The organism is Rhodococcus sp. OAS809 (assembly GCF_040546695.1).
GTDB lineage: Bacteria > Actinomycetota > Actinomycetes > Mycobacteriales > Mycobacteriaceae > Rhodococcus_F > Rhodococcus_F qingshengii.
Map to the genome: position 1 here is coordinate 918,187 of NZ_JBEPOI010000002.1, position 461,373 is coordinate 1,379,559.

At 63.2% G+C, this 461,373-nt stretch carries 415 protein-coding genes, 7 tRNA genes and 6 pseudogenes (1 of these 428 only partly in view); 164 read left to right on the forward strand and 264 right to left on the reverse strand.

Annotation, left to right across the window (positions count from 1 at the left end; translation table 11 throughout):
• Together scpA and mutA are read right to left on the reverse strand one after the other, a co-directional pair.
• Positions 1-704: the 5' portion of a methylmalonyl-CoA mutase gene (scpA, locus tag ABIE52_RS07175; protein WP_003944912.1), read on the reverse strand. Its footprint begins 1,549 nt before the window's first position; the window shows 704 of its 2,253 coding nt (coding positions 1-704); its start codon is at positions 702-704; its stop codon lies beyond the left edge, outside the window.
• Positions 701-2,596 (reverse strand): methylmalonyl-CoA mutase small subunit, encoded by a 1,896-nt coding sequence (gene mutA / locus ABIE52_RS07180; RefSeq protein WP_030536386.1) that lies wholly within the window; start codon positions 2,594-2,596, stop codon positions 701-703. The genes scpA and mutA overlap by 4 nt, the downstream gene beginning before the upstream one ends.
• A gap of 423 nt (positions 2,597-3,019) precedes the next feature.
• On the opposite strand from mutA, the gene ABIE52_RS07185 reads away from it, so the two are divergent.
• From ABIE52_RS07185 to ABIE52_RS07195, 3 genes are read left to right on the forward strand one after another with little or no spacing between them, the layout of a single operon-like run.
• A complete protein-coding gene (locus ABIE52_RS07185) occupies positions 3,020-3,727 on the forward strand; it encodes a TVP38/TMEM64 family protein (RefSeq protein WP_007727829.1) in 708 nt (235 codons plus the stop codon).
• Between the two features lie 31 nt (positions 3,728-3,758).
• Positions 3,759-4,355 (forward strand): hypothetical protein, encoded by a 597-nt coding sequence (locus ABIE52_RS07190; RefSeq protein ID WP_042449124.1) that lies wholly within the window; start codon positions 3,759-3,761, stop codon positions 4,353-4,355.
• Between the two features lie 55 nt (positions 4,356-4,410).
• Positions 4,411-4,944 carry a hypothetical protein gene (locus tag ABIE52_RS07195; RefSeq protein WP_003944797.1) on the forward strand — a complete coding sequence of 178 codons (534 nt, stop codon included), beginning with the start codon at positions 4,411-4,413 and terminating at the stop codon, positions 4,942-4,944.
• Between the two features lie 43 nt (positions 4,945-4,987).
• On the opposite strand, the gene ABIE52_RS07200 is transcribed toward ABIE52_RS07195, so the two are convergent.
• From ABIE52_RS07200 to ABIE52_RS07210, 3 genes are read right to left on the reverse strand one after another with little or no spacing between them, the layout of a single operon-like run.
• Positions 4,988-6,271 carry an SPFH domain-containing protein gene (locus ABIE52_RS07200; RefSeq protein ID WP_192712419.1) on the reverse strand — a complete coding sequence of 428 codons (1,284 nt, stop codon included), beginning with the start codon at positions 6,269-6,271 and terminating at the stop codon, positions 4,988-4,990.
• Entirely contained in the window at positions 6,271-6,702 is a 432-nt protein-coding gene (locus ABIE52_RS07205; protein ID WP_003944877.1) for an NfeD family protein, read from the reverse strand. The genes ABIE52_RS07200 and ABIE52_RS07205 overlap by 1 nt, the downstream gene beginning before the upstream one ends.
• A 42-nt stretch (positions 6,703-6,744) precedes the next feature.
• A complete protein-coding gene (locus tag ABIE52_RS07210; RefSeq protein WP_042919794.1) occupies positions 6,745-7,572 on the reverse strand; it encodes a DUF3097 domain-containing protein in 828 nt (275 codons plus the stop codon).
• A gap of 67 nt (positions 7,573-7,639) precedes the next feature.
• Here ABIE52_RS07210 and ABIE52_RS07215 point away from each other — a divergent pair, with 67 nt between their 5' ends.
• Entirely contained in the window at positions 7,640-8,431 is a 792-nt protein-coding gene (locus tag ABIE52_RS07215; protein ID WP_042449131.1) for an Rv1486c family protein, read from the forward strand.
• Here the strand turns inward: ABIE52_RS07215 and ABIE52_RS07220 are convergent.
• Complete coding sequence (locus ABIE52_RS07220) at positions 8,421-10,214, reverse strand: enoyl-CoA hydratase-related protein (RefSeq protein ID WP_192712420.1); 1,794 nt, start codon at positions 10,212-10,214, stop codon at positions 8,421-8,423. The two genes, ABIE52_RS07215 and ABIE52_RS07220, sit on opposite strands and share 11 nt — an antisense overlap.
• Positions 10,215-10,368: 154 nt before the next feature.
• Entirely contained in the window at positions 10,369-10,860 is a 492-nt protein-coding gene (locus ABIE52_RS07225; protein WP_192712421.1) for a hypothetical protein, read from the reverse strand.
• A 77-nt stretch (positions 10,861-10,937) separates the two neighbouring features.
• Between ABIE52_RS07225 and ABIE52_RS07230 the strand changes: the two genes are divergently transcribed.
• Together ABIE52_RS07230 and ABIE52_RS07235 are read left to right on the forward strand one after the other, a co-directional pair.
• Entirely contained in the window at positions 10,938-11,279 is a 342-nt protein-coding gene (locus tag ABIE52_RS07230; RefSeq protein ID WP_003944783.1) for a metallopeptidase family protein, read from the forward strand.
• Positions 11,280-11,385: 106 nt separating this feature from the next.
• The gene (locus tag ABIE52_RS07235; protein WP_192712422.1) at positions 11,386-11,994 is read left to right on the forward strand and encodes a transcriptional regulator; all 609 of its coding nucleotides are present in this window, start codon (positions 11,386-11,388) and stop codon (positions 11,992-11,994) included.
• Between the two features lie 11 nt (positions 11,995-12,005).
• Here ABIE52_RS07235 and ABIE52_RS07240 read toward each other — a convergent pair whose 3' ends face one another.
• The 8 genes from ABIE52_RS07240 to ABIE52_RS07275 form a co-directional block, all read right to left on the reverse strand.
• Positions 12,006-13,058: a ferrochelatase gene (locus tag ABIE52_RS07240; RefSeq protein ID WP_047270404.1), complete on the reverse strand. Its 1,053-nt coding sequence runs from the start codon at positions 13,056-13,058 to the stop codon at positions 12,006-12,008.
• Positions 13,059-13,142: 84 nt separating this feature from the next.
• Positions 13,143-13,940, reverse strand: coding sequence for an NADH-dependent enoyl-ACP reductase InhA (inhA, locus tag ABIE52_RS07245; protein ID WP_003944803.1), 798 nt, complete (start codon positions 13,938-13,940; stop codon positions 13,143-13,145).
• Between the two features lie 54 nt (positions 13,941-13,994).
• Positions 13,995-14,744 (reverse strand): 3-oxoacyl-ACP reductase FabG1, encoded by a 750-nt coding sequence (gene fabG1 / locus ABIE52_RS07250; protein ID WP_007727875.1) that lies wholly within the window; start codon positions 14,742-14,744, stop codon positions 13,995-13,997.
• Between the two features lie 70 nt (positions 14,745-14,814).
• The gene (locus ABIE52_RS07255; protein ID WP_019748426.1) at positions 14,815-15,795 is read right to left on the reverse strand and encodes a VWA domain-containing protein; all 981 of its coding nucleotides are present in this window, start codon (positions 15,793-15,795) and stop codon (positions 14,815-14,817) included.
• A complete protein-coding gene (locus tag ABIE52_RS07260; RefSeq protein WP_003944991.1) occupies positions 15,792-16,784 on the reverse strand; it encodes a DUF58 domain-containing protein in 993 nt (330 codons plus the stop codon). The genes ABIE52_RS07255 and ABIE52_RS07260 overlap by 4 nt, the downstream gene beginning before the upstream one ends.
• A complete protein-coding gene (locus ABIE52_RS07265; RefSeq protein WP_192712424.1) occupies positions 16,781-17,977 on the reverse strand; it encodes an AAA family ATPase in 1,197 nt (398 codons plus the stop codon). The genes ABIE52_RS07260 and ABIE52_RS07265 overlap by 4 nt, the downstream gene beginning before the upstream one ends.
• A 150-nt stretch (positions 17,978-18,127) precedes the next feature.
• A complete protein-coding gene (locus tag ABIE52_RS07270; protein ID WP_003944866.1) occupies positions 18,128-19,675 on the reverse strand; it encodes an NlpC/P60 family protein in 1,548 nt (515 codons plus the stop codon).
• A 451-nt stretch (positions 19,676-20,126) separates the two neighbouring features.
• Positions 20,127-20,717, reverse strand: coding sequence for an Rv1476 family membrane protein (locus tag ABIE52_RS07275; RefSeq protein ID WP_070162284.1), 591 nt, complete (start codon positions 20,715-20,717; stop codon positions 20,127-20,129).
• Between the two features lie 456 nt (positions 20,718-21,173).
• On the opposite strand from ABIE52_RS07275, the gene acnA reads away from it, so the two are divergent.
• Positions 21,174-23,975, forward strand: coding sequence for an aconitate hydratase AcnA (gene acnA / locus ABIE52_RS07280; protein ID WP_007727883.1), 2,802 nt, complete (start codon positions 21,174-21,176; stop codon positions 23,973-23,975).
• A gap of 180 nt (positions 23,976-24,155) precedes the next feature.
• Positions 24,156-24,722, forward strand: a complete 567-nt coding sequence (locus ABIE52_RS07285) for a TetR/AcrR family transcriptional regulator (protein ID WP_003944970.1) — start codon at positions 24,156-24,158, stop codon at positions 24,720-24,722.
• Between the two features lie 60 nt (positions 24,723-24,782).
• Here ABIE52_RS07285 and ABIE52_RS07290 read toward each other — a convergent pair whose 3' ends face one another.
• Positions 24,783-26,414: an ABC-F family ATP-binding cassette domain-containing protein gene (locus tag ABIE52_RS07290; RefSeq protein WP_003944932.1), complete on the reverse strand. Its 1,632-nt coding sequence runs from the start codon at positions 26,412-26,414 to the stop codon at positions 24,783-24,785.
• Between the two features lie 129 nt (positions 26,415-26,543).
• Between ABIE52_RS07290 and ABIE52_RS07295 the strand changes: the two genes are divergently transcribed.
• The gene (locus tag ABIE52_RS07295) at positions 26,544-27,329 is read left to right on the forward strand and encodes an SDR family oxidoreductase (RefSeq protein ID WP_047270400.1); all 786 of its coding nucleotides are present in this window, start codon (positions 26,544-26,546) and stop codon (positions 27,327-27,329) included.
• 10 nt (positions 27,330-27,339) lie between these two features.
• Complete coding sequence (locus tag ABIE52_RS07300; protein WP_192712425.1) at positions 27,340-28,470, forward strand: lycopene cyclase family protein; 1,131 nt, start codon at positions 27,340-27,342, stop codon at positions 28,468-28,470.
• 14 nt (positions 28,471-28,484) lie between these two features.
• On the opposite strand, the gene ABIE52_RS07305 is transcribed toward ABIE52_RS07300, so the two are convergent.
• Positions 28,485-29,456, reverse strand: a complete 972-nt coding sequence (locus ABIE52_RS07305; RefSeq protein ID WP_192712426.1) for an alpha/beta hydrolase — start codon at positions 29,454-29,456, stop codon at positions 28,485-28,487.
• 148 nt (positions 29,457-29,604) lie between these two features.
• Here ABIE52_RS07305 and ku point away from each other — a divergent pair, with 148 nt between their 5' ends.
• Positions 29,605-30,444, forward strand: coding sequence for a non-homologous end joining protein Ku (ku, locus tag ABIE52_RS07310; protein ID WP_172932851.1), 840 nt, complete (start codon positions 29,605-29,607; stop codon positions 30,442-30,444).
• Position 30,445: 1 nt separating this feature from the next.
• Here ku and ABIE52_RS07315 read toward each other — a convergent pair whose 3' ends face one another.
• The 9 genes and pseudogenes from ABIE52_RS07315 to ABIE52_RS07355 all read right to left on the reverse strand — a co-directional run bounded on the left by ABIE52_RS07315 (position 30,446) and on the right by ABIE52_RS07355 (position 51,728).
• Positions 30,446-38,794: a non-ribosomal peptide synthetase gene (locus ABIE52_RS07315; RefSeq protein ID WP_354541475.1), complete on the reverse strand. Its 8,349-nt coding sequence runs from the start codon at positions 38,792-38,794 to the stop codon at positions 30,446-30,448.
• Between the two features lie 34 nt (positions 38,795-38,828).
• A pseudogene (locus ABIE52_RS07320) lies at positions 38,829-44,741 on the reverse strand (amino acid adenylation domain-containing protein); the annotation flags it as partial.
• Positions 44,742-45,080: 339 nt separating this feature from the next.
• Positions 45,081-45,503: a metal-sulfur cluster assembly factor gene (locus tag ABIE52_RS07325; RefSeq protein WP_003944963.1), complete on the reverse strand. Its 423-nt coding sequence runs from the start codon at positions 45,501-45,503 to the stop codon at positions 45,081-45,083.
• Entirely contained in the window at positions 45,500-46,003 is a 504-nt protein-coding gene (sufU, locus tag ABIE52_RS07330; protein WP_003944894.1) for a Fe-S cluster assembly sulfur transfer protein SufU, read from the reverse strand. Before sufU ends, ABIE52_RS07325 begins: the two co-directional genes overlap by 4 nt.
• Before the next feature lie 3 nt (positions 46,004-46,006).
• On the reverse strand, positions 46,007-47,272 hold the full coding sequence (locus ABIE52_RS07335) for a cysteine desulfurase (RefSeq protein ID WP_003944865.1): 1,266 nt from the start codon (positions 47,270-47,272) through the stop codon (positions 46,007-46,009).
• 5 nt (positions 47,273-47,277) lie between these two features.
• Entirely contained in the window at positions 47,278-48,084 is an 807-nt protein-coding gene (sufC, locus tag ABIE52_RS07340; protein ID WP_003944795.1) for a Fe-S cluster assembly ATPase SufC, read from the reverse strand.
• A gap of 61 nt (positions 48,085-48,145) precedes the next feature.
• The gene (gene sufD, locus ABIE52_RS07345; protein ID WP_192712428.1) at positions 48,146-49,366 is read right to left on the reverse strand and encodes a Fe-S cluster assembly protein SufD; all 1,221 of its coding nucleotides are present in this window, start codon (positions 49,364-49,366) and stop codon (positions 48,146-48,148) included.
• Positions 49,366-50,826 carry a Fe-S cluster assembly protein SufB gene (gene sufB, locus ABIE52_RS07350; protein ID WP_003944799.1) on the reverse strand — a complete coding sequence of 487 codons (1,461 nt, stop codon included), beginning with the start codon at positions 50,824-50,826 and terminating at the stop codon, positions 49,366-49,368. Before sufB ends, sufD begins: the two co-directional genes overlap by 1 nt.
• A gap of 155 nt (positions 50,827-50,981) precedes the next feature.
• Positions 50,982-51,728, reverse strand: coding sequence for a helix-turn-helix transcriptional regulator (locus ABIE52_RS07355; protein ID WP_354541476.1), 747 nt, complete (start codon positions 51,726-51,728; stop codon positions 50,982-50,984).
• A gap of 130 nt (positions 51,729-51,858) precedes the next feature.
• Between ABIE52_RS07355 and mptB the strand changes: the two genes are divergently transcribed.
• The 5 genes from mptB (at position 51,859) to ABIE52_RS07380 (ending at position 58,070) form a co-directional block, all read left to right on the forward strand.
• Positions 51,859-53,613 carry a polyprenol phosphomannose-dependent alpha 1,6 mannosyltransferase MptB gene (gene mptB, locus ABIE52_RS07360; protein ID WP_003944776.1) on the forward strand — a complete coding sequence of 585 codons (1,755 nt, stop codon included), beginning with the start codon at positions 51,859-51,861 and terminating at the stop codon, positions 53,611-53,613.
• Complete coding sequence (locus ABIE52_RS07365; RefSeq protein ID WP_007727917.1) at positions 53,610-54,551, forward strand: ABC transporter ATP-binding protein; 942 nt, start codon at positions 53,610-53,612, stop codon at positions 54,549-54,551. The genes mptB and ABIE52_RS07365 overlap by 4 nt, the downstream gene beginning before the upstream one ends.
• A 14-nt stretch (positions 54,552-54,565) precedes the next feature.
• Entirely contained in the window at positions 54,566-55,402 is an 837-nt protein-coding gene (locus ABIE52_RS07370; RefSeq protein ID WP_370852751.1) for an ABC transporter permease, read from the forward strand.
• A gap of 47 nt (positions 55,403-55,449) precedes the next feature.
• Positions 55,450-56,844 carry a hypothetical protein gene (locus tag ABIE52_RS07375; protein WP_256938459.1) on the forward strand — a complete coding sequence of 465 codons (1,395 nt, stop codon included), beginning with the start codon at positions 55,450-55,452 and terminating at the stop codon, positions 56,842-56,844.
• 251 nt (positions 56,845-57,095) lie between these two features.
• A complete protein-coding gene (locus ABIE52_RS07380) occupies positions 57,096-58,070 on the forward strand; it encodes a COX15/CtaA family protein (protein WP_192712431.1) in 975 nt (324 codons plus the stop codon).
• A gap of 63 nt (positions 58,071-58,133) precedes the next feature.
• Here the strand turns inward: ABIE52_RS07380 and ABIE52_RS07385 are convergent, their stop codons facing one another.
• Entirely contained in the window at positions 58,134-58,496 is a 363-nt protein-coding gene (locus ABIE52_RS07385) for a hypothetical protein (protein WP_003945032.1), read from the reverse strand.
• 83 nt (positions 58,497-58,579) lie between these two features.
• Between ABIE52_RS07385 and ABIE52_RS07390 the strand changes: the two genes are divergently transcribed.
• Entirely contained in the window at positions 58,580-59,545 is a 966-nt protein-coding gene (locus ABIE52_RS07390) for a quinone oxidoreductase family protein (protein ID WP_192712432.1), read from the forward strand.
• Positions 59,546-59,601: 56 nt separating this feature from the next.
• Here ABIE52_RS07390 and ABIE52_RS07395 read toward each other — a convergent pair whose 3' ends face one another.
• Positions 59,602-60,585 (reverse strand): heme o synthase, encoded by a 984-nt coding sequence (locus ABIE52_RS07395; RefSeq protein ID WP_003944994.1) that lies wholly within the window; start codon positions 60,583-60,585, stop codon positions 59,602-59,604.
• Positions 60,586-60,786: 201 nt separating this feature from the next.
• On the opposite strand from ABIE52_RS07395, the gene tkt reads away from it, so the two are divergent.
• The 11 genes from tkt (at position 60,787) to ABIE52_RS07450 (ending at position 70,981) form a co-directional block, all read left to right on the forward strand.
• Complete coding sequence (tkt, locus tag ABIE52_RS07400; RefSeq protein WP_003944976.1) at positions 60,787-62,889, forward strand: transketolase; 2,103 nt, start codon at positions 60,787-60,789, stop codon at positions 62,887-62,889.
• Between the two features lie 5 nt (positions 62,890-62,894).
• Positions 62,895-64,019 carry a transaldolase gene (gene tal, locus ABIE52_RS07405; protein WP_192712433.1) on the forward strand — a complete coding sequence of 375 codons (1,125 nt, stop codon included), beginning with the start codon at positions 62,895-62,897 and terminating at the stop codon, positions 64,017-64,019.
• A 4-nt stretch (positions 64,020-64,023) separates the two neighbouring features.
• A complete protein-coding gene (gene zwf / locus ABIE52_RS07410; protein ID WP_003944956.1) occupies positions 64,024-65,568 on the forward strand; it encodes a glucose-6-phosphate dehydrogenase in 1,545 nt (514 codons plus the stop codon).
• On the forward strand, positions 65,568-66,476 hold the full coding sequence (gene opcA / locus ABIE52_RS07415) for a glucose-6-phosphate dehydrogenase assembly protein OpcA (RefSeq protein WP_003944921.1): 909 nt from the start codon (positions 65,568-65,570) through the stop codon (positions 66,474-66,476). The genes zwf and opcA overlap by 1 nt, the downstream gene beginning before the upstream one ends.
• A complete protein-coding gene (pgl, locus tag ABIE52_RS07420; RefSeq protein ID WP_192712434.1) occupies positions 66,469-67,209 on the forward strand; it encodes a 6-phosphogluconolactonase in 741 nt (246 codons plus the stop codon). Before opcA ends, pgl begins: the two co-directional genes overlap by 8 nt.
• 310 nt (positions 67,210-67,519) lie before the next feature.
• Complete coding sequence (locus ABIE52_RS07425) at positions 67,520-68,440, forward strand: SDR family oxidoreductase (protein WP_192712435.1); 921 nt, start codon at positions 67,520-67,522, stop codon at positions 68,438-68,440.
• Positions 68,441-68,465: 25 nt separating this feature from the next.
• Positions 68,466-68,810, forward strand: coding sequence for an iron chaperone (locus ABIE52_RS07430; protein ID WP_054801926.1), 345 nt, complete (start codon positions 68,466-68,468; stop codon positions 68,808-68,810).
• Positions 68,811-68,842: 32 nt separating this feature from the next.
• The gene (locus ABIE52_RS07435; protein ID WP_003944997.1) at positions 68,843-69,565 is read left to right on the forward strand and encodes an AAA family ATPase; all 723 of its coding nucleotides are present in this window, start codon (positions 68,843-68,845) and stop codon (positions 69,563-69,565) included.
• 27 nt (positions 69,566-69,592) lie between these two features.
• Positions 69,593-69,913 (forward strand): TfoX/Sxy family protein, encoded by a 321-nt coding sequence (locus ABIE52_RS07440; protein ID WP_003944891.1) that lies wholly within the window; start codon positions 69,593-69,595, stop codon positions 69,911-69,913.
• A 134-nt stretch (positions 69,914-70,047) separates the two neighbouring features.
• Positions 70,048-70,296 (forward strand): hypothetical protein, encoded by a 249-nt coding sequence (locus tag ABIE52_RS07445; RefSeq protein WP_225320374.1) that lies wholly within the window; start codon positions 70,048-70,050, stop codon positions 70,294-70,296.
• A 172-nt stretch (positions 70,297-70,468) separates the two neighbouring features.
• Positions 70,469-70,981 (forward strand): hypothetical protein, encoded by a 513-nt coding sequence (locus tag ABIE52_RS07450; protein WP_100084698.1) that lies wholly within the window; start codon positions 70,469-70,471, stop codon positions 70,979-70,981.
• Here the strand turns inward: ABIE52_RS07450 and ABIE52_RS07455 are convergent.
• From ABIE52_RS07455 to secG, 3 genes and pseudogenes are all read right to left on the reverse strand, one after another.
• Positions 70,968-71,753, reverse strand: coding sequence for an oxidoreductase (locus ABIE52_RS07455; protein ID WP_192712436.1), 786 nt, complete (start codon positions 71,751-71,753; stop codon positions 70,968-70,970). The two genes, ABIE52_RS07450 and ABIE52_RS07455, sit on opposite strands and share 14 nt — an antisense overlap.
• 105 nt (positions 71,754-71,858) lie before the next feature.
• A pseudogene (gene ppc / locus ABIE52_RS07460) lies at positions 71,859-74,634 on the reverse strand (phosphoenolpyruvate carboxylase).
• A gap of 103 nt (positions 74,635-74,737) precedes the next feature.
• The gene (secG, locus tag ABIE52_RS07465; protein WP_003944946.1) at positions 74,738-74,971 is read right to left on the reverse strand and encodes a preprotein translocase subunit SecG; all 234 of its coding nucleotides are present in this window, start codon (positions 74,969-74,971) and stop codon (positions 74,738-74,740) included.
• Between the two features lie 209 nt (positions 74,972-75,180).
• Here secG and ABIE52_RS07470 point away from each other — a divergent pair, with 209 nt between their 5' ends.
• The gene (locus ABIE52_RS07470) at positions 75,181-75,996 is read left to right on the forward strand and encodes a tyrosine-protein phosphatase (RefSeq protein WP_192712438.1); all 816 of its coding nucleotides are present in this window, start codon (positions 75,181-75,183) and stop codon (positions 75,994-75,996) included.
• 89 nt (positions 75,997-76,085) lie between these two features.
• On the opposite strand, the gene tpiA is transcribed toward ABIE52_RS07470, so the two are convergent.
• The 16 genes from tpiA to fmt all read right to left on the reverse strand — a co-directional run bounded on the left by tpiA (position 76,086) and on the right by fmt (position 92,011).
• Positions 76,086-76,871, reverse strand: a complete 786-nt coding sequence (gene tpiA, locus ABIE52_RS07475; RefSeq protein ID WP_192712439.1) for a triose-phosphate isomerase — start codon at positions 76,869-76,871, stop codon at positions 76,086-76,088.
• Positions 76,872-76,877: 6 nt separating this feature from the next.
• A complete protein-coding gene (locus ABIE52_RS07480) occupies positions 76,878-78,089 on the reverse strand; it encodes a phosphoglycerate kinase (protein WP_003944901.1) in 1,212 nt (403 codons plus the stop codon).
• 17 nt (positions 78,090-78,106) lie between these two features.
• A complete protein-coding gene (gene gap / locus ABIE52_RS07485; protein ID WP_003944851.1) occupies positions 78,107-79,126 on the reverse strand; it encodes a type I glyceraldehyde-3-phosphate dehydrogenase in 1,020 nt (339 codons plus the stop codon).
• Between the two features lie 158 nt (positions 79,127-79,284).
• A complete protein-coding gene (gene whiA / locus ABIE52_RS07490; protein ID WP_021344225.1) occupies positions 79,285-80,262 on the reverse strand; it encodes a DNA-binding protein WhiA in 978 nt (325 codons plus the stop codon).
• A complete protein-coding gene (locus ABIE52_RS07495) occupies positions 80,259-81,323 on the reverse strand; it encodes a gluconeogenesis factor YvcK family protein (protein WP_192712440.1) in 1,065 nt (354 codons plus the stop codon). The genes whiA and ABIE52_RS07495 overlap by 4 nt, the downstream gene beginning before the upstream one ends.
• On the reverse strand, positions 81,320-82,219 hold the full coding sequence (rapZ, locus tag ABIE52_RS07500; RefSeq protein WP_003944872.1) for an RNase adapter RapZ: 900 nt from the start codon (positions 82,217-82,219) through the stop codon (positions 81,320-81,322). The genes ABIE52_RS07495 and rapZ overlap by 4 nt, the downstream gene beginning before the upstream one ends.
• Positions 82,216-84,408: an excinuclease ABC subunit UvrC gene (gene uvrC, locus ABIE52_RS07505; protein ID WP_073512388.1), complete on the reverse strand. Its 2,193-nt coding sequence runs from the start codon at positions 84,406-84,408 to the stop codon at positions 82,216-82,218. The genes rapZ and uvrC overlap by 4 nt, the downstream gene beginning before the upstream one ends.
• 74 nt (positions 84,409-84,482) lie before the next feature.
• Positions 84,483-84,956, reverse strand: coding sequence for a PH domain-containing protein (locus tag ABIE52_RS07510; RefSeq protein ID WP_003944987.1), 474 nt, complete (start codon positions 84,954-84,956; stop codon positions 84,483-84,485).
• Complete coding sequence (gene ribH / locus ABIE52_RS07515; RefSeq protein WP_003944999.1) at positions 84,953-85,450, reverse strand: 6,7-dimethyl-8-ribityllumazine synthase; 498 nt, start codon at positions 85,448-85,450, stop codon at positions 84,953-84,955. Before ribH ends, ABIE52_RS07510 begins: the two co-directional genes overlap by 4 nt.
• Positions 85,447-86,721 carry a bifunctional 3,4-dihydroxy-2-butanone-4-phosphate synthase/GTP cyclohydrolase II gene (locus ABIE52_RS07520; protein ID WP_192712441.1) on the reverse strand — a complete coding sequence of 425 codons (1,275 nt, stop codon included), beginning with the start codon at positions 86,719-86,721 and terminating at the stop codon, positions 85,447-85,449. Before ABIE52_RS07520 ends, ribH begins: the two co-directional genes overlap by 4 nt.
• A 110-nt stretch (positions 86,722-86,831) precedes the next feature.
• Positions 86,832-87,440: a riboflavin synthase gene (locus ABIE52_RS07525; RefSeq protein WP_003944892.1), complete on the reverse strand. Its 609-nt coding sequence runs from the start codon at positions 87,438-87,440 to the stop codon at positions 86,832-86,834.
• Between the two features lie 5 nt (positions 87,441-87,445).
• Positions 87,446-88,498 carry a bifunctional diaminohydroxyphosphoribosylaminopyrimidine deaminase/5-amino-6-(5-phosphoribosylamino)uracil reductase RibD gene (ribD, locus tag ABIE52_RS07530; protein WP_030536416.1) on the reverse strand — a complete coding sequence of 351 codons (1,053 nt, stop codon included), beginning with the start codon at positions 88,496-88,498 and terminating at the stop codon, positions 87,446-87,448.
• Positions 88,499-88,506: 8 nt separating this feature from the next.
• On the reverse strand, positions 88,507-89,190 hold the full coding sequence (gene rpe / locus ABIE52_RS07535; protein ID WP_019748384.1) for a ribulose-phosphate 3-epimerase: 684 nt from the start codon (positions 89,188-89,190) through the stop codon (positions 88,507-88,509).
• A gap of 64 nt (positions 89,191-89,254) precedes the next feature.
• On the reverse strand, positions 89,255-89,602 hold the full coding sequence (locus ABIE52_RS07540) for an MmcQ/YjbR family DNA-binding protein (RefSeq protein WP_003944924.1): 348 nt from the start codon (positions 89,600-89,602) through the stop codon (positions 89,255-89,257).
• Between the two features lie 40 nt (positions 89,603-89,642).
• Positions 89,643-91,091, reverse strand: a complete 1,449-nt coding sequence (locus tag ABIE52_RS07545) for an RsmB/NOP family class I SAM-dependent RNA methyltransferase (RefSeq protein WP_003944903.1) — start codon at positions 91,089-91,091, stop codon at positions 89,643-89,645.
• The gene (gene fmt, locus ABIE52_RS07550) at positions 91,088-92,011 is read right to left on the reverse strand and encodes a methionyl-tRNA formyltransferase (protein ID WP_007727991.1); all 924 of its coding nucleotides are present in this window, start codon (positions 92,009-92,011) and stop codon (positions 91,088-91,090) included. The genes ABIE52_RS07545 and fmt overlap by 4 nt, the downstream gene beginning before the upstream one ends.
• A gap of 288 nt (positions 92,012-92,299) precedes the next feature.
• On the opposite strand from fmt, the gene ABIE52_RS07555 reads away from it, so the two are divergent.
• Positions 92,300-92,506, forward strand: a complete 207-nt coding sequence (locus ABIE52_RS07555) for a hypothetical protein (protein ID WP_003944900.1) — start codon at positions 92,300-92,302, stop codon at positions 92,504-92,506.
• A 57-nt stretch (positions 92,507-92,563) separates the two neighbouring features.
• On the opposite strand, the gene ABIE52_RS07560 is transcribed toward ABIE52_RS07555, so the two are convergent.
• The 19 genes from ABIE52_RS07560 to ABIE52_RS07650 all read right to left on the reverse strand — a co-directional run bounded on the left by ABIE52_RS07560 (position 92,564) and on the right by ABIE52_RS07650 (position 113,441).
• Positions 92,564-93,583 carry an esterase/lipase family protein gene (locus ABIE52_RS07560; protein ID WP_118607255.1) on the reverse strand — a complete coding sequence of 340 codons (1,020 nt, stop codon included), beginning with the start codon at positions 93,581-93,583 and terminating at the stop codon, positions 92,564-92,566.
• Between the two features lie 94 nt (positions 93,584-93,677).
• Entirely contained in the window at positions 93,678-94,346 is a 669-nt protein-coding gene (locus ABIE52_RS07565; RefSeq protein ID WP_370852745.1) for a PadR family transcriptional regulator, read from the reverse strand.
• A gap of 172 nt (positions 94,347-94,518) precedes the next feature.
• Positions 94,519-96,537 carry a primosomal protein N' gene (locus ABIE52_RS07570; RefSeq protein WP_080726519.1) on the reverse strand — a complete coding sequence of 673 codons (2,019 nt, stop codon included), beginning with the start codon at positions 96,535-96,537 and terminating at the stop codon, positions 94,519-94,521.
• Between the two features lie 25 nt (positions 96,538-96,562).
• On the reverse strand, positions 96,563-97,777 hold the full coding sequence (metK, locus tag ABIE52_RS07575) for a methionine adenosyltransferase (RefSeq protein WP_003944827.1): 1,215 nt from the start codon (positions 97,775-97,777) through the stop codon (positions 96,563-96,565).
• A gap of 188 nt (positions 97,778-97,965) precedes the next feature.
• The gene (gene coaBC / locus ABIE52_RS07580) at positions 97,966-99,264 is read right to left on the reverse strand and encodes a bifunctional phosphopantothenoylcysteine decarboxylase/phosphopantothenate--cysteine ligase CoaBC (RefSeq protein WP_003944888.1); all 1,299 of its coding nucleotides are present in this window, start codon (positions 99,262-99,264) and stop codon (positions 97,966-97,968) included.
• On the reverse strand, positions 99,261-99,560 hold the full coding sequence (gene rpoZ, locus ABIE52_RS07585) for a DNA-directed RNA polymerase subunit omega (RefSeq protein WP_003944996.1): 300 nt from the start codon (positions 99,558-99,560) through the stop codon (positions 99,261-99,263). The genes coaBC and rpoZ overlap by 4 nt, the downstream gene beginning before the upstream one ends.
• A gap of 98 nt (positions 99,561-99,658) precedes the next feature.
• Positions 99,659-100,258 (reverse strand): guanylate kinase, encoded by a 600-nt coding sequence (gene gmk / locus ABIE52_RS07590; RefSeq protein ID WP_003944801.1) that lies wholly within the window; start codon positions 100,256-100,258, stop codon positions 99,659-99,661.
• Between the two features lie 36 nt (positions 100,259-100,294).
• Positions 100,295-100,615 (reverse strand): integration host factor, actinobacterial type, encoded by a 321-nt coding sequence (gene mihF / locus ABIE52_RS07595; RefSeq protein ID WP_003944825.1) that lies wholly within the window; start codon positions 100,613-100,615, stop codon positions 100,295-100,297.
• 369 nt (positions 100,616-100,984) lie between these two features.
• Positions 100,985-102,184 carry a glycosyltransferase 87 family protein gene (locus ABIE52_RS07600; RefSeq protein WP_230359849.1) on the reverse strand — a complete coding sequence of 400 codons (1,200 nt, stop codon included), beginning with the start codon at positions 102,182-102,184 and terminating at the stop codon, positions 100,985-100,987.
• 57 nt (positions 102,185-102,241) lie between these two features.
• Entirely contained in the window at positions 102,242-103,063 is an 822-nt protein-coding gene (gene pyrF / locus ABIE52_RS07605) for an orotidine-5'-phosphate decarboxylase (RefSeq protein WP_054828348.1), read from the reverse strand.
• Positions 103,060-106,416 carry a carbamoyl-phosphate synthase large subunit gene (gene carB / locus ABIE52_RS07610; protein WP_003945010.1) on the reverse strand — a complete coding sequence of 1,119 codons (3,357 nt, stop codon included), beginning with the start codon at positions 106,414-106,416 and terminating at the stop codon, positions 103,060-103,062. The genes pyrF and carB overlap by 4 nt, the downstream gene beginning before the upstream one ends.
• Positions 106,416-107,591 carry a glutamine-hydrolyzing carbamoyl-phosphate synthase small subunit gene (gene carA, locus ABIE52_RS07615; protein WP_192712443.1) on the reverse strand — a complete coding sequence of 392 codons (1,176 nt, stop codon included), beginning with the start codon at positions 107,589-107,591 and terminating at the stop codon, positions 106,416-106,418. Before carA ends, carB begins: the two co-directional genes overlap by 1 nt.
• Positions 107,588-108,154: a PH-like domain-containing protein gene (locus ABIE52_RS07620; protein WP_003944773.1), complete on the reverse strand. Its 567-nt coding sequence runs from the start codon at positions 108,152-108,154 to the stop codon at positions 107,588-107,590. The genes carA and ABIE52_RS07620 overlap by 4 nt, the downstream gene beginning before the upstream one ends.
• 6 nt (positions 108,155-108,160) lie before the next feature.
• Positions 108,161-109,468: a dihydroorotase gene (locus tag ABIE52_RS07625; protein ID WP_003944990.1), complete on the reverse strand. Its 1,308-nt coding sequence runs from the start codon at positions 109,466-109,468 to the stop codon at positions 108,161-108,163.
• A gap of 26 nt (positions 109,469-109,494) precedes the next feature.
• Positions 109,495-110,439 (reverse strand): aspartate carbamoyltransferase catalytic subunit, encoded by a 945-nt coding sequence (locus ABIE52_RS07630; RefSeq protein WP_003944883.1) that lies wholly within the window; start codon positions 110,437-110,439, stop codon positions 109,495-109,497.
• A complete protein-coding gene (gene pyrR, locus ABIE52_RS07635; protein WP_003944977.1) occupies positions 110,436-111,077 on the reverse strand; it encodes a bifunctional pyr operon transcriptional regulator/uracil phosphoribosyltransferase PyrR in 642 nt (213 codons plus the stop codon). Before pyrR ends, ABIE52_RS07630 begins: the two co-directional genes overlap by 4 nt.
• 173 nt (positions 111,078-111,250) lie before the next feature.
• On the reverse strand, positions 111,251-111,748 hold the full coding sequence (gene nusB, locus ABIE52_RS07640; RefSeq protein ID WP_007728014.1) for a transcription antitermination factor NusB: 498 nt from the start codon (positions 111,746-111,748) through the stop codon (positions 111,251-111,253).
• Positions 111,749-112,312: an elongation factor P gene (gene efp / locus ABIE52_RS07645; RefSeq protein WP_003944958.1), complete on the reverse strand. Its 564-nt coding sequence runs from the start codon at positions 112,310-112,312 to the stop codon at positions 111,749-111,751.
• Positions 112,313-112,346: 34 nt separating this feature from the next.
• Positions 112,347-113,441 (reverse strand): M24 family metallopeptidase, encoded by a 1,095-nt coding sequence (locus tag ABIE52_RS07650; RefSeq protein WP_003944812.1) that lies wholly within the window; start codon positions 113,439-113,441, stop codon positions 112,347-112,349.
• Between the two features lie 111 nt (positions 113,442-113,552).
• Here ABIE52_RS07650 and ABIE52_RS07655 point away from each other — a divergent pair, with 111 nt between their 5' ends.
• A complete protein-coding gene (locus ABIE52_RS07655) occupies positions 113,553-114,161 on the forward strand; it encodes a B-4DMT family transporter (RefSeq protein WP_019748369.1) in 609 nt (202 codons plus the stop codon).
• An 87-nt stretch (positions 114,162-114,248) separates the two neighbouring features.
• On the opposite strand, the gene aroQ is transcribed toward ABIE52_RS07655, so the two are convergent.
• The 11 genes from aroQ to ABIE52_RS07710 all read right to left on the reverse strand — a co-directional run bounded on the left by aroQ (position 114,249) and on the right by ABIE52_RS07710 (position 126,093).
• A complete protein-coding gene (gene aroQ, locus ABIE52_RS07660) occupies positions 114,249-114,677 on the reverse strand; it encodes a type II 3-dehydroquinate dehydratase (protein ID WP_003944916.1) in 429 nt (142 codons plus the stop codon).
• On the reverse strand, positions 114,674-115,783 hold the full coding sequence (gene aroB / locus ABIE52_RS07665; RefSeq protein WP_003944873.1) for a 3-dehydroquinate synthase: 1,110 nt from the start codon (positions 115,781-115,783) through the stop codon (positions 114,674-114,676). Before aroB ends, aroQ begins: the two co-directional genes overlap by 4 nt.
• Positions 115,784-115,808: 25 nt before the next feature.
• The gene (locus ABIE52_RS07670; protein ID WP_030536425.1) at positions 115,809-116,318 is read right to left on the reverse strand and encodes a shikimate kinase; all 510 of its coding nucleotides are present in this window, start codon (positions 116,316-116,318) and stop codon (positions 115,809-115,811) included.
• A gap of 13 nt (positions 116,319-116,331) precedes the next feature.
• Positions 116,332-117,519 (reverse strand): chorismate synthase, encoded by a 1,188-nt coding sequence (aroC, locus tag ABIE52_RS07675; protein WP_063316721.1) that lies wholly within the window; start codon positions 117,517-117,519, stop codon positions 116,332-116,334.
• A 111-nt stretch (positions 117,520-117,630) separates the two neighbouring features.
• Entirely contained in the window at positions 117,631-118,329 is a 699-nt protein-coding gene (locus ABIE52_RS07680) for a S1 family peptidase (RefSeq protein ID WP_003944959.1), read from the reverse strand.
• Positions 118,330-118,554: 225 nt separating this feature from the next.
• Positions 118,555-119,178, reverse strand: coding sequence for a prepilin peptidase (locus ABIE52_RS07685; protein WP_192712444.1), 624 nt, complete (start codon positions 119,176-119,178; stop codon positions 118,555-118,557).
• Positions 119,179-119,258: 80 nt separating this feature from the next.
• A complete protein-coding gene (locus tag ABIE52_RS07690) occupies positions 119,259-120,098 on the reverse strand; it encodes a shikimate dehydrogenase (protein WP_003944839.1) in 840 nt (279 codons plus the stop codon).
• Entirely contained in the window at positions 120,088-121,398 is a 1,311-nt protein-coding gene (gene mltG / locus ABIE52_RS07695) for an endolytic transglycosylase MltG (protein ID WP_042445689.1), read from the reverse strand. Before mltG ends, ABIE52_RS07690 begins: the two co-directional genes overlap by 11 nt.
• Positions 121,395-121,928 (reverse strand): Holliday junction resolvase RuvX, encoded by a 534-nt coding sequence (gene ruvX / locus ABIE52_RS07700; protein ID WP_003944838.1) that lies wholly within the window; start codon positions 121,926-121,928, stop codon positions 121,395-121,397. The genes mltG and ruvX overlap by 4 nt, the downstream gene beginning before the upstream one ends.
• A gap of 2 nt (positions 121,929-121,930) precedes the next feature.
• Entirely contained in the window at positions 121,931-124,603 is a 2,673-nt protein-coding gene (gene alaS, locus ABIE52_RS07705) for an alanine--tRNA ligase (RefSeq protein WP_064688265.1), read from the reverse strand.
• 77 nt (positions 124,604-124,680) lie between these two features.
• Positions 124,681-126,093 carry a replication-associated recombination protein A gene (locus tag ABIE52_RS07710; protein ID WP_003944982.1) on the reverse strand — a complete coding sequence of 471 codons (1,413 nt, stop codon included), beginning with the start codon at positions 126,091-126,093 and terminating at the stop codon, positions 124,681-124,683.
• Positions 126,094-126,216: 123 nt separating this feature from the next.
• Here ABIE52_RS07710 and ABIE52_RS07715 point away from each other — a divergent pair, with 123 nt between their 5' ends.
• Complete coding sequence (locus tag ABIE52_RS07715; protein WP_003944973.1) at positions 126,217-126,597, forward strand: nuclear transport factor 2 family protein; 381 nt, start codon at positions 126,217-126,219, stop codon at positions 126,595-126,597.
• 71 nt (positions 126,598-126,668) lie between these two features.
• On the opposite strand, the gene ABIE52_RS07720 is transcribed toward ABIE52_RS07715, so the two are convergent.
• The 3 genes from ABIE52_RS07720 to aspS form a co-directional block, all read right to left on the reverse strand.
• Positions 126,669-127,850 carry a protein kinase family protein gene (locus tag ABIE52_RS07720; protein WP_042448767.1) on the reverse strand — a complete coding sequence of 394 codons (1,182 nt, stop codon included), beginning with the start codon at positions 127,848-127,850 and terminating at the stop codon, positions 126,669-126,671.
• A 191-nt stretch (positions 127,851-128,041) separates the two neighbouring features.
• Positions 128,042-129,007, reverse strand: a complete 966-nt coding sequence (locus tag ABIE52_RS07725) for a DUF389 domain-containing protein (protein ID WP_007728045.1) — start codon at positions 129,005-129,007, stop codon at positions 128,042-128,044.
• A gap of 18 nt (positions 129,008-129,025) precedes the next feature.
• Positions 129,026-130,834, reverse strand: coding sequence for an aspartate--tRNA ligase (gene aspS / locus ABIE52_RS07730; RefSeq protein ID WP_192712445.1), 1,809 nt, complete (start codon positions 130,832-130,834; stop codon positions 129,026-129,028).
• 163 nt (positions 130,835-130,997) lie between these two features.
• Here aspS and ypfJ point away from each other — a divergent pair, with 163 nt between their 5' ends.
• The 3 genes from ypfJ (at position 130,998) to ABIE52_RS07745 (ending at position 133,344) form a co-directional block, all read left to right on the forward strand.
• Positions 130,998-131,921, forward strand: coding sequence for a KPN_02809 family neutral zinc metallopeptidase (gene ypfJ / locus ABIE52_RS07735; RefSeq protein ID WP_003945028.1), 924 nt, complete (start codon positions 130,998-131,000; stop codon positions 131,919-131,921).
• A gap of 74 nt (positions 131,922-131,995) precedes the next feature.
• On the forward strand, positions 131,996-132,625 hold the full coding sequence (locus ABIE52_RS07740) for an ArsR/SmtB family transcription factor (protein ID WP_007728048.1): 630 nt from the start codon (positions 131,996-131,998) through the stop codon (positions 132,623-132,625).
• Between the two features lie 2 nt (positions 132,626-132,627).
• Positions 132,628-133,344, forward strand: coding sequence for an SRPBCC family protein (locus ABIE52_RS07745; protein WP_192712446.1), 717 nt, complete (start codon positions 132,628-132,630; stop codon positions 133,342-133,344).
• Positions 133,345-133,348: 4 nt separating this feature from the next.
• Here ABIE52_RS07745 and ABIE52_RS07750 read toward each other — a convergent pair whose 3' ends face one another.
• Together ABIE52_RS07750 and ABIE52_RS07755 are read right to left on the reverse strand one after the other, a co-directional pair.
• Entirely contained in the window at positions 133,349-134,749 is a 1,401-nt protein-coding gene (locus ABIE52_RS07750) for a DUF2252 domain-containing protein (RefSeq protein ID WP_192712447.1), read from the reverse strand.
• 31 nt (positions 134,750-134,780) lie between these two features.
• Entirely contained in the window at positions 134,781-135,200 is a 420-nt protein-coding gene (locus ABIE52_RS07755; protein ID WP_007728052.1) for a DUF1622 domain-containing protein, read from the reverse strand.
• 222 nt (positions 135,201-135,422) lie between these two features.
• Here ABIE52_RS07755 and ABIE52_RS07760 point away from each other — a divergent pair, with 222 nt between their 5' ends.
• Positions 135,423-136,754 carry a hypothetical protein gene (locus ABIE52_RS07760; RefSeq protein ID WP_245361445.1) on the forward strand — a complete coding sequence of 444 codons (1,332 nt, stop codon included), beginning with the start codon at positions 135,423-135,425 and terminating at the stop codon, positions 136,752-136,754.
• Between the two features lie 45 nt (positions 136,755-136,799).
• On the opposite strand, the gene ABIE52_RS07765 is transcribed toward ABIE52_RS07760, so the two are convergent.
• Together ABIE52_RS07765 and ABIE52_RS07770 are read right to left on the reverse strand one after the other, a co-directional pair.
• The gene (locus tag ABIE52_RS07765) at positions 136,800-137,843 is read right to left on the reverse strand and encodes an ABC transporter substrate-binding protein (RefSeq protein WP_050656335.1); all 1,044 of its coding nucleotides are present in this window, start codon (positions 137,841-137,843) and stop codon (positions 136,800-136,802) included.
• A gap of 89 nt (positions 137,844-137,932) precedes the next feature.
• Complete coding sequence (locus ABIE52_RS07770) at positions 137,933-138,277, reverse strand: zinc ribbon domain-containing protein YjdM (protein ID WP_003944988.1); 345 nt, start codon at positions 138,275-138,277, stop codon at positions 137,933-137,935.
• 113 nt (positions 138,278-138,390) lie between these two features.
• Here ABIE52_RS07770 and ABIE52_RS07775 point away from each other — a divergent pair, with 113 nt between their 5' ends.
• The 4 genes from ABIE52_RS07775 (at position 138,391) to ABIE52_RS07790 (ending at position 142,221) form a co-directional block, all read left to right on the forward strand.
• Positions 138,391-139,023, forward strand: a complete 633-nt coding sequence (locus ABIE52_RS07775; RefSeq protein ID WP_003944787.1) for a TetR/AcrR family transcriptional regulator — start codon at positions 138,391-138,393, stop codon at positions 139,021-139,023.
• 41 nt (positions 139,024-139,064) lie between these two features.
• The gene (locus tag ABIE52_RS07780; RefSeq protein WP_003944867.1) at positions 139,065-140,636 is read left to right on the forward strand and encodes an MDR family MFS transporter; all 1,572 of its coding nucleotides are present in this window, start codon (positions 139,065-139,067) and stop codon (positions 140,634-140,636) included.
• Positions 140,637-140,650: 14 nt separating this feature from the next.
• Positions 140,651-141,250 carry a CHAP domain-containing protein gene (locus tag ABIE52_RS07785; protein ID WP_030536433.1) on the forward strand — a complete coding sequence of 200 codons (600 nt, stop codon included), beginning with the start codon at positions 140,651-140,653 and terminating at the stop codon, positions 141,248-141,250.
• Between the two features lie 209 nt (positions 141,251-141,459).
• Positions 141,460-142,221: an HD domain-containing protein gene (locus ABIE52_RS07790; RefSeq protein ID WP_192712448.1), complete on the forward strand. Its 762-nt coding sequence runs from the start codon at positions 141,460-141,462 to the stop codon at positions 142,219-142,221.
• On the opposite strand, the gene ABIE52_RS07795 is transcribed toward ABIE52_RS07790, so the two are convergent.
• The gene (locus tag ABIE52_RS07795; protein ID WP_058226763.1) at positions 142,189-142,560 is read right to left on the reverse strand and encodes a cupin domain-containing protein; all 372 of its coding nucleotides are present in this window, start codon (positions 142,558-142,560) and stop codon (positions 142,189-142,191) included. The genes ABIE52_RS07790 and ABIE52_RS07795 overlap by 33 nt on opposite strands.
• 91 nt (positions 142,561-142,651) lie before the next feature.
• Here ABIE52_RS07795 and ABIE52_RS07800 point away from each other — a divergent pair, with 91 nt between their 5' ends.
• Entirely contained in the window at positions 142,652-143,470 is an 819-nt protein-coding gene (locus tag ABIE52_RS07800; protein WP_192712449.1) for a helix-turn-helix domain-containing protein, read from the forward strand.
• 95 nt (positions 143,471-143,565) lie between these two features.
• Here the strand turns inward: ABIE52_RS07800 and ABIE52_RS07805 are convergent, their stop codons facing one another.
• Both ABIE52_RS07805 and ABIE52_RS07810 read right to left on the reverse strand, forming a co-directional pair.
• Entirely contained in the window at positions 143,566-143,979 is a 414-nt protein-coding gene (locus ABIE52_RS07805; protein WP_238704852.1) for a hypothetical protein, read from the reverse strand.
• Positions 143,980-144,018: 39 nt separating this feature from the next.
• Positions 144,019-145,074, reverse strand: a complete 1,056-nt coding sequence (locus ABIE52_RS07810) for a LacI family DNA-binding transcriptional regulator (RefSeq protein WP_234552094.1) — start codon at positions 145,072-145,074, stop codon at positions 144,019-144,021.
• A gap of 70 nt (positions 145,075-145,144) precedes the next feature.
• On the opposite strand from ABIE52_RS07810, the gene ABIE52_RS07815 reads away from it, so the two are divergent.
• Positions 145,145-146,374 carry an MFS transporter gene (locus ABIE52_RS07815; protein WP_003944893.1) on the forward strand — a complete coding sequence of 410 codons (1,230 nt, stop codon included), beginning with the start codon at positions 145,145-145,147 and terminating at the stop codon, positions 146,372-146,374.
• Here the strand turns inward: ABIE52_RS07815 and ABIE52_RS07820 are convergent.
• The 4 genes from ABIE52_RS07820 to ABIE52_RS07835 are packed head-to-tail and all read right to left on the reverse strand — an operon-like array spanning position 146,335 to position 152,079.
• On the reverse strand, positions 146,335-147,003 hold the full coding sequence (locus ABIE52_RS07820) for a class I SAM-dependent methyltransferase (protein ID WP_192712451.1): 669 nt from the start codon (positions 147,001-147,003) through the stop codon (positions 146,335-146,337). The two genes, ABIE52_RS07815 and ABIE52_RS07820, sit on opposite strands and share 40 nt — an antisense overlap.
• Positions 147,004-147,039: 36 nt before the next feature.
• Positions 147,040-149,583: a polynucleotide kinase-phosphatase gene (locus ABIE52_RS07825; RefSeq protein ID WP_192712452.1), complete on the reverse strand. Its 2,544-nt coding sequence runs from the start codon at positions 149,581-149,583 to the stop codon at positions 147,040-147,042.
• Complete coding sequence (locus ABIE52_RS07830) at positions 149,580-150,983, reverse strand: 3' terminal RNA ribose 2'-O-methyltransferase Hen1 (protein ID WP_371746449.1); 1,404 nt, start codon at positions 150,981-150,983, stop codon at positions 149,580-149,582. Before ABIE52_RS07830 ends, ABIE52_RS07825 begins: the two co-directional genes overlap by 4 nt.
• A gap of 58 nt (positions 150,984-151,041) precedes the next feature.
• The gene (locus ABIE52_RS07835) at positions 151,042-152,079 is read right to left on the reverse strand and encodes an Rv2578c family radical SAM protein (protein WP_003944842.1); all 1,038 of its coding nucleotides are present in this window, start codon (positions 152,077-152,079) and stop codon (positions 151,042-151,044) included.
• A gap of 98 nt (positions 152,080-152,177) precedes the next feature.
• Between ABIE52_RS07835 and ABIE52_RS07840 the strand changes: the two genes are divergently transcribed.
• Genes ABIE52_RS07840 through ABIE52_RS07855 form a run of 4 tightly spaced genes read left to right on the forward strand, consistent with a single transcriptional unit; the run spans position 152,178 to position 155,743 of the window.
• Positions 152,178-152,543 carry a RidA family protein gene (locus ABIE52_RS07840; RefSeq protein WP_019748335.1) on the forward strand — a complete coding sequence of 122 codons (366 nt, stop codon included), beginning with the start codon at positions 152,178-152,180 and terminating at the stop codon, positions 152,541-152,543.
• 53 nt (positions 152,544-152,596) lie between these two features.
• Positions 152,597-153,481: a DUF5995 family protein gene (locus ABIE52_RS07845; protein ID WP_081305406.1), complete on the forward strand. Its 885-nt coding sequence runs from the start codon at positions 152,597-152,599 to the stop codon at positions 153,479-153,481.
• A gap of 49 nt (positions 153,482-153,530) precedes the next feature.
• Positions 153,531-154,964: a putative nucleotidyltransferase substrate binding domain-containing protein gene (locus ABIE52_RS07850; RefSeq protein ID WP_249342662.1), complete on the forward strand. Its 1,434-nt coding sequence runs from the start codon at positions 153,531-153,533 to the stop codon at positions 154,962-154,964.
• Positions 154,961-155,743, forward strand: coding sequence for a Fic/DOC family protein (locus ABIE52_RS07855; protein ID WP_047888369.1), 783 nt, complete (start codon positions 154,961-154,963; stop codon positions 155,741-155,743). Before ABIE52_RS07850 ends, ABIE52_RS07855 begins: the two co-directional genes overlap by 4 nt.
• A 115-nt stretch (positions 155,744-155,858) precedes the next feature.
• Here ABIE52_RS07855 and ABIE52_RS07860 read toward each other — a convergent pair whose 3' ends face one another.
• The 4 genes from ABIE52_RS07860 to ABIE52_RS07875 are packed head-to-tail and all read right to left on the reverse strand — an operon-like array spanning position 155,859 to position 160,883.
• Complete coding sequence (locus ABIE52_RS07860) at positions 155,859-157,841, reverse strand: 5-oxoprolinase/urea amidolyase family protein (RefSeq protein WP_058226773.1); 1,983 nt, start codon at positions 157,839-157,841, stop codon at positions 155,859-155,861.
• Positions 157,838-158,491, reverse strand: coding sequence for an urea amidolyase associated protein UAAP2 (locus tag ABIE52_RS07865; RefSeq protein ID WP_083057262.1), 654 nt, complete (start codon positions 158,489-158,491; stop codon positions 157,838-157,840). Before ABIE52_RS07865 ends, ABIE52_RS07860 begins: the two co-directional genes overlap by 4 nt.
• Positions 158,488-159,321 (reverse strand): urea amidolyase associated protein UAAP1, encoded by an 834-nt coding sequence (locus tag ABIE52_RS07870; RefSeq protein ID WP_192712454.1) that lies wholly within the window; start codon positions 159,319-159,321, stop codon positions 158,488-158,490. The genes ABIE52_RS07865 and ABIE52_RS07870 overlap by 4 nt, the downstream gene beginning before the upstream one ends.
• A 2-nt stretch (positions 159,322-159,323) precedes the next feature.
• Positions 159,324-160,883, reverse strand: a complete 1,560-nt coding sequence (locus ABIE52_RS07875) for an amino acid permease (protein ID WP_042951823.1) — start codon at positions 160,881-160,883, stop codon at positions 159,324-159,326.
• Positions 160,884-161,080: 197 nt separating this feature from the next.
• Here ABIE52_RS07875 and ABIE52_RS07880 point away from each other — a divergent pair, with 197 nt between their 5' ends.
• Positions 161,081-161,812 (forward strand): TetR/AcrR family transcriptional regulator, encoded by a 732-nt coding sequence (locus ABIE52_RS07880; RefSeq protein WP_192712455.1) that lies wholly within the window; start codon positions 161,081-161,083, stop codon positions 161,810-161,812.
• A gap of 12 nt (positions 161,813-161,824) precedes the next feature.
• Here ABIE52_RS07880 and ABIE52_RS07885 read toward each other — a convergent pair whose 3' ends face one another.
• Positions 161,825-162,379, reverse strand: coding sequence for a LysM peptidoglycan-binding domain-containing protein (locus ABIE52_RS07885; RefSeq protein ID WP_192712456.1), 555 nt, complete (start codon positions 162,377-162,379; stop codon positions 161,825-161,827).
• Between the two features lie 440 nt (positions 162,380-162,819).
• Between ABIE52_RS07885 and ABIE52_RS07890 the strand changes: the two genes are divergently transcribed.
• Positions 162,820-163,467, forward strand: a complete 648-nt coding sequence (locus ABIE52_RS07890) for a hypothetical protein (protein ID WP_192712457.1) — start codon at positions 162,820-162,822, stop codon at positions 163,465-163,467.
• Positions 163,468-163,484: 17 nt separating this feature from the next.
• Here ABIE52_RS07890 and ABIE52_RS07895 read toward each other — a convergent pair whose 3' ends face one another.
• Genes ABIE52_RS07895 through ABIE52_RS07905 form a run of 3 tightly spaced genes read right to left on the reverse strand, consistent with a single transcriptional unit; the run spans position 163,485 to position 167,566 of the window.
• On the reverse strand, positions 163,485-165,167 hold the full coding sequence (locus ABIE52_RS07895) for an ATP-binding cassette domain-containing protein (RefSeq protein WP_003944811.1): 1,683 nt from the start codon (positions 165,165-165,167) through the stop codon (positions 163,485-163,487).
• 15 nt (positions 165,168-165,182) lie between these two features.
• A complete protein-coding gene (gene kstD, locus ABIE52_RS07900) occupies positions 165,183-166,946 on the reverse strand; it encodes a 3-oxosteroid 1-dehydrogenase (RefSeq protein WP_192712458.1) in 1,764 nt (587 codons plus the stop codon).
• On the reverse strand, positions 166,946-167,566 hold the full coding sequence (locus ABIE52_RS07905) for a TetR/AcrR family transcriptional regulator (RefSeq protein WP_039972893.1): 621 nt from the start codon (positions 167,564-167,566) through the stop codon (positions 166,946-166,948). The genes kstD and ABIE52_RS07905 overlap by 1 nt, the downstream gene beginning before the upstream one ends.
• A 466-nt stretch (positions 167,567-168,032) precedes the next feature.
• Here ABIE52_RS07905 and ABIE52_RS07910 point away from each other — a divergent pair, with 466 nt between their 5' ends.
• The 3 genes from ABIE52_RS07910 (at position 168,033) to ABIE52_RS07920 (ending at position 170,935) form a co-directional block, all read left to right on the forward strand.
• On the forward strand, positions 168,033-169,088 hold the full coding sequence (locus ABIE52_RS07910; RefSeq protein ID WP_192712459.1) for a BUD32 family EKC/KEOPS complex subunit: 1,056 nt from the start codon (positions 168,033-168,035) through the stop codon (positions 169,086-169,088).
• Between the two features lie 81 nt (positions 169,089-169,169).
• Entirely contained in the window at positions 169,170-170,144 is a 975-nt protein-coding gene (locus ABIE52_RS07915; protein WP_192712460.1) for an ABC transporter ATP-binding protein, read from the forward strand.
• Positions 170,144-170,935, forward strand: coding sequence for an ABC-2 transporter permease (locus tag ABIE52_RS07920; RefSeq protein WP_003943323.1), 792 nt, complete (start codon positions 170,144-170,146; stop codon positions 170,933-170,935). Before ABIE52_RS07915 ends, ABIE52_RS07920 begins: the two co-directional genes overlap by 1 nt.
• 199 nt (positions 170,936-171,134) lie before the next feature.
• Here the strand turns inward: ABIE52_RS07920 and otsB are convergent, their stop codons facing one another.
• A complete protein-coding gene (gene otsB / locus ABIE52_RS07925) occupies positions 171,135-171,923 on the reverse strand; it encodes a trehalose-phosphatase (RefSeq protein ID WP_230793241.1) in 789 nt (262 codons plus the stop codon).
• 174 nt (positions 171,924-172,097) lie between these two features.
• Here otsB and ABIE52_RS07930 point away from each other — a divergent pair, with 174 nt between their 5' ends.
• Positions 172,098-172,427, forward strand: coding sequence for a type VII secretion target (locus ABIE52_RS07930; protein WP_192712461.1), 330 nt, complete (start codon positions 172,098-172,100; stop codon positions 172,425-172,427).
• Positions 172,424-173,659 (forward strand): hypothetical protein, encoded by a 1,236-nt coding sequence (locus tag ABIE52_RS07935; protein WP_230691596.1) that lies wholly within the window; start codon positions 172,424-172,426, stop codon positions 173,657-173,659. Before ABIE52_RS07930 ends, ABIE52_RS07935 begins: the two co-directional genes overlap by 4 nt.
• A 12-nt stretch (positions 173,660-173,671) precedes the next feature.
• On the opposite strand, the gene ABIE52_RS07940 is transcribed toward ABIE52_RS07935, so the two are convergent.
• The 4 genes and pseudogenes from ABIE52_RS07940 to ABIE52_RS07955 all read right to left on the reverse strand — a co-directional run bounded on the left by ABIE52_RS07940 (position 173,672) and on the right by ABIE52_RS07955 (position 177,316).
• Entirely contained in the window at positions 173,672-174,661 is a 990-nt protein-coding gene (locus ABIE52_RS07940) for a malate dehydrogenase (protein WP_192712462.1), read from the reverse strand.
• Between the two features lie 66 nt (positions 174,662-174,727).
• Complete coding sequence (locus ABIE52_RS07945) at positions 174,728-175,357, reverse strand: hypothetical protein (RefSeq protein WP_007732974.1); 630 nt, start codon at positions 175,355-175,357, stop codon at positions 174,728-174,730.
• Positions 175,347-176,620 (reverse strand): annotated as a pseudogene (gene hisS / locus ABIE52_RS07950) (histidine--tRNA ligase). The gene ABIE52_RS07945 and the pseudogene hisS overlap by 11 nt, the downstream one beginning before the upstream one ends.
• Positions 176,621-176,635: 15 nt before the next feature.
• A complete protein-coding gene (locus ABIE52_RS07955) occupies positions 176,636-177,316 on the reverse strand; it encodes an MBL fold metallo-hydrolase (protein WP_065455700.1) in 681 nt (226 codons plus the stop codon).
• Positions 177,317-177,511: 195 nt separating this feature from the next.
• Between ABIE52_RS07955 and ABIE52_RS07960 the strand changes: the two genes are divergently transcribed.
• Both ABIE52_RS07960 and ABIE52_RS07965 read left to right on the forward strand, forming a co-directional pair.
• Complete coding sequence (locus ABIE52_RS07960) at positions 177,512-178,393, forward strand: peptidylprolyl isomerase (protein WP_042452089.1); 882 nt, start codon at positions 177,512-177,514, stop codon at positions 178,391-178,393.
• The gene (locus ABIE52_RS07965) at positions 178,393-179,205 is read left to right on the forward strand and encodes a peptidylprolyl isomerase (RefSeq protein ID WP_370333875.1); all 813 of its coding nucleotides are present in this window, start codon (positions 178,393-178,395) and stop codon (positions 179,203-179,205) included. The genes ABIE52_RS07960 and ABIE52_RS07965 overlap by 1 nt, the downstream gene beginning before the upstream one ends.
• 52 nt (positions 179,206-179,257) lie before the next feature.
• Here the strand turns inward: ABIE52_RS07965 and ABIE52_RS07970 are convergent.
• The 10 genes and pseudogenes from ABIE52_RS07970 to ABIE52_RS08015 all read right to left on the reverse strand — a co-directional run bounded on the left by ABIE52_RS07970 (position 179,258) and on the right by ABIE52_RS08015 (position 190,838).
• Positions 179,258-181,520: pseudogene (locus ABIE52_RS07970) on the reverse strand (RelA/SpoT family protein).
• 248 nt (positions 181,521-181,768) lie between these two features.
• Positions 181,769-182,347 carry an adenine phosphoribosyltransferase gene (locus ABIE52_RS07975; RefSeq protein ID WP_007732962.1) on the reverse strand — a complete coding sequence of 193 codons (579 nt, stop codon included), beginning with the start codon at positions 182,345-182,347 and terminating at the stop codon, positions 181,769-181,771.
• Complete coding sequence (locus tag ABIE52_RS07980; protein ID WP_003943316.1) at positions 182,344-184,074, reverse strand: ABC transporter substrate-binding protein; 1,731 nt, start codon at positions 184,072-184,074, stop codon at positions 182,344-182,346. The genes ABIE52_RS07975 and ABIE52_RS07980 overlap by 4 nt, the downstream gene beginning before the upstream one ends.
• A 2-nt stretch (positions 184,075-184,076) precedes the next feature.
• The gene (gene secF / locus ABIE52_RS07985; protein ID WP_007732958.1) at positions 184,077-185,300 is read right to left on the reverse strand and encodes a protein translocase subunit SecF; all 1,224 of its coding nucleotides are present in this window, start codon (positions 185,298-185,300) and stop codon (positions 184,077-184,079) included.
• On the reverse strand, positions 185,297-187,018 hold the full coding sequence (secD, locus tag ABIE52_RS07990) for a protein translocase subunit SecD (protein ID WP_003943310.1): 1,722 nt from the start codon (positions 187,016-187,018) through the stop codon (positions 185,297-185,299). The genes secF and secD overlap by 4 nt, the downstream gene beginning before the upstream one ends.
• A gap of 197 nt (positions 187,019-187,215) precedes the next feature.
• Positions 187,216-187,563 carry a preprotein translocase subunit YajC gene (gene yajC / locus ABIE52_RS07995; RefSeq protein ID WP_003943339.1) on the reverse strand — a complete coding sequence of 116 codons (348 nt, stop codon included), beginning with the start codon at positions 187,561-187,563 and terminating at the stop codon, positions 187,216-187,218.
• Positions 187,564-187,701: 138 nt separating this feature from the next.
• Complete coding sequence (gene ruvB / locus ABIE52_RS08000; RefSeq protein WP_192712463.1) at positions 187,702-188,799, reverse strand: Holliday junction branch migration DNA helicase RuvB; 1,098 nt, start codon at positions 188,797-188,799, stop codon at positions 187,702-187,704.
• On the reverse strand, positions 188,796-189,395 hold the full coding sequence (gene ruvA / locus ABIE52_RS08005; RefSeq protein WP_007732953.1) for a Holliday junction branch migration protein RuvA: 600 nt from the start codon (positions 189,393-189,395) through the stop codon (positions 188,796-188,798). Before ruvA ends, ruvB begins: the two co-directional genes overlap by 4 nt.
• A complete protein-coding gene (gene ruvC, locus ABIE52_RS08010) occupies positions 189,392-189,961 on the reverse strand; it encodes a crossover junction endodeoxyribonuclease RuvC (protein WP_003943325.1) in 570 nt (189 codons plus the stop codon). The genes ruvA and ruvC overlap by 4 nt, the downstream gene beginning before the upstream one ends.
• Positions 189,962-190,085: 124 nt before the next feature.
• Positions 190,086-190,838 (reverse strand): YebC/PmpR family DNA-binding transcriptional regulator, encoded by a 753-nt coding sequence (locus ABIE52_RS08015; RefSeq protein ID WP_007732951.1) that lies wholly within the window; start codon positions 190,836-190,838, stop codon positions 190,086-190,088.
• 145 nt (positions 190,839-190,983) lie between these two features.
• Here ABIE52_RS08015 and ABIE52_RS08020 point away from each other — a divergent pair, with 145 nt between their 5' ends.
• Positions 190,984-191,340 (forward strand): GntR family transcriptional regulator, encoded by a 357-nt coding sequence (locus tag ABIE52_RS08020; protein WP_003943322.1) that lies wholly within the window; start codon positions 190,984-190,986, stop codon positions 191,338-191,340.
• Positions 191,337-192,257, forward strand: a complete 921-nt coding sequence (locus tag ABIE52_RS08025) for a hypothetical protein (protein ID WP_058227940.1) — start codon at positions 191,337-191,339, stop codon at positions 192,255-192,257. Before ABIE52_RS08020 ends, ABIE52_RS08025 begins: the two co-directional genes overlap by 4 nt.
• 30 nt (positions 192,258-192,287) lie before the next feature.
• On the opposite strand, the gene ABIE52_RS08030 is transcribed toward ABIE52_RS08025, so the two are convergent.
• Together ABIE52_RS08030 and ABIE52_RS08035 are read right to left on the reverse strand one after the other, a co-directional pair.
• Positions 192,288-192,989, reverse strand: a complete 702-nt coding sequence (locus tag ABIE52_RS08030) for a GAP family protein (RefSeq protein WP_064444554.1) — start codon at positions 192,987-192,989, stop codon at positions 192,288-192,290.
• A gap of 1 nt (position 192,990) precedes the next feature.
• Positions 192,991-193,191, reverse strand: a complete 201-nt coding sequence (locus ABIE52_RS08035) for a hypothetical protein (RefSeq protein WP_003943331.1) — start codon at positions 193,189-193,191, stop codon at positions 192,991-192,993.
• Between the two features lie 111 nt (positions 193,192-193,302).
• On the opposite strand from ABIE52_RS08035, the gene ABIE52_RS08040 reads away from it, so the two are divergent.
• Positions 193,303-194,517 (forward strand): sensor histidine kinase, encoded by a 1,215-nt coding sequence (locus tag ABIE52_RS08040; protein WP_238592720.1) that lies wholly within the window; start codon positions 193,303-193,305, stop codon positions 194,515-194,517.
• Positions 194,472-195,149 carry a response regulator gene (locus ABIE52_RS08045; protein WP_125051019.1) on the forward strand — a complete coding sequence of 226 codons (678 nt, stop codon included), beginning with the start codon at positions 194,472-194,474 and terminating at the stop codon, positions 195,147-195,149. Before ABIE52_RS08040 ends, ABIE52_RS08045 begins: the two co-directional genes overlap by 46 nt.
• A gap of 25 nt (positions 195,150-195,174) precedes the next feature.
• On the opposite strand, the gene pdxT is transcribed toward ABIE52_RS08045, so the two are convergent.
• Together pdxT and tesB are read right to left on the reverse strand one after the other, a co-directional pair.
• Entirely contained in the window at positions 195,175-195,780 is a 606-nt protein-coding gene (pdxT, locus tag ABIE52_RS08050; RefSeq protein WP_007732937.1) for a pyridoxal 5'-phosphate synthase glutaminase subunit PdxT, read from the reverse strand.
• Positions 195,780-196,649: an acyl-CoA thioesterase II gene (tesB, locus tag ABIE52_RS08055; RefSeq protein WP_007732935.1), complete on the reverse strand. Its 870-nt coding sequence runs from the start codon at positions 196,647-196,649 to the stop codon at positions 195,780-195,782. Before tesB ends, pdxT begins: the two co-directional genes overlap by 1 nt.
• Before the next feature lie 79 nt (positions 196,650-196,728).
• On the opposite strand from tesB, the gene ABIE52_RS08060 reads away from it, so the two are divergent.
• A complete protein-coding gene (locus tag ABIE52_RS08060; RefSeq protein WP_125052600.1) occupies positions 196,729-197,352 on the forward strand; it encodes a nucleoside/nucleotide kinase family protein in 624 nt (207 codons plus the stop codon).
• Between the two features lie 35 nt (positions 197,353-197,387).
• Here ABIE52_RS08060 and ABIE52_RS08065 read toward each other — a convergent pair whose 3' ends face one another.
• From ABIE52_RS08065 to ABIE52_RS08075, 3 genes are all read right to left on the reverse strand, one after another.
• The gene (locus ABIE52_RS08065) at positions 197,388-198,209 is read right to left on the reverse strand and encodes an acyl-CoA thioesterase (protein WP_003943337.1); all 822 of its coding nucleotides are present in this window, start codon (positions 198,207-198,209) and stop codon (positions 197,388-197,390) included.
• 114 nt (positions 198,210-198,323) lie between these two features.
• Positions 198,324-199,832, reverse strand: a complete 1,509-nt coding sequence (locus tag ABIE52_RS08070) for an HNH endonuclease signature motif containing protein (RefSeq protein ID WP_030536862.1) — start codon at positions 199,830-199,832, stop codon at positions 198,324-198,326.
• 128 nt (positions 199,833-199,960) lie between these two features.
• Positions 199,961-200,383: an NUDIX domain-containing protein gene (locus ABIE52_RS08075; protein WP_030536863.1), complete on the reverse strand. Its 423-nt coding sequence runs from the start codon at positions 200,381-200,383 to the stop codon at positions 199,961-199,963.
• A gap of 162 nt (positions 200,384-200,545) precedes the next feature.
• Here ABIE52_RS08075 and ABIE52_RS08080 point away from each other — a divergent pair, with 162 nt between their 5' ends.
• On the forward strand, positions 200,546-201,022 hold the full coding sequence (locus ABIE52_RS08080; protein WP_030536864.1) for a RidA family protein: 477 nt from the start codon (positions 200,546-200,548) through the stop codon (positions 201,020-201,022).
• Between the two features lie 101 nt (positions 201,023-201,123).
• Here the strand turns inward: ABIE52_RS08080 and pdxS are convergent, their stop codons facing one another.
• The 9 genes from pdxS to ABIE52_RS08125 all read right to left on the reverse strand — a co-directional run bounded on the left by pdxS (position 201,124) and on the right by ABIE52_RS08125 (position 209,455).
• The gene (gene pdxS / locus ABIE52_RS08085) at positions 201,124-202,032 is read right to left on the reverse strand and encodes a pyridoxal 5'-phosphate synthase lyase subunit PdxS (protein ID WP_003943338.1); all 909 of its coding nucleotides are present in this window, start codon (positions 202,030-202,032) and stop codon (positions 201,124-201,126) included.
• Positions 202,033-202,200: 168 nt separating this feature from the next.
• Positions 202,201-203,223, reverse strand: a complete 1,023-nt coding sequence (locus ABIE52_RS08090; protein WP_192712464.1) for an NUDIX hydrolase — start codon at positions 203,221-203,223, stop codon at positions 202,201-202,203.
• Entirely contained in the window at positions 203,220-204,347 is a 1,128-nt protein-coding gene (locus ABIE52_RS08095) for a glycosyltransferase family 4 protein (protein WP_054188503.1), read from the reverse strand. The genes ABIE52_RS08090 and ABIE52_RS08095 overlap by 4 nt, the downstream gene beginning before the upstream one ends.
• On the reverse strand, positions 204,344-205,246 hold the full coding sequence (locus ABIE52_RS08100; RefSeq protein WP_192712465.1) for a phosphatidylinositol mannoside acyltransferase: 903 nt from the start codon (positions 205,244-205,246) through the stop codon (positions 204,344-204,346). The genes ABIE52_RS08095 and ABIE52_RS08100 overlap by 4 nt, the downstream gene beginning before the upstream one ends.
• Positions 205,243-205,920 carry a phosphatidylinositol phosphate synthase gene (gene pgsA / locus ABIE52_RS08105; RefSeq protein ID WP_007732918.1) on the reverse strand — a complete coding sequence of 226 codons (678 nt, stop codon included), beginning with the start codon at positions 205,918-205,920 and terminating at the stop codon, positions 205,243-205,245. The genes ABIE52_RS08100 and pgsA (ABIE52_RS08105) overlap by 4 nt, the downstream gene beginning before the upstream one ends.
• Positions 205,921-206,001: 81 nt before the next feature.
• Positions 206,002-206,556 carry an ATP adenylyltransferase gene (locus ABIE52_RS08110; protein WP_003943307.1) on the reverse strand — a complete coding sequence of 185 codons (555 nt, stop codon included), beginning with the start codon at positions 206,554-206,556 and terminating at the stop codon, positions 206,002-206,004.
• On the reverse strand, positions 206,553-208,610 hold the full coding sequence (gene thrS, locus ABIE52_RS08115) for a threonine--tRNA ligase (protein WP_007732914.1): 2,058 nt from the start codon (positions 208,608-208,610) through the stop codon (positions 206,553-206,555). Before thrS ends, ABIE52_RS08110 begins: the two co-directional genes overlap by 4 nt.
• A 133-nt stretch (positions 208,611-208,743) precedes the next feature.
• A complete protein-coding gene (locus ABIE52_RS08120) occupies positions 208,744-209,196 on the reverse strand; it encodes a TIGR02611 family protein (RefSeq protein WP_030536868.1) in 453 nt (150 codons plus the stop codon).
• Between the two features lie 187 nt (positions 209,197-209,383).
• A tRNA-Val gene (locus tag ABIE52_RS08125) sits at positions 209,384-209,455 on the reverse strand.
• 293 nt (positions 209,456-209,748) lie between these two features.
• On the opposite strand from ABIE52_RS08125, the gene ABIE52_RS08130 reads away from it, so the two are divergent.
• The 5 genes from ABIE52_RS08130 (at position 209,749) to ABIE52_RS08150 (ending at position 210,252) form a co-directional block, all read left to right on the forward strand.
• Positions 209,749-209,821 (forward strand) — tRNA-Gly (locus ABIE52_RS08130).
• A gap of 25 nt (positions 209,822-209,846) precedes the next feature.
• Positions 209,847-209,917: transfer RNA gene (locus ABIE52_RS08135), tRNA-Cys, on the forward strand.
• A gap of 1 nt (position 209,918) precedes the next feature.
• A tRNA-Val gene (locus ABIE52_RS08140) sits at positions 209,919-209,993 on the forward strand.
• Between the two features lie 92 nt (positions 209,994-210,085).
• A tRNA-Gly gene (locus tag ABIE52_RS08145) sits at positions 210,086-210,161 on the forward strand.
• 16 nt (positions 210,162-210,177) lie between these two features.
• Positions 210,178-210,252 (forward strand) — tRNA-Val (locus tag ABIE52_RS08150).
• Positions 210,253-210,398: 146 nt separating this feature from the next.
• Here the strand turns inward: ABIE52_RS08150 and ABIE52_RS08155 are convergent.
• Entirely contained in the window at positions 210,399-210,875 is a 477-nt protein-coding gene (locus tag ABIE52_RS08155; RefSeq protein ID WP_192712466.1) for an alpha-isopropylmalate synthase regulatory domain-containing protein, read from the reverse strand.
• A gap of 174 nt (positions 210,876-211,049) precedes the next feature.
• A complete protein-coding gene (locus ABIE52_RS08160; RefSeq protein ID WP_003942640.1) occupies positions 211,050-212,435 on the reverse strand; it encodes a GH1 family beta-glucosidase in 1,386 nt (461 codons plus the stop codon).
• A 116-nt stretch (positions 212,436-212,551) separates the two neighbouring features.
• Here ABIE52_RS08160 and ABIE52_RS08165 point away from each other — a divergent pair, with 116 nt between their 5' ends.
• Both ABIE52_RS08165 and ABIE52_RS08170 read left to right on the forward strand, forming a co-directional pair.
• Positions 212,552-213,748, forward strand: coding sequence for an MFS transporter (locus ABIE52_RS08165; RefSeq protein ID WP_063316494.1), 1,197 nt, complete (start codon positions 212,552-212,554; stop codon positions 213,746-213,748).
• A gap of 67 nt (positions 213,749-213,815) precedes the next feature.
• Positions 213,816-214,349: a GNAT family N-acetyltransferase gene (locus tag ABIE52_RS08170; RefSeq protein ID WP_007732909.1), complete on the forward strand. Its 534-nt coding sequence runs from the start codon at positions 213,816-213,818 to the stop codon at positions 214,347-214,349.
• Between the two features lie 12 nt (positions 214,350-214,361).
• Here ABIE52_RS08170 and zapE read toward each other — a convergent pair whose 3' ends face one another.
• Positions 214,362-215,378, reverse strand: coding sequence for a cell division protein ZapE (gene zapE, locus ABIE52_RS08175; RefSeq protein WP_003942629.1), 1,017 nt, complete (start codon positions 215,376-215,378; stop codon positions 214,362-214,364).
• Positions 215,379-215,421: 43 nt separating this feature from the next.
• On the opposite strand from zapE, the gene ABIE52_RS08180 reads away from it, so the two are divergent.
• The 4 genes from ABIE52_RS08180 to msrB are packed head-to-tail and all read left to right on the forward strand — an operon-like array spanning position 215,422 to position 219,529.
• Positions 215,422-216,171 (forward strand): pyrimidine reductase family protein, encoded by a 750-nt coding sequence (locus tag ABIE52_RS08180; RefSeq protein ID WP_192712467.1) that lies wholly within the window; start codon positions 215,422-215,424, stop codon positions 216,169-216,171.
• Between the two features lie 19 nt (positions 216,172-216,190).
• A complete protein-coding gene (locus ABIE52_RS08185) occupies positions 216,191-217,744 on the forward strand; it encodes an alpha/beta fold hydrolase (protein ID WP_192712468.1) in 1,554 nt (517 codons plus the stop codon).
• Between the two features lie 60 nt (positions 217,745-217,804).
• Complete coding sequence (locus ABIE52_RS08190; protein ID WP_065352427.1) at positions 217,805-219,088, forward strand: glycosyltransferase family 87 protein; 1,284 nt, start codon at positions 217,805-217,807, stop codon at positions 219,086-219,088.
• A 9-nt stretch (positions 219,089-219,097) separates the two neighbouring features.
• Complete coding sequence (msrB, locus tag ABIE52_RS08195; RefSeq protein WP_003942631.1) at positions 219,098-219,529, forward strand: peptide-methionine (R)-S-oxide reductase MsrB; 432 nt, start codon at positions 219,098-219,100, stop codon at positions 219,527-219,529.
• 54 nt (positions 219,530-219,583) lie between these two features.
• Here msrB and ABIE52_RS08200 read toward each other — a convergent pair whose 3' ends face one another.
• The 7 genes from ABIE52_RS08200 to hemE all read right to left on the reverse strand — a co-directional run bounded on the left by ABIE52_RS08200 (position 219,584) and on the right by hemE (position 226,850).
• Positions 219,584-220,504 carry a WXG100-like domain-containing protein gene (locus ABIE52_RS08200; RefSeq protein WP_003942627.1) on the reverse strand — a complete coding sequence of 307 codons (921 nt, stop codon included), beginning with the start codon at positions 220,502-220,504 and terminating at the stop codon, positions 219,584-219,586.
• A complete protein-coding gene (locus ABIE52_RS08205) occupies positions 220,504-220,815 on the reverse strand; it encodes a hypothetical protein (protein ID WP_065352426.1) in 312 nt (103 codons plus the stop codon). Before ABIE52_RS08205 ends, ABIE52_RS08200 begins: the two co-directional genes overlap by 1 nt.
• Positions 220,808-221,281: a YbaB/EbfC family nucleoid-associated protein gene (locus ABIE52_RS08210; protein ID WP_354541477.1), complete on the reverse strand. Its 474-nt coding sequence runs from the start codon at positions 221,279-221,281 to the stop codon at positions 220,808-220,810. The genes ABIE52_RS08205 and ABIE52_RS08210 overlap by 8 nt, the downstream gene beginning before the upstream one ends.
• An 82-nt stretch (positions 221,282-221,363) precedes the next feature.
• Complete coding sequence (locus ABIE52_RS08215) at positions 221,364-223,640, reverse strand: molybdopterin guanine dinucleotide-containing S/N-oxide reductase (RefSeq protein WP_192712592.1); 2,277 nt, start codon at positions 223,638-223,640, stop codon at positions 221,364-221,366.
• A 54-nt stretch (positions 223,641-223,694) separates the two neighbouring features.
• Complete coding sequence (hemQ, locus tag ABIE52_RS08220; RefSeq protein WP_003942644.1) at positions 223,695-224,390, reverse strand: hydrogen peroxide-dependent heme synthase; 696 nt, start codon at positions 224,388-224,390, stop codon at positions 223,695-223,697.
• 4 nt (positions 224,391-224,394) lie between these two features.
• Complete coding sequence (locus ABIE52_RS08225) at positions 224,395-225,756, reverse strand: protoporphyrinogen oxidase (protein ID WP_007732889.1); 1,362 nt, start codon at positions 225,754-225,756, stop codon at positions 224,395-224,397.
• Entirely contained in the window at positions 225,753-226,850 is a 1,098-nt protein-coding gene (gene hemE, locus ABIE52_RS08230; protein ID WP_030536874.1) for a uroporphyrinogen decarboxylase, read from the reverse strand. The genes ABIE52_RS08225 and hemE overlap by 4 nt, the downstream gene beginning before the upstream one ends.
• 168 nt (positions 226,851-227,018) lie before the next feature.
• On the opposite strand from hemE, the gene ABIE52_RS08235 reads away from it, so the two are divergent.
• From ABIE52_RS08235 to ABIE52_RS08255, 5 genes are all read left to right on the forward strand, one after another.
• Positions 227,019-227,609, forward strand: a complete 591-nt coding sequence (locus ABIE52_RS08235; protein ID WP_003942604.1) for a DUF3000 domain-containing protein — start codon at positions 227,019-227,021, stop codon at positions 227,607-227,609.
• 60 nt (positions 227,610-227,669) lie between these two features.
• Entirely contained in the window at positions 227,670-229,076 is a 1,407-nt protein-coding gene (locus ABIE52_RS08240; protein ID WP_003942594.1) for a WS/DGAT/MGAT family O-acyltransferase, read from the forward strand.
• 11 nt (positions 229,077-229,087) lie between these two features.
• A complete protein-coding gene (locus tag ABIE52_RS08245) occupies positions 229,088-230,377 on the forward strand; it encodes an HRDC domain-containing protein (protein ID WP_042449928.1) in 1,290 nt (429 codons plus the stop codon).
• 161 nt (positions 230,378-230,538) lie between these two features.
• Entirely contained in the window at positions 230,539-231,759 is a 1,221-nt protein-coding gene (locus tag ABIE52_RS08250) for a thiolase family protein (RefSeq protein ID WP_003942598.1), read from the forward strand.
• A complete protein-coding gene (locus ABIE52_RS08255) occupies positions 231,760-233,865 on the forward strand; it encodes a 3-hydroxyacyl-CoA dehydrogenase NAD-binding domain-containing protein (protein WP_007732875.1) in 2,106 nt (701 codons plus the stop codon).
• 65 nt (positions 233,866-233,930) lie between these two features.
• Here ABIE52_RS08255 and ABIE52_RS08260 read toward each other — a convergent pair whose 3' ends face one another.
• Both ABIE52_RS08260 and ABIE52_RS08265 read right to left on the reverse strand, forming a co-directional pair.
• Positions 233,931-235,502, reverse strand: coding sequence for a GMC oxidoreductase (locus ABIE52_RS08260; RefSeq protein ID WP_030536877.1), 1,572 nt, complete (start codon positions 235,500-235,502; stop codon positions 233,931-233,933).
• Between the two features lie 102 nt (positions 235,503-235,604).
• Positions 235,605-236,156: a TetR/AcrR family transcriptional regulator gene (locus ABIE52_RS08265; protein WP_030536878.1), complete on the reverse strand. Its 552-nt coding sequence runs from the start codon at positions 236,154-236,156 to the stop codon at positions 235,605-235,607.
• 125 nt (positions 236,157-236,281) lie between these two features.
• Here ABIE52_RS08265 and ABIE52_RS08270 point away from each other — a divergent pair, with 125 nt between their 5' ends.
• From ABIE52_RS08270 to ABIE52_RS08280, 3 genes are all read left to right on the forward strand, one after another.
• Complete coding sequence (locus tag ABIE52_RS08270) at positions 236,282-237,298, forward strand: iron-siderophore ABC transporter substrate-binding protein (RefSeq protein WP_030536879.1); 1,017 nt, start codon at positions 236,282-236,284, stop codon at positions 237,296-237,298.
• 40 nt (positions 237,299-237,338) lie between these two features.
• Positions 237,339-237,809: an SRPBCC family protein gene (locus tag ABIE52_RS08275; RefSeq protein ID WP_354541478.1), complete on the forward strand. Its 471-nt coding sequence runs from the start codon at positions 237,339-237,341 to the stop codon at positions 237,807-237,809.
• Between the two features lie 213 nt (positions 237,810-238,022).
• Positions 238,023-239,465 (forward strand): sugar porter family MFS transporter, encoded by a 1,443-nt coding sequence (locus ABIE52_RS08280; protein WP_003942633.1) that lies wholly within the window; start codon positions 238,023-238,025, stop codon positions 239,463-239,465.
• Positions 239,466-239,553: 88 nt separating this feature from the next.
• Here the strand turns inward: ABIE52_RS08280 and dxs are convergent, their stop codons facing one another.
• Entirely contained in the window at positions 239,554-241,500 is a 1,947-nt protein-coding gene (gene dxs / locus ABIE52_RS08285; protein WP_007732868.1) for a 1-deoxy-D-xylulose-5-phosphate synthase, read from the reverse strand.
• A gap of 252 nt (positions 241,501-241,752) precedes the next feature.
• On the opposite strand from dxs, the gene glsA reads away from it, so the two are divergent.
• Both glsA and ABIE52_RS08295 read left to right on the forward strand, forming a co-directional pair.
• Positions 241,753-243,579, forward strand: a complete 1,827-nt coding sequence (gene glsA / locus ABIE52_RS08290; protein ID WP_003942619.1) for a glutaminase A — start codon at positions 241,753-241,755, stop codon at positions 243,577-243,579.
• A 9-nt stretch (positions 243,580-243,588) separates the two neighbouring features.
• On the forward strand, positions 243,589-244,254 hold the full coding sequence (locus tag ABIE52_RS08295; RefSeq protein WP_007732865.1) for an SIMPL domain-containing protein: 666 nt from the start codon (positions 243,589-243,591) through the stop codon (positions 244,252-244,254).
• A 51-nt stretch (positions 244,255-244,305) separates the two neighbouring features.
• Here ABIE52_RS08295 and ABIE52_RS08300 read toward each other — a convergent pair whose 3' ends face one another.
• From ABIE52_RS08300 to ABIE52_RS08315, 4 genes are all read right to left on the reverse strand, one after another.
• Entirely contained in the window at positions 244,306-245,952 is a 1,647-nt protein-coding gene (locus tag ABIE52_RS08300; RefSeq protein ID WP_007732863.1) for an MDR family MFS transporter, read from the reverse strand.
• A 5-nt stretch (positions 245,953-245,957) separates the two neighbouring features.
• A complete protein-coding gene (locus tag ABIE52_RS08305; RefSeq protein ID WP_003942624.1) occupies positions 245,958-246,446 on the reverse strand; it encodes a MarR family winged helix-turn-helix transcriptional regulator in 489 nt (162 codons plus the stop codon).
• Positions 246,447-246,600: 154 nt separating this feature from the next.
• The gene (locus tag ABIE52_RS08310) at positions 246,601-247,869 is read right to left on the reverse strand and encodes a class I SAM-dependent RNA methyltransferase (protein WP_192712470.1); all 1,269 of its coding nucleotides are present in this window, start codon (positions 247,867-247,869) and stop codon (positions 246,601-246,603) included.
• A gap of 48 nt (positions 247,870-247,917) precedes the next feature.
• Entirely contained in the window at positions 247,918-249,912 is a 1,995-nt protein-coding gene (locus ABIE52_RS08315) for an APC family permease (RefSeq protein ID WP_007732857.1), read from the reverse strand.
• Positions 249,913-250,083: 171 nt separating this feature from the next.
• On the opposite strand from ABIE52_RS08315, the gene ABIE52_RS08320 reads away from it, so the two are divergent.
• From ABIE52_RS08320 to ABIE52_RS08330, 3 genes are all read left to right on the forward strand, one after another.
• On the forward strand, positions 250,084-250,749 hold the full coding sequence (locus ABIE52_RS08320) for a potassium channel family protein (RefSeq protein ID WP_003942587.1): 666 nt from the start codon (positions 250,084-250,086) through the stop codon (positions 250,747-250,749).
• A gap of 86 nt (positions 250,750-250,835) precedes the next feature.
• Positions 250,836-251,498, forward strand: a complete 663-nt coding sequence (locus tag ABIE52_RS08325) for a potassium channel family protein (RefSeq protein WP_003942632.1) — start codon at positions 250,836-250,838, stop codon at positions 251,496-251,498.
• Positions 251,499-251,531: 33 nt separating this feature from the next.
• The gene (locus ABIE52_RS08330; RefSeq protein ID WP_192712471.1) at positions 251,532-251,825 is read left to right on the forward strand and encodes a GNAT family N-acetyltransferase; all 294 of its coding nucleotides are present in this window, start codon (positions 251,532-251,534) and stop codon (positions 251,823-251,825) included.
• Here the strand turns inward: ABIE52_RS08330 and ABIE52_RS08335 are convergent.
• Positions 251,818-252,531 (reverse strand): DUF3159 domain-containing protein, encoded by a 714-nt coding sequence (locus ABIE52_RS08335; protein WP_003942611.1) that lies wholly within the window; start codon positions 252,529-252,531, stop codon positions 251,818-251,820. The two genes, ABIE52_RS08330 and ABIE52_RS08335, sit on opposite strands and share 8 nt — an antisense overlap.
• Before the next feature lie 52 nt (positions 252,532-252,583).
• Entirely contained in the window at positions 252,584-252,958 is a 375-nt protein-coding gene (locus ABIE52_RS08340) for an OB-fold nucleic acid binding domain-containing protein (RefSeq protein WP_003942613.1), read from the reverse strand.
• Between the two features lie 138 nt (positions 252,959-253,096).
• On the opposite strand from ABIE52_RS08340, the gene ABIE52_RS08345 reads away from it, so the two are divergent.
• Positions 253,097-253,822 (forward strand): alpha/beta fold hydrolase, encoded by a 726-nt coding sequence (locus tag ABIE52_RS08345; RefSeq protein WP_192712472.1) that lies wholly within the window; start codon positions 253,097-253,099, stop codon positions 253,820-253,822.
• 11 nt (positions 253,823-253,833) lie between these two features.
• Here ABIE52_RS08345 and ABIE52_RS08350 read toward each other — a convergent pair whose 3' ends face one another.
• Positions 253,834-254,673, reverse strand: coding sequence for a DUF3710 domain-containing protein (locus ABIE52_RS08350; protein WP_030536885.1), 840 nt, complete (start codon positions 254,671-254,673; stop codon positions 253,834-253,836).
• Between the two features lie 3 nt (positions 254,674-254,676).
• Entirely contained in the window at positions 254,677-255,171 is a 495-nt protein-coding gene (dut, locus tag ABIE52_RS08355) for a dUTP diphosphatase (RefSeq protein ID WP_003942635.1), read from the reverse strand.
• Between the two features lie 41 nt (positions 255,172-255,212).
• Between dut and ABIE52_RS08360 the strand changes: the two genes are divergently transcribed.
• Entirely contained in the window at positions 255,213-255,710 is a 498-nt protein-coding gene (locus ABIE52_RS08360) for a DUF3093 domain-containing protein (protein WP_003942596.1), read from the forward strand.
• Between the two features lie 80 nt (positions 255,711-255,790).
• On the opposite strand, the gene ABIE52_RS08365 is transcribed toward ABIE52_RS08360, so the two are convergent.
• On the reverse strand, positions 255,791-256,093 hold the full coding sequence (locus ABIE52_RS08365) for a DUF4193 domain-containing protein (protein ID WP_003942593.1): 303 nt from the start codon (positions 256,091-256,093) through the stop codon (positions 255,791-255,793).
• Positions 256,094-256,626: 533 nt separating this feature from the next.
• Here ABIE52_RS08365 and cei point away from each other — a divergent pair.
• Positions 256,627-257,310, forward strand: a complete 684-nt coding sequence (cei, locus tag ABIE52_RS08370; RefSeq protein WP_003942618.1) for an envelope integrity protein Cei — start codon at positions 256,627-256,629, stop codon at positions 257,308-257,310.
• A gap of 6 nt (positions 257,311-257,316) precedes the next feature.
• Here cei and ABIE52_RS08375 read toward each other — a convergent pair whose 3' ends face one another.
• Positions 257,317-258,195: an inositol monophosphatase family protein gene (locus tag ABIE52_RS08375; RefSeq protein WP_042449947.1), complete on the reverse strand. Its 879-nt coding sequence runs from the start codon at positions 258,193-258,195 to the stop codon at positions 257,317-257,319.
• A gap of 169 nt (positions 258,196-258,364) precedes the next feature.
• Here ABIE52_RS08375 and ppgK point away from each other — a divergent pair, with 169 nt between their 5' ends.
• The gene (gene ppgK / locus ABIE52_RS08380; RefSeq protein WP_042449945.1) at positions 258,365-259,132 is read left to right on the forward strand and encodes a polyphosphate--glucose phosphotransferase; all 768 of its coding nucleotides are present in this window, start codon (positions 258,365-258,367) and stop codon (positions 259,130-259,132) included.
• A gap of 112 nt (positions 259,133-259,244) precedes the next feature.
• Positions 259,245-260,669 carry an RNA polymerase sigma factor gene (locus tag ABIE52_RS08385; protein ID WP_370333980.1) on the forward strand — a complete coding sequence of 475 codons (1,425 nt, stop codon included), beginning with the start codon at positions 259,245-259,247 and terminating at the stop codon, positions 260,667-260,669.
• 69 nt (positions 260,670-260,738) lie between these two features.
• Here the strand turns inward: ABIE52_RS08385 and ABIE52_RS08390 are convergent, their stop codons facing one another.
• The 4 genes from ABIE52_RS08390 to ABIE52_RS08405 form a co-directional block, all read right to left on the reverse strand.
• Complete coding sequence (locus ABIE52_RS08390) at positions 260,739-261,548, reverse strand: tyrosine-protein phosphatase (protein WP_042449914.1); 810 nt, start codon at positions 261,546-261,548, stop codon at positions 260,739-260,741.
• 21 nt (positions 261,549-261,569) lie between these two features.
• A complete protein-coding gene (locus ABIE52_RS08395; protein WP_003942634.1) occupies positions 261,570-262,742 on the reverse strand; it encodes a cation:proton antiporter in 1,173 nt (390 codons plus the stop codon).
• A gap of 7 nt (positions 262,743-262,749) precedes the next feature.
• Positions 262,750-263,232 (reverse strand): cation:proton antiporter regulatory subunit, encoded by a 483-nt coding sequence (locus tag ABIE52_RS08400; RefSeq protein WP_021344116.1) that lies wholly within the window; start codon positions 263,230-263,232, stop codon positions 262,750-262,752.
• A gap of 86 nt (positions 263,233-263,318) precedes the next feature.
• Complete coding sequence (locus ABIE52_RS08405; RefSeq protein WP_070161439.1) at positions 263,319-263,696, reverse strand: DUF952 domain-containing protein; 378 nt, start codon at positions 263,694-263,696, stop codon at positions 263,319-263,321.
• A 234-nt stretch (positions 263,697-263,930) separates the two neighbouring features.
• Between ABIE52_RS08405 and ABIE52_RS08410 the strand changes: the two genes are divergently transcribed.
• On the forward strand, positions 263,931-264,122 hold the full coding sequence (locus ABIE52_RS08410; RefSeq protein WP_003942643.1) for a DUF7455 domain-containing protein: 192 nt from the start codon (positions 263,931-263,933) through the stop codon (positions 264,120-264,122).
• Between the two features lie 133 nt (positions 264,123-264,255).
• Here ABIE52_RS08410 and ABIE52_RS08415 read toward each other — a convergent pair whose 3' ends face one another.
• Complete coding sequence (locus tag ABIE52_RS08415) at positions 264,256-266,034, reverse strand: DEAD/DEAH box helicase (RefSeq protein ID WP_003942642.1); 1,779 nt, start codon at positions 266,032-266,034, stop codon at positions 264,256-264,258.
• Between the two features lie 256 nt (positions 266,035-266,290).
• Here ABIE52_RS08415 and ABIE52_RS08420 point away from each other — a divergent pair.
• Positions 266,291-267,554: pseudogene (locus ABIE52_RS08420) on the forward strand (YihY/virulence factor BrkB family protein).
• On the opposite strand, the gene ABIE52_RS08425 reads toward ABIE52_RS08420, so the two are convergent.
• On the reverse strand, positions 267,527-267,763 hold the full coding sequence (locus ABIE52_RS08425; protein WP_003942602.1) for a DUF3039 domain-containing protein: 237 nt from the start codon (positions 267,761-267,763) through the stop codon (positions 267,527-267,529). The pseudogene ABIE52_RS08420 and the gene ABIE52_RS08425 overlap by 28 nt on opposite strands.
• Positions 267,764-267,846: 83 nt before the next feature.
• Here ABIE52_RS08425 and ABIE52_RS08430 point away from each other — a divergent pair, with 83 nt between their 5' ends.
• The 3 genes from ABIE52_RS08430 (at position 267,847) to ABIE52_RS08440 (ending at position 270,863) form a co-directional block, all read left to right on the forward strand.
• Positions 267,847-268,206: a DUF3099 domain-containing protein gene (locus ABIE52_RS08430; RefSeq protein WP_003942638.1), complete on the forward strand. Its 360-nt coding sequence runs from the start codon at positions 267,847-267,849 to the stop codon at positions 268,204-268,206.
• 26 nt (positions 268,207-268,232) lie between these two features.
• Positions 268,233-269,732, forward strand: coding sequence for a DUF7782 domain-containing protein (locus tag ABIE52_RS08435; RefSeq protein ID WP_054188517.1), 1,500 nt, complete (start codon positions 268,233-268,235; stop codon positions 269,730-269,732).
• A 159-nt stretch (positions 269,733-269,891) separates the two neighbouring features.
• A complete protein-coding gene (locus ABIE52_RS08440) occupies positions 269,892-270,863 on the forward strand; it encodes a sigma-70 family RNA polymerase sigma factor (protein ID WP_003942639.1) in 972 nt (323 codons plus the stop codon).
• A gap of 124 nt (positions 270,864-270,987) precedes the next feature.
• On the opposite strand, the gene ABIE52_RS08445 is transcribed toward ABIE52_RS08440, so the two are convergent.
• Positions 270,988-273,699, reverse strand: coding sequence for a bifunctional acetate--CoA ligase family protein/GNAT family N-acetyltransferase (locus ABIE52_RS08445; RefSeq protein WP_192712473.1), 2,712 nt, complete (start codon positions 273,697-273,699; stop codon positions 270,988-270,990).
• Entirely contained in the window at positions 273,692-274,963 is a 1,272-nt protein-coding gene (locus tag ABIE52_RS08450) for an acetoin utilization protein AcuC (protein ID WP_003942159.1), read from the reverse strand. The genes ABIE52_RS08445 and ABIE52_RS08450 overlap by 8 nt, the downstream gene beginning before the upstream one ends.
• A 176-nt stretch (positions 274,964-275,139) precedes the next feature.
• On the opposite strand from ABIE52_RS08450, the gene ABIE52_RS08455 reads away from it, so the two are divergent.
• Positions 275,140-275,826 (forward strand): iron-dependent transcriptional repressor DtxR, encoded by a 687-nt coding sequence (locus tag ABIE52_RS08455; protein WP_003942150.1) that lies wholly within the window; start codon positions 275,140-275,142, stop codon positions 275,824-275,826.
• 8 nt (positions 275,827-275,834) lie between these two features.
• Positions 275,835-276,824 carry a UDP-glucose 4-epimerase GalE gene (gene galE, locus ABIE52_RS08460; protein ID WP_003942257.1) on the forward strand — a complete coding sequence of 330 codons (990 nt, stop codon included), beginning with the start codon at positions 275,835-275,837 and terminating at the stop codon, positions 276,822-276,824.
• Here the strand turns inward: galE and ABIE52_RS08465 are convergent.
• Both ABIE52_RS08465 and ABIE52_RS08470 read right to left on the reverse strand, forming a co-directional pair.
• Positions 276,821-277,954, reverse strand: coding sequence for a DUF4192 domain-containing protein (locus ABIE52_RS08465; protein WP_192712474.1), 1,134 nt, complete (start codon positions 277,952-277,954; stop codon positions 276,821-276,823). The genes galE and ABIE52_RS08465 overlap by 4 nt on opposite strands.
• Before the next feature lie 155 nt (positions 277,955-278,109).
• Complete coding sequence (locus ABIE52_RS08470; protein WP_192712475.1) at positions 278,110-278,865, reverse strand: sensor domain-containing protein; 756 nt, start codon at positions 278,863-278,865, stop codon at positions 278,110-278,112.
• A gap of 355 nt (positions 278,866-279,220) precedes the next feature.
• Here ABIE52_RS08470 and ABIE52_RS08475 point away from each other — a divergent pair, with 355 nt between their 5' ends.
• The 3 genes from ABIE52_RS08475 to ABIE52_RS08485 all read left to right on the forward strand — a co-directional run bounded on the left by ABIE52_RS08475 (position 279,221) and on the right by ABIE52_RS08485 (position 283,930).
• Positions 279,221-280,180, forward strand: coding sequence for a proteasome assembly chaperone family protein (locus ABIE52_RS08475; protein WP_003942198.1), 960 nt, complete (start codon positions 279,221-279,223; stop codon positions 280,178-280,180).
• A 181-nt stretch (positions 280,181-280,361) separates the two neighbouring features.
• Positions 280,362-281,399, forward strand: coding sequence for an alpha/beta fold hydrolase (locus ABIE52_RS08480; protein WP_007732813.1), 1,038 nt, complete (start codon positions 280,362-280,364; stop codon positions 281,397-281,399).
• Between the two features lie 26 nt (positions 281,400-281,425).
• Positions 281,426-283,930: a DEAD/DEAH box helicase gene (locus ABIE52_RS08485; protein WP_065455676.1), complete on the forward strand. Its 2,505-nt coding sequence runs from the start codon at positions 281,426-281,428 to the stop codon at positions 283,928-283,930.
• 53 nt (positions 283,931-283,983) lie between these two features.
• On the opposite strand, the gene ABIE52_RS08490 is transcribed toward ABIE52_RS08485, so the two are convergent.
• The gene (locus ABIE52_RS08490) at positions 283,984-284,391 is read right to left on the reverse strand and encodes a DUF5997 family protein (protein WP_007732807.1); all 408 of its coding nucleotides are present in this window, start codon (positions 284,389-284,391) and stop codon (positions 283,984-283,986) included.
• Between the two features lie 56 nt (positions 284,392-284,447).
• Between ABIE52_RS08490 and ABIE52_RS08495 the strand changes: the two genes are divergently transcribed.
• Both ABIE52_RS08495 and ABIE52_RS08500 read left to right on the forward strand, forming a co-directional pair.
• Complete coding sequence (locus ABIE52_RS08495) at positions 284,448-285,296, forward strand: LysR substrate-binding domain-containing protein (RefSeq protein WP_003942255.1); 849 nt, start codon at positions 284,448-284,450, stop codon at positions 285,294-285,296.
• Between the two features lie 122 nt (positions 285,297-285,418).
• Positions 285,419-286,819, forward strand: coding sequence for an FAD-binding oxidoreductase (locus ABIE52_RS08500; protein ID WP_064112814.1), 1,401 nt, complete (start codon positions 285,419-285,421; stop codon positions 286,817-286,819).
• A 28-nt stretch (positions 286,820-286,847) separates the two neighbouring features.
• On the opposite strand, the gene ABIE52_RS08505 is transcribed toward ABIE52_RS08500, so the two are convergent.
• On the reverse strand, positions 286,848-287,768 hold the full coding sequence (locus ABIE52_RS08505; protein ID WP_192712476.1) for a hydrogen peroxide-inducible genes activator: 921 nt from the start codon (positions 287,766-287,768) through the stop codon (positions 286,848-286,850).
• Between the two features lie 229 nt (positions 287,769-287,997).
• Here ABIE52_RS08505 and ABIE52_RS08510 point away from each other — a divergent pair, with 229 nt between their 5' ends.
• The 3 genes from ABIE52_RS08510 (at position 287,998) to ABIE52_RS08520 (ending at position 289,888) form a co-directional block, all read left to right on the forward strand.
• Positions 287,998-288,585: a peroxiredoxin gene (locus ABIE52_RS08510; RefSeq protein WP_003942119.1), complete on the forward strand. Its 588-nt coding sequence runs from the start codon at positions 287,998-288,000 to the stop codon at positions 288,583-288,585.
• A 2-nt stretch (positions 288,586-288,587) separates the two neighbouring features.
• Positions 288,588-289,127 carry an alkylhydroperoxidase, AhpD family gene (gene ahpD, locus ABIE52_RS08515; protein WP_003942122.1) on the forward strand — a complete coding sequence of 180 codons (540 nt, stop codon included), beginning with the start codon at positions 288,588-288,590 and terminating at the stop codon, positions 289,125-289,127.
• 80 nt (positions 289,128-289,207) lie between these two features.
• Positions 289,208-289,888 (forward strand): PhzF family phenazine biosynthesis protein, encoded by a 681-nt coding sequence (locus tag ABIE52_RS08520; RefSeq protein WP_003942237.1) that lies wholly within the window; start codon positions 289,208-289,210, stop codon positions 289,886-289,888.
• On the opposite strand, the gene ABIE52_RS08525 is transcribed toward ABIE52_RS08520, so the two are convergent.
• The gene (locus ABIE52_RS08525) at positions 289,874-290,572 is read right to left on the reverse strand and encodes a hypothetical protein (protein WP_030536898.1); all 699 of its coding nucleotides are present in this window, start codon (positions 290,570-290,572) and stop codon (positions 289,874-289,876) included. The two genes, ABIE52_RS08520 and ABIE52_RS08525, sit on opposite strands and share 15 nt — an antisense overlap.
• A gap of 17 nt (positions 290,573-290,589) precedes the next feature.
• Between ABIE52_RS08525 and ABIE52_RS08530 the strand changes: the two genes are divergently transcribed.
• Positions 290,590-290,856 carry a hypothetical protein gene (locus ABIE52_RS08530; protein WP_064075590.1) on the forward strand — a complete coding sequence of 89 codons (267 nt, stop codon included), beginning with the start codon at positions 290,590-290,592 and terminating at the stop codon, positions 290,854-290,856.
• Between the two features lie 2 nt (positions 290,857-290,858).
• Here ABIE52_RS08530 and ABIE52_RS08535 read toward each other — a convergent pair whose 3' ends face one another.
• Positions 290,859-292,082, reverse strand: a complete 1,224-nt coding sequence (locus tag ABIE52_RS08535) for an aminotransferase family protein (protein WP_047269349.1) — start codon at positions 292,080-292,082, stop codon at positions 290,859-290,861.
• Positions 292,083-292,214: 132 nt separating this feature from the next.
• On the opposite strand from ABIE52_RS08535, the gene ABIE52_RS08540 reads away from it, so the two are divergent.
• A complete protein-coding gene (locus ABIE52_RS08540) occupies positions 292,215-292,532 on the forward strand; it encodes a DUF2322 family protein (protein ID WP_054188522.1) in 318 nt (105 codons plus the stop codon).
• On the opposite strand, the gene ABIE52_RS08545 is transcribed toward ABIE52_RS08540, so the two are convergent.
• Complete coding sequence (locus tag ABIE52_RS08545) at positions 292,503-293,132, reverse strand: Pr6Pr family membrane protein (RefSeq protein ID WP_054188523.1); 630 nt, start codon at positions 293,130-293,132, stop codon at positions 292,503-292,505. The genes ABIE52_RS08540 and ABIE52_RS08545 overlap by 30 nt on opposite strands.
• Before the next feature lie 101 nt (positions 293,133-293,233).
• Between ABIE52_RS08545 and hrpA the strand changes: the two genes are divergently transcribed.
• The gene (gene hrpA, locus ABIE52_RS08550; RefSeq protein ID WP_192712477.1) at positions 293,234-297,139 is read left to right on the forward strand and encodes an ATP-dependent RNA helicase HrpA; all 3,906 of its coding nucleotides are present in this window, start codon (positions 293,234-293,236) and stop codon (positions 297,137-297,139) included.
• Positions 297,140-297,425: 286 nt separating this feature from the next.
• On the opposite strand, the gene nrdR is transcribed toward hrpA, so the two are convergent.
• Positions 297,426-297,923, reverse strand: coding sequence for a transcriptional regulator NrdR (gene nrdR, locus ABIE52_RS08555; protein WP_030535543.1), 498 nt, complete (start codon positions 297,921-297,923; stop codon positions 297,426-297,428).
• Between the two features lie 194 nt (positions 297,924-298,117).
• Positions 298,118-298,831 carry a LysM peptidoglycan-binding domain-containing protein gene (locus ABIE52_RS08560; RefSeq protein ID WP_030535544.1) on the reverse strand — a complete coding sequence of 238 codons (714 nt, stop codon included), beginning with the start codon at positions 298,829-298,831 and terminating at the stop codon, positions 298,118-298,120.
• Positions 298,832-299,113: 282 nt separating this feature from the next.
• Here ABIE52_RS08560 and lexA point away from each other — a divergent pair, with 282 nt between their 5' ends.
• Positions 299,114-299,842 carry a transcriptional repressor LexA gene (gene lexA, locus ABIE52_RS08565; protein WP_007735195.1) on the forward strand — a complete coding sequence of 243 codons (729 nt, stop codon included), beginning with the start codon at positions 299,114-299,116 and terminating at the stop codon, positions 299,840-299,842.
• A 92-nt stretch (positions 299,843-299,934) separates the two neighbouring features.
• On the opposite strand, the gene ABIE52_RS08570 is transcribed toward lexA, so the two are convergent.
• From ABIE52_RS08570 to ABIE52_RS08580, 3 genes are all read right to left on the reverse strand, one after another.
• On the reverse strand, positions 299,935-301,077 hold the full coding sequence (locus tag ABIE52_RS08570) for an acyl-CoA dehydrogenase family protein (protein ID WP_054188585.1): 1,143 nt from the start codon (positions 301,075-301,077) through the stop codon (positions 299,935-299,937).
• A gap of 189 nt (positions 301,078-301,266) precedes the next feature.
• Positions 301,267-302,547 (reverse strand): uracil-xanthine permease family protein, encoded by a 1,281-nt coding sequence (locus tag ABIE52_RS08575; RefSeq protein WP_020907537.1) that lies wholly within the window; start codon positions 302,545-302,547, stop codon positions 301,267-301,269.
• A gap of 75 nt (positions 302,548-302,622) precedes the next feature.
• Positions 302,623-304,296, reverse strand: coding sequence for a putative PEP-binding protein (locus tag ABIE52_RS08580; protein WP_192712478.1), 1,674 nt, complete (start codon positions 304,294-304,296; stop codon positions 302,623-302,625).
• 191 nt (positions 304,297-304,487) lie between these two features.
• Between ABIE52_RS08580 and ABIE52_RS08585 the strand changes: the two genes are divergently transcribed.
• The 4 genes from ABIE52_RS08585 (at position 304,488) to ABIE52_RS08600 (ending at position 308,690) form a co-directional block, all read left to right on the forward strand.
• Positions 304,488-305,255 carry a DeoR/GlpR family DNA-binding transcription regulator gene (locus ABIE52_RS08585; RefSeq protein WP_003942134.1) on the forward strand — a complete coding sequence of 256 codons (768 nt, stop codon included), beginning with the start codon at positions 304,488-304,490 and terminating at the stop codon, positions 305,253-305,255.
• Entirely contained in the window at positions 305,252-306,247 is a 996-nt protein-coding gene (gene pfkB, locus ABIE52_RS08590; RefSeq protein WP_030535546.1) for a 1-phosphofructokinase, read from the forward strand. The genes ABIE52_RS08585 and pfkB overlap by 4 nt, the downstream gene beginning before the upstream one ends.
• Before the next feature lie 18 nt (positions 306,248-306,265).
• Complete coding sequence (locus ABIE52_RS08595; protein WP_192712479.1) at positions 306,266-308,335, forward strand: PTS fructose transporter subunit IIABC; 2,070 nt, start codon at positions 306,266-306,268, stop codon at positions 308,333-308,335.
• A gap of 97 nt (positions 308,336-308,432) precedes the next feature.
• The gene (locus ABIE52_RS08600; protein WP_003942144.1) at positions 308,433-308,690 is read left to right on the forward strand and encodes an HPr family phosphocarrier protein; all 258 of its coding nucleotides are present in this window, start codon (positions 308,433-308,435) and stop codon (positions 308,688-308,690) included.
• A 39-nt stretch (positions 308,691-308,729) separates the two neighbouring features.
• Here ABIE52_RS08600 and ABIE52_RS08605 read toward each other — a convergent pair whose 3' ends face one another.
• The 7 genes from ABIE52_RS08605 to ABIE52_RS08635 all read right to left on the reverse strand — a co-directional run bounded on the left by ABIE52_RS08605 (position 308,730) and on the right by ABIE52_RS08635 (position 316,005).
• Complete coding sequence (locus ABIE52_RS08605) at positions 308,730-310,055, reverse strand: alpha/beta hydrolase (RefSeq protein ID WP_252194385.1); 1,326 nt, start codon at positions 310,053-310,055, stop codon at positions 308,730-308,732.
• A gap of 56 nt (positions 310,056-310,111) precedes the next feature.
• On the reverse strand, positions 310,112-311,101 hold the full coding sequence (locus ABIE52_RS08610; RefSeq protein ID WP_230359814.1) for a hypothetical protein: 990 nt from the start codon (positions 311,099-311,101) through the stop codon (positions 310,112-310,114).
• A 10-nt stretch (positions 311,102-311,111) separates the two neighbouring features.
• Positions 311,112-312,587 (reverse strand): GTPase HflX, encoded by a 1,476-nt coding sequence (gene hflX, locus ABIE52_RS08615; protein WP_065455669.1) that lies wholly within the window; start codon positions 312,585-312,587, stop codon positions 311,112-311,114.
• Between the two features lie 75 nt (positions 312,588-312,662).
• The gene (gene dapF / locus ABIE52_RS08620; protein ID WP_192712481.1) at positions 312,663-313,532 is read right to left on the reverse strand and encodes a diaminopimelate epimerase; all 870 of its coding nucleotides are present in this window, start codon (positions 313,530-313,532) and stop codon (positions 312,663-312,665) included.
• A gap of 32 nt (positions 313,533-313,564) precedes the next feature.
• Positions 313,565-314,236 (reverse strand): class F sortase, encoded by a 672-nt coding sequence (locus ABIE52_RS08625; protein ID WP_192712482.1) that lies wholly within the window; start codon positions 314,234-314,236, stop codon positions 313,565-313,567.
• An 84-nt stretch (positions 314,237-314,320) separates the two neighbouring features.
• Complete coding sequence (miaA, locus tag ABIE52_RS08630; RefSeq protein ID WP_192712483.1) at positions 314,321-315,256, reverse strand: tRNA (adenosine(37)-N6)-dimethylallyltransferase MiaA; 936 nt, start codon at positions 315,254-315,256, stop codon at positions 314,321-314,323.
• Positions 315,244-316,005, reverse strand: a complete 762-nt coding sequence (locus ABIE52_RS08635; RefSeq protein WP_192712484.1) for a class III extradiol dioxygenase subunit B-like domain-containing protein — start codon at positions 316,003-316,005, stop codon at positions 315,244-315,246. The genes miaA and ABIE52_RS08635 overlap by 13 nt, the downstream gene beginning before the upstream one ends.
• A gap of 139 nt (positions 316,006-316,144) precedes the next feature.
• On the opposite strand from ABIE52_RS08635, the gene ABIE52_RS08640 reads away from it, so the two are divergent.
• Positions 316,145-317,530: a DUF349 domain-containing protein gene (locus ABIE52_RS08640; RefSeq protein WP_003942193.1), complete on the forward strand. Its 1,386-nt coding sequence runs from the start codon at positions 316,145-316,147 to the stop codon at positions 317,528-317,530.
• Between the two features lie 94 nt (positions 317,531-317,624).
• Here ABIE52_RS08640 and ABIE52_RS08645 read toward each other — a convergent pair whose 3' ends face one another.
• Together ABIE52_RS08645 and miaB are read right to left on the reverse strand one after the other, a co-directional pair.
• Positions 317,625-318,215 (reverse strand): Rv2732c family membrane protein, encoded by a 591-nt coding sequence (locus tag ABIE52_RS08645; protein WP_063316728.1) that lies wholly within the window; start codon positions 318,213-318,215, stop codon positions 317,625-317,627.
• Positions 318,212-319,759 (reverse strand): tRNA (N6-isopentenyl adenosine(37)-C2)-methylthiotransferase MiaB, encoded by a 1,548-nt coding sequence (gene miaB / locus ABIE52_RS08650; RefSeq protein WP_063316727.1) that lies wholly within the window; start codon positions 319,757-319,759, stop codon positions 318,212-318,214. Before miaB ends, ABIE52_RS08645 begins: the two co-directional genes overlap by 4 nt.
• Before the next feature lie 231 nt (positions 319,760-319,990).
• Here miaB and gluA point away from each other — a divergent pair, with 231 nt between their 5' ends.
• From gluA to ABIE52_RS08670, 4 genes are all read left to right on the forward strand, one after another.
• Positions 319,991-320,719, forward strand: a complete 729-nt coding sequence (gluA, locus tag ABIE52_RS08655) for a glutamate ABC transporter ATP-binding protein GluA (RefSeq protein WP_007735175.1) — start codon at positions 319,991-319,993, stop codon at positions 320,717-320,719.
• A gap of 124 nt (positions 320,720-320,843) precedes the next feature.
• Positions 320,844-321,674, forward strand: coding sequence for a glutamate ABC transporter substrate-binding protein (locus tag ABIE52_RS08660; RefSeq protein ID WP_003942146.1), 831 nt, complete (start codon positions 320,844-320,846; stop codon positions 321,672-321,674).
• 98 nt (positions 321,675-321,772) lie between these two features.
• Positions 321,773-322,453 carry an amino acid ABC transporter permease gene (locus ABIE52_RS08665; RefSeq protein ID WP_003942105.1) on the forward strand — a complete coding sequence of 227 codons (681 nt, stop codon included), beginning with the start codon at positions 321,773-321,775 and terminating at the stop codon, positions 322,451-322,453.
• Positions 322,450-323,346 carry an amino acid ABC transporter permease gene (locus tag ABIE52_RS08670; protein ID WP_007735172.1) on the forward strand — a complete coding sequence of 299 codons (897 nt, stop codon included), beginning with the start codon at positions 322,450-322,452 and terminating at the stop codon, positions 323,344-323,346. The genes ABIE52_RS08665 and ABIE52_RS08670 overlap by 4 nt, the downstream gene beginning before the upstream one ends.
• A gap of 115 nt (positions 323,347-323,461) precedes the next feature.
• Here ABIE52_RS08670 and recX read toward each other — a convergent pair whose 3' ends face one another.
• The 8 genes from recX to ABIE52_RS08710 all read right to left on the reverse strand — a co-directional run bounded on the left by recX (position 323,462) and on the right by ABIE52_RS08710 (position 329,952).
• Entirely contained in the window at positions 323,462-324,040 is a 579-nt protein-coding gene (gene recX / locus ABIE52_RS08675; protein ID WP_054825713.1) for a recombination regulator RecX, read from the reverse strand.
• An 8-nt stretch (positions 324,041-324,048) separates the two neighbouring features.
• Positions 324,049-325,086 (reverse strand): recombinase RecA, encoded by a 1,038-nt coding sequence (gene recA, locus ABIE52_RS08680; protein WP_007735170.1) that lies wholly within the window; start codon positions 325,084-325,086, stop codon positions 324,049-324,051.
• Between the two features lie 273 nt (positions 325,087-325,359).
• Positions 325,360-325,554, reverse strand: a complete 195-nt coding sequence (locus ABIE52_RS08685) for a DUF3046 domain-containing protein (protein ID WP_192712485.1) — start codon at positions 325,552-325,554, stop codon at positions 325,360-325,362.
• Positions 325,555-325,606: 52 nt separating this feature from the next.
• Positions 325,607-326,770, reverse strand: a complete 1,164-nt coding sequence (locus ABIE52_RS08690; RefSeq protein WP_003942199.1) for a glycosyltransferase — start codon at positions 326,768-326,770, stop codon at positions 325,607-325,609.
• A gap of 12 nt (positions 326,771-326,782) precedes the next feature.
• Positions 326,783-328,318: a glycerol-3-phosphate dehydrogenase/oxidase gene (locus ABIE52_RS08695; RefSeq protein ID WP_064444528.1), complete on the reverse strand. Its 1,536-nt coding sequence runs from the start codon at positions 328,316-328,318 to the stop codon at positions 326,783-326,785.
• 2 nt (positions 328,319-328,320) lie between these two features.
• Positions 328,321-328,959, reverse strand: coding sequence for a TetR/AcrR family transcriptional regulator (locus tag ABIE52_RS08700; protein WP_192712486.1), 639 nt, complete (start codon positions 328,957-328,959; stop codon positions 328,321-328,323).
• Positions 328,960-329,032: 73 nt separating this feature from the next.
• A complete protein-coding gene (locus tag ABIE52_RS08705; protein WP_007735164.1) occupies positions 329,033-329,746 on the reverse strand; it encodes a PIG-L deacetylase family protein in 714 nt (237 codons plus the stop codon).
• Between the two features lie 17 nt (positions 329,747-329,763).
• Positions 329,764-329,952, reverse strand: a complete 189-nt coding sequence (locus tag ABIE52_RS08710) for a hypothetical protein (RefSeq protein WP_020907519.1) — start codon at positions 329,950-329,952, stop codon at positions 329,764-329,766.
• Between the two features lie 225 nt (positions 329,953-330,177).
• Here ABIE52_RS08710 and ABIE52_RS08715 point away from each other — a divergent pair, with 225 nt between their 5' ends.
• The 3 genes from ABIE52_RS08715 to ABIE52_RS08725 are packed head-to-tail and all read left to right on the forward strand — an operon-like array spanning position 330,178 to position 332,063.
• A complete protein-coding gene (locus tag ABIE52_RS08715) occupies positions 330,178-330,774 on the forward strand; it encodes a biotin transporter BioY (protein ID WP_007735162.1) in 597 nt (198 codons plus the stop codon).
• A 6-nt stretch (positions 330,775-330,780) separates the two neighbouring features.
• Positions 330,781-331,461, forward strand: coding sequence for an energy-coupling factor ABC transporter ATP-binding protein (locus ABIE52_RS08720; RefSeq protein ID WP_007735161.1), 681 nt, complete (start codon positions 330,781-330,783; stop codon positions 331,459-331,461).
• Positions 331,458-332,063, forward strand: a complete 606-nt coding sequence (locus ABIE52_RS08725; RefSeq protein WP_042922628.1) for an energy-coupling factor transporter transmembrane component T family protein — start codon at positions 331,458-331,460, stop codon at positions 332,061-332,063. Before ABIE52_RS08720 ends, ABIE52_RS08725 begins: the two co-directional genes overlap by 4 nt.
• 39 nt (positions 332,064-332,102) lie before the next feature.
• On the opposite strand, the gene pspM is transcribed toward ABIE52_RS08725, so the two are convergent.
• The 5 genes from pspM to pgsA (ABIE52_RS08750) all read right to left on the reverse strand — a co-directional run bounded on the left by pspM (position 332,103) and on the right by pgsA (ABIE52_RS08750) (position 335,555).
• On the reverse strand, positions 332,103-332,948 hold the full coding sequence (gene pspM / locus ABIE52_RS08730) for a phage shock envelope stress response protein PspM (RefSeq protein ID WP_020907518.1): 846 nt from the start codon (positions 332,946-332,948) through the stop codon (positions 332,103-332,105).
• A 31-nt stretch (positions 332,949-332,979) separates the two neighbouring features.
• Positions 332,980-333,792 (reverse strand): phage shock protein PspA, encoded by an 813-nt coding sequence (gene pspA, locus ABIE52_RS08735; RefSeq protein ID WP_003942098.1) that lies wholly within the window; start codon positions 333,790-333,792, stop codon positions 332,980-332,982.
• A 156-nt stretch (positions 333,793-333,948) separates the two neighbouring features.
• On the reverse strand, positions 333,949-334,329 hold the full coding sequence (locus ABIE52_RS08740; RefSeq protein ID WP_003942191.1) for a helix-turn-helix domain-containing protein: 381 nt from the start codon (positions 334,327-334,329) through the stop codon (positions 333,949-333,951).
• A 90-nt stretch (positions 334,330-334,419) separates the two neighbouring features.
• Positions 334,420-334,917 carry a CinA family protein gene (locus ABIE52_RS08745; protein ID WP_003942100.1) on the reverse strand — a complete coding sequence of 166 codons (498 nt, stop codon included), beginning with the start codon at positions 334,915-334,917 and terminating at the stop codon, positions 334,420-334,422.
• Positions 334,914-335,555: a CDP-diacylglycerol--glycerol-3-phosphate 3-phosphatidyltransferase gene (gene pgsA / locus ABIE52_RS08750; protein WP_003942125.1), complete on the reverse strand. Its 642-nt coding sequence runs from the start codon at positions 335,553-335,555 to the stop codon at positions 334,914-334,916. The genes ABIE52_RS08745 and pgsA (ABIE52_RS08750) overlap by 4 nt, the downstream gene beginning before the upstream one ends.
• A 120-nt stretch (positions 335,556-335,675) precedes the next feature.
• Between pgsA (ABIE52_RS08750) and ABIE52_RS08755 the strand changes: the two genes are divergently transcribed.
• Positions 335,676-336,200 carry an amino-acid N-acetyltransferase gene (locus ABIE52_RS08755; RefSeq protein WP_007735157.1) on the forward strand — a complete coding sequence of 175 codons (525 nt, stop codon included), beginning with the start codon at positions 335,676-335,678 and terminating at the stop codon, positions 336,198-336,200.
• Between the two features lie 58 nt (positions 336,201-336,258).
• Positions 336,259-336,543 carry a YciI family protein gene (locus ABIE52_RS08760; RefSeq protein ID WP_003942124.1) on the forward strand — a complete coding sequence of 95 codons (285 nt, stop codon included), beginning with the start codon at positions 336,259-336,261 and terminating at the stop codon, positions 336,541-336,543.
• Positions 336,544-336,559: 16 nt separating this feature from the next.
• Here the strand turns inward: ABIE52_RS08760 and ABIE52_RS08765 are convergent, their stop codons facing one another.
• The 6 genes and pseudogenes from ABIE52_RS08765 to thyX all read right to left on the reverse strand — a co-directional run bounded on the left by ABIE52_RS08765 (position 336,560) and on the right by thyX (position 344,877).
• Positions 336,560-337,540 (reverse strand): TerC family protein, encoded by a 981-nt coding sequence (locus ABIE52_RS08765; RefSeq protein WP_019748181.1) that lies wholly within the window; start codon positions 337,538-337,540, stop codon positions 336,560-336,562.
• A 45-nt stretch (positions 337,541-337,585) separates the two neighbouring features.
• Positions 337,586-340,358 (reverse strand): annotated as a pseudogene (locus tag ABIE52_RS08770) (DNA translocase FtsK).
• 124 nt (positions 340,359-340,482) lie between these two features.
• The gene (locus ABIE52_RS08775; RefSeq protein ID WP_003942175.1) at positions 340,483-341,106 is read right to left on the reverse strand and encodes a TIGR03085 family metal-binding protein; all 624 of its coding nucleotides are present in this window, start codon (positions 341,104-341,106) and stop codon (positions 340,483-340,485) included.
• Between the two features lie 59 nt (positions 341,107-341,165).
• The gene (locus tag ABIE52_RS08780) at positions 341,166-343,175 is read right to left on the reverse strand and encodes a ribonuclease J (protein ID WP_050655788.1); all 2,010 of its coding nucleotides are present in this window, start codon (positions 343,173-343,175) and stop codon (positions 341,166-341,168) included.
• Positions 343,176-344,081, reverse strand: coding sequence for a 4-hydroxy-tetrahydrodipicolinate synthase (gene dapA, locus ABIE52_RS08785; protein WP_003942142.1), 906 nt, complete (start codon positions 344,079-344,081; stop codon positions 343,176-343,178).
• 43 nt (positions 344,082-344,124) lie between these two features.
• A complete protein-coding gene (thyX, locus tag ABIE52_RS08790; RefSeq protein WP_003942250.1) occupies positions 344,125-344,877 on the reverse strand; it encodes an FAD-dependent thymidylate synthase in 753 nt (250 codons plus the stop codon).
• Between the two features lie 154 nt (positions 344,878-345,031).
• Here thyX and ABIE52_RS08795 point away from each other — a divergent pair, with 154 nt between their 5' ends.
• The 24 genes from ABIE52_RS08795 to ABIE52_RS08910 all read left to right on the forward strand — a co-directional run bounded on the left by ABIE52_RS08795 (position 345,032) and on the right by ABIE52_RS08910 (position 367,803).
• Entirely contained in the window at positions 345,032-345,511 is a 480-nt protein-coding gene (locus tag ABIE52_RS08795; RefSeq protein WP_003942206.1) for a toxin-antitoxin system HicB family antitoxin, read from the forward strand.
• An 87-nt stretch (positions 345,512-345,598) separates the two neighbouring features.
• A complete protein-coding gene (locus tag ABIE52_RS08800) occupies positions 345,599-346,033 on the forward strand; it encodes an SRPBCC family protein (RefSeq protein WP_003942203.1) in 435 nt (144 codons plus the stop codon).
• 180 nt (positions 346,034-346,213) lie between these two features.
• Positions 346,214-346,606, forward strand: a complete 393-nt coding sequence (locus ABIE52_RS08805; RefSeq protein ID WP_042450864.1) for an Rv3143 family two-component system response regulator — start codon at positions 346,214-346,216, stop codon at positions 346,604-346,606.
• Between the two features lie 211 nt (positions 346,607-346,817).
• Entirely contained in the window at positions 346,818-347,177 is a 360-nt protein-coding gene (locus ABIE52_RS08810; protein WP_003942165.1) for an NADH-quinone oxidoreductase subunit A, read from the forward strand.
• Between the two features lie 80 nt (positions 347,178-347,257).
• Positions 347,258-347,812, forward strand: coding sequence for a NuoB/complex I 20 kDa subunit family protein (locus ABIE52_RS08815; RefSeq protein ID WP_003942234.1), 555 nt, complete (start codon positions 347,258-347,260; stop codon positions 347,810-347,812).
• A complete protein-coding gene (locus ABIE52_RS08820) occupies positions 347,809-348,471 on the forward strand; it encodes an NADH-quinone oxidoreductase subunit C (RefSeq protein ID WP_007735151.1) in 663 nt (220 codons plus the stop codon). Before ABIE52_RS08815 ends, ABIE52_RS08820 begins: the two co-directional genes overlap by 4 nt.
• A complete protein-coding gene (gene nuoD, locus ABIE52_RS08825; protein ID WP_054188537.1) occupies positions 348,471-349,802 on the forward strand; it encodes an NADH dehydrogenase (quinone) subunit D in 1,332 nt (443 codons plus the stop codon). The genes ABIE52_RS08820 and nuoD overlap by 1 nt, the downstream gene beginning before the upstream one ends.
• On the forward strand, positions 349,799-350,623 hold the full coding sequence (nuoE, locus tag ABIE52_RS08830) for an NADH-quinone oxidoreductase subunit NuoE (protein WP_192712487.1): 825 nt from the start codon (positions 349,799-349,801) through the stop codon (positions 350,621-350,623). The genes nuoD and nuoE overlap by 4 nt, the downstream gene beginning before the upstream one ends.
• Position 350,624: 1 nt before the next feature.
• Complete coding sequence (gene nuoF / locus ABIE52_RS08835) at positions 350,625-351,944, forward strand: NADH-quinone oxidoreductase subunit NuoF (RefSeq protein WP_050655787.1); 1,320 nt, start codon at positions 350,625-350,627, stop codon at positions 351,942-351,944.
• Complete coding sequence (locus tag ABIE52_RS08840) at positions 351,941-354,370, forward strand: NADH-quinone oxidoreductase subunit G (protein WP_058226273.1); 2,430 nt, start codon at positions 351,941-351,943, stop codon at positions 354,368-354,370. The genes nuoF and ABIE52_RS08840 overlap by 4 nt, the downstream gene beginning before the upstream one ends.
• Positions 354,367-355,707: an NADH-quinone oxidoreductase subunit NuoH gene (gene nuoH / locus ABIE52_RS08845; protein ID WP_192712488.1), complete on the forward strand. Its 1,341-nt coding sequence runs from the start codon at positions 354,367-354,369 to the stop codon at positions 355,705-355,707. The genes ABIE52_RS08840 and nuoH overlap by 4 nt, the downstream gene beginning before the upstream one ends.
• A complete protein-coding gene (gene nuoI / locus ABIE52_RS08850; protein ID WP_192712489.1) occupies positions 355,700-356,257 on the forward strand; it encodes an NADH-quinone oxidoreductase subunit NuoI in 558 nt (185 codons plus the stop codon). The genes nuoH and nuoI overlap by 8 nt, the downstream gene beginning before the upstream one ends.
• The gene (locus ABIE52_RS08855) at positions 356,254-357,051 is read left to right on the forward strand and encodes an NADH-quinone oxidoreductase subunit J (protein ID WP_192712490.1); all 798 of its coding nucleotides are present in this window, start codon (positions 356,254-356,256) and stop codon (positions 357,049-357,051) included. Before nuoI ends, ABIE52_RS08855 begins: the two co-directional genes overlap by 4 nt.
• A complete protein-coding gene (nuoK, locus tag ABIE52_RS08860; protein ID WP_003942238.1) occupies positions 357,048-357,347 on the forward strand; it encodes an NADH-quinone oxidoreductase subunit NuoK in 300 nt (99 codons plus the stop codon). The genes ABIE52_RS08855 and nuoK overlap by 4 nt, the downstream gene beginning before the upstream one ends.
• Before the next feature lies 1 nt (position 357,348).
• Positions 357,349-359,241, forward strand: coding sequence for an NADH-quinone oxidoreductase subunit L (nuoL, locus tag ABIE52_RS08865; protein WP_192712491.1), 1,893 nt, complete (start codon positions 357,349-357,351; stop codon positions 359,239-359,241).
• Positions 359,235-360,839 (forward strand): NADH-quinone oxidoreductase subunit M, encoded by a 1,605-nt coding sequence (locus ABIE52_RS08870; RefSeq protein WP_192712492.1) that lies wholly within the window; start codon positions 359,235-359,237, stop codon positions 360,837-360,839. The genes nuoL and ABIE52_RS08870 overlap by 7 nt, the downstream gene beginning before the upstream one ends.
• A complete protein-coding gene (nuoN, locus tag ABIE52_RS08875; protein ID WP_064444519.1) occupies positions 360,836-362,431 on the forward strand; it encodes an NADH-quinone oxidoreductase subunit NuoN in 1,596 nt (531 codons plus the stop codon). The genes ABIE52_RS08870 and nuoN overlap by 4 nt, the downstream gene beginning before the upstream one ends.
• A 4-nt stretch (positions 362,432-362,435) precedes the next feature.
• Positions 362,436-363,119 carry a lysoplasmalogenase gene (locus ABIE52_RS08880; protein ID WP_047271434.1) on the forward strand — a complete coding sequence of 228 codons (684 nt, stop codon included), beginning with the start codon at positions 362,436-362,438 and terminating at the stop codon, positions 363,117-363,119.
• A gap of 30 nt (positions 363,120-363,149) precedes the next feature.
• Positions 363,150-363,734 carry an RNA polymerase sigma factor gene (locus ABIE52_RS08885; RefSeq protein ID WP_073512254.1) on the forward strand — a complete coding sequence of 195 codons (585 nt, stop codon included), beginning with the start codon at positions 363,150-363,152 and terminating at the stop codon, positions 363,732-363,734.
• Complete coding sequence (locus ABIE52_RS08890; protein WP_192712493.1) at positions 363,731-364,447, forward strand: hypothetical protein; 717 nt, start codon at positions 363,731-363,733, stop codon at positions 364,445-364,447. The genes ABIE52_RS08885 and ABIE52_RS08890 overlap by 4 nt, the downstream gene beginning before the upstream one ends.
• Positions 364,448-364,467: 20 nt before the next feature.
• Entirely contained in the window at positions 364,468-365,094 is a 627-nt protein-coding gene (locus ABIE52_RS08895) for a class I SAM-dependent methyltransferase (RefSeq protein ID WP_007735133.1), read from the forward strand.
• 104 nt (positions 365,095-365,198) lie between these two features.
• Positions 365,199-365,269: transfer RNA gene (locus tag ABIE52_RS08900), tRNA-Cys, on the forward strand.
• A gap of 120 nt (positions 365,270-365,389) precedes the next feature.
• Positions 365,390-366,181: an ABC transporter ATP-binding protein gene (locus ABIE52_RS08905; RefSeq protein WP_019748159.1), complete on the forward strand. Its 792-nt coding sequence runs from the start codon at positions 365,390-365,392 to the stop codon at positions 366,179-366,181.
• The gene (locus ABIE52_RS08910; protein WP_007735131.1) at positions 366,178-367,803 is read left to right on the forward strand and encodes a hypothetical protein; all 1,626 of its coding nucleotides are present in this window, start codon (positions 366,178-366,180) and stop codon (positions 367,801-367,803) included. The genes ABIE52_RS08905 and ABIE52_RS08910 overlap by 4 nt, the downstream gene beginning before the upstream one ends.
• An 87-nt stretch (positions 367,804-367,890) precedes the next feature.
• Here the strand turns inward: ABIE52_RS08910 and ABIE52_RS08915 are convergent, their stop codons facing one another.
• Entirely contained in the window at positions 367,891-368,301 is a 411-nt protein-coding gene (locus tag ABIE52_RS08915; protein WP_030535571.1) for a hypothetical protein, read from the reverse strand.
• A 522-nt stretch (positions 368,302-368,823) separates the two neighbouring features.
• Here ABIE52_RS08915 and ABIE52_RS08920 point away from each other — a divergent pair.
• A complete protein-coding gene (locus tag ABIE52_RS08920; protein ID WP_118607112.1) occupies positions 368,824-370,272 on the forward strand; it encodes an MFS transporter in 1,449 nt (482 codons plus the stop codon).
• Here ABIE52_RS08920 and ABIE52_RS08925 read toward each other — a convergent pair.
• The 9 genes from ABIE52_RS08925 to ABIE52_RS08965 all read right to left on the reverse strand — a co-directional run bounded on the left by ABIE52_RS08925 (position 370,221) and on the right by ABIE52_RS08965 (position 389,992).
• Positions 370,221-371,066, reverse strand: coding sequence for a siderophore-interacting protein (locus ABIE52_RS08925; protein ID WP_047271424.1), 846 nt, complete (start codon positions 371,064-371,066; stop codon positions 370,221-370,223). The two genes, ABIE52_RS08920 and ABIE52_RS08925, sit on opposite strands and share 52 nt — an antisense overlap.
• On the reverse strand, positions 371,063-372,364 hold the full coding sequence (entS, locus tag ABIE52_RS08930; RefSeq protein WP_007735127.1) for an enterobactin transporter EntS: 1,302 nt from the start codon (positions 372,362-372,364) through the stop codon (positions 371,063-371,065). Before entS ends, ABIE52_RS08925 begins: the two co-directional genes overlap by 4 nt.
• The gene (locus tag ABIE52_RS08935) at positions 372,361-373,374 is read right to left on the reverse strand and encodes a Fe2+-enterobactin ABC transporter substrate-binding protein (RefSeq protein ID WP_003942170.1); all 1,014 of its coding nucleotides are present in this window, start codon (positions 373,372-373,374) and stop codon (positions 372,361-372,363) included. Before ABIE52_RS08935 ends, entS begins: the two co-directional genes overlap by 4 nt.
• Positions 373,375-373,414: 40 nt before the next feature.
• Positions 373,415-385,876 carry a non-ribosomal peptide synthetase gene (locus ABIE52_RS08940; RefSeq protein WP_354541479.1) on the reverse strand — a complete coding sequence of 4,154 codons (12,462 nt, stop codon included), beginning with the start codon at positions 385,874-385,876 and terminating at the stop codon, positions 373,415-373,417.
• A 207-nt stretch (positions 385,877-386,083) separates the two neighbouring features.
• Positions 386,084-386,536 (reverse strand): flavodoxin family protein, encoded by a 453-nt coding sequence (locus ABIE52_RS08945; RefSeq protein WP_003942217.1) that lies wholly within the window; start codon positions 386,534-386,536, stop codon positions 386,084-386,086.
• A gap of 47 nt (positions 386,537-386,583) precedes the next feature.
• On the reverse strand, positions 386,584-387,231 hold the full coding sequence (locus tag ABIE52_RS08950; RefSeq protein ID WP_003942132.1) for an isochorismatase family protein: 648 nt from the start codon (positions 387,229-387,231) through the stop codon (positions 386,584-386,586).
• A 36-nt stretch (positions 387,232-387,267) separates the two neighbouring features.
• The gene (locus ABIE52_RS08955) at positions 387,268-388,932 is read right to left on the reverse strand and encodes a (2,3-dihydroxybenzoyl)adenylate synthase (RefSeq protein WP_042450693.1); all 1,665 of its coding nucleotides are present in this window, start codon (positions 388,930-388,932) and stop codon (positions 387,268-387,270) included.
• A gap of 41 nt (positions 388,933-388,973) precedes the next feature.
• The gene (locus ABIE52_RS08960; protein WP_003942103.1) at positions 388,974-389,774 is read right to left on the reverse strand and encodes a 2,3-dihydro-2,3-dihydroxybenzoate dehydrogenase; all 801 of its coding nucleotides are present in this window, start codon (positions 389,772-389,774) and stop codon (positions 388,974-388,976) included.
• On the reverse strand, positions 389,762-389,992 hold the full coding sequence (locus tag ABIE52_RS08965; protein ID WP_003942230.1) for a phosphopantetheine-binding protein: 231 nt from the start codon (positions 389,990-389,992) through the stop codon (positions 389,762-389,764). The genes ABIE52_RS08960 and ABIE52_RS08965 overlap by 13 nt, the downstream gene beginning before the upstream one ends.
• Before the next feature lie 199 nt (positions 389,993-390,191).
• Here ABIE52_RS08965 and ABIE52_RS08970 point away from each other — a divergent pair, with 199 nt between their 5' ends.
• Complete coding sequence (locus ABIE52_RS08970; protein WP_020969440.1) at positions 390,192-391,349, forward strand: isochorismate synthase; 1,158 nt, start codon at positions 390,192-390,194, stop codon at positions 391,347-391,349.
• 7 nt (positions 391,350-391,356) lie between these two features.
• Here ABIE52_RS08970 and ABIE52_RS08975 read toward each other — a convergent pair whose 3' ends face one another.
• Complete coding sequence (locus tag ABIE52_RS08975; protein WP_007735116.1) at positions 391,357-391,755, reverse strand: DUF1801 domain-containing protein; 399 nt, start codon at positions 391,753-391,755, stop codon at positions 391,357-391,359.
• A gap of 200 nt (positions 391,756-391,955) precedes the next feature.
• On the opposite strand from ABIE52_RS08975, the gene ABIE52_RS08980 reads away from it, so the two are divergent.
• Together ABIE52_RS08980 and ABIE52_RS08985 are read left to right on the forward strand one after the other, a co-directional pair.
• Complete coding sequence (locus ABIE52_RS08980; protein ID WP_058038678.1) at positions 391,956-392,903, forward strand: hypothetical protein; 948 nt, start codon at positions 391,956-391,958, stop codon at positions 392,901-392,903.
• A gap of 48 nt (positions 392,904-392,951) precedes the next feature.
• Positions 392,952-393,608: a thioredoxin-like domain-containing protein gene (locus tag ABIE52_RS08985; RefSeq protein ID WP_003942235.1), complete on the forward strand. Its 657-nt coding sequence runs from the start codon at positions 392,952-392,954 to the stop codon at positions 393,606-393,608.
• Between the two features lie 34 nt (positions 393,609-393,642).
• On the opposite strand, the gene ABIE52_RS08990 is transcribed toward ABIE52_RS08985, so the two are convergent.
• Positions 393,643-394,107, reverse strand: a complete 465-nt coding sequence (locus ABIE52_RS08990; protein ID WP_003942246.1) for a hypothetical protein — start codon at positions 394,105-394,107, stop codon at positions 393,643-393,645.
• Positions 394,104-394,859, reverse strand: coding sequence for a 4-hydroxy-tetrahydrodipicolinate reductase (gene dapB / locus ABIE52_RS08995; RefSeq protein WP_007735114.1), 756 nt, complete (start codon positions 394,857-394,859; stop codon positions 394,104-394,106). Before dapB ends, ABIE52_RS08990 begins: the two co-directional genes overlap by 4 nt.
• Positions 394,860-394,970: 111 nt before the next feature.
• Here dapB and ABIE52_RS09000 point away from each other — a divergent pair, with 111 nt between their 5' ends.
• Both ABIE52_RS09000 and ABIE52_RS09005 read left to right on the forward strand, forming a co-directional pair.
• On the forward strand, positions 394,971-397,010 hold the full coding sequence (locus tag ABIE52_RS09000; RefSeq protein ID WP_030535578.1) for an ATP-binding cassette domain-containing protein: 2,040 nt from the start codon (positions 394,971-394,973) through the stop codon (positions 397,008-397,010).
• A complete protein-coding gene (locus ABIE52_RS09005) occupies positions 397,007-397,741 on the forward strand; it encodes an energy-coupling factor transporter transmembrane component T family protein (RefSeq protein WP_042450697.1) in 735 nt (244 codons plus the stop codon). The genes ABIE52_RS09000 and ABIE52_RS09005 overlap by 4 nt, the downstream gene beginning before the upstream one ends.
• Here the strand turns inward: ABIE52_RS09005 and ABIE52_RS09010 are convergent.
• Positions 397,707-398,363, reverse strand: coding sequence for a TetR/AcrR family transcriptional regulator (locus tag ABIE52_RS09010; protein WP_007735111.1), 657 nt, complete (start codon positions 398,361-398,363; stop codon positions 397,707-397,709). The two genes, ABIE52_RS09005 and ABIE52_RS09010, sit on opposite strands and share 35 nt — an antisense overlap.
• Before the next feature lie 225 nt (positions 398,364-398,588).
• On the opposite strand from ABIE52_RS09010, the gene ABIE52_RS09015 reads away from it, so the two are divergent.
• Entirely contained in the window at positions 398,589-399,536 is a 948-nt protein-coding gene (locus ABIE52_RS09015; protein ID WP_030535581.1) for a metal-dependent hydrolase, read from the forward strand.
• A complete protein-coding gene (locus ABIE52_RS09020) occupies positions 399,536-400,696 on the forward strand; it encodes a DUF7802 domain-containing protein (RefSeq protein ID WP_042450699.1) in 1,161 nt (386 codons plus the stop codon). Before ABIE52_RS09015 ends, ABIE52_RS09020 begins: the two co-directional genes overlap by 1 nt.
• A 45-nt stretch (positions 400,697-400,741) precedes the next feature.
• Here the strand turns inward: ABIE52_RS09020 and lplAB are convergent, their stop codons facing one another.
• Complete coding sequence (gene lplAB, locus ABIE52_RS09025; RefSeq protein ID WP_003942269.1) at positions 400,742-401,791, reverse strand: lipoate-protein ligase LplAB; 1,050 nt, start codon at positions 401,789-401,791, stop codon at positions 400,742-400,744.
• A 276-nt stretch (positions 401,792-402,067) separates the two neighbouring features.
• Between lplAB and ABIE52_RS09030 the strand changes: the two genes are divergently transcribed.
• A complete protein-coding gene (locus tag ABIE52_RS09030; RefSeq protein WP_165638325.1) occupies positions 402,068-402,223 on the forward strand; it encodes a hypothetical protein in 156 nt (51 codons plus the stop codon).
• A 19-nt stretch (positions 402,224-402,242) separates the two neighbouring features.
• Here ABIE52_RS09030 and ABIE52_RS09035 read toward each other — a convergent pair whose 3' ends face one another.
• The 3 genes from ABIE52_RS09035 to ABIE52_RS09045 all read right to left on the reverse strand — a co-directional run bounded on the left by ABIE52_RS09035 (position 402,243) and on the right by ABIE52_RS09045 (position 404,870).
• Complete coding sequence (locus ABIE52_RS09035) at positions 402,243-403,058, reverse strand: MerR family transcriptional regulator (protein ID WP_047271490.1); 816 nt, start codon at positions 403,056-403,058, stop codon at positions 402,243-402,245.
• A 52-nt stretch (positions 403,059-403,110) separates the two neighbouring features.
• Positions 403,111-403,617, reverse strand: coding sequence for a VOC family protein (locus tag ABIE52_RS09040; RefSeq protein WP_047271412.1), 507 nt, complete (start codon positions 403,615-403,617; stop codon positions 403,111-403,113).
• 71 nt (positions 403,618-403,688) lie between these two features.
• Complete coding sequence (locus ABIE52_RS09045) at positions 403,689-404,870, reverse strand: GDSL-type esterase/lipase family protein (protein ID WP_030535585.1); 1,182 nt, start codon at positions 404,868-404,870, stop codon at positions 403,689-403,691.
• Between the two features lie 108 nt (positions 404,871-404,978).
• Here ABIE52_RS09045 and ABIE52_RS09050 point away from each other — a divergent pair, with 108 nt between their 5' ends.
• Entirely contained in the window at positions 404,979-405,554 is a 576-nt protein-coding gene (locus ABIE52_RS09050) for a TetR/AcrR family transcriptional regulator (protein ID WP_030535586.1), read from the forward strand.
• Between the two features lie 174 nt (positions 405,555-405,728).
• On the opposite strand, the gene ABIE52_RS09055 is transcribed toward ABIE52_RS09050, so the two are convergent.
• The 5 genes from ABIE52_RS09055 to ABIE52_RS09075 form a co-directional block, all read right to left on the reverse strand.
• A complete protein-coding gene (locus ABIE52_RS09055; protein WP_007735104.1) occupies positions 405,729-406,643 on the reverse strand; it encodes a tyrosine-protein phosphatase in 915 nt (304 codons plus the stop codon).
• A gap of 107 nt (positions 406,644-406,750) precedes the next feature.
• Positions 406,751-406,906 (reverse strand): hypothetical protein, encoded by a 156-nt coding sequence (locus tag ABIE52_RS09060; protein WP_155419219.1) that lies wholly within the window; start codon positions 406,904-406,906, stop codon positions 406,751-406,753.
• A gap of 50 nt (positions 406,907-406,956) precedes the next feature.
• Positions 406,957-408,546: an amidohydrolase gene (locus ABIE52_RS09065; protein WP_065455803.1), complete on the reverse strand. Its 1,590-nt coding sequence runs from the start codon at positions 408,544-408,546 to the stop codon at positions 406,957-406,959.
• Entirely contained in the window at positions 408,543-410,039 is a 1,497-nt protein-coding gene (locus ABIE52_RS09070) for a sodium:solute symporter family protein (RefSeq protein WP_003942149.1), read from the reverse strand. Before ABIE52_RS09070 ends, ABIE52_RS09065 begins: the two co-directional genes overlap by 4 nt.
• On the reverse strand, positions 410,036-410,293 hold the full coding sequence (locus ABIE52_RS09075; protein ID WP_003942271.1) for a DUF3311 domain-containing protein: 258 nt from the start codon (positions 410,291-410,293) through the stop codon (positions 410,036-410,038). The genes ABIE52_RS09070 and ABIE52_RS09075 overlap by 4 nt, the downstream gene beginning before the upstream one ends.
• Positions 410,294-410,489: 196 nt before the next feature.
• On the opposite strand from ABIE52_RS09075, the gene ABIE52_RS09080 reads away from it, so the two are divergent.
• Complete coding sequence (locus ABIE52_RS09080) at positions 410,490-411,692, forward strand: PucR family transcriptional regulator (protein WP_042922652.1); 1,203 nt, start codon at positions 410,490-410,492, stop codon at positions 411,690-411,692.
• A 16-nt stretch (positions 411,693-411,708) separates the two neighbouring features.
• Here the strand turns inward: ABIE52_RS09080 and ABIE52_RS09085 are convergent, their stop codons facing one another.
• On the reverse strand, positions 411,709-412,629 hold the full coding sequence (locus ABIE52_RS09085; RefSeq protein WP_042922586.1) for an alpha/beta hydrolase: 921 nt from the start codon (positions 412,627-412,629) through the stop codon (positions 411,709-411,711).
• Between the two features lie 176 nt (positions 412,630-412,805).
• On the opposite strand from ABIE52_RS09085, the gene ABIE52_RS09090 reads away from it, so the two are divergent.
• Positions 412,806-414,269 (forward strand): glycoside hydrolase family 5 protein, encoded by a 1,464-nt coding sequence (locus ABIE52_RS09090; protein ID WP_064444503.1) that lies wholly within the window; start codon positions 412,806-412,808, stop codon positions 414,267-414,269.
• 51 nt (positions 414,270-414,320) lie between these two features.
• Here ABIE52_RS09090 and ABIE52_RS09095 read toward each other — a convergent pair whose 3' ends face one another.
• The 3 genes from ABIE52_RS09095 to ABIE52_RS09105 form a co-directional block, all read right to left on the reverse strand.
• Positions 414,321-414,983 (reverse strand): GAP family protein, encoded by a 663-nt coding sequence (locus tag ABIE52_RS09095; RefSeq protein WP_042922581.1) that lies wholly within the window; start codon positions 414,981-414,983, stop codon positions 414,321-414,323.
• Positions 414,984-415,296: 313 nt separating this feature from the next.
• Positions 415,297-416,724 (reverse strand): hypothetical protein, encoded by a 1,428-nt coding sequence (locus ABIE52_RS09100; protein ID WP_047271399.1) that lies wholly within the window; start codon positions 416,722-416,724, stop codon positions 415,297-415,299.
• 103 nt (positions 416,725-416,827) lie between these two features.
• Entirely contained in the window at positions 416,828-418,492 is a 1,665-nt protein-coding gene (locus ABIE52_RS09105) for an alpha/beta hydrolase (RefSeq protein ID WP_047271397.1), read from the reverse strand.
• A 234-nt stretch (positions 418,493-418,726) separates the two neighbouring features.
• Between ABIE52_RS09105 and ABIE52_RS09110 the strand changes: the two genes are divergently transcribed.
• Complete coding sequence (locus tag ABIE52_RS09110) at positions 418,727-420,553, forward strand: ATP-binding protein (protein ID WP_354541480.1); 1,827 nt, start codon at positions 418,727-418,729, stop codon at positions 420,551-420,553.
• A 60-nt stretch (positions 420,554-420,613) separates the two neighbouring features.
• Entirely contained in the window at positions 420,614-421,051 is a 438-nt protein-coding gene (locus tag ABIE52_RS09115; protein ID WP_354541481.1) for a response regulator transcription factor, read from the forward strand.
• 82 nt (positions 421,052-421,133) lie between these two features.
• Here the strand turns inward: ABIE52_RS09115 and ABIE52_RS09120 are convergent, their stop codons facing one another.
• The 23 genes from ABIE52_RS09120 to ABIE52_RS09225 form a co-directional block, all read right to left on the reverse strand.
• Positions 421,134-422,951, reverse strand: coding sequence for an ABC transporter ATP-binding protein/permease (locus ABIE52_RS09120; RefSeq protein WP_054188559.1), 1,818 nt, complete (start codon positions 422,949-422,951; stop codon positions 421,134-421,136).
• Between the two features lie 31 nt (positions 422,952-422,982).
• A complete protein-coding gene (locus ABIE52_RS09125; protein ID WP_030535596.1) occupies positions 422,983-423,732 on the reverse strand; it encodes a DUF6390 family protein in 750 nt (249 codons plus the stop codon).
• Positions 423,732-424,802, reverse strand: a complete 1,071-nt coding sequence (gene hypE / locus ABIE52_RS09130; protein ID WP_007735089.1) for a hydrogenase expression/formation protein HypE — start codon at positions 424,800-424,802, stop codon at positions 423,732-423,734. The genes ABIE52_RS09125 and hypE overlap by 1 nt, the downstream gene beginning before the upstream one ends.
• Positions 424,792-425,904 (reverse strand): hydrogenase formation protein HypD, encoded by a 1,113-nt coding sequence (hypD, locus tag ABIE52_RS09135; RefSeq protein ID WP_007735088.1) that lies wholly within the window; start codon positions 425,902-425,904, stop codon positions 424,792-424,794. Before hypD ends, hypE begins: the two co-directional genes overlap by 11 nt.
• On the reverse strand, positions 425,901-426,200 hold the full coding sequence (locus tag ABIE52_RS09140; protein WP_003942168.1) for a HypC/HybG/HupF family hydrogenase formation chaperone: 300 nt from the start codon (positions 426,198-426,200) through the stop codon (positions 425,901-425,903). The genes hypD and ABIE52_RS09140 overlap by 4 nt, the downstream gene beginning before the upstream one ends.
• Positions 426,201-426,216: 16 nt before the next feature.
• Positions 426,217-428,505 carry a carbamoyltransferase HypF gene (hypF, locus tag ABIE52_RS09145; RefSeq protein ID WP_054188560.1) on the reverse strand — a complete coding sequence of 763 codons (2,289 nt, stop codon included), beginning with the start codon at positions 428,503-428,505 and terminating at the stop codon, positions 426,217-426,219.
• Positions 428,502-428,789 (reverse strand): HypC/HybG/HupF family hydrogenase formation chaperone, encoded by a 288-nt coding sequence (locus ABIE52_RS09150; protein ID WP_042450715.1) that lies wholly within the window; start codon positions 428,787-428,789, stop codon positions 428,502-428,504. The genes hypF and ABIE52_RS09150 overlap by 4 nt, the downstream gene beginning before the upstream one ends.
• Before the next feature lie 3 nt (positions 428,790-428,792).
• Positions 428,793-429,287, reverse strand: coding sequence for a hydrogenase maturation protease (locus tag ABIE52_RS09155; protein WP_030535599.1), 495 nt, complete (start codon positions 429,285-429,287; stop codon positions 428,793-428,795).
• 6 nt (positions 429,288-429,293) lie between these two features.
• A complete protein-coding gene (locus ABIE52_RS34020) occupies positions 429,294-429,413 on the reverse strand; it encodes a DUF6893 family small protein (protein WP_003942178.1) in 120 nt (39 codons plus the stop codon).
• 48 nt (positions 429,414-429,461) lie between these two features.
• Positions 429,462-430,823: a hypothetical protein gene (locus ABIE52_RS09160; RefSeq protein ID WP_030535600.1), complete on the reverse strand. Its 1,362-nt coding sequence runs from the start codon at positions 430,821-430,823 to the stop codon at positions 429,462-429,464.
• A complete protein-coding gene (locus ABIE52_RS09165; protein WP_054188561.1) occupies positions 430,820-431,458 on the reverse strand; it encodes a DUF6084 family protein in 639 nt (212 codons plus the stop codon). Before ABIE52_RS09165 ends, ABIE52_RS09160 begins: the two co-directional genes overlap by 4 nt.
• Positions 431,455-432,075: a DUF5947 family protein gene (locus tag ABIE52_RS09170; RefSeq protein WP_054188562.1), complete on the reverse strand. Its 621-nt coding sequence runs from the start codon at positions 432,073-432,075 to the stop codon at positions 431,455-431,457. Before ABIE52_RS09170 ends, ABIE52_RS09165 begins: the two co-directional genes overlap by 4 nt.
• 19 nt (positions 432,076-432,094) lie before the next feature.
• Positions 432,095-432,997 (reverse strand): NifU family protein, encoded by a 903-nt coding sequence (locus ABIE52_RS09175; protein ID WP_054188563.1) that lies wholly within the window; start codon positions 432,995-432,997, stop codon positions 432,095-432,097.
• A 3-nt stretch (positions 432,998-433,000) separates the two neighbouring features.
• Positions 433,001-434,794, reverse strand: coding sequence for a nickel-dependent hydrogenase large subunit (locus ABIE52_RS09180; protein ID WP_054188564.1), 1,794 nt, complete (start codon positions 434,792-434,794; stop codon positions 433,001-433,003).
• A gap of 54 nt (positions 434,795-434,848) precedes the next feature.
• Positions 434,849-435,964 carry an NADH-quinone oxidoreductase subunit B family protein gene (locus ABIE52_RS09185; protein WP_042922651.1) on the reverse strand — a complete coding sequence of 372 codons (1,116 nt, stop codon included), beginning with the start codon at positions 435,962-435,964 and terminating at the stop codon, positions 434,849-434,851.
• 181 nt (positions 435,965-436,145) lie between these two features.
• Positions 436,146-436,958, reverse strand: a complete 813-nt coding sequence (gene hypB, locus ABIE52_RS09190) for a hydrogenase nickel incorporation protein HypB (RefSeq protein ID WP_054188565.1) — start codon at positions 436,956-436,958, stop codon at positions 436,146-436,148.
• Positions 436,959-436,960: 2 nt separating this feature from the next.
• Positions 436,961-437,290 carry a hydrogenase maturation nickel metallochaperone HypA gene (gene hypA / locus ABIE52_RS09195; RefSeq protein ID WP_073512368.1) on the reverse strand — a complete coding sequence of 110 codons (330 nt, stop codon included), beginning with the start codon at positions 437,288-437,290 and terminating at the stop codon, positions 436,961-436,963.
• 160 nt (positions 437,291-437,450) lie between these two features.
• Positions 437,451-439,145, reverse strand: coding sequence for a cutinase family protein (locus ABIE52_RS09200; protein WP_007735070.1), 1,695 nt, complete (start codon positions 439,143-439,145; stop codon positions 437,451-437,453).
• 181 nt (positions 439,146-439,326) lie between these two features.
• On the reverse strand, positions 439,327-440,439 hold the full coding sequence (locus ABIE52_RS09205) for an alcohol dehydrogenase catalytic domain-containing protein (RefSeq protein ID WP_007735068.1): 1,113 nt from the start codon (positions 440,437-440,439) through the stop codon (positions 439,327-439,329).
• 28 nt (positions 440,440-440,467) lie between these two features.
• Entirely contained in the window at positions 440,468-441,826 is a 1,359-nt protein-coding gene (locus ABIE52_RS09210) for a M16 family metallopeptidase (protein WP_192712495.1), read from the reverse strand.
• A gap of 127 nt (positions 441,827-441,953) precedes the next feature.
• A complete protein-coding gene (locus tag ABIE52_RS09215) occupies positions 441,954-444,224 on the reverse strand; it encodes a polyribonucleotide nucleotidyltransferase (RefSeq protein WP_003942275.1) in 2,271 nt (756 codons plus the stop codon).
• A gap of 452 nt (positions 444,225-444,676) precedes the next feature.
• Positions 444,677-444,946 carry a 30S ribosomal protein S15 gene (gene rpsO / locus ABIE52_RS09220; RefSeq protein WP_007735061.1) on the reverse strand — a complete coding sequence of 90 codons (270 nt, stop codon included), beginning with the start codon at positions 444,944-444,946 and terminating at the stop codon, positions 444,677-444,679.
• A gap of 158 nt (positions 444,947-445,104) precedes the next feature.
• Positions 445,105-446,085 carry a bifunctional riboflavin kinase/FAD synthetase gene (locus tag ABIE52_RS09225; RefSeq protein ID WP_003942148.1) on the reverse strand — a complete coding sequence of 327 codons (981 nt, stop codon included), beginning with the start codon at positions 446,083-446,085 and terminating at the stop codon, positions 445,105-445,107.
• Positions 446,086-446,202: 117 nt separating this feature from the next.
• Here ABIE52_RS09225 and ABIE52_RS09230 point away from each other — a divergent pair, with 117 nt between their 5' ends.
• Positions 446,203-446,949, forward strand: a complete 747-nt coding sequence (locus ABIE52_RS09230; protein ID WP_030535607.1) for a metal-dependent transcriptional regulator — start codon at positions 446,203-446,205, stop codon at positions 446,947-446,949.
• 9 nt (positions 446,950-446,958) lie between these two features.
• On the opposite strand, the gene ABIE52_RS09235 is transcribed toward ABIE52_RS09230, so the two are convergent.
• The 12 genes from ABIE52_RS09235 to rimP all read right to left on the reverse strand — a co-directional run bounded on the left by ABIE52_RS09235 (position 446,959) and on the right by rimP (position 458,668).
• Positions 446,959-447,435 (reverse strand): GNAT family N-acetyltransferase, encoded by a 477-nt coding sequence (locus tag ABIE52_RS09235; RefSeq protein ID WP_030535608.1) that lies wholly within the window; start codon positions 447,433-447,435, stop codon positions 446,959-446,961.
• Entirely contained in the window at positions 447,432-448,352 is a 921-nt protein-coding gene (gene truB, locus ABIE52_RS09240; protein WP_020907442.1) for a tRNA pseudouridine(55) synthase TruB, read from the reverse strand. The genes ABIE52_RS09235 and truB overlap by 4 nt, the downstream gene beginning before the upstream one ends.
• 24 nt (positions 448,353-448,376) lie before the next feature.
• Positions 448,377-449,036, reverse strand: a complete 660-nt coding sequence (locus ABIE52_RS09245) for a 4'-phosphopantetheinyl transferase family protein (protein WP_003942126.1) — start codon at positions 449,034-449,036, stop codon at positions 448,377-448,379.
• A gap of 13 nt (positions 449,037-449,049) precedes the next feature.
• Positions 449,050-449,973: a metallophosphoesterase family protein gene (locus ABIE52_RS09250; protein WP_192712496.1), complete on the reverse strand. Its 924-nt coding sequence runs from the start codon at positions 449,971-449,973 to the stop codon at positions 449,050-449,052.
• On the reverse strand, positions 449,958-451,361 hold the full coding sequence (locus tag ABIE52_RS09255) for an MATE family efflux transporter (protein ID WP_452623753.1): 1,404 nt from the start codon (positions 451,359-451,361) through the stop codon (positions 449,958-449,960). The genes ABIE52_RS09250 and ABIE52_RS09255 overlap by 16 nt, the downstream gene beginning before the upstream one ends.
• Before the next feature lie 10 nt (positions 451,362-451,371).
• Positions 451,372-452,364 carry a DHH family phosphoesterase gene (locus ABIE52_RS09260; protein ID WP_192712498.1) on the reverse strand — a complete coding sequence of 331 codons (993 nt, stop codon included), beginning with the start codon at positions 452,362-452,364 and terminating at the stop codon, positions 451,372-451,374.
• A gap of 12 nt (positions 452,365-452,376) precedes the next feature.
• Positions 452,377-452,856, reverse strand: a complete 480-nt coding sequence (gene rbfA, locus ABIE52_RS09265) for a 30S ribosome-binding factor RbfA (protein ID WP_003942248.1) — start codon at positions 452,854-452,856, stop codon at positions 452,377-452,379.
• A gap of 310 nt (positions 452,857-453,166) precedes the next feature.
• Positions 453,167-453,457: a DUF503 domain-containing protein gene (locus ABIE52_RS09270; protein ID WP_003942205.1), complete on the reverse strand. Its 291-nt coding sequence runs from the start codon at positions 453,455-453,457 to the stop codon at positions 453,167-453,169.
• Between the two features lie 113 nt (positions 453,458-453,570).
• Complete coding sequence (gene infB, locus ABIE52_RS09275) at positions 453,571-456,516, reverse strand: translation initiation factor IF-2 (protein ID WP_030535614.1); 2,946 nt, start codon at positions 456,514-456,516, stop codon at positions 453,571-453,573.
• Between the two features lie 108 nt (positions 456,517-456,624).
• Positions 456,625-456,975: a YlxR family protein gene (locus ABIE52_RS09280; protein ID WP_019748063.1), complete on the reverse strand. Its 351-nt coding sequence runs from the start codon at positions 456,973-456,975 to the stop codon at positions 456,625-456,627.
• 44 nt (positions 456,976-457,019) lie between these two features.
• Positions 457,020-458,051, reverse strand: coding sequence for a transcription termination factor NusA (gene nusA, locus ABIE52_RS09285; RefSeq protein WP_003942738.1), 1,032 nt, complete (start codon positions 458,049-458,051; stop codon positions 457,020-457,022).
• On the reverse strand, positions 458,048-458,668 hold the full coding sequence (gene rimP, locus ABIE52_RS09290) for a ribosome maturation factor RimP (protein ID WP_003942795.1): 621 nt from the start codon (positions 458,666-458,668) through the stop codon (positions 458,048-458,050). Before rimP ends, nusA begins: the two co-directional genes overlap by 4 nt.
• Before the next feature lie 271 nt (positions 458,669-458,939).
• Between rimP and ABIE52_RS09295 the strand changes: the two genes are divergently transcribed.
• Positions 458,940-459,389 carry a hypothetical protein gene (locus tag ABIE52_RS09295; protein ID WP_042450877.1) on the forward strand — a complete coding sequence of 150 codons (450 nt, stop codon included), beginning with the start codon at positions 458,940-458,942 and terminating at the stop codon, positions 459,387-459,389.
• Complete coding sequence (locus ABIE52_RS09300; RefSeq protein WP_192712499.1) at positions 459,386-459,841, forward strand: ferritin-like domain-containing protein; 456 nt, start codon at positions 459,386-459,388, stop codon at positions 459,839-459,841. Before ABIE52_RS09295 ends, ABIE52_RS09300 begins: the two co-directional genes overlap by 4 nt.
• Positions 459,842-459,892: 51 nt before the next feature.
• Here ABIE52_RS09300 and ABIE52_RS09305 read toward each other — a convergent pair whose 3' ends face one another.
• Positions 459,893-461,317, reverse strand: coding sequence for an MFS transporter (locus ABIE52_RS09305; RefSeq protein ID WP_064073682.1), 1,425 nt, complete (start codon positions 461,315-461,317; stop codon positions 459,893-459,895).
• Between the last annotated feature and the right edge of the window lie 56 nt (positions 461,318-461,373).

The window sequence follows — 461,373 nt, forward strand, 5'->3', positions numbered from 1 at the left end:
TTCGGCGGATAGATGTAGGTGTTACGAACCATGAACTCTTTGAGGATGTCGTTCTGGATCGTTCCGGCCAGCTTGTCCGGAGTGACACCTTGCTCGCCTGCCGCAGCGACGTACAGCGCGAGAATCGGCAGCACGGCGCCGTTCATCGTCATCGAGACCGACACCTGCGAGAGGTCGATTCCGTCGAAGAGCTGACGCATGTCGAGGATGGAATCGATTGCGACACCGGCCATTCCGACGTCACCGGCAACGCGAGGATGATCGGAGTCGTAGCCGCGGTGTGTGGCGAGGTCGAAGGCGACCGAGAGACCCTTCTGACCGGCCGCGAGGTTACGACGGTAGAACGCATTCGACTCCGCGGCAGTGGAGAATCCGGCGTACTGGCGAATGGTCCACGGCTGGTTCACGTACATGGTCGGGTACGGACCACGCAGGAACGGCGCTGCGCCCGGGAAGCTGTCGAGCGGGTAACCCGACTCGGCGGCGGCCGTGCGGTCCGCACCGGTGTACACCGGCTTGACGTCGATGCCTTCGGGGGTGGACCAGACAACCTGCTCGGCGGCGTAGTTGTTGGCGTTGGCGCCCTCTTCGATGAGCGCCTGGGCCTGCTCGACCGACGGCGGTGTGGGTGCCGGAGACTGCGGGTCCTCGAGTGGGACCTCGGCGAAACTGCCGATCACGTGCTTGACCTCTCGTGTCGTCACTTGGAGCTTCCCGTCTCGATGAAGTCGAGCAGTTCGGTCAGAGCCGACACTGCGTCGATGCGGGCGGTGAGGAATCCGTCCGGGCGAGAATCGCCGGTCGCGTCGGCGACTGCCTTCTCCGGTCCTGCGAGCAGCACCTTGGTGATGCCGGCGGCGCGAAGTTCGGCGACGGCCGCTGCGGCGCTCTCGCCGTAGCGCTTGTCCGTGCCGCACAGCACGGCGACGGTGGCACCGGAAGCCTTGACTGCAGCGGAGATGGCCTCGGCGCCCACCTCGAGCGGGCCGGGGTTGACTGCGTCGATACCACCCGAAGCGAGCAGGTTGGACGCAAACGTGGTGCGCACGTTGTGTTCTGCAACCGAGCCCAGCGGCGCGAGAAGCGCAGTGGGACGGGCGCCGCCGGCGGCGAGGAACGCGTCCGAACGGTCACGAAGCGCTTCGAATGCAGCTGCGTAGCGGGCGACGGACTGGCCGGGCTCGACGGCTTCGGCGGACAGCGGCGTTTCGCCGAGGTTCGGGAACTCGTTGACACCGGTGACCGTGGTCTTGCGGTGTGCGATGTCGGAGTCGCGCTTGGCCTTGGTAGCGGCGATGCGACCGGAGACGATTCCCGCTTCGAGTGCCGCCAGATATCCGCCGGCTGCTTCGATTTCCTGGAAGAACTCCCACGCGGTGGCGGCGATCTGCTGTGTCAGGTCCTCGACGTACCAAGACCCGGCCGACGGATCGAGGACACGGCCCAGGTGCGACTCCTCGAGCAGGAGCAGCTGTGTGTTGCGCGCGATGCGCGAGGAGAAGGACTTGCTGACACCGAGGGTGCCGTCGGCCAGGGCGACGTCGAACGGAAGAACAGTCACTGCATCTGCTCCGCCGACGCCGGCGCCGAATGCAGCGAGGGTCGTGCGCAGCATGTTCACCCAGGGATCACGCTGAGCCATCATCGCGGCGGAGGTGACTGCGTGCTGCGGCGCTCCACCGAAATCGGAAGCTCCGCAGACCTGGGCGATGCGTGCCCATACGAGACGTGCGGCGCGGAACTTCGCGATGGTCTGGAACTGATCGTCGGTTGCCGCGTAGCGGAAAGCCAACTGCGACAACGCAGCACCGATGGTCAGGCCGCTCTGGGCGGTGAGTGCACGGAGGTACTCGAGGCCGGCGGCGATTGCGGCTCCGAGTTCTTCGGCGTCGCCGGCACCCGCGTTGTGAAAGGCCGTGCCGTCCACGGTGATCGCGTGCACGGTTTCCGCACGAGCGGCGGCGAGGGCGGCCAACTCGACTGCGCCTGCAAATTCGACGTCGGCTGCGCCGGAGAACGAACTGGTCAGCGGTGCTGCACCGAGGTGAACTCGGATACTGCTGCGATCGCTGACACCGTCGCCGGCTTCGCTGCGTGCATCGAGGAGTGAGAAGAGTGCTCGGGCTGCATCGTTTGTCGCTGCGCCTGCATCGAGCGTGAGCGGTGCGAGGTCGAGAAGCACGCCCTCGAGCGCAGCGGCGAGGTCGGTGACCGGAACGCCGTCGGCGCCCACCTTCAACCAGAGTGCGCTGACTCCGTTTTCGAGGGCGTCCAGGATGGCGCGATTGGTCTCGGCCGCCGAGGCGGTTCCGAATGCAGCGGAAACCAACCAACCGGCATTGACATCACGGTGAGCGTCGACGCCACGCACGTACGGAAACGTGCCCGGCAAGCTCTGCTCGGGACGCTCGTCGCGTGGGCTGTAGAGCGGTGCGACAGTGACACCGTCGTAGGTGACGGTTTCGAGCAGTTTCTGTGGCTCGGGGCCCAGTTCTGCCGCATCGACTCTGCGGGACTTGGCGAGCACACCGGCTACGGAGCGCTGCCACTCCGCGTACGCCTGCTCGACAGCCTCGGCTTCTGAAGCTAATGACACTGTGTCCGCTCCCTCTCATTTTTTGCGTGAGCGCTTTACCGATAATCGGATTTGTTCGTTAGTTCTGTGATGCTAACCCGCGGTTGAGCCCAGATATCGTGAGGATCACGTCATGTTCTTCACAGGGCTGTTCGTGGCCACTTTCCGACCGGCCGGGCGACGTGCGGATTCGGTCGTTCGTGCACGTGTAACCGGCCCTTACCTAGCGATTGTTCAGCATGTTTGCGGGTTACCCGCGAGTTCGTTTCACTGGCCGGGACTGCAGGTGAAGGCCACTCCGAAAGCCTAGTGGTTTTCGTCACAGCGCCGTTTCATTGTCGCCTGGAGCACGTCGCTTTCCCGCCCCCGTGGCGATGTTCGACTCACGATTGCGGGTCGGCAGTCGGCCCGGTTCACCGTTCGCAGGTAGCCTTGTGACCTGTGATGGGACGCCTGCTGGACCGAAGATTGATCGCAATAGTCCTGGTAGTGCTCGCTTTGTTCCTCGCAGCCCTCCTCGCCCCACATCCCACGGTGTCCCAGGTGCGAGAGTGGGCGGACTCGGTTGGCCCGGCGTTTCCCCTCGTGTTCTTCCTGGTTCATTCGATAGTCACCGTCGCGCCGTTCCCGCGCACCGTCTTCACGCTCAGCGCGGGGGTTCTCTTCGGCTCGGTGACCGGCATCGCTCTTACCGTGGCGGCAACGACTGTGAGCGCCGTTCTGGCCCTCTACCTGGTCCGCGCCATCGGCCGCGACGTCGTGTGGCAACGGATTTCGAGTCCGACGATCCGGCGGGTGGACGAGCGGATCGAAAAGCGGGGGTGGCTGGCCGTCGGCTCTCTGCGCTTGATCGCGTTTGTCCCCTTCTCGGTGGTGAACTACTGCTGCGGCATTTCGTCGATCCGGATCGTGCCCTACATCCTTGCCACCGTCGTCGGCATCTTGCCCGGCACTGTTGGGATTGTCGTTCTGGGCGATGCGCTCTCCGGCGAAGCCGATCCTCGTCTCCTGATTCTGTCCGGGATCTGCATTGCGATCGGCATCGCCGGTCTGGTGTTCGACGCTCGCCGTCAGCCTTCACCGGGCGAAACCATCGTTGATAACGGTCAACCCCAAGAGGTTGATTTGATTGAGTCAACCCAAAACGATTGACTATTGAAAGTCAACTATCTAGCATTGACTAATGTTTGTACTGACGGTGGATCAGCGAGGTAGCCGACGGGATGTCGACCGCGTCGGGGACATCATCGACGACATGGCCGATTGCAGGCTCCTGCGGCCGTTCGAGCGCACAGCGGGCGACGAGATTCAAGCGGTGACCGACGATCCGGCGCTACTCGTCCTCGTCGCACTCGAGCTGATTCGGCGCGAGCACTGGAGTGTCGGGATCGGGATCGGTCCCGTCGAGCAGCCTCTCCCACGGCAGACCCGGGCCGGACGCGGACCGGCATTCGAAGCTGCTCGGATCGCCGTCGAGCGAGCCAAGCGAGCTCCGGCCAGAATTGCCGTCGAACAGGCGCCGGCGGACAGCTCACGCGACGAACTCGCCGCAGATGTCGATGCCGCGTTCACCTTGCTCGGAACGATCGTCACGAGACAGACGAAGGACGGACGCGAAGCCATCGCCCTGATGGACAGCGGACTCACTCAGGTCAGCGCAGCGGCCCACCTCGGAATCACCAAACAGGCCATGTCCAAGCGACTCCTGACAGCCGGGTGGCACGCAGAACTCGCCGGGCGCAGACTCGCAGAACGACTTTTGGTCAGACTCCAGCCCTAGACTGCTCACGCTCGCACCGGTACAAACTCGTCGACACAGCAGGGGGCTCGAATACATGGTCGTTCTGGCGTTGATCGCGCTCGCCGTCGCCGCCGCGGCACCAGCAGTTGCAGCGGCACTGGGACCGCTCAGTCGTGGTCGACTGGAAGTCCCCGAATGGGCGTCGTCCGTGGTGGCTCTTCCGGCGCTGGGTGTTGCCGCACTGGCATCGACCCGAACGACCCCGGTCACCGGTTTCGCTCTCGGGGCGACGCTTGTCCTGTGCGTACTTGCCGCCGCCACGGCCGGTGCACCGTTGGTACTTGCCACCTTCAAGATCGCTCGTCGCCAACCGGACGGGAGCCCGGCACCGGACGCCGGACCTCTTCGCGGCGGACGTGTGATCGGCATCCTCGAACGGCTCGCGGTGGCGGCATCGATTCTCGCAACCTGGCCGGAGGGGATCGCGATCGTCTTGGCAGTCAAGGGGCTCGCGCGGTACCCGGAACTTCGCGAACCTCATGCGTCCGAGCAGTTCATCATGGGAACCTTCGTCAGTGTCCTCTGGGCGATCGCCGTATGCGGAACGGGACGGGCACTCATCACGTAGGTGATGAGTGCCCGTCCCGATCAACGTTCGCTACGAGAGGCGTCTACTGGCGCTGGCCACCCTCGGGCGGCTGCCCCTGGTACGGGTACTTCTGCTGGAAATCTTCACGCTCGGGCGGCAGCGGCAACTGACCCGGCCAAGGATTTTCGCCCTGCTGTGGCAACGCGGGATCTACGAATCCAGGCTGCTCGGGCGCACTCTCACGGCGGTGCCTGACCGCAGCTGCCGGGTCTTCGACCGGTGTGCGTGCAGCAACTTCAGCAGCGCGCACTGCTTCCGCGATAGCCGGATCGGATTTGGTCTCGAACCACTCCGCCACCTCGGCTGAATCGTCCTCAGGATTGGGAAGATTCTCTTCGGCGGCCGGCGGCTCGTACCGGAAAACGCCATCCTGCCCTTGCGCGCCAAGCGTTTTGGCAAATCCCTTCAGCGCGTCACCGAAGTCGCTGGGTACGAGCCACACCTTGTTCGCATCGCCTTGCGCCATCTGCGGCAACGTCTGAAGATACTGGTATGCAAGCAATTCCGGAGTCGGCTTACCGGACTTGATTGCAGCGAAAACCTTCTCGATGGCCTTGGCCTCGCCTTGGGCCTGCAAGTACTTGGCCGCGCGGTCACCTTGGGCCCGAAGAATCTGGGACTGACGCTCACCCTCGGCGTTGAGGATCGAGGCCTGCTTGTTGCCCTCGGCGGAAAGAATCTGGCTCTGCTTGGCGCCCTCGGCTGTCTTGATAGCGGATTCGCGGTGGCCTTCAGCCGTCAGAATCATCGCGCGCTTCTCGCGGTCCGCCTTCATCTGCTTTTCCATCGACTCCTGGATGGAGGGCGGAGGATCGATGCTCTTGAGTTCGACGCGGGCCACTCGCAGGCCCCAGCGGCCGGTCGCCTCGTCGAGGACACCACGAAGCTGACCATTGATGGAATCACGCGAGGTCAGCGTCTCTTCGAGGGTCATTCCGCCGACGACGTTTCGCAGCGTCGTGGTTGTCAACTGCTCGACGGCAGCGATGTAGTTGCTGATCTCGTACACCGCAGCTTGCGGATTGGTGACCTGGAAGTACACCACCGTGTCGATGGACAGTGTCAGGTTGTCCTGGGTGATCACCGGTTGCGGTGGGAAGGAGACCACCCGCTCACGAAGATCCACCTTGGCGCGCACACGATCGGCGAACGGGATCAAGAACGTGAGCTGCCCGGACACCGTCTTCGAATACCTACCGAGCCGCTCGATCACCGCGGCTTCTGCCTGCGGTACCAGTGCTACCGACTTCGCGACCACCAAGATCACGAATAGCACCAACACACCGAGCACTATGAGTGCTGCCATTAAGGTCCCCTCCAGACGACTGCTGTTGCGCCGTTGATTTCCATCACCGTCACCTTGGTGCCCGGCGGATACACCTCGGTAGTGTCGTACGGCCTGGCAGTCCACACCTCGCCGTCCAACTTGACCTGCCCGGAATGCTCGCCCACTTCTTCCAGAACCAGAGCGTGCTTACCTTCGAGTGCCTGTATTCCGGTCGGGGTCGGCGGCGGACTACCGAAGCGACGCAACATGATCGGTCGCACGCCCAGGACGAGGGCGGCGGAGAACACTCCGAACATGACGGCGTCGACCCACACCGGGAAGTCGGTGACAGCACTGACACCGGCAGTAGCGAGCGCCCCACCGGCGAGCATCAGCAGGAAGAAATCCCCCACCAGCGCTTCGGCCCCGGCGAGCACCAGTGCTCCGATCAGCCAAATAAGTGCAGCCACAACACCATCTAACCAGAATGTGTGACCCAGGCCGCCGCTACGTCAGTTCGGCTCGGTAACGAAATCGACAAGTTGTTCGACTGCACCGATCAAAGGAGCTTCCAGATCGCGGAAGCTCTCGACCGAGTTGTAGACCCGCCGCCAGCCCTCCTGAGGTGTCCCCCAGCCCAGTTCGCGGCAGATTCCCGTCTTCCAATCCTCGCCGCGTGGAATCTTCGGCCAGGAGGCGATTCCGACAGATTTGGGACGAACGGCCTCCCACACGTCGATGTACGGGTGCCCGGTCACCAACACGTCCGGGCCGAGGCCCTGAGTCAGTTGGGTTTCCTTGGAACCGGTGACCAGGTGGTCGACCAGGACCCCGACGCGGCGGCCGGGACCAGGCCCGAATTCGGCAAGCCGCTCCCCCAGATTGTCGAGTCCTTCGAGATGTTCGACGACAACACCTTCGACGCGAAGATCGTGACCCCACACCCGCTCGACGAGGGCAGCATCGTGTACTCCCTCCACCCAGATCCGGCTGGGCAGTGCCGTGCGGGCGCGTAAGCCTTCGACTCGCGTCGAACCCGAAGCCGACCGTGCGGGTTTGGTGGACACGGGCTTGGGGGCCGGGCGTACGAGGGTGACCGGTGCGCCGTCGATGAGGAAGGCCGCCTCGCGCATCGCGAACAACCGCGTTCGGGAACGACCGTCCTCGAGCCGCACGAAATCGCCGTCGTACGTGCGCTCGAAACCGACTACCGCACCGCAGAATCCCGTCGCCGCATCCTCGACGACAAGATCACGCTCGGCCGCCACTTCAGGCGTCACGCGCTTCTGTTTGCGGGTATGACCCGCAAAAATGTCACCGTATCCGTTGCCACCGCTCACGCCGGATCACGCTAGGTCACAACGCCGGGGCCGCGCATGTCGCCACGCCGAACTAAACTTCACGGTCATGAGTTCTCCCAGCGCAACCCTCACCGTGTGGGCAGCGTCATGGCTCGCCGGCGACGCTGCGCCGGACGACGTCATCGACGCCCTTGCCGCGTGGGCACCGATGCACCTGATCGGCGCCGCCGATGCGGAAACCGCGGTCCGCCACGATCTCGAATGGCCGGGAGTCACGGCTTCCGGTGTGCCCACCCTGCTCAGAATCGCACGCTCGGAGGCTGCCGAGGTCCGCCTGGTCCTTCCTACGGCTGGTGATGTACGTGGTCTGCCCACCGGGACCGAGTTCGCGCGCGCTGCGATCGCAACGGGTGAAGGGATACAGATCGGCGCCGTCGGCAAGCCGGGAGTCGGACTCGTGCCGTCGAAGGAAGGCCCGGACGTCTTGCGATGGACGGTCTTCTCCATTCCCACTGTGGCGGGCAGCGCCGAATCGATCGGACTCCGCGAAGCCGAATACGAACTGCGCCAAGCTGTTCGGGACGCAGCCGAGGTGCTCGGCGGGCTTCCGGCCGTAGCCACCGGAATACCTGGAAACGACGCTCGTACGCTGGTCGCCGAAGCCCTGCAGGCACAGGCCGGACACCGCTGGCCGTCGACACTGTCACCTCGCCATCTACAGGTGATCGACACAGCCGACAACGTGGCAGCCATTCTCACCGTGGCTGCGTCGGTATCGACCAACCAGGCCCCGAGCGTGTCCACTGCGCAGAGGCGTGACGACCTGCTGCGACGACTGTGGGACGTTGTTCGCACTGCCCGTGTCGCGTCGGCGAACAGCGTGTCGATCAGAGCTTGAGCACGAAGTTCCGGCGTTTCTCGGCAAACCCGTTGCGGTCACCGAACGTGTCGATCTTCATCTCTTCGAGCTCACGCTCCTCGTAGGGCTCCACCGGATCACGTTCCAGTCGAAGACGTTTGCGCTCCAGCATCGATTCCAGCCGATCTCCTTCGAGCAAGTCGGTGGCGACCTCGCGCAACCACGCCTCGAACAGATCCGGCCGCCTGGGGCCGATCGCGTCGACAAGTCCGATGTCCAAGGCTCGACGGATGCCTATCGCACTGCACTCGGCCAGCAGACTGCGGGCCTGCTGCTCGCCGACCCGAGCCGGAAGTGTGTACGTGTGCAGTTCCGAGCCGAACAGGCCCATCGTGGCGTAATGAGGATTGAGAACCACACCGTCCCTGGCCACGACTACGTCGGCTCCAAGCGGGAGCATGACCCCGCCGGCACCGGCGTTGCCTGTGAATGCCGCCACCACAACCTGTTCCGTACAGGTGACGATCGCTTTCGCGATCTCGTTGATGGCTTTGATGTTGGCCCACGCTTCTCCGGCTTGATCCGACGCGGCCTCGATGACGTTGAGGTGGATACCGTTGCTGAATCTGTCGTAGTCACCCGTCAGGACAAGGATCTTGGTGTCCTGCGCGATCGCCCAGCGGAGCCTGGAGGCCAGTCGCGCGCATTGCTTCGTACTCATCGCACCGTTGTAGAAGCGGAACGAGATATATCCGATTTCGCCGTCGCGGTGATAGTCGGTCTCGGGGTAACGACTCTCCCAGACCTGTGGAACGAACACGTCCGGACGTACGACCGCGGTCGACGGAAGTTTGACATTGCCGGCGCCGACGAGCCGCGCATGTCCGATCCAAACGGAGCCCGCACCGGTGGCAACACGTATTGCCTGGTGGAAGTACTCGACGATGGTGCCGGGCGCTGCATCGACGTGGGTATCGAGGTGAGCGTCGTAGACGTAGACCCGGTCGAGCCCCAACTGAACGGCGACGCCGGGAAACCCGTCGGCGGCGTTGACGGCGCGGACGATGCTCGACGCGTCTTCCTCCCAGCTGAAAACGCGATCGGCCTGTTTCATGCTGGGCCTCGATCGGGCCGATGCCACGGGCCGCGCAACTCGGTCCGATGGGATCGCCTGGAAGTCAGGAGTACGGAAATGTTCGACGACCTCCGTAATGCACTCCATCGCCGCGTCGGTGACTTCCTCGTTGTATACCGAGGATTTGGTTGCCCCGTTCCGGAGTTCGAACGTCCGCCAGGCCCACACCGGCCCGGCGTCGAGTTCCTCAGCGGCCTGCAATGCCGTGACACCCCAGATCGGTTCGCCATCCGTTATCGCCCAGTCCAGCGACGACGGCCCGCGATCTCCGGGCGGGCCGGGATGGATGATGATCGTTGTCCACCGCTGCCAAACAGATTCCGGGACATAGGCTTTCAAAAACGGGCAGATGACGAGGTCAAAATCTCCCGAAGAAGTCGCGGCCAGCACTGCGTCCGCGTCGGCGACGACGGCTGTACGGACTTGGTGTCCCGCCTCGCGAAGAACAAGACCGGCCCGCTGCGAGAGACCGTTGTCGGAGGTGACGAGAAGAAGCACGCTCAACGGTGGCGCGAAGGTCATACGTGGGCGTGAGCGCCGGAACAGCGCCGCCGTCGCCGCTCGCAGACGGCCCCTGCCCGATACACCTTCACGTAGCTTCGCCGTTGCTCCATCGCTGGAAATAGCCACAGAAGTCGTGAGCGCGGCCGATTTGGGCATCGGTCGTACTTCGGGGGTCGAAACCATGAATTCCTGCTCGCATGCTCGGGTATCTGCAGCGCAGACCAGACTCCCCCCAGAGCAGGACCGACGCACCGATAGATTGATTGAGGTATTTAGGGACTTTATACCTACCGTCGGTTTGTTTCAATAGCTATTTTCAAGCAAACCTTTTGATCGATCAACCCACAGTCTTGTGATTGATCGCGATATGGCGGTCGATGCGAATATGTTCATCCAGCGTCGGGTAGCGCAAACCGGCGTCCTGGCTGTACCCCTGACGGCGCAACCAATCCAGGACGTCGCCCCAGAACCAGATCCCCCCGGCAACCGAGTTGTACGGAATCGGGAAAGGCGTAGCCGCCTGCCGGACCCCTCGCACCCACTGCCCGACAGCTTGCCGCGTCACCCCCGCACGGTCGGCAATGTCCTGACGTGACACCAGATCGGGATGTGTCCGCTGGGGACGCACGCCTGCAGCCACCAACTGGTCCACCACTGTGATAGCCGTTGTCGCCGCTCGCATACCTTCCGAGGTGAGCGTCAGCAGCTGCAGCCCGCGTCGGTCCTCGACCCTTCCGCCCAAGCTCTCTTCGATCGCCTGCTCTTGCGAGACTGTCAGCATCTGAACGATGAATGTGAATTCGTAACGGTGATAGAGGTCTTCGGCCACGCAATGAACATAGCCGTAAGCTGCACTGTTTCCACATGGACACACCCGGATCCCGCCCCCGCACGCACAATGGGCAAATGATCGACGTGGACGACAGCCAGTTCGAGGACATGGTCAAGCGGGCGCTCGACAGCCTGCCACCGAAATTGGGTGCGGAGATGGCCAATGTCGCAGTGACCGTTCAACTCGAAGGTGGACGACCGGGGCTACTCGGGCTGTATCAGGGCATCCCACTGACCAAGAGAACCACCACGTACGCCGGCGTCCTTCCCGACCGCATCACGATCTACCGCAGGGCCATCTGTGCGATCTGCAGCACCGAAGACGAGGTGATCGAGCAAGTTCGCCGAACAGTGATCCACGAAATCGGCCACCACTTCGGGATCGGAGATCCCCGGTTGCGTGAACTCGGATGGTGACAACCGACTCATCTACAAGTCGGAAATCAGCTAGAGGTTGATAATCGGCGAATTGTCATGTCAGCTGTACCAAACCCGCAACAATTGAACACTTACAGGAGTTCGCATGGTCAATTTGATCCAGATCGCCCCGAAGAATGCCCCGACGTTCGCGATGAGCCGACAGAAGGCCGCAGAACTGCTGGGCATCTCGGTCGACAGCGTCGCGTTTCTCCTCAAGTCTCGCTATCTCCCGGATCTGGACGCCGGTCGGTTGATCAAGATGGCCAACCAGCCCTGGTTGTACTCGGACGGCGACTTTCCCGTCCTTCAGCAGGGCGCATCCGAACTTGCACCCAAGAAGATGCTGCCCGCACGTAAGTACATCGGCGAGAGCGTAATTCACTCCGACGCCGAATGCGTGGAGGCCAACCAGGGGCAGTGGGCGGGATTCAACGTCGACCATGTGCTCGGCGCCCGCTTCCTGCCTGTGACGCTGCGCAAGTTTCCGGTGTCGGTGCTGCAGATCCACGACGTCAACGACGACGACGAAGAACGCGTCTCGTTTGTCGCGACCCTCGCCGGGCGAGTCCGCGAACTGGGCGCGCCCGAACTCAACTACATAGACCCGTCACTGAGCCCCGAGGATCGACAGATCGTCGAGACGCTCCTCACCTCGCGCAGCACGTCCACCGTTCCCGGGCCCTGCGGAAAGCTCAAGCATCCGAACACCTGAGCGCCGGACCGTCAGCGGGGACGCTGAACGGCCGCGCAGCAATTGACCGCACACGAGAGACCGTTGGTGGTCGAGCCGAGCAGCGGCTCGACCCCCAGTCGCAGTGGCTGCTCGGCCTCGGCCAGTTCCCGAACGAGCGTGGGCACCAGCTGCGCAAAACGCTGATCGCGGCCGGGTGTTGCTGCCCGAACGAAATCCATCCCGAGTTCGGCTGCCTTGTCCTTGGCCTCGGTGTCCAGGTCCCACACCACTTCGAGGTGATCGGAGACGAAACCGACGGGGCACACGATCACGGCGCGAACATCCTTGGCGGACAACGTATCCAGGTGATCACAGATGTCGGGGTCCAGCCACGGAACCTGCGGCGGGCCTGATCGCGACTGCCACACCAGATCGAAATCCTCGGCGCCGACGGCCTCGGCAACCAACTTCGCGGCCTCGGCGACCTGTCGACTGTAGAGGTTTCCGCCCTCTGCCGGAGGCCCTGCATTGCGGTCTGCGGCACTCGGTACCGAATGCGCGGTGAACACCAGGCGCGCAGTATCGCGAGTCGCTTCGGGCAACTCTGCGCGGGCCGCGCGCACACCGTCGGCGAACGCGCCGACGACCAGCGGATGGTCGTAGTACTGGCGAAGTTTTGTCAGCGTCGGTGCGCCGTCACCGACCGCCTCACGGGCACGGGCGATGTCCTCGTGGTACTGCCGACATCCGGAGTAACCACCCCACGCCGACGTGGCGAACACGGCGGCGTTGCGGACACCGTCCTCGCGCATCTTGGCAACGGTGTCTTCGACCATCGGGTGCCAGTTGCGGTTGCCGAAGTACACGGGCAAATCCACGCCGGCTGCTGCCAGCTCACCTTCGACCCGTTCGATCAGGTCTCGGTTGAGCGCGTTGATGGGCGAAACTCCACCGAAATGCATGTAGTGCTCGACGACAGCGTCGAGCCGCTCCGGTGGCACTCCCCTACCGCGCGTGACGTTTTCGAGGAACGGCCGTACGTCTTCGGGTTTTTCGGGACCGCCGAACGACAAAACGAGAAGAGCATCGAACTGCATGTCCATACTTACGGTCATGAGTTCAATCTTGCGCGATGCCGTTCGGCGGGAGTCACCCGGGTACTCACCTGCGTAGTAGAAGGGGTGCTACTAGCCGACCATCGCGTGGAAGCCGCCGTCGACGTAGATGATCGACGCGGTCGTGCCGGGCAACCAATCCGAGAGAACGGTGCAGACCGTTTTGGCGACCGGCTCGCGATCGTCGACGTCCCAGCCGATGGGCGCAGCACCGTCCCATGCGGTGTTCAGCTTGTCCAACTCCGCGCCCGGACCGGTGCTGTCACCGGCAATGGCCTTGGCGGCCAAGGTCTTGATCGGGCCGGAGGACACCAGGTTCGAGCGGATGCCGCGGACGCCGACCTCTTTGGCCACGTACCGATTGACGGCCTCGAGGGTCGCCTTGGAGACACCCATCCAGTTGTAGAACGGCATCGCGCGCGCCGGATCGAAGTCCATACCGACGATGGACGCGTTGTCGTTGAGCACTGGCAGCAAGGCCTTGGCCAGTGCGCTGTACGAGTATGCGGACACCTCGAGTGCGACCGCCACGTCTTCCCACGGCGCGTCCATGAACGGGCTTCCCAGGCAGGAGCGGGGAGCGAAGCCGATCGAGTGGACGACGCCGTCGATACCCTCGGGAGCCAGCTCGCGCACACGCTCGGCGAGAGATGCGAGATCCTCCGAGCTCTGGACGTTGAGCGAGATTGCCGGCGGCACGGGCTGCGGCAGTCGCTGGGCGATGCGATCGATGAGGCGCAGACGATCGAATCCGGTGATCAGTACCTTCGCGCCCTGCTCCTGCGCGACCTTGGCCACGTGGAACGCGATCGACGAATCGGTGATGATGCCGGTGACAAGAATGGTCTTACCCTCGAGCAAGCCGCCCATGAGATGTCCTCCTGATTTCAGACGTACGAGAAAGGTGTGTGTGCGAAAAGCGGGTCAGTGCCCCATGCCGAGTCCACCGTCGACGGGGATGACCGCACCCGAGACGTAGGCCGAATCGTCGGAGGCGAGGAAACTGACAACTGCTGCAACATCTTCCGGCTTTCCGGTCCGCTGCAACGGGATGAACTCGGTGGCCTTGTCCTTGACGTCGTCGCCCAGTGCTGCCGTCATGTCGGTCTCGATGAACCCGGGAGCGACGACGTTGGCGGTGATCGAACGTGAGCCGAGTTCCCTTGTCAGGGAACGAGCGATACCGACGATGCCTGCTTTGGACGCGGCGTAGTTGACCTGGCCGGCTTGACCTGCCAGACCCACCACAGAGCCGAGGAAGATGAACCGTCCGAAACGCGCGCGCAGCATCGACCGGGTCGCACGCTTCGAGAGGCGGAACGTACCGGTGAGGTTCGCGTCGACGACGCTCGTGAACTGCTCTTCGCTCATTCGCATGATCAGTGTGTCGTCGGTGACGCCGGCATTGGCGACGATGACCTCGACCGGACCCTGGTGCGCTTCGACCTCTTTGAATGCACGGTCGATCGACTCGGTGTCGGTGACGTCGCACACGACGCCGAACAACCCTTCGGGGACACCGGAACCGCGGTGCGTGACGGCTACCTTGTGGCCGTCTGCGGCGAGCCGCTGAGCGACGGCCAAGCCGATTCCGCGGTTACCGCCGGTGACGAGCACCGAGCGCGGTGTGGTGACGGTCCGTTCGGAAACCACTGTCGTGGGAGGGGTAGACATGGCGATCAACCTATCAATTCTCTGCGGGCCGCGTACCAGCGGTATTTGGACAATTCGGAACTGCTCTCGATCAGGGCAGACGCTGCCTGCGTACCAGGGCAATCGTCAGACCAGCGGTCGCGAACACGACGCCGAGAACCAACCACGGTCGACTCGCATCGCCTCGTGTCGTCTCGAAACCGATCTGCTCTTCGAGCGTGTCGTACACCTGGCGCAGTTCTTCGAGGCTCGATGCCGTGAAGAAACTTCCGCCGGAAAGGTTGGCGATCTCCTTCAATGACGCGTCGTCGACCGGGACGGGGATTCGGTCTCCTTCGATCTCGACTCGCCCGTATGTCGTTCCGAAGGAAATGGTCGAGATCGGAACGCCCTTGTCCTTGGCCTGACGGGCAGCGGTGAATCCGCCCCGCGGATCGTCCGAGTTTTCGGGAACGGTCTGCTTACCGTCGGACAGCAACACGATGCGCGCCGGTGGCGCCTGATCGCTGCCGCCGAGAACAGCCGACAGCGTGTCGATCGACTGCAACGAGGTGAAGATCGCTTCGCCCGTCGCCGTTCGCTCACTGAGCTTGAGGTTGTCGATGGCGACCTTCGTCGCGTCACGATTCGTGGTGGGCGACACCAGAACCGAAGCCGTTCCGGCAAATGCGACCAACCCGAGGTTGATGCCGGGAGTCAGACCGTCGGCGAACGACTTCGCAGCTTCCTGCGCTGCTGCCAATCGCGTCGGCTCGACGTCGGTGGCCTGCATCGACAGCGACACGTCGATCACGAGGATCACCGTGGCGCGGTTTCGCGGGACCTTCTTGTCTGCCGTCGGACCGGCAAGGGCGACGGTGAAGAACACCAACGCGACGACCATCAGAATCGCTGGAATATGACGCCACCGCCCGGGTCGCGAAGGCGCGACCTTCTCCAGTAGCGCGAAGTTCGTGAACCGAAGTGTGTGCTTGGCCCGCTGCTTCTGCACGAGTACGTAACCGACCACCAACGCGGCGATGACAGCGAGGAACAGCAGCCACCACGGTGCGGTGAATTGAGAAAGACTCACGAACGAACGCCCCCAGTTCCGGCGCCGGCACCATAACTGTGTCGGCGTGCCGAGATGAATCTCACGACGTCGGCAATCCAGTCCCGATCGGTGTGCAGGGACATGAGCGGTGCGCCGCAACGACGTAGAGCTTGCCTGACCTCGACGCGGTGCTCGGCGGCGACTCTGGCGAAGTCGGCGCGCAATTGCGGCGTCGTGGTGAATTCTCTGGTCCGGCCGGACTCGGGATCGTGGAGCACCACGTCACCCACGTCGGGCAGTTCGAGGTCTCGCGGATCGACCACTTCCACACCGAGCACGTCGTGCCGTCCTGAAATGGCGCGCAGCGAGCGTTCCCAGTCGATCGGTCCGAGGAAGTCGCTGATGACCACCGCGAGTCCGCGTCGACGCTGTGGGCGTCTGAGCGCTTCGATCGCGCCGACCAGATCACCGCGTACCCCGTCCGGCGCGTGCGGAGTCGTCGCGATCTTGCGGAGCATCGCCTGTGCGTGAATTCGCCCACCGCGGGCCGGAATTCGAGTTGTCTGTGCGCCGGTCGAGATGATGGCGCCGACGCGGTTACCGCCCGAACTGGTCAGGTGAGTGATGGCCGCGGCTGCGGCGACGACCAGGTCGCGCTTCTCGCATCCGGCGGTCCCGAAGTCGAGACTTGCGGACAAGTCGATGACGAGCCACGTCTCGAGCTCACGATCTGCGACCGACTGACGCACGTGTGGGTGCGTCGTCCGTGCTGTGACGGACCAGTCCATCTGCCGCACGTCGTCGCCCGGCTGATACTCGCGGGCATCTCCCGGCTCCGAACCCGGACCGGGAATCAGGCCGAGATGATCGCCGTGCAGCACACCGTCGAGGCGACGGCGAACCGTCAGCTCGAGGGTGCGCAGCGCAGCGGTGAGTTTGGGGTCGCTGAGCTCGCCGGATCGGAACGACGGCGGAGAACCGGTGGATCCGGCGGGTGTCGCCTGGCCACCGTCGCGGCCTTCGGTCACTGCGGGCGACTCATCGTCTCAGCGGTCGCGATCGGCGCGCCGTTGCCCTGCGGATTAGCTGTGCCCTGTGGGTTAGCTGTGCCCGGTGCGTTGAACTGCGGTGCTTGTGGTGCGCCCTGCTGGGGCGGACCGGGAACGGTGGGGACCGACCGCGCGGCGATCTGCGGCAGTCCGACGGTCTGCAGCACCCGGGCGATGACGGCGTCGGGAGTCACCTCGTCGGCCATGGCGTCGTAGGAAAGAACGAGACGGTGACGCAACACGTCCGGGATCACCTCGATGACGTCCTGCGGCACTACGTAGTCGCGCCCGCGGACGAGAGCGAGGGCCCGCGACGCGGCGATGATGCCGAGCGTCGCGCGGGGTGAGGCGCCGTACGCGATCCAGCCTGCGACGTCCTCGAGTCCGACTTCACGCGGCGTACGCGTAGCGGCGATGACCCGGACAACGTAATCGACGAGCGCGTGGTGAACGAAGACGTTGCTGGCGACGCGTTGGAGCCTGACCAACTCCTCCGGACCGAGGATCTGGTGCGGCTCCGGCGCCGCGACGCCCATCCGGTAGACGATTTCGCGTTCTTCCTCCACTGTCGGGTAATCGACGAGGATCTTGAACAGGAAGCGGTCGCGCTGCGCTTCGGGGAGCGGATAGACGCCCTCGTTCTCGATGGGGTTCTGCGTCGCCATCACCAGGAACGGATCGGGCATGTGGTACCGCTTGCCACCGATCGAGACGTGGCGTTCTGCCATCACCTCGAGGAGCGCGGACTGCACCTTGGCCGGGGCACGGTTGATCTCGTCGGCCAACACGAAGTTGGCGACGACGGGGCCGAGTTCGGTGTCGAACTCCTCGCGGCCCTGACGGTAGATGCGCGTGCCGATCAGGTCGGTGGGCACCAAGTCCGGGGTGAACTGGACGCGGGAGAACGAACCGCCGACGACCTTCGCGAAAGTCTCGACGGCCAGCGTCTTGGCGACACCGGGTACGCCTTCGAGGAGGACGTGCCCCTTGGCGAGAAGTCCGACGAGAATGCGCTCGACAAGCCGGTCCTGCCCGACGATGACTCGCTTGACCTCGTAAATCGCTCGTTCCAAGGTCTGAACGTCGGCTGCCAGGGAAGGTGCTGCTCCGTCCGCACTTCCACTCGCCTTGCTTACGTCGACCGTTCCGACCGAATCTTCACGTGAGGTCACCAAGAATCCATCGCTTTCACCTAGAAAAGTACCGACAGTAACGTGTTCCCCGTCAACTATTCCAGGTAGTTGCGCTCGATGCCGTAACACCACGTCGGGAACTTGATACTTCCCTGACAATGCGGGTGTCAGCGGCATTTCCTCTGACGGTCAGGACACAAGACGGACGGCGTACGGCGTCATTCCGCCCCACCGAACCGGTGAGACCATGACACTCGAACCGGATTGTGGTGCCTCGAGCATCTGACCGTTACCGAGGTAGAGCGCCACGTGTTGGCTGGCGTTGGGGCCGTAGAAGATCATGTCGCCGCGCTTCATCTCCGAAGACGGAACCTGAGTGCCTGCGGTGTACTGATAGCCGGTGTAGTGCGGCAGCGAGATCCCGATGCCGGCAAAGGCATAAATCATCAAGCCGGAGCAGTCGAACCCGACCTTGTTGAAGTCGCCGTAACTGTCAGCGACGCCGCCGTCACGGATGCCTCGCGTCGGACCGTTCTCGTCGCCGCCGCCCCAGGCATACTGCACGCCTAGCTGAGACATTCCGCGGTCGATGACGGATTCGATTGCAGCGCTTCCGGTGACGGAAGGCTTCGGAGTGGTGGGTTTCGGCGTCGTCGGCTTCGGGGTGGTGGGCTTGGGCGTCGTGACCGTTTCCTCGTCGGTGCCGGTCTCTTCGTCCGTGCCTGTTTCCTCGTCGGTCCCTGTTTCTTCGTCAGTCCAGGTGTCGTCGTCGTCGGGGATGACGGTCGGAGTCGGGTCTTCGACCGCGGTGTGCGGACGCTGGGCTGCTGCCAGTGCGGCAGCTCGATCCTTGGCTGCCTGGTCGGCTGCGGCACGGGCGGCGGCCTGAGCGGCCGCTTCCTTGGCAGCGGCTTCGAGAGCCTTCTGATGCGCTTCCTCGGCACGGCGCTGTTCGTCCCAGGTCGCGTATGCCTGGCGTTGACCCTGCAAGCCGGCGACGGCGTTGCGGGCGGCGTCGAGCTGAGCCTGGGCAGAGTTGCGCTCGGCTTCGATCGCGGCCTTCTTGGCTACCTGCTGATCGAGAGCGTTGCGCGCGATCTGAATCGCCTGCTCCGCCAGATCCTTCAGTTGTGCCGCGACCTCGGCGGCGGCATCGGCCTGCTGCTTGGCCTGGCGGGTCGCGGAATCCTTGTTCGCCTGCTCGGTGCGTGCTCGCTGGAGACCGTCGAGCACTGCACTCTGCGTATTGGCGAGAAGCTTGAGGACCTGGGCGCGGTCGAGAACGTCGCCAGGACCCTTGGCGTCGAGGAACGACGAGATCGACGCAGTATTGGTGCCCTTGACGTAGCTCGAGCGTGCGTACTTGTCGAAGTCCGTCTGAGCGACCTCGATCTGCGCCGACGCGTCCTTCAGAGCTTGTTTCGTGACTCCGACGGCCTGCGCTGCGGAGTCTGCGGCGCCGCGAGCGTTCTGCAGATCCACGAGAGTCTTGTTGACGTCTTCACGCTTGATCGCAACTTCGTTGTCGAGTGCCGACAACTGTTCGTTTGCCGATGCGACTTGATTGATGAGCGCGCTGACGGTGCCGACGCTCGACGAGACCTGCGAATCTGCCGCGGCGATATCCGAGTCACTCGGATTCGGCGGCGGTGGCGGTACGGCCGAGGACATGGCCGGCGTCCCGACGATCAGGGATCCGACGACGCCGAATCCGATGACCAGTTGCGCCAGGCGCATCGATTTACGGGAAGGACCACGACGGGACTCGCCGCCACGTGTTACTTGCCTCACAAATAACTCTCCCTCGCGTGTAACGCCACGGCCCGCTGGGTCGCCGATCCGTGCGGGGAGGGAATGCGCAGACCAAGCACCGGTCGCCCACAGCCCGAGAGCTGCTCGTCGACCTGGACGTGCCGTACGAACGCCACCGTCGACACCTCGAGAACGAGGCAACCGACAAGTACGCGTCGAACAACATCAGCCTGTCTGCGACACTTCTTCCCCAAAAAGTGCCAGTTGTACCGTACGACACTCAAGCGCTCTTTGGAAACTTTAGCCACAAATAACACAAACGGTATTTGAGCTGGTCGAATGGCATGCAGGCACCAAAAAGGGCAGGTACTCACCGCAAACAGCGGTGAGTACCTGTTTTCGACGAGTTACTGAAAATCTCGCAAGAGGACCAAGGTCAGACGGAATCGGCCCGGTGGTCGGATGGTGCTGGTGTTTCCGAAGGCGAAGCGATATGTCTGGTTTGCGCGTTTTCTGGCTCTCGCCGCCACTTGACGGCAAAGGTAATTCCGGCAATAACCGCCACCACTGCGATGACAAGGACCGTGTAAAGCGTCCACGGCGGACCTGGCGCCACGATCTCGTGCGAGAAGCGGTCCGCGGTCACGCTTGCGCTTTCGCCGAAAGATCGGTCCTGTGCAGTTTCGAGCTGCACTCGACTGATCGAATCGCTGTAGCTACCCATCCAGTCAGGGCTCAGAACGAGAACCGTTCCGCCTTCTGTTTTGCCGACCGTCGTGGCCAGGTCTCGAAGATCGGACGGCCGGCCCGGATTTGCGTCGACTACTACGACGCTCAAGTCGACACCACGTTCACGAGCGTCGGTCACCACCGCGGTCAGCCCCGCAACATCATCCGCGGGGGCGGAGACGCCGTCCGTCGAAATGTCCGCGAGCACGTCGTCGAGATCGACGTCCGACGGAACAGCGACGTGCAACGGGGACTTCACGTGCACAGGCGCAAAAGCGTGATTTGTAGGAGCAGACATCTCTCATCCGGGTGCTGTTCGGATTCCGTCCACCGCTGAGATGCGGGGAGTTCTTCCGAGGTCGTTTTTCGGCGGCCGACCCGCGACGGGCCTGCATGCACCCTACTTCAGGTCGACTGCCACCAGGCGTCACACACAACCGCCGCGCGTGCCGCCCGAGCGGTAGCTGTGGGTGCGGTCACCCAGCCAAGCCTGCGTTGCGCAGGCCCGCAGTCTGCATGAAGATTGTTTCGGTCAACTTGCCCTGAATTCTCACAGGACAAGCGTACTGTTAGACTTGGACCAAGAGGTACCACCGGTCAGGACAGGTTCTACTGCAGCTCCGATGTTCGGACAGTTCTCACGCGAACTGTGCGATTGGCGTGAGCTACGGAGGATCTTCCCGGCCGAAGTACCTCGCTTCAGCTGCCGACACAGCCCCGTCGGTAGCGACCCTCATAGACGAGTGGAGCAGACGTGAGCACCAGTATCGATTCATTCGGAGCCAAGGGAACCCTCGAGGTCGGTGAGAACTCTTACGAGATCTTCCGCCTCTCGGCCGTCCCCGGCACCGAGAAATTGCCCTATTCCTTGAAGGTTCTCGCCGAGAACCTTCTCCGCACCGAAGACGGCGCCAACATCACCGCGGATCACATCCGCGCAATCGCAAGCTGGGATCCCTCAGCCGAGCCGAGCATCGAAATCCAGTTCACGCCTGCCCGCGTGATCATGCAGGACTTCACCGGCGTTCCTTGCATCGTCGACCTCGCCACCATGCGTGAGGCCGTCACCACCCTCGGCGGCGACCCGAACAAGGTCAACCCGCTCTCCCCCGCCGACATGGTCATCGACCACTCGGTCATCCTCGACGTCTTCGGCCAGGCCGACGCACTCGAGCGCAACGTCGACCTCGAATACGAGCGCAACGGCGAGCGTTACCAGTTCCTCCGTTGGGGCCAGGGCGCATTCGACGACTTCAAGGTCGTCCCCCCGGGAATGGGCATCGTTCACCAGGTCAACATCGAGTACCTGGCACCCACCGTCATGTCGCGTAACGGACAGGCATACCCCGACACCTGTGTCGGCACCGACTCGCACACCACGATGGTCAACGGCCTCGGCGTGCTCGGCTGGGGCGTCGGCGGCATCGAGGCCGAGGCAGCAATGCTCGGCCAGCCCGTCTCCATGCTGATCCCCCGCGTCGTCGGCTTCAAGCTCTCCGGTGAGATCAAGCCCGGCGTCACCGCAACCGACGTCGTGCTCACCGCCACCGAGATGCTCCGTAAGCACGGCGTCGTCGGCAAGTTCGTCGAGTTCTACGGCAACGGTGTTGCCGAGGTTCCGCTCGCGAACCGCGCGACGCTGGGCAACATGAGCCCCGAATTCGGTTCCACCGCAGCGATCTTCCCGATCGACGCCGAGACCATCGAATACCTGCGCCTCACCGGCCGCAGCGACGAGCAGCTCGCTCTCGTCGAGGCGTACGCCAAGGAACAGGGCCTGTGGCACAACCCCGACAAGGAACCCGTCTTCTCGGAGTACATCGAGCTGGATCTGGGAACCGTTGTTCCCTCGATCGCCGGCCCGAAGCGCCCGCAGGACCGAATCCTGTTGTCGGAGTCCAAGACTGCGTTCCGCAAGGACATCCACAACTACGTGGAAGAGAACCACCCGACCGAGCACACCCAGCTCGACGAGGCCGTCGAAGAGTCCTTCCCGGCTTCCGATCCCGCGGTTCTGTCGTTTGCCGACGACGGAGCGGTCGACGTTCTCTCTGCTGCCAACGGTGCAGAAGGCCGTCCGAGCAAGCCGGTCGTCGTCAAGTCCGACGCCGGTGAGTTCGTTCTCGACCACGGCGCCGTCGTCGTTGCAGGTATCACCTCCTGCACCAACACGTCCAACCCGTCGGTCATGCTCGGCGCTGCACTGCTCGCACGCAACGCCGTCGAAAAGGGCCTCGCCACCAAGCCGTGGGTCAAGACCAACATGGCTCCCGGTTCGCAGGTCGTCACCGACTACTACGAGAAGGCCGGCCTGTGGCCGTACCTCGAGAAGCTCGGTTACTACCTCGGTGGTTACGGCTGCACCACGTGCATCGGTAACACCGGACCGCTGCCCGAGGCAGTCTCGAAGGCGATCAACGACAACGACCTCTCGGTCACCGCGGTGCTCTCGGGTAACCGTAACTTCGAGGGACGTATCTCCCCCGACGTCAAGATGAACTACCTGGCTTCCCCGCCGCTCGTGATTGCCTACGGCCTCGCCGGAACCATGGACTTCGACTTCGAGACCGATTCGCTCGGTAACGACACCGACGGAAACCCCGTCTACCTCAAGGACATCTGGCCGTCCACGCAGGAAATCGAAGAGACCATCAAGTCCTCGATCGACCAGGACATGTTCCGCAAGTCGTACGCAACCATCTTTGCGGGCGACAGCCGCTGGCAGAACCTCGAAACCCCGAAGGGTGACACCTTCGAGTGGGACGAGAACTCCACCTACGTGCGGAAGCCACCTTACTTCGACGGCATGACGATGGATCCGGCTCCGGTCAAGGACATCAAGGGCGCTCGCGTCCTCGCACTGCTCGGCGACTCGGTCACCACCGACCACATCAGCCCGGCAGGTCCGATCAAGGTCGGTACCCCCGCTGCGCAGTACCTCGACTCCCATGGCGTCGAGCGTGCGGATTACAACTCGCTCGGCTCGCGTCGCGGTAACCACGAGGTCATGATTCGCGGAACGTTCGCGAACATCCGTCTGCGCAACCAGCTCCTCGACGACGTCTCGGGTGGTTACACCCGCGACTTCACGCAGGAAGGCGCACCGCAGGCATTCATCTACGACGCGTCGCAGAACTACCAGGCAGCCGGCATCCCGCTGGTCGTCCTGGGCGGCAAGGAGTACGGCTCCGGATCCTCGCGTGACTGGGCAGCCAAGGGCACGAGCCTGCTCGGCGTCAAGGCCGTCATCACCGAGTCGTTCGAGCGCATCCACCGCTCCAACCTGATCGGCATGGGCGTTGTCCCGCTGCAGTTCCCGGTCGGCGAGTCCGCAGGTTCGCTCAAGCTCGACGGCACCGAGACCTTCGACATCGAAGGTGTCGAGAAGCTCAACGAGGGCGTCACCCCGAAGACCATGAAGGTCACGGCGACGCGCGAGAACGGCGAGAAGGTCGTGTTCGACGCAGTCGTACGCATCGATACCCCCGGCGAAGCGGATTACTACCGCAACGGCGGCATCCTGCAGTACGTGCTTCGCAACATGATCCGCGGCTAGTAGGCACTACGTGCCTGTGAGCACTTTCGGCCCCTGACGGGTCACAAAGCGCTCACGACCACTTTCGCCGGAAGGCGAACCAGGTTTCATCGGTGGTCGTGAGCGCTTTGTGCACTGAGTCGACATTCAGCGCCTACGGCCGAAAGTGTTCACAGGCAACCCGACAAAGGAGGGATGCCCGTGCCCAAGGTCAGTGAAGACCATCTCGCGGCACGGCGCAGTCAGATCCTTGACGGCGCCCGCCGCTGCTTTGCGGAATACGGCTACGACGGCGCCACAGTTCGCCGTCTCGAAGAAGTCACCGGTTTGTCCCGCGGAGCGATCTTCCATCACTTCAAGGACAAGGACGGCCTGTTCCTCGCTCTCGCAAGCGAGGATGCGAGCCGGATGGCAGATGTCGTCGCCGAAGAGGGCCTCGTCCAGGTCATGCGGGACATGCTCGCGCAGCCCGACCAATTCGATTGGCTGGGAACGCGACTGGAGATAGCGCGTCGACTGCGCAACGACGCCGATTTCCGCGAGAAGTGGTCACAGCGCTCCGTAGAACTGACGGAAGCGACCAGTGCGCGTCTCGCCAGACAGAAATCGGCAGGCAGACTCCGTGACGACGTCCCCACCGAAATTCTGATCGGGTATCTGGATCTGGTGATGGACGGCCTGGTCGCGAGAATCGCCTCCGGCCACGGCGTCGACAACCTGTCAGCGGTTCTCGATCTGGTCGAGGAATCGGTGCGGCGGCGAGATTGAGGGGCTTCGCCCCTGTGCGCCTTTTTGGTAGTTCCCACTACCAAAAAGGCGCACAGGGGGTTAGGCGAGCTGGATCAGCTCGAGGTACTCCTGCGACCAGTGGTCCTCGTTGCCGTCGGGCAGGAGGATGACCCGCTCGGGGTTGAGTGCCTCGGCAGCACCCGGATCGTGGGTGACCAGGACGACGGCACCGGTGTAGCTGCGGAGCGCGTCGAGCACCTGCTCGCGTGAGATCGGGTCCAGGTTGTTGGTGGGCTCGTCGAGAAGCAGAACGTTGGCAGCGGACGACACCAGACCGGCCAGAGCCAGACGCGTCTTTTCACCACCCGAGAGCGTTCCGGCCGGCTGTTCGAGCTGCGGGCCGGTGAACATGAAGGCACCGAGCAGCGAACGCAGTTCCTGCTCCCCTGTGTCCGGCGCGGCGTGGCGGATGTTCTCCCACACGGACGCGTCGTCGTCGAGGGTGTCGTGCTCCTGAGCGAAGTAGCCGACCTTGAGTCCGTGACCGGCGATCAGCTCACCAGCGTCCGCTTTCTCCGCGCCCGCGAGGATGCGGAGCAGTGTGGTCTTACCTGCACCGTTGAGTCCGAGGATCACCACACGAGACCCACGATCGATCGCGAGATCGACACCGGTGAAGATCTCGAGCGAGCCGTACACCTTGGTGAGGTTCTTGCCCATCAGAGGAGTCTTGCCACAAGCGGCGGGTTCGGGGAAACGAATCCGCGCAACCTTGTCCGAGACACGTTCGGCATCGAGGTTCGCCATCAATTTGTCGGCTCGCTTGGCCATGTTCTGAGCCGCGACGGCCTTGGTTGCCTTTGCGCCCATCTTGGCGGCCTGAATCCGCAGCGCACCGGCCTTCTTCTCGGCATTGGCGCGCTCGCGGCGACGACGCTGCTCGTCCGTGGCACGAGCGTCGAGGTACTTCTTCCAGTTCATGTTGTAGACGTCGGCCTCACCGCGGACGGCATCGAGGAACCACACGCGGTTGACGACGTCGTTGAGCAGGTCGACGTCGTGGCTGATGACCACCAGTCCACCCTCGTGGTTCTGGAGGAAGCCACGCAGCCAGGTGATGGAGTCGGCGTCGAGGTGGTTGGTGGGCTCGTCGAGCAGCAGAGTCGTGTCCGAGCGGGCACCGCTGCCGTCGGAGGCGGCGAAGAGGATGCGCGCCAATTCGACGCGACGACGCTGACCGCCGGACAGCGTGCTGAGCGGCTGCCCGAGAATGCGGTCTTCGAGACCGAGGCTGCTGGTGATGCGTGCGGCTTCACTCTCGGCTTCGTATCCGCCGAGGGCCGAGAACCGATCCTCGAGCTGACCGTACTTCTTGACCGCGCGGTCCTGCGATTCCTGATCGAGCACCTCGCCCATCAGAATCTGCTGCTTCTCCATCTCGCGGAGCATCGTGTCGAGGCCACGTGCGGAGAGAACCCGGTCCTTGGCGAGGACGCTCAGGTCGCCCTCTTTGGGGTCCTGCGGGAGGTATCCGAGTTCACCGGTACGTACGACGCTTCCCGCATATGCCTCACCTTCGCCGGCGAGGATGCGCAGTGTGGTCGTCTTTCCGGCTCCGTTACGTCCGACGAGTCCGATCCGGTCGCCCGGCTGGATGCGCAACGAAGGCCCGGGAGCCGTGAGAAGGGTGCGGACACCGGCACGAACTTCGAGGTCAGTGGCGGTAATCAAGCAAACTCCTCAGGAAAAACGACGAATACGGGTAAACAATGCCTGACTACAGACACAAGAACTATCGATTTTACCGTGACCTGACGGTCGTTCCGACCAGCAGCGTGTGAGTCCGCTAACGTTCGGGACATGACTAGCGAAAACAGCACTCGTCCTCGCGACCTCGAAGGCCGTGCCGCCATCGTCACCGGCGCAAGTCGCGGAATCGGCAAAGCTGTCGCCGCCGAACTCCTCGCTCGCGGTGCCGACGTCTTGATCACAGCCCGCAAGCCGGAGCCTCTCGAGGCCGCCGCATCCGAGCTGTCCGCTCTGGGGCACGGCGGAAAGGTCGTCGCATTCGCGGGCAACGCAGCCGATGCCGAAGCCCGCTCCGGTGCCGTCGACCGCGCCGTGTCCGAATTCGGTTCACTCGACATTCTGGTCAACAACACCGGAATCAACCCCGTCTTCGGTTCGCTCATGGAAGCGGACCTCGACGCCGTGCGCAAGATCTTCGACGTGAATGTGGTTGCCGCCCTCGGTTACGTCCAGCAAGCACATCGGGCATGGATGGGCGAACACGGTGGAGCCGTCGTGAACCTGGCAAGTGTGGCCGGGATCCGGTCGACGGGCGTCATCGCGGCGTACGGCGCGTCGAAGGCTGCGCTCATCCGCCTGACGGAAGAACTGGCCTGGCAACTGGGACCGAAGATTCGTGTCAACGCCGTAGCTCCCGGGATCGTCAAGACGCAGTTCGCGGCAGCCCTGGTCGCTGCCGGCGAGGACAAGGCGTCGGCGGGCTACCCGATGAAGCGGCTCGGCACCCCCGAGGACGTTGCCGGTCTGGTCGGCTTCCTCGTCTCCGACGCGGCGGCGTGGATCACGGGCGAAACGGTCCGGGTCGACGGCGGTCTGCTCGCAACGGGATCGATGTAGTGCGCCGGTCGTGAGCACAGACAACTCCTCCGCCGACGTGGTGATCGTCGGTGGCGGCCCGGCCGGGCGGGCACTCGCCACCCGCTGTATCGCCCGGCAACTCACCGTCGTCGTTGTCGATCCGCATCCCCATCGGGTGTGGACGCCGACCTATTCGGCGTGGGCTGACGAGCTGCCGTCGTGGCTGCCGGTCGATGTGATCGCAAGCCGGATCGAACGCCCGAGCGTGTGGACCCGCAGACAGAAAACGCTTGATCGCACATATTGCGTATTGAATACATCTTTACTGCAATCATTTCTCTCAGGCACATCCGTACAGTTCAGAGCCTTGCGTGCTCAAACACTGTCACCTACCGCCGTCCTGTGCGTGGACGGATCGCAGCTGACAGGTTCCGTCGTCATCGACGCCCGGGGTACCGAACTGACGGTGACAATCGCCCAGCAGACCGCCTTCGGAGTGATCGTCGACCGCGCTCTGGCCGATCCGATTCTGGGTGGTGGCGAAGCCTGGTTCATGGACTGGCGAACAGACAACGGCGCCTCCGACGCCGACACTCCGTCGTTTCTCTATGCGGTCCCACTCGATGACGAGCGAGTTCTCCTCGAGGAGACCTGCCTCGTCGGCCGGCCGGCGTTGGGGCTCCGCGAACTCGAAGCGCGTCTGCGCACCCGGCTTCGCAATCGGGGCTGCGAAGTCCCCGACGACGCACCGGTCGAGCGAGTCCGTTTTGCAGTCGAAGGCCCGAAGGAATCGTTCCCCGACGGTGTCCTCCGTTTCGGCGGGCGAGGCGGTCTGATGCATCCGGGAACCGGATACAGCGTTGCCTCGTCACTCGCCGAGGCAGACGCTGTCGCCAAAGCAATCGCCGACGGTGGAGATCCCAACGCGGCGCTCTGGCCGCGGTCGGCCAAGGCGGTGTCTGCCCTTCGCCGCGTTGGCCTGAACACACTTCTCACCCTCGGCTCGGGAGAGGTCGCGACATTCTTCGACACGTTCTTCGATCTACCGGTCGAGGCTCAGCGGTCCTACCTGTCCGATCGGCGGGACGCGTCCGCGACGGCGAAGGTGATGGCAACCCTGTTCCGATCGTCACCGTGGCACGTCCGAAAGACGTTGATGCGCGCGCCGTTTCTGAGGTGAGCACTCCGGACCGACTACTGCGCTCCCATCGAGCCGGCGATCATCGGCCAGGAATTGTGTAGGTCGTCCTGCCAGTAGCCCCACGAGTGGGTTCCGGTCGGCTTGAAGTCGAACGTCGCGGGGATGCCCAGTGCGTTCAGTCGGTCCGCCAAGCCGTGCGTGCACCCGTTGACCGCGGATTCGATGATGCCGCCGACGACGATCTGATTAAGGAGGGCTCCGGGATTTCCGTTCACATCGGGTGCCTGAAGGTTGTCGTGCGGACCTGGCAGCCCGGATCCGGTGGAAACGTACAGTGCGGTCCCCCGCAACTTCTCCGCGTTCACGACCGGATCGTTCTCGCGCCACCCCGGACCGTCGAACGGTCCCCACATGTTTGTCGGATCAGCGCCACCCCGCGCGCCGACCACCAACCGCACATAGTCCTGACCCGGCTGGGTGGAAGTCTCCGCGCACCCGCTGTAGGCCCCGACACTCCGATAGAGCCCTGGTGCCGAGATCGCGAGATTGAGTACCGACGTCGCCGTCATCGAAATCGCCGCGATGGAGTTGACCCCGTTGGTACCGAACTGCGCATCGATGACGGGCGGCAGTTCGCGAGTGAGGAACGTCTGCCACTTGTTGCGCCCGAGTACGGGATCGTCTTTCTGCCAGTCGGTGTAGTAGCTGAACGCTCCTTCCAGCGGCGTCACGACGTTGACGTTCTTGTCGGCGAAGAAGTCCAGGACATCGGTCCGTCCTTCCCACGTTGCACTGTCCTCGCCACCACCGGCGCCGTTGAGCAGATACAACGTGGGCCGTGGGGCGCTCGTGTCGGCGGGGAGGATCATCTCGAGTGGAATGTCGCGGCCCATCGCATCGGAGTGGACGCTGATGGTTACGGTTCGTGCCGGATCTGCGTTCGCGGGCAAAGGCGCAAACAGCAGTGGAACCAGTGAAATCGCCAGCGCCGCGGTGACGCGTCGACGGTAGGTTCGGATTCTCATCGGAGCGTCCCCCAGGTGTGCGAGTCGGGTTCTCGAAGCGGATACCCGCTCGATACGCCCCGAACCGACCCATCCACACGCAACGGTTCGGGATCAACCGTGATCGTTTGCCTCGCGCAAACGGCCGGCGGCGACCATCATGGGAGGCATGCGCTCGATTTGGAAAGGCTCGATAGCCTTCGGTCTGGTCAACGTCCCGGTCAAGGTGTACTCGGCGACCGAGGACCACGACATCCGATTTCACCAGGTCCATGCAAAAGACGGTGGCCGCATCAAGTACAACCGTGTGTGTTCCGAGTGCGGAAACACGGTTCAGTTCGCGGACATCGACAAGGCGTACGACTCGGAAGACGGATCGCGCGTCATCTTGAGCGACGAGGACTTCAACAAACTCCCGGCTGCGGAGAAGCACGAGATTCCGGTGCTGGAATTCGTGCCGAACGATCAGATCGATCCGATCTTGTTCGAGAAGAGTTACTTCCTCGAACCCGATTCGGCGTCGCCGAAGGCGTACGTCCTGCTTTCGACTGTGCTCACCGAGAGTGATCGAACGGCACTGGTGCATTTCACGCTGCGACAGAAGACGCGCCTGGCCGCGATGCGCGCTCGCGACGGCGTCCTGGTGATCCAGACGTTGCTGTGGCCCGACGAAGTTCGCGCAGCAGAGTTCCCTTCGCTCGACGACGTGGAGAAGCCGAAGGCCAAGGAACTGAAGATGGCGCAGACGCTCGTCGAGAGCATGGCGGGCGATTTCGATCCGACCGAGTTCACCGACGACTACCAGCTCCAACTGCGGCAGTTGCTCGACGAGATGATCGAGAACGGCGGCAAGAAGGTCATCCCCGCCGCCGAGGTCGACCAAGAGGGCACCGATGCGGAGGTGGTCGACCTGGTTGCCGCACTGCAGCGCAGTGTGGACGAAGCGAAGTCGAACGCCTCCAAGGCCGGCTCGTCGAAGTCGACCACACCGAGGAAGAAACGAGCCTGAGTCAGCCGCGCACGTCTTGGACCTCGATCAGAGCGTCCAACTCTGCGTCGACGTCCGGGGCCGCGTGACGACCCGTTCCGACCGCAAGGTTGATCACGGGTCCGATCGCCTCCAGACCTGCCTCGGTGAACATTTCGGCGTGTGACGTGGGCACCGGACGGTCGATGATCACCCCGGAGACGAACGGTCGCCACGCCGACGCGGTTCGCAGCGGGTCGAAGGTGTCGGCGTGTGCCGAGAAGAACAGCAGATCGCCCACGAACTTGCCCGGGCGGTATCGGTGAGCCAGTTCGGCGCCTGCGGAGTATTCCTCGAACAGTCGCTCGATCCGATCGCTCGAGACCAAGGGGTGATCGCCGATGGCTTCGCGCAAGAGTGCTTCGGCGTCCTCGGGTGTCAGATCACGCTCGCCGGTGTCCGGGACCGAGATCCCCAACCCGCCGATCAGTTCGGCGAGAGAAGGCTGCGCGCCCGCCATCGTCGGGTCTTCGAGAACGAAGCTGTCGAGCAGAATCAGGTCGGCGACGCTCTCACCCGCGGCTTGCAACTGCACCGCCGCCGCGTGAGCGATCAATCCGCCGATCGACCACCCCAGCAGGTGATACGGACCGTGCGGCTGAACTCCGCGAATTTCCTCGACGTACCGCGCCGCGAAGTCCTCGATCAGCTCCGCCCGAAATTCGGAGTCCGTCAGGACCGGCGACTGCAGGCCGTAGAGCGGCCGGCTGGAGTCGACGTAGCGATCGAGCGCTCCGTAGCACCAGGCCAATCCGATGGCCGGATGGATGCAGAACAGTGGCTCGGCGCGGCCTTCCGGACGTAGTGGCAGGACTACCGCAAGTGCGGAGGTATCCGCGTCACTTGTCACAACTGTTGCCTCGAGTTCGAAGAGTCTGCGCGCCAATGCCTCCGGAGTCGGATCGGAGAATATCCACGCGACGGGGACGGTCATGCTGGTGCGTTCTTTGATGGCAGCGACCAAACGCGTTGCCATGAGTGAGTTGCCGCCGAGTTCGAAGAAACTCGAATCGGCGTACGTGTCTACGTCGGCCAGATCGAGTACCTCTGCGAAAGCAGCGCAGATCGCGATCTCGTCGCTGCCTTCCGGACTGCGTCCACTCGGCGACTCCCAGTTGGGAGCAGGCAGAGCGCTGCGATCGAGCTTGCCCGCCGGTGTGGTCGGGACTGCGCCGATCACGACAACAGCGGACGGGATCATGTGCGCAGGCAGCGATATACCTGCGTGACGGCGTAGCGCGGCGGCGTCGAAGTCCGCATGTGCCGGGACGACGTACGCGACGATCCGAGCGTCGACGCCCTCCCCGACGACGACGCTGACAGCCGAATGCACGGACGCTTCCGCTGCCAGCACCGCGTCGATTTCTCCGAGTTCGATTCGGAACCCTCGGATCTTGACCTGGTGGTCTGCGCGTCCGAGGTAGATCAGTGCCCCTGAGCGATCTTCGCGCACAAGATCCCCGGTGCGGTACATCCGAGCGCCTTCGGGTCCATGCGGGTCGGCGACGAAGCGCGCGGCTGTGAGTGCGGGGTTGCCGAGGTACCCGCGGGCGAGACCGTCGCCGCTGACGTAGAGCTCACCGACGACCTGGCCGGGAACCGAGTGCAGTCGGGAATCGAGAATCATCGCGTCCACGCCGCGGATCGGGCCGCCGATCGTCACGGGCTCCCCCGCGACCAGCGAATCACTGATGGTGACTGCGACGGTGGCCTCGGTCGGGCCGTACGCGTTGAACATTCGGCGCCCCGGTGCCCACCGAGATACGAGGTCGGCGGAACAGGCGTCGCCGCCGACGACGACGGCTTCGAGATGGTCGAGCCCGGCGGGATCGACAGTCGCCAAGGCGGCTGGAGTCACGAAAGCATGGGTGATCGTCTGCTCGTCGAGCAGTTCGTGCAATTCGACACCGCCGAGAACTGTCGGCGGCGCTATCACCATCGTTGCGCCGGCGCCGAAAGCCAGAAGGAGCTCGAGAACCGACGCGTCGAAGCTCGTCGAGGCGAAGCTCAGAGCGCGAGAGTGCGCGGTGACGCCGAAACGCTCCCGCTGTTCGTCGGCAAACGCTGCCAGTCCCGCGTGAGTGACCAACACGCCCTTGGGTTTTCCTGTCGAGCCCGAGGTGTAGATCAAGTAGGCCGGGTTGTCGAACTCGAGTGGCGCGTCCGGCAGTGTCTCGGAATGGACTGCCTCGATTTCGGTGGTGAATTCGATCGCATCCAACTCGATCCACGATGTGACGCCCGGAAGGTCGGCCGCATACTCGCCCCTGGTGATACCGAGTACCGCTCCACTGTCGGTGAGCATGTGCTCGATCCGCTCGGCGGGGTACGCCGGATCCACGGGAAGAAACACTCCGCCGGCTTTCGCTACGGCCCAGAGCGCGATCACATAGTCGGCCGACCTCGGAAGCGCCAGTGCCACCATCATTTCCGGCGCTATTCCGCGAGCGATCAACGCAAACGCCATAGCGTCGGAGCGTCGGTCGAGTTCGCCGTACGTGAGCGTGACGGATGTGGCGACGTCGACGATTGCCGGGGCGTGCGGATCGGCAGCGCCGCGAAGCAGCAACTCCGGCAGGGTCAAAGCATCGCCGGCCGGACGTCCGGGCAACGCACGCAGGCGACGTCCCGCAAGATCCACGTCACCGACGACGGCGGAGGGCTGGGCAGTCAGTGTCTCGACGATCGTTTCCAGCATCACTGCAAACGACTCCGCCGTATCGGTGTCGAAGAGATCCTTCGCGTAGGTGAGGGAGGCCTCGTAGCCGCCGCCTTCCTCCGCGGTCTGTTCGACAACGGTGAACTGCAGGTCGTACTTGGCGATGTCCGGTGTGATCTCGTGGGCACGAACGGCAAGTCCAGGCAGGTCCCACGTCGTCGGGTGGGCGCCGTGGAACGAGATCATCGTCTGGAACACCGGATGACGGTCGGTGGTCCGGGTCGGCGCCACCACGTCCACGACCTGCTCGAACGGAATATCCGCGTGGGCGAAGGCGTCGAGATCGACGGAGCGGACAGTACGCAGAACGTCGACGAACGTCGACCCGGGGTCGACCGTCGTGCGCAGTCCGACCGTGCCCACGAACATTCCCACGAGGTCGTCGAGAACTCGGTGTCCTCGCCCGGCGACCGGAGATCCGATCACGATGTCCGTGCTTCGACTCAGCCTGGACAGCAGGACGGCATAGGCAGCGTGCAACACCATGAACGGCGTCGCCGCATTGGCTCCGGCAACCGCCTCGACCGCGATCCGGGTGTGCGCCGGAAGCGAGACCGCGGTGTGGGCACCGCTCAACGACTGGGTGAGCGGACGCGCTCGATCGCTCGGAAGGTCGATCAATTCAGGTGCTCCCCGCAACGTCTCCCGCCAGTACGACGCCTGTGCCCCTAGCACGCTCTCGGATTCGTCCACCGAGCCCAGCGCTTCCCGCTGCCAGATGGCGAAGTCCGCGTAGTGCACTTCGAGCGGGGTGAACTCGGGAGCGTGTCCCGAACTTCTCGCGACGTAGGCGGTGAGCACGTCCTTCATCAACGGCGCGATCGACCATCCGTCCGCCGCGATGTGGTGGATCACGATGACAAGTGTGTGGTGCTGCGGCGTCGATTCGAGCAGGAGCGCGCGAACGGGAGCTTGGGTCGTGATGTCGAATCCACGCGACGCGAATTCTCTGGCGAGCACTGCCGGTTCACGGGTGTCCGCATTTCCGTACTCGAGCGAGGTGAATGCATCCTGGATCACCTGGTGTGGACCGGTGCCGGAGTCGGGGAACACCGTGCGCAGGATTTCGTGCCTTTCGATCACGTCGAGGACCGCAGCTTCGAGGGCCGGCACGTCGAGTGCACCGTCGAGGGAGATCGCAGCAGGGACGTTGTACGCGGGTGAGCCGGGATCCATCTGGTTGAGGAACCAGATGCGTGCTTGCGCGTAGGACAGCGGAATTCGCTCGGGGCGGTCTACGGCGGTGATCGGTGGAAGCGCCTTCGCCCCGGCGGATGTGTCGAGCGCGGTGGCAAGTTCCCGAATTTCGGGGTGCTCGAACAGCATTCGGACAGGCACCTGCCTGCCCAACGACTCGCCGAGTCGCTGGGCCAGTCTGGTGGCGAGCAGTGAGTTGCCACCGAGTTCGAAGAAACTGTCCGACGCACTGATCTGTTCGATACCCAGCAGTTCCGCCACGACGCCGGCAACCTGGAGTTCGGTCGCGGTCGTCAGCGGCTCGACACTTCGCTCGGACGAACGCAGTGTCGGCGCCGGCAATGCCGATCGGTCGAGCTTCCCGACGGGGGTCAGCGGTACGTGATCGATCGGGGTGATCGCCGACGGCACCATGAAGGCGGGCAGTGAGCGGCGCGCATGGCTCAGCAACTCGTCCATCTCGACCGCATCGGCACCGAGCACTACGTACGACGCCAACATCGTCTCACCGGAAGCTGCGTCGACGCCCACGGTGACCGCGAACTCGACGCCGGGGTAAGTGCTGAGGACGGAGTCGATCTCGCCCAGTTCGATGCGGAATCCGCGCACTTTCACCTGGTGATCGGAGCGCCCGACGTATTCGATCGTCCCGAGCGGCGTCCACCGAACCAGGTCACCGGTCCGGTACATGCGGGTGCCGGCCGGGCCGAACGGCGCTGCCACGAATCGCGTCGCCGTCAAGGCGGGTTGGTCGAGGTAGCCGCGGGCAAGTCCCAGGCCGGCGATGTAGAGCTCACCGGTGACCCCGACGGGTACCGGCTGAGCCGAGCCGTCGAGAATTACCGCGGACACGCCGCGGACGGGCCCGCCGATGGTCACGGTCTCCCCCACGCTCAAGGCATCACTGATACAGACCATGACGGTGGTTTCCGTCGGCCCGTAGCCGTTGAACAATCGGCGACCCGGTGCCCACTTGCGGACCAGTTCGGGTGGGCATGCCTCGCCACCGACAACGATCGACTGCAGGACGTCCAGCCCGGTGGGATCGACCGAGGCCAGCGCTGCCGGTGTGATGAACGCGTGGGTCACCTGGTGATCGGTGACCAATTCGGCTAGGTCCTGGCCGCCGTAGACGTCGGGAGAGGCGATCACCATCGTCGCGCCTTCACCGACTGCGAGCAGCAGTTCGAGGATGGATGCGTCGAAGCTCGGTGAGGAGAAGTGCAGCGTCCGCGACTGCGCCGAGATGCCGTAACGCGCCGTCTGCTCGGCCGCCAACGCGCTCAGGCCACGATGAGTGACGCTGACGCCCTTGGGCTTTCCCGTCGATCCGGAGGTGTAGATGATGTAGGCGAGGTTGTCGATTCGGATCGGCGCGGCCGGAACCGGCTGCCCGACACCGTCGCCGTGGATGTCGTCCATTGTCATCCACGGAACCGGGCGGGGCAGTGATTCGATCACCGCTTCCGTCGTCACTCCGCGAGTGGCTCCGGAGTCGGTGAGCATGTGCAGAATGCGATCGGCGGGGTATCGCGGATCGACCGGAACAAACGCGGCGCCGGTCAAGGAAACGCCCCACAAGGCGACGATCGAGTCGATCGAGCGCGGAATCGCGATCGCCACAATGTCTTCGGCACCGATCCCTTCCGTGGTCAGACGGCGGGCAAGCGCCGATGCACGGGCGAAGAGATCTCGGTAGAGCACGGTGGTGTCACCGGATCGAAGGGCCACCGAATCGCCTGAACGGGTGGCGGTCCGCGTCAATATTTCGGCCAAGGTGCGCGAACTGGTCCACGCCGGACCTCGTACCGGCATCAGCGACGCCCGCTCGAGGGTGCTGAGGAAATCTAGGTCGTCGATCGCGGCGTCCGGATCTGCGGCGACGGCGCGGGCCACCGACTGCACACGCGCGGCGATCGTTTCCGCGGTGGCAATGTCGAAGAGCGCCTCGGCGAACCTGAGCGACCCGGTGATCTCGGTCTTCTCGGAATCGTCTGCCAGCAGGGTGAACTCGAGGTCGAACTTCGCGACGGACGGTTCGAGTGCTTGCGCTTCGAGATGCGCGTCGTGGACCGTGACCTGCGGCGAGACCACATTCTGGTGGTACGACAGCATGACCTGAAACAGGGGGTGTCGCGTAGTGGACCGGTCGAGATCGAGGGCGTCGACCAGCACCTCGAAGGGCAGCTCGGGGTGCGCGAAGGCGGCAAGGTCGCGTTCACGGACGACCTCGAGCAGGGAGGTGAACGACGCTCGGTGATCAACCGGCGTCCGAAGCGGTACCGAATTGACGAACATCCCGATCAGGGAATCCAGCTCGGGTCGCCCGCGGCCTGCCACCGGGGTGCCGACCACCACGTCGTCGGTTGCACCGAGACGCGCGAGAACAACCGCCAGGATCGCGTGTACGACCATGAACTGCGTCGAGCCACTGCGCCTCGCCACGGCGGCGAGACGCTCCCCGGTCGCCGCGTCGATGACGATCGGCACCGATCCGACGGCGGTCGTGGAGACAGATCCGCGTGGGCGATCGACCGGTAGCAGTACCTCGTCCGGGGCACCAGCCATGGCAGTGGTCCAGAAGGTCAGTTCGCGGGCAACCAGAGACTCCTGGTCGCCGACCTGTCCGAGCGAGTCTTGCTGCCACACCGCGTAGTCGGCGTACTGCACGTCGAGCGGTGTGAAAACCGGGGCGTCTCCAACGACGCGTGCGGAGTACGCCGCGACGAAATCTGCCGCAAAGGGAGTCAGGGACCAGCCGTCGAAGGCGATGTGATGGATGACGACGACCAGTACGTGAGCGAAAGTGTCCTCGCGCACCAGCATGGCCCGAATCGGCAGATCCGAACCGAGATCGAACCCACGCGCCGCGAACTCCGTCGTCGCGGATTCGATACCTTCGGATCCGCGGTAGCGCTCGACGGAGAACTGCACGTCGGAAATTGCTCGGATGACCTGACTCGGGCCGTCGGCGCTGTCGACGTAGATCGTTCGAAGCACCTCATGGCGTGCAACGACGTCCGCAAGCGCCTCCTCGAGTGCATCGCCGTGGATGTCTCCGGTGATGCGGATCGCGAACGGAATGTTGTAGACCGCGGACTGCGGGTCGAAGCGATTGACGAACCACAGCCGCTGTTGCGCAGCGGAGAGCGGTAGGCGGTCCGGGCGAGCACCGGCGCTCAGGGCAGGTCGATCGTCTGATTCTTCGGCGCTCGCCGCCAGACGTGCAGCGAGCGCTTCGACGGTCGGCGCTTCGAAGATCGAGCGAACGTCCACCGTGAGTCCCGTCGCTGCGCTCAACCGCGCGGACACCTGCGTCGCGACGAGCGAGTTGCCCCCGAGATCGAAGAAGCTGTCTCCGGCCCGGACCTCGGGCACGTCGAGCAGTGAAGCGAACACGTCGGCAACGGTTCGTTCGAGTCCGGCCTCGGGTTCACGGCCCGTTCCGAGGATTTCGCGCGGTATCGGCGTCGGCAACGCTCTGCGATCGAGTTTGCCGACCGGAGTCAACGGAATGGCGTCGATCGGGGTGATCGACGACGGAATCATGTACCGCGGCAGCGTGTCGGCGAGTCCCACGAACAGCGACTCGATATCAGCGTCGCCGCTCAGCAACACGTACGACGCCAGAGTGGTACCCGCGGCGGATTCGACGGGAATCGTCGTGGCGAACTGGACGAGAGGGGAATCCATCAGAGCAGCGTCGATCTCGCCGAGTTCGATGCGGAACCCGCGGATCTTGAGCTGATGATCGCTGCGGCCCACGTAGCGAAGGGTCAGGTCCTTGGTCCAGCGGACCAGGTCACCGGTTCGGTACATCCGGGCACCGGGCGTCGAGTACGGATGCGCGACAAACCGATCCGACGTCAGCGCGGGACGAAGGTGGTAACCACGTGCAAGGCCCGGCCCACCGATGTACAGCTCGCCGACGCCGCCGATCGGGACCGGTTGCAGCCGAGAGTCGAGCACCACGGCGTCGATTCCGCGGATGGGACCGCCGATGGTGATCGGCTCCCCCGGTGAGAGTGGGTCACTGATGGCAACCATGACAGTGGTTTCGGTCGGACCGTATCCGTTGTGCAGTCTGCGCCCGTTGCCCCAGCTCGAGACCAATTCCGGCGTGCACACGTCGCCGCCGACGACTACGCATTCCAGTGACGTCACGCCCGCCGGATCGACGGTCGCCAGCGCAGCCGGAGTGATGAAGGCATGAGTGACCTCGCGGCTTCGGAGGAACTCGCTCAACGCCTCCCCTCCGTAGATGTCGGGAGGGGCGATCACCATCGTCGCGCCGGTCGAACCGGCGAGCAGTAGCTCGAGTACGGCGCCGTCGAAGCTCGGTGACGCAAAATGCAGAGTTCGCGACCCGGCGGTGATCCGGTACCGATCCTGTTGTTCGCGAGCAAGATTGGCCAAACCCCGCGTGAGTGACGACGGTGCCCTTCGGCACTCCGGTCGAGCCGGAGGTGTAGATGACGTACGCAGCCGACGCCGCAGTGATCGACGCTGTTCTGTCAGCGTCGTCGATGGCAGCGTCGGAGTAGGCGGCACATTCTGCAACCGTGTCCGCGTCGCCGAGGTCGATCCAGACTGCGACGTTCCCACCGGCTGCCGGACCAGCCGCAACCTCGGCGGACCGAATTCCGATCCGCACACCCGAATCCTCGAGCATGTGCGCAACTCGATCTGCGGGATAACGGGGATCGACCGGGACGAAATCGCCACCGGCTTTGGTGACCGACCAGACTGCGAGCACGGAGTCGACCGATCGGGCGACGGCCAGTGCGACCGGTGTCTCGGGGCCGACTCCCAGGTCCATGAGGTATCGAGCGATCCGATTCGATCGACGCTCCAGCTCCCCGTACGAGAGTGAGCGCTCGGAGTCTTCGAGGGCGATCGCGTCGGGATACGTCCTCGCGGTGTCCCCGAGGATCTGCGCCAGCGTCGATTCGCCCACCGAAGCCACACCGCGTCGCGGCAATATCGCGGCACTCTCCCGCGATCCGAGTACACGAAGATCACCAACCGGTGCAGTCGGTTCCGACACTGCCGATTCCACGAGTGTCACGAAGTTTCGCGCCAACGCTTCGACGGTCGCGCTGTCGAACAGGTCGGTGGAATAGGTGAACGTGGCATCGATTCCTGCTGCGGCCCCGGCCTCGTGACGTTCGGTGACGGTGAGCTCGAGGTCGAACTTGGTCAGCCCCGTCTCGACTGCCCGCGCCGTCATCGACACCCCTGCCAGTTCGGCTGTGTGGGTGGTGGCTATCCGCGAGGTGATGGCCGCTTGAAAGACCGGGTGGTGTGCGGGCGAGCGGTCCAGTTCGAGCGCGTCCACGACGACGTCGAAAGGCACGTCCGCATTGTCGAAGGCATCCACGTCGACGGCCCTGACCTGTGACAGGTATGCGGCGAACGTTGCGTCCCGATCGACGAAGGTCCGCAGGGCAAGAGTGTTGACGAACATGCCGACGAGCAGATCGAGAGATCGGTCCCCTCGTCCGGCCACCGGTGTTCCGATGACGATGTCGTCCGTGCCGCTGTACCTGGCCAGAAGCAGGGCGAAGCACGCGTGCAGGGCGATGAACGGCGTGGCGTCGTGATCGGCGGCAAGTACAACGAGCTTCTGATGCGTGGAAGCGCCGATTCTGATGTCGACTCCGGCTCCGCGCATGGTCGGGTCGAGTGCGCGCGGACGGTCCGTCGGCAGGTGGAGCTGCTCGGGCGCTCCCGCCAGCTGCTGCTTCCAGAACGCGATCTGTGAGTGGGCAAGTGAATCGGTGGATGACGCGTCGCCGAGGTGTTCTCGGTGCCAGAGCGTGTAGTCGGCGTACTGCACCGGAAGGGGTGCCCACTGCGGGCTGTTGCCGCCGACGCGGGCGGCGTAGGCGCCGGTGAGATCAGCAGCCAACGGGGCGAGTGACCAACCGTCGGCCACCATGTGGTGCAGAACCACTACGAGGACAGCTTCCTCGTCATCGCCTTCCTTCTCGGCGGCGACAGTGATCAGCAGGTAGCGCACCGGACGTTCGCGGACCAGATCGAAACCGGCCGAAGAGAATTCGAAGATCACTCTCTCGAGGCTTCCGCGTTCCACGTCGATCGACTCGAGCCCTGCGATCCCCTCGCCCAGGCCCAGAACCTTCTGCGTCGCGTTGTCCCCGGTCTGAGGAAACACGGTGCGTAGTGACTCGTGACGTGTCACGACGTCCACGATCGCGGCACTGAGTGCGTCGGGATCGACGGCGCCGCGCAACGACACCGCCAGTGGAATGTTGTACGCACCTGATTCCGGTGCCACGCGGTTCAGGAACCACAGTCGCTGCTGCGCGGGAGCGAGAGGCAGTACAGGCGGCCGGGCCACGACCTGAATACCATCGGCGTCCGGGGTCTGTGCCGCACGCTCGATCGTCGCCGCGATCCCAGACACCGTGGGATGGTCGAAGAGTGCACGCAGCGGCATTTTAACCCCGGTGGCTTCGGTCAAGCGCGCTACCGCCGTCGTCGCTACCAGCGAGTTTCCGCCCAGATGGAAGAAATTATCGTCGAGTCCGAGCGGTCCACTACTCAGGATGTCAGCCAGAACCGCCGCAACCTTGCCCTCGGTCGGGGTCGTCGGGGGTCGGAAGACCTTGGTGGAGGCCAGGATAGGCGAAGGCAGCGCACGCCGGTCCAGTTTTCCGTTGGTGGTCAACGGAATCGAATCGAGGACCATGAAGGCATCGGGAACCATGTAGGTCGGGAGGGCTTCGGCGGCGTGAGCTCGGAGGGCGTCGGCGTCCACGACGTCGGAAGCGGTCACATAGGTCACGAGAGCGCCGCCCGCCGGCGTCGGAGCCACAACCGTCACGGCATCGTCGATTCCCGGCGCGCTGAGGATGACGGAGTCGATTTCGCCGAGTTCGATCCGGAATCCGCGGATCTTGACCTGCGCGTCGCCGCGTCCGAGGTACTCGAGTTGTCCGGGCGCAATCCATCGTGCGCGGTCGCCGGACCGGTACAACCGTCGTCCGCCGGCATTGAACGGATCGGCGACGAACCGGCCCGCGGTGAGGTCTGGACGGCCCAGATAGCCACGGGCGAGTTGACCGCCCGCGACATAGATCTCCCCCGCGATCCCCACCGGGACCGGGGAGAGATGCTCGTCGAGCAGGTACACACGAAGTCCGTCGATCGCGTCACCGATCCGGCTGCCGGTAACCGCACTCGCGCTCGCCCGGTCGAGTTCGAGATGGGTGACGTGCACCGTCGTCTCGGTGATGCCGTACATGTTGACGAGTGCGGGCCCGGATTCCGTGTGATTGTCGTGATTGTCGTAGCCCGGGTGATTGTCGTACCAGCGCCCGAGGCGACGAAGATCCAAGGCTTCGCCACCGAAGATCACGTACCGGAGCCGGGTCTCCGAATCGGCCCGAAGGTCGGCTTCGATGTACTGGTAGAAGGCCGAGGGCGTCTGATTGAGCACGGTGACGCCTTCTGCGGCGACCAGCGCCCGGAAGGCGTCAGGGTCGCGTGATACCTCGTGATCGACCAGGACCAGCGTTCCGCCGTGGAGCAGCGCGCCCCACAGTTCCCACACCGAGAAGTCGAAGGCGAACGAGTGGAACATCGTCCACACGTCGTTGCCGTCGAATCCGAATTCGACGTGCGTGTTCTCGAACAATCGCACCACAGCGGCGTGGGTGACGGAGACACCTTTGGGTCGTCCCGTCGACCCCGAGGTGTAGATCACGTACGCCAGATTGTCGGCTCCGTGTCCGCGCGGGCGCTCATCGGTTTCCAGACCCTCACCGGAGTACTCGTCGGATTCGACCCCGACGACCACCACGTCAGAGTTCGGGAAGGCGGAGTTCGGGAAAGTGGAATCGGAGATGACGCACACCGGTTGCGCATCCTCGACCACATACGCCAAACGCTCGGCGGGGTGCGCACCATCGAGTGGGAGGTATCCGCCGCCGGCCTTCACTACCGCGACAGCGGCAACGATCATGTCCACGGATTTCGGCAGCATGATTCCGACCAACGACTCGGATCGCACGCCATGATCGACGAGCTTGCGCGCCAACTGATTCGATCGTCGATCGAGTTCGCGGTACGACACGCGCTCGCTACCTGCGACAACGGCGATCGCTTCCGGGGTCGCCCGAATGCGGTCGGAAAGGATCTCGGAGAGCGTTCGGACCGGGGTAATCGGCAGAACGGGCGGCACCAGCGCCTGGCGCGCGTCCGGGCGCAGTAGATCCACTGAGCCGAGCGCCGAGTGCGGAGCACCGACCATCGCGGTCAAGATTCGCAGATAACGGTCGGCGAGGTCCTCGGCTTGCTCCTTCGTGCCGAGCCAATCCAGAACACCGGAGATCGGCTGATCGAAATCGGCATGCTCACCAGTCGGAATCGCCAGGGAGACAAACAGTTCCGGCACGGTGGCCAGATCCGATCCGATAGGCGCACCGACCATGAGCCCCGGAAATCTCGGGTGAGCATCCAGCGGCTCCTCGAAGCAGACCATCGCCCGGAACAACGGGCCCGTCTCCACCCAGCGGCCGTCACCGAGTGCGGCGGTCACCGAAGACAGAAGAATGTCTGCGTGTTCGAGAGCTTCGATTGCGACGGTGTCCACCGCACCGACCAGGTCGGTGAGCGTCATGGTGTTCGACACCGTCGAGCGAAGCACTAACTGGTTGGCGAACATCGAGACGAAATCGTCCGGATTGGAGGCGCCGTACCCTCGGACCGAGACGCCGATCGACACCTCGTCGGCCGAACCGACGCGGCGCAGCAGTCCGGCCATCGCAGACTGGAACAGCACGAACAGACTCGTGTTCATCGTCGTCGCCATCGTCTCGAGGCTCCGGCAGAGGCCTGCCTCGATCTCGAGGGGCGTGGACGTTCGACCGGTTCCGGCGACGACCGGCAAACCCAGTTCCTCGGCGGGGTTCGACAAGGTCGCAGACCAGTACTCGACGTTGCGGGCGTGTTGGACTTCGGCGATCCATTTCCCCGCGGCGTCGGGGTCGATGTCCATCAATCGAGTTCCCGATTCTGCGGCGCAGAACAAGTCGAGGAATTCGAGGAAACGTCGGTGGTGACGCGAGATGTCCTCGTTGGTGTACAGGTCTGGGTTCGCGGCGAAGTCGATCTGGATCTCTTCGGCTGCGGAAGTCTGATAGACGTTGACGGAGAGGTCTTCGATCGGCCCGGTCGAGATCACGTTCAGTTCGCCGTGCGCGTCCCCGAGAGTGATTCCGGAATGGAACAGCATGAGGTTGATCAACGGCCCGTGGAAGCCTCGTCCGTCGGCGATGCTGTGATCACCGGCGTTGAGGTCGCGTCGTAGGTCCTCGTGGCGGTACTTCTGATGACGCAGTGCGCCGGTGAGTTCGATCTTCACCTCGTGCAGCAGGTCCCCGACCGCGAAATGCGGATCGACGCTCGCACGTATCGGGACGACGTTCGACATCATTCCGCCGGACCTGCGAGCAGCTTTTGTCGTCCGCCCCGAGACCGGCAGGCTGAGGACCACGTCGCGGGTCCCGGTGGCCCGGGCGAGGTAAGCCGCCAGTGCACCGATCACCACTGACGACGTCGTCACGTCGTGGGCGGCGGCCAGCCGTTCGAGGGAGCTCCGCAGTTCCGTAGGTACCGTGGCCGACCGTAGGCGTGACCATGCCTGCGACGGAGCAGTCGAGGACGCGAGCGAGGTTCCGCCCGGTTTGTCGGCCATCTTGGTGTTCCAGTAGTCGCGATCGCGTTCCCACCGGGTTGAGCCCAGATAGTCGGCCTCTGCCTTCACCAACGATTGGAGGGGGGCAGTTACCGCTGGGGGAACTGGCAGATCCCGCACCGCGGCGGTGTAGATCTCGGCTGTGCGGTTCATCATCGACATCGCGCCGAAACCGTCGAGCGCTACGTGATGAATACGGCTGTACCAGTAGTAATGGTCGTCGCGAAGCACCAGGACTGCCAGCCTGACCAGGCGATCGGTGAACGGATCGATGGCAGCAGTGTGCTCTCTGCGCATCCATTCCTGCGCTGCAGATTCCGGATCCGATTCGGCGCGAAGATCGACCACGTCGAGGGAGTCGTCCATGTCGAGATCGAGCCACTGACGCGCAACCCCGTCCACCTCGACCAGGCGCAGATATCCGGAGCCGATCTCACGGCCGGTCTGTTTGCTGGCAGCGGTCAGCAGCTCGATGTCGAGTGGGCCGTCCACGTCCACGTACTGAGCGATGCTGACGGGAATCTCGGGTCGAAGCTGTTGTGCGACAAGCAGGGAAAGTTGCGCGGCAGAAAGAGGGAAGGTGAGTTCGTCGTCCGGACGAGCTGCGGAAACGATTCCTCGGTCGGGACTGCCATCCACACGAATCTCCCTCTTACAACTTGATCATGATGCAAACAGGTTTATGCGTCCGCTGGACGCTTCGAACTGATCGGGGCACTTCGAAAATGAGACGAATACTTTGGAAAGCTCGGGTGGAAACTGGCAAATCGCCCGCCGGAGATCACATCGTGACAATCAGCTGCGATGTTACCGATCAGTCAGCTTCCAGCAAATATTCATCAAACAACCATTTGGGACTATTGTCCTGAATATCATGGCTAAAACGGCCCTATATAACAAACCGAAGCGCCGGTACCCGACGAACGGGCACCGACGCTCCGGTGAAATGTATTCAGTTGATCGTGCCGAGGTTGCTTGTCAGACCGTGAAGCCGAGTGCGCGCAGTTGCTCGCGTCCGTCTTCGGTGATCTTGTCCGGTCCCCACGGCGGCAACCACACCCAGTTGATCTTCATGTCGGTACACAGATCGCTACGCACAAGTGCGCCGCGCGCCTGGTCCTCGATCACGTCGGTCAACGGGCACGCCGCCGACGTCAAAGTCATGTCGATCGTGACGACACCGTCGTCTTCGAAGAGTCCGTAGACCAAGCCGAGATCGACGACGTTGATTCCCAGTTCGGGATCGACGACGTCGCGCATCGCTTCTTCGAGTTCGTCGAGTCGCTCAGGCGACGGGACAGTGCCACTGCCCTGTGCGCCACCGAATTCCGCAGTGGAATCGGGATTCGGATTCACCGGAGCGCCGACCTCGGCGTCCTGCACTGGTTGTGTCTCGGTCATGATCCCTGTCCTTCAGTCGTGTCGACCAATTCACTGCTGCTGTCCGCCGTCGTCACAGCACTGCCGTCGACAATCTGGACTACAGCATCCTTGAATGCCATCCATCCGAGCAAGGCGCACTTCACGCGTGCCGGATACTTCGAGACACCGACGAACGCGATACCGTCGCCGAGAACGTCCTCGTCCCCCTCGACGGTGCCCCGACTGCTCACCATCTCGTTGAACGCCGTCACCGTCTTCAGTGCGTCGGTGACCTGCATCCCGATGACGAGGTCGTTGAGCACCGACGTCGACGCCTGGCTGATCGAACAACCCTGACCGTCGTACGAGACGTCGGAGACCGTTCCGTCCTCGGATATCTGGACGCGCAACGTCACCTCGTCGCCACACGTCGGGTTGACGTGGTGCACCTCGGCGCCGAACGGCTCACGGAGTCCGCGGCCGTGCGGATGTTTGTAGTGATCGAGGATCACTTCCTGATACATCTGCTCCATGCGCATGATTCAGTTCAACTCCCCTGCGACACCGAAAAATTCCTGCGCACGCTTGATCGCGGCAACGAGAACATCGATTTCCGCGGTGGTGTTGTAGAGCGCAAACGACGCACGGGCCGTCGCAGCGACACCGAACTTACGATGCAGCGGCCACGCACAATGGTGTCCGACGCGAATCGCGACGCCCTCGTCGTCGAGGATCTGTCCGAGGTCGTGGGCGTGAATACCGTCCACGACAAAGGAAATCGCGCCGCCGCGGTTCTCGGACGTCTGTGGTCCGATGATGCGCAGACCTTCGATCGCCGACAACTTTTCGAGAGCAGCCTCCACCAACACGTGCTCGTGCGCGGCGACTGCGTCCATCCCGAAGGTGTTCAGGTAATCCACGGCAGCGCCCAACCCGACCACCTGTGAGGTCATCGGGACGCCGGCCTCGAAACGCTGAGGCGGCGGCGCGTAAGTGCTGACCTCCATGGTGACCGTCTCGATCATCGATCCGCCGGTGATGAACGGAGGCATCGCTGCCAGCAGTTCACGACGGCCGTAGAGAACTCCGACCCCCGAAGGGCCGAGCATCTTGTGACCGGAGAACGCCGCGTAGTCCACTCCCAGTTCGTGGAAGTCGACCGCCATGTGAGGCACCGACTGGCACGCGTCGAGCACGACGAGTGCACCGACGGCGCGTGCTCGTCGCACCAATTCCTCGACGGGCGCGATCGCGCCGGTCACGTTGGACTGGTGGGTGAACGAAACGACCTTCACCGCGTCCGTCAGCTCCAGCGAATCGAGATCGATCCGGCCGTCGTCGGTGACGCCGTACCACTTGAGCGTCGCACCGGTTCGGCGCGCAAGTTCCTGCCAGGGAACGAGGTTGGCGTGGTGTTCGAGTTCGGTGATGACGATTTCGTCGCCAGGACCGACATGGCGGTCGAAGCGATCGTCACCGAGAACGTAGGTCACCAGATTGAGAGCCTCGGTGGCGTTCTTGGTGAACACCAACTCGTCCGAATCCGCACCCACGAAGGAAGCGATGGTGGCGCGAGCATTCTCGTACGCGTCAGTCGCCTCTTCTGCGAGCTGATGAGCACCCCGGTGTACTGCCGCGTTACACGTGGTCAGGAAGTCCCGTTCGGCATCGAGAACCTGGACCGGACGCTGTGAGGTAGCGCCGGAATCCAAGTACACCAAAGGTTTTCCGTCGCGCACGGTTCGCGCCAGGATCGGGAAGTCGGCCCGAACCGCTGTGACGTCGAGCTCGCGCACCGAGGTGGTCATCGTGATTACGCTCCCTGGGTAGCTGCGGTGTCCGCGGTGAAACGAACGTAGCCGTTGGTCTCGAGCTCGTCGGCCAGCTCCGGTCCACCGGACTCGACGATGCGGCCACCGACGAACACGTGAACGAAGTCGGGGTTGATGTAGCGCAGAATGCGCGTGTAGTGCGTGATCAGCAGAACGCCGCCGTTCTCGCGCTCCTTGTAGCGGTTGACGCCTTCGGAGACGGTGCGCAGAGCGTCGACGTCGAGGCCGGAGTCGGTCTCGTCGAGGATCGCGATCTTCGGCTTGAGCATGCCCAACTGCAGGATCTCGTGCCGCTTCTTCTCGCCACCGGAGAAGCCTTCGTTGACCGAGCGCTCGATGAACGAGGGATCGATCTCGAGCTCGCTGAGGGCTTCCTTGACTTCCTTGACCCAGTGGCGCAGCTTGGGAGCCTCGCCTCGCACGGCCGTAGCGGCGGTGCGCAGGAAGTTGGACATGGAAACGCCGGGAACCTCGACGGGGTACTGCATGGCCAGGAAGAGCCCGGCACGTGCACGCTCGTCGACGCTCATTGCGAGGACGTCTTCACCGTTGAGGGTGATGGAGCCCGACGTGACCTGGTACTTGGGGTGACCGGCGATGGCGTACGACAGAGTCGACTTGCCGGAGCCGTTGGGGCCCATGATCGCGTGGGTCTCCCCCGAGCGGACCGTCAGGTCGACGCCCTTGAGGATTTGGATGGGCTCGGCGTTGGCATCGGAGTTGGCGACCTCGACGTGCAGGTCACGAACCTCGAGGACCGAGGTGGTGGTGTTGTCACTGGTAGACATGAAATTCCTTCAAGATGAGGCGGGCGAGCGTAGCGACGGGGTGGTGTCGCAGGCGGGGCGGTCAGGAGCCGACGGCTGCGAGTTCGGCTTCGACTGCGGCTTCGAGGCGATCGCGCACCTCGGGAACAGCGATCTTGTTGATGATTTCGTGGAAGAACCCACGTACGACCAGACGACGAGCCTGATCCTCCGGGATACCACGAGCACGCAGGTAGAACAGCTGCTCGTCGTCGAAACGTCCCGTTGCACTTGCGTGGCCGGCCCCGACGATCTCACCGGTTTCGATTTCGAGGTTCGGAACCGAGTCGGCGCGGGCGCCGTCGGTCAGCACCAGGTTGCGGTTGAGCTCGAACGTGTCGGTGCCCTCCGCTGCGGCGCGGATGAGAACGTCGCCGATCCACACGGTGTGCGCGTCGGGCTTACCGGATCCGGGATCTCCCTGAAGCGCACCCTTGTAGACCACGTTGGACTTGCAGTTGGGCTGCGAATGATCCACCAGCAGACGCTGTTCCAGATGCTGGCCGGCGTCGGCGAAGTACAGGCCGAGCAGTTCGGCGTCGCCGCCCGGTCCGTCGTACTTGACGGTGGCGGACAGGCGAACCAGGTCGCCGCCCAGGCTGATCGAGGTGTATCGAAGCACTGCGTCGCGGTTCAGGCGAGCGTGGTGTGACGTCACGTGAACTGCGTCGTCCGCCCAGTCCTGGATGGCCACCACGGTCAGCTGCGAACTGTCACCGAGAACGAATTCGATGTTCTCCGCGAAGGTTCCGCTGCCGCGCTGGTCGATCACGAACGTCGCCTTGGCGAACTGCGCCAGACGAATCTGGGTGTGTCCGTAGGCGACGTTGTCGACTCCGGGGCCGGTCATGGTGACCACAACGGGCTTCTCGACCTCGACCTCGGCACCAACCGAGATGACCGTTGCCGTCTCGAAGCTCGAATACGCCTGCGCTGCAATGCGATCAGCGGGAACGCCGGCTTTGCCCAGACGTGCGTCGTCACGCCCGACGGTCTCGACGGTGATGTCGCTTCCGCCGTCGACCTCGACGGTGACCTGTCCGTTGGCGACGGCGCTGCCGTCGTGCAATCCCCGGAGGCGACGCAGCGGGGTGAACCGCCAGATCTCGTCACGTCCGCCGGGAACCTCGAAAGCATTGACGTCGAACGAGGAGAACTGCTCACCCTTGTTCGTGATGGGTGAGCCGGTGGCTGCACCCTTTACAGGAGCGGTCGGGTTCTCCCCGGCAACAGCTCCGATGACTCCGGTCTCTGGCGTGGCCACTAACCCACAGCCCCTTCCATCTGAAGTTCGATAAGGCGGTTGAGCTCGAGCGCGTACTCCATCGGGAGTTCCTTCGCGATGGGCTCGACGAATCCACGCACGATGGTGGCCATCGCCTCGTCCTCGGTCAGTCCGCGGCTCATCAGGTAGAAGAGCTGATCGTCACTGACCTTCGAAACGGTGGCCTCGTGACCCATGGTGACGTCGTCCTCGCGGATGTCGACGTACGGGTAGGTGTCGCTTCGGCTGATCTGGTCGACGAGCAGAGCGTCACACTTGACGGTCGACTTGGAGCCGTGGGCACCCTTGTTGACCTGCACCAGACCGCGGTACGACGCACGTCCACCGCCGCGGGCGACAGACTTGCTGATGATGGTCGAGGACGTGTGCGGCGCGAGGTGGAGCATCTTGGCGCCGGTGTCCTGGTGCTGGCCCTCGCCGGAGAACGCAACGGAGAGAACCTCACCGCGGGCGTACTCGCCCATCAGCCACACGGCCGGGTACTTCATGGTGACCTTGGAGCCGATGTTGCCGTCGACCCACTCCATGGATCCGCCGGCCTCGACCTTGGTGCGCTTGGTCACCAGGTTGTAGACGTTGTTGGACCAGTTCTGGATGGTCGTGTAGCGGCAGTGGCCGCCCTTCTTCACGATGATCTCGACGACGGCCGAGTGCAGTGAATCGGACTTGTAGATCGGCGCGGTGCAACCCTCGACGTAGTGCACGGAGGCATCTTCGTCGACGATGATCAGGGTGCGCTCGAACTGACCCATGTTCTCGGTGTTGATGCGGAAGTACGCCTGCAGCGGGATGTCCACGTGGACTCCCGGCGGAACGTAGATGAACGAGCCGCCCGACCACACGGCGGTGTTCAGCGCGGAGAACTTGTTGTCGCCGGCCGGGATGACCGATCCGAAGTACTCCTTGAACAGCTCCGGGTGCTGCTTGAGACCGGTGTCCGTGTCGAGGAAGATGACGCCCTGCTCCTCGAGGTCCTCACGGATCGAGTGGTAGACGACCTCGGACTCGTACTGAGCTGCGACGCCGGCAACGAGGCGCTGCTTCTCCGCCTCGGGGATGCCGAGCTTGTCGTACGTGTTCTTGATGTCCTCGGGCAGGTCTTCCCACGACTCGGCCTGCTTCTCGCTGGACCGGACGAAGTACTTGATGTTGTCGAAGTGAATACCTTCGAGGTCGCTGCCCCAGTTCGGCATCGGCTTCTTGTCGAAGGTGCGCAGCGCCTTGAGGCGGATGTCGAGCATCCACTCGGGCTCGCTCTTCTTGGCGGAGATGTCCCGCACGACAGCCTCGGACAACCCGCGCTGCGCGCTGGCTCCGGCTTCGTCGGAATCGGACCAGCCGTAGCCGTAATGACCGAGGGACGCGATGGTCTCTTCCTGCGTGAGCGGCTCGGTGCCTGCTGCCGCAGTGGTAGTCGCCTGGTCTGATGTGACGGTCATGCGAGCTCCTTCCGGAGTCTTGTTTCTTGACGGCTGCTCGGGTTCAGCGAGGGCTGGTCGCTGTGGTCGAGCAGTTCTGACTTTGAAGAACTAGCTGAAAAATCTCTATTCGAACGCTGCACGGTGGCAACGCTCTGTAGAACACTCTGGTCCGGTCATCTACTCCCGGTGGACACGAGGGGCACGTGCGTCGTGCAGGCGCAGTCACCGTTGGCGATGGTCGCCAGACGCTGAACATGAGTCCCGAGCAATTGCCGGAATGCTTGCTGCTCTGCCTCGCACAGTTCCGGAAACTCTTCTGCCACATGGGAAACCGGGCAATGGTGTTGGCAGATCTGCACGCCGTTGCCGACCGGTCGGGTCGACGCTGCGAACCCCACCGCGTTGAAGGCTTCGGCGATTGCGTCCGCTGTCGCCTCGACGTTGTCGACATCTGTCGGATCAGCCGGTTCGACGTCGCCGACGATCGCCTGAACCCGACGCTTGGCGAACTCCTCGATTGCCGCGTCTCCGCCGATTTCACGGAGTTGCCGCATCGCGGCTCCCGCCAGATCGTCGTAGGTGTGGCCGAGGCGGCCTCGGCCGGTCGCGGTGATCTGGAACTGCTTGGCGGGACGACCTCGTCCACGCTGACGCAGCGACGCCGCCGAAGCGGTTCGGGCTTCGCCGGACTCGATCAAAGCGTCCAAGTGACGTCGGACACCTGCGGCACTCAAACCGAGGCGCGTGCCGATTTCGGAGGCGGTAATGGGGCCTTCTTCGAGTAGCAGCTTGACCACTGCGGCCCGGGTCTGGCCTTCGACGCTCACCGTCACCGGATTTGCGGCAGCACTAGGCGAGGTCGCTACAGTGGGCTGACCTGCAACTTCCTTGCTTCGAGGGTCTGACGCTTTTCTTTTCACAACACAAGTGTGACGGAATTCTTTTCGCAGGTCTACTAAGGGCAACCTGCATTACATTCGGGAATATCCGGACAACGTACGTTGTTTGTGCTTGTCTGTCCGGCTGGATGGAGCCGCTACGCTGCCTGGTGTGCCGCAGACCCCCGAGAAGACGACGACCGCGCGATCGGCGCGCGCGATCCTGCTGGAAAAACCCAAGGCACTCGCGCTTTCCACAATCGGCGTTCGACCTTTCGGATCCGCTCCCCGGCAGAGTATGGCCGCGGTGCTGCACGGCGACGAGGACGAGCGCCCGGGCCTGAACGCGAAGGAAACCGCACAACTGCGAGGGATTCGCCGATTCGGCGCAACCGGCGCGGTCTTGATGGCAGTCGGAGCGCTCGGCGCCGGCGCACAACCCGTCCTGCAGAATCCGACCGCAGGACTTCGAGTCCTCAGCCTTCCCGGACGTATGCCGACGGTCTCACTCACCATGACGATGACCGGAACCGTGCTCGTCGTTCTGGCCTGGCTGATGATGGGCCGATTTGCAGTCGGGGACATACGCAGCCGTTCCGGCGCACCGCGGCGCATGACCCGTTCCCAGTTGGACCGCACACTCCTGCTGTGGATCCTGCCGCTCTCGGTCGCACCGCCGATGTTCAGCCGCGACGTCTACTCGTATCTGGCTCAAAGCGAAATCGCGGCCCGTGGACTCGATCCGTACGCCATCGGCCCCAAGGCGGCACTGGGCGTCGACCACGTTCTCACCCGCACGGTTCCGACGATCTGGCGCGACACCCCGGCTCCGTACGGACCGTTCTTCCTGTGGCTGGGACGCGGGATCAGCTCACTGACCGGCGACAACATCGTGGCCGGAATCTTCTTGCACCGCTTGCTCGCATTGGCCGGCGTCGCGCTCATCGTGTGGGCGATACCGCGACTGGCCAAGCGATGCGGTGTCTCTGCCGTCAGTTCGCTCTGGCTCGGTGCCGCGAACCCGCTGTTGCTCTTCCACTTGGTGGCCGGCATCCACAACGAAGCACTCATGCTCGGGTTGATGCTCGCCGGAATCGAGATCGCTCTTCGCGCAGTCGAAGGGTCCGGGCCCATCCGTGGGCGAGCGCTGTTCTATCTCGTTGCGGGATCAGGTTTGATCGCCTTGTCGTCGACCGTCAAAATTCCGTCCTTGCTTGCACTGGGATTTGTCGGCATGGCTTTGGCCCGGCGTTGGGGTGGAACCTGGAAAGCCCTGGCGGGAGCCGCGATTCTCCTGGGCATCGTTGCCGCTGTCGTCACGTTTGTCATCAGCGTGGCCAGTGGGCTCGGTATGGGTTGGATCAACACCCTCGACACCGCCACGGCAGTCCGGAGTTGGATGTCCATCCCGACGCTCCTGGGCGTCGGCACGGGATTGGCAGGCGTACTGCTCGGACTCGGCGATCACACGACGGCGATCCTCACGATCACGCGGCCCATCGCAACTCTCGTCGCCATGCTCGTCACCGCACGGATGATGATCTCGGTCTACATGGGCCGCATCCATCCGGTCGGCGGACTCGGCATCGCGCTCGGCGCGATCGTTCTCCTGTTCCCCGTCGTTCAGCCGTGGTACCTGCTGTGGGCGATCCTTCCGTTGGCGGCGTGGGCCACCGCGCCGATTTTCCGCATCCCTGCCGTCGTCTTCACCTCGATCGTCAGCGTCATGTTGATGTCCAACGGCGCCGAATACCTTCCGTTCATGATCGTGCAGGCCGTCATCGCGACCATCCTCACCGCCGGAACGCTCATCGTCTTCACCCGCAATTCACTCCCCTGGCGTAGCGACAAGCCAGTAGCGGAGATCACGAAAGGCGGACCGGTAGACGAAGACAACTCGGCGGGGGCTTACGCTGATTCCCCGTGACCTCGAGAGCCTCCAGATCGTCGACGCCGGCGGTACAGATCCAGGGTGTCGTCAAGTCCTTCGACGGTGTTCGAGCCGTCGACGGTATCGATCTCACTGTCGAGACGGCCCAGGTCGTTGCCCTGCTCGGCCCCAACGGAGCCGGCAAGACAACCACCGTCGAGATGTGCGAAGGGTTTGTCACCCCCGATGCCGGCACGGTTCGAGTGCTCGGTCTCGACCCCATCGCCGACTCCGGTGAAGTCCGCTCGCGAATCGGCGTCATGCTGCAGGGCGGCGGCGCGTACCCCGGGTCCAAGGCCGGGGAAATGCTCGACCTCGTGGCCGCATACTCGGCCGACCCGCTCGATCCCGCCTGGCTCCTTTCCAAACTCGGCCTCACCGATGCGCGCAAGACCCCGTACCGCCGCCTCTCCGGAGGCCAGCAGCAACGACTGTCCCTGGCGTGCGCGCTGGTCGGGCGTCCCGAGTTGGTATTTCTGGACGAACCCACCGCCGGCCTCGACGCTCAGGCGCGCCTGCTCGTGTGGGAACTCATCGACGCTCTGCGACGCGACGGCGTGAGCGTCCTGCTCACCACACACCTCATGGACGAGGCCGAAGCGCTCGCCGACGAACTGGTCATCATCGACCACGGCAAGATCGTCGCGTCGGGAACGCCGGCGGAGGTCACCAGCAAGGGCGCCGAAGGACAACTCCGTCTGACGACGGTTCCCGGTTTGAGCCTCGATTCGCTGGCCGGTTCACTCGCCGGGTTCCGCATCGAGGAATCCAACCCCGGCACCTATGTCGTCGAAGGTGCAATCGATCCGGCAACCGTGGCGACTGTCGCAACGTGGTGTGCCGATCAGGACGTGCTGATCAACGACATTCGCGTCGATCAACGGAGTCTGGAAGACGTCTTCCTCGAATTGACGGGCCGGGAACTGAGGGGATGACGGAGATCAAGGTCATGAACGAAACAGCGTCGAACGGCCAGAGCAGTCCCATCAGCGTTGCCAGAGACCGACGGCTCGCCGAGAACCGCTTCGAGCCACGCACCTTCTCGCCGGATCCCCGCCCCAATTCGGCGGCCAAGATGCTGGCGGCGCAGACCAAACTGGAGCTGACTCTTCTGCTCCGCAACGGTGAGCAATTGCTGCTCACCATGTTCATCCCGATCACCCTGCTCATCGGACTGTGTCTACTCCCGATCGGCGATTTGGGCGATTCTCGGGTCGATACCGTGCTCCCTGGTGTCATGATGGTTGCCGTGATGTCGACGGCGTTCACCGGACAGGCCATCGCCGTCGGATTCGACCGCCGATACGGCGCGCTCAAGCGACTCGGTGCAACGCCGCTACCGCGGTGGGGAATCATCGCAGGCAAGAGCGCTGCCGTCATCATCGTCGTGGCTCTGCAGTCACTCTTGCTCGGCGCTATCGGTTTGGCGTTGGGATGGCGTCCGTCGTTCGTCGAACTTGTACTCGGTGCAGTGGTCATTGCCATCGGTACTGTCACATTTGCAGCGCTTGGCCTCCTGCTCGGCGGTACTTTGCGCGCAGAGATCGTTCTCGCTCTCGCCAACATCCTGTGGTTCATCATGGTGGGCATCGGAAGTGTGGTCTTCGCCAGCGGCGAACTTCCGACCGCCGTTCACACGCTGGTACGCATTGTTCCGTCCGGCGCTCTCGCACACGCACTCGAAGCTGCCCTCGACACCTCGATGGACTGGTTCTCGATTCTCGTACTTCTCATCTGGGCCGCAGTGGCCGGAGTCTGCGCAGCAAGGTGGTTCAAGTTCACGTGAGTACACGACGGACAGCTCAGATCGTCGGCTGTGTGGCCGCAACAGTCATGTTGTGTGCCGGACCCGCAACGGCGACCCCTTCGGTGTCCGGTCCACTCGCACCTGCAAATCCGTACCTCGGTCCCGTCGGTACTTCCACCATGCACGGTGACGCGGGCTCGTCCGACGTCACGCCGCTGCCCGGTCCAGGAACCGGCCCACACGAGGTGACAGCTTTCCCGATGATGGCCGCCTGCCCGACAGTCCTCCAGGGTTCCGACGGCATGATCGTCTCGCTCTGCACGACGATGATCGGCCAGATCCCGACCATCCATTTGATCGATCCGAAGGCCGACGCCACGCCGTTGGGTAGATCCGTAGCACAACTGCCGCTCGCGAAGGGCAGCCTGCTCGGCGGCGTCTACGCCTACCTCGACAACGAGAACCGTCTCGTAGCCGTCGACGGAAACCGTCAACTGGTCCGCATTTCCCATGCGCAGAATCCGGACGGCAGTTGGCGGCTGGAACTCGCGGATGTAGTCGATCTCAGTGGTGCGGTTGCCGCCGACGACAACGTCACCGGCCTCGCTCCGGACTGGGAAGGCAATGTCTGGTTCGCCACCGGGCACGGCACCGTCGGGTATGTCGGCGCGGATCGAATCGCGCACAGCATTGCGCTCCCCGAAGGTGAACAGGTGCAGAACAGCATCTCCACCTCCCCGACGGGCACTGCCGTCGCAACGACCCACGCGCTCTACCAACTGAAGCGAAATGGCGACGAGGTCGTCATCGACTGGCGTCAGCCGTACGACCGCGGGCCGGCCCGTAATCCGGGTCAGCTCAGCTGGGGAACCGGATCGACGCCGACATACTTCGGCCCGTCGACGGGCAGCGATTTCTTGACCATCGTCGACAACGCCCACCCGACAGTGAGCTTGCATGTCTATCGCGCTGACACGGGCGCCGAGGTGTGCACGCAGCCGGTGTTGTCCGCTGCCAGCCAGGACGGCTCACCGAGCGGCAGCGAGAACTCCCCCGTCGGCATCGGTCATTCCGTCTACGTCGCCGGCACTTACGGATACCCGTACCCCACGACTCCTGAAGGTGCCGGTCCAGCGGTCCCCGCCGCGGCACCCTTCAACGGCGGAATGACCCGCGTCGACATCGATCCGGTCGGCTGCCATGTCGTGTGGGACAACACGATTCGCAGCTCCGCGGTACCCCACCTCTCGACGGCTGACGGCTCGATTTACACCGTGACACGGGACGGTGCTCCGAACACCTCTCCGCTGGACGGTTACTCCTTCGCGGTGATCGACTCGAAGGACGGGGCGCAGATAGGTTCGACTCCCCTGCCGTCGACCATCCTCAACGACACCCTTCAGATGTCTGCACTCATCACCGAGTCGGGCGAGTACTTCCAGGGAACGATCTCGGGAATCGTGCGAGTTCGCGCGAACTGACGCGAGCTGGCCCCACGGCTGCGCAGTTCTGGTCTCGTCGAGTCGGGGCAGGCGCGGAGCGAGCTGGCCCCAACGACGCGGGGCAGGCGCGGAGCGAGCTGGCCCCAACGACGCGGGGCAGGCGCGGAGCGAGCTGGCCCCAACGACGCGGGGCAGGCGCGGAGCGAGCTGGCCCCAACGACGCGGGGCAGGCGCGGAGCGAGCTGGCCCCAACGACACTGTGTAGTTGATGGGGAACTACGATCGTTGGCGTGGTGAATCGTGTGTATGCCGGATTTTTACGCTTGGTGGATCGACTACCTCTCCCCTCGCTGAAAACGCAGAAGATCATCGCGTTCATCGTGATCCTGACGCAGGGCGGCATCGCTGTCACCGGCGCGGTGGTGCGCGTGACGGACTCGGGACTCGGTTGCCCGACGTGGCCGCAGTGCTTCCCCGGTAGCTTCGTCCCGGTCGGCCACGGACAGGTCGCGGTGATTCACCAAGCCGTCGAGTTCGGCAACCGCCTGCTGACCTTCCTGGTCGTCATCGTCGCTGCCGCAATCGTGCTCGCGGTGACTCGCGCTCGCCGCCGCAAAGAGGTGCTTGTCTACGCCTGGATGATGCCGCTCGGCACTGTCGTTCAGGCAGTGATCGGCGGTATCACCGTCCTCACAGGTCTCCTGTGGTGGACGGTCGCCATTCACTTGGTTGCGTCGATGCTGATGGTCTGGGTTGCCACGGTGATGTACGCGAAGATCGCGGAACCCGACGAGGCAACAACTCTGGTCGTGATGCCGAAGCCGCTGCGCTGGCTTACCGCGCTGTCCGGTGTCGCGCTCGCCGGCGTATTGGTCGCCGGAACTCTCGTGACGGGTGCAGGTCCCCACGCGGGCGACAAGGGCCTGGACCGCACGGTTCCGCGCCTGGAGGTCGAGATCGTGACGCTTGTTCATCTGCACTCACAGCTGCTGGTCGGATATCTCGCGCTGGTCGTGGGTCTGACATTCGGTCTATATGCGGTCGGGACATCTGCGGCCGTGAAGATCCGTCTGAAGGTCCTGCTCGGACTGATCCTCGCCCAAGCGCTCATCGGGGTCGTGCAGTACTTCACCGATGTGCCGGAAGTTCTGGTGATCATGCACGTCGCCGGTGCGGGACTGTGCACGGCTGCGACCGCAGCAGTTTGGGCTGCGGGTAAGACCCGCCAGTACACGCCGACCGATTCGCCGATACCGACTCTCTGACGCTTCAAGACACGTGTGGGGCGTAGGAACACCAAAAGGTGTTCCTACGCCCCACACGTCATTTCAGGATTCGTTGCGAGCTTTCGGGAACCGAGTCTGGTTGGCGACCCAACCGGCCATCTTCTTGAAATGGCCTTCCTGCGGGGTGACGATGCTCGTCAGTTCGCGCTCCCACTCGGCGACGGTGACGTTGTCGAAGGACGCGACGACCGCGTTCGCCGTGGCGAGGTCCTCGACGACCTGATCACCGAGGATGCCGTCGGCACCTACGAGGGTGATGCGAACGCCGGCCAGGCCGACCGGCTGGATGACGGCGCTGGCGGAGCCGCCGTGCTCGGCGACGAACTTGGTGATGGCGTTCACCGTGGACTTCGGCAGTTCCGGCGCGGACGGGGTGGCGTCCGACTTCTCGGTATCGGTGCTCATGACTCGACAATACTGGTCGGTAGCCCGGAAGCGACACCAGGCATGGACTGAGCGTCGGCCGCCTCGGGTGTAGAACAGAAACCATGCGAGCCATCTACGTGACCGAGACCGGCGGACCAGAGGTTCTGACTCTGACCGAACAACCCGAACCGACACCCGGCCCAGGCGATCTACTCGTCAAGACCGAAGCGATCGGCATCAATTTCATCGACACGTACTTCCGAATGGGCCAGTACAAGCGTCCGCTCCCCTACATTCCCGGCGACGAGGGCAGCGGTGTTGTCGAAGCTGTCGGCTCCGACGTCAACGAATTCTCCGTGGGCGACCGGGTCGCGTGGGCCGCTGCCACTGGCAGCTATGCCGAGAAGGTGGCTGTTCCCGCCGCAGTCGCCGTGAAAGTGCCTGACGGTGTCCCGGCATCGGCCGCAGCGTCGGCGCTCCTGCAGGGGATGACGGCGCACTACCTCGCGAAGTCGACGTATCCGATCCAGAGCGGCGACACCGTGCTCGTGCACGCAGGCGCGGGCGGCGTCGGGTTGATCCTGACGCAGATGGCCGTCAGCCTCGGGGCGAAGGTCATCACGACTGTGTCATCGGATGCAAAGGAAGAACTCTCGCGCGGCGCGGGTGCCTCGGAGGTTCTGCGGTACGACGAGGACATCGCAGCGCGAGTCCGGGAGTTGACCGGCGGCGAAGGAGTAGCGGCGGCATACGACGGCGTCGGTGCGACAACTTTTGATTCGAGCTTGGCTTCCGTGCGCATCCGCGGCACGGTCGCTTTGTTCGGTGCGGCCAGTGGACCGGTTCCGCCTGTCGACCCGCAGCGGCTCAATTCGTCGGGTTCGCTGTTCCTGACGCGTCCGACGCTCGCGCATCACATTCGCACTCGAGAGGAACTGACCTGGCGTGCCGGCGATGTCTTCGACGCCATTGCGGCCGGGAAACTCGAAATTCGCGTCGGCGCCGAGTATCCCCTCGCCGATGCGGCAACAGCGCATCGGGATCTGGAAGGTCGAGCAACGACCGGGTCGATCGTTCTGATTCCCTAGCGAAGTGCTGTGCGCCTTTATTAACCGCCCGCGGTTAATAAAGGCGCACAGCAGAATCAGCTCAGCATGTCGCTGATCGTCTGCAGTCCGAGAACCGAGTCGACAGCGAGGCCGACGAACACGATCGCAAGATAGTTGTTGGACTGCAGGAACAGGCGCAGCGGCTTGACCTGAGCACCACCGCGAACGCTGCGGTACAGCTGATGTGCCATGAGCAGGAACCACGCACCGGCAACGATGGTGATGGCGGCGTAGATGACTCCCGATGCGGGCACGAGGACAAGCGTCGTGACGACCATTGCCCAGCTGTAGAACAGAATCTGCTTGGTGACGTGCTCTTCGGTGGCGATCACCGGAAGCATGGGAACACCGGCAGCTTTGTAGTCCTCTTTGTATCGCATCGCCAGCGCCCAGGTGTGCGGCGGCGTCCAGAAGAAGATGATCAGGAACAGCACGACGGGCTGCCAGCTCAGCGACCCGGTGACAGCGGCCCAGCCCACGAGGACGGGCATACATCCGGCTGCGCCACCCCAGATGACGTTCTGCCAGGTACGACGCTTGAGAACCATCGTGTAGATGAGGACGTAGAACGCGATCGTGATCACGACGAGGATGCCGGCTAGGAGGTTGGCTCGCCACCACAGCCACAGGAACGACGCGAGTCCGAGAAGGAGCCCGAAGACGAGCGCGTTGCGCGTCGGCACCGCCTCGCGGGCCAGCGGACGCTTCGCCGTGCGCTTCATGACCTTGTCGATGTCGGCGTCGACAACGCAGTTGAGCGAGTTCGCACTCGCCGCGCCCATCCAGCCACCGAAGAGGGTGCTGAGGATCAGAACGATGTCGACCGTTCCGCGATCGGCCAGCAGCATTGCCGGAATGGTTGCCACCAACAGCAATTCGATCACTCGCGGCTTCGTGAGCGCGATATAAGCCAGAACCTTGCCCGTTGCGCGACCCCACACCGTATCGGTATTGGTCGCCCGCGGGGCGGCACCTGGGCTGCCGAAGCCATGTCCGCTCGGCTGTTGCCCTGTCCGCACGTTCTCTCCTTGCACCACGCGTTACCGCACTAACTCTTCACGACACACTGCTGACACTGTTCTCTACTACGAACGATGGTAGACCGCAGCCATTGAGGAACCGAATCGACCCGGACAGCCAGGACCATTAGGCTGGGTTACGCAGTGGAGGGACACCCCACCCTCGCAATCCACGTACACCATGTCAGGAGACATCTGCCAGTGTCGATCACAGACGAGATCCACGTCCTCACGCAACCCGTCCACCCCTCGGACTGGACCGACCTGGACACCAAGGCTGTCGATACCGCCCGCGTGCTCGCCGCCGACGCGGTTCAGAAGGTCGGCAACGGCCATCCCGGAACTGCAATGAGCTTGGCGCCGTTGGCATACACCCTCTTCCAGCGCGTCATGCGCCACGATCCTTCGGATGCAGAATGGGTCGGCCGTGACCGCTTCGTTCTCTCCTGTGGCCATTCATCCTTGACGCTGTACACCCAGCTCTACCTGTCGGGCTACGGTCTCGAGCTCGCTGACCTCGAAGCTCTCCGCACGTGGGGCGCACTGACCCCCGGCCACCCCGAGGTCGGCCACACCGTCGGCGTCGAGATGACCACCGGTCCGCTGGGCCAGGGCCTTGCGTCCGCAGTCGGTATGGCGATGGCTGCGCGTCGTGAGCGTGGGCTGTTCGATCCGGAGACCCCGGTCGGCTCCTCCCCCTTCGACCATCACATCTACGTGATCGCGTCCGACGGTGACATCGAAGAAGGCGTTACGTCCGAGGCCTCGTCTCTCGCCGGTGTCCAGGAACTGGGCAACCTCATCGTCTTCTACGACGACAACAAGATCTCCATCGAGCACGACACCACCATCGCTCTCGGCGAAGACGTCGGAAAGCGATACGAGGCGTACGGCTGGCACGTTCAGCACGTCGAAGGTGGCGAGAACGTCTCCGGCATCCTCGACGCGGTTGCCGCGGCCAAGGCCGTCGTCGATCGTCCGTCCATAATCTTGCTCCGCACCATCATCGGTTTTCCGGCTCCGAAGAAGATGAACACCGGCGACGTCCACGGCTCCGCTCTCGGTGCCGACGAAGTTGCAGCGGTCAAGGAAGCCCTCGGCTTCGATCCGGCCAAGTCCTTCGACGTCGACGCCGACGCTCTGGCTCACGCCCGTGAGGTCGTCTCCCGCGGCGCCGACGCACGCAAGGCATGGCAGGTCGAGTTCGACGCGTGGGCTGCACGTGAGACCGAGCGCAAGGAACTCTTCGACCGCCTGTTCGCCGGTGAGTTCCCCGCCGGCTGGGCCGACGCTCTCCCGACCTACGAGGCCGACGCCAAGGGCGTTGCGACTCGCAAGGCCTCCGGTTCGGCACTCAACGCGCTCGGACCGATCCTGCCCGAGCTGTGGGGCGGCTCCGCCGACCTCGCCGGCAGCAACAACACCACCATCAAGGGCGCAGATTCGTTCGGCCCGTTCTCCATCTCCACCAACGACTGGAATGCGCAGCCTTACGGCCGCACGCTCCACTTCGGCATCCGCGAGCACGCGATGGGCTCGATCCTCAACGGCATCGCGCTTCACGGACCCACCCGCCCGTACGGCGGAACCTTCATGGTCTTCTCCGACTACATGCGTCCGGCGGTTCGCCTGGCCGCACTGATGAAGACTGCCGTCACCTACGTCTGGACCCACGACTCCATCGGTCTCGGCGAAGACGGCCCGACCCACCAGCCGGTCGAGCACCTCGCTGCTCTTCGTGCGATCCCGAACCTCGCCGTCGTCCGCCCGGGTGACGCCAACGAGACCTCTTTCGCATGGCAGGCAGCACTCGAGAACAAGACGGGCCCGACGGCTCTGGCACTCACTCGCCAGGACATCCCGGTTCTCGAAGGCACCAAGGAGAAGGCTGCCGAGGGTGTCAAGCGCGGCGCTTACGTCCTCGTCGACGCAGCCAACGGTTCGCCCGAGGTCATCTTGCTGGCGACCGGTTCCGAACTGCATCTGGCCACCGAGGCTCGCGAAACCCTCGAAGCTCAGGGCGTCGCAACCCGCGTCGTTTCCGTGCCGTGCCTCGATTGGTTCCTCGAGCAGGATCAGGCGTACCGCGACGAGGTCATTCCGCCCGCCGTGCGCGCGCGTGTGTCCGTCGAAGCCGGCATCGCGATGCCGTGGTGGCGCATCCTCGGCGACGCCGGTCAGGCCGTCTCGCTCGAGCACTACGGCGCTTCCGCCGATTACAAGACCTTGTTCCGGGAGTTCGGCATCACTGCCGACGCGACTGTCGAAGCCGCGCAGCGCTCCCTCGCAGCTGTGAAGGGATGATCTCGATGACACAGAACGTGAATACCGAAAAGCTCTCCGCTGCAGGCGTTTCCATCTGGCTCGACGACCTCTCGCGGGATCGCATCCAGTCCGGCAACCTGCAGAACCTCATCGACACGAAGTCGATCGTGGGTGTCACGACCAACCCGTCGATCTTCCAGGCGGCACTGTCCAAGGGATCGGCGTACGACGCTCAGGTCCGTGAGCTCGCACAGCGCGGCGCCGATGTCGACGCCACCATCACCGCGGTGACCACCGACGACGTGCGTGCTGCGTGCGACATCCTGGCTCCGCAGTTCGAGGCGTCGAACGGCGTCGACGGCCGCGTGTCCATCGAAGTCGATCCTCGCCTGGCACACGACACCGACGCCACCGTCGCGCAGGCGATCGAGCTGCACAAGATCGTCGATCGCCCGAACGTCCTGATCAAGATTCCCGCGACGCTGGCAGGCATTCCCGCCATCGCCAAGGTGATCGGTGAGGGCATCAGCGTCAACGTCACCTTGATCTTCTCGGTCGAGCGCTACGCGGCAGTCATGGGCGCATACCTGGAAGGTTTGGACACCGCCAAGGCTGCCGGCCGCGACATCTCGTCCATCGAGTCGGTCGCCTCGTTCTTCGTCTCCCGCGTGGATTCCGAGATCGACAACCGCCTCACGGCAATCGGCACGCCGGAAGCCCTCGAGCTTCGTGGCAAGGCTGCACTCGCAAACGCACGTCTGGCGTACAACGCGTACCAGCAGATCTTCGAGGTGCAGCCGCGCTTCCAGGCTCTTCTGGCCGACGGCGCCAAGGCTCAGCGTCCGCTGTGGGCGTCGACCGGCGTGAAGAACCCGGATTACCCCGACACGCTCTACGTCACCGAGTTGGTTGCGCCGAACACGGTCAACACCATGCCGGAGAAGACGCTCGACGCTCTCGCCGACCACGGCGAGATCACCGGCGACACGATCTCGGGCACCGCTCAGGAGTCACAGGCGGTCTTCGATCAGCTCGCTGCAGTCGGCATCGATCTTGCGGACGTGTTCAAGGTCCTCGAGACAGAGGGCGTCGACAAGTTCGAGGTGTCCTGGAACGAGTTGCTCGACGCAACCGCCGAGCAGCTCCGCGCAGCAACCCAGAAGAGCTGAGCCTGTGAGCGATTCCGCGGCGGCATCAGATTGGGTGAATCCCCTTCGGGACAGCACCGACAAACGGCTTCCGCACATTGCGGGGCCCTGCGCCCTGGTGATTTTCGGTGTTACCGGCGACCTTGCCAGGCGCAAGCTCATGCCCGCCATCTACGACCTCGCCAACCGTGGACTGTTGCCGCCCGGATTCGCTCTGGTCGGGTTCGCCCGGCGTGACTGGACGGACGAGGACTTCGCGAACGTCGTCCTCGAAGCAGTCAAGGACGGTGCTCGCACCAAGTTCCGTCAGGACGTCTGGGAGAGGCTCGCCGAAGGTATCCGGTTCGTGGAGGGCAGTTTCGACGAGGCCGAGGCCTTCCAGAACCTGTCCGACACGTTGGCCACGCTCGACAACGAACGTGGTATCGGCGGCAATCACGGTTTCTACCTTGCGATTCCGCCCAACGCGTTTCCTCAGGTGCTCGAGCAACTGTCGGCGTCGGGCCTCGCGCAGGCCGAGGACGGTCAGTGGCGACGAGTCGTCATCGAGAAGCCGTTCGGCCACGACCTCGAGAGCGCTCGCGAACTGAACGCCGTCGTCAACAAGGTGTTCCCCGAGGACACGGTCTTCCGTATCGACCACTACCTCGGTAAGGAAACCGTCCAGAACATTCTGGCTCTGCGCTTCGCGAACCAGTTGTTCGATCCGATCTGGAACGCGCACTACGTCGACCACGTTCAGATCACGATGGCCGAGGACATCGGCCTCGGTGGACGCGCGGGGTACTACGACGGCATCGGCGCGGCCCGTGACGTGATCCAGAACCACCTGCTGCAGTTGCTCGCGTTCACGGCGATGGAAGAACCCATCAGCTTCGAGCCGCTCAATCTGCAGGCGGAGAAGATCAAGGTCCTCTCGGCTACTCGCCTTGCCGAGCCCCTCGACGAGACCACCGCCCGCGGCCAGTACGCGGGCGGCTGGCAGGGTGGGCTGCCGGTGGTCGGGCTCCTCGAAGAAGACGGCTTCGCAGCGGACTCCATCACGGAGACCTTTGCCGCCATCACCCTCGAGGTCGACACCCGCCGCTGGGCGGGTGTGCCGTTCTACCTGCGCACGGGCAAACGACTCGGACGCCGTGTCACCGAGATCGCGGTGGTGTTCAAACGTGCACCGCACCTACCGTTCGACAAGACGATGACCGAAGACCTCGGCCAGAACGCTCTGGTCATCCGCGTGCAGCCCGACGAGGGCGTCACCATGCGGTTCGGCTCGAAGGTTCCCGGATCGAGCATGGAAGTCCGTGACGTCAACATGGACTTCTCGTACGGCCAGGCTTTCACCGAGTCGTCTCCGGAGGCGTACGAGCGGCTCATTCTCGACGTGTTGCTCGGCGAGCCGTCTCTGTTCCCGGTGAATGCCGAAGTCGAATTGTCTTGGGAGATCCTCGATCCCGTCCTCGAGCACTGGGCTGCCGGCGGTAAGCCGGAACCCTACGAGGCCGGAACGTGGGGACCACCGTCTGCGGACGAAATGATGCAACGCACCGGACGCGAATGGAGGCGACCCTAGTGATTCTCGATTTGCCGTCCACCACCACGGTCCAGGTCAGCAAGAAACTGGTCGAGGTACGTAAGACCGGCGGCGCTGTCACCTTGGGACGAGTGTTGACGCTCGTCGTCTGCACCAGGGACACCGGGAATGCCGAGGAAGCCATCGAGGCCGCCAACGAAGCAAGCCGCGAGCACCCATGCCGCGTCATCGTGCTTCTGCGTGGCGACGAGCAGAGTGAGCCCAGGCTCGATGCTCAGATCCGTGTCGGCGGGGACGCCGGCGCCTCGGAGGTTGTCGTGTTGCGTCTCTACGGTCCGCTTGCGGATCACGAGAGCAGCGTCGTCATCCCGTTCCTGCTCCCCGATACACCGGTAGTCGCGTGGTGGCCCCTCGAGGCACCCGAGATTCCGGCCAAGGATCCCGTCGGGAAGCTCGCGATACGGCGCATCACCGATGCCACCGGCGCCCCCGATCCGACCGCCACCATCAAGGGGCGACTCGCGTCGTACACCGCCGGCGATACCGATCTCGCCTGGAGTCGCGTCACCTACTGGCGCGCGCTCCTCGCGTCGGCTCTCGATCAGCCGCCGCACGAGAAGATCACCTCAGCGGTGGTCTCCGGTCTCAAAACCGAACCGGCACTGGATATTCTCGCCGGTTGGTTGGCGGCCAAGATCGACGGTCCGGTCATTCGACGTACGGGTGAGCTGACGGTCGAGTTGAAGCTCGAGACCCGCAGTATCTCCATCAGTCGTCCGCAGGAGGGCACGACCGCTACGTTGATCCGCACCGGTCAGCCTGACGCGCTGGTTTCTCTGGGTCGTCGAGAGACACGCGATTGCCTCGCCGAGGAATTGCGTCGGCTCGATCCGGACGAGATCTACGAAGAAGCTCTGGCCGGATTGGAGAAGGTGACCTATGAGTGATGTTGTCGTGGAGAAGTTTTCCGACGCCGGCCAACTTGTCGACGCTGCCGCCGCACGCCTGGTCACGACCATCGTCGATGCCCAGAAGGCTCGCGGGTTTGCGTCCATCGTGCTGACTGGCGGTGGAACCGGCATCGCACTTCTCGAGAAGTTGCGTGAAGCTCCCGGCGACATCGACTGGTCGCAGATCGATCTGTACTGGGGCGACGAACGGTTCCTGCCGTCCGGCGATCCCGAGCGGAACGAAGTGCAAGCACGTGAGGCGCTTCTCGATCATGTGCCGGTCGATCCCGACAGGGTACATGCGATGGCCGCATCCGACGGTATCTACGACGGTGATCCACACGGGGCGGCGACGGCGTACGAACAACTGCTGGGCGCTCAGGCACACGGGAATCAGGTTCCGACGTTCGACGTGCACCTGCTCGGTATGGGCGGCGAAGGACACGTCAACTCGTTGTTCCCGCATACCGAGGCTGTTCGCGAAGAAGCGCGTTTCGTAGTCGCGGTGACGGACTCCCCCAAGCCGCCACCGGTGCGGATCACCCTCACGTTGCCTGCTGTTCGGCGAGCCAAAGAGGTCTGGCTGCTCGTCTCGGGTGCTGCAAAGGCCGAGGCCGTTGCCAAAGCCGTCGGAGGTGCTTCGGCCGACGACTGGCCGTCCGCCGGCGCCACCGGTTTGGTTGCGACACGTTGGTTCCTCGATTCGGACGCTGCCTCGCAGCTTCCCTGATCTGATTTCACACCGGTCGGGAATCGTCTTCGGGCGATTCCCGGCTTGGTGGTACGTCGACGACTTCCTCACCGTGGCGACTTTCGACTACCCGCCGAGTCCGGATCCGATGCGAATTTCCTTTTGACGGAACGGAACTCAATCCCGAGATCCCGTTTCTCCAACCAGCACTGCGCCCCACACAACGATCCATCTCTCCCCTACCTCCTTCATCCGAGTGATTACTACCTTGGACGCCGCGAAGTAAGGTTCGGTTCCGCAGATCGCGTTCACTCTTGAACGAAGCAATCCAGGCGAGAACAATCGAACAATGTCGTGGACACCGAATCCGGACGCACTTCGCGGGCGAGTGGCTGTAGTTGCCGGGGCGACGAGGGGCGCCGGACGCGGAATCGCCGCGGCCTTGGGCGAGGCCGGTGCAACCGTCATCTGCACTGGTCGGAGCACATCTGCCGGAATTCTTCAGTCGGACTATCCGCGCGGAGAGACCATCGAAGAGACGGCAGAGCTGGTCACCGAGCTGGGCGGCGTCGGCGTGCCGATTGCCGTCGATCATCTCAAGAGCAAACAAGTGGCTGATCTCGCCGAACGCTTGCGAATCGACTATCACCATATCGACATCTTGGTCAACGACATCTGGGGCGCGGAATTACTCAAGGGTGGGCCGGCGGAGTGGAACACGCCGGTATGGGAACACGATCTGGACAAGGGGTTTCACATCTTGCGTCTGGCAATCGACACCCACATCACCACGTCGCACCACCTCCTGCCGCTCATGACTGATCGGCCAGGCGGACTGGTCGCCGAAATAACCGATGGCACTACCGAATACAACGCATCGAACTATCGCATCTCGGTGTTCTACGACTTGGCCAAGGTGTCCGTGAACAGGCTCGCATTTTCGCAAGGCCACGAACTTGCCCCGTTCGGATGTACTGCCGTCGCCATCACTCCCGGGTTCCTGCGATCGGAGATGATGCTCGACAATTTTGGTGTCGGCGAATCGAATTGGCGTGACGCTATGTTGCCGGAGCGGGATGGTCCGACTGCGCCCGCGGATTTCGCACGCTCCGAGTCACCAAGATTCATCGGACGTGCGATCGCGGCCATCGCTGCCGATCCGAATCGACAGCGATGGAATCAGCGATCGGTCAGTTCAGGCGAACTCGGAACGGAATACGGGTTCACCGACGCGGACGGCAGCCGCCCCGATTTCTGGCGGACCAAATGAATCCGGCTGCGATTATGATCCGCGCATGGCCGAATTCGTGACGATCGACGAATACATCGCTTCGTTTCCCACCGACGTGCAACCAGCCCTCGAGAGTATCCGCGAGACGATTCACAACACGGTTCCAGGCCTCGATGAGACCATCAGCTATCAGATGCCGACCATGACGGTGAACGGAAAGAACCTGATTCACTTCGCAGGCTGGAAAAACCACATCTCGATGTACCCGCTCCCGGCGGGTGACGCCGAGTTCGAGAAGTCCGTCGACCCTTACCGGGCTGCGAAATCAACCGTGAAGTTCCCGCTGAACAGACCGATCCCTCTCGATCTCGTGGCTCGGATCGTCGAATTGCTCGCGCAGCGCCACTAACGTCCGTTCTCGTCGGAGCCTTGTGAGAACGTATGGCTGTGCAGAGACAACCCATCCGCCGCATCAAGGCCGGGCCATCGTCGGGCGCCGACGTAGGCAGCTGGCCGATGACGGTGCCTGCAGTCGCGCAGATCGTTCAGCACGGTCTCGAGCTTCCACCGGGTGTCACCATTCTGGTCGGCGAAAACGGAGCGGGAAAGTCGACCGTCATCGAAATTATTGCCGCCGTTCTCGGGCTCAACGCCGAAGGCGGGTCGACCAATACGCGGCATCAGACTCGATCGAGTGAACCGGGCGGCCTCGACCTTGTGCTCGAACGGAGTCCCGGAGCATCGAAGTGGGCGTACTACCTCCGAGACGAAACCCTGCACGGTTTGTACACGTACTTGGAGGACAACCCCAATCCCAAGCGACCTGAACCGCTTTACCATCACCTCTCCCACGGTGAGGCGCTGCTCGAGATCCTGTCGTCGAGGACCTCCGACGGCGGCTTCTATCTCATCGACGAACCCGATGCCGCACTCTCCTTCCAGGGGACCCTGACACTGGCCGCGCTGCTCGGCGAGCTGGTGGAATCCGGCGCGCAGGCGGTGATCGCGACGCACTCGCCGATCATCGCGGCGCTGCCGAACGCCAACCTGCTCGAGATCGGCGAATGGGGAATCCGAGCCTCGAGCTGGGAGGACCTCGATCTGGTCTCGAACTGGCAGCGGTTCCTTCACGACCCGCACACGTACCTGCGCCATCTGATCTAACCTGGAACTCCACCCCAGGAGGCCGCCATGGCATACGACAAAGCGCTGGCTGAGCGTATCCGCGATGCGCTCTCGGGCGAGGACGACGTCGAGGAAGTAAAGATGTTCGGTGGGCTGAGCTTCATGGTGAACGGGAAGCTGGCCGCCAGTGCGAACTCACACGGCAACATCATGGTTCGGTGTGACCCCGATCGAGTCGACGAGCTTCTGACGCACAAGGGTGCAAGCTGGCCCGAGATGCGGGGTAAGCCGATGAGCAAGGGATGGATCGTCGTCGACCGAACCGGGACGAGTTCGAACGTCGAATTCAACGCGTGGATCAAGGAAGCTCTGGACTTCGTTCACTGACAGCTGGGGTGCGTTGCCGAAGATATCTGACGAGACTGGTGTGGCCGCGGGCTCTCGCGTCGATGAGAGACTGAACCGTGCCCGATCGACCTGAGATTGTCTGTATCTGCGGCTCTGCGCGATTCGCTGAAGAGATGCGGGAGGCGAACCGCGACCTGACGTTCGCGGGCGTGATCGTCGTCGCGCCGGTTGAAGCAGACGAGGCGGTCTCTGTCGAGCAGAAGATCCTGCTCGACGCGCTCCATCTGCGCAAGATCGACCTCGCCGATCGGGTTCTGGTCGTCAACCCTCGCGGATACATCGGTGAGTCCACGCGCCGAGAGATCGCGTACGCGCGCGCCGCCGGCAAACCAGTGTCGTTCACGACGCCGTTTGATCAGTAAGCGCCTCGTCGGTGCGGGCCGCAACGAATATTCTCACGCCGAGTTGCTCGAGCCCTAGCGCCGGTTCGATCAATTTCGCTCGATTCGGCAAAAGTGAACTGGGCGGCCCTTAGACTCCGGAAAAGCATTGGATTGGGCGGCTCGACGCCGCGGAGGAAAGGTGGTCCGTCGCGTGACGTTCACACCCAATCAGCCGGATCACCAACGCGCCTTCGGGTTTCAGACGCCGTCGACCCGCGCAATTCCCTCCCTCATGCCCGACCGTTTCGCACCTAGCCTCATCGGATCGCTCTGGGCGTGCGCCGGGATCGTCGCCGGAAGCCTCGGCCCGTGGACGTCATCCTCCGCGCTGGACCACAGTGGTATCGACGAATGCGGAGTGATCACTCTCGTCCTCGCTCTCTGCGCGGTGACCGCGCTGATCACCCTCATGGTTCGAGACGTCACGCCCGAGATCAAGAATCACTGCACCGGCCCTTTGGTCGGAATCGCGGTATTGATCGTTGCCGTCGGAAACGCCGCGTCCATCGTGCGACGTAGTACCGAGTTCGCAGGGCACACTGCCGGACCGTCCATCGGGTGGGGACTGTGGGTGGTCATCGCGTCCGCAGTGATCCTGTGCATCACGTCGTCGACCGTCGCGCACATGATCAGGTTTCAGGCAGCAATGATCACAAGGTCTTGATCAGACCGCCGTCGATCACGAAATCCGCGCCTGTCACGTTCCCCGCACGATCGCTGGCGAGGAACAACACCAGGTCGGCAACCTCTTCGGGGAAGGTGAACCGCCCAGTCTCGGCTCCGGCCGCGGCGCTTTCGACGATGTTGTCGGCGGCTGATCCACTCGCCTTCGCCAGCGTCGAGGCCACTCCGTGCTTGCCGAGCCACAACTCTGTTTGCACCGGGCCAGGGCTGACGGTATTGACGCGGATCCCCTGCCCGCCCAGTTCTTTCGACAACGACTTCGAGAAGTTGGTCAACGCCGCTTTGGCGGCGCTGTAGTCGATCACCGTGGGGTCAGGTAAGAATGCGTTGACCGAACTGATCGTCACGATGCTCCCGCCACCTCGGCGGATCAACTCCGGCAGCGCAGCGCGAACAGTGCGTACAGCCGACCAGAACGTCAGATTGAACGACGCCGCCCACTCTTCGTCTGTGATGGCCGCGAAACCGCTCGTTCTCGGGGTGACGGCCCCGACGTTGTTGACCAGGATGTCGACGCCGCCCCTCGCTGCTGCAACCTCGAGCAGTCGGGTTGATCCTTCGACACTCGCGAGGTCGACGCCGACAAAGGTGACGGCGCCGCCGGACTGCAGCGATTCGAGTTCCGGCGAGAGCGTCCGCGAGCCCGCGACGACGTGGACTCCCTCGGCCACCAACGCCCGCGTGACAGCCAGTCCGATACCTTTTCCCGCGCCGGTAACGACGGCAGTTCGTCCGTCCAATTGCAGATCCACTGCGGTCCCCGTTTCGGTCCGGTGCGCAGCGTTGGGTGTGCGTGCGACAGCTCTAGAGTCGCCGCACGCACACCCTGGTAAACCTGCAGAACCAGTCGCTGTTACCTAGCCACTGTTACGAAGCGCAGTGGCCAGGCCGTTCATCGTCAGCTGGATACCCCGACGCACCTGATCGCTCTCGTCGCCGGAACGGTACCGACGGATCAGCTCGACCTGTAGATGGTTGAGAGGTTCGAGGTACGGGAACCGGTTGTGGACCGAACGCTCGAGGCCCGAGTTGTCGGCAAAGAGGTTCTCGTTGCCCGTGATTGCCTTGTACATGCGAATTGTGCGTTCGTGCTCGTCGGTGATCATTCCGAAGACTCGATCGCGCAGTTCGGCGTCGGGCACGAGGTCCGCGTACCGGGCCGCCAAACCGAGATCCGACTTCGACATCACCATGGCCATGTTCGAGAGCACGGTTCGGAAGAACGGCCACTTCTCGTACAGGGCCGTCAACGTGGCAAGCCGAGTGTCGTCTCCGTCTATCCATCTTTCGAACGCGGCGCCGGTTCCGTACCAACCCGGAAGCATCACGCGAGACTGACTCCACGAGAGCACCCAGGGAATCGCTCGCAGGTCGGAGATCGCCTTGGTCTGCTTGCGAGAGGCCGGGCGAGAGCCGATGTTGAGTGCCCCGATCTCGGCGACCGGTGTGGACGCTTCGAAGTACTGCACGAATCCTGGCGTGTCGTGCACCAGTTCGCTGTACGCGATGCGGGCGAGGGCCGCGAGCTCGTCCAGTACCGCGTAGGCAGCGTCGGCATCGCTGCCGAGTCCTTCGACGTCGAGCAACGTCGACTCGATAGTCGCGGCGATGAGTGTTTCGAGGTTGCGATGTGCCAGACGCGGTTCGGCGTACTTGGCCGCAATCACCTCACCCTGCTCGGTGATTCGCAGAGAACCCGCGACTGCACCGGGAGGCTGAGCCAGAATCGCTTCGTAACTCGGTCCGCCGCCACGTCCGACGGTTCCGCCGCGGCCGTGGAAGAGCCTCAACCTGATTTCCGCTCTTACGCGCGGCATCGACGAGGTCGAGTTCGGCACGGTACAGCGCCCAGTTGGCTGCCAGGTACCCGCCGTCCTTGTTCGAGTCGGAGTACCCGAGCATCACTTCTTGACTGTCACCACGGGAACGGACGATCGCACGATAGATCGGGATGTCGAGCGTCGCCAGCAATGTGTCGGCGCCGCCCTGCAGATCCTCGATCGTCTCGAACAACGGCACGATGCCGATCGGGCACGAGGGTTCGCTACCGACGCCCGGATCGAGCACCCCGACCTCTTTGAGCAGCACTGCGGCCTCGAGCATGTCACTGACCGAGGTACACATGCTGATGATGTAGTTGGGTACTGCGCCCGCTCCGAGAACCCGCACTGCCTTGGCACCGGCCGCCATGATGGCCAGTTCCTTGGTGGTCAATTCGCTGAACTCGGCGTCCGGCGAAGTCAGTGGTCGCCGCGTCGTCAACTCGGCCGACAGCAATTCGACTCGATCGGCTTCCGGCAAGGACGCGTAGTCCGGGTGAACTCCGGCCCACGCCAGAAGTTCTGCGACGACGCTTTCGTGTACCTCGGAGTTCTGCCGCATGTCCAGACCGGACAGGTGAAAGCCGAACACCTCCACCGCTTCTCGGAGCCGATCGAGTCGATCGTCGGCGATGGTCTCGTCACCGAAACGACGCAACGAGGTGTCGATGATTCCGAGATCCCGCTGCAACTGTGCCGGGTCGGTGTACGCCTCGAGTCCGTCGTCGGACCCGTGGGCGGGCAACTCCCCCAGTACCGTCAGTGCTGTGGCGCTCAAGCGCCCGCGGATACCGCGAATCGCGCGACGGTACGGCTCGTCGGCCCGGAAGGCAGAGTCGTCGCCGGAGGTAGACGCCAGCAGATCGAGTTCGGGCGTGACGGAAACCAGCCGCGCCGACATCGACAGTTCACGCTCGAGATGATCGAGTTCCTCGAGGTGATGCTCGAGAGCAGTCGCCGCAGCGCGCGACGTGGCGCGCTGGACGATTTCGCCGGTCACGTACGGATTGCCGTCTCGGTCACCGCCGATCCACGAACCCGGCCTCAGGATCGGTTCCGGCAGGAGCCCGGCGTCCGGCCAACGAGTGCGCAGCGCTTTGCGAACCTCGGCGTTGATCTTCGGAATCACCTCGAACAACGCTGCGTCGTAGTAGCGCAGGCCTACCTCGATTTCATCCTGGATGCGGAGGCGGCTGAGCCGGATCAGAGCCGTCTGCCACAGGGTCAGGATCTGACGGCGCAATTGCAGATCGACATCAGCGGTTTCTGCGACGCTCAGCGCCGTGCGCTCGCGGTATCGCATCAACTCGGTGATCCGACTCTGCGTCTCGAACACCGTACGGCGTCGAGTCTCCGTCGGGTGAGCGGTGATGACGGGTGAGACCAGGGCGCCCCAAAGCGCTTCTTCGACGGTGGCCGAATCGATATCGGCTGCATCAAGTTTGGTGTACGTGGCCGCGAGAGTGCTGTCGCGGGGCGGTTCCCCCGCGTTGACGTGGATGGCCCGTCGACGCTCGCGGTGGATGTCCTCGGCCAGGTTGGCGAGCAGTGCGAAGTGACTGAACGCCCGGATGACGGGAATGGCGTCGTCCGTACTGATTTCGGCGAACAGCGACACCAGTTCGGCGCGATCGATCTCCGAACGACGGACTCGGAACGACTCGACACGGGCTCGCTCGACCAGATCGAACACATCGTCGCCGGCTTGCTCTCGCACTATTTGTCCGAGTATTCCGCCGAGAAGCCGGATGTCTTCGCGTAGCGGCTCGGTGGCTTCTCGCGGTGTTTCTCGATGCGACGCGGTTTCAGTCATCACACAATTATCGACCGAAACAAAGAACCCCGCTCGATAGGCGGGGTTCCGTGTCTGAAATTCGTGTGTGAAAAACTACCGGCTGTAAGTCATGAGCCGAGAATCAGGCGAACTTGATCTCCAGGCCGATGCCGACGATCGAGATGAGCCAGATCAACGCGGTGAAGACCGTCAACCGGTCGAGGTTCTTCTCGACAACAGTCGATCCGGACAGGCTGGACTGGACACCGCCACCGAACAGACTCGACAAACCGCCGCCCTTACCGCGATGCAGGAGCACCAAGGCGATGAGGAGCAAGCTGGTGATGACCAGCAGGATATCCAGGAACAGTTTCATGTCTGTCTACGTCCACCAATCCAATAGGGACAACTACAACCGATAACACCATACAGGCGCGCGCAGATAGCCTGACCACATACCCGCCTCGCACATGACTTTGCACCCGGCCAGGCACGACTCTTGGTCAGTGGCATCGATCACACTGTCGAGATACCGATTCAGTAGTTTTTCAGTTGACGCGACTCTACCTCCGAAAGGCCGGCTCCATGCTTTCCGACACTGCCCTGCCCAACACTGCCCTGCCCAACACTGCCCTGCCCGACACACCCCTGCCTGACACACCGCGTCTGGCTTCGATTCACAACTTCCGCGACGTGGCCGGCCCCGGGTACGTCACGACCAGCGGACAGGCGATGAGCCGCGGAGTCTTCTACCGTGCAAACGTACTGACGCCCTCGCCCGAGGATCTTGCAATCGTGGAATCGCTGGGGCTGACCGCCGTCTATGACGTGCGCTCCGAAACCGAGGCGAACGAAACTCCCGACATCGTGCCGGCGCCGGCGATGTACGCCCACATTCCCATCCTGTCCGGAAACATCCACGCCGAAGCGATGGCTATCCGAACAGCGGACGCTGCAACAGCTTTCATGCAGAACATCAATCGCAGCTTTGTCGCAGACCCCGTCACTCGGAACGGATTTTCGCAGTTGTTCGCCGCCCTGGCGACCACCGAGGGGCCGCAACTCTTCCACTGCACGGCGGGCAAGGACCGAACAGGTTGGGCGGCAGCACTACTGCAGACACTCGCTGGTGTACCGCGCGAAACGATCACGGCGGACTACCTGCTCACGAACACGTACTCGGCCGAGTACATCGAGGCAACAGTCGCGAAGATCGCCGCTGCCACAGATGCAGACAAGGGCGAGGTGATCCGGTTGCTGCTTTCCGTCGACGCGAGTTACCTGGGCGCTGCCTTCGAGCAGGTCGAGCACCACTACGGAACCGTTGAGAACTATCTGACCGCCGGGTTGGAGCTTGCTCCCGAACTCGTCGGCGCTTTGGAAACCAGACTGGTGAGCTGACTCGCGAACAAAAAACTGCGGGTGTGTGACCTACTCGGTCACACACCCGCAGTCTTGGTCTCGAGCAGTTTCAGCTCACTACCCGATCATCACGGGAGTGGACCGCCTGCAGCGATCGCAGACAGTGTCGCGAACTCGTCAGCCTTGAGTGACGCGCCGCCGACAAGAGCGCCGTCGACGTCGGTCTGGCCGACGATCTCCCCGACGTTCTTGGAGCTGACGCTACCGCCGTACAGAACGCGAACGCCGGCCGCGACCTCGGCGTCGGCAAGTTCGGCCACTGTTGCTCGTACCGCAGCACACACTTCCTGTGCATCGGCGGCAGAAGCGACACGGCCGGTGCCGATGGCCCAGACAGGTTCGTACGCGATGACGATCTTGGAGATCTCCTCCGCGCCCAGGCCCGCCAACGAACCCTTGAGCTGGTCGACGTTGTAGGCGACATGCTCGCCCGCTTCGCGGATCTCGAGGCCTTCGCCGATGCACACGATCGGCGTGAGGCCGTTCTTGAGAGCAGCCTTCGTCTTCGCGAGGACGGTCTCGTTGGTCTCACCGTGAAGGGTGCGACGCTCGGAGTGGCCGACCACGACGAAGGTGCAACCGAGCTTGGCCAGCATGGAGCCGCTGATCTCGCCCGTGAACGCACCCGAGTCTTGAGCCGAGACATCTTGCGCGCCGTACGTGAGGAGGAGCTTGTCGCCCTCGATCAGCGTCTGGACGCTTCGGATGTCGGTGAACGGCGGGATGACCGTGACGTCCACTTTGTCGAAGTACTTCGCAGGCAAGGAGAAAGCGATCTTCTGCACCAGGGCGATAGCCTCGAGGTGGTTCAGATTCATCTTCCAGTTGCCGGCGATCAACGGCTTACGTGCCATGTCGGATCAGCCTTCCAGTACTGCGATGCCAGGCAGCTCTTTGCCCTCGAGGTACTCGAGGGAAGCGCCACCACCGGTGGAAATGTGCGAGAAGCCCTCGTCCGGGATACCGAGCTGACGAACGGCTGCTGCGGAGTCGCCGCCGCCGACGACGCTGAAGGCGCCCTTCTCGGTTGCCTCCACGATTGCCTCGGCGACACCGCGGGTGCCTGCCTCGAACTTCGGGAACTCGAACACGCCCATCGGGCCGTTCCAGAACACCGTCTTGGCGCCGGTCAGGATCGCGGCAAAGCGCTTGACCGACTCCGGTCCGATGTCCAGACCCATCCAGCCGTCGGGAATCTTGTCGAACGGAACGATCTTCGACTCGGCATCGGCCGAGAAGGAGTCCGCGACGACAACATCCTGAGGGATGTGGATGACGTCGGCGTACCGGTCGAGGAGATCCTTGCAGGTCTCGATCATGGACTCTTCGCACAGCGAATTGCCCACGGACACACCCTGAGCCGCGAGGAACGTGTAGAACATTCCGCCGCCGATCACCAGAGTGTCGACCTTCGGCGCCAGTGCCTCGATGACGGCCAGCTTGTCCGAGACCTTGGAGCCACCGAGCACCACCGCGTACGGACGCGCTGCGTCCTGCGTGAGCTTGGCGAGCACCTCGACCTCGGCGCCGACCAGGTATCCGGCGTAATGCGGGAGCAGCTTCGCGACGTCGAAGACCGACGCCTGCTTACGGTGAACAACACCGAATCCGTCGGAGACGAATGCGCCGTCGTCACCGACCAGCTCGACGAGAGCCTTGGCGAGCTTGACCCGCTCGGCTTCGTCCTTGCTGGTCTCGCGAGGGTCGAAACGGATGTTCTCGAGCATCAGGACGTCACCGTCGGTGAGTCCTTCGGAACGAGCCAGCGCGTCCTGTCCCACGACGTCACCGGCGAGTTGCACGTTGCGACCGAGGATTTCGGCCAACTTCGCGGCAACCGGTGCGAGGGAGAACTTGGGATCGGGCTGACCGTCGGGGCGCCCGAGGTGCGCGGTCACGATGACCTTCGCTCCACCCTCGGCGAGTGCCCGCAGGGTGGGAGCGGACGCGACGATGCGACCCGGGTCCGTGATTTCTCCGCCATCCAACGGGACGTTGAGGTCGGAACGCACCAGTACGGTGCGCCCCTCGACCCCAGCGTCCAGCAGATCCTTCAGCGTCTGAACTGCCACTGTTATCGAAACTCCGCTCAGAGAGACTTGGCGACGAGGCCGATGAGGTCGGCGAGGCGGTTGGAGTAGCCCCACTCGTTGTCGTACCAGGAGACGATCTTGACCTGGTCGTCGATGACCTTCGTCAGACCCGAGTCGAAGATCGACGAGTGCGGGTCGGTGACGATGTCCGAGGAGACGATCGGTGCGTCGGTGTACTTCAGGATGCCCTTGAGGGGTCCTTCGGCAGCAGCCTTCATCGCGGCGTTGATCTCGTCGGCGGTGGCCGACTTCTTCAGGTTCGCGGTGAGGTCGGTGACCGAGCCCGTGGGGATCGGCACGCGCAGTGCGTAGCCGTCGAGCTTGCCTAGCAGCTGCGGGAGAACCAGGCCGATTGCCTTGGCTGCACCGGTACCGGTGGGAACGATGTTGAGGGCAGCTGCGCGGGCGCGACGGAGGTCTGCGTGCGGAGCGTCCTGCAGGTTCTGATCCTGGGTGTACGCGTGGATCGTGGTCATCAGACCCTTGACGATGCCGAACTCGTCGTCGAGAACCTTGGCGATGGGGCCGAGGCAGTTGGTGGTGCACGACGCGTTGGAGATGATGTTCTGGCTGCCGTCGTACTTGTCGTCGTTGACGCCCATCACGATGGTGATGTCTTCACCCTTGGCCGGAGCCGAGATGATGACCTTCTTGGCGCCGGCTTCGAGGTGTCCCTTGGCCTTTGCGGCGTCGGTGAAGATGCCGGTGGACTCGACGACGACGTCGACGCCCAGCTCGCCCCAGGGAAGTTCGTTCAACGGGCCACGGTGTGCGAGGGCCTTGATGCGCTGATCGCCGACGACGATCGTGTCGTCACCGTCGAGCGACACGTCGTACGGCAAACGGCCGAGGATGGAGTCGTACTTCAGCAGGTGAGCGAGCGTCGCGTTGTCAGTCAGGTCGTTGACTGCCACGATCTCGATATCGGTGGTTCCGAGCGCCTTCTGCGCATCCACCGCCCTGAAGAAGTTACGTCCGATACGGCCGAAACCGTTTACGCCAACCCGGACAGTCACAATTCGCTCCTTTGACCATGATTCTGGTGTGCAACTTGACCCACGCATACTCCGAATCCGTGTGTGCACGACGCGGACGTGGGGTTCATCGGTCGATGTGACTCATACCCTAATGCGCGTGGCCCGAACGTGCGCAGCCCACCCTGACGGAGGGCAGGTCACCCCTCTTCGAGTAGCTCCACATTCACTGCGGATTCGGTGTCGGGTATGCCCGTTTCCTTGGCCTTGCGATCAGCCATGGACAGCAGGCGACGGATACGTCCGGCAACGGCGTCCTTGGTCATCGGCGGGTCGGCCAACTGGCCGAGTTCTTCGAGGGACGCCTGCCGATGCTCAACGCGCAGTGCACCCGCCGCCGCGAGGTGATCGGGCACGTCCTCACCGAGGATCTCCAACGCACGCTCGACGCGCGCAGCAGCCGCAACGGCAGCGCGAGCAGAGCGTCGCAGGTTTGCGTCGTCGAAATTGGCGAGACGATTGGCGGTGGCGCGGACCTCGCGTCGCATCCGCCTCTCCTCCCACACCAGGCGTGTGTCCTGGGCTCCCATTCGGGTCAGGAGATCGCCGATGGCCTCACCGTCGCGGATCACCACACGATCCGTTCCGCGAACCTCACGTGCCTTCGCCGAGATCCCCAGACGCCGCGCAGCTCCAACCAGAGCAAGTGCAGCTTCCGGGCCGGGGCAGCTCACTTCGAGCGCCGACGAACGGCCGGGTTCGGTCAGGGAACCGTGCGCGAGGAACGCACCGCGCCACGCTGCTTCGGCGTCGCCGACACTTCCGCCGACGACCTGCGCAGGCAAGCCGCGAACCGGGCGCCCGCGAAGATCGAGCAGTCCCGTCTGGCGCGCGAGGGCCTCACCCTCCTTCGCCACACGCACGATGTAGCGAGCGGACTTTCGAAGCCCGCCCGCACTGAGTACGTGCACATCGGCACTGTAGGTGAACAGGTCGAATATCTCCCGGCGCAGACGTCGCGCCGTGGAGCCCAGATCCACCTCTGCTTCGACGACCACCCGGCCGCCGACGATGTGGAGCCCACCGGCAAAGCGCAGCAACGCGGAGACCTCTGCCTTGCGGCAGCTGACCTGAGTCACCACTAACCGGCTCAGTTCGTCCTTGACCTCCGCTGTCATTGCCACGAAGCGTTCTCCCTCTGCTCTTCGGATTGCTGTTCTTGCAGGGAAGACTGTGTCGAATCCCCTACTGCCGCACTGCTCGACAGTTCAGCCAGTACATCGGCCAGTTTTGCCGGATCGTGTACATGCGCTGCGCCCGGTGAGGTGTCCGCGACATCCGCGTACCTGACTTCGGCTGAAAATTGATCCGCCGCACGCTGCAGATGTTCACGTTCACGCCCGGCCGGTACCGACGCCGAGTCGACCACCACGTAGTCGACCCGGAAATCGGGCACGTGTTGGGAGAGTACGTGCAGGTGACGCTCCGCGGAGAATCCGGCGGTCTCCCCCGGCTCGGGTGCGAGATTGAGCACCAGTACCTTTCGAGCCTTCGTCGACGACAGTGATTCGACGAGTTCGGGTACCAGGACGTGTGGGATCACGCTCGAGAACCACGATCCCGGGCCGAGAACCACGAGATCGGCACGATCGATCGCAGTCACGGCATCGGGGCACGCGGGCGGATTGGACGGGAGCAGTCTCACACGCCGAACCTTGCCCGGGGTGGTCGCGACGGCAACCTGTCCACGAATGCAGCGGCTGACGCGGGGGTCCTCTTCGAGTCCCTGAACGTCGGCTTCGATCTCGAGCGCGATCGGCGACATCGGCAGCACACGGCCACAGATTCGCAGCAGTCGCGCCATCTCGTCGAGCGCGACGACCGGATCGCCGAGCACCTCGGTCAGTCCGGCCAGGATGAGATTGCCCACCGAATGCCCGGCAAGTGCGCCGACACCGCCGAAGCGATGCTGAATGGTCCGAGTCCAGTCGACTATCTCGGGTTCGTCCGACGCGAGAGCAGCCAGCGCCATCCGGAGGTCTCCAGGCGGGATGACGCCGAGTTCGGCGCGTAGCCGGCCCGACGAACCACCGTCGTCGGCGACCGTGACCACGGCGGTGACGTCGACCGTCAAGCGTCTGACGGCCTGGAGCGTGGCGAACAATCCGTGCCCGCCGCCGAGCGCGACGATGGCCGGCCCCTCGGTTGTCTCCCGCGAGCGATGTGTCGGTTCACTCATTCGCGCCCCAGATCCCGGTGCACGATGCTGACCGAGATGTCGTCCTCGGAACCCAAACGCCTCGCGAGAGCTTCGGACATGGCCACGCTTCGGTGCTTACCGCCGGTGCACCCGACCGCAATTGTCATGTAGCGCTTTCCTTCTCGTCGATATCCGGCGATCGTCAAATCCACCAGATGTCGGTAGGTGTCGAGATAGTCTTCCGCGCCCTCGCGGGACAACACGTAGTCGCGGACGTCGGCATCCTGACCGGTGTGCGGGCGAAGTTCAGGGATCCAGTGGGGATTGGGCAGGAAACGAACGTCACAGACGAGATCGGCGTCCATCGGCAGGCCGTACTTGAATCCGAACGACTGGACCGTCACCTTCATCGTGCGGTTGGCATCGTTCCCGAACGCCGTTTCAATCTTCTGACGCAGCTGATGCGCCTTCAGCGCCGACGTGTCGATGACCAGATCGGCGGCCGCCTTCACCACGGCCAACTGCCGACGCTCGGCTGCGATCCCTTCGGACAACGTGCCGTCGATGCCGTCGTTCTGCAACGGATGACTGCGGCGCACCTGTTCGAACCGTCGGATCAACACGTCGTCCGACGCTTCGAGGTACAGCACCCGAGTATGGATCGGTTCCGCCTCGAGTTCGGTGAGCACCCACCCGAGATCGCCGGTGAAGAGTCGACTCCGCACGTCGATCACGACGGCGAGACGATCGACCGGCGGGTCGGAGGTCAGGCTCAGACCGACCATTCGGGAAATGAGCTCAGGTGGCAAATTGTCCGCGACATACCAGCCGAGGTCTTCGAGCACCTTGGCAGCGGTACTCAAACCTGCTCCGGACAATCCCGTCACCAGCAGGAAATCCATCGTTCGACTGTCTTTGGCGCTGTCGGTAGTCACTGTGCACTCGGCCCCGTCGTCGGCATGGACAATTCTCGCGACTCGGAGCCCTCGTCACCGCTACCGGATTCGGCGCTGGGCGCGTCAGCAGACGTAACAGACGATTCGGATTCCGTGTCCAGCTCATCATCCCCTACCGCGGCTGGCAGCGCTCGAGCTTCAGCACCCGCGCCGGCTGCAGCCGAATCCGTGCCGAGTGCGGCCAGAACTGCTGTGGCGGTGGTCTCACCGATACCGGGGACCTGCATGATCTCCTCGACCGTTGCCGTTTTCAGCTTCGCCACGGAACCGAAGTGAGCCACCAGAGCGGTTCGACGAGTTTCACCGAGCCCCTTGACCGAATCCAGAGCCGAAGCCGTCATCCGCCTCGAGCGTTTGCTGCGATGGAACGTGATCGCGAAGCGGTGGGCTTCGTCTCGGATGCGCTGCAGTAGGTACAACGACTCGCTCGTCCGAGGGAGGATGACCGGATCTTCTTCCCCCGGTACCCATACCTCTTCGAGTCTTTTGGCCAACCCGACTACCGCGACGTCAGTGACCCCCAGCTCGTCGAGGACCGCCGCTGCCGCCGTGACCTGAGGGGCGCCGCCGTCCACGACAAACAGATTGGGCGGATACGCGAACCGCCGAGGCCGGCCCGTCGCCGGGTCGATCGCCGCTTCGGGAGCCAGGTCCCCACCGTCCGAGTCCATGGTCGACGCCGACGCCGCGAGGACGCCCAGGTCGCGGTTGTGGCGCAGGAACCGCCGACGCGTGATCTCGGCGATACTCGCGACGTCGTCGGAATGACCGTCGCCGGCAGCTTCCTTGATCGCGTAGTGGCGGTAGTCCGACTTACGCGGGAGCCCGTCCTCGAACACGACCAGTGACGCCACGACGTCGGTTCCCTGGACGTGACTGATGTCGATGCATTCGATTCGTAGCGGAGCCGAGTCCAGGTCCAGTGCTTCCTGGATGCCCTGCAGCGCCGCAGAACGCGAAGTGAAATCGCCGGCGCGCTTGAGCTTGTGCTGCGCCAGAGCCTCTTTCGCGTTTCGCTGGACTGTTTCGGCGAGGTCTTTCTTGTCGCCGCGTTGCGGAACCCGCAGTTGCACTTGCGATCCCCGAAGCTTGCTCAGCCACGCCTGGATCTCGGTCGCGTTTGCCGGCAGAACCGGCACCAGAACTTCCTTGGGAACTGCGCTGATCCCGGCCTCGGAACCCGCTCCCGGGTCGAGGGCCGCCTGCTCCCCGTAGAACTGGGTGAGGAACTGCTCGACCAGGATCGGCAGGTCGGACTCGGCGTCGAGTGCGGCCCAGTCGATGGCGTCGCCTGCCTTCTCCACGACCCATCCACGCTGACCCCGCACGCGTCCGCCCCGCACGTGGAACACCTGAACGGCGGCTTCGAGATCATCGGTGGCAAAGGCGACGAGATCGGCGTCGGTGCCGTCACCGAGTACGACGGCCTGCTTCTCGAGCGCCTTGCGCAAAGCCCCGATATCGTCACGCAGACGGGCCGCGGTCTCGAAGTCGAGGTCCTCGGAAGCCTGCTGCATGCGCTTTTCGAGATCTTTGACCAACTTGTCCGTGCGGCCGGCGAGGAAGTCGCAGAAATCTTCGACGATCTGACGATGCTCCTCGGCGCTGACTCGCCCGACGCAGGGCGCCGAGCACTTGTCGATGTAGCCGAGCAGACACGGCCGGCCGATCTGGTTGTGCCGTTTGAAGACTCCGGACGAGCACGTTCGTGCGGGAAAGACTCGTAGCAGCAGATCGAGAGTTTCGCGGATCGCCCAGGCATGGGAGTAGGGACCGAAGTAGCGGACACCCTTGCGCCGCGGACCGCGGTAGACGAACAAGCGCGGGAACTCTTCGTTGAGCGTCACAGCGAGAACCGGATACGTCTTGTCGTCGCGGTACCGGACGTTGAACCGCGGATCGAATTCCTTGATCCAGTTGTACTCGAGCTGAAGCGCTTCGACTTCGGTACTGACGACGGTCCACTCGACGCTGCCGGCGGTGGTCACCATCTGCCGAGTACGGGGATGAAGTGTCGTGACGTCCGCGAAGTACGAGTTCAAACGTGAACGGAGGCTTTTCGCCTTTCCGACGTAAATGACCCGACCATGCGGATCGCGAAATTTGTAGACGCCCGGCGCAGCCGGAATGGTTCCGGTAGCGGGGCGGTAAGTCGAGGGATCCGGCACGGTTTCAGGTTAGTCGCCGCCACCGACCGACTCGGAAACGCGCAGGATGCGGGCACCGAACCGGTCGGAAGACGTCAGTTGCTCTTGTGCGCGACCGGTGCGTAGCGGTCGGCCAGTTCGCGGAACTTACCGACCGTGTCGACGGCGTACTCGCGGTCGTTGGACTGGATCGCCATCACTGCCATGTACTCGTCGTCGGGCAATTCGATGCGTGCCCAGGCGGCACCGTCGGGGAACGAGAGTCCCTCGAACAGATCCCAGTCGACGATCTTCTCGCCCAGGATGTTTCGTACGGCAATACCCTGCTTGCCCACCTTGACCCGGGGCCGCGTCAACATCAGCACACCGAGAGCCAGAATGGTGCCGATGCCTGCCATCGCGATCTGGTCCGCGGCACGGAAGTACACGCCGGTGGACCCCTGGCGAAGCAGGAGTGCCAGTGTGACGTGAACGATCACCAGGAGGACAGCAACTCCGATCGCGTATCGCGTCGACTTACGCGGTGACGCAATCAGTTCCCAGTTCTCGTTGTCTCCGGGCGTACTCATCGAAACGAATCCTCGGTCCATGGTGCTCGGAGATGGCGCAGGGTCACTGCGGTGTCCAGTGCGGCGGCGCAGGCCTGTGCGCCCTTGTCCTCGACGCTACCCGGCAGACCCGAACGGTCAAGAGCCTGCTGCTCGGTGTCGGTGGTCAGGACACCGTTCCCCACGGGGGTGCTTTCGTCGAGCGAGACGCGTGTGAGGCCCGCGGTGACCGCGTCGCACACGTACTCGAAGTGCGGCGTGCCGCCGCGGATGACAACACCGAGAGCGACGACGGCGTCGTGCGTGCGCGCCAATGCCTGCGCAACGACCGGCAGTTCGATCGCGCCGGCGACACGGACCAGTGTCACGTCCTTGATCTGTGCCTCCTGCGCGACGCGCTGCGCGCCGGCGATCAGGGCCTCGGAGATCGTCGCGTGCCACTGCCCGGCAACGATCGCCAGCTTCAGATCCTTGGCCTCGGCGATCGCGAGCTGCGGCTGACCTTCGCCGCTCACAGTGCGGTTCCCGGCTGTGTGGTGTTCTGGTTCGCCTCGTACTCGTCCAGTCCGATCAGATCGTGCCCCATCCGATCGCGCTTGGTGCGCAGGTAGGTGAGGTTCTCCGCATTCGCGCGCAACGGCATCGGAACACGATCGGTGATCTGCAGGCCGTAGCCGTCCAGACCCACACGCTTGGCCGGGTTGTTGGTCAGCAGACGCATCGACGAGATCCCCAGATCGACGAGGATCTGGGCACCGATGCCGTAGTCACGGGCGTCCGCCGGCAGGCCGAGTTCGAGATTGGCGTCGACGGTGTCGGAACCGGCGTCCTGGAGCTGGTAGGCCTGCAGCTTGTGCATGAGACCGATGCCACGACCCTCGTGCCCGCGCATGTACAGAACAACGCCGCGGCCCTCCTGGGCGACCATGTCCAGTGCGGCGTCGAGCTGCGGGCCGCAATCGCACCGCAGCGAACCGAAGACGTCGCCGGTGAGGCACTCGGAGTGAACGCGGACGAGTACGTCGCTACCGTCGCCGTCGGGGCCTGCGATGTCGCCGCGCACCAGCGCAACGTGCTCGACCTCGTCGTAGATGCTGGTGTAGCCGACAGCGGTGAACTCACCGTGGCGGGTGGGGATGCGGGCCTCGGCGATGCGCAGTACGTGCTTCTCGTGCTTGCGACGCCACGCGATGAGGTCGGCGATCGAGATCAGAGCAAGGTTGTGTTCGTCGGCGAAGACTCGCAACTCGTCGGTCTGAGCCATCGCGCCTTCGTCCTTCTGGCTGACGATTTCGCAGATGACGCCGGCAGGACGCAGGTCCGCCATGCGGGCGAGGTCGACTGCAGCTTCCGTGTGGCCAGGACGACGCAGTACTCCGCCTTCCTTCGCGCGGAGCGGAACGACGTGACCGGGGCGAGTGAAATCGTTGGCACCGGATTCGGGGTTGGCGAGCAGACGCATCGTCGCAGCGCGGTCCGACGCCGAGATGCCGGTACCGATTCCCTCACGGGCGTCGACCGTGACGGTGTACGCCGTGCCGTGCTTGTCCTGGTTGGTGGCGTACATCGGGGGCAGGCCCAACCGATCACAATCGTCACCGTCGAGCGGCACGCACAGGTAGCCGGAGGTGTACCTGACCATGAACGCCACCAGTTCCGGGGTGGCCTTCTCGGCGGCGAAGATGAGGTCGCCCTCGTTCTCGCGATCCTCGTCGTCCACGACGACAACAGCTTTACCTGCAGCGATATCTGCTACTGCGCGCTCGATACTGTCGAACCTGGTCACGTGCTCGCACTCCAAAGTCTTGACTTTTCACATCATCGAATACAACAAGTGCATCCGACGGATGCACTGACAACCCTACGACCAATCGGACGGGTCCGATCAGCCTGGTCCTACCGACCGGCAGAGTGAAGCCGCTCGACGTACTTGGCGATCACGTCCACCTCGAGGTTGACCGGCGTACCGACCACAGCGGTTCCGAGCGTCGTCAACTCGAGCGTTGTCGGGATCAGCGAGATCTCGAAGTACTCGAACCCGCGGTCTCCGCCCAGCGCGGAGACCGTCAGCGAGACTCCGTCGACGGTGATCGAACCCTTCTCCACGACGTAACGGGAAATGGAGTCGGGCAGTGCGATCCGCACTACCTCCCAGTTCTCGGACGGCGAGCGGGAAATGACGTGGCCTGTTCCATCGACATGCCCTTGAACCAGGTGGCCGCCGAGTCGGCTGTTCAGCGCCGCGGCACGCTCGAGGTTGACGCGAGAGCCGACATCCAATTTCGCCAGGCTCGAGCGGTTCAGGGTTTCCTGCATGACATCTGCGGTGAACGAACCGTCGGCAAGCACGTCGACCACCGTCAGGCACACTCCGTTGACCGCGATCGAATCACCGTGACCGGCGTCGGAGGTGACCAGTGGCCCGCGCACCGTGAAACGTGCAGCATCGACCAGTTCTTCCTTGGCGACAATTTCGCCGAGTTCTTCCACAATTCCTGTGAACACGCGCCCTACTCCTCGTTCCCCGGAGCAGAACTCTCCGGAACCAGACTCAACAAAATATCGGGGCCGATCGTTACCGCAGACTCCAAACGGAATCGGTGGGCGTCGGTGATGGTGTGCACTCCGGCATCGACGAGTGCGGAGGCGCCCGCGCCGAGCAGGATCGGAGCGATGTATGCCTCTATGACGTCGACATATCCGGCGGCAAGGAATGCTCCGGCCAGACGGGGCCCACCCTCGAGAAGTACGTCCGTGTACTCCCCCAACGCCTCGACTACTTCGTCGATGTTGTCGGTGTTGAGCACCAGAGTCGGTGCGGTGTCGTCGAGAATGCTTGCCGTCGAGGGTATTTCGCGCTTTCCGACGACGACGCGAACGGGCTGGTGCGCCGCGAGCTCACCGGTGGGCTGACGTGCGGTCAGCCACGGATCGTCGGCAAACACGGTGCCGGTACCGACCACGATCGCATCGATCTGCGCTCGCTGCGCATGCACGCGCGCCCTCGCCTGCGGACCGGTGATCCACTGACTCGTTCCGTCCTCGGCGGCGCTGCGTCCGTCCAGACTGGCCGCGTACTTCCACGTGATGTGCGGGCGACCGGTGCGCTGTTTGTGCAGCCAGGCCCGCAGTGGACCAGCTTCCACCTCGGGTGCTCTCAGTCCGGCCGTGACGCTGATTCCAGCGCGCATGAGCGTCGCTGCGCCGCCGGAAGCCTCGGGATTGGGATCACCGACGGCGTAGACAACCGCCGAGACTCCGGCATCGATCAATGCCTGTGAGCAAGGGCCGGTTCGCCCCTGGTGATTGCACGGTTCCAGTGTCACCACTGCCGTACCGCCACGCGCTGCATCGCCGGCCTCGTCGAGAGCCACGACCTCCGCGTGCGGTCCACCGGGCGGTTGCGTCATACCGACGCCCGCGATGGTTCCGTCGGCAGCGAGGATGACCGCGCCGACCGGTGGGTTGGGGCTGGTGAATCCGCGCGCGGAATCAGCTGCGGCCAGCGCGATCTGCATCGCGGCGTCGAGATCAGCCGTCGACGCCTGTCCACCCTTTGCCATCGAGCGGCTCAGACCGACAGCGTCAGGTGCGGCGACGCCGAGGCGGCCTGCGCGCGCAGCTTGCGCACCGCCTCACCGGGATCACTCGCTCCGTACACCGCCGAACCGGCGACGAAGCAGTCGATCCCTGCTTCAGCGGCCTGCTCGATCGTGGAAGCGTTGATGCCGCCGTCGATTTCGACAAGGAGCGTCAGCTCACCCGAGTCGACGAGCTTTCGAACTGCGCGTGCCTTGTCGAGCACCTGAGGCATGAAGGACTGACCACCGAATCCGGGTTCGACGCTCATGATCAAGAGGGTGTCGAAGTCCTTGAGGATTTCCAGGTAGTCGTCGATCGGGGTTCCAGGCTTGATGCTCAGCCCCGCCTTGGCACCAGCTGCACGAATATCGCGGGCAACCGAACGCGGATCGTCGGTGGCCTCGGCGTGAAACGTGACGTTGTACGCACCGGCCTCGGCGTACGGCGGCGCCCAGCGCTCCGGATTCTCGATCATGAGATGGCAGTCGAGCGGAATATCCGTCGCCTTCAGCAGACTCTCGACCACCGGCAGACCCAGCGTGAGATTGGGAACGAAATGCGCGTCCATCACGTCGACGTGAAGCCAGTCGGAGCCGGACACGGCAGTCGCTTCATCAGCGAGTCGAGCAAAATCTGCGGACAGAATGGACGGTGCAATCATCGGGGAAGCCACGACGCCGAGTTTAGCTGTGTCTCATTGCCGACCGTGCATGCACATCGGAGCCGGTGCAATCAGATCAGTTCTTGACGACGGTGTGGAGCTTTCGCACCTTGGCCGGTGCCTTGATCCGCCACGCGTCTTCGAGCATCTCACCCAACTGCACCTCGTCGATCAGTTCGAGGTGCACGAGGATCGAGCCGTGCCCGTGATAGTGATCGGTGGTGAAGAAAGCCGCCTCGCCACTGGCGAGTAGCGCCTCCTTCTCGTCCAGACCGCACATCACGACCAAAGCGCCCTCCGCTTCGGTGCGGAGCCGCGCAAAAGTTTTACCTGCCACCTTGAGTGCCGGGGTGTTGTACGAGGTCGACTCTTCCACGGAGGGAAGAGCCGAACCCAGTACTACAACCTGTTCCCACGTAACCATGTAGGCACCATACGACTACCGATGCCCAGAAGTCATCCGATCAGGCCAGCGGCTTGCGCAAAGCGGCCATGAACATAGCGTCCGTGCCGTGTCGATGCGGCCACAACTGAACCGACGATCCGTCTCCGACGTCCGGGACACCTGGCACCAATTCCTTGGTGTCGAGTTCCACGACGCCATGACGCCGCACCGCATCGGCGACCACTGCCAGCGTTTCCGACAAGTGCGGCGAGCACGTGGAGTACAGCACCACTCCGCCGGGGCGAACCAGTTCGATTGCGGCAGCAAGCAATTCACGCTGCAACTTCACGAGCGGGGCCACATCGGACGGCTGCCGACGCCAACGTGCCTCCGGGCGCCGACGCAGCGCACCCAACCCAGTGCAGGGAGCGTCGACGAGGATGCGGTCGTATCCGGGTTCGAGCCCGGATTCGCGGCCGTCCGCCACGTGTACGTCCACGGGAAGCTCGCGAGTGGTCTTGCGGATCAGTTCGGCGCGATGTTCGACGGGCTCGACGGCGTCGAGTCGACCACCTTCGATGCCGGCAAGAGCACCGAGAAGTGCCGCTTTTCCTCCTGGACCTGCACAGAGGTCGAGCCAGCGTCCGGAGTCTTCACCTTCGAGAGGAGCAATGCTGAGGGCGCGGGCCACCAGCTGACTGCCCTCGTCCTGCACGCCCGCCAAGCCTTGGCGGACCGCCTCGAGCTGTCCGGGGTCACCGCCGTCGAGATGCACGGCGTACGGCGAGTACGGCCCGATCTCGCCGCCGGTCACCAGTGCTAGCTCCTCGGCGGAGATCTCGCCGGGGCGGGCGACGAGGTGTACTGCAGGGCGGGCGTCGTCGGCGATCAGGACGTCTTCGAGTTCACCGGCAGCAGCGCCGAGCGAGTCGGCAAATACCTGCGCGATCCACAGGGGGTGAGCGTGCTCGAAGGCGAGCCGGCCGACCGGGTCCTTCGGGGCCAGCAGCTCGACCCACTCCTCCTGGGTGCGTTCGGAAACACGGCGCAGGACCGCATTGACGAATCCTGCTCGGCCCTGGCCGTTTTCGGCGCGGACCAGATCGACCGAGGTTGCGACGGCAGCGTGCGGTGCGACACGAGTGCGCAGCAATTGGTACGAGCCGAGTCGGAGTACATCGAGCAGCGTTCCGTCGATCTCTTCGATCGGCCGACCCGCTGCATGGGCGATCACCGCATCCAGCAGTCCCTGAGCACGTGCCGCGCCGTACGCCAGTTCGGTTGCCAGCGCAGCGTCGCGTGCGTCGAGTTTGCGGTCACGCAGGAGCCCTGGCAGAACCAGGTTCGCGTACGCGTCACGCTCACGGACCGCGCGCAGGACGTCACGCGCCGCCAGACGCGGTTGATCGAGCCCGGCGGTTGCCGGATCAGGCCGCTTGGCCTGCTTCGGCTTGGTGTTCTTGGCGCCGCCGCCGTTCTTGGCTCCGGGACCCTGTGTCCGCCGTGCCGGTCGTCGTGATTCGGTCACTGTGCTCGTACCTCCGCGTCGAGTCGGGCACCGCGTGCCCAGTCCCCTGCCGACATCAATTTCTTGCCCGGGGGCTGAATCTGCCCGAGTCGCACCGCGGTGGTCGCGGTACCGATGTACAGACCATCCTTGCGTACCGAGATCTCACCGACTGCCAGGGTCTCGTCCGTGACGGTGATCGGGCCGACCTTGACTCGAAGATCACCGATCATCGTCCATGCCCCGGGTGCGGGTGTGACGGCTCGGATATGCCGGTCCACTGTGCGAGCGGGCAGTTCCCACCGCACGCGGGCCGCGTCCACCGTCACCTTGGGGGCATACGAGACGCCGTCGGCAGACTGCGGAACCGCGTTGATCTCGCCGGCCTCGAGTCCGTCGAGTACCGATTCGAGGAGGGCAGCGCCGTTTTCCGCGAGACGTCCGAGCAGGTCGCCCGCCGTATCGGTGTCGCGAATCCGCTCGGTCATCACTCCGTACACGGGGCCGGTATCCATCCCGGCTTCCAAACGGAACGCGCTCGCACCCGTCACCTCGTCACCGGCACTGATCGCGGCCTGCACCGGCGCGGCGCCGCGCCACGCGGGAAGCAACGAGAAATGCAGATTGACCCAACCGTATTTCGGAATGTCGAGGACGTTCTGTGGCAACAGGTTTCCGTAGGCGACGACGGGTGCACAGTCCGGTTCGAGGCGGGCGAGTTCGGCCGCGAAGTCGGGATCGGACGCCTTGGCCGGCGTCAGCACCGGGATGCCGTGCTCGTCGGCAAGCAGACCGATCGGCGATCGGGTGACTTTTCGACCGCGGCCCGCCACAGCGTCCGGACGCGTGACGACGGCTACCACTTCGTGGTTGGCGGATTCGATGAGCCGACGCAGTGAAGGAACCGCGGGTTCGGGTGTTCCGGCGAACACGACGCGCATGTCAGCTCTCCCGTTTCGTTGGGCTCTTCGGACTCTGATCAGCCGATCGGCCTGTCGAACGCGGTGGACTGCAACTCACGAAAATGCTCCCGGATGTGTCGGTGGGTGGAACTGTCAGTCTAAGGACTGCGAGAGCTACGACCTACCTCGCGCCACACCGAACCACTTTCTCAGCAATTTCTTTGATCAGAACCCTGCACATTCACCGGTCCTCGGTATTGACTGTTTCTGTCGTCGCCACTCGGCGGAGGCTGATACGGGATACACCGATCACACGGAGGAACTTAGATGGCAGGCATCGACAGTAAGTTCGACAAGGCCTACGCAGGAAAGTCCGTCGAAGAATTGGCGGACGCCCCGGTCGCGGCACTCAACGGCGTAAGCGATTCGGACGCAGAACATTTGAAGGCAGCGTTCAACATCAAGACCGTCCGCGACCTCGGAACGAACAAGTTCTTCCTGTGGGCGCAGGCCACTGCCAAGCTCGCCGAGTAAACATCCCGACCCACGTGATCTCGGTGCTCACGAGTTAGCAGCTCACGAATTTGCAGCTCACGAATTTGCGTCGATGACCACTTGCGGAATATCCGTGCCGAGCGGCACCGCGCTGCACGAAGCGTGCCGCTCGGCATCGGGGTCGAGGACCGTCCGGATGACGTCGATCACGTAGGGGTCGTACGGCATGCGGAAGTGGCCGGTCAGGTTCGACGGGCACAGATCCTGGAGGACGATGTTTTCTGCACCGGCATCGCGGAGCGCGATGTTCGAGGACGGCTGGATCATCTCGTCGACAGTGGACCCGATGGTCGTGTAGCGCACTCCGGGTACGGTGTCGCCGCCGTCGTTGAGGGCGTTCAACATATCCGACCCCTGCATCTGCTCACGGACAGCTCGCGAAAAGACGTCTTCGACAAAGTCCTCTCCGCCGGGGATCGCGCGGACGATCGGAACCAACCCGAACATCACCCCGCCGTAGGTCGGCGAAGCCAAACCGACCCAATGATCGACGTAGGCGTCGCCGCCCATCTTGTTGACGTAGTACCGCGTCACCGTCGCGCCTTGCGAATAGCCGATGACGTCGACCTTGTCCGCGCCGGTCGCGGTCAGCACCTGATCGACGAAAGAACCGAACGCGGTGGCACTACCGACTATGTCGCCGACGCCGTAGGTCTCGTGTGCGACGTCCCCGTCTTCTTCTTTGATCGCACCGCCGTAATTGAGGGCGAAGACGCAGTAGCCGTCAGCTGCCAGTGCCGGCGACAGGGCCGCCCAATCCGCGTACGCCTCGGTGTCGGTTCCGTGGGCGAGTACAACCGGTCGGGGATGCGTGGCGGAAGGCTCACAGCCGAAATCGTTCGATCCGGCAGGTGCGGATGCTGGATGAGCATGCGCATATGCCGTAGCAACGGAACGGGTCGCCTGACCCGGACCGACGTCGAGAGGAACGTCCATCGCGTCGGCACTCGCAGACGGAAGCGTCGGTGCGGCACCCGATATAGCCGGCGGTGCTCCGATCAGCAGCGCCACTGCTACCGAAAATGTCAGTCCCACAGACCGTTTGACGCCAGACATTGTTCCTGCTCCTGCTCTGATCCTACGAGGGAGCTGACCGTAACACCAGAAACTTCGAGGCGCATACCCTACCGAACAGTAGGTATCCGACGTCTCAATTGCCGCCTTCATCGGCGTCATCACCGGCAAGCACTCGGTAGAGCGATTTGCGCGCCTCGACAAGCACGTCGGCTGCGGCCTTGACCTGCGCTGGTGTGCCTACAGCAGCCACTTGACCGGCCGCGCCCATCAGCTGGCCGATCAGTTCTCGAAGGTCCTGCTCCGGCTCCCCTACGCTGAGACGAACGTCATCCCACGGCGCCCCGAGATCGGCGCGATGTTCCTCGACATACGCGACGCCTTCTTCTGTCAGCTTGGCGGTCTTGCGGCCGGCAACCTTTTCGATGATCACCAGTCCTTCGTCCTCGAGTTGGGACAGCGCGGGATAAATGGAGCCCGGACTCGGCTTCCAGACGCCGCCGCTGCGCTCGACGATCTGCTGAATCAATTCGTAGCCGTGCATCGGCTCTTCCGCGATCAACAGCAGAATCGCAGCGCGCACATCTCCTCGACGACCTCGTCCGCCACGTCCTCGCCCGCGACCGAACTGAGCGCCCGGACCGAAGCCGGGGCCGGGTCCGCCGTCTGGACCGAAACGCCCCCGCCGATGGCCTCTGCGTGGCATGTCACCGAAGCCCGGCCGCTCGTGCGGTCGACCGCGTCGTCCACCGTCTCGATCGCCGGGACCATCGCCCGACGCGCCGTCGTCCGTCGGCACCCACATCACAAATGGTGGCCGTTGCTCACGGCCGAAACCGCCGAAGAAACCGCGCCGGCCGAACATCCCCTCGTTCGGGAAACTTGCATCCATCGTCGAACCTCCATCACTATCGTTGATAGTTCGACGATATATCGTCATATCGGGTAGCGCAAGGATTCCTCCGACAACTCGAAACTCAGCCGATGCGGCGTGGGTCGATCTGAATGCGGACCGGACCCGAAGACTTCCGCGCACTGCGCGCGGCCCTCGCATGTGCCAGAGCGTCCGCAAGGCCGCGACCGTCCTTGCGTGGAACGCGGACCAGCATTCGCTCCGGCGCGACACCGCTCTCGTCCTCACCGGAATACGGAAGCCTCTCCCCCGCAGGCAATTCCACTGGTCCGAGCAGTACAGCACTTGCCGGCAGATCAGCTGAATCCACCAACTCCGCAATTGCCGCGGATCCACCGTCGATCGCAGCCATGTGAACGGCCGGAGGAAAGCCGACCTCGTCCCGTTCCTCGAATTGAGACTGTGCGTGCCCCACTGGATCCCATCGGACCAACGCCTGCACCGTCGGGATACCCGAGTCTGCGACAACCACAACTTCACCGCCTTCGGACAGCGGAATCACCATGGCAGCAGCCGACATCCAGCGTCTGAGTGTTTCCTCGGCGGCGCGAAGATCGGGCCGGCCGAGCAGTGCCCAACCGTCGAGCAAGAGCGCGGCGCCGTAGCCGCCGGTCATCACCGGCTCCGCACCCACTGTCGAGACCACCAACGCGGGACCATGTGGCAGTTCCTTGACCACATCACTGCCCCCGGACAGAACAACTTTCACACCGGGAAACGCCCGCCCGAGTTCTTCGGCGGTCCGGCCGGCACCGACCACCACCGCGCGCAACGCTTTCGCCCCGCACGCGTGACATCGGTAGGCGGCATCGGCAACCCCGCACCAGCGGCACGCCGGTGTCCCGGCGCCGTCGGGACCTGCCGCAGCGGGAAGAGCCAGTGGGCCGTTGCACCGACGGCACCGTGCCGGGGCACGGCACTTTCCGCAGGCCAGGGTCGGTACGTACCCCCGCCGAGGCACCTGCACCAGGACTCCGTTGCCCTCACCCAGAGCGCGCCGGGCGGCCGCGAATGCAATAGCGGGCAAACGAGCCGCTCTGGCTCCCGGATCGCGGGCCAAGGCTTGATCGCTGTCGGCAAGCGCGGTGATCTTGGGTGCGTGGGCACGAACGACGTCCCGCGTAGCGACCAGATCGTGCGCCCATCCCGAGTCGACGAGTACCTGCGCTTCCGCCGTACGGGAGAACCCACCGATCACGACGGCGCACCCGGCGACGTAGCCACGCAGGACGGCAACTTCGCGGGCATGTGGATACGGCGACCGCGGCTCGGACAAGTTGTCGTCGCCGTCGTCCCAGACGACGACAAGACCGGTCTCGGGCGTCGGCGCAAAAACAGCACTCCGTGTGCCGACGACGATCCGGGCGGTCCCGCGCAGTGCAGCGAGCCACCTCCGATATCGCATGGCCGGCCCCAGGCCCGCGGACAGACCTACCACCGCATCCGCTCCGGAGAGTTCGGTACAAGCGGCGACGACGCGGTCCAGGTCGCGTTGATCGGGCACAACCAGGATCGCGGATTTACCACTTGCCGCTACGGCCCCGGCCAGTTCGGCCAGGCGCAGTGGCCAGTTTTCACCAGGCAACGCCTGCCAGACCGCACGCGGGCTTTTCGACTCGCGAATGGCGGACAGGAAGGCGTCACCGAATCTGTAGAGATGCCAACCATTTTCGATCGGTTCAGGAGCGGACGGTGACTCGGCGGGCTCCCACGGTTCCGCCTCGACCTTCGCGTGGCGCGGCGGTACCGCCAAACGGAGAACATCGGCGCGGGTTCCGGCATAACGCTCCGCCACACGATCGACGACTTGCGCGATTTCGGCCGTCAAGACCCGCTCGGACGAGATGACGCGTTCGAGCCAGCCGAACTTCCCCTGATGGTCACTGGTCGCCTCGCGCGAGACGATGAAACCGTCCACCAGACGACCAGCGAAGCGGATGCGCACCCGGACTCCGGGCTGCGCATCCGCTTCGAGTTCACGAGGAACGAGGTAGTCGAATTCACGGTCGAGGTGAGCGAGCGGGAGCATCGGCAGCACCCGGGCGACCGGATCGACTTCTGCCGCTACTCTTTCCGCGCCCACCCGCGCCCCGTCTGTACGTCAGTGATCAGAGACCAGCTGCGCTACGCAGCTTGTCGGCGCGATCGGTGCTCTCCCACGGGAGGTCGATATCGGTGCGACCGAAGTGACCGTATGCCGCCGTCTGCGCGTAGATCGGGCGCAGCAGGTCGAGGTCGCGGATGATCGCTCCCGGACGCAGGTCGAAGATCTCGGTGATCGCCTTCTGGATCCGTGCCGGATCGGTCTTCTCGGTGCCGAAGGTTTCGACGAAGAGTCCGACCGGAGCTGCCTTGCCGATGGCGTAGGCGACCTGAACCTCGATGCGGTCGGCCAGACCTGCGGCAACAGCGTTCTTGGCCACCCAGCGCATGGCGTAGGCAGCGCTGCGGTCGACCTTTGACGGGTCCTTGCCGGAGAACGCGCCGCCACCGTGGCGAGCCATTCCGCCGTAGGTGTCGACGATGATCTTGCGGCCGGTCAAACCGGCGTCACCCATCGGGCCACCGAGGACGAACTTGCCCGTCGGGTTCACCAACAGACGAACATCGGAGGTGTCGAGATCGGTGAGGTTGACGTCGGTCAGCACCGAGTGAAGCACCTTCTCGCGAAGATCGGGCGTCAACAGGTTGTCGAGGTCGATGTCAGCGGCATGCTGGGTGGAGATGACCACGGTGTCGAGACGGACAGCCTTGTCACCGTCGTACTCGATGGTGACCTGGGTCTTGCCGTCCGGGCGCAGGTACGGCAGCACGCCGGACTTACGGACCTCGGTCAACCGGCGAGAGAGACGATGAGCCAGCGCGATGGGCAGCGGCATCAGTTCCGGCGTGTCGGTGGTGGCGTAGCCGAACATCAGGCCCTGGTCGCCCGCACCCTGACGGTCGATCTCGTCGTCGCTGATTCCGTCGACGCGAGCCTCGTGCGAGTGATCGACACCCTGCGCGATCTCGGGCGACTGGGCGCCGATCGCGACGTTGACGCCGCAGGAGTTACCGTCGAAGCCCTTTGCGGAGCTGTCGTAGCCGATTTCGAGGACCGTGTCGCGCACGATCTTCGGAATGTCCGCGTACGCAGTGGTCGTGACCTCACCGGCTACGTGAACCTGGCCGGTGGTGACCAGTGTCTCGACGGCCACGCGGGCGCGCGGGTCCTGGGTGAGCAGCGCGTCGAGGATCGAGTCGCTGATCGCGTCACAGATCTTGTCCGGGTGCCCCTCGGTGACGGACTCGCTGGTGAATAGCCGACTGCCGGACTTGCTCACAGATCTCCCTCTCGACGACTGAGTTCTTGACTACAGCTTATTGAAGTATCCGAATCACCGTTCGGTGACCGTTTTGTCATGCTTTGTTAGCTGGGGGCTGAGCCGACGATAACGGTTGGACCGCCTGCGCAACACCCTTGTACTCACCCGATTATCGTGGGGTAACTCTCACCACCGGGCGCGTGTCGCTACTCGGGAAAGAGCTTGACCAGGGCGTCGAGTACTCGACTGGCCATCAAAGCCTTGGATCCGTGTTCGAGAGCGGACTCCGAGCCGTCGGAACCGAGCAACCAACCGTCGTTGTGATCGACCTCGAACGCCTTGCCCTCGCCGACCGCATTGACCACGAGGAGATCGCAACCTTTGCGGGCAAGCTTGGAGCGGGCATAGGTGAGAACGTCACCATGGGCGTCACCGGTCTCAGCGGCGAATCCGACGATCACCGTTCGAGCATCCAAGTCGCCGTCACGACGCGCTTCGACGAGACCGGCGAGGATGTCGGCATTTCTGGTGAGGCTGATCGAGTCGGGTTCGTTTGCGCCCTTCTTGATCTTGCTGCCTTCGACGGTGGTGGGGCGGAAGTCCGCGACAGCCGCAGCCATGACGACTCCGTCGTGTCCCGGTGCGTGCTTTTCCACTGCCAACCGGAGATCTTCGGCCGTCTTGATGTGCACGACGTCGACAGCGGCGGGGTCGGCGAGATCAGCCGTGTACCCGGCGATCAGTGTCACGTGCGCGCCGCGTTGCGCGGCAAGACGGGCGAGCGCGTAGCCCTGTTTGCCCGAGCTGCGATTACCGAGAAAGCGCACGGGATCGAGCGGCTCGCGAGTACCGCCGGCGGTGACCAGAATGCGGCGACCCTCCAGGTCGCGCGGCAACGCGTCCGAGCGCTCGAGGAGCAACGATGCCAACCCGACGATCTCGTCGGGTTCGGGAAGTCGACCGGCTCCGGTGTCTTTCCCTGTCAAACGCCCGGAGGCAGGTTCGATCACGTGGACGCCGCGCGAACGCAGTGTCGCCACGTTCGAGACCGTTGCGGGGTGCTCCCACATCTCGGTGTGCATTGCTGGGGCGAAGACGACCGGACAGCGCGCGGTCAACAAAGTGGCCGTCAACAGGTCGTCTGCGCGACCCATGACCGCTCGCGCCATCAGATCAGCGGTTGCCGGCGCGATGACGACCAGATCGGCTTCCTGTCCGAGACGGACATGCGGAACCTGCGGGACGTCGTTGAAGACGCCGGTGTGAACCGGGTTGCCGGAGAGTGCTTCGAACGTCGCGCGCCCGACGAACTCCAGAGCGGATTCAGTCGGAATCACGCGGACGTGATGACCGCTCTCGGTGAAGCTGCGGATGATCGAGCACGCCTTGTAGGCGGCGATACCCCCACCGACACCGACGACAATGCGCTTACGTATCGATGTGGGCGCGTCGGACACTCCCCCGACACCCGAACGAGGTTCGGGTGCGGCAGATGTGGTGCTCACTCGCCTTCGGTGTGCTCGAGGAGATCAGCGTGGATTTCACGCAACGCGATGGACAGCGGCTTTTCCTGCAGACCGGGCTCGACCAGAGGTCCGACGTATTCGAGGATGCCGTCACCGAGCTGGTTGTAGTAGTCGTTGATCTGGCGCGCGCGCTTGGCCGAGTAGATGACCAGGGCGTACTTGGAAGAGGTGCGTTCGAGCAACTCGTCGATCGGCGGGTTGGTGATGCCGAGCGGGGTGTCGTAGGCAGGCAGAGCGCCCTGACCTGCTGCGGACGCGGCTGAAGTGCTGCTCACTCTTGTGTCTCCTGAATTAGATCTTCATTGAAGAACTAGTTTTATCGATCCGGATATCTGAGAAACGGGGTGGAAATCGGTTCCCGAAGGGTGCGGAATCAGTTCCCAACCAACAAGGATACCAACTCATCGCAAGCACGGCTTACATCCTCGTTCACGATGACCGTGTCGAACTCGTCCTGTGCGGCCAATTCCACTCGGGCCGTCTCGAGTCGGCGCGCCACGACGTCTTCCGTTTCGGTTCCACGTCCGGTCAGCCGTTGCACCAGAACGTCCCAGCTCGGTGGAGCCATGAACACCAACAGAGCCTCGGGCATCGCCTTGCGGACAGCTCGTGCTCCGGCGAGATCGACCTCGACGAGAACGGGCTTTCCAGCTTCGAGCGCTTCTTCGACCGGAGCTGCGGGGGTGCCGGAGCGCTGCAGGCCGCCGTGGATTTCCGCCCATTCGAGAAGTTCACCGGAGTCGATCATCCGTTGAAATTCTTCACGGGAGGTGAATCGGTAGTCCTTGCCGTCCACTTCACCTGGACGGGGATCGCGAGTGGTCGCCGAAACACTGAAAACGAGTTCAGGCAACCGAGTTCTCAGCTCGCGAACGACGCTGGACTTACCGACAGCCGAAGGGCCGGCCAGTACAACCAGCCGACCCCTCCGCACTGCGGTCTTGCTCTCTGACACTGTTGCGTCAGCAATCATCAGACACTGCCGCGTCAGCAATCATCACTTGTCGGCTCAGGCCTCGAAGTCGAACTTGGTGAGCAGAGCCTTGCGCTGCCGATCACCGAGGCCACGAAGGCGACGGGTCGGTGCAATCTCCAGCTCGGTCATGATCTCCTGAGCCTTGACCTTGCCCACCTTGGGCAGCGCCTCGAGCAGTGCCGAAACCTTCATCTTGCCCAAGATTTCGTTGTCTTCGGCGTCCTTGAGGACCTGCTTGAGGTCGGTGCCGCCACGCTTCAGGCGCTCCTTGAGCTCAGCCCTGGCCTTGCGGGCAGCAGCTGCCTTCTCCAAAGCAGCAGCGCGCTGCTCATCAGTCAACTGGGGAAGGGCCACGGTTCCTCCGTCTCGTCGTGTGCAAATTTTGTCTATTCCGCTGATAACCAGCAGCGATAGCGACCGTACTCACGCCTGGCGCGAATTGCTAACCCACCCCCCGCGGTCCGATGCAGATCGCGGTGGGTTATGCGCGTCGAATCGATGTCACGGATCGTCACCGTTTTCGGCTGGATCGAGACGAATTCGACGCCACACGAACGTGCGTACAGTACCGAAATAGACTGTAACACAATGTATTTCGACCCATAGCGTGCGACACCCCCGTGCGAGTGTGCGAAATCGTTACCTGCGGGAATGAACGTGGTCGCCGACACATCCAAAATTTTCGAGCATTTTCGACGCCTATGCGCGTGTCGCGGCCCGTTTTCAGGTCTGCAGCGACGATTTCGGATCGCCGGCGTCGACCGTCTCGGGTTCGATTCGACTCACGCCGGGGGCGGCCAGAGCGAGCACTACCGCGAGGCTCGCCCAGAGCAATGAATTCTCCAGCACGAAGCCGACTACCGGGATATCCATGTCCGCGCCGACTCGAGGAAGCCGAAACAGCACTACGACAGCGGTGAGACCGATCGCGATCCAGGACCACACAGGGACCGATCGAGTGCCCTCCCCCACGCCCGACTTGATCGGAACGAGGAGTACACCCACCGCCGGCACCAACCACACGAAGTGGTGCGTCCAGGCAATGGGAGTCACGATTGCCGCCAGCAGAGCCACCACCGTGAAACCGGCGAGATCGCCCCGCAGGCGCTGAGCGCGCCGCGTCGCGACAATTCCGAGGACACCCAACACCGCACAGGCGACGAGCCAGGCCGGACCCACCAGGCCCTCGGGAAGTAGCCGCAAGGCCATTCCACGCACGGACTGGTTACCGAACACGGACGGGTCGCCGACGGCGACGCGCCCCGAGAGTGAGGCGATGTCGCCGAAGTAGTCGATCGTCTGGCGCTGGAGAACCGCAAAGCCCAGAGCCGTGGCGCCGAGGAAGCCGGCGAGGCCGCCCGCAACTGCTTTCCAGCGCCCGGTGATCACGTAGTAACCGATGTAGACGAGTGGCACCAGTTTGACCGCGCCGGCGATCCCCACCAGCACGCCCTCGGGAATCCACCGTGGTCGAGCCAGCACGTCGATCAAGCACAGGAGAGTCAGAAACAACCCGACCTGGCCGTACCCGAGGTGATCGGAGATCGGCGATGCCGCCGTCCAGAGGACCAGGAAACCCACGTAGACGACGACTGGCCGCTTACGTGTGAACGGGACTTCGCGATAGCTGAGCACGATGATCGCGGCCAGCATCAGGAGGCTGACGAAACTCCATCCCCACTGGACCGCACCCCAGGAACCCAATGCGACGGGAACGGCGACGAGCGCAGCGAAGGGCGGATACGTGAACGGCAATCTCGCGTTGAACGACTCGTCGTACAGGTTCGAGCCGTCGAGGACGGCCTGACCCGCTGTCCGGTACACGGCAAGATCGTCGCCGTGTACGCCGGTGACGGATTGGAACCCGGTGGCCAGCAGCGCGCACGCCGCGACGAGAAGTCCGATCTGCCACCAACGATTCACCGACGGACGGTACCACCGGGTTCCACCGCTCGAACGAGCCTCGAGGTCACTCACGGATCAGTTCGCCAATGCGGCTTCGATCTCGTCTCGGTCACGCATTGCTGCCTCCCGAAGTGCCGATACCGAAGGACCATGCTTGAGCACCCCGCGGGAAGTGTTCGGCAGCAGGAGCTCGGTCGATCCCGCGAAGATGTCTGCGAGATCCGCTGCCGTCGCACCCTGCGCGCCGAGTCCCGGAGCGAGAATCGGGCCGTTGAACTGCGACAGGTCCAGACCGTGGTCCCGAGTTGCACCGACCACCAGTCCGACGGTGTCACGGCCGTCGACGTTCGCATCGACCGCAGCGTCGACGATCGACTGAGCCACGCTCACACCGTCAGCCGACGACTGTTGAAGTACGCCGCCTTCCGGATTGGAGGTTCGTGCCAGGACGAAGATCCCGCGTGCGTTCTGCCGTGCCAGTTCGAGTGTCGGAGTCAGCGCCCCGAATCCCAGGTACGGCGAAACGGTGACCGAGTCGGAGGCCAACGGCGAATCACCCAACCAGGCTTGCGCGTACGCGTCCATCGTCGAACCGATGTCACCGCGCTTGGCATCCGCGACGACCAGCGTTCCCGCATCACGAAGAACCGAGATGGTCCGCTCCAATACGGCGAAGCCGGCGCTGCCGTAAGCCTCGAAGAACGCGACCTGCGGTTTGACCAGTCCGACCTCACCGGTGAACGCCTCGACGCAGATCTCGGCGAAAGTCTCGAGACCTTCGGCCGTACGCGGCAGTCCCCACGCGTCGAGAAGCGCGGGATGCGGGTCGATACCGACGCACAGCCGCCCCCGGTCCGCGATCGCGGACCGGAGACGCTGCCCCCAACTGTGACTCACGACTGCTGTGCCGGCTGACGAAGACCTGCGTGCAATTCCTGCAGGGAGTGAACTCCGATGTCGCCGCGAATGGCTGCTTCGATGCCCTGCACGGCAGCCGAGGCGCCCTGCACCGTCGTGATGCACGGGATGTTCGACGCAACCGCTGCGCTTCGGATCTCGTAGCCGTCGACACGCGGGCCGTTGTTGCCGTACGGCGTGTTGATGACCATGGCGACCTCGCCGCTGCGGATCTGGTCGACGATGGTCTCGGCACCGGCCGGAACATCTTCACCCGACTGCTTGTACACCTGCTTGCACTCGATACCGTTGCGCCGCAAAACATCTGCGGTTCCTTCGGTGGCAAGAATGGTGAATCCGAGGTCTGCCAGGCGCTTGACCGGGAAGATCAGCGAACGCTTGTCCTTGTTGGCGACCGAGACGAACACCGCGCCCGTGGTGGGCAACGAACCGTAGGCGGCAGTCTGCGACTTGGCAAAAGCCGTACCGAAGTCGAAGTCGATTCCCATGACTTCACCGGTGGACTTCATTTCCGGGCTGAGCAAGGTATCCACGCCGGTACCGTCGGCGCGGCGGAAGCGGTTGAACGGCAACACAGCTTCCTTGACCGCGATCGGTGCACCGGCCGGGGTGTTTCCGCCGTCGCCCTTCGCCGGCAGAATGCCGCTCGCACGCAGTTCCGCGATGGATTCGCCGAGCATGACGCGGGCGCATGCCTTGGCCAGCTGGACGGCCGTCGCCTTCGACACGAACGGAACCGTGCGGCTGGCGCGGGGATTTGCTTCCAGCACGTAGAGGATGTCGTCCTTGAGGGCGTACTGGACGTTGAGCAGGCCCTTGACGCCGATGCCCTTCGCGAGAGCCTCGGTGGAGCGGCGGACGTTCTCGAGATCCGCCCGGCCCAGAGTGATGGGCGGGAGCGCACACGCCGAGTCACCGGAGTGAATGCCGGCTTCCTCGATGTGCTCCATGACGCCGCCGAGGTACACCTCGGTGCCGTCACACAGAGCGTCGACGTCGATCTCGACCGCGTCTTCGAGGAAGCGGTCGACCAGGACCGGACGATCGTCGGAGATCTCCGTGGCGCGCGAGATGTAGTCGGCGAGGGAAGCCTCGTCGTAGACGATCTCCATGCCGCGACCACCGAGCACGTACGACGGACGCACCAGCACCGGGTAGCCGATACCTGCCGCGATCTCGCGGGCGCCGTCGAACGTGGTGGCGGTACCGAACTTCGGTGCGGGCAGACCGGCTTCGGTCAGTACGCGGCCGAATTCGCCGCGGTCCTCCGCCAGGTCGATGGCTGCGGGGCTGGTTCCCACGATGGGGACGCCGGCAGCTTCGAGACGCTTCGCCAGTCCGAGCGGGGTCTGGCCGCCGAGCTGGACGATGACGCCGGCAACGGTGCCCGACTGCGCCTCCGCGCGGTAGACCTCGAAGACGTCCTCGAACGTCAGCGGCTCGAAGTACAGGCGATCAGCGGTGTCGTAGTCCGTGGAGACGGTCTCGGGGTTGCAGTTGACCATGACGGTCTCGTACCCGGCCTCGGACAGCGTCTGCGCCGCGTGGACACACGAGTAGTCGAACTCGATACCCTGACCGATGCGGTTGGGGCCGGATCCGAGGATCAGAACCTTGGGTCGCTCGGTCTGCGGAGCAACTTCGGACTCGGCCTCGGGATCGAGCTCGTAGGTCGAGTAGTGGTACGGCGTCTTGGCCTCGAACTCTGCGGCGCAGGTGTCGACGGTCTTGTAGACAGGGCGCACGCCCAGCTGATCACGCAGAGCGCGAACGGCGTCCTCACCTGCGTGCGTGTCACCACCGAGTTCGGGGCGCAGAGCCGCGATCTGGCGGTCCGAGATGCCGTGGTACTTGGCCTGACGCAGGGAAGCCTCGTCGAAAGACTCTGCAGCGCGCAGCTTTTCACCGAGCTCGTGAATCTGCTGGAACTGGTCGAGGAACCACGGATCGATCTTGGTGGCGTCGAAGAGCTGCTCGACAGTTGCGCCGAGCGCGAATGCCTTCTCGATGCCGTACATGCGGCCGTCCTGCGGAACGCTCAGATCGGCGAGCAGTGCATCCAGGCTCTCCGTCTCGATGTCGGCGCCGGTCCAGTAACCCGCACGCTTGGTCTCGAGCGAACGCATGACCTTGCCGAAAGCCTCGGTGAAGTTGCGGCCGATGCTCATGGCCTCGCCCACCGACTTCATCGTGGTGGTCAGAGTTCCGTCGGCACCGGGGAACTTCTCGAAAGCGAACCGCGGAGCCTTGACGACGACGTAGTCGAGCGTCGGCTCGAAGCAAGCCGGGGTTTCCTTGGTGATGTCGTTGACGATCTCGTCGAGCGTGTAGCCGATGGCAAGCTTGGCCGCCATCTTCGCGATCGGGTAACCGGTCGCCTTCGACGCCAGAGCCGACGAGCGGGAGACACGCGGGTTCATCTCGATGACGACCAGGCGGCCGTCCTTCGGGTCCATCGCGAACTGGATGTTGCAGCCGCCGGTGTCGACGCCCACCTCACGCAGAATGTCGATGGAAAGGTCGCGCATCGCCTGGTACTCGCGGTCGGTCAGCGTCATCGCCGGGGCGACGGTGACCGAGTCTCCGGTGTGGACACCGACCGGGTCGACGTTCTCGATGGAGCAGACGATCACGACGTTGTCGCGACTGTCGCGCATGAGCTCGAGTTCGTATTCCTTCCAGCCGAGGATGGATTCCTCGATCAGGACGTTCGCCGTCGGCGACGCGGCCAGACCGCCACCGGCGATGCGGTTGAGATCGTCGACGTCGTACGCCATGCCGGAACCGAGGCCGCCCATGGTGAAGGACGGACGCACGACAACCGGGTAACCGAGTTCGGCGACCGTGGCGTGTACTTCGTCCATCGTGTAGCAAACTGCGGACTTCGCGGATTCGCCACCGACCTTGGCGACGATGTCCTTGAACTTCTGGCGATCCTCGCCGCGCTGGATGGCATCGAAGTCGGCGCCGATCAGTTCGACGTCGTACTTCTCGAGGATGCCCTGCTCGTGCAGCGCCACTGCGGCGTTGAGCGCAGTCTGACCGCCGAGCGTCGCGAGGACGGCGTCGATCTTGTTGCCCTGCAAGGCTTCCTTGGCGATGACCTTCTCGAGGAACTCGGCCGTGATCGGCTCGACGTACGTGGCGTCGGCGAACTCGGGGTCCGTCATGATGGTGGCCGGGTTGGAGTTGACCAGGCTGACGCGCAGGCCCTCCTCCTGGAGGACGCGGCAGGCCTGGGTGCCCGAGTAGTCGAACTCGCAGGCCTGACCGATGACGATCGGACCGGAGCCGATTACCAGGATGTGCTTGAGATCTGTACGGCGTGGCATTAGTTCTTGACTCCGGTTTCTTTCCGTGCGGAGAGCAGGCTGGTGAAGCGGTCGAAGAGGTACGCGGCGTCGTGCGGGCCGGCTGCTGCCTCGGGGTGGTACTGCACCGAGAAGGCCGAATCGTCCAGCAGGCGAACACCTTCGACGGCTCCGTCGTTGGCGCAGGTGTGGCTGACCACCGCGCGGCCGAACGGGGTGTCGAATTCCTGACCGGCTTCGCCTTCGAGCGCGAAGCCGTGGTTCTGAGCGGTGATCGCGATGCGACCGGTCTGATGCTCGATCACCGGGATGTTGATTCCGCGGTGGCCGAACTTCATCTTGTAGGTGCTCAGGCCCAGGGCGCGGCCCAGGATCTGGTTGCCGAAGCAGATACCGAACAGCGGCAAGCCCTGTCCGATGACCTCTTTCGTGAGGTGGACTGCGCCGTCGGCGGTGGCCGGGTCACCGGGACCGTTGGAGAGGAACACTCCGTCGGCCTTCAGGTCGAGGATCTGTTCGAGACTCGCGTTGGACGGCAACACGTGGACGCGGATACCGCGCTCGGCGAACATGCGCGGGGTGTTGGTCTTGATACCGAGGTCGATGGCGGCAACCGTGTACAGCGCCTCCCCGCCCTTCGGCTCGACGACGTAGCCGCTGGTGGTGCTGACCTCACCGGCAAGATCGGCGCCGAGCATGGTCGGCTGATCCTGAACCCGTCGGACCAGTTCGTCATCGGCGGAAATGGCTTCACCGGAAAAAATTCCGGCCTTCATCGAACCGCGAGTACGCAGGTGGCGAACCAGGGCACGAGTGTCGATCCCGGCGATTCCGACGATGCCCTGCTCTTCGAGCTTGGCCAGCAGCGAACCGGTTGCACGCCAGCTCGAGGTGACGCGTGAGGGGTCACGAACGACGTACCCGGCAACCCAGATCTTGGCGCCGGCACGCTCGCCGGTCGGTCCGACCGACTCGTCGTCTTCGTCGTTCCAGCCGGTGTTGCCGATCTGCGGTGCGGTGGAGACGACGATCTGGCGGTGGTAGCTGGGATCGGTGAGCGTTTCCTGGTAGCCGGTCATTCCGGTGCTGAACACCGCTTCGCCCAGGGTCTGTCCAACCGCACCGAAGGTGGTTCCGCGGAACACCCGTCCGTCTTCGAGGACCAGTACTGCGGGGCTGTTGTCAAAGCCGCTCATGCGTTCTTTCCGTTCTGCTCGATGTCGCCAGAGCTTGCGTCTTCGTTGTCATTCGTCTTGTTCGAAGCGGTCTTGTTCGAAGCAGTCACCGGCTTGACCCAGTCCGGATAAACCGTCTTGTCGTCACCGCGCACGCCCGTGTCGATCTCGGTTCCGCTCGGCAATTCCCAGCGAATCACCAGGACGCCGTCCTTGCTCATGACCTTGCCGGCAAGACCGTTCTCCGTGCGGATCGCGCGGATCGACTTCTCCGGAATCCAGATGGCCGACGCGCCGTCACGCTCGACCAGAATTCCGCCGCTGTAGCGGCTGATCTCGCAGGTGGCGCGGAAACCGAGGTCGCCGACGGCGATTCGGTCCTGCCAACTGGGTGCGATGGTGCTGCCGACGTACAGGCCGGTGGTCGGCAGGACGAGCAGTTCACCCAGGGTTGCCGGTACCGTCGGCAGTTCGCCGATCTTGTCTTTCTGGCGTCGAGCGCGTCCACGCCAGCCGACGTACATCAGGCCGATCATCGCGACCCAGAAGATCGCCAGACCGATGATCCACAGTGCTCTGTCCATGACGCGCTACTCCTCGCTACTCCGCAGCCGCACATTCCCGTCGTGTGCGGTGATGCGGCCACGTAACAGTGTGGTCGTGACCCGAGCGGGCAATGTCATCGACTCGTACGGAGTGTTATGCGCGACACTCGCCAGGTCGGGACCGTGGACCGTCCACTCGGCCGACGGATCGACCAATGTCAGGTTCGCGGGCTCCCCCACCTCGATGGGACGGCCCTGATCGTCGAGGCCGACGATTGCCGCGGGGCGCTCGCTCATGACCCGGGCAACACCGCGCCAGTCCAACAAGCCGGGCTGGACCATCGTCTGCACGATGATCGAGAGTGCGGTCTCGAGGCCGAGCATTCCAGGGCGAGCGGCTGCGAACTCGCAGCACTTGTCCTGCTCGGCGTGCGGAGCATGGTCGGTCGCGACGCAGTCGATGATTCCCTCGGCCAGACCCTTGCGCAGCGCGGCAACATCACTGGCCTCACGCAAGGGCGGGTTGACCTTGTTGATCGCGTCGTACGTCTCGAGCCGTGAATCGTCGAGGAGCAGGTGATGCGGGGTGACCTCGGCGGTGATCGAAATCCCTTGGCTGCGAGCCCACTTCACGAGTTCGACGGTTCCGGCGGTGGAGGCGTGGCAGATGTGAACGCGGGCGCCGGCGTCACGCGCGAGCAGTGCGTCGCGGGCCACGATCGATTCTTCGGCTGCTCGCGGCCACCCGGCCAGGCCGAGACGCGCGGCCGTGGGGCCCTCGTGGGCGACCGCACCGACGGTCAAACGCGGCTCTTCCGCGTGCTGGGCGATCAGGACGCCCAGTGAGCTGGAGTATTCGAGCGCGCGACGCATGATCAGTGGGTCGTAGACGCAGTGGCCGTCGTCGGAGAACATCTTGACCTTGCCGACGCCTGCGGCCATGGTCGCCATCTCGGCGAGTTGCTTGCCTTCCAGGCCCGCTGTGACTGCGCCGACGGGGTGGACGTCGACGAGGCCGACTTCCTGCCCGCGTCGCCAGACGTGATCGGTGATGACCACCGAATCGGCGACGGGACTCGTGTTGGCCATCGCGAAGACCGCGGTGTATCCACCCAGAGCCGCTGCCGAGCTTCCGGTTTCGATGGTCTCGGTGTCTTCGCGGCCGGGCTCACGCAGATGTGTGTGCAGGTCCACGAAGCCGGGAAGCAGGATCTGCCCGCCGGCATCGATCACCTCGGATGCCGTGGCCGGATCGAGGTCCACGCCGATCTCGAGGATCGTGCCGTCGCCGACGAGTACGTCGGTGGGCTCACCTTCTCCGTAGATCAGGACTCCGCGGAGCAGGACACTCACGGGTGATTCTCCGTTCTCGTTTCTGGTCACAGCGCACCGTCCTCCGACCCGACCAGCAGTCGGAACAAGACAGCCATGCGCATGTGTACGCCGTTGGTAACCTGTTGCAGTACAGCAGTTTTGGAGGAATCGGCAACGGCGGATGCAATCTCCATGCCGCGCAGCATCGGGCCGGGGTGCAGGACCACCGCGTGATCGGCCAGCATCGCCAGCCGCTTCTCGGACAGGCCGTAGTTGATCGAGTACTCGCGCTGCGACGGGAAGAAGCCACCGTTCATGCGTTCGGCCTGAACCCGCAGCATCAGCACCGCGTCGAGTCCGGGCAGTTCCGCGTCGAGCGAATGCGAAACCGTGACCGGCCACGTGTGCGCACCGACCGGCAGCAGTGTCGGCGGCGCAACAAGAACAACCTCGGCACCGAGCATCGAGAGCAGCAGTGCGTTGGAGCGGGCGACACGGCTGTGCAGGATGTCGCCGACGATGGCGATCCGCTTGCCCTCGATGTCGCCGAGACGCTGGCGAAGGGTCAAAGCGTCGAGAAGCGCCTGAGTGGGGTGCTCGTGCGTGCCGTCACCTGCGTTGATGACTGCCGGGCCACCGTCGTCGGCCGCTCCGGTCCACTTTGCGATCTGGTGGGCGGCGCCCGAAGCCGGGTGGCGCACGATGAGTGCGTCGGCACCGGCCGCGCGCAGGGTCATCGCGGTATCGCGCAGGGATTCACCTTTGGACACCGAGGAACTGGATGCGCTGACATTGATGACGTCGGCACTCATCCATTTGCCTGCCACCTCGAAAGACACCCGGGTGCGCGTCGAGTTCTCGAAGAACACCGTCATGACCGTGCGTCCGCGCAGCGTCGGGAGCTTGCGTACCTCTCGTCCCAGAAGTGCCTGCTCGAACCGTTCTGCCTCGTCGAGAAGTTCTACCGCGGACTCACGATCGAGGTCCGCGATGGAAAGTAGGTGCTTCACGCGCTCTTACCCCCGGAGATGACTACCGCTTCCCTGCCGTCGTGCTCCTGGAGGAGAACCTTGACGTCCTCGGACCTCGCGGTCGGGACGTTCTTGCCGACGTAGTCGGCGCGCAGCGGGAGTTCGCGGTGACCACGATCCACGAGCACTGCGAGTTGGACCGCGCGGGGGCGGCCCAGATCGCGCAACGCGTCGAGTGCCGAGCGCACGGTGCGACCGGAGAAGAGGACGTCGTCCACGAGAACGACCAGCGCATTGTCGACGCCACCCTCGGGGACGGACGTGCGCTCGAGCGGGCGGTGCGGCTTGTTCCGGAGATCGTCGCGGTAGAGGGTGATGTCGAGAGATCCGATGGGAAGACGCACACCGGAGAATTCTTCGATCTTGGCGCGCAGTCGCGTGGCGAGGGTGGTTCCACGCGTCGGGATACCGATCAGGACCACACGAGGGGCAGTTCCCTCGGGTCCGTCGAGTGCGGTCTTCTCGATGATCTCGTGAGCGATCCGCGCGATGGTCCGGCCCACATCCTGGGCGGACAACAATTCGCGGGTTTCGCTACCTGCCTCGGCACCGACCGGCGCCTTCGAGTTACCTGGACCTGCAAGATCGGATGGGCGAGACCCTTCGGGCACGCTCATGCAGCGACCTCCTTCTCCGCCTCACTGGACGGATCGTTAAAGGATGTCTGACGGTCCCCACCCTATCAGCCGACAGACCTGATCCCGCCGTGCGAGCAGCGACTCCGACCGGTTGTGTGCAGACACACAACGCGCTCGGTGACACTCGCACGGCGGTGGTGGAACAAAACTTGCTACTCGGTACCCGAATCCGATTCCTGCGCGCGCTGGGAGGTCGCGGCCGCAGCCGATCGAACCTGCGGCGCAACGAGAACGACCTGGCCGAGGATTCCGTTGACGAATCCCGGAGAGTCGTCCGTCGAGAGCTGCTTCGCGAGTTCGACGGCCTCGTCCACGGCGACAACCGGCGGAACGTCCGTCGCGTGGAAGAGCTCCCACACGGCGATACGCAGAATCGCACGGTCGACGGCGGGCAGACGCTCGAGCGTCCAGTCCTGCAGATGCGAGGAGATGACCTGATCGATCCGGTCCAGATTCTCCGCAACGCCGGACACCAACGTGACGGTGTAGGCCGCGACGGGTGCTACCGCGTCGTCCTTGACGGACAGATCGGAACGCTCCGACGCCAGTGCGACCGGATCGAGGTCACGTGCCTCGGCTTCGAAGAGGAAGTCGACGGCACGCTTGCGCGCCTTGTGGCGTGCACCGAGTTTCTTATGTGTGCCGGACACTCAGGAATTCACACGCCCGAGGTAGTTGCCGTCACGAGAATCGACCTTGAGCTTGTCACCGGTGTTGATGAAGAGCGGGACGTTGATCTCGGCACCGGTCTCGAGGGTCGCAGGCTTGGTGCCGCCGGTGGAGCGGTCGCCCTGCAGGCCCGGATCGGTGTGCTTGACGACGAGCTCGACGGTGACCGGAAGCTCGACGAAGAGGGGAACGTCTTCGTGGGTCGCGACCTGGACTGCCATGTTCTCGAGCAGGAAACGCGACTGGTCGCCGACGGTGGATTCGCTGATCGACACCTGGTCGTAGGTGTCGCCGTCCATGAAGATGTAGTCGCTGCCGTCGTGGTACAGGTACGTCATGTCACGACGGTCGACCGTGGCGGTCTCGACCTTCACACCGGCGTTGAACGTCTTGTCCACTACCTTGCCCGAGAGCACGTTCTTGAGCTTGGTGCGCACGAAGGCAGGGCCCTTGCCGGGCTTGACGTGCTGGAACTCGATGATCGTCCACAGCTGGCCTTCGATCTGCAGAACCAGACCATTCTTGAAATCACTGGTGGAAGCCACTTGCTTCGCGTCTCCTAGGGGTCGGGAAACCGTCTCAGACGACGGTAAGGTCTTTTGCGGTCAGTGTGAGCAGCTCTGGCCCCTGCTCACGAACAACGAGCGTGTCCTCGATCCGTACACCTCCGCGCCCGGAGAAGTACACGCCCGGCTCGACGGTCACCGCCGCGCCGGAAAGAAGTGTACCGGTGCCGAGCTTGCCGATCCCCGGTGCTTCGTGGATTTCGAGCCCCACACCGTGGCCGAGGCCGTGCAGGAACAACTCGCCGTAGCCTGCATCGTCGATCACCGCACGGGCGACGGCGTCGACTGCCGCACATTCGACACCCGGCGCGAGCGCGTCGCAACCGGCAGCTTGCGAACGCGCGACGAGCTCGTAAATCTCCCGTTGCCAATCGGAAACGGACTCGAGCACGTAGGTCCGTGTCATGTCCGAGTGGTACCCACCGACCTGGGCGCCGAAGTCGAGTTTCACGAAGTCACCCGACGCCAGGATCGCGTCGGTCGGTCGGTGATGCGGAATCGCCGAGTTGGCGCCGGCCGCCACGATCGTCTCGAAGGAAATACCGTCCGCCCCGTTGTCGAGCATCAGATTTTCCAGCTCGCGGCCGACCTCTCGTTCCGTTCGGCCAGGTCGCAGACCGCCGCGAGCGATCAACTGCGCCAACGCGACATCGGCTGCGGTGCACGCGGCTCGCAACAACTCCACCTCGTACTCGTCCTTGACCATGCGCAATTGTTCGACGAGTCCACTCACCGGTTCGAACCGGATCTTCGGCGCTGCTTCGGTCCAAGCCCGATGTTCGGCGAACGTCGCCACATGTGACTCGAACGCGAGAACGGGCGCCGTGGACTTCTCGATCAAGTGCGCAGCACTCGAACGGGCGATTTCGGCCCGAAGGTCCGGCACCTGCTCTGACACCTGCGTCACGTAGCGGCCGTCGGTGCAGATCACCGTCTCACGCTCGTCGGACGCTGAATCGGATGCACTGACGACGAGCGCCGCATTGGAACCGGTGAAACCGGTGAGGTATCTGATGTTGAGGAGATCTGTGACGAGAATCGCGTCGAGTTCGCGCTCCGAGAGGAGGCGTCTGAGGGATTCACGGCGTGTTCTGAAGTCGACCGGCATCCCTCGAACCTACCGCCCGCGCAGACCTGCCGATCAACTCGAAACTCGCGGTTACAGCAATAAGTGTGGGTTAGGCCACAAGGTGTAATGGGTTCTAGTTAGGCTGTACCCATGAATGCGTGGTTGGTACGTGGCCTCGGCATGGCCCTGATACATGTTGTGTTTCGTGCGTTGCTCGGTGCAGCGATCGCACAGTGGCCACTTCAGGGGTCCACCCTGCGCTGGCTGTCCCTGTTGATCGTCATCGTCTTCGCCGCGATCTGGGGTGGTATCGACGGCATTCGTGACCGCCGGAACTTCCCCGAACCCGAGGACGGCGCCGATCTGACCATGCTGTGGCTCAAGGCCGCATTGGTCGGCGGGTTCGTCGCCGGCGCTGCCAGCTGGGCACTCAGCCTCGTCCCCTCCCTCGAACTCACCCAGCAGGGCTTGTTCTTCGAGGTGACCTCCGGTGCGGCGTTCACGATCCTTCTCATCTTCGTCCCCGCCATGATCGCCATCACCGTCGGACGCTTCTTCGTCAGCCGTGAACAGCGCAAGAACGGAACAGCTCCGCAGACCCCGTCCCACGAGCGTCACCACGAACCGGTGCCCGTCAGCGAGGGCTACGACTCCCCCACCGAGCAGCACGCATACAGCGGAGCCGCGATGTCCGTCGAGGAATCCGACGCCGATACCGCGGTCTTCCCGGCGATCGATCTGGGCAAGCGCGAGCAGTAACGCCCACCGTCCACACAACCGAATGCGGCCCCGAGGATATTTTCCTCGGGGCCGCATTCGTGTGGCTGTTTTTTCGACTTCCCTCGTTCAGCCTCGCTCGGCGAGGAACCTGATCGCCAGCGGATACGCGGCGACGCCGAGTCCGACGATCACTCCGGTCGCAATCGGACTCAGGTAGGAGTGGTGCCGAAACTCTTCTCGCGCATGAACGTTCGAGATGTGTACCTCGACGAGACCTGCGGTCAGTTCAGCGCATGCATCTCGCAGGACCACCGACGTGTGCGTCAAGCCACCGGCATTGAGGATCACCGGTTCCCCCGCGTCCGCCGCGTCGTGGATCCAACCGAGCAGATCGCCTTCGTGATCGCTCTGACGGACGATCACCTCGACGCCGAGCTCCTTGCCTGCCGCGACGCACAATTCGATCAGATCGTCGTGTGTGGTCGCGCCGTAGACCTCGGGCTGACGCTTACCCAGACGCCCCAGATTGGGTCCGTTGACGACGTTGATCCTCACAACAGGACCGTTCCGCCGGCCGGCCGCGCATCGCGGGCAATCGCGGAGTACGCCGCAACCAGCAGACTCGGATCCGGCCCCTCGAGGCGACCCGGCTTGGCCAGTCCGTCGAGGACCACGAAACGCAGCAGCCCGGCACGGTTCTTCTTGTCGGTCTGCATTCCCTTCATCAGATCGCCGAACGCATCACCGTCGTACGACGTCGGCAGCCCGACGAGATCGAGGATCGACTTGTGACGATCCGCGGTGGCGTCGTCGAGTCGGCCCGCGAGCCGTCCGAGTTCGGCAGCGAAGACCAGGCCGACGGAGACAGCGGCACCGTGGCGCCACTTGTAGCGCTCACGACGTTCGATCGCGTGGCCGAGGGTGTGGCCGTAGTTGAGGATTTCGCGCAGATCCGACTCGCGCAGATCCGCGGCCACGACCTTGGCCTTGACCTCTACGGAGCGCCGAATCAACTCGGGCAGAACAGTTCCCGACGGATCGAGAGCTGCCTTGGGATCGGCTTCGATGAGATCCAGGATCACCGGGTCGGCGATGAATCCGGTCTTGATGACCTCGGCCATGCCGGCAACGATCTCGTTGTGCGGCACAGTCTCGAGCGTCGCGAGATCGATGAACACCGCTCCCGGTTCGTGGAACGAACCGACGAGGTTCTTGCCCGCTTCGGTGTTGATACCGGTCTTGCCGCCCACTGCTGCGTCGACCATCGCGAGCAAGGTGGTGGGGACGTGAACTACCTTGACACCGCGCATCCACGTAGCCGCGACGAAGCCGGTGAGGTCGGTCGCCGCTCCCCCGCCCAAACTCATGATCGCGTCGCTGCGAGTCAGGCCGATCCGGCCGAGCACGTCCCAGCAGAAGCCCGCGACAGCAAGATCCTTGCCGTCCTCGGCATCGGGGATCTCGATACGGTGGGCGTCGATTCCCTTCTCCGCCAACGCAGCCCGTACGGCCTCCGCGGTCTCTGCCAGCGGCGGCTGATGGAAGATCGCGACAGTGCGCGCGCCGTCGAACTCGGCAACGAGATCACCGAGCAGGCCGCGGCCGATCACGACCGGGTAAGGACTTGCGGTCTTCACCTCTACACGTACGGGTTCGGTCACTGCTCCACTACTCCGCTCCGGTTGTTCATTTGTCTTGAAGTTTCGACACCAGTTGCCCGACGACACGCGCCGGACTTCGGCCGTCGGTCCGAATCCGAATCGTGGCCGAACGCCGGTACAGCGGACGACGACGCCTCATCAACTCCTGGTACTTGACCTTGGGATCTCCGCCGGCCAGCAGCGGGCGATGATTGTTCGCCCCAGTGCGGCGAAGCCCTTCGGCGACACTGATCTCGAGGTAGATGACCGTGTGCCCCTGGAGCAGTTCGCGCGTGCGATCGGAGAGGATCGCACCACCGCCGAGCGAGACGATTCCGTCGGTGGCCTGCAACGCTTCGCGAACCACCGATTCCTCGATCTCACGAAACCGAGGCTCTCCGTCATGGGTGAAGATCTCCGGGATCGTCCTACCCGTGGTCCGTTCGATCTCGGCGTCGGTATCGACCAATTCGAGTTCGAGTGCCTGCGCGAGACGTCGACCGATGGTCGATTTGCCGGCACCGGGCGGACCGATGAGTACAGCCTTCGGCTTCATCGATACGTGAGTCCTATCGAGGCGGTCGGGCTGCGATGCCCTCGGCGTAACGACGGTAGTTGGCAGTGGTTTCAGCAATGGAATCACCACCGAACTTTTCGAGTGCGGCCTGAGCCACGACGAGCGCAACCATCGACTCGGCGACGACGCCGGCAGCCGGAACCGCGCACACGTCGCTGCGCTGGTGGATGGCAACCGCTTCCTCGCCGCTCTCCATGTCGACCGTCGCCAGAGCGCGCGGAACCGTCGAGATCGGCTTCATCGCGGCGCGAACTCGAAGAGCCTCACCATTGGTCATGCCACCTTCGATTCCGCCTGCGCGGTTCGTGGAGCGCACGATGCCGTCCGGGCCCGGGCGGATTTCGTCGTGAGCTTCGCTGCCACGACGTCGCGCGGTCTCGAAGCCGTCACCGACCTCGACACCCTTGATGGCCTGAATTCCCATGAGAGCAGCAGCAAGTCGTGAATCGAGACGCTCGGCGCCGCTGACGAAGGTGCCGAGTCCGACCGGCAGGCCGTGGATGACGACCTCCACGACGCCACCGAGGGTGTCGCCGTCCTTCTTCGCCGATTCGATTTCGGCGATCATCGACTCTTCTGCAGCCTTGTCGAATGCGCGGACCGGGCTCGCATCGATCGCGTCGAGATCCTTGCCCGCCGGCACGGGGCCGACGTACGGCTCGGAAGCACCGATGGAAATAACGTGTGAAACGACCTCGGCACCGAATACCTGACGCAGGAAGGACCGTGCGACGGTTCCAGCGGCCACGCGGGCTGCGGTCTCGCGAGCGCTGGCGCGCTCGAGGACGGGACGCGCGTCGTTGAAGCCGTACTTGAGCATGCCGCTGTAATCGGCGTGTCCGGGACGCGGGCGCGTCAACGGGGCATTGCGAGCCTGATCGGCGAGCAGGTCCGGGTCGACCGGGTCGGCGGACATGATGGTTTCCCACTTGGGCCACTCGGTGTTGCCGATCTCGATGGCCACGGGGCCACCGAGCGTAAATCCGTGGCGGACACCGCCGATGATGGTGACCTTGTCGGCCTCGAACTTCATCCGTGCGCCACGGCCGTAACCGAGTCGACGACGGGCAAGTTCGGACGAGATGGCCTCAGAGGTCACTTCGACCCCCGCGACCATGCCCTCGAGCATCGCGACGAGGGCGGGACCATGGGATTCTCCGGCAGTTATCCAACGCAGCACGCCGACCATCTTTCCACGTCGCAGACCTCAGTTGTCACAGTGGTCCTCCCGGTGAACACAGATGGCCCACACGCACGAGGCGTGTGGGCCATCTCAGAGGTACCTGTGGGTCTAGAACAGGCGGAATCCTCCACCGTTTGCGTTGATGTCAGCCAAACCGATGTTGATGTCCGCCGAGTTGTCGGGAGCGTGGAACGGCGGCGGAAGCGGCTCGAAGCAGTACGGCGGGAAGCCATTGCTGATCAAGCCCACCAGGCGGTCACCGACGACGAGCGGTCCACCGGAATCACCGGGAATCGAGCACGTGTGCTCGACGATCTCACCGTAGACGGAGTCGTAACCCCAGGTGATACCGCACGTGTTGCCGGTCGAACGGCCTTCCTTGCACACGATCGTGCCCGGTGCCGGCGGGGCGCCGATTCCGTTGATCGTCGTGCCGCCGACGGTACGCAGCGGAGCTACCTTGGCGTCGTCGAGATCGATCACGGCGATGTCCGAGACCGGACTCGAGTAAGAGAACCGACCGATGGGTCCGGCCTCGGGCAGGTACTCGGCGAACACCCGGTCCCCGACAACTCCGCAGTGTCCGGCGGTGAGTGCCACGAGAGAACCCGCGTTGTCGTAGCCGACCGCGGTCAACGTGCATGCTGCAACTCGGTCAGGATCGGAGTGATCCACGTCCGGCAGCAGGATTCCTGAGCCCCCGCCCAGTGCCACCGATGAAGGTGCAGGCGCGGCGCCGGCGACGCCCGCTCCTGCAGCCACAGCCGCCAAACAGGCTGCCGCAGCGACGAAAAGCCTTGTGCGCATAGGTTCCCCCGATAATCGAGTGCGAAACGAGATTCGTTTTGTCCCATTTCCGAAACCTCAGTGAACGTCAGGGTGTGGACATTCGGCAAGTCCGACTCGCCGCATACTGGGACCGCGCGCTGGCAATACCCGCATTTATGAAACCGACGGTTACGTCTTTCCTGCAGTTCACCGTCCGTCGTTGAACGGTCAATAACGCCAGACTTCTCGCGGATGTTGCACTCGTCACGTCAGCCAGGCAAACGCAATCGAACCGCAGGCTGCCAGGCACATCGAGGGTCCGTGCGCAATGGGCGAATTGTGGGCTACCAGCCCTCGTCTTCGCAGTTCCAGCGCGGTGCCGAGCGTTGCGGTGAGCACCGACGCAGACACCAACGACCACAGCCAGGCGTCCGCTCCCACCAATCCGGTCACGGCGCCCAGAGGAAGCGAGAGCTTCACATCGCCGACGCCCATGGAACCAGGCGACATCACGTGCGCCAGGAGGTGGATTCCGGCGAGCAGTACCGACCCCACCACCGCCACCCACACCGTTCCCGACACCGTCGCGTAGACCATCACGACGGCGTAGCCCGGCAGCGTGAAACTGTTGGGCAGCCGACGCACAGCCAGGTCGACAGTCGAGATCGCGACGCACCACCACACCACGGCGAGACCGGAAAATAGCTGCACCACCGAGGTATTCAGCGCACCGACGACAACCCAGCCTGTTGCGACGGCGCACTGCGGCACACAACAGAAAGTCACGACTGGTCGATAACCGTGTCGCCGCAACCAATTGTCGACGATCGCCCGAGCTCCGAAACCAGCGACTACCCCCGAGCCTGCCAAGACCATCAACGTCCACATGGTTTCGAGCTTGGCGTCTGCCGTTCGCCAGCGGCAGACTACGAATCGTCTTGTGGACTACCTCGACACTGTGAACAGACCTAAGCGATAGCGGCTGCCATCGCCTCTCGCGGAGCGGGCTTGCCCGTGAACTGCTCTACCTGCCCGAAGGCCTGATTGAGCAACATCTCGAGGCCACCGATCACCGTTCCATCGGCCGCCTCGACAACCGAAGCAAGTGGCGTCGGCCAGGGGTTGTAGATCGCGTCGAGGACAAATCGCGCCTTCCCCAATTGCTGGGCAAAGGGCGCTGCCGCTTCCGCGGGAACGGTACTGACCAAGACCGAGGATTCGGCGCAGATCCCGCCTAGCCGTGCGTCGTCGAAGGCGACCAGATCAATGTCCAACCCGACCGCGCCGCCGCATTCGATGGCACCGGATGCGCGCCCCGGATCACGCGCGACCACGGTGACTGTCCGAACTCCCATGTCGGCCAACGCGACCAATGCCGGCCGCGCGGTGCCGCCCGCGCCGACAACTACCGCCGAAGTGCCGCTGAGATCGCCGACACCGCCGGCGATCAACGCACCGCTGACTCCGTCGACGTCCGTGCAGTCGGCACGCCAACCGCCGTCGATGCGAACCAGGGTGTTGGCCGAGCCGATGGTCACCGCTCGCGGTGTGCGTTCGGTGGCATATTCGAGTGCTGCGATCTTGCCCGGCATCGTCACCGAGAGGCCGATCCATTCGGGGCCGAGTGAGTCGACGAGGGCAGGCAACTGCTCGCCGGTGCATTCGATCCGCTCGTAGGTCCAATCGCTCAGCCCCAAAGCCGCGTACGCCGCAAGATGCAGCAACGGGGACTTCGAGTGAGCGATCGGGCTTCCGAGAACTGCCGCCTTACGTGGCGTCGCGAGCGAAGTCGCGGTACTACCGTCCACTGTCGAGAATCCCACTTTGCTGTGCCAGTTCGATGTTGGCCAAATGCTCCTCGTAGCTCTTGGTGAAGAGCGTCTGGCCTTCCTTGTTGATTGTGACGAAGTACAACCAGTCACCGGCCGCCGGCGATTCCACGGCCTTCAGCGCGTCGATGCTCGGCGAAGCGATGGGCGTTGCAGGCAGACCCGGCATTGCGTACGTGTTCCACGGCGTGACGCGCTCACGGTCGGCATCCGTGGTTGCGACCTCGGTGGTGTCGAGTGAGTAGTTGACCGTGGAGTCGAACTGCAGAGGCTGATCGACTGCGAGTCGGTTGACGATCACCCGCGCGACCTTGGCCATGTCTGCGGGCAACGCCTCACGCTCGACCAGCGACGCTGCCACCAACAACTGGTACGGAGACATTCCGACCCCGCTGCCGGCTGTCAGAATTCCCGTGGCCTCGTACTTGGCGGCGCTACCCTCGACCAACGACCGCAGGATCTCGGTGGGCGTCGCGGTGGGATCGAAATCCCAACTGCTGGCGGCGATCAGGCCTTCGAGCTGACGGTCCTTGTCCGGCACGCTCTTGACCGACGACATCGCCCATTCGGGCACGCCGAGCGAAGCCAGATCGGAAGATGCTCCCGCAGTGTTCAATTCGTCTGTCGAGACACATTTCTGAGCGGAAACCGGGCCGACACAACTCGCCTCGGAAATGAGGTTGTAGATGCCCTTCTTGAGCGAGCCGGTCTGCGCGTCCGAACTGTCGTGCAGCTGACGCCCTTCGGCGATGACAACACTGCCGACTCGGGAGTCCGGGGCAACCAAGGTGTCGAGTGCGCTCGCGGCGCTACTCTGCACCGGCACCTGGTAGAAGCCGGGTTGCACCTTCTGGATCTCAGACGGATTGGCGATCGCCGCGTTGTAGAAAGCAGCGGAACTCGCGACGACGTTCTTCGCCTCGAGCGTCGCACCGATCTCCGATGCAGTTTCTCCACTGTTGATCTGGATGACCACGGGTGCGCCGCCGGGGCCGGCAAAATCCTCCGCGGTCTTGTTGCGATCCATGTACCAGAGAGCGCCGTATGCACCGACACCGAGGACTGCGATCACCAACACCAGCAGGGCGAGAACGCCGACCTTCTTGCCACGCTTGGCGCGCTTGTTGCGCGCTTCGCGTTGCTTGCGTGCCTCGGCTCGCGACATGTGCGGCGGATCGATGTTCTGCGGCAGTGCACGCATGACCATGGTCTCGTCGTTGTCGAAGTCGAACGAACTGGTGGGCCGGCTTCCGCCGCCCTCATCCCACCGCGCGTTCACAGATCGCCCTCCAGTGCAGCGTCCTTCGACGACTCCCCTGGTTTCACAGCTCTACTCCGCTCGTCCAGCCAGCCTTGCAGGATTTCCACCGCCGCAGCCTGATCGATCATCGGTCGCTGACCGCGTGCCTTGACTCCACTTTCGCGGAGATTGCGCGCAGCCGTGACGGTCGTCAGTCGTTCGTCGGACAGTCTCACCGGGATCGGTTCGACGGCCCGCTGCAGTCGTTTGGCGAATGCAGTCGCGATACCGGCGGCTTTACCTTGCTCACCGCGCAGCGTCTGTGGCAGTCCGACGATAACCTCAACCGCCTCGTATTCGGACACGATGGCGATAATGCGCCGGATATCCGGCGCGTCGGGCCCACGCTCCTTCGAGCGTGGAACCGTTTCCACCGGTGTCGCGAGGATGCCGTCGGGGTCGCTGGACGCGACGCCGATGCGAACACTGCCCACGTCGATGGCGATGCGCCGCCCGCGACCAGGGTCGTCGATGCCGGGGCGATCGGGACCCTGTTGCGTAGCCACCACCGTCAGCTGCCGCCCGCCAGCTCTCCGACTCTGTCCCGGATCGCATCGAGCGCCGCCGGGATTCCTGCGGAGTCCGAACCCGAACCCTGGGCCATGTCGGGCTTTCCGCCGCCGCGGCCACCGATCTTGGGACCGAACGACGCGACCAGCTCGCCGGCCTTCACACCGAGACCTTGAGCTGCCTTGCTCGAGGCGACCACGAACGGAACCTTGCCGTCGACGTCACCGAGCAGAGCTACGACGGCAGGTTCGGAGCCGAGGCGACCCTTGATGTCCGTGACGAGGCTGCGCAGGTCGTTTCCGCCGACTCCGGCGGGAGCAGGCTCGGCGATGACGAGGACACTGCCGATGCGCTTGGCCTTGGCGACGTACTCGCCTGCCGACGCCAGCACAGCCTTGGCCTTTGTCTGCTCGAGTTCCTTCTCGGCCACCTTGAGTCGCTCGACGAGCGCCTCGACGCGGGCGGGCACCTCTTCCGAAGGAACCTTCAGCGAGGAGGAGAGTCCGGCCAGGAGCGCGCGTTCCTTGGCGAGGTAGCGGTAGGAGTCCAAACCGACGTACGCCTCGACGCGTCGGATTCCGGAGCCGACCGACTGCTCACCGAGCAGCGTGACCTGACCGATCTGTGCGGAGCTTCCGACGTGAGTGCCACCGCACAGTTCCATCGAGAACGGGCCGCCGATTTCGACGACGCGAACCTCGTCGCCGTAGTTCTCACCGAAGAGTGCCATCGCACCCATCGCCTTGGCCTTGTCGAGATCCGTGACAAATGTGTTGACCGCGTAGTTCGACGCCACGGCTTCGTTGGTGAGTGCCTCGATGTCCTGCTTCTGGGAGTCGGACAGCGCGCCCTGCCACGAGAAGTCGAAGCGGAGGTAACCCGGCTTGTTGAGCGAGCCTGCCTGCACCGCGTTGGGGCCGAGCACCTGACGCAGCGCAGCGTGCACCATGTGGGTGCCGGAGTGCCCCTGGGTTGCGCCCTTGCGCCACTCGGCGTCGACGTGCGCGAGTACGACGTCGCCCTCGGTGATCTCGCCCTTCTGCACCGTCACCTTGTGCGTCCAGACCTTCTTGGCGATCTTCTGTACGTCGTTGACCTTGGCTTCGAGGCCCGGAGCGGTGAGCGAACCGATGTCGGCGATCTGTCCACCGGACTCTGCGTAGAGCGGGCTTCGGTCGAGGATGACCTCGACGTCCTGACCGGCCCTCGCTACCGGGACACGGACGCCGTCGACGATCAGTGCGAGGACGTGAGCCTCGGAGACGAGCTCGTCGAAACCGGTGAACTCGGTGGCGCCTCGGTCGAGCAGTTCCTTGTAGACCGTGAGGTCGGCGTGGGCGTGCTTACGAGCCTGAGCGTCGTCCTTGGCGCGCTTGCGCTGCTCGGCCATGAGCGTGCGGAAGCCGTCCTCGTCCACGGTGAGACCGGCCTCGGACGCCATCTCGAGCGTGAGGTCGATCGGGAAGCCGTAGGTGTCGTGCAGTGCAAACGCCTGATCGCCGGCGATGACCGACTTTCCGGACGACTTGACCGTCTCGGCAGCATTCTCGAACAGAGCAGAACCCGAAGCCAGCGTCTTGAGGAACGCGGTCTCCTCGCCGACGGCAACGTTCTCGATGCGCGTGAAGTCGGTTTCCAGAACCGGGTACGACGGCGCCATCGTGTCGCGGACGACGATCATGAACTCGCGCATGGTGGGCTGCTCGCTGCCGAGCAGTTTGGCCGAACGCACGATGCGACGCAGCAACCGGCGCAGGACGTAGCCGCGGCCGTAGTTGCCGGGGTTCACACCGTCGGCGATCAACATCGCTGCGGTGCGTGCGTGGTCGGCGATGACGCGGAAACGGACGTCTGAAGTGTGGTCGGTCCCGTAGACACTGCCGGTCAGTTCGGCGGCCTTGTCGATGACGGGGCGGAGAAGATCTGTCTCGTAGACGTTTTCGACGCCCTGCAGGAGGAACGCAACGCGCTCGACGCCCATGCCGGTGTCGATGTTCTTCTTCGGCAACGGTCCGAGGATCGGGTAGTCGCCCTTGTTGGTGCCCTCGCCGCGCTCGTTCTGCATGAACACGAGGTTCCAGATCTCGATGTAGCGATCCTCGTCGGCTTCGGGGCCACCCTCGACGCCGTATTCGGCGCCGCGGTCGTAGAAGATCTCCGAGCAGGGGCCGCACGGCCCGGGAATGCCCATGGACCAGTAGTTGTCCTTCATGCCGCGGCGCTGGATGCGCTCTTCGGGCACTCCTACCTCGTCGCGCCAGATCGAGAATGCTTCGTCGTCGTCGAGGTAGACGGTGGCCCACAGGCGCGTGGGATCGATGCCGTATCCGCCGTCCTCGACCGAACCTGTCAGCAACTGCCAGGCGTGGGAGATGGCTTCCTTCTTGAAGTAGTCACCGAAGGAGAAGTTGCCCGCCATCTGGAAGAAGGTGTTGTGGCGGGTGGTGATGCCGACCTCTTCGATGTCCAGGGTGCGGACGCACTTCTGCACGGACGTCGCCCGTGAGTAGGACGGCGTCTGCTGCCCGAGGAAGAACGGCACGAACGGAACCATGCCCGCGTTGACGAACAGAAGGTTCGGGTCGTCGAGAATCAGCGAGGCGCTGGGCACCTCGGTGTGGCCGGCCTTGACGAAGTGGTCGAGGAATCGCCTGCGGATCTCGTGGGTTTGCACTAACCGGTCCTTACCTTCAAGAGCGTCGAGCTATGGGTGTCCAGACTAACGCGTCGGCCGGTGGAACCTGGCAGGCGTCAGCCACGAACTATTCGGCGAAGTTTGCTCACCCGATCGGCGATCTCCCGCTCGTTGCCGTGCGCGGTGGGCTGGTAATAGTCGACACCCACCAGATCGTCCGGTGGATACTGTTGCCGCAGAACACCATCACGTGTGTCGTGCGGGTACTTGTATCCGACTGCGTTGCCCAATTGCTCGGCGCCCTTGTAGTGCCCGTCACGCAGGTGCGGCGGTACCAGTCCGGATTTTCCGGCGGCCACGTCGGCCATGGCCGCGCCGAGTGCGGCGATGACCGCACCCGATTTGGGAGCCGTCGCCAGATGAATGGTGGCCTGTGCCAGCGCCAGACGAGCCTCCGGCATACCGATCAGCTGCACTGCCTGCGCCGCGGCGGTGGCAGTCTGCAGCGCCATCGGATCAGCCATGCCGATGTCTTCGCTGGCGTGAACCACCAGACGCCGTGCGATGAAGCGAGGGTCTTCGCCCGCGGTCAGCATCCGTGCGAGGTAGTGCAGGGCGGCGTCGACGTCTGATCCACGAATGCTCTTGATGAATGCACTGATGACGTCGTAGTGCTGATCTCCGGCACGGTCGTACCGAACCGCGGCCTTGTCGACACTTGCCTCGACGGTCGCGAGGTCGAGCACCACCGGGCCCGAAGCGTCACCTGCGGTGTCCAGTGCAGCCCCGGCGGCAGCCTCGAGTGCCGTCAGGGCTCGGCGGGCGTCGCCGGCCGCCAGACGAACGAGGTGTTCCATCGCGTCGTCGTCGATCGTGATCGCTCCGCCGAACCCGCGTTCGTCGGCGACAGCGCGCTCGAGCAGTTCCTGGACATCCGCAGCGGTGAGCGATTGCAGTTGCAGGACCAACGAGCGCGACAACAGAGCGGAGACGACCGAGAACGACGGGTTCTCGGTGGTCGCGCCGACCAAGAGCACGATGCGGTTCTCGACCGCGGCGAGCAAGGCGTCCTGCTGGGTCTTGGAGAAGCGATGAACTTCGTCGATGAACAAGACGGTTTGTTCGCCGTTCAGCAGGCGGCGGCGCGCGAGTTCGATGACACCGCGGACTTCTTTGACTCCGGCGGACAGAGCCGACAGAGCCTCGAACCGGCGGCCGGTAGCACCCGAGATCAACGATGCGAGCGTGGTCTTGCCGGTGCCGGGAGGTCCGTACAGAAGTACCGATGCGGCGCCGGACCCCTCGACCATTCTGCGGAGTGGCGCGCCGGGCCCGAGTAAGTGCTGTTGACCGACAACTTCACCAAGAGTGAGCGGACGCATGCGGACAGCCAGAGGAGCTCCGGGCGGCACCGAGGACAGGGCGCGCTCGGCTACAGACACGACATCTGGTTCGTCGACGATCGCGGATTCCTCCGGAGTTGCCTCGAACAGGCCGTCTTCCGCCACCACGCCGTCTTTCGCCCCCACACTGTCTTCCGCTTGCCAATCGCTCACGAATCGACGCTACTAGAGACCACCGACGCCCGACACAATCCGCTGTTCCGCCAGCCCTCACCCAGTCGTGAATCCGCATTGGATAGCGTTGTCGCCATGAGCACCTCCGAGATCGCCACCGTCCTCGCGTGGCACGATGCACTCAACTCCCAAGACGTCGACACTCTGCTGCAGTTGTCGAGTGACGACATCGAGGTAGGCGGCCCCAAGGGCGCGAGCCAGGGACTCGCTGCCCTGCGCGAGTGGGCCACCAACGCCGGCATCACGCTCGTCCCCGGAAAGATGTACGTCCACCACGGCGTGGTCGTCGTCGAACAGACCGCAACGTGGGCGGCCGAACCGGACAAGTCCGCGACCCTGGCCTCTGCTTTCCGAGTCGTGGCCGACCAGGTGACGTCGACGTTCCGGCATCCCGATCTGGCGACGGCGCTCGCGGCGACGGACCTGTCCGAGAACGATCTGGTCTCCGACAACTGAGCGGACTCGACCGAGAATGGGCGCTCGTGCTTCGTGCACGGGCGCCCTTCTGTGTGTGATCGGTCAGGGCCTCAGCTGAACTCGGTCCGCAGCGCCGCCACGACGTCGCGGGCGTGTGCCTCGACGGCGTCGTTGCCGGCGAGCTGAGCCGAGCGTGCGAGCCTGGCCCAGCGTCCGACCAGTGCGTCGGCGCGTGGAATCGAGAGATAATGTTCGCGGACGGCGGCGATACGCGAATGATCCTCGGGCAGGTACAGATAGGTACTGAGCCAGACCCAGATGAGTTGGGCCTCGACGATCCTGCGCCCCAATTCGGCCTCGTCGGCCAGGGCGGGCCACATCCCCACTACCTCGGCCCGCCAGGCATCGACCATCGCCGACGCCCGCTCTTCAGTCAGGTCGATGTTGCACAGGCAACCGGGGAAAGACACCAACGCGTAGGTGATGTCGAGGAGGGCATCGCGGTAGCCACCCCACTCGTAGTCGAGGAACTGCACGCCGTCGTCGTTGACGATGATGTTGTCGGGGCACAGGTCCGACGGACTGAAGGCACGGAACCGACCACCGCTGAACAGTGTCTGCGCGTGCTGAACCTGCTCGAGAATGTCCGAACTCACATCGATGCCGAGACTTTCCACCAGCATCGCGGGAACACCGGCCACGGCACGTCCCACCTGATCCGCCACTTCGTCGGAACAATGCGCAACCTCGGCACGACGCAGAAGCGCGGTGAAGTCGTCCTCCCGGCCGACGGTCGCGGCGTGCATGCGTCCCATTGCCTGAGCCATGGCCATCAACGTGTAAGTGACGGTGTCCGGGTCGGAGTCTTCGAGTCGGACGCTGATTGCGGTGGCGTCGCCGAGATCACTCAGGATCAGGAGGCGAGCATCGAGGTCGGACGCCAACAGTTCGGCGCCGGGGCGTGCGTCCTTGGCAAGCGCGTTGGCGAACTGATACGACACCGCTTCACGAAGGAATGCGGTCTCGACGTCGAAGTCACCTTCGGACGCGGCCGGGAGCGCAATCGCTGTTTTGGTAGCTCCCTGGAAGTTGTCGCGGACCTGCTTGATCACCAAAGTTCGGGGCAGGGAGAACGGGTTCTCGGCGACACGAACGCGCAGCACGACGGTGCGGCCACTCCCCCCGAGATCTACGGGATCCACCAGGGTTACGGGTGCCCCTGTGCGGCGTGTCAGCAACTGCTCAGCAGCTGCGACGACTTCGGAAACGGGGTCTGCCAGTAATGCGGTCATCACCGACCAACTTACCCGTTAGTGACTCCGATCATGCCCAGCTCGTCCGCTCGCAGCGGAGAATTCAAGGCCTCACAGCAACAGAAATTGCCGACTACCTGCGGTGATGACAAAAGTCCCCAATCGCCACACCGGCACACAGTTCTCTCGAGAATTTTGCTGTCGGTGAGCAGAACTCCGAACCGGCGACGTCATGGAGTTTTGTCCTCGTCGACAAATCGAGAAATGCCTTTCAACGCTGCTTCGAATTCCTCGTCGGCCCGGGTTCTGAGCCAGAGAACAAGCACGCAGGCAGTGACGATCCCAAGCAGGTTGACAGCCAGTTGCAGAGACGACAACCCGGCGATCCGCCATTCTCCGTTTGCTGCCGCAACCACCGCGAAACCGGCGGCAGGAACCGTGGTGACAGAGATGAACACCCCGACCAAGGCAGCGGACTTCGACGAGACGAGTGCCAGCATCCCAGCCGCACCGGCAAGAAGCGCGACGACAAACGAAATGGGCCCGACCTTGTATACGAAATCGACCTCGTGGAGTGACTCGAGACTGACGACGTCCATCCATCCGAAGAACTTCACCACGAATGTTGCGGCAAGCGTCACGCCCATCGCGATGGGGAATCCGACGGCAAGCGCGAGAATCGAACGTCGACGCAACCGTCGATCTCGCCGTACGAGTGCGACTGCCAAAGCAGCCAGCGGACCGAACTCCGGACCGACGACCATGGCGCCGACGATCGTGATCTGAGAGTCGGTGACGACGCCGATCGCGGCCAGCAGGCACGCAATGGTCAGGAACGCGACGAACAATCCGTTGAGAGTCGACTCTTCGCGAGTGCGGGACAGCAATTCCTCCCACACGACGGAATCCGCGGGATCACCAGGCACGTCACGCTCGGCTTTGCGCGCCGCCGCCGACAACACCGTCTCGACCGGTACGAGCGTCATTCCGCCGTCCTCGGCGACGCCGAGTTCGTTCAAGGCATCGACGACGTCGTTTGCCGCCTCACGTGCGACGTCGGCCTCCACCATGTCGCCGGCAGGATGAACCGCGACATCGCGCATCACGACGATGTGTGTCGCGCCCCGCTGCGACGCGAGCGCACCGAGAACTTGCTCGGTGCGCTCGGTCGGGCAGATCACCCGCAAATGCAGCATGGCGATCCGGTGTCGGCTCTACTTGGCTTCGCCGGTGTCGCCTTCGGACTTCTTGTCCTCTGACTTCTTCTCGGGCTTCGCGTCGATACCCGATTCCTTGCGCTGCTGAGCCGAGATCGGTGCCGGAGCATCCGTCAGCGGGTCGACGCCGCCGCCGGATTTCGGGAACGCGATGACCTCACGGATGGAATCCATGCCGGCGAGGAGCGCGGTGATGCGGTCCCAGCCGAATGCGATTCCGCCGTGCGGCGGCGCACCGAAGGCGAAGGCGTCGAGGAGGAAGCCGAACTGCTCCTGCGCCTCTTCCTCGGAGATACCCATCACCTTGAACACTCGTTCCTGAATGTCCTTGCGGTGGATACGAATACTGCCGCCGCCGATCTCGTTGCCGTTGCAGACGATGTCGTAGGCGTAGGCGAGAGCGGAATCCGGATCGGTGTCGAACGTGTCGAAGAACTCCGGCTTCGGCGACGTGAACGCGTGGTGCACGGCGGTCCACGCGGAGTGGCCGAGAGCGACGTCACCGGACGCAGTGGCGTCGGCGGTCGGCTCGAACATCGGAGCGTCGACGATCCACACGAACGCCCACGCGTCAGGATCGATGAGGTCCTTCTTGCGGGCGATCTCACCACGGGCAGCGCCGAGGAGAGCGCGCGTCGACTTCGTCGCGCCCGCTCCGAAGAAGATGCAGTCACCCGGCTGGGCTCCGACGTGAGCCGCCAGGCCCTCGCGCTCGGCGTCGGTCAGGTTCTTGGCAACGGGACCACCGAGAGTGCCGTCTTCACCGACCAACACGTACGCCAGGCCCTTGGAGCCGCGCTGCTTCGCCCACTCCTGCCAGGCATCGAGCTGCTTGCGCGGCTGGCTTGCACCACCGGGCATCACGACGGCGCCAACGTATTCGGCTTGGAAGACGCGGAAGGTCGTGTCCTTGAAGAACTCCGCGCACTCAACGAGTTCGATACCGAAACGCAGGTCCGGCTTGTCGCTGCCGTAACGACGCATTGCCTCGGTGTAGGTCATGCGGTCGATCGGCGTCTTGATCTCGTGGCCGACGAGCTTCCAGAGCGCCGTGAGAATTTCCTCGGCAAGCAGGATGATGTCGTCCTGGTTGACGAAAGCCATCTCGATGTCGAGCTGAGTGAACTCGGGCTGACGATCGGCGCGGAAATCCTCGTCGCGGTAGCAACGCGCGATCTGGTAGTAGCGCTCGATGCCGCCGACCATGAGTAGCTGCTTGAACAGCTGCGGGCTCTGCGGCAGTGCGTAGAAGCTACCGGGCTGAAGGCGCGACGGCACCAGGAAGTCACGGGCACCCTCGGGCGTCGAGCGCGTGAGCGTCGGAGTCTCGACCTCGACGAACTCGTGATGCGCGAGAACGCCGCGCGCTGCAGCACTTACCTTGGAGCGCAAGCGAATTGCGGAGCCGGGGCCTTCACGACGCAGGTCGAGGTAGCGGTACTTGAGGCGCGCTTCTTCGCCGACCTGATCGTCGAGCTGGAACGGCAGCGGTGCGCTTTCGTTGAGAACCTCGAGTTCAGTGGCGTTGACCTCGATTGCTCCGGTGGGGATCTCGAAGTTCTGGTTGCCCTCGGGGCGAACCTCGACCGTTCCGGTCACGCGAACGCAGTATTCCGCGCGCAGACGGTGCGCCTGCTCGGCCACGTCACCTGCCCGGAAAACTACCTGCGAAACTCCGGATGCATCACGGAGATCGATGAAGATCACTCCGCCGTGATCACGACGCCTGGCTACCCAACCGGTGAGCGTTACGGTCTGCTCTGCCTGCTCGGGTCGCAATGAACCGGCGAGATGTGTGCGCAGCACGGGATTCCTTTCGAACTACTTCCAATAACCGACGACCGACTACTTTGCCTGCGATCCTACGGAGCGAACTGCACAGAGAGGAAACGCGGACCCGCATCGCATGCGAAGCTATCTCCAGAAGTGACGGCAAGCACTTGTTCACGACAGCAGAAAGCGGACATAGATGACCTTCAACGAGGGGGCCCGCGGCGAAGCGGGACGCGTTCAGGTTCAAGGCGGCGGGGGTGGCGGTGGCCGCGGCGGCAAAATCGCGATCGGCGGTGGCGCGGGCGGCATTATCGTTCTGATCCTGGCGCTGTTGTTCGGCGGTGACCCCGGCTCACTCCTGGGTACGTCTACCGAGACTTCGAGTTCGTCGACCGGACTGTCGTCGGTCGACGAGTGCACCGGTGCTCAGGCAAACGCCGATGTGAACTGCCGCGTCACACTGACCGTCGGAAGCCTCGACGACGTTTGGGAACAGCAGTTGGTCAAGCAGACCGGCACGGCGTACGTGCGACCCGAAGTCATTCTGTTCAGCGGTTCGGTCAACACCGGTTGCGGCCAGGCGTCTAGTGACGTCGGTCCGTTCTACTGCCCGGCCGACCAGACTGCGTACTTCGACACGAGTTTCTTCCAACTACTCGTCGACCGTTTCGGTTCCAGCGCCGGACCGCTCGCACAGGAGTACGTGGTCGCGCACGAGTTCGGACATCACATCCAGAATCAGCTCGGCGACATCGGCCGCGCGCAGGCCGACCCGCAGGGCGAGCAGTCGGGTGCGGTTCGCACCGAACTCCAGGCCGATTGCTACGCAGGCGTCTGGGCACATTTTGCGGACACGATTCCCGATCAGGCGACCGGTCAACCGTTCCTGAAGCCCTTGTCAAAAGACGACATTCGCGACGCGTTGTCCGCCGCCTCGTCGGTGGGCGACGACCGTATCCAAAAGTCCACGACCGGTCGGGTCAACCCTGAAGGTTGGACACACGGCTCCTCCGCACAGCGTCAGGCGTGGTTCATGACCGGATACCAGACCGGCCAGATTTCGTCGTGTGACACGTACTCGGCGCGGGATCTGAACAACCCGCCCGACCTCAAGCGATAGCGAATCTCCGAAACCATCCCACCGACAATTTTTTCTGTCTTGACAGATTTAGTTGTCGGTGGGATGGTTTTCTCATGTTGGACGTAGCAGTCATCGATCGCCCCGGAGCTGCCGAGGCGTCGCTCGATCCGATTCGGCAACGGATTCTGGCCGAATTGGCGGTGCCGGGATCGGCATCCTCGCTGGCGCCCCGGATCGGGCTGACACGCCAGAAGGTGAACTACCACCTGCGCACTCTCGAAGACCACGGACTTGTCGAGCTCGTCGAGGAACGCAAGCGAGGCAACATGACCGAGCGAATCATGCAGGCCAGTGCCGCGTCGTACGTCATCTCCCCCGCTGCAATGTCGGCGCTCGCGCCGGACCCGGGCCGGTTCCCGGATCAACTCTCGGCGCGCTGGCTCGTCAGCCTCGCAGCGCGGATCGTCCGAGAGGTCGGCGAACTGATCGCCGGCGCAACTGCGGCCGGAAAACCGTTGGCGTCCTTTGCCATCGACAGCGACATCACCTTTGCCACGGCGGCCGACCGTGCCGCCTTCGCCGGCGAACTCGGCGAGTCGATCAACTCACTCGTCGCCAAGTATCACGACGGCAATTCCGAAGGCGGACGCAAACACCGCCTCGTTGTCGCCCTGCATCCCAGCCTCACCACACCCCAAACCATCACAACCCAAGCGATCGACGCGCCCGAAACGGAGAAGTAGCAATGTCCGAGAAATTCGAAATCCGCCGCGAGGTGGTCGTCCCAGGAACCCCCGAGCAGATCTGGGCCGCCATCTCGGCCGAAACGGCCGGCTGGATGTTCCCCTCCCCTCTCGAGATCCCCGCCGACGGCAGCCGCCCGGACAGCCCGATCATCGCCACGTGGGAGCCACCCCGCGAACTCGCCATCCACATGCAAGGCCCCGACGGCTGGTTCAACAACCTCGAATACGTCGTCGAGGCCCGCGACGAGAGCACCGCCGTTGTCCGCTACGTCCACGCCGGAGTGTTTGCCGAGGACTGGGACAACCAGTACGACGGCGCGAGCAAGCACACGGACTTCTACCTGCACAGTCTCGGCCAATACGTGCGGTACTTCGCCGGAAAACCCGTCACCTATGTCTCGGCCGAAGGCCCGGAATCCTCGTCCGCGCCGCAAGCGATGGGAACGCTTCGCAGCGCCCTCGGAATCACCTCGGGCGCCGGTGTCGGTGACTCCGCGTCGGTGGAAGTCCCCGGAATCGGAACCGTCGACGCGATTGTCGACTACATCAACGACTGGTTCATCGGCTTGCGCACCGAGGACGCATTGCTGCGGTTCTACGGCCGAAATGCTTTCGGCGGCAACGTCGACGCGGCCCATCACCTCTTCGCAGAGGGCGCTGACGGTGGATCAGCAACGGCAGCGTGGCAGGGCTGGCTCGACGGCGTGTTCGCCTGAGTCGTCACACTCCCCGCTCTGCTGACACGCGACCGTCGTCGATCGCGGTCAGCAGAGCGGCATGATCGCGTGCATTGCGCTTGGCGTAGGCAGCCGCGAACTCCCCGATCGCGAAATCGAATTCGGTTCCGTCACCGAGATATTCGGCGATCGCTATCCGATCGGACGAGCGAGCGTGTGCGTAGGCAAGGACCCTGGCGCACAGGCGCCCGTAGAGTTCCAGCCCCTGCGGCACCATCTCTTCGATGACTGCCGACCCTTTACCGTCACGCAGTTGACGAATGTAGAAATCGTGCTCACCCTCGTCGAGCCCCGGCCCTCGTTCCCAGCCGAGAAAGATGTCGCTTGTCGCTTGCATCAAGCGTTGCCCGTTGACGACGCGTTCCCCTTCGTTCTTGAAGGTCGGACCATCGACGTAGCGGGACAATACCGAGGGTTGCGCTTCCTTGACCTGCAGGATCAACGGATCGTCGTCGTCGACTCCTTTCATGAGGATCATCCATGCGCGTGTTCCGACGCTCCCGACACCGACAACCTTCCGCGCAATGTGCGTCATCTCGAAGCTTTCGAGCAACACCCGACGGTCCCACTGCAGCGTGCTCCGATACGACCGAACGCGCTGACGTAGCAACTCCTCGATCTGCGTGAGATCGGTCCCTGCGAACAACTCGTTTGCGGGCACGATCAGCGGCGGATCACTGATGAATTGCCGCCGGCCGTCGACGATTTCGGTGAACTTGCCTGCCGCCTGCACACTGTCGCGGCGACGAGCCTTGTCCAGCGTCGCTTGTGTGCGAGCAAGCATGCGCTTCTTCAGGTCGATCTGGAGAGCCTCGAGCCCGTCCTCGGGTGCGATGTGCGAGTACCAGACTGCAAGATTTCCCAATCCTGCCTGGGTGATCATGGTTTCCCGATACTCGGCCGCACATCCGCGAACGATCTTCTTTCGCTCCTTGCCCGAAAATCCGTTGTCCTTTGCGGCGATCACCAAACTTGCGGCCAGTCGTTTCACGTCCCATTCGAACGGTCCCGGGTACGTTTCGTCGAAGTCGTTGATGTCGAACGCGAGTTTTCGCTCGGGCGTCGCATAGATACCGAAGTTGCTCAGGTGCGCGTCGCCGCAGAGTTGGCTGGCAAGACCCGAATCCGGACTGCGTGACAAATCGTCGGCCATCACCAGAGCAGCGCCGCGGAAGAACGAGAACCGCGATGCCGACATCCGCCCGTATCGGATGGGCACCAGGTCCTGTACCCGCGACTTCGCCTGCAACTCGAGCAGTGATATCGGATCACGGTCACTCTCTGCCAGATCCGCGAGCGCGGCCAATGGCGTATCTCTACGCGCCTGGCGCCCGCGCGCGCGCCTTTCGTCGACCGTGAGGTGCTCGGTACGCACTGCTGTCATCTGCCCGACCTTTCACTCGCAACGGCTATCGCTACGAACTCGACGCGTCGGGCGTCGTGCGGCCTCCTGATCCGCGCGCTGCGCGTACCAGGAGTTCCGGACTTGACACCAACGCCTTGCGCCACGGAAGTACCCCGTCGATCTCGATCTGAATCGACAGGCTCAGCACGGTCCGAATAAGAACGATCATGCCCAGAACTGCGGCGTCTGTCAGCGACGGCGACGACGTCACCGTCTTCACCAGATCAGCGGCGACAAGGATCTCGAGGCCGAGAAGGATGACCGCGCCCATGGTCTCGCGCAGAGTACGAAACGCCGAACTACCGTCCCGCGTTCGACTCCATGCGCGCCCCGCGATCACGAATGCGAACACGAACCCGAGAACCATGGCGACAACACCGAGTACCTCGAACCATTCGGTGACCAGCTCGAAGAACCTGATTTTGTCCATGATCATGATTCTCGAGGTAATGCACCGATAAGTCGAGGTGACACGACGGTAGTTACCTGGCGCTGTTGCTCGATGCTCTCAATGCCGCTCGCTCCCCGCAGACACTGTCGACTGAACAGCCGATACCCACCGTGACAATCTGCCGATAGGTTACGAGGCCAGGTTCTTCGTGAGCGAGTTTGTTTCTACTGCAATTGAATACCCGCCACACGCACTGATGAAATGAGGCCACGTGTGCACGTCCGCGGACGATCAATAGGAGCACTACTAGTTGTCTGGGCCGCGCTCACAACTGCGTCTTGCGCGAACCAGGTCACTCCGACCGGCCCGGACAAGGATGCGTTGTCGGCATCAGCGACATCCACACCTGCGGAGGCGGCGCCGGATAGAGACGCAACGACTCTCGTTCCTGCACTGGTCGATCCGGCAGGTTTCCAATACACCTCGGGTGGGCAGGCCGGATATTTCTTCACGACGCCGAGCGGTCTGTGGCGTTGCGCAATTCTGACGGCAAGCGCGCAGAGCGGGGCCGATACTCAGATGGCGGGGTGCCAGCCGAAAACCAGCACGGATATCGACGTCGAAGATGCCCCACTCGTGGCGGATCACGGGTCGGACAACCTCGTCCGACCAAATGCCATCCTGGTCAACAGGACAGACGATCCTCGGTTCGCGAGGCTCAGCCAGGCACTGTTCTGGCGCACGGATGGCACGACGCCGGTTCTTCCCTACGGTCAGACGCTCTCGACCGACGGCTTCTCCTGCAACGTCCAAGAAACCGGTGTGTCATGTCGGTCCGACACCTCGACACGGGGATTTTCCTTCTCCACTCACGGGTTCGACTACCGATATGTGGAGGCATTGGCTCCACAGGCGCAGCCAACGCCCACATCGAATGTCCCCCAAAGGTCGGAGCCGGTCCTCGGACGCGTGTGGGGACCTTCGCAAAACGGATACGGAGAAGTCCGTCCTGAAACGGTGTACAACGGCGGTAGCGCCTCAGGCTCCGTCAGCAACATCGAGTGGCAGAACTGGGGCGGCGAGCAGGCAAACGGCACGGGTCTCGCTCTGAACGTGACGTCCGCCTCCAGCGTGGCAGCCGCATCCGCGGAGAAAGCGACGGTGGTCGCGTTCGACCTCGGGGATTGCGAGGGCACATGGATGTATCGGTCCCTTGTTTGGTTCTTCCCCCACAGCGGGGAGACATTCGAATCGGCCCAGGAAAATTCGATCAATTCCTGTGAGGTAAGCGCGTACAACGAAGCTCCTACGAACTCGGGCGGTTCGACGGTCGGCTCATGTGGAACGGTGACCGCCGAGGACGGGAAGGCTCGCGACGTATTGATCAAGAGTGGGGGCTCCACCTGCGTCGAAGCGATGAAGATGATGCAAGCGACCTACCCGATGCTGTACGACAAACCGTTGGACGGAACCACCTACGGCGATTGGAACTGTGGCATCGTCCCCGCCGGTGAGGTGCTCTTCACTTGCAACAACCCAGCGCAGAACGGCATCGTACTCATCTACCGCTCAGCAGATGATCCCTACCGGTAGGGAGACCTACCGGGGCCGACGCTCCAGCCGAATGCGTGCGTGGCGTCAGCTGAAGATCCGCTCGATGTCGTCGAGTCGCAGCTCGGTGGCGCGAGGAGAATAGCCCGAGCCCCACAGGCTGTCGTCGACGTAATGGACGTTCCCCGAGCGGACAGCGGGAAGACGCTCCCAGAGCGGGTTCATCGCCAACTGCGCACGGACGTCCTGCTGGTCCTGGAATGCGCCCACGATGATCACGTCGCTGGTCACCTGATCGAGTTGCTCCGCTGTGAGTGTGCGCGTGAACTCCTCCGATGTAGCTCGTTCACCGGGGAAACCGAGGGCGTCGAGAAGAGCGTCGACCTGGTTGTAGACGACACCGTTCTCGCCGGTGCGGAGGAGGGTCACCGACGGCAACGAACCGAGGGCGGAGAGTCGATCCTTGATTGTGAGGAGGCGCTCTTCCGTTCTCGCGTTCAATTCCGCAGCAGCGTCTTCGCGTCGGACCGCGACGCCCATCGAGGTGACCAACTTCTTCATCTCGGCCCACGTGAGGTACCCGTTGAAGCCGGCGAATACTGGAACACCGGTCGCGGAGAGTTCGTCGTAGGACTTTGCCGCATAAGCATTTCCGGCGGTCAGGAGCATAACGATCAGATCCGGCGACGCGCCGATGATCGCTTCCTTGTTCCACGTCCCCGCCGTACCGAGGTTCGGGATGTTCGCAGCCTCCGGCATCGTACGCAACACCGCGTCACCGCTCACACCCTCGAGACCGAAGAAGCCGCCGACGATCTTCTCCGGCGGCACACCGAGGTCGAGCACCGTCGCCATGGCGCTGACATGGGCGATGACCATTCGCTGCGGGTCCGACGGAATCTCGACACTGCCCGTCTCATCCTGCACTGTGACGAGACCACTTGGCGACGAGCCGTTTTCGTCGCTGCTGCACGCTGCCAGCAAGGTCGCGGCCGCGGCACCGAGCCCGGCGCCGAGGAAACCCCTGCGCGTCAGCGCATCGACGATGCGTTTCCACTGCTCGTCTGTATCGAGTGCGGTGTTATCGAGTGCGGGCGCCAGGCAGATCGAGTTCGGCACAGTTCGGTCCATTCGTTCGAGCGGTCGAGAATCACCTCGATTGTGGCTATCGAACCGTCGAAACTGAACAGGATTTCGAGCCGACAACTATCGCTGTCCGGTCACACCTTCTTGACGACGCTCGACTTCAATTGCATCGGTCCGATGCCGTCGACCTTGCAGTCGATGTCGTGGTCACCAACACCCTGAACAAGGCGGATGTTGCGAACTTTCGTACCTGACTTGATGCCGGTCGGACTGCCCTTCACCTTGAGCGTCTTGACGACCGTCACCGTGTCGCCGTCCGCAAGAATGTTGCCTACGGCATCTTTCACCACACCCAGGTCCTCGCCGGCACTATCGGTCGGCGCCCACTCGTGCGCGCAGGACGGGCAGACCATCAACGCGCCCATCTCGTAGGTGTATTCGCCGGCGCATTCAGGGCAAGGGGGCAAGGTGTCTTCCACGCGGTTCATCCTATCCACCAGGCACCCGATCCCCATTTTTGCATTTCATGAGGCACCCTTGGGCGAAATATTGCATTCGATGAAACTTTGCACTCTGTGCAATTATGGATGAAATGGGAACCGAAACTCTCGGATTGCGCGAACGAAAACGAATTGCGACGAGGCAGCTGATCGAGCACACCGCCGTCGAACTCGTTCTCGACCTGGGCTATGACGAAGTGACCGTCGAGAAAATCTGCGAAGCCTGCAATCTGTCGACCCGCACGTTCTTCAACTACTTCCCCACCAAGGACGCAGCGATCGGCGGGCTCATGCTCGTCGTGCCAAGTGAGACGACCATGCTCACGCTCATCGGCGAGCACCCGGACGATCCGCTGCGCGGCGCTCTCGCGGTATTCGAGGCGGCGATGCAAATCGTCGACGAGCGACCCGATCTGCTCGCGCATCGACGCGAATTGTTCGAGCGTCATCCCACGCTGTTGCAACAACATCTGGCCACCTTCCACGATCTTGAAGACACGCTCACCCGGATCCTCACGCGGGAGTTGTCGAACAGAACCGAGTATCGCCGCCTGCACTCGGACACAGCCGCTGCCGACGAAGCCACAGCAACGGTCATCACCGCAGGCGCCGCGATGCGTTACGTCTTCCGAAAATGGCAGAACAGTGAACGGGCAAGCCCCAGAACAGATTTGCTCGATCCGGCACTACTCCTGATGGCTCGAATACTGAGGTCCGAGAGCTGATCCACACTCTCGCACCCGCCGTCACTCAACTAAGGAACTACATGTCCACTCGAGAAGCTGCGACCGTCGAGCCCGACGGCACGCATACCGACACCGAGGCCTCGCCGGACAAACGGTCGATCATCCTCGTTTTTGTCGGGCTGATGATCACGATGCTTCTGGCTTCGCTCGACCAGATGATCTTCAGTACCGCTTTGCCCACCATCGTGGGCGAATTGAACGGCGTCAACCACATGGTCTGGGTGACGACGGCATACATCCTCGCCTCGACCGTCATGATGCCGGTGTACGGAAAACTCGGTGACCTGATCGGCCGCAAGGGCCTCTTCATCGGCGCCATCAGCATTTTCATCGTCGGTTCGGTGATCGGCGGTCTGTCCCACGACATGACCACACTCATCGCTGGTCGAGCCGTGCAGGGACTCGGCGGCGGCGGATTGATCCTGCTGTCCCAGGCGATCATCGCCGACGTCGTCCCCGCCAGGCAACGCGGCCGGTACATGGGTGCGATGGGCGGGGTGTTCGCACTGGCTTCGGTTGCCGGTCCCCTACTCGGCGGCTGGTTCACCGAGGGCATCGGTTGGCGTTGGGCCTTCTGGATCAACATCCCCCTAGGCCTACTCGCCATCGCGAGCGCGATGGCATTTCTGCACCTGCGGAAGCCGAACCTCGGCAAGCCTCGCATCGACTATCTGGGCATGGTTCTCGTCGCGACGGCAGCGACGTGTCTGATCCTGTTCACGACCTGGGGCGGAAACACCTACGCCTGGGGATCGGCCGTCATCATCGGATTGATCGTCGGCTGCGTCGTGACGGCAGTGGCTTTTGTCTTCGTCGAAAAGCGTGCCGACGAACCGGTGATTCCGATGCACCTGTTCGCTCAGCGCAACTTCGTGTTGACCACCGTCGCCGGCCTGATCATCGGAATCGCCATGTTCGGTGCGCTCGCCTACCTGCCGACCTACATCCAAATGGTGACCGGCAAGAACGCCACCGAAGCTGGATTGATGATGATTCCCATGATGGCGGGCCTGCTCGTCGCCTCCATCGGGTCCGGCCAGCTGGTCAGCAAGACCGGCCGCTACAAGATCTTCCCCATCGTCGGAACATCCATCGTCGCTGTTGCTCTGGTCCTGCTCTCACGTCTGACGCCGTCGACCTCACTGCTGGTCTTCGGTTGCTACATCGCACTCATGGGTATCGGACTCGGCCTCGTCATGCAGATCTTGATCTTGATCGTGCAGAACACCTTCCCCGCGGCCGAAGTGGGAACGGCCACCGCGTCGAACAACTTCTTCCGCCAGATCGGTGCGTCGTTGGGCAGCGCGATCGTGGGCAGCCTGTTCGCCTCGCGTCTGACCAATCTCCTGGCCGAGCGACTCCCGGCGAATGGCGGCGCGGTCGGTGGTGACGAGAACTCCTTGACCCCGGGAATCCTCTGGAAGTTGCCGAGCCAGGTTCGCGAGATCATCGTCGGTGCATACAACGACGCGCTGGCGCCGATCTTCCTGTACCTCGTCCCCTTGGTCATCGCGGCGGTTGTCCTGTTGCTCTTCGTCAAGGAGAAGCCCCTCGCGACGACGATCGATCGCTCGGCGCCCCCGCTCGAGTAATTGACTATCGTGGCGTGATGTCGCACGCACCGAATACGCCCAGACGCACTCTCGCTGTTCTGGGCGTATTCGGCGTTGTGGTGGTCGTAGTTGTCGCCGGCGCACTGTGGTGGTTCGCGCGCGGCGACGACGCTCTTGCCGGCGAGAATCTCGATTCGTTCCCGGCCGTCGACCACAGCATTCTCAGCGCTCAGCAGAGTGCGCTACTGGGCGTCCTCGAGCAGGAGTGGGAGTCAGGGAGTCCCGGCACCAAATACGCCGAGGGTGTCGAAGAATCGTGGTGTGCCGATTTCGTGAGCTGGTCGATGAACCAGATCGGCACGCCGTTCTCGAACCCCAACTCAGGGTCGTGGCGCATCCCCGGGGTGTACACGCTGCAGGAGTATTACGAGTCCGTCGACGCGTTTGTCCCCTACGGTCAGGACTACCAACCCAAGGTCGGCGACACGATCCTGTACGGCGACTCGAGCCCCTTCGGCCAACACGTCAACGTCGTTCTGGTCAACGACGCCGGCACTCTGACGACCGTCGGCGGCAACGAGAACAACAAGGTCATGCTCCATCGCATCGTCCCGTCGGAAGTCCCGGGGATCGTCGGGTTCGGCGTCATCTGAGCCCGAGCCCCACCGTCGTTGCTTGATGGTTCTTGCGATGTGCAGAGGTGAGGCTACAGATTGGGGGTTGCCGTTGGATGGCACTTGCTTTCAACCAATATTCGGATAATTCCGTGTTTCCGTCATTGACAGATATTGGACATCTGTGAAGAAGTTTCCCTGCCAACTAGATTCGTATCCAGCTGTCCCCCACCCAGAACAGGAATTCGATGCGCCCTGGTGAGCTCACCACTCTCGAGCAGATACAACTCATGGCCCGCGCGGCTGCTGCGCAGGCCATGAGTGCTCCGTCGATGCTCCGACTGCGGCTCGGCCGCTACCCCACTCGCACACCCGAGCTGCGCAAACGCCCACTCCCCGACACCAAGCTGTGCAGCGAAGCGCTCGATCACGCCAGAGGAACCCTCTCCCCCGCGGTCTTGAACCACAGCCTGCGCTGCTGGATCTGGGCCGACGCCTTCGCGCAGATCGATGCGATCGAGTACGACCCCGAAGATCTCTTCACTGCGTGCGCCCTTCACGATGTCGGACTGGGCGCAGAAGGATCGGCCGAGCACGGGTGTTTCACCTACATCGGTGCCGCAGACGCAGAAGAACTCGCGACCCGAGTGGGAACTTCGGAGAGGTCGGTACAGCGAATCGGCGAAGCGATCCGTCTGCACATGGATCTGACCGTCGACCGCGGCGCGGGCGCTGACGCCTATCTACTGCATGCCGCAGCGCATTTCGACGTTGCCGGTCGGCGTGCGCCCGAAATTCCGCGAGCAACTGTTGATGCAACAATCGCGGAGTACCCGCGAACAGGGTTCACCGACGAGTTCACGCAGTCGATGAGGCGCGAGGTCCAGCTCCGTCCGCACTCTCGCGCGGCGACGCTCTGGAGATCGGGCATGGCACTGCCGCTCCGAACCAATCCCCTGGATTGGAAGAGCCGCCAGCTACGTCCAGTCCTCGAGCACCGCGGTTCGTGATCCTCCGACGTTCCCGGTATTCACCACACCCACGGGTTCGATCAACATCACCTCCGCTTCCTCTTCGGCGATGGGACAATGCTCGACTCCGCGAGGTACCACGAACAATTCACCGGGCCCCAGCGAAACATCTCCGTCGCGCAGTTGGATTCGGATCTGCCCCTTTGTCACCAGAAACATTTCGTCGGTGTCGGCGTGGGTGTGCCAGACGAATTCACCTTTGATCTTGACGATCTTGATCTCGTAGTCATTGAGGCCCGCAATCTTCTTGGGCGACCAGTGCTCGGTGAACTGACCGAACTTCTCGCGGAGCGATATCGCTGTTGCCGAACTGTCCATGGTGTTCCTCCCTCTGGCTCGCCATCGTTGCGACGACGAACCCGCACCACTCTTCGTCACCCGAGGCCGGTGCGTCTTGTACGTTTCTGACATGGATCCACACGGCGCACAGATCACCGCGTGGGCACCGGGCCTCGAGGGAATCACCGAGGTCTTTCATGCCGATTTTGTCGGACACGCCTATCCCAAACACACGCACGATCAGTGGTCCCTGATGCTCGTCGACCGCGGCACGATTGCATACGACCTCGATCATCGCGCTCATGGCGCGGCACCCGAGATCGTGACTCTGTTGCCGCCAGGCATCGCACACGACGGAGTTCCGGTCACCGAGGCCGGATTTCGTCAACGAATCCTCTACCTCGACACGTCAGTTCTCGGCGAGGTCCTCATCGGCCCGGCGGTGGACAGCCCCGAGATTCGAGACCCTCTGCTGCGCCACCGCATTGATCAACTGCACTCTGCACTCGGCCCACACGGCGAATCACTCGAAGCCGAAAGTCGCCTGGGGTTCCTCGCTGAAAGATTGAACGAGATCCTCACACCGGCCACAGGTCGATCCCTTCACACGCCGACCGTTGACGAACGCGTTGCCGATCAACTTCGGGACCTGCTCGATGCGCGACTCACAACGGGAATCACGATGCGGGAAGCGTCGAACATCCTGCAACGGAACCCCACGTATCTGATCAAGAACTTCGCGAAGCATTTCGGGCTTCCGCCTCACAAGTACGTGACGGGACGTCGAATCGATCTGGCGCGACGCGCAATCCTCGCCGGGCGCGAATTGGCGGACGTGGCCGTCGACGTCGGATTCCACGATCAATCCCACCTGTCGCGGCACTTCGTCAAGCATGTCGGGGCGCCGCCCGGTAAATACGCACTGAACGTGGTCGGCAGAGCGCGCTAGTCGAAGCACCTGGCACCGGTTTCGTCGAGCAGACACTGGTTCCGGTCAGCTGGAGTCTGTGTCCACTGAATAAAAACGGTGTCAGGTCCCAACGATCAAGCAGCCGTCTCGAGGTCGACCAGGAGGAAGTCCTCGCGCCGCGGCCCGTATTCACGATCGGTCAGCTGGTACGAGCGCAACGCACGAGGTGCACGCGCCAACTCGTAGAAGCGCTCGGAGCCAGGCACGAATTGCCTCGTAGCCCAACCCCAGTTCGGGCCGTGCGGAAACTTCGGGTCGGGCAGCATGTCGGACTCCATCGACATGAGCCGCAGGCGCCGAACTACCCCGGTCGTGGCGGCATCTGCGCCGAAGTCTATCCACGCCTGACGCGCGTTTGGGTCGTCACGAGGAGTTCCGGCAAGTAGGCGCAATGCACCCTCGACTTCGGCGACTACCTTCCAGCGCGGACTGTCGACATTCCACGAGAGCCCCCAACGGACGGTCTCCCCCCAATTCGGGAGGGACAAACCACCGAAGACGCAGACCGTCGATGACTACCGGCGTGATCATCGCGTCGAGGTTCGCCGACGCACCGACCATTCGACCGGCTCGACCGCATCGTCCAGCCCGAGAACCACGCGAGCTGCATTGCGCCCTTGATCGAACAGGGACTGGCGAACCGTTGTCAGGCCGGCGTCCGATGCGGCTGTTGTGTCGTCCCATCCGACGACTGCGACATCGTCGGGCAGCGCGAGGCCGAGTTCGCGGATCGCGTCCAAAACCCCCAGAGCCAGTTCGTCACTCATCGCCAAGATGACATCGGGCCTTCGGCTCACGGGAACGTCGAGCAGGGACCGAGCCATCCGCGCACCCTCGCTCCGCTCGTTGACGGTGACCACCCCCACCCGCACCGAGGACCAATCGAGGCCCGCATCGCGGACGGCGCGCTCGTAGCCCTCGAGCCGATGGCGGGACACCGGAAAGAACGCTTCACCTGGATCCACGTCCATCCGAATCTCGGACCGACGCTCACGATCCCACGGAAGGCTGATCACCGCGGGCCGCTGCGCCCCCGACAACCCGACTGCCGCGATCGCAACGGCGCCGGCAACATCGTCCATCCCGACGAGATCCACACCCTCGTGCACCGGACCACCCTGGATGCATGCGGGTTTTCCGGTGCCGACAATCGCGTCGAGGATGGGATCGTCGAAGACGGTGGTCCAGACGACAAAACCGTCTACTGCCGCGTCGCGAACTCTGTCGACGTCTCCCGGTTTCCCCGAGTTCGGCAGCATCATCAGCCCGGCGTTCGCATCCAGGCACGCTTCGGCGACTCCCGAGAGGAATCGCCGAGCTACTGCGTCTTCGAAGGCGTACGTCAGCTTCTCGCTGAAGACGACCGCGATGTTGTTGAATTTCCCGCTCCGCAAGGACTGCGCCGCCCGGTTCGGGCCCGCGTACTCGAGCTCTTCGGCGGCGGCGAACACCTTGGCCCGCGTTGATTCAGACACGCGCTCGGGCTGCGCGAAGGAGTACGACACCGACATCACCGACACGCCTGCGGCCTTGGCGACGTCGGCCATCGTCGGACGACTCGAACGCTGCGCACGTATGGCCATGAGCCTCAGCATAGCGAGTGCAAAATATCCATTGCGCAGTTGTGTATCGATACATGTATCGTTACACAACATGACTGCTCGACTGCCGAAGGCAACCACGCTACGGCTGATGACACTGGCCGGAGCAGCCTTCGCCTACGTGACGGCCGAAATGCTCCCCGTCGGACTGCTCAGCGAAATCTCGACGGACCTCGACGTCACCGAAGGGCGTGTCGGCCTACTGCTGACCTTCTACGCATACGGTGTCGCGGTCTTGACGCTTCCGCTGATCGGAGCGGTCAAAACCTGGCCGCGACGACGCGTCGTCGTTCTGACGGTGGCCACCCTCGCGGTGTCGCAACTGGTCGCAGCATTGGCCGTCAACTATCCGATGCTCGTGATCGGACGATTGCTCTGCGCTGCGACGCACGGAGTGTTCTGGGCTGTCGTTGCACCGGTCGCTGCCACCCTGGTTCCGCGCGGACAACAGGGCAAGGCCATCGCGATGGTGTATGCCGGTACGTCTCTCGCTTTTGTTCTCGGAGGACCCCTGTCTTCGGCGATCGGCCAGTCCTGGGGTTGGCGGACCGCGTCGGCGGCAATCGGTGTGGTGGCAGTGGGCATTGCTTTCTCACTGCATCGTGCGTTGCCAGAAATGCCGGTCGATCAACACCATCGGAGTAAGCGAGACAAACCGAAGCCGACACCGGCGATGAAACGGGCACTCGCCGTCATCTGCGCGGCAACGCTGTTTGCCGCCCTTGGGCAATTCGCTTCGTACACGTTCTTCACACTTCTGGTGGAGGAAAGCCTCGGCTCGTCCGGTGGCATCCGTACCGCGATGCTTCTGGTCTACGGCGCCGCCGGCGCCGTCGGAGTGTGGGTCGCCGGCAAGTACTACGACCGCCGACCACGCCTCTTCACGCTCATCTCGATCGCGACGGTGGCAGGCGCGCTGGCCATCTTCTGGCTCTTGGCGCCGTCGATGGGAGCGTTCGCTGTCGTCGCCACGATCTTGTGGGGTGCGGCGTTCACCACCGTTCCGATCTGCCTCCAGTCCTCGGTTCTGCGCGCCGTCCCTATCGGGACCGACCGTGCCTCGGCCATCTACGTTGTCGTGTTCCAGATCGCGATTGCAACGGGCGCTCTGCTCGGTGCGGCCGTCGTCGACAGTGGCGGGCTCTCACATCTGGCGGGCATCGGGGTCGCTCTGATGATCGCTTCGTTGGCGATAGTCGGGTTCGGCCGACGCGCGTTTCCCCAGGAACCGGAACGGTCTACTCACTCCCCCACCGACGCGCCGGCCGGACTCTCGTCGTAGATCAGGGTGTATCGCCAGAACAGTCGTCTCCTGATCCGGCTACCTGGCAGACACAACGCGGCCGCGCGCCGGACGTCAGCCATCGACTCACCCGGTTCCGCGGTGGGAGCTGTCATCGCCTTCAGTGGCTCGGAGGCAACCCGTCGATGCTTGACGACGCCGACGACGGGATTGCACACGGTCGCCAACACCGACAGGAGTGCGTCGGTGGCTGTGGTCGATCGATAACACCCGACCACGACGAGCCGCCCGCCCGGTTCGAGCAGGCTACTCAGCTGCTTCATCGATTCTTCGAGTGGAAGATGATGCAACGCTGCGACGACTGTGATCGCGTCGTACTTCGCCTCGGATGCAAAGTCCTCGATCCGCTGCGCGTCGATGATCACGTTCCCGTCGTCGACAAACCTTGCGCGCACGGCGGCCGAGGTTGTCAGGTCGGGTTCCACACCGACCACCACGTCGAACCGCCGACGCAAGAGGTCGATCAGATTGCCGGTCCCGCTCCCCACGTCGAGAGCGCGACCGGACCTGACCCCGCTCAGATTACGTAGAACCCACCGGCCATAGTGATCGTTGTGACTCCACGGATGGCGTCGATTGAAACCGTCCAAGCGAGCAATCACACCCATACCCGACGGTATCAATCCGAGCCCGCGCACCGGCCGTCACAACCGCGGGTCGACCGGCTCCGATTCGAGAGCCAGCACCGCGAACACGGCCTGGTGCGCTCGCCACAAAGGTTCACGGTCGACGAGCCTGGATACCGCCTCCATGCCGAGCGCGTACTCGCGCAGCGCCATCGACTGCTTGTGTCCGAGGTTGCGGTTACGCAATCTCGCAAGCGTCGACGGTTCGAGGTAGTCGGCACCGTAGATCAATCGCAGGTACTCCCGGCCGCGGACCTTGATCCCCGGCTGAACCTTCGCGTTGTACCCCCGCGGTCCGTGAATCTGATTCGCCAGCGGTTTGACGACCATCCCCTCACCACCGTCGCCGGTGAGCGACTCCCACCACTTCGTCGCTTCGAACACCGAGTCCTCGGAACCGAGATCGACCACCAGGCGACGTGTAGTGGTAAATCGACTCGGGTCGGCCGCGGCCAGGCGGTCCGAAATACCGAGGTGCCATTCGTGATCCCGTTCCCCGTACGACTGGCCCTCGGCCGCCAGAATCTGGAACGGCGCGATGGTGACGCCGTCCAGTCCGTTCGTCGGCCACACGTACCGTCGGTACGCCTCGCCGAAGCGCTCGATACTGGCGGCCCGAACAGTTGTCTGTTCGAACATCTCCGCCACGTCCAGGCCCCGCGACCCGGCCCGCGCCAGCACGGCCTCGCGAGCTGTGAGGTCTGATCGCCCGGCCGCCGCGACCGACGCGTACTGCGAGCGCAGCAGACCTTCCGCTTTGACGTTCCACGGCAACAGTTCGCAGTCGAGGAGCAGCCAGTCGGTGCCCAACTCTTCCCACAACCCAGCGGAGGTGACTGCGGCGGCGATGTCGTCGATCAACTGCTGAGTCAGGTCGTCGTCGAAGAACTGGCGGCCGGTGCGGGTGTGCACCATCCCGGTGAGCGCATCCGGTGCGTCGAAGCGGGACTGAGCAACCGATCGATCACGGCACACGAGCACCACTGCCCGCGAACCCATGTGCTTCTCTTCGCAGATCACTGTTCCGATTCCGCCGGCCCGGTATGCGTCGAACGCGGTCGACGGGTGTTCCAGATAGTCATCGGATTGGGCGCTCGCGCAGGGCGCCATGGTCGGCGGTAGGTATCGCAGCCATTGCGGCGCGACCGCGAATCGGCTCATCACTTCCAAGGCGCCGGCAGCGTTGTCGGTGCGAACGGACACTCGACCGCGCAGTTCGGTGTCGACGCCGGTCGTTTCGAGGACGTCGGCGAGATCGAGCACATCCGGATCACGAGTCGGCGGTGCCAGCGGTACCACCGGCTCGTACCAAACCTGCTCCGCCGGAACCGACACGATCTCTCGTTCCGGGTATCGAAGGGCGGTGAGGGATCCACCGAAGACGCACCCGGTGTCGAGGCACGCGGTGTTGTTGATCCATTCCACCTCGTGCACCGGCGTGTGACCGTAGAGGACCATCGCTGATCCTCGGTAGTCCTGCGCCCACGGGTATCGAACGGGTAAGCCGAATTCGTCCGTCTCACCGGTAGTTTCACCGTAGAGCGCAAAGCTCCGGACTCGACCGGATGCCCTGTTGTGGTAGTCCTCCTTGAGACCGGCGTGCGCGACAACGAGTTTGCCGTCGTCCAGGACGAGGTGCGCGACGAGGCCGTCACAGAAGTCGACGACGCTTTCGCGGAACTCCGCCGACTCGGTGGCCAGCTGCTCGAGGGTCTCGGCGAGTCCGTGACTGGCCGTGACCTTCTTACCGCGCAAGGCCTTGACGAGTTTGTTCTCGTGGTTACCCGGAACCGCTATCGCATGTCCCGCCGCGACCATCCCCATGACCAGACGCAGCACACCGACCGAATCCGGTCCTCGATCCACGTAGTCACCGAGGAAGACGGCAGTTCGCCCTTCCGGCGGCACCGCATCGACAGCTCTGCCATCCGTCCCGTAGTCGACGGTGTAGCCGAGTTTCACGAGGAGCGTCTCGAGCTCGCTTCGACATCCGTGGATGTCACCGATGACGTCGAACGGACCACGCTCGACACGCAGATCGCTGCGGAGCGGGTGGCGCAAGAATGTGGCTTCGGAAACCGCGTCCTCACCTCTGAGTATGTGAACCGAACGGAAACCTTCCTTGCCCAACCCGCGAAGCGAGCGAGTCAACTGTTGGTGCTGGCGGCGAATGACGTCGCGTCCGAACGTCCGATCAGAGCGTGCGTCGTTGCGCGCAGAACAGACCGATTCCGGAATATCGAGCACGACTGCCACCGGCAGTATGTCGTGCTCGCGAGCCAACGCAACGAGTCGCTTGCGCGCGGCGGGCTGGACGTTGGTCGCGTCGACCACCGTGAGGCGTCCGCGTCGCAAACGCTTGGCCGCGACGAACTCCAGCACTTCGAAAGCATCGGACGTCGACTCCTGTGAGTTCGGATCATCACTGACCCACCCTCTGAATGTGTCACTCGAGAGAGTTTCGAACTCACCGAAGTGGCGCGCCGCGAAGGTCGACTTTCCCGAGCCACTGACGCCGATGAGTACTACCAGGGCGAGATCTGGAATCTCGTACACCGTCATGACGTTCGTGCCTCCTTCGTGAAGATTGCCATCTGTGTCGGCCCGCCAAGGACCGGATCAATTGCTCCGACAAATTCGAACTCCACGCAATAGCCGTGGACTCGGGCCGTTTCGGTTGCCCAGTCGCGGAATTGGGTTCGGGAGAACTCGAACCTGTGATCGGGGTGCCTGAACTCTCCCGCGGCCAATGCCGGATACAGCACGTTGTAGTCGGCATTCGGAGTAGTCAGCAGCACATACTGCGGTGCTGCGTCCACGAAGACCGATCTGACCAGCGCCGGCAGGCGCGCCGTGTCGACGTGCTCGACCACCTCCATCAGCACGGCTGCGTCGAAGCCTTTCAAGCGTGCGTCGCGGTACGTCGCGGACGACTGCATCAAAGACACACGTTCACGTTGGGCGTCGGACATTTCGGAGAACTTCAATCTGCGTTGCGCCCGTGTCAGTTCGCGCGCGCTCACATCGACGCCGACAAGTTTGTCGAATTGAGCGTGCGGCATCAGCACCTCGATCAGTTTGCCTTCGCCGCAACCGATGTCGACAATCGTTCTGACGTGCAGTCGCTGAAGCGTCGCCAAAACTGCGTCGACGCGAAGCCGTGCCAGCGGCGGATCCGGTCGCGGTACTTCGATCTGCGCCTCTGCTTGTTCGGGAATCAGTCGATCGACCACCGATTCGACCAGGTCGCGTCGACGCGCCAGGTAGCGGGACATGATCAGCGCGGAATCCGGATGCGACGCCAACCACTCTCCAGCGACGCGGATCAACTTGTCTGCCTCGTCGGGTCCCACCCAGTAGTGCTTCACGTCGTCGAGGACCGGCAACAGCACGTAGAGGTGCCGAAGGGCACTCTGCACCGTGTGTTCCCCGGTGAGCGTCAACGACACGAAGTCGGAGTTTCCCCACGTCGGCAGGTGCGGATCAAGCTGCACCGGTATCGCGGTCACATCCCAGCCCAGCGGCTCGAACAACCGACGAGGCAATTCCGCATCGCCGCCACACGGAACCACCGGAATCGAGACGGTCAACGCGAGTTCGGTTCCGACGAGTTCCGGGTGCGACTTGCACGTTCCCGTCAACGCGGTGCGAAACAGCTTCGACAGAGCAACCGAGAGTATGGACGACGCCGCATACGGCCGATCATTGACATACTCACCCAGCGAAAAGTTGTCGCCACTCTTGCCGCGTCGATACCTACTCTGCACAAGTTCGATGGGGTCGACCTCCACAATCACTGCCACCGTGGTCTTTTCGGCTGAGGCCTCCGGGTACAGAACCGTGGCGGTGCCGATCGCCAAGTCGAAGCTTTGCACGCGGTCGGGATGTTTGTGCAGCAGGTAGCTCAACGCGGTCGCATCAGGAGTCTGCGGGGTCGGGGTGGACGTCAGTGTGAGTAGCACCAGGCGAATGTAGCCCGGCAAACGTCCGGGGCGCCTCCGATTTACGCGCCCGCGGCCGTCAGAACAAAGTGAGAGCTGCTCCCGCACCCACCAGTTCCCGGGGCGCCTCACGCGGCTCACTGCCAGCTGCACTGACGTCTCGATGCTCCGAACGACCACCCAACCCATGGCGCTCGACCAATGGCTCGACACGGCTTGCGAGCCAACGCTTGTATTCGGGAGTGACATACGCGCCCCGCCCGTACAGCTCGCGGTAGCGACGGATGAGCGCCGGATGTTCCTGAGCAAGCCAATTCATGAACCAACCCCGAGTGCTCCCCCGCAGGTGCATCGGGAAGACCGTCACACTCGTCGCACCGGCTTCGGACAGTGCCTCGAACAGCCCGTCGAGATGACTGGTGGAATCGGTGAGGAACGGAATGACCGGCGCCACCATGACATTGCACGAGAATCCCGCGTCGGTGATGGCGCGGATCATCTCGAGACGCGCCCGCGGCGACGGGGTACCAGGCTCGATCTGCTTCTGAAGTGCAGCGTCGTTGATCGCCAACGACACTCCGATTCCGACGTCGACCTGCGCCGCCGCCATTTTCAACAGCGGCAGGTCCCGTCGGAGCAAAGTTCCCTTCGTCAAGATCGAGAAGGGAGTTCCGGATTCGGTCAACGCGCGAATAATGCCGGGCATCAAGCGGTATCGGCCCTCCGCTCGCTGATAGGGATCGGTGTTGGTACCCAGTGCCACCGCCTCCCGCTTCCAGGACTTTCGCGCCAACTCTTTGCGGAGCACCGCGGCAATGTTCGTCTTCACGACCACTTGGGAATCGAAATCCGCGCCGGCGTCGAGGTCGAGATACTCGTGACTCGGTCTCGCGAAACAATATCGGCATGCGTGCGAGCAACCACGAAAAGCGTTGACGGTGAAGCTGAACGGCAACGTCGACTCTTCGGGCATCTTGTTGAGCGCGCTCTTGCAGAGCACCTCGTGAAACGTGATTCCCTCGAACTCGGGAGTCTGCACGGAGCGAACCAACCCGGCTCGTTCGAGTCCGGGTAGCGCTCCGTCATCTGCATCCAATGCCTGACCCGACCACCTCATGGCCCCAAGTCGAACACTTGTTCTAAGGTATGTCAAGATGGAGCGAATACCTGACCGTGCCTCACCACGGCCGGGAAGTTGTTGGCAGAATTCGGTGCATGTCGAACAGAATCAATATTTCGTCCGGTTCCGAATGGGAACCCAAGATCGGTTACTCCCGTGCCGTGCGCATCGGTAACCAGATCGCAGTCTCCGGCACCACCGCTCCTGGTGAGACCCTCACAGATCAGACCCGCGCGGCGCTCGAAACTATCAAGGCAGCACTTGCCGAGGCCGGCGCCTCGCTCGACGACGTCATCCGCACTCGCATGTACCTGCGCGACATGACGCAGTGGGAGCAGGCCGCTCTCGCGCACGGTGAAGTGTTCGGCGAGATTCGTCCCGCCACGACGATCCTCGAGGTCAGCTCGCTGATCGACCCCGCTCTGCTCATCGAGATCGAGGCCGACGCGGTTCTCAGCTGATCGCCAATCCGGACATTTGTGAAATGGGCGCCTAGTCTGAGCCGATGAAACCGATGCGGCTGTATCCGTTGACGCTCGCGCTCGGCATCACCGCCGCTTTCCTCTCGCCCGGTTCTGCACTCGCAGAACCGGGCGAGAGTCTTTCGACGGCTTGCGGCAGCCAGTTGAGCAATGCCGAGGTGGGCCGGATTGCCGAACTCAGCGACGTCACGACCCTGAACGGTGCCGGACTGCCTCGGCTCGAGACCGCTGTCGAACGTCATCGTGAGATCACGTCGATCCTCGTCTCACACCACGATTGGCGAGGCTTGTTCTCCATCGGCCTCGACGCTGTCGAACACGAGGCGGTGATGCCGCTGCAGCGAGACCCTGCGGCCTTCGCCGATGACGAGTGGGCCCATTCCGTCAGCTTCGAATTGCTGCGCAGGTACCTGGTGAACGTCCATGCAGAGTTCACCGGTACTCCCACCGATCCGGCGTGGAGCAACTACTTCGCCCTGACACGTCAGTGCGACGCCAGTCCAGCACGGGTCGCCATGGCCGGCTACAACGCGCATCTCACCGTCGACCTCGCTCACGCCGTCGCCACGTCCGGAACCACTGCGGAGGATGTCCCCGATTTTTACAAGATCGTCGATTCCATTGCCGTCAAGGGTGGTTCGATCGTGACGCTCACCAAGGCCGAGTACGACGCCGATCTCGGGCCCCTCTGGCGCTTCTACTTCGTCGGCGAAGGACTCGACCGATTGGCCGGAAACTCGCAGCCCTCGGAACTGTTGCTCCGCGCCGCCGACAGCGGATACAACACCATCACGCTGGCCAACGGGTTCGCCCTCCAGAATCCGCAGACACGTCCCGGCGCAGAACAGGAGATCGACGCGCTCTGGCGTACTACAGATTCCGCTCTCGACGTACTCTCGCGACTCGGTGGTCTCTGACATCTCACCCTCCGCTGCCTGAAACGGACACACCTGAGACAATGACCCCATGACGGGGCACTCGACGGGGCAAGGCATGCAGAGTCCCGCCATGCGCCGGGTACGAGACCTGTTGCGCGGACCCGCAATTGTCTGCAGCGAACAGGCCACCATCCGCGAGGCCGCGAAGTTGATGACCGACGCGGGCCGCCGCGCTGTTGTGATCCCGACGGCTACAACCGGTTTCGGAATCTTCACCGAAGGTGACCTACGTGCTCGTGTGGTAGTCGGTGGTATCGACAGCAATCAGCCGGTATCAACGGTGATGACGCCGTCAGCAGTGACAGTCGATCCGGATCGATTGGGCGCCGACGCCGTGACCGACATGCTCGAGTACGGATTGCGCCATCTCCCGGTCGTGACCGAGGCAGGCGCACTGATGGGCGTGCTCGAACTCAGCGACCTCCTGACTTCGGCCACCAATCAGGGTTTCGAACTGCGCGCAGCGCTCGCCACAGCACAGGATGACGCCCACCTCGTCGAAACAGCCCGCGCGGTCCCTGTTCTGGTGACGGAATTGGTGGCGTCACGGGTCTCACCGCTCGACATCGGTGCGACGCTGGCGGTGCTGATCGACGTGACGGTCAGGCGCGCCATCGAATTGGTGGTGGGCGGAGACGAGCGACCGGATTTCGCGTGGCTGTCGCTCGGCAGCGTCGCCAGACGTGAAGCGCTCCCCTCTTCGGATATCGACAGTGCGCTGGTGTGGGGCGGCGAATCTCATCACGAGGGAGCCGACGCCGCGAAGACGATCCACGACATCCTCGATCTCTGCGGGTTCCCTCGCGACACCAAGAACGCCGTCGCGACCCAGGCCAGGTTCGCTCGGACGCTCCCACAATGGCGCACTGCGCTGCGGAAATGGGTATCCAATCCGTACCAGGACCAGGCCCTGGTCATGTTGTCGATGCTGGCGGATGCCCGCGTCGTCGCGGGCGATCCGGCGTTGGATCCTCGCCCTGCGGCGTTGGATCAACTGCGACTGCACCCGGCCGTCATGCGACTGCTCCTTCGCGAAGCCGTCGGAGACAAGGCAAAGCTCCATTCGTTCAAGGACGTGATGACGCGTCGGACCGGAACCGTCGACCTCAAAGCCAGCGCCGTCCAACCGATCGTGAACATCGCTCGTTGGGCGGGGATTTCCGTGGGCGCCCGCACGAGTTCGACACTCGAACGCCTCAAGGCTGCAGCGGGAAGCGGTTTCCTACTCGACGACGACGCCCAGGTACTGATCGAATCTTTCGAGGTGTTGCAGCAGATTCGTGTCCGCCACCAGACCGATCAGTTCGCGGCAGGTCGGCCACCGACCGACGAAGTCGTGATCTCCGAACTCACTCCGCTCTCGCGGAGCTTGCTGAGCAATGCAGTGCGCGAGGTCGCAGGTGTGCAACGACGACTCGAATATGCCGCGTCCGCGTCGGCGCTACCCGACATCGACCCGTGAATCGCACTGCGCTCGAACAGGTTCTAGCGGCGGAGCGCCTCGAAGGCTGGGATCCGAGTAATGAGCAGATCGCGGAACTCGAGGCCGTCATGATCGGGATGCTCTCTCGGCGTGAGTATTTCGAGCAGGAATTGGCGCGAGCAGTCGGCCTCTCGTCTGCAATTCCCCCACGAATCCGCTGGCGAAGATCAGCGCCGTACGTCTATCGCGGTACATCGGTGCTCGAGAACAATTTCGACGTACGAGATCCCGCCGCACTGCAATCACTCGAGTTCGCGGCGACCGCGCTTCGCCTGGGTGAGGCGCATCTCGGCAGCGACCTCGTACCGCACACGCGAGACACAGCCGAACTTCTCCTACTTCACCAGCACGTTTTCCAAGATCTGTACCAGTGGGCCGGCCACATCAGAACCGTCGACATCAGGAAAGGTGCGGCAACGTTTGCTCCGGTCTCGGCGATTCGGAACTACCTGTCCGAGGTGGAAGAGATCATCGCCGCCGTCGATTGGGTAGCACTCGATCACGGCGCTGCGTCGTTCGCGCTCGCATCGGTGTACTCGACGCTCAATCATGCCCACCCGTTTCGGGAAGGAAACGGGCGAACCGGAACCCTCTTCCTGCACCGACTCGCCGCGGACACCCGGTATCAGCTCGACTTGTCGCGGGTGAGCAGAACCGAGTGGGTATCCGCGTCGAGGGATTCTGCGCCTTTCCGGCCCACCGGAACCCCGTCGCCTCGCCCGTTCATCGATCTGTTCAATCGCGCGCTGACTCGCTGACGCAAACATCTGCTGCCCGTTCCAGGCGGACTGAACACCTTTACTACTGAGTGAGCACCGCTTCCGACACTCTGGAAGCGGTGCTCACTCTAAGACGACTGTGCTCACTCGACCATCAACCGGGCAGCGCGAACTCCCCTGCGTCGGACCAGCGCTGACGCTCGGCCCCGAACGCGACGGACTGCATCGCGCGGAACTCCTCGATCGAGCGCGAGTTCGACGCGAGGAACTCCTGATGCTCGGCCAGCGAGAAGCTGCCGTCCTCGATCTCGACGCCCCCGCCGCGGCCGGCGGCGGTGTCCGCGCGCAGATCCATCAACTCTTCCGGCTCGACGGGGTACCAGGAGATCCGGTCGAAGAATCGCAGCAACCACGGAGTGCCCTCCTCGAACGGCCCGGACTTCGCGGGGTGGCGGTGATTCCACACCTGCGTCGTACGTCCGACGAACTGGTACCCGCCTGGGCCTTCCATGCCGTAGATGCAGAGGTACGCCCCACCGATCCCGACGGCGTTTTCGGGGGTCCAGGTGCGGGCGGGGTTGTACTTGGTCGTGACCAGACGATGACGCGGATCGAGCGGCGTCGCGACCGGCGCTCCGAGGTAGACGTCACCCAGTCCGAGCACCATGTATTCGGCGCCGAAGACGGTGTCGAACACGTCGTTCACGGATTCGAGACCGTTCATCCGGCGGATGAACTCGATGTTCCACGGGCACCACGGCGCGTCGGCGCGAACCCCGTGCATGTACCGCTGGATCGCTTCGCGCGTTGCCGGGTCGTCCCACGACAGTGGCATCCGCACAGTGCGACTTGGCACAACGAGTTCGTTGGCCGCCGGCAAGGTGTCCTCCGCCTCGGCGAGCATTCCCATCAGCTTGCGGACGGGTAGCACGTCCGGGTCGACGCGGACCTGCAGGCTGCGGATTCCCGGGGTGAGATCGAGTAGTCCGGTCGGCTTCTCGGCTTCGAGTCGCTGGTGCAGTGCATGAGCACGCGCACGTAACGCCAGGTCGAGATTCATGTCGCCGTATTCGACCAACACGTTGTCGTCGCCTGAGCGCCGGTACGTGACCGCGGTGTCGCCGTCACGACGGGCTATGACGCCGTCGTCGCCGTCACCACCGGAGGAATGAACAACCGAATTGGAGGCTCGACGCGATACTCCGAGGTCACGCCGGGAGGCTGCCCGTTCGGCGCGGACCGGCACGAAGCGAATCTTGTTCCCGGGAGCCAACTGTCCGAGCTTCCAGCGATCAGCGGACACCACTGTGATCGGGCAGACGAAGCCGCCGAGGCTCGGTCCGTCGGGTCCGAGGAGGATGGGCGTGTCGCCGGTGAAGTCGAGTGCACCGATCGAATACGCGTTGTCGTGGATGTTCGAAGGGTGAAGTCCGGCTTCGCCGCCGGTGGTTCTGGCCCAGTCTGGTTTCGGACCTATCAACCGGACACCGGTGCGGTCGGAGTTGAAGTGGACCTCGTACTCGGTCGCGTACAGCGTGTCGATGTCGGAGCGGGTGAAGAACTCCGGCGCCCCGTGCGGGCCCTCGGTCACCGCAAGTTCCCAGCACGTGTGTATCGCCGGAACATGCTCGGCGGGAACAGCTCCCGCGACCCCGGTCGCCTGTCCGAGTTTGAGAACGTCTCCTGCCCGCAGAGTCCTACCTTCGTGTCCCCCGAACCTGCCCAGGGTGAAGGTCGACGCACTGCCGAGATAGTCGTCGGTCTCGATTCCGCCCTGTACGAGTACGTAGATGCGCAGTCCCGGGCCGCTGACCGTTCCGACGTCGAGCACCGATCCAGCGGGGACGAAAACTGGTCGCCACTGACCGTGTACGACGCCGTCGACGGTCACCGACACCGGGGCACCTGTGATGCAGACCGTGGTGTCTTCGTCGAACGTCATGGCAGGTCCGGCCATCGCGCATTCGATGCCGGGGGCGCCTTCGGGGTTTCCGAGTGCGGTGTTTCCCAACCGAAACGACAGGTCGTCCATCGGGCCCGATGGTGGGACTCCGATCTGCCAGTATCCGACGCGTCCTGGATAGTCCTGAACCGTCGTCAGCATTCCGGGACGCACGATGGTCAGTTTTGCGTTCATTCGTCTGCTCCCGGCCGTGTGACGATCATGCGGACGGCCGTGGGATCGAAGCCGTTGCACGGGTTGTTGATCTGCGGGCAGTTGGACACGAGGACGAGCACGTCACGTTCGGCACGCAACGCGAGCCGCTTGCCTGGTGCCGACAGTCCGTCGACGATTCCGAGTGTGCCGTCGGGGTCGACCGGGACGTTCATGAAGAAGTTGATGTTGGACACCAGGTCCCGCTTACCGAGCCCCCATTTTGCGCCCTCGACGAGGAAGTTCTCGACGCACGCGTGCTGATGCTTGGTGTGGTGGCCGTATCGCAGGGTGTTCGATTCCTGTGAGCACGCGCCGCCGACGGTGTCGTGGTTTCCGACCTCGTCTGCGACCAGGGTCATGAGTGGAGTTCCGTCGTCACTGCGGAGCACTGAGCCTATGGACAGAAACAGGTTCTTCTGGGCTGTGACCGTCGCTGCTGCCGAATACCGAACGCTGTGATCGTCACCGGCGTAAACGAGGGTGTCGACGGCTTGATTTCCGTGTAGATCGACGATGGTCAGAACGTCACCGGCACGGACAACTGCGGACCACGGCCCGAATGCGTCAGCAATCTCGTCGAGGATCACCGTTCCGGGAACGAGGGCGGGGACATCCAAGGTGGTGGTCATGCGATCTCCTCCAGGTTCGAAGCCGTCCAGGCATCTTCGGTATTGAGCACTGCGCGTTGGTATTCCGGCCCGAGATCGTCAAGGCTGCCGAGTTCGTCGGCGGCCTTCCACGCGAGCACTTCGAGGGACGTGGTGGGAAACTGCGGCGCCGGATCGAGTGGGTGCGCGGTGTTGGCGATCATCACGATGACCGGCAGGTGGATCAGAAGATCGACCGTCGCGCCGGCGCCGGCGGAACCCGTACTGGTGAGAGCGCCGTCCGCCTCGACGCGGACACCGTGGAAGAAGGACAACGGAGGCGCAATGTCCTGCGGCCCGAGTCCGTTCTTCGCGGCAGCGACGGTGAACAGTTCACGCCCGGCGGGTGAGGCACTGTGCAGCGAGCCCTGCCCGTACTTCGCCTCGTTGGTGGCGCGTGACGTCGTTCCGCAGAACGCGTCGTGGTGACCCGACGTGTCTGCGACCACGGTCGCAAGTACTCGCCCCTGATCGGAGAGCAACGGGTGCCCGACGCCGAGATAGGCCTGCCATGGCACCTTGACGGTATCGGCGACGTTGAGACGCTCCCAGGGGGCGTCGGCGCGATAGAGCAAGATGTTTGCGCAGGCGCTGCCAGCGATGTCGCGAAGTCGCAATCGGGTTCCACGTGCGAGAACCTTGGTCGTGTACCGCCCACCCGGCACTGTCTCAGCCCAGGTCAAATGTTCGGGAGCGACGTCTTCGGGTGGGTTCGGCCAACGCGTTGCCGGCAATACGGGCATGGAATCGGTGATCGTTCCAGCTTGAGACCGGGCATGCTCGCGCGCTCCGGCGGTGGTCTGAGTACTCATGGTCAGGCTCCGATCGTGACGGGATTCGGGGTGGCGCGGCCACGTGGGAAGCAAGCGACTCCCAGCCCCACGACCAGCGCTACCGTGATGGGCGCGGCCCACTGCAGAATGGGGTACTCCCCGGTGGGGTTGAAGATCTCGGCTCGTGGCCAGGACAGGTTGATCACCATCAGCGCGCCGTACACAACCGCGGCGATGTTGACCGGAACTCCCCAGATGCCCAGGGAGAAAAGCTTTTTGCCTTCGGCGTCGAACTTGGGGCCGACTGCCGTGCGAGGCCATCCCTTGAGACGCTGAACCAGCAGCGGCACGGTCACCATGAGGTAGGCCAAGTAGATCAAGATGATGCATACGCTGGACAGGGTTGCAAAAATTGCCGAGTTGCCCACGTTGACGGCCAGGACGGCAATGCAGACCAGACCGATGAGGACGGACGGCGCGATAGGTGTTCCGGTGCGGGGGTTGACCTTTGCCAGTACCTGCGAGGCAGGAAGCCGCCCGTCGCGGGCCATCGAGAACATCAGCCGTGAAGCAGCAGTCTGAATGGCCAAGGTGCACACGAACACTGCGATCGAGACGTCGATCAACAAGACCGTGCCCCACGGGGAACTGAGAATCGATGTCAGTACGTACGGCAAACCTTCCGTGGCCAGGCGTCCGTCGGTGAGTGAGGGCGCTGCCATCAACGCGCCGAGGATCATCAAGCCGCCGCCGAGCGCGGAAGCGGAGAGTGCAAGGCGGATCGTACGAGGTGCGACGCGTCGGGGGTTGCGGGTCTCCTCGGCCAGTTCGCCTGCCGAACCGAAGCCGACCATGACGTAAGCAGCCATCAGTCCGGACATGATCCACGCCCAGGCGTATCCGGGCTGACCGCCGGCACTGCCGGTGTCGAAGACGACGTCCGGTCCGCGCTGAGCGTGGGTGAAGAACATCCCGATCACTGCGATGACACCGACGATTTCGCAGGTCACGCCAATGTTGTTGATACGCGACATCCAGTTGACGCCGATGCAGTTGATAAAGGTGGTCAGAACCAGAAGTACCGATCCGAGCAGCACGGCGTTGGCGGCACCACTCGATGAGGTGAGTGCGCTGTCCTCGCCGATGATCTGGAACCCGCTCCACACATTGGGGAGCACGACCTGCAAGGCGATCGCGGCGGCCGATGCAGTAACGATCTGAGCGAGAATCATGAACCAACCGGCGAACCAGCCGACGATCTCACCACCCATCCGCCGCGACCACTGGTAGATGGCACCCGAAATCGGATATCTGGCAGCAAGTTCCGCGAAGTTGAGAGCGACCATGAACTGACCGATGAAGACGACCGGCCACGTCCAGAAGAATGCCGGACCCGCGAAACCGAAACCGAGGCCGAACAATTGGAAGATCGTGGTGAGGATGGAGACGAAGGAGAAGCCCGCGGCGAAAGACGCGAACTTTCCCAGCGATCGATGCAGCTGCTGCTCGTAGCCGAACTCCGCGAGGTCACCGTCGTCGTGAGGCGAAGAGGCGAGTGCGGATGCGGTGGTGGGCTGCGCAGCCGGGGTGGTTGCACTCAACGGCGTACTCCTTCGGCGAAGCGATTCAGAGGCGAATAACTGTCGATTGATAGTTTTCGCGAAATCCACTCGCCGCAGGTGACGCCCGCGTATACGATTCGCCTGATTCTGTAACAGGCTCGTTGAGTACGTTTCGAGCACGTGACCGAATGCTCACAGCGGCGGCCATCCCGCACGTAAGGCCGCAGCCTGCCACTATGGAAGGCGTGACCAACGCCGGCCCCGGACGACCCCGCCTGACCGCTCGCCGACGCCCGGGTGGCACTGCCCGGGCGGAGATCTTGGATGCAGCCGCTGAACTGTTCACCACCCGAGGCTTCGCCGCGACGTCCACACGCCACATCGCCGAAGCAGTCGGAATGCGTCAGGCGTCGCTGTACAACCATTTCGCCACCAAGGACGACATTCTGGTTGCACTTCTCGCCGACACCGTGACGCCGGCGCTCGACTTCGCGGAGAATCTCAGGCCACTCGACACCGCACCCGAGGTTAAGCTGTACGCACTTTCGTACATCGACGCGGCACAACTGATCACCGGACGGTGGAACCTCGGCGTCCTTTATCTCTTACCGGAACTGAGAAGTGACAGGTTCATGTCGTTCCGAGCCGATCGCGATCGGCTTCGCGAGCAATACCGGGCACTCGCCCAGGATGTGCTCGACGCGATTGACGATCCATCATCAACGCACCTGGCCGAGCTTCCGTTTCGCCTGGTAGAAAGCGTGATCAGCGCGCGAGCCGACGCGCTCGAAGGCACCCCGATTCCCGCCGCCGCCGTCATCGCCGGGTCGGCGCTGCACATTCTTGGGTGGCGCCAGGATCTTGACCCCATCCATACGGAAGCGGCAACGCTCATTGCGAACGCAGAAACGCCGAAATTGTCCGGGGCTGCATCAGCTCCGGACAATTTCGACACATTGAGGACCTAAACGGCCACGAGACTAGACCGAGAGGGACTGTCCCGGGAAGATCAGGTTGATGTTCGGAACCTGGCTGGCGAGGTTCTCGAGCGAGATGCCGTGTGCAGCAGCGATCTTCGACAGGGTGTCGCCTGCCTTGACCACGTAGTTGCCGCTTCCGGTGCTTGCTGCCGGAGCCGACTCGACGGAAGCCTCAGCGGTGACGGGGGCGGCTGCGGCCTCGTAGTTGCCTGCGGTGGTGCCGGTGGTCAGGTACTGACCGCAGACGGGCCATGCGCCGACGCCCTGGCCTGCGAGAACGTTCTCGGCGACACGGATCTGCTCGGCCTGGCTGGCGTTGGCAGCGTTGCCCGATCCACCGAATGCGTTCCAGGTGCTCTGCGTGAACTGCAGACCACCGTAGAAGCCGTTTCCGGTGTTGGCGGCCCAGTTACCGGAGGACTCGCAGTTTGCGACTCCGGACCAGTCGTGGCCGGCTGCCGAAGCGGTGCCGGTGCTCATGGCGAGCGGGATCGCGACGACTGCGCCTGCGGTTGCAACTGCGCCGAGGGCGAGCTTGAAGGTGATGCTGGTCATTGGGTAAATCCTCTCCGCTACCGCGGACGAGGTCGGCCCGGACGCTTTCACGTCTCGTCGATCGACTCGTCTGTTTCACTCCTGCCCCGCGAAGGTTTCGGGAGTACCGGACCCGCGGGGCAGAAGCACGCAGTTGCGGGTCGGTGTTTGCCCGGTAGTTTCGGGCTGTCAACGACCGTAGGTGATGGTCACGGATTGGTCACGGGGCAGTTTTCCGGCACTGCCGTACCAGATTCAGTCGAGTTTCAAGAAATAACCACAGGTCAACTAGTTGATTCGAGGTTCAACCATACCGATCGTTATCCGTCCGTTATGTGTCAACCGTCACTGCGATTTTGTGACCCACCGCACCGAAAAAGGCCGTGTCGGACCACGAAGGAGCCCCCTTCGGATGTTAAGAGATTCCTGGCAACGGGCAAAAACCAACCGCCCCAATCGTTATGGAGAATCAACTGGTGATCATCGCAGTAGAAGGACCCAGCGCCGCCGGCAAGACCACTTGGTGCCGAGCCCAGATGACGAATGAATCGGTCGTCGAGGAATTCGTGGCCGAATATCAGCCCACCGGGTTCCAACCGGATGGAACCAACCTCGAAGTGCAGGCAAGTTACTGGACAACGGTCAATTCGAAGCGATGGTCGCAAGCGGAAGATCTCGAAGCGAGAACCGGTATCGCGCTCTGCGACAGCGACCCGCTGAAACTGCACTACAGCTGGTGTCTCGCTGCGGTGGGCGCAGCACCTCGGGAGCGATTCGAGTACGAGCTCGCGGCAGTCGAGACAGCTTTCGAGCACCTCGAACTGGGTTTCGCGGATCTGACCGTCATCTCGATACCGTCACCGGGGCAGCTTCTACTTCAGCGCGAAGGAGACCCCAGCCGCCGACGACGGCATTTCGAGCTTCACGCGGCGCTCGCCGAGCCCCTCACCCACTGGTACTCGGCGGTGAACAGGGTAGATCCAGGTCGCGTTGTGTGGCGCTTTCCGACACAGCTCGATCTTTCGCGCTGTCCCCCGCCTCGATCGGATCGCAGCGATCCGGGCCTCCTTCGCGCGATGATCAACGAGCTGCCGCCTCTCCCCAGGTAGGGAGTGGCTGCTCGATCTCAGCGCGCTCGTTCGACCCTGGCCTCGTCCCACACCGGCGACTCGCTCTCGTACACGTTCCCATCCGATCCGAAGACGAGGAACCTGTCGAACCCGCGCGCGAACCAGCGATCGTGCGTGACCGAGATGACCGTGCCGGCAAACTGAGCAATGCCCTGCTCGAGCGCGTCAGCCGAATGAAGGTCGAGGTTGTCGGTCGGTTCGTCGAGCAACAACATCGTGGCGCCGGAGAGCTCGAGGAGCAGGATCTGCAATCGTGCCTGCTGACCGCCGGACAGGTCGTCGTACTTCTGTTCCGCAGCTTGGGACAATCCGTAACGGTCCAGCGCGCGGCTCGCCGCTTCGCGTCCCATTCCGCTGCGGTGTTCGTCGCCCATGTGCAGGATCTCGAGCAGCGTGTTTCCGGTCAGATCGGGCCTGGAGTGTGTCTGCGCAAACAATCCGGGACGTACGCGGGCACCCAGCGTCGCAGTACCCCCGTGCTCGACCGGCGCGATGTCGAGCGCCTCGACGGGCAGATGCTCGCTCCCCGGATCGGTCCCCCCACCCGCCAAGAGCCGAAGGAAATGCGACTTTCCGGATCCATTGGAGCCCAGCACGGCAACCCGATCTCCGTACCAGATCTCGGTGTCGAAAGGCTTCATCAATCCGGTCAGCTCGAGATCTTGACATACCAACGCGCGCTTGGCGGTTCGCCCGCCCGCCAGCCGAACCGTCACCTTCTGCTGAAGTGGAATCGCTTCGGGTGGCCCTGCCTCCTCGAACTTCGCCAACCTGGTTTGCGAGGCGTGATACCGCGCAGCGACGCCGTCGTTGAACTTGGCCTTTTCACGCAATCGCAGAACCAGGGCACGTAATTTCGCGTGCTCCTCGTCCCAGCGTCGGCGCAGTTCTTCGAATCGAGCGTTGCGATCCTCGCGGGCTTGGTGGTAGCTGGCCAGCCCAGCGCCGTGCGTCCACGACGTTGCGCCGCTGATTCCGGGCTCGAGCGTCACGATGTGGGTGGCCGCGTTGGCGATCAGTTCGCGGTCGTGGCTGACGAACAAAACCACTTTCGACGATTCCGAGATCGTCTTTTCCAGCCATCGCTTGCCCGGAACATCGAGGTAGTTGTCCGGCTCGTCCAGTAGGAGTGCGTCGTCGGGCCCAGCGAACAGTGCTTCGAGAACCAACCGTTTCTGCTCGCCACCACTGAGGGAGTTGGCCGCGCGCCACTTCGCACGGTCATAGGGAACACCGAGAGCCGCGGTAGTGACCTTGTCCCAGAAGTCTTCGGTCTCGTAGCCGCCCACGTCGGCCCAATCGGCCAGCGCATGCGAATACTTCATTTGAGTTGATTCCTCGTCGCGCTCGATCATCGCGTTTTCTGCCGTATCGAGCGCCAGTGCTGCGTCCCGGATCCGTGCCGGCGAGACGGACAACAGAAGATCGCGCACGGTGGACTCGTCGCGAACCTGGCCGACGAATTGCCGCATCACGCCCAGTGTTCCGGATCGAGTGACAGCGCCCTCGTCGGCGACGACGTCTCCGGCGACAATGCGGAGCAACGTCGTCTTACCAGTCCCGTTGGGGCCTATCAGTGCAGTTTTTGCACCGTTGCCGACCCGAAAGCTGACACCGCTGAGCAGTTGCCGACCATCAGGGAGAAAGTAGTCGACGTCGGCGATGTTGAGGTGGGTCACGCTGTCAAGAGAACCCTACCCACGGCGATCTGCCAAACCATTATTCCTGCCTTCGGTCTCGAGTTCACTACCGTTCTGGGATCGTCCGACCGCATCGAGCGCCGCCAGATATCCGAAAACCATTGCGGGACCGATAGTTGCACCTGGACCGGCATAGGTATGACCCATCACCGGTGAGCTGGTGTTACCTGCTGCATAGAGCCCGTCGATGACCGAACCGTCGGCGCGCAACGCTCGCGCGCGAGCGTCCGTGTTGATGCCGCCTTTGGTCCCCAGGTCTCCAGGCACCATCTTCGCGGCATAGAACGGACCCTTCGTGAGTTCTCCGAGGCTGGGGTTGGGCTTGTTGGTGCAGTCGCCGTAGTAGTGGTCGTATCTGCTTGTCCCACGGCCGAAGTCGCGATCGACTCCGTCGCGCGCGTGACTGTTGAATCGTGTGATGGTCGCGGACAGCGCATCGCCCGGCACTCCGATCTCGGCAGCGAGTTCGGCAATCGATCCAGCTCGCACGATCGCACCCGATTCGATCCACGACCGAGGTATCGGCCTGCGCGCCGGAACCCCCGCGAACAGGTAACGGTCACGGTGCGTCTGATCGAAGATCAGCCAAGCCGGGATGTTCTCAGCGGGTCCTTCACCTCGGCCGTACTTTCCGCCGAACATGGCGTGTGCCGCTTCGACATAGGGAAGTGACTCGTTCATGAAGCGCTGACCGCTGGCGTTGACCATGAGGCTGCGAGGCAACGAGCGTTCCGCCAAGGCGAACCACGGGCCTTTGGGCAGTGGAATCGACGGGGCCCACCACGCGTCGTCCATGTACGAAATTGCGGCGTCGACGCGTAGAGCTGCACGGATGCCATCCCCGGTATTGGTCGGTGCCCCGAGAGTCCACTGCGCGCTACTCGGCCGTCGCTGGTACTCGCCTCGCATGTCGTCGTTGTTGTCGAACCCGCCACACGCGAGGATGACACCGCATCGAGCGTGCATGGTGGTCTGCACTCCCCCGGACTCGAGTCGCACACCCACGACACGATCACTGTCGGTCACCAAATCCACAAGCCTCGTCCCGAGCTCCACCGTCACTCCGGCGTCCCGAACTCCGAGCATCAGTTCGGCCATGAGCGCCGGCCCGAGCCCGATCAGCTTCTTCCTCCGAGCTCTTGCGGCCAGAGATCTCATTCCTACCCGAAGCATCCGCACCGGACCCCGCCAATGCCGGATCCCCGTGCTCAGCCAACGGTAATCAGATTGTTGGACAACCATGTTGAGCGGAACCTTCATGTACGGCGGATGAAGTGTCGCAAGATCGTCGCCCAGAGCTCGCGCGTCGAACGGGCGCGGCTCGCACGAGCGGCCGCTTGCACGTCCGCCAGGTGCCTCGGGAAAGTAGTCGGAGTACCCCTTCACCCATTCGAGCTCCAACGCAGAGTGACGAATCAGGAAATCGAGGGCTTCCGGACCCCGATCGATATACGTGTCGATTCGGTCGGCGTCTGCATCCTCTCCGACAATGCTCTTCAGATATGTTCGCGCAGAGTCGATATCATCTGTCGGTGCCTCGCGGCGAAGTATCGAGTTTCCCGGAATCCACACGCCGCCCCCGGACCGGGACGACGAACCGCCCCAGTATTCGGACTTCTCCACGAGTATCGTCGAGAGTCCGTTGCGGGCTGCGGTGATGGCTGCAGACATGCCGGCAGCCCCCGATCCGACAACAACGACATCCACTACGGGCACATCTACTACGGGCGGCACGGCGCCCTGAGGGTTCTCGTCCATCACTGGTCACGACCTTTCGTGTCATCTTCGTCCTGCGTGTGCCACCGGGATCCTCGAACAGCGTCGAGCGCCCCCTCGACGCACACGGGAAGTGATGCCCCGCGCTTGTGAGGGTTACGTATCCATTGCCGATAACCGAACTCCGCCGCCGCCAACATCAAATGAACGAGAAGTCCTGGACGGCTGTCGTTTTCCGGATCGAGTTGCATACGTTGCGCCACCAACTCGACCAACCGATCACGATGCTCGGGCGCGATCAGAGCGACACGATCCATCAGGTGCGGCGCGGTACGGAACGCCGATCGCCACTGATCGATCTCCGCGGACTCGAAAGCATTGGAACGCTCGAGGATTGCCCGTGATATCGCAAGATCAGCCGACTCGGTCGGTGGGCGATCCTCGAGCAACGTCACGATTCCGGCACCGCCCTGCCTGACCGGATCCAACAGCAGATCCTCCTTGTTACGAACGTGCCGAAAGTACGTACTCGCCGACACCCCCGCTGCCGCCGCAATCTGCTCGGTGGTCACGTCCTCGAAACCGTCACGCGCGAACAGATCGAATGCCGCACGTTGAATGTCTGCTCGCACCTGCAACCGCTGTCTCTCCCGTAGTGACATCAGCAACGTCCTCCCGCCTCGGCCGAGATCCGGCCGTTCTCGATAATGCGAGTCTCACCTATTGTGACAGTCACTGTCAATATCCAATTCTCTGTCAGATATCAGCAGACCCGGGCATTTCGTTGACAGGGCATTCGATGCCACGACAAGCTTCGAAGATGAAACGATGGGGACCGAATCGAGACGTTTCTCCAAGAATTTGTCGATGCGGGGCTTCAAGGCGCGGTCACCGAAGCGTATTTCGGTGGTCCACTCTGGCGCATGACCCTGCTCGCCCGTTTCGACGACCGAGCCCTCGGCCCCGACGGCGCCGTCATCTATCGAAATCGAACAGTGCTTCTCGTTCGGACCAAGTGGGAAAGATCATCGAGCAAGAGGACTACTACGAGGACACCGCCAGAATCGGTGACTTCGACAGGCGGCTCCGCGAAATCGAAGCCGGACGAGCCTGTGGCACAGTCGTGGAATGACAGACGTCAGGATTGACCGCCACCGAAAGCTGTCGGCGTTCCTGTCTTCCCAGAACGATGTCGAACTGGCCCGACTGGTCGACACCGTTCAAATCTCGAGTGTCGGCGTAGGTGGCGCCGCAGGAGTGATCAGGGTCTATGACAACAGGCTCAACGGCGTTCCGGTATTCACCAAACGCATCCCACTGAGCGTGCGGGAAATCGCCGAGGTGGGCTCTACTTCCAACCATTTCGATCTGCCGACGTTCTGCCAGTACGGCATTGGTGGCCCAAGCTTCAACGCCTGGCGAGAACTGGCCGCGAACATCGTGGTCACCGATGCCGTTCTGGCCGGCGAAACACAGTCGTTCCCAATGCTTTACCACTGGCGGATACTTCCCGGACGTTCGCCCGTTGCGGCCGAACACGCCGACATCGATTCCGTTCACACCGCCGGCGCCAGCCGTGAAGTGCGGACCCGTCTCGAAGCGCTTGCCGGTGCGCCGTGCAGCCTCGTACTGTTCTGCGAGTACATCGAACACCCGATCTCGAATTGGCTGGAAGACAACCCGTCCGCCAAAGCTGCCGAAGTCGAGCGACAGTTTTCGGAGATCGTGGCATTCTTGCGCGATCGACAGTTGCTGCACATGGACGGACATTTCGGCAACATGCGCACCGACATGGAGCGGATCTATCTCACCGACTTCGGACTGGCCACATCCCCACACTTCGACCTGTCGACTGCCGAGCACGACTTCGTCCGGCGCCACGCCACTCATGACGCCGACTACGCCGCCATGCTTCTGGTCAACTGGCTGGTGACCGAGGTCTGCGGGGTACCGAGGCCGACGAGCGGCGGACCAGTCGCCCGCAACCAGTACGTACGACGATGCGCCACAGGTCATATTCCAGGTGATGTGACACCAGAGGTGGCCGCGATCGTGACACGGCACGCGCCCGCCGCTGCGAGGATGAACGACTTCTACTGGCGATTGTTCGACGGCGACTTGGATGCGCCCTACCCGCATGCCGCGCCAGTTCCGCCTTCCGGTCGAGCACAGGGTTTTCCCTGAACTGCCGTATTCACATCTCAGGGTTCATGTCATCCTCGGGACCGATGTGCTGGTCAGTGCCGGTAGGGCACAGTTCTCCTCATGATTGAACTGAGGGGATTGACCAAGGTTTACGGACCGACGAAAGCGGTGGACGATTTGTCGTTCACGGTCAAGCCGGGCATCGTGACGGGCTTCCTGGGCCCGAACGGTGCAGGCAAGTCGACGACGATGCGGATGATCCTGGGTTTGGATCAGCCGACCTCGGGTGCGGCGTTGATCGAGGGCAAGCCGTACCGCGAGCTCAAGACGCCATTGCGGACGGTGGGTGCGTTGCTGGATGCGAAGTGGGTGCACCCCAATCGCAGTGCGCGGGCGCATCTGCAGTGGATGGCTGCTTCGAACGGGATCCCGAAGTCCCGCGTCGACGAGGTGCTCGGGTTGGTCGGATTGTCCGAGGTGGCGGGCAAGAAGGCCGGCGGGTTCTCGCTCGGTATGTCGCAGCGTCTCGGATTGGCGGGTGCGTTGTTGGGGGATCCGAAGGTGTTGTTGTTCGACGAGCCGGTCAACGGTCTCGATCCGGAGGGCATCGTCTGGATTCGTAAGTTCATGCAGCGGTTGGCGGCCGAGGGCCGCACGGTGCTGGTGTCGAGTCACCTCCTGTCGGAGATGGCGCTCACGGCGGAGCAGTTGGTGGTGATCGGTCGGGGTCGGTTGATTTCGGATTCGACGGTCGCGGAGTTCGTGGATCGTTCGTCGGAGTCGACGGTGCGCGTGCGCAGCCCACAATTGGACGCTCTCCATGCCGCATTGACTGCCCAGGGACTGACTGTCCGCGAGGAACATTCAGGATCGGAGCCGGTGTTGGTGGTCGTGGATTCGACCACCGATGTGATCGGTGGGTTGGCTGGTTCGCAGGGAATCGTGTTGCACGAGTTGGCTTCTGCGCAGGGATCGCTCGAGGATGCGTTCATGAAGTTGACCGGGGACGATGTCCAGTACCACGCATCCGGTATCGATCCGGGCGCCGGAGCCCACCACGCAAACACACAGCACGCTATGGGAGGTGCACTGTAATGGCTGTTCTCAGTGCTGAACGTATCAAGATCACCACGACCAAGTCGCCGCTGTGGTGCACGATCACAATCATCGTCCTAGGGTTGGGCGTCGCCTGGATGATCGGGCGTTCGTCGAGTTCGAGCATTCAGGCGTACAACGACGAAGCCGCATCAGGAACTCCTGATTTCGAGAAATTCCTCCCCACGTTCAACGACGCGGGGCTAGGAGTATCCGGATTCGGCGTCATGGTCCTGATGATCATGGCAGCGCTCGCGATCACCAGCGAGTACCGCTTCGGCATCATCCGTACCACCTTCCAGGCCATCCCGAGTCGGGCTTCGGTTCTGATCGCCAAAGCCGGCCTGATCGGGGCTTTCGGCGCGGTGCTGTCCTTCGTTCTCATGCTCGGCGCGGTATTCATCACCAAAGCTGCGGCAGGCTCTGAAGGCTCCACCAATCTGGCACTGGACAACGCCGACGCCTGGCGCGCCGTTTACGGCGTACCGATCTTCGCGTTCCTCTGCGTTGCCCTTGCCATCGCCGTCGGAGCACTCCTTCGTCAGTCCGCCGGCGCCATTGCACTACTGCTGCTGTGGCCACTGCTCATCGAGAGCCTGTTCGGCATGTTCGGATCCTTCGGCAGAAACGTCACACCGTTCCTCCCGTTCGCCAACGCCGACCACTTCCTCTCTTCGGGTTCGAGCACCAATTTCCATTGGGGCCCTTGGGGAAGCTTGTTCTACTTCGCAGCGTTTGTGCTGGTGATATTCGGAATCAGCATCGCCGTCGTCAACAAGCGCGACGCCTGACCGAGTCGCAAACCGACCAAGACCAAAACTGGCCGCACCGGAGCCCTTCCGGTGCGGCCAGTTTCGCGTTGACAGAACCATCAGCGCTTGTCGATCACGCCAAGGAACAGGGCACGCGCGGGTTCGCGTCACTCTGCCCCGCGGACGCGGCACCTCGAAATAAGACCTGGTCGAGTTCCTGGCAGACTGACCTTACGCGTCAGCGTTCCAGTTGCGCGGCAAGCTCTTTCATCCAATCGAGGAATGCCTGCGGGCCGTCGAACTGGACGCCGTCGACAGCAGCCACTTCCGGTGCGATGTCGTCGCCCTTGACCACCAACGCTTCTCCACCCGAGGCAAGGACAGCGGCAAAGGCCGGTAGGTCACCCCGGTCGTCGCCCGCGTACGCGACGACGTCGACCCCTGCGGCCGCGATCGCGCGAAGGAGGCCTGTCCCCTTGTCCTCCTCAACTGGTGGGCGCAATTCCTCGACCAACTTGCCGGGCTCACGCCGCAACCCGGTCCGGCTCGCGATTTCTGTCGTCGCTGCTTCCACCAGGCGCTGCGCGACCGCACGATCCGCGGCCCGACGCCAATGCACGGCCACCGCAAGGCCTTTGCTCTCGACATGGATGCCAGGAACTGCCGGAGAGTCGAACAAGCTTCGCAATTCGGCTTCTGCTTCGGCGACAGCATCACTGAACGCCGCGACGGCCGGAAGCACGTGGATTCCGTCGTCCGTCCAGGTCTCGACGCCGTAGGAACCCATGAGCACAACGGAATTCAAGCTGAGCCGCTCTCGCAAGAACGACACAGGCCGTCCCGAGAGCAAGCCGACAACACCGAGATGCTCGGCCAGGGTCGCAAGCACGTCTTCGGCGCCGGGCAGTAGCGCACTCGCCGACGGATCGTCGACGATGGGTGCAAGCACGCCGTCGAAATCCATCACCAGTCCACAGCGAGCTGGATCGGACGTGAGTCGGAGGATGACGTCCGAAGCGGTTCGCATGGTTCGAGTGTGCCAAATCGATCGCACTCGCAATACCAACACCGGAGCCGAATGTAATCTCTGCCACTTCGTCCAGGTTGTCCGGAACCGCTGAGTAGGTCGCGTCGTCTCCCTGTAAGGGCCCACAGTGGTCCGCTAAAGTTCTCACGACGCTTACCAACTGGGGGGGTAATGATGAGCGAATTGACTGTCGCCACTGACGGCATCCGAAAGTACGGCTCGACGTCGACCGAAGCGGCAGGACGCATCGCGCAGGCCGCCGCCGTCGATCTGGGTGCAAACATCGCAGCAGTCGCACCGGCCGTGGGCCCCGTCGGGATCGAATTTCTCGAAGCATTCGCGCGCGCTCAGGCCACACACACCAAAGATGTTGCAGCACTCGCCACGTTCTACGCCGGCAACGCCGCGACGGCCGGTGCAGCCGCGCAGGCCTACGACACCACAGATCATGCAATCGCAACAGATCTGACCGCTGCGGCCGGACCGACGGGCGCGACCGCGTGAGCACCGAAGACGACTCGACGACCGTCATCGAATTCCTTCACGGTGGCGCTCCTGCCCCGGTACTGCCGAACAATGTGGTCGAATCGATGCTCGCCGGCATACCGGTACCGGCACTCCCCGGAATCGAAGATCTGTTCGCGCCCTTGATCGAACTCGGGAAGAGTCTCGGCACAGGCACTTTTGCGGGCATCGATCCCGTCGGCATCTTCGATCAGGCGTCCACTCTCATCGACCACGCCATGGGACTGTCCCGAAGCGCGGTCGCCGACGTGGGCCAGACCTGGAACAGCACCGGCAGTGACGCCGCGACCGAACTGTCGCGATCCGCCCAGAACAGCGGCGCAGAATTGAGCGAACGCGGAACCGCGATATCGAAAACTGCTGCCGCCGCCGCGGAATCGGTGCAGCGAGGCAACGCGAATCTCGCGGCAATCGCGCAGTCCTTCGCCACCACGGTTGCAGCTGCCGCGCCCATCGCGTGGACACCACCAGGACAGGCGATGTTGCTTGCCTCGGCAGCTGAACACATGCAGGCAGCCGTCGCGGCGGTGACTCGGACGCGTGGGGAGATGCTCGGGCACACCGCAGCCATGAACGCCCTTGCCGGACCGATCCCCGTGCCGACCCCACCGACCAGTGAGGCACTCTCCAACCTGGTCACTGCGGAGGCAATCAACAACGCCGCCCGTCAGATCGCCCAACCTCTTTCTGCCTCAACCGATGCCGGTGATGCGCCGTACTCCACCCACCCGGACTCCACTCAGCCAGGCACAGAGGCTGTTCGAACTTCGGCTGCACGGGCCGGCGCCGGGCTTCCGACCGGCGTCGACAAGCTGTGGGGCGCAGGCAATCCGTCGACGTCACTCGCAGCCGGCGCGTCGCCGTCACCCAGTGCGACGGCAAGTTCAGGCGGAGCATGGGTGAGCGGAAGCGGTGGCACTACCGGCGGAATGGTGAGGGGCGCAGCGGGAGTTGCTGCAGTTCAACCGGTTCCGGTAACAACGCCCGGCCTGGGTGCACCATCGTCGGCAGTCGGCAGTAGCGGCATGTCGCCGGGCGGCATGCTGGGCGGTGGACCCCGCGGATCTCGGGACGACGAGTCGTCACGCACTACCCCGAGGTATCTCGTCACTGCCGGCGACGAGAATTCGATGGTCGACGATCTGCCGATGGTGTCGCCGCCCGTGCTCGGGGCTGACGATCCCGATCAGTACCTGTTCCGAGATCTCTGATCAAGACAAACCTCAGACGAAGCCCAACTCCCGCACCGCCGCACGCTCCTGCTCCAGTTCGCTGACGGACAGGTCGATCCGTTCGCGTGAGAAGTCGTCGATCGCGAGGTCGGGAACGATAGCGAACTCGCCATCGGCACAGGTCACCGGGAAGGAAGAGATCAATCCTTCGGGCACTCCGTAGGAACCGTCCGAACAGACGGCCATGGATACCCAGTCGTCCTCGGCGGTACCGATCACCCAGTCGCGGACGTGGTCGATCGACGCGCTGGCCGCACTCGCCGCAGAGGACGATCCCCGCGCAGCGATGATGGCGGTGCCTCGCACCTGCACAGTCGGGATGAAATCGTTCTCCACCCAGTCGCGGTCGTCGATCACCGCGAGTGCAGGCTCACCTGCGACAGTCGCGTGGGACAGGTCCGGGTACTGCGTCGCCGAATGGTTTCCCCAGACGGACACCTTGCGCACCGACGACGCACGAACCCCGGTCTTCTTCACCACCTGCGCGATCGCTCGGTTGTGGTCGAGACGTGTCAGCGCACTGAACCGAGTATCGGGCACGTCCGGTGCATTGTTCATCGCGATGAGCGCGTTGGTGTTGGCCGGGTTTCCCACGACCAGCACCTTGACGTCCGAGGCTGCGTTGTTGTTGATCGCCTTCCCGTGGGCTGTGAAAATCGCGCCGTTCGCGCTCAGCAAATCGGCACGCTCCATCACCTTGCTCCGCGGACGTGCGCCGACCAGCATCCCGACGTTCGCGCCGGAGAAGGCGACATCGGGATCGTCAGTGATGTCGATGGAGCTCAGCAACGGAAATGCGCCGTCTTCGAGTTCCATCGCAACGCCTTCGGCAGCGGACACGGCGGCAGGAATCTCGAGCAGTCGAAGTTTGATCGGGACGTCAGCGCCGAGCATCTCCCCCGCAGCTATGCGGAAAAGCATTCCGTATGCGATCTGACCCGACGCTCCGGTTACCGTGACGGTTACGGGCGCAATACTCATTGCCGACTCCTCACCTGCCGTTTTCACGACTGTCCGTTCTACAACGCTGTAAGAACGGTTTCCACGCTAGTCGAGTAAACCGGCCACTTCGTGGTCTGTCAGTGTGGTTCTCGGCACTCGTCCCTCCGCCGTCACGAGTTCGACGGCGCGGTAGAGCGGACGCTCGGCGAGTCCGGCGCCGCGGGCTTCGGCACGCAACTGTTCGATCAGCACCGAGGACAACGCGGCAGCCGGTACCAACTCGCTGGCCGCCAGCGCGTCGGCGAGCTTGCGGAGTGCAAGGATCTCCAACTCGCGCCCACCCCCCGCGGTATACAACGCGAGCGGGATCCGCACGGTGGACCGTCCGTCGCCGAGCGTCAAGCTGACTTCGCTGATCCGGCCGGATCGCACCGTCAATGCCGCCGTGAGTACCTCGGCCACGTCGACGACGTTGGTTCGAAAACCAGCTTGCGCACGAACTCTGTTGCCGTACAACGTGATGTGCCGGCGCAGCGTCATCAGGATCGCAAGTGACGTCGGCACCGCGATGACGGCACCGACGATCACTCCAACGGTCGCCGTCGAGAACACACTGACGATCAACCCGACGACCACACCGAACACCACGACAACAACGGCGAATTTCTTCAGCCGCGGCGCGATCAACGCCACGGGAACCAGATCGAGCGAAACCGGTTCGGCCTCAGTGCTCAACGAGTTCCCCGAGCTTGTCGACAACCTGGTCGAGCGCCACTGCCTCCTGCTCACCTGTTGCCAACTGTTTGACAACGACAACGCCCTCTTCGAGTTCACGCTCGCCGAGAACCAAAGCGATTGCGGCACCCGAACGATCAGCTGCCTTCATCGAGCCCTTCACACCGCGGTTTCCGTACGCCAGGTCGACGCGAATCCCATTGGCACGCAACTGATGTGCGATCTTCACCAGTGCAGCCTTCGCCTCGGCACCCATCGGTACGCAGAAGACGTCGACACGCGCCGGTGGCGCAACGGACTTGCCCTCGGCCTCGAGCGCGAGAACCGTGCGGTCGACGCCGATTCCGAACCCGATGCCCGAGAGCGGCTGTCCACCCAGCTGTTCCATCAGACCGTCGTAACGACCACCACCACCGATTCCCGACTGCGCACCCAGTCCGTCGTGCACGAATTCAAAGGTCGTCTTGGTGTAGTAATCGAGGCCGCGAACCATGCGCGGGTTGACGACATAGGGAACGCCCAAGGCGTCCAGGTGCGCGAGCACCTCGTCGAAGTGGGCCTTGCAGCTCTCCGACAGGTGATCGAGCATGAGCGGTGCGCCGGCCGTCATCTCGCGTACATCTGGGCGCTTGTCGTCGAGCACGCGGAGCGGGTTGATCTCGGCGCGTCGACGCGTGTCTTCGTCGAGCGGGAGTGCAAAGAGAAACTCCTGCAGCAGTTCGCGATACTGCGGCCGGCAGGTGTCGTCACCGAGAGAGGTGATTTCGAGGCGGAAGCCGTCGAGCCCCAACGACCGGAATCCGGCGTCGGCGATCGCGATGACCTCAGCGTCGAGCGCGGGGTCGTCGATCCCGATGGCTTCGACGCCGACCTGCTGCAACTGGCGGTAGCGACCGGCCTGCGGGCGCTCGTAGCGGAAGAACGGGCCCGCGTAGCTGACACCTTGACCGGCAACTGTCCACGATCGAGGCTGTGCTCGATGACCGCACGCATGACTCCGGCGGTTCCCTCGGGACGCAACGTCACCGAACGGTCACCGCGGTCGGCGAATGTGTACATCTCTTTGCTGACGACGTCGGTCGACTCACCGACACCGCGAGCGAACAGGCCGGTGTCCTCGAAGATCGGCAATTCGATGTGGCCGTATCCGGCCAACCTCGCGGCGCGCGTCAAACCGTCACGAACGGCGACGAATTCGGCTGACTGCGGCGGAACGTAGTCCGGAATGCCCTTGGGTGCAGAGAAGGTGCTGGCTTTACTCACGAGAGGTACTTTTCCTTATTCTTGTGCGCTGAGTCCAACGAGAAACGGATTCGAGCTTCGCTCGGCGCCGATCGAACTGTTGCCGCCGTGCCCGGGCAGGACCACTGTCTCGTCACCGAGTACCAATAGCTTGCGGGCGATCGAAGCGAGCAACTGCTCGTGATTTCCGCCGGGCAGGTCGCTGCGCCCGATGGAACCCTGGAACAGGGTGTCACCGGTGAACGCCAAATCCACGGGCCCGCTCTCGGTGTTCGCCTGGGTGCGGAACACCACCGATCCCTGCGTGTGCCCGGGTGTGTGGTCCACGACGAACGTCATTCCGGCCTCGGTGATCTTGTCTCCGTCGGCCAGTTCGATCACCTCGTCCGGCTCCACGAACGTCATGCCTTGAATGAATTCCTTCATCGTCGGGCCGATCCCCCGTGCCGGATCGCTGAGCATGTAGCGATCCTCGGGATGGATGTACGCGGGTACGGAATACCGCTCACAGACCTCGCGGGCCGACCACACGTGATCGAGATGACCGTGCGTCAGGAGGACCGCCATGACCGACATGTCCTTGGAGTCCAGATATTCGAAGAGCGGCTCAGCTGCATCCTGACCCGGATCTACGACTACGCACTCGCACGCGTCGTCCTGAGCGAGTATGTAGCAGTTGGTTTGGAACATCCCGGCCGGAAAACCAGTGACGAGCACGGGGGCAACTCCTCTTCGAAGGGTGGAAACGAACAACACGGTGTCGGTTACAGCCTAAGCTGCTGCCCCGCCAGTAAGTTCTCAGGTTGCAATGGGAGACTCTGACGACGAGTAGAGCCGCTTGCCGAAGCCGACCCCCAGGGTGTCGCTCGGCCGGCCGACCACGATCCACCCGCGATACGGAGGACTACAGCAGTGCCGAGTAACGAGCAACGCCGCGAGGCGGCGAAACGCAAGCTCGAGCGTCAGCTCGAACGTCGCGCAGAACGTGCCCGCAAGCGCAAGCAGATGACGATAGCCGGAACTGCGCTCGGCGTGGTCGTCGTAGTCGGCGTCGTCGGTGGACTCATCTGGCTGAGCAATCGCAGTGACGACGACGCGAACACCACCAACACTGCTGCCGAAGACTCGAGCCTCACGCCACAGACCGCGGGTGCAATGCCGGCCGGTCTGTCGACGCCACTGGCCGACACGGTCTCCTGCTCGTATCCAGCCGACGGCGCTACCGCGTCCAAGGCCAACAACCCTCCTCGTACCGACGGGATTCCCACCACCGCGCCGGACGCGACGCCGAGCATCAGCGTCGAGACCTCGCAGGGAAACATCGGGCTCACACTCGACGGAACGAAGTCTCCGTGCACGGTCAACAGCTTCGTGAGCTTGGCGCAGCAGGACTACTTCAACGACACCACCTGCCACCGCATGACGACGAGCCCCTCGCTCCAGGTGCTGCAGTGCGGTGACCCGTCGGGCACCGGCACCGGCGGACCGGGCTACGGCTTCGACAACGAATTCCCCACCACGGCGTATTCCACCACCGACCCGGCAGCGCAGGAGCCCGTCACCTACGCGCGCGGCACGGTTGCGATGGCCAACACCGGGGCACCCGGTAGCAACGGCAGCCAGTTCTTCCTCGTCTACGGCGACTCACAACTCCCCCCGCAGTACACGGTTTTCGGCACGATCGACGAAACCGGGCTCGCCACTTTGGACAAGGTCGCGGCCGGCGGATCGACGCCAGAGGGTGACGGCAAGCCGAATCTGACCACCGACATCAAGACAGTAAGGCTCGACTGATGCGACGTAATCCTGTGATGCGCTTTCCTGTAGTTATTGCCGCCGCAAGCGCCGCGGCGCTGCTTCTGGCTGGTTGTTCCAGTGATTCCGGTAGCTCGGACTCGCCGTCCAGCACCTCCAAGGCGAAGACGACAACGGCTGCCATGCCGCCGCTCGACATGTCACAGTTCGACGCACTCCCGCCTGTCCCGACTCCGGCCTCGGCGACCGTCGACTGCTCGTACCCGAGCGCGGCGGGTGCAGCAAAAACCGTCAATCCGCCGAACTCCACGGGTGTGTCCACCGAGGGAACCGTCAACGTCGCGCTCACGACTACGGCCGGCCCGATCGGGATGGAACTGAACCGGGCGGAAGCCCCCTGCACGGTCAACAGCATCGTGAGCTTGACCGAGCAGAAGTACTTCGACGACACCCCGTGCCATCGACTCGTCACCACACCCGGTCTACAGATCCTGCAGTGCGGCGATCCCTCGGGCAAGGGCACGGGCGGACCAGGCTATGGCTTCGACAACGAGTACCCGACCACTGCCTACCCGGCTAACGATCCGGCACTCTCCTTGCCTGCCGTCTACCCCCGCGGCACGCTGGCAATGGCCAACTCGGGTAAACCGGGCAGCAACGGCAGTCAGTTCTTCCTCGTCTACGAGGATTCGGTCTTGCCGCCCAACTACACGGTCTTCGGAAAGATCGACGACGCCGGCCTGGCGACGATCGAGAAGATCGCGGCCGACGGCGACGACGGTGGCATGGGAGCAACCGGCGGCGGTGCACCCAACACCCCGATCACCATCGAGACTGCAGTAGTCGCCTGACCCCCTGTGCGCCTTTATTAACCGCCCGCGGTTAATAAAGGCGCACAGCAGTTTACGAGGCAGAGGTCACGCGGTAGACGTCGTAGACGCCTTCCACGTTACGAACCACGTTGAGAACATGACCCAAGTGCTTCGGGTCACCCATCTCGAAGGTGAACTTGCTGATCGCCACTCGGTCACCTGAGGTGGTGACCGAGGCCGACAGGATGTTCACCTTCTCGTCGGCCAACGCCTTGGTGACGTCGGAAAGCAACCGATGACGATCGAGTGCCTCGATCTGGATCGCGACCAGGAACACCGATGTCGCTGACGGTGCCCATTCGACGTCGATGATTCGCTCCGACTGATCGTGGAGCGAGTTGGCGTTGGTGCAGTCGGTACGGTGCACGCTGACCGCGCCGCCACGCGTGACGAAGCCCAGAATCGAATCGCCTGGTACCGGCGTGCAACACTTCGCGAGTTTTGCCACCGTGCCCGGTGCTCCGGGAACCAGAATTCCGGAGTCACCCGTACTGCGGGTGCGCACCGGCATGGTCGACGGTGTCGAACGCTCGGCCAGTTCCTCCTCGACTGCGCCGACGCCGCCCAGATGAGCAACCAGTCGCTGCACGACGTGGTGCGCCGACACCTGACTCTCGCCTACGGCCGTGTACAACGCCGAGACGTCGGGATAGCGAAGTTCGTGCGCGATCGTGCTCATCGATTCGGCGTTCATCAACCGCTGCAACGGAAGTCCCACACGGCGGACCTCCTTCGCGATCTGATCCTTGCCGGACTCGAGCGCCTCCTCGCGGCGTTCCTTCGCGAACCACTGACGGATCTTCGCCTTGGCACGCGGCGAGACGACAAACGTCTGCCAATCTCGGCTCGGCCCGGCGGTGGCAGCCTTCGACGTGAAGACCTCCACCACTTCGCCGTTTTCGAGAGTTCGTTCCAGCGCGACCAGTCGGCCGTTGACCCTGGCACCGATGCATCGGTGCCCGACCTCGGTGTGCACCGCATACGCGAAATCGACGGGAGTCGATCCGGCAGGCAACGTGATCACGTCACCCTTTGGCGTGAAGACGAAGATCTCCTTGACCGCGAGGTCGTAAACGCAACGATTCGAGGAACTCCCCCGGATCGGCCGCTTCACGTTGCCAGTCGAGTAGCTGACGCATCCACGCCATGTCGTCGACCTCGGCGATGTCGCCCGCGTGCTTGCCCTTGGTCTCCTTGTACCGCCAGTGCGCGGCGATACCGAACTCCGCGGTCCGGTGCATGTCCTGGGTCCGGATCTGGACCTCCAGGGGCTTGCCTTCCGGTCCCACGACGGTGGTGTGCAGCGACTGGTAGACGCCGTAGCGCGGCTGTGCGATGTAGTCCTTGAAGCGTCCGGCCATCGGCTGCCACAGTGAGTGGACAACGCCGACCGCGGCGTAACAGTCACGCACTTCTTCACACAGGATGCGGACGCCGACCAGATCGTGGATGTCGTCGAAATCGCGGCCCTTGACGATCATCTTCTGATAGATCGACCAGTAATGCTTGGGCCTGCCTTCGACGATGGCGTTGATCCGCGAGGCGGACAGGGTCGAGTTGATCTCGGCGCGAACCTTGGCCAGATAGGTGTCACGAGAAGGCGCGCGATCGGCGACCAGTCGAACGATCTCGTCATACTTCTTCGGGTGCAAGATGGCGAATGAGAGGTCCTCGAGTTCCCACTTGACGGTCGCCATTCCAAGTCGATGTGCAAGTGGCGCAATGACTTCGAGAGTCTCTCGCGCCTTACGTGCCTGCTTTTCTGGCGGCAGGAATCGCATCGTGCGCATGTTGTGCAGACGATCCGCGACCTTGATCACGAGCACGCGCGGGTCCCGCGCCATCGCGATGATCATCTTGCGGATGGTTTCGCCCTCGGCGGCGGTGCCCAGAACGACCTTGTCGAGTTTGGTGACGCCGTCGACGAGGTGAGCGACCTCGTCACCGAAGTCCTTGGTCAACTCTTCGAGTGAGTACCCGGTGTCCTCGACGGTGTCGTGCAGCAGGGCTGCGACGAGGGTGGTGGTGTCCATACCCAACTCGGCCAGAATGCTTGCGACGGCCAACGGATGCGTGATGTACGGATCGCCGGACTTGCGCCGCTGGCTCGAATGTCTGTCCTCGGCGACGTCGTACGCACGCTGGAGCAGCGCGAGGTCGGCCTTCGGATACAGCTCACGGTGGAGGCTGACCAACGGCTCGAGCACCGGGCGGATGGTGGCGTTGCGCTGACCGGTGATGCGTCGAGCAAGCCGAGCGCGCACCCTACGGGAGGCGGAAGCGGGCACGGCCAGATTCTGCCCACCCCGATTGCCGGTAGTTTGCGCAGATCCCGAATCGTCGGGCACCGCGGACTTCGATGGTGTCGTCTCCGGAGCCGGAACTGCACCCGTCTCCTGCGACACTGCACCCGAGTTCTGTGATCGATCAAGATTCGACGTCATGTCGCCACCTCCTACCACCGAGTTGGTTGAGGCAACCGCCCTGCATCGGGTAATTGCCCTGGAGGTCTAACTCGACCCCCAGGAGACAACTTTAATACTCAGACCTTCACCAGTGATGTCAGTGGGTACTTCAAGAAGCGATCTCGACCGCGCAGTTCCTCGATCTCGAGCACCACTGCGACGCCGACGACGTTCGCTCCACCCAACTCGACCAACTGTACAGCCGCCTCGAGTGTCCCTCCGGTAGCCAGAACGTCGTCGATCACCAGAACATTCCGCCCCGTGAGATCGAAGCCGTTTGCGGGAATCTCGAGAGTCGAGGATCCGTACTCGAGGCTGTACGAACGAGAGAGCACCGGCGGCGGCAGTTTGCCGACCTTCCGCACGGCAACGACTCCCGCACCCATCTTCGCGGCCGCACCGGCACCGAGCAGGAAACCGCGAGCATCGACGGCGGCGATCGTGTCGGCGTCCGGAGCACAGGCGACAAGGGCATCGAGCACGGCCCCGAACCCCTCGGCGTCGGCGAACACCGGAGTCAGATCGGCGAACCGAACACCGGGACCGGGAAAGTTGTCCGCCCAGCGGGTCAGCCGAACAACGGCGTCCCCGGCAGCCCGGTGGATTGCGATCAATTCTTCAGTCGTGTGCAAGGCAACACCATTCGAGACGCTCATCTGCGTAGTACCCATCTGTCCATGTTCCAGCCGGTAGCGGCCCGAGTCGGATTGACCAACACTGCCGACATGCCTGGAGCTACAGCGACAGTTCGTAGTTGATTGAACAGTGGAATCGTAGGCACCTGGGTCCACAGGATGTTCTCCGCCTCCACCGAGAGTCCCAATTGCGCACTCGTGCTCGCATCCACGTTCAACTGATCGATGATCTGATCGATCCTGGCATTTCCGTACGTACCGAGGTTTGCGCCGTTGCCCGATCGCAGCGCTCCGCGCGCGTCGATCATGCTCGCTGTTCCGCCTGCGCCGACTTTGCCTGCCATGCCGGAGAGCACGGCGTCGACTCCCCCACTCTGCAGACTCGCGGGATCGAAGCTGTCGCTACTTGCGTCCTCGACCGTGATTCCCGCCGGAGCACACGCGGCTTTCGCTTCGGAGACGATCTGCGCCCGCACCGGGTCCGGTGCGAGGTACCCGACCCGGACGGTCAACTGGTCGAGGTCGGCTTCCGACAACGACGTCTTCGCAGCCTCGATGTCGGCATTGGCGTACCGATCACCGTCGACCGCAGCGGCGTCGCTGTAAACGAGTGAATCCGGCGCCATCAGTCGCGAATCGACCACGCCGGAACCCAAACCCGCCTGCGGCGCATTCTCCGTCTGCCCGAACTTCTCGAACAGAGTCGTACGCGGAACACAATGCGCGAACGCTCGACGGGCGGCTTCGTCGCCCAGCGAACCAGAGGTCGCGAGAACGAACTGCTCGATCGACCGCGACGGAATCTGTTGGACGTCGAACCCGGACGGAGTACCGAGTTCGCCAGCCGAGCCGGAAGCGACGTCGACTACCTCGATCGAGTTCTTGTCGAGATCCTCGGTCAGATTCACACCACGTGGCCAGACGACGATGCGATCGGTCGCAGGCTTGTTGCCCCACCACCGCTCGTTCGCGACCAGCACCAGGCCGTCGTCGGTACTGTACGAGTCGATTCGATACGGACCAGCGGAGGGCAGTACGGAGGTGTCCACCTGACCTGGAGTCAGGTTCCACCCGGTGTTCCAGAAGTCCGCGATCTTCGACAACGCTTCGGTGTCACCGGCATTCACCGCGCTCACCACGTCGCTGACACCCGTGCGCTGCGTCACGACGTGTGAAGGCATCAACGCAGTCGCACCGAACAACGACCGCCAATCGGTGAACGATCGCCCGGGTTTGAAGAACACCGTCGCGTCCTTCGCCCCGCTCTGGCAGTCGATCCGGTCGATGTCCGCGTATCCGAGATTGTTCGCCGTGTCGAACATGGGCTTCACGGCACCATCGACGTCTTCGGTGAACTTGCCACTCGACGCCGCCCAGGTGAGGACGAGATCGTCACAGGACATCGGAATCCCATCGGAGTACACGGACGCCGGATTGAGCTTGTACGAGACCGTGAGCACGTCACCGGGCAACTCAGACGCCGTTCCGATGTCGGTGTCGGAGACAGGTGCTCCGGCCGGGCCGGTGAACGTGAAGCCGGGAAGCACCCGGCCGAACGCGGCCATCGCCCCGGACACCGATCCAGCTGTCGTGTTGGCGTTGTACGTGGAGATGGAGTTGTCGATGGCATATCCGATGGACGGAACCTGCTCGGCGCTTTCCGAGCAGGCCGCCAACGAACCCGCAGCCACAGCGGTGGCCGCAACGAACGTCATCGATCGAACCAGTGTGCGTGTTCTTGGGAGCATGTTCAGTGCCCCTTCTTGTTTCGCTTTCCGGTCGGCCGCGCACCCGGCTGCGGAGCAACCGGAGCACGGCGTGCAACTGGTGCGCCGACGGCAACCGTCTGCGTACCTTTCTCGGCCAGCGTAGCCCGGCGCGAGAGCACCTTACGAGTGTGCGCGGCAACGGGTCCCCAGCGTTCCTTCATCGACACCAGGAGCGGCGTCGCGAAGAAGATCGAGGAGTACGCACCCACGATGATGCCGACGAGCTGAACGAGCGCAAGGTCCTTGAGTGTGCCGACGCCGAGCATCCAGACCGCGACAACCATCAGAGCGATCACCGGGAGCACGCTGATGACCGTCGTGTTGATCGATCGCATCAAGGTCTGATTCACCGCGAGGTTGGCCTGCTCGCCGTACGTCCGGCGCGTCAGATGCAGAACACCGCGGGTGTTCTCTTCGACCTTGTCGAACACCACCACGGTGTCGTACAGCGAGAAGCCGAGAATGGTGAGCAAACCGATCACCGTCGCGGGCGTCACCTCGAAACCGACGAGCGAGTAGACGCCGGCAGTGACGATGATGTCGAAGAACAACGCAACGATCGCAGCTACCGCCATGTCCCGCTCGAAGCGGATGGCGATGTAGATACTCACGATCACCAGGAACACAATCAGCGCGATCAGCGCCTTCTTGGTGATCTGGCCGCCCCAGGTTTCACTCACGTCCGCAAAACTGATGGCTTGCGCCGACGGGTTCCCGTTCTTGTCCTTGGGCTGGAACTCGTCGAAGAGAGCCGACTGAAGATCGTTGATCTGCGTCGCGTTCAACGTCTCCGACCGGATCTGCACGGTTGCGCTGGCACCCGAGCCGACTGTCTGCACGCTGACCGGTTCGAACCCGAGTGTGTCGGAGTAGACGGTTTCCACCGCCGACGTCTCGACTCCGCCCTCGGCCGGGAACTGAATGCGTGATCCGCCTTCGAAATCGATACCGAAGGTGAAGCCGCGCAAGATGATGCTCAGCAGCGCAATGGCGACCAGAGCGCCGGTCAGTCCGTAGTAGAAGCGACGCTTGCCGACGACCTCGAACGCACCCGTTCCGGTGTACAGCCGCGAGAGCCAGCTGTGCTTGGGCATCGCGCCCTGATCGACGCCTGAGTCGGTGATCTCCGACCGGGCCGCCGCATCGGCGGACTCGGCGGCGGAACTGTTGGTGGACCCCACCGGGGAGTTGTTGGACTCGCTCATGCTCGTGTCTCCTTAGCCGACGCAGCGGCGGCAACCTTACGTTCGCGGGCAACCTCTTGCACTGCGCCGAGACCGTTGACGCTGGGCTTGGACCAGAACGCCGAACGGGACGCCATGCTGACCAGTGGCCACGTCACGAGGAACACGACAATCACGTCGAGAATGGTCGTCAGACCCAAGGTGAAGGCGAAGCCGCGCACCTGTCCGACCGCCAGCACGTACAGAACCGCAGCGGCGATGAAGCTCACCGCGTTGCCGGAAAGAATTGTTCGGCGTGCTCTTGCCCAACCGCGTGGCACCGCCGAGCGGAAGCTACGGCCCTCACGCATTTCGTCCTTGATGCGTTCGAAGAACACGACGAACGAGTCGGCGGTCATACCGATACCGATGATCAGACCAGCCATGCCGGCCAAGTCGAGCGTGAAGCCGATGTATCTGCCGAGCAGAACCATGATCGCGTAGACCATGACTCCGGAGAGAATCAGCGACAACGCCGTCAGGACGCCGAGCATGCGGTAGTAGACGAGGCAGTACAGCAGAACGAGAACGAGACCGACCGCGCCGGCGATCAATGCCGCCTGCAGTGAGGCCAGGCCGAGCGTGGCCGAGACCGTCTCGGCCTCAGAGGCTGCGAACGAGAGCGGAAGCGAACCGTACTTCAGTGTGTTGGCAAGTTCTTTGGCACTCTCGGCAGTGAAACTGCCCGTGATCGAGGTGGCGCTACCCGCAGGCGTTGCACCTTGAATCGTGGGAGCGCTGACGACCTTCGAGTCGAGCGTGAACGCTGCCTGCTTGCCGATGTTGGCTGAGGTGAACTCGGCCCAGGTGTTGCTGCCGGTCGTCTTGAACGAGAGGCTGATCTCGTGGCGCGACTGCTGCGAGTTGAAGACCGAAGACGCGTCGGCAATCTCCTGGCCGTCGATGATCGAAGGACCGAGGAGATAGATGTTCAGTCCGTCTTGCGAGCACGCGACCAGCGGCAGGGTCGGGTCGTCGTTTCCACGGAGCGGATCCGCGACGGAGCAGTCGAGGTTCGCCACTGCTTGCTGCTGCACTGTCGGATCGCTGCTCTGCCGGAGGGCGCGCGCTGCGGCGATTTCCGCTGCTGCTGCGTCGCCTTCGTCGGTGCCGTCGCTCGGAGCGTCCCCGGTGGGGGCCGGAGTCGTTGTCTGCGGCGCGGGCGTTGCGTCGGGAGTAGTCGGGTCCTGAGCCAGGAACGGACGGTTCTGCGGCGTCTGCGTCCCGTCAGCGGGTGCTTCGGGGGCCGGTGCATCAGTGGCCGGAGTTTCGGCCGCCGGCGCCTCAGGCGTAGCTGTCCGATTCGCGTCACGGGTGGCGACGTCGATCGAACCCGTCACCGGGCGGATGTACAGACGAGCGGTCTGGCCGAGCGAGCGAGCCTGCGCACTGTCGTCGCCGGGAACGGTGATGACGAGGTTGTCACCGTCGACAACGACCTCGGAACCGGAAACGCCGAGACCGTTGACGCGGGTCTCGATGATTTCCTGAGCCTGCTTGAGACTGTCCTGACTGGGAGCGCTGCCGTCCGGGGTACGAGCGGTCAACGTGACGCGCGTTCCACCCTGCAGGTCGATGCCGAGTTTCGGCGTGGCCGACTTGTCTCCAGTGAAGAACACCAGGGCATACAGTGCCACTACCAGGACCCCGAAAAGGGCCAGGTAGCGGACCGGATGCACCGTTCCGGTGGAAGGTGCCACGATCTTTAAGTCTCCTCGGTAGGTGCAGAGCTTCAGTAAGTGCACGGCTCGGGTGGTCGACGACCACCCGAGCTGCGGCGTTCGAACTGCAACGATTGATCAACGGGGTGAACTGAGCTGCTGGTGTAAGAGCGGACAAACCGATCTGGACGTGTGTCCGAGTTCACAACTCTAGAACACGTACCAGTTCGACGAAGTCAGGACTCCTTGGTGAGCCGGATTTCGGTGTCGGCAGCAGACTCTTCGATCTCGGAAATCGAGTCGTCGTCGTACTCGTCGGTCTCGGTCGTCTCGACGACGCGCTCACGGATGACCAGACGCGACCAGGTGGTGATGACACCGTCCGCGATCTCGAGGTCCACGGTGTCGTCGTCCAGGGAAGCGATCGTGGCGTAGAGCCCGGCCGTGGTCTGCACCCGATCGCCGACCTGCAGCGAGTCCTGCATCTCGGAAGTCGCGGCCAAGGCCTTCTTCTGCTTGCGCATGCCCAGGAACATGGGCACCAGCAGTGCGAGGATCAAGAGGGGGAAAAGCAAACTCGACATGTGTTGATCAACCTCGGTTGTGTTGCACGTTTTACGCCGCGATGGTCCCGGATGGACCTACGCAATACACCAGTGTGCCATTAGTTGCTGAGGATTCCTGACAGATCGGCCGTTCAAGTAGGCCTTTCCAGTCGAAATTCACTCGCCGTTCGGATCGAACAACGTGGCCTGCGGTTCGTTGACACGAACCTCGATACCGCCCGCTGCGGCATCCGGCGGCGGTGTCATTCCGAGTTGAGTCCAAGCAGCGGCGGTAGCCACACGTCCTCGCGGCGTCCGGGCGATCATTCCGGCCCGGACCAGGAACGGCTCGCACACTTCTTCCACCGTCGTCGGTTCCTCGCCGACGGCCACCGCAAGCGTCGACACGCCGACGGGCCCGCCGCCGAACGAACGCACCAAAGCACTCAGTACCGAACGGTCGAGACGGTCCAAGCCCAACTGGTCCACGTCGTAGACGGCCAAGGCCGCCTGAGCGACGTCCATGGTGACGATTCCGTCGGCGCGCACCTCGGCGAAGTCGCGAACCCGGCGCAGCAATCGGTTCGCGATACGCGGTGTCCCCCGCGAGCGTCGTGCGATTTCGGCACCGGCATCGACTTCGAGATCGACGCCCAGAATTCCGGCCGAACGCATCAGAATCTGTTGCAGCTCTTCGGGTTCGTAGAAATCCATGTGAGCGGTGAACCCGAAGCGGTCGCGCAACGGACCGGTCAGCGCACCCGACCGCGTAGTCGCACCGACCAGCGTGAACGGTGCAACCTCCAGAGGAATCGACGTGGCGCCCGGCCCCTTACCGACGACGACGTCGACACGGAAGTCTTCCATGGCCAGGTACAACATCTCCTCGGCCGGACGAGCGATTCGGTGAATCTCGTCGATGAACAACACGTCGCCCTCGACGAGGTTGCTCAGCATCGCAGCCAGGTCTCCGGCGCGTTCGAGCGCCGGTCCGGACGTCAACCGCAGAGAAGAGCCCAACTCCCCCGCGATGATCATCGCCATCGACGTCTTGCCGAGCCCGGGGGGACCGGACATCAGGATGTGATCAGGCGTGCTGCCGCGAAGTTTTGCTCCGGTGAGCACGAGCTGCAGTTGTTCGCGAACACGAGGTTGACCGATGAAGTCGTCGAGACTCTTGGGGCGCAGACTCGCTTCGACATCACCGTCTCCCGCCACCAATTCGGCAGAGACCTGCGACTCGTCGTCGAAATCGTCGATCGGGTCGAAGTTCATCGAGTCTTACCGAGCAGCGACAGAGCAGAACGCAGTGCGACCGACGTGGTGGCCTCGGGCGATTCCGCCAGAACCGAATCCGTGGCCTGCTCAGCCTGCTTGATCGGGAAGCCCAGACCTTCGAGAGCCTCGACGATCTGATCACGGATCGAGCTGCCGACGACGACACCGGACGCCGCGCCAGCCGTCGTCGCGACGGCGTCGACCTTGTCACGCAGTTCGACAACCATGCGCTCGGCGCCGCGTTTTCCGATACCGGGCACCCTCGTCAACGCCGTCAGGTTGCCTTCCGAGAGCGCCCGCCGCAACGCGTCCGGTTCGAGAACTGCGAGAGTTGCCATCGCCAGGCGCGGTCCGACTCCGGAAACCGTCTGCAGGAGGCTGAACAGGTCCTTCGACTCGGTATCGGAAAAACCGTACAGCGTCATCGAGTCTTCGCGAACGATCATCGTCGTGAACAGTCGCGCTTCGCTTCCCCGGTGCAGCGCACCGAGAGTCACCGGGGTGGCATTGACCCGATAGCCGACACCTGACGCTTCGATGACCGCGTGATCGAGCGCAATATCGAGTACCTCGCCGCGTACCGACGCGATCATCGTGAACCTGCCTTCTTCGTCTCGGCCAATTTTGCCTGATACTTACGCATTTGTTCAGCGGCCATCGCCTCGGCGCGGGCCATCCGCTCGATCATCGGTGCTCGCCAGCAGTGACAGATCGCCAGCGCCAGAGCGTCGGCAGCGTCAGCAGGTTTCGGCGCCGTCTTCAAATTCAGAATTCGCGTCACCATCGCGGTGACCTGCGCCTTGTCGGCGTTACCGCTGCCGGTGACGGCGGCCTTCACCTCGCTGGGCGTGTGGAAACACACCGGAATGCCGCGTCTGGCGGCAGCGAGCGCGACAACTCCGCCTGCTTGCGCTGTCCCCATCGCGGTACTGACGTTGTGCTGCGCGAACACGCGCTCGATCGCGACCACCTCCGGCTTGTACTGCTCGATCCACAGTTCAGCCGCATCGGAGATCCGCAGAAGCCGAGAACCAAGGTCCATCTCGGCCGGAGTCCGCACCACGTCGACCGCAATGGGGCGCACTTTCCTGCCGTTGCTCCCGTCGACCACTCCCAACCCGCAGCGAGTCAAGCCTGGGTCCACTCCGAGCACGCGCACTTGTCACACCTCTCCATACCGAACAGCTGTTCGATAGCTTAGCGGTGCGCGGGACTACTACCCCGCATCAACACGCAACCCGGCCCGGACGCGGACGTCAGGGCCGGGTTGAGTTGAAAAACAATCAGTCTTCGAGAGCCGCGAGAACCTCGTCGGACAGATCGATGTTGGTGTAGACGTTCTGCACGTCGTCAGAATCTTCGAGCGCGTCGACGAGCTTGAAGATCTTGCGTGCGCCGTCGACATCCAAGGGAACCTCGACGGAAGCGCGGAAATCGGCTTCAGCGGAGTCGTAGTCGATGCCGGCTTCCTGAAGGGCCGAACGTACGGCAACCAGATCCTGTGGCTCACTGACGATTTCGAAGGTTTCACCGAGATCGGTGACTTCCTCGGCACCGGCGTCGAGCACAGCCATCAGGACGTCGTCCTCCGACTGGCCGTTCTTCTCGAGCGTGACGACACCCTTGCGAGCAAACAGGTAGGAGACGGAACCCGGGTCAGCGAGGTTGCCACCGTTACGGGTCATCGCGGTGCGAACTTCACCGGCTGCGCGGTTGCGGTTGTCGGTGAGGCACTCGATCAGAACGGCGACGCCGTTGGGTCCATAGCCCTCGTACATGATGGTCTGCCAGTCTGCGCCGCCCGCTTCTTCACCGGCGCCGCGCTTGCGCGCACGCTCGATGTTGTCATTGGGAACAGACGTCTTCTTCGCCTTCTGGATGGCGTCGTACAAGGTGGGGTTGCCCGTGGGATCGCCACCGCCGGTTCGTGCCGCCACCTCGATGTTCTTGATCAGCTTCGCGAAGGATTTGCCACGACGTGCGTCGATCACAGCCTTCTTGTGCTTGGTGGTGGCCCATTTTGAGTGGCCGCTCATGCGATTCAAGCCCCTTTCCTGCTGCGTTGCGCACGCCGAATGCGCGTCTTTCAGCTCTGCCGATGTTACCCGTCCCACGTCACAACTCGCTGCATCCCCCGACACGAATTAGTCAAACCGCGCATTGTTTGCATAGAATGCAAACATGTTGGTCCGAATAGATCACGCCTCCACAACTCCACTAGCGGAGCAGATTGCAGCCGGGGTTCGTGGCTCGGTCATCCGCGGTGAGATCGGACCAGGTGACCGCCTGCCGTCCGCTCGCGCTCTCGCCGAGTCGATCGACGTCAATCTCCACACGGTTCTTCGTGCGTACGCAACACTCCGCGACGAAGGCCTGATCGACCTCCGACGCGGACGTGGCGCCGTCATTCGCGCCGAGTTCGACTCGGGAAGGACAGCTCTCAACGAATCTGCGCGCGAGTTCGTACGGCAGGCCCGAAATCTCGGACTCGACACTGCGCACATGCTCGACCTCATCAAGGAGACCAGCACACAATGACGACCAGCAAGATCCGACTCTGGACAGCAGCTTCGCTGACTCTGATCCCGACCCTGATCCTGGTTCTCGCACGCTTCGCGTGGGGTGACCGCCTACCCGAGACCGTCGCGAGCCATTGGTCCGGATCGACCCCGGACGGCTTCAGCACCACGACGACGTTTTTCGCCATCGCGCTGGTGATTTCTCTGGTGGCTGTCGTTTGCGCCTGTGTCGTCGCGGCCCGTTCGAGCGACAACGCGCCCTTGTTTCTCGCCGTAACCTCGATCTCGAGTGCGACACTGGCGACGATCTGGATTCTGAGCGTCGCCCTGACGATCGACGCCGGGTCGCCGGAAGCCGCGCGTATCGGCTGGTGGATTCTTGCGCCGATCGCGGCGGTACTCGTAGGAGTTCTGGCATACGCGCTGCCTGACCAGCAACGAAGCGGCCCGGAGTCGCCACTGCCGACCCCGACGCTCGACACTCCGCTGACGGCCTCCGAACGTGCAGTGTGGGTCGGGCAGGTCCGCAGCGTCTGGCCGTGGATCGTTACCGCCGGCCTCGTAGTTCTCGTGATCGCGACTGCCGCGTACTCGGATTGGTGGGTTGCCGTGATCCTGGGTGTGTCCACCCTCGCCGTCACAGCATTCGCGTCGGTCACCGTGCGCGTCGACCGTCACGGTGTCGGCATCAGTTCCTGGGGCGTTCAATGGAAGAAGATCCCCATCTCGAAGGTGAAGTCCGCATCAGTCGACGCGATACGTCCGGCCGAATGGGGCGGATGGGGTTACCGAATGACACCGCGCGGAACAGCCGTCACTCTCCGCTCGGGTGAGGCCATCGTGGTCACTCTCGAGAACGGACGACTGTTCGCCGTGACCGTCGATCACCCGGAAGACGGTGTGAAGCTGATCAATTCGTTGGTTCAGGCTGGTTGATTCACGAACAACGTCAATTCACGAACAACGTCAACTCACGAACAACACGGCAGCGGCATTGCCGGCGAGGTAGAAACCGGCAATGCCGAATATCCAACCCATTGCGCTGTCGCCGTAGCGAGACATCAGCGAGTCCACTCGGCGCAGCGGCTTGTCGAGGCGGTTGCCGGCCACGACCCGCCCGCACAACAGAAGCACTGCGGGCATGGCCATGATCAGGCAGTATCCGGCAAGTATCGACGCAGACGTGACTGCGGGCAGCCCAGCAGCGGTGATCATCGCGATCGCCGCCAAGTAGGGCAACATCGTCACCAATTCGGCGGTTCCGGCAGCAATCGCCAGAAGTACAACACTTCTCGCGGAACTGGCCGAGCCGAGCACCCGCTCTCGCCAAACATGGGTTCGATCGGCCTGACCGGATGTGCGTCTCTTCTCGGAATCGAATCGAAAGCTCCACGCGAACAACGCGATACCGAGAATCAACTGCGCAACGCGGGCGGCGGGGGTGTCGAGTAGCGGGGCGACGACAGGCATGCCTGCCCGTGCCGTCGTCCAGACGACCACCCCGACAACAAAATAGAACGTCGTGATGACCACCAGATATGTCAGCAGCCTGCGAACCTGCGGTCGTCCCGGCATCAACAACATCCAGACCGGGACGACCAAGGTTCCGATGCTCGTACTGTCCAGCAGGGCGAGCCCGCCCAGCGTGGTGAGCAGGACGAGTTCCACGTCAGTCGTTTCGGCGCTCGGGTATCGCTGTCTCCCTCGTTCGGACTGCATTCACGATGTCGAAGGCACCGATGATCGCGAGGATCACGCCGAGTGGTCCGCCGCGAAACCAGAAGAACTCGGCGTCACGCGCGAACAGCCACAGACAGCCGCCACCGACGACCAAGAGAATGCCGATCATCAACTCGAAGCGAATTTTCATACGTCGAGCCTGTCTTCTCTATCGAATCCGCACATCAGCCATCGGAACAACGCCGACCTCATCATTTGGTATGACAAGTCAGGCGCCCCGATGTGCTCTGATAAGTCTGTGGTGACCAGAAGTCGGAGTGTCGGCAAGTGGAACGATCCGCTCATCGCCTTCGGCCTGTTCGCGATCGGGGTACTCCTCTACCTGGTCGGCCTGTACCAAATGTGGACCGATGTCGGAGGTGTCGCCGACGTTCCCGCCGGGGTTCGGATCGGGATGCTGGCTCTGCTGTGTGCGATCGACTCGTTCCGGCGGGTGCATCCGGCAACAGCCTTGGCGGCGGGGGCCGTCATCGTCGCGGTCGACGCCGCCCTGGGACCCACCCTGCCGATGTGGCTGGTCCTCTCGGATCTCACCTACGCCGCAGTTCTGTACGGGACGGCGCGGTTGGGCCGAGTGGTCTGTTCTCTGACCGCAGTGACGGTTGCCGCGCTCACCGCCCTCGTCTACCTGTCCACCCAGGACGTCCGCGCTGCGGCTGGGGCGGGCGTCGTGACCGCTCTGTTCTTCGGTACACCGGTGTGGTGGGCACTGGTCATCCGTCGACAAGTCGAACTGACCGAGGCCGAACGCGAGCGTTCCAGAGTCCACGAAGCACTCGCCGCTCTGGACCGCGAGGCCGCGGTCGCTCACGAACGCGCGACCATGGCGCGCGATCTGCACGACGTGATCGCAAGCCACCTCTCCGCCATCGCCATCCACTCGGAGGCGGCACTGTCCACCTCAGCTCTCTCCGGTGAACGGGGCGAACCAGACGACGGCTTGCGGGAGATGATCGGGGCGATCAGATCGAGCAGTCTCGCGGGCCTTTCCGAGATGCGCTCGATGATCGAACTGCTCCACGCCGGGGACGACGAGACCCCGGACCCGCGTTCCTCTCCGCCGCGGCTGACCGAGTTGCCCGTCGTCCTGGACGCAGTTCGGGCAGCCGGCGGCACTGTGCACGTTGCGATCGACGTCGATGCTGCCAACCTGCCGAGCGTGGTCGATCACACGGCGTATCGGATCACCCAAGAAGCCTTGACCAACGCACTCAAGCATGCGCCTGGCGCGCCAATCTCGATGTCGATCTCTCTCCAGCACAATGCATTACAGATCGAGATCCGAAACCCCGTCGGTCGCGACACATCCAATTTTCGGGCGGGAACGCACGGACTTGCAAACATGCGTCACCGCGCCGAACTGCTGGGCGGTTCACTCGACGCACTTCCGGTCGACGGAGAATGGACGGTATGCGCACAGATACCGGTCCCCGCGCCGAACGGAACGGATCGGTGATCACCGTCGCCCTGGTCGACGACCACGCCGCGATCCGGTCGGGACTCGCGATGATCCTGCGGCAGCACGACGACATCGATGTCGTCGCAGAAGCCGGTGACGGAGCGTCGGCGATCACCGTCACCCGCACGCATCAACCCGACATCGTACTCATGGACGTCCGGATGCCAGGCACCGACGGCATCGAGGCGACGCGTCAGATCATCGGGACGACCCGCAGCCGGGTTCTGGTGTTGACCACCTTCGACCTCGACGAATACGTCTTCGCGGCCCTGCGCGCCGGTGCTTCGGGATTCCTGCTCAAGACTGCGACCGCGGACGAGCTGACCAGCGCTATCCGCAACGTCGCGGCCGGAGGTGCAGTGCTCGCTCCGCGCGCGGCGCGTGTCCTGATCGGCGAGTTCGTGCAGCGCGCACCCAAACCCACCGAACCGCTGGGATTGAGCGAGCTCACCGACCGTGAACGCGAGGTCCTCGCGCTGTTGGGGACGGGTATGTCCAACGCCGAACTGTCGCGTGAACTCGGAGTCGGTGCTCCGACGGTGAAGTCGCACGTGTCGCGAGTTCTGTCGAAGTTGCACCTCACCTCACGCGTCCAGGCGGCGATCCTTGCCCGCGAACTGGAGCTGTAGGTTCGGCCGAGGCTGACTACTCCAGTTATCCGCGAACCAGATCGACGAACATCTCGTGCACTCGACGGTCCCCGGTAACCTCGGGATGGAAAGAAGTGGCGATCACCGAGCCCTGCCGAACCGCGACGATCCGGCCTGCGGCCTCCCCCGCGGCGGCGGGAACCTGCGCAAGGACCTCAACGCCCGGCCCAACTCGCTCCACCCACGGCGCGCGGATGAAGACAGCGCGAATGGGATCACCGATGATGCCCTCGAACTCCAGGTCGGACTCGAAAGAATCGACCTGCCGACCGAAAGCGTTGCGGCGCACCGTCATGTCGATGGCGCCGAGATGCTCGGCGTCCGGCCGGGTGTCTAGTACCTCGCTGGCGAGCAGAATCATGCCCGCACACGATCCGTAAGCCGGCAGCCCGCCGCGGAGTCGCTCACGAAGCGGTTCCAGCAGCTCGAATACCTGCAGAAGCCGGCTCATTGTGGTGGATTCGCCACCGGGGATCACGATGCCGTCGACCTTGTCGAGTTCCTCCGGGCGCCGGATACCCACCGCATCCGCTCCCGAATCATCGAGTGCGGCAAGGTGTTCGCGAACATCACCTTGGAGGGCGAGTACACCGATCAACGGACGCGTCATCACACAGTTCCTGTCTTGTTCTCACGGCTGTTCTTGCTCTCATGGCTGTCGGGTTCGCGTTCGAGACGCGTCAAACCCTCCTGAACCACCGCTGCCACCATGTTGCCATCGCGATCGTAGATACGCCCCTGAGTGAGCGCGCGACCAAAACCTGCCGACGGCGACGTCTGGTCGTAGAGCAACCACTCGTCGGCCCGGAACGGACGCAGGAACCACATCGCGTGATCGAGCGAAGCAGTCTGCGTCTTCACGCCGCGGTGCGGGACTTTGGAAGTTCCGAGCAGGGTCATGTCACTGAGGTACGCGAGGGTGCAGATGTGCAGCAGCGGACGATCCGGCAGAGCCTCGCGGTAGCGCATCCACACGCGTTGTTGCGCGGCGAGATCCGGCGCTGACGCGCTCTGCTCAGCGGGCACAATTCTGATGTCCCAGTTCTTCCACTCCTGATAGAACTGCGATTCAGCCAACTTCGGAACGGTCTGCGCATCCGGCAAGTCCTCCGGCGCCGGAACGGAGGGCATCCGGTCCTGGTGCTCGATACCTTCGTCGTCGACGTGGAACGAGGCCGACATCGTGAAGATCGTCTTGCCGTCCTGAACTGCATTCACCCGGCGGGTGCAGAACGAGCGCCCGTCGCGGATGCGGTCCACCAGGTAGACCGTCGGAATCTTCGGATTGCCCGGGCGCAGGAAATATCCGTGCAACGAGTGCACGTGGTAGCTCTCGTCAACGGTGCTCACGGCAGAAACCAACGACTGCCCGGCAACCTGCCCGCCGAACGTCCGTTGAAGTGCGGTGGGATGGACCGCACCACGGAAGATGTCCTTCTCCAGGTGTTCGAGCGCGAGGATCTCCTCGATACCAACCATGAGTCCTCCGAAAACATAGACCGCCGCACTGGGCGCGATGACGGTTCACAATATCGCCTCGGCGAGCGGGCACGGCACCATGGTGGGCGTGAGTACATTCATCCCGTCCAGTCCCCTCGCCTTGGCCGAGCAGATTGCAACGCTTAGCGGATCGTTTCCGTCGGTGGCGGTAGTAGCGATCGACGGACCTGATTGTGCACAGCCGTCTCGGCTCGCGGATCTGGTTGGCACCGCCCTCGAGTCGCGCGACAGGCCGAGTGCTGTTGTGTCACTGCACGACTACGTACGGCCGGCTTCGCTGCGATACGAGTTCGGCCACGAGGATGCGCTGAGTTACCGCACTATCTGGTTCGACTATCGGGCACTCGATCGTGAAGTGATCACCGCAGCCCGCACCAAACGGGCGTTCTTGCCGAAACTCTGGGACGAACCCACCGATCGATCGGCTCGTTCGACCCGTATCCCCGTCCATGAGCGCGCGGTCATCGTGATCGCCGGTCCGATGTTGCTCGGGCGCGGGCTGGAGTTCGACGTCAGCGTCCGCCTGGACATGAGCGAACCTGCCATGCGGCGGCACACACCGGAGGCAGATCTGTGGACCGTCGAGGCACTCCTCGAACACCGATCAGAAGTGTCCGAGGAGGTCGATTTCGAGGTCAGATACGACCATCCGGCCCGGCCTGCGGTGCGGTCTCGCCAGTGAAGGTCTCACTGCGATTGTTCTCACGTCGGCCGACCTCACTTCGGGCGATACAGCCTGGTCAGACCCTCCTGGACGACTGCAGCAACCATATTTCCTCGGCTGTCGAAGATTCGTCCCTGCGTCAGGGCGCGACCGAAGCCCGCTGACGGCGACGTCTGGTCGTACAACAGCCACTCGTCGGCGCGGAACGGCCGCAGGAACCACATGGCGTGATCGAGCGAAGCGCTTTGCATGGCGACGTCCATGTGGGGGCCGCGGGAAGATCCGAGCAGCGTCATGTCGCTCATGTAGGCAAGCGTGCACACGTGAAATACCGGGTCGTCCGGGAGTGCCTCGCGGGAACGGAACCACACTTGCTGCTGCGCGGCAGCGCCCGGACGTTTGTCGATGTCGGCCTTCGGCACCATTCGAAGGTCCCAATCGGACCACTCACGCGCCAGCCACGCAGTCTCGGGATCCTCCGAATCCTGGGCGATGGCCAAGGTCTCGGGGTCAGGAACGGGTGGCATCTCGTCCTGGTGCTCGATGCCTTCGTCTTGGACGTGGAAGGACGCCGACATCGTGAAAATGGCTTGCCCGTCTTGAATTCCGGTGACCAAGCGGGTCGCGAACGATCGACCGTCCCGAACACGATCAACCAGAAAAACCGTCGGCTCCATCGGATTTCCCGGACGCAGGAAATATCCGTGCAACGAATGAACCGAGTAGGCCGGATCGACCGTGCGTACCGCCGACACCAATGCCTGTCCGGCGACCTGGCCGCCGAAAGTGCGGGTCAGGGTGGTCTCCGCGATGATTCCTCGAAAGATGTCCCGCTCGAGGCGTTCCAACTCCAGAATTTCTTCGATCCTCGCCATCGATGCTCCACATCTTCCCGTGTACCGACGTCTACCGACCTTCACACAATGCCTGACGCACCCCCGGCCACCAAAGTGGGCATCCGAAAACACTGAGCGACGGGGCGCATCGACTCAGAATGGCGGTGGATCGTCTCCGCCGTCGAAGGTCCTCCTCTGTGCCTTCTTCATCCGCCGGTGCATCCGTATCCGCTGACGCCGGCGTTCCCCCCACACACGAGCGGCCTTGTTCTCCAGACGTGTGCGCCGACGCCGACCACCCTCGGGCAGCACAGGCTCGAGCATTCCCGCCAGCAGACCTGACGGCCTGGTTCGGTAGCAATGTCCGGTCGGCGAGGTCAGCATGACACTCCGGTCCGGGTTCGAGGTATGCAACCACTGACCGGAATGCTTGAGGCGGTGATGGTTTCGACAATACGCACTCAGATTCGACGCCACGGTCTTTCCACCACAAGTGGGATCGCGATGATCAAAGGGCTCAGTGTGATCAAGATCTGAATTCCATGCAGCGACATCGCAGTGCAACCACTGGCAGCTTCCTGCGATCACCCGCACCCAGGTGTCGAGGACAGCGCCGGGGCGGTAGACCGACGCCGAAGGAACAACGGGCGGAGGTACTGGCTCGCCCTCACCGGAAGACTCGAGCGCGGCATCGGCTGGTACCTTCACCTTCCGAATCAGCGCACCCGCGGCGATGTCACGCGCATGCTCTGCACTGATCACTCCATAACCGTCGAGGTGAGCGGGTTCGTCTGCACCTGGTGCGTCACCGCCCTGAAGCGTTGATTCCAGCATGACCACGTGAACCAACGGCCGACGCACCACCACAATCCCGCTTCGATCTTGTGGGCACTCGTCCCGGCCGCAATCGCACGGCAGAATCGTCGACCCGGATACCAACGCTCCCAATGCGTCAGCTCGTCGTTGCTCGTACTTACGGGAATCGTGTCGACACACCGACATTGCCAACTCCCGCAACCGACGGTCGAAAGCCCGTGCTTCCTCCGCCGGAATACTCCCCAATATCCGCGCCATTCCGTCCTCGGCAGCGCTCACACCCACGAACCGATCAGCCAGGGCGCGGCGTCGACGTTCGCGTATCCCCTCGGGATCCACCACGGCGACGATCCGGTCGATAGCCGCTGTCAATCGGCGACCCGTCAAGCCGGTACCGCCAGGCATCGGTGGCGCCGAGATCTTTTCGAGGAGTTGCCGTTCCACCTCGTCGATCAAATCGTCGGCTACGTTGGCCGTAGCGGAGTCGATCAATCCGACCCGATACAGATCCAGTTCTCCGCGCGCCATGGCGGCACGCGTGCGATGGAGGCGAGTCTTGAGAGAAAAGCCGAGACCGATCAACTTTCCCGCTGCGGCACGGCCCATGGTCAATGCCGCGCCGAGCTCGGCCTCAGCCAGTTCGTGAGCGGTAGACGACCAAGCACCGTTATCAGTGTGGCCAGCGCTGCGACGCTCGAAAAACTCGGCAATGGCAGCCAGTTTCCGTTCCACGAGCATCGATTCGCGCGCATGCAGATCGGCGATGAGATCGATGAGGGCGCAGTCGGATTCAGCACCGGACAGCTGCGCTGCGGTACCCGAACTTCCTACTCCGTCATCGAACATTCCTCAACATTATTCGAATATACGTTCGATATCCATGATTTCCAGGAATCAGTCCGAACAATCCTGATTGACCGAAAATTGTTGCGGAGCAACCTTTGCGGCCACTCGTGTTCCGGCAACGGATTCCCCTACTGAACCAGGGCGTTGATAATGCGGGCAGCTTCGGCCGGGTAGATAGGGCGGTCGGACCCACCACTCAATACCCAGTGGACTGGACTACCTTCGTCTAGGACTCGGAGTTGCACGTCGAGCGGAAACGCATCGATGTCAGCCGAGTCGACTCCAAAGACATGGACAATCTCATGCCCAGGTCGCCCCTCGAACTCGAAGATGTTCTCTACGACCTCGAGCAACTCGACGCTTCCCAACGTGACGCCGAGTTCCTCCGCGAACTCGCGCCGCAGCGCTGCCTCGGCCGTCTCACCGAACTCGATACCGCCACCGATCAATCGATGAAAGTTCTCCCCCGTGACAGAGTCCGTGCCGTCGAGTATGAGTATGTGACCGGAACGGACAGGTATCCCCAGTGAGATGTTACGAATTGACGACATACGACACAGTTTAGGTGGCCAACTCGAACACCATTTTGAATCCGACGACGGCGAATATCACCAAAAGTGATGGGGTGGGCGCAAATACGACTTGGACTTGCCGAGACTACCGATGACAGACTCGAACACCATTCCCGGACAAAAGAACCCATTGAGGAACCGATGAACGACGCAAGTACCTGGACCGCACGACTCGCCGCACTCGACCTGACCCTCCCGCCTGTTGCCACCCCCGCAGGCTCATACCTCCCCGCCGTTCAGACGGGGTCATACGTCTACACGTCGGGGCAATTGCCGCTCGTCGACGGCACTACGACGTGCATCGGCAAGTTGGGCGAGGGCGTCTCCGTCGAAGACGCCGCCCAGGCGGCGCGGTTGTGCACTCTCAACGGACTCGCGGCAGTCGATGCCTTGGTCGGTCTCGACCGCATCGTTCGGGTCGTCAAGGTCGTTGGATTTGTTGCTTCGGGATCCGGATTCTCGCAGCAACCCCAGGTGATCAACGGTGCGTCCGACCTGCTGGCCAAGATCTTCGGTACCGCTGGACAACATGCCCGCTCTGCGATCGGCGTCGCCGAACTACCCCGAAACAGTGCCGTCGAGGTCGAGTTCGTGTTCGAGGTATCGGACAGCATCTGATCGGTCTGCCACACACCGAAGGGGCGGCGGTTGCCAACGCAACCGCCGCCCCTTCGTCTGTGAGGACTTTCAGGCACTGAGCCCGGTCGTCGAACCTGCTGTCACCAACCGCGCTCTGCGAGGCGGTGTCCGACCGGCAGGTCGTCGACGTTGATGCCGACCATTGCCTCGCCGAGTCCGCGCGAGACCTTGGCGAGCACGTCCGGGTCGTCGTAGAACGTGGTGGCCTTGACGATTGCCTCGGCGCGCTGCTTCGGGTTGCCGGACTTGAAGATGCCCGATCCGACGAACACGCCCTCGGCGCCGAGCTGCATCATCATCGCAGCGTCTGCCGGGGTGGCGATGCCGCCGGCGGTGAACATGGTGACAGGCAGCTTGCCGGCCTTGGCGACCTCGACGACCAGTTCGTACGGGGCCTGCAGTTCCTTGGCGGCTACGTACAGTTCGTCCTCGCTCAGCGAGGTCAACCGGCGGATCTCGCCGCGGATGGTGCGCATGTGGGTGGTGGCGTTGGAGACGTCGCCGGTGCCTGCTTCACCCTTCGAGCGGATCATGGCCGCGCCTTCGTTGATGCGACGGAGCGCTTCGCCGAGGTTGGTGGCGCCACAGACGAAGGGAGCGGTGAACTTCCACTTGTCGATGTGGTTGGCGTAGTCGGCCGGGGTCAGGACCTCGGACTCGTCGATGTAGTCGACGCCGAGGCTCTGCAGGATCTGCGCTTCGACGAAGTGACCGATGCGTGCCTTCGCCATGACGGGGATGCTGACGGTGGAGATGATGCTGTCGATCATGTCCGGGTCACTCATGCGCGAGACGCCGCCCTGTGCGCGAATGTCTGCGGGGACCCGCTCGAGTGCCATGACGGCGACGGCGCCGGCGTCTTCGGCGATCTTGGCCTGCTCAGCGGTGACCACGTCCATGATCACACCGCCCTTGAGCATTTCAGCCATGCCGCGCTTGACGCGGGCGGTGCCGATGGCGGTGGTGGGGGCAGAGTCGGGGGTGCTCACAGCAAACTCCTGCAGTAGTGTGACGAAAGAAACAAGGCACGGCGAACACACGAGTTCATTCGCGCGGAGGCCTCTGGCCAGAACTCTAGGACGAACCGGCCTTCGATTCCGTATCCAATTTGCCATTGCTGGCCTTAAACTGCCCGCGAGCACTGAACGACCGAACGATCAGCGGATGGAACGCACTTCCGGATCCTCGGAACCGTCCGCGATCGTCGCCGCTTCCACCAGGAGGTTTGCCAGATCCAACGGGTAGACCGGCTCACCGGACTTGGCCAATTGGCGGATCTCGTCGGCGCTGCACCAGCGATGGCCGGTGATGGCACGCTGCTCCAATTCCGTGTGGCCTTGGAAGACCGGCTCGAAGCCGTGAGTGCGCGTAGCGAAGAACAGCTCTTCCGAACGGATCAGCTCACCGTCGAACGGGAAGATCGCCACCCGACGCCAGAGCGGACCTCGCAGATTCTCCGGAGCCACGACGAATCCGGTCTCCTCCTCGATCTCACGAACGGCAGCCGCCCGCAGGTGTTCGCCGCGTTCGAGCCCGCCGCCGACGGTGAACCAGAAGTAAGTGTTCGGGATCTTGGGATCGTGCCCGCGCAACAGCAGCACCCGATCGTCCTCGTCCAGCATCACCACGCGAGCAGAGGTCCGTGACGTATCCACGGTGATGCCCTCGGGCACCGCCGCCGCGGTCGTGCGCTCGGAGATCTCGAAATACTGAGGCAGCGGTGCCGTTCCCCCGAGATGTAGCCAGCGAACAAGTCGACGCGTACGCAACGCGAGAGTGTCTCGCACCGCGTCGTTGTGGAACCGCCGGGCGATCAGCACGCGCGCCTCGGCATCGGCCAGTTCGGCGACCAGTTGAGGTCGCAGCGACGTCGTGCCGTAGGCAGCAAGAGCATTGGACAGCCGGTTCTCGGCAAGCTCGCGATCCTGACGATCCGCACGTTCGGCGGCGTCCGCCAAGGTGACGAATCTGCGGGCGTCGTCGGCGCTCATGTCCACAGCCGCCGCGCGGACAACCGCGGCACGACGGGACAGAGCCGCATCGAGCGCCAACCACGACTGATCCGAACGCACATGCAGTCGATCGAGTCGGTTCGCCGTCCCGTACGCCCACAGTCCGACGACCAGGACGACGGCAGCGACGAGCCCGAGAATGAAGATCGTCAGAGCGGAGAAGGTCATGAACCCACCACGCGTACGCCGGTGCCGCCAACCGTGACGGTCTCGTAGACACGCAGGATCTGTTCGGCCACCACCGGCCAGTCGTATTCGGCAACAACACTTGTCGCGGTGTTGACCAGCGCGCGTCGTCGATCCGGGTCACCGAGAACGGAATCGATTGCCTCTGCCAAGGCATCGGAGTTCCCGATGGGGACCAGCAAGCCGGCCTGACCGTCGCGAAGAACACGGCGAAAAGCGTCCAACTCACTGGCCACGACGGCAGTGCCAGCCGCCATGGCCTCGACCAGCACGATCCCGAAGCTCTCACCGCCGAGATTGGGCGCGCAGTAGACGTCCGCACTGCGAAGCGCCGACGCTTTCTCCTCGTCACTGACCTGCCCGAGCAGGCGGAGATGCTTGAAGTACTTGCCCGCCTCTTTGCGGAGTTTCTCCTCGTCGCCGCGTCCGACCACGATCACCTCGAGATCCGGGTGACGCTCGACCAACTCCGGCAGTGCACCGAGGAGGACGGCCATCCCCTTGCGCGGTTCGTCGTAGCGCCCGAGGAACAGAATGGTTCCACCCTCGCGCGGATAGCCGGGCAACATGTCGGCCTCGGCAAACGCTGCGACATCGACGCCGTTGGGAATTTCGACCGCGTCGGATCCGAGGGACTCGACCTGCCAACGACGCGCCAACTCCGAGACTGCGATCCGGCCACTGATCTTCTCGAGATACGGAGCCAAGACACCCTGAAAAGTGCTCAGCACCAACGACTTCGTGGTCGACGTGTGGAAGGTGGCGACGATCGGGCCTTCCGCGATACGCAACGCGAGCATGGACAGACTCGGCGCATTGGGTTCGTGGATATGTAGAACGTCGAAGTCACCTTCCGCGATGAACTTGCGGAGGCGGTTGTTCGCCGTCGGGCCGAAAGACAACCGTGCAACAGAACCGTTGTAGGGAATCGCGACGGCTTTACCTGCGGAAACCACAAAATCCGGCAACTCGTCGTCATCGGACGACGGCGCAAGCACACTCACTTTGTGACCACGTTCGATCAGCACCTCTGCCAGATCCACCACGTGCGCCTGCACACCACCGGGGACGTCGAAGGAGTACGGGCAGATCATGCCGATCTTCATTCACCCTCCATGCGGGCGAGCCGCGATTCGGAGAGGTCGGAGCGCCACAGCGGCTGAAGCATGTGCCAGTCAGCGGGGTGCGCTGCGATGTTGACCGCGAAACGGTCGGCAAGTGCCTGCGTGGCCGGGCCGACTCCGCCGGATACGTCGATCGGCGGGTCGATCTTGAAACCCCAACCGTCGGGAGTGAACCAGCAGTGGACCGGAAGTAGCGGCGCGCCGGTGTCGATCGCGAGCTTCGCCGGGCCGGCGGGCATGCGAGTGGGTTCTCCGAAGAAGGTGACGGGCACACCCTTCTTCGCCAGATCGCGCTCCCCCAGCAAGCACACGATCTTGTTCTCGCGCAGATGCTTGGACAGTTCGACGAACGGAGGATGCTCCCCGCCGCTGAGCGGAAAGATCTCGAAACCGAGACTCTCGCGGTATTCGACAAACCGTTCGTACAGGGATTCGGGCTTGAGCCGCTCGGCAACGGAGGTCAACCCACCCCATTGCTGAACACACCACACGCCGGCCATGTCCCAATTACCGCTGTGGGGCAGCGCCAATACCGCGCCATGACCTGCTGCCATTGCTTTTTCCAGATGTTCCTGGCCCTCGACCAGCGCATGCAACGCCTTACCTGTCGCGACCAGGTCCATCGACGGTAGACGGAATGCCTCACGCCAGTACCGGGCGTACGAGCGCATAGAATCCTTGATCAACTGATCCGGAACTTCCTCCGGCGTCGTGCCCAGAACTCTCGCGAGGTTCTTCCTGAGTTGTTCGGGTCCGCCCTTGCGTACCGCGAAATCCGCTCCGGCGTCGAACAGCTTGACCGCCACCGATTCCGGCAGGCTTCGCACCAGACGCCAACCCGCGGCGTATCCCAGGTCGCTTGCACGCTCGGCAAAGCTCATTTCTCTGCCTCGCCGTCCGTGTCCGGCGCACCTTCGACCGTCGATGCGGCCGGGGCGATCGGCAGAAGTTCCCGAGCGCCAGGGGAATTGCGCACCGCGAGCACTCGCTGGAAGACCGTCACGATGCTTCCGGCGGCAAGTACCCACATCGCGATGTGGATTGCCCACGGAAGACCCATACCCGTCAGGCCGGATCCGACCAACACGATGATCAGTCGGTCCGGGCGCTCGATCCACCCGCCGTCCGCAGTCAGCCCGCTCGCCTCCGCACGCGCCTTCGCGTACGAGATGACCTGCGAGGTGACGAGGCAGATGAGCGTCGCGACGAGCAGCCACTTGCTGTTCTCGTGGTAGACCGCCCACCAGGCCAGGCCGGCAAAAATCGCGCCGTCGGCTACGCGGTCGCAGGTCGCGTCCAGTACGGCCCCGTACCGCGTTCCGCCGCCGCGAGCACGAGCCATTGCGCCGTCGAGCATGTCGAACATGACGAAGAACCAGATGAACATGGTTCCCCAGAACAGATGTCCGGACGGAAACAGCGTCACCGCACCGGCGACGCTTGCCACCGTGCCGATCACCGTCACCGAGTCCGGCGTCAGACCGGTCTTGACCAGCGCCTTCCCCATAGGTGCCGTCACCTTGGACACCGATGCGCGCCCGAAGAAGCTCAACACCGCAGGAACCCTCCCCGTCGTGAGTTCCGGTTCGGAACTCGTTGCAGCAATGCATCCTGCCATGAAGCCGGATGCGTCAACCTATTGTTGCCAGGCACCGGCGAGTAGTCCCCTGGTCTCCCGCAGCAATTGCGGCATCACCTTTACCCCACCGAGCACGGTGATGAAGTTGGCGTCGCCGCCCCAACGTGGCACTACGTGTTGGTGAAGGTGCTCGGACAGCGAACCGCCCGCAGCGGCACCGAGATTCAGGCCGACGTTGAATCCGTGAGGATTCGACACGCTCTTGATCACCCGCAACGCCTGCTGGGTGAACGCCATCAACTCGGCGCTCTCCTCCGGCGTCAGGTCTTCGAGTGCCGCAACCTTGCGGTACGGAACCACCATCAGGTGCCCCGGGTTGTACGGATACAGGTTCAGAACCGCATAGACATGCTCACCGCGGGCAACGATGAGCCCTTCTTCGTCCGACATCTTCGGAATGTCGATGAACGGTTCACCTGTCGTGCCCGGGGTGTTGGGCGCCTCGGTGATGTACGACATCCGATGCGGCGACCAAATGCGCTGCAAATGGTCAGGGTCACCGACGCCGTGGTCGATCAGCGAACCCGGACCGTCGTCACCGGGGGCGCTCACTGCGCCACGCTTGGCTGCACCAGTTCGGCTGTCGGCGAGGCGTTCTCGCGGCGGCCGATCCACTCGGTGATGATCCGGACGGCGTCGTCGACGGGAATGCCGTTAATCTGGGTGCCGTCGCGGAAACGGAAGCTGACCGCGCCGGCCTCCACGTCACGCTCGCCCGCGAGGAGCATGAACGGGACCTTTTGCGTGGTGTGGTTACGGATCTTCTTCTGCATACGGTCGTCACTGAAGTCGACCTCGGCGCGAACACCGGCTGCCTTGAGCTTCTTCGTGACGTCGAACAGGTGATCGGCGAAGGCCTCGGCCACCGGGATTCCGACGACCTGCACCGGCGCCAGCCACGCCGGGAACGCGCCCGCGTAGTGCTCGGTCAGGACACCGAAGAACCGCTCGATCGAGCCGAACAGCGCGCGGTGGATCATGACCGGACGAGTCTTGACGCCGTCGTTGCCGGTGTATTCGAGCTCGAACCGCTCGGGCAGGTTGAAGTCGAGCTGGATGGTCGACATCTGCCAGGTGCGGCCGAGTGCGTCCTTGACCTGAACGGAGATCTTGGGACCGTAGAACGCGGCTCCGCCCGGATCCGGCACCAGAGTCAGGCCGGAAGCTTCGCCGACCTCGGCGAGCGTTGCGGTCGCCTCTTCCCAGACGTCGTCGCTACCGACGAACTTGTCCGGGTTCTTGGTGGACAGTTCGAGGTAGAAGTCGTCGAGGCCGTAGTCCTTGAGCAGGTTCAGAACGAACTGCAGGGTGGTGGTCAGCTCGTCGCGCATCTGCTCACGGGTGCAGTAGATGTGAGCGTCGTCCTGGGTCATGCCGCGCACGCGGGTCAGGCCGTGGATGACGCCGGACTTCTCGTAGCGGTAGACCGAGCCGAATTCGAAGAGCCGCAACGGCAATTCACGGTACGAGCGTCCGCGAGCACGGAAGATCAGGTTGTGCATCGGGCAGTTCATCGGCTTGAGGTAGTAGTCCTGGCCCGGCTTGCGCACGGTGCCGTCCTCGTTCAGTTCCTCGTCGACGTGCATCGCCGGGAACATGCCGTCGCGGTACCAGTCGAGGTGACCGGAAACCTCGTACAGATGCCCCTTGGTGATGTGCGGAGTGTTGACGAACTCGTAGCCCGCCTCGATGTGGCGGCTGCGCGAGTAGTTCTCCATCTCGGTGCGGATGATGCCGCCCTTGGGATGGAACACCGGCAGACCCGAACCGAGCTCGTCGGGGAAGCTGAAGAGGTCCAGTTCGGTACCGAGCTTGCGGTGATCACGACGCTCGGCCTCGGCGAGCAGTTCGAGGTATTCGTCCTGAGCCTCGGTGGACTCCCACGCGGTGCCGTAGACACGCTGAAGATCGGCGTTGTCCTGGTTGCCACGCCAGTAGGCGGCGGAGCTTCGGGTCAACTTGAAGGCCGGGATGTGCTTGGTGGTCGGAATGTGCGGGCCGCGGCACAGATCGGACCAGATCTTGTCGCCGGTACGAGGATCGAGATTGTCGTAGATGGTCAGCTCGTTGCCGCCCACCTCCATGATCTCGGGATCGTCGATACCGGACTTGTCGTCGATCAATTCGAGCTTGAAGGGCTCGTCGGCCAACTCGACCCGAGCGTCCTCGATCGAATCGACGACTCGACGCGAAAAGCGCTGTGATCCCTTGATGATCTGCTTCATACGCTTTTCGAGCTTGGCCAGATCCTCCGGAGTGAACGGGCGGTCCACCGCGAAGTCGTAGTAGAAGCCGTCCTTGATCGGCGGACCGATGCCGAGCTTCGCGTCGGGGAATTCTTTCTGAACCGCCTGCGCGAGGACGTGGGCCGCGGAGTGCCGGATGACGCTGCGGCCGTCCTCGGTGGATGCTGCCACCGGCTCGACGTCGACATCGACCTCAGGTGTCCACGACAGATCCTTGAGCGTTCCCTCGCCATCGCGGACAACGACGATCACGTCGGGCCCCTTCGTGGGGTATCCGGCTTCGCGCACTGCAGTCCCGGCGGTCGTCCCCGCGGGCACCCGAAGTGGGGCGGCTGAGTGCTCTGGCGCGGGACTGGTCACGGCGATGTGCTCCTAAAGGTATTGCGACAAGTTAGACAGGCGTCGTACCCACTGCGAGCACGCGCACGATCATGTTATCGGCCCTACCGACATGGTGAGACAACCGAGTGAAGGAAACCGGGCCGCGTTCAACTCACAGCGGCGACTCGAGCCACGAGTAGTCCAGGCCCACCCATGTCCCGATCAGGCCGAAAGTGCCGAGCACCCACAAAGTCGCCAGGACGATCACTGTGGTGAACAGAACGCCCAACCCTTTGACGAACAGCGACTGCTTGCCGAACCATTCCATGAACCGGTCGTATCGAGCCTTCGCGAAATGAAGGAGTCGATGTGCCCACGCGAACTCCGACGCCAGGATGCCGAGGCCGGCGAAAACGATGAGCCAACCGGGCCCGGGGTACGGAATAGCCACGATGCCGGCGGCGAACACGATCGTGCCCACGACTCCGACGCCGATGCGGTACGCAAGATTGAGGGTGGGCCGCGCGGCGATTCCCGCGCGCCACCGCTCCCAGCGGGACTCTGCGTCCTGGAAGACGGACAGGTCTGAATCGTCGACGGAAGAATCGACCTTTTCGGTACTCAAAGCAGTCACCTTTTCGGTCGCGAAATGTCTCTTCGACCAGGCTACCGAAATCGTCGCCCGGCGACCTGCGACGACGGTCTGCATGCCGAAATAACCGTGCCCTCGAACAGCTGTGCCCTCGACCAGCTGTGCTCTCAAACGACTGAAGGCGTCCCCGATGATCGGGAACGCCTTCAGTGTTTTTCTGTGGTCCCGGCTGGGATCGAACCAGCGACCTTCCGCGTGTGAAGCGGACGCTCTCCCACTGAGCCACGGGACCGTAAGTCATCCGAACGCATGCGCTCGAACGAGTTGGAACATTAACACGGCTGCGCGATGAATACGAATCACCAGGTTGGCATTCGTTTTGCTCCAGGCGACCCCGAAATCTACGAATTCGAGCTGATTTCAGACCGTATTCATCGCCAAGACGGACAGTTGCAACGCGCGCAACGGGCCGATTCGACTCCGAACACGCCACTGAGCTGGTGATTTGTGTGTATCCGACACGGTCGGCTAATGTTTCCAACGCACCGAGGAGAGCGAGCAGCTCCCCAAGCAACACGGTGCGATGCGGACGTGGCGCAGCTGGTAGCGCACAACCTTGCCAAGGTTGGGGTCGCGGGTTCGAATCCCGTCGTCCGCTCGAGAGGTGTGACTCAACCTTTTACGGTGGAGTGGCCGAGTGGTGAGGCAACGGCCTGCAAAGCCGTGCACACGGGTTCGATTCCCGTCTCCACCTCGCGCGATTAGCTCAGCGGGAGAGCGCTTCCCTGACACGGAAGAGGTCACTGGTTCAATCCCAGTATCGCGCACCACGTCAGGCCCTAGGGCCTGATGGTCAAGACCTGCTTGCAGGTCTGATAAGTTAGAAAAGTACTGAGTTCCGGTAACGGAGTTCATTGCTCATGCGGACGTGGCGCAGCTGGTAGCGCACAACCTTGCCAAGGTTGGGGTCGCGGGTTCGAATCCCGTCGTCCGCTCCATTTTTCTCCAGAACCCGCGCGATTAGCTCAGCGGGAGAGCGCTTCCCTGACACGGAAGAGGTCACTGGTTCAATCCCAGTATCGCGCACCATTTGAGAATGCAAGAAGCCGGAACCTCAGGGTTCCGGCTTTTTGCGTTCGAGCGCCGAACACACGGGCCGCAGTACTGACGCAAGCCCCCTCGGGCATCCACGTCAGTACTGCGGTTGATGTAGCTGATCAGATTGTTGTAACTGCTCAGTGAGAGAAGCGGTTCGCTGCCGAAGTCATCGCGTGCAGCGAGGACTCCGTCGACGACTCCGCAATACCCATCGCCCAGCTCCGACGGCCGTCGCACTCGGTGAAGATGAACGTCGCAGTGCGGTGGCCGATCTGGTGCTGATGGAAAGACAGGATCTCGAGCGAGATTCCCGCGTCGTGCAGCATCGACGTCATGGCCGAGATCGCGCCGGTCGAGGTGGCGGACGCTTTCTGGATACGCTCCCCCAGACCGAGAGTCGCTTCGAAGGCCCAACGACCCGGCGCAATCTTCTCGGAGGACCACGCACCCAGACGGATCGGGCCGCTCATAGCCGCATACGTGGACTCGAACTCGGTCCACGACATCGCTGAGCATTCGGCACGCAAGCCGGCGGGCAGAGATTTGCCGTGACGCGCCGCGAAGGGATCAGCAGCAGAAGAAGAATCAGAAGCGAAAGCGAAGTTGTAAGTCATGATCGTGGTCTTCCTGGAATGAAGTGGAGGACCAACTGGTAGCAAGACGACCCGCAGCGAGGGGTCGGTCCGATTCAGACCCCGCTACGGCGGCTTACTACGAGAATTCGCTTCATGAGAGACGAGGGTAGGCGGCCCGGTTCGAGAATGCAACCCAGACCGACTCCGCACAGGTCAGACCTGAGCCGCTTTGTGCTCGGCGATGAGGGCGCGATACCACTCGAACGAGGTCTTCGGAGTGCGCTTCTGGGTGTCGAAATCGACGTGCACCAGGCCGAATCGCTCTTTGTATCCCGCAGCCCATTCGAAGTTGTCGAGAAGTGACCACACAAAATAACCGCGGACGTCGACACCGTCGTCCATTGCCGATCGGAGGGCGCGAAGGTGCGCATCGTGGTAGTCGATTCGTGCTTCGTCGTCGACGACGCCTGCGGCATCCGGGGCGTCGTGGAATGAACATCCGCTTTCGGTGATGTAGATCGGCGGCAGTGCGTCACCGAAGCGGGCGTGGAACGTCCGCAAGATCTCGCCCAGCCCCTCGGGAACGATCGGCCAACCGAAATCGGTTGTGGGATAACCGGTAATCGCGACAGGGGCAAAGGGCAGGCCCGGAGGCAGGTCGACTTCGAGCACACCTTCGGTCCCCTGGCCTTCCACCGGAGCAGCAATCATCGTCGGCTCGTAGTAGTTGATCCCGTACCAGTCGAGCGGCGCCCCGATGATTTTCAAGTCCTCGTCGACAGGACCGCTGAGCAGCTGAGCGAATTCGTCGGCCGGGTACTTCCCGACCAGAACCGGGTCGGCGAACATCCAATTGACGACGTGGTCGTAGATGTCGGCAGCCATCACGTCTTCCGGCGAATCCGAAGCGGCACGCACCGGAGCATGGTTCGAGGCGATTCCGATGTTCGTGCATCCGGTTGCCCGAAGCGCTTCGACAGCGAGGCCATGCCCGAGCAGCTGGTGATGTGCGGCTTGGAAAGCCTCGAACCCCAAGGCCAGTCCGGGGGCGTGAACTCCGAGGGCATGCCCGTAAAGCGTGTGCACAACTGGTTCGTTGAGCGGCATCCACATTCCGACCCGATCCGACAGCCGCTCGCCGACGACCTGCGCATACTCCCCCAGCCGATACGAGGTGTCGCGGTTCATCCAGCCGCCCTGCTCCTGCAAGGCAAGGGGCAGATCCCAGTGAAAGAGCGTGACAGCGGCAGTAATTCCCGCCGAACACAGTCGGTCGATCAGGCGGTCGTAGAAGTCGAGCCCCTTCGCATTCACTGCCCCCGATCCGGTGGGCAGAATGCGCGACCACGACAGAGACAGCCGATAAGCGTCGAGCCCGAGCTGATTCATCAGCTCGATGTCCGACTCCCAGCGGTGATAATGATCGGCAGCGACCGTCCCGGTGTCGCCCCCGACGACAACACCGGGACGGTCACAGAACTCGTCCCAGATCGACGGTCCGCGACCGTCTTCGGCCACAGCTCCTTCGATTTGATAGGCCGCAGTGGCGGTTCCCCAGACGAAGGAAGTCGGAAATTCTGGTGTCGGCTGCCGAGTCATGTCGGTCAGTTAATCAAAGAACCGTGCAAAACACGCAGCTTTGTTGGACACTCGACCAGTATCAAGATCCAGTACCGTTCGGCCTAACCGAACGAACGAGACAAAGGCCCTGCTTGATGACGGATAACACCCGCACCCTGACGAGGGCTCGGATCGCGACTTCGGTGGCCTTCGGACTTCAAGGATTTCTGCTCGCCGCCATTCTGACGCAGCTGCCGCAGTACAAGGACTTGTTCGAGCTGAGCGAGACACTGGTTGTGGTTGCGGTTGTCACCGTGTCCGTCATCGCCGGACTCGGCAGCGTGCTCGCCGAGATGCTGGCCGTGAGAACGTCGAGCAAGATGACCCTGCGAACTGGGCTCGCCGTCATCGCAGTCTTCGGCGGGGCAACCGGAATTGCGCCCAACGCAGCGATGTTCTTCGTCTTCCTGGCGATCTACGGCATCGGACTCGGCATGGTCGACGCGGCCGCCAACATGCAGGCAGTCTCGATCCAACACGCCAAGGGCCGCTTCATCCTCTCCTCGTTCCATGCTTCCTGGAGCGTCGGAGCGATTGTCGGCGCCCTGTTCATCTCTGCTACCGCAGGCCTCGACATTTCGATCCGCGTCACGCAGGTGATCGCGGGAGTTGTTGTCGGACTGATGCTTCTGGCCTTCGGCCCGCAACTGCTCGATCGGTCCGAGTCTCCGGTTGCCGAGGAAAACATCACGAGCACCGCAAAATTCGCGGTACCCACCCGCGCCTTCGTCCTCCTCGGCGTCGCGATGGCATTGTTCTACGCGGTCGACTTCAGCGTCGGAAACTGGTCGACTCTGTACGTCAAGGACGAACTGCTCGCCGACGCCGGGACCGCTGCCCTTTCCGTGGCGGCGTATCAGATCGCGGCACTTGTCGCACGACTGACCGGGGACTACTGGGTCGGGAAATTCGGTGAGACCACCGTCGTGCGGATCGGCTCTCTCATCGGCGTAGTCGGTATGACAGTTGTCGTCCTCGCGCAATCTCCCGCCGTTGCCATCGCCGGGTTCCTCATCGTCGGGCTCGGGGTACCGGTGATCGCTCCGATCTGCTTCAGCGCTGCCGGCAGGATGGCTCCCCCGGATCAGGTCGATGCGGTGATCGCACGCATCAACCTCTTCAACTACGTCGGCACAGTCGTCGGCGGCGGCATCGTCGGCGCGGTCGCCGCCTTCAGTGACCTTCGAATCGGGTTCCTGATTCCGCTGGCGTTCTGCGCGATCTTGATAGTTCTTGCTCCCGCGTTCGCACCGAAACGAGCCACAACTCCGGTCGCCGAGAACGCCGCTTGAGCATTGCGCCCGAGGAAAGTGGTGTACTTGATCGACCGAATTGTGTGCGCGAGAGGCAGAAACTGACGTGACGATCACCGTTGACCGGGCCGGGATCTGGGATTCCGAAGCAATCGCCGACGTGGCAGCGGTGACATTTCCACTGGCGTGTCCGCCCGACGCGTCGGACGACGACATCAGTGCCTTCATCGACAACGTTCTCTCCGTCGACAAGTTCTCCGAGTACCTGACCGATCCGACGCGAACCGTTCTCAAGGTCATTCGCGACGGTTCGATCGTCGGCTACGCGATGCTTGTCGACGACGAGCCCTCCGACCCGGACGTCAAAGCTGCTGTGACACTTCGCCCGACAACGGAACTGAGCAAGTTGTACGTGCTTCCGGGTAACCACGGAACCGGCGCGGCAGCATCCTTGATGGACGCGGTTGTCGACCACGCACGACGCAGCGGAAGTGCCGGGATCTGGCTGGGCGTCAATCAGGAGAACCTGCGCGCCCAGAAGTTCTACGCAAAGCACGGTTTCACCCAGGTCGGCACGAAGACTTTCCTCGTGGGCGCACAACTCCACCACGATTTCGTGATGGAGCGCCCCGTCAGCTGACAGGCGTGCAGACTAGCCGGCCGCGACCTCGAAACGAGAAAGTGCGAGCAGGCGCGAGGTCGCGCGCAAGTACTTCTTCTTGTACCCACCGGCGAGCATCTCGGGAGTGAAGATCTCGTCGAGGCGTGCGCCGGAAACGGTGACCGGGATGCTCGCGTCGTACAGGCGGTCGGCGAGAACCACGATGCGCAGTGCAACGGACTGATCCGTTGCCGGGTGGACACCGTCGATGAACACGGCCTTCACACCCTCGACCAGCTTGTTGTACCGCGACGGGTGCAGGGTGCTGAGGTGCTTGCACAGCTCGTCGAAGTTGTCGAGCGTGGCGCCGTCGATGGCGTCGGCCCGAGAGACCAACTCCTCCGAGGAGATGGGCTCGGGTGCGGGCGGGAGATCGCGGTGACGGTAGTCGGGGCCGTCGACGCGAATCGTCTCGAAGATCGAGCCGAGCTTCTTGATCTCGCGCAGGAAGTCCTGGGCGGCGAAGCGACCCTCCCCGAGCTGGCCGGGAAGCGTGTTCGACGTCGCGACGATGGACACGCCTCGCGCGGAAAGCTCCGAAAGGAGGCGGGATACGAGCATGGTGTCGCCCGGATCGTCGAGCTCGAACTCGTCGATGCAGAGAACGCTGTGGTCGGCGAGCGCTTCGACCGCCTTGTTGAAGCCGAGAGCGCCGACGACGTGCGTCAGCTCGACGAAGGTTCCGAAAGCCTTCGGCGACGGAACGCTGTGGAAGATCGACGCCAGCAAGTGAGTCTTACCGACACCGAACCCGCCGTCGAGGTACAGGCCGGCGCCGGTCGCCTGGGTCTTCTTGCCGAACAGTCCGCGGCGTCCACCACTACGGATCTTGGTGACGCGCTTGGAGAATTCCTCGGCCTTGGCGACAGCAGCTGCCTGGCTCGGTTCCTTCGGATCAGGAATGTAGGACGCAAAACTCACCTCGTCGAACATTGCGGGAGGCACCATTTGAGCTACCAGTTGATCGGCGGGTACCACCGGGCTGCGATCGACAAGACGTTCATGCATCCGTCAAGGGTATCTACGTGATGTGATCTCTCATGTGCACCGTATGGATATTGCGACCTACTTCACACCAGGCCACGAAGACGAGCTCCGCGGCTTGTACGCCTATCCGGAGAACCTCTCGCAACCCTGGATGCGCGTGAACTTCGTTTCCAGCATCGACGGGTGCGTCTCCGTTGACGGAGTGAGCGGTGGACTGGGCACACCGGCAGACAAGTCGGTATTCGGGATCTTGCGCGAACTTTGTGACGTCGTCGTGGTCGGCGCAGGCACAGCGCAAGCCGAGAACTACGGGGGTGTGCAGGTCTCGGACGCAGCTCGGGCGCGACGAAAGGCGAGCGGCCTCGCTCCGGTCCCACCGATCCTCGTCGTCTCGGCGCACGCGTCGATCGACCCCGAAAGCCGACTCCTTCGCGATACCGGAGTTCCACCGATCCTTGTTGTCGGTCGCGACGCGGACTCCGCGGCAATTTCGGCGCTGAGATCTGCCGGAGCGCAGGTGGAGGTGACGGACTCACCGAACGTCACCAGCGGCGACATCGACAGGGCCTTGTCGGCTCGCAAGCTCCGTCGCGTGCTGTGCGAGGGCGGACCATCACTTTTCGGGCAGTTGATCGAGGACAATGCCGTCGACGAACTCTGCATCACCACGTCACCTCAACTGGTGGGGAGCAAAGTCGGCCGAATCTCCCTCTCCCCCAACGCAATGCCCACAGCCATGCGTCCCGCGCACATTCTCGGCGATACGGACGGCACGATCCTCACTCGATGGGTTCGTCAGCAGCCACGTCGGTGAACCTGGCACTCTGGTCGGCATGCGCAGAGTTGCTTTGATGGCCGTCGTCCTCGCGACGTGTTGTGCGTGCGGCGCCGGTCCGTCGCTTCGGCCCGCCGTCGCGGTCGAAGGCCGCACCGACGGCAGCCCTGCCCAGAGCGAGGGACCGTCGCCCGATGCGCCGCCGGTTGACCCTGGCGTCCCGACCGATGACATACCGTGGCGAGACTGCACCGGCACGTCACTCGCCGACCAGGCTCTCGCGGCGTCGAGCGCCGGCGTCATTCTCGAATGCGCGGAATTCAATGCCCCCATCGACGTGACCGGCGCCATCGACGGCAACTTCACTGCCGGCTTGACCCGCGCTCGGACCTCGTCGACGCCTGCCGACGCGTATCCGATCGTGTTCACATCGGGCACCGATCGTTCGTCGGGAAACTCTCTGGCCATGCTCGCCGCTTCCGGCTTGAACACGGTTCTCGCCGAACATCCGGTGGTTGCCCTCGATCGCCGCGGAATCGACAGGTCCACCGCAATCGACTGCATGACGCCGGAGATTCGGCGCGGACTTCACGATCTGGGCCAATTCGACTCGGACACCACCGGTGACGCCGCCGATGCGGTCGCGGCCCTCGGTCACGACGCCACCATTGCCTGCACGGACTACCTCGACCCTCAAGAACTGAAGTTCGGCGCCGACTCCGCAGCCGAGGACATCGACGCTCTACGTACACGGTGGGGCGTCGAGACCATCGCTCTGTGGTCGGCAGGGTCCGGCTCGGACATCGCGCTGAGCTATGCGGCGGCCCACCCGAACAACCTCGCGAGGTTGATCCTCGATTCTCCCGCTCCGGTGGCCACCGACGCTGCCACCGAGGCAGAGAGTCGCGTGCAGGGCGAGGAAGCCGCGTTGACCGCGTTCGCTCAGCGATGTGTGGCGCTGGGGTGCTCGCTCGGACCTGATCCGAAGAAATCGGTCACGGACTTGATGGAGCGCGCTCGAGCCGATGAATTCCAGCCGCTGTCCGCCGCTGCGGTGTCGAACGCGATTTCGGCCAGCCTGTGGACTGCCGGAACCAACCGTGAGCAGGAGACCCGCTCACTGTCCGACGCTCTGTCCGCGCTCGGTACCGGCAACGCTTCGCCGATTCGAGAGCGCGCCGCCCGGGCGGAGAACGAGGTGGACGGCGACGGCCAGTTCATCGGACGGTGCACCGACGGCATGCAATGGCCGGGCATCGGGCGTGTGCGCGAGCTTGCGGACACCTGGGGCACCAACTATCCGGTGTTCGGGCGAGAAGCCGCGCTCGGGTTGCTGGCGTGCGCCAGCTGGCCGTCGACCGCCAACTCCCCCCTGCCGAATCAGTTGAAGCCCCCAGTCCTCGTGCTGAGCGGTCAGGGTGACCCGGCCGTCGGGAACTCCGGACTCTCGACCGTCACCGGCGTCGTGACCAATGCAGGATCGCGCTTCGCAACTCTGGACTGGCAAGGTGCGGGTCACCCCGCGGCACAATCCACCTGCGCTCAACAGGCGATGCGCCTCTACCTCAGCGACGCCTCCCTGCCCAGTAACGGAAGCGTGTGCCCAGCCTGACTCGGGCGCTCGTCCACCACGACCGAAAAGGGGTGCATCCCCCGATCACACCCTGCTCCGGTGTACCGTGCCGAAGTGTTCCTTCGACAGCTCGAGCCGCGTACCGGGCGGACAACCCAACAAGTCGTCAACTTCGTTTTGTGGCCGATCGCCGTGATGACAGTGCTCAATCGTGTCATCGTCACAGCAGTCAACGGCGCCATCACCGATGACTTCCGACCGGTCTACAACGCCGCGCTGGCGTTCTGGAACGGGCGCGACGTCTACACCGCAGATTTCAACTCCGTAGACCCCCATTACCTGTACCCACCATCGGGTTCCTTGTTGATGGCCCCCCTGGCGATCCTCGATCCCGAGCGCTCACGGTGGCTGTTCATCGGTGTCAATGCCGTCGCCATTCTCGTGGCTCTCTACCTGCTGTTGCGCTTGTTCGACCTGACGATCAGTTCCATCGCGGCGCCGATTCTGGTGCTCGGCGCGTTCATGTCGGAGACGGTCACCAACACGTTGGTGTTCACCAACATCAACGGCCTCGTCCTGCTCGGCGAAGTTGCCTTCCTCCTGTTGCTGATGCGCAAGAAGGATCTGTGGGCCGGCGCCGCGATCGGTCTCACCATCGCAGTGAAACCCACTCTCGCGCCGCTGCTCCTGCTGCCACTCGTTCGCGGTCAGTGGAAGGTGTTGGTCACCGCCCTGGGCATCCCGTTCATTCTCACGGTCGTGGCATGGCCGCTGGCGTCGGATCCGATGGACTTCGTCCGCCGCACCGTGCCGTACCTGCTCGAATCTCGTGACTACTTCAACAGTTCGATTGTCGGAAACGGCGCTTACTTCGGTCTGCCCGAATGGTTGATCCTGCTCTTGCGCGTCGTGTTAGCCGCCATGGTCGTCGTCTCTCTGTGGCTTCTGTACCGCTACTACCGCAACGACGAACTCTTCTTCCTCACCACCGCGACCGGTGTGATCATGACCGCGTCGTTCCTGCTGCCCTCGCTCGGCCAGATGTACTACTCGATGATGCTGCTCCCGCTCCTGATGTCCGTGGTACTCAAGAACTCGGTCATGCGGAACTGGCCGGCGTGGCTCGCCGTCTACGGCTTCATGACGTTCGACAGCTGGTGGTCGAACCGCTGGCCGACCTTCGGCCGGGCGGCCGAATACACCAAGAGCACCCTCGGCTGGAGCCTTCTGCTGATCGTGATCTTCTGTGTCCTCGGATACCGGTATCTGGTCGCGCGTCGAGAGGGCCGTTTGGATCGGGGAATCGATCCCGCGTACCTCCTCGATCCCCCACTCGATGCCGTCTCACCTGCCCACGAAGCCGAAACGGCGACAAAGCATTAGCGTGGAGGCATGAGTTCTTCACACGATGGCATCGACAGCACACCTGAGGTCACGTACACCGAGAGCGAGTGGCGCGAAAAACTGACGCCGGAGGAGTTCGCCGTCCTGCGCCAAGCCGGCACCGAACGCCCCTTCGTCGGCGAGTACACCGACACCACCACGGAAGGTGTCTACTCCTGCCGGGCCTGCGGAGCCGAACTGTTCCGCAGCACCGAGAAGTTCGAATCGCACTGCGGGTGGCCGTCCTTCTTCGATCCGGCGGATTCGGATGCCGTGATCCTGAAGGAAGACAGCTCACTCGGGATGCGCCGCGTCGAGGTCATCTGCAAGAAGTGCCACAGCCACCTCGGTCACGTCTTCGAGGGTGAGGGGTACCCGACGCCGACCGATCAGCGGTACTGCATCAACTCGATCTCGCTGGTCCTCAAGCCCGCTCAGTAGCCAGGTCGTGGGCTACCCCGTGTCACTGGTAGCCCACGATTCGAGACTTTCCACTCAGAAGTCCCAGTTCAGCGCAGTCGGGCTCAGACCGGCCGCATTCAGGTCCTCGTTGCGAGCGACAAGTCCGTCTTTGACGGAACCGATCCCGCCACCGATCGCGCCGGAAGTGATGTCAGTCAACGAGGCGTCGCCGCCCGTGACTTCCTTCGTCACGATCGCAGCGGACGCTCCCGACACCGCGTCGTCGAAGGCGCCCCGCGCGATCTCCTGCACTCTCGAACCGGTCGGGAGCGGGTTCGGGTCAGGGCCGACACGATCCGGCGTCGTCTTCAACCCTCCGTTCGCAAGTCCCTTGATGAAACCGTCGCGCCCCTCGGTCACGACCTTGCCACCGTCGATCGACTGGCGATGATCCATCGTCATCTGCCCGAGTTGAATGGCGAGGCCGGAGAAGACGGCAGCGGCAGCTTCCACTGCCGCAGCCTCGATCACTCGTATCAACAATTGCTGCAACAACATTCGGACCGTGAGTGTTGTTGCGACCTCAGCCGCCACGACCCCGGCGGTACTGACACCCAGTGTCGGGACAGCAGCCGCCACCATGGCGGCAATCTCGAGCGCCAGTGCGCCCAGCGCCGCGAGGATCGACAGTTTGGTGTACTCGATGTCCGTGCCGGTATCGGTGCATGACTGACCCAGTTCGGCCGCGGCAGAGGACAACCGCTCGAAGACCTCCGCAACTCCCCCGGCCTCGGACCAATACCGAGACAACGAGTCGCCGGCTCGACCGTCGATCGATGCCAGTACTGCCTGCAATCCGTAACCACCGGCAGCGGCCGAAGCCTCGATCCGATCGGCCGCACCTGACCAGGCATCACCCAACCTCCACAGTGCCGTTTCGTCTCCTTGCGGCCAGTCACTGCCCACCGCGACCGACGCAACCGCCTGTAACCAGCCGGGAATCTCGAGTCCCATCAGAGCCCACCCGCCATGTCGTCGGCAAGCGAGGTGTCGATCGATTCGAAACGATCGGTGATCTCGATCAGCGTGGCGGTCAATTCGCGGAGCGCGCCCGCGACCAGTGTCATCCCACCGACTGCTGACTCCGCACCGGGAACATATGCGCCTGAGAATGCGGATCCGAACTGGTCAGTGCCCCAGCAACCCTCTTCGGCGGCGACCACTGCGTCGAGAGCGCTCCGCGCCTCGTCGAGATCGGCACCGACCACCGCGAAGGCTGGTGCAGCACTTTTCATCGCGGCCACATTCACGCCCAGTTCAGACATTGCCGGAGCTCCTCAGAACGGTGCGGTCCCAGTTCTCGTCGCAGGAAGCCGGTGTGGAGCTCGGACGAGGTTCGAGAATCTCGCGCAATCCGAGCACGCCCGGAACCAGATCCGGCAAGTCGATTCCGGCCGCCTCCGTGAGCGGCTTCGTCATCTCGGCAACCTGTCGGCGTATGTCTTCTGCCGCAGACGCGGCCGTAGCCAGGATCAGATTCCCCAACGCTGCCGGCGAATGCTTGGCGTAAGAACTCCCCGCGAGATCGACTCCCACCACCGCCCCCGAGGCGTCGACGACGATTTCCACGCTGCCGTCACTCGAACGCGCGCTCGCCGTCGCTCGAGCGATCCTCTCCTGCAAGTCCGCCAGCGATCGAGTCCGCTCCAACAGAACGTGCTGCATCGAATCGATCTGAGCCCGAAGTACTTCGACTTGCCCCCGCATCGAACCAACATCCGCTGCACTCACGATGGCCCCCACCTTCGATAGATCGTGACACCTGATTCAGGCGCTCACGAGGTTCGACGCGAGAGGTGGCCGATCGGTTCCGTCAGCGTGAACGAAGCACGGGCGGATCGAATGCCTTGACCGGCGGCAGGGCCCCGTCGAATTTCTCGATCTGCACCAGAACGTGCTGGCCGGTGCACCCGTGCGAGAGTGACGACGTGCCGACGTCCGGTGTCAGAACGTTGGGATTGCCGTGCACACACAGAGAGTCGGGATCGGCAGGATCGAGCGGGTCGTACCAGGCACCGGTGGAAAGTTGGACGACGTCGCTCCGCAAGTCCGAGTCGACGATCACACCAGCAAGGCACGCTCCGCGATCGTTGAACACCCGCACCACGTCTCCTGCCGAGACGCCGCGCGCGGCCGCTGCATCGGGGTGCATACGAATCGGCTCGCGTCCCTGAATCTTCGACGCCTGGCTCGCAGCGCCGTGATCGAGTTGGCTGTGCAGACGCGTCTTGGGCTGATTGGCGATCAAGTGAAGCGGGAATTGCGAGGCTCGCGGTCCACCCAGCCACTCGTCGGGCTCGTACCAGCGCGGATGGCCGGCGCAGTCGTCGTAGCCGAAGGACTCGATGGTCTCGGAGAAGATCTCGATCTTCCCACTCGGAGTCGAGAGCGGATATTTCTCGGGATTCTCACGGAAGTCACCGAAGAGCACGAGGTTGTCTTCGGTTCGCATCCGGTAGTGCCCTTCTGCCCAGAAGTCCTCGAACGTCGGTGTGTTGCCGCCGTCTGAATCGACGAACGGCCGCCATTGAGCGTAGAGATGCTCGATCCACTCCTGTGAGGATCGCCCCTCTGTGAACTGTTCCCCGAATCCGAGCGCAGAAGCCAGAGCGGCAAACGTGTCGTAGTCGTCACGCGAGTTCTCGAAAGGTGGAACGACCTGCTGCATCGCGACCAGAAGCGGGTCGTTTCGAGTGCAGCTCAGGTCATTTCGTTCGAGCGAGGTGGTCGACGGGACCACGATGTCGGCGTTGCGGGCCATCGGCGTCCAGTACGGATCGTGAACGACGATCGTGTCCGGACGCGCAAATGCCCGTCGCAGCCTCGGGAGATCCTGATGGTGGTGAAACGGATTGCCACCGGCCCAATAGACCAACCGGATGTCAGGATAGGTCAGGCGTCGGCCGTCGTAGTCGAACTCCTCCCCGGGCGAAAGCAGCAGGTCGGAAATCGCGGCTACCGGAATGAAATCCGACACCGGATTCACACCTTGCGAGAAGGTCGGCAAGGGATACGGCACCGGAGCCAGACCCGGCTCGTTCATCGAACCGTAGCCGTGCCCGAAACCTCCACCCGGAAGCCCGAATTGGCCGAGCATCGCTGCGAGTGTCACGCCCATCCACGGTGCCTGTTCACCGTGTTTGATGCGTTGCAACGACCACGTGACGGTCACCAGCGTCCGGCCAGACGCCATTCTCCGAGCCAGGTCGGTGATGAACTCCGCCGACACACCGGAGATCTTCTGCGCCCAGCGCGGATCCTTCGGTACACCGTCGGAACGTCCGAGCAGGTAATCCTCGAAGCGTTCGTAACCGACGCAGAAACGGCCCAGGAAATCGCGATCGTGCAGGTCCTCCGACGCCAGGACAAAGGCCAGGGCAAGCATGATTGCAACGTCGGTTCCCGGAACGGGTGCGATCCACTCACAGTCACCCTCGACGTCGTCACGCAACGGACTGAAGGAGACGATCTTTCCGCCGCGGGCACGAAACGCGTCGAGCGCCCCGCGCGTCGGATGATCGCTCGTACCACCGGCATTGACTCCGGTGTTCTTGATCGGCACTCCTCCGAACGAGACGAGGAGTTCGGAGTGCTTCGCGATGACGTCCCACGACGTGGAGCGCGCGAACAACTTCCAGTGCGTTCCGACCACACGCGGCATGATGACACCGGTGGCACCGAGCGAGTAGCTGTGAACTGACTTGGTGTATCCACCCAGCTGATTCAGAAATCGGTGAACTTGGCTCTGCGCGTGATGGAATCGGCCGGCGCTGGCCCAGCCGTACGAGCCGCCGAAGATCGCCTTGTTTCCGTGCGCGTCGACCACGCGACGTAGTTCACGCGAGAGGAGTTCGGTCAGTTCGTCCCAGGAGACCGAGACGAATTCGTCGGCTCCACGTCGGTCGCTGGGACCCGGCCCGTTCTCGAGCCAACCCCGACGCACCGCCGGGCCCGAAACACGAGCCCGACTGCGCACCGAACCGGCGAGGTTCCCGAGCATCGGCGAAGGATTCGCATCACCCTCGTACGGATGCACGGCGGTCACCTCGCCGGCGACCGATTCGGCGGTGAACATTCCCCAATGGGACATGTGTTGACGACGCCGGTTCGGTGCAGTTGTCACAGGAACTACTTTCGAAGCAGATCAGGGAAGGGAAAGGACCAGCTTCTCGATGTCCACGCGCGGGCCGGTGAAGAACGGCACCTCTTCGCGAACGTGCAAGCGAGCTTCGGTGGCACGTAGATCGCGCATCAGATCGACGATACGAATGAGCTCGGGTGCTTCGAACGCGAGAATCCACTCGTAGTCCCCCAGGGCGAAGGCCGGGACCGTGTTGGCGCGAACGTCCTTGTACGAACGAGCAGCCATACCGTGATCGGCGAGCATCTTGCGACGCTCCTCGTCGGGGAGCAGGTACCACTCGTACGAGCGGACGAACGGGTAGACGCAGATGTAGTCGCCCGGATCCTCACCCGCGATGAACGAGGGCACGTGGCTCTTGTTGAACTCCGCGGGGCGGTGCACCGCCGAGTTGCTCCAGATGGGAGCACTGGCCTGTCCGAGGACGGTGGTGCGACGGAAATCCGCGTACGCGGCCTGCAGTTCCTCGATGGTGGCCGCGTGGGTCCAGATCATGAAGTCCGCGTCGGCGCGCAGGCCGGCGACGTCGTAGATCCCGCGAACCACGACGCCCTTGTCTTCGAGACCCTCGAAGAACAAGCGGGCGTCCTTGACCGCAGCTTCCCGATCATCGCCCAGCACACCGGGTTCCACCTGGAACACGGAGAACATGAGGTAACGGATTTCAGAGTTCAGTTTGTCGAAATCAAGGCGTGCCATGGGTCTATCGTGCCACTCGCTCGAATATCCGTGTAGCCGCCGTCGTGCCGACTGCGACACACGCCGGAACCCCGACGCCGTGCAGCCACGACCCGGCCAGGGCGAGGCCGTCGAACTGCGTCATCCCGGACTCGATTTCAGCCACGATTTCCGTGTGACCTGGGGCGTATTGGGGAAGACCTCCGTGCCACCGCTGTACGAAGGTCGCGCCTGGCTCCTCGGTGATTCCGGTCACGGTCTCGAGATCGGCGCGCGCGAAGTCGATCAACTCACCATCCGGCCGGTCGACGATCTCCGATGCACCGAATCGACCGAACGACACCCGAACGAGGTGCTCACCGCGATCAGCGAGGTGTGTCCACTTTCGGCTCGACAGCGTGAACGCCTTGGCGGTCAGGTCGGCGTCGGTGGCTACCAGGATCCCTGAATTCTGCGGAAGTTCGACCTGCCCGGACAACCGGAGCGCCACCACCGCGGACGACGCCAGTTCGATCCGAGCGACGGTACTCGCAACATCCGCATCGACTCCGGCCAACAGCGCCGCCGCGCGCGGCGCCGGGACGGCCAGAATCACCGCGTCGACGCTTCCGAGCGGATCGACGTTCCAACCAGCCCCGTCGCTGCGCAACCCAGAAGCCTCGCCACGGACGAAGGTCGCGTCGGCGGCCTGCTGCAGCGCATCGAGCAGGATGCCGTACCCGTCTCTGAGCGCTCCGAACACCGGCCCCGGTGCAGGCGTCGGCAATGCGGCTGCGACTGCATCCGTGAGGCTCCGAGAGCCCGCATCGAGGGCCGCAGCGAGTGTCGGCAAAGCTGCACGCACGCCGATGGTCTCCGCCAGCCCCGAGTACACCCCACCGAGAAGCGGATCCACCGATCGGCTGACCACCTGATCACCGAATCGCTGCGAAACCAGTTCGGCAACACTGCAATCGGAACCGCGGGTCCACTCCAGCGGGACGCCGGCCTCGGCCGCTATGCGCGCCAGGGTCTGCTCGTCGACAAGATCTCGAACCGACTCCGCCGAAGCCGGGATTCCCATCAGGGTTCCGGTCGGCAACCGATTCAGTGAGCCCTGAGACCAGATCAACGGACTCAGGCCCGCGGGATAGACGATCTGATCGGTCAGTCCCAGCTCGGCGAGAAGCGCAGGAACTTCCGGCCGACGGGCGATGAAAGCCTCGGCACCGATGTCGATCGGGCCACCGCCCAGATCAATCGTTCGCAGCTTCCCGCCCAGCCGCGGTGAGTCGTCGACGATCGTGATGTCCGCTTCGGAGCCCAGACTGCGCCGAAGCCGGTACGCGGCAACCAGACCGGAGATTCCGCCTCCGATCACCGCGACCGACGGCCGAGTCGTTGTCACAGCGAGTGCACCAGCTCCACCGCCGAGGTGATCGCCGTGGGATCGGTGTCGGGAAGAACTCCGTGGCCGAGGTTGAAGATGTGGCCGATGGCACCGGCCTCGATCGCGCGGTCCCCTTCGGCGGCGATCCGGCGCACCTCACGATCGATCACCTCGGGGCCCGCGAACAGTACGGCGGGATCGAGATTGCCCTGCAGCGCCTTACCCGGACCGACACGACCAGCCGCGACGTCGAGCGGAATCCGCCAGTCGACACCCACGACGTCGGCGCCTGCCTCCCCCATCGCGCCGAGAAGTTCACCGGTGCCGACACCGAAGTGGATACGCGGGACGCCGGCAGCGGCAACCTCGGCGAACACTCGCTCGGAATGCGGGAGAACAAATTCCCGGTAATCGGCCAGCGAGAGCGCGCCGGCCCACGAGTCGAACAGCTGGACCGCGTCGACGCCCGCCTTGAGCTGCGCCTGCAGGAAGCAGATCGTGGTGTCGGCCAAACTTCCGAGCAACGCGTGCCAGGTCTTCGGATCGGAGTGCATGAGCGCTTTGGTCTTCTCGTGGTTCCGGCTCGGACCACCCTCGACCAGATACGACGCCAGAGTGAACGGCGCTCCGGCAAAGCCGATCAGCGGCGTGGAGCCCAACTCGGTAGTGAGAAGCCGAACGGCCTGCGCGATTGCGCCTACCTCTTCGGGGACCAGTCGCGGAAGTGCTGCAACGTCGGCGATGGAGCGAATCGGATTGGCGACCACCGGTCCGACGCCGGCAACGATGTCGAGATCGATTCCCGCGGCTTTGAGTGGAACGACGATGTCCGAGAACAGGATTGCCGCGTCCACGTCGTGACGGCGCACCGGCTGCATCGTGATCTCACAGACCAGCGCCGGATCGAAACAAGATTCCAACATGCCGATCCCGGCGCGGATCTCGCGGTACTCCGGCAACGAACGCCCGGCCTGACGCATGAACCACACCGGCCGTCGACTCGGAGTGCGTCCGGTCGCCGCGGCAAGCAACGGTGCGTCGGGCAAGACTCGCCGAGCGCTGTACTCCGCCGACCCGGTAATGCCTGAATTCATGTTGTCCAACCCGCTCATCAGTCCTCGCGCTCTCCGCCAACGTGTGTCTTCGATCGACTCAATGCTGCCACGTCCCACACTCGGGATCGGACACCCGAGCGGTTCGTGAGCGGCCACACACCCGAGCCACACTCGGTCGGCGCGCCTCCACCTCCCCGCCCGCATCCCCGACTAACGTCCTGACCTGTGACGACATCCGGATCGACAGCCGACCCGGCCGAGTTCCGTGCCGCCGTGGAGGCGATGACCGCTGCGCGGGTTCGGCCCGAGATAGAGGTCGGCCCCATCCGCCCGCCGCAGCGTCTCGCTCCGTACAGCCACGCGGTGGGGGCCGAGGTTCTCCACCCGGACTCCGACGTCGTGGCCGAGCAGTCCGAAGGTGACGCTTTCGGCCGCCTGATCCTGTTGTTCGATCCGGACGGCGACGAGGCGTGGAACGGCACCATGCGGTTGGTGGCGTATATCCAGGCCGATCTCGACGAAGCCGTCGCCGCGGATCCACTACTTCCCGAAGTAGCCTGGAGTTGGCTGGTGGACGCTTTGGAGGCCGGACCGGAACCTTTTGTGGCCCTGGGCGGTACGGTCACAGCTACAACTTCCGTGCGGTACGGCGACATCGCCGGGCCTCCGCGAGCCCATCAACTGGAGTTGCGAGCGTCCTGGACTGCAACTTCGTCCGAATTGGCTCACCACGTCGAGGCTTTCTGCGAGGTTCTCGCGTACGCGGCGGGGCTTCCGCCTGCCGGGATAACCACGCTGTCGCGGCAGAACGACTGACTCTGCTATTCGTTTGAGCATTCCCCCGAAAAAATACTAGAACCTGTTCTAGAATGAGTCATGCAACGTCTCAGCGGACTCGACGCGACCTTCCTCTACTTGGAAACACCGACCCAGCTATTGCACGTTTGTGGACTTGTCCTGCTCGACCCCACGACCATCCCGGGCGGCTACGACTACCGGAAGCTGCTTCGCGAGTTGGACTCGCGGATGGCCACCATGCCGACCTTCCGGCGCAAACTCAAAGATTCCCGTCTCAATCTCGACTACCCCGTGTGGGTCGACGATCACGATTTCGACATCGAGCGGCACTGCCATCGGACCGCGGTACCTGCTCCCGGCACACACGCGGAACTGGCAGAGCTCGCCGGACACATCGCGAGCCAACCGCTGGATCGTTCCCGACCGCTGTGGGAGATGTGGGTGATCGAGGGACTTGCCGACGGACAGATCGCCGTCATGTCGAAGATCCATCACAGCGCTGCCGACGGTGTCACCGGCGCGAACATCCTGGCTCAGCTGTGCAGTCTCGAACCGGATTCACCGGCGCTCGTGGATCCCACAGCACAGGGTGCGGGCGACGCGGGAACGCTGGACATCGCCATCGGCGGACTCATGGCCGTCATCGCCCGACCCGCAAGAATTGCCCGTCTGGTCCCCGGCGGAATCGCCATGCTCCCGAAGTGGGTGACGCGTGCGCGAAAGGGTGAAGCGATGCCTGCTCCGTTCACCGCGCCGCGGACCTCGTTCAACGGCGCGATCACCGGTCACCGCAACGTCGCGTTCAGCCAACTCGATCTCGCGAAGGTCAAAGCCGTCAAGGACCGTCACGGCGTCAAGGTCAACGACGTGGTTCTCGCGCTCTGCGCCGGGGCACTGCGTAAGTATCTGGAGGACCGGGACGAGCTGCCGGAGGACTCCCTCGTCGCCATGGTGCCGGTGTCGGTCCACGGCAAATCCGATCGTCCGGGCACGAACCAGATCTCGGGCATGTTCACGCAACTCGGCACCCAGATCGCCGATCCGGTCGAACGCCTGCACGCGATCAGCGATTACAACGCCACCTCGAAGAACCACAACGAGGCTCTGGGCGCGAACATGCTCCAGGACTGGTCGCAGTTCGCTTCGCCGGCGGTGTTCGGCGCCGCCATGCGCGTGTACTCGTCGCTCAAACTCGCCGAGCGTCACCCCGTCGTGTCCAACCTGGTCGTGTCGAATGTGCCTGGACCGCCGGTCCCGCTCTACTTCCTCGGTGCCCAGATCAAGGGAATGTTCCCGCTCGGCCCGATCTTTCACGGAGCAGGTCTCAACGTGACGGTGATGTCTCTCGACGGAAAACTCGACGTCGGCATCGTCAGTTGCTCCGATCTGGCACCCGAATTGGACCAGCTCGCGCAAGGTTTCGGAGCCGCACTCGACGAACTGTTCGACGCTGAGGTGACAACCCCGGCCCCGACTGCGACGTAGAGTCAGTGACCATGTCCGAAGTCACCGATGATGCAACCGAGCCCACCTCCGACGTAGTTCCGCTGCTCGTTCCGCGTGACGGAGTTCCGGACGTCATCACCACTGCCGCCGGTGTCGCCGACGCCGCGGCCGCGCTGGCCTCCGGCCACGGCCCGCTCGCCGTGGACGCCGAGCGCGCATCCGGATTCCGCTATTCGGCACGGGCGTACCTGATCCAGCTTCGACGCGAAGGAGCAGGATCGTTCCTGCTCGACCCGATTCCGACAGCGCAAGACCTGCAGCCGTTGGCCGAGGTGATCAACCCGTTGCAATGGGTGCTGCACTCTGCCGATCAGGATCTCCCCGGCCTCGCCGAACTGGGCCTGACGCCGGCCGAGCTGTTCGACACCGAACTGGCCGGACGACTGGCCGGGTTCGAGCGAGTCGGACTCGCCGCGATCGTGGAACGAACCCTGCGAGTGGAACTTCGCAAGGGTCACGGGGCTGCGGACTGGTCGACACGTCCGCTGCCGGACGCCTGGTTGAACTACGCCGCCCTCGACGTCGAAGTGCTTCTCGAACTGCGCGACGCAATGGAAGCCGAACTCGAATCCCAAGGCAAGCTCGAGTGGGCGAAGGAAGAGTTCGAGTACATCCGTCTGGCCGGCCCGCCCAAGCCCAAACCGGACCGCTGGCGTCGTACGTCGCACATCACCTCACTCAAGACCACCCGTCAGTTGGCGGCGGTACGGGCGCTGTGGCAGGCGCGCGAGGATCTCGCACGCAAGCGCGACGTGTCTCCGAGTCGGGTTCTTCCTGACTCCGCGATCATCGATGCCGCTCTCAAAGATCCTCGGTCGTTGGACGCGCTCCGCTCGCTTCCCGTCTTCGGCGGACCACGTCAACGCCGTTATTCGCGTATCTGGATGGATGCACTGGAAGCCGCGCGCAAGCTCCCCGACAGCGAGCTTCCGCCGAAAACCCCGCCCATCGTCGGGCCGCCCGCTGCCGGTCGCTGGGCCCGCCAGGATCCAGCGGCGGCTGATCGGTTGACCGCGGCGCGCGCAGCACTGTCGGACCTGAGCAAAGAGGTTTCGGTGCCCGTGGAGAATCTGCTCCAACCCGACCTGGTCAGGCGCCTGTGCTGGGACTGGAAACTGGAACCCGACTCGGACATCGCCGAAGTCGAGACTGCGATCGAGACCAAGCTCACTTCCGGTGGCGCACGTGGCTGGCAACGCACTTTGACCGTTCCCGTCCTCGCCGAGGCACTGAACTCCGTGGTCCCGGCCGAGCCCGAAGTGGAAGAGCCGGAATCCTGACCTGACCCCGGTGTGAGGTTGGAGCAATTCGGCACGTTAAGTTACCGGTCAGTAATGGGCAGTAGTACGCTCGATACGAGGCCGGACGCCTGGCCGTGATCGCCGAACCAACGTCTCACCGCCCTTCGGTGCGGTGGGCAGCTCCATCAGGAGGAATTCGCGTGGCTCCATCCACAAACAACCAACGCAACGTCGTCTTCGTCGACGGCATTCGCACCCCGTTCGGCAAGGCCGGCCCGAAAGGCATGTACGCCGACACGCGCGCAGACGATCTCGTCGTCAAGGCGATTCGTGAGCTGCTTCGCCGCAACCCGCAGCTCGATCCCGCACGGATCGACGAAGTTGCCGTTGCAGCCACCACGCAGACCGGCGACCAGGGCCTGACCATCGGCCGCACCGCTGCGATCCTCGCCGGTCTCCCCGAAACCGTTCCAGGATTCGCCATCGACCGCATGTGTGCCGGCGCGATGACCGCCGTCACCACGACCGCGTCGGGCATCGGCTTCGGCCAGTACGACGTCGTGATCGCCGGTGGCGTCGAGCACATGGGTCACCACCCGATGGGTGAGGGCGCAGACCCCAACCCGCGTTTCCTCGCCGACCGCCTGGTCGACCCGAGCGCCCTCGTGATGGGTAACACCGCCGAGAACCTGCACGACCGGTTCCCGACCATCACCAAGGACCGCACGGACGCCTACGCCGTCAACAGCCAGAACAAGTACGACGCTGCCAAGAAGGCCGGCTTCATCGCCGACACCCTGGTCCCCGTCGCCACCCGCAGTTCCGCGGGCTGGGGTCTGGCCACCGAAGACGAGCCGCCGCGCCCCGGAACCACCGTCGAAGATCTCGCGAAGCTCAAGACGCCGTTCCGCCCGGCCGGACGCATCACCGCCGGTAACGCAGCCGGACTCAACGACGGTGCCACCGCAGCACTGCTCGCCGGTGAGGACACCGCAGCCGAGCTCGGCCTGCCGGTCGGCATGCGCATGGTGGGCTTCGCCTACCAGGGCGTCGACCCCGCCGTCATGGGCATCGGCCCGGTTCCCGCCACCGAGAAGCTGCTGGCACGCACCGGCCTCAAGATCGAGGACATCGGACTCTTCGAGATCAACGAAGCGTTCGCCGTTCAGGTCCTCGCGTTCCTCGAGCACTACGGAATCGCCGACGACGACCCGCGCGTCAACCAGTGGGGCGGCGCCATCGCGTGTGGCCACCCTCTCGCTTCCTCGGGCGTTCGCCTGATGACGCAGCTCTCCCGCCAGTTCGCGACGCGTCCCGACGTGCGCTACGGCTTGACCACCATGTGCATCGGCCTCGGCATGGGCGGCACCGTCATCTGGGAGAACCCGAACCACGCTGACTACCAGGCAGGAGTTAACTAAATGTCTGATATTGCAACAGCATTCGCCGACGAGGTCGTGACGAACGCCTACACGAAGATCATCTCGGTCCCCGGCATCGAGGGCCCGTTTGCACTGATCACCCTCGACAACGGCTTCGACCACACCAAGCCGTCGTCCTTCGGTCCCGGCGGACTCGCAGCATTCGACGCCGCCCTCGACGAAGCCTTTGCCGCCAACCCGGTTGCCATCGCCGTCACCGGCAAGCCCTTCATCTTCGCCGCCGGCGCGGATCTCAAGGGTGTTCCCGCGATCACCTCTCGTGAGCAGGGACTCGAGCTGGGCCGCTTGGGTCACAAGGTGTTCCGACGCCTGCGTGAGTCGTCCGTTCCCACGTTCGCCTTCATCAACGGTGTCGCTCTGGGCGGCGGCCTCGAGGTCGGACTGCACAGCCACTACCGCACGGTTGCCGCCAATGCGGGCGCACTGGGTCTTCCGGAAGCATTCCTCGGTCTGGTCCCCGGTTGGGGCGGAACGCAGTTGCTCCCCAACCTCGTCGGCCCGTCGAACGCCGTCACCGTGGTTATCGAGAACTCGCTGAACCAGAACAAGGTGCTCTCCCCCAAGAAGGCACTCGAACTCGGCGTCGTCGACGTCGTTCTCGACTCTGCCGACTTCATCGAGCAGTCCCTCGCCTGGGCGTCGCAGGTCCTCGCCGGCACAGTGACCCCCGCTCGCCCCGAGATCGATCGTGGCCAGGGCTGGGACGACGCGATTGCTCGTGCGAAGGCGATCGTCGACGGCAAGACCAAGGGCAACGCTCCCGGCGCCGTCAAGGCCGTCGAGTTGCTCGAACTGGCTCGCAGCACCGACATCACCGATGCCGCCTCGCTCGACAAGGGCTTCGCGGCCGAGGACGAGGCTCTTGCCGATCTTCTGCTGACGGACGAGCTCCGGGCTGGTCTGTACGCCTTCGATCTGGTGAACAAGCGCGCCAAGCGTCCCGCCGGAGCACCCGACCGCTCGCTCGCTCGTAAGGTCAGCGGCGTCGGCATCGTCGGCGCCGGCCTCATGGCCAGCCAGCTCGCGCTGCTCTTCGTCCGCCAGCTCAAGGTGCCGGTCATCCTGACCGACATCGACCAGGAACGCATCGACAAGGGTGTCGGCTACGTCCACACCGAGATCGAGAAGCTCCAGGGCAAGGGACGCCTGTCCCCCGACGCTGCGAACCGCCTCAAGGCGCTCGTCTCCGGCTCCCTCGACAAGGCCGCGTTCGCCAAGACCGACTTCGTCATCGAAGCCGTCTTCGAGAACATGGACGTCAAGAAGAAGGTCTTCGCGGAACTCGAGCAGTTCATCGCTCCCGAAACCATCCTCGCCACCAACACGTCTTCGCTCTCCATCACGGAGATGGCGTCCGGCCTCGAACATCCCGAGCGTGTGGTCGGCTTCCACTTCTTCAACCCGGTGGCCGTTCTTCCCCTCCTCGAGATCATCAAGGGCAGCAAGACCGATGATGCCACTCTGGCAACGGCTTTCGCCACCGCGAAGTCGCTGAAGAAGTCCGCCGTCCTCTGCGGCGACAAGGCCGGCTTCGTCTTCAACCGCCTCGTCACCCGCACCTTGGGTGAGGTCATGTCCGCCGTCGACGAAGGCACCCCCTTCGACGTCGCAGACAATGCCATCGCCGAACTCGGCATGCCCATGTCGCCGTTCACCTTGCTGGCCCTCGTCGGACCCGCAGTGGCACTGCACACCGGTGAGACCCTGCAGGAGTCGTACCCGGACCGGTTCAAGAGCTCACCCGGACTCGAAGCACTCGTCGAGGCCCGCAAGCCCGGCGTGTGGACCTGGGGCGAGAACGGTCAGGCCGTCGACCCCGAGGTCGCCGCACTGTGGCCGCAGGGTGACAAGGTGTCCACCTCGGAAGAGGTCCTCGAGCGCACACGTCGTGCATTTGCCGAGGAAATTCAGATCATGCTCGACGAGGGCGTCGTCGCGGCAGCCGAGGACATCGACCTCTGCCTGCTGCTCGGCGGCGGATTCGGATTCTGGAACGGCGGCATCACGCCGTACCTGGACCGGACCGGTACCTCCGAGGCCGTCAACGGCAAGCGCTTCCTCGCGCCCGGTGTTGCCAGCGTCTGAGTCAGTCGATCGACCCGTCACGGACGGCGTGCCCTCGGGTACGCCGTCCGTGACGTTCTGCAGGCTCAGAAGAGTGTTCCCACATCGTCTTTCACGATGTTCTCGAGCGCGCGCTCCGCCACTGCGGCGATAGTCATCGACGGATTGCACGCAGCGGAGTTTCCCGGCAGCAAAGCGCCGTCGAGCACGTACAACCCCCGCTGGCCCAGAACCCGCCCATCAAGATCGCACACCGAGTTCATGCAGGCACCGCCTAGGGGATGCCAGGTGGACGGCAGTAACGCGTTGGTGTCGGTGAGCAGTCCTCCTGCCGCGATCTGCTGGGCCGCAGGTCCGATGTGGCCTTGCTGGATCGCCGAATCCCCGTCCTTCGGCCAACGGAGCACCGCCTCACCCCGCGCCGAGTCGTACACGAACCGACCTCGGTCGCGGCTCACACCGAATCCGACCATCACCGTGCTGTGAGCGTCGAACGCAACGGGCGGGAACGACGCCTGAATGACGGTGAACGCGTTATGCGGGTCGTCCCAGTTCCGGCTGCCGTAGACGACCGGCCCGCCCTGCGTCGCACCGAAGTTCTCGGCGAGATCCGACCAGATGTAGATCCGATCGGCATTGGTCCCCCACCCTGCGCCGAGCTCGTCCGGCAGATCCGTGATCCGCCCCGTCGCCGCGGCGCGGACAAGGAGTTTGGTGGTGTTCATGCTGCCTGCAGCCATCACGAGCGCATCCGTCGTCAAGATCTTGTTCTCGAGAATCTTGCCGGAAATGTCGGTCCGGTCCACGTACACGCGCCACCGTCCGTCGGCAGCCCGCTCGACATCGGTGACCTGGTGCAGAGTCTCCACATTCACCAATCCGGTCGCTTCCGCAGCCGCAATGTAGGTGACATCCACCGAATGCTTGCCACCGTTGTTGACACCGAGCGCGCCGTCACCGTTGGTGTAAGACGGCTTCATCTCACCCCTCAGTTCGGCCAACGCGAAGTTCCAGTCGATCGGCATCGGAATCTTCGACACGGGTAGACCGGAACGCGTTGCGTTACGCGCGAATACACGTGCCGCCTCGTAGTTCGGGCTGGAAATCAGTTCGTCTGGTGCAGTTTCCACTTGCAGCATCCGCGCCACCCGCGGGTAATGGACGCGGTCCATTCGTGCGTAATCGAGCTCCTCCGGAAAGTGCGTGTTGAAGACCGCTTCTTCCGGTTGCAGCGTCATCCCTTGGTACACAAGCGATCCGCCGCCCACACCGGCTGCGCAGATCGCGGTCATGTTCTCACCGGTCACCGTCTCCAACAAACCCGCGTATGGCTCGAAGATCGCCGGCCTGCCGAACAGAGTCGGGTTTGACTGATGCCAGAGGATGCGCTTGTCCGGACTGGCTGGGTGCGGAAAAGTTTCGGCATTCGGCCCGGTCTGCCACCGAATCCCTCTCTCCAGCAAAGTGACCGGAACCCCCGCCTCGGCCAGGCGAAGTGCCGTCACCCCGCCGCCGAACCCCGATCCGATAACCACGACACGGTGCACTTCACGTGTCAGCGGAATCCCTGTTGCAGCCCTGGCAGTGCGTGGCGCCATCATCGCGACTCCCACGGCGGCCGTACCGGCCAAGAACGATCTACGTTTCACTCCGGACATGACTGGTGCTCCCTCGAAGAATGTCGCCAGAGAATTCCGGGCACGCCAAAACTAGACACTCTGACGCTCGAGTGTCAAGGTTTTGGCGGAGCAGGCAAGGAACTACGAGGTCGACCGGATTGCGGGCCCGAGCCACCTCAAGAGAAAGGCCCGCAAGGAGTCGTCGGAATGTACGAGGTCACTGTCGAATGCAACAACCGAAAGCCCCAGTCGCACGGCAATTTCCACTATCTCATCCAACTCCGCCTCGGTGGCGAGGCCACGTTCGACCATAGGGGTGAGCATCTGACCAGCGAAAGGTATTGCTCGACTCATCATTTCGAGATCGAAGACAGGGTTTCCCCGCTCGGCGAGGAGCAGAGTCGCGAGCACCGGGTGAGCACGCACGGCAGTTCGCGCGGCAACGATGAATTCGACGACGTATTCACACGCCGTGTCGACCGACTCCACCTGTGCCGTGATCTCCCCGAGAACCTCGACAGCGAGACCGCCCATCGCCTGGGAGACGACCTCTTCACGTGTGCCGAAAATCGAGTACACCGTCTGGCGCGAGACACCGGCCGCGGTGGCAACTGCGGCAATGTTCACAGCCTCGAATCCGCCACCTTCGATCAGTCCGAGGGCGGCACCGAGAATCTTCTGCTGTGATCGCACGAGGAAAGTATTGCCCACCGAAACGGTGCACTGAGAAACGCGGTCCAGATCCGACTCCCCACCTGCATAAACGGCACAATCGGTTTCGTTTGGCTGCCGAAATTCAGTAGGTTAGGCTGCCCTTCATGAAAACTTCTATTCGGGGCTTCACTGCCCTCGGTGCGGCTGCAATCGCGGTCACCGCGCTTGTCTCGTGCTCCTCGGATTCAGGCACATCCACGCCATCCCAAGGTACGGGCGGATTCCCCGTCAGCATCGAGAACACCTTCGGCACCACGACCATCGACTCGAAGCCCGAGCGCCTCGTCACCCTCGGATGGAACGCGCAGGACATCCTGTACGCACTCGATCTGACTCCGGTCGGACAGCCCAAGTACACCTACGGCGCGGACGACAACGGCGTCATGCCGTGGGCGCAGGACTACTTCGACGCGGACAAGACAACGCTCTTCGACATGCCGGCCAGCGGAGAACCGCCGATCGAGTCCATCGCGTCGTTGACCCCCGACGTCATCCTCGCGCCGTACGAGGGCTTCGAGGAATCCGTCTACAACCAACTGAGCAAGATCGCACCGACGGCCGCCTACCCCGGCGCGGCCTGGCAGACATCCTGGCAGGACCAGACCCGCATCGTCGGCAAGGCAGTCGGCAAGAGCGAAGAGGCCGACAAGCTCGTCGACGGCCTCGACGCGACTCTCGCCGATACCGCCACAGCCCACCCGGAGTTCGCCGGAAAGACATTGGCAGTGGTCAACTTCGACACCGATTCGAGCAACATCAACGTCTATCTGCCCACTGATCCGCGGGTCCAGGTGCTGACCGAACTCGGGTTCGTCAACGCACCGGGCGTCGAGAAGCTAGCCGCGGACAATGCAGGTGGATCGTTCTTCAAGACGATCTCCTACGAGAACATCGCCGACATCGACGCCGATGTGATCGTCGGCTTCACCGACGGCTCCGGTGATCCGTCCGGCATACCCGCAGTCGGTGGACTCGGCGCGGTCAAGCGTGGATCCACCGCATTCCTCAGCGACACCCGGGTCATCGGCGGACTGAGCAACGTCAACGTCCTGAGCACGCCGTGGGTCCTCGGCCAGATCACACCGACGTTGAGCGAAGCCGCAAAGCGCGCCTCCGCCTAGAAAAGATGCAGTGTCGGTCACGGTCTTTATGCTCACCTGCATGGCCGAACTTTCGATCTCCGTAACCAGGCACGTCAACGCACCGGCGGACACTGTGTGGCAGGTCCTGACGGACCTCGACAACGCTGCCGACACCCTCTCCGGCGTGATCCGTATCGAACGGCTCGCCGGAGTGGGATACGCCGTCGGCACCAAGTGGCGTGAAACTCGGAAGATGATGGGCAAGGAAGCAACCGAGGACATGTGGGTCACCGAGGTCGAGGCTCCCACCCGCACCGTCGTCAAAGCCAACTCCCACGGCATGAACTACACGAGTGGGTTCACGCTGAAGCCTGACGCCACAGGCACGATCCTCGAGATGTATTCCTCCGGTGAATCCGAATCCACTTCACGTATCTCGAAGATCTTCACAGCGGTATTCGGTCGGTTGGGCGCGCGGGTGACCCGGAAATTCATGGCGAAGGATCTCGAAGACATCGCAGCAAAAGCCGAGCATCTCTCGGGCGAGTAAAGCGCCCTCACCTGCACTTACCGTTTTGTTTGCATAATAACTGCAATCAATACGACATCACTGTGTCAAGCTGATTCGCTGCGGGAATGGACTCAGCTGGGTAACGGCGCGTGAGTCCCCGCCAAATCTGCCCGGGTGGGCGTAGCGTGCAGAGTGCTCGCGGATGGATCGGCGCATCGGGGTGTCGACCGTAGGGCCTTTGAGGGGGCAGGAATGGCATTCAGCGGAACCGCCTCCGGCGGAGGATCAGGCGCTACTCGCGCCGACGTCGGACATGCAGTGCTCTTCGCCGGCGCCGCCGCGCTCGGCGGTTTTCTGTTCGGATACGACACCGCCGTCATCAACGGGGCGGTCGGTGCGATCCGAGACAAGTACGACATCGGCGCCTCGGGCACCGGGCTCACGGTCTCACTGACTCTGCTCGGCGCAGCACTCGGCGCCTGGATCGCAGGCACACTCGCCGACCGACTCGGCCGCATCCGCGTCATGCAGATAGCCGCGGTGTTGTTCATCATCGGCGCCGTAGGCTCCGCAATTCCGTTCAGCGTCTACGACCTCACGTTCTGGCGCGTGGTCGGCGGCCTGGCAGTGGGTTTCGCGTCAGTCATCGCCCCGGCCTACATCGCGGAGATCTCCCCCGCCGCGATTCGCGGACGTCTCGGCTCGATGTACCAACTGGCGATCGTTCTCGGAATCGCCGTGTCGCAGTTGGTCAATTACGCCCTCCAGGCCGCGGCCGGTGGTGATCGCAATCAGATCGCGGGCCTCGAAGCCTGGCAGTGGATGCTGATGCTCGAGGCGGTTCCCGCAGTCCTGTACCTGATCATGACAACCACGATTCCCGAATCTCCACGGTTCCTCGTGGCGCAGGGCAAGGACGATCGTGCTCGCAAGATCATCTCCGATCTCGAAGGTGGAGATCACGACGCCGTCACCGAACGCATGAACGAGATCCGCGAATCTCTGACGGAGAAGCAAGCCAAGACCACAGTCCGCCAACTCTTCTCGAAGCGGCTCGGGGTTTCCCATCTGGTGTGGGTCGGTATTGCACTCGCCGCGTTGCAGCAGTTGGTCGGCATCAACGTGATCTTCTACTACTCGAGCACCCTCTGGCAGGCGGTCGGATTCGGCGCTGACCGGTCCCTGCTGATCAGCGTCGTGAGCGCCTTGGTCAACATCGTCGGTACGTTTGTCGCCATCGCCGTCATCGACCGGGTCGGTCGAAAGCCGTTGTTGCTGGTCGGTTCCGCCGGTATGGCCATCTCACTGGGCACCGCAGCGTTCTGTTTCCATTCGGCAACAGTGACCAAGAACGAGATCGGCGAATCTGTGGCCACGCTGACCGGAGCCAACGCGACTATCGCACTTATCGGTGCGAACGCATTCGTGTTCTTCTTCGCGCTGTCCTGGGGCCCAGTGGTCTGGGTGTTGATCTCCGAGATGTTCCCCAACCGCGTGCGTGCTGCAGCAGTGGGAATTGCGACCGCCACCAACTGGGTCGCGAACTTCCTGGTGTCCTGGACGTTCCCGGCACTGGCCGATTGGAATCTGTCGTACACCTATGCCGGCTACGCCGTCATGGCAGCGTTGTCACTGTTCGTCGTCCTGCGATTCGTGAAGGAAACGCGAGGCAGCACACTCGAATCCGTCCAGTAGCGAGATCTCACGGTTTCACACCGAAAAGCGGTGGCCCTCGGATTGATCCGAGGGCCACCGCTTTTCGAGATTATCGTGAGACGAGCCGTCAGCCTTGCGCGACTTCGCCCTGAGCCGAAGCCGAGGACGCGTCTTCCTGGACGTGGACGCCGACGCTGCCCATCCCCGCCACCCAGCCGGTGATCTTGCGGGAGAGGTCCTGAGCCGTGAGTCCGAGTTCCTTGTGGATGGCCTCGCGGCTGGCGTGATCGAGGAACTGCTGGGGAACGCCCATGTCGCGGCACGACGTGTGCACTCCGGCTGCCCGCATCGCGGCCGAGACCGTCGAACCGATGCCGCCGTGCAGACCGCCGTCTTCGATGGTGACCACGAGGGCGTACTTGTCCGCCATCTTCACCAGCGAATCCGCGACCGGCAGAACCCACCGCGGATCGACGACGGCAACCGAGATGCCCTGCTTGTCGAGCCGCTCAGCAATCTCGAGTGCCAGGGATGCAAACGGGCCCACCGCGACGAGGAGCACGTCGCCGCGCTCACCCTCGCTGGACTTGAGAACGTCGACCATTCCGTCGAGTCGCTTCACGGCCGGAATCGCTTCGGGTACAGCGCCCTTCGGGAAACGAACGACGGTTGGGCCGTCGTCGACGAGGAGTGCCTCGTCCAGTTCTTCGCGCAGTGTGTCGGCGTCACGCGGTGCCGCGACACGGATCCCGGGGATGATTCCGAGCAGCGAAAGATCCCAGACCCCGTTATGGCTGGCACCGTCGACTCCGGTGACCCCGGCGCGGTCGAGCACGACTGTCACCGGTTGCTTGAGCAGAGCGACGTCCATCAACAACTGGTCGAAAGCCCGGTTGAGGAAGGTGGAGTAGATAGCTACGACGGGGTGAAGTCCGCCCAGTGCAAGACCGGCGGCTGAGGTCATCGCGTGCTGCTCGGCGATACCGACGTCGAAAATACGATCGGGGAACTTCTCACCGAATGCCGCGAGGCCGGTGGGCCCGGCCATCGCCGCGGTGATGGCGACGATGTCCTCACGACGCGAAGCCTGCTCGATCAACGCGGCCGAGAAGACCGACGTCCAGTCCGGCGCGGACGACTTGGTGCCGCGACCGGTGACGGGATCGATGACACCGGTGGCATGCATCTGGTCGGCCACGTCGTTCTCGGCGTGTGCGTAACCGTTGCCCTTACGAGTGACGGCATGCACGATGACCGGTCCACCGTAGGCCTTTGCCCGGCGCAATGCCGATTCCATGGCGGCTTCGTCGTGTCCGTCCACCGGTCCGAGGTATTTGATACCGAGATCGGTGAACATGACCTGAGGGCTGACCGCGTCTTTGAGACCCGCCTTCATTCCGTGCAGGACGGAGTACGCGGTGCGCCCCACCCAGGGCAGTCTCTTGACCATGCGTCGGCCACTGTCGAGGGCGCGCTCGTAACTCGGTGCGGTTCGCAGTGCCGAGAGATGGTCGGCGAGTCCGCCGATGGTCGGTGCGTAGGAGCGGCCGTTGTCGTTGACGACGATCACCACCGAACGGTCCTTGCCTGCCGCGATGTTGTTGAGAGCTTCCCAACACATTCCGCCGGTCAGCGCGCCGTCACCGACGACGGCAACTACGTGGCGATTCTGACCCGTCAGCGCGAAGGCCTTCGCGAGGCCGTCGGCATAGGACAACGCGGCGGAAGCGTGAGAGGACTCGACCCAGTCGTGTTCGCTCTCGGCGCGGCACGGATACCCGGACAGTCCACCCTGCTTACGCAGAGTGTCGAACTGATCCTGACGACCGGTGAGGATCTTGTGTACATAGGCCTGATGGCCCGTGTCGAAGATGATCGCGTCCTGCGGCGAGTCGAAAATTCGGTGCAGTGCGAGGGTCAACTCCACGACGCCCAAGTTGGGCCCGAGGTGACCACCGGTCGCAGCGACCTTCAGCACGAGGAACTCACGAATCTCGTCGGCCAACTCCGTCATCTCGGCGTGGCTCAACTGACGTAGATCGTCAGGACCCTGAATGCGGGCAAGAACACCCAACGAGATCGCTCCCTCCGTGCTTCACAGCTGCACCGGTGCGCGCCGCGGCTGTCTTCGCGACAGTGCTGCCAGTCTACGGAGCGTTCCGGCGAACCGACACGCGGACTCGGCCCGATTCCGGTGTGACTTCGCGTAACAGCGAAATCCCGCGGATCGCTCGTGATCGCAATCACAGACAAATGGGATCCGTCGCGATCGACTCGGCAACTCTTCTTCCACAAAACGACCGCCATGTCAGCTTAAGGTCGACGTATGGGAACTGTGGTCGACGACCTGATAACGCGAGTGTTCGACGAAGTCCGATCACTCGACGAAGGCGAGTTGGCCGACTACATTCCCGAACTCGCGGCGGTCGCCCCCGATTCGTTCGGAATCTGCATCGCCACCGTAGACGGTTACGTCTACGAGATCGGTGACTCGCGAATCCCGTTCACCATTCAGTCGATCTCGAAGCCCTTCACCTACGCCTTGGCTCTCGCCGATCGAGGAAGCGAGGCGGTTGCCGCGAAAATCGACGTCGAACCATCCGGCGAGCCGTTCAACGAAATCAGCCTCGACCCGCTCACCGAACGGCCACGAAACCCCATGATCAATGCCGGGGCGATCACCGCTGCATCACTGGTTGCCGGACCGAATCCCGAGGCCCGCTTCGAGCGCATCCGCTCGGCGTACTCGCGATACGCAGGCCGCGAGCTGACCTTCAACGAAGCCGTCTACACCTCCGAGGCCCGCACCGGTCACCGCAACCGTGCGATCGGCCACATGCTGCGATCCTTCGACGTCATCACCGGCAATCCCGACGAGGCCGTCGACCTGTACTTCCGTCAGTGTTCGATCGACGTGACCTGCCGTGATCTGAGTCTGATGGCTGCGACGATGGCGAACAACGGCGTCAATCCGCTCACCCACGAGCGTGCGCTGGCACCCGCAGGCGTCGAACAGGTCCTCAGTGTCATGGCAACCTGCGGGATGTACGACGGCGCCGGCAAGTGGCTGGTAGAGGTCGGATTGCCGGCCAAGAGCGGTGTCGGCGGCGGAGTGCTGGCGGTTCTGCCGGGCCAGATCGGCATCGCCGTGTACTCCCCCAGGCTCGACGTTCACGGCAACAGTGTTCGCGGAGTTGCTTCTGCCCGGGCACTGTCGAAGGAACTCGAACTGCACTTCCTCCACGTGACGCGGGCGTCACGCTCGTCGATCCGGGCCAGATACAGCGTCATCGAAGCACCGTCGCGAGTACGACGCACCCCGACCGAACAGGCCGTGCTCGACGACGTCGGCAAGCGCAGCCGGGTCTACGAACTGCACGGCGATCTCCTCTTCACCGGTGCCGAATCGGCGGTCCGCGAAATCGGCTCGGTGGACGAGGGCCTCGAAGTTGTCGTCATCGACGTCCGCCGCGTCGACGACGCCAGCGACGTCGCGGTGCGCATGATCACTGCGCTGCAGGTTCAGCTGGCCGAGCAGGCTTGTGCTGTGGCCGTCGTCGATCCGCAAGGACTGCTGGGACAACGAAGTTCGAGCATCGACCCCGCCAGAAGAAGTGGTCGGGTTTTTGCCGATCTCGATTCCGCCATGCAGTGGTGCGAAGACACGCTGCTTGCGGTGCATTGTGAGGCCGAACGGCAGGCGTCGACGATCTCGATCGAGGACCACCCAGTTCTCGATGCTCTGTCCGCGGCACAGATCGAGGGATTTTCGGCAGAGTTGGAGACGCGAACCTATGCCCGCGGCGAGAAGATCGCCCGCCGAGGTGAATCGGCGTCTGGCTTCTACCTGATTCTCAGTGGCCAGGTCAGCACCATGTTCACCGACGCGCACGGGGTCGAGCACCGCATCACGACGCTCTCCGCCGGAATGACGTTCGGCGAGATGACGATGTTCCTCGACACTCCGTTCCTCAACGACATCCGCGCCGATTCCACGGTCACCGTGGCCGTGCTGACTCCGGAGCGATATGCAGAACTGACCGCACAGGCACCCGAGTTGAAACTTGCGCTTCTCGAACGACTGGCTGCGGGCGCCTACGAGCAATTGGACCTGATGTTGCGGAGTGTCATATCCGCCGGACGAATCGGATAGGAACCACACGTGCCCACCACCGCCTTCACCTCGGATCCGTCCACTGTCACGGTAACCGGAACCGCCACTGCAACAGCTGTTCCCGACATCGTGCGATTGACGATCGGAGTATCGGTGACACAGACGGCCGTTTCCGACGCGTTCGACGCCGTCGCGCGTCTGTCCACTGCCCTGACCGAGACCCTGCACGCGCGCGGTGTGCGCGGAGCGGACCTCACCACCGCCGGGCTGAGCGTCCATCCGCAGACTCACTGGAGCGACGGAGGCCGCCAGGAGACAACAGGATTCACGGCATCGACAACTTTCCGAGTCGTACTGCGAGAGCTGGAGCCGGAAGCGGCGAACTCCCCCGCTGCCGTCATCGCGGCATGTGTATCGGTGGGTGGCGACGCGATTCGGCTCGACGGACTGGAGTTCGATCTCGACGACCGCAGCGATCTGGCGACAAGAGCACGCGAATTGGCCTGGACGGCAGCCGAATCGAAGGCCAGACAGTTCGCAGACCTGGCAGACAAAGATCTGGTCGAAGTCCTCGAGGTGCTCGAGGACTTCGACCAGATCGTGCCGATGCGCGGACGTGTCGCGGCGATGAAAGCGGATTCGGCCCCGATAGCCGTCGAACGCGGAGAGATCGAAGAATCGATCTCGGTCCGCGTTCGATGGGCTATGGCGTGACAACAGTAATTCAGAAGACGCGGCCGGCAGTAGACCAGCCGGGCTTGCGGATCAGCGAGTGAGGTTCTTCTCCTCGTTCTTCTCTTCGCGTTCTTCTTCGAACTTCTGCTCGGCGTCGGGGGTTGCCATGTCGATGGTGGTGCGCAACGGACGGTTCGGGATGAAGATGACCGACACGAGCGTGACCACGGCGACGACGGCTGCGACCAGGAAGATCCGTCCTGTTGCGTCGCCGTAGGCGAACCGAACGATCTGCGAGACGAAGTCAGGCATATTGCTCAGGTCGAGGCCGTCCTGGAGGCTCTTTCCAGCTACTGCCTGCTGCTCGGGCGGCAAGGTGGAGACCGAATCGACTGTCAGTGTCTTGACGCGGGTCGCAAGAATCGAACCGAGCACCGACACGCCGATCGCGCCGCCGAAGGTGCGGAAGAACGCCACGATACTGCTGGCCGCGCCGATGTTCTCGACGCTGACCGTGTTCTGCACGGCGAGAACGATGTTCTGCATCAGCATGCCGGTACCGAGACCCACGATGGCGATGAAGATTCCGATTGTCCACAGGCTGGTTGCGTGGTCGATCGTCGACAGCAGCCCGAAACCGACCAGCAGCAGAACTGCGCCGGCGACGATGAAGGGCTTCCACTGACCGAACTTGGTGATCAGCTGGCCCGAGCCGACCGAGGCGACGAGCATGCCTGCGACCATCGGAATGGTGAGCAATCCGGCTTCGGTGGGATCGAATCCGCGTGCGGTCTGGAAGTACTGCGTCAGGAACGTCGTCGCGCCGAAGAGGCCGACACCAACTGCGATCGAGGCGATGATCGCGAGAGCCGTGGTGCGCTCGGTGATGATCTTGATCGGCAGGATCGGATCCTTGACCTTGGATTCGACGAACATCGTCAGGCCGAGCAGGGCCAGACCACCGATGACGAAGAAGGCCGACTCCTTCGAGAACCAGGCGTAGTAGTCGTCCTGACCGGCAAACGACACCCAGATCAGCAGGACGCTGACACCGGCGGTGAGCAAGGTGGCGCCCATCCAGTCGATGGAGACGTTGTCCTTCTTCACGGTCTCGACGTGCAGTGTGCGCTGAAGCAGGAACAATGCGATGACTGCCAGCGGAACACATACGTAGAAGCACCAGCGCCAGCCGGCAGTGTCCACGAGGACGCCGCCGAGGATCGGTCCACCGGACATCGAGACGGCCATGGCCGCACCCATGTATCCGGAATAGCGACCGCGATCTCGCGGCGGGATGATCGTGCCGATGATGGCTACGACGAGAGCGGTCAGACCGCCCATACCGATGCCCTGGATGACACGCGCACCGAGCAGCAACGGAACGTTGTGCGCCGCGCCGGCGATGACCGAGCCGATCACGAAGATGACGATCGCGGTCTGGACCAGCACCTTCTTGTTGTAAAGGTCGGCAAGCTTGCCCCAGATTGGCGTCGACGCCGCGGTGGCGAGCAACGCTGTCGTGATGATCCAGGCGTACTGCGTCTGAGTTCCGTGCAGTTCACCGATGATCGTGGGAAGCGCTGTCGAAACGATGGTGCTGCTGAGCAGCGCGGTGAACAGCGCCGCGATGAGTCCGGTGAGTGCTTCGAGAATTTCGCGGTGAGTCATCGCGCCCGCTTCGCGAGCCGATCCGTCACCTCCGGTACTTGCCCGGGTTTCTCCTACTGTTGCTGCCATGTGCCTTATCTCCCAATACTTTCTACGCCCGTGTGCGGAACTGCCGGTGAGGCCTGCCGATTCGATGCGCCGAACGTCTCGTTGAGACGTTGCAGCGATGTCACTGCGGCCATGGCCTCTTCCTGGCTCCAGTCTTCGAGCATGTTGCGCAAACGCGCCGCACGCCGCTGCGTGGTTCTCCGTAAAACGTCGTGTCCCTCTTCCGATACTCGGATGCGGAACGCCCGCTTGTCAGCCGGATCGGGATTTCTCTCGACATACCCAGCGTCGACCAGATCCGACATTTGTCGGCTGAGCGACGACTGACTGACACACAGATCGACGGCCAATTCGTTCTGTCGGCACTCCCCACGCGCTGCCAGCATGAACAACACACTGACCAGCGCAGGCGGCAGCAGGCTGTCTGCACCGGTGGTGACCGCGGCTCGCAGCGATCTGCCGAACATGAAGATCGTGTCGACGAGCGCTTGGGCCGTCTCCGGCTGTACCGACATTGCCTACCCCTGAATTCGAGTGGCCCGAACGAGCCGTGACTTGAAAACGGAAAACTACTTGCAGAACGAAACTATACGATTAGTTGCGTAATGCAAGCAACTGTTGTGAACGCGAGAAGCGTCACACCGTTTCAGGGAAAGATTTCGGGACGTCTCAGCGTTCGAGGAGCGCGATGCACTCCATGTGGTGAGTCTGGGGGAACGCGTCGAACGCCCGGAGGCCACCGATTCTGAAGCCCTGCTCCAGGTAGAGGCCGATATCGCGACCGAACGACGCCGGGTCGCACCCGATATGGACTATCCGCTCAGCGCCCGTTGCGGCGAGAGCTTCCACGACCGGACGGCCGGCTCCCGCACGTGGCGGGTCGAGCACGACGACAGCAGGCGAACGCTCCAGATCCGCGATGATGTTCTCGACGCGGGCGCTGTGGAAGCGCACCTGACCGAGATCGGACAGCGCTGCCTGCCCGTCCGCGACTGCACGCGCCGAAGATTCGACGGACTCCACCACGCCGGACGGCCCGACAAGCTCGGCGAGCACAGCTGCGAACACGCCGACACCGCCGTAGAGATCCCAGGCCGTGTCCGCGGTAGCGGCTCCGGCCCACTCCCCGACCACCTGTGAGTACGCGGCCGCAGCGCCGCGATGGGCCTGCCAGAAACCGGTCGCGGCCAGCGCCCATTCTCGACTGCCGACGCGCTCGGTCACTGTGTCCGATCCGATGGCAACTCGGGTCTTTCGCGGGCCGCCGCTTGCCGCTCGGCGTGCCATCGCGCCGCGTCGCCCGGGCGTCCGCCGTCCCGTCTTGGACACCGCGGGTGCCGCGATTTCCACGACGTGCCGCTCGCCCGCAGCGTCGAGAACGACCTGCAGCTCGCTACCTGGCGCCCACTGCGCACCGCCGAGACCGTCGTACGCGCTCTGATCGATCTGGGTGCACCGCAGGTCTGTGACGATCCGGTTGCTGCGGTACGCGTGGTATCCGGCGACACCGTGCCCGTCCACCGCCAACCGGACTCGCGTGCGCCAACCCGTTCCGCCTCCGGTTCCGGGCAGTTCCTCTACCTCGACGTCCGATTCGACACGAGCCAGTCGCAGAAGCTGCTCCCGCACGACCGAGGTCTTCATCTCACGTTGGACGCTCAGATCCGCATGCGAGTAGTCGCAGCAGCCCGCCCCGCCCGGGCCGGAGATCGGGCATGTCGGATCGATCCGATGCGGAGAAGCGTCGAGAACGGTGATCGCGTCGGCGCGGCAAAACGATCCGCCCTTGTCCTCGGTCACCCGGACCAGCGCACGCTCCCCCGGCAAACCGTGACGGACGAACACGACCCGCCCCTCGTGCCGGGCGACGACGAACCCGCCGTGACCGGGGTTGCCCAGATCGACCTCGAAGGTCTGTCCGGTCCAATTCTCACTCAACGAACTACGCCTGCCATTTCGATGTTGCCGATCATTTTTCGCCGGTGATCATTTCTCGCCGGTGTCGTAACCGCGACGCGTGGCACCTGCGGTCTTCTCGATGTCGAGCGGCTTCGCCTTTGCCGACGAACTCAGCTGCCACGGAACGCTGGTCACCATCACGCCGGGCTGGAAAAGCAGACGACTCTTCAGACGAAGCGCGCTCTGATTGTGCAGGATCTGCTCCCACCAGTGTCCGACGACGTACTCGGGAATGAAGACGGTGACGACGTCACGCGGAGCATCGCGTCGTACACGCTTGACGTAATCGAGAACCGGCTTGGTGATTTCGCGGTACGGCGACTCGATCACCTTGAGCGGAACCGTCACGTCGCTCTTCTCCCACTCACGCACGAGTGCACGGGTGTCGGGCTCGTCGACGTTGACCGTGATGGCTTCGAGGGTGTCCGGTCGCGTTGCTCGCGCGTAGGCGAGAGCTCGCATCGTCGGCATGTGCAACTTCGAGACGAGCACGATCGAGTGCGTGCGGCTGGGCAGTACGCCGTCCCACTCCTGCTCCTCGAGCTCGGCTGCGACGCTGTCGTAGTGCTTGCGGATCATCTTCATCACGATGAAGATCGCGACCATCGCGACGATGGCGATCCATGCGCCGGCAGCGAACTTGGTGATCAGAACGATGATCAAGACGGTGGCGGTCATTGCCAGACCGATCGAATTGATCACTCGCGAGCGCTGCATACGGGCCCGTTGCGCCTTGTCGGTCTCGGACTTCAGATGCCGAGTCCAGTGCTTGATCATGCCCGTCTGGCTGAGCACGAACGAGACGAAGACGCCGACGATGTACAACTGGATGAGCTTGGTGACCTCGGCGCCGAACACCACGACGAATGCGATGGCAGCACCGGAGAGGAAGAGGATTCCGTTGCTGAATGCCAGTCGGTCGCCGCGCGTGTGCAGCTGACGCGGTAGGTACCGATCCTGCGCCAGGATCGATCCGAGTACCGGAAATCCGTTGAACGCGGTGTTCGCGGCCAGAACCAGGATCAGTGCCGTGACGATCGCCATGAAGAAGAAACCGATCGGGAAACCACTGAACACGGCTTCGGCGATCTGCGCGATCAAGGTCTTCTGATGGTAGCCCTCCGGCGCTCCGACCAGCTGTTCCTGCGGATTGTGTGCGTAGACGATGCCGATCTTCTGAGCCAGGATGATGATGCCCATCAGCAGGACGATGGCGATCGACCCGAGCAGCAGCAAGGTCGTGGCAGCGTTGCGCGACTTCGGCTTCTGGAACGCCGGTACGCCGTTGCTGATGGCCTCGACGCCGGTCAGTGCGGCACAGCCCGAGGAGAATGCGCGGGCGATCAGGAACGCGAAGGCAATTCCGTACAGATGCGAATCCTCGGCGTTGAGCGTGAACGACGACGATTCCGCGTGCACATCCTCACCGAGGACGTAGATCCGGAAGAATCCCCACCCGAGCATCAGGAACATGCCGACGATGAATGCGTAGGTCGGAATTGCGAACGCGGTCCCCGATTCACGGATACCGCGAAGGTTGACCGCGGTCAGCAACACGATCGCCGCAACCGCGAACAACACCTTGTGCTGCGCGACGAACGGCAGAGCCGAGCCGATGTTCGACGCCGCCGACGAGATCGACACGGCGACCGTCAGCACGTAGTCGACCATCAGCGCACTACCGACGGTCAGACCGGCGGTCGGGCCGAGGTTGACCGTCGCGACCTCGTAGTCGCCGCCACCGGAGGGGTATGCGTGGACGTTCTGGCGGTAGCTCGCCACCACCACAGCCATGACGATGGCGACGGACAATCCGATCCAGGGTGTGTACGCATACGCGGAAATACCCGCGACGGAGAGAACCAGAAAGATTTCTTCGGGGGCATACGCGACGGACGACATCGCGTCGGACGCGAAGACCGGTAGTGCAATTCGCTTGGGTAGCAGCGTGTGCCCGAGTTTGTCGCTTCGGAACGGCCGACCGAGCAGGAGCCGCTTGGTAGCGGTCGAGAGCTTAGACACGTGCAAAGCGTAAGCCGTCTCGCCCGATTCGGAGTCATCAGAGCCCCAACTTCACCTTTTGTCGTGACAACCGGCACGCGAGCGACCGTTGTACTTGCTCTTCCCGTGAGGGGCTGTACCGTTCGATTCGGCGTGCAATCGCGCCATGAGGGTCCATGAACGGAGTAGGGCGTGTATGTCGTCATCATGGGGTGCGGTCGAGTGGGTTCTTCCCTCGCCGCGTCTCTGACCAGGATCGGACATGAGGTCGCCGTCATCGACCGCGATCAGAGTGCGTTTCTGCGTCTCGATCTCGACTTCCCGGGAACCAAGGTTCTGGGAATGGGGTTCGACCGTGACGTGCTGGTCCGGGCGGGAATCGAGCGGGCCGACGCCTTTGCCGCGGTGTCCTCGGGAGACAATTCCAACATCATCGCAGCGCGAGTCGCACGCGAGACTTTCGGCGTCGAACGCGTCGTCGCACGTATTTACGACGCCAAGCGTGCCGCTGTTTACGAGCGACTCGGCATTCCCACGGTCGCCACCGTGCCGTGGTCGACGGATCGTTTCCTGCACACGTTGACCAAGGAAAGTCAGACTGCGAAGTGGCGCGATCCTTCGGGCACTGTCGCCATCACCGAACTTGCCCTGCACGAGGATTGGGCGGGCAAGCCGATCGCGCTCCTCGAGGGCGCGACCAGTTCGAGAGTCGCCTTCATCATCCGCTTCGGGACCGGCATTCTCCCCGACCGCAAGACTGTCATCCAGGCCGACGATCAGGTCTACATCGCCGCCGTGTCGGGAACCGTCGCCGAAGCTGTCGCACTGGCCGGCAACCCGCCGCCGAGCGACGACTGAGGGAGGCCGCAGATGACTGATCCGTACGCCGCCCCCCACAACAAGACTGCGACTGTGTTGCACTACAACGTGATTGGAAGTTCTCGATGAAGGTCGCCATCGCCGGAGCCGGCGCCGTAGGCCGTTCCATTGCGCGAGAGCTGATTCGAAGCTCACATGACGTCATGCTGATCGAACGCAAACTCGATCACATCGAACCGGAGTCGGTGCCCGAGGCGAAGTGGGTGCACGCGGACGCCTGCGAACTCAGCAGACTCGAGGACGCGTCGATGGAGTCGTACGAGGTCGTGATTGCCGCGACCGGAGACGACAAGGCAAACCTGGTCCTCAGTCTGCTCGCGAAAACCGAGTTCGGTGTTCGCCGAGTTGTCGCCCGCGTCAACGATCCCCGCAACGAGTGGCTCTTCGACGAGTCCTGGGGCGTGGACGTCGCCGTCTCGACACCGCGGATGCTCGCTTCGCTCGTCGAAGAGGCCGTCTCGGTCGGTGACCTGGTCAAACTGATGACACTGCGGCAGGGACAGGCCAACCTCGTCGAGATCACGTTGCCCGACAACACACCTCTTGCCGGAAAAGCCGTCAAGAAACTCGAACTTCCGCGAGACTGCGCACTGGTCACCATCCTGCGTGGCGGACGCGTGATCGTCCCGCAGATGGACGATCCCATCGAAGGCGGGGACGAACTGCTCTTCGTTGCGGCCGTCGACGCCGAGGATCAGTTGCGCGTTGCACTCCGCCTGGAGAATTGACAGACGAACACACTGACGACGAAAGGGAATCACATGGCACAAGCGCCCGAAAACACCGTAGTCACCGACAATCCGGCCCAGAGCCGGTACGAGATCCATGCCGACGGCGACCTCGCCGGGATCGAGGACTACACCACCTCCGGTGACGTCGTCTCGTTCAACCACACCGAGATCTACCCCGCCTTCGAAGGTTTCGGATTGGCCGGGGTTCTCGTCCGCCAGGCTCTGGACGACCTACGAGCACGCGGCCTCAGGGTTCATCCGGTGTGCCCGTACGTCGTGAAGTTCCTCGACAAGCACCCCGAGTACCAGGACCTGATCAGCTGAGATCGCGGTCTTCGCGCGGCTTCGTCAGATTCACCGAGCCCACCTCTTCGGACCCTGCGTCCGTGGCGGTGGGCTCGCTGCTTTCGGGCTCCACAACCGGTTCAGGCTCGACGATGCGATCGGCCTTACGCACAGCCCAGACCGTCACGAGCAGCACCAAACCGGTCAACGGCCAACCCATGCCGATACGCGCGACTGCGAGCCATCCAGTGTGGTCGGTGTCGTAGAGCTGTGACTGAACGAGATACCGCGCACCGAAGACCAACGCCCACGCTGCCGTCGCGACGTCGTAGAGCCGGACGGCGGAGCTGTGCTTGCGCCAGAGATTGCCGTGCCCGTTGAGATAACCCCAGATGATTCCGACGAGGGGCCAGCGCACGAGGATGGAAATCAGGAAGACCGCACCGTAGGCGAGGCTCGTGTAGATACCGAAGAGGAAATATCCTTTGGCGTCGCCGGTGCGGTAGGCGATGAATGCGGAAACTCCGACTCCGAGAAAACCGGAAATAGCGGGTTGGAGGGAATCCTTACGGAAGAGGCGCCAGGCCGCGATAGCGACAGCGACGCCTAATGCGGCCCAGATTGCCGCGGTGAGATTCCAGATGCTGTTGACCGGGACAAAAATCAGAATCGGCAAAGACGAATAGATCAGACCACTCAGCCCGCCGAGTTGGTCGATTACCGATCGCTGTTGTGTTTCAGTCACCTGTCGAGGGTGCCACAGTCACCGAGTTGCACGGTAAATGCGGGAAACGCGCCTATTCGCCGCGCAGTTCGTAGTAAGGGTTGAAGATCGCCTTGCGACCGTCACGCTCGCCCACACGACCGCGGATCAGCAGGGTCTTACCGGTCTCGATTCCCGGGATCCGGCGACGCCCGATCCAGACGAGATTGATCACCTCGGTGCCATCGAAGAACTCGGCCTCGATGCTGGCATTTCCCGACTTGGGACACGCGTCGACGCTGCGGAGTCGGCCCACCATCGTGACTTCTTCACCGCGACGACAATCGCATGCCTTCTGACCTCCGGAAGCCTTGTTGGACTCGGCCATCTCCTGGGCGTCCAACTGGTCGACGTCCTCGGTCAGACGCTGGGTCAGTCGACGAAAATATCCTGCGGCGGCGGGTGCCATTGCGCGCTCCTGCGAACATGTGTGACGCAAGGGTTTCGCGTCACGTGAAGGGCTGTGTGATCGCCACTGTAGACCCATTACGAGCGTGTAACCACACCGGTCAGTCCGCGTCTCGGGGGCACCGGGCAAGATCAAGAGATGCAGAACTCGGAATTGGCGACCGTTGCCGTCGTTCTCCCAGGTACAGGCTCTGACGCCCACTTCGCGGACCGCGCATTCCGGGCGCCGCTGGAGGCTCTGGGTGTGCGCATCGTCGCAATTGAACCGGACCCTCGGCGTGTCGTGGACGGCTATCTGGACGCGATGGACAGAGCCGCGGACACGCACGGCCGAATCATCGTCGGAGGGGTCTCGATCGGAGCGGCCGTTGCACTCCAGTGGGCCGCCGACAATCCCGATCGAACCGTGAGTGTGTTGGCAGCGCTTCCGGCCTGGACGGGCTCGGCCGACGACGCCCCCGCAGCAGCGAGCGCGCGGTTCACCGCCGGGCAACTGCGCTCCGAAGGCTTGGAGTCGGTGATCGCTGCGATGCACGCGTCGAGTCCGGCGTGGCTCGGAGCCGAACTCGAGCGCTCCTGGCGCTCTCAGTGGCCCGATCTCCCGGCTGCGCTCGACGAGGCGGCGTCGTACCACTCACTCGGCGAGAGCGCGCTACGGGCGGTAGGCGTTCCGGTCGGCATTGCGTCGGCGGTGGACGATCCGGTTCATCCCGCGTCAGTGGCGCAGGCCTGGGCGGCTTCACTCCCCCGCGGCGCAGTCGCCACGACGACGCTCGACATGATCGGGCGCGACCCCGCGGTTCTCGGGTCCACCTGCATCAAAGCGCTCGCGGCGATCGAATCCGATACCACCGCGAGCGCCTGAAGAAAATCCTGTTACTGACCCAATTGCTGCATGGCAGAACCGGATTCGCCGCTACGAGGCGGCGGGGTCGGCCGTGCTGGAGGTGCCGGCGGAGCGGGCGGTGCTGACTGCTGTTGCGGCTGGGCGGCGACCTGTTGCTGCTGCGCTGCCGCCAACTGCTGCTCGTGTGCGGCCGCCAACTGCTCGGCGAGCACCTGCGGGAGCACCACGGGCAGCGGTGTCCGCACCGGATGCGGCTCTGATCCTCGGTTGACGACGGTGTCACGCAAGATGTCCCGTGCGATTGCCACCAGAGGAGCGTTCGCGGCGGTGGATCCACTCGGACCCGCGACCACGCAGCGCACCATCCACCGGGGACCGTCGACGCCGATGAACCGCAGGTCCATGTTGGCCGTCACAGCAGCCAGTTCACGGCCCCACGGGCCGTTCTCGACGCTCACCGCGGAATTGTCGTCGCGAAGCGACTGCGCGAGCTCGGCAACGACCTCACGCCACTGACCGGGCGATTTCGGGGCGGCGTAGGCAGCAACCGTGATGCGGCCGTGCTCGGTGACCAGGTGCACGGCCTGCGGCGAACCGTTGGGCGCCATCTCGACCTGCAACTGCCCGCCGGTCGGCATCGGCACCAGAACGGAACCGAGATCAAGACGCTGACCGTCACGGCCTGCCGTCGGATCGTCGGAATCGATCTCCGAGATGTCGTAAGGGCCTTCCGATTCGTCACCGAACTCGTCGCCGGTGACTTCGAGATCGTCTTCGACCTCGTCGATCTCCACCGACTCGTCGTTCTCGTCACCGAAGAAGCTGGTGGTTTCCTCGTCGACATCTGTCTTCTTCTTGCGTCCGAACATGATTCAGACTCCCTCTCCGACTACCGCGCCAGGCGCATCGGTATCGAGTATCGCGTGCCCGCCGCTGGAACCGTAGCCTCCGGTTCCTCTGGTCGTGTCGTCCAGCGATTCGACTTCCTCGAAAACCGGAAGTTCGACTCGTTGAACCACGAGCTGAGCGATTCGGTCACCGCGGCGGATGTCGATGGCTGTGGCCGGATCGAGATTGATCAAGCAGACCTTGAGTTCGCCCCGGTATCCCGCGTCCACGGTTCCGGGCGCATTCACGATCGACAGTCCCGATTTGGCGGCGAGTCCGGAACGCGGATGGATCAACCCGACGGTGCCCACCGGCAAAGCGATCGCGATCCCCGTTCCGACCAGTGTTCGGTGGCCGGGCTCGATGGTGACGTCGCTGGTGGAGCACAGATCCACACCCGCATCTCCGGGATGCGCACGCTGTGGAACGGGCAGGTCTGGATCCAGTCGCTTCAAGGCGATGGAGAGATGGTCGCTCACGTGGGCCAAGACTACTCGTAGCGACGGACTATCCTTGACAGGTGCCCGAAACATCTCGACCTGACGTCGCCACCACAACGCCCCCGTCCACGACGCTGTACTCCGAGCGCCTGTGGGTGCCGATCTGGTGGTGGATCGCCGGGCTGGCCGTAGCCGGACTCCTCGCGGCCGAGGTCCACATGGGCCGCCCGGGGCTTCTCTCGTACCTGGCGTACGTCGTACTACTCCCGATCCCGATCTGGGCGGCATTCTGGCTCAGCCGGATGCGCGTCGAGGTGGTGGAGACAGCAGGGGTGAAGGAATTGCACGTGGGTAGAGCCCACCTGCCGGTCGAATTGATTTCACGGGCGGCAGCAGTGCCGGCTTCCGCGAAGAGTGCTGCGATGGGGCGCCAACTCGATCCGTCGGCGTTCGTCCAGCATCGCCCATGGGTCAAGACAATGGTGTTGATCGTGCTCGACGACCCGGAGGATCCCACGCCGTACTGGTTGGTGAGCACACGTCGTCCCGCTGATCTGCTGGCTGCGCTGGATCTCTGACCAGCGCGGTCACAGCAAAGCAGTACTTCCCGACCCTTGGTCGACCCTCGCGCTGACGGGTCGACCACCGGGAAGGGAGATCAGGCAGCGCAGTCCATGCATACGAGCTGTCCGTTGGCATCACTGGCCAGGCGGCTGCGGTGATGAACCAGGAAGCAGCTCGAACACGTGAACTCGTCTGCCTGCTTCGGAACAACTCGAACCGAGAGTTCCTCGCCGGAAAGGTCGGCACCCGGCAGCTCGAAGGACTCCGCGGTGTCCGTCTCGTCGATGTCGACGACGGCTGACTGCGCTTCGTTGCGTCGCGCCTTCAGCTCCTCGAGCGAGTCCTCCGAAACCTCGTCGGACTCTGTACGCCTCGGTGCGTCGTAGTCAGTTGCCATCTCGTCTACCCCATCCTCTTCGTGTATCCCGGTCCCGTGTGCGCCGAGAATCCGGTAGATCCTTGATGCGCATGGAAACCGCCGTGGCATCCAGATCATTCCCTGTCGCTGCATAACGCTGCAGGACCGGAATTAGTGCCCGGAAGTTCCTTCCGAGAACGTGATCTGCGCCTCATTTGGTTGTCATTTCGGCGTCCGGCCGATGCCCAGTTGAACGACCTGGGCCGCCAGACAGTAGCCGACGTGAGCACGAAAGTAGTAACCGAATCGGAAATTTCCGAAAAATGACTGCGAATTGTCACCAAGGCAAGAGCAAGCTGTGACCTTTCCACGATGTTTTCGGGCCGAATCCGGGTAGAAACAGGCCGGTAATCGGCCAACTGCCGTTTCGCAATCGACAAGGACTCGACGCGTCGAGCCTCGCTTCGGCTGTCTCGTCACACAGGCCCTCTAAGGTAGGCACCGAACGTCATGCCGGCGCCGCTCGGCCCGATGGCGAAGTAGAAGTTTCGTCAAGAAAGTCGAGGGATACCGTGGTTTCTCTGATCACCGAAGGCAGCTCTACCGATGACCAGGGACGTCCGTTCCGCCGTCGGCGCGCGTGGCCGGTGATCGCCGTGTTCGCGGTACTCGCATTGATCGGCAGTGTCTTGTGGGTCCGCATCCTGAGCGCCGAGGCGGAAGTCAGTGACACCGTCGCCTGCAACCTGCCGCAACCTTCGTCCGATCCTTCGGCAGCGGCGCCACTACCGCTGGGAACCGTCGTCGACCGCTCGAAGCTGCTCGACGTGGATCCCGCTCCCCTCGCCGCCACCAAGGTTCGTGTGTTCAACGCCAACGGTGAACACGGCCAGGCGGCCCAGGTGGCAGCGCAACTGAGCGAGTTCGGCTTCTCCAGCGCGCCGGACGTCCAGGTCGGAAACGACCCCGTCTACGTCGACCAGAACATGGAGTGCCAGGGTCAGATCCGATTCGGAGCGAACGGCCTCGCCGCCGCCAGTTCCGTCTGGCTGGTCGCCCCCTGCGCCGAACTGGTCCAGGACGGCCGCGGCGACGACACCGTCGACCTGGCTCTCGGCACGTACAACAAAGGCGCCCTGACCCCCAACACCGACGCCACCGCGATCTTGCATGCTCTGGCCGAGCAACCCGCAAACGCCGAAGTCGCCCCCATGGACATCGCACTGCTCAAAGCAGCGCGCACGGCGCGCTGCTGACAAGCCTCAGCTCGGAATCGGCTGATCTGCGCCGGTAGCTCCGAGCATGTGCGCGAACTGCTCGGCGATCGCCGGAGCGACCGCGTAAACGACATCGCCGTCGGCCGACGTGGAATTTGGCGCCGGGACGTTGATCACGGCGCCCGCTTCGGAAGCGATCAAGGAGCCGGCTGCCCAGTCCCACGGACTCAGTCCGTGTTCGAAGTGAGCGTCGACCCGGCCGGTGGCAACCATGCACAGATCCAACGCAGCCGAACCGATGCGTCGGATGTCGCGGACCTGCGGCAGGATCTGCCCGATCAACGTGCCCTGCACCTTCCGGCGATCCGCTCCGTAACCGAAGCCGGTGGCCAACAGCGCCATTGACAGCTCGGTCACCTCATTGGCTTGCAGGTCGCTGACGACGCCGTCGGCCGTGGTCATGGTTGCACCGCCGCCCCGATGCGCGGCGTACGTGGTTTCCAACGACACGTCGACGACAGCCCCGGCTACCGAGAACCCGTCGATCTGTACGGCCACCGAGATGGCGAACGCGGGGATTCCGTAGAGAAAATTCACCGTGCCGTCGATGGGATCGACAACCCATCGAACTCCCGCGGAATCGTCGGTGTCTCCGCCACCTTCCTCACCCAGGATCGAATCTGCAGGGCGCAATTGCGCCAGAAGGTCGCGAATCACCTGTTCGGTTTCGGTATCGACCACCGTGACGGGATCGGTGGGCGTGCTCTTCGCCGCAACCGAACCACCCTCGGCGGCACCGGAACCCACCAGGCCGAATACCTCGGGCCGACGCAAGCGGACGTGTTCGGCTGCGCGTTCGGCGACGGCTACGGCTACTTCCCGCAACTGTGCGGGGTCCAGAGAATCGGCGGAAAAGTCGGGCAACGTTCTTTCTGAAGGGCGCACCGGACCATCGCAACACATCTCTACCGAGGGGCACCACTCGAACGTCTCGAGGCGGGCGGTTCGAGAGGACGCGCCCGGGTCCTTGTTCGGGTTAGTGTTTGCAACGGTAGATCGTGACCTCGAATTCGACACTCAGGAGCGCAGGACGATGACAACCACAGGTTTCGGGATCGACGTCGGCGGTAGCGGCGTCAAGGGCGGCACGATCGACCTGAGCACCGGGGAAATGATCGGTGACCGCATCAAGATCCTGACCCCGCAGCCGTCCACACCCGATGCGATCGCGGGCACTGTCGCCGAGATCGTCGAGCAGGCCAAGTGGACCGGTCCGGTCGGCATCACCTTGCCCGCTGTCGTGACCGGCGGCGTCGCGCGAAGCGCCGCGAATATCGACAAGTCCTGGATCGACACCGACGCCGCCGCTCTGTTCGGCAAGGCGCTGGGCGGGCGCGAGGTCACCGTCCTCAACGACGCCGACGCTGCCGGAATCGCCGAGGACTCGTTCGGAGCGGGTAAGGACACCTCCGGCGTCGTGATCTTGTTGACCTTCGGCACCGGAATCGGATCTGCCGTGCTGCACAACGGAGTTCTGTTGCCCAACACCGAGTTCGGTCACCTCGAGGTCGACGGCAAGGAAGCCGAGCACCGGGCGGCGTCGTCGGTGAAGGAGAAGAAGGACTGGAGCTACAAGGAGTGGGCCGTCGAGGTCTCGCGAGTTCTGACCACCTTCGAGAACCTGCTCTGGCCAGACCTCTTCATCGCCGGAGGCGGTATAAGCCGCAAGCACGAGAAGTGGATTCCGCATCTGACCAACCGCACCAAGGTCGTCCCCGCCACCCTTCTCAACACCGCGGGAATTGCCGGAGCTGCGCTCGCATCGGTCGGACTGACTAGGCCGGCCTCCGTCGCCGGATGAGAAAACCCGCACGTGAAAAGCGGAAAATCTACCTGTTACGGCCCGCCGTGACGTAAGAGTTTCCTGAGAGTCGTTACAATGGTGAAGTCCGGCTGCGCGCCGGCCAACAACCATTGACCTCTCCGCCGGATCACCACTCTGGCGTGACGCCGCACGACACCGTCACGAAAGGGCGTACGTGGCAGCCACCGATACACGTCAGACTGCTGATTCTCCATCAGAGTCAGAGCCACAATCTCCAGCCGTGGAGGCGGCCACCGTCACCGCTCCGGCAGCCAAGAAGGCTCCGGCGAAAAAGGCCCCCGCCAAGAAGGCAGCAGCAAAGAAGGCTCCGGCCAAGAAAGCTCCGGCCAAGAAGGCAGCAGCTAAGAAGGCCAGCCCCAAGAAGGCCGGCGATCCTGACGCCGAAGACGGCGATGTCGAGTTGGAAGACATCGACATCACGGACGGCGACCTTGCCGAGGTCGAGTCCGATGTCGTCGAGGTCGTAGCAGTCGGCGAAGACGAAGAGACCGCTGCAGAGCCGTCCGAGAAGGACAAGGCTTCCGGCGACTTCGTCTGGGACGAGGAAGAGTCCGAAGCTCTCCGTCAGGCACGCAAGGATGCCGAACTGACGGCGTCCGCCGACTCGGTTCGCGCCTACCTCAAGCAGATCGGCAAGGTCGCACTCCTCAACGCCGAAGAGGAAGTCGAACTGGCCAAGCGCATCGAGGCCGGCCTCTACGCCGTGCAGATCATGCAGGACCTCGCTGACAAGGGCGAGAAGTTGCCTGCGGCTCAGCGACGCGACATGAGCTGGATCTGCCGCGACGGCAACCGCGCCAAGAACCACCTCCTCGAGGCCAACCTCCGCCTGGTCGTCTCGCTGGCCAAGCGCTACACGGGCCGCGGCATGGCGTTCCTGGACCTCATCCAGGAAGGCAACCTCGGTCTGATCCGTGCAGTCGAGAAGTTCGACTACACCAAGGGTTACAAGTTCTCGACCTACGCCACGTGGTGGATCCGTCAGGCCATCACCCGCGCAATGGCCGACCAGGCTCGCACCATCCGTATCCCGGTGCACATGGTCGAGGTCATCAACAAGCTCGGCCGTATCCAGCGTGAGCTGCTCCAGGACCTGGGCCGTGAGCCCACGCCGGAAGAGCTCGCCAAGGAAATGGACATCACGCCGGAGAAGGTGCTGGAAATCCAGCAGTACGCGCGTGAGCCGATCTCTCTCGACCAGACCATCGGCGACGAGGGCGACAGCCAGCTCGGTGACTTCATCGAGGACTCCGAAGCTGTTGTCGCAGTCGATGCCGTCTCGTTCACCTTGCTGCAGGATCAGCTGCAGTCGGTACTCGAGACGCTGTCCGAGCGCGAAGCCGGCGTGGTTCGCCTCCGCTTCGGTCTCACCGACGGTCAGCCGAGGACTTTAGACGAAATCGGACAGGTCTACGGCGTCACGCGTGAGCGTATCCGCCAGATCGAATCGAAGACGATGTCGAAGCTGCGCCACCCGTCGCGTTCGCAGGTTCTGCGCGACTACCTCGACTAGTCACACCAGCTATGCACACAAGAGCCGCTCTCCGGATCTCCGGAGAGCGGCTCTTGTGCGTTTGCCGCCTCAGACCAAGAGTGTGTCCCGGAGTTGTGCGACATCGTCCTCGCTCAACTGAAGGCCGTCCCGGACGTAGTTGTCGAAGTTGCCGTACACCCGATCCACCGTGGCGAAAGACGTGTCCAGCCAAGACTGTTCGACGCCGTCGATGAACGCGCTCCCCGTGCGGGGTCCGGTGAGGTACTGATTGCTGAGCATGTAATCGGCGTTCACGTCGGTGCGACTCACGCCGAGGACGGTCAGGAGAACTGCGGTCATCCAACCGGTACGGTCCTTGCCCGCCGAGCAGTGGTAGAGGACTGCACCGTCGGTGTTCGCGACGTTCACCAGCGCGTCGTGGAATGCGCGGCTCGCCCCCGGATCGGTCACCATCAACGCGTACATCGTCGGCATGTCCACCAGCGCCGGGAGGTTGGCGGGGTTGGTTCCGATGACGTCGAACCAGTTGCTTCGCGCCCCGTTCGGAAGGCGATCCTGCGAGAGCGTTCGTTCGACGACCGTACGGAAGTCGTCGACCGATTCCACTCCGCGTTCGCTCAACGACGCGAGATCCGACGGTGTCAGCTTGTCGAGGGCATTCGAGCGAAATACCTTCCCCCACCGAACGGTCTGCCCGTCCGCGGCGTCGTAGCCACCGATGTCACGCGCGTTCGACGCACCCTCGAGGTGCAGCGATCGATCCGCGGCAACCTGCGCAGCTGTGGGTCCGGCGTGGTCGAGAGCGGGAATTCCACCGGCGAGCGCCGGGACCGGTGCACACGAGATGATCAGCGCACACAGAGCGGTCGCGGCGGGACGGGCGATTCTGTTCGACATCCGGACAGAATAGGACCGCAATCAGGACTTCGTACGAACCTTGATGTACAACGAGGCGACCGGTTCGATAACTCTTGCCGCCACCGGGCCGATGACCGCCATCAGGAGCACGTAAGCAGTTGCCAATGCGGCAAGTTCGGCGTCGACGGCGCCTGCGGACACCGCGAGGCCGGCGATGATGATGGAGAACTCACCGCGGGCGATCAGAGCGGCACCGGCGCGCGCCTGACCCATTCGCGCGACACCCTGACGCCTGGCCGCCCAGGCGCCGGTTACCAGCTTCGTGATCGCCGTGACCACTGCCAGGATCGCGGCCCATCCGAGGACTGGCGGAATGGAACTGGGATCGGTGTTGAGACCGAAGACCACGAAGAACATTGCGGCGAACAGATCTCGAAGGGGCTCGAGCACGCGACTGGCATTGTGCGCCGTCGACCCCGAGATCGCGATTCCGAGGAGGAATGCGCCCACAGCCGCCGACACCTGCATCGCCGAACTGATGCCGGCGACCAACAGTGCGGCACCGAGCAGCTTGAGCAGGAGCGTCTCACTGTCGGGACTGTCGAGGAGGGCAGAGACGTACCGTCCGTATCGGAGGGCCACGACAAGAACCACGGTGATGACCAATAACGAGATCCCGACCGCTTCGAGCCCGCCCATGAAGCTCACGCCCGCGAGCATCGCGGTCAGAATCGGCAGGTACAGCGCCATCGCCAGGTCTTCGAACACCAGAATCGAAAGCACGACCGGTGTCTCGCGGTTACCGAGGCGCCCCAGGTCGCTGAGCACCTTGGCGATGATTCCCGAAGACGAGATGTAGGTGACGCCGGCCATGACCGTCGCCCCCACGACGCCCCAACCGAGCATCAAGCCGACAACCGCGCCAGGGGTGGCGTTGAGGACGATGTCGACGATGCCGGCTACCCGCGAGCGTTTGAGACCGGTGACGAGCTCGGCCGCAGTGTATTCGAGCCCCAACAGCAGCAAGAGCAGGACGATCCCGATCTCACTTGCCAGATGGGAGAACTCGCCGATGTCGCCGAGCTGGATGAAACCGCCCTGTCCGAAGCACAGGCCGCCGATCAGGTAGAACGGGATCGGCGACATGCCGACGCGAGCAGCGAGCCGTCCGAGCAGTCCGAGCGCGAAGAAGACCGCGCCGAGTTCGATCAGTGCGAGGGTGGTTGTGTCCACGCGCCAGTCAGCCGTTGGCCAAGATTTTTGCCGCTGCAGCCAAACCGTCCGGCGTTCCGACTGCCACGAGAAGGTCTCCCCCGGTGAACGTGAAGTCGGGGTTCGGAGACGGGCTCACCTGTCCTGCCCGCATGACGGCGACGATGGACACTCCGGTACGCGTGCGCATGCCGGTGTCCCCGAGGGTCTGTCCGTCGTAGCGAGAACCGTCCTTGATGTAGAGCTGTTTGGTTCGAATGCCCGGAAGATCACGGTGCTCTTCCTCGAGCTGAGCAACGAGCTGTGGGGCACCCAGGAGATTGCTGAGCGCTGCCGCTTCCTCGGTGGTCAGAGGCAGCGAAGCAGCACACGCGTCAGGGTCGTCTGCCTTGGAAACGATGAGGTCGGTATGACCGTCCCGATGGGTGACGACACCCACGCGACGACCGGAAGACAGAACAAAATCCTTGCGCGTCCCGATCCCCGGTAGTGGGGTGACTTCTACGTTCATATACCAACGGTAGCGCCGATCGGTGACCTGCATCGCGGGAGGGCCGTAATCCGCGGGGCACAGTTCACGACCGGCCAACCGGCGACCTACCGAACCGGCGAAAACGCGCCGTTCTCGCCCGGAAAATACTCGACGACAGCGGTGACGGCTGCGACGGGAATCGGGGCGTACAGATGCGGGAATCGCATCGATTCCGGGTCCGAGGGGACACCCGGTTCGTACTTGACCTGACCGCCGAGCAAGGCCGGATCGATAGCCAGAAGGACTATGTCGTCACGGCCGGCAAAGATCCGATTGGCCGGTAGATGAACTTGCGCCGGAGTCGACATGTGGACAAATCCCTCCGCCTCGAATCCGTCGGGGATACGTTCACCGAGCTGTTGTGCCCGCGCCCACTCCTCGCGCGTGCACATGTGGAGCAACTCGACGCTCTCGTCGACAAGTGGTTCGCGTCCCGGGTTCATCCGCCCAGAATATCGGGCTGAGGTCGGCGATCCGAATCAGCTGTCAGCGAACAATCCTCACCCGAGAATGCCTGCCCAGCGCATTTCCAGTGAGACACAACACTAAGAAACGCCTTCGGGAACAACCCGTAAACCCCAAACGTCTGTAAGAGTGGATCTACCGCGCCATTCCGACGCGGCGGACCAGGCCCCAGGCACGCGGCCCGAATGCCGCAAAGCCAGTACGGAGGAGTCATGCCCGGAACACTGACCAGCCCACAGTTGACCGCTGCCGACCGGTGCGACCGGTGCGGTGCCGGAGCACGCGTACGCGCCGTGCTTCCCACCGGCGGCGAGCTTCTCTTCTGCGGACACCACGCAACCGAACACGCGGATCGACTTCGCGAGATGAATGCCGTCGTCTCCGAAAGCGAACCCGCAATCTGACCTGTCAGCCGGGGGTGGCCTCTTCACGAGGCGCGCCATGAACGCCAGAACGGGCGATCACAGTCACTGTGATCGCCCGTTCTGCCGTTCCGGGGCCGCAAGCACGCGAAGCGTGCGGGACCGGTATCGGCTGCTACCAGCTGCGGAGAATCGCGATGCGTTCGGTCAGCTGATCGACAGTAGCGATGGCCGTCGGCGGACCGCCGCACACCCGGCGCAGTTCCGCGTGAATGATGCCGTGCGGCTTACCAGTGCGGTGAACGTTCATCGCCACCAACCCGTTGAGCTCCTTGCGGAGCGCACCGAGCTGATCTGCCGTGGCCGCTCGATCGGATACCACTGCCGCCGTGGGTTGCGGGGCGGCGGCCTTGGCCGAGTTGGCCTCGACCTGCGTCTGCTGGCGTTGACGCAGCAATGCCCGCATCTGATCGGCGTCGAGTAGGCCTGGCAGACCGAGGTAGTCGGCTTCCTCGTCACTTCCGGCGAATGTCGCGGTACCGAAGGATGATCCGTCGTAGATCACCTGGTCGAGTTCGGCATCGGCGCCCAGGGACGTGAACGCCTTCTCCTCCTCGCCCAGCTCGTCCTTCTGCTTGTTCGCATCGGCGAGCAGGTCGTCTTCGAGGCCGTCCTTCTCACGATGCGGCTTGCCGAGTACGTGATCACGCTGGGCCTCGAGCTGTGCGGCAAGGTCGAGAAGCACCGGCACCGACGGCAGGAAGACGCTGGCAGTTTCGCCCTTACGACGCGAGCGCACGAAGCGCCCGATCGCCTGAGCGAAGTACAGCGGAGTCGACGCGCTGGTCGCGTACACACCGACCGCCAGACGGGGAACGTCGACGCCCTCGGACACCATGCGGACCGCGACCATCCATTTCTGGTCGCTCGCACCGAATTCGGCGATTCGCTTGGACGCGGTGGGGTCGTCGGACAGCACGACGGCCGGCTGTTCGCCGGTGATCGCTGTCAGGGCCTTCGCGTACTCGCGGGCCACTGTCTGGTCCGTCGCGATGACGAGTCCGCCGGCATCGGGCATACCGGTACTGCGCAGCTGCGCCAAACGGGTGTCTGCTGCTTGCAGCACGGCAGGAATCCAGTCGCCGGCAGGGTCCAAGGCCGTACGCCATGCCCGAGTCGTCTGCTCGGCGCTCAGCGGCTCGCCGAGTCGAGCGGTGAATTCCTCGCCGGCGTTGTTTCGCCACCGTGCCTCGCCCGAGTAGGCGAGAAACACGACGGGGCGAACCACGCCGTCCTTGAGGGCATCCGAATATCCGTAGGAGTGGTCGGCTTTCGAGCGGAGCAGACCTTCCTTGTCCGGCTCGTACTCGACAAAAGGAATGGCACTGTCGTCACTGCGGAACGGGGTTCCGGTCAGTGCGAGACGCCTGGTCGCGTCGCCGAACGCTTCACGAATGGCGTCGCCCCAGCTCTTGGCGTCGCCGCCGTGGTGGATCTCGTCGAGGATGACCAGCGTCTTGCGGCCCTCGGTCCGCACACGATGCTTCGACGGGTGCGAGGCAACCTGGGCGTAGGTCAGCACGACGCCGTGATAGTCACTCGAGGTCTGGCCGGTCGAGTTGGAGAACCGCGAGTCCAATGCGAGGCCGGAGCGCTGTGCGGACTCCGCCCACTGGTGTTTGAGGTGCTCGGTCGGCGCCACGACGGTTATCTGGTCGACCGTCCGGTCACGGAGCAATTCCGAAGCTACCCGCAGAGCGAAGGTGGTCTTACCTGCTCCCGGCGTTGCGACCGCCAGAAAGTCACGCGGACTGCTGGAAAGGTACTTGGTCAGTGCACGGCGCTGCCATGCACGAAGGGAACCGGTAGGGGCGCCAGGTTGGGTTCCCGCGGATTGAGCTCCGGCGGGTTCGGGCGACTTGCCGAACTCGGCTGCCACGGTCTCAGACGTCATAGGCCGCGCCTCCACTGGAATCGCACTGTTGTCTCGCGCTCCTCGAATTTTCATCAATGTCCGGCGACGAGCCTAGCCGCCGCCACCGACCAAAGCCGCACTCGAAGCGCGTACTCATGGCCGTTCTCACTCCGGCCGGCGAGGTTTCGCTTCTCTCGCATCCTGCCGACCTGCACGCGAATTGTCTCAGAAATGTGCGACACGTCGGCGCCATGGTTGGGCAACCGGGTGTGTCGTCAGGGATGCTGGAGACATCATGAGTGAAGCGCGAGGCGAGAAGTCGAGCGGAAGTGATCTGCACCACCGCAGATGGCATCCGCTACGCCGCACCGGGCAGTTGATCGGTCGAACCCTGAGCAAGGCCTGGGACGATTCCATCTTCGGAAAGGCGGCTACGGCCGCGTTCTGGCAAACGCTGTCGCTTGCTCCCCTGCTGCTCGGCCTTCTGGGAATGATCGGCTACATCGGTGGGTGGTTCGGACCCAACACCGTCGAGATCATCGAATCCAAGATCGTCACGTTCAGCGGAACGATCTTCAGCGAAAGCGTCGTCGACCAGATCATCCGCCCGACGGTGACGGACGTCCTTCAGCGCGGACGCCCGGAGATCATCTCGGTGGGCTTCCTGCTCTCCCTGTGGGCGGGATCATCGGCGATCAGTACGTTCGTCGACTCGATCGTGGAAGCACACGGGCAGCAGGATGCCCGCAATCCCATCTGGCAGCGCATCTTCGCCCTGCTGCTCTACGTGATGTTCCTGGTGATGGCGGTGTTCATCCTGCCGCTGGTAGCTCTGGGGCCGACGCTCGTCGGGCGAGCACTGCCGGCCTCCTGGTACGTGGTCGGATCGAATCTGGTCGACACGTTCTACTACCCTGCTGTCGGTCTGCTGGTGATCATCGGCCTCACGACGCTCTACAAAGTCGCTCTGCCGAAGTCGCTGCCGTGGCATCGGCTGCTCGCGGGCGCCCTGGTCGCCGGTGTGTTCTTCATGGCCGCCAGCACCGGATTGCGTTGGTACCTGGGATTCGTCACCAGCACCGGCTACACGTACGGCGCACTGGCAACGCCGATCGCGTTTCTGCTCTTCACGTTCTTCCTCGGTTTTGCCGTCGTGCTCGGCGCCGAGTTCAACGCGACGGTTCAGGAGTTCTGGCCCGCTCGTGCCACTCGGATGGAGCAGATGCGAGAGTGGCTTGCGGCTCAGAACACCGACGAAAAGACCGGTCCGGTCACCAATCTGACCTGGCACCTGGCCACCAGGCCCGATCCGCATCTCGGGCGACAAAGCGGACCCGGCCACGGTCCCCTCGTACGGGCGGCCCCGCAGCAGACAAACCGAGAGCAGACAATCGGAGTCGCGCCAGAACTCGTGCGTCGACCAAGATCCCTGCGATGAACCGCACGCAGACGCGAAGAGCCCGGCGGCCGACTGCGTCGAGGCTGTCGATCCGCCGAGCTCCGGAAGTACTCCCGCTCGCCTGACCCGAGGTCAGTCGCCCTTACGGAGTCCTTCGTAAATCTTCTTGCAGTCCGGGCACACCGGTGATCCCGGCTTGGCGGACTTCGTCACGGGAAACACCTCACCGCACAGCGCGACGACATGGGTTCCCATGACGGCGCTCTCGGCGATCTTGTTCTTCTTCACGTAGTGGAAGAACTTCGGGGTGTCGTCGTCGGTCGTTTCGTCGGTGGAGACGTCGGGACGTTCCTTGGTTTGAGTGCTCACCCCTCCAATAATGCCGTCTCCGTCACAGCGGTGCGACCCACGGGTCGTGTGCAATTGTCGGCCGAGAGTGGAACAGTGGAGTCATGGCACGAAATGGCGCGTTCGGCAGGTCCGACGAGGCCGGGACTCCCGACAATCCCGTACTGATCACCGAAGCGCAGCAGTCCGTCGAAGAACAGCACAAAGCCCGAGTGCGCAAGTACATGATCATCATGTCCTTCCGGTTCCCGGCGTTGATCCTCGCGGCGATCGCGTACGGCATCTGGGCCAACGCCTGGATCTCGATGCTCATCATCGGTGCATCCATTCCGCTTCCCTGGATCGCCGTCCTGATCGCCAACGACAGACCACCGCGCACCAAGGACGAACCGAGTCGATACGACGGACGAAAGAAGACCGCAGGCGAGATCGAATCCGCGACGCACCACACCATCGAAGGCTGACAAGTTCCGCCTGCGAGAATGACAGGGTGAGAAGCGAAACGCTCCTGTCCATCACCCCTGCGCTGCGTGAGGCTCTGCTTCGCAATCGATTCGACACCGGAACCATGCTCGAGGCGTTGGGTCCCGAAGTTCACGCTGCTCTCGGTCGAAGTGAGCCGGTGCCCGTGCGCCGCGCCACCCGAGAACTCGGGGACCTGGGCGTTCTCATCAGACTGTTCCTTCTCGCCGATGACTGCCCGGCGGGCGACGTCGCCGCGGCGCTGGCTCCGCTGACAATCGCGCAGTGCGTCGACGCCGGTCTGCTCGAAGGTGAGAACTTCGACAGTGAGAATCCGCTCGTGCGGGCCGCGGTGGATCTTCGCCCCATCGACGTCGGCGACGGCGATCGTTGGGTGATCTCGGATCTCGACGGCGGAATCCGTCCCAAGAAGGCCACGGCCGATCATGTGCTGGGCGTCGGGCATGCGTCACTGTCCTTGCTGCAGGCCACGCCCACCGCGAGGGTCGGCAGCGTGCTCGACCTCGGTACCGGATGCGGCATCCAAGCCCTGCACGCGAACACGTACGCCGATTCGGTCACCGCAACCGACATCAATCAACGTGCTGTCGACCTCACGGCAGCAACCATGGCCCTCAACGGACTGGACGTCGAACTCCTTCAAGGGTCCTGGTTCGAACCCGTCGAGGGTCGAACCTTCGACCAGGTGGTCGCCAATCCGCCGTTTGTCGTCGGCGAGGCACGCGTCCATCACACGTACCGCGATTCCGGCCTCGATCTCGACGGTGCGAGCGAATTGATGATCTCGCAATCGATCGACTACCTGAACCCCGGCGGCACGGCAGCTCTGTTGGCGTCCTGGGTGCACGTCGAAGGGCAGGACTGGCGGTCGCGGATCGCGTCATGGCTGCCGGCCCACGGCGTCGATGCCTGGGTGGTCCAGCGCGATGTCGCGGATCCGGCTCTGTACGTCGGTACGTGGCTCAAGGACGGCGGGCAGGATCCGCGAGATCCTGAAACGGCATCGAGAGCAAACGCCTGGCTGGATCACCTCGAAGAATCCGACGTCGAGGGCGTCGGCTTCGGTTTCGTGTTCCTTCGCCGCACCGACTCCCCCACCGACCTGATGGCCGAGGACCTCATGCACGGCTTCTCGGACCCGCTCGGGGCCGAGGCGCTCGCTTACTTCGACCGTCTTGCCTGGTTGCGTGAACACGACGTCCTCGAGGAACGCTTCGTCCTCGATCCGGACACGGCTCTCGAACGCGTCTACCTCCCCGGTGACGAGGGATGGCAACAAGTGGTCACGCGTGTGCACCGCGGCAACGGACCGCACTGGCAGCACGAGATCGACGAGCTCGGTGCTGCGCTGTTGGCCGGACTCCGAGCGGATGGACTGGTGGTCGACGAATTGATCGAACTTCTTGCCGCGGCGAACGGCGAAGACCCGGACCAGCTACGTGAGGCCGTCGTCACAATGATGGTCTCGCTGGTTCGACACGGGTTGGTGCTTCCCGTCACGAACTGAGTTCCCGGTGAGTTGCAGATTTTTGTGTTCTCAGCAACTTCTCAGGACGACTGGGAAATAACTGCAGGTCACGGCGATTTAGCGGAAATCGGCACGGGAACTTTCCCGGAACTCTCACACGTTGAACTGTGTGAGAGACCGCCGATAGGGAGGCAAGTCATGACAAGCCCCAGCACCACTACTCGCATTCGTCCGAGCGCCGCAGATCTGGACGCCCAGAGCCCGGCCGCAGACCTGGTCCGCGTCTACCTGAACGGGATCGGTCGTACCGCACTGCTGACAGCAGCAGACGAGGTCGAACTGGCGAAGCGAATCGAAGCGGGGCTGTACGCCAGCCACGTCCTTGCCACGGGAAAGCGCCTGACAGTCGCCAAGAAGAGGGATCTCGCAACGATCGTTCGCGAGGGACAGTCGGCACGTAGCCACCTCCTGGAAGCGAACCTGCGACTCGTCGTGTCGCTGGCCAAGCGCTACACCGGCCGCGGCATGCCGCTCCTCGATCTGATTCAAGAAGGCAACCTCGGACTCATCCGTGCAATGGAGAAGTTCGACTACGCCAAGGGCTTCAAGTTCTCGACGTACGCCACCTGGTGGATCCGTCAGGCAATCACCCGCGGAATGGCTGATCAGAGCCGCACCATCCGGCTCCCAGTCCACCTCGTGGAGCAGGTCAACAAGCTCGCCCGCATCAAGCGCGAACTGCACCAGCAGCTCGGGCGAGAAGCCACGGACGACGAGTTGGCCGAAGAGTCGGGCATCCCGGCGCACAAGATTGCCGACCTGCTCGACCACAGCCGCGACCCGGTAAGCCTGGACATGCCTGTGGGCAACGACGAAGAAGCGCCCTTGGGCGATTTCATCGAAGATTCCGAGGCGACCTCGGCCGAGAACGCCGTCATCGCCGGTCTGCTGCACAGCGATGTGCGCAGCGTGCTCGGGACGCTCGACGAGCGGGAGCAGCAGGTCATCCGACTTCGCTACGGTCTCGACGACGGCCAGCCCCGCACCCTCGATCAGATCGGCAAGCTCTTCGGCCTCTCGCGTGAGCGGGTTCGTCAGATCGAGCGTGAGGTCATGGGCAAGCTCCGCGTCGGCGATCGCGCCGAGAAACTGCGGTCCTACGCGAGCTGATCAAACAACACAGCACGTGCGTCAGCGCGCCACACCACTCGCGCTGACGCACCGCACAAAGCACCGGCCACCGCTACTTCCCTCCCCCTCGGGAATGTGCGGTGGCCGGTGTTGTTCGCTGTGTCTACCGCAGCCGCCTGGGCCCCAGGTCGATTGCGCTCGGCTCAGGTCCGATTCGGACACGTGAATCGGTGATCTCCGCGCCGGTAGCCGAAGCGAGTACCGGCTCACAGGCCAGTTCGCGGACTTCGGGAATGTCGTCGGCCAGCGCCGAGATGCGCTGGACCAGATCAACCAACGCACCCTTGTTGACCGGAACGGCGTTGCGGTATCCGGAGAGAAGCGGCGCGGCCTTGGGCGCGTCGATCAATTCCGTAGCAGCGTCCTCGGTGAGAGGCAGTACGCGATAGGCACGGTCACCGAGGAGATCGGAGATCACACCGGCAAGCCCGAACGAGATCAGCGAACCGAACGACGGGTCGTCTTGGACACCAATCACACATCCGATGCCCTTGGTTGCCATTTTCTGCACGTGCAGCAGCGGTTCACCCGACGCTGCCGCAAGATCTCGGTAAGCGAGGCGCACCGATTCCGGTCCACTCAGATCCAGCCTGACGCCGCCCAGATCCGGTCGGTGTCGCCACATTTCGCCGGTTGCCTTGACCGCGACCGGGTAGCCGACAGCATCCGCTGCCTCTACTGCTTCGTCTTCGCTCAGGACCGAACGGAATTCGACGACGGCGACCCCGTAACACTCGAGCAGCGCCGCCGCTTCCACATCTGAAAGCCAACGGCCAGGAGAGTTTTCAAGCCAATCTGCCACCATCTTCTGGGCTCGCTCGGAGTCGATACCCACGGGTCGAACCACCTTCGACGCAGGCTTGCTGCGCCACTCCGCATATCGCCAAGCCCTCGCCAACGCCAGGGCGGCACGCTCCGGCCCCGGGTAGGACGGCACCGAACCGCGGGTCGGGTTACCGACTTCGTCACGAACCGCCAGGACGTCCGGCACACCCTCAGCTGCGAGGAACGTGGTGAGAATCGGCTTGTCCGAGCCTGCGACGGCGTCCTTGAGTGCTTTCGCGAACGGCTCGACCGGAATGGCGACCGGAGGAACGAAGACGGCAATGACGGCATCGACGTCGAACGACGCCAAAGCGTCGCGCACGGCAGTGGCGAACAGTTCCGGACTCGCCTGAGCGCCGAGGTCGACCGGGTCGCTGACCTGCAGACCTTCACTGCGGGCCGCGTCCGCAGCGAGGACACCGAGCGCGGTCGAGTTGCCGATGACCGCAAGCCGGGGGCCGGCGGGCAACGGTTGGTATCCGAAGAGCAAGGCGCAGTCGAACAATTGTGAAATGGACCCGACCTGAATGACGCCCGCCTGTTCGAAGAGGGCGCGGACGATCGAATCGTCGATCTCGACTCCGGTGGCGGCGAGCACCGGCGGAACCGCGTGCCGACCGCTCTTCACCGCGACGATCGGCTTCTTCCGCGCAACTCGACGCGCGATGCGAGAGAACTTCCGTGGGTTGCCGAAGCTCTCCAGATAGAGAAGGACCACTTCGGTGGACTGGTCGGAATCCCAGTACTGCAGAAGGTCGTTACCCGAGACGTCCGCACGGTTACCGGCGGAAACGAAGGCGGACAATCCGATTCGGCTGCGAGCGGCTTCGTCGAGAATGGCGATACCGAGCGCGCCGGACTGACAGAAGAAGCCGACGTTGCCTGCCACCGGCAAGACCGGCGCGAGCGTCGCATTCAACGAAATCGCCGGGTCGTTGTTCGCGACACCCAGCGCATTCGGGCCGATGAGGCGCATACCGTGAGCGCGCGCTGCATGGACCAGTTTGCGTTCGGACGAGCGCCCGTCCGGACCACTCTCACTGAAGCCCGACGAGACGACCACCAGCGCTTTGACGCCCTTGTCGAGGCAGTCGTCGAGTACCGAATTGATCGATTCTGCAGGTACAGCCACGACGGCGAGATCGACGTCGTCGGGGATGTCACGAACCGTCGGATATGCCCGAACGCCGTGTACCGAACGATGCTCCGCGTTGACGGGATAGACCGGTCCGGTGAATCCGCCGCGCAGCAGGTTGGTCAACACCGCGTTACCCACTTTGGCCGGGTCCGCTGATGCGCCGATCACCGCCACCGATCGCGGGCTGAGCACGTTTCCCATGCTGCGGGCCTCAGCTGCCCGCTCACGTGAATTGCGTACTGAAACAAGCGCTTCCGTCGGGTCGATCGCGAATTCGAGTCTCAGCACGCCACCGTCGAAAGAGCGGCTCACCTGATACCCCGCCTCACGGAACACCGTCACCATGTTGCGGTTCTCGGAGAGGACCTCGGCGACGAACATCGTCAGACCGTTCTCGGCCGCTGCCGCTGCCAGGTACTCGAGCAGGATCGGGCCGAGGCCGCGCCCCTGGTGTGCGTCGGCGACGACGAAGGCGACCTCGGCAGACTTTCCGTCACCGACGTCGAGCAGTCGCTCGTATCGACCCACCGCGATGATCTCGTCGCCGAGCATCATCACGAACGCCACACGGTTGTGGTGGTCGACCGTCGTGAAGTTCTTGACGTCGCGCGCCGACATCGTGGGGTACGGGCCGAAGTAGCGCAGATACCGGGTGCGCTCGGAGAGTTTGCCGTGGAATTCGACGAGCTTGTCCGCGTCTTCGGGAACGATGGGTCGCAACGCCACCGCTCCGCCGTCGGAGGCGAGAACATCGACTACCCAGGAATGGGGATAGGTGTGAGCGGGGTCGGTCTTCGGCGCCTGGCCGCTCGCCTCGCCGCCGGCAGCTTCGGTATCGGACTGTTCAGTCACGGGGATCCTCCGGGTCGAGTCCGAGTAGCGGGAACGAAGCGCGACGTGTCGCGATGATCGCCGAGTCGATACGGGTGAGTGCACGGTCCACCGAGGCGACACCTGTCTCCGGTGTACCACCCGGGCCGTCCCACGGCGTGTAAGCGACATCGCCGCCGTCCCCCATGGTCGGCGGGAGGTCGACGCTCGGCGCTCGCAGCTTCGTCGATTCCTTCCAGTCTTCCGGGACAGCGGTGTCGACGTCGATCTCGCGATCGAGCGCTGCAGCGATCAAGTGAGTCCATGCCCTCGGCACGACGCGCACCAGTCCGTATCCCCCGCCTCCGACTGCCAGCCACCGCCCCTCGGAGTAGCGGTCGGCGAGGTCACGCATCGCCAAAAACGCGGCGCGCTGACCGTCGACGGTGAGGGCGAGATCCGCGAGCGGGTCCTCGCGGTGCGAGTCGACTCCGCACTGGCTGATGATGATCTGCGGGCGGAAGGCTGCAATGGCTCCCGGGACGACGGCGTGAAATGCACGCAGCCACAACGCGTCGACGGTTCCGGGCAGCACCGGGATGTTCACCGCCGTACCTTCGGCGGCCCCGTCGCCGACCTCGCTCGACCATCCGGTGTTCGGCCACAAAGTTGCCGGGTGCTGATGCAGCGAGACCGTGAGCACCCGCGGGTCCCCGAGGAACGCATGTTGCACTCCGTCGCCGTGGTGAGCGTCGACGTCGATGTAGGCGATGCGGTCGTAGCCGTTGTCGAGCAGCCACGAAATCGCAACCGCCGCATCGTTGTAGACGCAGAATCCAGAGGCCCAATCCGCCATCGCGTGGTGCATGCCGCCGCCGATGCTGACCGCGCGCCTCGTACGTCCCGAAGCGATTTCCTGCGCTGCGGCCAGCGAGCCGCCGGCGAGGATCGCACTGGCTTCGTGCATGTGCGGGAAGACCGGGTTGTCCTCGGTACCGAGCCCGTGGGGAACATCCTGGCCGCTCACACCGTTGTTCGCAGAGTTACCCGCGTCTTTGACCGCTGCAAGATATGCCGGTGTGTGGATTCTGAGGAGGTCGGCATCGGACGCGGCACTCGGTTCGAGAAATTCGATGCCCTCGAGAAGTCCGAGGCTTCGCGAGAGTGCCATCGTGAGATCGAGGCGAGTGGGATTCATCGGGTGATCGGCGCTCCACCGATAGCTCAGGTACTCCGGACTCCACACCACGACTCGATTCGCTCGAGACGCCGCGGGGTCCCCGTCAGATCTGATCGACGCGGTCATGGGATCACGCTACTTCCTTCTCGTTTCGTGCTGCACACCACACTCGTGGCCCGCTTCGGAGACCGAGATCGAGTGACACGAATCCAATTCGGACACGCGCTGGACTCGCCGCGGTGGAGGCGGCACCGGAACCACGAACTGAACGGTAGAATGATCAACTGACGAAGGGGTTGAGTGTGAAGGATCTAGTCGACACCACGGAGATGTATCTCCGGACGATCTACGACTTGGAAGAAGAGGGCGTAGTCCCACTCCGGGCGCGGATCGCCGAACGGCTCGAACAGAGCGGACCCACCGTCAGCCAGACTGTTGCGCGTATGGAGCGTGACGGCTTGCTGATGGTCGCCGGCGATCGACATCTGGAACTCACCGACAAGGGTCGCGATCTCGCGATCTCTGTCATGCGTAAGCACCGGTTGGCAGAGCGCCTGCTGGTGGACGTCATCGGTCTCAAATGGGAAGACGTACATGCCGAGGCATGCCGTTGGGAGCACGTGATGAGCGAGGAGGTCGAGCGTCGGCTCGTCGTCGTTCTGAACAACCCCACGACGTCGCCCTACGGCAACCCGATTCCGGGCTTGGACCAGTTGGGACTCGACGGCCCGGTTGCCACCACCGAAACATTGGTGCGCCTGACCGATATTCCGCACGGCGCACAGACAGCTGTGGTCGTTCGGCGACTGGCCGAGCACGTGCAGTCCGATCCCGAGGTGATCGCGCAGCTGCGTGACGCCGGCGTCGTTCCCGACGCCAGGGTGACGGTCGAAACCCGTCCGGGCTCGGTGACGATCATCGTGCCGGGTCACAGCGGGTTCGACCTGTCCGAGGAAATGGCTCACGCCGTTCAGGTCAAGCAGGTCTGAGGAAGTAGATGAAACTCCTGGTCACCGGCGGCGCCGGTTACGTCGGCAGTGTGTGCAGCACTGTGTTGCTCGAGCGTGGACACGAGGTTGTCGTCATCGACGACCTCTCCACCGGAAATGCCGACGCGGTGCCTGCCGGTGCCGAGTTCATCGAAGGAGACGTGGGAGCGCTTGCTGCCGACGTCCTCGGCAGTGCGGGTTCACCGGTTTTCGACGGTGTGCTTCACTTCGCGGCGCAGTCGCTGGTCGGCGAATCGGTGCTGCACCCCGAAAAGTACTGGCGCGGAAACGTCGTCACGACCATCGAGTTGCTCGAGGCGATCCGTGTCTCCGGTACTCCGCGCCTCGTGTTCTCGTCCACCGCCGCAACGTACGGCGAACCGGAGCAGTCCCCGATCGTGGAGACCGCTCCGACCCGCCCCACCAATCCGTACGGCGCGACCAAGCTCGCGATCGATCATGCGATCACCTCGTACTCGATCGCTCACGGCCTCGGTGCGACGAGCTTGCGCTACTTCAACGTCGCGGGCGCGTACAAGTCCGCCGGTGAGAACCGGGTGATCGAAACCCACCTGATTCCGCTCGTCCTTCAGGTCGCACTCGAGCAGCGGGACAAGATCTCGGTCTTCGGAACCGACTGGCCCACGCCGGACGGAACCGCGGTACGCGACTACATCCACGTGCTGGACCTCGCCGAAGCACATCTACTGGCGCTCGAATCCTCGGTTCCCGGCGAGCACCGCATCTACAACCTCGGAAGCGGTGCCGGCTTCAGCGTGCGCGAGGTGATCGCCGCCTGTGCTCGGGTCACCGGCCTGCCGATCAACGTCGAGGACGCGTCACGACGGCTGGGTGATCCGGCAGTACTGATCGCATCGAGCGACAAGGCGATTGCCGAGCTCGGTTGGACGCCCACGCGTACCGATCTCGACGTCATCGTCGCCGACGCATGGCAGTTCCTCCAGGATCTGGGCGACCGCTCACACGCTGCTCGCTAGCTTCCATTCGGCAGTGCCGGCGGCAAGCCGGTGATTCCGAGCGATTCCCCGATGGACAATCCGACGGCCGCGAGGTCACGGATTCCGTCGGGGCGCATACCGGATTGCAGCGATAGATCCAGCAATCCCGCCAAGGTGTGTTCCGAATCGGCCGACAGCGCGGCCGACAGCGCAACACCTGCCAGAGGTCCGTCGCCACGCACGTATGCAAAGAAGCCGAGAAGTGTTGCCGGCCAAGCTCGTTCGGGCAACGGGACTTCATGGGTGAGCACGAGCCACAATTGCTCAGCATGTGCCGCAACGGACGTGATCGCCAATCCCAGCACCACGTCGCGCACGCGTACGTCCGTCAATGCGACCACCAGATCGGCGCATTCCTGCGGGTCAGGGCGGTGAGCGCCTGCCTCGACACGGCGGACGTGTTCCAACACCAGATCGATCCGGCACTGAACTGCGGTTTCACCGCTCGGTCCCCCACTGTGCGCGCTCGACTCTCGTCGGCTCGCGATCAGTCGGGCAATCGTGTCGTGATTGCGAGCGGCGCCGTGTACCCACCGGACCAGTTCCTCACGCGAACGGCGAATGACCCTCCCGCCCAACACCTGTGCTGCTGCAACCGACGAAGATGCCGGGTCTGGCAGGGTGCCGCGGTGAATCGAACGCATGACGCTCGTCCACGGCTGGCCAGATTCTATTGCGGCCGTGCACAATACGTCGGCCAGCTCGACGCAGGTTCCGCCGAGCATGTCTTCGAATACCTCGGCCAGCTCGATGGTTTCATCGATCAGAGTTTCAGCTGCCGAGCAATCGGTGATCACCACGAGAACGACCGCACGCGCGCCTTCCCCGTCACAGACGGCGGCGAACTGGCGCAGCGCCGCGCTCATCTGCCTCGCGGGCTTTCCCCTGACACTGGGAAAGTAGTCGTGCCGCATCACTGGTCCGAGCGTCGAGGCGGAGGCGCCCATCAGAGACAGCGCAACCACAGAGTTGGACGGATGGAAGCCCAGGAGTGCGGGTATTGCCGCGATCAATTCGCCTGGATCGGAGACGCGTTCGACGCATCCGAGAAGGGCGGCAAGGTCGTCGTCGGAGAATTCGAATTCTCCCGGAAGAGGTGATGTCGTCATGCACACACCGTCGCTGATCACCCTGACCCGGCCGTCTGCTCGACCAGGGAAAACAGCTGCGTCCAAGTCGTCTGTGGATTACCGCATTTGTTGGGGACCAAGTACCGCGCCGCACCGAGCAGTTCCGCTACTTGTCGGACCTGTGTGCTGCGAAATCACTTGCCTGCTTTGACCTTCTGTACGGCTGCGGTGAACGCTTGATCCAGCGGTGCCGTCGAGGGCGTCGCAGAACCGAACGTCATCAGTGTTGTCGCCACCCGTACGTCGCCGACCTGCGCGATCAAGGTCAGCATCGTCTGATCACCGGCTGTGGCCTTGGGGGACACGACAGTGCGGCGAAGTGACATCGTCTTGTCGGCATCGATCGGCGACGGCGGAAGAATTTCCGTCGTCACTGTCGTAGTGACGCCGTTCGCAGTGACAGTCATGGACGGGCACTGCCGAGTTTGCGCTTCCAACTCGTCCAGTGGTGCATCGACCTTCGTGAGTTCGACCGAAATCGTTGCCCTCGTCGCGTTGTCGGTCCCGACCGCCATCACGGTCCCGTTCGGACCGTAATCCTGTTCCGGTGGCTCACATTCGGACGGATCGACGGTGGCACCGCGCGGGACGCCTACTAGATCCGGTGCTGCCATCGGAACGGCTTGCGGGGGCAGCACAACAGCGCCGAAGGGCTCGGGGAATTCCTCGGGAGTGAGCAGCAGTTCGGACAGCGGTGCCGCCGTTTTCGGAGAGGTGGATTTCGGCGTCGAGGATTTGGGTGCAGCCGTCGTACTCGGCGCCGCCGTGCCGCTGTCGGTCGCACCGGCAGTCGCCGGCGCGGAGTCCGGAACGGGTGCTCCTTGGACCGACCCGGAGCAGCCCGCGAGTAGTGCAACGACGGCCACCGCAGCAAGTGAGCATGCGGCCACTCGCCTGGACGATCGTGGACACACCCGCATGTAAGCCTCCGCACTCGACCGATACCGACAATCGACCAATCCATTTCGGACAAATCGGCCGTGCCGACCTTGTGTTCCACTCTGCCATGTCCGAAGCCGCGCACCCGACATCTAGCGAACGCCCAGGCCAAGTGTCGAAAGATACCGCTCGGCTTCGCTCTCGGCGAACGCCCGTCTCGTCGGATCGGGAATGATCGGTCACCGACTCGGTGTTCTTACCGATGAACGTCTGATCCAGTGCTGTCGGGCACCTGACTCCGATGCTGTCGCGCGTGCGCCGATAGTGGACACTTGAGATCAAGACCGAAGAGCGAAGGGGACTGCGATGGACGAACAGTCGAGGATGTACGAGCTGGAATTTCCGGCGCCCCAGTTGGCGGCTGCCGACGGCCAGGGACCGATCCTGATTCACGGACTCGAGGGTTACTCCGACGCCGGTCACGCCGTGAAGTTGGCGACGACACATCTGCGCGAAAGCCTCGAGACCGAGCTTGTCGCGTCGTTTGCTGTCGACGAGCTGATCGACTACCGCTCGCGTCGACCGACGATGACGTTCAAGGCCGATCATTTCTCCGATTACGACGCTCCGGCGCTCAATCTGTACGCACTGCGCGATACAGCCGGCACGCCGTTCCTGCTGCTTGCCGGGATGGAACCGGACCTCAAGTGGGAGCGGTTCACCACAGCCGTTCGACTGTTGTCCGAACAGTTGGGAGTGCGTCGAACCATCGGGCTCAACGCCATTCCGATGGCAATCCCGCACACCCGACCGCTGGGTGTGACAGCACATTCGACCAACAAGGACCTGATCCAGGACCATCAGCGTTGGTCAGGTGAACTGCAGGTTCCCGGCAGCGCATCATCACTGCTCGAGCTTCGTATGTCTCAGCACGGGCACGAGGCGATGGGCTTTTCGGTGCATGTCCCCCACTACCTCGCGCAAACGGACTACCCGGGCGCCGCAGAAACTTTGCTCGAAAACGTTTCCGAGGTTTCGGATCTGGAGTTGCCCTTGGTTGCGCTGGGTGAGGCCGCGGCGCGCGTTCGGGAACAGGTTAACGAGCACATAGCCGGGAACGAAGAAGTTCAGACTGTAGTCCACGCTTTGGAGCGTCAATACGACACTTTTGTCGCCGCTCAGGAACAACAGTCGTCCCTTCTGGCCGGCGAGGCCGACCTTCCCAGCGGTGACGAGATCGGCGCAGAGTTCGAAAAGTTCCTGGCCGAACAGGCAGGAAATGACGACTTCGGCTCAGCTGGAGACCTCGATCGAGGCGACAACTGACGAAAATGTGACGGGCGGGGCGCATAATTCGACATTGTGCGCATTCCGCAACCCCTCCGTTACCTGGGCTGTTGTTCAGGACACATCCGTCGGATAGCCTCAAACTCTGTGTGATTTTCGTTGACGGCTCAACAACTGGAGCAGACAGTCAACGTGGTCACACTCCGAGCCAGGAGGCGACATGAGCAGACCACGGAACCGTCAGCTCCGACCGGTCCCCGACGAGGAACCGCGGATGATGTTCCGGACGATTCACGGCTACCGACGCGCATTTCGGATAGCCGGCGAGGGTCCGGCGGTACTGCTCCTGCACGGAATCGGCGACAACTCGTCGACGTGGACCGAGATCATTCCCCACCTCGCCAAGAAGTACACGGTCATCGCACCTGACCTGTTGGGTCACGGCCGTTCCGACAAGCCACGCGCGGATTACTCGGTAGCCGCGTACGCCAACGGCATGCGGGATCTTCTGTCGACGCTCGGCATCGAGCACGTCACCGTCATCGGGCACTCGCTCGGCGGCGGCGTAGCGATGCAGTTCTCCTACCAATTCCCACACATGGTGGATCGCCTCGTGCTGGTCTCGGCCGGTGGCGTCACCAAGGACGTCCATCCGCTGCTGCGACTCATGTCCGTTCCGGTGGTCAACGAGGTGGTAAAGCTGCTCCGGATACCTGGTGCGATGCCGCTCGTCCGGATGGCCGGGAACCTTGCCGGCGTAGTTCACGGTTCAAATCTGCGTCCCGGCACCATGTTGCACGACACACCGGACCTGATTCGCGTGCTCGCTGATCTCCCCGACCCCACTGCCTACGAGGCCTACCTTCGTACGCTGCGGGCCGTCGTGGACTGGCGCGGACAGGTCGTCACGATGCTCGACCGCTGTTATCTGACCGAGAATCTGCCGGTTCAACTGATCTGGGGCGACGACGACTCCGTCATTCCCGTCTCCCACGCTCATCTCGCGCACGCGGCGATGCCGAACTCACGCCTCGAAGTCTTCCGCGGCTCGGGCCACTTCCCGTTCCGCGACGATCCGATGCGTTTCCTGCAGATCGTCGAAGATTTTCTTTCCAGCACCGCACCACTCGTCTTCGACGAGGCTCGCTGGCGCCACATGCTGATCTCCGGGGTCGGCGAGAACACCATCACCGGAACGTCGTCCACCCGCATGGCGGTGCTCGACGCCATGGGCTCGGACGAGCGAAGCGCAACCTGATCCACGGTTGCGGCTAGCCTGTACGAGTGCTGCTGACGGAACTTCTCCCCGACAACGCGGATCCTGATTCCGTTTTCGACGCCTTCTCTTCGTGGACCATCGAACGAGGTTTGACGCTCTACCCGGCCCAAGAAGAGGCCGTCATGGAGTTGGTCTCGGGTGCAAACGTGATCCTTGCGACGCCGACCGGGTCAGGCAAATCGATGGTGGCGATCGGCGCGCATTTCTATGCGATGTCGCTCGGCAAGCGCACGTACTACACAGCGCCGATCAAGGCCTTGGTGAGCGAGAAGTTCTTTGCACTGTGTGAGGTCTTCGGTGCCGAGAACGTCGGCATGATGACTGGCGACGCCGCCGTGAACTCGTCGGCGCCGATCATTTGTGCGACGGCCGAAATCGTCGCGAATCTTGCACTGCGCGAGGGCCCGAACTCCGATATCGGCCAGGTCGTGATGGACGAGTTCCACTTCTACTCCGAACCCGATCGAGGTTGGGCGTGGCAGGTTCCGCTCATCGAGTTGCCGCACGCCCAGTTCCTGTTGATGTCGGCAACTCTCGGTGAAGTCGACTTCTTCTCCGAAGATCTGACGCGCCGTACCGGGAAACCCACCACCGTCGTCTCCGGCACAGAACGCCCCGTGCCGCTGATGTTCTCGTACGCGACCACGCCGGTCGGCGAAACCATCGAAGATCTGGTGACCACCAACCAGTCCCCCGTCTACATCGTGCATTTCACGCAGGCCGCCGCGCTCGAACGCGCCCAGGCATTGACGAGCGTCAACTTCTGTTCCAAAGAAGAGAAGGAAGCGATCGCCGAGGCGCTGGGTGGTTTCCGCTTCACCACCGGGTTCGGAAAAACACTCTCCCGCCTGGTCCGGCACGGCATCGGCGTTCACCATGCGGGCATGCTGCCCAAGTACCGACGGCTCATCGAAGTTCTCGCACAGGACGGGCTTCTCAAGGTGATTTGCGGTACCGACACCCTCGGCGTCGGCATCAACGTCCCGATCCGCACGGTGCTGCTCACGGGTCTGGCCAAGTACGACGGCGTCCGTACGCGGCATCTGAAAGCCCGCGAGTTCCATCAGATCGCCGGTCGCGCGGGTCGTGCAGGCTACGACACGATGGGCACCGTCGTCGTCCAGGCACCGGAACACGAAGTAGAGAATCTGCGGGCAGTCGCCAAGGCCGGCGACGATCCGAAGAAGATCAAAAAGATTCAACGCAAGAAGGCTCCCGAGGGGTTTGTGTCCTGGAGCGAAGCGACGTTCGATCGCTTGGTCGCCGCATCGCCCGAGCCGTTGGTGTCGCGATTCTCGGTCAGCAACTCGATGCTGCTCAATGTCATTGCCCGCCCGGGTAACTGCTTCGACGCGATGCGGCACCTGTTGGAGGACAACCACGAATCGCGTCCGGCGCAGCGCAAGCACATCCTCAAAGCGATCTCGCTGTATCGCGGATTGCTCAGCGCCGGCATCGTGGAACGCCTCGACGAACCCGACGAGTACGGCCGCATGGCTCGGTTGACGATGGACCTGCAACGCGACTTCGCCTTGAACCAGCCACTCTCACCGTTCGCCTTGGCGGCATTCGAACTTCTCGACGTCGAATCCGACAGTTACGCACTCGATGTCGTCTCGATCATCGAGTCGACGCTCGACGATCCGCGTCAGGTTCTGATGGCGCAGCAGCACTTCGCTCGTGGCGAAGCGGTTGCGCAGATGAAGGCCGACGGCATCGAGTACGAGGAGCGCATGGAACTCCTCGAAGAGGTTACGTGGCCGAAACCGTTGTCGGACTTGCTGTTCCCGGCTTTCGAAATGTACCGGGGTGGCCACCCGTGGATCACCGAGTTCGCCCTCTCCCCCAAGTCCGTGGTGCGCGACATGATCGAACGCGCCATGACGTTTGCCGAGTTGATCAGCCATTACGGACTCACCCGGTCCGAGGGCCTCGTCCTGCGCTACCTCGCCGACGCCTACCGCGCGCTGCGACAGACCGTCCCGGCGGAAGCGCGCACCGAGGAACTCGAAGACATCATCGAGTGGTTGGGCGAGCTGATCCGTCAGGTCGACTCGAGCCTGCTCGACGAATGGGAGTCACTCACCGACCCCGGAGCCGAGGCAGATACGGAAGAGGTTGCGTTCGGCGCCGACATTCCCCGTCCCATCTCGGCGAACCCGCGCGCATTCCGCGTCATGGTGCGCAATGCGATGTTCCGACGCATCGACCTCGCGTCGCGTCGGCAGTGGAATGAGCTGGAAAACCTCGAGGACGGTATCGACGCCGCCGAGTGGGAAGAGCAACTACTCCCGTACTTCGAGGAGTACGCAACAATCGGAACCGGGCCATCGGCGCGCGGGCCGGCGCTCTTCCAGGTCACCGAAGAGGGTGAGTTCTGGCGGGTGCGGCAGGTGCTCGAGGATCCGGAGGGCGATCACGGATGGGCACTGCTTGCCGTCGTCGACATCCCGGAATCGGATGCCGCGGGTGAAATCGTGTTCGACGAGCTGAGCGTCGTAGAAGGCTAGCGCCTGTGCGCCTTTCTGGTAGTCGGCGCTACCAAAAAGGCGCACAGGGGGCGTCAGCCCCTTCGAGCCTTCCGCGGCTGGTTGCGGCGAGCAGCGCGCTTTTCCTTGATGCGAACGTTCTCGGCCCGCACCTCGGCCTGAACAGCGCGTTCCTTTTCGAGCCATTCGGGCTTCTCTTCGAGGAGTGCGGCGATCTGATCCGTGGTGAGTGCTTCTTCGACGCCGCCGCGGGCCAGCCCGGCGATCGATACGCCCAGCTTGGCGGCGATGACCGGGCGAGGGTGCGGTCCGGTGCGTCGCAGCTCCAGCAGCCACTCCGGCGGATCGGTCTGCAGAGCGGTCAGCTCGTCACGAGTCACGTCGCCTTCCTGGAACTGCGCAGGTGTTGCTTCCAGGTACACACCCAGCTTCTTGGCAGCCGTCGTCGGCTTCATCGTCTGGGGAGTTTTGTTCGACGTCATGCAACAAGAGTAACCAGCCGATACGGGTGCTTTTACCAAGGCGGTAGCCTTGCCTGGTGACAGACGCGGATAGTCAGGCAATTTTTCGACTCGCGTACGCCCCGGGGGTGACGCCCACCAAGTGGGTCCGGGTGTGGCACGAGCGGCTCCCCGAGGTGCGTCTGGAACTTGTTCAGTTCCCGGTTCTCGAACTCGAAGCTGCACTTCGCGCCGGTGAAGCAGATGCAGGTTTGGTTCGACTGCCGATCGACCGGACCGGCATCAGCGCCATCTCGCTGTACGCGGAAACCCCGGTGGTGGTGGTACCGAAAGATCACGTATTCACTACTGTCGATCAGATTTCCGTCGACGATCTGGCCGACGAGATAGTGCTCGATCCTCTCGACGACAGACTCGACTGGCCGACCCGTCCCGGAAAGACCGCCGCCGAGCGACCCGCGACCATCGCCGACGCCATCGAGTTGGTGGCTGCCGGCGTCGGAGTTGTCGTGGTTCCCCATTCGCTGGCGCGGTTCCACCATCGCAAGGACCTGACCTTCCGTCCGGTGGACGGTGCGCCCGAGGCTCCTGTGGCTTTGGCATGGATGGAGTCCAAGACCACAGATCTGGTCGAGGAACTGATCGGCATCGTGCGGGGCCGAACGGCGCAGAGTTCCCGCGGCCGAAACGGTGAGCCGGCGGAGAAGATCAAGGGCTCCGTCAAGGCCAAGATCGCGGCCCGCGAGCGTCGCGCAGAAGCTGCCAAGAACGGGCAGAAAGCTAAGGGCGCCGGCACCGCAAAGAACATATCCGGACGCAACGCCGGTTCCGGTAAGGCCAAGGCGGGCGGCAAATCAGGCAGCGGCAAGTCCGGTGGGACCAAGAGTTCGGGTGGCCGGTTCTCCGGAAAGCAGAAGGGCCGCTAGGGCTTCAACTGGCAACTCGGAGGATCGCTGCCGGACAACGCTGAACTGATCAGGCGCGACAGACTCGGGCTGTGGTCTCGCGAATTGGCGCATCGTCGAACTCCGTCGAGCATGATGAGAGTATGACTCCCGCGAGTTCTTCAGCCCTCGACGAATTGGTAGCGGCACTCCCCGAGGGAGCCGTCCTGCTGGATCCGGACGTGACCGCGGGCTACCGCCAGGACTGGGCCGCCGACCCGACCGCCGGCCATCCCGCTGCCGTGGTTCGCGCAACGTGCACCGAAGACATCCAAGCAGTCATGCGATGGGCAACCGCCAACCGCGTACCGGTGGTTCCCAGAGGTGCCGGCTCGGGCCTGTCCGGTGGATCCAGCGCCGTCGACGGTTGCATCGTGGTCAGCACCGAGCGAATGCGACAGATCACGATCGACCCGGTCGCCCGTGTGGCGGTCACTCAGCCCGGCTTGATGAATGCGGAGGTCAAGAAAGCCGCCGCAGAGCACGGACTCTGGTACCCACCTGACCCGTCGTCCTTCGAGATCTGTTCCATCGGCGGCAATGCAGCCACCAACGCCGGCGGACTCTGCTGCGTCAAGTACGGAGTTACCACCGACTACGTTCTCGGACTCCGGGTCGTGCTGGCGGACGGTACAGCTGTCAGCCTCGGAGGTCCCCTTCTCAAGGACGTCGCCGGACTCTCACTCACCAAACTGTTCGTGGGCAGCGAGGGCACTCTCGGCATCATCACGGAAATCACGTTGCGTTTGATTCCCGCGCAGCCGCCCGCATCAACCGTCGTGGCCTCGTTCGACTCGGTGCAAGAAGCTGCCGACGCAGTCTTGGCGATCACCAGCAACATGCGTCCGGCGATGCTCGAGTTCATGGATCATGCCAGCATCAATGCCGTCGAGGATTCGGTACGCATGGGTCTGAACCGCAAGGCTCACGCATTGCTGCTCGCACAGTCCGACGCACCCGGCGCGGCAGGCGTGCTGGAAATCGAGACGATTGTTCAGGCGTGCGAAAACAACGGAGCCACCGAAGTATTCGCCACCGATGACCAGGCCGAAGGTGACGCCTTTGCGGCGGCACGGCGAGCGGTGTTCCCGGCCGTGCTCGCGATGGGAAGTCTGCTTCTCGAAGACGTGGGCGTTCCCATGCGCGCACTCCCCCAGTTGGTAACCGGGGTCGAAGCCATCGCAGACGACCTCGACGTCCTGATCTGCACGGTGGCGCACGCCGGAGACGGAAACACCCACCCGCTCATCGTCTTCGACCCCGCAGACCCGGACATGTCCGAACGCGCACAGATCGCATTCGGACGGGTGATGGATCTCGCCATCGCGCTCGGCGGCACGATCACCGGCGAACACGGTGTGGGTCGACTCAAGCGCGACTGGCTGCCGTCACAGTTGGGTGAAGACGTCATGGCCCTCAATCGCAAGGTCAAGGATGCGCTCGACCCGCTGGGAATTCTCAATCCCGGAGCCGTCATTGCCGTGAAAGAAGGCTCTCTCGACTAGCTTTCACGTCGAGGTCGAACGAGTCACGTCATCGAGGAACCGTCGGGCTGACCGAACGGACCAGCTCGGCCAGCTGACGGAATCCTTCTGCTCGGCCACTCGACGAGCGGAACACGACGCCGATCGTGCGACCTGGAGCCGGCGAAGCGAAATGCGCCGTCGACAAGTCCCCGCGTCGAACCTCCACGGCAACAGCCGATTCCGGGACCAAAGTCACCCCGAGTCCCCCGGCCACACATTGCACGACTGTCGCGAGAGAGGTAGCCCGCGTGTCGCCGGCAAGCGGATGGGCGTCTACCGAACGGCACAGATCCAACGTCTGGTCACGCAGGCAGTGGCCGTCGTCGAGCAAGAGCAACGGCAGCGCGTCGAGCACGTCCGCCGTGAGATCGACACGTCCGGCCAAGGAATGATCGTTCGGCACGACCATCACAAAATCCTCTTCGTACACAGGAACTTCCACCAGGCCAGGTGTTCCGGCAGGAAGCGCCAACACCGCGACGTCGAGCGCTCCCGATCGCAGGGCATCAAGCAAGCGCGCCGTTTGATCCTCGACTATTTGCGGCGCCAACGACGGCAGCTTCTCGCGCAGCTCCGGCAACAACCCCGGAAGAATGTAGGGCGCAACGGTCGGGATCAACCCGATGCGTAGCGGTCCGGTCAGAGAGTCGCCGGAGCCGGCCGCGCTCGCGACGAAACCGTCGGCAGCCTCGAGGATTTGCTTGGCCTGACCGAGCAAGCGCTGTCCGTCCGCGGTCACGAGCACGCGTCGCGTACTACGTTCGATCAGTTTGACCCCTAGTCCCGCCTCGAGAACTGCCAGCGCCTGCGACAGTGTGGGTTGGCTCACACCGGAACGCGCTGCGGCAGTACCGAAATGCCGATACTCGGCGACCGACACGAAGGCACGCAGCTGTGACAAGGAAGGTTGATAAGTCTGATCAGACATGCCTATCAGTGTAGTGCCACCCATCACCTTTACCTTTTGAACGGTTTGATGCAGAATGGACTCATACCAAAAAGCGCCGGTCACAACCTCGACACTCCAGTCGAAACCGTCCGACCCGCTGACGGTGACAAACCCTCTCGATCCAGCACGTTCGGCCGTCACAGTCCGAACAGCCGGATCGTGTGCGCAAGAAATTCCTGTTCACGAGACACGTAGGAGAATGAGACACATGGCTCTGCTCACAATCGGCGACCAGTTCCCCGCTTACAACCTCACGGCTGTCATCGGCGGCGACCTGTCCAAGGTCGATGCCCAGCAGCCCGATGACTACTTCACCACCGTCACCAGTGACGACTACGCAGGCAAGTGGCGCATCGTCTTCTTCTGGCCCAAGGACTTCACCTTCGTGTGCCCCACCGAGATTGCTGCATTCGGCAAGCTCAACGAAGAGTTCGCAGACCGTGACGCTCAGGTTCTCGGCGCTTCCGTCGACAACGAGTTCGTGCACTTCCAGTGGCGTGCACAGCACGAAGAGCTCAAGACCCTCCCCTTCCCGATGCTCTCGGACCTCAAGCGCGAGCTTGCCGAGGCCACCGGCGTCCTCAACGCCGACGGCGTTGCAGACCGCGCGACGTTCATCGTCGACCCCAACAACGAGATCCAGTTCGTCTCCGTCACAGCCGGTTCCGTCGGCCGTAACGTCGACGAGGTTCTCCGCGTCCTCGACGCTCTCCAGAGCGACGAGCTGTGCGCATGCAACTGGAAGAAGGGCGACCCGACCATCAACGCCGGCGAGCTCCTGACTGCGAGCGTCTGAGTATGAGCGTCGAGAACCTCAAGAACTCGCTTCCCGAGTACGCGAAGGACCTCAAGCTCAACCTGAGTTCCATTGCGCGCACGACGGTCCTGAACGAGCAGCAGTTGTGGGGAACGCTCCTCGCAACGGCCGCAGCCACCAAGTCTGCGTCCACGCTCAAGGAGATTGCTTCCGAGGCTGCCGACAACCTGTCGGCAGAGGCATACAACGCCGCTCTCGGCGCAGCGTCGATCATGGGCATGAACAACGTCTTCTACCGCACCAAGGGCTACCTCGACGGTAAGTACGACGACCTTCGTGCCGGCCTGCGGATGAACATCATCGGCAACCCGGGCGTCGACAAGGCCGACTTCGAATTGTGGTCGCTTGCAGTGTCCGCGATCAACGGCTGCAACCACTGCCTCGAAGCTCACGAGAACACCCTCCGCCAGGAAGGTGTCGACCGCGAGGTCATCTTCGAAGCGATCCGCGCCGGTTCCATCGTCGCTGGCGTCGCACAGGCCGTCGAAGCCAACGAGATCCTCTCTGCCGCACAGGTCTGATCACTCGGACCTCAGTGCAGTTCGACGAGCCCTCCCCACCGTGAAGGTGGGGAGGGCTTTTCGCGCGCTAGGGTGGACCGATGGGTATCGAGGTGAGTGTGGTCCGGGTCTTCACGGACGAGAACGGCAAGCACGGGAATCCGCTGGGAATCGTCGACGCGTCCACGGTTGCAGAATCGGATCGACAAGCCGTCGCGAAGGAACTCGACTACAGCGAGACCATCTTCATCGACGTTCCGGATGACGGCGCCTCGCGTGCGCGGGTCCAGATCTTCACTCCGGCAGCAGAACTCCCCTTCGCCGGACACCCGACCGTCGGTGCCACGTGGTGGTTGGGCGAACAAGGCCGTCGCGTGAGCGCCCTCGACGTTCCTGCCGGCAGTGTCGACGTCCGCCAATCCGGCGCTTTGACGTGGGTACGCGCGCGTGCCGAATGGGCACCGGAATTCGCGATCTATCCGATGGACACGGTCGACGACGTCATCGACGCAGATCCGTCCGACTACGAGGCGGATCATTCGTATCTGTGGGCGTGGCAGGACAAGCTCGAAGCTGCCATCCGCGCACGCATGTTCGCACCGGTGATGGGAATCGCCGAGGACGAGGCAACCGGATCTGCAGCGCTGCGCATCACGGACCGATTGAGGAAATCACTGCTCATCACCCAGGGACGCGGATCGGTGCTTCACACCACCTTCTCTCCGGAAGGTTGGCTCGAAGTCGGCGGCCGCGTCGTCGCCGAGCCGTCACGAACCTTGTGAGTACCCGGCGGGATTGCGTCCGGCCTCGAGGTCACGTGCACTCAGTGATACCGAGATCTCGTCACCGAGCGCAACTCCCGGAGCGAGGGGCAACTGATCTCCACTCCAGAACTTGCCCGGGTCGAACCAGTTGACACGACGATTACCGACGAGCAGACCCATCGCTTCATAGGTCTTGGCAACCACTTCGGCGCAGTAGGCGCTCTCGACGGCTACTGCCGATACGTCGGACTTCTTGCGCAGCTTCGGGATTCGGCCGCCGAACCAGCGCGAAGCAAGCTTGGCTGTCGACGGGAAAGGCGTACCGTCCAGCCGCGCGATCGTCTCGAGCAGAGCGTCTTCCTGCTCCCGGGTGATCTCGTGGTCGAGCTGGCGCAACCATCCACGCTGCCCGTACTTGGCGCCCCAAACCTGAACGGCCGATCGCAGATCGTGCAGTTGGACACCACGCTGGAAGCGTCCGGTCCACATGTCCTGCAGCGAGTGACCGAGTTCCGCATGCCACATCAGCGGCGGAAGGTCGTCGATCACGACCGACATTCCGACGTGGTTGACCGGGCTGTTGGTCAGCGTCTGGATGGCCCGGTCCGCCGTCGACTCTCCGCGGAAGATCCAGATGTCGCCCGTGCGGGTCGCCGCGGCGGCCTCGTCGAGACTCACCTGCGAAAGCAATCGTCGGTCCATGCCTCTAGCGTAGAGGGATGAAACTCACGACTCCTCTGCGCGCCTCGCACGTTTGGAAACTGGTCGGCCTCGCCGGCGCGATGGGCGTTGCCGCCACCGGGGTCCTCGTTGCGCGCGGCGAACGCCAGCGTCGGGCCTACTCTCCGGACGAGATTCGCTCGGTGCTACACGAGCGCTACACCCAGGCGTACGCCAAGCAGTCGGAGCAAGAGGTTCTGGAACTGGAACCTGCGCCCAACGCAGTGCGGCGCCGAATCGAGAAACTCTTTCGGCGCCGCAGCTGACTTCAGCCGAGGGCTGCGAGGATCCCCGCGGCCATCTCGGCGACCTGATCGTCGGTCATCACAAACGTCGGCGAAATCTGCATCGCACCCTGACCCGCGGCGCGACCCGAAATACCGTGCTCGCGAAGCGTCTTCACGAACGGCAACGCCTCCGCCGGATCAGCCAACTGCACTGCCGCGACCGCACCGAGCCCACTACGAACCTCCGCCACCCGCGGATGCTCCGCCAGCGGCTGCAGATGCGTATGCAACGACGCCTCCAAACGCTTCGACTCCGCGAGCAGATTCTCACGCTCGAGAATGTCGAGGTTCGCCATCGCCGCCGCAGCAGCACCGGCATGCCCGCCGTAGGTGTACCCATGGCGCCACCACGAACCGGCATAGAACGGCTCCGCCACCCGCGGCGCGATGAACACCGCACCCATCGGAACGTAACCCGACGTCAAACCCTTTGCCGTGGTCATCATGTCGGGCTGCAAATCGAAACGGGTGGACGCGAACCACTCACCACCGATCCGGCCGAAACCGGTCACGACCTCGTCGACGACAAAGAGGATGTCGTGCTCACGGCAGATGTCACGCACCTCGGCCAGATACCCCTCCGGCGGAAGATACACCCCACCCGCACCGATGATCGGCTCCGCGAAGAACGCCGCGATCTTGTTCGCACCGACCCGCTCGATCAACTCGAGCAGACTCTTCGCATCATCCCAGCCGACCGTGGCCGCATCCGCCATCAGCTCGCCGTACCCCTCACGGTTCACCGGAATACCAGCGAGAGCTGTTCCCGCAACATGCATTCCGTGGTACGCCTTCTGACGACCGACGATGATCGCCTTCTCCGGCTGCCCCACCTCGTGCCAGTACCGACGAGCAAGCTTCGCCGCAGTGTCCACCGAATCCGAACCACCCGAAGTGAAGAAGATCTTGCTCCCGGCAACCGGCGCGATCGTCGCCAACCGCTCCGCCAACACCTGCGTGGTCTCGGGAACGAAATCACCGAAATTCGAAAAATGAGCGATCTTCGACAACTGAGCCGCCACCGCATCCGCGATCTCGGTGCGCCCGTGCCCGACATTGGTGAACCACAGGCCCGCTGTCGCATCCAGATACCGAGTGCCCTCGCGGTCCCAGATGTACGCGCCCTCACCGCGAGAGACGACAAACGCGCCGTTTTTCTCCACAGCGCCCATGTCCGCGAACCCGTGCCACAATGCCGAAGCCATCATTGTCCCCTTCGAATACAAACGATGCTGGTGTGCAAACGATGTGCTGCGACTATATCGACACCAGGAATCCGCGCACGACGGCGCTCGCCCGGCACCGGCATTTCCGGGCGCACCCGTAATCTGTCGACCATGACTTTTGCCGACAATCTCGCCGCACTGCCCACCATCGATCATCTGGCCGCCATCGAGGTACTCGACGCCGACGGAACCGTCGTCGACACCGTGGAGAACAAGCCCGGAAAGTCCGGCTCGGTCAAGGTGTACAACCATCTCGCTCAGGTCTACGGCGCGCTGACACCCGAAGCCGCCTCGGCAGGATTGACGATCTTCGCCGAGCACACCGAGGACGCGCGGGCGAACCCGGGCAAGCACCCGAACGTGGACCGACTCGATCAGGTGCTCGCCTCCGGCAATCCCCTAGGACTTCGCAGCGTTCCGTCCGCGTAGCCCGGCGCCCAACCGTCCGACGGCATTGACTGCCAACGCCATCAGGGCCATCGCGATGCCCAGTACGACGAATCCGATGAACAGGGCCAGATAGCCCTGGTGGCGCGGATCCATGAACGGGTAGGGATACCAGTCGACGATCGAACCTCGGATCAACGTGTACACGCCGTACACGACCGGGAACAGCAACCACTGCAGTGAACGTGCTTCGGAGATCCTGTGCCTCGAGGCGAAGAACACCCAGTCGAGCAGCATGACCAACGGAAGAATCCGATGCAGTGCCGAGTTGATCCAGGCATCGTTCAAATTGACGTCGATATCTGCCAGGAGGACGGCATAGATGATGCCGGTGATCACCATGTACAGCGTCACCGCCCCGCGGATCGACTGCCACGCCTGCGATTGTGGATCTCGAATTGCACCGATCAGCAACACGATCACCGCAAGAATGTTGCTCTCGATGGTGAAGTAGCTCAGATAGTTCGACAGAGACAGCTCAGCCGCGTCACGGATCGGGATCCACAGCAAAGCGGCAAGTCCGAACACAGCAAACAACAGTCTCAGGGCTCGCACGGCGATCGGCGTCGACAAGACAGGCACCGATGACTCATTTGCGGTATTTGTCGTCACTGGTCGATATTTGCACATCAGCACGATCTGCGAGCGGTAGTTGTGAACGCGTTCGATAGGCTGTCATCAGCATGTCTACAACACCACCGGCCCCGCTCTCCCCCAAGCGGAGTGACCTGAAGAGCGCGCTGGCGCAGGTCTCACTCCGCGACGAGAGTCGACTCCGTCGCAAACTCGACCGTGCCCGCACACCAGACGCTTTGGTGGCGCTGGCCGAGGATATCGAAACGGCGCGCACACGGTTGGCGGCACGATCCGCCAATGTTCCCGCAGTCTCGTATCCGGAAGCTCTGCCCGTCAGTCAGCGCAAGGACGACATCGCGACCGCGATCTCGGAAAATCAGGTTGTCATCGTCGCCGGCGAGACCGGCTCGGGTAAGACAACCCAGATCCCGAAGATCTGTCTCGAACTCGGACGTGGCGTCCGCGGTCTGATCGGACACACACAGCCGCGCCGGTTGGCAGCACGCACCGTTGCCGAACGTATCGCCGAAGAACTCGACACCGAACTCGGCGACGCCGTCGGATACACCGTGCGGTTCACCGACCAGGTCTCGGACCGCACCTACGTCAAGCTCATGACCGACGGCATTCTCCTCGCCGAAATTCAGCGCGACCGTATGCTCCGACGCTACGACACGCTGATCATCGACGAAGCGCACGAACGCAGCCTCAACATCGACTTCATCCTCGGTTACCTGGCTCAGCTGCTCCCCCGCCGACCCGATCTCAAGGTCATCATCACGTCGGCGACCATCGATCCCGAGCGCTTCGCCAAGCACTTCGCTGTCGACGGTAAGCCCGCGCCGATCGTCGAGGTTTCCGGGCGAACATTCCCTGTCGAATTGCGTTACCGGCCACTGACCGTCGAATCCGGCGACATCACCTTCGACCGCGATCCCGTCGACGCGGTCTGCGAGGCGGTCGACGAGCTGAGCGCGGAGGGCGAAGGCGACATCTTGGTCTTCCTCTCTGGCGAACGCGAAATTCGCGACACCGCAGATGCTTTACGCGATCGGCGTCTTCGCAACACCGAAATCGTCCCGCTGTACGCGCGGCTGTCTGCCGCCGAGCAACACAAAGTGTTCTCGCCGCACACCGGCCGACGCGTCGTCCTTGCCACCAACGTGGCCGAGACCTCGCTGACCGTTCCCGGCATTCGGTACGTCGTCGATCCGGGAACCGCGCGCATTTCGCGATATTCGGTGCGCACCAAGGTTCAGCGGTTGCCGATCGAGCCCATTTCGCAGGCGTCAGCTCGTCAGCGTTCCGGGCGTTGCGGCCGCGTCGCCGAAGGAATCTGCATCCGCCTGTATTCCGAGGAGGACTTCGAGTCACGGCCGGCATTCACCGAACCGGAGATCCTGCGAACCAACCTCGCATCCGTGATCTTGCAGATGACGGCCCTCGGCCTGGGCGACATCGCGGCATTCCCCTTCGTCGAACCGCCGGACCAGCGCGCCGTGAAGGACGGAATCGGACTCCTCGAAGAACTCGGCGCCATCGCGCGAGGTTCCGAGGCCAGCCACCCCGAACTGACGCCGGTCGGCCGCGAGCTGGCCCAGATTCCGGTGGATCCGCGGATGGCACGGATGCTGGTGGAAGCCAAGAACAACGGTTGCCTTCACGAAACCCTTGTCATCGTCGCGGCGTTGTCCATCCAGGACGTTCGCGAGCGGCCCGCCGAGTTCCAGCAAGCCGCCGACGAAAAGCACGCCCGCTTCAACGTCGAGAACTCCGACTTCCTGGCCTACCTGAAACTGTGGGACTACTTACGCGAACAACGTAACGATCTGTCCTCCAACCAGTTTCGCAAGATGTGCCGGAACGAGTTCCTGCACTGGCTCCGCATCCGCGAATGGCAGGACCTGCACGGGCAACTCCGGCAGATCACCCGCGGTCTCGGCTGGACAGTGGGAGAGACACCGGCAAGCGAGAACGCGATCCATCAGTCGCTCCTTGCCGGGTTGCTCTCGCATATCGGGCTACGCGAGGGCGAGAAGCGGGACTACCTCGGCGCCAGAGGCAGCCACTTCGCGATCTTCCCCGGATCGGGACTGTTCAAGAAGCCACCACGCTGGGTCATGGCCGCCGAACTCGTGGAAACGTCGAGGCTGTGGGCGCGCATGTCCGCGCGTATCGAACCCGAGTGGGCTGAAAAGCTCGCCCCGCACCTGGTGAAACGGACCTATTCCGAACCGCACTGGTCCTCCAAGCGCGGCTCGGCGATGGCATACGAGCGGGTCACTCTCTACGGAGTTCCTCTGGTAACCGGCCGCGCAGTGACGTACTCACGAATCGATCCCGAGGCCTCTCGCGATCTCTTCATCCGCCATGCGCTCGTGCAGGGCGAATGGCAGACGAACCACAAGTTCTTCCACGAAAACCGTGCACTCCTCGACAACGTCGAAGAACTCGAGAACCGCGCGCGCCGACGCGACATCCTCGTCGACGACGAAACTCTCTACGAGTTCTACGACGAACGGGTCGGCCAGGAAGCGGTGTCCGCCAGGCACTTCGACCAGTGGTGGAAGGGTGAGCGGCGCAAGAACCCCAGTCTGCTGACGTTCACGCCGGAAACCGTGGTCAACTCCGACGCGGCTGCCGTCCTGGGCGGCGAGTACCCAGACGCTTGGCGCCAGGGCGACATGCAGTTTCCGCTCACTTACCAATTCGAGCCGGGAAAGGACGACGACGGCGTCAGCGCGCACATCCCGGTCGGCCTGCTCGCGCAACTTCAGCCGGTCGGCTTCGACTGGTTGGTCCCCGGTATGCGCGTCGATCTGGTTACTGCTCTGATCAAGACGTTGCCCAAGAACATCCGACGCGCTGTCGTTCCGGCTCCGGATTATGCCGCCGCAGCATTGGCAGCAGTCAAACCTCGATCCGAGCCGTTGATGACCGCGATGGCCCGCGAACTCTCGCACTTGGGCGGGATCCAGATCGACGCCAAGGACTTCGATCCCGCCGCGCTGCCCGACCATCTTCGGATGACATTTGTCGTCGAGGACGAATCGGGCAAGGTTCTCGCGAAGGGTAAGGATCTGGCGCAGCTACGACGCACGCTCGCCCCGCGCGTGCAGAAGGAAGTGGCCAAGGCGGCAACCGGAACCGAACGGGCAGCGGCAACCGTCTGGACATCCGAAACGCTGGGCGCATTGGAACAGACCATCACTCGCTCCATCGGCGGACAGCAGGTGACCGGCTACCCAGCTCTGGTGCCGGAGAACGGCGGAGTTGCCGTTCGTGTCCTGAGTACGCCGGCCGCGCAGGCGCAGGCGATGAGGGAAGGTACGCGGGCGCTTCTCCTCGCGGCCGTTCCCACCCAACTCAAGGCAGTGACCGCCGGCTTGTCGAACACTCAGCGTCTGGCTCTCGGCCAGAATCCGGACGGCGGCTTGGAGGCCCTCGTCGAAGATTGCCGGGTGGCAGCTGCCAACGAAGTGATTGCGGCCCACGGTGGACCGGTACGCACGCCTGAAGCGTTCGATACCCTGGTGAAGATCGCACGCTCCGAACTGGCCGGACGCGTTTCCGCGATCCTGCGCATGATTGTTCCGATCCTCGAACAAGCACACCAACTGAGCGTCGTGCTGGACCGCTCGCGCGGCGAGGCGGCCGACGACGTCCGAGAACAGCTGACCTCACTGCTGTTTCCGGGATTTGTCGCCGAACTGGGATCGGCCCGCCTACGCGATTTACCGCGGTATCTTGCCGCAGCAAAATTCCGTCTCGAAGCTCTGCCCGCAAGTGCACAACGAGATCAGCAGGCTATGGATGTCCTCGACCGGGTGTACGCAGCGTACGACCGGTTGTTGAGTTCGCTTCCCGAAGAGCGTCGCACTGCTCGAGATGTCGACGCGATCAGTTGGATGATCGAGGAACTGCGCGTGAGCCTGTTTGCGCAGTCCCTCGGTACACCCACACCGATTTCCGAAAAGCGAGTCCTGAAAGCTATCGAAGCGATCAAGCGTTGATGTTCGGCGGGAATTGCGCGATCAGTAGATTGTCTGAATGTTGACGTTGGTGAGGAAACCGCCAAAGGTGGCAACAGTGTTGGCGAACCCGAGGGTTACCAGGCTGTTCACGACTCCGAGAACTGCAACTAAGTTCATAACGCCTCCGTGAAGATCCGAGATGCGGACGAACGTACCTGGTAGACACTAAGCGAATAACGTGCCCGATTTGTTCGATTGTTCGCTTTGTGTTCTCAGCGTTACCTAAGACCGCTCTGTGCTCTCAGCGTTATCTGAGGCGAAGGCCTCAGTCGACGGAAACGGTCTCGGCGCCGGGAGCCTTCTCGGCGGCACGGGTCTCTGCATGCTCGCGCATGTCGGTGATCTCACGTTCGAAATCCGCAGCCGAGCTGAAGGACTTGTACACCGATGCGAATCGCAGGTAGGCGACTTCGTCGAGATTTCGAAGCGGATCGAGGATCGCGAGCCCTACCTCGTTACTGGGAATTTCGGCAGAACCCGAAGCTCGAACGGCATCTTCGACCTGTTGGGCGAGCAAATTCAGCGAATCGTTGTCCACTTGGCGGCCCTGGCATGCGCGACGCACACCTTTGACAACCTTTTCTCGGCTGAAAGGCTCCGTGACGCCGCTGCGCTTCACGACCGAGAGAACTGCCGTCTCGACCGTGGTGAATCGGCGGCCACACTCGGGGCACGAACGGCGCCGCCTGATCGCCTGGCCCTCGTCGGCCTCGCGCGAATCGACCACTCGGGAATCAGGGTGCCGGCAGAACGGGCAATGCATCGGGGTTCCTTCGTTGTCGCCGAAATGGCCGCAACTCAGATTCGCTACCGACTGCAAATCCTCCGACGATTTACAGAGCAGATCCACGTACTCAACGCGACCACCCGAGGTGGTGGGACTGTCAAGTGGACAGCTTACTCGCTGTGAACGGACTGCTCTCACGCTCGGTACGCCCCCGCCTGGTACGGGGTAGGTCAGCGCCCCGAGGCCGGCACGATCAGCGTTTGTCCCACTGACAGTCCGGAACTCGACATCGCATTGAGATCCATGATCTGCTCGATCACCGAACCGACAGCCTGGCCAGGTGCAACCTTGGCAGCAATATCACTGAGGGATTCACCCGCGGCAACGCGAACCACTTCGGTCGCGCCGTTTGTCGCAGCTACGTCACCACTCGACAAAGCGCCGATCCCCACCAACGCCAACACTGCGAATGCGGTGAATACGGCGCCCAGGAAAACCGTCTTCCAACTGACATCCTCGGCGGCCACTTCATGTTCGACCCGTGACACACCGACCCTGTTTCGGTGCGCGAAACTTCCTCCGTACGGGCGTGACGAATCGTGCTCGCTGTCCCACCGGCGAGGAGATTCGCGCAATGAACGCGAACCTGAAACCGCGCCCACCGCCGGAACCCGGCGAACGACGGCCGCCTGCGGTTCGTTGTCGACATCCCTGGCCACGCCATGCATTTCGGCCGCTCCGCGCCGTTCGAAGGACACAGCGTCTGCATCGGGCCCATAGAACGAGGGGTGGTACTTCAGTGCCGACGTACCGTCGAAACCAAACGCGTCGAAACCAATCGCGTCGTCGAAAACCCTGTTGCTTTTCAGTGCTGCGTTACCCATCGTGACCTCCGCTGGTCGACACCGATCGATGTGTTCGATCATGCGTTCGATGGAACGCATGTTCGAATTTCTACCACGCCTGGCCGACAATGTCTCTACTTGGAGCGACACGAATCGAACAGATGTTTGAAACCGCGAGCAAATCCGGCTAGATTCGTGTCAGACCACACAGCGGGAATTGCGAAAGCCTCCGTGTTTGTCGACAGCTCGAATGTTGGCAGGAGGCACCGACAGGTTTCTGCGCGACTTGCACCAGGCACTTTTGCAGGCAGTTTTCAGACACGACTTGTTCAGACACGACTTCTTCAGACACGACTTCTTCAGACACGGAGGCAACAGGCCATGAAGGACGATCGCTCCAGCACAGCCGCGGAGGCAGGAGCTTCTGCAGTTCCGTCTCCGTCGAGCGAGACGCTCACCGAGCGTCAGCGGCGCGTTCTCGAAGTGATCCGCGATTCGGTGACGGAGCGCGGGTATCCGCCGAGCATTCGCGAAATCGGGGATGCGGTGGGGCTTACCTCCACGTCGTCGGTCGCGCATCAACTGCGAACGTTGGAGCGCAAGGGCTTCCTTCGACGCGATCCCAATCGCCCTCGTGCAGTCGATGTTCGGGGTCTCGACGAGGTTGCGGCCGATACCGCCATCGCGTCGGTGTCGAAGCATTCCGGCGAGTACAACAGTGCCGACCCGCTGCCAGAGCCGGCGTTCGTCCCCATCCTGGGCCGCATCGCTGCCGGCGGACCGATCCTCGCCGAGGAAGCTGTGGAGGATGTGTTTCCACTCCCCCGCGAGCTCGTCGGCCAAGGTTCGCTCTTCATGCTCAAGGTTGTCGGTGAGTCGATGATCGATGCAGCGATCTGCGATGGCGACTGGGTTGTCGTCCGTCAGCAGAACGTCGCCGAGAACGGTGACATCGTGGCCGCAATGATCGACGGCGAAGCCACCGTGAAGACGTTCAAGCGTACGAAGAAGGAGGTGTGGCTGATGCCGCACAACGACCTCTTCGAGCCGATTCCCGGCAACAACGCCGTCATCTTGGGCAAGGTTGTCACGGTCATGCGGAAGATCTGAGTTCGCTCGCACCCTCGATCACAAAACTCTGGGCCCCGGCATCAGCCGGGGCCCAGAGTCTTTTCGTGACGATCAGCGGTCCATCTCCCGAATCAGAGATTCAGCGAACGTCCGATGATCTCCTTCATGATTTCGGTTGTGCCCCCGTAGATGGTCTGCACACGAGAGTCCATGTACGCCTTGGCAACCGGGTATTCCTTCATGTAGCCGTAGCCTCCGTGCAGCTGGAGGCAGCGGTCGATGAGCTTGACCTGAGCTTCGGTGGTCCACCACTTCGCCATCGCAGCTTCCTGCACGGTCAGCTTCTCGGCATTGAGCTGCTCGATGAACTTGTCCACCAGGATGCGCACTGCCGTGGTCTCCGTTGCCAATTCGGCCAGTACGAATCGGGTGTTCTGGAAGCTGCCGATCGACTTGCCGAATGCCTTGCGGTCACGGCAGTACTGGATCGTGCTCTCGAGAACCGATTCCATTGCGGCGGCAGCAACGACGGCGATCGAGAGTCGTTCCTGGGGAAGGTTCTTCATCAAGTAGAAGAAGCCCATTCCCTCTTCGCCCAGCAGGTTGGCAGCGGGAACGCGTACGTCGGTGAAGCTGAGTTCGGCGGTGTCCTGAGCCTTCATGCCGATCTTGTCGAGATTGCGTCCCCGCTCGAAGCCGGGCATGTCCCGCTCGACCACGAGGAGGCTGAAGCCCTGAGCACCCTTGTCCGGGTCGGTGCACGCGACAACGATGATGATGTCGGCGTTGATTCCGTTGGTGATGAAGGTCTTCGAACCGTTGAGTACCCAGTGGTCCCCGTCGCGAACTGCTTTCGTCTTGATGCCCTGCAGGTCGCTACCGGTACCCGGTTCGGTCATCGCGATCGCCGAGATCAGCTCACCCGACGCGAATCCGGGTAGCCAACGCTGCTTCTGCTCCTGGTTGGTCAACTCCAGGAGGTACGGCGCCACCACGTCGTTGTGCAGCGTGAAGCCGATACCACTGAAGCCACCCTTGGTGGTTTCCTCGGTGATGATCGCGTTGTAGCGGAAATCCTTGACACCGCCGCCGCCGAATTCCTCAGGTACCGCGGTTCCCAGGAATCCCTGCTTTCCGGCCTCGACCCAGACGTCACGATCGACGATGTTCTGCTCTTCCCACTTCTCGTGGTTCGGTGCCACGTGCTGTGCCAAGAACTTCTGGTACGACTCCCGGAAGAGTTCATGTTCCGGTTCGAACAGGGTGCGCTCCACGCCGACTCCTTGCAATTCGATATACGGCACTTCAGTGATGTACCCGGTGGGGACGATGTACCCGGTCGGGATATTTTCGCTGAGACTGGGCACGCCGAAGTTCGCGGGCCCACGTCACTGCCTCCGACGGTAGAACCTGTTGCGATACCCGTCGATGACCCGAACGATCACGATTCGTGACTGTAGCGGTTATCTGTTACTCGAAGTACGGAATTTGGCGAGGTATCGCATGATCGGGTAGGCGACGAGGATGCCGATCGACCCCCAAGCGATGCCGCCCAGCTCGACCGAACCAATGGTCAGCGTCAGGTTCCCGATGCCGGCAACCAGTGCGGCAGCGGCGACGGTCAGGTTGACCGGATCGGTGAAGTCCACCTTCGCTTCCATCCAGATGCGCACACCGAGAATGCCGATGAGTCCGTAGAGAACCATCGTCGCACCGCCGATGACGCCGTTCGGAACCGTGAAGACCAGTGCACCGAATTTGGGCGAAAATGCCAGGATCACGGCGGTGGCGGCCGCTACCCAGTACGCCGCGGTCGAGTACACACGCGTCGCTGCCATGACACCGATGTTCTCGGCATACGTGGTGGTTCCGGATCCGCCGCCGGCGCCCGCCAAGGTCGTGGCGAGACCGTCTGCAAACAGCGCATTTCCGGCCAGGTCATCGAGGGACTTACCCGTCATGGCGGACACCGCTTTGACATGTCCGACGTTCTCGGCGACCAGAACGATCACCACGGGCAGCGCGAGCACGATCACCGACCAGTCGAACGACGGTCCGTGCAGACTCGGCAGCCCGAACCAGTCGGCTTCGCGCAGAGCGGACACTCGTTCACTGTCGAGACCACCGATGACCGCGGCGAAGACCCAGCCGATCACGACGCCGACCAGAATGCCCAACCGGCCGAGCAGCCCGGGACCGACGACCGTGACCAGCAGGATCGAAACGAGCGTGACCGTGGCGATCAGCGGCTGCGATTCGAAGGAACCGACCGCCGTCGGAGCGAGGTTGAGACCGATCAGCGCGACGACGGCGCCTGTCACTACCGGCGGCATGACGGCGTCGATGACCCGGCTGCCGATCAGACGTACGGCGACGCCGATCAACATCAACACGATGCCGACGGCCATGACGGCACCGAGCTGCGCGGCCGGGCCCGATCCTGCCGACGCTGTCAGCGGGGCGATGAACGCGAAGGACGAACCGAGATAGCTCGGGATCCGGCCCCGGGTGATGAGCAGGAACAGCGCGGTGCCGATACCCGAGAACAACAGCGTCGTCGTGACGGGGAAGCCGGTGATGGTCGGAACGAGCAGTGTCGCTCCGAACATCGCGATGACGTGTTGCATCCCGATTCCGATGGTGCGCGGCCAACTCAGTCGTTCGTCCGGCGCCACGACGGCTCCGTCGGCGATCCGCTTGCCGTCTCCGTGGACAGTCCAGCCGATTCCGCCGGCCCCGGTCATTGTTTCTCGTTCGATCACAGGTCGAAATACTAGAGGTCAGGCGCTCGGTCTCCGACCGAGACCAACGAAACCAGTTCAGCTGATTGCGTCGGCCGCCGCTTTGCGCGCTGCCACCGGATCACCGGTTGCCAGCACCGCCGCCGCAGCCGCCTCACATTGCGCCATGGTGACGGACCCGACCTTCGCTCCCACACCCACGACCGACGCCGCAGCGCACGACAGCGAGGAAACTCCGAGTCCGGCCAGAACACACGCCAACAGTGGATCGGCGGCCGCCTCACCGCAGACGCCGACGCGCTTGCCTGCCGCCTGACCGGCCTGGGCCGTACGTGCGACAAGGGCGAGCACCGCGGGCTGCCACGGATCGGTCAGGTCGGCGAGTTCGGAGGACATCCGATCAGCGGCCATCGTGTACTGAGCGAGGTCGTTGGTACCGATCGAGAGGAATTCGACGTGTTCGAGAATCTGGTCGGCCAACAGCGCCGCCGCCGGGATCTCCACCATCACACCGGGAACAAGATCGCGTGCCCGCACCGCATCGGCAAAACGTTTCGCCTCGGCCGGGGTGGCGATCATCGGTGCCATGACCCACGGCGACGAGTTGGTCGACGCCGCGGCTGCCGCGATCGCGTCGAGCTGGCGGTCGAGAATTCCCATGTCCTGCCAGGCGATTCGGACCCCACGAACGCCGAGGGCCGGATTCGCTTCCTCTTGATGGTTGGCGAATTTGAGCGGCTTGTCCGAACCCGCGTCCAACGTGCGAATGATGACCTTCTTGCCTGCGAAGGCCTCGAGAACTTCGGCGTAGATCGCCGCCTGCTCGTCTACGGTCGGTTCGGTCTCACGGCCGAGGAAGCAGAGTTCGGTCCGGAAGAGCCCGATGCCTCCCGCTGCGGTCAGCGCCGCGGCCCGAGCGCCGGCGCCGTCTTGAACGTTGGCGAGGACTTCTACCGGCCGGCCGTCCGACGTCCGGCCTGGTCCGGTCCACGTGCTGACGCGTTCACGATCGATCCGGGATTGTTCGACCAGTTCGCGCGCCTGCTCGGGATCGGGCTCCGCGATCACGTCGCCGGTGGTTCCGTCGATCAGAATCGGTGTTCCGGCCGCGATGGATTCCAGTTCCTTCGCGGCCACGATGCACGGGATGCCCAACTGCCTCGCGATGATTGCCGTGTGGCTGGTCGGGCCGCCGAAGATGGTCACGAGTCCGATGATCTTGGTTGCATCGAGGCCCGCGGTGTCCGCAGGAGCCAGATCGTCCGCGCACAGCACCGACGGCGTCTCGGGCATCGGAACTCCGGGTTCGGGCAATCCGGAGAGTTCGGCGATCACGCGGTCGCGGATGTCCTCGAGATCGGTGACGCGCTCGGCCATCACACCGCCGACCTTGGTGAACAGCACCACGAACTGCTCCGTCGCCGCGATCGCAGCCTGCACCGGGGGCACTCCGCCGGCGATCGACTTCTTTGCCGCCCCGATCCAGCCGCGATCGGCTGCCATCGCTGCGTTGGCCTGCAAGACCTCGGCGGCCGCGCCTGTGGCTTCGGCAGCCCGTCCGAGAAGGCGGTTCTCGACAGCCTTCGCTGCTGCGACGAAGGCGTCTGCAGCGGCCTCTCGATCGGCCTCGTCGAGTGCGGGCGCATCGGTGACGAGTTCTGGTCGGCGGGACGGCCAGATAGCCGGGCCGTAGGCAATTCCGGGCACGACGGGGGTGCCGTGCACGGTGATTCGGTTGAGCTGTTCGGTCATCTGTCCTCCTTGAGCGATGGGCCCGGTGTCACACCGGATCACCTCGAGCGCGTAAAGCCCTCACCTTCGTTGTGACGAAGATTACTCCCAAGTCTTGACATGTCAACACACTCGGGCGTAAAACAACATAAAGCAACATTCACTGTGATCCACAACGCACCGTCGGATCACATTTCGGAATCGGAGAGCACGTGTACGCGGAAGAACGCCAACAAGCGATCGGCACCATGGTGTCGCAGCGCGGACGCATGTCCGTGGCGGCGCTGTCGGAGACCTTCGGTGTGACCACCGAGACCGTGCGTCGCGATCTGGCCTTCCTCGAGCGGATCGGACAGATCAGGCGTGTACACGGCGGCGCCGTTCCGACCGGATCCCTCCACGTGACCGAACCGGGCATGGCGGAACGCGATCAGACCCGCGCGCAACAGAAGGACCGGATCGCCCGCTGCGCGGTCACCTATCTCCCTCCTACCGGCGGCAGCGTCATCTTCGACGCGGGCACGACCACGGGCCGCATGATCCCCGAACTTCCGACCGAGAACGACTTCACGGCCGTGACCAATTCCGTGCCGATCGGCGCACGACTGGCATCGATGAACTCGATTTCCCTGATCCTGCTCGGCGGACGAGTACGCGGGGTGACGCAAGCCGCGGTCGGCGAGGACGCTCTGCGCCTGCTGAGCACGTTGCGGGTCGACGTCGCCTTCGTCGGAACCAACGCGATCAGCGTCGGGCACGGACTCTCCACCCCGGACAGCGAAGAGGCCGCCGTCAAACGAGCGATGGTCAAGGCCGCCAATCACGTTGTCGTGGTGGCCGATTCCAGCAAAGTCGGCCGCGAGCACTTGATCAGCTTCGCACCACTCGACAGCATCGACGTCCTCATCACCGACGAAGAGATCAGTCCCACAGACACATCCGAGTTCCACGACCACGGAATCGAGGTGGTGATCGCATGATCGTCACACTGACAGCCAACCCGAGTATCGATCGGACCGTACAACTCGAGCAACGGCTCGAACGAGGCTCCGTCCTACGTGCCCACTCCACTCGCAGCGACCCCGGCGGCAAGGGGGTCAACGTCGCGCGTGTTCTCGCCGCAGCCGACCTCGACGTGCTCGCGGTGCTACCGGGAAATGGTGGCGATCCCTTGCTCTCGGCGCTCGCAGCCGGTGGGATTCCCCACATCGGCGTCGCCACAACGGGTCCGGCTCGCACCAACATCACCATCGCCGAACCGGACGGGACCACGACGAAGATCAACGAACCCGGCGCAACGCTGTCCGGTTCGACGCTCGACGCCCTGGCACAGGAGTTGATCGCCCGCGCCGATACCGCACTGTGGTTCGCGCTGTCCGGCTCACTGCCTCCCGGCGTTCCTCTGGGGTGGTACGGCGAACTTGTCGCGGCGCTGCGCGATCACCCGTGCAAGGTAGCGGTCGACACCTCGGACGCCCCACTGACGGCACTCGCCGAATGCTTCCCCGGCTCGGCACCTGATCTGCTCAAACCCAACGGCGAGGAACTCGCGCAACTGACCGGCGTCGACGGCCACGTCCTCGAACGTGCTGCCGAGAACGGTGATCCCGGGCCTGCAATCACGGCGGCACAGCGATTGGTCGACCGCGGCGTCGGCAGTGTGCTCGCCACACTCGGCGCAGCCGGTGCCGTCCTCGTCACGGCCGACGGCGCGTGGATCGCCACCGCTCCCCCGATTGTCGCAGTCAGTACCGTCGGCGCAGGCGATTCGTCGCTGGCCGGCTACATCCTCGCCGAAGCGGGCGGCGGCTCGGAATCCGAGCGGCTACGTCACGCGGTCGCCTACGGAAGCGCCGCTGCCTCCCTTCCCGGCACAACCCTTCCCACACCCGAACAGATCGATCTGGCAGCGGTTTCGGTATCTGCAGCAGATGCCGCCTCTCCCATCCCCGTCCCCACCGAACTCGCCTGACGCCCTAAGGAACCTGACATGTCCGATACCACCGCAGCCGGCAGTTCCGGCCCGGAGATCATCAGTCCCGAACTGATCTCACTCGACACCGACCTGGGTTCGACCAAGGAAGATGTCATTCGTTCTCTCGCAGCGCGATTGACTGCAGCGGGGCGGGCGAGCGACGCTGCGGGACTGGTCGATGCCGCACTCGCTCGCGAAGCGCAGTCCGCGACCGGACTGCCCGGCGGAATCGCAATTCCCCACTGCCGCGCCGAGGCTGTCTCGTCCGCGTCCCTGGGGTTTGCTCGACTCGATCCGAAGGTCGACTTCGGTGCACCCGACGGCCCCGCCGATCTGGTCTTCCTGATCGCGGCACCCGAAGGCGCCGGGGCCGAGCACATGAAGCTGCTCTCCTCCTTGGCCCGAGCACTCGTCAGGCCCGCGTTCGTCACGTCACTTCGTGAAGCGTCGACGCCGGACGAGATCGTGAGACTGGTCGACGAGGTACTCAACCCCGCACCGAAGGATCCTGCAGCAAAGGCTGCGGCAGCGACACCCCCGGCACCCGTTTCCACCGGGAAACACGCTACCGAGGAGACCCCGGCACCAGCGCCCGCGGAGCGTCACATCGTCGCGGTCACCGCCTGCCCGACCGGAATCGCTCACACCTACATGGCGGCGGACTCACTCGTCGCCGCGGGTGAACGCGCCGGCGTCAAGGTTCACGTCGAAACGCAAGGTTCAAGCGGAAGCACCCCCCTTGCCCCTTCGGTGATCGCGGGAGCCGCCGCGGTCATCTTCGCCACCGACGTCGGCGTGAAGGGCCGCGAACGATTCGCCGGTAAGCCCGTCGTCGCTTCCGGTGTGAAGCGGGCAATCAACGAGCCGGACAAGATGCTCGCAGAAGCGTTGCGCGCCTCCGAGAATCCCGCCGCCGCCACCGTTGACGGCACCGCCGCAGCGGCCGCGGATTCCGATGCCGGTTCCGTAGGATTCGGCACCCACCTCCGTCAGGTCCTCCTGACCGGTGTCAGCTACATGATCCCGTTCGTCGCGGCCGGCGGTCTGCTGATCGCACTCGGCTTCCTGCTCGGCGGATACGAGATCTCCGGTCCGGCCAAGGACATCGTTCTCAACAACTCGATCACCAACCTTCCCGACGGTGGTCTGGCCACCTATCTCGGCGCAGTGCTGTTCCAGATCGGTTCGTTGGCATTCAGCTTCCTGGTGCCCGCGTTGGCCGGCTACATCGCCTTCGCCATCGCCGACCGGCCTGGCATCGCTCCCGGCTTCACAGCCGGCGCGGTCGCCGTGTTCGTCGGTGCCGGTTTCATCGGCGGCTTGGTCGGTGGTCTCATCGCCGGTGTCGTCGCGCTCTACATCGGCCGGATCGCCGTCCCGCAGTGGCTGCGAGGCCTGATGCCGGTGGTGATCATCCCGCTGTTCGCGACGCTGGTCGTCGGAGCACTGATGTTCATCGTCCTCGGGCGTCCGCTCGCCGCGATCACCTCAGGTCTCACCGACTGGCTCAACGGACTGTCCGGCAGCTCGGCCATCTTCCTCGGCATCATTCTCGGCCTGATGATGTGCTTCGACCTCGGTGGACCGGTCAACAAGGCGGCTTACGCCTTCGCCGTCGCCGGACTCAACGTCAACGACCCGGCCACTTTGCGCATCATGGCGGCTGTCATGGCTGCCGGTATGGTTCCGCCGCTTGCCATGGCACTTGCCTCGACGGTGCTGCGTCCCAAGCTCTTCAGCGAAGCCGAACGGGAGAACGGAAAGGCTGCCTGGTTGCTGGGTTCGGCATTCATCTCCGAGGGCGCGATTCCGTTCGCCGCTGCCGACCCGCTTCGCGTGATCCCCTCGATGATGGCGGGCGGCGCGGTCACCGGCGCGCTGATCATGGCTTTCGACGTCACTCTCAGCGCCCCGCACGGCGGGATCTTCGTCTTCTTCGCAGTCGGCGGAATCGGCTGGTTCCTGGTCTCGCTCGCCGCGGGAACCGTGGTAGCTGCGCTCGCCGTCGTCGGAGCCAAGGAGTTCTTCCGCAAGGGGCCGTCCGATGCCGAACTCGACCCCGAAATCGTGCCCGCTGCGGCATGATCGACAGCAGGCAACACTGCAGTCACCACCTGAGTCACCAGATCTGCCCGAACACCCCATAACGTCCGCAACGACAGTTCTACAACGAGGAGATCCCATGCCCAGCAAGACAGTTGCCGTCGGTTCCGCAGTCGGCCTCCACGCCCGCCCCGCCGCTCTCATCGCCGAAGCAGTCGGAGCCTCCGGCGCCACGGTCACCCTCGCAGTCGCCGACGGCGAACCCGTGGATGCAGGTTCGGCACTGATGATCATGACGCTCGGAGCCGCCAAGGACACCGAAGTAACCATCGAGTCCGACGACGCCGACGCACTCGCCAAGGTCGCCGAGCTGGTAGCCGCTGATCTCGACGCCTGACCTGATGTCAGTCGGTGCTGTGTAGCGGGCCGGACACTCTCACGGAGTCAGTGCGAGTGTCCGGCCCAGCCAGTCCATTTCGAGTTCCAGAGCAGTGCCCCACACATCACCCGAGTGCCCGCCGGGAAGGGTGTAGTAGTCCACGTTCATGTCGGCGGCGCGCGCAGCCTCGAACATGATCTCCTGCTGAGGGCGGTAGATGTCGTCGTCCTCACCCGCGACAAATACACCCGACAACTGCGGATACCGATTCTGCGCCATCAGGTCTCGGGCGTTGACCGCGTCGAACGCGCTTTCGTCACCGTCGAACATGGCCGCCACGGTGTCCTCGTGATCACCGGTCGACGGTTCGTCCTGGCCGGAGAAGTCCAGGAACGACGGGTATCGGTCCGGGAAGTTCACGGCCATCTCGATCGCGCATGTCCCGCCGTAGGAGAACCCACCGATAGCCCATTGCGCAGCGTCCGGATTCACTTGAAGGTTCGATTCGATCCAGTTCGGGACGTCCTGGTCCAGATACGTCGCGACGTTGCCGAGCGCAGAATCCATGCAGCCGGGGTTGGCGTCGTAGTCCCCCAACGCGTCGGGCACCACCACGACGGGAGCAAGCCCGGAATGCCTCGACGCATAGGCGTCGACGGTGGTCGCGAGCCGGCCACTGTCCAGCCAGTCGCTGGGGCTGCCGGGCTCACCCGCCACCAACACCAGTACGGGCAACTCGGCACGCGGATCGGCAAGATAGGCCGGCGGGAGATACAGCGTCGCAGGCCTCGCGTCGAATCCCGAAACGTTTCCTGGAATCGCCGCTTCCGTCACGACACCGTTGCTCGGCATCCGCACCGGAACCTGCCAATGAGTTTCGGTGGGCAGTCCCCGTTGAACCCAAGGTTCGGCCCCGGGGAGCGAATCGAAGGCAACGTTCTCGACCGAGCCCACCGGCCAGTGCCCGACCAGTGAGCCGAGTGTGGGATAGGTGCCGGTCTGCGCGTTGACCTGACCTACTGCGACGATCGCGGCCAGCCCGGCGAATGCCGTCACCGAAAGGCCACGCGCAAGCCCTGGGCGCCGAAGGAGAACGAGTGCGGCGCCGATGACTCCGAACATCGCCAGCGCTATCCAGACAAAATTCGACGCCGGTAGCTGCGCGGGCAGCGGCCGAAAGCTGAGCCACACGAACGTCGCACCGGTGGCTGATCCGAGCACTGACAGACCTAGCGCGACCAACGCGGCCCGACGCGGCAACCACCGAAGCAGAAGCAACGTGCCGACGCCGACGATGACGGAACCCACGAGCAGCGCTCCGGTGATGTGTCCGTGCTCGAGTGACATACGCGAGAGCCGCGTCAGGAGTTGATGCCCGTGCATTCGTTCCAGTATCCACATCTACCGTCGGTCTGCGAATTCGTGGAATTATTTGGGAATCAGCGGCGTCGTCGAAATCTCACGAACGCCGCGCCCCCGATCGCACATCCTGCCGCGACCAACCCGGCCCACACGAATGTCCACGGATCGACCCCGACACCGACCGAACCGTCAGACGAGTCAGCCGTCGCTTCTGTCGCGTCCACGAGCGCTCGCATCACGTACACCGGAGGCAACGCTCCGCCGGCAGATTCCGAACCGATCAGAACATCGCCCGCATCGTTGAATGCCACCGCCTCACCCTGAGGCTCCTTCGGGAGCGGGATCCGCAGCGGTTCGGTACCGGTGAGCGTCGCGCCGATTCCGCCGTCCACGACTTCGTACAGGTACAGGTCGGAGTAACTCCGAAGTGCGATCGCCGAACCGTCCGACGACACCGCTCCCCCGGTGAACATCACCGACACGGGCTTCTCCGGTCCGAGGGACACGGCTCCGACGCGCTCGAGCGGCGTCGGGCCGGGCTGCGCCAAGTCACTCAGTTTCTGATCCCCGACCGGTGTGTAGACACTGCTTTCGCCGAACAATTCCTTGGTCACGACAAAAACGTGGCCGTCGGGGTCGAGCAGTATCGACTCGGTGTCGTGCGCACCGTCCGGGTACGTGAGGCGGTGCAACGTACCGCCACCGGAATCGAGGTCCATCGTGATGAACGCCACTGTTTCGCGGGTCCGGAGGTTGTCACCGGTGTCCGACAGAACGAGCGTTCGCCCACTCACCGCAAGATCTTCGACGTCGTAAGGATCTATCGGGACCGGAATCTGTTTCTGGACAACACAGTTCAGGTCCATTTCGAATACGAAGTCGTCACTGCCGCCGTCGCCCATCGCGTAGATCCGATCGTCGACGACGACCATCCCCGACAACTCCTGGAGCGCAGGATCAGTAGGCGTACAGAGTGGGGCGAACTCGCTCGGTTCGAACGACGACGCCTGTGCGAGCGCTCCGGGAAGCAGTGCGGTTGCCGTAGTCGCAGCAATCACCGCGACCACGGCCCCGAAACTACGCACTAGGTGCGTAGTCGACCAATGCCGAGGCCAACATCTGTGGCACGCGTGCGTGCACCCGCGTTCCCGCCTCTTCGTGAGTCGATTCCAAAATCGTTCCGTCCGAGTGGATTCGAGCCATCAAGTCACCGCGCGTGTACGGCACCAGCACGTCGACCTCGACCTCCGGCCGAACCAGCACCTCGCTGAGATGTGCTCTTAGTTCGGCGATTCCCTCACCCGTACGCGCCGAGACGAACACGGCACCAGGCAACAGACCACGTAGTTGCGTCAACGTAACCGGATCTGCCGCGTCGATCTTGTTGACCACGATCAACTCCGGCGGAGCCTTCGAATCCGTCTCGCGCAGAACATCGGTGACGACTTCCCGCACAGCCTTGATCTGTTCTGTCGGCAACGGATCCGAACCGTCGACGACGTGCAGCAGCAGATCCGCGTCGGTTACTTCCTCGAGAGTCGAGCGGAATGCCTCGACCAACTGAGTCGGCAGGTGTCGCACGAAGCCGACCGTGTCGGTGAGTACGTACTCGCGGCCGTCGTCGAGTGCTGCGCGGCGAGTGGTCGGGTCCAAGGTGGCGAACAACGCGTTCTCCACGAGCACACCCGATCCGGTGAGCGAATTGAGCAGACTCGACTTGCCCGCGTTGGTGTATCCGACGATGGCGATCGACGGGATGTCGCTCTGCAGTCGACGTGTGCGCTTGGTGTCGCGAGCGGCCTTCATGCCCTTGATCTCGCGGCGTAGTTTTGCCATGCGCTCACGAATACGGCGGCGGTCCGTCTCGATTTTCGTTTCACCGGGACCACGCAGACCCACACCGCCGTTACTGCCGGCACGGCCACCGGCCTGGCGCGACATCGACTCGCCCCAACCACGCAGACGCGGGAGCATGTACTCCATCTGAGCAAAAGCGACCTGCGCCTTACCCTCACGCGAAGTGGCGTGCTGAGCAAAGATGTCGAGAATGAGGGCCGTCCGGTCGATGACCTTGACCTTGACGATCTTCTCCAGCGCCGTGAGCTGCGCCGGCGTCAGCTCACCGTCGCAGACGACGGTGTCGGCGCCGGTCGCCAGGACTACTTCGCGCAGTTCCTGCGCCTTGCCGGAACCGATGTAGGTGGCAGCGTCGGGTTTGTCGCGACGCTGAACCAGTCCTTCGAGGACCTCGGAGCCGGCCGTCTCGGCAAGTGCGGCCAACTCGGTCATGCTCGCCTCGGCCTGCTCGGCAGTTCCCTGCGTCCAGACGCCGACCAGGACAACTCTTTCGAGTCGAAGCTGGCGGTACTCGACTTCGGTGACGTCCTCGAGCTCGGTCGACAGACCGGCCACGCGGCGCAGGGCGCCGCGATCTGCGAGTTGCATCTCACCGGTCGACGGGTTGCCCGATGCGGACGCTGCCGTGTATTCGGCTTGCGCGTACTCGGACTGCTCGTGAGCGGTGGACTCTTCGTTTTCATGTGTGTTCGTCATACAAGATCTATGGTCCCACGAAACCTGGCCACGGTGCATCCGTATTTCCTGCAGGCGTATTTCCCGCGGGCGATATCACACGAGCGATTGCCACCAGGCATCGCTGATCGTCCCGTTCGCCACCAGAACCGAGGGCCCCCGCAACGACCCTTTGCCGCCTTCGACGGTGACCTGCACCTCGCCACCGAGCACGCGCACCAGTACCGAGCCTTCATCGCGGCCGTCGTACCTCAGCGCCGCGGCCGCCGCTGCGACCGTTCCGGTTCCGCAGGAACGAGTCTCGCCCACACCACGCTCGTGTACGCGCATGTGGACCCCACCGTCGTGGATCGGCGTCACGATCTCGATGTTGACCCCGTGCGGGAAGAACCCGGGATCGAAGCCCGGAGAAACACTCAAATCGAGCGCACTCAAAACTTCTGCCGTCACGTGCTCGTCGACACACGCCAAATGCGGATTACCGACGTCGATGCCGACGCCGGCGAAGACGCGGCCGTCGATTGTTGCCGAACTGGTGCCGAGGTCCTTGATCGGGCCCATCGCCACGGTCACGTCACCATGTGTGGCGTCGTAGCCGACCACCACGACCGGACGCGCTCCGGCGCGGCTGCCGACCACGAACTCGTCCTTGCTCTCCAAGCCCGAGGCCTTGAGATAGTGGGCGAATACGCGAACTCCGTTTCCGCACATCTCCGCGATGGAGCCGTCGCTGTTGCGGTAGTCCATGAACCAGTCTTCGGCAGCGACGCCGTCGGGCAGCGCACCGAGCACGCCCGCGTCCGCAAGTGCGCCTGCCCGGGCGACACGAAGGATGCCGTCGGCGCCGAGGCCACGCTGACGATCACACAACGCTGAAACTCGCGCCGGCTCGAGATCGACCCGAACGTCGAGGTCAGGGAGAACAACGAAGTCGTTCTGCGTGCCGTGGCCCTTACTGAAATCCATGGTCGCCATCCTATCCGGACCTGCCGACCGACTCACGCAGGTGACGCGGTGACCACGACGTTCTGTTCGTACGTGAAGCCGGACGGCAACGAGGGGTCGGGCACGGTTGCGCCGCCGCAGGTCACGAGGACCAGCCTGGGCGCACCCGTTTCGGAAAAGAACTCGGCCGGCAAAGCCACCTTTTCGTACAGCTTCAGGCTCGCTGCGTGATAGGTGAACATCGTTCCGGTGTCGTCGCTCACGTAGATCGGTGTTCCGGGCTTCATCTGGTGCAGCGCCCACAAGGCGCCGTGCGTGCGATCACCGTCGTCGACGTGGCCGGCAACAAGATTGGTGCCCTCCGAAGATCCGAACTGCACACCGTTGGTGAAATGCGAAACCTTGTCAGGATGCGGAAGGATCATTCCGCGGTTGGCGCCGAACCCACTGGGCACGATGTCGGCTCGCACATCGAGATCGGGAATCGCGAGCGTGTTCGGCGGCAGATCCGTTGGCGCAGGCGCCCACGTCGCCCCTGGATCGGTTGGAGCTCCCACGTCGAAGGGTGCTTCGGGAACAGGTGCGCTGATGGGCTTCCCGGCCGCACTCACCGCAAAATAGACGAGCACCCCGCCGACCGCGAGAAATGTGACGAGCAGTAGGAGAAGCGGCAGCCGACCCGCGCGTCGGCCTCTCGGTCGCGCGTGTGTCCCGGTCTGCGCCATGTTCGTTGTCCTCCAGTCCGTCGATCGCGAAACGAATGGATCGCGAAAGAGCTAACTGTAAGATAGCTGATCGGGGCGATCGTGTTACAGGCCGCGATATGCAAGGGCAGCGAAGGCCGAGCGAGCCAGCTCCGGATCGGCACCGTCGAGCCAGTGCACGCGTGCGTCACGACGGAACCATGATCGTTGGCGGCGAACGTAGCGCCGCGTCCCGATGAACGTCCGTTCGAGTGCTTCGGCCAGATCGTATTCACCGTCGAAATGTGCGAGCACCTGTGCGTAGCCGATGGCTCGCGGCGCGGTGACGCCATCACGCAAGCCTTGCTCGACGAGCACGGCAACTTCGTCGACAAGTCCGTCCGAAAACATCAGCTCGGTTCGCAACCGAATCCGGGCGTCGAGTTCTTCCGTATCCCGATCTACGCCGAGAATGCGAGTTCCCCATCGAGGGTCACCGATCTGCGGCGCCGAGGCCGCGAACGGCAGACCTGTCAGCTCGACGACCTCGAGCGCCCGAACCATCCGCCGGCCGTCCGTCGGCAGTATCGACGCCGCCGCTACCGGATCAGCAGCAACAAGCGCCGTATGCACCGCACCGACCCCACCGTCGGCCAGCACTGCCTCCCACTTCGCACGAACTTCGGGATCCGTTGCCGGAAAGGACCATTCGTCGAGTAGAGACTGGACGTACATCATGGATCCGCCGACGATCACCGGAACCTTGCCCGCCACGATCAGATTCTCGGCGATCGCGATCGCGTCGCTTTGATAACGCGCGACGGTGGCGGTCTCCTTCACGTCGAGAACGTCGAGCAGGTGATGCGGAATCCCGCGACGCTCGGCCGGCGTCAGTTTGGCGGTCCCGATATCCATGCCGCGATAGAGCTGCATCGCGTCGATGTTGATGATTTCACCGCCGAATTCCTCGGCCAGTGCCAACGCGAGATCGGACTTTCCCGACGCTGTCGGACCGACAACTGCGATCGGGCGAAGTTCTTCAGGGACGTTCACGGCCGCCACGTCCCGACGTGGTAACCGACGCCGAACGGCGCATCGCTGTAGTCGACCGTCGCGCGAGGATGGGCTGACCGAGACGAGCCCGTAAAGGCACCGGCCAGGACCTGCCACGCCGCGCGCCCCTGGGCTCCGACACTCCGGCAGAGCTGGGGATCGAGAGCAAGAAGCGCCTCCGGGTCACCGGCCGTCAGGGCGTCGTCGATGGCCGACTGCACACCCGCGGCGCGCTCGTCGAAGCTTCCTGGCGCCTTTGCCGTCAGCGTGGACGCACCGTCAGCAACGATCAGAAGCCCTTGCGGTCGGTTGTCGCTGTCGAGTTGCTTGCGCAGCTGCTGCCCGAATTCACGACATTCATTCGCCGACGCCTTTGCACTGACGACGTGCATGTCGACGGTTATCTCCACGTCTGTTCGGCCACGCAGCCAGCCGGCAACAAGGGCGCACAGTTCGAGAGATGGCATCGGTTCGCCTGCCGCATCCGCGTCCAGTGACGTCCGGACATCGGCGCCGAATCCAGCGAACGTACCGATCTGCCCACGTCCGACGCCCGATCGCCAGAGTTCGCCTGCTGCTTTCTCGGGTTCTGCATTCTCGGGGCCGACACCGACGCCCACCCAGTGCACCGCCTCGTGAGCGAGCCGGCTCACGGCGGTTGTCGCTGCAGCACGCACCTGAGCGGACTCGGCCGAATCACCGGACAATTCCGGCACGAGTAACGGCGCCGAGGGGACGAGAACAGCGGAAGTCAACACAGTTGCCACGCTAGTCGACCCCGAGGTGGCGACCTCACACCCTCTTACCTGATTCAATAGTCGGAGAACGTGAGTACCGGGTTCAATGGAACCAGGAATGCGATCAGGCAGCCGTGACGCGCGGCAGAGACGAGGACCGATGACCGAGAACAGTGAACCCACCACCGGCGCCGACAGCAGTTCGGCCAGCCCGAGCCCGGCAGCACCCAAACCCGGCGCTCCCAAACCTGGTGGACCACGCCCCGGTGCGCCCCGCCCCGGAGCACCTCGCCCCGGACCAGCAGCCTCGCATGCCGTCACCGCCGCACCGGCCAGCGACCCGAGCAAGTTCGGACGCGTCGAGGAAGACGGAACCGCCTGGGTGAAGACCGCTGACGGTGAACGTCAGATCGGTTCGTGGCAGGCCGGCGACGCCACCGAGGGCCTCGCCCATTTCGGTCGTCGCTACGACGACCTCGCGACCGAGGTCTCGCTACTCGAGGCGCGACTGACGTCGGGCGCCGGAGACGCCAAGAAGACCAAGGCTGCCGCCATCGCTCTGTCCGAATCCCTCTCGACCGCTGCAGTGATCGGTGACCTCGACGCTTTGGCTCGCCGACTCGACGTGATCGTTGCCGGTTCCGACGAGGCCGCAGCGCACGCGAAGGAAGAGAAGGAACAGTCGCGCGCGGCAAGCACCGCCCGCAAGGAGGCCCTCGCAGTCGAGGCCGAGCAGATCGGCTCGGAGTCGACCCAGTGGAAGACCGCGGGTGATCGACTGCGCGAGATTCTCGACGAGTGGAAAACGATTCGCGGAATCGACCGCAAGGTCGACGACGCACTGTGGAAGCGTTACTCGAAGGCTCGTGAGTCCTTCAACCGACGACGTGGAGCCCACTTCGCCGAACTCGACCGGGATCGTGCGAGCGCCCGTTCGACGAAGGAAGAACTGGTCGAGCGCGCCGAGAAGCTGTCGACCTCCACTGAATGGGGACAGACCGCCGGGGAATTCCGCGATCTACTCAGCGAATGGAAGGCTGCCGGCCGCGCACCGCGCGAGGCCGACGACAACCTGTGGAAGCGCTTCAAGGGCGCTCAGGATGTGTTCTTCGCCGCGCGCAACGCTGCTGCATCCGAGCGCGATGCCGAATTCGAGCAGAACGCGGTTGCAAAAGAGGAGCTGCTCGCTGCCAATGCGAACATCGATCCGGCGCACGGACTCGAGAACGCCCGCGCAGCGCTTCGCGACCTGCAGGAGAAGTGGGACGCGATCGGCAAGGTGCCGCGCGACCGAATGCAGGAACTCGAAGCGAAGCTCCGGGCCATCGAAACCAAGGTGCGCGACGCGGTCGACGCCGAGTGGCGTCGCACCGATCCGGAAGCACTTGCCCGGGTCGCGCAGTTCAAGGAGCGGGTGAGCCAGTTCGAGGAGCAGGCCGCCAAGGCTCAGGCTGCCGGCAAGACGAAGGACGCCGAGAAGGCTCTCGCTCAGGCCAAGCAGTGGCGTGAGTGGGCCGAAGCTGCCGAAAGCGCCGTCAACGAGTAATCGACGACGAGCTGTAAAGACAACAAAAACGCCGGCTCACTCCGAAAGGAGTCAGCCGGCGTTGTCTTGTGCTTTGGACGGACGGCCTGCTGTGTCAGCCGACGTTCCATTCCTGATGCTTCTCGGCTTCGGCCGCAGCGATCCGGCGTTGCTCCTCGGCGGCGAGCTGAATGTTGGTTCGTGTCCAGACCACCTTGAGCCAATGGAACGTCAAGAACACGACGGCAAACCATCCGATGATCAGCCCGATCGACGGTCCTGCCACATTGAAACCGGCGGGAATGGTCTGACGCGACCAGACGGCCATCATGCCGAGAGCGCTCGCCACGGCACTGCCGGCGAGTGCGACCCAGGCCAGACTCCAACGCCGCGTGACCAGCGCGAGCATCGAGAATCCGATGCCGAAGATGACGACGAACCACACGAACAAGCGTGAGAACAGTGCAATCCGTTCACTTTCCGCGTCCTGGTTGTACGCGAGCACATCCCAGCCGTTCGCCACTCCCGCATGGGGCAGTGCAAGGGTGCCGACCAGCACGAGCACCGCAACCGCGACAACCATGGCGCGCGCACCCGGATCAATTTCTCCCGCGACCTTGCGTTCCGCGTCGTCGAGGTCCTTGCGGTAGCCCTCGAAGGCGTCGTCGCCCGGCTGTGGTGTCGTGTTCTCGTGTTGCGAGGTCATGCGTTGCATCCCATCTGAACGGGTTGTGGGGCCGGGGCACCGATCTTCGGTAGTCCGAGACCTACGCCGATGGGCGGGGTCTTGGGTGTGATGCCCTTTTCGAACGAATCACCGGCGCGGGTCCGACGGTGCGTGAGCACTCCGTCATCTGCCACGAGGTGATGAGGGGCTCCGTGGGTGACGACGACCGTCACCACGTCACCGGGTCGGATTGTGCCGTCGAGGTTTCCCTCGGGGCGGAAATGCACCAGGCGGCCGTCTCGCGCGCGACCACTGAGACGGTGAGTCGCCGCGTTCTTCCGCCCCTCCCCCGCTGCCACCAAGAGTTCGACCTCGGTGCCGACGAGCTTGCGATTTTCCTCGATGTTCACTTCTTCCTGAACGGCGAGCAATCGCATGTAGCGTTCCTGGACAACCTCTTTGGGGAGTTGATCGGCCATCTCCGCCGCCGGCGTGCCCGGGCGCTTGGAGTACTGGAAGGTGTAGGCGTTGGAGAATCGCGCCTTGCGCACGACGTCCAGCGTCTCCTCGAAATCCTCTTCCGTCTCCCCCGGGAACCCGACGATGATGTCCGTGGTGATGGCGGCGTGCGGCATTGCGGCGCGCACCTTCTCGATGATCCCGAGGTACTTCGACTTGCGGTACGAGCGCTTCATCGCCTTGAGAACCTTGTCCGAACCGGACTGCAACGGCATGTGCAGTTGCGGGCAGACGTTGGGAGTGGTTGCCATAGCTTCGATGACGTCATCGGTGAACTCTGCCGGGTGCGGCGATGTGAACCTGACCCGTTCGAGGCCGTCGATGTGTCCACATGCCTTCAAGAGGGAGGCGAAGGCTCCGCGATCGCGCGGTTGCTCCGGATCGGCGAACGACACGCCGTAGGCGTTGACGTTCTGTCCCAGCAGGGTCACTTCCGAGACACCCTCGTCGACGAGTGCCTGCACCTCGGCCAGGATGTCGCCGGGACGTCGATCTACTTCCTTGCCACGCAGGGCCGGAACGATGCAGAACGTGCACGTGTTGTTGCAGCCCACCGAGATGGAAACCCAACCTGCATAAGCAGATTCGCGCTTGGCTGGCAGTGTCGACGGAAACGCCTCGAGTGCGTCGAGGATTTCGACCTCGGCGCGCTGATTGTGACGCGCACGGTCGAGCAGCGCGGGAAGCGAGCCGATGTTGTGAGTGCCGAAGACGACATCGACGAACGGCGCCTTCTTGACGACGGTGTCACGATCCTTCTGCGCCAGGCACCCGCCGACCGCGATCTGCATGTCGGGGTTCGCCTCCTTGTTCGGGGCGAGCTGGCTGAGGTTGCCGTACAACTTGTTGTCCGCGTTCTCGCGGACCGCACACGTGTTGAAGACGACAAGATCAGGATCGGTTCCGGTCTCCGCCTTCGAATACCCGGCGTCCTCGAGCAGACCGGACAGTCGCTCGGAATCGTGGACGTTCATCTGACAGCCGTACGTCCGCACCTCGTAGGTGCGAACAGACTTCGCAGTCGGCTCCGGAACTGCAGTCGGCTCCGGAAGTGCAGGGGACATTTCGTCGATCAGTGACACGCTTCAGCCTAGCTCACGTCCACTACGACGTGTAATAACGCCCTGATAAACAGCCGAAACGCGACATAAACGTCGTCACAGTAAAATTTCCATTACATATGGCAAGAACCATGGCGAAATCACGGGCGTCGACGCAAACTACGCCTAAGGTTCTCGTTTATGACCCAAGCCGACGATGCGACGACGCCGACCACCTCCGGCGATTCCACATCCATGATTTCGATGACCTCGGTGAACAAACACTTCGGGGAACTTCACGTCCTGCAAGAGGTCAATCTCGAGGTACCCAAGGGCCAAGTGGTGATCGTCCTTGGTCCGTCGGGCTCCGGTAAGTCGACTCTGTGCCGCACCATCAATCGCCTCGAACCCATCGACTCGGGCACCATCGCCGTCGACGGCAAGACGCTCCCCGAGGAGGGCAAAGCACTTGCCGCACTTCGTGCCGACGTCGGGATGGTCTTTCAGTCCTTCAACCTGTTCGCACACAAGACGATCCTCGAGAACGTCATGCTCGCACCGATGAAGGTCCGCAAGGCAAAAAAGGACGAAGCCAAGAAGACCGCGCAGGCATTGCTCGAGCGCGTCGGTATCGCCAATCAGGCCGACAAGTACCCGGCGCAGCTTTCCGGCGGTCAGCAACAGCGTGTCGCCATTGCTCGCGCTCTCGCGATGCAGCCGAAGGTGATGTTGTTCGACGAGCCCACCTCCGCTCTCGACCCCGAGATGGTCAACGAAGTCCTCGACGTCATGACCTCCCTCGCGAAGGAAGGCATGACCATGCTCGTGGTCACGCACGAGATGGGATTCGCCCGCAAGGCCGGCGATCGTGTGCTGTTCATGGCTGACGGCCAGGTCGTCGAAGACACCACGCCCGAAGAGTTCTTCACCCATCCCAAGTCGGATCGGGCCAAGGACTTCCTCGGCAAGATCCTCACTCACTGATCACAGTCCCCTCCGACAGTCCTGTCCTCGTCCACAAGACAACTTGCTCGACTGCACCGTTCACCTCGGCTGCACCGTTCATCTCGACTGCACCGTTTGCATGTCGACAACTGAGAGGATCTTCATGAAGATCAATCGCTCCGTCCGTTTCGGAATCGGAATCATGGCTATCGCGTTCGCTGCCACGGCTTGTGGTGGAGGAGAAGAAAAGAGCGCATCGCAGAGTGCTGCCGACGGAACGCTCACCGTCGGTATCAAGTTCGATCAGCCCGGCCTCGGTCAGCGCAATCCGGACGGCACCTTCTCCGGCTTCGACGTCGAGGTAGCCCGGTACATCGCCAACGAACTCGGCGTGAAGCCCGAAGGAATCACCTTCAAGGAATCACCGTCAGCCCAACGCGAGACCCTGATCCAGAACGGCGAGGTCGACTACATTGTGGCCACCTACTCGATCACCGACGCACGCAAGGAAAAGGTCGGCTTTGCCGGTCCGTACTTCATCGCCGGCCAATCGCTGCTCGTTCGCTCCGACAACACCGACATCACCGGTCGCGATTCTCTCAGCGGCGGCAAGAAACTCTGCTCGGTGACTGGCTCCACTCCGGCTCAGAAGGTAAAGGACTCCGTACCTGACGTCCAACTTCAGGAGTTCGACACCTACTCTGCTTGTGTCGAAGCACTGCGCAACGGCGCTGTCGACGCAGTCACCACCGATGACATCATCCTCGCTGGTTTTGCCGCACAGTACCCCGGCCAGTTGAAGGTCGTCGGAGAACCGTTCACAACGGAAAACTACGGCGTCGGCCTGGCCAAGGACGATTCCGAGACCCGCGGCAAGATCAACGACGCCATCGAGAAGATGATCTCCACCGGCGCATGGGAAGAAGCCTTCAACAACACCGTTGGCGCTTCGGGCTACCCCATCCCGGCGCCGCCCACCGTTGATCGTTACTGACCTGCTTTTTTCACCGTCAATCTCGCTGCGGCTCCCACTTCGGGAGCCGCAGCGCGTGACGCCACCAACGGAGATCCCGTGATCTGGGGAGACGGCAAGTGAACCTTCTGAGCAAGTACGGCGACCAGCTTCTGGAAGCCTTCTGGACCACGATCCAGCTGACATTTTTCTCCGCGATCGGCGCTGTCATCATCGGTGTGCTGATCGCGGCGATGCGCGTGTCACCGGTCCCGGTCGCCCGATTCCTGGGCGCCGCGTACGTGACCGTGTTCCGCAATACCCCCCTCACACTGATTCTGTTGTTCTGTCTGTTCGGTCTTTCGCAGACGCTCGGAGTCAACCTCGCCAAGTCGGATTCGCCGACTTTTCTGGTGGACAACAACTTCCGACTCGCCGTACTCGGCCTCAGTGTCTACACCGCCGCGTTCGTGTGTGAGTCACTTCGATCGGGAATCAATACCGTTCCGGTCGGCCAGGCCGAAGCGGGCCGATCACTCGGTCTGTCGTTTGCACAAAATCTTCGGCTGATCGTCCTGCCTCAGGCATTTCGCGCGGTCACAGCACCGCTGGGTAGCGTGCTGATCGCACTGACCAAGAACTCGACCATCGCCGCGGTGATCGGCGTATCCGAAGCCTCAGCGCTGATGAAGAAGATGATCGAAAACGAAGCGGCGATCTTTGTCGTCGGTGGAATCTTCGCTGTCGGTTTCGTGATCCTGACACTTCCCATGGGCTTGATCTTCGGCAAGCTGAGCAAGCGATTCGAGGTTTCACGATGAGCAACCGCGCAACAGTCCTCTACGACGCGCCAGGTCCGAGAGCGCGAAATCTCTACCGATTCGCGTCCCTTGTCGTCGCTGCACTCATGGTCGCAATCGGTTACGTCATCTACCGCGCACTCGACGAAAAGGGCCAGCTGACAGCAGCGAAGTGGGATCCGTTCCTCGAATCCACGTCGTGGACAACGTATCTGATACCCGGCATCCGGGGAACGCTGATCGCGGCTGCGATGTCCATCGTCTTCGCGCTCATCCTCGGTTCTGCACTGGGTATCGGCCGACTCTCCGAGCACAACATCATTCGGAAGATTTGCGGCGTCATCGTCGAATTGTTCCGAGCAGTACCGGTTCTGATTCTGATGATCTTCTCGTATCAGGTGTTCGCCGAATACGAGGTCTTCAAGTCCAAGTACCTCGCACTCGCGGCAGTCGTCGTGGGTCTGACTCTGTACAACGGTTCTGTGATCGCCGAGATCGTCCGTGCCGGAATCAACTCACTCCCACGAGGGCAAAGTGAGGCCGCCAAGGCACTTGGTATGCGCAAGACGCAGATCATGGTGACGATCCTGCTCCCCCAGGCGGTTACCGCCATGCTCCCGGCCCTGATTTCACAGATGGTCGTGGCGTTGAAGGACTCCGCCCTCGGTTACCTGATCGGATATGTCGAGCTGGTGCGTCAGGCCCAACAGCTCGGCACCTTCTACGGAAACTTCCTGCCGGCGCTCATCGTGGTCGCCGCGATCATGATCGCTCTCAACTCGGCTCTGACCTTCCTGGCAACCAAGGTGGAGAAGCGCCTGCGGTCCGGGAAGCGAAAGGGCAAGGGCCCCATCGCGGCTCCGTCCGCCGACCCAGCTGTTTCGGTTCCGGGTATGGACCTGACCAAGCCGTGAATCAGATGGAGCCGTGAGTCGAATCCAGCCGCGTTAGCGTGAATACACAACAGGGCGGGGGTACCACCGAATTTCGGTGGTACCCCCGCCCTGTTGTTCTGAATGCTGCACTTCGCTACGAGTCGGTGACCGCCGCCATCTCGGCTTTGACCACCTCGTACGACATCCCAGCTGAATATCCTTTGCGTGCCAGCATCGAGACCAGTCGACGCGTGACCTTGTCGCGATCATCGACGGGCTTGTTCTTCAGCTTCCGCCGAACCAGCTCCGCTGCTCGCTCGCGCTCGTCTTCCGGATCGATCTGTGACAACGCTTCGGAAGCGGTGTCCTGGTCGATTCCTTTGAGCCGCAACTCGACTGCAAGCGCACGCTTTCCCTTGCCCGAGTAGGTGTGCCGCGAATGAACCCATTGGTTCGCGAAGTCCGCGTCGTCGATCAACCCGATTTCTTGGAGTCGATCGAGGACCTTGGCAATGATCTCGGGCTCGAAGCCGCGCCCGCTCAGCTTTGTTTCCAGCTCGGAACGACTGCGCGCCCGGTCGGTCAGGAGGCGTAGGCAAGCATCTTTGGCCTGCGCCTCCGTCCCACCTTCTGCGCGTTGCGACGGCTTCTCGGATCGTTGACGGGATCGACGCCGAGGAGCGCCGTACTCTTCACGAGCATTCTCGCCGTTGTCACCGTCGTCGAAGCTCATGACTGAACTCAGAAGTCGGCGGGAGCTTCGTCGGTTGCAGTGACGTCAGCACCGATACCGAGCTTTTCCTTGATCTTCTTCTCGATCTCGTCGCGGATATCGGTGTTCTCCAGCAAGAACTTACGAGCATTTTCCTTGCCCTGACCCAACTGGTCACCTTCGTAGGTGTACCAGGAGCCGGACTTGCGGATGAACCCGTGCTCGACACCCATGTCGATGAGCGAGCCTTCCTTGCTGATGCCCTGGCCGTAGAGAATGTCGAACTCGGCCTGCTTGAACGGCGGCGCGACCTTGTTCTTGACGACCTTGACGCGAGTGCGGTTACCCACTGCGTCGGTACCGTCCTTGAGAGTTTCGATACGACGGATGTCGAGGCGGACCGAAGCGTAGAACTTCAGTGCCTTACCACCGGTGGTGGTTTCGGGAGAACCGAACATCACACCGATCTTCTCGCGAAGCTGGTTGATGAAGATGACGGTGGTGCCCGAGTTGTTCATGGCACCGGTGATCTTGCGCAGCGCCTGGCTCATCAGTCGAGCCTGCAAACCGACGTGGCTGTCACCCATCTCGCCTTCGATCTCGGCGCGAGGAACAAGAGCGGCCACGGAGTCGATCACGACGATGTCGAGGGCGCCTGAACGGATCAGCATGTCGGTGATTTCGAGGGCCTGCTCACCCGTATCGGGCTGCGAGACCAGGAGTGCATCGGTATCGACGCCCAGCTTGGCTGCATAGTCGGGATCGAGTGCGTGCTCCGCGTCGATGAACGCCGCGATGCCGCCGTTGGCCTGAGCATTGGCAACTGCGTGCAGTGCCACGGTGGTCTTACCCGAGGACTCCGGGCCGTAGATCTCGATGACGCGGCCACGCGGCAGTCCGCCGATACCCAGCGCGACGTCGAGCGCGATGGAACCGGTGGGAATGACGGCGATGGGCTGGCGGACACCCTCACCCAGGCGCATCACCGAACCCTTGCCGAAGTTCTTGTCGATCTGCGCCAACGCGAGGTCGAGTGCCTTGTCCCGATCAGGTGCCTGTGGTGCCATCGTGATCCCCATCCTTGTTTCAGTCTTCAGTGCCTGCCTGAGCAGACTCCGTCTCTTCAGCGCCTGCCTGAGCCGACCCTGTTGGTGTGTTGCGATCAGAGTAGATCCGGCCACCGACAGACTTTTCGATCTTGCTTTAGCGCTTGTCGATCACTGTGCTTTGTCGATAACCGAAAGTTCGCAGTTACGAAAGGAGCGTCACCACCGAACAGCTTCAGCATAGACGAACACGTGTTCGAACAGAAGATGGGAGACGTTCGACACGCCGAAGAATCAGCGGCGGGCGGGTGGTACGTCGAACTCCACACAGAGCGCACGCCACACCTCGCGAGGCTCCCGGCCTGCTTCGACGGCCTCCGCGGCAGTCATTCCGTCGAGACTCTGGAGTACATGGTCGATCAGCATCGAGTCGCCTCGTACCTGCCCGAACTCTTCGCGCACCATTTCATGAAATTCGGTCAACCGCACAGCCGCCACCGTAGTCCACAGAGCGGTGCACCTGCATTCAGGCGCAACGTGCTCACGCCGTCACACCACCGTTGACCACCTGTCGGCACACCGCCACTGGATCGATGACCTGCGACGCAGTCGCGGCAGCAGACTTCGCAGCTTCCGCGAATCGTCCGTCGGAGAGCACCTGCAGTACCGCATCGCGAATCGACTGAGCATCTGCGGGCCGCACGATCACCGACGTGCCTGCCCGCGCAGCGCGATTGGCCAACTCCCACTGGTCCCCGCCCCCGGGAACGACGACCGTCGGCACGCCGGCCAGCAGGGCCTTCGCCAACATGCCGTGCCCGCCGCCGCATACCAATACCGACGCGTCACGCAGCATCGCGTCCTGGCGTCCGAGACCTGCACGAACCCAATCAGGATGCTGACCTTCAGCCCCGTCGAGCATCGACGCGATCAGCCTGACACCGGCGCCGTCGAGTCCTTCGACGGTGCCCTCGAACATTCCCACTGCGCCGGTGTGCGCCGTGGAGGGCGCCACCATAACCAGCGGTTCGTCACCTGGCGGTGGATCCAGAATCACCTCGGTCGGCTCCCACAGAAGCGGTCCGACGACGTGAGCGCGCTCCGGCCAGTCGGGGCGAGGCACTTCGAGTGCCGGAAGTGTTGCGATCAGCCGCGCTTGCGGACCGGGATCCAGAGCGGGCAGTCCGACACCGACACGGGCCTGGGATCGCTGGGCCAACCCTTGCTTGATCGAACGTCCCGTCGCTGCGCGCATCAGGGTATCGCGGAGTCGACCACGAATTCCGACGCCGGGCGCGAGCCCACTGCCGATCGGCGGCAACCCCCGTGAAGGTGAGTACAGCGGGTGAGGCGAGAGTTCCACCCAGGGGATGCCAAGTCTTTCGGCTGCCAATCCGCCTCCGGCAGTGAGGATGTCGGAAACGACGAGATCCGGGGAGACGGACTTCAGGTCGGGAAGCAGTTCGGTGGAAATATAGGCGGCGCGCGAATGAATCCGAGCGCCTGCATCAAGATCGTCGTCTCCCGGCCGCGGGGCCAAGCCCTTGAGCGGCTCGGCTTCCACGCCGGCTGCTCGCGCTGCCTCGACCCACCGGGTCCCCGTGTACAGGATCGGTTCGTCGCCGGCCTGGATCAACGCCAGCGACAACGCTATTGCGGGAAAAGCATGACCCGGGTCCGGCCCGGCAACAACGGCTACACGCACCGGATCAGAGTGTCACACCGAGTGAAAGGCCTGTTCCGCCGCACCCAGTGCGCGTTCGCGATCCGAAGCCACCAATCCGATTCTCGTCCTGCGATCGAGGACGTCGTCGACGTCGAGGGCGCCTTCATGCGACACCGCGAAATCGAACTCGGCACCGCAGATCTCCAAGTCCGCAACCGACCGGAGACGATCGCCGCTCGCCGCGGCAACGACCTCGGCCTCGGTGCCGTATCGCGCCACCAATGACGCGGGTGCCTTGATCTTCTTCAATTCCGCCGGTGATGCAGCGCCTACCAGCGGCAACGCGCGTGTCCGACATGCCCCGGCGCTCAGCGACCCGACCTCGACCGCAGCGTCGACGGCGTCTTCGGCCATCTTGCGGTACGTCGTGAGTTTTCCGCCTACCACCGTGACCAAGCCCGAGTCCGAACGGACTACAGCGTGATTGCGCGAGAGGTCGGCCGTCGAGCCTTCACCGGTGTCCAGCAGCGGACGCAGACCCGCGAAGGTCCCCAAGACGTCCCCACGGGTCAGCGGAACTTCCAACGCCGTGTTCACGGTGTCGAGCAGGAAGTCGATCTCGTCCTCTGACGCCGACGGCACGTCTGGCACCGGTCCCGGCGCTGCTTCGTCGGTCAACCCGAGGTAGATCCGGCCGAGCTGGGCGGGCAGGGCGAAGACGAAACGGTTGGTCTCGCCGGGAATCGGCACGGTCAGCGCTGCCGTGGGGTTCCCCAATCGCGCTGCATCGAGCACCAGGTGCGTCCCGCGGCTGGGGCGCAGGGTGATGCTGGAGTCGACCTGATCAGCCCAGACACCGGTCGCATTGACCACGACGCGGGCACGCATCAAGAACTCGGATCCGGTCAACTCGTCGCGCAAGGTGGCCGACGTTCCGGATACGTCGTATGCACCGACGCGGGTCAGGATTCGCGCGCCGTGCGACGCTGCGGTTCTGGCGATACCGACGACGAGGCGGGCGTCGTCGATGAGCTGCCCGTCGAACGCGGTCAAGGCGCCTCGTAGGTTCTCCTGCTTGACCGCGGGAGCCAATTCGCGCGCCCGCGCAGCGCTGACCGTCCGTGATCTGGGCAGCACCGAAGCCGGGGTTCGCGCCGACATGCGCAGAGCGTCACCGGCCAGGAAACCGGTACGCACCAGGGCCTTCCCGAAGAACGACGTTTCGGGCAACAGCGGTACGAGTTGAGGCATGGCGCGAACGAGGTGCGGCGCGGTGCGCGTCATGAGGATGCCGCGCTCGACCGCACTTTCACGCGCTATACCGACATTGCCGGAAGCCAGGTACCGAAGGCCGCCGTGTGCGAGTTTCGAACTCCAGCGGCTGGTGCCGAACGCGAGGTCGTGCTTTTCGACCAGCGCAACACTGAGCCCACGAGTCACGGCGTCGAGAGCGACACCGACACCGGTGATTCCGCCGCCGATCACCAGGACGTCGACCGAATCGCCGTTCGCCAACTGCTCGAGTTCACGAGTACGCCGTTGTGCGTTGAGCGCTGAATCGCTGCCTGCTGAATCTAGGGGGCTCACAGCTATTCTCCCGAATTCTTGACGGGTGTCAGATAAGCAGCGACCGCATATCGAAGTTGCTCGACCGACGCATCGGAGGAAAGCTCCGGCTCGAGAGTCGGCGCAGAAATGACGACGGACTGAGCCATCAGTAGAACCATCGCCGCGATCTCGTTGACGCTTCCCTCGCGAATCGAACCATCCTGTTGGCCGGCCGCGACAACGGATGTGATCAGCTCGAGAATCGACTTCTGGCTCGCGCCGAGCCGGTCCACGATGTAGGTCGTCAGCAATTCTTGATCGGCTTGCCGAATTTTCACGAAGAGCGGATGGTCGCGAATCTGGCCGACGACGTCACCGATCGCCTCCACGAGCAACGTGCCGGCAGACCCGTTGAAGGTCACCTCGGGCAGCACCGATCGGATCTCCCGGGTGAGCAGGTCCGCGACGACAGCTCGCGTGTCCGGCCATCGCCGGTAGACCGTCGGTCGGCTCACGCCGGCCCGACGCGAGATCTCGGCAAGTGTGGTTCGCTGCATTCCGAAATCGAGGACACACGACCTTGCTGCGTCGAGAATCACGTCGTCGATCTCGCGGCTGGGGATGCGCTGACCATCTGCCTTGCGAGGGGCAATTGAGTCATCTGCGTTACGGATTACCATCGTGTGTAACACAATACCGGACAAGTCACCGGTAATCCCGTCGGGACTTGCGATTTCTCTCGCTCAGAGATCATCAGAAATAGTACAACTCGAAACCAACTGCTCGCTCGGCGTCGAAACCAGGCTTCGGTCCGCTGACCATGTCGATCTGTGCGCGCGCCTGTTCCCGGATCGGCGTGGAACTCAGCGCCGCCAGATATCGCGCATGCTCCGCGAGCGAATCCACGGCGCGATCGACCGTCGACGTCACGTCGACGCAGTGTGTGGGAGTCATCGTATTAACCGCAACCCACCGAACACCGGACCACGGCGCCAGTCCCTGCGCTGTCAATGAGGGAAAGATCCATTCGTTCGCTGCGTCGGCAGTTGCGTCGAGAACGCTGATCCCGAGTGCACGGTGATCTGCGCTGTTCAGATAGCCGGGGCCCCAGGTGTGGGAGAAGTTCATCGTCACCACCAATTCCGGACGGTGGCGGCGAATTGCTGCGGCGAGAGTCGAGCGCAACTCCAAGCCTTCCACGAGACGACCGTCGGGCAGGCCGAGGAACTCCACCTCACCGACACCGACGATCGCGGCCGAGCGACGCTCTTCTTCCTCGCGGATCGGGCCGGACTCCTCGGGCGACAGACCGGCGATTCCGGCCTCGCCGCGCGTGGCCAGGACATATCGCACGTCTTTGCCGCGATCGGTCCACTGCGCCACTGCTGCGGCTGCGCCGTATTCGATGTCATCGGGATGCGCCACGATGACAATCGCGCGCTGCCAGTCCTCGGGGAAGTTTTCCATAGGGCAGATCTTGCCCGTCAGAACCGCGAAGCGGGCGAATTGTCGTCACTTCCCGACATCGCCTTCACCAGGAAGTAGATTCCGAAGCCGACAGCGCCGACCACCAGAACCCAGAAAAGCCCCTTGATCAGCGCACCGACCACCGCGAGTGCGACCCACACCAGTACGACGGCCAAAACGATCTTCCAAAACATGCTTACCTCCAACGTGCCGTTGAATAATCAGTCGAATCGGACAGGTGCTGCGTCGTCCGTAGAACCAGCCTGACAGGTCTGGCGTGACAAAGCAGCAGCTCAGCGGCAAGTTCAGGTAAAGATCAGGGTTCACCCCGAGACCGGCCCTCACGCAGGTCAGGTGTCCAACCCATGGGAGCTTGCTCCTGGCGTAAACTCGCGAAGTTCGATCCCGTATGCCGAAGGAGCACGTCCGCAGTGTCTACGACCCGTTTCCCCGCTCGCGATCTCGCGCATGTAGCCGTCTTCGCCGCACTCATCATCGCGCTGGGCCTACCCGGGTCGATCAACATCGGCATTTCCGGCGTGCCGATCACCCTTCAGTCCATGGGCGTCATGATGGCCGGCGCTCTACTCGGACCGCGCAAGGGTGTTCTCGCCGTCCTGACGGTCATTGCTCTGGGATTGGTCGGTCTACCGGTCCTTGCCGGCGGTCGCACCGCACTCGTGTCTCTATCGAGCCCGACAGCCGGATTCCTCATCGGTTGGATCCCGACGGCGTTTGTCATCGGATGGCTGACCGCCAAGATGCTGCCCAAGTACCGGATCATCGCGGGCATCGGCATCAACCTTCTCGGCGGCGTCGTCGTTCTCTACGCGTTCGGCATCGTTGGAATGATGGTCCGCGGACACATGAGCTTCGTTGCCGCATGGTCGGCCAACGCCGCCTTCATCCCGCTCGACGCCGCAAAAGCAGTCGTCACCGCGTTGGTCGCGTCCCAGGTTCACCGGGCATACCCGGCACTACTGCGCGACTCGGTGATCTCGTCGAACAAGACCGTGGTGGCGAATTAATCTCCGATGAGTGAGATCGTCTTCGAGAACGTCGGACACAGCTTCGGTGAACGAACGGTCCTGCAGCAGATAGATCTGCGACTGAGCGAGCAGCGAATCGGAATCGTGGGTGCGAACGGAAGCGGCAAGTCGACGCTCGCTCGCATGATCAACGGACTGGTCGTTCCGACGGAAGGACACGTCCACGTCAACGGCTTGGACACGGCGAAGAAGGGCCGCGACGTACGCAAGCAGGTCGGATTCGTCTTCACCGATCCCAACCACCAGATCGTGATGCCGACGGTTGCCGAGGACATCGAATTCTCGCTCCGCCGTAGCGGATTGGGCAAAGCCGAGCGCGCCGCAAAGGTGGCCTCGGTGCTCGAACGCTACGGCCTCGCCGGGCACGCCGACCATCCCACCCACCAGCTTTCGGGCGGGCAGAAACAGCTCCTCGCGCTCGCGGCCATCATGGTGACGGAACCGAACGTACTCGTCGCCGACGAACCCACCACGCTCCTCGATCTTCGCAACTCTCGGCTGATCAGCTCGGTATTCGAGTCACTCGATCAGCAACTGATCGTCGTGACCCACCAACTCGATCTCCTCGAGTCCTTCGAACGGGTGTTGGTCGTCGACCAAGGCCGCGTCGTCGCTGACGGCTCCCCCGCCGACTCCATCGATCACTACCGGTCGTTGGTCTCGTGACCACTCTCGGCGTCTACCGTCCGGGCCGCTCACTCCTGCACCGGATGCCGACGGGAATCAAGCTCTTCGCCTTGGTCGTGGCCATCCTCGCCGTCTCGATCTTCGTGCGTGAGCCGTGGCAACTGGCAGCTCCCACGATCGTCGTTGTGGCCCTGTACGCGATTGCGCGCATTCCTCCGATGACTGCAATCCGGCAGCTGCGTCCGGCGCTGTGGATGTTGCTCTTCATCGGGGCGTTCCAGCTGGTAGTCGCGGGATGGCAGCGAGCGGCCGTCGTTTGCGGGGTTCTGATCATTTCGATCGCCTTCGCGGCGATCATGGGTCTGACCACACGGATCTCCGAGATGCTCGACGCGATCACCAGATTTCTGACACCCTTGCGACGCTTCGGCGTCAATCCCGAACGGATCGCCTTGCTCCTCGCAATGACGATCCGGTGTATCCCGCTGATGTTCGAGGTCATCACACAGGTGTCCGAGGCACGCAAGGCGCGAGGGCTCGGATTCTCGCTGCGATCCTTCGCAGTGCCGGTCATCGTCGGCACCCTGATGACCGCGGACGCAATGGGCGAAGCATTGGCGGCCCGCGGCGCCGACGACTGAGATGTCGAACAGTGTGCATCGATCAGGCGCGAGAGCCGATCAGTTGTACTTGCGGGTGATGTCGTCCACCTCGCCGATGGCGTCGGCAAGCGCCGAGAGCCGCTCGGCGGCCGCGTGCAGCGCCGAAAGCTCTCGGTTGAATCCCACGAGCGCCGACGGGCTGTGAGGCGCTGTCAGAGCAGCTGCCGAAGTCACCAGATCCTCGTACTGATCCAACCCCGACTGCAACTCACGAACTGCGCCGTCGATGGTGGGATCAAGAGGTTCGGTTACCTTCGGCGTCGCGGCCACAGCGCGTTCCATCGCGACGACATCCGAAGACACCGCGAACATCGCTCTCAGTGCCGAATCGGCGGTAACAGTGATTTCGTCCAACTCACCGGGGTCGATGGTGTCGGCGCGTCTGAGCACACTCAAGATCTCGAACAGCGAAGTCTCGGCGCCGATGAGGCGAGACATCGGGATGAACGCGCGAGACGACGACGGTGGCAAGCGCCGGCGAATCGGCGCCGACGGCGGTGGGCCGGAACTCATCGAACGGTAACGGCCGACCGCGATGACGGCGGGAACCGCGAACAGTGCCGCTCCCCCGCCTGCCACGACCACCGACCACTCGGGGGCCGACGCAACAGCAAGGCCGGCCGTGCCGACCACTGATCCGCCGGACATGAAACCCCAACGCTGAGCGCGTCGACGTGCACGGGCACGTTTGCGCTCGAATTTGGCGCGCGGGTCCTGCCACCGCCGAGCGGCATCCGCCGCAGACAGTCCGACCTCGCGCAATGTGTCCGCGGTGCGTCCCAACGCTCCGAAGGCGCCGGATACGGAAACGGGAACGGCCGACCGGGGCTCGCGCCCAGATCGACCGTCTCGTGAAGAAAACATCAGAGCATCACTGCCGACATCGAGGATTCGGCTACTGCCCGGTCTGACCGGCAGCCGGGGGCTGCTTCTCGACGGACGGAGTCGCAGGAGTGGCTGCTGCGCCGCCGGAAGGCAGTGCCTCGCCCTTCATGGAAGCACGAATCTGCTCGAGGCGACTGTGCCCTGCCATCTGGACCGAGGCCTGCTGGACCTCCATCATGCGGCCTTGAACGGAGTTCTGGGCGAGCTCGGCAGAGCCGAGTGCGTCGGCGTAACGCCGCTCGATCTTGTCGCGCACAGCATCGAGGCTGGGTGTGTTGCCGGGAGCCGACAGCGTGCTGTCCATGGACCGAAGGGACTCGCTCACGCGCTCCTGCATCTTGGCCTGCTCCAGCTGGCTGAGCAGCTTGGTGCGCTCGGCAACCTTTGCCTGCAGAGTCATCGCGTTCTGCTCGACAGCCTTCTTGGCCTGAGCGGCGGCCTGCAAGGACTGGTCGTGCAGTGCCTTCAGATCTTCGACGCCCTGCTCGGCCGTCACCAACTGGGCCGCAAAAGCTTCGGCAGCGTTGGTGTACTGGATCGCCTTGTCGTTGTCGCCGGCAGCAGCGGCCTGATCGGCGAGGTTGACGGCCTGGCGCGCGTTGGCGTTGAGCTTTTCGACCTCGTCGAGTTGACGGCTGAGCTTCATCTCGAGTTGACGCTGATTACCGATCACCGACGCAGCCTGCTGGGACAACGCCTGATGCTGGCGCTGTGCGTCCTCGATCGCCTGCTGAATCTGAACCTTTGGATCTGCCTTCTCATCGATCTTCGAATTGAAGAGCGCCATCAGGTACTTCCAGCCCTTGACGAAAGGATTAGCCATTGGTTTGATCCTGCCTCCATCTGATGCGCCGCGCCGAACGCGACCCGGAGCGCGACCGTCGCGCACCGAAACAAGGGCTGCGCCCTATCTGCTCTGACCCCACCTGCTGGAAACCGGCGGTTACGTACAAAATCTATCGGTTACGGCCGGTAGTGGCTACGCCGCCGCCAACCTTCGAGCGTTCGGTGCCGGAATCACGACGCGGGTATCGCGTGCGATAGTCGGCGAACCAGAAGCCGAGACAGAGCCGGAAGCAGACACGGCAGGTTCGGCAACCTGCCGACCAGCTACCGGAGCGCTCTTCTTCGTGGCCAGGGTCTCGCTCACGTCGACCAGCACGTCGGACAGTGGGACTGCGAGCGCATCACAGATCGCCGCCAACAATTCGCTCGATGCTTCCTTACGCCCACGTTCCACTTCGGACAGATAGCCCAAGCTCACACGCGCGCTGTTCGACACCTCACGTAGCGTGCGGCTCTGCGAAACGCGCGTACGCCGGAGACTGTCACCGATTGCCTCACGCAATAGCAGCGCCATCTCGCTCCTCCTTCATCCGTGACCTCATCGTGCATGGTCGTACGTCTTCACAATCGTCAACGTCCGAACACATCCGATTGGTTCCCGAGCCTATCGTGCCGCACGCTCTGCGACACGATCACGTAACCGCGACACGGCAGTTGCGACTGCGGTTGTCCGAATCTCCCACCGTTCGCCGCCGAGCGCGAGCGGTACGCATTCGGTTCCGTCCGGGCCGGCGATACCGAGAAACACCGTTCCGACCGGGTGTCCGTCCTGCTCACTCGGACCGGCGACTCCGGTCAGTCCGATACCCCAGTCGGCGCCGCACCTCGTCCGGGCGCCGAGCGCCAAAGCCACGGCGGTGCTCTCGGACACGGGGCCGTCCGTTGCCAGACGCTCGGGATCCACGCCCGCCAGCGTCGCTTTCAAGTCGGTCGCATACACGACCAGGCCCCCACGCAGCACCGCGCTCGACCCCGGCACGGACGCGACCGCAGCCGTGAACAATCCAGCCGTCAGAGATTCGGCGGCGGCGACAGTCTGCCTCGCGGCGCCAAGGGCGTCGACGAGTTCGACCACTCCGAGTGCGAGCAGCGGGTCCGTCATGACTCGACTGCGCGAACTCCGGCGCGAAGCCTGATCGCCTGCACGATGTATTCGATTCCCGTCGCCACCGTCAGCACGACGGCAGCAGCCATCAGCAATCCGCTGACGATGTCCCAACTGCTCGGCAGCGGGCAGAGGTAGAACCCGATCGCGACGGCCTGCACGAGGGTCTTGAGCTTGCCGCCCTTGCCCGCCGGGATGACCGCGTGCCGCAGTACCGCGAACCGCAACAGCGTGATTCCGAGTTCTCTGGCGATGATCACTCCGGTCACCCACCACGACAGATCGCCGAGAACCGAGAGCCCGATCAGCGCGGCTCCGATCAGCGCCTTGTCCGCGATCGGGTCCATGAGTTTGCCGAAATCGGTGACCAGACCGTACTTCCGAGCCAATTGGCCGTCGATCCGATCCGTGATCGCGGCGACGATGAACACGCCCATTGCCCCGAGACGCCACCACGTCGAGTGTCCGCCGTCGACGAACAGAACAACGAGAAAAACCGGAACGAGAACCATTCGGACCATCGTGAGAATGTTCGCGATGTTCAGCAACGGAACCGGGTTGTCCGCGACAGGTGTGCCGTCGGACGGGCCGACGGCGGCGCGATGGGCGTCGGTCTGATCGCGCGGGGTACTCATCGGATCACCGCACAGGCGGTGAGCCGAACCCGGGACAAAGCCGAGCGGCGCGGGAATTGCGTGGGGCGGACAGGCACGCGACTTAGAATATCGGTAGGGCCATTGACTAATGTGCACCACATGACTTCGACCGCGCCGACCTATACCGAGAGCCAGTTGATCGTGCGTCGCGCGCGAACGTCGGACATCCCCGAAATCAAGCGTCTGATCGACATCTACGCCGGCAAGATCCTCCTCGAGAAGAATCTCGTGACGCTGTACGAGGCAGTCCAGGAGTTCTGGGTCGCCGAGCGAGGCGGCCAGGTAATCGCTTGCGGCGCACTGCATGTGCTGTGGGCGGACCTGGGTGAGATCCGCACCGTCGCAGTCGATCCGACCGCCAAAGGCCAGGGCGCAGGTTTCCACGTCGTCGACAAACTCATCGAGGTCGCCAAGGAATTGGAGTTGGAACGGTTGTTCGTTTTGACGTTCGAGACCGAGTTCTTCCACCGTCACGGATTCGCAGAGATCGACGGCACCCCCGTCACCGCCGAGGTCTATGCGGAAATGTGTCGGTCCTACGACGCCGGCGTCGCCGAGTTCCTCGATCTGAGCTATGTGAAACCCAACACACTCGGCAATACTCGCATGCTCCTGACTCTCTGAACCGTTCAGACTCTTCACACACCACCATCTCGATCACCAGCCCCGAAAGCGGTTCACGATGTCGTTGTTCCTCGTCGAATACACCTACGCGCCCGAGAAGAACGCTCAGCGCGACGAAGTCCGTAGCGATCACCGCGCGTGGCTCGCGGATCTGGTTTCCCGCTCGATCGTCTTGTCATCCGGCCCGTTTGCAGATGGAAACGGCGCGCTGATCATCGTCGACGCCGCAGACGCCGACACCGTTTCCCTCCTCTTCACCCACGATCCGTTCGCGATCGCCGATTTGATCGAGAAGGTCCGGATCACCGAGTGGGTTCCGGTGTTGGGTCAGTTCAGCGCCTGAGAGCCCCGGCCCCGGCTTACTCCCCCGCCCGGTCGCGAGTCTTCAACAGGCTCGCGACCGTCGTCACCGCCAATACTCCGATGATCACTCCGAGTGAGAGTGCCGTGGAGATTTCCGGGACGGAGACGTGTTCACCTCCGTTGACGAACGAGAGGGTGTTCTCGTGCAACGCGTGAAGTACCAATTTCACACCGATGAACGCCAGGATTATCGAGAGCCCGTACGAGAGATAGACCAGCCTTTCGAGCAACCCACCGATCAGGAAGTACAGCTGCCGTAGACCCATCAGCGCGAAGGCGTTGGCGGTGAACACCAGATACGGTTCCTGGGTCAGACCGTAGATCGCCGGAATCGAATCGAGCGCGAAGAGCACGTCGGCAAACCCGATTGCGATGAGCGCCAACAACAACGGTGTCACGACGCGCTTGCCGTCGATCCGGGTGATCAGTTTGTCCCCGTCGTATTCCTCGGTTGTCGGCAGCACCCGCTTCACGAGTGAGATGATGCGACTGTCGCGCTTCTCCTCGGCTTCCTTCTCATGCCCGTGATCGCGGATCAGGGTGTACGCGGTGTAGATCAGGAACGCACCGAAGAGGTAGAACACCCAGCTGTACGCATTGATGGCGGCCGCACCGACTCCGATGAAGATTCCGCGCATCACCAATGCGAGGACGATGCCGATCAGCAGGACTTTCTGCTGGAACTCTCGCGGGACGGCGAACGTCGACATGATGATCACGAAGACGAACAGATTGTCGACCGAAAGCGCCTTCTCCGTGACGTAGCCGGCGAAGTACTCACCGCCGTACGTGGTGCCCCAGATCCACATCACGACGAGGCCGAAGACGATGGCGATCGAAATGTAGACCGTCGACCAGAATGCGGACTCCCGGAACGTCGGCGCATGCGGAGTGCGGACGTGGGCGAAGAAGTCGAAGACGAACAGGCCGAGGATCACCACGATCGTGATTCCCCAAGCCAACGGCGTCACATGCACGGGTTCCTCCGGTCGTCTGTCGACGGCTTGTCCGCCGAGGTGTCGCTACTCGTCTGCGGGTGCCTCGTCCGGGTCGCCACCGCGAATCGACCACAGCAGACCGTCGAGTTCCTCAGGCTTCATCAAAACCTCGCGTGCCTTGGAGCCCTCGCTGGGGCCGACGACGCCACGATTTTCCATGAGATCCATGAGTCGACCGGCCTTGGCGAACCCGACGCGCAGCTTGCGCTGCAGCATCGACGTCGAACCGAATTGGACTCGTGATCACCAGTTCCACGGCCTGCAAGAGGACGTCCATGTCGTCGCCGATGTCGGGGTCGACGTCCTTCTTCTCCCCGGCCTTCTGTGCGGTGACACCTTCGGTGTACTCGGGCTCGGCTTGGTTCTTCGCGAAGTCGACAACCGCAGAGATTTCCTCGTCGGTGATGAACGCGCCTTGCATACGGGTCGGCTTGCCGGCGCCCATGGGCAGGAACAAGCCGTCACCCATACCGATGAGCTTCTCGGCGCCGGGCTGATCGAGGATGACTCGCGAGTCCGTGAGCGAGGACGTCGCGAACGCCAGACGCGAAGGCACGTTGGTCTTGATCAGGCCGGTGACGACGTCGACGGACGGGCGCTGCGTTGCCAGCACCAGGTGGATTCCGGCAGCGCGGGCTTTCTGGGTGATGCGGACGATTGCTTCTTCGACGTCGCGCGGAGCGGTCATCATGAGGTCGGCCAACTCGTCCACGATCGCCAGGATGTACGGGTACGGGCGGTAGACGCGCTCGCTGCCCAGCGGGGCGGTGATTTCGCCGGACTTGACCTTGGAGTTGAAGTCGTCGATATGACGCACCCGGTTGGCCTGCATGTCCTGGTAGCGCTGTTCCATCTCCTCGACCAACCAGGCCAGCGCTGCCGCTGCCTTCTTCGGCTGAGTGATGATCGGCGTGATCAGGTGCGGGATACCTTCGTACGGCGTGAGCTCGACCATCTTGGGGTCGATGAGGATCATCCGTACTTCTTCGGGCGTTGCTCGGGTGAGCAACGAGACGAGCATCGAGTTCACGAAGCTCGACTTACCCGAGCCGGTCGAACCTGCCACCAGAAGGTGGGGCATCTTCGCGAGGTTCGCACTGACGAAGTCACCTTCGATGTCCTTACCCAGACCGATCACCAGCGGATGGTGATCGCGTCGGGTGCTCGGCGCGTTCAAAACGTCGGCGAGGCGGACCATTTCGCGGTCGGAGTTCGGTACCTCGATACCCACCGCGGACTTACCCGGAATGGGGGCCAGGAGGCGGACGTTGTCGGTTGCCACGGCGTACGCGATGTTGCGGGCGAGCGCGGTGATCTTCTCGACCTTCACGCCTGGGCCGAGTTCGACCTCGTAGCGCGTCACCGTCGGTCCGCGGGTGAAACCGGTAACAGCGGCATCGATCTTGAACTGTTCGAGGACTTCGCTGATCGCCTCGATCATCGCGTCGTTCGCAGAACTGCGGAGCTTGGGCGGGTCTCCCTCGATCAGCAACGTCGTCGGCGGGAGGTTGTAGTCGCCGTCGGTGACCCGATCGGTGACGAAGTGTTCCTTCTCCTCCGGCTCCGGTTCGGGTTTCGGCACGGGCTTGGCGATGGGGACCGAACGCGCAGGCACCTTGGGGCGCGGTGCCGGCGTCTCCACGACGGGCGCTGCCGCAGCCGCGACGGGCTCGTCGGGTACTGCGGTGTCGTCGGCGTTCCACAGACCGAGGACTTCGGTCTTCTTGTCTCCGGATTCGAACTCGTCCGTCGGGTAGTTGTCGATCGGTGCGCGTCGGCTGGTCCGCTTGGCGGGCTTGAGCGGCGGCTCGGCGTAGGTGTCGACCGGGTAGCCGTCGGCGTCGAACAGTGAAGGATCGTAAGCAGATTCGCCGTAGTGGTGCTCACCGTCCTCGTCGAATTCGGATCCGTAGTCGCCGTATTCGTCCGAGCGATACGAGGCGCCGAAGAAGGACTGGAACTTGCTCGGCACCTCACGCAGAGTCGTTCCGGTCAGAAGGAGGATTCCGAATCCGGCGGCGATGACCAGCAGCGGCGCAGACAGCCAGACGGTGAGCCCGTTGGTGAGCGGGCCACCCACGACGTATCCGACAAACCCTGCGCCGTTGGAGCGACCGGTGGCGTCTGTCGGTGAACCCGAGATGATGTGCCAGAGGCCGAGCGCCGGCAGACCGACCAGCAAGGATCCCATGATCAGTCGGGGCCGGATCTCAGGTTTCGGTTCGGTGCGCATCAACAGGATCGCGAGGCCGACGCCGACGATGGGGAGCACGGCCGAGGCCGCGCCGAAGATCGCCCGCACGAGGGTGTCGATGCCGCCGCCGATCGGACCACCGGCCTTGAACCAGACGCCACCGGCGATGACGACGCTGAATGCGATCAGGCCGAGCGCTATTCCGTCGCGGCGGTGGCCGGCTTCGATCTCGCCGACCTTACTGACGGTGCGTGTGGTGGCGCCGACGCCGCGGGCAGCCAGGGACCACCCGGCTCCGATTCCCTTGCCCACAGCGGCCAACGGGCTGGCCCGCTGAGAGGTTTTCGATACCGGGCGGCGCGCGGCCGACGACGTACCGGACGCCTTCTTGGGCGCCGGCTTGGAGCCTTTGCCCGACGCGGGGCGCCCACCAGCCCTGGCCGAAGTCGTGACATTTCGAGGAGTCGATACGGTTCGCGTGGTGCGCGAGGCACGAGGTTTTGCGGTTGCGCGCGCGCTCGGAGTAGAGGCTGACGACCTGGTCGATGCCCTGGACGTAGACGTGCTTGTACTGGATCCCCGGGCGCTCGACTTACCTGCCATGGAGTTCAGGCTAGTCTGTGCGACCCCATCTGGACCATCCGCAACACCAGCAACACTGGTGGCGAGTGCGAAACGTGATCTTCACAACCCGTCTGTCGAGCTCGGCTCCGGCAGAAGGGGGCCATCAGAAACTGCGATCGAGCGCCATCACGGATTGAACGTCGGCCAGTTCACCTTTGGCTTCGATCTTCACCTCGTTGCGACCGAAAGCGTGCAGCAGCAACTCGGCGGGTTCACCCTGCAGGACAACACTGCGAGAGCCGGATTTGTGGACGACCGCACTCTCGCCGGACGGAAGTTCGAAAATGACCTCGACAGCGGCTTTGCGGTAACCCATCTTGCCGATCTGCCGGGCGTACTTCCACAGCTGAGCCTGCCGACCCTCCGACAACGGACGCGGCGCCCAGTTCAGATGTGCGCGTCGTACATCTTCGTGGTGGACGAACATTTCCGTGGTATTCACCTGCGCGTCGAGCCAGTACATCGGCGACCACCGAGGCGGCCCACTCCGAACGTCGTCGAGGATCTCCTCCCACGGACGCGCCGCTGCGGCCTTACGCACGCTCTCGGTGTGACCGGCAAGAGGGCTCAACATGATTCCGGGAGCGGCGTCGAGACGCCGCTCCCGGACTATCAGATGTGCTGCCAGGTCACGATTGGTCCACTCCCCACACAGTGTCGGAGCATCGGGGCCGAATTCGACCATGCTGTCCACCAGGGCGAGTCGTTCGTCATGAGCGAAGGTCACCTTCGCCAAAGTACTCGAACCGGACCGGGTTCGAGCGGAAGCGACCTGCTGTGCCGAATCTACGGAACCGCGATGACCGTCGGAATGATCATCGGACGGCGGCGATACTTGTCCGCGACCCAGCGTCCGACGACGCGGCGCACCGACTGCGCGATGCGATGAGCGTCGATGACGCCTTCGCTCGCCAACCGGGCCAGGTCCGATTCCACGAGATCCGCGGCAGCCTTGAGCGCTGTCGGATCGTCGGAGAAGCCGCGACCGGACACCTCGGGGGTGCTGACCGCACGGCCCGTCGACTCGTTGATGACGATGGTGATCGCGATGAAGCCGCCCTCACCGAGCACGAGGCGATCGGACAGCGTCGGCTCACCGACGTCGCCGACGGACAGACCGTCGACGTAGACGTGTCCGACCGGTACGCGTCCGACGATCTCGGCGAGGCCGTCCACCATGTCGACCACGACGCCGTCCTCGGCCAATACGATGCGCTCTTCCGGCACGCCGGTTGCCTTTGCCAGCGCGGCGTTGGCACGCAGGTGCCGCCATTCACCGTGGACGGGCATGGCATTGGTGGGCCGAACCGCGTTGTACAGGTAGAGCAACTCACCGGCGGACGCGTGGCCCGAGACGTGAACCTTGGCGCTCTGCTGGGTCACGACGGTGGCACCGCGCTTGGCCAAACCGTTGACCACGGCAAAAACGGAGTTCTCGTTGCCCGGGATCAGCGAAGACGCGAGAACGACAAGGTCGTTGGCGCGGATGTTGATCTGACGGTGTTCGCCGCGCGCCATCCGCGAGAGCGCTGCCAACGGCTCACCCTGCGAACCCGTCGAAATGAGCACCAGGCGATCGTCGGGAAGGGTGGCGGCGGTGTCGATGTCTACGACGAGGCCGTCGGGCACCGTCAGGTAGCCCAGATCCTGGGCGATCTGCATGTTGCGGACCATCGAGCGGCCGACGAAGACGATGCGGCGGTTGTACCGAGCGGCTACGTCGACGACCTGCTGGATGCGATGCACATGGCTGGCGAACGATGCCACGATGACACGCTGCTTCGCCTTGCCGATGACGTTGTCGAGCACTCCCCCGATTTCGCGCTCGGGCGTGACGAATCCCGGAACTTCGGCGTTCGTCGAGTCGACGAGGAACAGGTCGACGCCCTCGTCGCCCAGGCGGGAGAATCCGGCGAGGTCGGTCAGGCGGCCGTCGAGAGGCAGCTGATCGAGCTTGATGTCACCGGTGTGCAGTACGACGCCGGCGTCGGTGCGAATCGCGATCGCGAGAGCGTCGGGAATCGAGTGGTTGACAGCGAAGTACTCGCAGTCGAACGGGCCATGGGTGGTGGTGTTTCCCTCGACGACCTCGACCAGGTTCGGCCGCAGGCGATGCTCGCGGCACTTGGCGGCAACTAGAGCGAGCGTGAACTTCGCGCCGATGACCGGAATGTCCGCGCGCAGACGCAGCAAGAACGGCAGAGCACCGATGTGGTCCTCGTGTCCGTGAGTCAGGATGACGGCTTCGACGTCGTCCATACGGTCTTCGATGTAGCGGAAGTCCGGGAGGATCAGGTCGACGCCAGGCTGCTGGTCCTCGGGGAACAGCACACCGCAGTCGACGATCAGCAACTTGCCACGGTGCTCGAACACCGTCATGTTGCGACCGATTTCGCCGATGCCGCCCAGCGCGACGATCCGCAGACCCGATGCCGGCGCCTTCGGGGGTGTTCCGAGGCGACCCGTGGGATCGACGGCCGGACGGTTCTCGGGGCGCTTGTTTCCGCGCCCGTTGCCCGACTTCGATGCTGCCGGTCGGTTACCGCCGGAAGATTTGCGCGGCGACCTCTCTTCGGTCGACTTCTTGGGTGCAGCAGATTTGGTGGCAGCGGACTTGGTTGCTGCAGATTTGGTTGCTGCGGCCTTCTTGGGCGGGGCGGCTGCGGCGGGGGCCGCTTCTGCCGCCGGCGCAGCTGGTGCCTCTACCGGTGCGGCCTTTGCGGCCGTTTCGGGAGCCGGAGGCGAAGGCGGACCGGCTTGACGACTGGCACTACGACGTCGGGGGGGACGGGTCATTTACAAAACTCCTGCCGCATGCAGATCGGCGGCAAGACCGTCGATCTGCTCTTTAGTGGGTGCAACCTGCGGAAGGCGTGGTTCTCCGACATCGATTCCGATGAGTCGCAGACCCGCCTTCGAAGCGCTGACACCGCCGAGGCGGGCAACGGAACGAATCACAGGGATCAAACTGAGGTTTATCTCGCGTGCGCGGGCGATGTCGCCGGACACGAACGCGGTGTGAAGGTCGCGGAGACGACCCGGAACAAGATGGCCGATGACGCTGACGAAGCCGGTGGCGCCCACAGCGAGCCACGGCAGATTCAGCGGGTCGTCGCCGGAGAAGAACTGAAGCTCGGTGGTGCCGATCAACTCTGCGCCGGCGTTGAGGTCGCCCTTGGCGTCCTTGACGGCCTTGATTCGCGGGTGCTCGGCGAGTCGGCGGATCGTCTCGGTCTCGATGGGAACGACGGAGCGGGGCGGAATGTCGTACAACATGACGGGCAGGTCGGTCGCGTTGGCGACGGCGGTGAAGTGTGCAAACAGTCCGGCCTGGGGCGGACGTGAGTAATACGGGGTGACGACGAGCAGACCGTGCGCTCCGGCGCGAGCCGCGTCACGTGCGAGTTCGACGCTGTGAGCGGTGTCGTTGCTGCCGGCGCCTGCAACGATCTTCGCGCGGTTACCGACGGCGTCGATCACTGCGCGGAGCAGGTCGAGCTTCTCGGACTCGGTGGTGGTGGGAGATTCACCGGTGGTACCGGCAAGAACGAGGCCGTCACAGCCGTTGTCGACGAGATGGGCTGCGAGGCGCACTCCCGCGTCGACGTCCAACTTCCCGTCGGCAGTGAACGGGGTCACCATCGCAACGGAAATGGTGCCGAACGGACGCTCGACAAGAGAAGCGGAATCACCGTAGGTCATGGTCAGAAGGTTACCCGGTTCAGCTCTTACTTCTGCACACGAGTCACGACTCGGCCGCAAATGCGCTGACGGCAATTTCCGATCCGTCGCTTCCGCGAAGAATCTCGTAGTCCCCGAACACATTTGGCGCGACATCACGAAGCTGACGCAGGCACTCGACCGCGACTCGCCGGATCTCGACATCCGCATGTTCGGTGGCACGCATCTCGACGAAGTGCCGCCAGGCCCGATAGTTTCCGGTCACGACCAAGCGCGTCTCGGTGGCGTTGGGCAGCACCGAGCGCGCAGCCTGCCTGGCTTGCTTCCCCCGCATCGGGGCACCGGGCACCGATTGCAGTTTCCCTTCGAGGGCAGTCAGCAGTTCCCCGTAAGCGCGACGGCTTTCGTCGGTGGCATTCAGAAACAGTGCTTCGAGCTCGGGATCACCTTCGACAGCAGGAGGCACGACGACGTTTGCATCGTTCTCACGGACGAATCGCTGCGAGAGTTGCGAGTACGAGAAGTGCCGGTGACGAATCAATTCGTGAGTGCACGAGCGCGAGATACCGGTGATGTAGAAGCTCACTGTCGCATGCTCGAGCACCGAAACGTGTCCGACCTCGAGCAGATGCCTCAGGTATCCGGCGTTGGTTGCGGTTCGCGGATTCGGCTTGGACCAACTCTGGTAGCAGGCTCGACCGGAGAACTCGACCAGCGCTTCGCCACCATCCGCGTCCGTCTCCCACGGAATGTCCTCGGGCGGGAAGAACTCGGACTTCGCCACCAACTGCACTTTCAGTGACACCGTGTTCGGCACAACCCACTCCTCGACAAGCACGAAACGACCAGCATGAAACCCGGGCGCCGTTCGCCTCAGGTGCTGGGCAACTCTATAGCGGTCGACCGCCCTCGATACCGAGTGACGTCATCACATCCTTGACTGACGTCACTTTTGACGTCACTGTGGTGTCATGGACATTTCGGAGTACACCGCAAAGCTGCAGAACGACCTCGCCACTGCAGCCGAACTCGGCGACGATCACACGCGCCGGATTGCGGCGTCGTTGTCCGCCGCCATCGAACCCTCGGTCCGCCTGGTCTTGTTGGCCGCGGCGACAGAACTGGCCAAGGAGATCGGGGCGAAGCTGGGCGACCGAGAGGTCAAGGTCAATCTCGACGGAAGCGAATTACTGGTCGACGTCGTTCGCCCGCCGAACTCGACCGGCGGCGAAGGTGCAAACGAGAAGGCAGACGACGAGAAGAAGGACTCAACCTACTCGTTCGACGACGTCAGCGGAGATATCAGCCGGGTGACGTTGAGGATGATGGAGCAGATCAAAGCCCGCGCCGAGGAGGCCGCCAATCAGAACGGAGTCTCCCTCAACTCGTGGGTTTCACAAGCCGTCCAGGGCGCATTGCGGGACCAGATGCGCAAGAACGGCATGGACTAGCTCGACGCCAACCCGATCACCGAATGATCTAATTGCGCAACTGCAGTAATCACGAACCGTTGCCGCAAGGCGAGAAGGAGCACGTTCATGGCCGTTTCGGGCGTCAAGGAATTCGAGATCAAGGCTGATCCGGAAACGGTGATGAAGGCCGTAGCAGCCGTCGATCGGCTGCCGGAGTGGTCGTCTGCACACAAGAAGATCACCATCGAGAGCACCCACGACGACGGTCGCCCCCATCGCGTTCGCATGGCCGTGTCCATTCTGGGAATCAACGACGAGCAGGTAGTCGACTACACCTTCGAGGGCGACGAGAAGGTGACCTGGACCCTCGTGGAGAGCGGTCAGCAGAACCAGCAGGACGGCTCGTACGTCTTGACTCCCACCGACGGTGGAACCAAAGTCACCTTCGAACTGACCATCGATCCCAAGATCCCGCTGCCGGGCTTCCTGGTGAAGAAGGCACAGAAGACGGCCCTGGAAACAGCGAGCAAGGGCCTGACGAAGTTCGTCGAAAACTTCTGAGCGCACACGCAATTCAGGCGGCCCTTACTTCGGCGTTCATCGCCGGGTAAGGGCCGTTTGCCGTGAAGCCGAGCTGTGTTTTCGCGGAAGTCCCTGCCGATGTTGAAGATTCGCCGGTAGCCGGGGACCGCCCGGAGTAACGTCGGCCGCGTGTCCGCCGAGACCGCAGAGCCCAACTCCATGGCACCCGTGCGCATCCTCGTCTACAGCGACGACGCACACACGCGCGAGCAAGTTCGGCTCGCTCTCGGAGAGCGCCCACATCCGTCGATGCCCACCATCGACTACATCGAGGTCGCGACGGCACCGATCGTCGTAGCCAAGCTCGACGCCGGCGGAATCGACCTCGCAATCCTCGACGGCGAGGCGAGTCCGGCGGGCGGCATGGGCGTCGCGAAACAACTCAAGGACGAGATCGCCGACTGTCCACCGATCCTCGTACTGACCGGTCGACCCGACGATGCGTGGCTGGCGTCGTGGTCGAGAGCGGAAGCCTCAGTGCCGCAGCCGATAGATCCGATCGAACTTGCTTCCACCGTCATCGCGCTTCTGCGTCGACAACTGAGCCGGTGAGCACCCGTTGCAGCGGTGATTCGTTGCGGCGCCGACTACTTCGGACTTTCGAGAGCGAAACTCCGCACCCCGAAAACGAACCCAATGTCGGAGGCCTCCCCTAGTGTGGGTGTCGCAGGTCACATAAGTATCGAATTGCTGGCAGTATCGAAATCGAACGGCACCTTCGGGCTGGGCGGACATCCGCACAGCGGAGAGGAGTTCGGGTGACATGAACGCTTACATCCCCATTCTCGTCCTCGGGGTCATCGCGATGGCCTTCGCTGTGGTGTCGGTTGTTCTCGCGTCCGTGGTCGGCCCGAAGCGGTACAACAGGGCGAAACTCGAAGCCTACGAATGCGGAATCGAACCGGCACCCCGTACCGCCGGTGGCGGGCGGTTTCCCGTCAAGTTCTATCTGACGGCAATGCTGTTCATCATCTTCGACATCGAGATCGTTTTCCTCTACCCGTGGGCGGTGCATTTCGATTCGCTCGGCTTGTTCGGCCTCGCGGCGATGGGCCTTTTCATAGTCAACGTCTCGGTGGCATACGCATACGAATGGCGACGAGGCGGTCTCGGTTGGGACTAGGCCAGCGGACACAGGTACAGCACACATACGTCAGACAAAACCGGTCACACCGCAGCTGTTACGACTGAAAAGAGTCGGATATGGGTCTCGAAGAAAAGCTCCCCAGCGGATTTCTACTGACCACTGTCGAGGGCCTGGCAGGGTATGCCCGCAAAGGATCACTGTGGCCTGCCACCTTCGGGCTCGCGTGCTGCGCGATCGAGATGATGGCAACCACGTCAGGTCGCTTCGACCTGGCGCGGTTCGGCATGGAGGCATTCCGCGCGTCGCCGCGACAGGCAGACCTTCTGATCGTGGCCGGGCGGGTCAGTCAAAAGATGGGGCCGGTACTTCGTCAGGTCTACGACCAGATGGCCGAGCCGAAATGGGTTCTGGCCATGGGTGTGTGTGCGTCGTCCGGCGGTATGTTCAACAACTACGCAGTGGTACAGGGCGTCGACCACATCGTGCCGGTCGACATCTACTTGCCCGGCTGTCCGCCGCGGCCGGAGATGCTCCTGAACGCGATCATCGAACTGCACCGAAAGATCCAGGAGATGCCCCTCGGCGTGAACCGCGAAGAGGCACGCGCGGCAGCCGAGCGCGCCGCACTGGCATCCACCCCCACCATCGACATGAAGGGGCTTCTGCGATGACCGCGGGCAACAACGGATCGAGGGGGATGTTCGGGGTCCGCGGCAGTGGTGACACCTCGGGCTACAGCCGGCTCGCCCCGCCGATCTCAGTAGAGGACAAGGCCTCTCGACCGTTCGGTGGATACTTCGACGAAGTTGCGGACTCCTTGGATGCCGCATTGCGCAGCGGGGGCAGCACTTTCACCGATGCAATCGAGCGGGTAGTGATCTTTCGAGACGAGATGACGCTGCATGTCGAACGGTCTCACCTCCCGCAGGTCGCGCGCAGACTGCGCGACGAATCGGAACTGCGCTTCGAACTTTGCCTGGGTGTCGATGGAGTCCACTATCCGCAGGACACCGGTCGCGAGCTCCACGCCGTGTATCCATTTGCTTCGATCACGCACAACCGCCGGATCAGACTGGAAGTGTCCGTGCCGGACTCCGATCCACATATTCCGTCCATCGTCGGGATATACCCCACCAACGATTGGCACGAGCGTGAGACCTACGACTTCTTCGGGATCGTCTTCGACGGTCACCCGGCCCTGACCCGTATCGAGATGCCCGACGACTGGAAGGGCCACCCACAGCGCAAGGACTATCCGCTCGGCGGTATCCCGGTCGAGTACAAGGGCGCCCAGACTCCTCCACCCGACGAGCGTAGGTCGTACAACTGATGAACGAGACGACAGGAAGCAACTCCGGTGCCACGACGGAAACCGTCGTCACAGCATCGGGTCAGGACTGGGACGACATCGTCACCGCGGCCGCTCGCCAGCGAACTGGCGAGGCCGAACGGATCGTGGTCAACATGGGCCCGCAGCATCCGTCCACTCACGGCGTCTTGCGCCTTATTCTCGAAATCGAGGGTGAGACAGTCGTGGAAGCTCGGTGTGGAATCGGCTACCTGCACACCGGAATCGAAAAGAATCTCGAATACCGGAACTGGACGCAGGGCGTCACTTTCGTTACTCGAATGGACTACCTGTCACCGTTCTTCAACGAAACCGCGTACTGCCTCGGAGTCGAAAAACTTCTCGGCATCACCGACGACATTCCCGAGCGAGCCACCGTCATTCGCGTGATGATGATGGAGCTCAATCGAATCTCGTCGCACCTTGTCGCCCTGGCAACCGGTGGAATGGAACTGGGCGCCGTGACGGCGATGCTGTTCGGATTCCGCGAACGCGAATTGATTCTGGACGTGTTCGAGACGATCACCGGACTGCGGATGAATCACGCCTACATCAGGCCTGGTGGTCTCGCTCAGGATCTACCCGACGGGTCGGTCGCGAAGGTACGAGAACTGTTGAAGGTCCTACCGAAACGGTTGCGTGACGTCGAACTGATGCTCAGCGACAACTCCATCTGGAAAGCCCGCACCCAGGGAATCGGATATCTCGATCTCACCGGCTGCATGGCGCTCGGCGTGACGGGGCCGGTCCTACGCGCCACGGGTCTCCCCCACGATCAGCGTCGAGCGCAGCCCTACTGCGGCTACGAGAACTACGAGTTCGACGTCGTGACGCACGACGGATCCGATTGCTACGGAAGGTACGTCATCCGTGTCGAGGAGATGAAGGAGTCCCTCAAGATCGTCGAGCAGTGCCTCGACAAACTACAACCGGGGCCGGTCATGGTGGACGACAAGAAGATCGCCTGGCCTGCCGATCTCGCTGTCGGACCGGATGGCCTCGGCAATTCGCAGAAGCACATCGCCAAGATCATGGAGTCGTCCATGGAGGGTCTGATTCACCATTTCAAACTGGTCACCGAAGGAATCCGCGTGCCGCCCGGCCAGGTGTACGCCGCCGTCGAGTCCCCGCGTGGCGAGTTGGGTGTGCACATGGTCAGCGACGGGGGAACCCGGCCGTACCGCGTCCATTTCCGGGATCCGTCATTCACCAACCTTCAAGCGGTAGCGGCGATGTGCGAGGGAGGCATGGTGTCCGACGTGATCGCCTCGGTTGCCAGTATCGATCCCGTCATGGGCGGAGTGGACCGATGACCGGCCCGAACGGCTCGTCACGGGTGTTCATCGAACTCGGGCCGCGCCCGGACGAGCCCACGCAACTGGTACGCCCTGGCGCACGATCGAGTTATCCGCCTGACGTACTCGCCCGACTCGACGCCGATGCCGAAACCGTCATCGCTCGTTACCGTGAGCCTGACGCCGCGGCGACCACCAGTCGATCAGCCCTCCTGCCGCTCCTTCATCTCGTGCAGTCCGAGGACGGGTACATCACCCCGGCCGGGATCGATTTCTGCAGTGCCAAGCTGGGTTTGACCGGCGCCGAGGTTGCCGCCGTTTCCACCTTCTACTCGATGTATCGCCGTGGTCCGACGGGTGAGTATCTGGTCGGAGTCTGCACCAACACGCTGTGCGCGATCATGGGCGGAGACGACATCCTCGCAGCACTCGAAGAGCATCTCGGGTCAGCAGGCTCCAGAGACGAAGGCGGACACTCCATCTCGACGTCCGACGGCAAGATCACCCTCGAACACATCGAGTGCAATGCGGCGTGCGACTACGCCCCCGTCATGATGATCAACTGGGAGTTCTTCGACAACCAGACTCCGGAATCGGCGCGCTCACTCGTCGATACGCTCCGCGCCGGAGAGCGCGTGACACCCAGTCGCGGTGCCACACTGTGTTCGTTCCGACAGACCGCACGCACCTTGGCCGGGTTCCCCGATACGCGAATCGAAGCAGCCGAAGCACAAACAATCGGCGGGGCAACTCTTGCCGGACTGCGTATCAGCCGATCTCACGACGACAACCCACCCGGTTCGGCCTCAGCAGCCGACGCTCCCGGCGAAGGGAAGTGACATGACACTCGCCCCCGTCCTGAGTCGCTACTGGGATCAACCGAACTCGTGGACTCTCGACAGCTACCTTCGTCACGACGGCTACCAAGCCCTGCGCAAAGCGCTAGCCATGTCCCCCGACGCCGTGATCGAAACGGTCAAGGACGCTGGCCTTCGTGGGCGCGGTGGCGCCGGTTTCCCGACGGGCCTCAAGTGGAGTTTCATCCCACAGAGCACCGAAGACAAGCCAGGAGACGGCAAGCCTCACTATCTCGTCGTCAATGCCGACGAGTCCGAACCGGGCACATGCAAGGACATGCCGTTGATGATGGCGACCCCACACACGTTGGTCGAGGGAGTCATCATCGCGGCGTATGCAATTCGAGCGGCCAAGGCGTTCATCTACGTCCGGGGCGAGGTGGTCCCGGTCCTGCGACGTCTGCAGACCGCCGTGGCCGAGGCCTACGCGGCCGGATACCTGGGCCGCAACATCCTCGGTTCGGGATTCGACTTGGATCTCGTCGTGCACGCCGGAGCAGGCGCGTACATCTGTGGTGAGGAGACAGCCCTCCTCGATTCGTTGGAGGGACGACGCGGTCAGCCTCGACTGCGGCCGCCATTCCCCGCCGTCGCCGGCCTCTACGCCTGCCCGACCGTCGTCAACAACGTCGAGTCCATCGCGAGTGTGCCGTCGATCGTCCTGGGCGGCCCGGAGTGGTTCCGGTCGATGGGAAGCGAGAAGTCGCCGGGGTTCACGTTGTACTCGCTCTCTGGTCATGTCACCACTCCCGGCCAGTACGAGGCGCCGCTCGGCATCACGTTGCGAGAACTTCTCGACTACGCGGGCGGCGTTCGCACCGGGCACACCCTCAAGTTCTGGACTCCCGGCGGATCCTCGACTCCGATCTTCACCGACGAACATCTCGATGTCCCACTCGACTACGAGGGCGTCGGCGCGGCGGGATCGATGCTCGGCACCAAAGCACTGCAGATATTCGACGACACAACCTGCATCGTGCGTGCGGTGCTGCGGTGGACCGAGTTCTATGCCCACGAATCTTGCGGTAAATGCACGCCGTGCCGCGAGGGCACGTACTGGCTGGTGCAGATCCTGCGTCGGCTCGAAGGCGGAACAGGTACTGAAGCTGATCTCACCAAACTTCTCGACATCTCGGACACCATCCTCGGAAAATCCTTCTGCGCGTTGGGCGACGGAGCGACCAGCCCGATCATGTCCTCCCTGAAGTACTTCCGCGAGGAATACGTAGCGCATTTCGACAGCAACGGATGCCCGTTCGATCCTCGCCGATCCGTTCTCGCGACAGGAGCGTTCGTCTCATGACTGCAGCCGACGCTACCAAGAACGACGCCACCAAGACCGACACGGCACCGCCCACTGATCTGGTCACCCTCACCATCGACGGCCGGGAACTCCAGGTACCCAAGGGCACGTTGATCATTCGCGCTGCAGAGATGATCGGCACACAGATTCCGCGGTTCTGCGATCATCCTCTTCTGGACCCGGTCGGGGCGTGCCGACAGTGCATCGTGGAGGTCGAAGGTCAACGCAAGCCGGTGGCGTCCTGCACGACACCGGTTGCGGACGGAATGGTCGTCACCACACAGCTCACGTCACCGGTGGCGGAGAAGGCGCAGCGCGGGGTGATGGAGCTCCTGCTCATCAACCACCCTCTGGACTGCCCCGTGTGCGACAAGGGCGGCGAGTGTCCGCTTCAAAACCAGGCGATGTCGACCGGTCGCACCGAATCCCGGTTCGGTGAGGAGAAAAGGACCTACCCCAAGCCCATCCCACTCTCGTCCGAAATCCTGCTCGACCGCGAGCGTTGCGTCCTCTGCGCCAGATGCACACGGTTTTCGGGCCAGATCGCCGGCGACCCGTTCATCGATCTCCTCGAGCGCGGCGCGCTTCAACAGGTCGGGATCTACGCCAACGAGCCCTTCGAGTCCTACTTCTCGGGCAACACCATCCAGGTGTGCCCGGTCGGCGCGCTTACCAGTACGGCATACCGATTCCGGGCGCGACCGTTCGATCTGGTGTCCAGCCCCAGCGTGTGTGAACACTGCGCCGACGGATGTGCTCAGCGCACGGACCACCGTCGCGGAAAGGTTCTCCGCCGTCTCGCCGGGGACGACCCCGAAGTCAACGAGGAATGGAACTGCGACAAGGGCCGTTTCGCATTCACGTACACGACCCAAGGTGATCGGATCACCACTCCCCTGATCCGCAACGCTGACGGCGAATTGATTCCGGCGTCGTGGCCCATGGCACTCGACCTCGTTGCGCGATCCTTCGCGCAGGCCCGCGGTGACGCAGGCGTACTCGTCGGCGGACGCTCTACCTTGGAGGACGCCTACGCCTACGGCAAGTTCGCGCGAGTTGCTCTCGCTACCAACAACATCGACTTCCGAATCCGTGCTCATTCTGCCGAAGAGGCAGGTTTCCTCTCAGCACACGTCGCCGGCCGCACACTCGAAGAGTCGGTGACGTACCAGGACCTCGAGTCGGCCCCGGCCGCATTGCTGGTAGCTCTCGAGCCCGAGGAGGAGTCACCGATCATCTTCCTGCGGCTACGCAAGGCCGCACGTTTCGGCAAGACGACGGTGCTCTCCAGCGCGCCATTCGCTACGCGCGGCCTGCAGAAGATGGGCGGCTCTTTGCTTCGGACCGTACCCGGAAGTGAAGCAGCTCTGATGGATTCGTTGTCTCACCCCAGCAGCGAGGAGGGCCAGCTCCTCCGGCAGCCCGGTGCAGTGATCCTGTTGGGCGAACGACTCAGTGAGGTGGCGGGCGGCTTCGCCGCGGCGGTACGTCTCGCCGAAGCGACAGGAGCTTGTTTGGCTTGGGTCCCACGCCGCGCTGGTGATCGCGGCGCCGTCGAGGCCGGCGCACTACCGGGATTGCTTCCCGGCGGACGCCCCGTTGCGGACCCGGCAGCACGTCGGGAGGTGGAATCAGTGTGGGGGGCCTCCATCCCGGCATCCGACGGGCGCGACGCCGCGAGTCTGCTGGATCCGGGGCAGACGACTGCTGCCCTTCTTGTCGGCGGCGTCGAATTGAGTGATCTCCCGAACCCGGCGAAGGCAAGGGCCGCGATCGAAGCAGCAGGGTTCGTGGTGAGTTTGGAGATCCGTCACAGCGGAGTCACCGAACTCGCCGACGTCGTCTTCCCGGTGGCACCGGTCGCCGAGAAGCCCGGAACCTTCCTCGACTGGGAAGGCCGCGAGCGCGTGTTCGACACCGCGTTGAGAACGACAGGAGTAATGCCGGATCAGCGCGTTCTCCACGCGATCGCAGCCGAGATGGGCATCGATCTGGGCCTACCCGACGCAGATTCCGCACGCTCGGAGATACACCGCCTCGGCGCTTGGTCCGGATCGCGCCCCACCTCGCCTCAGGTCCCGTCAGGCACCATGCCCACACCGGCACTGGGCGAGGCAGTGTTGTCGAGTTGGCGAATGCTGCTCGACAACGGCCGACTGCAAGACGGCGAGCCCAACCTGGCGGGTACGGCACGGCTCCCACTCGTACGTTTGTCTGCCGAGACCGCTGCCGAGATCGGCGCCGACAACGGCGATCACGTTGCGGTGTCGACTGAATCCGGTTCCATCACATTACCGTTGGAGATCACCGAACTCCCGCCTCGAACAGTCTGGCTCCCACTCAATTCACCGGGTAGCACGATCTACGAAACGCTCTGCGTTACCGCGGGTTCCGTGGTGAAGATTGCGAAGGCTGGAGCGCAATGACCACCCACGAATACGGGACCGTGGCAGCTCCGGTCGACCTGTCGGCGTTCGGGCACGACCCGTGGTGGTTGGTGATCGGCAAGGCTCTCGCCATTTTCGTGTTCCTCGTACTCACACCGCTGGTGGCAATTTACGCGGAACGAAAGGTCATGGCACGCATGCAGATGCGTGTCGGACCGAACCGCGTCGGCCCCCGTGGAATGCTCCAGAGTCTCGCTGACGGAATCAAGCTCGCCCTCAAGGAGGGCATCACACCGACCGGCGCCGACAAACCGATTTATCTCCTCGCGCCCGTCATCGCAGTCGTGCCCGCGTTCATGGCCTTTGCCGTCATCCCGTTCGGTCCGCAGGTGTCGATCTTCGGAACCCTTTCACCCCTGCAACTGACCGATCTGCCGGTCGGAGTTCTCTACATCCTCGCCGTGACTTCAATCGGTGTGTACGGGATCGTGCTTGCCGGCTGGTCGTCCGGATCGACGTATCCACTACTGGGCGCACTTCGATCGACCGCGCAGGTCATCTCCTACGAGGTAGCAATGGGGCTGTCCTTCGCCGCAGTCTTCCTCTACGCCGGCACGATGTCCACGTCCGGCATCGTCAGCGCCCAACAAGGTGCCTGGTACGTCTTTCTCCTCCTGCCGTCCTTCCTGATCTACGTGACAGCCATGGTCGGCGAAACCAACAGGGCTCCCTTCGACCTTCCCGAGGCCGAGGGTGAACTGGTGGGTGGGTTCCACACCGAGTACTCCTCACTCAAGTTCGCGATGTTCATGCTGGCCGAGTACGTGAACATGGTGACGGTGTCCGCTCTGGCCACGACACTGTTCCTGGGCGGGTGGCACGCACCGTTCCCGTTCAACCTGTGGGACGGCGCCAATTCCGGTTGGTGGCCGGTGCTGTGGTTTGTCGCCAAGGTGTGGGGCTTCCTCTTCGTCTTCATCTGGTTGCGCAGCACACTTCCTCGATTGCGCTACGACCAGTTCATGAATCTCGGCTGGAAGGTTCTGATCCCCGCAGCTTTGGTATGGGTGATGGTGATCGCGACCGTTCGTGCGTTCCGCAACGAGGGCTACAACACCTGGGTCGTACTTCTTTGCGTCGCACTGGTTCTCGGAGCTGCGCTCCTGATCGTGTTGGCCGGGACTTATCGCAGCCGACGCCGAACCGCCCCGTTGGTGCCCGATTCGGGGACCCGGCCTTTCGATGCGATGTCGGGCGGCTTCCCGGTTCCACCCCTACCTGGTCAAACGCTGCCGACCCGAAAACTACCGGGTCAGAACGTGCCACCGCCGCGGCGGACAGATGTTTCCGACACATCGGAGGACTCCCATGCCTGATTTCCTCGGACCTATCGCGGGTTTCGGAGTAACGCTCTCGACAATGTTCAAGAAACCCGAGACCGAGTTCTATCCGGAGGAGAAGCGGCCCACCGCGCCCGGATACCACGGTCGCCATCAACTCAACCGGTATGCGGACGGACTCGAGAAGTGCATCGGTTGCGAACTGTGTGCCTGGGCCTGCCCCGCCGACGCGATCTATGTCGAGGGTGCTGACAACACCGAAGAAGAACGGTTCTCCCCCGGCGAGCGTTACGGGCGGGTGTATCAGATCAACTACCTGCGGTGCATCGGCTGTGGCCTCTGCGTCGAGGCTTGCCCCACTCGGGCTCTCACCATGACCAACGAGTACGAGATGACCGACGACAACCGAGCCGGATTGATCTACGAGAAGGACCTCCTTCTCGCGCCCCTGAAACCCGACATGGCAGCGCCACCACACGCGCTGCGTCCCGGCACAACTCAGGACGACTACTACCGCGGCGACATCACAGCAGCTCCCGAACAGGCAGTACCCGAGCAAGAGCCGAACCCGGAGACCGAGAAATGATCGCGGCGGTCACGACCACGATCCTGGCGGAGGGAACGATGACATCGACCTCCACCGGCGAGGCGGTGCAGTTCTGGATCCTCGGAACCCTTGCGGTGATCAGCGCTTTGGGTGTGGTCGCCGCCCCCAAGGCCGTCTACTCTGCGCTCTTCCTTGCAATGACGATGATCATCCTGGCCGTCTTCTACATCGTGCAGGGCGCACTGTTCCTGGGTGTCGTCCAGATCGTCGTCTATACCGGCGCAGTGATGATGTTGTTCCTGTTCGTCCTGATGCTGGTCGGCGTGGATTCTTCGGACTCCTTGGTCGAAACGCTACGGGGACAACGCGTCAGCGCGATCGTGATCGGCGTCGGATTCGGGCTACTCCTTATCGGCGGCCTCGGAAATGCGTCGATCTCGGGGTTCACCGGATTCACCGGACTCGACCAGGGCAACATCGACGCTCTCGCCGATCTCATCTTCATCCGCTACGTCTGGGCCTTCGAACTGACCGGCGCACTGCTGATCACGGCGACACTTGGCGCAATGATGCTCGCGCATCGGGAGAAGATCGGAGCCACACTCAGCCAACGCGAACTCTCGCAGCAACGATTCACGTACCTGGGCAGCGATGAGAGCAATCCCGACAAGGGCTCGGCCACTCCCCTCCCCAGTCCCGGCGTGTACGCACGTCACAACGCAGTAGACATGCCGGCGTTGTTGCCCGACGGAACGTTCTCGACCCTCTCCGTCAGCAGCGCCCTCACTCCGCGATCCCCGGATCCCGATACCGGCGAGGAAACGCAGCGATGAATCCAGAGAACTATCTGTATCTGTCGGTCCTGTTGTTCACCATCGGGGCTGCGGGAGTCCTCCTGCGACGCAACGCCATCGTAGTGTTCATGTGTATCGAATTGATGCTCAACGCCGCGAACCTGGCATTCGTGACCTTCGCGCGCATGCACGGCAATCTGGACGGCCAGATCTTCGCCTTCTTCACGATGGTGGTAGCTGCGGCCGAAGTAGTCGTCGGCTTGGCAATCATCATGATCATCTTCCGATCTCGGCGTTCTGTATCCGTCGACGACGCAGACCTGCTGAAGTACTGACATGTCAGGAGGAATCACGTCCGCCATCTGGTTGCTCCCCGCCCTGCCCCTGTGCGGCGCCGCTGTCCTGTTGCTGGCGGGTCGTCGCACGAACGCGTGGGGCCACCTGTTCGCCTGCGTCATGGCACTCGCGTCGTTTGTCGTCGCAGTGGTGTTTTTCATCGCCATGCTCGGCCGCGACACCGCCGACCGCACCGTCACCGAGCACCTGTTCAGTTGGGTCCCGGTCGACAGTCTTCAGGTCGAGTTCGGACTGCAGCTTGATCAACTGTCGATGTGTTTCGTCCTGCTCATCACCGGTGTAGGTTCGCTGATCCACATCTACTCGGTCGGCTACATGGCGCACGACCCCGAGCGTCGTAAGTTCTTCGCCTACCTCAATCTCTTCCTCGCTGCGATGCTGCTCCTCGTGCTCGCCGACAACTTCCTCGGGCTCTACGTCGGCTGGGAAGGCGTCGGTTTGGCGTCGTACCTGCTGATCGGTTTCTGGCAGCACAAGCCGTCGGCGGCGACCGCTGCCAAGAAGGCTTTTGTCGTCAATCGGGTGGGCGACATCGGATTGATGATCGCGATGATGTTGATGTTCAGCACGTTCGGCTCGCTCTCGTTCAGCAGCGTCTTCGCCGACGCGTCTGGTGCAAGCGAAGGTGTCCTGACGGCGATCGGCCTGATGCTCCTCCTCGCTGCATGCGCGAAGTCCGCGCAGGTGCCACTGCAGTCGTGGCTCGGCGACGCGATGGAGGGCCCCACCCCCGTCTCGGCTCTGATTCACGCGGCCACGATGGTCACGGCCGGCGTCTACCTGATCGTGCGCTCCAATCCGATCTTCGATCTCGCACCCGACGCTCAGCTCGTGGTTGTCATCGTCGGTGCCGTGACGCTGCTGTTCGGTGCGATCATCGGCTGCGCGAAGGACGACATCAAGAAAGCGCTCGCCGCATCGACCATGAGTCAGATCGGATACATGGTCCTGGCAGCGGGTCTCGGACCAGCTGGATACGCCTTCGCAATCCTTCATCTGATCACCCACGGATTCTTCAAGGCAGGCCTGTTCCTCGGTGCGGGTTCGGTGATGCACGCGATGAACGACGAAACCGACATGCGGCGCTACGGCGGGCTCCGAGCGTTCATGCCACTGACTTTTGTCACGTTCGGGCTCGGATACCTTGCCATCATCGGTGTTCCGCCGTTTGCCGGGTTCTTCTCCAAGGACAAGATCATCGAGGTTGCGATCGGCGAGGGCGGCATCAAGGGTGTTGTGCTGGGCATCGTCACCCTGTTGGGTGCGGCCCTCACTGCCTTCTACATGAGCCGCGTGATGCTGATGACCTTCTTCGGGAAGGCCCGCTGGGAGAACCAGAAACCTCACGAATCTCCGGCGGTGATGACGTCTCCGATGATCATCCTGGCGGTGGGGTCCGTCGGCGCCGGGATGCTCCTGACCATCGGGTCCAGCTTGCAGAACTGGCTCGAACCGGTTGTCGGCTCACATCACGTCGAACCGCAGATACCCGCATGGTCGATCACCGCGCTGGCGCTGCTCGCAGTTGCCGCCGGCGTCGCGATTGCGTATCGCGAGTACGCCACCCGGGAGATTCCACTTGTGGCACCGACTCCGGTTTCACCGTTGACCGGTGCGGCTCGCCGCGATCTGTACGGTGACGCCTTCAACGAGACGGTGTTCATGAAGCCTGGACAACAACTCACCAAGTCGTTGGAAGTGTTCGACACCAAGGGAATAGGTGGCGTCGTGGGCAGCTTTGCGGTGGTCGTCACCGGGCTGTCCGCGCTCACGCGGAAGCTACAGACCGGGTTTGTTCGCTCGTACGCGCTGGTGATGTTTGTCGGAGCAACACTCGTGGTCGCGACAATGATGGCGGTGACACTGTGGTGATCGAAGCGGCGGTGAGCGACTCTGTGACCAATACCGGCTTCCCCGCGCTGACGGTGCTCTGGTTGCTTCCGCTCATCGGAGCGGGTGTTGTCCTCGCTCTGCCGGCACGGTCGTACCAATTTGCGAAGTATCTCGCATTGGCTGTGTCCGTGGCAGTCCTGGTGGTCGCCGCCGTTCTCGGAGTTGCGTTCGACCGCGGCGGCGAACAATTTCAATTTGTCGAAAGCCACAGCTGGATACCGGCTTTCGGCACCAGCTACACACTCGGACTCGACGGGATCGCACTCGTTCTGGTTCTTCTCACCGCAGTGCTGGTGCCATTACTACTGATCGCGGGCTGGAACGACGTCCCGGCAGACCCGGCATCACCCAAGAGAATGCCGCACACCTATTTCGCGCTGATCCTTGTTGTCGAGTCCATGGTGATGATTTCGTTCAGCGCCTTGGACATTCTCTTGTTCTACATTTTCTTCGAGGCAATGCTGATACCGATGTATTTCCTCATCGGCGGGTTCGGCGGAGTGGGCAGATCTCGCGCAGCCGTGAAGTTTCTGCTCTACAACCTCCTCGGCGGCCTGGTCATGCTCGCTGCAGTCATCGGCCTGTATGTGGTCACCACGCGCGACGAGAGTCCCTTCGCCAGCGGCACTTTCGACTTCCGGGCGATCGCCTCAGCGGCAAACAGCGGTGAACTCGGTGTTGGACCCGGGGTGCTCAACGCCTTGTTCCTCGGATTCATGTTCGCGTTCGCGGTGAAAGCACCGCTCTGGCCGCTGCACAGTTGGTTGCCGGACTCCGCGGTGGAATCGACTCCGTCGACAGCAGTGTTGATGATGGCGGTCGTGGACAAGGTGGGCACGTTCGCGATGATTCGCTACTGCCTGCAACTGTTCCCGGAGTCGTCGTCGACCTTTGCACCGTGGATCATCACGCTCGCCGTTATCGGGATCGTCTACGGCGCAATACTGGCGATCGCGCAAGCAGACGTCATGAGACTGATCGCCTACACGTCGATTTCGCACTTCGGCTTCATCATTCTCGGAATCTTCGCGATGACCAGCCAGAGCCAAGCGGGTTCCGCGCTGTACATGGTCAATCACGGAGTCTCCACTGCGGCTCTGTTCTTGATTGCGGGATTCCTCGTCTCGCAGCGAGGTACTCGATCGATCGCGGCGTACGGCGGCGTCCAGAAAGTTGCACCCGTACTTGCCGGCACATTCCTCGTTGCGGGGTTGGCAACGCTGTCGCTGCCGGGTCTCGCGCCGTTCATCAGTGAGTTCCTGGTGCTGATCGGGACGTACTCGCGATACCACGTGGCCGCTATCGCGGCGACTGCCGCGCTTGTCCTGTCCGCGATCTACATACTCTGGCTCTACCAGCGCATGATGGGCGGACCTGTGAAGGAAGAGCAGGGAACGATCCGCGACCTCGCTCGACGCGAACTCGTGGTGGTCGCCCCTCTGATCGCACTCCTGTTGCTTCTCGGCATCTACCCCAAGCCTGCCTTGGACGTCATCACTCCTGCAGTGAGCCATACGGTCGTCGACGAGGCTCCGACCCCGCTCGTCGCCGACCACGAAGGAGGTGCCCACAAATGAGTTCCTTCAACGACGTGACCGTCCTCGGCTCAGCCGGCACGGCGTCACCCAGTGTCGAATACAGCTTGCTCTCGCCAATGTTGATCGTGTTCGGTGTTGCGGTTGTGGGCGTACTCATCGAGGCATTTGCACCCCGGCGTTTTCGATACCCCGTGCAACTCGTCCTCGGTGTCGCAGGCTTGGCGGCCGCATTCGTGGCAGTGCTTCTGCTCGCCGGCACGCGGTCGACGGCGATGATGGGTTCTGTAGCGGTCGACGGTCCGACCCTTTTCCTGCAGGCCACGATCCTTCTCGTGTCGATCCCCGCAGTACTGCTGATCGCCGAGCGAGGCTCGGGCAACACCGCCGAGGTGATCGCGCAACACGACGCGCTCGGCGGTTTCACCCCTCAAGCGTCGAGCGTCCCCGGAAGTGTTGCGGAGCAAGAAGCAGTGAAGGTGGGTATCGCCCAGACCGAGGTCTTTCCGCTCACCCTCTTCGCTGTCGGCGGCATGCTCCTCTTTCCCGCGTCCAACGATCTGCTGACGATGTTCGTTGCGCTCGAAGTGTTCTCACTGCCTCTGTATCTCCTGTGTGGTCTGGCACGCCGACGTCGCCTGCTCTCCCAGGAAGCTGCGCTCAAGTACTTTCTGCTCGGGGCATTTTCGTCGGCGTTCTTCGTTTTCGGAATTGCGTTGCTGTACGGCTATGCCGGGACGGTCACGCTCTCCGGTATCGCCGACGCAGCTCGCAGCGGGTCGGGTACCGACGCCTTCCTGTGGCTCGGGACAGCACTCGTGGCCGTGGGATTACTGTTCAAAGTCGGTGCCGTGCCGTTCCATTCGTGGATTCCCGACGTCTATCAAGGGGCGCCGACGCCGATCACCAGTTTCATGGCTACTGCGACCAAGATCGCCGCATTCGGTGCCATCCTTCGTGTCTTCTATGTGGCTCTGCCCAACGAGTACGTGAACTGGCGTCCACTGATGTGGGCGGTCGCGATTCTCACGATGGTTGTCGGATCGATCGTCGCTGTGACGCAATCCGATATGAAGCGGATGCTCGCGTATTCGGCCATCGCGCACACCGGATTCATTCTGACCGCTGTGGTTGCGGATTCGGACGCCGGCCTGGCCTCGGCGATGTTCTACCTTCTAGCCTACGGATTCAGCACCGTGGGCGCGTTCGCCGTCGTGAGTCTGGTTCGGGACGCAGACGGTGAGGTCGCGACGCTCTCGCGCTGGGCCGGGTTGGGCCGGCGCTCACCATTGGTCGGAGTTGTCTTTGCACTGTTCCTGCTGGCTTTCGCCGGGATCCCGTTGACCAGTGGGTTCATCGGAAAGTTCGCGGTGTTCAGCGCGGCAGCCGAGGGCGGGGCCGCACCTCTCGTGATCGTCGGCGTCCTGTGCAGCGCGATCGCCGCGTACTTCTACGTGCGAGTGATCGTGTTGATGTTCTTCACCGAATCGGCCGCAGACGCTCCGACCGTCGTGGTGCCGAGTGCACTGACCAGCAGTGTGATCGGCCTCGGCGCCGGTGTCACGCTCATCCTCGGCATACTCCCCCAGCCGGCGCTCGACCTCGCCGAGCGTGCAGCGGACTTCCTGCACTGAGCCGATGGGTGAATCTGATTGCGACGCCGGACTGCCGAGCACCATCCGGTCGCCATGGTTTGTCGGGTTTTCAGCGGTAGCGATTGTCCATCTGATCCTCAATGCCGCTGATGCTGCGCCCTGGGACGGGATCACCAAGGTCATGCTCGCGCCGATTCTGGCTGCCTGGGTTGTCGCCCGACGCGGACCTCGAGTTGTGGCTGCGGCACTGATTGCCTGTGCTTTCGGAGACCTGTTCCTGATCTGGGACTCCACGTTTGTCATCGGCATGGCAGCCTTCGCGATCGGTCACCTCTGCTTCATCCGATTCTTTCTCTCACACGGCGCTCTTCGGGAGATACGAAGGCGGCCATGGTTTCTGTGCGCTTACACCATCGCTGGAATCGCTCTTGTGTCGTACACCTGGCCCGGTCTCGAACCTGAACTTCGAATTGCCGTCCCCGTGTACGCCGCAATCCTGGTGGGAACTGCATCAACCGCACTGGCGTACAACACGATCACCGGTATCGGCGGCGCTCTCTTCCTCGTCTCCGACGCCTTGATCCTGCTCGGTCAGGCGAACAAGTGGCAGCCCGCCGCTGCGGGCATCTGGATCATGACGCTGTACATCCTCGCTCTGTTGCTTCTGACAGTGGGAGTTCTCGGCCGGAGTAACACGCCAAACCGTCCATTAGCTCAGAGGCTGTAAGGATCAGCAGCCAGCCGGACATCTCTTCATATGACCCCGAAATCCGAGGAACAGCCGCCGCCGAGCGGCGAAGAGCGGTTCACCGCCCTGTGGGACGCCTACGCCGGTCGGGTGTTCGCGTATACCTGTCGCCACGTTGATCATCACAGCGCGCAGGAGGTTGTCTCCGAGACGTTCCTCGTTGCCTGGCGACGCTTAGACGAAGTGCCCGAGCATGCACTGCCGTGGCTGTTGGTGGTGGCTCGAAACACCGTGAACAACAACCGTCGCAGCGTTCGGCGCCTTGACGCGCTCACCGAGAAGATGGGACGCATCGAGCAGATTGCGGCATCGACGCCGGGCGCCGACGTCACTGTCACCGAACGCACGGAACTGCTCGAAGCACTGACAACACTCACCGTCACCGAACGTGAAGCCCTGCTCCTGACTGCCTGGGACGGGTTGACCGCCACCGAAGCCGCGCGGGTCGCTGGGTGTTCGGTTCCGGCCATGCATGTTCGTCTCTTTCGCGCTCGGCGTCGATTGCGCGCCGGGTTGACTTCAGAATCCGTCACCGTAATCCCGATGAACACCGCCCGACCTTGCGCTGCCGCCGAACATGGGAGTACCCCATGACCAAAGATCTGCTGACCACGCTCGAGAGGCTGCGGCCAAGCGATACGGTTTCCGCCGAACTCTGGCCCGAGAACGTCCAAGATGCCGCACGCACCCGAATCATGGCTACCGAAAACAACATTGGGGCAACCAAAGCTCCACGCCGTCGCGTCGGTGCCATCGTTCTCGTCGCGGCGATCTGCGCAGCAGTGGTGGTGGGCTGCGCCGCTGCCACGGGGATGATGCCGAAAGCGTTCACCGACATGTACTCGGGTTGGCAGACGATGCCGGGAACCAACGGCGGAATAGATCCGTCCACCGCCGAGCGGGTCGGGTCCATTCCCGGACCTGACGGAACCTTGTTCAGCGTCTTTGTCGCCCACGGCGCCAATGGCTGGAGGTGCGTCGCCCCGGTTTTCGAGGCGTCAGCCGACATCGACAAGGTTGGTCCGTCGAAATTCATCGGCCTCGGACACGGCTGCAGATCAATTGACTTGTACGGCGCAGATTCATTCGGGGGCGGCGCCGGGTACGAGGCCGGTCCGCACGAGGCGACCTACGACGCAGGGGCGGGAGGTGCTGTCCGAGCCGAACTTCACACCGCAGACGGCCAGATCTATCCGACAATTCTTGCCGAAGACCGCTTCTACGGATGGATTCCCCTGTCGCTCACGTCCCCTCGTCCAACCCTCGTCGGATATGCCGCAGACGGGACGGTCGTCGGCACCCGGTGAGCGGTCGGTACCCTCGAAAGATGACTGCACACGCCCCGAACGAGCGCATCCCCAGCCAGTGGGAAGAGATCACTGCAGCCGACTCGACGCATTCCACACGATATGTCGAGCGTTTCCGTTCCATGAGAGCGGACGGCAAGGACATTGTCGGGGAAGCACGTTTGATCGACGCGATGCTCGGACGCGGTGGCCGGGTTCTCGATGCAGGGTGCGGGCCTGGCCGACTCGGCGGTTATCTGCACGACGTCGGGCATGTGGTTGTCGGAGTCGATGTCGACCCGGTTCTCATCGCTGCCGCAGAAGAAGACCACCCCGGACCGGCGTGGCTTGTCGGCGATCTCGCCGAACTCGATCTGCCGGCCCGCGGTGTCGAGGCAGATTTCGACGTCATCGTGTCGGCAGGCAACGTGGTGGCGTTTCTCGCGCCGTCCACCAGGCAAGCAGTATTGTCAGGATTTGCTCGTCATCTCGCTCCGAGCGGCCGAGTGGTCATCGGATTCGGTGCCGGCCGTGGCTACGAGTTCCCCGAGTTTCTCGCCGACGCGACCGCGAGTGGCCTCGAGGCTGATCTGCTGCTCTCCACGTGGGATCTTCGCCCGTTCAAGGAGGATTCCGAATTCCTGGTCGCGGTGTTCTCCCGCGCCTGACCCGGCACTTCCCCCGCACCCCCTGCGATCCGTCACACGGCGATCAACTCACCCTGATCACAATGGTGGCGACTGTTGTTCACTACGAACATAATTGGATCAATGCGGGTGTGGCCGAGCGGCAAGGCAGCGGTCTGCAAAACCGTCCACGCAGGTTCGACTCCTGCCATCCGCTCCCCTTGCGAACCAGCGACTCATGTCGCAACCCTCACCTAGGAATGACATTCGGTGCACGCAGCCTGCATCGCTCCGCTCCGTCTCCGCGCACATGGCTCCGGACAGTTACCCTCGATCGATGCACCCTCTCCCCGAGACAGGACAGCTACCTCCCGGACCGATGGCTTTGCAAGTGGAACACCTCTGCATGGCGTTCGGCGCGAAAGTTGCTGTGAACGACCTTTCCCTTGCGGTGCCCTCAGGTTCGTTGTTCGGTCTGGTTGGGCCGAATGGTGCGGGAAAAACGACCACACTGTCGATGGCTGTCGGATTGCTTCGCCCGCACTACGGTCGCAGCCTGGTGTACGGCTACGACGTGTGGAACGACCCTGTCGCAGCGAAGAGTCTGCTCGGCGTCCTACCCGACGGTCTGGCGCTACCCGCCCAGTTCACCGGCCATGAACTACTCACCTATTTCGGACGCCTGCGCGGTATGCCAGAGGACGTCATCGCGTCACGACGCGACGAACTGTTGGCCGCGCTCGATCTCGCCGATGCAGGTGGAACGGTCATCGCCGATTATTCAGCGGGCATGACGAAGAAAATCGGGTTGGCCTCGGCCTTGTTGCACGGCCCTCGCTTACTGGTACTGGATGAGCCGTTCGAAGCTGTCGACCCCATTTCTTCGGCCGGAATTCGGAGCATTCTGCTCTCGTTCGTCCACTCAGGTGGCTCGGTCATTCTTTCCAGTCACGTGATGGCCCTTGTCGAACAACTGTGTACTCACATCGGAGTCATCGCAGACGGTCGCGTCGTGGCTTCAGGAACGGTCGACGAGGTGCGCGCAGGCAACACTCTCGACGAGGCATTCGTTCGCCTTGTCGGTAGCCGCAGTCCCAATCCCGACGGACTGTCATGGATGCGCGCATGACCACCACCAGCTTTTCACCGACACGCTGGAACCCGTCGGTCTCTGTGTGGCGCACTGTTCTCCGCATGCGCATGACCCTCTACAAACGTCAGTTCACCGGTGGAAGAGCTGTAATCAAGGTCATTGCAGCGTTGTTCGGGGTTCTGGGGGCAGCGCTACTGTGCCTACGAGCTTCGGGAAAGAACGGTGTTTCTCCCGATCTCGTCAGCGGCACAACCAGTCTCGCACTTTCGGCTATCGCCGTGATGTGGATCTTGATGCCGATCATGTCTGGTCTGTCAGATGACAATCTTCACCCCAGACATTTCCAACTACTCCCCCTGGAACCCGTCCGACTCGCCAGAGCACTGTTCTCGACGTCGCTGGTCGGTATGACCGTGCCGATTACCGCGTTGGCTGCAGCAGCGATTCCAATTTATGCCGCTACACACCACCCTGCCGCACTGCCATTGGCCATTATCGCTTGGCCCGCAACGGTCCTGCTCATTGTCGGCACCTCACGGGTCGCGATGCTGGCGATGTCGCAGCTCCTGCGGAGTCGTCGCAGCCGCGAACTGGGACTGTTGGCATTCGGCACGTTCTTCGGCGGACTGTATCTGCTGCAATTTCCGCTGCAGAGTCGCCTCGGCACGGTCGTGGACGGCGACGTCACGTGGCCGCTCACGATCGCGCATTCGATCCCGTTCGCGTGGGGAATCACCAGTGTCGACGCAGCAGCAGGAGGCGCCTGGCTCCTCGCCGCCGGAGCAGTCCTCGCCCTGGTGCTGGTCGATCTCGCACTGCTGTGGTCATGGCAACGCCTGGTCGTTCGCTACTTCAACGGGAAGGTCGCAGAATCAGCGGGCGCCACTTCCGTGCAATTGAAGAACCAGGGCCGCGACATTCGAACCGGTTGGCGCGCATCCCGACTGGGCACCGTCATCTCTCGCGAGCTTTCGCTCTGGCACGGAGACATGCGCCGACGAACACAACTGCTCTCCGTTGCCATCATGACCTTGGTCTCCGGCTTCGGACCGCTGATCTCGTCATCGATCCCCTTCTCCGCCGCATGGGGTGCCTGGTTCCTGATCTACCTGGCAATGGCAGCCGGATCGAATCTGTACGGATTCGACGGCGCATCGATCTGGCATCTGGTGATGATCCCCGAAGCCGCTGCCGCTGACGTCCGGGGCCGACAAATCGCGTGGGCAATCGTGATGACACCCTTCGTGGTCGTCGCAACAGCTGCTGTACGGATCTTCGGGGACCTCGGGACCGACCGACTGGCCGTGCCGATCGCCGTCGGCATTTCGATGATGGGAGTCGGTGCAGGATTGGTAGTGGCGATATCCGCCAAAGCGCCCTACCCGGTTCCGGAGATGAAGAAGACGTTCTCCTTCAACACCCGCGGGTCCTTCAACGGCTCGTCCTTCGGACTGATCATCCTCGCCATCGTCATCTTCGCCGCGACAACGGCGCCCGGCGTTCTACTCGGGGCGCTGCTACCGAACCCGGTGAACTATTTCGCCATCCCTGTCGCTGTTGCGATTGGTGCACTTGGTGCTTGGATCGGGGGCCGCGTCGCGATCACCCGTATGCAACGCGAGCCGGATCGGATTCTGTTCGCGGTTACCACCACATGATCGTTGCCCAGATAGTCCGAGAATTTCTGGGCGTCAGCGCAGTAGCCGCAACTTGCACCAAAAAACTCAGTCTGGGCAATCGGATTATCAGGGATCCAGGTAGCGCAGCTCAACGGGTTCGGTCCTCGCATATCGCCGCCGGGCTTTCGTGACATAGCTTCCGCTCGAGCCGAACCATTGCCCTGGAAACATCGCACCACCAAGATGTTTGGCATGCCCCCGGAGCACTACGGTTCCGTACGTGTCGCCGAACGTCCCGGCCGATGCGGGAACTGCGCGCACCCCGCCCCTTCGCTGGAGCGCGGCTGGATCGAGCGCTGCCTCAGGTTCGCACCGCAGCCCGCTCGGTGTGCAGAAATCCTGGTGATGGACCACTACACCGGAGCGATGGAATTCTGCCGGTGCCGACATCCGTTCCACGGGTCCTGATCGCGCCGGATCCTCGAGATCCGCTGTCGAGCCGAGTCCCTCGGCGCCCCGGCTCAACAGCGAAATCACACCTGAATCAGCTCAGCGAGCTCAGCAGCGGCTCGAGAAGCTTGTAGAGCTCGAAGATTCCGATGATCGTTGAAATAGAACCCATGATGATCCTCCGTGATTCGTGAACTTTCCGTGACGTCGCGTCACAGGCAGAAAGCTAACAAACCCGGCATTCAAACGGGGACCTTGGATGTGTCCGGCAGATGAACTCCCTGCTCGGAGAAGCATTTTGGTGACCAGCGTCATGCTCATCGAGAAATGAGCCCCATCGTCACATCACCTGACACCGACCGACGGTAGCAGCAAAAGTCTGCCCGTTGCGATCTGGCGATACATGGCACCATTTCCACCCCATCCGACTCTTGCTTTGTGCGCTGAATCCGATTACATTTCTCCACAATAACGGTACGCGTAACGAAATAAAGAGACGGTCTACTTCACAGCCCGATATATCCAGTGCCACAACCCTTCCGGGCTCTTGGAGGGGCGGCGTTTCGTCGCGTCCATAAGCTCCTCACTCCCCGATCGAAAGAGAGCACGATGACCACAGAGAGCGTCTCCGGCAATCAGCCGCGACCGGTAGCAACTATCGCAAGCCTGACCCTGCTGATCGCTGCCGTGGCCGCGCTCGAAAGCATCATCGTCCCCGCACTCCCCCTGATACAGAGAGACTTCGGAGTGACGGCCGACGTCGGAGCGCTCGCATCCGTCGCTCTGACGTTGAGCACTGTCCTCGTCACGCCGATGGCCGGGCGAATAGCCGACGTGTACGGCGCCCGCCCCACCTTGCTCGCGATCACGACAATCGTTGTCCTGGGCGGCAGCGTGTCCGCTCTCGCAACGATCTTCCCGCTGTTCGTCCTCGGCCAATTTCTCCAGGGATTCGGGCTCGGGTTGCTTCCCGTGAGCTTCGTGGTCCTACGACGCACTTTGTCCTCGGACCGACTGAAGACGGCCACGGGTTTACTCGGGGCTGTCGTAGTGGCCGGCGGCGCTCTGGGAGTCGTATTGGCCGGGCCCGTCGCGGAAAACGTCTCACGCACCGCGATGTATGCAGTTCCGACCGCGTTCGTTTTGCTCGGCGCAATTGCTTTTGCCGTGAGCACACCACGAGATCACATGTCGAACGTCGGCGGCCGACTCGATTGGCCGGGAGCGGGCGGATTGGCTCTGGGATTGTTGACGCTGACGGCGTGGCTGGCGAGCGCATCGAGCAACGGGTGGGGCGCACCGACGTCGATGCTGCTGCTTCTCGCTTCCGCTGCCGTGTTCGCGATCTGGGCCAAGTATCAGAGCCGGACAACCGAGCCGATGGTCGACCTGACGATGATGCGGCATCGTTCGATGTGGAGCGCCGTGGTCGTCGGCGTGGTTTTCGGGTTCACTTACGGCGCTGTTGTCTATCTACTTCCGCAACAACTCGCCGTGCCGGCAGAGAGCGGATTCGGCCGCGGTGCATCGACAAGTGCCATCGGAATCCTGCTGTGCATCGGTTACGGCGCAGCGGTGATCGCGTCGGTGATTTCCGGAAAGCTCGCACAACGGGTCGGCACGAAAGCCATTGCGGTAGCGGGAGTTGCCTTCCTCGGCCTGAGCGGCGCCGTCGGGGTCTTTGCAACCACGATGTGGCAGATCGTTGTGGTGCTGATCCTTGCGGGTACCGGCGTTGCCGCCGCGTCGACGGCAGTGTTCGTCATCTCCGCCGACAGCGCACCGGCAGACCGCGTAGGTGTCACGACGGCAATAGTCACGATCGCCAGATCGCTGGGTTCTGCTGTGGGAACCCAAATTGCCGCCGGGATCATCGCGAGCGCGACTTCATCCGGCGGCCTTCCCCAGCACTCGGCATTCGCCACAGCTTTCGGAGTGGCGGCAATCGTTGCGATTGTCGGACTCGTTGTCGCGGTGACGATGCCGAAACCGGCATCAACCGATGTTCAGTGGTCGTCGTCGTCCTCGTCGAAGTCTGCGACTCCGCGCTTCCAGTAGCCCGTGATCAGGTGGTCGCCCGAACTCAGGCCGAGTTCGTCGCGCACGAATCTGCGAATCGGCTTGAGACTGGTGGCCTCACCGGAGATCCAGGCGTAGACACGCTCGCCCTCGGGCACGGTGACCGTCCGTACTGCCTGCTCGAGCAGATCCGAGTGACCGGCTGGGACGTCACCGCGGTGCAGCCATCGCACCTCGACGCCTTCCGGAACAGTGAGTTCGATTTCCTGTGAAGGGTCGGTGATCTCGACGAACACCCACCCGGCGGCAGCAGCGGGCATCATCTCGAGCCAACGAGCAATGGCAGGAAGGGCGGTGATGTCACCGGCCAGCAGATAGCGGTCGTACGTCCACGGAACCACGACGCCACCGGGCGGACCTGCCACGTGCACCCGAGTGCCGACGGTCGCCGCCTGAGCCCAATCAGAGGCGTACCCACCTTCGTGGAGCGCGAAATCGAGGTCCAGCTCCCCCGCCTCGGCGTCGTATCGACGGACGGTGTACTCACGCGAGATCGGCAATGGACGAGGCCACTTCAGGCTGAATCCGTCGCGTTCGGGTAGACGTAAAGTTCCGTCTGCATCCGGGTAGACCAGGCGAACATGCTCGTCGGGAGCGTGCGATTCGAAGCCCGCCAACTCCGGTCCACCCAAGGTCAGACGCAACAGTCCGGTCCCGACCATTTCGCTGCGAACAACTTCGAGTTCGCGAATGCCGATGGGGTACGGCACTTTTGCGCCGGTGGTTCCCGCCAGAACTTCGGCGATGGTCGCGAGGTGGTCTCCTCGGTTCATGAACTACCTTCCTTTTCCGGCGGAGCATTCCCCACCGGCACAGTGTTTTCGGAGAGATCGACTTCGTTGATCTCCGAAGTTACCCGGCGCACCGAACCCAATGCTGCCAGGAGCACCAGGCCCAGTGTCACACCGGCGAGCCCCAAGACCAGTAGCGCGGCGCCAGGCTCGAGCCACTGCCCGAGGAACCCGGCTGCCATCGAACCGATCGCCGTACCCGTGACGGCTTGCACCATCCACAGACTGGACACGCGTCCGCGCAATTCGTCCGGAGTGTTCTGTTGAAGGACTGCAAATCTCAGAATGTCGTTGAGTGCGCGGCCGAGGCCGAATCCGGCCAGGCCCAGGAACGCGACAATCGCTGCTCCCGACGCACCCAGTACCACCAGGCCGAGAGGCATCAGCGCAACAGAGATCAACATCGCGGCGCCGTTGCGGTGGACTCGTCCGGTCCAACCGCTGGTGAGGGAACCGACCACAGCGCCGACAGCGGGGGCGCCGTAGAGCAGACCGAGCATGGTGGGTCCGCCGCCGAGGACCTGGTCGACGAAGGCAGGCAGCAACACCATCGGCCCGCTGACGAACATGACCAACAGACCGCTGATAAGGATGCCGCGAATGACTGTGTGCGTGCCGGCGAATTTCACGCCGGTCACCAGCGCGCGCATCGGGCTTTCGTGATTCGTGCCCGGTGCAGGAGAAGGGCCGATGGCTTGGAACAACGTGACAGTTGCTGCGGTGGCCACCGCAGCAACAAAGTATGTCGCGGGAATGCCGCCGGAGGCGATGATCACGCCGGCGATTGCCGGCGAGATCATCGTCCCGATGTCGGTGGTCAGCGCTACCAAAGCGCCGGCCGCAGCCATCTTGTTGCGCGGCAACAACGTCGGCATCAAAGCCATCAAGGCCGAGCTGCTGACACCGCCGGCCAAGCCGTCGACAGCTGCCGCGACGTAGATGACCCACATCGACGGGTGTGGCAAGAGCGCATTGCACCCGAGAATGACAAAGCCGAGACCCGCAGCACTGCGGGCCAACTGGATGGTGCGTCGCCGATCGTAACGGTCAGCGAGCACGCCGCCGAACAGGCTGCCGAAGAACATGGCGATGGCCATCGCCGTGGACACTCCGGCAACCTGCAAGGTCGAGCCGGTGAGCTGGTACGTCTGCGCGGGGACGGCTACGACGAGCAGTCCGATCCCGAGCAGCGAGATCAATCGCGCGGAAAAGGCGTACCTGAAGGGACGGCTGGTCCGCAAGGGTGAAACATCGATCACCAGCCCACCGAATCGAGTCATGCGAAGGTCTGGCCGATCAGGTCGAGGGTAGCCATTGCGCCGTCGTAGTCAGGACGGTAGCTGCTGGCGGGGAGCTCGAACGTCGTGCCTGCCTTGAAGGACGGCAACTGCGAGTAAAGCGGATCGGTGGCAAGTTCGGCCATCGGGCGACCGGACACCGGAATCACAAAGGCGACAGGAGCATCGGCGACCTGCGAGAGCAGTTCCGGGCTGACCTCGAACGAGTCACCCGAGCCGAAGAGCTGCGGGTTGCCGGCCTTGGCCATGACGTCGTCGGCCTTGAAACCGAGCTCGGCGAGCATCGCGGGCAGCGCGGCCGTCGGCGGAACGAGGTACGGCTTGTTGCTCGAGACCGAGAGGAAGTAGACGACGTTGCCCTCGGGAACCTTGATCTTGCCCTTGACCTCTTTGACCTTGTCCTCGTATGCGCTCATCAGCGCCGGAACCTGGTCGGAACGGCCCGCCGCGTCGGCGACGATTTCGAGCTGCTTGTCCCACGCGGCGACCGTCTTGGGGACCAAGACGGTGGGTGCGATAGCAGTGAGCTGATCGTAGAGTTCCTCGGACTGAACGGAGGTGATTCCCTGGCCACCGCCGATGATCAGGTCGGGCTCAGCCGCCGCGACGGCTTCGATGTTGAGCTGCTCGCCGGCCGGCAATTCCTTGGTGCCCTGCGCCTTTGCGGCGTCCGCCCAAGCCGGCGGGAATCCACCGTCGAGGTTCGTGACACCGAGGACGCGGGTATCGGTGGCAACCACCGGTGCGTCCAGGGCGTACAGGTATCCGGCGAGACCGCCGCTCAGAACCACGATGCGCTCCGCCGACGCGGGCACGGTGACCGAGCCCTTCTCGGTCTCGATCACGCGGGTCGTGGGCTCTGCAGCCTTGGTCGGTTCGTCGTTCGAATCGCTACTGCAACCGATCATCGCCACGAGTGCGACGATCAGCAACCCTGCGATGGCGACGAATCGTCGCCAACTCCGTATCGCGAGGGGCGGTGTGGACTTCATCATTGAGCTCCCATTGTGTTTCAACTGTGTGGTTTTCGAACTATGTGGCCGTGCGTTTCGACAAATAGCTGTCGAGCAGCGGGGCAATCGCCGCCCACCCGGCTGGGGTCACCAAACCGGCGTGGTCGTACGGCAGATGGTGTACTGCCATGTCCTGGTCCCCGCGGACTGCGCGCCAGCGATCAGCCAGCAGCTGTCCGGACGCCTCGGCGTCGGCGGTGATCAGAGTAACCGGTCCGTCGTAGGTTGTGTCGGTCGAGCTGGCCACGAGCAAACGAGTGGCATCAAAACCCGCCCGAACTGCGTCGACCAGTCCCGGTGCCTGAGTGAGGATCTCGGGTGGCAGGGCGGCGGCCAGATCTCGGTCGTCGGCATCGTCGCGACCGCGATCGTCACGATCTCCCAGTGGATGAGTATCGATCAGACCGGCGAACTCCACTGTCTCGCCGATATCGACCAGCTGAGCCGCCATCGCGGCAACGACGTTGCCACCGAACGAGTAGCCGAGCAGGTGGTACGGCCCGCTCGGTTGCACGCCGCGAATCGTGTCGACGTACATCGCTGCCAGTTGGTCCACGTTCGTCGGTTCGAGTGGCTCCCCGGCAACTGTGGGCAGTTGCAGGCCGAACAGTGGACGGTCGGCCTCGAGAACACCGGTCAAAGGCGCAAAGGGCCAAGCGAATCCACCGGCCGGATGCACGCAGAACAGTGGTTCTCCGCTGCCTTCGGCTCGCAGTGTCAGGAGGCGATCGCGACTCAGATCGATTTCGGACGCCGACTCGTCAAGGTGTACTGCAAGTTCTGCAACTGTCGGACGGGCCATCAGCGTTCCCACACCGACGCTCACCGACAGGTCGTGCTCCATCTCCCCCACCAGTCGCATAGCTCGAAGCGAGTCGCCGCCGAGATCGAAGAAACTCTCTTCGGGATCGACTGCCTCGACGCCGAGTACCCGCGCAAAGACCTGGCACAGTTGCCTTTCCATCTCGGTTCGCGGTGCTCGGGCCGCTGCTCGGGCGGGGGGTGCCGGCAACGCACCGCGGTCCAGTTTTCCGTTGGGCGTCAACGGGATCGAATCCACGACGACGATGTCCGACGGAACCAGGTGTGCCGGTACGCGTTCCCGCAACGCAGCTCGCAGATCGACTGGATCAGCGCCGGGTTCTTCGATGACGTAGCCGACCAGTCGCGGCGGCGCACCGCCTTCGCTACGGACTGACGCTGCCGCTCGCAACACTCCCGGCAACGACGCCAGCGCGGATTCGACTTCACCCAATTCGATCCGAATGCCTCGGATCTTGACCTGATGGTCTGCGCGACCCAGATATTCGAGTTCGCCGTCGCGGCGACGCAGTACAACGTCACCCGTGCGGTACATGCGCTTGCCGACGGAGTAGGGATCAGCAACGAACACAGCGGAGGTCAACGCGGTCCGGTGAAGGTAACCCATCGCCGTTCCGTCTCCGGACATGTACAGCTCGCCCGCCGCTCCGATCGGTACCTCCCGCAGACCCGAATCGAGTACCCGCGCAGACGCGTTCAGAATCGGACGACCCAAGCAGGGTGTCTCGCTCCCCTGAACCGGGGATCCCATCGCGTTGATCGTGAACTCCGTCGGCCCGTAAAGGTCGTACCCGTCGACACCGTCCTGATCGCGCAATCGCGACCACAACTCGGCAGGTACAGCTTCTCCGCCGAGCATCACCAACACCGGCGTCCGCTCACCGTCGAGGAGACCGGCGGCCATCAGTTCCCGTGCATACGAGGGGGTTACATTCACGACGTCGATACCGACTTCGCGGTAATGCTTCACCAGAGACGCGGGGTCCAGTCGCGCCTGCTCGTCGATCACGTGAACTTCGTGCCCCGCGAGCAACCAGAACAGTTCCTCCCACGACATGTCGAACGAGAACGAGACCGTATGCGCGATGCGCAGACGTCGGCCACCCACACTGTTTTCGGTCGGAGTGAATATCTCGGCCTTGTGATTGTGATACATCGTCGTCAACCCGCGGTGACCCACCACGACGCCCTTGGGTCTTCCGGTACTGCCCGAGGTGTAGATGACGTAGGCAGGCTGGTCCGGTGAGGTCGGCCCGCAGACCGCGGCCTCGTCGACAACTGGTGCCGAAGACTGCCCGTCGAGTACCCCGGCCACGTCCGGGTCGTCGAGTACCAGACATGCCTGTCCATCGGGAACAACGAGGTCACGCGTCCGAGTCGCGGTGACTACCAGCGCCGCATCGCTGTCGAGGATGAGTTCGCGCAGGCGTGCCGGTGGGTGAGCCAGATCCAAGGGAAGGTAGGCCGCTCCGGTTCTCATGACGGCGAAGATCGCGACGACGTGATCGGCAGTACGCGGAAGCGCGAGCGCGACAACACGGGTCGGTCCCCCGCCTGGTACCGACTGCCCCAGCGCCGAAGCGAGTATCCGTGCCAGTCTGTCCACCCGAGAGTTCATCTCGGCTGCGCTCAGTGTGACGTCTCCGAAGACCAGCGCCGTCTCGTCCGGAGTTGCCGCTGCCCTTTCGCGCAGTAGTGCGTCCACGCTACCGCCGGCCTGGTCCGGCCGTGGCATCACGACGTACTTCGAAGCGAATTCCGCGGGGGTGCGCGAAAGCGGAACCGCCGTGTCCGCCACCGTGGCGGTATCGGAATTCGCCATCACTTCGAGAATCGTGATGGTGCGGGACAGGATGTCCTGAGCCACGTCGTGCGGAATCAGGTCAGGACGGTTTTCGAGTGTGAGCGCCATCGCCGCGTCCCCGACACCCGGATCCACGTCGAGCGTGAGCGCATAGTGCGTGCCGTCCACCGCATCGAACCCGACGATTCCACTGCGACCGAACGTGTCTCGACGTGCCTGTTCGTCGCGAGGGGTGTTGCGGAAAACGTAGAGCGTGTCGAAGAGCGTGGCGAACCCTGCACTTCGCTGCACGTCGCCGAGCCCGAGATGGTGATGCCCCAGCAGCGAACCTTGTTCACGGAACAGGCGTCCGAGCAACGCCGAGATCTCCTCGCCTGGCCGGACCCGGACACGCACGGGAATGGTGTTGAGCGCCAAGCCCACCATTCGGTCGGCGCCCTCGACCTCAGGTGAACGTCCCGAAACCGTCGATCCGAAGACCACGTCGTCACGGCCCGTCACGGCGCGCAATGCCAGGCCCCACGCCGCAGAAACCACGGTGGACAGCGTCACTCCGCTACGTCTGGCCAGCTCGCGTACGTGCTCGGTGATGCTCTGTTCGAGCTGAACCCGGGTGAACACCGGCAACGGAGCGCGCCCGCCTGATCCCGTACCACCCACGAATGTGGGTTGCTCGAGATCCGCGAGGTAGTCCTTCCAGGACGAGATGGCGTCCGTGCGATCCGCTTCGGCGATCCATCGCAGGTGATCACGGAAGTCCGCAGGCTTGTCGAGCGCGCCGTCGAGTCCAACCGGGTCCGTGCCGTGTGTGCGAGCAAACTCGTAGAGCGCAAACAACTCCGCGTACATCAAGGTCTGCGACCAACCGTCGGTCAGCAGGTGGTGCTGAGTGAAGACGAGGTGCGCTCCCCCACCTGGCAACCAGACCAACACCATTCGAATGAGTGGCGGCGCACTCAAGTCGAACAGCCTGCCGAATTCAGCCTCGTCGACGGCGCGGACCTCGATATCCAAGTCGTCGGGTGCGACTGCGCTCAGATCGATTTCGCGGAAAGGCATTTCGGCTGCCCTGGGCACGAACTGCACCGGAGCGTCGAAACCGGCGTGTGTGAAGCCGGCCCGCAGGTTCGGATAGCGCCGCAAGAGCGCATCCCCCGCTGCTCGGATTGAGCGAACGTCGACGGCGGCATCGGCGGAGAACTCGAATCGCGGCTGCATGTGATAGACATCCGTGCCGCCGGCGCCGTCGAGAACCGACTGGAAGTACATGCCTTCCTGCAAGGGACCGAGTGGCAGCACGTCCTGCCAGCCCGGGCTCAGCGACTCGAGCCGTGCCCGACGATCCGCATCGACGGCCACGAGCGGACTCTGCACGCGATCCGGCGCGGTGTCGGGCAATGCCTTCCGGTCCACCTTCCCGTTGAGGGTGAGTGGTAGTGCCTCGAGCACCGTGATGGTCTGCGGCACCATGTGTTCGGGTAGGAGCCGCGCAATCTCCTTGCGCACCAGTACCGAATCGAGCGTGGTTGCACCTTCGGGAACCACATACCCGTGCAAACTTCCGGTACCCGCCGCATCGACGCGAACGGTGGCTGCCGCGCGGAACACACCTGCCACCGATCCGAGCGCGCCTTCGACTTCGCCGAGCTCGATGCGGAAACCGCGAACCTTCACCTGATCGTCCGCACGACGAAGGAAGTGCAAAACCCCTCGCCGGCGTCGGACCAGATCGCCGGTGCGGTAGAGGCGTGCCCCCGGCAGAGAAGGATCGGCGACGAACCGAGCGACGGTCAGATCGGGGCGGTTCAGGTATCCGCGGACCACCTGCGCACCGCCCAGATACAGCTCGCCCGCAACGCCTTCCGGAACCTCACGCAGGTCGTCGTCGAGGATTCGCACGTGCACATCGGTCCAGGGCTGACCGATCGTGACTCGGTCGCCGGTCGTGATGACCGAAGATGTCGCCCACACCGTGGCCTCGGTGGGTCCATAGACATTCCGGACCGAAGCAGCGTTGGCCACCAGATCGTCGGCCAGATCCTGCGGGAGGGCTTCCCCTCCCACCAGGGCTCGCACCATGGCGAGTCCGACTGCGTTCTCGTGTTCGGTGACCACTCGCCACAGCGCGGGCGTTGCCTGCATCACTGTCGCATCGCTTGCGATGATCAACGCCGACAACGCATCCGGATCGCGAACCGTCCTGCGGTCTGCGATCACGACAGTCGCGCCCGCCGCGAGCGGGCACAGCAACTCCAGTGCCGCGATGTCGAACGACACCGTTGTCACCGCGACGATGCGATCGCCCGGCCTGATCCAGCAATCCTCGAGTACCGTGTCCGCGAAGGCTGCGAGGTTGCCCGTCGAGACCATCACGCCCTTGGGGCGACCCGTCGAACCGGAGGTGTGGATCATGTAGGCGAGGTGATCACCCGCCGCGGGCGGCGGAGGAAGCACGACACCCGAGTTGGTGAACTCACCGTCCACGAAGACACACGTGGCGACCGTCAACGGAAGTTGCCCGGCGCTGTCGATACTGGTCAGGACACACACCGGAGCCGCGTCCTCGATCATGAACTCGAGCCGCTCAGTCGGGTAATCGACGTCGAGTGGCAGGTACGCAGCGCCGATGCGCAGTACCGCGAGCAGTCCGGCCACCAGATCCGCATTTCGATCCAGCGCGACGGCGACTACCTTCTCGGGTCCGGCGCCGACCGCGAGAAGTTCGCGGGCCAGCTCGTCGACGCGCGCCGACAGTTCCCCGTAGGTAATTCCGACCTCGCCGGAGATCACCGCGATGTCGTCGGGGTGGCGGCTGACGTGTCGAGCGAACAACTGCGAGATCCCCGACGGCGGCGTCGCGCGTCGGCCCGGGTCGCGATCCGGCTTGTTTTCCGCCAGTCGCAGATCCGCGACGACAGTGCTGATTTCGTGACCGAGGACCGCGATCACACCGTCGAGCAATGCGTCCGCAGTCGCGGCGTCGAACAGCCCGGCATCAACCGTCAATCGAAGTTCTGTTGCGGTTCGGACGAATTCGAGGTCGACGCTCTTTCCGGGCGAGTGACCGACACGGGCAGCGAACAGGCTGCTCGTCGGACGCCCGAGTAGATCGGCGATTCGGTCGAGGCTGACATCGGAATGCGCAAGTGCCTCGGAGACAGCGTTTTCGACTCGCCGAACGACATCGGCAATTCTAGGCCGACCGGACAGGTCGACCCGAATCAGGGTGTCAGTCCCTTCCGAGACCAGTCCGACCGCAAGGTCCCGACCACCGCCGAAGCTGTTCAGCGTCGCCGCCACGGCGGCCAACAGCACCGCGTCGAATCCTGGTTCGTCACCGAACCGGGCATCGCGTAGCTGACGGAGGTAGGTGTGCGGGCGGTACTCTTCGCCGCGCGGGCGGTCATACGGAAGGTCCGTTTCGAGGGGCAGGTCCGCGAGCGTGCGAACCCAGTACCGCTCGTGATCAGGATTTCCCGCCACCGCCGGGGCGCGGAACGTCGCCACGGTCACGACGGGTCGATCGACGCCAACGACCGAATCCGGCGAGAACTTCGTCCGATCGACGCGTGCGGCCACGGCAAGACCGAGGGGGGTCGGGGTGTCGAAGACATCCGAGACGACGACGCGAATTCCCAGCTTGCGCAGGCTTCCCACCAACCGCATCGCAGTGAGCGAGTGACCGCCGAGAGTGAAGAAATTGTCGCCCGGATCGACGTCGGGAATCTCCAACACCGTTGCGACACAGGCGCACACTGCATCCACGACCGCGGGATCGACATCGATCGCAGGATCGGACGCGGCCACCTTTTTCGTGACAGCGACATTTTTCGCGGCAGACACCGCATCGGCAACGGACGCTGCCTGTCGGACTACCGTGAGCACCGCGGATGCGGGAGCTGTCGGCTCGGTCAGCAACCCACGCAGGATCTCCGCGAGCCGTGTGACCATTCGCTCCGCCGTGGCGTCGGAGACAACTGCCGGATCGTGGTACAGAACCAGATCCAGACCGGTGCTCGGCGGCGCCATCAACGTCATCGGATAGTGCGTGACTCCGCGGTTGGTGAATCCCTCGACCCGCAGTGTGTGCGATGCAGGCTGTCCTGCACCGGAGTTCGGGAAGTTCTCGAACACCAGGAGCGTGTCGAACAGTTGCCCGATTCCGGCGATGCGTTCGATCTCGGCCAAACTGGTGTGTTCGACGTCCACGATGTCGAATTGGGCATTCTGGAGATCGACGAACTGATCGAGCAAAGGCCGGTCCGCGACGATGTCGAGGCGGGCCGGAATCGTGTTGCTGAACAACCCGACCATTCCCTCCACCCCCGAGAGTTCGGCAGGTCGGCCGGACACCGTGGCCCCGAACACGACGTCCCACTGTCCTGTCGCTTCGGCGAGCGCTGCTGCCCACGCACCCTGAACCAGGGTGTTGACCGTCAGCGCTCGCGCACGGCCGAGTTCGATCAGCGCTTCGGCGTCCGATGTCGCGAGAGGAACCTCGAGCGCGACGGGCACACTTCGCGGCGCTCCGGCATCGGCAACGAGAGTCGGCGCGGTGAGCCCACGCAAACGCTCGCTCCACGCTGCGCGGGCAGAGTCCTGATCACGGCCGGCGATCCATGCCAAGTAGTCGCGATACGGCGTCGGCGCAGGGAGGCGGCTGTCGCCGTCGTGGTAGACGTTCATCAGCTCGCGCAGGACGATCGGAGTCGACCAACCGTCGGTGAGCAGGTGGTGCGCGTTGAGGACCAAACGGTGCACCCCGCCGGGCAGCCGAACCAGTAGTGCACGCAGCAGAGGCGGTGTACTGACGTCGAAGACATGCTTGGCGGCCTCGTCCTCGAGCTGATCTGCAGAGCGGAATGCAGTGTCAGCTGGAACGGAGGTCAGATCGACCGAACGCCACTCGACTTTTGCGCCGCGCGGAATGATCTGAACGGGCCGTTCGAACTGCTCGTAGTGAAAAGCTGCGCGAAGGTTCGGGTGCCTGTCGATCACGGTCTCGAACGCGTCGGCCAACTTCGCCTCGTCCAGTGGCCCGGAGAGGTCGAAGCGTGCAGTGAGCGTGTAGACGTCTGCGGCTCCGTCACGGACCGCATGGAACAGGAGACCTTCTTGTAGCGGCGAGAGCGGAAGGACGTCGGCAAGCGGTCCGTGGACGGCTTCGAGTTCGTTGATCCCTGCCTGATCGACCACCGCGCCCTGGCCGAAGATCGTCGCCGAGCAATCGGAAGGCGTCAAACCACCCTCGAAGAGCGCGGCATGCGCGGTCAGGGCAGCGAGCGCACGTTCCCAATGCTCTTGCAGCTCGACGATCGTCGCGCCGTCGAGCACTGAACCCGCCGCAGTCCATTCGACTGCCAGCGTCGTCGAGTCGTCCTCTCGGACAAATGCGTTGAGCGCCAGCACTTCCGACATAACCTTCGTCGCCGGCTCGATGACCGCGAATGGATCCTGCTCCGGCAATCGCCATCCGGTTCCGGGCAAGGACGGGAAGCGGCCCAGATAGTTGAGCAGCAGTTCGGGTGTAGCGCACGCGGAAAGGTCAGGTGCGGTGTCGGGATCCAGATGCCGCAGAACTCCATAGCCGACTCCGCCTCCGGGTACGGCGCGTTTTGCCTCCTTCACCGCACGAAGGAGATGCCCCGCAGCTGCTCCGCCGCTCAGTGCGTCGGCAAGATCGTCTGCGGTGAGCAGTGCATCGGTGGGAACCCGGACGGGGAACTCACTGGTGAACCACCCGATGGTTCCGGCGAAGTCGGTGTCGCTGGTGAGCGCGTCGCGGCCATGACCTTCGACGGTAACTGTCTGCGCGGGCAGCCCGATGAGGCCGCGGCCGTGCTGCCATGAGCGCAAGGCAAGCATCAAACCCGAGAGAAGCACTTCGTCGGCCTTGGCTCGATACGCCGCCGGAAGCGTGGTCAACAGCGCGTCGGTGACGGCCGGGGGCGCAATGGTTGTCGTGCGAGAGGCGGTTGCGGTCACGTCGATCTTCGGGTCGAGACGACGACTGCCGATCGGCTCGTCGTCCGCCTGTACCGACGCAGACTTCCAGTACTCGAGCTCTGACGCCCTGCTGCCAGAGGCCCCGAATTCCGCGAGCAACCCTGCGTATCGACGCCACGAACTTCCGCCTGCAGCCAACCGGGCCGACCTACGCTCGCGTGCAGCATCGGTGGCTTCGTGGAGGTCTGGAAGCAGAATTCGCCAGGACACACCGTCGACGATCAAATGGTGAGCCACGACGATCAATTGGTCGGGTCGTCCGGCCTCGGTATTGACCAGTACGACTCGCAGGAGTTCACCGGCACGTGGGTCGAGACCCGCCGCCGACGCCTCCGCGAGGTCTCTGATCCGGGACGGCTCGGAGGTGTCGGACACCTCTCGAACGAGTCCCTCGCTGCGCACCGCGCCGGGGTCCCGGACGATCAATTCGGTAGTGCCGCTGTCGTTGTCACGGCGCAGGAGCAGGCGTAGAGCGTCATGGTGATCGAGGATCGTCTGCACGCCGGACTGCAGGTCACCCAGTGAAAGGCTGTCGTCGATGCGCACTGCGGTCCACTGCGCGTAGCCCGCGATTGCCTCGTCTGTCGGATTCTTGTCGATCAGTGCTCGAACGATCGGCGGGGCGATCACGGTGCCGGTCGCCACGTCCGCAACCGAGGCTACGGCGTCGGCGTCATCGGCAATCTCACGTGCCGCAGCGGCGATGGTTCCCAGATCTCGCTGTGCCAGTAGTTCTTTGGGAGCAACGATCAGTCCGCGCACCCGCAGTCGACTGCTGACACTGATCGCCGTGATGCTGTCACCACCGAGGCCGAAGAAGTCCTCGTCCACGCCGACGCGTTCGCGGCCGAGCACCTCGGCCACCACGTCACAGAGGATTTCCTCGCGCGGTGTGGATGCGGCGCGCCCTGCCGATTCGGCAGCCGGGGCAGGTAGTGCCGCACGATCGAGCTTTCCGTTCACCGTGACGGGCAGTTCGTCCAGAACGACGATTGCGGCGGGAACCAGATGATCCGGTACGCGACCGGCGAGGTCACGGCGCAATTCTTCCTGCGGCGGAAGCGTCGCGCCGGCGGCGGCTACAACGTAGCCGACGAGGCTGGGCCGTCCCCCATCCGTGCGGATCAACGCAGCAGCCGCGCCGATTCGGGGTACCGATCCGAGAACAGCCTCGACCTCGCTCAACTCGACTCGATGTCCGCGAATCTTCACCTGCTTGTCGCTGCGACCGATGAAGTCGTAGCCCCGCCCCGGCACCCACCGCGCCACGTCCCCGGCGCGGTACATCAGATCTCCCGGAGCCCCGAAAGGATCTGCGACAAAACGCTCGGAGGTCGCGCCGGCGCGGCCGAGGTAGCCCCTGGCCAATTGCGGTCCCGCCAGGTAGAGCTCACCTCGTTCACCGTCGGCGACCGGCTCGAGCGCGCTGTCGAGCAGGTACGCACGGGTACCCGCGAGCGGGTACCCGATACGCGGTCCGGCACCTTCGACCGTGGTCGCGATCGCGTCGACCGTCGTTTCTGTGGGGCCGTACAGGTTTCGAGCCGGAACACCGGATTCGATGATCGCGTCCCACAGTGCGGGCGGTGCCGCCTCGCCACCCACGACGAGGAGCTGCAACCGCTGCGTACGCAGCAACCCGTTGTCCACCATCGCTGCCGCCATCGACGGCGTCGTGTCGACCACGTCGACGCAATCTCGCTCGAACGCCGCGACCAGAGCGACCGCGTCCTTCTGCAGTTCCTCGTCGTATACGTGCACCCGATGACCACACAGCAGCCACAACAGTTGATCGAGAGACGCATCGAAGGCGAACGACGCTGTGTGCGCGGTGTGCAGTTGGCGGTTCCCGACGCGCTCGGTGGTGTCCCGGTAGATGGTGGCGCGATGGTGGTGAAGCAGGTGCGCCAATCCACCGCCTCTGACCAGCACACCCTTGGGCTTGCCTGTCGATCCCGAGGTGTAGATGACATACGCCAGGTGATCACCATGCCGTGCTGTCGCCAGTTCACCGAGTTCGAGTGGAAGCTCGGAATTGGCACGGAGTTCTTCGCGGACTGCGTCGGAATCGAGGACGAGGGGGTCGGGCCGAGAACCTCCGACGAGTTGCTCGGCCAGAGTGGAAGTGGTGATCACGACCTTCGGCTGCGCGTCGTCGATCAGATCTCGCAACCGCTCGGCCGGGTGCTGCGGATCCAGGGCCACGTACGCTGCGCCCGCGTTCAATGTCGCGAGCAGAGCCACCACCATCTCGGAAGTACGCGGAAGCGCAAGTCCGACAATGTCGTCCGGGCCGACATCGCGGGCCCGAAGCAACCGGGCGAGCTTGTGGACGCGGCCACCGAGTTCTGCGCCTGTCAAACGTTCGTCACCGCACACGAGGACTGTGTCATCCGCGTGCTCGACAACGATGCGGTCGAACACGTCGGGAACGAGTTCGACCGAGCCGGGCAGCAGTGCAGTTTCGCGGCCGGCGAGAATCCGCGCGGCTTCGGCCGCAGGCATCATCTCCACCTGACCGACGGCAGGATCTCCCTCCCCGACCATCGCGTTGACGATGCTGACGAAACCGGCGAGGCGACGCTGAACCGATTCCCGAGTATTGGTACGCGCGTCCACTTCGAATCCGAGTAGAACTTCGCCGTCCGCAATGGGCGTCACCGTCAAACCCAGGTCCTCCGGCGGTCCCCCGGCGACGTTTCGCAGTACACCCACAGCGCCGGCGAAATCGAGGGCGAAGTCGAAAGCCTTGAGATTGATTCCGATCCCGTGAAGCAGTGCGCCGGTTCCGGCGACGCCCAGGTCCCGAGCAAGATTCTCACCGCGGTAGCGCTGGTGTGCGCGCAGGCTTTTCATCGTGGCGGCCACCTGCTTGCTCAGGTCACCGAGTCGATCGTGGCTGCGAATCGTCAACCGGAGAGGCAGAACGTTGACTGCCATGGCCGGCGTCTTGAGTGCCGTGCGACCTACGCGCGCCATGAGTGGCATCGCGATGACAACATCCGTCTCGCCGAGCAGTCGGTGGAGAAACGCGCCGTAGCAGGCGATCAGTGCCTCGGCCCACGTTGTTCCCGTCGCGTCTGCCACGTCTTTGAGGCGGTTGAGGGCGTCGGCGGTAATGATCTCGCGAACCTGGATCGTTCGTTCCGCCGGACCGGTGACCTGCTGGCCGCGTCCGTCCAACGCGGGCAACGGCGTCAGGACATCACGCCAGTAGTCACGATCTTCCGCGAACTGCTCGCCAGCCCGGTACGCCTCGTCCTCGCTGACCAGATCTGTCATAGAACCGAATCGCGTTGGCGCGACCTCGGTTCCCTTCTTCGCGGCCGTGTAGTGCGCGGCGACTCGGCGCGAAATCATTGCTGCGCTGTATCCGTCGACGATCAGGTGGTGATAGAGCTGGATGCACCAGATCTCGCGATCGGAGAGCCTGATCAGCGAGTAGGTGTACAGCGGACGCTCCACCATCAGGCGGCAGTACTCGGACGCCCGGCTGCGCTCGGCGTCGACCAGTGCGTGCGCCACGGCTACGGGATCGCGCTCGTCACGGACGTCGGTGATCGGGATGATGCCAACCGGCTCGTCGGAGATGTACTGACGCGGGCCGTCCGCCGTCTCGATCATCCGCAGCCGCATGGTTTCGGCTTCACCGATCGTCGCCGTGATGGCGGCTGTCAGCAGTTCGGTGTCGATCGGTTCGTCGCCCGAGATTTCGAGCACCTCACCGACGAGGTAGCTCCGAGATTCGGGATCAAGCCTCTGTGCGTTCCAAATCCCGAGTTGAGCTCCTGTGAGAGCAAACGTAGCTTCGCTCGCCGCTCCGGAGTTCGAACCTGGAAGAACGCTCACACTGATCCCCTCGTCTGTGGACACACGTCACCCAAGGGTGACCTAACGTCGTTTTGGGTAGCCTAAACTAAATGTCAATGAATCGGGGAATCCGCCTCGCCGGTGACCCGAGAACCGACGGCTCCCGACGCGTCAATCAGAGGACACGCGCTTCTACAACCGCTTGCGGGACAGTCTCTTTCGTGAATCGAAACGAGAAAGTGAAGGCTAGTCCATCAGCGTTGCCGCGACGGTTCCGCCCAGTTCATAACAACCATCGCGGACAGATTTGTCCACGCTCACAGTCACTTCGAGCGGATCCGCCACCGCGACCAATCCGAGCCCGGTGGCGAGTTTGCGCACCGAGGACACTGCACCGGCAGTGTCGTTGTTGCCGTGAACCCACAGGCCGTACGGTCGATCCGAAACCGCGCCGAGGCATTGGTAGTACGTGGTGTCGAAGAAGTATTTCAGCGCGCCCGACATGTAACCGAAATTGGCGGTGGTTCCGAAAAGATAGCCGTCAGCAGCGAGGACGTCGGGCACCGTCGCCGCCAACGCCGGCATCACCTTCACCTCGACGCCCTCGATCTCGGGATCGCGAGCCCCGGCCAGGACTGCATCCAACAATTCGTGGGTTGTCGGCGAGGGCGAGTGGTGAACCACCAACAGAGTCTTCACACATCTGACAATACGGCGACGGGTGGCGCACCCGTCGCCGTTCACGCCTACGCCGAAACGGTTTCCGCGCTCATCGCCTTGACCAGGTCGTCGGTTCGGGTGACCGAGGCGCAGCGCCCGGCCGCGTACTCGAGCGCACCGACATGCTCGTCCAGGGAGAAGTCGGCTACCGCGTCGCCCACGAAGAAGATCTGCACGTCTTGCATGAACCCGTCCAAAGCGGTAGTCAGGCAACCGATGTGGGCATAGATTCCGGTGATGATCAGCTGGTCACGCCCACTCTCGCGCAGCCGCTCACGCAGATCCGTCTTGATGAAGGCGCTGTAGCGCCATTTTGTGAGCATCACGTCGTCCGAATGCGGAGCCAACTCGGCGATCACGTCGGTGTGAGCGGGATCTGCCTTCAGACCCGGTCCCCAGAAATCCGACAGCAACGCACGCTCCTCGGGATCCTGATCACCGGGTTGCGCGGTGTAGACGATCGGGATTCCGGCAGCTCGCGCCGACGAACGAAGCCGGTCGATGTTCGGAACCACGGTTTGGAGCGGGTCGACGCTTCGGTCGTACGCGTTCACGAAATATTCCTGCATGTCGTGCAGAAGCAACACCGCTCGGGAAGGATCGAGAGTCCAGTCGACCCGATTTTGCGGAAACTCGGTGGGCATCTCGTATCGCACTGCTGTGGGTAGCGCCATGATGAATCTCCTCGAAAATGTGGGGGTGGGAACCGATCAACTCGACAGAGTCTGTGCGGCAATCGATTCGCTGAGAACACGGCGCAAGGCCGCCTTGCTGGTCTTTCCGACGCCGGTGACGGGGAACTCGGTCACGAACTCCACTCGATCCGGAACCTTGTACGCCGCAACGCCTCGGCCTCGTATGTATCGCTTGATCTCGCCGACGGTCGGGGCATCTCCGGAAATCACCAGAACAGCACAGGTTCGTTCGCCCAGGTACTCGTCGGGAACGGCGACGACGGCCGCATCGTGGACAGCCGGATGCGAGAGCAGGTGGTTCTCGATCTCCTCGGCCGCAACCTTCTCACCGCCGCGGTTGATCTGGTCTTTTGCGCGTCCCTCGACTATCAGATGTCCTGAATCGGTGACGCTGACCAGATCGCCGGTGCGATAGAAACCTTCGGCGTCGAAGACCTCGGCATTGTGCGCATCCGCCCGGTAATAGCCGCGGATCGTGTACGGACCCCGAGTCAGTAAGTGCCCCGTGGTTCCGGGCGCGACGAGCGCGCCTTCGTCGTCGACCACACGAACCTCGTCGTCGGGTGAAATGGGCCGGCCCTGAGTGCTGACGATCAATTCTTGCGTGTCGTCGAGGCGGGTGTAGTTGACCAGCCCCTCGGCCATCCCGAACACCTGCTGGAGGGTGCAGCCCAACTCCGTGGGTACGCGTGCAGCGGCTTCGGCGCTGAACTTCGCTCCGCCGACGCCGAGAACCCGCAAGCTCGACAGATCGTGATCTGCCTTACTGGGGGCGGCCATCCAGGCCAACGCGATCGGTGGAACCAAGGAAGCGTGCGTGACTCGCTCTGATTCGATCAGACCGAAAGCTGTGGAGGGCATGGTGTCCGGCGCCAGAACCACGGAGCCGCCCGCGTGGAGAACGCCCAGGATGCCCGGCGAACTCATCGGAAAATTATGCGCTGCAGGAAGAACCACCAACATGCGCGTCGAGTCGTCGACGCCACAGATCGGGTTGGACGCTCGCACCGAGTAGAGGTAGTCGGCGTGCGTTCGCGGAATCAGCTTCGGAACACCGGTCGTGCCACCGGAAAGCTGAAGAAAGGCGACCGACAACGGATCGACGTCGGCAAGAACGGGAACCTCGTATCCGCGCAGCGAATCGAAACCGACAAACTCTTCGGGGTCACCGGCCACGATCACAACAGGCGGAGTCTCGAGGCCTTCGTTCACCTCACGCGCCAGCGCGCGGTAGTCGAACCCGCCATGACGGTCGGCGACGATATAGGCAGCGACATCAGCGAACTGGCAGAAGTATCCGATTTCGGTTCGGCGATGCGCCGGCAACCCGAATACCGGCAGGGCGCCGAGCTTCAACACACCGAACAATGCTTCGACGTATTCCACGATGTTCGGCAGCTGCAGAAGCACCCGGTCACCGGCGCGAACACCCAAGCCGGACAGGCCTCCGGCCACGGCCGAGCTGCGACGATCGAGGTCGGAATACGTCAGCCGTGTCTGTGTGCCAAAGGCATCGCTGCCGACCACCGCTTCGTTGTCGGGATGCCGTGCGGCCGCGGCCGTGACGAATCCGGCCAGCGTCTCGTCAGTCCAATAGCCTCGTTCCCGATAATACGTCACCAAATCGGGTGGATACTGTGCGACGGGTGCCAAGGGCTCGCGAGCGATCCTCGAGGTCATGCAAGTGACTCCTGTTCGAAAGTACTGTCAGCAAATACGTCTCACGCTTTGAGCGTCGCTCCACCGTCGACGTACAGCGCCTGCATGGTGATGTGGGCCGCCCGGTCGGACAGCAGGAAGTGCACCGAGTCCGCGATATCGTCTGCGGTGGCCAGTTTTCCGAGCGGAATACCCAGGCGATAGCTCGCCAGATTGCCTTCGATGACCGCGTCGGCACCCGAATCGTCGGAAGGGTCCGACCACAGTGACCGCTGCATCGCTGTGTCGGTGGATCCCGGAGCGACCACGTTGACACGAATGCCGTCAGTAGCCAGCTCCAGTCCAGCGGTTCGAACCAACATGGTGGCAGCAGCTTTGGACGAACCGTAAGCACCCATCCCGATACGTGGGACACCGGCCGCGTTCGACGAGACGACCACGATCGCCCCGGCCCGACGGCGACGCATTTCCAGTCCCACGCTTTGCAGCACGTTCAGCAATCCGAAGACGTTGACGCCGAATATCTTCCGCCACTGGTCCGGATCGGAGTCCAGCACCGATCCGGTGTCGAGAATTCCGGCGACGTGCGCGAGCGCGTCGATCCGGCCGAACGTGTCCATCGTCGAGGCCACTGCAGCGTCGACTGCCTGCCGATCGGTCACGTCCACGACGTGACTCTCGATATCGGCGCCTTCGACGATTGTTTCTGCCAATTCCGCAGTTACCCGCTTCAATTCGACGTCGTCGCGATCGAGCAACGCCAGCGAATACCCGTCGCGCGCAAGCGTACGGGCCACTGCGGCGCCGATCCCCGCCGCAGCACCGGTGACCACGGCGATTCGGCGCTCGCTCACTGCGGGCACAGGACCTGAACCCAGGCATTGATCGTGGGCTCTTCTGCCAACTCCGCGAAGTCGGCATCCGCGCCCGCTCCCCGCCACCGTTCGACGAGCGTCATCAAGCGAACCGAGTCAAGGCCTTCGTCACCCAGGTCCGCGTCGTCGCCGAGTTGTTCTGCCCTCATCGACAGAACCTCGGCGACGTCGCGCACGATCTGGTCACGGTCCACGGTGTTGCTCATCGGTCTCCTCGAGTAGTGGTCGACGCGCTCAGATCGAGCCAACCCAACCTCGTGTCGACCCCGTCCGCACGCCTTGACTTTAGGCCAGCCTAACCATAACGGTACGGAAGTACACAACCCGGACGCTCGCAACACAAATTCACCCAAACTAAGGCTAGCCTCAACATAACAAGCAATCTGTCGAACTGGAAGGGTGTCCATGTCAGCACTCGCCGAAGTCTCCGAATTCCCGTTGCGCAACAACCGGACTGACGATGAAACGGACTCCGTTTTCCTGCTCTCACGTAGGCAAACGTCGATCCGCACTTCGGGAGTAGTCGAAGAATTCGACTCGGCCTTCGACGCTGCCGAAGCCCTCAAGACCGGGCGCATCGACTCGGTCGTCGGCGCCCTGCCGTTCTCCCCGGAGACGCCGTCCGCCCTCACCGCGCCACTGAGTTTCACACGAGTCCGCGGTGATCTATATCACTCGAACATCCCGTCATTACCCACTTCGCGGGTAGCCGGATTCGAACCCAGCCCGCAGATCCACACCGACAGGGTCCGCGGAGCCATCGAACGACTTCGAGCAGGCGAACTCGACAAAGTTGTCCTCGCACGCTCCCTGACCATCGAGGCCGAGTCCACGATCTTCCCCGCCGCTCTGGCCGAGAAACTGATTGCACTCGATCACGCGCACAACGGTTTCTGCGTCGACCTGTCCCCCGCCGGAGGAAAGTACCGCGGGCGTTCGCTGGTCGGTTCGACGCCCGAGGTTCTGATCGAAAGGCGAGGCGGCGTCGTCACCTGCCACCCGCTGGCGGGCTCGATTGCACGCCATCCGAATTCGGATCAGGACGAGGCGAATGCCGAGCAACTCCGCGCGTCGACCAAAGATCTGGCCGAACACGCGTTTGTCGTCGACTCCATCAGCGCGATACTCGGACCACTGTGCACGTCCTTCAATGCACCCAGCGCACCGGAAATCCTTCGGACACCGCAACTGTGGCATCTCGGGACCAAGATCGAAGGTGTCCTGATCGACCCGAGCCTGACCTCGCTCGAACTCGCAATGGCGCTGCATCCGACTCCCGCTGTCTGCGGCACACCGACGGTCGCCGCACGCGAGCACATCACCGCAACCGAAGCCGATCGTGGGTTCTATGCCGGTGCCGTGGGCTGGTGCGACCGGACTGGAGACGGCGAGTGGATGGTAGCTATTCGTTGCGCCGAGATCGCAGCAGACGGCCTCTCGGCGCGGGCCTACGCCGGCGGCGGCATCGTCGCTACTTCCGACCCGGAAATCGAATTGAGAGAGACCAGTACAAAATTCCGCACGCTACTCAGTGCGTTCGACCTCGCTGAACATCATCTCTGACAGGGCGTCACTTCTTCGAGGTGTTCAGGGCAATCGCGGCGTGAACGAGTGCCTTGAACGCCTTTTCGTCGACGGCTTGGCCCTCGTGGAAATCGATCGCCCGTCGCGTATTGCCCTCGAGGCTGGAGTTGAAGAGTCCTGAAGCGTCGTCGAGTGATGCGCCTTTGGCAAAGGTCACCTTCACTGCGCTCTTGTAAGTCTCACCGGTACAGATCATTCCGGCGTGGTACCACACGGGAACACCTCGCCACTTCCATTCCTCCACCACATCCGGATCCACTTCTTTGATCAGAGTTCGTATCCGGGCGAGCATCTCGCCCCGCCAGTCTCCGAGTTCCTCGATTCGCTTGTCGATCAACCGAGACGGGGAATCTGCGCCTTGCTTGTCGGACTCACTCTTCGCCATCGCTTCGTCACTTCCTGCTCGTCGCCGCCGATCTCCGGTGAGTCGAGTATCCCCTCCTGCACGCGGATTCACTCGGTGAATCACTGACGCATCACGGCGTCTCGGCAGATGCGATTTCTTGCAGTTTCGGTCAAAGTGAGACGGACGTCCAGTATTCTCTGGGTACTAAGTCCCGATTCTTCGGCCTGGAGGACTGCATCGTGATCTGGAATCGACCGCTCACCCACTCAGTCGCTTGGGCTGCCGGATCGGTTGTTCTCGCCGCCGCGATTGTCGGCGTTCACACCGTTCCTGCGGCGGCGCAACAGGCCCGCGTCTTCGACGTACTGTGCACACCCACCGATGCAGGCCTTTCCGAGCTGTCCGGACTCACCGTCACCGCGGCCGGGATGTACGCAATCGGCGACAGCGGCTCCGACGATCGGGTCGCCGAACTCGATTCGAACTGCCACGTGCAGCGCTGGATCAGCGTGGGCACCCCTCGTGTCGACGTCGAGGATCTGTCGTCGACTCCCGACGGCCATCTGTGGCTGGCAGACATCGGCGACAACAACGCGGTACGAACGTCGGTCGGGCTGATCGAACTCGATCCGGCTTCAGGTGCGGCGACCTCCTACCCCCTGGTCTATCCCGACGGCGCGCACGACGCCGAGACACTACTGATCCAGAGCGACGGGGTTCCCGTCATCGTCACCAAGGACTACCTAGGTGCAAGCGTGGTCTACACAACCGCTGAGCGACAGCAGGTTCAGGATCTGAGTACGGGCTCGCCGACCATGTTGGCCAAAGTAGGTCAGCTCAGATTTACTCCCACCCTCACACCCGGTGGGCCCGTTCCCCACGCCGGAACGATGGCTGTCACCGGCGGCGCCGTGAGCAAGGACGGCACGGTGGTAGCGCTCCGCACGTATACCGACGCTTACCTGTACGCAGCTCCCGACGGCGATATCGTGAAAGCGTTGAACACCAACCCGATTCGCGTCCCCCTTCCCGACGAGCCACAAGGTGAGGCGATCGCGTTCGACGCTGCCGGTGATCTGATCAGTGGCTCCGAGGCATACCGAGGGCCATTACCACCAATCCGAATTCTTCGCGGCGCCAGCGACATCGCACTGTCGGGCGGAGCGAGCGGCTCTCTCGGGTCGTAGTCGATTCGCGTCCCCGGGAAAGCGGACAGGCGCCGCTATCATGGCCGAGTGAACAAACAACTTCGAGCGACAGTGGTGGTCTCGGCAGTTCTCGCACTGGCTTCGTGTGCGAATTCCCTCGAAGGATCACCGCGCCCGGATGCGTTTGTTCCGAGCATCGACAACCCGGATCCGTCCGAAGCCATCGACGGAGTTGTCACGGTCGACTACCCAGCAGCCCAACACGTACGCCCGAACGAACGCGTGGCGTACACATATTCACCGCCCTTCGGAGGCCGTCATGACTCGGTCTGGGCAAACTGCACCGGAGTTGTTTATCCACAAGCGATTCGGACCGAGAATGCGGTCCATTCTCTCGAGCACGGGGCCGTGTGGATCACGTACAACCCCGACCTCGTCTCGAGCGAGGATCAGGCTCGCTTGGCACAGCGAGTCGAGGGCATGAGCTACACGTTGATGTCGCCGTATCCGACCCTGGATTCGCCGATCTCGCTGCAGTCGTGGGGCCGTCAGCTCAAGCTCGACAACGCCGCGGACGCGCGCATCGATCAGTTCGTCTCGGCTCTGCGCGTCAACCCGAACACGTATCCCGAAGTGGGCGCGACCTGTTCGGTGCCGGTGACGAGCTTCGACCCGAACAACCCGCCGCCATTCGACCCCACCACTCCGGATCCGTCATCTCCCACAACCGTTCCGGAGCGGTAGCGTCTCAGCAGGCCCCGCTTCGCGGCGTAGACACCTACTTGCCTCGTGAACGGCGTTCCAGTTCGACTGCCCGTCGCATGGTTTCCCGAGCCCGGCTTCGGTCACCGGCATAGTCGTAGGCGCGAGCGAGTCGGAAGTTCTGCTTCCAGTTGTCCGGGTCTGCTTCCCAGTCGACCTTGATCTGGGCGAACAACTCGTCGGCGGCCGCTCGCTCGATCCGGCCCGAAGGCAATTTCGGAAGCGCAGACGCATCGACAGCGAGGCCCTCGTCGTGAATCTGCTGCGCGAGGCGCTGGTGCGTGAAGCCGGCACGGAGCGTGGCGATGACGAGCCACAGCCCCAGGAACGGCAGGATCAGCACGCCGATCCCGAGACCGATCGCGGCGCCGCCACCGTCCTGGATGAGCTGGATTCCGCGCTGGCCGAGCAGCACGAAGTACACCGCGAGCGCGATGCAAATCGCGACGATCAGTGCGACGGTGCGGGTGGTCTTGTTCATAGATCGAGAAAGGAATCGATACCGACCGTCAGACCCGGACGCGAGCCGATCTGGCGGACACCGAGCAGAACGCCCGGCGCGAACGAATTCCGGTCGATCGAGTCGTGGCGAATGGTCAGTGTCTCGCCCTGAGTTCCGAGAATCACTTCCTGATGCGCGACCAGTCCGGCCATCCGCACGGAGTGAACCCGGACGCCGTCGACGTCGGCTCCGCGCGCACCCTCGAGCTCGGTCGTGGTGGCGTCAGGGCTGCGTCCGACGCCTGCTTCCGCGCGAGCCTCGGCGATCATGGCGGCCGTTCGGTATGCGGTGCCCGAGGGAGCATCTGCCTTGTTGGGGTGATGGAGTTCGATGACCTCGACGGAATCGAAGAAGCGCGCCGCGGCAGCCGAGAAGCGCATCAACAGCACAGCACCGATGGCGAAGTTCGGGGCGATCAGAACACCCGTTGCCGGCTGGGCGTCGAGCCAGGACTGAACAGTCGCAAGCCTGGACTCGTCGAAACCGGTGGTGCCGATCACTGCATGAATTCCGTTGGCCACGAGGAATTCCAGATTTCCCATGACGACGTCGGGGTGCGTGAAATCGACCACTACCTGAGTGCGGGTGTCGACAAACGTCTCGATGCGATCACCGGTGTCGACCTGAGCGACGAGTTCCAGATCGGGAGCAGCTTCCACTGCCTCGCAGATCGCTCGACCGACCTTGCCCTTGGCTCCCAGAACCCCGACCCTGATGGGTGCTGCACTCACGTCTTCCACGCTCCGTCCGATGCATTGTTTGAGGTGAAGCCTACGCAATCACCCCGATGCGCTCACCATCAGTCGGGCGGGAGTTATGTCACCACTGGCACACTGGACGTAGTGAGCAACCGTCCGCAAGTCCGCGAAACCGGCAACCTTCGACCACTCGAGTTGGCAACGGGTGCCGTCATGGCCGGATTCACGGTCGCGTTGTCCGTCATTGCCACGGTCATCCCCATGGCCAGCGCCCTCAACCTCGTGGCCGCCGTTCCGATGGGAATTGTTGCCCAGCGCTTCCGAGTCCGCGCCGTGACGACGGCCGGTATCTCGGCCACGGCAGTCGCCTTTGTCGCGGCGGGTTCGGGATCTGCGGCGGCGGTCGCATTGAGCGCTCTCCTCGGCGGAATCATCGGTACGGTCAAGCGGCGCGGTCTCGGCTTCGTCTCCGCATTGCTGTCGTCATTGGTCATCGGGCCCGCGCTGGCGTTGTTCTCCATAGTCCTGTTGCTTGTTCTCGCTCCGCTGCGCACCTTGTTGTTGACCTCGCTCGAGAACACCGCGTTGGGCGTGGCCGAGATCTTGAAGCGTGCCCCCACACTGGTCGGCGCAGCCGAATGGATCGAGAACAGCATCGGCTCGATCATCGACTACTGGTGGTTGTGGATCGGCGTGTCCATCATCTCCGGAATCGTCCTCAGTACCGTCGTCTCCTATTTCGTCCTCGGCGCCGTCCTCGACCGATTGGCTGCACTCCCTTCGGCCGACCCGCTCCAGACAGCACCCGACGACCGTCCGATCGATCCTCTGCCGGTCACTTTCGATCACGTGGGCTTCACCTATCCGGGTGCAACGACACCGGCCCTCGTCGACGTCAACTTCACCGTGCGACGAGGAGAGTTCGTCACCGTCGTCGGCCACAACGGCTCGGGCAAGTCCACACTCACCCGGTTGCTCGCCGGTCGCGCGCCGACTGTCGGGACGCTGACGAGACCCGGGTCCGCCGGTCTCGGCCGACACGGCGGAACCGCCGTCGTCCTCCAACGACCCGAAAGCCAGATCCTCGGAACCCGCGTCGCGGACGACGTCGTCTGGGGGCTCCCCCCCGAGTCGCATCCCGACGTCGATGCACTGCTGGCCGAGGTGGGACTCGCGGGCATGGGTATGCGTGAGACCTCCGGGCTGTCCGGTGGCGAGATGCAACGTCTGGCTGTTGCAGCCGCGCTGGCGCGGCGCCCCGCTCTGCTGATCGCGGACGAAGCCACCGCGATGGTCGATCAGGCCGGCCGGGAGGAATTGGTCTCGCTCCTTGCCGAACTTCCGCGACGCCACCCGATGGCCGTGGTACTGGTCACCCATCACCACGCCGACACCCGCAACGCAGATCGGGTGATTCAACTACAACGCGGACGGCAGATCGATCACCAACCCGGTTGGATGACGTCGACGTTCGGGGGTCCGCCGTCTGCGCCGTGGCCGGTCAGCACTCGAGCTGTCCTCCAACTCACCGATGTCACCCACACGTACAACGACCGGACTCCGTGGTCGCGGCGCGCACTGTCGGACGTAAATCTCACAATCGGCGACGGCGACGGGCTGCTGGTTCTGGGCGGCAACGGTTCCGGTAAATCGACTCTGGCCTGGATCATGGCGGGCTTGATCGCACCGAGCAAGGGAACCGCAGTCTTCGACGGCAAACCCGTCTCACGCCAACTCGGCACCGTCGGTCTCACGTTCCAGCATTCGCGACTGCAGCTGCAACGCCGAACCGTCGCCGAAGACATCGAGGCCGCCGGAGGTCCGGAGATCGGATCGGTGCAAGTCTCGTGGGCGCTCGACGCCGTCGGACTCGACCGTCACATCGCCGGCCGCAGCATCGACGAGTTGAGCGGCGGACAGATGCGACGCGTCGTCCTGGCCGGTCTCCTCGTGCGCCAACCGCGGGTACTCATCCTCGACGAACCGTTGGCCGGTCTCGATCCACCCGGTCGACACGAAATCCTGAACGTACTCAGGTGGATTCGTCGGAACGGAACCGCAGTAGTCGTCATCTCCCACGATGTCGACGGCATGGACGCCGTGTGCAGCAGAACAATTCGACTGTCGGAGGGTCGCATCCTCGACCCTGCCGCCAGCAGCGCCTTGGAAGGATCGACGACGTGACAACACTTCTGCGCGAAGTCCCGACTTCATCGCCGATCCACCGATTGTGGGCCGGAACGAAGATCGTTGCCGTCGTTCTCGTCAGCATCGTGGTCGTGACCGCTCCGTCCTGGCCGGCGATCGGCGTCGTACTCGGATTGTTGTTGCTGACCGCGGTGATCGGACGCATCCCCCCGACTGCAGTTCCGCGACCTCCGTGGTGGTTGTGGGCGCTGATCCTGCTCGGCGCGTTGATCAATCTTCCGATCGGCCTCGACGCAGTCTTCATCTACCTGCAAGCTGTGACGTTCGGTCTTGTATTGCTCTGCGTCTCACTGATGTTGGCATGGACCACGTCGATGAGCGATGTGGCGCCGGCACTGGCAACGCTCGGTAGACCGCTGCGATTCCTCAAGATCCCGGTCGACGAGTGGGCGATCGCGACGGCCCTCTGCATTCGTTCACTTCCGCTCTTGATCGACGAGATGCTCACCCTGGTGGCGGCGCGACGACTACGCCCGAAAGCTGTGGTGAACAGCGCTGCCGACAATTCGATAGTCGATCTGATCACCACGACCATGTCGGTGGCAATTCGGCGCTCTGCCGAGATGGGTGAAGCGATCTCCGCTCGCGGGGGCACCGGTTTGATCGCGGCGTACCCCAAGCGCCCTCAGCTCGCCGACCTGTTCGCGCTGATCGTCGTCATCGCCGCGTGCGTCAGCGCGGTTGTTTTGACTCTGGTTCTGCGCTGATCGGATCACCGCTGACAGAATTTCCCTGGGCGATGATCGCAGAACCCATCCAGCGCCGTAGGTATCGCCGCAGTTCCTCGTCGCTCCGCTTCGGGTCGCCGGGCGCGAGGAAAAACGACTGCATCGTCCGCAGGACGTATTCGACCAGTTCCTGAAGTGATGCGTCGTCGTATCCGAAACGCACCCAGTCCACGTCGAAGCGGGTGATCATCGCCATTCCGAAGGCCTGCGCCTCCTGAGAGGTCAGACCTTCGGGATGAAGACTCGAATTCGTGCTGGTGAGCAGAATGCCGAGATGCGGCGTTCGGTGGACCTGGGTCAGGGTGTAGACGACACCCTCGGTCATCGCCTCGACGGGATCTTCGATGCCGCTCACGTGTGTGGTGAGCCGATCGAGGTAGCCGTCGACCGACGCGATTGCAGCTGCCCGCATCAGAGCGTCAGCGCTGGGGAAGTATCGATACACGGTCTGCCGGATCACGCCCAGTGACTCGGCGACGTCGCCGATGCTGATTTCCGAACTCGTCCGTCCGATCAACTCGACCGCGGCCTCGACAATGCGACGAGACGCATCTTCGTCACTGTCCGGTGGATTGCCGCCCCACCCACGCCTTCGTGCCACTGCCCACTTCCTCGCTCGAACGAGGCTCGAACCATGTCTTTGCGCTCGAAGTCCAAGAGCCACAGGCTAACACAGGCAGGTTTTGCATCTGCGCCCCTCGAATTCACTCCCCTCGCCGAAAGTGAACATACAACTGCACACCAATATGTATGATTACCGCCACACGTGGCTTCGAGTGCCAGAGCGGCCACCTGACCAGCCCCTCCGAAAGACGAGGTTCGACAAGTGACCAACCTTCAACCCCGAAAAATGGACTTCGGATTCGAGGATCAGGACGTTCCCTTCCTGTGGAACCCGGAGAATCCGGCCTGGTCGAGCATGTCCAACGCGGTCTCGTTCCTGGCCATCGGTTTCGAGAAGATGATCGTGAAGATGATCATGCAGACCAAGTCGCGGATCAGCGATCCTGAAGTGGCCGAGGAAGCCGTGGCGTTCATGCGTCAGGAAGGCCATCACTCGACCGCGCACCGCCAGCATGTGAAGGCTCTGATCAGGCGCTACCCCGGACTACAGAACACGCTCGACGCTGTGATCGGTGAATTCGATCTACTGACCGAGGCGACCTCGCTGAACTACCGGCTTGCATACACCGCGGACCTGGAGGCGACCTTCACTCCGGTGTTCAAGCTGATGCTCGACAACGAGGCGACCTTGTTCCGCCCGGGAGACGACCGCGTCGCGTCGCTGTTCATCTGGCACTTCGTCGAGGAGGTCGAGCATCGCAGCTCGGCTCTGATCATCTTCAATTCCGTTGTCGGAAGCGAGCTTTACCGGATGCGGATGGCACCGTCGATCTTCGCGCACGTGATGAAGGTGATTCGTATCGCCTGCGCAGGCTTCAACCAGCACGTTCCGCTCTCCGAGCGGCAAGTCGACTCACTGTCGATGTTCGCCACCCACCGCACCAAGCAGAAGATTCTGACGTCGTTCGCTCCGTATCTGACCAAGGGCACGATGCCTCGCGCCTTCGATCACCTTCAACTCGGAGAACAACTCGTTGCACTCGGCGGTGTCTTCCGCAGCCAGATGCCCAATCACAACCCGGACCACGAGAAACTCCCCGCACTCGCCGACCAGTGGTTCAAGCGTTACGACGACGGCTACGACTGCACACGCTGGTACACCGCCGAATCTCAGGCACAAGCCGAGTCGATCACGTCAGGGGCCAACTGATGGCAGAACACTGCTCCCCCACGTTTTCCCAGCTCGCAACAGAACTCGGTTTCTCCTGTCAGGAAGCAGGTGGACTCGTCGAGTTCCGTAACCCGGCGGCGCTGGAGAACTGGACCCTGCCCGTCCTCGAATGGACCATCATCGTCGGCTCGGTGCTCGCACTGGTCCTGGCGATCGTGCGGTTGCGCCGCAACGGCGACCCCACCAATCTGGTTCTCTGGTTCGGCGCCACCGCCTACCTGTTCATCATCGAGCCTCCGCTGTACTTCCCGGCGGCGTTCGGCATCGAAGAACAAGTGGACACGATGTTCGCGCACAACGTGTTCACCGTCGACTTCATGTGGGGTCGACTGCCGCTGTACATCGTTGCCATCTATCCACTGATGGCGACGTTGGCCTTCGAAATAGTCAGAATGCTCGGCGTTTTCCGCAGATACGGTCCACTACTGGGCGCTGTCTGCGTCGGCTTCGTCCACCATGCGTTCTACGAAATCTTCGACCACCTGGGGCCCCAGTTGCGGTGGTGGGAGTGGTCGACGTCGAACCCGATCAACCAACCCATGTTCGACGCGGTTCCACTTCCCAGCGTGGTCGTCTTCGCCGCGCTGTGGCCGATGTCGTTGGCATTCTGCGTCCAGTACTTCGTCGGACGGCACGTCGATGCCGGCAAGCACTTCTCCGGACTTCAATTGGTATGGCGCACCATCGTGATCGGCCTGCTGGCCTCGCTGGGTACGTTCATTCTCCCGCTCCCGGCGACGGTCTTCGGTATAGGAAGCGACACTGTCCGCGGGTTCCTCTACGCCGCTGAACTTGCAGTCCTCACAGTGGTCGCGATCGTGGTTCTCGTCCGCCAATGGACGCACCTGCGCTCGGCAGAATCGAACACTCCTGCACACACCAACAGGTTCGTGCAGATCTACAGCGTGGTGTACCTGGTTGTCATGGCCGTCCTGTGGGCGAGTGCGCTTCCCGACTTCTTCGACGCGGTCGACGGTTCCACCAGCGCTGGAGATCCCATCGGGAACCTCTGGTACACAGTGGCGTGCTTCGTCATCGCAATCCTGTGCGTGAGCGCAACTTTCACCATTCCGAAGCGGAACTCCGGGACGGCCGACGCCGAGCTCCTCGGGGCAAACTCAGCGACTCCGGCTACCTAGGCGACCGGGACGAGACCGCTCGGGTCTCGTCCCGGTTTCTCGGTTTCACGGGACGCGGTGAGTCCACTCTTCGGTTCTGAACTTCGTGTCCACCAGCTTGCGCGCCTGCTCCAACTCCGAGTCCGTGTAATCGCTGTCGTGGGTGTCGTATTGACCTCGAAAGTGCTGCGCAAACGACTCCAGGATTGCTGCACGCGTCATTCCGGTCTGCGAACGCAGCGGATCGACGCGCTTGGCCGCACTCTTGGTTCCCTTGTCCGACATCTTCTCTCGTCCGATTCGCAACACCTGCGTCATCTTCTCAGCGTCGATGTCGTAGGCCATGGTCACGTGATGGAGCACAGTGCCGGACGCGAATCGCTTCTGAGCGGCGCCGGCGATCTTGCCCTTGTCCGAGGCGATATCGTTGAGCGGCACATACCGAGCGTTGATACCGACCTCGGCAAGCGCTCCCATGACCCACTGATCGAGAAACGCGTAGGACTGCTCGAAACTCAAACCCTCGACCAATGACGCCGGTACTGCCAACGAGTACGTGATGCAGTTGCCCGGTTCCATGAACATCGCGCCGCCACCGGAGATTCGGCGCACCACCCCGATGCCGTACCGCGCAGCCGCCTCGGAGTCGACCTCGTTACGCACGGACTGGAACGATCCGATCACGACCAAGGGCGAGTCCCAGTCCCAGAAACGCAATGTCGGCGGACGCTCACCCGATGCGACCTCACGCGCGATGACCTCGTCCAGCGCGACGTGCATCGCGGGATCGAGAACCACCGGCGGGATGAGGTCGAAGGTGTGATCCGCCCAGCTCGTGGCGTGGCCGAGTGCGCGCCGGATCGCGATGCCGACCGACTGCGGCGTGAAGCCGATCATCGAGACGGACTCGTCGAGCGCAGTGGAGATGGCATGCGCCAACTGTTCTGCATCCGAGTCGGCGGGCATTCCGCGCAACGCCGCGTTGATGTCGTCGAGCGCGCTGTCGGGCTCGAGGAAGAAGTCCCCCGAGACTGCGACTTCGGACAGCCGACCGTCCGCCACCTCGACGTCGACCGCGACCAGTTTTCCACCAGGAACCTTGTACTCTCCACGCATCCGTCCAGCCTATCCCTGCGGGATTCTCTGCGGTGAGCGCCGTCGAAGATCACACCCCGCGCGCAGTGCGCATCTGTTCGGAAGGCAGGGCGCTCAAGTAACCACACCTGTAAGTCGCTGCGGGGCTGCACAATCGCGCGGACGGGACCGCACGTGTCGACCCCTGGCAATTTGGCCGAGCAACGGCCCTGCTTCTGCCGACAGGCGAGATGATCTCTGTGGTGGGAGGATTGCCGCAACGAGCCAACTCCCTGGCGAGCCACAACGGAGGTAGACATGAAGGTCCCGGCGTTCCACTCGACGGTTCCTTCGGATCTCGACGTCTATCACGACAACGAAAGCTGCATTTTGGCCGCGCGCATCGCAGTGTCCCATCGTGCCCACGGAGTCGACGGCCGACCGTGGTGCACTGCGTGTGCGTCTTTGGACTGACGAGCGACCACCAGCTCACTCACACCCACGTCGCCGATTCGGGGGCAACCCCGTTGGCCCGAGCATTCGCATCGATGACAGCGCGGAGCCACACTGTCAGACCGGTCTCGACCTGCTCGTAGAACGCGGTGAATCCCGGATCGGCCACGTACATCCGTCCCAGACACACCTGCATCGAATGTGTGCAGTCGAAGTAAACCCCGATCGACGCTCGGTGCCGTTCTGCCAGCAAATTCGCCTCGCCGCTTCCCGGTTCGACACCGGATCGGCAGGCCAGCGCCAGATCTTCGTTGAGCGTCTCGACGCAGTCGGCGATCTTCTGCCAATCCTCAGCGGTCCTACCCGCCGACCGTTCCGCGTGCTGCGCCCACTGCGCACTGTCACCCCAACGCTCGTGCGCCTCAGGTCCCCATGACGGCTGCCAGTGTCGGCCGAAGATCGAGACCTGCTCGTGTGCCGGCAACAGCACACCCGACTTCCTGGCATCGATGATGCGATCCAAGGACTCGCCCAGTTCCTCCAAGTCGGCTATCCGTTGCCGCAACTCGGCGCGCTGCCCACGCAGCGTCTCGTCCACGTGGGCTGCGGGCGCATCGAGCAATATCCCGATCTCGTCGAGCGACAAACCCACGTCACGGTAGACAAGCACCCGGCCGATGCGACCGAGGTCCGCGTCGGTGTACAGCCGGTAGCCCCCGTCACTGCGCCCGGACGGACGCACCAAACCGATTGCGTCCCAATGATGGAGGGTACGTACGGTTATGCCTAGTCGTGATGCGGCAGCACCGACAGTGAGAGCACTGTCTGCCTCGTCTCCGAAGAGTTGGTCCGTCACGTGATCCAGTCTGACAGACGCGGTTCGGGAGGCCACAGCGTCAGACCTCGGTTCAGTCGTCGGGTCCGTCAATTCCCATGCCTCGCAGATGCTCGGCCTCGGCACTGTTCGGGTCGTACGGACGAGCGGCCGTCATGATCACGCGCGCGTTCTCCGGTGTCACAATCTCCAACTCCAGTGAATTCCACGGCTTCAGATGTGGACCGCTGGTGCATCCGGGCCGCAATTCCTCACACGCCTGTGCTATCTGGTCCATCTGACTCAGCACACACGCAAAGCTCACACTGACGGACGGTGGTGAATCTGCACATTCGCCGGGCACGAGCAGAACGTCTTGAAATGCCCAGCGTCGCAGGTGCGTCAGTCGATCCGGTACCGAAAAGAGGTCGAAGAAACCGAGCCCACGGATCCAGAAGTCGGCAGATTCGGCCAGATCCGATGTCGGAACCGCCACGAACATGGGCATTCCGTAGAGACCTCGGAACTGTTCCGGAGGCACGGCGTCTGTAGCGGGGACAGGGACGGGGCTGATGTCGAATGCCGGGTAAGTATCGGTCATGAAGCCATCGTGAGCCCTCACGCTACGTCAGGGTCAAATCGTGTGAAATCCGATCGAACCAGATTGCGCGATCACACCGTGCGTGCGAATGCGCCGTCGTCTGCGAATACCCGTTGGGCAAAGCGTTCGCCGATGAGACGGTGCGTCGCAGCGTCCGGATGGAGCTGATCGGGAAGCGGCAACTCTTCGTTCTCGGCCGCACCATAGAGATCGCACCCGTCGACGTAATGCAGATTGGGATCATCCGCCGATCGCTGGGTTACGATGCGCGCCAACTCTTCCCGAATAGAGCGCAGCGTCAGCTTTCCGGCTGCGCGCTCGGCGGGATCGCCGGTAGCAACGAATCGCATTTCGCCTCTGGCAAGCGCGTCGAAATCGAATGCACCAGGTCCAGGCGTGTCTTCGTGAATCGGGCAATAGACAGGCGAGACGACCAGCAGTGGAGCCACTGGATGACCGTCGCGGACCGTGTCGAGGAAGCCGTGCATTGCCGACGTGAAGGCCCGCAGGCGCATCACGTCGGAGTTGACCAGATTGATGCCCATCTTGATGCTGATGAGGTCGGCAGGAGTGTCTCGCATAGCGCGGGCGACGTACTGGTCCAGCAGAGCGCTGCCGCTGAACCCGAGGTTGATCAGATCCACGCCGCCGAGGGAGGCTGCGAGAGCAGGCCAAGTGCGGGAGGGACTTTCAGCGCCGGAGCCTTGACTGATCGAGCTTCCGTGATGGAGCCACACATCACGCTTCGTGCCGACTGCGAGTTCGAGCGGGGCGTCGGTTCGCAATGCGACAAGTTCGGTGGTTTCGTTGTGCGGCAACCAGATCTCGACGGTCTTGGATCGCGCGGGCAAGTCCGCGAAGCGGATGGTGCTGACGGGTCCGGATTGTCTCTGAGCGGTACCGGTCGCCATGTCGATCGTCACCGTGTTGCCACCCTCAGCGATTGCGTGCCCGGTTGGTTCGCCGTCGACGATCAGGTCGTACACCCCTTGCGGCCTCGGCGGAGCACCGATGTAGATCATTTTCGTGGGCAGAGTGTCGAGTTCGATGGCCGTAGCGCTGGTTCGGAACACCAGCCGCACTCCGGACGGTTGTGATTGCGCCATTGCCATCTGCCCGTCAGCGAATTGCGTGCGAGCTCTGGCAGGCAGACGGTGTGTCAGCACACCGCGTTCGGTCCGCTCGAGCTCGAGGGCTCCGCGCACGATGTCCTCGGAAATTACGGTAGTAATCCAGCTGCTCTGGCTGTTCATCTCATTCACCTGTAGATAAGTTGCGAAGGTTTTAACTACAGCACACAGTAATTTGCCTATACTATTTAGGCAAGCGGTTTCACTTCTCGACGAACAGGACCAACGGACATGCCTCGCGCAGGACTGACACCCGAACGCCTCGCCGTGGCGGGCGCCGAATTGGCCGACGAGGTGGGCTTCGAGCAGGTGACCGTATCGGCGGTCGCCAGAGCGTTCGACGTCAAGGTCGCAAGCCTGTACTCGCACGTGAAAAGTTCGAACGACCTCAAAACCAGAATCGCGCTGCTTGCCTTGGAAGAGATGGCCGACCAGGCTGCCGACGCCGTGGCCGGTCGGTCCGGCCGCGACGCCTTGACCGCCTTCGCGAACGTGTACCGCAACTACGCGAGGTCACACCCTGGTCGGTACGCCGCGTCACAGATGCGCCTCACCCCGGAGGCCGCGGCCGCGAGCGCGGGTTTCAGACACTCGCAGATGATGCGATCGATTCTGCGCGGGTACAACCTCACCGATCTCGATCAGACCCACGCAGTTCGGTTGCTCGGCAGCGTTTTTCATGGGTACGCCAGCCTCGAGCTGGGTGGATCGTTCAGCCACAGTGCACCGGACAGCGCCGAAAGCTGGGCAAGAATCCTCGAGGCTCTCGATTCGATGCTGACCAATTGGCCAGCGTCGAGTCCATGACCAGTCGTGATTCTTGCGCGCCAAGTTCTTGCGCCACTTGGTGATCGCACACGGCCAAGAAACCTCGGGCCCACCCCAGGAGCGGCGCCACACAATCGCGCGCTCCCGCAACCACAGGTCGCACTGGGACAGAAGAAGGTCCGAGTAGGCAAGAAGCCGGGCGTGGAGCTCCGCTTAGAGGAGAAGCTTGGCGCGCAGAGAGTCGACAGTGCCCTGGTCGACGCCGAGGCCCTCCCGTACGTAAGTATCCATACCGCCGTAGAGCCGGTCCACCTGTGCATACGCCGCATCGAGCCACGACAGGTCCACCGCGTCGTCCCGGCCCAGGTACGTGTTCGACGCCATGAAATCGGCACTGATGAACTCACGCGGGACACCCAGAATGGTCAGCAGGATCGCGGTACCCCAACCGGTGCGGTCCTTCCCTGCACTGCAGTGGTAGACGGTTGCGCCGTCGGAGTTGTTCGCGATCGCAGTCAGCAGGTCACGGAAGGCGACATCGGAACCACGGTAGTTGACCATGAACGGGTAGCCGATGCTCTGGCCGATGTTCGAGGTTCCCTTGACTGCGCCGTCGATCAACGCGCGACCGAGGGTCAGGGGAACGAACTCGTGGAACGCGATGCCGTGTTCGATACTGACGACGTCGGCGACCTGGTAGGTGACCCCGGCGGGGATCCGATCGGGATCCTCCGCACGTTCGGAGGCGTTGCGCAGGTCGACGTCGAGGGTCAGGTTCGCGGCGGTGAGTTTTGCCAGATCAGTCTCATTGAGCGAGCTGAGCTTGTTGGAACGGAACACCAGGCCTGTCCGGACGGTCCTGCCGTCGGTAGTCCGATACCCGCCGATATCGCGGAAGTTCCGCGCCTCGTCGAGCCTGATCTCGGCCGCGGACGGCGGTGGGATCTCCGGCAGCGGCGGTTGCTCCCCGGACGATCCGAACTGACTCGAACCCAATTGCAGGTCGCCGCTCGAAGCGGAGGCGAGTGTGGGGCCTGTCAGGGCCGCACCCATAGCGACCAGCGCAGCGAGGGCGATTCCGAAAGGGCGCGCCCCTCGGCGGCGCGTGTAGACAGTTGTCACCTTCATCCTCTCATTCGCTGTGCGGGATACCCCGCGCCCCGCAAACTCCCGTGCGAGATTACAAGGGTGGCACGCTCCTCGTCCCGACTTTGCTCCAGAAACCGGACATGTGTTCAGGTGCCCGGCCAGCCGCCATCCTGCAGGAAGAAACTCTTGCCCGTCACTGCGTCGCCATCGACCACGCCGGGCCCGATCGAACGACAGACCGCGGCCGCGGCGGCAGCCGTAACTGCACAGCGCCGAACAACTTCACTGTCGAGCAACTGCACGAATCTCCACCTCGAGCTGGTATCCGTTGGGACGAAATCAATCTCATGCGCTACCGGCCGTCGACCATGACCAGTGCAGGCTGAGGAATGTCGGACGAAGCGTCTGCGAGAGCAGCAAGAGTGCCGTCGAGCGCGACAAGGTCCGCACGACGACCCGGCGCCAAGATCCCCACCCGTCCTTCGTCATGGACCAAGTACGCACTGTCCACAGTCATGGCCTGCACTGCACGCTGCACTCCGATCCGTTGGTGGGCGCCAAGCACGGCACCGCCCATGGTCAGCCGATTCACAGCAGTCCTAATCGTCTGGAGGGGATCCATCGGCGTTATCGGGCAATCCGAGTGCAGCCCGAATTTCAAGCCGATGTCATCGGCGCACGCCAGCGGGTCCAGGTTGCCGGCTCTCTCAGGACCGAGGAAACGGTCACGGTGACGATCGCCCCAATGAAAAACATGGTTGACGAAAAAGCTCACCCCGATCTCGGCATCACGTATCGCCTCGAGATCCGCAGGCCCACTCACCTGGCAGTGCTCGATACGGTGCCGCGCTCGACGTCCGTCACTGCGGTGCGCACTGCGCAGCGCCGCGATGGCGGCGGCTACAGCCGCATCGCCGTTGGCGTGCACCGCGACCTGACCTCCCTCGCGGTGCACCTGGAGAACCATGTCGTCGAGTTGCTCCTGCGGATAGAGCAGATCACCGTGATGGTTCGGGCTGCAGGTATACGGAGTTCGCAAGGCTGCAGACAATCCTTGAATGGACCCATCCGCCCAGAATTTGGCGCCGGCCAGGCGGAAGCGTGACCCTGGGGCCGGTGCAGCCGTGAAAGCGATGTTCCTTTCCTCCAGTTCTGCGATCGCGAGATCACCCCGAAGGAAGCCAACCGTGTGCACGGGCATCTCGCCCATGGTGTCCAGGGCACGATAGGCGGCCAACTCCTGCATGCCCGCCGACAGGCCGACCCCTAGATCGTGGACGGTCGTGATTCCTCGCGAACGCGCCAGTGTCAAGCTACGCAGCAACGCGGTCTGCACCTCTGCCTGTGTCAGGTCTGGTATCGCGCCACTCAACCGTGCCACGGCGTCGATTTCCCAGGCCATCCCTGTGAGCCTCCCGTCCGCCCCACGCGGAAACTGCGAGTCCCCGGGATCCACCGTCGATTCGTCGATGCCTGCAGTTGCAAGCGCAACAGTGTTTGCCACCGCAAAGTGCCCCGAGATGTGCAGAACGATGATCGGGCGGTCGGTGCAGACTGCGTCGAGGTCATCGCGTGTGAGATGGCGACCTTCTCGAAGTTGTGTGTCGTCGTACCCCCATCCACGTATCCAGCCGTGAGTGGGAGTTGAGTTCCGCAGAGCCCCTTGGATATCCGTGATCGAGGCGCACGGTGGCGTCCGGCAATCAGCCCATCCGTCAGTCAAGCCGGAGTAGGTCGGGTGAATGTGCGACTCGATCAGCCCCGGGATCACAGTAGCGCCGGCGAGATCGAGCCGACGAGTTTCCGGTCCGGTGTACTCCCCCATGTCCTTTCGACTTCCGGTGGCGACAACCAGGCCTCCATCGAGGACGAGCGCCTCAACCTGGGGTGACGCTGCGTCTTGGGTGAGGATTGCATCTGCGGTGAGTAGTGTCCGAGTCATCGGATATCCGCCTTCGCGGTCGGGACTGCGGGGCAAGGCACTGGTGCCGATCGATTTTCTGCACGGAGGCCCGAAACCGCTTCGACAGGAGGCCACATCACCCGGGTGGCGGACACGAACAACACGTTCAGAACAAGGGCTGCGGCACCGATGTTCATGCCTTTGTCCGCCAACCACATCGATACCGTGCCGTGTGTGTCGAGGTACAGCCAGAGCACCAGCACGTCGCCGAGCACCACGCCCATCGCGAGCGCTGCCGGTCGCAGCTTCCACCCGAAGATCATCGTCGCGAACACCACCACGGCCTGGGTCACCCCGTAATACGCGGTATTCACCAGCGTCAGCAGCAATTGGGGTGCGGCGAGGGTGAGGATCAGCGAGAGGCCGAGGTAGGCGACTATGACCCCGCGCACCCACACTCTCTGACGTGATTCGGGTATTCCAGGAACGATGTTTCGCGAGACGATCGAGCCGATTCCCAGCGCCGAGCCACACAGAACAACGATCGCGCACAGTGCCGCACCACCCGCCACCACTCCGGTCAGCCAGTCCGGGAGCACGAGGCGGGACAGTTGCAGGAGGACCTCGTTGGACTCTGCGCCCTCGAGCTTGTTGGGCAGCAATGAAATTGCTCCGAAGGCAGCAGCGACGAGGAAGGGATACATGAGCATGTACAGCGGGTTGAATCGGGCGACTCGCTTGAGGGTTGCCTCGGACTTCGCCGATAGCACGGCCTGCACGATGAAGGGGAAGACGAAAAAGCCGAGTGACTGGAACACAATTGTGGTGAGCACGAAGGTCAGCGACGAACCGGTGACGGTGGATTGCGAGGCCTGCCCGGCCCCATGGGATGCCGCATCGGCAAAGAGCTTCGTGATACCGCCGGATTTGGCCGTGGCGGCCAGTCCGATCAGGATCGCTCCCAGCAGCAGAGCTGCGTCCTTGACGTAAGACACGAACGCCGGTGCACGTACACCCGAAAGCAGGAGGAAGAGCAGAGCAAGCGCAGCGCCGACGAAAACTGCCACCGTCGGGTTGATGGTGATGCCAAGTCCGCTCAGCGCGACCTGGAGGCCGGCAAGCTGCAACTGCCCCCAGGGAATGAGGAAGACTACCGAGGCAATCGCGATTGTCAGTTCCAACCCGCGCGACCGAAAGTGCCGCCCGGCCACATCGGGCAGCGTCATCGCGTTGTACCGCTTACCTGCCCGCCAGAGGTAGGGCGCAAAGAAGTATCCGATCGGATAGGCAAGCAAGATGTATCCGATGAACCAGACGCCGTAGCTTGCCCCGTGGGCGTACACACCGCCGGGGAATCCAATGAGCGTACCGATGCTGTAGGCCTCACCTGCTCCCAGGATGAAAACCAGCACGGGACCGAAAGATCGCCCGCCCACGAGGTAGTCGGAGATCTCTTTTTTGCTTCCACGGCGTGAAAGCACTCCGGCGCCGAGCGCGAGGAGTAGCACGAGCGTAAATGTTGCAGCGATCATGTCGGATCCCCGATCTCGGTCTTGGCCTGAGCCAGTTCGTTTCGTTCCGCTTCCTCGAAGTCCTTGCGGTCAAAGAACTTCCATGCCATGTGGAGACACAACGAGGTCAGCGGCATCCACAGGAAAAGCCACGCGAACAAAATGGGAAATCCGAGAACAGTCAGTTCGGATCCGGAGAGCGCAACTATCCCGCCCAGCACCCCGACGAACGGAACTCCGATTGCGAGCAAGGCACTCTTCGCCTCGTTGGACATGATTGTGGCTCCTTAGCCGTTGATCGATCCGGAGCAGATGAGGCGAGGGGCGTTTTGCCGTCGAATCGTCGTCCGGTCTAGCGTTGAGTGTGCCTCCCGTCACTATGGCGGGACCATGGGTGAACCCCGGAATCCACGACGCTCGTTCGTGAAATTCACGGGACGCAAGACCAAGCACGCACAAAGGAGTAACCCCGTGGACGTAACCGACGTCGAAGAAGAAGACACGATCCGACGGTTGTGTCGCGAGGTTTCCGACGAGCTCGAAGCGCTCACCGAGCGCGCGGTACAACAGATTCGCAGCGAACTCCCGGCCTACTCCGCGGTACCAGTGGCCGAGCAAGGCAACTACATCCGCAAACAGTTGTCCGCAATGCTGTGTGCCGTCGCCGAGAACGAAACGATCACCACAGAAGACACCGACCGAAACCGCGAACTCGGGCGCCGTCGCGCGATGCAAGGGCTCCCCCTCTCCGATGTCATCGAGACCTATCACATTGCATCTCGTGAGCTCTGGGACACGATGGTCCAGCGGTCCACGAAACCAACACACGAGCTGCTGCAAGCAGGCGGCAAACTCTGGGACCTCGTTCACGCCGCGACGAGCGCAGTCGCAGTCGGACACTCCGAGGCAACGCGCAGCGAGCAGGCCATCCGCGCCGGCGTTCGATACCGATTCTTCGAAACACTGCACAGTGCAACGGATATGGAACTGAGCAACGCCCGAGAGCTGGCACAAACCCTCGGATTCGATACACAGAAATCGTTCCAAGCACTGTCGGCCGTCGAGGAGGAATGGTCAGAAGCACAAGTGGAAAACCTGCAACGAACCCTGGATTCCGTGCATGCTGTCGCGCATTGCAGTCGACATGGCTCCCGAGTAATCGTGATGTGTCAGGGCGAACCAACCGAAGTCATCCACGCAATCATGCGAGATCATCCACGAACTTCACTAGGTATCGGGATGCCCCGGGTCGGGCTCGTCGGCGCAGCTCAAAGCATCAAAGACGCCGAGCGCACATTGCAGTTGGCGACAGCGCCGGGCACGACGGTCAGTTTTGCCGACGAATGGCTCATCGCCACTCTTGCCACCCACCAGGACGAGCTGCTGCCGCTTCTACAGGCTGGGGCGTCCGTGGCCGAAGAGCACTCACATCTGATGGATGCCGTCCGCGCCTTCGCCCGAAGCGGGTTCTCCGTCAGCGCTGCCGCCCGTGACATCCACCTGCATGCGAACTCTGTCACGTATCGACTCGACCGCTGGCAGCATCTGACCGGATGGGATGCGCGAACCCTCGACGGCCTGATGAAATCTATCGTGAGCCTCGAACTGTTTCATCGCCGAACGCTCGACCACCATCTGACACCGAACACGCGCCGCGTGTCCTCGGCACGCTGAACCGCGCCCGTGCTTGTCACTCCGACTCGCCGTCGAGACATTGCCCAAGCCAGGCACCCATATCCGACGCAGCGCGGCGGGCAACAGGCGTTGGATGGTTTGTAAATCCATGCGGGACATCAGGATAGAGACGCAAGTCGACGTCGTTTCCGGCCGCCGACAGTCGCGCCACCATGGCAAGGTTCTCTGCCAGGACCACGTCTTCTGATCCAACGACAACGAGGGTCGGCGGCAGGCCGCTGAGGTCGCCGAATGTCGGAGAAATATCCGGAAGAGTGCGATCATCGACATGGCCGACGTAGGCTTCGATGAAGTATTCGTCGCTGATGGTGCGGCCCGCGGGAGTCTGGGCACTGACGTCGTACGTGCCCGCTTCCAGCACCGCACCCGAAAATGCCTTGGCCAGACCTCGATCACGAAGGCGCAGCAACGTCGTCGTCACCAAGGTTGCTCCCGCCGACATGCCACCGATGGCGAGCCTGGTCGTCCCGAACCGTTCGGCAGCGACATCAAGCAGCCACAAGGCGACCGCCTCACAATCGTCCGGCGCTGCCGGCCAAGGGAATTCCGGTGCAAGCCGGTAATCGACGGTAACCACTACCACCCCGACCTCGTCGGCAAGTCTCATGCTTCGGGCGTCAGCGCTGGCCGCTGAACTCATGTAGAAACCCCCACCCGGAAGATACAGATAGACCCCGTTGACATCGCCGTCTTTCGGAGTGACTACGCGCACCGAAACGGATCGGCCCTCGATGTCGAGTGTGTGTTCAACAGCCCGGCTCGCCGTGGGATCAACCACCCTGGATGCTCGCACCACAAGCAGTTCTTGCAGGGAACTCGGACCGACACCGGCAGGCCGCGACGCATAGAACGCTCGCGTACTCGCCAAATCGTCACGAGGCATTTGTTCGATCAGATCAGTCAATGCAAGCTTCACCAGGGCTCCCTCGGGTCGAGACTTGTCGACAATGATGACACCTCCAGCAGGAGCACGTGTCCGACGTGTTCTCGGCAACGCGGGGCCGTGACAGGTATGAGCAAACCGCGCCGGAAAGAGGTCTTCTCACGCTAGCCTCGACTCGGAATTGGACGTTTGTCTAGAAAGGTCGATGGATGCGTGCGCTGTTGCTTGCCACCCTCGCAATCCTGGTCCTCCAGATTGCAACTCCGGCGGCGAACGCTGCACCACCGGATCCGGGCTGGACTCTCCCCCAACTGACCGTCGCAGATCGAACGATCAAGGACGTCGACGGACGAACGGTGTTGCTCCGCGGCGTGAACGCCAACGGTCTCAATGACTACGCAACCAACGGCACCGGTCTACCCACCGTTACGCCGCTGGGAAGAACGGACTTCGCGCAGATGGCAGCGCTGGGCTTCAACGTCGTCCGGCTCAACGTCGCGTGGTCCCTCCTGGAACCGACCCGCGGTGCATTCGACACTGCGTACGTCGACCGCGTTCGAGTAGCGGTCGAGGATGCAAAAGACCACGGCATCTACACCGTTCTCGACATGCATCAGGATGCATGGGGCCCGTACGTCGGCACTCCGAGCGACCAGTCGTGCCCGTCATTCATGCGGCCGGGAGTCGGCTGGGACGGCGCACCCGAGTGGGCAACCCTGACCGGCGGATGGACAACCTGCAACATCGGTGGGCTCAGGGAAGCCGCACCCGCGATCGCCCATGCCTTCCAGGCGTTCTACGACGACGAGCAAGGAATCCAGAGTCGCCTCGTCGCGACGTGGGCGCGGTTGGCTGCCGAGTTCAAAGACGAACCAGCTGTAGCCGGATACGACCTGTTGAACGAACCGAACCCCGGCCTGCGCGATCCATTCACGGCAGCTGATCAGATCGGGCAGTTCTACAAGCGGGCCACCGACGCCATCAGACAGGCCGAAGCAGGAGGATTTCCACACCTCGTGTTCTTCGAGCCCAGCGCGATCTGGTCGGCTTTCGGCCTCGACGCGCTGCCTCCACGCCATTACCTGACCGATCCCCTGGTGGTCTTCTCGCCCCATCTCTACAGCGAATCGATAACGGTCAGTAGCGAATTTCCCGGAATCGAAGACGGATTCAAGATCGCCGACCTCGCTGCCGCCTGGTACGACGCACCGTTGTGGACGGGTGAATGGGGTTGGTTCGGCGACGCCGACGAGCAGAGAGCAGACGTCGACCGCTTCGTCGATGCCACCGACAGGTACCGGATGGGCGGTGCGTGGTGGTCGTGGACACAAGCGTGCGGTGACCCCCACCCGGTTCGCGACGGCAATACCCACCAGCCGCAGGGAAATCTGAATCGCATCGACTGCCCGTCCGGTGAATCACTCGGGCTCGTAGAGGGATTCGCCGCGCCACTCTCGCGAGCGTATCCGCGGGCAGCGCCCGGCTCGCTGACGGAGGTATCGCGTGACGGGTTTGACGGGAGCGGCACCGGACGGGTCGAGGCCTGGTACCCCGGCACCGACCGGCCACAGCTCGAGACCACGAATCTCTCCGACGTCCGACTGTCCCCGATCGAGGGCGGATGGCAACTGATCGGTCACGCCGACGGCGACTACGCGGTCAAGCGCGCCTGATCGAACGATCATCCGGGAATCGCGCGTTCACACCACGCGAAAGAGCGGGTATCAGAAGATTCCGCCAATTCCCTTGCCGATCAGAACAACTCCGACGACCAAGATCAACACACTCATCACCGTGGTGTTGTTGTCCTCGAGCCAGACTTTGAGATTGGCCAATGGCTTTCGCAGGCGATCAGCAGCCACCAGGTATCCGATGACCGGGATCGCGACAGTTGAACTGGCGATGACCGTGAATACGAGAATCGAGGTGATCGCTCCGCTGGTCGCCAACGACGCCGAGCCGATCGACACTCCGGCCGCGATGCACATGAGCAGGTTCTTCGGGTTGATCGCGGCGAGCGCGAATCCAAGGCCCAATCCCTTGACCGCGGTCATCTCGTCGACGGCTTGCATCCACTTCGGTGTTTCGTGCTCGCCGCTGCGCCCCCGCCACTGCTTGACCCCGACGGCCAACAGGAGGACACCGAGAGCTAGTTTGATCCACGAAACCGTGGCGGACGGTCCGTCGTCTGACGTGCTGACGGCACTGGACAAGATGACGAAAAGAACTGTAGCGATGAAGATTCCGAGTAACCAGCCCACCGCGAACCCGGCGCTGGTGCTACCCGCTCGCTTGGAGAGCAACATCAAGATAGTGGCGATGACGGCCACCGGCGACACGGCGACACCGACGGCCAATGGGAGAAGTTCTCCGACAACGGAACCCATGTCAAAACTCATTTCTGATTGCGGCAAGCAGGATAGGCAGTAGGCGAGAAAAGCCGCCCCTGTCCGCCACGACGGACAACAGAGCACAGCCGATACCGCTGCGCGATAATGCTGACACTGCGAGCGCCTGCGTAGTTCATGCCTCATTCGAAAGGGATGAGTGCCTGAACCGCAGGCCTCGATTCCCCACCGAAGATCGCGAAAAGACTTGGCTAACGGTGTGTCGGCTGCGCTCGCAGCAGAGCGCAGCCGACATCATCGAGGAGGATCACCAGACACAATCTCGAGTAGTGACCTCACGCGTAGGGACGGGTTACTTCGCGCAGCCACTGCCCTCGAACGCGAGCTTGGACGTATATTGCCCGTCCGGCAAATACTCTCCCATCACTGCCTTCTCGTCACCGGGCGTCTTGGTATCGTGTGCAGCGTGGCTGAAGTCCTTGGCCGGCAGCATGTTCCGCATGATCAAGAGGGAATCGTCGGGATGCCCTGCGCCGTCACCGGCCGGCGAGAGCGAAAGCCATGACACCCCACATTCCTTCGTAGCGTTTGCGGGTCGGTCTTCAGGGAGCGACGCGACAATCGTGTAGCGACCATCCGCATCAGTGGCCATCTGCTCGTCGAACAGACACGTCGCTACCTTCGTCGTTGCCAGCGATTCATTGCTGCACATCGACCAGAACCGCATGTCGACTGCGCTGTCGAGATTCTTTGCGCCGCCTGTCGTCTTCGGAGTCCTCGGCAACTCTCCCCGAAGTACTAGAACTTCGCCGAACCCACGGTTGACTTCGGCGGTGACGTAGCTGTTGTCGATGTTGGAGTACTGCCCGCCCACCCGCTGGGGTGTGCCATCGCATTTGCCGAGATAGGTACAGCCGAGCGTGAACTCGGCGCTGTAGTACGCCCGCCAGACTGGTGTCTGCTCGGAAGGGAATGTCGCAGGCTTGCCCGGTTGGTCACGCAATGCCTTGTACGTGTCCAGCGACAGCGAAGCCGGCTTCAAGATTCCGTTGTCCGCACCGACCGCTGAACACAGATCCTGCCCGCGCAACACCTGACCACCGGAAAGGTGCAGCTCTGGCTCCGGCAGTCCAACGCCGCCGGTGAGATCACGCCCGTTGTCCGGCAGGTAGATGCGATAAAGCAGGCTTATCCGGTCCTGACCTGGCACACCGGCATACAAGGTGTTGGGTTTCGGCTCAACAGGCGAGGCCTCGTTGAGGACGGAAGCCGTGTACGACCTGGCACTTTCGTTCGATCGATCGGCACCGGGAAGATAGGTGTTGCGCGAACCTGCGTCGGGAGCTGTCGAAATGTCATTGAGGACGGCGGTCGGCATCGCGGTTGCTGCGTTGTACGAGTTCAACGACTGATAGCGCGCATGCGCATACTGCCCTCGGATAACCAACTCGGCGTTCTCGGGGATTGTGAACTGCGCAGCCCAGTAAATCGCCGCAGTGTCAGGAAAGGCGTAGTTGAGCTGTGGGTCCGCGCGCTCGGGATTGATCGGCACGGACCAGAAGCAGGTCGACACCGGATGCTCGACGTCCGGTCCGCCGGATCCGAAATCGACAGAACCAGATTCGGATCCGCTAGCCGAACCGGTTCCTGATCCGGATCCGCTCGACGAGCCGAAATCGACAGATCCGACCGCCGGCGCGGCAACCGCGGACCCAGCCCCGGCAAATACAGTGATCGCGCTCAGCGCCACCGCAGCTACGAGTGTTCTTGATGAATGCATCGCGCTCCTTGTTAGATAGCTGACAAACAGTGATAGAACGATCTAGAGCGAGTACTCCCGGTCCAACGACGAGAGACCGTCACGAGGTCCGCACTCCGCACTACTACTTGGTGGGTTGAAAGTCGTTCGTCAGAGCGCCGCGAATCGCGTCGGTGTCCGACTGAGACCAGTTGTCGGGGTGCAGGATCCGCGCCCACATGTCCGCCGCCTCGGCACCGTAGTTGTGCCCGTGACCTGGCGGAACGTCCGCCGAGAAGACCATGTCGAGTGTCACCTGCCAGAATGTCACGAACGGTATCCACGTCATTCCCGGATCGACATCACGGCCGAGAGGCTCGGCAAGCCAGTCCGGCTTGTTCAGAAGCAGGTCGAAAGACCACCAGACAATTGGGTCGCTGGCGTGCTGCCAGTACATGACGCGTGAGTCGTTCCACGGCGCATCCAGTTCGAGATCCTCCGGATAGGCAGCGAAACGAATCGACTGCCCGTCGTCGATCACCGGCACGGCTTCCCGTGAGCCGGAGTCACGACTGCTGGTGATCTCCTGCCATTGAGCGGTGAAGTTCGGAGTCCCCGACCACAACGCCCCATCCACCCGCGTCGCCATGTCCTGTGCTCCCGCGAACGCGGCCTGTCCCCCGTACGATCCGAGGCTCTCGCCGAAAACGACAAGCTTGGGGCGCTTGTCGAGCGGCAGATCGATCCACTTCGCATAGACAGAGTTGAACAGCGCCCGGCCTGCGGCCATCGGGGTTTCGCGATCGGCGATGAATGCCAAAGGGCTGGGAAGGAACGAGTACTGCATCGCCGCGATGGCGGTGTCGCCGCCCTGGACGTATTCGAAAGCGGACGCCACGTCGTCGTTCACCCAGCCGCGGCCGGTGGTGGTCACTACTGCCAGGACGGCACGGTCGAAGCCGCCGGTGCGCTCGAGTTCGTTGACGACCCGCTGCGCGACACCGTCGACGGAATCCGACGACTCACGGCCGGCGTACACGCGGATGGGTTGCTTCGCGTCCCGGCCGGTCAGCGCGGAAATCTGCACCGCAGACGGCCCGCTACCCATGAAAGTGCGACCCTCCTTGCCCAGCGAATCCCATGCCTCGGCAGACATGGGTGAACCACTGCGTTCGGCGATCAGAGGCTGGTCGATACCATCGGGCGTGTCGTTGTCCGCGCCGGAGAAACTCCAGTTCGCAAAAGCGATGAGCCCGTTGTAGAGGGCACCGTTGACGACGAAGATCGCCAACGCGAAGACGACGACCAAGCTCGCGACTTTCGCTGCTTCCTTGGGAACAAACCGCAGAGCAACGGCAGCGAGCCCTCTGGTGAGATACCGCAGACCACGACCCACCTCCAACAAGGTCAACCACACCACCAGCGAAATCAGCAGCACCAGAAGATAGTTCGCCCGGTTCACGCGAGGCGCCTCGACCAGATCACGGACGATCTGCTGCCACCACGAACCCAAGATCAGAAACAGAGGCACCAATATCACTGCCAGTACGGCGAGTACGGCCCAACCGATCCGCTTGGTCCGGTCCGACCATCTCGGTTCGACTCCGCATTTGCGGATCATCCACGCCACGCTCACACCGATGCCGTACCCGGTGGCGACGGAAATACCGGTTGCCACGCCCTGCAGGTACCACGCGCGCGGTAAGAGGGACGGGCTCATCGAGAGGACGAAAAACACCAGACCGAACGACAACCCGACCGAGTGCAGCGTCTTGCCGTAGCGCCGCACACCTTCCCACACACGTTTCATGCCCGAATCGTAAGTGCGCCAGAAAGATGAAATGCGCCTCTCATCCCTTTCGAATGAGGCGCGAACTACGTCGGTGGAAAGTGTTCGCTATTCCGCGTCATGCACCGAAAAGCTTCGACCCAACGGCAATCACGGACAAACACCGGTGGTGCGTTGACAGATTTCACACACGCGAGTCCGCGTACACTGTGTGGGGTCAATCCACTCAGCACGTACAAATTCGGCGCGATTCTCATGGCGGCAAAACGAGGAAACCTACCGATCGAACTGAGCAGTTTCGTCGGTCGCCGGTCCGAGGCCAAAGAAGTCCGACGCCTGCTGTCGGACTACCGGCTCGTGACCCTTACGGGCCTGGGTGGGGTCGGCAAAACCCGCTTGGCGCTCCGTGCCGCCGATGATTCCTCTCGTGCGTTCCCCGGGGGCGTCTGGTTCGTCGACTTCAGCGAACTGCGGGAGCCGGCACTTCTCGATCAGACGATTCTTGCCGCACTCGGAGTACAAGACCGATCTACGCGGTCACCGCGATCGGTACTGATCGGCCGTCTCGTCGACGAACGGGTCCTGCTTGTTCTGGACAATTGCGAACACCTCATCGGCTGGGTGGCCGACACCGCCGCCGAACTCCTCCGGTGCTGTGCCCGATTGGCACTTCTGGCGACCAGCCGAGAACCGCTCGACATTCCCGGCGAGATGGTATTACGGGTGCCGCCTCTGCGATTTCCCACCGAGGCGCCGTCGCCAACCGACACCCGTGATGGTGATGCGATGATGCTGTTCGAGCAGCGGGCACGTTCCTCCGTGACGGACTTCCGCATCACCAGCGAGAACAGCGCGGCTGTGGAGAAGATCGTCCGCCGGTTGGAAGGACTACCGCTGCCGATCGAGTTGGCGGCTGCCCGACTGAGGGCGATGTCGGTCGATCAGATCCTGCAAAAACTCGACGACCGCTTCCAACTGCTGACGCGGGGCAGCCGGAACGCTCCAGCGCGTCAACAAACGCTTGCACAGAGTATCGACTGGAGCTTCGATCTGTGTACGCCGCCGGAGAAGTCGTTGTGGGCGAACTCGAGCGTATTTGCGGGTAGCTTCGATCTCGGGTCCGTCGAAGGAATTCTCGCCGACGAAGCACAGAACGACGACTTGGGCGATCTCGTGATGTCCCTTGTCGACAAGTCGATCCTCATCCGTGAACAAAACGGCTCGTACGTCCGCTACCGCCTACTCGAGACTCTTCGCGACTACGGGCGTGAACTGGTGTCAGTCGACGAGTGGGTCTCGCTGCAGCGCAGGCACAGTGAGTGGTTCAGGCAACTCGTCTTCCGCGCCGGAGTCGACTGGACGGGGCCGCACCAAATCGACTGGATGACGCGGATCGACCGCGACTTACCCAACGTGCGCACCGCGTTGGAATTCGGTCTGACCGAACCCGACTCGGTCGAAGCCACATTGCGTACCGCAAGTGCCTTGCATGATTACTGGCTTGCACGTGGTCGATTCAACGAAGGTCGCTACTGGTTGGGTCGCGCCCTGGCCGAGGTGCCCGAACTGACCGAGGGCACTCTCGGTGAGGCGGTAGTCGAGGCCGCCGCGACAGGCGCACTGCTGGCAGCCCTCCAACGAGATATCGCTTCGGCGACAAGCATTGCCGAAGAGGCTCGGCGACAGGCCGAGATGCAGCGGAACGACGACGGTCGCATACTGGCGCGGTACACGCTCGGATTCGTCGCGGTCGCCGACGGCGATCTCGTGCGCGGCGCCGAGTACCTGGAGCAGGCTGTCGCAGCATTCCGGGCAAACGACGACATCGCCCGTCTGGTACCCGCGCTCTACTGGTTCGCCTTCGTCGTCGACGCACTCGGCGAAACTGACCGGGCTGCAAGTATTTACGAGGAGGAGTTGGCCCTCACCGAATCGCGCGGCGAAATCTTGTGGCGGTCGATGACGATGTCGGACTACGGATCCGCCCTATGGCGTCATGGCAACCACGCTCGCGGTATCGAGCTACTCGAAGATTCTCTCCGATTGCTGCGAGGGCTGGGTAACCAGTTCGGATGTGCATGATGCCTCGAGGAAATCGCGTGGACGCTTGTCGACCGGGACGCAAAGCTGGCAGCCACACTGATGGGAGCTGCCAACACGCTGTTCACCGCCACGGGCAGCCCGATGGACACCTTCAGGAGCATGGTCCCGTACCACGAAAACAGCGTGACCGAGGCTCGTAACCGGCTCGGAGACAGGGTGTTTCAAACAGCATTCGATCATGGACGAGCTCTGACTCTCGACGACGCAGCGGCCCGCGCGCTGAGAGGGCAACCGCCCGGTGGATCACCGAAATCGGCGGCCGACGAAGTGCTGACTCCGCGGGAGCAGCAGGTGGCCGAACTCGTCGCACAGGGCCTGACAAACCGAGCAATCGCGGACAAGCTGGTCATTTCTCAGCGCACTGTCGACGGCCACGTCGATCACATACTGAACAAACTGGGGTACGGCTCGCGCACCAGGATTGCGGCCTGGGTGCTCCAGCGCACAAACGACTTCCGCAACCCTTCGACCTCGTGACGGTCGGTGTCTTCGATCGATCGCGGCGCGGCGGGTAACCCGGCCGAATCCTGTCGCAAGAATCCGACCGTCGAAAGTTTTCTCAGCCTTCGTGATCAGCGAGAGTCCAGTGTCCTGCACCGCGCAGTTCGAGTTGTCGATTGTGAAAAACGTCGAGAGTGCTGCGATGCCCGACGCTGACAATGATGCTGTCGGGCAGTTCACGGCGAAGGATGTCGTAGAGCGTGTACTCGAGGCCTTCGTCGATTCCGGATGTCGCCTCGTCGAGAAATGCGGTTCGCGGTCGGATCAGGAGGACTCGGGCGAACGCCAACCGTTGTTGTTCGCCCGGCGACAGAATTCGAGTCCAATCAGCCGGCTCGTCGAGCCGACCGATCAAATGTGCGAGATGCACCTCGGCGAGCGCGTCGTGGAGCCTGCGGTCGTCGAAGTTCGAGCGCCCGGTGTTCGGCTGACCTGAGGGCAACTGGTCCGGATATGCCAAACCCGCGCGCAGAGAACCCAATGGTAGGTATGGCCGTTGTGAGAGGAACAGGACGTCTCCGACCGGGGTGGTCACGGAACCGTTTGTGTACGGCCACAACTGCGCGATGCTGCGGAGCAGCGTGGTTTTGCCGCTACCCGACGGACCCTTCACCAGCAGTGCATCGCCGGGCCCCAGTGACATGTCGAGTTCGGAGATCAACGCCTCACCAACCGGCGTGCGCACGTCGAGTCCCCGAACAACCAAATGACTGCCAGCGGAGAACGCGTCGAGCACGGGAAGTGCGCGGGCACGTCGATTGGCATCGGCGAGCCCGGTCAAACGGATCAGTGTGGCCCGGAAACTTGCAAAATCGGCATAAGACTCTCGAAAGAACGACAACGAATTGTGCACCTGGCCGAATGCTTGAGCAGTTTGCATCACGTCGCCGAAAGTGATCTGCCCGCTGAACAATCGAGATCCCTGGACCAGAAACGGAAACACCACCGCTGTCTGATCCACTGCCAGATTGAAGCCACTGAACTTGAGCGTCCGGAAGACGATCGCCCACATATTGCGGATCACTGCAGCAAAACGTAGTCCGAGCGTGCGTCGTTCGACGTTCTCTCCGCGATAGAAGGCGATGCTTTCGCCGTACTCCCGTAGTCGAACCAACGCGTACCGGAAGCTGGCGCCGAGTTTCTCGTTCAAGAAGTTCAGCATGATCAAAGGCCGGCCGATCCAGAATGCGAGTGCCGTGGTCACCAACACGTAGGTGTAGACGAGAAAGATCATCGCTCGCGGAATCTCGGCACCGAAAACAGTCAAGGGACCGGACAGATCCCACAGGATCTTGGTGAAGCTGACGATCGAGACCATTGCGGCGACGGCGCCCATGGACAACGTGCGGGACGACGTCGCGAATGCGGTGATGTCTGCCTGAATACGTTGGTCCGGATTGTCGACCGGGTTCTCCAGGAAGTTTCCGCGATAGTAGGCGCGGCCGTCGAGCCAATCGTCGGTCAATGTGTCATTGAGCCAACTGCGCCAATTGATATCGAGTGTTTGGCCTACCAGGTAGACGACGAGTGAGCTAGCGACGTGGACTGCGGCCAATATCGCGAACACTCGCAGGTAGTGCCAGAAAGCGGTTTCGTCGAGGTTCTGAATGGCGTCGTAGAAATCCTTGTACCAGTACGAGAACAACACCGTCACGCGGACACCGAATATCGTGAGCAGCAGCAGTAACGCGAGAATCGACAGCGGAATGACGGTGCGCCGGGGATCGAAGTAGGGCCAAGCCATTCGCCGAAACTGGTTGCCCCAGAAGGTATACCGAGCAAGCAGCAGCGCGGTGACGACGAGAACCACTACCGTGATCGCATATGCCTCTGCCAACCACAGTGCGCTGTCCGTTACCGCGCTACCCCAATTCACCGTAGCCTCCGTCCTGGAGGGGAACTGACGATCACATATCGGTCGACAGCATTCGGTTCGCGATCCGCAATCCCGAGTCTTCCGCGGCATCCAATGCACGTGATTGCTCTGCCGTTATCCTGTCGCACACCCAATCCCAGTGCATCGTCACCACAGCGCCGGGGACGGGCATCGCCGCAAGCGCGTTGCCCTCGACCCTCCACCGCACTCTCTGCGTTGCCGGTCGGCCGCGTGCGAGTTGCTCACCGTCGAACTCGAGCGGGGACGAAACCACCAATGCATGCTCCTCGCCGACGTCCTCGACCACTCCCCATCTGATCCGGCAGTTCTGGAGGACGGACAGTGGGACCGCACCGCGCTTCCGAAGAAGCTTGACCCACGGATACACCAGAAATACGTGAAAACTGTGGTGCGCGAGCGCGCGGTCCCGACCCCCGAGGACGGGGAGGAACCCGGTGTTCTCGCGTTCACCGAATGCCCCCCTCAAGTGCTGTAACAACTTCCCCGAATCGAGAGAGTCGAGGAGATCACCTCCCACCCAATAGGCTTCGATCACTCGCGGATCCAGGGGGTCGTCGATGCCCGCTCCTACAGCCAATGCCTCGAGGTACGGCCACGCACCGTCGAATTGACGAGCGTGATCACGGTCGCCGCTGCCCGAGTTGCCGCTGGCCAGACGAAGCAGCACTGAAGGATCGTCGGGTCCGCAGTAACCCAACTCGTTCGGCGGATACGCGTAGCGGGCAAACAATGCCGGCCCGTTCATACCGACGGCAGTCATCAGCAGATCCGAGGAAGTTGTTCACCTGCCGGCAAATCCACTACCCGATTGCCTCCCAATGCCGTACGCGCCACCACCATTGTGCGATGTTCGGCCACGCACTCCCCGATCACGGCGGCTCCCACACTCAGTGGATTGCCGTGCATCGCTTCCAGAACCAGGGCGGCATCTTCGCGTGGAACGAAAGCGATCAACTTGCCCTCGTTTGCGACGTACAACGGATCCAAGCCGAGTAGCCCACAGGCGTCGCGCACGTCAGCGGGAATCGGCAGATCTCGCTCCACCAGCGCAACCCCGATGTTCGACGCCTGAGCGATCTCGTTGAGGGTCGCGGCGACTCCGCCCCGCGTAGGGTCGCGCAGGACGTGGATGTCGACACCGGTGGCAATCATGTCGGCCACCACGCCGTTCAGGGCCGCACAATCACTGCGCACTTCGGTCCCGAATTCGAGACCTTCGCGACAACTCATCACGGCCACGCCGTGAACGCCGATGTCGCCGCTGACGATCACGACGTCACCCACTTGTGCGCGAGTGGGGCTGATGTCCACCCCGTCTGCGACAATCCCGATTCCTGCGGTGTTGATGAAGACTCCGTCGCCGTGACCGGCATCGACGACCTTGGTATCACCTGTCACCAGCCGAACGCCGGCAACGTGCGCGGCCTCACCGAGCGCCTTCGCGATTCCCGCGATGTCGGTCAGCGCCGTCCCTTCTTCCAGGATGAATGCCGTCGACATCACCAATGGCTGCGCTCCCGCCATCGCCAGGTCGTTCACCGTTCCGTTGACAGCGAGATCGCCGATAGTTCCGCCGGGAAACACCATGGGTTTGACGACATACGAGTCGGTCGAGAACGCGAGCCGCACCCCGCCGACGTCGAATACGGCCGAGTCACCGAGTTCTGCATCGGCAGCGCTTCCGAACGAGGGCAGGAACAGGTGCTCGATGAGCTCGGCGGACATCGCTCCTCCACCACCGTGCCCCATGACGATGTTCGGCGAATCACGCAGCGGCAGTGGGCAGACCCACGCCGACAAGTCCACGACAGCGGTCTCCTCAGCCGGCATGACCCGCCTCCTGAAGTTCCAGGCGCCGGTACAGGTAGTACGCGGCGCACGCCCCCTCGGACGACACCATCGTGGCACCGAGTGGATTCCGCGGAGTGCATTCCTTCCCGAAGGCACTGCACTCGTGTGGCTTGATCAAACCTTGCAACACTTCTCCGGAACGGCAGACGCTCGACTCGTCAGTATGGATATCGGTCACCGAAAAACGCTCTTCGGCATCAAAATACGCATACTTCGGTGCCAGCTGCCAACCGCTGTCCGGGATCGATCCGATGCCGCGCCACGTCCGGTCCGACACGGCGAACACATCCTCGAGCATCGCTTTCGCTGCGGTGTTGCCCTGCGCGGTGACGGCACGGGCGTAGGCATTTTCGACCTCGTATCGACCCGATTCCAACTGCAGCACCGTCTTTCGGATGCCCTCCAGCAGATCCAGCGGCTCGAATCCGGTGACGACGATCGGGACCTTGTACTTCTCGGCCAGCGCCGGGTACTCCGACGTTCCCATCACACTGCACACATGCCCGGCCGCCAGAAATGCCTGCACGCGGCACTCTGGCGAATCCATGATCGCGGCCATCGCCGGCGGGACCAGAACGTGCGAGACGAGTAGCGAGAAGTTCTCGATACCCAGGCGATTGGCCTGATAGACGGTCATGGCGTTGGCCGGCGCGGTGGTCTCGAATCCGATCCCGAAGAACACCACTTGCCGGCCCGGATTCTCCTTGGCGATAGTCAGTGCATCCAACGGTGAGTACACCACCCGCACGTCACCGCCGGCGCTCTTGATGCGGAACAGATCCGACGAACTCCCCGGAACTCGCAACATGTCCCCGAAGGAGCAGAAAATGACATCGGGTCGTGCCGCGATTTCGAGAGCTTTGTCGATGATCTCGAGCGGGGTGACACAGACCGGGCATCCGGGTCCGTGGATCATCTCGATCTGTTGGGGAAGTAATTGATCGATGCCGTGTCTGATGATCGAATGTGTCTGACCACCACACACTTCCATGATCGCCCATCGCCGTGTGGCCAGCGCACGGATCTGATCCAGCAGTTTGCCGGCCAGTTCCGGATCGGAGAACTCGTCCAGATATTTCATGATTCCGTCTCCTTCGGTTCGATCCCCGCGGCCCGGGCAGCCCTTTCGAACCCGTCACCGAATTCCTCTTCGAGTACGCCGAGGTGCTCGAATTCCGCCAGCGTGCTGCGAGCGGATTCCTCGTCGAGTCGCTGGATGGCAAATCCGACGTGCACCACGACGTACTCGCCGACTTGGGCGCCCGGAATGTACTCGAGGCACACTTCTTTTCGGACGCCACCGAAGTTCACCACCGACATCGTCGTTCCGTCGCGTTCCTCCAGGGACTCGATACGTCCCGGTACGGCTAGGCACATGACACAACTCCTGACCTCATGACGAACTCCCCACCAGCACTTGGCCGTAGGCGAGACCGCCGTCGTTCGGCGGCAACTCCAGTCCTGTCAACGGCGTGAATCCAGCGTCTGAGAGCAGAGCACACGCCCGAACGAGCAGTAGAGGGTTCTGAAAGACACCTCCGGTGAGTACTACCTCGTCCACTCCCGCCAGTTCCCGGCCACGAATTGCCCACTCGAGCACCAGGTGCGCTACGGATTCGTGGAAACGGGCGCCGATCACTTCAGCGGGCAACTTCTCCCGGAGATCGCGGACAACAGCCCGAATGACCGACCGCGGATCTGCTGTCCACGAATCGTCGTCCGACTGCGTCCAATCGAAGGTGTACCGCGAACCGGCGCTGTCGACTCCCCTCGACACCCCCTCCAACTCGATGGCAGCCTGCGCTTCGTAGTCGACCCTCTGACGGACCCCGGTCAGCGAGGAGACTGCGTCGAACAACCGCCCCATGCTCGAGGTGTCCACGCACCCGAAACCGGTTTCCATCTGGTGAAGTAGGACCGACTGCTCTCGGGGCGGACAGGCTGCCACGGGCGCGAGGTCGGATTCCCAGTCCAACCCGGCATGCCACAGGTGGGCGAGCGCCATTCGGTACGGCCGTTCCACTCCGGCATCGCCACCGGGCAGCAGTACGTATCCCAGATGCGCGAGACGGCGATAACCCTTGTACGTCGCCAGCAGTAGTTCCCCTCCCCACACTGCGCCGTCCGCCCCGTAGCCGGTGCCGTCGAACGCTATTCCGAGAACTGGTTCGCTCCCGTCCCGGCCGTTCTCCCCCATCACGGAAGCCACATGTGCGTGGTGATGCCCGACGATGCGCACCGGTCGGTCACCACTACGACTGCGAGCCCACGAGGACGAGCGATACCGAGGATGCTCGTCACAGGCGATCTGGTGCGGCACCACCCCCGTGATCGATTCGAAGTGACTCTCCGACGCAGCAAAACTGTCGATGACAGCGAGGTCGCCCATGTCTCCGATGTGCTGACTCGGCCACACATATCCGTCCTCGGCAAGACAGAAGGTGTTCTTCAGGTCGGCCCCGACCGCCAAGGTAGGCGGTACGTCGAACGGCGCGGTGACGGGCAGCGGAGCATATCCGCGCGAGCGACGAAGCAACTGTCTTCCACTGCCGACTATTCGCATCACCGAGTCGTCACACGGCATCAAGATCGGACGGTTGTGGGTCAATACCCCGTCGGCCAGGTCACCCAATCGTTCGAGATCGTTGTCGGAGTACAGAATCGGCTCACCGCCGATGTTCGCCGATGTCATGACCAACACCGCTGGGCCCGCCTCTTCTCCGGCCAAACCCAGAAGAAGATGCTGAATCGGGTTGTAGGCCAGCATGATTCCGATATCCGGAATGCCGGGGGCAATCAAGGGGGAAAGCGCGTATCCAGACGCTTTGGCAACCAGCACAATCGGGCGCTCGCGCGAGGACATGGCATCAGCCTCGGCATCACCGACCACACCCAACTCTCTGGCTTCTGGCACATCGCGCACCATCACCGCCAACGGCTTGCTTGCTCGATGCTTGCGTTCACGCAACTCGTGAACCGCGCGGTCGTCGCGGGCATCACAAGCCAGGTGAAATCCTCCGATTCCCTTGACAGCAAGAATCTTCCCGTCTCGCAGTAGGGATCGGGCTCGTAGCAGTGCACCCTCACCGGTCACGGCGGGCGCGTCCCCTTCCACGAACGATAGCGTTGGACCGCACTGCGGGCAGGCAATCGGTTGCGCATGAAACCGGCGGTCGGAGGGATCCACGTACTCCGCCGCACAGTTCGCGCACAACGGGAATCGCTTCATCGTCGTAGCGGCCCGGTCGTAGGGCAGCGATTCGATGATCGTGAATCGCGGACCGCAGTTGGTGCAGGTGATGAATGGATGACGATATCGCCGATCGCTCGGATCAGTCAGTTCCCGGAGGCAGTCGTCGCAGATCCCGACATCCGCCGGCGCCAAGGTTCGCCCGACCGACCCCGCATCCGTCTCGACTATGCAAAACCCCTCACGACCAACCGGCCGCGAGTCCTCGCGCTCTACCGACTCCACCCGTGCCAGCGGTGGGGGGTGGTTTCGCACCCGAGCGACAAATGCATCGATTGTCTCTCCGTCGCCTTCGACGTCGATCACGACACCGAGAGCAGAATTTCCCACCGAACCCGACAGTCCCAGTTCGGTGGCGGTCGCATGGACGAACGGCCGGAAGCCCACCCCCTGGACTACGCCACGAACGATGACACGGCAGGCGATCTTCATGTCCCGACCTCGCCGTTACCAGTATCGGAGTCGACTATCTCACCGTCGTGGCCACCACGGCCCATCAGTTCGAGGCCGGCCCGAGCGTGGCGAGCTTCCTGCTCGTCGACCTTCTCGACTGCAAAGCCCATGTGGATCACCACCCAGTCACCTGCAGTGACGGTGCCTTCGTCGAGCATTCCGATGTTGACCTTGCGTGGTGCCCCCTCCACGTCGACGAGAGCGAGTTGACCGCCGTATCCGTCCAGTAGTTCGCGTACCCGTCCCGGAATCCCCAGACACATGACTCACACCTCCGGCCCCAGTGTGGTGGCATCACAGTCCACGTCGATGGACCGGACGAGTGCCAGCACCGCCGAAGCGGCTTGCCTTACCGAATCACGCATCTCCGCACTCAATCCGATTCCGTCGCCGATCGATTTCGCATGTGCCCCCACCACGAACGTCCGCGGGAGTGTTCCGCCGAGGGCCTGCAGGCTGGCAAACACCGAACTCGGATGCATCGAGTGCGCGTCGAAACCTCCTTGCGGGCCTTCACTTTCGGGGTCCACTTCGATGATCGCGAGCTTGCCCGGGACTCCGGTCGCCGGTAAGGCATCGATCAGGACCAGGGCGTCCCACGACTCCAACAAGTCGTACGCCAGATGCACGCCCCGAATCCCGTAGTCGACCAGGCGAGCTCCCGATGGGAGATTCTCATGCTGCAGCGCCCGAACAACTTCGGGGCCGAATCCGTCGTCTTCGAGAAATATGTTTCCGACACCTGCAATCAGCACGCGCACAGCGCTTTACATCTTTCGCATTCGCAGATAGCGCTGGATGTCCGGCATCGACACCACCAGGACGATCGCGGCTGCGATCGCGGTGGCGCCGAGAAGTGCCGTCGACAGCAATCCCATGCTCCTCATGGCGAGTTCTCCTCTCGATAGCTGTGAAGTTCGATACCTGTGAGTACGTCACGCGCTGTCGCGCGGCATCGGCTCTATCTCGTCCGGCGCGAAGTACAGGTAGCGGCCGTACCAGTTGTGTAGATCGGCGGCCGGATCGTCCAACAGTGTCACCCCAACATGAATGTCGCCGTCCACGTCTTCATGAATGGTGGCGACGTGGGCGATCCGGCCGTCGAAGAACAGGTCCTGAGCATCAGCGCGGCGTGAGGGGTGGAGCCGAACCGTACTTCCACCAGAGACACGGACGCCGTTGATCAGAACTGCGTCGGTGCGTGGTTGGACACTGGTGTCGGCTTCCGGGGTCCACCAGTCCACACCGTCAGGCACCTCGGGTATCAGATCAGAACCGGCATTCGAATCTCGCAGCACGCCGTGCAGGCCGGCTAGATCGTCGTCCGTCAATCGCTCACATCGGTCGATGATGTCGGCAGCTCTGGAGTCGGTAGCTCGCGCCCGCGCCTTTTCCTCGTCGGTCATGGCAAGGATTCTCAGGGTGAGAATTTCGTCGATCTCGGTCGAGTCGAAGAGAGATCCCTCGCTCTGCGGCGCAATCTCGGGAAAGTCGTACAGGATGATCGGTGACACCAGAACGGTGGGAGATGTGCCAGGGTGAGTGGGGTCCTCGGTCCCCGCAAGCACCGGATAACAGCGATTTTGCCGCAACTGCTCCGAGTGATCTGCTTCTTCGAACAACGACAGGAACCTCGAGCCTGTGCAGTTCACAATGACGTGAGTCCCCAGCATCGATTGCGCGGTGGCCGTGCCCTTGTCCCGTGCGTCGACGCTCGTGGCGTTCATGATCGTCACGGAAATCACCGTGCGTCCGTCCCCGGCGGAGGCGCTCACTGCCAAGAGGCCATTCACCGGAAGCCGTGTCCGAACGATCCGTCCGACCACCCTGCCCCGAGAGTCCGACAAAGTCTCTCCTTCGACAACTCCGGCCGCACAGAAGGTTTCTTCGACGCCGGCCTCGAGTTCGTCCAGACCCCACGGACCCAACACGATCTCGGACTCGGTGGCTTCGTCCCACGAGATCGACTCCCGCTCGCCGACAACCAACCGATCGACCGGGATCCACGCCCCGCCGGCGCCGAGTCGTTCAACCGTCCGCGACTGGTGGTGCAGAAATCTCACAGTCGCAGAAACTTCGACGCCGTTCCGCTCGAATTCGCCGAGCAGACATTGCGCGGACATCGACGGTTCCTCACCGACTCCGACCTCGGCGGCGCCGGGCGGTCCGAGAACCCCGAACTGCCAACGGGATTGATTCTTCGCCGAGCCGGCTCGGTAGGGATAGAGAAGATATCCCTCGTACAGGACGGCGTCGGCCACGGCCCGAACGTCGTGATCCATCCCCGTTCGAGTCATCGCGGCACCTGGCTCGCCGTCAGCAACTGCCGCACGGCTGAATCGAGGTCCGTGAGGCCGTGCGCTGCCTTGAACCGCACGAGATCGGCAATCGTCTCATGGTCGAGGCGTACCCAACCAGACGCCGGATAATGCGCAGCCATCAGCTGTTTCCACACGTCGACCGGCAATTCGTAGGCAGCAGATCTGTCCCACGGGATCTGCTGCACGGAGAAACCACGCGGTCCGTCGGTGAATACCGTGCCGCTGAGTAGAACCACGATCGGAATCGTTCCGTCTCCGAGTGCGTGCATGTACTTCGACGCCGTCACCGAGAAGTCGTACGTACACGCCATGGGCAAGGCCGCGACCGTTGTTCCGGTGAATCCTTGAACGACCGTGGAACATTCCATCCACAGGAAGGTGCGCAGCGTACTCGACCAACGCTCCCGCGGACCGAAGAGATCGCGCAGACCTTCGCCTTCGGCGTCGGAGTACGGTCGGCGGTGTGGTTCGATTCGTACCTGCGCGCGCAGAGCCACCGCACGGACGGTCGTGCCGGTGGATTCCGACATTCTCAATCTCACCGTCAGATTCGGCGTAACCGCGTACGGTTCCACCTCTATGTTGTCGACCGAGAAGTCGAGAACAGTCATGCCGACCTGCTTCGCGCCTCGACGCGCCCGAAGAACTCGTCCACTGCGCGTGCGGCATCCTGGCCACCGTCGAATCCGCGCCACACGGTGCGCAATCGTCCCACCAGTTCGTAACAGGCGTCGATGGGAACAACGAAGCATCTCGGCGATTGTCCTGACGTGGGCACCGACACGATCAACGCCTCGACGTCAGCCCGCATCTGCGAGAGCCCCGGATTCTCCTCGAGCACAGTCTCGAACGAGTCGATAGGCAACTCGGATTCGGTAGCTCCGGCCGGTCCCGGATAGAAGACTATGTACTTGTCGAGGAGTGAGTTGCGGAAGAAGAATGCCAGGCCGACGGGGATTTCCAGAGACTCCCACCGGCCAGGGCCGAGGTCGAAGTCCGGAAACTCGAGGTACCGATCGGGAACCGCTTTGTATCGAAGGTCCGCGTCGACCGGTGCAAAGAGTAGATAGCACGGTCGGCACACGCACATCAGGCTCCGGACCTGTACGTCCACGACGTGCTGGTGTTCGTCGCCTATGCCCGCCGCACACATCTCACACCTCGGTCCGGCCGGAACGACACGCGACGAGGCGATTCGTGTGAGCACCTCTCCCACAGTGACTTTCATGACCCGGCTGCGTTCACGGCTAGGTCACCGATATCACAGACTCGTCAGCAAGCGCGACCGAGAGCACTCCGTCGCGAATCAGCACCGGCACAGGCGCCAGGTGCTCGGTCCCGGTGCCCACCCGCGCTCCCGCCCCGTACACACTGAAGTGGGCAGAGCACGTCGGACAGGTGAGGACAGCGGCGTCTCGGGCAGGACGGCCCATCATGCGTTCGAGCACAGCCCCCGCCATCGAGTGCTCACACACCGGGCAATGGTCGCGATACGCGTACAGATCGTCACCGGAGCGGCAGACCAACAGATCGGAGCCCGACACGCGGAAGCCCGCGACCTCTCCCACCTCGACTTCGGCGAATTCGGGGACCTCCACCCAGTGCGTACCTCCCCCGTCGGCGTGAACGTGCGAGAACAGGGACTCGACCGAGATCACACCCGACTTCACCTCGTGCGGATCCGGTGTTTCGACGTCGATTCCGGTGGTCTCGGGCGCCGCCGCCTGCACCGCGTCCTGGACCGCGGTTTCGAGGGTCACCGAGGACGAAGGGCAACTGTTACAGCTTCCGAGAAGCCGTAGTCGCACTACGCCGTCCGCCACCTCGATCAGTTCGACGTCGCCTCCGTGCGAACCGAGGTACGGACGCACGCTGTCGAGCGCAGTGCGGACGCGGGTCTCCACGTCGTGCGGGTGAAGTCCGTGCACCAGTAGCAGGCTGGACACCAGATCGTCGCGAACCATCGCATCCATCGTGGCCGGATCTGCCAGAGCGACGGTGCGTTCGAGTGCTGCGCCGTACAACTGCACGACCTCACGCACCAGTTGCTCGGCGCGATCTCTCGCCACCGGGCCTGCGCCGACGTTGGCCTGCAACAACGTCTCGATGCGCTCACCTGCTCCGCGCCAGTAGTCGGCCGATTGCTCCATCGATCACTCCCCGGTCACGGACTGCGCCGGAGAGTGCAACTTCTCCAGGGTCTTGCCACCGCCGAGATACATGTGAACACCACACGGCAGGCAGGGATCGAAACTACGCACGGTCCGCATGATGTCGATGCCCTTGAAGTGGTCGCGATCGTTCTCCTCGAAGATCGGCTGACCCTGCACGGCATCCTCGTACGGACCGGGGGTTCCGTAGCTGTCGCGCGGGCTCGCATTCCACGGTGTCGGTGGGTACGGGTGATAGTTCGCGATTTTTCCGTCACGAATCACCATGTGATGTGAGAGAACTCCGCGGACGGCTTCGGTGAATCCGCAACCGATACCCTCGTCCGGGACCTCGAACGACTCCCACGTCTTGGTCCGGCCGGCCCGGATCTCGACAAGCGCCTTCTCGGCGAAATGAAGGGCAGCCGCGGCTGCGTATGCCTGGAAATACGTTCGCGCGCGGTTTCTTTCGAGGGTATTGCTGCCATGTTCGGGAATCTTCCACTCGAGCGAGACAGGAGCCTTCAGAGCTGTTTTCGGAAGATTGATCTTCACACTGTGTCCGGTCGACTCCAGGTATCCGATGTCGACCAGGCCGGCCAGAGCGGTGCTCCACAGGCGAGCCAATGCTCCCCCGCCCGTATCCAGAGCAAGGTTGTCTTTTCCGTCGAACCATCGCGGTGACATGACCCAGCTGTACTTGTCCTCGAGGTTCCGCTTCTGCGGGTGAGGGTTGGTGTGCTGATTCCACGGGTGCCTGCGATCGACCGGGTTACCCAGCGGATCGGTTTTGACGAACATCTCCTGATCACTCCAGTCCTCGTAATACGAGGAGCCCAGCATGATTCGGATACCGAGGTTGATGTCCACCAGATCCGTGGTGACCAACTTTCCGTCGACAACCACACCGGGAGTGACAAACATCTTCCGGCCCCAGTCGGTCATGTCCTTGTAGGAGAAATTGCAGTACTCGGGGTCTTGGAACGATCCCCAACAACCCAGCAGGGTCCGCCGCAGGCCAACCTTTTCGTAACCAGGCATCGCCTGGTAGAAGAAGTCGAACAGGTCGTCGTGCATCGGCACGACCTTCTTCATGAATTCGACGTACCGCATCAGCCGCGACATGTAGTCCGTCATCAGTTCGATCGTCGCGACGGTGCCGACGCCGCCGGGATAGAGCGTCGACGGGTGAACGTGCCTGCCCTCCATCAAGCAGAACATTTCGCGAGTCGAACGCGAGACTTGCAACGCTTCGCGATAGAACTCACCCGTGAACGGATTGAGAGTCCGCATGATGTCCGCGATCGTGCGATACCCGTGCTGCTCCTCGTGCGGGCAGCGCGTGTTCTCTGCCTGCGCCAGCACACCGGGATTCGTCTCGGAGACCATCTTCTCGCAGTAGTCGACGGCGACAAGATTCTCTTGAAAGATGTTGTGGTCGAACATGTACTCGGCGGCCTCGCCGAGATTGACGATCCACTCGCCCAGATGCGGCGGCTTGACGCCGTACGCCATGTTCTGTGCGTAGCACGAGCATGTGGCGTGATTGTCACCGCAGATGCCGCAGATACGACTGGTGATGAAATGCGCGTCGCGCGGGTCCTTCCCCTTCATGAACAGGGAATACCCGCGAAAGATCGACGACGTGCTGTGACACTCCACCACTTCGCGATTGGCGAAGTCGATCTTGGTGTAGATACCCAGACTGCCGACGATTCGGGTGATGGGGTCCCACGCCATCTCGACAAGACCGTCGCGGTCTGCAGTCGAGGTGGGTTCGGGAACGATGGCCGTCATTGCAGTGCCTCCCAGAGACGTTGCTCACGAACTGATTTGAATGTATCCGGTCGGTCACCACGTACGCGTCGCACCAGTGAGTAATTTCGACCCGCGCTCGCGCCAGTGCGGTTCCTTGTCCAACGTGTTTCCGGTGATCCGGCGCAGACTGTGAATCACGGACCCGTACATTCCCACCGCATTGGTGGAGAGTTTGCCGCCAGGTGGTTCATCCATGAACGGCATGAACTTGTCGGGGAACCCCGGCATCGTGCACCCGATGCAGATCCCGCCGACGTTGGGACACCCGCCGACTCCGTTGATCCAACCACGTTTGGGGACATTGCATTTCACGACCGGTCCCCAACATCCGAGTTTGACGATGCACTTCGGTGACCCGTACTCCGTCGCGAACTCACCCTGCTCGTAGTACCCACCACGGTCACAGCCCTCGTGTACGGTGGCACCGAAAAGCCACTGCGGGCGCAGGGATTCGTCCAAGGGAATCATCGGCGCCTGGTCAGTGGCCATGTACAGAAGATAAGTCAGGGTCTCGGAGAGGTTGTCCGGCTGAATGGGACACCCGGGAACGCAGACGATCGGGATGCCCGCCTTCGATTTCCAGGTCCACCCGAGATAGTCCGGCACACCCATCGCACCGGTCGGATTGCCGGCCATCGCATGTATGCCGCCGTAGGTCGCACACGTACCGACCGCAACTACCGCAGTCGCTTTCGGTGCCAGCTTGTCGAGCCATTCGCTCGTGGTGACCGGTTGGCCGGTTTCGCGATTGTTCCCGAAACCACACCAGTACCCTTCGTCGTGAAGTTTCTCGTTCGGTATCGATCCTTCGACAACAAGAACAAAGGGTTCCAGTTCTCCCCGGTCGGCTTTCCAAAACCACTCCAGGAAATCGTCAGCGCCACCCTGCGGTCCACATTCGAAGTCGATGAGCGGCCAATGAACCGCCACCTGAGGCAGGCCGGGCAACGCACCGAGCGCGATCTCCTCGATACTGGGTTGCGTGGCTGCAGTGAGCGCCACCGAATCTCCGTCGCAACTGAGACCGGCATTGATCCACAGCACGTGGATCAGAGTTTCTTCCGCTTTGGCCGCTGCGCTTGCGGGGGTAGCTGCGCTTTCGGAGGCAGGTTCCGCCGTGGTGCCAGCAGTCGATTTTTGTGTGTCCATGTCAGCCGCTTTCACGGGTGCACTTGCGCCTTGACTCTCAGCGCCGCGACTGGCCTGACACGCTATGGCCTCAAGACTCTGTGGCCTCGAATTGCCGCGGCACCGAAACGCTGACGCCACCGGAGTCGAACCTCGGCCCACTTGCGTGGCACCCACTCATTTCATTAACTACCCGAGCAGATCAGTTGTCAACGGCCACCGGAGAAATCGCCGAACGACTACCGATCCACTCGTACCACTCGTCCATGCCCTCACCTGTCGTGGCAGACAAAACAACAACGCGCACAGCAGGATTGAGTATTCTCGCCTGCTCGACGCAGGCATCGACGTCGAACTCGACGTATGGGAGCAAGTCGATCTTGTTGATCACCACGAGGTCCGCGACAGCGAAGATGTGTGGGTACTTTTTCGGCTTGTCTGCCCCCTCCGGCGTCGAAATTAGGACAACCTTGCCTTCCTCGCCGAGGTCGAAGAGCGCGGGGCACACCAGGTTTCCGACGTTTTCGATCAGAAGCAGCGATTCTTCAGCGGGATCCAAGGCGCGCAGTGCGCGGTCGATCATCGCGGCATCGAGGTGACATCCGGCCCCGGTATTCACCTGCACCACCGACGCGCCGGTCTCTCGGATCCGCTCGGCGTCGAGCCGGGTTTCCTGGTCACCTTCGATCACGGCTATCGGTCGCTGACATCCGAGCTCCCGGATGGTTCGCGCCAGCAATGTCGTCTTCCCCGCGCCGGGGGAACTCATGATGTTGAGCGCCGTGATTCGGCGGCTCCGCATCCACTGACGATTGTGAACCGCAATGCCGTCGTTCTTGGCGAGCACCTGTTGCTCGAGAATCACGGTGTGGTCGGGGTGGCCGTGCTCATGGTCATGCTCGTGACCGTGCCCGTGACCGTGCCCATGATCGTCGTGTTCCTGCTCGTGTTCTCCGTCTGCGACTACCGACACCCGAGGTCCTGTGGTGTCCCCGCACCCACACGTCGCGCACATGCTCAGCTCACTTCCATCGACAGGATCCGTAACTCTCGGCCGGCAAGCACCTCGACATCAGCACTGCCGCATTCACACAGCAAGAACATGTCGGGCGGCGAGAACATCACGCCGCAGCTTTTGCATCGCGCGCTGGTTGCAATCTCATCGATGTGCAAGCTGGCACCTTCGGCGTGAGTACCCGCGGTGACGACGTCGAAGCAGAACAGCAGAGAGTGTGGAACCACCGCGCAGAGTTGCCCTACTTCAAGCCGCACGCTCGATACTCGTCGCTCGCCGGCACGCTCACACACGGCTTCGACCACACTCTGCGCAATGGACAGCTCGTGCACGGTGAAACCCACGATTCGTGATCCGGAAACCTCCCTTCCACGATAAGCACCAACGGTCGTTGTGCGTAACCCGTACACGAAAACAGGCTGCGATCCGCAACTAATTGCGGATCGCAGCCTGTGACAGCGTTATTCGTGTGACGAACGCCGGCGAGAAGGATTACGGGTTCGGAACCGGCACCTTCGTCGTCGTGGTCGTCGACGTCACTGTCGTAGTCGGGGGGGCCGTCGTTGCATCCGTTCCCGCTACCGGTGTGGTCGGAACTGTCGACGTCGGCGTCACTGCCGCCGAACCCGTCGGAGTGGCAACCGCTCCCGATGTGACCGACGCCGATCCTGCCGCAGGCACCTGTGACGTGGTTGCGGGCGCTCCAGCAGATCCCGTGGAGCCAGTGGTCCCGGCCGGTGCCTGACCGGTTCCGGTGCCTTCAGCCACCGCGGCGTCGCCCTCAGCATTGCCGTCAGCCATGTAGGCATCGACAGCGGCACTGATCTGTTCCGGGGTCGGCTTCGCAGTTGTGTCGACGGGCTTTCCTTCCTTCGCCTGCTGGGCGAGGTAGGTGAGCCAGGCCGCTGCGTACTCAGCTGAAGTCAACGGCTTGCCGTTGGCCGCATCCGCATCTCGCCAGTAATCGAAGTGGTGTCCGACGTCTGGAGCGAGTGTCTGCTGGTAGGGGTCGCTCAAGATCACGGGAATCGTGTTCTGGTTGGTAGCAATCAGACCGACAATCTCCTTGAAAAGCTTCTGCGGCAGATATGCCAGCGGAGACACCTTGTCGGTGGACACCGTCTCGCCCTCGGCTACCGGCGCCGGCGCGGGTGTTTTTCCGGGCTTGTACTCCGGATCCGAGACCTTGAGCATCACCTGAAGGAATGTCTCGTCACTCTGCATCCAGTTGGGATTGGACGAAATGTCTGCGAACGCCTCGAAGACGATCTGGCCGAACACCACCGCGACGTCCTGACCGGTGGCCGGGTTCAGACCCTGCGCTTCGAGTTGGTCGATGTTCAACTGCCGACCGACATTTGCCGCCAAGATCAACAGAGAGATGTTGCTGGGAGCCGAGCAGGTGAAGTCACCGTCCGAGCAGAAGGACGCGACCTTGCCGTTCAGCTTGCCGAAACCTCCGGCAGTGCCGGGGAGTACACCTTCGCCAGGTGTCGCGGAGGTGCCGTTCTGGTACTTCGTATTGAAGTTATCCGGGTTCGTGAACGGATTCGTGGCACCGAGGAACGTGCCGTCGCCCGCTTCACGGCCTGCATCCGCCAGCATGACCACACCGACAACCTTGTCCGGGTCGACCCCGAACTCGTTGTTCTCCTGCGTACCGATGTCCATCGCGACGCGACGCACCACATCGGCGCCTTCGCTGTACCCGACGATTGAGAACTGAGTCTTCGGGCATTCCTTGGCGATGGCACTCATCACGGACTGCGTATTTGCAGCGCCGGCAGCGACGGCATCCTCGTAGGACGCCATGTTGGCCGGGTACGCGATATACACAGCCGCGTACGAGCCGGGCTTGTTCGCGTTGACGGAGCCTGCCGGGTTGATCACCTGGTCGACGCGTTCACTCTTGTAGTCACCGGACAGGGCGGCCGGCAGCGGCTTCCCGTCGGCTCCCAGCAACATCTTCACCGTCGAAGCGTCCGGTGTGTCGTGTCGACCGGCAACCGCGATGCTGACCATGTCGTGACACTCGGTGACCGACGACGTCAATTGTGTCTCGATCGTGCGTGACTCCGGAGAGTCCACAGCGACCGCAACCGCGACCAGTGCGGCCACGCCGAGCGCTGCGGGCGCTACTGCACCCGCCAGTATTCGATGTCGCGAAAAGAACCCACGAACCGGCATATCTTCTCCCCAATCAACTTTTGGAAAACGTACGACCGACCCCCGGGGCGTCACGCAACGTCATTCGAGTAGTCGTCCAGTACAAGAGGAGCGTTACAACGGGTAACGATTTTCCGTGGCGACTCGGGAGGGAATCGGTAGCGCAAACGCCTCATTTCCGCTGCATAACACCGACGTGCACCTACTCCGCGTCGAAGATAATGACCTGTCGGATTGCTTTTCCGTCGGCGAGTTCGTCCATACCCGAATTGATGTCGGCCAATTCGATTCGCGAGGAAATGAGCTTCTCGACCGGCAGCTTCCCGTCGCGCCACAACTGCGCGTAGATCGGGATGTCGCGGGACGGGACCGCAGATCCCAGGTAGCTGCCGATAATGGTCCGCGCTTCGGCGACCAGTCCGAGAGGTGAGATCGACGAGCGCGCGTCAGGCGCCGGCAACCCGACCGTGACGGTCGTGCCACCCGCTGCCGTCGCAGCCACCGCTGTCTCGAAGGCCCGAGCATTTCCCGCGGCCTCGACGACGATGTCTGCGCGAACGCCACTCTCGGACAGGCCGGACGGTGTGAAGACCTCGGTCGCGCCCAGTTCCAGCGCCTGAGCCAGCTTGGATTCCAGTGCGTCGACACCGATGACGTTCTCGACCCCGAGTGCCCTCGCCGTCAGGATTGCGGCCATCCCGACGCCACCCAAGCCGACCACCATCACGGTGTCTGCCGGGCGAGGCTTCGCCGCGTTGAGGAGCGCTCCCCCACCGGTCAACACCGCACAACCGAGTACGGCTGCAATTTCGGCCGGGATGTCGTCGTCGACGGGAACAACCGACTTGGCGTTGACCACAGCATGCGTCGCGAAACCCGAAACACCGAGATGATGTTTGACGTTCTCGCCGGAGCGCCGCAGTCGATGCGCGCCACCGAGCAAACTGCCGTCGTTGTTGGCAGCGCTACCCACCGTGCAAGGCATCCGGCCGTCAGTGGCGCATCCCGCACATTCACCGCACCGTGGAAGAAAAGTCATCACGACGCGGGTGCCCACCGACAACGAATCAACTCCGTCGCCGAGTTCGATGATTCGACCTGCCGCCTCATGGCCCAACAACATCGGCACGGGTCGTACCCGATTGCCGTCGACCACGGAGAGGTCGGAGTGACAAAGCCCGGCAGCTTCGATCTTGACCAGGATCTCACCCGGGCCCGGGGATTCGAGGTCGAGTTCCGAAATCGAAATCGGAGTCGACTCTGCGAAGGGACGCTTCCGGCCGATCTCTTCGAGCACTGCACCACGGATCTTCAACTGCACACCCCGATTTCGATAGTTCGAACTACTTGCCCACGATCCCGCGTACCGACGCGGGGAGGTCACGAACCCGCTTGTACGGACCCACGACGGCGGCTGCAAACGGCCTCGTCAAGAGCACCTGCGCCACCTCGAGCACCTCTTCGGAGGTGACTGCGTCGATGGTCGTGAGCGTCTGCGCAACACTGCGATGGTTGCCGTAGTTCAGTTCACTGCGACCGATACGGTTCATGCGTGAGCCTGAATCTTCCAGTGCCAGAACCAATCCGCCGCGCAGCGATCCCTTGGCGCGGGCGATCTCGGCATTGGTGATTCCGTCCGTCGCCACGTTCGCGAGTACCTCGCGGATCACCGTGGCAACCTCCCCGAGGTTCTCCGGCTGGCAACCTGCATACACGGAGAACGCTCCGGTGTCCGCGAAGGTGTCGACGCCCGAATAGACGGAGTACGCAAGCCCGCGCTTCTCCCGAATCTCTTGGAACAGACGAGAACTCAGCCCACCGCCCACTGCGGCGTTGAGCACCGACAGCGCCCAGCGATGGCCCTCGTGCCGGCCGAACGCGCGTACCCCGAGCGCAAGGTGGACCTGCTCGCTGTCGCGGTGGGTCAAGCTCAGTTCAGGCATCGTGCGCAACCGCAGAGTGCCTTCGCGCCGCGACGCCGGCTTGACCCCGCGCTCGAGATGTCCGGCAAATGCACGGCGAGCGAGCGTCACTACCTGCTTGTGGTCGACGTTTCCCGCTACGGCCAGCACCATCCGCTGCGGTGTGTAACGCCGAACATGGAAGGAATGCAACTGATTGCGCGACATCGACTCGATCGATTCGACGCTACCGATGATCGGACGGCCGACAGGATGATCGCCGAACAACGCGGTCAGGAACGCGTCGCCGAGCAAGTCTTCCGGATCGTCGTCACGCATCGCGATCTCTTCGAGCACTACTTGCCGCTCGACATCGACGTCCGCGGTTCTGCAACGCCCTCGCAGCACGACGTCGGCGACAAGGTCAACCGCCATCGGAAGGTCGTCGTCGATCACGTGCGCGTAGAAACAGGTGTGCTCCTTCGACGTGAATGCATTGAGTTCGCCGCCCACACCATCCATGACCTGCGCGATGTCCAACGCCGTCCGTGACGGCGTCGACTTGAACAGCAGGTGCTCGAGAAAATGCGCGGCACCGGCCACACTCGGCTGCTCGTCGCGCGAGCCGACTCCGACCCACACACCGACGGAGGCGGAACGCACACCGGGAATGAACTCGGTGACGACGCGCAGGCCGCCGGGAAGGACCGTGCGCTGTACTCCGGATTCGGGAGTCGCATCGATCGGCGATTTCAGCACAGCGCTGCGGCTGCGCGTGGTGTTGGGAGTGGTCTTTGCCATGAAAAGGTTCAGCAGTCCTCGGTGCAAGTGGTCAATCAGGTATCTACAGGCTCTGTGTCTACAGACAGTACAGATGCGGCCCCGCACGGAAATCCGCGCGGGGCCGCATCAGAGTACGAAGTGAGATCTACTCGGAAGCAGCCTCGTCGGCGGCCGGAGCGGCAGCCTCGTCGTTGCCCTCTTCGACTGGGATCAGCGAGATCTTGCCACGTGCATCGATGTCGGCGATCTCGACGCGGATCTTGGATCCGACGTTGACCACGTCTTCGACCTTGGCAATGCGCTTACCGCTGCCCAGCTTCGAGATGTGCACCAGTCCGTCGCGTCCCGGCAGGAGCGAAACGAAGGCACCGAAGGCGGTGGTCTTGACGACCGTGCCCAGGAACCGCTCGCCGACCTTGGGGAGCTGCGGGTTGGCAATGGCGTTGATCATGTCGATCGCGGCCTGTGCAGACGGTCCATCGGTGGCGCCGACGAACACGGTGCCGTCGTCTTCGATGGAGATGTTGGCACCGGTCTGCTCGGTGATGGAGTTGATCATCTTGCCCTTGGGGCCGATGACCTCACCGATCTTGTCGACGGGGACCTTGATGGCCGTCACGCGGGGAGCGAACGGGCTCATCTCGTCCGGGGTGTCGATGGCTTCCGCCATGACCTCGAGGATCGTGGTCCGTGCGTCCTTGGCCTGCGAGAGTGCACCCGCAAGGACCTGCGACGGGATGCCGTCGAGCTTCGTGTCCAGCTGCAGGGCCGTGACGAAGTCCTTGGTACCTGCGACCTTGAAGTCCATGTCGCCGAAGGCGTCTTCGGCGCCGAGGATGTCGGTCAGCGCGACGTAGCGGGTTTCGCCGTCGACCTGGTCGGAAACCAGACCCATGGCGATACCGGCAACCGGAGCGCGAAGCGGCACACCGGCGTTGAGCAGTGCGAGCGTGGACGCGCACACCGAGCCCATCGAGGTGGAACCGTTGGAGCTCAGAGCCTCGGAGACCTGGCGAATCGCGTAAGGGAACTCTTCGACGCTGGGCAGAACCGGCATGAGAGCGCGCTCGGCGAGTGCACCGTGACCGATTTCGCGACGCTTCGGCGAACCGACGCGGCCCGTCTCACCGGTGGAGTACGGCGGGAAGTTGTAATGATGCATGTAGCGCTTGGTGGTCTCGGGACCGAGCGAGTCGACCTGCTGAGCCATCTTCACCATGTCGAGAGTGGTCACACCCAGGATCTGGGTCTCGCCACGCTCGAACAGTGCGGAGCCGTGTGCGCGCGGGATGATCGCAACCTCGGCGGACAGCGAACGGATGTCCGTGACGCCGCGGCCGTCGATGCGGAACTGATCGCGCAGGATGCGCTGGCGAACCAGCTTCTTGGTGAGCGAGCGGAACGCTGCTCCCAGTTCCTTCTCGCGGCCTTCGAAGTTGGGTGCAACCTGCTCGAGAACCTCGACCTTGACCTCGTCGGTCTTGTCGTCGCGTTCCTGCTTGCCGGCGATTGTCAGTGCGGCATTGAGCTTTTCGGACGCAGCAGCCTCGACGGCAGCAAAAACGTCGTCCTGGTACGCCGGGAAGACCGGGTAGTCACCCGTGGGCTTTGCAGCCTTGGATGCAAGTGCTGCCTGTGCAGCGCACAGGCGTGCGATGAACGGCTTGGCGGCCTCGAGGCCCTCGGCGACAATGGCCTCGGTCGGTGCCTGAGCGCCGTCGGCGATCTTCGCGATGACGTTGTCGGTGGCCTCGGCCTCGACCATCATGATCGCGACGTCGGCGTTGTCACCGCTACCGGAAACGACGCGGCCGGCGACGACCATGTCGAAGACGGCGTTCTCGAGCTGATCGACCGTCGGGAATGCAACCCACTGGCCGGTCTTGTTCTCGTCCGAGACGATGAGTGCAACGCGCACGCCACCGACGGGTCCGGAGAACGGCAGGCCCGCGATCTGCGTCGACGCGGAAGCAGCGTTGATGGCCACGACGTCGTACAGATCCTGCGGGTTGAGGCTCATGACCGTGACGACGACCTGGATCTCGTTACGGAGACCGTCGACGAAGGACGGGCGCAGCGGCCGGTCGATGAGGCGGCAAGTCAGGATCGCGTCGGTGGAGGGACGTCCCTCACGACGGAAGAACGAACCGGGGATGCGGCCCGCTGCGTACATACGCTCTTCGACGTCCACCGTCAGGGGGAAGAAGTCGAAGTGCTCCTTGGGGTGCTTGCTGGCGCTCGTGGCGGACAGCAGCATGGTCTCGTCGTCCAGGTAAGCAACGACGGCGCCGGCGGCCTGCTGAGCAAGGCGTCCGGTCTCGAAACGGATGGTGCGGGTACCGAAGGACCCGTTGTCGATCACGGCGGTGGATTCGAACACGCCTTCGTCGACCTCTACTACGGAATTCTCTGTCATTCTTTTCTCTTCACTTCCCTCTCGTCTTCGCCGTACCCGCGCGGGCGTTTCCACCCTCCTGGTGGAAACTGCGCACCGAGGGACGTCCCCCTCTTGAATTGCAGACGCTCCTTGCGATGCGAGCGATTTCTGCTTCGGGACGTCACGACGTTCGGGCGGCCGTCGATCGAAGTCCGCCGGAGCTTTCGGGCACTTGCCCGGTCCGGAGAACCACTACCGACAACCGACACCACGTTCTCTGGTGCATACGGTGTGCTGGCTGCGCACTGCACAACTGCGCATAAACAACTGCGCATAAACAACTGTGCATAGCGCCGACAGCGGAAACTGCCTTGCGGCAGCTAACGCCGAAAGCCAGCGAAGCCCAGTATATGCGTGGCTTCGCCGGCTGACGGAGTGTTCGGCAAACCGAAGCATGCCGTGTTGCTTTCGATCAGCGTCGTGAGAAAAATCTAGCGACGCAGGCCGAGACGCTCGATGAGCGTGCGGTAGCGAGCGACGTCGGTCTTTGCCACGTACTTCAGCAGACGACGACGGCGACCGACCATCAAGAGCAGTCCACGACGCGAGTGGTGGTCATGCTTGTGGGTCTTGAGGTGCTCGGTGAGATCGGTGATGCGCTTGGTGAGCATTGCCACCTGAGCTTCAGGCGATCCCGTGTCGGTCTCGTGCAAGCCGTACTCGCCGAGAACGGCCTTCTTTTCTTCCGTGGTCAATGCCACTTGATTCACTCCTGTGATGACGTTTGCGCGAAAGGAACTAGATCGGGCGCGGCCACCGCAAACCGCAGCACGCACCGAGAGAAGATCCTACCAGCAGCAATGAGGCGCTCTCGCCCACCTGGAGCGAATGTGGCGGCCGCCACTGACACAGGAGGAACTCAACCGACGCTGCGTTCTGCATCCTCACTCAGAATCCGGCGTGCGCGTTCGACATCTCGGTTCATCGCCGTGATGAGCGACTCGATCGAGTCGAACTTCTCCATACCGCGAATCCGCGAAACCAGGTCGACCGCGACGTGTTGTCCGTACAGGTCTGCTTCGGTGTCGAGAACGTATGCCTCGACGGTTCGGGTCCGGCCGGAGAAGGTCGGATTGGTACCCACAGACACCGCGGCTTGGTATCGGCGACCGGGAACGACGGTTCCGAGTTCCTCGCCGGCACCGAGCACCGTGAACCACGCCGCGTACACGCCGTCGGCCGGAATCGCCGAAAACATCGGCGGTGCAACGTTGGCCGTCGGGAACCCCAACTCGCGTCCACGCTTGTCACCGTGGACGACCACACCTTCGACACGATGTGGACGGCCCAGAGCTTCGGTAGCCGCTTCCATGTCGCCTGCGTCGACGCACGAGCGGATGTAGGTCGACGAGAACGTCACCGCATGCTCGGCGAGCAGCTGGACGCCGTCGACGGCAAAGCCGAAGCGAGCGCCCATTTCACGAAGAAGATCGACATTGCCGAGCGCCTTCTTGCCGAAGGTGAAGTTGTCCCCCACCACGACCTCGGCGACATGTAGACGTTCGACGAGAATCTCGTGGACGTAGCGCTCCGGCGTCAGCTTCATGAAATCAGCAGTGAACGGCATCACGCAGAACACGTCGATGCCCAGATCCTGAGCCAATTCCGCACGCCGTTGCAGCGTCGTCAACTGGGCTGGATGACTACCCGGCCGCACAACCTCCATGGGATGCGGGTCGAACGTCATCAACACGCTCGGAACACCACGTTTGCGGGCAGCGGTAACCGCTCTCGCTATCAATTGGGCATGCCCACGATGCACACCGTCGAACACACCGATAGTGAGCACACAACGACCCCAATCGGCCGGAACTTCGTCGAGACCACGCCATCTCAGCACGATTGGCAGCCTACGGGTCCACCGGCGGCGGGTCACGTTCGGACCCGCCCAGCGAATCACCGCTGTGCTGCCGCTCACGTACGGAACTTCCGGATTTCGTAGCCTAAGCTAAGCGTTGTGGCAGCTCACAAGACCGGAACCTCGGAAGCATCATCGACGTCGGACGGCGACAGCACTTCGGCGCACGACGCGGCAATCGACACGCTCGCACTCTCGTCGGTGGCCCAGGACTACCTCAAGGTCATCTGGACTATCCAGGAGTGGTCCCACGAGCGGGTTTCCACCAAGCTCCTGTCCGAGAAAATGAGCGTCTCGGCCTCGACGGTCTCCGAGGCGATCCGCAAACTCTCGGACCAGGGCCTGGTCGATCACGCCCGCTACGGATCCATCGCCCTGACCGACAGCGGCCGCGCCGCCGCCGTCTCCATGGTCCGGCGCCACCGGTTGATCGAGACCTATCTGGTTCAGGAACTCGGATACGGCTGGGACGAAGTCCACGACGAGGCCGAAGTCCTCGAACACGCCGTTTCCGATCTGATGATCTCGCGGATGGACGCCAAACTGGGCTTCCCCGAACGTGACCCGCACGGTGATCCCATTCCCGCCACCGACGGTTCGGTGCCGACTCCCCCGGCCCGCCAGCTCAGCGACTTCGCCAACGGTGAGCGGGGCCGCGTTGCCCGGATCTCCGATTCCGATCCCGAAATGCTCCGGTACTTCGATTCCGTCGGCGTCAGTCTCGATGTCGAGATCACCGTCGAGGAACGCCGCGATTTCGCCGGGACAGTGTCCGTTCGACTCGGCGACAGCCCCAACACCATCGACTTGGGAAGTCCAGTCGCTCAAGCAATTTGGCTCGTCTAGCCGAGGTAGTCAAAGCGGCAGTCGGTATCGGCGTTCCACGGGCCGGACGCCGTCGGTCCGGGTCCAGTCGGCGAGCCTCTCGTCGACGTACACCCACCCTCGACGCTCGTACAGTGCGATCGCCGGCAGAGCGTCGTCGACGACGTCGAGCACCAGTTCCAACCGACTCTCGGCTGCGAAATCCGTCACGGCATCGAGTAGCGCATCGCTGAGGCCGTTTCCACGTGAGCCAGGATGAACGAACAGTCGCGACACGGCTATCGATCCCGCGGTTGTGGGCGCACCTGCGACCTCGCTGTCGACGGCCACATGACCGACAACACGACCGTCGCTCTCACCGACCCACGCCTTCACCACCGTGGGCGAACTGAGCCAGCGGTGCGGGTTCTGCGGCCACGTGTTCGGATATCCGTCGCACTCGTGGACCTGTGCCAGCGCATCGACGCAACCGTCGAGGTCGCCGTCGACACGCTCGCGGACGATCACCCGCGAAGCGTCGCCGGTCGCACGACCATCACCGAACTGGCGCGTCGACCCTTCTCCTGCAGAAGCGCAATCGTGTGACCGGTGGGATCGATCGCCGCACAGATCCCCTTCATCCCGATCGGCTCGAGCCAGCGCCCCTGGCTGATCGCCTCGGCTTCCTCCGCCGTGATCTGCCGATGCGGAAAAGCCGTCTGCGCGGCCTGATCGATGTCGAGGCTCACACCCGGCTGATCCGCGAGATCTTCGAGCGTGCGCGCATGTTCGAGAGTGAACGGCCCGACGCGGGTGCGGCGCAATGCCGTCAAATGACCGCCGACGCCCAATTCACGACCGAGGTCGCGGGCAAGCGAGCGGATGTACGTACCGGACGAGCACTCCACGTCGACGTCCAGATCGACGAAGCCACCCGGGACATCTCGCCGAGCCAGAACCTCGAAAGTCGACACCGTTACCGGGCGCGGCGCCAGCTCGACGGTTTCTCCCGCACGCACCAGAGCATGTGCGCGCTGACCGTCCACCTTGATAGCGCTCACGCTTGCCGGGATCTGCTTGATGTCCCCGGTCAGCGTGGCCACGATCGCCGCGATCTCCGCGTCCGTCACCTGCGAAGCGTCTGCGGAGGTCAGGACCTCCCCCTCGGCATCGTCCGTGTCCGTCGCTGCCCCGAGGCGAATGGTCGCCGAGTACGCCTTGGTGGTCAGCGCCAGGAGTCCGAGCAACTTGGTCGCACGCTCGACGCCGAGAACGAGAACACCGGTCGCCATGGGATCCAGCGTCCCGGCGTGTCCCACCTTCCGGGTGTTCAACAACTTGCGGCACCGAGCGACCACGTCGTGGCTGGTGATACCCGCCTCTTTGTCGACAATCAGAATTCCGGCGCCGACAAGACCGGAGGAAGGCTTTTCACGAGCTGACACGTGTGCCGATTCTGCCAGTCGCGCTCACTGCACCGAAATTGCCGTCAGGATGAGTCCGTCCGACACCAACCACCTGCCGTCGAAAGAGGTGAGCGGCGGACCGGACGTCGCCTCACCGGGGACCAGCAGACGCGAGTTGAAAGTGCCGGACGTTTCCGACTCCGCCTCGAACGTGATGTGGGCGTCCTCGAAACCCAACCAGCGCCCGGTGAGTGGAAACCACGCCTTGTACGTGGCTTCCTTCGCGCAGAAGAGCACTCGATCCCAGTGCACCGGACCGCCGGTTTCCTGAGTGTCCAACCACGTTCGTTCCGCCTCGATGCTGACCGCGGGCAATACCCCGTCCGGCAGCGGGCCGTGCGGTTCGGCGTCGATACCGAGTGAGCGGACCTGCATGGAGTACGCCAGGACAGCGCCGCGGTAGCCGTCGCAATGGGCGAGGCTCCCGACCACTCCCTGCGGCCAGAGCGGCGCACCACGCTCACCGCGCATGACAGCGGCAGACGGAACACCGAGCTTGCCCATCGCCTGACGCGCAAGGTGCCGGGTGGTCACGAACTCACGACGACGCTTCTCGACCGCGCGGCCGATCAACGCCTCCTCACTGGGGTGCGGAACCAGACCGGGCGGATCCACGAAGGCCTCGGCCGTCGCAACTCCACCGGGAAGAATCTGTTCGATCACGTAGCGATACCTCTCAGCGTCCGGCGCGCATGCGCTCGACTTCGGCTTCCTGCTCCGGCGTGACCTTGAAGTGGCCACCCCACTTGTTGAGCGTTCCCGGCGGGTACTCCGGAACGGGAAGAATCTGACGCAACAACTTCTCCGGCAGTCCACGCCGACGCCACTCGCGCGGGTATCCGAGTGAGACTTCCTCGAAGCGGACGCCGTCGTAGTACGTGGTTCGAGGGATGTGCAGGTGCCCGTACACCGAGCACACCGCGTTGTACTTCACGTGCCAGTCGGCGGTCGCGGTGGTTCCGCACCACAGTGCGAACTCCGGATACATGAGTACGTCCGTCGGCTGCCGGACCATCGGGAAATGGTTCACGAGAACGGTTCTTGTGCCTTCGGGAAGCGCATCCAACCGCGCCTGGGTGTACTCGATCCTCGCCCGGCACCATGCGTCGCGCGTCGCATACGGCTGCGGTGAGAGTAGGAACTCGTCGGTGGCGACGACGTTCTTGTCACGCGCGATCTCGAGCCCGTGTTCCTTGTCTCGCGCACCTTCCGGCAGGAAGGAGTAGTCGTAGAGAAGAAACATCGGGACGACCGTGACCGGTCCATCGTCTCCCTCCCACACCGGGAACGGGTCCTCGGGTGTGATGACGTCGAGTTCGCGGCACATGTTGACCAGGTACTCGTAGCGCGGCGCTCCGTGAATCTGAACCGGATCCTTGGCGGTCGTCCACAGTTCGTGGTTGCCCGGAATCCAGATGACCTTTGCGAATCGGCTGCGAAGGAGCTTCAACGCCCACCGAATGTCGTCAGTTTTCTCGGAAACATCTCCGGCGAGAATGAGCCAGTCGTCAGGCGAATCCGGAAACAGTTCCTCCGTCATCGGCTTGTTGCCGTTGTGACCGACATGAATGTCGCTCACCGCCATCAGCTTTGCTGCCACGATCCCTCTGCTTCCTCAGTTGAACTTCCGCGCTTCGCCGTCGCCGGACCTGTCACGGCCCACTTGCCGGAAAACGCTCGCCACGACACCGCGACCATCCGAAGTACTACGAACACGGTAAGCCCTGCCCAAATTCCGGCCAGCCCCCAGTCGTAGGCGAGAGAGAGCCAGATCGCGGGCAGAAACCCGAGAACGGCGCACAGCATGGTCGCGTTGCGCAGAAACACCACGTCCCCGGCGCCGAGCAGAACACCGTCGAGTGCGAAGACGATTCCCGCCACCGGCATGATCGCGACGAAGAACCACCATGCGATCGACATCTGACCGAGCACCTCGACGTCGGACGTGAAGAGTCCGGGGATCACGGAGTGGCCGGCGGCGAAGAAGATCGCGAGCACCACGGCAAATACCGTCGACCAAGCGGTGATCCGCCAGGTCATCTTTTTCGCCGCGGCTGCGAATCCACCGCCGAGCGCCGCTCCGATCAGCGTCTGAGCTGCGATCGCCAAGGAATCGAGAAGGAGCGAAACCAGGTTCCACAGTTGGAGGACAACTTGGTGGGCACCGACTACAGCCGCACCGAACCTCGACGCCACAGCAGCCGCGGAAACGAAACACGCTTGGAATGCGAGGCTGCGCAGAATCAGGTCACGGCCCATCAGCATCTGCGCCCGCATGATCGCAAAATGTGGTCGAGCCGAAACCGGTTCACGAAAGAGCGCCCAGGCGAACAGCACACCCGAAACACTCTGGCCCACCAGATTCGCTACAGCTGATCCTTCGAGTTCCAGACGCGGAGCACCGAGCAAGCCGTGCACCAGAATCGGACACAACACCGCCGAAATACCCAGGCCGACAAGGACGAACCGCAGCGGTCGCACCGTGTTCTGAACCCCGCGCATCCAGCCGTTGCCGGCCAGGGCTACCAGGATGAGTGGAACACCCAATACCGCTATCCGAAGCCAACTTTCCGCAGCCGCGGCGATGTCGGGAGTCCCGGCCACAACCGAAGTCAGCGGGCCGGCGATCACCTGCACGATCGCTACCAAGGCCAAGCCGATCGCGGCCGCCAGCCAGGTCGCCTGAACACCCTCGCCCACCGCGTCGCGCTCGCGGCCCGCCCCGTGAAGCCGTGCGGCCCGCGCCGTGGTGCCGTACGACAAGAAGGTCAGCTGCGTACTCACCAACGACAGGATCAGACCACCGACTGCCAATCCGGCCAGCGGAAGCGCCCCGAGTCGGCCGACCACGGCGATGTCGAACAACAGATAGAGGGGTTCGGCCGCCAGTACCCCGAGTGCCGGAAACGCCAGGGAAAAGATTCGACGCCCAGTGACGTCGAAATCAGCTGCCGAAGATCCCGCTGAGGTGGCGTCAGATTCGCTCAATGCCGCGGATTCAGCCGAGTGCCGCGACGAGCGCGGCAACAATCTCGTCGCTGGAAGTGGTCGACGTATATCCGGCCGACAGCCGGTGCCCGCCGCCACCAAGACTTTCAGCGACCGCCGACACGTCGATCGCCGACTTTGCACGCAACGAGATCGACCAGCTTCCGGAAACCGACTCTTTGAGTACGGCGGCAACTTCGGCTTCCGAAGTGGTTCGCACGATATCGACGACACTCTCGATCTCCTCGGAGCGAAGAGCGCCGATGTCACTGCGTCGGATCACCGCGTACACCAGCCCACGGCCGTCCGCAGCTTCCGGAACCAGCACCGCGGACCCGAGTACGGTGCCCAGCATCGGCAACCACCCGAACGGATGGGTGTCGAGCAGCTTTCGCGCAATCGCGTCGCCGTCGATGCCGGTCGCCAGCAAACGCGCGGCGAGCACGTGCGGAAGCGGACCTCCCCACCGGAAGGAGCCGGTGTCGGTGACCAGTCCGGCATAGAGACAGTGCGCGATGTCGCGATCGATCGCGACTCCCCACGCATCGAAGAATCGTGCGATGAGTGCCGTCGTCGAGGCCGCGGTTTCGTCGACGACGTTGATGCTTCCGAACTCGGAATTGGAGCGATGGTGATCAAGGACGATCGTGCGATTCGCGCCGCCGAGGCGACTCGCCAAATCACCGAGGCGGCCCTCGCTGCCGACATCCACCGTCACCAGTACATCGACACTTTCCCGAACATCAGTGGGCGCCACGAGCAAGTGGAGACCGGGGAAATCGCGCATCGACTCGGGCAGCGCCGACGGCCGACTGAACGCGACCTGCACCGAAACTCCCCGACGCTCGAGAACGAGACCGAGTGCGAGTCCGCTGCCGATCGTGTCTGCATCCGGTTGCACATGGCAGAGGATTGTCACCGAATGTGCTGCTTCGAGAACCTCGGCCACCTGAGCGAACTTCGCCTCGCAGGGGTCAACGTCCGAAAGTGCGGTGATCGTCATTCTCGGTGCGCGTCAGTCGGCTTCACGAACATCTGGCGACGCCTCGTCTTCGTCCGAAGCCACTCGCGGCTCCTTGTACGGATCTGCATCTCCGGCCGGTTGTGCATTCTCACGCGCCTTGGCGACCTCGTCGTCGGCGGCCTTGGCACGGGCCAGCAGTTCTTCCATATGACGCGCGGTGTCGGGAACGGTATCGGCGACAAACGTCAGAGTCGGTGTGAAGCGAACTCCGGTTCCGGCACCGACCTTCGAGCGCAGAACACCCTTGGCCTTCTCGAGACCTGCGGCGGCGGCTTCCACATCGGGTGCGGAATCAACCTTCTCGCCCATGACTGTGTAGTACACCGTCGCGTCGTGCAGATCGTTGGTGACCTTGGTGTCCGTGATGGTCACGAATGCGAGTCGCGGATCCTTGATCTCGTGATCGATCGCCGTCGCGACGATGGTTCCGATACGCTTTGCCAACTTGCGTGCCCGGGCTGGATCTACCATGACTGTCAGTCTCCTCTACCTGGCCACTCGAATCGAGGTGACTCGATCGATCAAAGTTCTGGTTAACAAGAATTATTACCGACAACAGTCTCGTCCATCGGCTACCCGGCAACCAAATCACCATCGGTAGAGGTCTTCGACCACGAGCCACCGCCGCCAGGGCCGTCGTCGATCTCCACAGTTGTCGCATGTGTCGAGCGTGAGCACAAACACCGCCACAGTTGGACCCGAAGCCACCGAATCCCTTGCCGACGAACTCGATTCGTTACGGCGTCTGGAAGAGTGGCTAAGCGACACAGATCGGTGACGCTCAGTCTTCCGGGCCGAAAATTCGCCTTCGCACAGCCAGCAACTGAATCTCCGGACGCTCGGCGACCGCCCGCTCACAATGATCGAGAACGTCGTGCAGGTGATCGACGGACGAACTGACCACACCGACTCCCACGAGCGCACGACGCAGGCGTCCCTGCTCCCCCGCCTCCGCTGCACTCACACCGAATCGACGGAGTTCCGTCAGGATCGGCGACAGCATCGAACGCTTTTCCTTGAGTGAGTGGACATCGCCGAAAAGGATGTCGAACTCCAGTGCCCCTACAAACATTTTCCCCCTATACAGAGCCGAATGGACTCTCTCGGACTTGTATGTTCAAGTCCGAGAGAGTCCATGTCAGCTAGTACTCACGTGCGTCCGCCCCAACGCCCGTGTCGACATAGTCAGTCGCGCGGCTTCTCGCGAAGCTCGTAGCACTCGAGAACGTCACCGATCTTGATATCGGAATAGGTGACGGTCAAACCACATTCGTAGCCTTCGCGAACCTCGGTAGCGTCTTCCTTCTCCCGCTTGAGCGAGGAGATGGTGACCGTCTCGGCGATGACCTTGCTGTCGCGGATGAGACGTGCCTTGGCGTTGCGACGGATGCTGCCCGACGTGACCAAGCAACCGGCAATGTTGCCGATCTTGGACGAACGGAACATGGCGCGGATCTCTGCCTTGCCCAGCTCGACCTCTTCGTACACCGGCTTGAGCAGACCCTTGAGTGCCTTTTCGACCTCGTCGATGGCCTGGTAGATCACCGAGTAGTAGCGAATATCGACGCCCTCGCGGTTCGCCAGCTCCGTTGCCTTGCCTTCGGCGCGGACGTTGAAGCCGATGATGATCGCGTTGGACGCAGCAGCCAGGTTGACGTTGGTCTCCGTGATGCCACCGACACCGCGGTCGATGACGCGCAACTGCACCTCGTCGTCGATCGGAATTCCGAGGAGAGCCTCTTCGAGGGCCTCCACGGTTCCCGAGTTGTCACCCTTGAGGATCAAGTTCAGCTGTGAATGTTCCTTCAGAGCTGCATCGAGATCGTCGAGGCTGATGCGCTTACGACTCTTCGCTGCAAGCGCGTTGCGCTTACGTGCGTTGCGACGGTCCGCGATCTGACGAGCGATACGGTCCTCGTCGACCACGAGCAGGTTGTCGCCTGCACCGGGGACCGACGTGAAGCCGATGACCTGGACCGGACGTGAAGGCAGTGCCTCGTGGACGTCCTGACCGTGCTCGTCCACCATGCGGCGGACGCGGCCGTAAGCATCGCCGGCAACGATCGAGTCGCCGACCCGCAGCGTTCCGCGCTGAATGAGCACGGTAGCGACGGGGCCGCGGCCACGGTCGAGGTGCGCCTCGATGGCAACACCCTGCGCGTCCATGTCCGGGTTGGCGCGCAGATCCAGGGAAGCGTCGGCCGTCAACAGCACTGCTTCGAGCAGTGCGTCGATGTTGAGACCCTGCTTCGCCGAGATGTCGACGAACATGGTGTCTCCGCCGTATTCCTCGGCCACCAGTCCGTACTCGGTGAGCTGCTGCCGGATCTTGTCCGGGTTCGCGCCTTCCTTGTCGATCTTGTTCACCGCGACCACGATCGGCACGTCGGCCGCCTGGGCGTGGTTGATCGCTTCCACCGTCTGCGGCATGACGCCGTCGTCGGCTGCGACAACAAGGATCGCGAGGTCGGTGGCCTTGGCACCACGAGCACGCATGGCCGTGAAGGCCTCGTGACCGGGGGTGTCGATGAACGTCACGAGACGCTCGTTGCCCTCGAGCTCGGTCAGCACCTGGTAGGCACCGATGTGCTGCGTGATGCCGCCGGCTTCGCCCTCACGGACATTCGCCTTACGGATCACGTCGAGCAGACGGGTCTTACCGTGGTCGACGTGGCCCATGACGGTGACCACAGGCGGACGGGACTCGAGGTCCTCTTCTCCGCCGGCGTCCTCGCCGTAGGTGAGGTCGAAGCTGTCGAGCAGCTCGCGATCCTCGTCCTCCGGGCTGACGACCTGCACGACGTAGTTCATTTCGCCGCCGAGCAGCTCCAGCGTCTCGTCGTTGACCGACTGAGTTGCCGTGACCATCTCACCGAGGTTGAACAACGCCTGCACGAGTGCTGCGGGGTTCGCGTCGATCTTGTCCGCGAAGTCCGACAGAGATGCGCCGCGAGCGAGACGGATGGTCTCGCCGTTGCCGCGTGGCAGCCTGACGCCGCCGACTGCGGGAGCCTGCATGCTTTCGTACTCGGCGCGCTTCGCCCGCTTCGACTTACGTCCACGGCGAACTGCTCCGCCGGGACGACCGAATGCACCTGCCGCTGCGCCGCGCTGACCGGGACGGCCACCGCCGCCGGGACGACCGCGGAATCCACCGGCCGGAGCTGCTCCACCGGGAGCACCTGCACCAGCACCGGCGCCGGGAGCGCCGCCACCGCGGTATCCACCGCCGCCGCCACCCGGACGACCACCGGGAGCGCCACCGGGACGACCCGGACGTCCGCCGCCACCGGGCGCGGGACGAGCGGAACGAGCAGGCATTGCACCCGGGTTCGGGCGAGGAGGCATGGAGCCGGGGCTGGGACGGGGTCCGCCCTGACCTGCAGGCGGACGGGGTCCACCCTGGCCGGGAGCCGGACGGGGACCGCCCTGACCCGGAGCCGGACGAGGTCCACCCTGACCGGGAGCCGGACGGGGACCGCCCTGACCCGGAGCCGGACGAGAACCGCCCTGACCTGCGCCCGGACGCGGTGCGCCGGGAGCCGGACGAGGTGCCGGACGCTCGGCGGGTGCCGAGGAGTACGGGTTGTTACCGACGCGAGGTGCCTTCGGTCCCGGACGCGGTCCGCCGGGCTTTGCGCCGGTGGACGGTGCGGCCGGAGCCGCGGGGGCTGCCGGTGCCGACGCTGCGGGAGCAGCCGGAGCCGGACGTGCCGGCTGTGCTGGTTTCGGAGCGTTGAACGTCGGGGTGGGGACCGGCGCTGACGGTGCTGCCGGAGCAGCGGCTGCGGGAGCCGCGGGGGCTGCCGGGGCCGGAGCTGCGGGAGCAGCCGGTGCGGGTGCGGCCGGCTTGGGGCCGGGACGCGGTGCGCCAGGCTTTGCAGCCGACGGCGACGGTGCGCCGGGCTTTGCCGCGGGGCGAGCCGCCGGAGCGGCTGCGCCGGTCTCGGACTTGGTTTCTGCTCCGCCTGCCGACGGGAATGACTCCCGCAGACGACGGGCGACGGGCGCCTCCACTGTGGATGACGCAGACTTCACGAACTCGCCTTGCTCCTTGAGCGTTGCGAGTAGTTCCTTGCTGGTGACACCGAGTTCTTTAGCCAACTCGTGCACGCGGGCCTTGCCTGCCACTGCTCTCCTCACTGATGAGGTCGAGCAGGAGGCATCCCACAGATGTGGGTCCCGCACGACCTCGGGTTATCGCCGATGGACGTTCATCGTTGGTGCTTCACGGTGTGCTCATGAGTGCTTGTGCCTGTTCTTCTCGAGAGGTACTGCTTTTGTGTGAACTGCGTCGACCAGCTGGTCGACAGCGGACGTGTCCAGATTTCCGGACACTCGCAGTGCTCTGCTGAATGCTCGGCGCCGCTCTGCCAGGCTCAGACAACTCGGATCCAGGTGCAGCCATGCACCTCGACCGGGGAGTCTTCGCGATACGTCGGGGACGAGCGGGGAACCCTCCGGCCCCTGCTCACCAACCACGACCCTCAACAGATCGACAGCCGACCCTTGTTCCCTGCATCCCACACACGTTCTGACCGGCGAACCGGGTTTCACGCGCGCAGAATCCGAGGACTCACGTCGAACCATTGTCCACTCTACCGCCGAACCGTCTCGATCACTGCATTCCACCGTTATCCGTTGGACGTGGCGGGCCGGTCGGACGCGTCGCCAACGGGTGCCGCATCGCTACGAATGTCGATACGCCAACCCGTCAACCGCGCAGCCAGGCGGGCATTTTGACCCTCTTTTCCGATGGCCAACGAAAGCTGGAAATCGGGCACGATGACACGGGCCGCACGAGCCTCGGGATCGACGACAGTGACGGAGACCACTTTCGACGGGGAAAGTGCGTTGCCCACAAACGTCGCGGGATCTTCGTCGAAGTCGATGATGTCGATCTTCTCCCCCGCGAGTTCGCTCATGACGTTGCGGACGCGCTGACCCATCGGGCCGATGCATGCACCCTTTGCGTTGAGCCCCTGCACACGTGAGGCAACGGCGATCTTGGAACGATGTCCCGCTTCGCGCGCGACGTTGATGATCTCGACGCTGCCGTCCGCGATCTCTGGAACCTCGAGTGCGAACAACTTGCGAACCAGGTTCGGGTGGGTCCGCGAGAGGGTGATCTGTGGGCCGCGGGCTCCGCGAGCAACTCCGACGACGTAGCACTTGATGCGCTCACCGTGCTCGTAGTTCTCGCCGGGAACCTGTTCTGCAGGCGGCAACAATCCTTCGGCGCCATTGGATTCGCTGCCGATTCGGACGACGACCATTCCGCGGGAATTCGCACGCGTGTCACGCTGAATGACACCGCCGACGATTTCACCCTCATGGGTGGAGAACTCACCGAAACTGCGCTCGTGCTCGGCGTCGCGCAGACGCTGCAGGATGACCTGGCGTGCGGTGGTCGCCGCGATGCGTCCGAATCCCTCGGGAGTGTCATCCCACTCCTCACCGATCATGTTGCCGTCGGCATCGGTGTCGTGCGCCATCACTCGCACCGAACCGGTCTTGATGTTGACATCGATCCGAGCGTTCTGCTTGTGCCCCTCGGTGTGGCGGTACGCCGTCAGCAGCGCGGTCTGGATCGTGGCGATCACAGTTTCGATCGAGACACCTTTTTCGGCTTCGATCGCTCGCAACGCTGCAATGTCGATATTCACTTGTCGAACCCTTCTTCGTTTTCTACGTCTTCTAATTCTGCTTCGTCGTCTTCGACACTGTCCACGCCCGAGTCCTCGGTGAGGTCAACCGCATCCGAAGGAACTGCGCGCCCCTCCGGGATGCCGCCCGCGAGTTCCAACTCCGCCTCACTGGGCTTCGAGAACTCCACCTGAACTACAGCCTTTTGAACGTCGCCCAGTGCAATCTCGCGCACGGTCAGTCCGCCACGGCCACCGATGACAACTGCCACGGAATCGTCGTTCAACGTTCCGATACGGCCCACCACGGTCTCGCCGGCCAGATCGATTCGCGCTTTACGTCCGCGAGCCCGACGCCAGTGACGATCGAGCGTCAGTGGGCGGTCAATTCCCGGGGAGGTCACCTCGAGGGTGTACGGCGTTTCACCGATTTCCTCGAGGGTGTCGAAAAGTTCCGAAACGAGTCTGCTGATCTCCGCGGCGGCATCGAGCTCGATCCCGGCATCGCTGTCGACCATGATGCGCACCGCGCTGTGCTTGCCCGCACTGGTCACGACAACGTCTTCGACGTCATAACCCTGGGCGTGCACGAGTTCGGAGATCAGCTCGATCACCCTCTCCCTGGATGGCACCGGCATCTCGCGAACTCCTCATTTCAGTTGTCGTCGATTGTCCGACTTGTGTCGACTGTCGACGTGGGCGGCTGCGAGCATGAAAAGACACCAGGTGCCACATGCTGCAAGCATCCAAGAGTACCGCTCATTGCGCGTCTCCGTGACCAGAGTGCCCGACGCACGTCACACTTGAACACGTGCCGCGGATTCGAACGATCAGCCGACCACCTGGCACGATGGACTGGTGCTGACGCCCATGACTACTACCCCACTCTCCCGGCGGAGTGCGCTCAAGATGACGGGAACAGCAGCGTTGGGCGCTGCTGCCTTCTCGTTGTCCGCCTGCACCGACAACGGCACAGCGGAGGCGGCTGCAGAAGTCGACCAGCTGACGGCCCAGGCCGATCGAGCCCGCTCCGACGCGGCAGCCGCAACCGCCGCCATCGCACTCGCGCCGGACAAGTCGGCATCACTGACCACGATCAGCGCCGAACGCACAGCGCACGCACTCGAACTCGACGCCGAGATTGCGCGAGCAGCGGGCAGCGGCGCCGCTACGACCACAGCGCCCCCGTCGACCTCGGTCGCAAACGCTCCTACGGGCGTCGAAACCTTGAGTACCTCGCTGGCCGATTCGGCGCGCAGTGCCGCGGATCTCGCTCGGACGATGTCCGGCTATCGCGCGGGCCTGCTCGGTTCGATCAGCGCGTCGTGCTCGACTCAGGTAGCGGTGTTGCTTCCGTGATCATTTCGCACACCCGTCGATCCGAGAGTTCTGCCTTGCTGACCGCAATCGAATCAGAGAATGCCGCGATCTTCGCTTACGGAGTGGTTGCCGCGTTTTCGAATCCTGCCCGTGTCAACGAGGTTGCCACGCACACAGCAGCGCACCGCGCACGACGTGATGCGCTGGTTGCCCTGTCGACCGACGCGGGCGTGACCCCGCCGACAGCCGCGGCAGCGTACGAGATCCCGTTTCCGGTGACGGACGCCGTTTCCGCGGCACAGCTGGCAGCACAGATCGAATCCGACACCGCCGTGACCTACCGGGCATTCGTCGAACAGGTCGATACCGACCAACTCCGCACGTTCGGAATCGACGGCCTGACCGATGCGGCTATCCGCGGCGCCGGATGGCGGTCCGCGCTGGGAACCGCTCCGGCCACCTCAGCGTTCCCGGGGGACCCGGCTTCGTAACTGCTGTGCGCCTTTATTAACCGCCGGCGGTTAATAAAGGCGCACAGCGGCTCAGGCCTTGCGATGCGAGGGCACGAACCACGCCGCGACAACCGCAACCAATACGAAGCAACCGCCGACGCGCAGTGCAGGTGTCAGCGCATCTCCGTAACCGAGTGGCGTGAGGGCACCGCCGGCGGCAAGGAAGACTGCAGTGAGAACCGCGATTCCCAGTGCAACACCGATCTCACGAAGCGTCGAGTTGGTCGAACTGGCCGTTCCGTGATCAGGCTCGTCCATGTCGACGAGTACCGCCGTCGAGCTCGGCGCGAAGGTCAGGCCCATGCCGATGCCCGCCATCAGTAGAGCCGGAACCAGCGACCCGTACGTCACGTCGGGACCGATCAACGCTGCCAACCAGAACAATGCTCCGGCCTGGAGCAACAGACCGGTCAGCAGAAGCGAACGGAGCCCGACCTTCGGCGCCAGAAAACCGGCGAGAGGCGCGAAGATCATCGGCGCTGCCGTCCACGGAAGCGTCCGCAGGCCTGCTTGGAACGGGCTGTAGCCCATCACGATCTGGAGGTACTGCGAGAGCAGGAACACCGCCCCGAAGATTCCGATCGAGAAGGTCAAGCCGATGACGTTCGCCATCGAGAAGCTGCGTGAACGGAACAGACGTAGGGGCATCACCGGATGCGAGGTCTTCATCTCGCGAAGAACGAACAGTGCCAACGCGACTGCGGACCCGACCAACGACGCAACTACTCCAAGCGATCCCCAGCCGTCGTCGTTGCCGTGAACGATCCCCCACACCGCCAGGAACACACCGAGTCCGGCGAGTGCGACACCGGGAAGGTCGAGAGGCTGTGTGCGACCGGTCGATTCGCGCAGCGCGTACAACGCGAGAGGAACAGCGACGATCGCAACCGGCACGTTTATCCAGAAGATGCCCTGCCATGAGAACCCGTCGACTACCGCCCCACCGACAACCGGACCCATCGCGATTCCCAGCCCGGAGACTCCACCCCACACGCCGATTGCCATGGCGCGCTTGGCTTCCGGTACCGCTGCCACGAGGAGAGTGAGTGAGAGCGGCATGATCGCGGCAGCGCCGGCGCCCTGAAAGGCTCGGGCCGCGATGAGCAGGCTTGGTGTCGTCGACAACGCCGAAGCAATCGACGCCGCCGTGAACAGCCCGATCCCGAACACGAACATCTTGCGGCGCCCCCACCGATCGCCGAGCGTCGTCGCCGAAAGCATCAGCGTCGCAAAGCAGAGCGTGTACGCATTCATGAACCACTGAAGTTGCCCGACGGACGCATTCAGCTCCTTCTCGATCACCGGCAGCGCGCTCGTCATCACGAGGTTATCGAGGGTGGCCATGAACATGGGCAGAGAGGCAGCAACCATCGCTATCGCGATCGGAACCTTACGTCCTCCACTGCTTTCCGACCCGGATGCGGCGTCCGATCCGGACTTCGTCAAAACGGTCATCGTGATTCCTCGAGTGAAGGTGCCTTAAGGCATCGGATGATTACTTAAGTCGAAAC

What these genes read in the sequence shown, in the direction of transcription:
- ABIE52_RS08720 (WP_007735161.1), top strand. Translation starts at nt 330,781, where the DNA reads ATGAGTGAGATCGTCTTCGAGAACGTCGGACACAGCTTCGGTGAACGA.
- ABIE52_RS09305 (WP_064073682.1), bottom strand. Translation starts at nt 461,317, where the DNA reads ATGACCGTTTTGACGAAGTCCGGATCGGACGCCGCATCCGGGTCGGAA.
- ABIE52_RS09170 (WP_054188562.1), bottom strand. Translation starts at nt 432,075, where the DNA reads ATGAAAGTCACTGTGGGAGAGGTGCTCACACGAATCGCCTCGTCGCGT.
- ABIE52_RS07390 (WP_192712432.1), top strand. Translation starts at nt 58,580, where the DNA reads ATGCGAGCCATCTACGTGACCGAGACCGGCGGACCAGAGGTTCTGACT.
- ABIE52_RS07305 (WP_192712426.1), bottom strand. Translation starts at nt 29,456, where the DNA reads ATGAGAATCCGAACCTACCGTCGACGCGTCACCGCGGCGCTGGCGATT.
- ABIE52_RS07185 (WP_007727829.1), top strand. Translation starts at nt 3,020, where the DNA reads ATGGGACGCCTGCTGGACCGAAGATTGATCGCAATAGTCCTGGTAGTG.
- galE (WP_003942257.1), top strand. Translation starts at nt 275,835, where the DNA reads ATGAAACTCCTGGTCACCGGCGGCGCCGGTTACGTCGGCAGTGTGTGC.
- ABIE52_RS08805 (WP_042450864.1), top strand. Translation starts at nt 346,214, where the DNA reads ATGGCACCCGTGCGCATCCTCGTCTACAGCGACGACGCACACACGCGC.
- ABIE52_RS07975 (WP_007732962.1), bottom strand. Translation starts at nt 182,347, where the DNA reads ATGAGCGTCTCGAATGGTGTTGCCTTGCACACGACTGAAGAATTGATC.
- ABIE52_RS09065 (WP_065455803.1), bottom strand. Translation starts at nt 408,546, where the DNA reads ATGACTCGGACACTACTCACCGCAGATGCAATCCTCACCCAAGACGCA.
- lexA (WP_007735195.1), top strand. Translation starts at nt 299,114, where the DNA reads ATGAAGGACGATCGCTCCAGCACAGCCGCGGAGGCAGGAGCTTCTGCA.
- sufC (WP_003944795.1), bottom strand. Translation starts at nt 48,084, where the DNA reads ATGTCTACCAGTGACAACACCACCACCTCGGTCCTCGAGGTTCGTGAC.
- ABIE52_RS07760 (WP_245361445.1), top strand. Translation starts at nt 135,423, where the DNA reads ATGAGGCCACGTGTGCACGTCCGCGGACGATCAATAGGAGCACTACTA.
- secF (WP_007732958.1), bottom strand. Translation starts at nt 185,300, where the DNA reads ATGAGCGAGTCCAACAACTCCCCGGTGGGGTCCACCAACAGTTCCGCC.
- ABIE52_RS08560 (WP_030535544.1), bottom strand. Translation starts at nt 298,831, where the DNA reads ATGCGTTCCATCGAACGCATGATCGAACACATCGATCGGTGTCGACCA.
- ABIE52_RS08270 (WP_030536879.1), top strand. Translation starts at nt 236,282, where the DNA reads ATGAAAACTTCTATTCGGGGCTTCACTGCCCTCGGTGCGGCTGCAATC.
- ABIE52_RS08465 (WP_192712474.1), bottom strand. Translation starts at nt 277,954, where the DNA reads ATGACGACATCACCTCTTCCGGGAGAATTCGAATTCTCCGACGACGAC.
- ABIE52_RS08430 (WP_003942638.1), top strand. Translation starts at nt 267,847, where the DNA reads ATGGCACGAAATGGCGCGTTCGGCAGGTCCGACGAGGCCGGGACTCCC.
- ABIE52_RS07790 (WP_192712448.1), top strand. Translation starts at nt 141,460, where the DNA reads ATGCGCCCTGGTGAGCTCACCACTCTCGAGCAGATACAACTCATGGCC.
- ABIE52_RS34020 (WP_003942178.1), bottom strand. Translation starts at nt 429,413, where the DNA reads ATGAGGAGCATGGGATTGCTGTCGACGGCACTTCTCGGCGCCACCGCG.
- ABIE52_RS07835 (WP_003944842.1), bottom strand. Translation starts at nt 152,079, where the DNA reads ATGAGGTGGTCGGGTCAGGCATTGGATGCAGATGACGGAGCGCTACCC.
- ABIE52_RS08520 (WP_003942237.1), top strand. Translation starts at nt 289,208, where the DNA reads ATGGGTATCGAGGTGAGTGTGGTCCGGGTCTTCACGGACGAGAACGGC.
- glsA (WP_003942619.1), top strand. Translation starts at nt 241,753, where the DNA reads ATGGGAACTGTGGTCGACGACCTGATAACGCGAGTGTTCGACGAAGTC.
- ABIE52_RS09095 (WP_042922581.1), bottom strand. Translation starts at nt 414,983, where the DNA reads ATGGGTTCCGTTGTCGGAGAACTTCTCCCATTGGCCGTCGGTGTCGCC.
- ABIE52_RS07375 (WP_256938459.1), top strand. Translation starts at nt 55,450, where the DNA reads ATGTTGTGTGCCGGACCCGCAACGGCGACCCCTTCGGTGTCCGGTCCA.
- kstD (WP_192712458.1), bottom strand. Translation starts at nt 166,946, where the DNA reads ATGGACGAGAACCCTCAGGGCGCCGTGCCGCCCGTAGTAGATGTGCCC.
- ABIE52_RS08840 (WP_058226273.1), top strand. Translation starts at nt 351,941, where the DNA reads ATGACTGCAGCCGACGCTACCAAGAACGACGCCACCAAGACCGACACG.
- ABIE52_RS08885 (WP_073512254.1), top strand. Translation starts at nt 363,150, where the DNA reads ATGACCCCGAAATCCGAGGAACAGCCGCCGCCGAGCGGCGAAGAGCGG.
- ABIE52_RS08205 (WP_065352426.1), bottom strand. Translation starts at nt 220,815, where the DNA reads ATGTCTGAACTGGGCGTGAATGTGGCCGCGATGAAAAGTGCTGCACCA.
- ABIE52_RS08100 (WP_192712465.1), bottom strand. Translation starts at nt 205,246, where the DNA reads ATGAGCTTTGCCGAGCGTGCAAGCGACCTGGGATACGCCGCGGGTTGG.
- ABIE52_RS07910 (WP_192712459.1), top strand. Translation starts at nt 168,033, where the DNA reads ATGACAGACGTCAGGATTGACCGCCACCGAAAGCTGTCGGCGTTCCTG.
- ABIE52_RS07435 (WP_003944997.1), top strand. Translation starts at nt 68,843, where the DNA reads ATGGCTGTGCAGAGACAACCCATCCGCCGCATCAAGGCCGGGCCATCG.
- ABIE52_RS07470 (WP_192712438.1), top strand. Translation starts at nt 75,181, where the DNA reads ATGCTTTCCGACACTGCCCTGCCCAACACTGCCCTGCCCAACACTGCC.
- ABIE52_RS08540 (WP_054188522.1), top strand. Translation starts at nt 292,215, where the DNA reads ATGACTTTTGCCGACAATCTCGCCGCACTGCCCACCATCGATCATCTG.
- ABIE52_RS08815 (WP_003942234.1), top strand. Translation starts at nt 347,258, where the DNA reads ATGGGTCTCGAAGAAAAGCTCCCCAGCGGATTTCTACTGACCACTGTC.
- gluA (WP_007735175.1), top strand. Translation starts at nt 319,991, where the DNA reads ATGATTTCGATGACCTCGGTGAACAAACACTTCGGGGAACTTCACGTC.
- ABIE52_RS08660 (WP_003942146.1), top strand. Translation starts at nt 320,844, where the DNA reads ATGAAGATCAATCGCTCCGTCCGTTTCGGAATCGGAATCATGGCTATC.
- zapE (WP_003942629.1), bottom strand. Translation starts at nt 215,378, where the DNA reads ATGCATGAACGTCTTGTCGATCGCAGCCCGGTGGTACCCGCCGATCAA.
- ABIE52_RS08180 (WP_192712467.1), top strand. Translation starts at nt 215,422, where the DNA reads ATGGATATTGCGACCTACTTCACACCAGGCCACGAAGACGAGCTCCGC.
- ABIE52_RS07750 (WP_192712447.1), bottom strand. Translation starts at nt 134,749, where the DNA reads ATGACAGCAGTGCGTACCGAGCACCTCACGGTCGACGAAAGGCGCGCG.
- ABIE52_RS09185 (WP_042922651.1), bottom strand. Translation starts at nt 435,964, where the DNA reads ATGGACACACAAAAATCGACTGCTGGCACCACGGCGGAACCTGCCTCC.
- ABIE52_RS07720 (WP_042448767.1), bottom strand. Translation starts at nt 127,850, where the DNA reads ATGACCGCATTACTGGCAGACCCCGTTTCCGAAGTCGTCGCAGCTGCT.
- ABIE52_RS07295 (WP_047270400.1), top strand. Translation starts at nt 26,544, where the DNA reads ATGACTAGCGAAAACAGCACTCGTCCTCGCGACCTCGAAGGCCGTGCC.
- recX (WP_054825713.1), bottom strand. Translation starts at nt 324,040, where the DNA reads ATGAGCTTCGACGACGGTGACAACGGCGAGAATGCTCGTGAAGAGTAC.
- hypB (WP_054188565.1), bottom strand. Translation starts at nt 436,958, where the DNA reads ATGTGCGCGACGTGTGGGTGCGGGGACACCACAGGACCTCGGGTGTCG.
- ABIE52_RS07810 (WP_234552094.1), bottom strand. Translation starts at nt 145,074, where the DNA reads ATGGCCATACGTGCGCAGCGTTCGAGTCGTCCGACGATGGCCGACGTC.
- ABIE52_RS09105 (WP_047271397.1), bottom strand. Translation starts at nt 418,492, where the DNA reads ATGAAACGTGTGTGGGAAGGTGTGCGGCGCTACGGCAAGACGCTGCAC.
- ABIE52_RS07775 (WP_003944787.1), top strand. Translation starts at nt 138,391, where the DNA reads ATGGGAACCGAAACTCTCGGATTGCGCGAACGAAAACGAATTGCGACG.
- ABIE52_RS07930 (WP_192712461.1), top strand. Translation starts at nt 172,098, where the DNA reads ATGAGCGAATTGACTGTCGCCACTGACGGCATCCGAAAGTACGGCTCG.
- ABIE52_RS07800 (WP_192712449.1), top strand. Translation starts at nt 142,652, where the DNA reads ATGGATCCACACGGCGCACAGATCACCGCGTGGGCACCGGGCCTCGAG.
- hypF (WP_054188560.1), bottom strand. Translation starts at nt 428,505, where the DNA reads ATGAAGATCGCCTGCCGTGTCATCGTTCGTGGCGTAGTCCAGGGGGTG.
- ABIE52_RS08015 (WP_007732951.1), bottom strand. Translation starts at nt 190,838, where the DNA reads ATGAGCGGCCACTCAAAATGGGCCACCACCAAGCACAAGAAGGCTGTG.
- sufU (WP_003944894.1), bottom strand. Translation starts at nt 46,003, where the DNA reads ATGCGCATGGAGCAGATGTATCAGGAAGTGATCCTCGATCACTACAAA.
- ABIE52_RS08755 (WP_007735157.1), top strand. Translation starts at nt 335,676, where the DNA reads ATGACTTCGACCGCGCCGACCTATACCGAGAGCCAGTTGATCGTGCGT.
- ABIE52_RS08780 (WP_050655788.1), bottom strand. Translation starts at nt 343,175, where the DNA reads ATGACCCGTCCCCCCCGACGTCGTAGTGCCAGTCGTCAAGCCGGTCCG.
- ABIE52_RS08510 (WP_003942119.1), top strand. Translation starts at nt 287,998, where the DNA reads ATGGCTCTGCTCACAATCGGCGACCAGTTCCCCGCTTACAACCTCACG.
- ABIE52_RS07425 (WP_192712435.1), top strand. Translation starts at nt 67,520, where the DNA reads ATGTCGTGGACACCGAATCCGGACGCACTTCGCGGGCGAGTGGCTGTA.
- ABIE52_RS08305 (WP_003942624.1), bottom strand. Translation starts at nt 246,446, where the DNA reads ATGTCGGTACAGCCGGAGACGGCCCAAGCGCTCGTCGACACGATCTTC.
- pgl (WP_192712434.1), top strand. Translation starts at nt 66,469, where the DNA reads ATGAGTGATGTTGTCGTGGAGAAGTTTTCCGACGCCGGCCAACTTGTC.
- ABIE52_RS08905 (WP_019748159.1), top strand. Translation starts at nt 365,390, where the DNA reads ATGCACCCTCTCCCCGAGACAGGACAGCTACCTCCCGGACCGATGGCT.
- ABIE52_RS09260 (WP_192712498.1), bottom strand. Translation starts at nt 452,364, where the DNA reads ATGACGATCACCGCACTTTCGGACGTTGACCCCTGCGAGGCGAAGTTC.
- ABIE52_RS07200 (WP_192712419.1), bottom strand. Translation starts at nt 6,271, where the DNA reads ATGGCAGCACTCATAGTGCTCGGTGTGTTGGTGCTATTCGTGATCTTG.
- ABIE52_RS08925 (WP_047271424.1), bottom strand. Translation starts at nt 371,066, where the DNA reads ATGAACCGAGGAGACCACCTCGCGACCATCGCCGAAGTTCTGGCGGGA.
- ABIE52_RS08405 (WP_070161439.1), bottom strand. Translation starts at nt 263,696, where the DNA reads ATGAACCCGGGACGCGAACCACTTGTCGACGAGAGCGTCGAGTTGCTC.
- ABIE52_RS09110 (WP_354541480.1), top strand. Translation starts at nt 418,727, where the DNA reads ATGGCGGCAAAACGAGGAAACCTACCGATCGAACTGAGCAGTTTCGTC.
- ABIE52_RS08035 (WP_003943331.1), bottom strand. Translation starts at nt 193,191, where the DNA reads ATGAAAATTCGCTTCGAGTTGATGATCGGCATTCTCTTGGTCGTCGGT.
- ABIE52_RS08020 (WP_003943322.1), top strand. Translation starts at nt 190,984, where the DNA reads ATGTTGGTCCGAATAGATCACGCCTCCACAACTCCACTAGCGGAGCAG.
- ABIE52_RS08245 (WP_042449928.1), top strand. Translation starts at nt 229,088, where the DNA reads ATGTCCGAAGTCACCGATGATGCAACCGAGCCCACCTCCGACGTAGTT.
- ABIE52_RS07430 (WP_054801926.1), top strand. Translation starts at nt 68,466, where the DNA reads ATGGCCGAATTCGTGACGATCGACGAATACATCGCTTCGTTTCCCACC.
- ABIE52_RS09295 (WP_042450877.1), top strand. Translation starts at nt 458,940, where the DNA reads ATGACGGGAACAGCAGCGTTGGGCGCTGCTGCCTTCTCGTTGTCCGCC.
- ABIE52_RS07440 (WP_003944891.1), top strand. Translation starts at nt 69,593, where the DNA reads ATGGCATACGACAAAGCGCTGGCTGAGCGTATCCGCGATGCGCTCTCG.
- carB (WP_003945010.1), bottom strand. Translation starts at nt 106,416, where the DNA reads ATGCCACGCCGTACAGATCTCAAGCACATCCTGGTAATCGGCTCCGGT.
- ABIE52_RS07965 (WP_370333875.1), top strand. Translation starts at nt 178,393, where the DNA reads ATGCGACGTAATCCTGTGATGCGCTTTCCTGTAGTTATTGCCGCCGCA.
- hemE (WP_030536874.1), bottom strand. Translation starts at nt 226,850, where the DNA reads ATGAGCGGGTTGGACAACATGAATTCAGGCATTACCGGGTCGGCGGAG.
- ABIE52_RS08160 (WP_003942640.1), bottom strand. Translation starts at nt 212,435, where the DNA reads ATGACTCGGCAGCCGACACCAGAATTTCCGACTTCCTTCGTCTGGGGA.
- pspM (WP_020907518.1), bottom strand. Translation starts at nt 332,948, where the DNA reads ATGTTTTCTTCACGAGACGGTCGATCTGGGCGCGAGCCCCGGTCGGCC.
- ABIE52_RS07860 (WP_058226773.1), bottom strand. Translation starts at nt 157,841, where the DNA reads ATGAACGCAAAACTGACCATCGTGCGTCCCGGAATGCTGACGACGGTT.
- ABIE52_RS09280 (WP_019748063.1), bottom strand. Translation starts at nt 456,975, where the DNA reads ATGGTTCGACGTGAGTCCTCGGATTCTGCGCGCGTGAAACCCGGTTCG.
- ABIE52_RS07865 (WP_083057262.1), bottom strand. Translation starts at nt 158,491, where the DNA reads ATGACCACCACCTTGGATGTCCCCGCCCTCGTTCCCGGAACGGTGATC.
- ABIE52_RS08855 (WP_192712490.1), top strand. Translation starts at nt 356,254, where the DNA reads ATGATCGCGGCGGTCACGACCACGATCCTGGCGGAGGGAACGATGACA.
- gmk (WP_003944801.1), bottom strand. Translation starts at nt 100,258, where the DNA reads ATGATTGCTGACGCAACAGTGTCAGAGAGCAAGACCGCAGTGCGGAGG.
- pyrR (WP_003944977.1), bottom strand. Translation starts at nt 111,077, where the DNA reads ATGAGCGTGCCCGAAGGGTCTCGCCCATCCGATCTTGCAGGTCCAGGT.
- whiA (WP_021344225.1), bottom strand. Translation starts at nt 80,262, where the DNA reads ATGACAGCGGAGGTCAAGGACGAACTGAGCCGGTTAGTGGTGACTCAG.
- hemQ (WP_003942644.1), bottom strand. Translation starts at nt 224,390, where the DNA reads ATGGCACGCCTTGATTTCGACAAACTGAACTCTGAAATCCGTTACCTC.
- ABIE52_RS09165 (WP_054188561.1), bottom strand. Translation starts at nt 431,458, where the DNA reads ATGACTGTTCTCGACTTCTCGGTCGACAACATAGAGGTGGAACCGTAC.
- ABIE52_RS09090 (WP_064444503.1), top strand. Translation starts at nt 412,806, where the DNA reads ATGCGTGCGCTGTTGCTTGCCACCCTCGCAATCCTGGTCCTCCAGATT.
- nrdR (WP_030535543.1), bottom strand. Translation starts at nt 297,923, where the DNA reads ATGCATTGCCCGTTCTGCCGGCACCCTGATTCCCGAGTGGTCGATTCG.
- ABIE52_RS07715 (WP_003944973.1), top strand. Translation starts at nt 126,217, where the DNA reads ATGAGCACCTCCGAGATCGCCACCGTCCTCGCGTGGCACGATGCACTC.
- ABIE52_RS08165 (WP_063316494.1), top strand. Translation starts at nt 212,552, where the DNA reads ATGACGGATAACACCCGCACCCTGACGAGGGCTCGGATCGCGACTTCG.
- ABIE52_RS08955 (WP_042450693.1), bottom strand. Translation starts at nt 388,932, where the DNA reads ATGACCTCGAGGATCGCTCGCGAGCCCTTGGCACCCGTCGCACAGTAT.
- ABIE52_RS07940 (WP_192712462.1), bottom strand. Translation starts at nt 174,661, where the DNA reads ATGAGTATTGCGCCCGTAACCGTCACGGTAACCGGAGCGTCGGGTCAG.
- ABIE52_RS07825 (WP_192712452.1), bottom strand. Translation starts at nt 149,583, where the DNA reads ATGACGGTGTACGAGATTCCAGATCTCGCCCTGGTAGTACTCATCGGC.
- ABIE52_RS07275 (WP_070162284.1), bottom strand. Translation starts at nt 20,717, where the DNA reads ATGTCTGCTCCTACAAATCACGCTTTTGCGCCTGTGCACGTGAAGTCC.
- rbfA (WP_003942248.1), bottom strand. Translation starts at nt 452,856, where the DNA reads ATGGTAGATCCAGCCCGGGCACGCAAGTTGGCAAAGCGTATCGGAACC.
- pfkB (WP_030535546.1), top strand. Translation starts at nt 305,252, where the DNA reads ATGATCGTCACACTGACAGCCAACCCGAGTATCGATCGGACCGTACAA.
- ABIE52_RS09075 (WP_003942271.1), bottom strand. Translation starts at nt 410,293, where the DNA reads ATGTCCAACGAGGCGAAGAGTGCCTTGCTCGCAATCGGAGTTCCGTTC.
- ABIE52_RS08745 (WP_003942100.1), bottom strand. Translation starts at nt 334,917, where the DNA reads ATGACGGACCCGCTGCTCGCACTCGGAGTGGTCGAACTCGTCGACGCC.
- ABIE52_RS08390 (WP_042449914.1), bottom strand. Translation starts at nt 261,548, where the DNA reads ATGTCGAACAGAATCGCCCGTCCCGCCGCGACCGCTCTGTGTGCGCTG.
- ABIE52_RS07755 (WP_007728052.1), bottom strand. Translation starts at nt 135,200, where the DNA reads ATGGACAAAATCAGGTTCTTCGAGCTGGTCACCGAATGGTTCGAGGTA.
- ABIE52_RS08060 (WP_125052600.1), top strand. Translation starts at nt 196,729, where the DNA reads ATGGTGGGCGTGAGTACATTCATCCCGTCCAGTCCCCTCGCCTTGGCC.
- hflX (WP_065455669.1), bottom strand. Translation starts at nt 312,587, where the DNA reads ATGACGAACACACATGAAAACGAAGAGTCCACCGCTCACGAGCAGTCC.
- ABIE52_RS08045 (WP_125051019.1), top strand. Translation starts at nt 194,472, where the DNA reads ATGCGCACAGATACCGGTCCCCGCGCCGAACGGAACGGATCGGTGATC.
- ABIE52_RS09100 (WP_047271399.1), bottom strand. Translation starts at nt 416,724, where the DNA reads ATGCATTCATCAAGAACACTCGTAGCTGCGGTGGCGCTGAGCGCGATC.
- ABIE52_RS08890 (WP_192712493.1), top strand. Translation starts at nt 363,731, where the DNA reads ATGACCAAAGATCTGCTGACCACGCTCGAGAGGCTGCGGCCAAGCGAT.
- ABIE52_RS07370 (WP_370852751.1), top strand. Translation starts at nt 54,566, where the DNA reads ATGAACGAAACAGCGTCGAACGGCCAGAGCAGTCCCATCAGCGTTGCC.
- ABIE52_RS08740 (WP_003942191.1), bottom strand. Translation starts at nt 334,329, where the DNA reads ATGGCGCTGCTATTGCGTGAGGCAATCGGTGACAGTCTCCGGCGTACG.
- hrpA (WP_192712477.1), top strand. Translation starts at nt 293,234, where the DNA reads ATGTCTACAACACCACCGGCCCCGCTCTCCCCCAAGCGGAGTGACCTG.
- ABIE52_RS07845 (WP_081305406.1), top strand. Translation starts at nt 152,597, where the DNA reads ATGCGGCTGTATCCGTTGACGCTCGCGCTCGGCATCACCGCCGCTTTC.
- ABIE52_RS07270 (WP_003944866.1), bottom strand. Translation starts at nt 19,675, where the DNA reads ATGCGCCTGGCGCAACTGGTCATCGGATTCGGCGTCGTCGGATCCCTG.
- tesB (WP_007732935.1), bottom strand. Translation starts at nt 196,649, where the DNA reads ATGGTTGGTATCGAGGAGATCCTCGCGCTCGAACACCTGGAGAAGGAC.
- pspA (WP_003942098.1), bottom strand. Translation starts at nt 333,792, where the DNA reads ATGGCTAATCCTTTCGTCAAGGGCTGGAAGTACCTGATGGCGCTCTTC.
- ABIE52_RS08480 (WP_007732813.1), top strand. Translation starts at nt 280,362, where the DNA reads ATGAGCAGACCACGGAACCGTCAGCTCCGACCGGTCCCCGACGAGGAA.
- ABIE52_RS08920 (WP_118607112.1), top strand. Translation starts at nt 368,824, where the DNA reads ATGACCACAGAGAGCGTCTCCGGCAATCAGCCGCGACCGGTAGCAACT.
- ABIE52_RS09030 (WP_165638325.1), top strand. Translation starts at nt 402,068, where the DNA reads ATGAAGGTCCCGGCGTTCCACTCGACGGTTCCTTCGGATCTCGACGTC.
- ABIE52_RS07820 (WP_192712451.1), bottom strand. Translation starts at nt 147,003, where the DNA reads ATGGGTGTGATTGCTCGCTTGGACGGTTTCAATCGACGCCATCCGTGG.
- miaB (WP_063316727.1), bottom strand. Translation starts at nt 319,759, where the DNA reads ATGTCCCCTGCACTTCCGGAGCCGACTGCAGTTCCGGAGCCGACTGCG.
- secG (WP_003944946.1), bottom strand. Translation starts at nt 74,971, where the DNA reads ATGAAACTGTTCCTGGATATCCTGCTGGTCATCACCAGCTTGCTCCTC.
- ABIE52_RS08795 (WP_003942206.1), top strand. Translation starts at nt 345,032, where the DNA reads ATGGACATTTCGGAGTACACCGCAAAGCTGCAGAACGACCTCGCCACT.
- ABIE52_RS08260 (WP_030536877.1), bottom strand. Translation starts at nt 235,502, where the DNA reads ATGTCCGGAGTGAAACGTAGATCGTTCTTGGCCGGTACGGCCGCCGTG.
- ABIE52_RS07560 (WP_118607255.1), bottom strand. Translation starts at nt 93,583, where the DNA reads ATGTCTGGCGTCAAACGGTCTGTGGGACTGACATTTTCGGTAGCAGTG.
- ruvA (WP_007732953.1), bottom strand. Translation starts at nt 189,395, where the DNA reads ATGATCGCGTCGGTACGCGGCGAGGTACTCGATATTGCGCTCGATCAC.
- ABIE52_RS09160 (WP_030535600.1), bottom strand. Translation starts at nt 430,823, where the DNA reads ATGACTCGAACGGGGATGGATCACGACGTTCGGGCCGTGGCCGACGCC.
- ABIE52_RS08535 (WP_047269349.1), bottom strand. Translation starts at nt 292,082, where the DNA reads ATGGCTTCGGCATTGTGGCACGGGTTCGCGGACATGGGCGCTGTGGAG.
- nuoL (WP_192712491.1), top strand. Translation starts at nt 357,349, where the DNA reads ATGTCAGGAGGAATCACGTCCGCCATCTGGTTGCTCCCCGCCCTGCCC.
- msrB (WP_003942631.1), top strand. Translation starts at nt 219,098, where the DNA reads ATGAGTTCTTCACACGATGGCATCGACAGCACACCTGAGGTCACGTAC.
- ABIE52_RS08910 (WP_007735131.1), top strand. Translation starts at nt 366,178, where the DNA reads ATGACCACCACCAGCTTTTCACCGACACGCTGGAACCCGTCGGTCTCT.
- nuoE (WP_192712487.1), top strand. Translation starts at nt 349,799, where the DNA reads ATGACCGGCCCGAACGGCTCGTCACGGGTGTTCATCGAACTCGGGCCG.
- ABIE52_RS07650 (WP_003944812.1), bottom strand. Translation starts at nt 113,441, where the DNA reads ATGCCGGTCGACTTCAGAACACGCCGTGAATCCCTCAGACGCCTCCTC.
- ABIE52_RS07745 (WP_192712446.1), top strand. Translation starts at nt 132,628, where the DNA reads ATGTCCGAGAAATTCGAAATCCGCCGCGAGGTGGTCGTCCCAGGAACC.
- ABIE52_RS08625 (WP_192712482.1), bottom strand. Translation starts at nt 314,236, where the DNA reads ATGGCGCAGACCGGGACACACGCGCGACCGAGAGGCCGACGCGCGGGT.
- ABIE52_RS08640 (WP_003942193.1), top strand. Translation starts at nt 316,145, where the DNA reads ATGACCGAGAACAGTGAACCCACCACCGGCGCCGACAGCAGTTCGGCC.
- ABIE52_RS09140 (WP_003942168.1), bottom strand. Translation starts at nt 426,200, where the DNA reads ATGTGCCTAGCCGTACCGGGACGTATCGAGTCCCTGGAGGAACGCGAC.
- ABIE52_RS07680 (WP_003944959.1), bottom strand. Translation starts at nt 118,329, where the DNA reads ATGCGCACAAGGCTTTTCGTCGCTGCGGCAGCCTGTTTGGCGGCTGTG.
- ABIE52_RS07325 (WP_003944963.1), bottom strand. Translation starts at nt 45,503, where the DNA reads ATGACCGAGACACAACCAGTGCAGGACGCCGAGGTCGGCGCTCCGGTG.
- ABIE52_RS08950 (WP_003942132.1), bottom strand. Translation starts at nt 387,231, where the DNA reads ATGGCGCTACCCACAGCAGTGCGATACGAGATGCCCACCGAGTTTCCG.
- tal (WP_192712433.1), top strand. Translation starts at nt 62,895, where the DNA reads ATGACACAGAACGTGAATACCGAAAAGCTCTCCGCTGCAGGCGTTTCC.
- yajC (WP_003943339.1), bottom strand. Translation starts at nt 187,563, where the DNA reads ATGTCGAGTTTGCTTTTCCCCCTCTTGATCCTCGCACTGCTGGTGCCC.
- ABIE52_RS08990 (WP_003942246.1), bottom strand. Translation starts at nt 394,107, where the DNA reads ATGAACAAGACCACCCGCACCGTCGCACTGATCGTCGCGATTTGCATC.
- ABIE52_RS09045 (WP_030535585.1), bottom strand. Translation starts at nt 404,870, where the DNA reads ATGAACAGCCAGAGCAGCTGGATTACTACCGTAATTTCCGAGGACATC.
- ABIE52_RS07795 (WP_058226763.1), bottom strand. Translation starts at nt 142,560, where the DNA reads ATGGACAGTTCGGCAACAGCGATATCGCTCCGCGAGAAGTTCGGTCAG.
- ABIE52_RS08185 (WP_192712468.1), top strand. Translation starts at nt 216,191, where the DNA reads ATGCGCAGAGTTGCTTTGATGGCCGTCGTCCTCGCGACGTGTTGTGCG.
- ABIE52_RS09115 (WP_354541481.1), top strand. Translation starts at nt 420,614, where the DNA reads ATGGGAGCTGCCAACACGCTGTTCACCGCCACGGGCAGCCCGATGGAC.
- ABIE52_RS08490 (WP_007732807.1), bottom strand. Translation starts at nt 284,391, where the DNA reads ATGACGTCGAACAAAACTCCCCAGACGATGAAGCCGACGACGGCTGCC.
- ABIE52_RS07905 (WP_039972893.1), bottom strand. Translation starts at nt 167,566, where the DNA reads ATGTCACTACGGGAGAGACAGCGGTTGCAGGTGCGAGCAGACATTCAA.
- ABIE52_RS07915 (WP_192712460.1), top strand. Translation starts at nt 169,170, where the DNA reads ATGATTGAACTGAGGGGATTGACCAAGGTTTACGGACCGACGAAAGCG.
- entS (WP_007735127.1), bottom strand. Translation starts at nt 372,364, where the DNA reads ATGACTCGATTCGGTGGGCTGGTGATCGATGTTTCACCCTTGCGGACC.
- ABIE52_RS08080 (WP_030536864.1), top strand. Translation starts at nt 200,546, where the DNA reads ATGAACGACGCAAGTACCTGGACCGCACGACTCGCCGCACTCGACCTG.
- ABIE52_RS07850 (WP_249342662.1), top strand. Translation starts at nt 153,531, where the DNA reads ATGACGGGGCACTCGACGGGGCAAGGCATGCAGAGTCCCGCCATGCGC.
- ABIE52_RS09180 (WP_054188564.1), bottom strand. Translation starts at nt 434,794, where the DNA reads ATGACGGCCATCGTTCCCGAACCCACCTCGACTGCAGACCGCGACGGT.
- ABIE52_RS09070 (WP_003942149.1), bottom strand. Translation starts at nt 410,039, where the DNA reads ATGATCGCTGCAACATTTACGCTCGTGCTACTCCTCGCGCTCGGCGCC.
- ruvB (WP_192712463.1), bottom strand. Translation starts at nt 188,799, where the DNA reads ATGAACTTCGACCCGATCGACGATTTCGACGACGAGTCGCAGGTCTCT.
- ABIE52_RS08325 (WP_003942632.1), top strand. Translation starts at nt 250,836, where the DNA reads ATGAAGGTCGCCATCGCCGGAGCCGGCGCCGTAGGCCGTTCCATTGCG.
- ABIE52_RS07880 (WP_192712455.1), top strand. Translation starts at nt 161,081, where the DNA reads ATGGAAGGCGTGACCAACGCCGGCCCCGGACGACCCCGCCTGACCGCT.
- ABIE52_RS08200 (WP_003942627.1), bottom strand. Translation starts at nt 220,504, where the DNA reads ATGGGACTCGAGATTCCCGGCTGGTTACAGGCGGTTGCGTCGGTCGCG.
- ABIE52_RS08700 (WP_192712486.1), bottom strand. Translation starts at nt 328,959, where the DNA reads ATGGTAATCCGTAACGCAGATGACTCAATTGCCCCTCGCAAGGCAGAT.
- lplAB (WP_003942269.1), bottom strand. Translation starts at nt 401,791, where the DNA reads ATGCGTGGAGAGTACAAGGTTCCTGGTGGAAAACTGGTCGCGGTCGAC.
- ABIE52_RS07980 (WP_003943316.1), bottom strand. Translation starts at nt 184,074, where the DNA reads ATGCTCCCAAGAACACGCACACTGGTTCGATCGATGACGTTCGTTGCG.
- ABIE52_RS08300 (WP_007732863.1), bottom strand. Translation starts at nt 245,952, where the DNA reads ATGGCAGCAACAGTAGGAGAAACCCGGGCAAGTACCGGAGGTGACGGA.
- ABIE52_RS08065 (WP_003943337.1), bottom strand. Translation starts at nt 198,209, where the DNA reads ATGGCGAGGATCGAAGAAATTCTGGAGTTGGAACGCCTCGAGCGGGAC.
- rimP (WP_003942795.1), bottom strand. Translation starts at nt 458,668, where the DNA reads ATGCCGGTGCCATCCAGGGAGAGGGTGATCGAGCTGATCTCCGAACTC.
- ABIE52_RS09055 (WP_007735104.1), bottom strand. Translation starts at nt 406,643, where the DNA reads ATGAAGGTGACAACTGTCTACACGCGCCGCCGAGGGGCGCGCCCTTTC.
- ABIE52_RS07655 (WP_019748369.1), top strand. Translation starts at nt 113,553, where the DNA reads ATGAATGCGTGGTTGGTACGTGGCCTCGGCATGGCCCTGATACATGTT.
- ABIE52_RS08975 (WP_007735116.1), bottom strand. Translation starts at nt 391,755, where the DNA reads ATGGCGAAGAGTGAGTCCGACAAGCAAGGCGCAGATTCCCCGTCTCGG.
- tpiA (WP_192712439.1), bottom strand. Translation starts at nt 76,871, where the DNA reads ATGGCACGTAAGCCGTTGATCGCCGGCAACTGGAAGATGAATCTGAAC.
- ABIE52_RS08935 (WP_003942170.1), bottom strand. Translation starts at nt 373,374, where the DNA reads ATGAAGTCCACACCGCCCCTCGCGATACGGAGTTGGCGACGATTCGTC.
- ABIE52_RS07215 (WP_042449131.1), top strand. Translation starts at nt 7,640, where the DNA reads ATGAGTTCTCCCAGCGCAACCCTCACCGTGTGGGCAGCGTCATGGCTC.
- ABIE52_RS08415 (WP_003942642.1), bottom strand. Translation starts at nt 266,034, where the DNA reads ATGACGTCTGAGACCGTGGCAGCCGAGTTCGGCAAGTCGCCCGAACCC.
- ABIE52_RS08505 (WP_192712476.1), bottom strand. Translation starts at nt 287,768, where the DNA reads ATGTCTGATCAGACTTATCAACCTTCCTTGTCACAGCTGCGTGCCTTC.
- ABIE52_RS08670 (WP_007735172.1), top strand. Translation starts at nt 322,450, where the DNA reads ATGAGCAACCGCGCAACAGTCCTCTACGACGCGCCAGGTCCGAGAGCG.
- inhA (WP_003944803.1), bottom strand. Translation starts at nt 13,940, where the DNA reads ATGGGCGGCTTGCTCGAGGGTAAGACCATTCTTGTCACCGGCATCATC.
- otsB (WP_230793241.1), bottom strand. Translation starts at nt 171,923, where the DNA reads ATGCGAACCGCTTCGGACGTCATCCTCCGACTCACGTCCGATCCAGCT.
- dapF (WP_192712481.1), bottom strand. Translation starts at nt 313,532, where the DNA reads ATGGATTTCAGTAAGGGCCACGGCACGCAGAACGACTTCGTTGTTCTC.
- ABIE52_RS07240 (WP_047270404.1), bottom strand. Translation starts at nt 13,058, where the DNA reads ATGGACATGCAGTTCGATGCTCTTCTCGTTTTGTCGTTCGGCGGTCCC.
- ABIE52_RS08095 (WP_054188503.1), bottom strand. Translation starts at nt 204,347, where the DNA reads ATGAAGATCGGCATGATCTGCCCGTACTCCTTCGACGTCCCCGGTGGT.
- ABIE52_RS08255 (WP_007732875.1), top strand. Translation starts at nt 231,760, where the DNA reads ATGTCTGATATTGCAACAGCATTCGCCGACGAGGTCGTGACGAACGCC.
- ABIE52_RS08595 (WP_192712479.1), top strand. Translation starts at nt 306,266, where the DNA reads ATGTCCGATACCACCGCAGCCGGCAGTTCCGGCCCGGAGATCATCAGT.
- ypfJ (WP_003945028.1), top strand. Translation starts at nt 130,998, where the DNA reads ATGACCTTCAACGAGGGGGCCCGCGGCGAAGCGGGACGCGTTCAGGTT.
- nuoH (WP_192712488.1), top strand. Translation starts at nt 354,367, where the DNA reads ATGACCACCCACGAATACGGGACCGTGGCAGCTCCGGTCGACCTGTCG.
- ABIE52_RS07335 (WP_003944865.1), bottom strand. Translation starts at nt 47,272, where the DNA reads ATGACCACCTCGGTGCGCGAGCTCGACGTCACAGCGGTTCGGGCCGAC.
- ABIE52_RS08215 (WP_192712592.1), bottom strand. Translation starts at nt 223,640, where the DNA reads ATGTCCCATTGGGGAATGTTCACCGCCGAATCGGTCGCCGGCGAGGTG.
- nuoI (WP_192712489.1), top strand. Translation starts at nt 355,700, where the DNA reads ATGCCTGATTTCCTCGGACCTATCGCGGGTTTCGGAGTAACGCTCTCG.
- ABIE52_RS09175 (WP_054188563.1), bottom strand. Translation starts at nt 432,997, where the DNA reads ATGGAGCAATCGGCCGACTACTGGCGCGGAGCAGGTGAGCGCATCGAG.
- ABIE52_RS07620 (WP_003944773.1), bottom strand. Translation starts at nt 108,154, where the DNA reads ATGGACAGAGCACTGTGGATCATCGGTCTGGCGATCTTCTGGGTCGCG.
- nuoF (WP_050655787.1), top strand. Translation starts at nt 350,625, where the DNA reads ATGACACTCGCCCCCGTCCTGAGTCGCTACTGGGATCAACCGAACTCG.
- ABIE52_RS07740 (WP_007728048.1), top strand. Translation starts at nt 131,996, where the DNA reads ATGTTGGACGTAGCAGTCATCGATCGCCCCGGAGCTGCCGAGGCGTCG.
- nuoN (WP_064444519.1), top strand. Translation starts at nt 360,836, where the DNA reads ATGAGTTCCTTCAACGACGTGACCGTCCTCGGCTCAGCCGGCACGGCG.
- ABIE52_RS09050 (WP_030535586.1), top strand. Translation starts at nt 404,979, where the DNA reads ATGCCTCGCGCAGGACTGACACCCGAACGCCTCGCCGTGGCGGGCGCC.
- ABIE52_RS08645 (WP_063316728.1), bottom strand. Translation starts at nt 318,215, where the DNA reads ATGACCTCGCAACACGAGAACACGACACCACAGCCGGGCGACGACGCC.
- hypD (WP_007735088.1), bottom strand. Translation starts at nt 425,904, where the DNA reads ATGAAATATCTGGACGAGTTCTCCGATCCGGAACTGGCCGGCAAACTG.
- ABIE52_RS08345 (WP_192712472.1), top strand. Translation starts at nt 253,097, where the DNA reads ATGCAGAACTCGGAATTGGCGACCGTTGCCGTCGTTCTCCCAGGTACA.
- ABIE52_RS09270 (WP_003942205.1), bottom strand. Translation starts at nt 453,457, where the DNA reads ATGTTTGTAGGGGCACTGGAGTTCGACATCCTTTTCGGCGATGTCCAC.
- ABIE52_RS08025 (WP_058227940.1), top strand. Translation starts at nt 191,337, where the DNA reads ATGACGACCAGCAAGATCCGACTCTGGACAGCAGCTTCGCTGACTCTG.
- ABIE52_RS08400 (WP_021344116.1), bottom strand. Translation starts at nt 263,232, where the DNA reads ATGAACGTAGAAGTCACCCCACTACCGGGGATCGGGACGCGCAAGGAT.
- ABIE52_RS09020 (WP_042450699.1), top strand. Translation starts at nt 399,536, where the DNA reads ATGGCAGAACACTGCTCCCCCACGTTTTCCCAGCTCGCAACAGAACTC.
- ABIE52_RS09200 (WP_007735070.1), bottom strand. Translation starts at nt 439,145, where the DNA reads ATGCCGGTTCGTGGGTTCTTTTCGCGACATCGAATACTGGCGGGTGCA.
- ABIE52_RS09040 (WP_047271412.1), bottom strand. Translation starts at nt 403,617, where the DNA reads ATGACCGATACTTACCCGGCATTCGACATCAGCCCCGTCCCTGTCCCC.
- ABIE52_RS08760 (WP_003942124.1), top strand. Translation starts at nt 336,259, where the DNA reads ATGTCGTTGTTCCTCGTCGAATACACCTACGCGCCCGAGAAGAACGCT.
- ABIE52_RS08880 (WP_047271434.1), top strand. Translation starts at nt 362,436, where the DNA reads ATGGGTGAATCTGATTGCGACGCCGGACTGCCGAGCACCATCCGGTCG.
- ABIE52_RS08240 (WP_003942594.1), top strand. Translation starts at nt 227,670, where the DNA reads ATGCAACGTCTCAGCGGACTCGACGCGACCTTCCTCTACTTGGAAACA.
- ABIE52_RS08965 (WP_003942230.1), bottom strand. Translation starts at nt 389,992, where the DNA reads ATGAGCAACACCGTGGACCGTGACCAGATCGTGCGCGACGTCGCCGAG.
- ABIE52_RS07565 (WP_370852745.1), bottom strand. Translation starts at nt 94,346, where the DNA reads ATGTGGGTGCCGACGGACGACGGCGCGTCGGGCGATGGTCCCGGCGAT.
- ku (WP_172932851.1), top strand. Translation starts at nt 29,605, where the DNA reads ATGCGCTCGATTTGGAAAGGCTCGATAGCCTTCGGTCTGGTCAACGTC.
- ABIE52_RS08075 (WP_030536863.1), bottom strand. Translation starts at nt 200,383, where the DNA reads ATGTCGTCAATTCGTAACATCTCACTGGGGATACCTGTCCGTTCCGGT.
- ABIE52_RS07920 (WP_003943323.1), top strand. Translation starts at nt 170,144, where the DNA reads ATGGCTGTTCTCAGTGCTGAACGTATCAAGATCACCACGACCAAGTCG.
- nuoD (WP_054188537.1), top strand. Translation starts at nt 348,471, where the DNA reads ATGAACGAGACGACAGGAAGCAACTCCGGTGCCACGACGGAAACCGTC.
- ahpD (WP_003942122.1), top strand. Translation starts at nt 288,588, where the DNA reads ATGAGCGTCGAGAACCTCAAGAACTCGCTTCCCGAGTACGCGAAGGAC.
- ABIE52_RS07555 (WP_003944900.1), top strand. Translation starts at nt 92,300, where the DNA reads ATGGCAGGCATCGACAGTAAGTTCGACAAGGCCTACGCAGGAAAGTCC.
- ABIE52_RS08155 (WP_192712466.1), bottom strand. Translation starts at nt 210,875, where the DNA reads ATGACTTACAACTTCGCTTTCGCTTCTGATTCTTCTTCTGCTGCTGAT.
- ABIE52_RS07235 (WP_192712422.1), top strand. Translation starts at nt 11,386, where the DNA reads ATGGTCAATTTGATCCAGATCGCCCCGAAGAATGCCCCGACGTTCGCG.
- ABIE52_RS07870 (WP_192712454.1), bottom strand. Translation starts at nt 159,321, where the DNA reads ATGAGTACTCAGACCACCGCCGGAGCGCGCGAGCATGCCCGGTCTCAA.
- ABIE52_RS08475 (WP_003942198.1), top strand. Translation starts at nt 279,221, where the DNA reads ATGGACGAACAGTCGAGGATGTACGAGCTGGAATTTCCGGCGCCCCAG.
- ABIE52_RS09215 (WP_003942275.1), bottom strand. Translation starts at nt 444,224, where the DNA reads ATGACAGAGAATTCCGTAGTAGAGGTCGACGAAGGCGTGTTCGAATCC.
- sufB (WP_003944799.1), bottom strand. Translation starts at nt 50,826, where the DNA reads ATGACCGTCACATCAGACCAGGCGACTACCACTGCGGCAGCAGGCACC.
- ABIE52_RS08580 (WP_192712478.1), bottom strand. Translation starts at nt 304,296, where the DNA reads ATGACCGAACAGCTCAACCGAATCACCGTGCACGGCACCCCCGTCGTG.
- ABIE52_RS08280 (WP_003942633.1), top strand. Translation starts at nt 238,023, where the DNA reads ATGGCATTCAGCGGAACCGCCTCCGGCGGAGGATCAGGCGCTACTCGC.
- ABIE52_RS08450 (WP_003942159.1), bottom strand. Translation starts at nt 274,963, where the DNA reads ATGACCGCGTCGATCAGATCTGACGGGGACCCCGCGGCGTCTCGAGCG.
- hypE (WP_007735089.1), bottom strand. Translation starts at nt 424,802, where the DNA reads ATGCCGGCTGAGGAGACCGCTGTCGTGGACTTGTCGGCGTGGGTCTGC.
- ABIE52_RS08350 (WP_030536885.1), bottom strand. Translation starts at nt 254,673, where the DNA reads ATGTTCGGACGCAAGAAGAAGACAGATGTCGACGAGGAAACCACCAGC.
- pdxT (WP_007732937.1), bottom strand. Translation starts at nt 195,780, where the DNA reads ATGACGCGTCCGTTGATCGGTGTACTCGCCCTCCAAGGTGATGTTCGC.
- ABIE52_RS08810 (WP_003942165.1), top strand. Translation starts at nt 346,818, where the DNA reads ATGAACGCTTACATCCCCATTCTCGTCCTCGGGGTCATCGCGATGGCC.
- ABIE52_RS08410 (WP_003942643.1), top strand. Translation starts at nt 263,931, where the DNA reads ATGCCCGGAACACTGACCAGCCCACAGTTGACCGCTGCCGACCGGTGC.
- ABIE52_RS07510 (WP_003944987.1), bottom strand. Translation starts at nt 84,956, where the DNA reads ATGAGTACGCCCGGAGACAACGAGAACTGGGAACTGATTGCGTCACCG.
- ABIE52_RS07385 (WP_003945032.1), bottom strand. Translation starts at nt 58,496, where the DNA reads ATGAGCACCGATACCGAGAAGTCGGACGCCACCCCGTCCGCGCCGGAA.
- ABIE52_RS08575 (WP_020907537.1), bottom strand. Translation starts at nt 302,547, where the DNA reads ATGACCGGGGCCGGCGGAATCGGCTGGACTGTCCACGGAGACGGCAAG.
- nuoK (WP_003942238.1), top strand. Translation starts at nt 357,048, where the DNA reads ATGAATCCAGAGAACTATCTGTATCTGTCGGTCCTGTTGTTCACCATC.
- ABIE52_RS08090 (WP_192712464.1), bottom strand. Translation starts at nt 203,223, where the DNA reads ATGACCTTCTCCGCTCTGACGATCTTCATTCTCGGGCTCGTCGCTGCC.
- ABIE52_RS07780 (WP_003944867.1), top strand. Translation starts at nt 139,065, where the DNA reads ATGTCCACTCGAGAAGCTGCGACCGTCGAGCCCGACGGCACGCATACC.
- ABIE52_RS08820 (WP_007735151.1), top strand. Translation starts at nt 347,809, where the DNA reads ATGACCGCGGGCAACAACGGATCGAGGGGGATGTTCGGGGTCCGCGGC.
- fmt (WP_007727991.1), bottom strand. Translation starts at nt 92,011, where the DNA reads ATGCGCGTCGTGTTCGCCGGAACACCCGAACCCGCGGTTCCTTCACTG.
- ABIE52_RS08895 (WP_007735133.1), top strand. Translation starts at nt 364,468, where the DNA reads ATGACTGCACACGCCCCGAACGAGCGCATCCCCAGCCAGTGGGAAGAG.
- ABIE52_RS08440 (WP_003942639.1), top strand. Translation starts at nt 269,892, where the DNA reads ATGACAAGCCCCAGCACCACTACTCGCATTCGTCCGAGCGCCGCAGAT.
- ABIE52_RS07765 (WP_050656335.1), bottom strand. Translation starts at nt 137,843, where the DNA reads ATGGACCGAACTGTGCCGAACTCGATCTGCCTGGCGCCCGCACTCGAT.
- ABIE52_RS07195 (WP_003944797.1), top strand. Translation starts at nt 4,411, where the DNA reads ATGGTCGTTCTGGCGTTGATCGCGCTCGCCGTCGCCGCCGCGGCACCA.
- ABIE52_RS07885 (WP_192712456.1), bottom strand. Translation starts at nt 162,379, where the DNA reads ATGACCAGCATCACCTTCAAGCTCGCCCTCGGCGCAGTTGCAACCGCA.
- ABIE52_RS07540 (WP_003944924.1), bottom strand. Translation starts at nt 89,602, where the DNA reads ATGGTTACGTGGGAACAGGTTGTAGTACTGGGTTCGGCTCTTCCCTCC.
- dapA (WP_003942142.1), bottom strand. Translation starts at nt 344,081, where the DNA reads ATGACCTACGGTGATTCCGCTTCTCTTGTCGAGCGTCCGTTCGGCACC.
- ABIE52_RS08530 (WP_064075590.1), top strand. Translation starts at nt 290,590, where the DNA reads ATGAAACTCACGACTCCTCTGCGCGCCTCGCACGTTTGGAAACTGGTC.
- ABIE52_RS07670 (WP_030536425.1), bottom strand. Translation starts at nt 116,318, where the DNA reads ATGAAGCCGAAGGCTGTACTCATCGGTCCGCCCGGTGCCGGCAAATCG.
- ribD (WP_030536416.1), bottom strand. Translation starts at nt 88,498, where the DNA reads ATGGCAAAGGGTGGACAGGCGTCGACGGCTGATCTCGACGCCGCGATG.
- ABIE52_RS07230 (WP_003944783.1), top strand. Translation starts at nt 10,938, where the DNA reads ATGATCGACGTGGACGACAGCCAGTTCGAGGACATGGTCAAGCGGGCG.
- ABIE52_RS07190 (WP_042449124.1), top strand. Translation starts at nt 3,759, where the DNA reads ATGTTTGTACTGACGGTGGATCAGCGAGGTAGCCGACGGGATGTCGAC.
- ABIE52_RS08600 (WP_003942144.1), top strand. Translation starts at nt 308,433, where the DNA reads ATGCCCAGCAAGACAGTTGCCGTCGGTTCCGCAGTCGGCCTCCACGCC.
- ABIE52_RS08605 (WP_252194385.1), bottom strand. Translation starts at nt 310,055, where the DNA reads ATGCACGGGCATCAACTCCTGACGCGGCTCTCGCGTATGTCACTCGAG.
- ABIE52_RS08970 (WP_020969440.1), top strand. Translation starts at nt 390,192, where the DNA reads ATGTCAGCACTCGCCGAAGTCTCCGAATTCCCGTTGCGCAACAACCGG.
- ABIE52_RS07890 (WP_192712457.1), top strand. Translation starts at nt 162,820, where the DNA reads ATGGAGAATCAACTGGTGATCATCGCAGTAGAAGGACCCAGCGCCGCC.
- ABIE52_RS07725 (WP_007728045.1), bottom strand. Translation starts at nt 129,007, where the DNA reads ATGCTGCATTTGCGGGTGATCTGCCCGACCGAGCGCACCGAGCAAGTT.
- ABIE52_RS08705 (WP_007735164.1), bottom strand. Translation starts at nt 329,746, where the DNA reads ATGGAAAACTTCCCCGAGGACTGGCAGCGCGCGATTGTCATCGTGGCG.
- ABIE52_RS08525 (WP_030536898.1), bottom strand. Translation starts at nt 290,572, where the DNA reads ATGGACCGACGATTGCTTTCGCAGGTGAGTCTCGACGAGGCCGCCGCG.
- ABIE52_RS09210 (WP_192712495.1), bottom strand. Translation starts at nt 441,826, where the DNA reads ATGGCAAAGACCACTCCCAACACCACGCGCAGCCGCAGCGCTGTGCTG.
- carA (WP_192712443.1), bottom strand. Translation starts at nt 107,591, where the DNA reads ATGAGCGGCTTTGACAACAGCCCCGCAGTACTGGTCCTCGAAGACGGA.
- ABIE52_RS08340 (WP_003942613.1), bottom strand. Translation starts at nt 252,958, where the DNA reads ATGGCACCCGCCGCCGCAGGATATTTTCGTCGACTGACCCAGCGTCTG.
- recA (WP_007735170.1), bottom strand. Translation starts at nt 325,086, where the DNA reads ATGGCACCACAGGCACCTGATCGGGACAAGGCACTCGACCTCGCGTTG.
- ABIE52_RS09125 (WP_030535596.1), bottom strand. Translation starts at nt 423,732, where the DNA reads ATGACTGCCGTCGGTATGAACGGGCCGGCATTGTTTGCCCGCTACGCG.
- ABIE52_RS07445 (WP_225320374.1), top strand. Translation starts at nt 70,048, where the DNA reads ATGCGGGAGGCGAACCGCGACCTGACGTTCGCGGGCGTGATCGTCGTC.
- ABIE52_RS08070 (WP_030536862.1), bottom strand. Translation starts at nt 199,832, where the DNA reads ATGTTCGATGACGGAGTAGGAAGTTCGGGTACCGCAGCGCAGCTGTCC.
- ABIE52_RS08800 (WP_003942203.1), top strand. Translation starts at nt 345,599, where the DNA reads ATGGCCGTTTCGGGCGTCAAGGAATTCGAGATCAAGGCTGATCCGGAA.
- ABIE52_RS09150 (WP_042450715.1), bottom strand. Translation starts at nt 428,789, where the DNA reads ATGTGTCTGGGGATTCCGGGACGGGTACGCGAACTACTGGACGGATAC.
- ABIE52_RS07815 (WP_003944893.1), top strand. Translation starts at nt 145,145, where the DNA reads ATGACTGCTCGACTGCCGAAGGCAACCACGCTACGGCTGATGACACTG.
- ABIE52_RS07495 (WP_192712440.1), bottom strand. Translation starts at nt 81,323, where the DNA reads ATGAGTGAACCGACACATCGCTCGCGGGAGACAACCGAGGGGCCGGCC.
- ABIE52_RS07220 (WP_192712420.1), bottom strand. Translation starts at nt 10,214, where the DNA reads ATGGTTTCGACCCCCGAAGTACGACCGATGCCCAAATCGGCCGCGCTC.
- fabG1 (WP_007727875.1), bottom strand. Translation starts at nt 14,744, where the DNA reads ATGTCTACCCCTCCCACGACAGTGGTTTCCGAACGGACCGTCACCACA.
- ABIE52_RS08275 (WP_354541478.1), top strand. Translation starts at nt 237,339, where the DNA reads ATGGCCGAACTTTCGATCTCCGTAACCAGGCACGTCAACGCACCGGCG.
- ABIE52_RS08330 (WP_192712471.1), top strand. Translation starts at nt 251,532, where the DNA reads ATGGCACAAGCGCCCGAAAACACCGTAGTCACCGACAATCCGGCCCAG.
- ppgK (WP_042449945.1), top strand. Translation starts at nt 258,365, where the DNA reads ATGACAACCACAGGTTTCGGGATCGACGTCGGCGGTAGCGGCGTCAAG.
- ABIE52_RS08365 (WP_003942593.1), bottom strand. Translation starts at nt 256,093, where the DNA reads ATGGCAACTGACTACGACGCACCGAGGCGTACAGAGTCCGACGAGGTT.
- pgsA (WP_003942125.1), bottom strand. Translation starts at nt 335,555, where the DNA reads ATGAGTACCCCGCGCGATCAGACCGACGCCCATCGCGCCGCCGTCGGC.
- ABIE52_RS08500 (WP_064112814.1), top strand. Translation starts at nt 285,419, where the DNA reads ATGACTCCCGCGAGTTCTTCAGCCCTCGACGAATTGGTAGCGGCACTC.
- ABIE52_RS07685 (WP_192712444.1), bottom strand. Translation starts at nt 119,178, where the DNA reads ATGTGGACGTTGATGGTCTTGGCAGGCTCGGGGGTAGTCGCTGGTTTC.
- ABIE52_RS07840 (WP_019748335.1), top strand. Translation starts at nt 152,178, where the DNA reads ATGTCGAACAGAATCAATATTTCGTCCGGTTCCGAATGGGAACCCAAG.